Raw genomic sequence first — 458,468 nt, 5'->3', positions numbered from 1 at the left:
AAGGCTTTTTCAAGTCTTTGAAGAATTCTCCACTTGACGGGCAACGAGAAATCGGTAGAATGCTTGCCACTCGAACGGAGTCGCCAGGACGGCATCGCAGGATGCGTGTCAGGCTCGCTTCGCTTTCTCTTGGGTCCTGCAGGCATCGCTTGCACGGCAAAAAAAGAAAGCCTTGACGAAACGCTTCGATTCTGTAGAATACGCCTTCCTCGCAGGGCGCTTCGCCAACAGGCGTTGCAAAGCGAGAAGCTCTTTAAAAATTGATCAGGTAATTCATGTGGGCGCTTGCCGATGAGTCAGTGACACTGTCACTGAAATATCAAGGCAAGCGACTCGTCAAACGAGACGTTTGAACCTTGAGCCAAGTTTGGTCCGCTTAACGGACTATCAGACTTTAAACTGAAGAGTTTGATCATGGCTCAGATTGAACGCTGGCGGCAGGCCTAACACATGCAAGTCGAGCGGAAACGATCCTAGCTTGCTAGGAGGCGTCGAGCGGCGGACGGGTGAGTAATGCATAGGAATCTGCCCGGTAGTGGGGGATAACCTGGGGAAACCCAGGCTAATACCGCATACGCCCTACGGGGGAAAGCAGGGGATCTTCGGACCTTGCGCTATCGGATGAGCCTATGCCGGATTAGCTAGTTGGTGAGGTAACGGCTCACCAAGGCTGCGATCCGTAGCTGGTCTGAGAGGATGATCAGCCACATCGGGACTGAGACACGGCCCGAACTCCTACGGGAGGCAGCAGTGGGGAATATTGGACAATGGGCGAAAGCCTGATCCAGCCATGCCGCGTGTGTGAAGAAGGCCTTCGGGTTGTAAAGCACTTTCAGTGAGGAAGAAAGCCTTGAGGTTAATACCCTTGAGGGAGGACATCACTCACAGAAGAAGCACCGGCTAACTCCGTGCCAGCAGCCGCGGTAATACGGAGGGTGCGAGCGTTAATCGGAATTACTGGGCGTAAAGCGCGCGTAGGCGGCTTGATAAGCCGGTTGTGAAAGCCCCGGGCTCAACCTGGGAACGGCATCCGGAACTGTCAGGCTAGAGTGCAGGAGAGGAAGGTAGAATTCCCGGTGTAGCGGTGAAATGCGTAGAGATCGGGAGGAATACCAGTGGCGAAGGCGGCCTTCTGGACTGACACTGACGCTGAGGTGCGAAAGCGTGGGTAGCAAACAGGATTAGATACCCTGGTAGTCCACGCCGTAAACGATGTCGACTAGCCGTTGGGCTCCTTGAGAGCTTTGTGGCGCAGTTAACGCGATAAGTCGACCGCCTGGGGAGTACGGCCGCAAGGTTAAAACTCAAATGAATTGACGGGGGCCCGCACAAGCGGTGGAGCATGTGGTTTAATTCGATGCAACGCGAAGAACCTTACCTACCCTTGACATCGAGAGAACTTTCCAGAGATGGATTGGTGCCTTCGGGAACTCTCAGACAGGTGCTGCATGGCTGTCGTCAGCTCGTGTTGTGAAATGTTGGGTTAAGTCCCGTAACGAGCGCAACCCTTGTCCCTATTTGCCAGCGATTCGGTCGGGAACTCTAGGGAGACTGCCGGTGACAAACCGGAGGAAGGTGGGGACGACGTCAAGTCATCATGGCCCTTACGGGTAGGGCTACACACGTGCTACAATGGCCGGTACAATGGGTTGCGAATCCGCGAGGTGGAGCTAATCCCATAAAGCCGGTCTCAGTCCGGATCGGAGTCTGCAACTCGACTCCGTGAAGTCGGAATCGCTAGTAATCGTGAATCAGAATGTCACGGTGAATACGTTCCCGGGCCTTGTACACACCGCCCGTCACACCATGGGAGTGGACTGCACCAGAAGTGGTTAGCCTAACTTCGGAGGGCGATCACCACGGTGTGGTTCATGACTGGGGTGAAGTCGTAACAAGGTAGCCGTAGGGGAACCTGCGGCTGGATCACCTCCTTAAACGACACGTCATCTGACTGTCGGTAAGTGCTCACAATGAATTACCTGATCGATAGAGCGGTTAACGGAACTTTAAGTTGGACGTTTGTGCTTCATTAGCAAGCCACAAGCCGCCAGCTTAGAGTTTTGTGCTCTAATGCTCTTTAACAATGTATATCATGCTGACAAAGTAAGATACGTTTCAAGCGTATCCGGCAATTGTCGTGACATCATCGATTGACAGACCTTTTGGGGTTATATGGTCAAGCGATGAAGCGCATACGGTGGATGCCTAGGCAGTCAGAGGCGATGAAAGACGTGGAAGCCTGCGATAAGGTTCGGCGAGGTGGCAAACGACCTGCGACCCGGACATCTCTGAATGGGGAAACCCACCCAAGGTAACTTGGGTATCTCATGTTGAATATATAGACATGAGAGGCGAACCGGGGGAACTGAAACATCTAAGTACCCCGAGGAAAAGAAATCAACCGAGATTCCCCTAGTAGCGGCGAGCGAACGGGGACCAGCCCTTAAGCAACACAACTGGTAGGTGAACAGACTGGGAAGTCTGGCCATAGTGGGTGATAGCCCCGTAACCGAAACCTGAGTGTTGTGAAATCGAGTAGGTCGAGGCACGTGAAACCTTGACTGAAGACGGGGGGACCATCCTCCAAGGCTAAATACTCCTGACTGACCGATAGTGAACCAGTACCGTGAGGGAAAGGCGAAAAGAACCCCGGAGAGGGGAGTGAAATAGATCCTGAAACCGTATGCGTACAAGCAGTGGGAGCCGACTTGTTCGGTGACCGCGTACCTTTTGTATAATGGGTCAGCGACTTATTTTCAGTGGCGAGCTTAACCGTATAGGGGAGGCGTAGAGAAATCGAGTCTTAACTGGGCGACCAGTCGCTGGAAATAGACCCGAAACCGGGCGATCTATCCATGAGCAGGTTGAAGGTTGAGTAACATCAACTGGAGGACCGAACCAGAATCTGTTGAAAAAGATTTGGATGACTTGTGGATCGGAGTGAAAGGCTAATCAAGCCCGGAGATAGCTGGTTCTCCTCGAAAGCTATTTAGGTAGCGCCTCACGTATCACCGCCGGGGGTAGAGCACTGTTTCGGCTAGGGGGTCATCCCGACTTACCAACCCGAGGCAAACTCCGAATACCGGTGAGTGCAAGCGTGGGAGACACACAGCGGGTGCTAACGTCCGTTGTGAAAAGGGAAACAACCCAGACCGTCAGCTAAGGTCCCGAAATCCTGGTTAAGTGGGAAACGATGTGGGAAGGCTTAGACAGCTAGGAGGTTGGCTTAGAAGCAGCCATCCTTTAAAGAAAGCGTAATAGCTCACTAGTCGAGTCGGCCTGCGCGGAAGATGTAACGGGGCTCAAACCAGGTACCGAAGCTACGGGTGTGTTCGCATCACTTAAGGTGATTCGATAGTGTCAGTTCGCTGCCATCGCGAAGCGATGGCAAAGCGCCTCCCGAACGTTGAGTCGGGCAGGGCAAGGTGAACGGCCTGAGTCATTTTAAGGATGCGAACACGCGGTAGAGGAGCGTCGTGTAAGCCGATGAAGGTGTGTTGAGAAGCATGCTGGAGGTATCACGAGTGCGAATGCTGACATGAGTAACGACAAGGGGAGTGAAAAACTCCCCCGCCGGAAGACCAAGGGTTTCTGTTCGACGCTAATCGGAGCAGAGTGAGTCGGCCCCTAAGGCGAGGCCGAAAGGCGTAGTCGATGGGAAACGGGTCAATATTCCCGTACCTCACAGTATTGCGATGGGGGGACGAAGAAGGCTAGGTGAGCCAGGCGTTGGTTGTCCTGGTGAAAGCCGGTAGGCTGAGGGTTCAGGTAAATCCGGATCCTCAAGGCCGAGAGGCGAGACGAACTGACTATGGTCAGGAAGTCATCGATGCCACGCTTCCAGGAAAAGCCTCTAAGCTTCAGATACTGTGAGACCGTACCCCAAACCGACACAGGTGGTCAGGTAGAGAATACCAAGGCGCTTGAGAGAACTCGGGTGAAGGAACTAGGCAAAATGGTGCCGTAACTTCGGGAGAAGGCACGCCGCATTAGGGTGAAGGTCCTCGCGACCGGAGCCTGACGCGGTCGAAGATACCAGGTGGCTGCAACTGTTTATTAAAAACACAGCACTCTGCAAACGCGCAAGCGGACGTATAGGGTGTGACGCCTGCCCGGTGCCGGAAGGTTAAGTGATGGTGTTAGCTCACGCGAAGCTCCTGATCGAAGCCCCGGTAAACGGCGGCCGTAACTATAACGGTCCTAAGGTAGCGAAATTCCTTGTCGGGTAAGTTCCGACCTGCACGAATGGCGTAATGATGGCCACGCTGTCTCCACCCGAGACTCAGTGAAATTGAAATCGCAGTGAAGATGCTGTGTACCCGCGGCTAGACGGAAAGACCCCGTGAACCTTTACTACAGCTTCACACTGGACGCTGATGTTGCTTGTGTAGGATAGCTGGGAGGCTTTGAAACCCTGTCGCCAGATGGGGTGGAGCCAACCTTGAAATACCAGCCTGGCATCATTGGCGTTCTAACTCAGGACCGTAATCCGGTTCGAGGACCGTGTGTGGTGGGTAGTTTGACTGGGGCGGTCTCCTCCCAAAGAGTAACGGAGGAGCACGAAGGTACCCTCAGCACGGTTGGAAATCGTGCAGTGAGTGCAAGAGCATAAGGGTGCTTAACTGCGAGACAGACACGTCGAGCAGATACGAAAGTAGGTTCTAGTGATCCGGTGGTTCTGTATGGAAGGGCCATCGCTCAACGGATAAAAGGTACTCCGGGGATAACAGGCTGATACCGCCCAAGAGTTCACATCGACGGCGGTGTTTGGCACCTCGATGTCGGCTCATCACATCCTGGGGCTGAAGTCGGTCCCAAGGGTATGGCTGTTCGCCATTTAAAGTGGTACGCGAGCTGGGTTTAGAACGTCGTGAGACAGTTCGGTCCCTATCTGCCGTGGGCGTTGGAGATTTGAGAAGCGCTGCTCCTAGTACGAGAGGACCGGAGTGGACGTACCTCTGGTGTTCCTGTTGTCACGCCAGTGGCATTGCCGGGTAGCTATGTACGGACGGGATAACCGCTGAAAGCATCTAAGCGGGAAGCCCCCTTCAAGATGAGATCTCCCTGAGGCCTTGAGCCTCCTAAAGGACCCAGCAAGACCAGCTGGTTGATAGGCCGGGTGTGGAAGCGCTGCAAGGCGTTGAGCTAACCGGTACTAATGGTCCGTGAGGCTTGACCATATAACACCCAAAGGGTTTTGGTCGATGATGTCCCGAATCAATTGACGGATACGATGAAACGTATCGTCAGCATGATATACATTGCTTTTTTCCGCCTGACGACCATAGCGAGTGGGAACCACCTGATCCCTTGCCGAACTCAGAAGTGAAACCGCTCAGCGCCGATGGTAGTGTGGGGTCTCCCCATGCGAGAGTAGGTCATCGTCAGGCATTTATTCAAAAGTAGGCCCGATTATCGAGAGATAGTCGGGCTTTTTCATATGCATGGCTCTCTACAAGTTCAGCCCCGCTTTTTATTTGTGGGGCCGCGCCGATAACCCCCTCGGCGCGGTCCGGCCTGGCTCTTCTCAAGGGCAGGCTCGCGTCGTTCGTCCCCCCTTGCAGCTACGCTGCAGCCCGTGTAAAGAGCGCTGGGGTGACTCACCCCCATGCGAGGGCGCTGTTGTTTGTGTGACGCCCGGAGGTCGTTTGCAGGAAGCCCATTGGGAGCGAGGCCATGCGGCGTTGCCGCAGTCCTTGTGAAGAGCTTCGGGGTGACTCACCCCCATGCGAGGGCGCTGTTGTTTGTGTGACGCCCTGAGGTCGTTTGCAGGAAGCCCATTGGGAGCGAGGCCATGCGGCGTTGCCGCAGTCCTTGTGAAGAGCTTCGGGGTGACTCACCCCCATGCGAGGGCGCTGTTGTTTGTGTGACGCCCTGAGGTCGTTTGCAGGAAGCCCATTGGGAGCGAGGCCATGCGGCGTTTCCGCAGTCCTCGTGAAGAGCTTCGGGGTGACTCACCCCCATGCGAGGGCGCTGTTGTTTGTGTGACGCCCGGAGGTCGTATACCCCTCCAGTGGCATGCTGGCATGACCGGAAAAAGACTCAAGCGTTGAACCATCGCGCTGTTCAGGGGGTGGTCATGCGGCGTCGACATTGTCATGCTTTTTTTACGATACGCCTGGAACGGGTTCCAGGCGTGTCGCCGGGTTCGATTCGCGCATGAGGCGCGGTGAATCCTCTCCCTTCAGCCACAGAGCTGTCATGAAATCGCGGAATCCTCCGTGCTTCCTTCATGCCCATCAGGGCGCCATTCATCTTTCCCAAAAGGAGAGTCCGACAGCCTGACCCTAGTCTGCTGTCGCTACCCACCACATGAGTCATACCACCGCTTCCTCCGACTCGCGGGCTTCTTCGGCCGGTTCTCGACTGGGTGATCCCATCGTGCTCATCTTGAGCATCGGCTTCATCATGGGCTTCGTCGCCCTGTCTGTGTACGACATCGAGATGGTTGCCAACGGCATCTCGGCAGGCTTTGCCTGGACCGCCAAGACCCTGGGCAGCTATTTCCAGCTGTTGCTGCTGGCGACCTTCTTTATCGCCATGGGCATCGCCGTGTCTCCCAGCGCCAAGGCGCGTATCGGCAATCTCGAGACGCCAGAGATCAGTACCTTCAAGTGGCTGTCGATGATCATGTGCACGCTGCTCGCGGGCGGCGGTGTGTTCTTCGCCGCCGGTGAGCCGGTCTATCACTTCGTGGTGACGCCGCCGGCCTTCGACAGCGAAGCCGGGACGGCCGAGGCCATTTCAGGGGCTCTGGCCCAGTCGTTCATGCACTGGGGGCTGCTGGCCTGGGCCGTGCTGGGTACGCTGGCGTCGGTGGTGCTGGCTCATGCCCACTACGTCAAGGGACAGCCGCTGCAGCCGCGGACCCTGCTGTATCCGGTGCTGGGCGAAAAGGTCATGAAGGGGCCCTTCGGTGGCCTGGTCGACGCTCTGTGCGTAATCGCCGTGGTGGCGGGTACCGTCGGCCCCATCGGTTTCCTGGCGACTCAGGTCAGCTTCGGTTTTCATGAGCTGTTCGGTGTCAGTGAAGGCTACAGCACCCAATTGATGGTGCTTGCTGCTCTGGGGGTGGTGTACGTGACCTCGGCGGTCACCGGAATCCACAAGGGGATCCAGATCCTCAGCCGCTTCAACGTGTTTCTGGCTCTAGCGATCGCTGCGACGATCTTTATCCTGGGACCGACGCTGTTTCTGACCGATGCCTTTACCCAGGGGGCGGGCGCCTATCTGAGCTCGTTCTTCGAGATGGCGACCATGACCACCCAGACCGCACCGGACTGGTGGATGCAGTGGTGGACGGTGTTCTTCTTTGCCTGGTTTATCGGCTACGGCCCGCTGATGGCGATCTTCGTCGCTCGTATTTCGCGTGGACGCTCGATCCGTCAGATGATCCTGGCGGTGGCGGTGATGGCGCCGGTGGCCACGATGATCTGGTTCACCCTGCTGGGTGGTTCCGGCATCTACTATCAGCTGAGCGGTGCCATCGATCTGACCGAGGCGCTGAACAACTTCCAGTTTGATGTCGCGACCCTGACCGTCGCACAGGCGCTGCCTGGCGGAAGCCTGATGGCCATGGCCATCCTGCTGTTGACCACCATCTTCGTGGCGACCACTGGTGACTCCATGAGCTACGCCATTTCTGTGGTCGGTGCCGGTCACGACGAGCCCAATGCGCTGGTTCGTGCCTTCTGGGGCATCGCCATGGCGCTGATGGCCGCCATTCTGCTGAGAATGGGTGCAGGCCAGATCAGTGCCCTGCAGCAGTTTATCGTGATCACCGCCATCCCGGTGTCGCTGGTGCTGCTGCCGACATTGTGGACGGCCCCCAGGGCGGCTCGTCAGATGGCCAAGGAGCAGGGCATCCTGTAATCGGGACATCGCCTCCGTTGGCCGCGGCCTGATGACTCTGCAGGTTGAGTCCTGATTGCGGCCTCCGCTCCATTGTCTGCCCCCGACGCTTGCGTCGGGGGCAGTTTCGTATAAGGCGTGGCCATCCGGCAGACGGTAACGGGTCGGCACGCTGTGCGTCTTTGTGTGCGATCTTGCTTCAGCGTCCCAGGGGCGTAGCGCCGGGCGCACCTAGCCACTCTATGCGGCGGGGGGAAGGGGCTGCACGACTCGTCGCCAGGCGCCGTGACTGCTACCATGATCGACTTTCGTCGATCCTCTGGAGTGCCCCCGTGAACTTGACCACGCCGGCCCTGCTGTTTCCCGCCATTTCATTGCTGTTGCTGGCCTATACCAATCGCTTCCTGACCCTGGCCGGACTGATCCGCAAGCTGGCGGAGCAGGTAAAGGAGGGGGAAGAGGATCACGTCACCCAGATCCGACTACTGCGACGGCGCATCTCGCTGACCAAGCGGATGCAGATCGCCGGGGTTTTCGCTTTTCTACTGTGTACCCTGTCGATGTTTGCGCTGTTCCTGTCATGGACGCCGCTGGGTATGCTGCTTTTCGGCATCAGCCTGGCATCGCTGTCGATATCCCTGGTGTTTTCGCTGTGGGAGGTGGTGATCTCCACCAACGCCCTCAACGTTCAGTTGAAGGATATCGAACTGACCGCCGAGGGACGCGCCGGACTCGACTGGAGAAAGAGAACCTTTACCCATGACGCCTGATGAAATCCTTCTGTTCTGTCGGCCCGGATTCGAGCCGGACCTGACCGCCGAGTTGACCGACCGCCTGGACGCCGAGTTTCTGGCCGAAGGCGAGGGCGCCAGCGTCGAGCCTCTGATGGAGGAGGGATTGGTCAGGATCAGCATGGACGGCGAGCGCCCGGCCAATGACCTGCATCGCCGCCTGCGTCTCGATGAGCTGGTGTTCGCCCGCCAGTCGTTGCTGGCCCTGCCGGAGCTCTCGCTGTCCCGAGACGATCGGCTCTCGCCCATCTTCGAGCAGCTCAAGGCCTGTGGCTGGAGCTTCGAGTCGATCTGGCAGGAGACCCCGGATACCAATGAGGCCAAGGCGCTCAGTAGCCTGCTGAAGGCCTTGGAACGCCCGCTCAATTCTCAGCTCAAGAAGCGTGGTGCCTTGCGCCGCAAGGCGGGAGGACGACGGCTGCACCTGGTCTGGCGTGACGGTGACCGGGTCCAGCTGGCGATGAGCTTTCCCGGCAATCGCAGTGAATTCCCCGGCGGCATTCGACGTCTGCGCTTCCCCCACGCCGCGCCAAGCCGCTCGACCTTGAAGCTCGAGGAGGCCTGGCATGAATTCGTGCCGCGTGACGAGTGGGACGAGCGACTCGGGGAGGGCATGCAGGCCGCGGACCTTGGTGCAGCCCCGGGGGGCTGGACCTGGCAGCTGGTGCAGCGGGGGATGCAGGTCTACGCCATCGACAATGGCCCCATGGACAAGGCCCTGATGGCCAGCGGCATGGTCGAGCATCTGCGTGAGGATGGCTTCGTGTGGGAGCCGCCGATGCGCCTGGACTGGCTGGTCTGCGACATCGTCGACAAGCCATCCCGGGTCATCACCATGATGGAGCGTTGGCTGTTGCAGCGCTGGTGTCGCGAGGCGGTGTTCAACTTGAAGCTGCCGATGAAGAAGCGCTGGGAGGAGGTATCGCTGTGTCTTTCCGGCCTCGCGTCACGCTTGCAGGAGGCCGGGGTTCGGGCCGAAATACGCTGTCGTCACCTCTATCACGACAGGGAAGAGGTCACCGTGCACGTTCGCCTCGATTGAGGCGGCGACACGGGCAGCAGATGGGCGTGGGTCAGTAGGCCGGTTCGAAGATCCGGACGTTTTCGGCCTCGGTCAGCAGCGGCTGGACGTGCTGCATCACTCTTTCTCGGGCCTCGCTGTTGTACCATGCCTTCCAGGCGCGCAGATCGCGCCACTTGGTGATCATCAGACGGCGGTCGGAGCGTCCTTGTTCGACCAGGCTCTCGCCGCCGAAGAAGCCATCGGCGCCCAGCGACTGGCGCATGGCCTCTCGTGCGGCCTGCTCGTATTCTTCTTCCAGGCCCGGCATGATGCGGCGCTCGATGATGATCTTGATCATGCTTTCACTCCAACTCCGAGGTATTGATGGTGGATTCTTCCGATGCGCTGCCCGCAAGCGACAAGGAACTGGATACCAGCGGTCTGTTCTGCCCTGAACCGATCATGATGATGCACAACGCGGTGCGGGACATGAGTCCTGGCCAGGTGCTCAAGGTCACGGCGACAGATCCGGCGACCACCCGAGATGTGCCCAAGTTCTGCCAGTTTCTCGGGCACGAGCTGGTGGATCATCGCAGTCTTGAAGATGGCTCGCACTTCTACTTTATCCGGCTGGGATGATATTGCCGAGGGAAGGGACTCAACGCTTGAGCCCCCTCCCTGGTGGTGACGCTGATCCTGACGCTCCTTCCGACGCTCCTTCCGACGCTCCTTCCGACGCTCCTTCCGACGCTCCTTCCGACGCTCCTTCTTACGTTATGGCGCGGCTTCCTCATCGTCGTCAGGCATGACCATCATGGCCAGGGCTTCCAGCGTCGCCGGGTCTTCCTGGCGAATACGATTGGCGATCTGGCGCTGGAAGAAGTACACCACCCGGTGTCGGCTGTGGCCCGGGTAGAGGCAGGCGTCGCCGGGCAGTACCGGGACGGTTTCGATCAGGTTCTCGTCGGCCAGCAGGGACTCGATGGTGCCATCGCTGTACAGGCGCCAGCCGAAGACCTGCTTGAGCTGCCAGGGCGCGCCTTCCTCGTCCATGCACAGGGCGTGGGTACCCTGATGATCCGGCAGGCTCTGGATCAGGGTGGTTTCGCGGGTATCCTCGTATTCGAAGTAGGCCGCCGCGTGGGCCAGTTCCATTTCCTTGTGTTCCGGGGGCTGGTCGAACAGCTCCTCGGTTTCCGGATCACGGTAGCCGACGAAGTGACCGTGGTCCGGATCGTCGAGCTGCTCGCATGGCGTCAGCGACTCCATCCACGGGACCAGCCCGACAATATCGCCGTTCTCACGCATCCCCCAGGCCAGTATCGGCATGCCGTACAGGGTATCCGGGTGCGCGTCGAGTCGGTACACCATCTCCAGTCCATCGAGCTCCGGGGCCAGGCGAACCAGGCGTCTGCGGGCCAGTTGGCGTTGGCGCATGCTCTCCAGGTCGATGACCCGAGCGGGGCGGGGTGACAGTGGAATGCCCATGATCTCCCTCCAGCGGCTGCTTGCTTACGGCATCGCATCTCGGCCCGGGGCCGGACGCTGCGCTCTACGTCCCTGTTCTCATCAATAGCACAGACTCATCAACTAGCGTAAGTCCTCGTGGGTATCACAGCGTTGACGCCATTGCTGACGCAACCACAGGTGATCGTCTCGTACGCGCACGAAACTTGCCAGTGGCGTGGTTTCGCTGTCCAGGTCGAGCCATTGCCGGCGGTAGTCCTGAAATGCCTGGCTGCCCGCCACATGGGCGTCCAGCAGTCGGTCCATGCCAGTGAACCAGCGTAGCGCCTGCGTCTCGAGGCGCTCAAGTGACGCTAGGGTGTCGCCTTCCTCGGGCAGCGTCGTCGCCTGTGAACATGCCGCATCAGCGCCAGTCCGGTCGTTGTCTGAGCCATGGCGGGAGGCGAGGTCGCTCTCAAGCAGTCGACTGGCTTCCTCGAGGCGTTGGCTTGCCAGCATCAGGGCGCGCATCAGCTCGGCACTCAGTGGACGATCCCGCAGGGTGGCAAGCGCCTGTTCCAGTGGCCCGGACTCTGGCGTCCACTGGCGGTCGAACTGGTGGATGACCGCTTCGTTCAGATAGCCAAGCGCCGCAAGCTGCTCGTCGACCGCCGAGAGTTCGTCGAGAGGCAGGGGAGAGCTTGCCCGCGAGAAGCTGCCGGTCCACTCCTCGGAGGAGACCAGGGCGTTGTAGCTGGCCAGCGGCAGTTGGCGTGTCTTGACGTCGGTCAGGCGAGCCAGGCGCTGGCGGTCACCCTCGGCCAGGGCGTCGGCGGCGTCGGCGTTCCAGCAGGCACTGAGGCGGCGCCACAGACGCAGCTCGTAGAGCCAGCGCTGGCTGGGGGCGGCGGTCTTGCCAAGCTGGTTGTTGCGCTCGGCGACCAGGTTGGCGATATGGCAGCCGCGCAGGGCAAAGACGTCGAGCATGCCTTCCCTGATCGGCGGGATCTCCAGCGTCAACTGACGGCGTTCGGGGAAGTCGCCGATGTTGGCCACCGGCGCGGGCTCCGGTGGTGGCTGGTCGAGTGCCTCGGCTAGCCGCTGTTGATAGGCCAGCAGATCACGTTCCAGCGCCGAGTCGCCACAGCCCACCAGCAGCGACAGGCAGGAGGTGAGCAGCAGCAGCCGCCACCGGCCAGGACGAAAGCAGTTCATGCTCAGCCGTCCTCCGCGCGCCTGGCAACGCTTCGGGCCTTGCGCCGGAAGCGCTCACCGAGCAGCAGCGCGGCGACGGTCAGCCCCGCGATCAGCCCGATCCAGTAGCCGTGTACCCCCATCGGTTCGATCCAGTCGCCAACCCCGTAGCGTCCCAGCAGGTGGCCGCCGCCGAGGCCGACCAGCCAGTACGCCAGCAGGGTGATGAACATGATCACCCGGGTATCCTTGTAGCCGCGCAGGGCGCCGGCGAGGGCCACCTGCAGGGAATCCGATACCTGATAGAGCATCGCCAGCCCCACCAGCGACAGGGTCAGTGCCTGGACCTCGACGTTATGGGTGTAGAGCCCGACGATGGTCTCCGCCGTCAGCCACAGCAGCAGGCTGTTGAACAGCGCCACCAACAGCGCGATCAGGATACCGTTCCAGGCCACCAGTCGCGCCAGCCGAGGGTCGCCACCGCCGAGTGTGTTGCCGACCCGCACCGTCAAGGCCATACCCAGTGACAGTGGCAGCATGAACAGTACCGAGGTGTAGTTGAGCGCCACCTGGTGAGCGGCCACCACGATCTCGCCGAGGCTTGCGATAAACAGCGCGATCAGGGTGAACAGGGTGACCTCGACAAAGATCGCCACACCGATGGGAACGCCTACGTAGAGCAATTCGGCAATCATCCGGGGATTCGGACGGGTGGGCGAGTGCCACAGTTCGATACTGCCGTAGGCGCGGCTCTTCTGGGTGTAGCGGATCATCGCCAGGGTCATCACCCACATGGCGATGGCGGTGGCGATGCCGCAACCATAGGCGCCCAGTGCCGGCAGGTCGGCCAACCAGCCGGGGGTGGCGTCGCCCAGCAGGCGAGTGAAACCGTCGCCACCGTAGATCAGCACATAGTTGCTGGGAATATTCACGGCCAGCCCGATCAGGCTGATCCACAGCGCCGGTCGGGTATGATTGACCCCGTCGGAGAACGCTCGCAGTGCCAGAAAGATAGCGACGCCGGGCATTCCGAAAGCCACTGCGCCAACATAGTCACGAGCGCGTTCGGCTACCTCGGGGGGGACCTCCATCCAGGCAAATACCGGCGCCACCGCCAGGCGCAGCAGCAGCGCCGAGATCAGCCCCAGCACCAGGCCCACCCATAGCGCTTGGTGCACGTTGGGACGAATGCCCGCCTGGCGCCCGCCTCCCAGCAGTTGGGCGACGATCGGGGTCAGTCCCATCAGGGTGCCGGTCATGAACAGCATCAAGGGCATCCACAGGCTGGCACCGACGGAGACCGCGGCAAGATCGGTGGCGCTCTGGCGGCCGGTCATCATGATATCGACGACGCTCATGCCGGCCTGGGCCAATTGGGCGCCACAGATGGGCAGTGCCAGACGGATCAAGGGCCAGCTTTCGCGGCGGCTGGTGGTGCCGAGGCCGGTGGGGAAAGGACGCACGTTAGTGGGCTCCATGCAGAGAATACGGGCTTCTTGCCCTGGTGCCTTGAGTCAGCAGGCCGCTGTCGGGACAGACGGCCAAGAGGTGATCGCCGGGCAAGTGCCGACTCGGGACACGGGGTACCGTGAGAGTGTACCAGCGATGCACCATCTTGGCGCCGCGGTCCCTGGTGACAGAGCGCGAAGGCCGAGCGCCGTCATCGGTGTCTGGTCAATCAAACCAGCGATGTCGCCAGAATAGAATGCTTCGAGAGTTTGGCTGTGCGCCAAGCCTTGGTATCCTTGCCGGCTCGCGCCAATCGGCATCGGCCACTGTTCTCGCCAGGCGGGTTCGGCAATCGTTGTCGGCAGGCGCCCTTGGCAAGCGCCCTCGCCAACATCGCTCGGTAGTGGCGTTGGTCAACAACCCGCCGCCGCTTTAGACAAACGCCCGACGTGAAGGAGCCCTTGTGGAGCACCGCCTGGAAGACGTGATCGAACTGTTCGATGGGCTGTTCCTGGGCCCCTGCAATACCCGTCTGGTGCGTGGCGGTGATGAGCCACTGTATCTGCCCGCCGACGATCAGGTGCCCTGGCATCGGGTGATCTTCGCGCGGGGCTTTTTTGCCAGCGTTCTGCACGAGGTCAGCCACTGGTGTATCGCCGGGTCGCGCCGGCGACTGCTGGAAGACTACGGCTACTGGTACGAGCCTGACGGTCGCAGCGAGATGCAGCAGCAGGCCTTCGAGAAGGTCGAGGTGGCGCCCCAGGCGCTGGAGCGCATCTTCAGCGAGGCGGCCGGGCTGACCTTTCACGTCAGCGTCGACAACCTCGGCGAGGTGGAGGTCGATCGCGAAGGCTTCGCCCGACGGGTGGCCGAGCGTGCCCGCCGTTACCGTGACGAAGGACTGCCGCGCCGTGCGGCAGCCTTCGAAGCGGCGCTGCGCGGCTTCTATCGGCAAGGGCTGGCGTTGAGCGAGGCGATCGAGCTCGGACGAGAGCAGCTCGAGCCTGCCATCGCCTGATGGTGTCGGTCACTCGATGACGTCAAGATCATCGGGTAGCAGCACCCTGCCATCATAGTCGGCTCGAACCTCGTCAAGCACGCTCTCCCGCGGGGCCGAGTAGTGCAGAACATGGGTCAGCACCAGGGTGCCAGGACGCGCTTCCCGGGCCAACTCTGCCAGTTCATCGCTCAGCGTGTGGGCGTATTGATGGTAGGCCTGCCACTGCGGTGACAGTTGTTCCCACCCCTGACGGCTGATCACCTCGTGGATCAGTACGTCTGCGCCGCTTGCCTGGCGACGCACTTCCTCGGAAAGCGACGTGTCACCCGAGATCACCAGGGTCAGGTCATCGGTGACGACCTTGTAGCCATAGGCCTGCTCCCAGTCTCCATGAGTTACCCCGAAGGCGTGGATGCTGATGCCGGGTGATTCGTGGACCAGCCCCTCCTTCTCGATTTCGGTCACCAGGGCCCTGGCCGCCGCTGGATTGGTGACAGGGCTCTTGTCGGCCAGGCGCGTATTGGTGTCCTCGGCCAGCATGGTGTAGACCCCTTGGCTCATGGCCTCGGTACCCACCGGGCCGACCACCGAGATGGGCTGTTCGCGGCGCCACCAGTAGGTGCCTAGCAGTTCCGGGTAATCCAGTACATGGTCGCTGTGGAGGTGGGTCAGAAACAGCCGCTCGATGTTCACCGAGGCGAGCGCTTCGATGCCCATTCGCTCCTGGGCCTGGCTGGCGCGCTCGACGACGCCGGGGCCAACATCGAAGAGATAGGCCTCGCCATCATGGATGACCGCGACCCCCGAGCCGGCCCGCTCCCCGTCGGGTACCGGGGTGCCGGTGCCCAGCATCACGATACTGGTGTCGGCCTGGGCGGAGGTGGACAGGGTTGCGCTGAAAAGGGCTGCGCTGGCCAGGGCCAGGAAGGTGGCGATGGTGCGGGGGGCAGGTCGGGGGCTGGCAAGACGACGGGGCTGGGCAAAAGACGTGGCAATGGTCGTCGTAATGGTCGTGGCAATGTTCGTGGCAATGGGCATGGGCTCACTCTCTCGAAGTTTTTTTGTTCGTATAGCGTACTTAAGTTCGATTTGTTGGGAAGAACAAGCCTGGCCCGGGAGGAGGGAGGAGACCAGTCGACCAAGGTATACCGCGACCACCACGTCGGGGTGACGCCGGCCGCTGCTTTGGTTTGCGCCCGGAAGGGCGGTACTGCTTCGTGACCAAGCGATAGTTCGCGAGAACGCCTGAAGCCCTGGCAACAGGGTATGGAGCTATGAGTGGGCTGGTGAGAGGGCTGCTCGTAGGGCTGGCGGGAGGACTGCTGGTAGGGCTGACGGGAGGACTGGCGGGAGGGCTGACGGTCCGAGTCGCACCGTCAGCGGTCGCATTTCGTTTGCGGACTCAGTCGCTGTCGCTGAGTCGCTTGTGCAGATGCAACATTACCTCTACCTCCTGCTCCGGACGCATGGGCTCGAGGCCCAGTTCGGCAAACAGCTCGTTGCGGGCGCGCGCCCACTCGCCAGGATCCAGGTCGGGATAGAGGGATTCTGCCGGGGCCAGCTCGACGAAGGGGTCGAGACCGTAGGTGTCGAACAGCCGTGAGATGGCCGCCTCGTCGTCGAATACGCCGGCGGTCAGCAGGGTGGCATTGAAGTGATCGGTTTCCAGTTCACGGATCACGTCCAGCGGACTCACGCCGATGCTGGCCAGCTCCTCGCGGCTGTAGTCGCCGAGGGACACCGTCTCGGCATCGAGCCAGTCCTCGTCGGGCTGGATCAGGGTGTGCTTGATGCGGCCATCGTCGAGGCTCCAGGCGATGGCCAGGGGCAGATCGCCGTCGCCGCCGGTCTCCACGGCGATAAAGGCAGGCATGTCGCCCATGTCAGGACTCCTTGATATCGAAGAAGGCGCGGGCCGTCGCGGTGCTGCTGGCGGCAAGCTCAGCTTCGCTTTCGCCGCGCCAGTGGGCGATCTCTCGCACGATCCAGGGCAGCAGCGCCGGCTCGTGGCGGCGCCCCTTGAGCTTGGCCGGCAGATTACGCGGCAACAGGTAGGGACAGTCGGTCTCCACCATCAGTCGATTGGCGGCGATGTCGCCCACCAGATCACGTAGATGATGGCCCCTGCGCTCGTCGCAGATCCAGCCGGTCAGGCCAATGTGCAGGTCAAGATCCAGGTAGCCGTGGAGCGTCTCGCGATCCGCGGTGAAGCAATGAATCACCGCCCGTGAAATATCATCTCGCCAGGCGCCGAGAATGTCACGCATTCGGGCACCGGCGTCGCGCTCGTGCAGGAACAATGGCAGCCCTGACTCGGCAGCCAGGGCGAGTTGCGCCTCGAAGGCGCGTTCCTGTTCGGCCGGGGTCGAGAAGTTGCGATTGAAGTCGAGGCCACATTCTCCCACCGCGACCACTTGGGGCTTTTGGTGTAGCTCGGCCATGGCGGCTTCGAGCTTCGGACCCCATTCGCTGGCCTGGTGCGGGTGAATGCCGGCGGTGGCGTAAAGGCCTTCGTGGGCCTGGCACAGGGCCACCGCCTGTTCGGCATGCTCACGATCGGTACCGGTGAGAATCAGCGTCTCGACGCCGGCCGCGCGGGCACGGGCGAGGGTGGCATCGATATCGTGGGTAAAGCTCTCGTGGGTCAGGTTGGCGCCGATGTCGACCAGAGGGGCAGGCGAGTGAAAGCGCAGCGGCTCCGGCAGCAGGTTCGGCAGCGTCTCGTCTGGGGCAGGCTTGTCTGGGACGGACAACGCGGTCTCCTTGGGGCGGCTATATCGATGGAGGCGCATTGTACCTGTGTGTCGGCGGCACAACCACGTGGTGCGGTGCTCGAGGTGGCCATGTCGCTGATCGCGTGGTCTCTGATTTTGACTCTCAGGTGGGATCGGTCATGCCAGCAGGAGGGGGGCATGAGGTACACTGTCGCGATGATCAAGCGAAGAGGTGAAGCGTGACCCTGCTACGACTGGAGCAGTTGCAACTGGCCTATGGCCACCATGTATTGCTCGACGGTGCCGACCTGGTGCTCGAGCGGGGAGAGCGGCTGGCGCTGGTGGGCCGCAATGGCACCGGCAAGTCCACGCTGCTGAGACTGGTGGCGGGCGAGAATCAGGCCGACAGCGGCACCATCTGGCGCGCCCCAGGCCTCAAGATCGGTGTGCTCGAGCAGGACCTGCCGGAGGCCAGCGGCGAGACCATCTTTGATGTGGTGGCCCAGGGCCTGCCCGAGGCCGGCGATCTGCTGTCCGAGTATCACCATCTGGTGCAGTCCGAGGATCCGGACATGAACCGCATGGCCACGCTGCAGACGCGGCTGGAGGCCATCGACGGCTGGTCGTTCCACCAGCGGATCGATGTGGTGCTGACCCGCCTGGGGCTGCCCGAAGACGCCGAGATGTCGTCGCTGTCGGGCGGCTGGCGCCGGCGGGTGGCGCTGGCTCGGGCGCTGGTCGCCGAACCCGATCTGCTGCTGCTCGATGAGCCGACCAACCACCTGGACCTGGACACCATCGCCTGGCTCGAGGAACAGCTTGCCGCCTTTGCCGGCGCGGTGCTGTTCATCACCCACGACCGCGCCTTTCTGTCGCGTCTGGCTACCGGCATCCTCGAGCTGGATCGTGGCAAGCTCGGGCGCTATCCCGGTGACTACGCCACCTACCAGGCCCAGAAGCAGCACGAGCTCGAGGTCGAGGCCCGGGAGAACGCCGAGTTCGACAAGAAACTGGCCCAGGAAGAAGCCTGGATTCGTCAGGGGATCAAGGCCCGACGTACGCGCAACGAAGGACGGGTGAGGGCGCTCGAGCAGTTGCGCCGCGAACGCAGCCAGCGGCGCGAGCGCCAGGGCAATGCTTCGCTGACGGTAGATACCGGCGAACGCAGCGGCAAGCGGGTGGTGGAGCTGTCCCACGTCACCCAGCACTTCGAGGACGCGACGGTCATCCGTGACCTGAATATCGAGATTCAGCGTGGGGATCGTATCGGTCTGATCGGGCGCAATGGCGCCGGCAAGACCACCCTGTTGAAGATCCTGCTGGGCGAGCTCGAGCCGAGTGAAGGCACGGTGCGGCTGGGGACCAAGCTTCAGGTCGCTTACTTCGACCAGCTTCGGGCCGGGCTCGAGCCTGAGCGCACCGTCTACGACAACGTGGCCCAGGGCAGTGATCGGGTCACGGTGGGTGGCAAGGACCGCCACGTGATGAGCTACCTGCAGGACTTTCTGTTCTCGCCGGAGCGTGCGCGTCAGCCGGTCAAGGCACTGTCCGGGGGCGAGTCCAACCGCCTGCTGCTGGCCAAGCTGTTCACCCAGCCGGCCAACGTGCTGGTGCTCGATGAGCCGACCAATGACCTGGACGTCGAGACCCTGGAGCTGCTCGAGGAATTGCTGCTCAACTTCGACGGCACCCTGTTGCTGGTATCACACGACCGCGCCTTCATGGACAACGTGGTGACCAGCGTGCTGGCGTTCGAAGGCAGGGGGCAGGTACGCGAGTACGTCGGTGGCTACAGCGACTGGGTCCGCCAGGGCGGCAAGTTGCCGCCGGCGCCCTGGGAGGGTGCGGCGCGCCAGCGGGTGGAGCCGACCGCGGATGACGCGGCACCGGAGCCGGCATCCAGCAAGACGGATACGGCGGACACGGCCGCAGCGCCAGCCAAGGCCAAGCCGGTCAAGCTATCCTACAAGCTGCAGCGCGAGCTCGATGGCCTTCCGGCGGAGATCGAGCGGCTGGAGTCTGAGGTGGCCGAGCTCGAGGCGGAGGCGGGCAAGCCCGACTTCTACCAGCAGCCATCCGGTGTGGTCACCGAGCGTCTGGCGTTGCTGCAGGAGACTCAGGAACGCCTCGACGCGGTCATGGAGCGCTGGATGGAACTAGAGGCCATGGCCGCCGGCGAGTAGACACGGACGCGCTCTGGCCCCTTTGCGTGGTACCGAGGAGTCGCTCGATAGGCGGAGTCGCTCGATAGGCGCCTTGCGAAAGGTGTCTTGCGGAAAAAGCTCGCCCGTCCACCGCTTGGGTGGACGGGCGAGGGCAAGCTCCCGGGAATGAACGGCGCAGTGGGCGCGATCCGGTTGCCGCGAGGTGCGATCCGGTCAACCGCTGGGGTTACTCTTCGCTTTCCTTGCCGACGCGCACGGCCAGTACGTCGCACTGAGCACCATGGAGCACGCCGGTGGAGGTGGAGCCGAGCAGCAGCGCAAAGCCATGACGGCCGTGGGAGCCGACCACAATCAGGTCGACGTCGTGCTCATCGGCGAAGCGATGGATCTCGGTATCGGGCATGCCGACGACCACGTGCTGGTCGTCTCGCGCCACGTGGGCATCGGCGATCTCGGCCAGGCGCTGCTTGGCATGGTCGTCCAACTGGTCCTGGATGCTGGTCAGGTCCATGGGGATGTCGCCCCCGTAGGCAAAGCCGAGGGGCTCCAGCGTATGCATGATCGACAGCTTCGCGTGGTTGCGATCGGCGATCTGCAGCGCGCGTTCGAGGATCTTGTGGGAGTCCTTGGTGAGGTCCACGGCCACCAGCACATGACGATATTCATTGCTCACGGGACTACGCCTCCAGCGGCGGTCGGTTGAGAAAAGGTCTGTGCTTCCACTCTAGGCCGCCAGTCCCGTCAAAACAATGCTGATGATCAACGATTTTTCTGAGGAAACCGTATGTTGTGGCTGCTGATCCTGGGGGTGGTAGGAATGGTCTTTGCCCCGGCCATGTGGCTGCGGCCCACCGCCCGAGAGCGTCGTCAGGGGTCGCTGCGCCAGGTGGCGATCGAGGCGGGGGCCAGCGTCAAGCTGGAGACGCCACCGCTGCACGGCGAGATCGACAAGATGGCGGCCTATCGCTGGGTCTATCCGAGCCAGCGGCCTGGCCCACGTTTTGTGCTGGTACGCACAGAACGTGCCAGCGAGGCGCTCAAGTCGTTCGACTACGACAATGGCTGGCGCTGGCGGATTCAGCCGCTGGAGCCGTTGCCATCGGTGATCAATGCGCGACTGTCGCGTCTGCTGACCCAGTTGCCCGAGGATGCCTGCGTGATCGAGTCCAGCGACAAGGCCTTGACGCTGTGGTGGGAAGAGTCGCTGGAGGCCGACGCCTTCGGCAGCCTGGCGGCGCCTGCGACGGCGCTACGCGACGCCCTGCAGGGACGTCCGGATCGTCCCGCCGCCAATCTCCCCAACTCGCCGCCCTGATATTGGCCGCTCGACAATGGACGATGGCGATCGACCACCCAGGATCGAACAGGGCTGCGTCAGGCTGGGTATCCGGCCCAGGTGTCAGGGCGGGCTTTGAAGGCGATCTCGGCGAGGCTCTTGCTGGACTCGTCGGGCTCAGGTGTCAGCGCTGGCAATCGTCCGGCGTCAGCAAGGCCTGACCGTTGGCCTCGATGCGGCTGAGCATGTCGCTGAGTCTTTCCTGTTCCTGCTCGTCCAGCCCCTTGAGCATCTCTTCCCTGGCCTGTTGCACGATGGCGTCGATCTTCTCGAGCAGAGGCGTCGCCTGCTTGGTCAGGTGCACGCGTTTGGTGCGGCGATCCTGGTCACAGGGACAGCGCTCGACCAGGCCCTGCTCGCAAAGCTGATCCAGCGTCCTGACCAGCGACGGCGCCTCGACGCCGATGGCCCGCGCCAGGTCGCACTGGGGCTGCCCGTCCGGCATGCGCCACAGGTGATAGAGCGTCACCCACCGCGTCTGGGTCAGTCCCAACGGTGCGAGGCGCTGATCGAGCACCGCACGCCAGATGCGTGGTGCCCGAGACAGTTGAAATCCGATGTTCTCGTTCATAGTGATCAAGATCGCAAGGCTGCAAATGATTTGATTGTCCGAACGCAGCGGCGGTAATGCAAGCCAACTCCCTCCTTTGCTTCGAAACTGCGCCTATTCTTCACTCTTCGGGGGTACAGCCGCTCCCTGGCTGTCGCTCGCTCGCGACTCACGACTCACGCCCTGTCTCACCGTTGTCGTGTTCCCCTTCATCGTCTGCTTGCGACGCTTGCTCCTCCTTGCCCTCGCGATCCCCTTTCTGGTCAGCCGCCGAATCGCTCTCCCTCGTCTCGCCGCTTTGTCCCGTGTCATCTTTCGGCTCAGCCTCCGCATCCTCTTCAGCAGGGGCTGGCTCCTCGTGATTCGGCGGCTCTTGCTGGCGTGCCTTGTCGGATGCCATGTCCGGTGTCTCCTGCTGTCCCTCGGGGCGGGCGGTCAACCAGCGTAGCCTGAGGCCGGGAATGCCCGCCTGGGTATCGATGCTGGCGTCGGCGGTGGTCGCCGCCCCAGGGTCTTCGGCGACCTCGAAGCGCAATACGCCGATACGTTGGCCGCCGGCGGTCATCACATCGATGCGCCAGCTGCCGCTGCTGGCCTCGGGGAAGTTCTGCTTGCGGGTCCAGGCGCGATAGCCCTCGGCGCGTCCGCCGTAGATATTCAGCGCGATGCGGTCGACGAGTTCTCCCTCGTGGCGCCACTCGTGTACCACCTCTTCCTTCAGGCCGCGTGGCGCATGGATCGCGGTGTAGGCATAGAGCCCTCGGGACGACAGCGCCTCCGGTGTCAGCGCCATGGAGCCCTGCGGCGTGCGTGCGGCCTCGTCGAAGGCCGGCGACAGGGCGCTGCCGGACAACCACAGGGTCGCCGGCGGCACCCACACCCGGCCCAGCCAGGCGACCCCGGCCAATAGCGGCAGCAGCGCGAACATCGCCAGCCAGCGGGCGGGACTCATGGGGCGCAGCAGATGCAACAGACTCGGCAGGCTGAATACCACCATGGCCACGGCGGCCGCCAGCATGCTCTGACCGGTACTCAGGTGCAGGACCAACGGCAGGGTCACCAGCACCACCAGGAACACGCACTGGGCGTGGAACACGAAGTAGAGCCAGCGCTTGCGTTCGGCCAGTCGGTAGTAGAGCGGATCAACGATGGACAGCACCGCCATGCCAAGCATGAACAGGGTGAACAGCGCCTGACCGCTGCTCCACACCGTGGTGGCGACAAGAAAGGGTAGGGCGAAGAACAGCGTCTCCTGGTGGATCATCTGGGCGATGAAGGTGGTCACGCCACGGGGCAGGGCAGGATAGCCGCGCCGCACCATCAGGCGTCCGATCAGGCTCTCCGACAGCAGCAGGGTCCAGGCCAGCAGCATGCCCCCGGCCAGCAGCACGCCGAGCCACTGCTGGCGCTCGACCAGAAAGAAGCTGGCGACACCGGCAGCGAAGGCCAGCGGTGGCCACAGCCAGTGCCAGGGCCGCAGACGCGCTACCCAGGTCTCGATGAATCGCTGCGTCGCGTTGAGGGTGGTGCGCTGAGGGGGCGAGGAGGGCATGGCGTGGTCCGCGGCGGCTGGGAGGGGCATGCTATCAGTATGCTTAAACGCTGGTGAAGCGCCGCTGCATGCTTCAACGCCTCGCAAGCCCTCTAAGGTATTGGTAGGGGTTGACGGAAGTGAATCTTTGCACCAAGCTGGCGAAATCAAACGGGCGTATGAATGTCGCCTGGCCCATCGCTTGTCGGGCCCTTTCCGGATGACACGGCATGACTTCAGTGGAGATGCGTGGATGATCTATCAAGGCAATGCCATTTCGGTGGCTCGCAATGGCGACGATATCGCCACTCTGACCTTCGACTTGAAGGATGAATCGGTCAACAAGCTCTCTGGCGCGGTGATCAAGGAGCTGGGCGAAGCGCTGGACGCGGTACGCGGCGAGAGCGGCGTCAAGGGCCTGATGCTGAAAAGTGCCAAGGACGCCTTTATCGTCGGTGCCGACATCACCGAGTTTCACGCCATGTTCGGCAAGGACGAGGCGGAGATCCAGGGCATGCTCGAGCAGGTCCACGGCATCTTCAATGGCCTCGAGGACCTGCCCTTCCCGACGGTCAGCGCGATCAACGGCCTGGCCCTCGGTGGCGGCTGTGAGGTGGTGCTGTCCACCGACTTCCGCGTGATGACGCCTGACGCCAAGATCGGACTGCCCGAGACCAAGCTCGGTATCGTCCCCGGCTGGGGCGGCTGCGTACGTCTGCCCAGGGTGATCGGCGCCGACAACGCTATCGAGTGGATCGCCGGCGGCACCGAGAACCGTGCCGACGCCTGCCTCAAGGTCGGCGCCGTGGATGCGGTGGTGCCCGCCGATGACCTCGAGGCAGCGGCGCTCGACATGCTGGCGCGAGCCAACGCCGGCGAACTCGACTTCAAGGCCCGGCGCGAGGAAAAGAACAGCGCGCTGAACCTCAATCCGGTCGAGCAGATGATGGTGTTCGAGACCTCCAAGGGATATGTCGCCGGCAAGGCCGGGCCGCACTATCCGGCGCCGGTGGAAGCCATCAAGGTGATCCAGAAGGGCGCCGGTGAAGGTCGTGCGCGGGCACAGGCGATCGAGGCCAAGGCCTTCTGCAAGATGGCCAAGACCGACGTCTGCTACAACCTGGTCGGGCTGTTCCTCAACGACCAGGTGGTCAAGAAGAAGGGCGGCAAGTACGCCAGCAAGGCGCAACCGGTGCGCCAGGCGGCGGTGCTCGGTGCCGGCATCATGGGCGGCGGTATCGCCTACCAGAGCGCCTCCAAGGGCACCCCGATCCTGATGAAGGATATCAAGGAAGACGCCATCGAGCTGGGCCTCAAGGAGGCGCGCAAGCTGTTCGGCAAGCAGGCCTCCCGCGGCAAGCTGTCCGTCGAAGGCGTGGCCGAGAAGCTCGCCAACATTCGTCCGACGCTGTCCTACGGTGATTTCGACAATGTCGATCTGGTGGTCGAGGCGGTGGTCGAGAACCCCAAGGTCAAGGGTGCGGTGCTCAGCGAGGTCGAGCAGCAGGTAGGCGACAACACCATCCTGGCGTCCAACACCTCGACCATCTCGATCACCCGGCTGGCCGAGAACCTGAAGCGTCCCGAGAACTTCTGCGGCATGCACTTCTTCAACCCGGTGCACCGCATGCCGCTGGTCGAGGTCATCCGTGGCGAGAAGACCAGTGACGCTGCCGTGGCCGCCACCGTGGCCTACGCCAAGGCCATGGGCAAGACGCCGATCGTGGTCAACGACTGCCCGGGCTTCCTGGTCAATCGCGTGCTGTTCCCCTATTTCGGCGGTTTCAGCCTGCTGGTCGAGAAGGGTGCCGACTATCAGCGCGTCGACAAGGTGATGGAGAAGTTCGGCTGGCCGATGGGCCCGGCCTATCTGCTCGACGTGGTCGGCATGGATACCGCGGTGCACGCCAACGAGGTGATGGCCGAAGGCTTCCCCGACCGCATGGCGCGTGACGCCAAGACCGCCATTCAGGTGATGTTCGACAACGATCGCCTGGGGCAGAAGAACGCCAAGGGCTTCTACGCCTACGAAGAGGATCGCAAGGGCAAGCCCAGGAAGGTCAGCGACGAGGCCGCCATCGAGCTGGTCAAGCAGGTGGTCAGCGAGAACCGCGAGTTCTCCGACGAAGAGATCATCGCGCGGATGATGGTGCCGCTGTGCATGGAGACCGTGCGCTGTCTCGAAGATGACATCGTCGGCACCCCGGCCGAGGCCGACATGGCGCTGATCTACGGCATTGGCTTCCCTCCCTTCCGAGGTGGTGCACTGCGCTATATCGATGCCATGGGTGTGGCCGAATTCGTCGCCCTGGCCGACAGCCTGGCCGAGGAGCTCGGGCCGCTTTATGCGCCCACCGATGGCCTGCGTGAGATGGCCAACAGTGGCAAGACCTTCTACGCCGACGCCAAGTGACCCCACCAGACAGGAGAAGACAGATGAGCTTGAACCCGAGAGATGTGGTGGTGGTCGATGGTGCCCGTACCGCCATGGCCAAGGCCAAGAACGGTGGCTTCCGCCACGTGCGTGCCGAGAACCTGTCGGCGGCGGTGATGAATGCGCTGCTCGAGCGCAACGCCGCCGTTGATCCTGGCGAGGTGGATGACGTTATCTGGGGCTGCGTCAACCAGACCCTGGAGCAGGGCTTCAACGTCGCACGCAACGCCCAGATCATGACCGCCATGCCGCGCAGCGTGCCGGCCCAGACGGTCAACCGCCTGTGCGGCTCGTCGATGAGCGCACTGCACATCGCCACCGCCAACATCAAGGCCGGCATGGGTGACGTCTATCTGGTCGGTGGCGTCGAGCATATGGAGCACATCCCGCTGACCCACGGCATCGACGTCAACCCCAGCGCCAGCAAGCACGCCGCCAAGGCGGCGATGATGATGGGCATGACCGCCGAATTGCTGGGCAAGCTGCACAGCATCTCCCGCGAGCAGCAGGACAGCTTCGGCGTACGCTCCCACCAGCGTGCCTACGAGGCCCAGCAGAGCGGCGCCTTTGACCGCGAGATCATCGGAGTGGAAGGCCATGACGCCGACGGTCGCCGGATTCTGGTCAAGCGTGACGAGGTGATTCGTCCCGAGGCCAGCCTGGACAGCATGGCGGGCCTCAAGCCGGTGTTCGATCCGCGTGGCGGCACCGTTACCGCCGGCACCTCCTCGGCACTGTCGGTGGGCGCCAGTGGCATGCTGGTGATGAGCTACGAACGCGCCCAGGCCCTTGGTCTTTCGCCGATTGCCCGGGTGCTGTCCACCGGAGTGTCCGGCTGCGACGCCTCGATCATGGGCTATGGCCCGGTACCGGCGTCCCAGAAGGCGCTCAAGGCGGCGGGACTGAGCATCGATGACATCGACACGGTGGAGCTCAACGAAGCCTTTGCCGCCCAGGCGCTGCCGGTGCTCAAGGACCTGGGGCTGCTCGACGTGATGGACGAGAAGGTCAACCTGCACGGCGGCGCCATCGCCCTGGGTCACCCGCTGGGCTGCTCCGGCACCCGTATCAGCAACAGCCTGCTGAACGTTATGCGGCGCCAGGACACCCGCCTGGGTCTCGCCACCATGTGTATCGGCATGGGGCAGGGCGTGGCGACCGTGTTCGAACGCCTCGACTGATCACCAGCGCGATCGACAGGTGGTGTCGACAGACACCACGGCTGGCCCAGTAGCGCCCGGTGGCGGTCACTGCCAGACCTTGAAGCGCCGACATCCCCTGGGATGTCGGCGCTTTTGTGTGGGCGCCATCCCCAACGGCAAGGGGCTCGCACTACACAAGAATGCTAAAGAATTCCCGCATCAAGTCCCGCCGCCAGGGTCATGGCGAGCTCCTCCACCTGGTCGGTGAAGTCGTCCTGCCATTCACCCCGCAGCACCAGTGGCGCCTGGACCCATTTCCAGCGCAGACCGGTGACGATGCCTTCCACCGCCCGCTGCGTGCCGGTGCCGTCGTGACCCGCGCGGATGTACAGCACGCAGGGCAGCCCCTGGGTGTGTTCCAGCACGGGGTAATAGCTACGATCGAAGAAGTCCTTGAGGGCACCGCTCATGTAGCCGAGGTTCTCGGTGGTGCCAAGCAGGATGGCGTCCGCTTTCCTGACATCCTCGGGGCCAGCATCGAGCGGCCCCAGTACCTGAACGTCCACGCCGTCAATGTCCGGATGGCGGGCGCCACGCTCGGCCGCTTCCCTTAGTGCCAGGGTGTTGGGCGAAGGTGCATGGGCGACGATCAGCAGACGTTTCATGCAGGGCTCCGGCAAGGCTGGTGCGAGGATGGTGGCTAGAGCGGCGAGCGACGGTTCGGTGCCTCTATCTTCCGGCTGCCCCCCTTGAAGCCATGGGGGATCATCATCATGTCAAAGACATGCGGGTTTGACAGCCCGGGGCGACTCGTCAAGGCTGGACATGGCTGCCGCGGTGAAATATCGCCTAGCGGTTGCATGAAAATCACGCAGACGCCCTTTGCAGATTGTGAACCATTTCGATCCAGGGAGGATATCACCATGCCCTTTGCGCTTTCTTCGCTAAGAGTGACCAGCACCGCCTTCGACAATGACGGCGCCATCCCCGCACGGCACTCCCAGGAGGCAGAAGACCTGTCTCCGGCGCTGGCCTGGGACGGCCTGCCCGAGGGTACCAAGTCGGTGGCGGTCATCTGTCACGATCCCGACGCGCCGCTGGTCCAGAAGGGATGCTACGGCTTTGTTCACTGGGTGCTCTACAACCTGCCGGCGTCTCTCTCCTCGCTGGAGGAGGCCACCGAGGAAGGCACCCGAGGAATCAACGACGCCGGCAACCTCGGTTTCAATGGTCCGATGCCGCCGGAAGGGCATGGCGTGCACCGCTACTACTTCTGGGTACTGGCGCTGGACACCGAGACGAACCTGCCGGAGGGCCTCGGCATGAATGAACTGCTGTCCGAGGTCGAGCCGCACCTGCTCGGCATGAATCGGCTGGTGGGGAGCTATCAGCGCGACGCCTGAGGCGCTTCGGCCACCATCAGAACATGACGTACTGAAGCCCGTTTTTAACGGGCTTCTCGTTCAAGGATGACGCCCATGTACGAATGGATTTCTGCCCACAAGGACGTATTGCAGACGCTGGCCAGCGTCGGCTCCTTCATGATCTGGCTGATCTACGCGCAGCTTCTGTACTTTGGCTTTCGCCGCCAGCGTCGACCCCGGCTGATCATCAATCGCGGCAAGCGAAAGAATCTGGATGCGCTGTGTGTGATCAGCAACATGAGCGCCGAGCCCATCTACTTGCAACATATCATGATGACGCTGGAGACCTCGGAAGGTGACTGGACGCTGGATGTCAGTGACCACGAGGCGGATCTTGACGATGATGAAGACCAGCAGGAAGCGGGCCACAACGCCAGTCATTGTACCCACCAGGGTCCGCTGGACAGCGGTGGCTTCGTTCATATCGGTTCGTTCAATGCCTTGAAGGAACGTATTACCACCATCGCCGACATCGATGAGTCGCGGGATGGGCTGGTATTCAAGGCCGTCTGTGTACGGGTGATCGGCACCTACTGTTCGGAGAACCTGCCGATCGGTGCCGAGCGGCGTTTCGTGTTTCACCAGAGCGAGGATTCCTGCACCCTGGTGCCCGAAACCTGGGACACTCTGCAGTTCAGTACACGCCGCCAGCGGCGGGCCCTGAAGGCCGATATCAAGCGCATTCACGAGCGCCAGGCCCAAGGCGAAGGGGAAAAGGCGGAAAAGGAAGATAGGGAGCAATAGGAAGACAGCGCCTGACAAGGCTCTCCTTCCATTGGACGACTGGCAATCCGGCGGGGGGCGGAGTACCGTCTTCGCTTTTCCCACCTGCGAGAGTGTCATGAGCGACCTGCCCCCCTGTCCCGCCTGTGAGTCCCCGTACGGCTACGAGGATGGCCATTCCCTGGTCTGTCCCGAGTGCGGCCACGAATGGTCGTTGAACGCCGAGCCCGATGAGGGCGGTGACGAGGTGCGCGACGCCCACGGCAATGTGCTGAGCGACGGCGACAGCGTCACCGTGATCAAGGATCTGAAGGTCAAGGGCTCTTCCTCGGTGGTCAAGGTCGGCACCAAGGTGAAGAACATCCGCCTGGTCGATGGTGACCACGACATCGACTGCAAGATCGATGGCATCGGTGCCATGAAGCTCAAGTCGATGTACGTCAAGAAGGCCTGAATGCGGCCCGTGAGGCGTCATGTAAGGGCAAACGCCAGCGCTTGGAAAGCGCTGGCGTTTTTTTATGCTCGACTTGCGTTGGTTGCCCTGACGCGACCTGTGCTCAGGTGAGGCTTGCCCCCACAAACAGCGTCACCGCGGTGACGCCCAGGGTCATCAGGATATAAGGCAGCGCCCACTTGACGAAGCGCTCGTAGGGTATCTTGGCAAGCGCCAGTCCGGCGACCAGATGGGCGGCGGTGGGGGCGAACATGTTGATCCAGCCGCTGGCGGACTGGAAGGCGGTGACCACCAGTTCGCGATCCACGCCCGAGAAGTCGGCCAGTGGCGCCATCAGCGGCATGGACACCGTGGCCAGCCCCGAGGTCGATGGGATGAAGAAGCTCAGCACGATGTGGACCACGTAGGCCACCACCACGAACAGTCCCGAGGACAGGCCGGCTACCGCGCCTTCGGCCCAATTGAGGATGGTGTCGATGATCACGCCGTTGTCCATCACCACATAGATGCCGCGTGCCACGGCCACCACCAGGGCCACGCCGATCAGGTCCTTGGCACCATCGAGGAAGGTCTCGATGAAGTCGGATTCGGACTGTCGATTGATCAGGGCGATCAGGATGGCAGCGCTCAGGAACAGGGTGGAGAGTTCATCGAACCACCACCACAGGGTCGGAAAAGCCGTGATGCCCATGTCTTCCCAGGGCACGACGCCGTAGACCATGATCCCGAAGGTCATGAAAAACACCGTCATGGTCAGCTTGTGGCGCAGGGTGAACGCCTGGGTCGAGGCGGCCTCCTTGGCCTGAGGGTCGGCTGTCAGCTGCAGGTCCGCCAGCACCGAGCGCTGCGGGTCGCGCTTGATCCGCGCGGCGTAGCGCATCACGAACCAGATAGCCAGTGACACCAGGATCACGAACTGCGCCAGCCGGAGGGTGATACCGGCGCCGATCGGCAGGCCGGCGAAGCCCGAGGCGATGCCGGTGGCGAAGGGGTTGACGGTGGAGGCCAGCACACCGGTGCCGGAGCCGAGCAGGATGATGCCTGCGGCCACCATGCGGTCGTAGCCGGCGGCGGTGATCACCGGCAGGATGATGGCCCAGAAGGCGACCGTTTCCTCGGCCATGCCGTAGGTGGACCCGCCGAGGGCAAACAGCACCATCAGTACGGGAATCAGGTACTGCTCGCGCCCGCCAAAGCGCTCGACCACCGCGCCGATCCCGGCATCCAGGGCGCCCGAGCGCATCGTCACCGCCAGAAAGCCGCCGATGACCAGCACGAACAGGGCAACGTCCACGGCCTTGTGGAATCCCTGGATCGGTGCCACCAGCACATCCAAAGGCCCCTGGGGGGAACTTTCCAGCACCTGGTAGGTGCCGGGAATCGGCAACAGGCGGCCGTCACCCTGATAGTCGAGCACGTCGCTGGCAGCAATGACCTGATCGCTGCCTTCCACATGGTAGTCGTACTTGCCGGCGGGCATGACCCAGGTCAGCACCGCCACCAGCGCGGTGATCACAAAGAGCAGGGTATAGACCGTGGGCATGCGCAGGCCGGAGCGCCGTTTGGAGGAGGTCACTTGCGTTTCCATCTCGGTTTCCTCGTTTCAGAAGGTCATGGTGTAGGCTCTTTTGTTGTCGGTGTGATCAGGGACAGACGGCCCTTGTGTGACCGCCTGCCTTCGAGTCTACGGGCCTCGACAGTCTGTCGGGACTTGGGTCGGCACAATGCTTGATCCGCTGCAAGGACGGCGACGATGCGGCGAGATGAGAGGTAAATTTGCTGGCCTGGCTCAAGAAACGAGACGACGCCAATGTTTCACCACACGCGGTCTCGCTGCACGACGAGACACGCGCAGGGTTGTCGTGTGCAGGGCAATAGGAAGTGGCGCTGGGGTCGGCTGAAAGGGCGGCTGGGAGGGCGGCTGACAGGGCGGCTGGAATGACGGCCGGGAGGCCGACTGAGCGAGCGGCCGGCCCTGCCGTAAATGAGGGCCTTGGGTCGGGTGATATGGCCAGGGGCCCGTTGTGGCGGCCCCTGGCGAGTTCATCCATAGCCCAGAGATCAGCCTTCGAAGTTCCAGGTCAGGCGGGCGTTGATGCGACCCTCGCGGCTATCGGTCTCGAGGTCACGATCGCCGATGGGCTCGGCGTACTCCAGGGTGAGGCCGTACAGACGTCCTTTGCCCAGACTGACGCCGGCCGCCGCCGAAGCCAGGTGGCTATCCGCGTCGCGCTCCTGAAACTCGGTGCGGGCGCCATCCAGCACCAGGTAGGGCTCGACGCGGGAAAGCCAGGCGCTATTCACAGGCTGCAGATAGCGTAGTTCCAGCGCCCCGGCGAAACCGTAGTCGCCCTCCGCCTGGCCGGCGTCATAGCCGCGCCCGAAGCGTTGGCCACCGTAGTTGCCGCGCTCGGGTTCCGGCAGCGCATCGTCGGAATAGAAACCGTTGGCGCTGGCGGTAATGCGCCAGTGATCGCCATACAGGCGTCTGTACTGGGCGTCCAGCTGCCAGCGGGTGAAGTGCAGATCACCGTTGTCGGCAAGCGGTGTACCGTTGAGCCGGCGCTGCTGCTCGTTGGCCCCCAGATCCATGCCCTGGCGCAGGGCCAGCGAGGCCAGCCAGAACTGCCGGCCACGCTGGGTGCGATAGTTCAGGTCCAGATCGGCGGCTGAATACTCGGACTCCTCGACCAGTTGGTTGAGAGTCTGTTCCTCGAAGCTGAGTGATGTGGTCTTGGTCTCGTCGTGATGACGCAAGGCGCCGCCCAGGGTCAGGCTCGAGGAGCGTGACAGCAGCAAGGGGTAGGACAGCCCCAGGCGATAGCGTCTACGGTCGGTATCCTGATCCTGGCGCAGATCGAAGCGCTGTCCGTCGAGCAGGTAGATCAGATTCTCCTCGTCCTCACCGTCATAGCTGTCGGCGGAGGCGGTCAGGGTCAGGCCGTCGTTGCCGATATCGGTACGATAGTCCAGCGCGTAGAGCTCGTTGTCGTTGTCGATGGGCCACAGCCAGGAGAAGCCCAGGCTGTCGCCCCAGGTAGTCAGGCTCTGGGTCGAGACCCGGTTGATGAAGACGGCGTCCTGCTCATCGCCACCGCTGAGGTTGCCCGAATAGTCAAAATGATCGATGCGACGCTCTTCGACACGCAGGGTGGTGGCGCCGCCGGGGGTGCGCGGCACCGGTGCCTTCAGGGTCAGGCTGGCACCGGGAATTCGCTCGATCAGCCCGCTGACACGCTCAAAGGTGCTGCGCGTCAGAGGGCGTTCTTCCAGCAATGGCTGGACCAGTTTCTCCACCCGGCCCGCCACGGGGTCATCGTCCACCACGATCTCGGTACGGGCGATATGCCCCTCCACCAGAACGATGCGCACGTTGCCGTCACGAAAGTTGTTGGTTGGCAGGTAGGCGAAGGACAGCGGATAGCCGCCGTCCTGGTAGGCGTCGGTGATCGCCTGGACTTCGGCCTCGATGGCCTCTCGGCTCACGCTCTGCCCGATCATGGCCTGAAGTCCCTGACTCAGTTCGGCCAGATCCAGCACGCTGTCGCCGATAAAGCGCACGTGACGCACGGTGACGCGGGCAGGGATGCCGGCGCTGGCGTCGCTGGGCAGGTCAACCTCGGTTTCTACGCTGCGCTGTTGTGGCGCCAGCCGGCGATTTTCGATGATGTCGTCGACGGTCTCCAGCGTCTGCTGGGCCTGGAGGGGTGACACGGCCAACAGGCTGCCGGCGGCCATCACCAGGGGAAGGGGACTGTATCTCGAACGTGGCGGGGAAGGTGGCTTGGTGTGGGGCGTTGGATGCGGCGTAGTGCTTGGCATAGGCTTCCTTGTGGATCCCTGGACGAGGCCTGTCAGGGAGCCTCGAATATTGTTATGAGCAGCGTCTGGACTGGTGTTGAGCATGATTCCAAGATGAGGCCCGATACCCGCGGGGGTATCGGGCCTGCGTTTACCATGCTGGAGCGGGCAAGATTAGTTCTTGCCCAGAAGGCCTCCTACCAGTCCACCGACGATGCCCTTGTCGCTGCTGGCGTCATCACCGCTGTCCTGGTTGCCGCCCAGATCTCCGGTGAGCTTGTCGGTCACGCCACCGACGGTGTCCAGGGTGCCGCCGACCAGACCGCCGCTATTGCCACCGCTGCTATCGTCACCGCCGAGGCTGCTGGTCAGGCTGTCGGAGACCCCGGACACCAGACCGCCGCCGCTTTCGCTACCGCCCAGGCTGCTGGTCAGGCTATCGGAGACCCCGGACACCAGGCCGCCGCCACTTTCGCTACCGCCAAGGCTGCTGGTCAGGCTGTCGGAGACCCCGGACACCAGGCCGCCGCCGTTATCGCCACCGCCGAGGGTGCTGGTCAGGGTATCGGAGACTCCAGAGACCAGGCCGCTGCCACTGTCACCACCGAGCGAGTTGCCGAGCCCGGCGGTCAATCCACCGTCGCCGCCCAGCGTATCGTTGAGTCCGGCGATGAGGTTGCTGTCACCACCAAGCTGGTCGCCAAGCCCTGCCTCGAGTCCGCCCCCGAGGCCGCCTTGCTGGCTTCCTCCGAGGTCCGAGAGTAGGGCCCCTTCGCCCAGTAGCCCGGCCGATTCCAGCTGACTGAGTCCCTGGCCGTCGAGACGCGAAAGCAGTCGAGCTTCATCACCGCCCAACAGTCTGCCGGTGTTGGCGGCGATGCCTCCGACACCGCTGACAGCCGCACCCAGGCCAGTGGCGAGGTCATTGCCCTGCCCCAGGCGACCACCCAGTCCATCTACCGCTACGCCGGCCTGGATCAGCACGCTGCCTACCTCGGGGCCGACCACCAGGGCCTGGCTGAGCTGGGTAACACCGCTATCTGTCTGGATGACAACGGGGCGCAATACCGCCGACACTTCGCGGGTCAGGCCACCAAGGTGCGAGCCGTCGTCGTTGAAGTTCAGTGTCAGCACGTTGCCGGCCTGGGTCACGCCGCCACCAAGGGCCGCAACGCTGCTGCCGAGCTGGGTGATGGCGCCGCTGCGGTTGTCGAGCTGCATGACCAGGGGGAGCTGGTTCAGGTTGCCGACGGTGGCGCCGAGGCTGGATACCACCTCTCCGGTTTCGGAGACCGCTACACCGCCGCCGGCCAAGGTGGTTCCCACAGCGTTGGGGTTATTCGAGAAGTTGCCCAGACCATTGTCGAGTCCGTTGCTGAGCCCGGATACGGCTTGGCCGCCATTGCTGATGACATTGCCCAGTCCGTCGGTGACAAACTCGCCGCGTCCTCCCAGGCTTTGCTGCGAGATGCCATCTCCCAGGGCGGTGACCGCGTCTCCAGCACCGACGCCGGTCTGTCCTGCGCTGGCGACGGTGCGCTCCAGGTCGGTGCGGCCGTCGTCAGGTGCACTGGTATCGCCATCGAGCAGTCCGCCGAGGCCGCCGCCTGAGCCATTGTCGCCTTCACCGCCGCCGAGCAGCTCGCCGGTCGCGATGACGATATTACCGCTGCCGGTCACGCTATCGCCGGCGCCGCCAAGCAGAGAGTAGCGTTCACCGATGCGCTGACCGAGGTCGGCCAGGGTGCCACCGGTGCGTAGCAGCAGGTTGCCGGCCTGGGCCGGCAACACCAGCGCTTGACCGACGCGTGTGACCTTGCCGTCGGTGCCCAGCAGCACAGGACGAAGGGCAACACCAAGCTTGGTAGTGGTGGCCCCGAGCACCTCGCTGGAATCCTCGAAATTGACGCTGAGTGCGTCGCCTGCGCGCTCCACCTTGCCGCCGAGCCCATTGACGGTGGTACCGAGCTTGGTCACCAGGCCTGTTCGGGCGTCGAGTTCCATCACCACGGGCAGTTCGCCCAGGCCGGCAACGGTGTCTCCTGTCGCCGAAACTGCCTGTCCAAGCTCGCCGACACCGTTGGTCACGCCAGCGGCAGTGGTGCCCAGATAGTTGTCATTGGTGCTGAGGCTGCCGGCACCATCGCGTACGCCGCTCGAGATGTCGCCGACCGCATCGCCCGTTTCGGAGACGATCGTACCTGCAGGCTCGGTGACGCTGGCCAGCTGAGGGACGGCGCTTTGCTGGGAGATGCCGTTACCGATATCGGTAAGCGTGGTGTCGACACCGTCGCTTGTATCGGCGGTCGCCAGGAATACGCCTTCCAGCGATGAGCGGGCAATGCCATCGCCGCCGTCACCATCGCCTCCATCGCCGCCGGAGCCGTCACCACCGGAGCCGTCACCACCGGAACCATCACCACCGGAGCCATCACCATCGCCTCCATCGCCACCGGAGCCGTCACCACCGGAGCCATCACCACCGGAGCCATCACCACCGGAGCCGTCACCACCGGAGCCATCACCACCGGAGCCATCGTCGCCACCGCTGGTAATCGGGTCCTGGCTGTTACTGGCCAGGGTGCGAGAGTTGCTGGAATCACCAGAGCAGGCGGTCAGGGTCGCCATCGCGCTGGCGAGAGCAATAACGAGTAGTTTTCGTTGCAAAGTCATCGGTTTATACCTCACCTAGTCCGGATGTAATGGTTATCTTGGTGGAAAGGTAATAAAGCCTGTATGGGCTTTCTAAAACTCTTGTAGTTGAATATTTAGCGTAGATGCATCTTTGCGCATGGTTCCTTTTTATTAGCTTTTTATGGGTTTTAATTGGTGTTTAAGTGTTATCAAACGTAATGAAAAGTGTTATGAAGTGATTGTGCTGAAGATTGTTTTGAAAAGGGCAGGGCGCTCGGGCGTACACTGAACAAGCACCGTGCTAGGCTCATGTAGCAGCGAGGAGAGGTGATGATGAGCCCTTGGCGTTTTGCAGTAATGTTGGTCGCAGGAGCCATGGTTGTCGTGGTGCTGGCGGCCTGTGACGGAGATTCAACAGTAAGTCAGCCTTCGGAGCCGAGCGGTGAGCGAGATGTTGCGTCCGGTTCTGTCGAAAGGGTGACGTCCCGAGCTGATGAACCTGAACCTGAACCGACGACGGTAGCGGCGCTGGACGAGCCGGTGACGGTATCGCTGGATATCCGGCTGGCGTCGGATCGGCGAATGCACGTGGCGGCCACGACCAACTTGCCGGAAGGCACTAAAGTCCAGCTTCGGGTGGTGCGCGAGGCCAGCAACGTGCGTTGGCAGTCACGCACCGAAGTGCGTGAGGGCAGTGTGACAGCCGGGCCCTACGGTCCCGGTAGCGGGTTGCCCGATGGCTACTATCGTATCGAGCTGGTCACCGCGCCTGCTGACGTGCAGCCCGCCGAGGTCAAGGCGCGGATCGGGCCGAGCGGCGAGCACCTTGATGGGCCACTGGTGGCCACGTCTGAGCATGGACTGGGCAAGATCATCAAGGCTAGCCAGCGGTTTCTGGTAGGGCAGGAAGTGCGACGAACGCTGGACGATGTCGAAGTGCAGCAGAGTCCCTGAATCAACCCTTGAAATCAGCCCTTGATAAGTGTCGTTCAGACGCGAACGCAGCAGGAAGTTGTTACAGACCTCCCGTGGAAGTCGCTTTTGGAAACGTGTTCTTGAGAAGTGTTCCTGGAAAAGATCTTGGGGCAACGTTCTTGAGAAGAGTTCCTGGAAAAGACCGAGAAGAGTTCTGGAGAAGTGTTCCAGAAAAGCGTCCCAGAAAAGCGTCCTGGAAGATGGCTGGAAGCGAGCGTCATGCGTCGAACGCGCCTGGGCGCCATCGCCGACTTATAAGTAAAAGGGATAAACAGTGCAAGGGATAAGAAGCGCAAGGGATAAGAAGGGCAAGTGATAAGAAGGGCAAGTGATAAGAAGCGCAAGGCACAGAGAGCGGTGGCGACAAGACAGCCGGGCAGGGCTGAGGCGGCAAGGGACGGTAAGGCCGGAGTGACCGACCTGCCCCGTCGGGCTCGCCCTCGGGGCTTGGGCGCCTGGTTGGGTGATCTGAGTAGGCGAGAGATGAAACGTCAGGCCCGGCCGACTGCTTTTGGTTTCATCTCTGCTTTTCGTCTCACCTCAGGTCGCTGATTCGCTACGCCATAGCGCTACCACCTTGGCCTTGAGGCGCATGCCGCTGTGGTAAGGCGTGGTGGTGGTCTGGCCCTGGCGCTGAAAGGTCAGTTGCCCGTTGTTGTCCTGGGCGACTCGGCGCAGGTACAGGGTATCTTCCTCCGCCACAAGATAGAGTCCCGGCTGCCGGAATATCTCGGTCGGAGCCACGGCGGCCAGATCCAGCGGTCCCAGAAAATCGAAGTGCTCATCCGGCGCTGGCGTCACCAGGTGGCAGTCACCGTCCCAACGCTGCTCCGGGATCAGCTCCAGTGGCAGATCGATCCCCTTGTGGGCGACTTCCTGCCAGGGCAGCGGCAGGGTCGATCTCAGGTAGAGGGGAGATGGTCGGCTCGGTTCTCCTTCCAGCAGGTGTGCCAGGGGGCAGTTAAGGGCCTGTGACAGCGCCACCAGGCGTTCATGCCCGATCTGCTTGATGGTGCCGGACTCCCAGTAGGAAATGGTGACGTCAGAGACCCCGACCTGGCGAGCCAGCGCCGCCTTGTTCAAGCCGGCTGCCAACCTCAAAGATTTGATGCGCGGACCCAGCGCGTCCATGGAACCTTCCTGTCGACACATAAAGAGAATTTAGAATACTCATTCATAAGCACCTCTTGTGCAATATCAGGCGTCAACGATATTCGACGGTTCCTATGCCGCACTACCAGGTGATCGGCTCGTTGGCCCAGTCGAAGAAGCCGCCGCTGTCGTCGGGGCCACGCTGCTGCACCATGGTCATCAGTCGGTCGGCGACAAAGTTGGCGGTGAACAGCTTGTGCTCAGGGACTCGGGCCTGAAAGGGGCGTGACAGCAAGCTGTCGGTGGTACCCGGGTGGAAGCTCAGCACGCAGGACCGGGGGTTCAATCGCTTGAGTTCGATGGCAGCGGTTTTCATCAGCATGTTATGGGCGGCCTTGCTGGCGCGGTAGGCGTACCAGCCGCCCAGGCCGTTATCGCCGATCGAGCCGACCCGTGCCGACAGGCTGACCACGGTGGTGGGATGGGAGCCCTTGAGGTGGGGAAGCAGCGTCTGGAGCATCAAGGCCGGCGTGGCGGCGTTGACCTGAAAAAGGGTCGTCAGGGCGGCTTCGTCGAGGTCCTCCAGGCGTTTCTCGGGCCGAATGTTGCTTGCCTCGTCGTGCAACAGGCCAATGGCGTTGACCACAAGGTGAAGAGGAACGGCTTGGCCAGCAGGGCCGTGAAGGGCTCGACCCAGGTCAGCTCGGCCCTGTGCAGTGGTGACATCGCCTTCGATCGCTTCCAGGCGAGAAGAGGAGGCCCGAAAGGAGGTTCGGCTGACAACGGTCGCCTGCCCCAGCCGTGGGTCGGCGAGCAGTCGATCGACGACGGCGCGACCTATGCCTCCATTGCCGCCGATGACGAGGGCGCGATAGCCGTCGGGAAGTCTGTCCATGTCGCTCTCCTGGCCTGGGTGGGGTGGCAACCTGTTCGAGCCCTGCACGGGGTGACGATTTCAGAGTTTCGCGAATCCCGCCGGGTCCTGCGCAATTGCTTCGTCGGTGCGTATAATGCGCCCACGCCGCCAGCTTGGCTTCAACGACTTCAGGATGCAGGACGTTATGACTGTTCGCACGCGTATCGCCCCGTCGCCCACCGGGGACCCCCACGTAGGAACCGCCTACATTGCCTTGTTCAACCTGTGCTTTGCTCGACAGCATGGGGGAGAGTTCATCCTTCGCATCGAGGACACCGATCGTGTTCGTTCCACCGCCGAGTCGGAGCAGATGATCCTCGATTCGTTGCGTTGGTTGGGGCTTGAATGGGACGAAGGGCCCGATGTCGGCGGCCCGCATGGTCCGTATCGTCAGAGCGAGCGAGGAGACATCTATGCCGAGCACGCCCAGCGATTGATCGATGCCGGCCATGCCTTCAAGTGTTACCGCACCAGCGAGGAGCTCGACGAGCTGCGAGAGGCGCGCAAGGCCCAGGGGCTGCACCTTGCGCTGAAGCCGGCCGATCTGGCGCTCGATCCCGACGAACAGGCCCGTCGCGAGCAAGAGGGCATGCCCTATGTGGTGCGCATGCAGGTGCCGGAAAGCGGCCCCTGCGTCGTTCAGGACATGCTACGTGGCGCCATCGAGGTGGACTGGGCCCAGGTGGATGCGCAGATCCTGCTCAAGTCCGACGGCATGCCGACCTATCACCTGGCCAATGTGGTGGATGATCACCTGATGGGGATCACCCACGTGCTGCGTGGCGAGGAGTGGATCAATTCGGCGCCCAAGCACCAGTTGCTGTATGAGTACTTTGGCTGGGACATGCCTGAGCTGTGCCATATGCCGCTGCTGCGCAATCCCGACAAGTCCAAGCTGTCCAAGCGCAAGAACCCTACCTCGATCAACTATTATCGGCGTATGGGATTCCTGCCCCAGGCGGTAACCAACTATCTCGGACGCATGGGCTGGTCCATGCCGGACGAACGAGAGAAGTTCTCCCTCGCCGAGATGATGGAAAACTTCGACATTCAGCGGGTATCGCTGGGTGGCCCGGTGTTCGATCTCGAGAAGCTGACCTGGCTCAACGGTGTCTACCTGCGCGAGGACCTGGACGACCGTGCCTTTCTCCAGGCCTTGATGACCTGGGCCTTCAATGAAGACTATGTGGCGCAGATCCTGCCCCAGGTGCGCACGCGGGTCGATACCTTGTCCGACGTGGCGCCTCTGGCGGGGCACTTCTTCTCCGGGCTGCCCGCCATCAGCGAAGCAAGCTTCGACGGGATCAACCTGGAGCGTGAAGATCTCGTCAAGCTGCTGCAGTTCCTGGTCTGGCGGCTCGAAGGTGTGTCCAGCTGGAACAAGGACGCGCTGCTGGCCGAGATCAAGCTGTTGGGCAGCCACTTCGATCTGAAGATGAAGGTACTGCTGGCACCGGTCTTTATCGCCATCACCGGCTCTTCGTCGAGCACCTCGGTGATGGACGCCATGGCGATTCTTGGCTCCGACATGACCCGCGCCCGCCTGCGTCACGCCATTGGCGTGCTGGGTGGCGTCTCCAAGAAGCAGGCCAAGCGCTTCGAGAAGGAATATCGCGAGTTGCCGGCGGAATAGTGACAAGTGATGGCGGTGGGGGAGAGGCGTTATTGCGAGCCCCCATCGCCATGGCGCTTGATACGTTCAGCTCCCCCGCGCCCGCCTGCGTCACGCCATCGGCGTGCTGGGTGGCGTCTCCAAGAAGCAGGCCAAGCGCTTCGAGAAGGCGCCGCGAGCTTCCCTTAGAAATAGCCGCGAGCTTCCCGGAGAAAAAGCGAGAGCTGCTCAGGCACATTGGCGAGTGATGGCAGTGGGGGAGGCTTGATTGCCTCGATTGCCATGAGGTCTTCGCAATGGCCGGGGCGCCGAAAAATTTTGGCGCTTCCGGGGTTGACCAAATCTTATGATATCCGTAAGATACGTCTCGTCTTCACGAGATGGGGCCTTAGCTCAGCTGGGAGAGCGCGACACTGGCAGTGTCGAGGTCAGCGGTTCGATCCCGCTAGGCTCCACCAATCTCGTTTCAGGCTGCGTCCCATTCGTCTAGTGGTCCAGGACACCGCCCTTTCACGGCGGGAACAGGGGTTCGAACCCCCTATGGGACGCCACTTCATGTGCGTGACGTCTGCTCCGCATGGATTCATGCTTTCGCATGAATCGTTGTGAACTCCGTGGTCTCTCCTCTTGTTATCACCATTCGCTTTGTGAGCTCTTCGTGATTTGCACGAAGCCTCAGTTTGCTTGTGGATGGTTTGCAAAAACTGTCTTGTACGGCTTGACAGAACCTTCCTCTTGTCCACCAGTGACGCATTTTTCCCCGGTCAGCCTCTGCTACGGGGATAACGCCCGTGGTTGCGCGATTTATATTTTTTCCTTTCAAAATCAACGTGTTGCGACAGGTTAAAAATTGACCAATCTAAGTCCAATGCCCAGTTCATGGCGATTCGAGGGCGGTTTCGATAGGTTGTGAACAGGGTTATCCACAGAAAGTGTGGAAAACGCTGGGCGGGGTGTAAGGGGCTTGGGGAGAGAGGGGGATGTTGGCCCATGAGCGCATGCCGGCGCCGCGGGAAGGTCGGGCCAGCAGGAGGGCGCTGGCCCGGCAGGTATGGAAAATGTCAGTCCTTGCTGTCAGACCTTTCGCGCAGGCGTCGCAGCAGCGAGGACGTGTCCCAGCGTCCACCCCCCATTGCCTGCACGTCGGCGTAGAACTGGTCCACCAGTGCGGTCACCGGCAGGCGAGCCTCCAGCTGACGCGCCTGGTTCAGACAGATATCCAGATCCTTGCGCATCCAGTTGACGGCGAAGCCATGCTCGTATTCGTCACGGATCATGGTCGCGTGACGGTTCTCCATCTGCCACGATCCGGCGGCTCCCTGGCTGATGACCTCGACCACCCGCTCCTGGTCGAGACCCGCTTGCTCGGCGAAATGAAGGCCTTCAGCGAGGCCCTGGACAAGGCCTGCGATGCAGATCTGGTTGACCATCTTGGTCAGCTGTCCAGCGCCGACGCCTCCCATCAAGGTCACGGCTCTGCCATAGTGCTCGAGTACCGGCCTTGCCCTGGAGAAGTGTTCCTCCTGGCCGCCGCACATGATGGTCAGGGCGCCGTTCTCTGCTCCTTGCTGGCCGCCAGAGACCGGCGCATCGATGAAGCCCACATCCTGCTTCTGGCAGGCCTGGTCGAGCTCCTCGGCGAGGCTCGAGGAGGCGGTGGTATGGTCCACCAGGATGGCGCCCTGGGAGAGCGTCGACAGTACCCCGTCAGGCCCGGTGGTGACCTCGCGAACGTCGTCGTCATTGCCCACGCACACCAGTACCAGATCGGCGCCGCTGGCGGCCTCGGCGGGTGTCGCATGATGGCTGCCGTCGAAGCGCTCGCACCACTGCTCGGCCTTGCTTTGGGTGCGATTGTAGACCCGTACCGTCAGTCCGGCTTCGGCGAGATGGCCTGCCATGGGGTAGCCCATGACCCCAAGGCCGATAAAGGCGACGGTGGAGATGTCTCGACTCATGAAAGCGCTCCTTTGTTGTTTCGCTAGAGGGGGTCAGCATAGCGCCGGTTGGCGTACCGATTCATCCATTGAGCAAAAAAAGGGCCGCCCCGGAGGGCGGCCCTTTTCATGGTAATGCGACGCGGGATGGTGCGTCTTCTGGCGTGGCGGCGATTCCCTTGCATGGGGCAGGGGGCGCCACGCGAATTACCTTGTCGGCGAATTACTTGGACGGGTAGTCGCGCTTGGGATGCCCGGTGTAGAGCTGGCGCGGACGACCGATCTTGTAGCTTTCGCTGATCATCTCGTTCCAGTGCGAGATCCAGCCGATGGTACGGGATACCGCGAAGATGACCGTGAACATGTTGGTCGGGATGCCCATCGCCTTGAGGATGATGCCGGAATAGAAGTCGACGTTCGGGTAGAGCTTGCGCTCGACAAAGTACTCGTCTTCCAGGGCGATCTGCTCCAGGCGCTTGGCGATCTTGAGTTGCGGATCGTCGGCCTTGCCCAGTTCTTCCAGGACCTCGTCGCAGGTCTCCTTCATGACCTTGGCGCGCGGGTCGAAGTTGCGATAGACGCGGTGACCGAAGCCCATCAGCTTGAACGGGTCATCCTTGTCCTTGGCCTTGTCGATGAAGCGCTGGATGTTCTCTTCGGAGTCGTCGCCGATCTCGTCGAGCATGTTGAGCACTGCTTCGTTGGCGCCACCGTGGGCCGGGCCCCACAGGGCTGCGATGCCCGCGCTGATGCAGGCAAACGGATTGGCGCCAGTGGAGCCCGCCAGGCGCACCGTGGAGGTGGAGGCGTTCTGCTCGTGGTCCGCGTGCAGCATGAAGATGCGGTCCATGGCCTTGGCGTAGACCGGGTTGATCTCGTAGGGCTCGCACGGATTGCTGAACATCATGTAGAGGAAGTTCTCTGCATAGTTCAGGTCGTTGCGCGGGTAGTTGAAAGGCTGGCCGATGTTGTACTTGTAGGACATGGCCGCGATGGTCGGCATCTTGGCGATCAGGCGAATGGCGCTGATCTCGCGGTCCTGCGCCTGGGTGATGTCCAGGTGGTCGTGATAGAAGGCTGCCAGGCCGCCGATCACGCCGCACATGATCGACATCGGGTGAGCGTCGCGGCGAAAGCCCTTGAAGAAGTTGGCGATCTGCTCGTGGACCATGGTGTGGTTGCGCACCCGGTGCTCGAAGTCCTTGTACTGCTCTTCGTCCGGCAGTTCACCGAACAGCAGGGTGTAGCAGAGCTCGACGAAGTTGGAGTTCTTGGCCAGCTGTTCGATCGGGTAGCCGCGGTGCAGCAGCACGCCGTTGGCGCCATCGATGTAGGTGATGCCGGATTCGCAGGAAGAGGTGGCCAGGAAGCCGGGGTCGAAGGTAAAGAGGCCTTCCGCTCCGAGTCCGCGCACGTCAACGACGTCGGGGCCGAGGGTGCCTGAATGGACGGGAAGTTCGACAGGTTTCTCCAGACCATCCACCGTCAGGGTCGCTTTTCTCTCAGCCATGTCAGGCCTCCTTCGTGTTCGATATGGAGCGATACGTTGTCATTTCTCACTAACGTGCCGACGAATAGGGGGTCGCCCGGCAAAAAAGGTTCGCCCACTATAGAAGCGTTCAGGATATTGTCAATTCTCCCATTGAACGCTTGCTGTTGTACTATGCTCATTTAGCAGTATAGGTGTTGTACAGGTTATGGTGCTTTGCATCATTGCCTGTCCTTTTGCGGTGCAGCAACTTGACGAAGTCGCATTTTTATGCAGCTTTGCCGCATTTTTCGACGAAGCGTTCGCCAAATTGCATGGTCATGCCATTTGTCATGGTGGGGGCATGTCCCTATAATTCAGGCCGCGACTGGCAGGAACAGGAGGTCGTGTCCAACTTGTCGCAGGTTGGGTCACGACAGCGCCCTTCCCAAAACCACCGCCCGCTCGGGCCTCTGGCCCGTATGTCGTAGAGTGGGCCAAGAGAGTGTGTAGAGAGCCGTGAATAGCAAACGACCCGTAAATCTGGATCTATCCACGATCCACTTCCCCCTTCCCGCCTTGACGTCGATTACCCACCGGGTCACTGGCGTCATTCTCTTCGTCGGTCTGATCTTCGGCTTCTGGGCGCTGGACGCCTCGTTGTCCTCGCCGGCCGGTTTCGACGCCGTACGCGATGCGCTGGCGCACAACTTCTTCGCCAAGCTGGTGGCCTGGGGACTGTTGTCCGCTCTGGCCTTCCACTTCGTCGCCGGCTGCAAGCACTTCATTATGGACGCCAACATCGGCGTGTCATTGGAAGGTGCGGTGAAAAAGGCGCAGATCACCATCGTGGCTAGCGTTGTCCTGATCATTCTGGCGGGAGTCTGGGTATGGTAACCAACATCACGAGCTTCAGCCGCAGCGGCCTGTCCGACTGGATCATCCAGCGCGCCAGTGCGGTTGTCATGGCGCTCTACACGGTCTTTCTGGTGGTCTATCTGCTGGCTCATCCGCAGCTCGACTATGCCACCTGGAGCGGTCTGTTCGAGCAGACCTGGATGCGAATCTTCTCGTTGCTGGCCTTCGTCTCGCTGGCCGCCCATGCCTGGGTGGGCCTGTGGACCGTGACCACCGACTACATCAAGCCGACCGCCATTCGTGTCGGCACCCAGTCCGTCATCATCATTGCCATCTTCGTGTTCCTGGTCTGGGGCATCCAAGTGCTGTGGGGAGCCTGATACATGTCAACCATGCGTAGTTTGACCTTTGACGCCATCATCATCGGTGGCGGTGGTGCCGGCCTTCGTGCGGCGCTGGAGCTGGCCAAGTCCGGCAAGAAGACCGCGGTGCTGTCCAAGGTCTTCCCGACGCGTTCGCACACCGTGTCCGCCCAGGGCGGCATTACCTGTGCCATCGCTTCCTCCGACCCCAACGACGACTGGCGCTGGCACATGTACGACACCGTCAAGGGCGGTGACTACATCACCGACCAGGACGCTGCGGAATACATGTGTTCCGAGGGGCCGAAGGCGGTGTTCGAACTCGAGCACATGGGCCTGCCGTTTTCCCGTTTCGACAATGGGCGGATCTATCAGCGCCCGTTCGGCGGTCAGTCCAAGAACTTTGGCGAAGGCGGCCAGGCGGCCCGTACCTGCGCCGCGGCCGACCGTACCGGACACGCTCTGCTGCACACGCTGTACCAGAACAATCTGAAAAATAACACCACCTTTCTCAATGAATGGTACGCCGTCGACCTGGTGAAGAACGCCAACGGTGACGTGGTCGGCTGTATCGCCATGGATATCGAGACCGGTGAAGTGGTGCACGTAAAGTCCAAGGCTACCGTGCTGGCCACCGGCGGTTCCGGTCGCATCTATGCCTCCACCACCAATGCCCTGATCAACACCGGTGACGGTATCGGCATGGCGCTGCGTGCCGGTGTGCCGATGCAGGACATGGAAATGTGGCAGTTCCACCCGACCGGTATCCACGGTGCCGGTGTGCTGGTGACAGAAGGTTGTCGCGGTGAAGGCGGCTACCTGGTCAACAAGGACGGCGAGCGCTTCATGGAGCGTTATGCGCCGAACGCCAAGGACCTCGCCGGCCGCGATGTGGTTGCGCGCTCCATGGTCATGGAAATCCTCGAAGGTCGTGGTTGCGGCGAAGACGGCGATCACGTCTTCCTCAAGCTCGACCACCTGGGCGAGGAGGTGCTGTCCAAGCGTCTGCCGGGCATCGTCGAGCTGGCCAAGACCTTCGCCCACGTGGATCCGGCCAAGGAGCCGATCCCGGTGGTGCCGACCTGCCACTACATGATGGGTGGTATCGCCACCAACGTGCATGGTCAGGCGATCGCCCAGGATGCCGACGGCAACGACCAGATCATCAATGGTCTCTACGCCTGTGGCGAGGCAGCTTGTGTCTCCGTGCACGGTGCCAACCGCCTGGGCGGCAACTCGCTGCTGGATCTGGTGGTGTTCGGGCGTGCCGCCGGCATGTACATCGAGAGCGCGCTCAATGAAGGCATCGAGTACCTGGATGCCCGCGAGTCCGACATCGAGACCGCGATGAAGCGCATCACTCGCTGGAACGAGTCCGAAGGCGGCGAGAGCGTGCCTGAGCTCAAGCGCGAGCTGCAGAGCATCATGCAGAACTCCTTCGGCGTGTTCCGCGAAGAGAAGAACATGGTCGAGGGCGTCGAGAAGCTGGCCGAACTGCGTGGACGGATCGCCAACGCCCATCTGGCCGACAAGTCCCATGCGTTCAACACTGCCCGGGTCGAGGCGCTCGAGCTCGACAACCTGATGGAAGTGGCCGAGGCCACCGCCATCGCGGCACTGGAGCGCAAGGAGAGTCGCGGTGCGCACTCCCGCTACGACTATCCGGATCGTGACGACGCCAACTGGCTGAAGCACTCCATGTTCTTCCCCGGCGACAAGCGGGTCGGCCAGCGCGATGTCAATTTCGCGCCGAAGACCGTCGACAAGTTCGAGCCGAAAATCCGTACCTATTAAGGGGGAGTCAACATGTCCAAGCTTCAGGTATCCCTGTACCGCTACAACCCGGAAACCGACTCCGCGCCTTATATGCAGGAGTTCGAGGTCGATACCCAGGGTCGCGACCTGATGGTGCTGAACCTGCTTGAGATGATCAAGGAGGACGACAGTTCCGTGGCCTTCCGTCGCAGCTGCCGTGAAGGCGTCTGTGGTAGTGACGGCATGAACATGAACGGCAAGAACGGCCTGGCTTGTATCACCCCGCTGTCCGAGGTGGTCAAGAACAACAAGCTGGTGCTGCGTCCCTTGCCCGGTCTGCCGGTCATTCGTGATCTGGTGGTCGACATGGCGCTGTTCTACAAGCAGTACGAAAAGATCCAGCCGTACCTGCAGAATGACACGCCGGCGCCGGCCATCGAGCGCCTGCAGTCTCCGGAAGAGCGCGACAAGCTCGACGGTCTGTATGAGTGCATCCTGTGCGCCTGCTGTTCGACCTCGTGCCCGTCGTTCTGGTGGAATCCGGAGAAGTTCGTCGGTCCCGCCGGCCTGCTGCAGTCCTATCGCTTCCTCGCGGATTCCCGCGATACGGCGACCCAAGAGCGTCTGTCGGAGCTGGAGGATCCGTTCTCCGTATTCCGTTGCCGCGGCATCATGAACTGTGTGGCGGTCTGCCCCAAGGGGCTTAACCCGACTCGGGCGATCGGCAAGATCCGTGAGATGTTGCTGGCGAATGCCACTTAAATCGTGGCGCCGGGCTTGTTATCATGGGCTCGGTCCGGGGCGCGGCATCCTGTCGCGCCCCCGGATGACAGCGTCAGGAGCCGGTGCCATGGGCACCGGCTTTTGAGCATGATGCAAGACCGCTAGGCAGATCGACCGCGGCCCCGATGACCGCGGCAGAACCACCAGGGCGCTCGATGATGGTCAGTGCCAAGGGTGACGATGGGCAGGACGCCTTCCACTGAGGGGCCTGCGCCACGCCCGCGGTAGATCACGAGCATCGAGCCCACTACCACCCCATCAGTGCAGGGTGACCGAGAGATGCAACAAGGCATAATGGAGTTGATGTGGCGCTCCTCTCACGTGACGGGCAGCAACGTCCACTACGTGGAAGCGCTCTATGAGCAGTACCTCGACGACCCTAGCGCCGTCTCCGATGAATGGCGCGATTACTTCGACGAGTTGTCACGCCAGGAAGGCGCCCCGTCCGACGAGACCCCCCTCTCACCGATCCGTGATCAGTTCTATCAGCTTGGCCGCGAACGTCGCACCGCCGTTGCCGGCGCCGCGACCGTCGACAGCGAAGAGAGCCGCAAGCAGGTCAAGGTCCTGCAGCTGATCAACGCCTATCGCTTCCGGGGCCACCAGAAGGCCGACATCGACCCGCTGGGGCTGCGTGATCCGAAGCCGGTGCCTGACCTGGATCTGGCGTTCCACCAGCTGTCCAAGGCCGACCTCGATACCGAGTTCCAGACCGGTTCCTTCTTCCTGGGCAAGGACCAGGCGCCGCTCAAGGAAATCGTCGATGCGCTGGATCGCACCTATTGCCGTTCGATCGGTTGCGAGTTCATGCATATCGTCGACACCGAAGAGAAGCGCTGGCTGCAGCAGCGTTTCGAGTCGGTGCGCTCGGCTCCGGACCATGGCGATGATCGCCGCAAGCAGCTGTTCGAGCGGTTGTCCGCGGCCGAGGGGCTGGAAAGCTACCTGGCCTCCAAGTACCCGGGCACCAAGCGCTTCGGCCTCGAGGGTGGCGAGACCTTCATTCCGATGATGGACGAGCTGATCCAGCGCGCGGGCAGCTACGGCACCAAGGAAGTGGTCATCGGCATGGCCCACCGCGGTCGCCTCAACGTGCTGGTCAACATCCTCGGCAAGAACCCCGGCGAGCTGATCGACGAGTTCGACGGCAAGAAGCTGATCGAGCGCGGTTCCGGTGACGTCAAGTATCACCAGGGCTTCAGCTCCAACGTGATGACGCCGGGCGGTGAGGTTCACCTGGCGATGTCCTTCAACCCCTCGCACCTCGAAATCGTGGCGCCGGTGGTGGAAGGCTCGGTACGCGCACGCCAGGATCGCCGCGACGATGTCGATGGCGGCAAGGTGCTGCCGATCAACGTCCATGGCGATGCCGCCTTCGCTGGTCAGGGCGTGGTCATGGAGACGTTCCAGATGTCCCAGACCCGTGCCTACAAGACCGGTGGCACGGTGCACATCGTCATCAACAACCAGGTCGGCTTCACCACGTCGCATCCCGAGGACGCGCGTTCCACCGAGTACTGCACCGACATCGCCAAGATGGTGCAGGCGCCGATCCTGCACGTGAACGGCGACGATCCCGACGCGGTGCTCCACGTGACCCAGGTGGCCCTGGACTATCGTCAGCAGTTCAAGAAGGACGTGGTCATCGACCTGGTGTGCTACCGCCGCCGCGGCCACAACGAGGCCGACGAGCCCTCCGGCACCCAGCCGATGATGTACCGCAAGATCAAGGACCATCCGTCCTCTCGTGCGATCTACGCCGAGCGCCTGGTCAAGCAGGGCGTGCTGAGCGAAGACGAAGCCAAGGCGGTGGTCGAGAAGTATCGCGATGATCTGGTCGCCGGCAATCACGTGGCCAATGCCCTGGTGCAGGAACCCAACACCTCACTGTTCGTCGACTGGAAGCCGTACCTCGGTCACGAGTGGACCGGGCATGCCGATACCACTTTCGACATGAAGCGGCTCAAGCAGCTCGCCGCCAAGATGTGCGAGATCCCTGACGGGGTGAAGGTGCAGCGTCAGGTCGCCAAGATCTACGATGATCGCCGCAAGATGCAGGGCGGTGGGCTGGCCATGAACTGGGGCTTCGCCGAAACCCTGGCCTACGCCACCTTGCTCGAGCAGGGGCACCCGATTCGCCTGACCGGTCAGGATGTCGGACGCGGTACCTTCTCGCACCGCCATGCGGTGATCCACAACCAGGCCGACGGTTCCACCTACGTGCCGCTTCAGCACATGGCGGACGGTCAGCCACGCTTCACCATCCATGACTCCTTCCTCTCCGAGGAGGCGGTGCTGGCGTTCGAGTACGGCTACTCGACCACCATGCCCAACGCGTTGGTGATCTGGGAAGCGCAGTTCGGTGACTTCTTCAACGGTGCCCAGGTGGTGGTGGACCAGTTCATCTCCTCCGGCGAGACCAAGTGGGGCCGTCTGTGTGGCCTGACCATGCTGCTCCCCCACGGTTTCGAAGGGCAGGGCCCCGAGCACTCCTCGGCGCGTCTCGAGCGCTTCCTGCAGCTGTGCGCCGAGCACAACATGCAGGTGTGCGTGCCGACCACCCCGGCGCAGATCTATCACCTGCTGCGCCGCCAGGTGATTCGCCCTCTGCGCAAGCCGCTGGTGGTGATGTCGCCGAAGAGCCTGCTGCGCCACAAGGAAGCCACCTCGAGCCTCGAGGACCTCGCCAACGGCAGCTTCAACATGGTGCTGCCCGACCAGGGACAGCGTGATGCGTCCAAGGTCGAGCGGATCATCATGTGCTCGGGCAAGGTCTACTACGATCTGGCCAACTGGCGCGAGGAGAACCTGCGTGACGATGTAGCGATCGTGCGCGTCGAGCAGCTCTATCCGTTCCCCAAGGAAGAGCTGATCGAGACGCTCAAGGACTACAGTGGCGTCACCGACATCGTCTGGTGTCAGGAAGAGCCCCTGAACCAGGGCGCCTGGTATTCCATGCAGCACAATCTGCGCATCGTCGCCGATTCGCTCAAGGACGGCCTGGGCGGTCAGCTGAAGTTTGCCGGACGTCCGGCATCGGCGGCTCCCGCGGCGGGCTACATGTCCGTTCACACCGAACAGCAGCGCCAACTGGTGGAAGACGCCTTCAATCTCTAAGGCGACCATCGGGAAGAGAGAGAACACTAAGGATACGACATGGCTACCGAGATCAAGGCACCATCCTTTCCGGAATCCGTTGCCGAAGGCACCGTAGGTACCTGGCACAAGAAGCCGGGTGACAGCGTCGAGCGTGACGAACTGATCGTCGAGATCGAGACCGACAAGGTCGTGCTCGAGGTGGTGGCGGTGGAAGCCGGCACCCTGTCAGAGGTGCTGGTGGAAGAAGGCGACACCGTGGAGTCCGAGCAGGTCCTGGGCCGCATCGGTGAAGGCGGCGGCGAGTCCAAGGAAGCGTCCGAGGAGTCGTCCGAGAAAGACGAGGACGACGCCAAGGAAGACGCCTCCGAAGCGTCCGACGACAAGACCGAGAAGAAGCCGGCCGAAGCGCCCAAGGGCGGCGGCGAGAAGCGCGACGTCAAGGCGCCGAGCTTCCCCGAGTCGGTGCAGGAAGGGACCGTCGCCAGCTGGACCAAGAAGGTCGGCGAAGCGGTCAAGCGTGACGAAGTGCTGGCCGAGATCGAGACCGACAAGGTCGTGCTCGAGGTGGTCGCACCGGAAGATGGCGCCCTGGCCGAGATCAAGATCGAGGAAGGCGACACCGTGGAGTCCGAGGCCGTGCTGGCGGTGTTCGAGGTGGGTGCAGGCGGCGCCAGTGCCGATACCGCCGACCAGGAAGCGCCCAAGGCCAGCGCCGACGATGGCGACAGCGACGAGCAGGTCGGTGACAAGATCGTGGCACCTGCCGCACGCAAGCTGATCGCCGAGCACGACCTCGACGTCAGTGCCATCAAGGGCACCGGCAAGGACGGTCGCGTCCTCAAGGAAGACGTGCTCAAGGCGGTCAAGGACGGCGGCGCCAAGAAGTCCGCGCCGGCCAAGAAGGCCAGCTCCGGCGCCACCGCAGCCCCGGCCGTGGAAGGCGAGCGCCCCGAGAAGCGCGTGCCGATGACCCGTCTGCGCAAGACCATCGCCAAGCGTCTGGTCCAGGCTCAGCAGACCGCTGCCATGCTGACCACCTACAATGAGGTGGACATGGGTGCGGTGATGGAGCTGCGCTCCCAGTACAAGGACACCTTCCTGAAGGCCCACGACGTCAAGCTCGGTTTCATGGGCTTCTTCGTCAAGGCGGCTTCCGAGGCGCTCAAGCGCTTCCCTGACGTCAACGCCTCCATCGACGGTGACGACATCGTCTATCACGGTTATCAGGACATCGGCGTGGCCGTATCCACCGACCGTGGTCTGGTGGTGCCTGTGCTGCGCGATACCGACAGCATGAAGATCGCCGATGTCGAGAAGGGCATCGTCGACTTCGGCAAGCGCGGACGCGAAGGCAAGCTGGGCATCGAGGACATGCAGGGCGGTACCTTCACCATCACCAACGGCGGCATCTTCGGCTCGCTGATGTCGACCCCGATCCTGAATCCGCCGCAGACCGCGATCCTCGGCATGCACAAGATCCAGGAGCGTCCGATGGCGGTCAACGGCAAGGTCGAGATTCGCCCGATGATGTATCTGGCGCTGTCCTACGACCACCGCATGATCGATGGCAAGGATGCGGTACAGTTCCTGGTCACCATCAAGGAGCTGCTCGAGGATCCGGCGCGTCTGCTGCTGGAAATCTGAGCCTGACCGTGGCAGCGACAGGGATTTACTGCAGAGCCTCTGCACACAGAACGAACAGGAGCCAACATGGCCGACAAGTATGATGTGATCGTCATTGGCGCGGGCCCGGGTGGCTACGTGGCCGCCATCCGTGCTGCTCAGCTGGGTCTGAAGACCGCCTGCGTCGAGAAGTGGATCGGCAAGGAAGGCAAGGTGGTGCACGGCGGTACCTGCCTGAACGTGGGCTGTATCCCGTCCAAGGCACTGCTCGAGGCCTCCCACAAGTTCGTCGAGGCCCAGCACGACTTCGACGACATGGGCATCCAGGCCGGCGACGTCAGCATGGACGTGTCCAAGATGATGGCGCGCAAGGACAAGATCGTTAAGCAGCTGACCGGCGGCATCTCCGGGCTGTTCAAGGCCAATGGCGTCACCGCCATCGAAGGCACCGGCAAGGTCGTGGCCAAGAACAAGGTCGAGGTCACCGACAAGGACGGCGAGTCCAGCACGGTCGAGGCGGACAACATCGTCATCGCCGCTGGCTCGGTGCCGGTGGAGATCCCACCGACCCCGCTGACCGAGGGTCTGATCGTCGATTCCACCGGCGCCCTCGAGTTCCAGGAGACGCCCAAGCGTCTGGGCGTCATCGGCGCCGGCGTCATCGGCCTTGAGCTTGGCAGCGTGTGGAGCCGCCTGGGCAGCGAAGTGACCGTGCTCGAGGCGCTGGACAGCTTCCTGCCGATGGTCGACTCGGCCATCGCCAAGGAGACCCAGAAGCTGCTCAAGAAGCAGGGTCTGGACATCAAGCTCAACGCCCGCGTGACCGGTTCCGAGGTCAAGGGTGAGGAAGTCGTCGTCAAGTACGAGGACAACGAGGGCGAGAAGGAACTGACCTTCGACAAGCTGATCGTCTGTGTCGGCCGTCGTCCCTACACCAAGGGCGTGGTAGCCGACGGCCTGGGCGTCGAACTGGATCAGCGCGGCTTCATCCACGTCGATGACCAGTGCCGCACCAGCGTGCCGGGCGTCTACGCCATCGGCGACTGCGTGCGTGGCCCGATGCTGGCCCACAAGGCCTCCGAAGAAGGCGTGATGGTGGCCGACATCATCGCTGGCCACAAGGCGCAGATGAACTATGACGCCATTCCCAGCGTGATCTACACCCACCCCGAGGTGGCCTGGGTCGGCATGAACGAGCAGGACGCCAAGTCCGCTGGTATCAAGGTCAAGACCGGTAGCTTCCCGTTCGCCGCCAGTGGCCGTGCCATGGCCAACAACGCCACCGAAGGCCAGGCCAAGATCATCGCCGACGCCGAGACCGATCGCATCCTGGGGATGCATATCGTCGGCCAGCACGCCGGTGAGCTGATCGCCCAGGGCGTCATCGCCATGGAATTCGGCTCCAGCGCCGAAGATCTGGCGCTGACCTGCTACGCGCACCCGAGCCTGTCCGAGGCGGTGCACGAGGCGGCGCTGGCGGTGGAAGGTCACGCCATCCACGTGGCCAACCGCAAGAAGCGCTAGCAAGACAACAAGCGCCCGGTAATCCTAGGCAAGCCTGTGCAGTTTTGGCAGGCTTGCCGGTGTTTTCCGCGAGCGCATCGCCGCCGACCATGTATCGGTGGCGGTCGGTGGCGACCCGATGACTTTCGTCCCTCGGGGCAGGGTGGGTCGCCGTTCGAGTCACATGCAACCAATGGCATGAATCGATGAACCTTCACGAGTATCAAGGCAAGCAGCTGTTTGCCGACTATGGTCTGCCCGTTTCCAAGGGCTTCGCCTGCGACACCCCCGAAGAAGCCTACGAGGCTTGCAAGAAGATCGGCGGCGACATGTGGGTCGTCAAGGCCCAGGTCCACGCCGGTGGCCGCGGCAAGGCCGGTGGTGTCAAGCTGATCAAGAGCCCGGACGAGGCCAAGGCCTTCGCCGAGCAGTGGCTGGGCAAGAACCTGGTGACCTTCCAGACCGACGAGAACGGTCAGCCGGTCGCCAAGATCCTGGTCGAGAACTGCACCGACATCGCCAATGAGCTGTACCTTGGCGCGGTGGTCGACCGTGGCACCCAGCGTGTGGTCTTCATGGCCTCCACCGAAGGTGGTGTCGAGATCGAGAAGGTCGCCGAAGAGACGCCCGAGAAGATCCTGAAGGCCGAGATCGACCCGCTGGTCGGCGCTCAGCCCTACCAGGCGCGTGAGCTGGCCTTCGCCCTCGGCCTGGAAGGCGCGCAGGTGAAACAGTTCACCAAGATCTTCCTGGGTCTGTCCAAGATGTTCCACGACAAGGATCTGGCGCTTTTGGAGATCAACCCGCTGGTGATCACCGACGAAGGCAACCTCCACTGCCTCGACGCCAAGATCAACCTGGACGGCAACGCCCTGTATCGTCACCCGGACCTGCAGGAAATGCGTGACCCGTCCCAGGAAGACGAGCGTGAAGCCAACGCTGCCCAGTGGGACCTGAACTACGTCGCCCTGGAAGGCAACATCGGCTGCATGGTCAACGGCGCTGGCCTGGCCATGGGCACCATGGACATCATCAAGCTCCACGGTGGCCAGCCGGCCAACTTCCTTGACGTCGGCGGCGGCGCCACCAAGGAGCGCGTGGCTGAGGCGTTCAAGATCATCCTGTCCGACGACAGCGTGCAGGCCGTGCTGGTCAACATCTTCGGCGGCATCGTGCGTTGCGACATGATCGCTGAAGGCATCATCGGTGCCGTCGAGCAGGTCGGCGTCAATGTGCCGGTCGTGGTGCGTCTGGAAGGTAACAACGCCGAGCTGGGTGCCGAGAAACTGGCTTCCAGCGGTCTGAACATCATCGCTGCCAAGAGCCTCACCGATGCGGCTCAGCAGGTCGTCAAGGCAGCGGAGGGCAAGTAATGAGCATCCTGATCGACAAGAACACCAAGGTCATCTGCCAGGGCTTCACTGGCGGACAGGGGACCTTCCACTCCGAACAGGCCATCGAGTACGGCACCCAGATGGTCGGCGGCGTGACCCCGGGCAAGGGCGGCCAGGAGCACCTGGGCCTGCCGGTGTTCAACACCGTCAAGGAGGCCGTCGAGCAGACCGGCGCCGAGGCCAGCGTGATCTACGTGCCTGCCCCGTTCTGCAAGGATTCCATCCTGGAAGCCGCCAACGCCGGCATCAAGCTGATCGTGTGCATCACCGAAGGCATCCCGACCCTCGACATGCTGGACGTCAAGGTCAAGTGCGATGAGCTGGGCGTGCGTCTGATCGGTCCGAACTGCCCCGGTGTCATCACCCCGGGCGAGACCAAGATCGGCATCATGCCGGGTCACATCCACAAGCCGGGCAAGGTCGGTATCGTGTCGCGTTCCGGCACCCTGACCTACGAAGCGGTCAAGCAGACCACCGACCACGGCTTCGGCCAGTCCACCTGTGTGGGCATCGGCGGTGACCCGATCCCGGGCTCCAACTTCATCGACATCCTCGAGATGTTCGAGAAGGACCCGGCCACCGAGGCCATCGTGATGATCGGTGAAATCGGCGGTACCGCCGAGGAAGAGGCTGCTGCCTACATCAAGGAGCACGTCTCCAAGCCGGTGGTGTCCTACATCGCTGGTGTCACCGCTCCTCCCGGCAAGCGCATGGGCCACGCCGGCGCCATCATCGCCGGTGGCAAGGGCACCGCGGACGAGAAGTTCGCCGCCCTGGAAGCCGCGGGCGTCAAGACCGTGCGCTCCCTGGCCGAGATCGGTGACGCCCTGAAGGAAGCAACCGGCTGGTAAGCGGTCCTACCGTCAGAATAAGCGTCAGAATAAAGGCCACCTTCGGGTGGCCTTTTTTGTGGCTGGAACTCCACCAGATGCGACGAAGGGGCGGGTCGAAGGGGCAAGTACGAGGAAGGCGTTAGGGACGAGGCGACGATTGATTGGCCCGCGTGCGCCACCAGCCGACCACCTGTGCCACGAACACCGGCGCGCCCGCCACCAGATAGAGGTGGTAGCTGACCAGGCGCCAGACGATCACCGCCGCTGCGGCCTGCTCTCGGGCCATCAGCGGCAGCAGCAGGGCGCCTACGCTGACCTCCGCGGCGCCGGCGCCGCCCGGCAGTACGCTCAACTGGCTGGCGGCCATGGCCAGCATCTGCACCAGAAATGTCCAGGCCCAGTCGGCGCCGCCGCCGACCCCCACCACCGCCAGGTACAGGAGGCTATAGCGCGCCAGCCAGTGCAGGCAGCACAGCGCGAAGATCGCCATCAGCACGCCCTTGGGCAGCGCCAGCGTGGTCGCCAGGGTCCGGCGACAGCGCAGCAGGCGTCGGACCATCCAGCGCCTGGGCCCCGAGCCGACAAAGGGAGGGGGAGGGACATGGCGCAGCAGCCAGGGTAGCCACACGATCACCACCGCAAACACCACAAGCGCCAGCAGCAGCGCCGCCAGGGAGGCCTCGACCAGGGTCTGGTGAGGCCAGCTGGCCAGGCCGCTCATCGACAGCGACACCAGGACGCCCAGCATCAGGCTGAAGAACAGCATGTCGGCGAGTTGATCGACCAGAAAGATGGCCGAGGCCTGGGCCGGCGGATAGCCGCGTCGTGCCAGCAGCCACAGCAGGGTGGCGACGCCACCGCCCCCAGCGGGGGTGGCACACAGCGCGAACTTCGACGACATCTCGATCGCCAGGGCGCCACCCTGACCGAGGCGGCCGGCTCGTCCGTCGAGCATCAGTCGCAGGCGCGCCGCGTTGAGGTTCCAGCAGATCACCGCCAGCACCACCATCAGCGCCAGCAGGGGCAGCGGGAAGGCGATGACCGCAGTGAAGGTGCCGGCGCCTCCCAGCCACCACGGCAGCAGCAGGGTGATGGCCAGGGTCAGGATCAGCAGGGCGGCCTTCCACCACAGGCGCGATCGCATCCCGGCAGGGGCGCGCAGGCTCCTGTCCAGCGATGGTGTTGGCCCAAACCTAGCCATGGCGCCGATCGCGCGGGCAGACCGGATCGATGACGGCTTCGTAGTGGTTGAGCAACGAAACCATCACCTTGTCCCAGTTGAACTGGCGCTCGACGAAGCGCCGAGCGTGGCGCCCGGCCGAGCGTGGATCATTGGCGAACAGCGCCTCGGTAGCCTCGGCCATGGCGGCTGCCGAGTGTGGCTGACATAGCACGCCGCCGCCCAATGGCACGTTCTCGATCAGCGCACCGGCCCTGGCGCCGATCACCGGGATGCCGCTGGCCATGGCTTCCTGGGCGATCAGCCCGAAGGTCTCGCGGGTGCCCGCGTGCAGCAGGGCATCACTGGAGGCGAGCGCACGGGCGACTTCGTGAACGCCGACGCAGCGATTGATGACGCTGACGTTGGCGGGCACCTCGGTGGGCATGCCGGGGCCCATCAATAGCAGGTGGTAGGGAGGCCCAAGGCGCCTGGCGGTGTCCAGCAGCACCTCGATGTTCTTTTCTCGTGAGTAGCGCCCGACGAACACCAATAGACGGCTGTCATTGTCCAGGCCCAGCTTGCGCCTGAGCTCGGGATCGCGCCTGTCCGGGTGAAAGGTCGACAGATCGACGCCAAGGGGCTGCACCCGCACCCGTTTGACGCCCCAGGACGTCAGACGGTCGGCCATCGCCTGGCAGGGCGCCAGCACGCTGTCGAAGCGGCGGTAAAGGTCGACCACGTAGCGCTCCAGCCGTCGCTGCACCATCGGCCCGAAGCGATCCCCCATCAACCGAGGAAGGTCCGAGTGGTAGAAGCCCACCACCGGCACGCCGAGACGCTGGCCGGCGTCCAGTGCCGCCCAGGCGGTGACGTAGGGGTCGCCGGCTTCGATCAGATCCGGCGATAGCTCCACCAGGGCGTCGCGCCAGGGCCGGCGGCGCAGCGGAAAGCGGTAGCTCTGGCCCAGCGGGATGCGCAGTGCAGGCAACTGGTGATGGTCGCCGAGGCTGTCTCGCTCGGCCCCCGGCACCAGCAGACTGGTGCGCAGCTGCGGGAAGCGCGAAAACACCCGGTGTTTGGCTTGAAGGTAGGTGCGTACGCCGCCGCTGGCGGGGGCGTGAAACATGGTGACGTCGGCGAGATGCAAAAGGGGCCTCCATGGCGAGCGCGTCATTGCCATGAGCCTACGAGGGAAATAAGTCAGTTCAGCGACAGGGAAAGGTGCCTGGAAGAATCGCCCGGGCGGAGAACGAAAAACGGCGACCCGAAGGTCGCCGTTTTCTGTACTTCCAGGTCGATAGCGGTGTTACCGCCGCGACCGAGCAGGAAGGATCGCTCAGGCGGCGGGCTGGGCCACCAGTGAGCGGGTCTCTTCCTTGGCTTCGGTCAGGGTGACGCGTACCGCGTCGCCGAGCTTGAAGCGCTCCTCGCCCTCAATCTGGATGCGGCCTTCCTTGTCGTCGACCACCACCTTGTCGCGATCTGCGTGCATCAGCGGTGCCGGCACGAAGGCGGTGGCGCCGTTGGCGGTCAGGCGTACCCGCATGCCGCCGCGGTTGATGGCGATGATCTCGGCATCGAACACGTCCTGCTGCTTGGCCGCCGGGGTCAGGTAGCGCACGTAGAGCCAGTCCTTGACGTCGCGCTCGGCCAGGCGGTTGAGGCGACGACGCTCGGTGAGCTGCTCGGTCAGCTCGACGCTGGCCTCCTTCGGCGCCTGCTCGCCCTTGAGCACGCGCTTGATCAGGCGGTGGTTGACCATGTCGCCGTACTTGCGGATCGGCGAGGTCCAGGTGGCGTAGGCGGCCAGTCCCAGGCCAAAGTGCGGGCCCGGCTGGGCGGACATGGCGGTAAAGCCCTGGAACTTGCGCAGGCGGGCGTCGAGCCAGGCATCGTCGCGGCTTTCCAGCGCACGCTTGAGCTCCTTGTAGCGCGACAGGTCGGTCAGCGCCTCACGCTCGACGGCGATGTCCTGGGTCGCCAGGAAGCTCTGGGCGGCCTCGGCCTTGTCGTCCTCGAAGGCACGATGGACGTTGAAGATGCCGTGACCGACCTTGTCGGCCAGCAGCGCCGCACAGCAGGCGTTGGCGGCGATCATCGACTCTTCGATCATGCGGTTGGCGATGCGCCGCTCTTCGGTGCGGATCGCCAGCACGTTGCCGGCCTCGTCCAGGTCGAAGACATAGTCGGGACGGTCCTTGAACACCAGGGCGTGCTCCTGACGCCAGGCGGTGCGTGCCTCGGTCAGATCGCGGAGGGCCTTGAGCTGTTCACCGATGATGTCGTCGGGTGCCCATTCGCCCTGGCCCTCGAGCCAGTCAGAGACGTTGTCGTAGACCAGGCGAGCCTGTGAACGCGCGGTGGCAGCGAAGAACTGATAGTCACCGAGGCTGCCATCGGCGTTGACGTCCAGGCGACAGGCCAGCACCGGGCGCTCCTGGCCCTCGTGCAGCGAGCACAGATCGTCGGCCAGCTGCTCGGGCAGCATGGTGACGTTCTGGCCCGGCAGGTAGACGGTGAAGGCGCGGGTGCGGGCCTCCAGGTCGGCGGCGTGGCCTTCCTCGACGTAGGCGGTAGGGTCGGCGATGGCCACCGACAGGCGCCAGCCGCCGTCCTCACGGACCTCGACGCGCAAGGCGTCGTCCATGTCCCGGGTCTTCTCGCCGTCGATGGTGAAGAAGGGCTCGGCGGTCAGGTCCTCTCGCTCCAGGCCTTCGTCGCGCAGCGGCCAGTCGTTGCCGGCGTCGGGGCATTCCTGCTCGAGGGCGTGGCGGGCCAGGGTGACGCGCCAGGGCACTGCGGGATCATCGGTCTTGGCCACCAGCTCGTCGATCTGGGTAAAGAAGGCGCGATCGTCGGGCTTGAGCGGGTGGCGCACCAGACGCGCCACGACCCAGTCGCCGTCACCGATGGCGTCTTCCTCAAGGCTGCGCTTGATGCGTGCCTTCATGGCGGTCTTGATCGACGGGTGATCAGGCACCACCGCCAGTCGTCCATCGCGCTTCTGCACCCGGGCAACGAAGCGCTGCATGTTGCTCTCGATCAGGGTGTCGGGTTCCACCGACTTGCGCTCGCCTTCCTCGTGCAGCACTGCCTCGACGCGGTCGCCGTGCAGCACCTTCTTCATGGCGGGGGGCGGCACGAAATAGGACGCACCGTCCTCGCACTCGAGGAAGCCGAAGCCCTTTTCGGTGGCTTTGATGACACCCGTGACGCGGGGGGTGTTATCGCGGATCTGTTGCTTGAGCTGAGCCAGCAAGGCGTTGTTCTGCAGCATGGTCACGATCGAGTGGCGGGAATAAGGGGGCCACTATACGGATTGTTGCAGCCCTGGCCAAACCCCGTGGAGCCCGAGGCCACAAATCAAGGGGTTGGAAACGGCATTCGGCAAAATTTCACCGCTTCCTGTGCGGCATCCTTGCTACGCCTCCTTTCGCTCCCGTGGGAATACCTCGGTAGAGGAGTTGAGGGGGCGTGTGGGTCGCCGTGAAATGCACAGTCAGGGTTCGACCAATGTGGTATTAGATTGGTATTCAATTGGTCTCTAGGTGGAGCTATAGTGGTTATCACCAAGCTCCCAGGGACCACGCCGCCATGGATTCACGATTCGAGCACCTGCACCTCGACGCCTCGCTTGCCACGCCACTGTACCGCCAGCTGGCCAACGGCCTGGAGGCGGCCATCCGCAGTGGCAGCTGGCGCGCCGGAGAGGCGCTGCCGTCGGAACGCAACCTGGCCGAGGCGTTGGCGGTGTCACGCATCACGGCGCGCAAGGCCCTCGACCAGCTGGAGGAAAGCGGCCTGATCCGACGCGACCGCGGCTCCGGCACCTTTATTCGCCCCAGCATGGATCAGCCGCTGACCCGACTGGCGAGTTTCAGCGACATGCTGATCCAGCGGGGGTTTTCGCCGCGCTCCGAGTGGCTGCGACGCGAGCGCTGCCAGCCGAGCTCCGAGGAGAATCTACGCCTGGGATTGTCGAGCAATGCCCAGGTGTCGCGACTCAAGCGCCTGCGTCTGGCCGATGACGTGGTGATGGCGGTGGAGGAGAGCTGCCTGCCGGTCACGGTGTTGCCGGACCCCATGGCGGTCGACGTCTCGCTGTATCAATGGCTCGAGCAGGCTGGTCGCCCCATCGTGCGTGCCCGTCAGCAGGTCACCGCGGTCAATGCCGACGCCGAACTCGCCGGGCTTGCCCAGGTGGCCGAAGGCCAGGCTCTGCTCAAGGTGACGCGGCTGGGCTACCTGGCCGACGACACCCCGGCGGAGCTGACCATCACCTACTGCCGTACCGACTACTACGACTTCACCGTCGAACTCGCCCGCTAGGAGACCGCCATGAGTACCGCTCCCACCCGCCTTGCCGGCAACGTGCTGACCCCCGAGGGCTGGCGCCTGGGTGAGATTCGGCTGGAACAGGGCCGGATCGCCGCCATCGAGGGCTCCCCCGTGGACCCCTCTACCAATGATGCCCCTCGGCTGATCCCCGGCTTCGTCGACCTGCACGTGCATGGTGGTGGCGGAGCCGACGCCATGGAGGGGCGCGAGGCCGTCTCGACGCTCGCCCGCACTCACCTGCGCTTTGGCACCACCAGCCTGCTGGCGACCACCATGACCGCGCGCCCGGAAGAGGTGCGAGCGGTGCTGGGCGAGATCTCAGGCTATATGGAAGCCCCGGACCCCGCGGCTTCCCGGGTGCTCGGCGTACACCTCGAAGGGCCCTTCATCAATCCTGGCAAGCTCGGCGCCCAGCCGGCCCACGCCCAGGTCGCCAGCGTCGCCGAAATGGATGAACTGATGGCGTTGGCGCCCATCCTGCTGATCACCCTGGCACCGGAAATCAGCGGCCATGGCGAGGTGATCCGTCACCTCACCGACAAGGGCGTGCGCGTCCAGCTGGGCCATACCCTGGGCAGCTACGAAGAAGGTGTCGAGGCGCTGTCCCACGGCGCCTGCGGCTTTACCCACCTGTTCAACGCCATGACCGCGCTGCACCACCGCAAGCCGGGCATGGTCGGGGCGGCGCTGGCCCACGCCGAGTACGCCGAGATCATTCCCGATCTGCTGCATGTACATCCCGGCGCCATTCGCACCGCGCTGCGCTGCATTCCGCGGCTCTATGCGGTGACCGATTCCACCGCGGCGGCTGGCATGCCCGACGGCGACTACCGCCTGGGCGAGCAGAAGGTGACCAAGTGCCTGGGCGGCGTGCGTCTGGCCGACGGCACCCTGGCCGGCAGCACCCTGACCATGGATCAGGCGCTGCGCAACTTCGTCAGTGTCGGGCTCAGCCTGGCCGAGGCCTCGGATCGGCTGTCGCGCTTTCCCGCGGACTTCCTCGGGCGCCGTGACATCGGCCGCCTGGAGGCCGGGGCCCGCGCCGATATCGTGACCCTCGACCCCGAACTCACCCTTACCTCTGTCCATCTGGACGGTCGTCTTGTCTCTGGAGAATCCCATGTCACTCATGCTTGAAGAGGCGCTGAACGCGCCGGAACGCCTGCGCGGTCAGTTGACGCGTAACCAGACAGTGCTGCGGGAACTGGGTGATCGCCTGCGTGCCGAGCCGCCGACAGGCGCCGTCACCGTGGCCAGGGGCAGCTCTGATCACGCCGCCAGCTATCTCGCCTACCTGTGCATGCAGACTCGCGGCATTCCGGTGGCCTCGCTGCCGCCGTCACTGTCGACCCTGTCGCGTACGCCCTGGCGATTGGCCGGCCAGCTGTCCATCGCCATCTCCCAGTCGGGCCAGAGTCCCGACCTGGTGGCGAGCCAGGAGGCGCTGAAGCAGGGTGGCGCCACCACCATCGCGCTGGTCAATACGCCGGAGTCACCACTGGGCCGGGCGAGCGATCTGGAAGTGCCGCTGTTTGCCGGTGAAGAGAAGAGTGTGGCGGCCACCAAGAGCTTCCTGGCGACCCTGTCCGCCGGTGCCCAGCTGATGGCCCACTGGAACGAGAGCGCCATGCTGCTGGGGGCGCTCAATGAGCTGCCCGACCGCCTCACCGACGCCGCCGCCCAGGACTGGAGCCCGGCGGTAGAGGCGCTCAAGGACGCCGATCGGCTGATGGTCATCGGCCGCGGTACCGGTCTTGGCATCGCCCAGGAGGCGGCGCTCAAGTTCAAGGAAACCTGCGCCATTCAGGCAGAGCCCTTCAGTGGCGCCGAGGTCAAGCACGGCCCCATGGCGCTGATCGAGCCAGGCTATCCGGTACTGGTGTTCGCCCCCTCCGGCGCCGAACAGCAGGGCTTGCTGGAGCTGGCCGAGTGGCTCGAGAGCGTGGGTGCCAAGGTGCTGCTGGCCGCCGACGACCGTGTGGCCAAGCGCCATCTGACATTGACCTCGGCGGGTCACGAGGCGCTGGAGCCGCTGTCGGTGATCCAGAGCTTCTATCCGATGGTGGCCCGCCTGGCCGAGGCTCGCGGTATCGATCCAGATCAACCGAGGCACCTGCGCAAGGTGACCTGCACGCTCTAATCACTACGACAATCATACGGAGCCGATCATGACTTCCAGCAATGTCACTCTGGTGGCGCCGGTCAAGGGGGTGGTAGTCCCCCTGGCCGACGTGCCGGACCCGGTTTTTGCCGAGGGTACCCTCGGCCAGGGCATCGCCCTGGATCCCCTGGGCGGTTGCCTGCACGCGCCCTGCGCCGGCGAGGTGATTCAGTGTGCCCGTACCCATCACGCCTTCACCATCAAGAGCGACGAGGGCGTCGAGGTACTGGTTCATCTTGGCCTCGACACCGTCGCCCTCGAAGGCAAGGGCATCGAGCCCTGCGTCAGCCTGGGCCAGCGCATCGAGGCGGGCGAGCCGCTGTGCTACTTCGATGTGGATCAACTGGTATGCGAGGCGGTATCGCTGGTGACACCACTGGTGGTGCTGGATGCCGGAGGTCGTGAGTGGGTGTCGCTGGACCTGCGTGCCGGCGATATCGTCCAGCGCGGTGATCCGCTGGTGGTGCTGGGCCCCGAAAGGCTTGCCGATGATGTCACCGATGAAGAAGGCGGCGATGACCAGGCGCTGGAGCGCTCTCTGGTACTGGCGATCGAGTCAGGGTTGCACCCCCGGCCGGCGGCACGCCTGCGTGCCATCGCGCGTGATCACCAGGTGAGCCTGAGCCTGCTGCGCGACGCTCGCACGGCCAGTTCGGATAGTGTCAGCGCCCTGATGAACCTGGGGCTCGAGTGCGGTGACGAGGTGGTCATCAGAGTAAAGGGGCGTCAGGCCGACGCGGCCCTGGCGGCAGCGATGGCGCTGTTGACCACGCCGGAAGGGCATGGCCCAGGACAGGCGGAGGCCGCCACATCATCGGCAGCGCCCAGCGTCGATCTGCCCGCCGGACAGCTCGCAGGTCTTGTGGCCAGCGCCGGGATCGCGACCGGTCCGCTGGCGACACTGTCGGTCAAGTTACCCGAGGTGCCGCTGGAAGGGCTGGGGCGCAAGCTGGAAAGTCCGCGTCTGAAAGAGGCGCTCGAACGCGTCGGGCGCCAGCTGGAGGCCGCCCGAGAGCGCGCCGAACGCAGCGGTCAGACCGCCGAGGCGGAGGTGTTCGAGGCGCACCAGGCGTGGCTTGAAGACCCTGACCTGGTGGCCTCGTCGATCAGCCGCCTGGAAGAGGGACTAAGCCCTGGCCAGGCCTGGCGCGAGGCGCTGGATGCCGAGGCCGATCGGCTGCGGGCCACTGGTAACCCCATCCTGGTCGGGCGGATCGCCGACCTGCGTGATCTGCAACGCCAGGTGATGCTGGAATTCAGCGAAGGCGAGGGCAGCGGGTTCGGTGATATCACCCCCGGCGCCATCGTCGTCGCAGAGGATCTGACACCGTCCACCTTCGTCGATCTCTGCGCCCTGGCGCCTGCAGGGGTATGCCTGGCCGCCGGAGGCACCACCTCCCACGTGGCCATCATGGCCAGGGCCAGGGGAGTACCGTGCCTGGTCGCCATGGGCAGTGGCCTGATGGAAGCAACCGAGTCGTGTCTGGATCGGGCGGTGGTGCTGGATGCCGACAACGGCCGGCTGGAACTCGAGCCCGACCAGGCGCGCCGCGACCAGATTGTGGCGGACATCGCCGCCCGTCAGGCGCGCGCCGAGGAAGAACGCGCCGAGGCTCACCTGGAGGTGGTCACCCGGGACAACCGCATGGTCGAGGTGGCGGCCAATATCGGCAGCGCCGAGGAAGCCCGCCAGGCCAGCGACTGTGGCGCCGATGGCGTCGGCCTGATGCGCTCCGAGTTTCTTTTTCTGGGGCGTGACGCAGCGCCGGACGAGGACGCCCAGCGCCAGGAGTACCAGGCCAGCGTCGATGCGCTGGGGTCCAGGCCGGTGATCATCCGAACCCTGGATATCGGCGCCGACAAGCAGTTGCCGTATCTCACCTTGCCCGCCGTCCCCAATCCGGCGCTGGGCGTGCGCGGCATGCGCCTGTGGCAGACCCAACCGGCTCTGCTGGACACCCAGTTGAGGGCCTTGCTCGGGGTCAAGCCCTTGCGTCATCTGCGCATCATGGTGCCGATGGTCAGCGACGCCAGCGAACTCGAGTGGGTACGCGAACGCATGGAGGCGCTGGCCGCCGAGATGCGGCTGACCGAACTGCCGCTGCTCGGTGCCATGATCGAGGTGCCCAGCGCAGCGCTGTGCTCCGCCGCCATGGCCAAGGTCGCGGACTTCCTGTCGATCGGCACCAATGACCTGACCCAATATGGCCTGGCCATGGACCGTGAGGATCCTCAGCTGGCGGCCCAGGCCGACGTGCTGCATCCCGGGGTGCTGCGGCTGATCCAGGCCACCCTGTCGGGCACCGCCAACCGCTGCCCGGTGGGGGTGTGTGGCGCAGCGGCGGGTGACGACCTGGCCGGCCCGCTGCTGGTGGCCATGGGCGTGTCGGAATTGTCGGTGGAGCCGTCGCGTATCGCTTCGGTCAAGGCCCGCCTGCGCAGACTTGATGCCGCCGTGATCGCGCGTGAAATCGACACCCTGCTGGCGATGCCCGATGCAGCCTCGGTGCGCAAGGCACTGGCACCGCTGGTGGACGCCGCCCTCGACGTCGAACCCACTCCCGAGAGGATCCTGACATGACCACCTCCTTTGGTTCACGCCTGATGGCGGCACTTCAGCTGCTCGGGCGCTCCTTGATGCTGCCGATCGCGGTACTGCCGGTGGCCGGCCTGCTGCTGCGCCTGGGCCAGCCGGACCTGCTGGACATCGCCTTCGTCGCCAGCGCCGGTCAGGCGATCTTCGCCAACCTGGCGTTGATCTTCGCCATCGGCCTCGCCGTTGGCTTTGCCGACGACAGCAACGGCGCGGCGGGGCTCGCCGGGGTGATCGGCTATCTGGTGCTGGACGCGGTGCTGCAAAGCCTCAACCCCGAGATCGACATGGGGGGGCTGGCCGGCATCATCATGGGTACCGTGGCCGGGCTTCTGTACAACCGCTTCAAGGCGATAAAACTGCCTGACTATCTGGCCTTCTTCGGCGGACGGCGCTTCGTGCCCATCGCCACCGGCCTTGCCGGGGTGGTGCTGGGGATCGCCTTCGGCTGGGGCTGGCCGCCGATTCAGCACGCTATCGACACCCTGGGACACTGGCTGATCGACGCCGGCGCCTTTGGCAAGTTCGTCTACGGTGCGCTCAATCGACTGCTGATCGTCACCGGCCTGCACCACGTGCTCAACAGCTTTGTGTGGTTCGTGTTCGGCAGCTTCGGTGACGCCACAGGTGACCTCAATCGCTTCTTCGCCGGTGACCCGGCGGCGGGTGGTTTCATGGCCGGCTTCTTCCCGGTGATGATGTTCGGTCTGCCGGCGGCGGCACTGGCCATGTACCACACCGCAGACAAGGGCCGTCGCGCCCAGGTCGGCGGGCTCTTGATGTCACTGGCGCTGACCGCCTTCCTGACCGGGGTGACCGAACCGATCGAGTTCACCTTCATGTTCCTGGCGCCGCTGTTGTACGCCTTCCACGCGCTGATGACCGGGCTGAGCATGGCGATCATGCAGTGGCTCGACGTCAAGCTTGGCTTCACCTTCTCGGCCGGCGCCTTCGACTACGCCCTGTCCTACGGTCTGTCCACCAACGGCTGGCTGATGCTGCCGGTGGGACTGGCGATCGGTAGCGTCTACTACGTGCTGTTCCGTTGGGCGATCGTGCGCTTCGATCTGCCGACGCCAGGGCGTGAGCCGATGGACGAGGGCGCCAAGGTACAAGCCGAGGACCTGGGCGAGCGGGGGCCGGCCTTCGTCACGGCGCTCGGCGGTGCCGCCAACCTCGAGGCCGTCGGTGCCTGCACCACACGCCTGCGGCTGGTGCTCAAGGAGCCGGAGCAGATCGACGAGCCGGCACTCAAGGCGCTGGGCTCGCGTGGCATCATGCGCCTCGGCGGAGGTGGCATCCAGGTCATCCTGGGCCCCATCGCCGACAGCGTGTCCGATGAGATCCGCGCTGCCATGGCCGCCGAGGGCCAGACCCCGCCGGTGGGCGCCGACCCCGCACCTATCGCCACCGGCGTCCCCAAGGTGGTGAGCGCCAAGAGTCTCAATGACGAGCAGATAGACGCCTGGACCCGAGCGCTGGGTGGCTCGGACAACGTTCGCGCGCTGGAAGCCCGGGCAGCGACCCGTCTGCGCCTGGAGGTCGGCAGCGACGGTGCGCTGGACGAGCAGGCGCTGGCGGCAGCTGGGTTGTCACGGCGTGATGCGAGTAGCCGATGGCGTCTGGCACCTGGTGGTGGGCAAGGACGCCGAGGCCCTGGCCGGTGGTCTGCACCAGGCTGGGCTGGCAGCCCGCTGAGTGGTAGCCCGCTGGGTGGTAGGTGGCGAGTGTGATGCGCCCGCCACCTGCGGTCATCTCGCCTTACCGCCAGCGGCGGCACACTTCAGGGTGTGCCGCCGCTGGCGTTCTACGCCTGGCCATCTGGTGTAGACTTCCCCGTTCCCCCTGAAGACCCGGAGTCGCCATGCTGCCTCACCTGATCGTGTCCGACCTCGACGGTACCCTGCTGGGTGCCAACCATGACCTGGCCGAGCTGACCGTCGAGACCCTGCGTCGACTGGCCACCGATGGCCACAGCATCGCCCTGGCCTCGGGCCGTCATCATCGCGACATGATCGGCTTTCGCGATCGCCTGGGGGTGGACGCCCATATCATCTCCAGCAACGGCGCCTGGACACTGGACCCGAACGGCCGCTGCGTGCGGTCGGCGCACCTCGCCCCGGAGCTGGTCGAGGCGCTGATCCAGTTGCCGCGTCATCCCGACGTACGCCTCAACATGTACCGCGACGAGGCCTGGGTGATCGATGATCACGCCCCGGGCCTGCTGTCGCTGCACGAGGCCACCGGCTTTGGCTACCGGGTGGAAGGACCGGGAGAGATGGACGTCCAGGGGGTCGGCAAGGTGCTCTATATCGGTGACCCCAGTCTGCTCGCCGATATCGAAGCCGGCGCCCGGGAGGCGGCAGGCGAGGCGCTTCACATCACCTACTCGATGAGTCATTCGCTGGAGATCATGGCCGCCGGGGTCAACAAGGGCACCGCCGTCTCGGCACTGCTTGACGACCTCGGCATCCCCGCCACCCGTTGCCTGGCCTTCGGCGACAACCTCAATGATCTGGAGATGCTGGCGCTGGCCGGCGAGGCCCAGGTGATGGCCAACGCCCATCCCAGGCTGGCCGAGGACCTGCCCGAGGCCCGCGTGATCGGTCACCACGCCGAGGCAGCGGTGGCCCAGCACCTGCGGCAGCGGTTTGGACTGGACGGCTGACGGGGCGGCCGAGGCAAAGGCAGCGCGCTACACTGAGGCCACACTTGGGGCAGTGGTGGGGCGGCGGGCTAGGGCTTGTCTGAAAAGTGCCTGCGCTCGGTAATACGGCGTTAAAAATCGGCTGGTGCGCCAGCCCGGTCAAAATGCTCATTTACACCCCGTAAACTGCGCTTTCTCACCGATTTTTGCCTTGTCTAACCTTCGCTCGTCGACTTTTCGGACAGCGCCTAGCGCCGTCATACCGAGGTCTTGCATCCCCCGTAACAGGAGGCAGTGATGAACGGATTTGACCCGATGTTTCTCGATCGCCATGTGCGCGACACCATGGCGTTCTATCATCCGCGGGCGATCGATCCGCACGGCGGTTTCTTCCAGTATTTTCGTGACGATGGCCACATCGTCGACGCCGGACATCGGCACCTGGTCTCCAGTACGCGTTTCGTGGTGACCTACGCTCGCTTCGCGCGGCAGACCGGCAATCCCGAGTATCTGCACTGGGCCCGCCATGGCCTGGCGTATCTCGAAAAGGCCCACTTCCAGACGCGCCACCAGGGCTACGCCTGGACCCTGCGCGATGGAAAAGTCGAAGACCCCACCCATCACTGTTACGGCCTGGCCTTCGTGCTGCTGGCCTACGCCGAGGCCTATCGCGCCGGCATCGATGAAGCCTACGAGGGTATCGGTCGGGTACACGCCATGCTCGACAAGCGCTTCTGGGAACCCCAGTGGCAGCGCTTCGCCGATGAAGCAGATGAGCACTGGAATCTCAGCGACTATCGCGGCCAGAACGCCAACATGCATGGCTGTGAGGCGCTGATCGCCGCCTTCGAGGCCACCGGCGAGACACCCTATCTGGACCAGGCCATGGCCATCGCCCGCGCGATCACCAAGGCCAGCGATGACCATCCCCATGGCTGGATCTGGGAGCACTACAACCGCCAGTGGCAGCGCGACTTCGACTACAACCGCGACGATCCCAAGCATCTGTTCCGTCCCTGGGGCTATCAGGTGGGCCACCAGACCGAATGGGCCAAGCTGCTGGTGCTGCTGGCACGCTATCGCGACGATGCCTGGTTGATCCCCACCGCCGAGCGGTTGTTCTCGAGCGCCTGCGAAGCGGGCTGGGACAGGACCCATGGCGGCCTGGTCTATGGCCTGGATCTCGACGGGCAGGTATGTGACGGCGACAAGTACTTCTGGGTCCAGGCGGAGAGCTTCGCCGCGGCCGCCGTGCTCTGGGAGGTCACTGGCAAGGCCAGCTATCGACGCTGGTACCAGCGGCTGTGGGACTACAGTTGGCAGCACATGATCGACCACCACCATGGCGCCTGGGTGCGTATCCTGACGCCGGACAATCGTCGTTACGACAACCTGAAGAGCCCTGCCGGCAAGGTCGACTACCACACCATGGGCGCCTGTCAGGAAGTCATGGAAGTGCTCGAGCGGCTGGATCGCTAGGCATCTGTCTTCGGCGCCGGCCGATGCCATGTCATTGCCGGCGCTCCACACCGTCCTGGGCCGTCAGGCGTCCTTCTTCGGTGCCTCCATGCGCCTGAGCTGGCGCCACAGATCGCGGCGCAGGTCCGCCACTCGGGGGCGCTCGTCAGGGTCGAAGGCCAGCGGGCGCACCAGACGCTGGGTGCGCAGCCCCAGACGTGCCCCCAGCAGCCCCACGCCGAGGCCCTGGGCGGCGCGGGTGGACAGCCGCCCTGCCAGGTCCAGCGACAGCATCTGCATGCTGGCGTCGGCGGCAAGCTCGGTGGCGCCGGCGAAGGCCATCTGATAGAGCACGCTGCGCAGCAGGCGTACCCGGGCGGCGTAGCCCAGTTCCAATCCGTAGAGTCGGCACAGGCGATCGATCATCGCCAGGTGGCGCCAGGCCACCAGTGCCATGTCGACCAGGGTCAGCGGGCTGACCGCCACCATCACGGCGGTTTCTCCGCTCATGCGCGAGATCAGCCGGCGCGCTTCCCGGTCACGGGGGGCGAGCAGATGGTGGGCCACCAGCGCCTGCAGGTCACGGCCGTCGTGGTGGTCTTCACGGGCCGCCTCGAAGGCCAGCCAATGGGGATCGTCGTCGCCGAGGGCCAGCTGATGCTTGAGCCGTCTGACCATGGACAGTGCGTCCCTGGGGGAGCGCGACGGCAATTCGGCCAGGGATTCACGCAACTGATCGTGGCGCTTGAGGCGCCTGAGGCGAAACAGCTCCCGGCTCAGGGCGAGCCCGCCAAGGCCGATGGTGGCAAATCCCAGCAGTTGCCAGCCGGTGGCGATCAGGTCACCGCCTGCCAGGGTAGCGGGGACCCCGGTCACCAGTTCGGCGCCGCCCAGTCCCACCGCCGCTCCCAGCACTGCGATCAGGCCCCAGCGGCGCTTGCGTGGGCGTCCCAGAGAACCCTCGAGGTCGACCTTGGTATCGGCTTGTGGCGCCTCGGCCGGGGTCAGCGCTCGGCTGTCCAGGTGATCGTCGAAGCGCAGGCCCGGACGCGGGTCACTGAAGGTGGTGTTGTCGACGCCGGCAGCGGAGGGCGCATCGTCGTCATCGGCGAAGCGTACCGCAGGGCGCGGGTCGTCACGGCTATCTCGAGTCATGCGAGCTTGTCTCCAATCAGCCAGTCCAGCGCCAGGTCCATGCGAATATGGGGCAGCGCACCGGTGGTCGAGGGCTGAGGGCGGAAGGCGGTGAAATCGAACCCCTGGCGATCCCAGAAGGCCGGGTCAGGCAGGCGGCTGGGCACCTCGCCGGGGAAGGCCAGCAAGGGCTCGCCTTCCAGGGTGACGCCCTTGAGCGCGGGGGATTTCCTGCCCTGGTGGGTGACCTCGCGGGCCTCGGTGGCGCGAATGGCCGCCAGCGACATGGCCTTGACCGGAATATTGGCGTACTTGAGGTTCTTCAGCGGCTCGGCCAGCAGTGCCTCGAGCAGCCCGACCAGACGGGCATGCTGTTCCGGGGTCACGTGGTCGGCCTTGGTGGCGGCGATGGCGAGGCGGTCGATACGCGGCGTGAACAGCCGCGAGAACAGGCTGCGCTGGCCGTAGTTGAAGCTCTGCATCAGACGATGGAGCGCCTTGGACAGATCCTCGAAGCGTTCCGGCCCGGCGTTCAGTGCCCCCAGCACGTCCACCAGCACGATCTGGCGATCGAAGCGCCGGAAGTGCTCGCGGTAGAACGGCTTGACGATATGTTGCTGGTAGTAGCTGAAACGCCGGGCCAGGGTACGGTAGACGCTGGTCTCGGGCAGCCGTTCGAGGTCCTCAGGCGATGCCTGCTCCAGCCCCGGCAGGGGGAAGAACTGCAGCACCGGGGCGCCGGACAGCTCCCCCGGCAGCAGAAAGCGGCCGGGCTGAAGGTCGGAGAAGCCGGCCTCCCTGGCGGCGCGCAGGCCTTCTGCGTAGCGCTCGCTGATCTCCGCCAGGCGGGCCTCGTCGGCCTCGTCGTCGAGCCGAAGTTCACGCACCGCGCTTTCCCAGTCGGCCAGCATGGCGCGCCTTGCTGGCCCCGCCGCGTCCCACTGGGCGAGGCTCCAGCTCAGGAAGTCGTGGTCCAGCAGCGGCAGGTCGAGCAGCCACTCGCCAGGATAGTCGAACAGGTCCAGGGTCAACTCGGCGGTATCGGGTCGCAACCACTGCTGGCGACCGGGGCGATAGCGAATCTTCAGGCGCAACTCGCTGATGCCACGGGTGGGCTGGGGCCACTCGGGAGGCGTGCTCTCGAGGCTGGCGCGGGCTCGGTCGAAGGGAAACCTGGGGACCGCGAGATCCTGCTGGGAAACGCGCTGGGCGCCCAGCAGGCGCCCCTCGCGGCTGGCCGTGAGCAGGTCGAGCCGCGCCTCGAGCCCGGCGTGACGCAACTGGTCCACCAGGGAGGTCAAGAATGCCGTCTTGCCGGCCCGAGATAGCCCGGTCACCGCCAGACGCAGCTGGCGGTCTCGGCCGCGCTCGATCAGGTCCATCAGATCACGGGTCAGGTCCGTTGGCATTGCCACTCCGTCGGTGAAAGTTATTCCTTAATCTGGGGGCGACCGGCGTCAAAGGCAAGACGCTGCGCCGCGATCAGTATCAGCGGCAGGGCAGCCATCGGCAACAGCCACAGATTGAGCGTCTGCCAGCCCAGCCACTGGATCAGCGGGCCGGCCGCCAGGGCGGTGATCGCCGCAGTAGAAAACACCAGGAACTCGTTGGCGGCCTGAACACGGGCCTTTTCTGCGGGCAGGTGACACTCGGTCAGAAGGCCAGTGGCCGGCAGAAAGGTAAAGTTCCAGCCCAGTCCCAGCAGGATCAAGGTGACATTGAAGCCCGCCAGGCTGGAGGGTGCCAGGGCGCTGAGGGCACTGGCGCAAAGCAGCACACAACCCAGCGCGATCATGCGTGTCGTGCCGAACCGCTGGGTCAGTTGGCCGGTGAAGAACGAGGGCGCGAACATCGCCAGCACATGCCACTGAATCGTCATCGAGACGTGGTGAAAGGCGTGGCCATCGGAGGCCATGGCCAGGGGGGTAGCCGTCATGGCCAGGTTCATCACGCCGTAGCCGATCATGGCGGCGAGTACCGCAAGCCAAAGCTTGGGCTGTGCCAGCAGCTCCCCGAGCGGACGTCTCTTGCCATGACGGGTGCTCGGGTCCAGCGGGGGCAAAGGTACCACCAGCAACAGGGCCAGGGCGATGAGGTAGAGCGCTCCCAGGCCGATGAAGCTTCCGAGAAAGGGCGTCGTGACAGCATCCTGACTGATACGCGCAAGCCAGGGGCCGAAGAAGGCGGCCAGCACACCACCGCCCATGACCAGACCGATGGCCCTGTCCCTGGCGCCGCTCGGGGCCAGCTCGATCGCCGCGAAGCGATAGAGCTGACCGAAGCCGATGCCCACGCCAATTGCCATGGTCGCCACGGCGAAGGCGGCGAAGTGATTGGCCAGCAGCGCCAGGTAGGCGGCTACCGTGCCGGCGAAGCCGATCAGGTTGCCGATCACGAAGCCTCGCTTGCGCCCCAATCGGCCCATGATCAAGGAGGCCGGCAGGGTGGCGAGCATCAACCCCAGCCACTGAGTCGCCACCGGCAGGGTGGACAGCCAGGGCGAGGGCGCCAGGCTCTGGCCGATCAGCGGTGAGACGGCGATCAACAGAATGTTGCCGCTCACCAGCAGCGCCTGACACAGCGACAGCAGAAGCACACCGCCGGGGAGGCGGGATGAAGTCACAGGGGGCATGGCGGAGTCTCCGGTAATGAAGGTCGTGGATAAAAAAGACTGAGGCGGTAGCTCAGCGATGGTTCGCTGAATCGGCGCCGAAGCGCGCACGGTAGACCGATGGCGAAACGCCATAGTGGCGATGGAACTGGCGTCTCAGTTGTTCGCTGGTGCCCAGGTGCCAACGTGAAGCGAGGCGTTCCAGCGAGGTTTCGCCACGCACCAGTTCGCGCCGAGCCGCCTCCAGGCGCAGTCCGGTGAGGTACTCGCCGGGACTGGTGTCCAGGTGGTGGCGAAACAGCCGGGTCAGGTGGCGTGGGGTGATCTTCAGGCTGTCGGCCATGTTCTCCAGATCGAAGGAGCCGCCGGGGTCGGCGTGCAGCCGATCGATCAACGGGCGCAGACGGGGGCCGCAACGATGCTGGCGAGACAGCAGTTCGCTGAACTGGGACTGGCCGCCGGGGCGATGGAGGAACATCACCAGTTCGCGGGCCACCGCTGCGGCGGCTTCTGCGCCCAGATCACTCTCGACCAGCGACAGCGCCAGGTCGATGCCGGCGGTGACCCCGGCGCTGGTGTAGCGCCCGCCGTCATGGACGTAGAGCGCATCGGCCTGGACTCTTACCTGCGGAAAGTCGTCGGCAAGCCGTCGACAGTGGCGCCAGTGGGTGGTGGCGCTGCGTCCGTCGAGCAGGCCAGCATCGGCCAGCAGGAAGGCGCCGGTGCAGACGGCGCCCAGGCGCCCGAGGTGCGGCGCCACCCGCGTCAGTCGTTCGCGCCAGCGCTGTTGCTGGCACTGGACGAAGACGCCGTGGCCCCCGGCGATGAGCAGGGTGGTCAGGTCGCGGCCGTTGCCGCCAGCATCGGGGGCCTCGTCGAGTTCGCTCTCCCACCCTTCCCAGTCAAGATCCGGCAGCAGTCGCAGACCGCCGTTGGTGACCAGTTCGCTCGCACTTCGGCCGATCAGACGTAGCCGGTAGGCAGTCTTGCCCAGCACGTCGTTGGCGCTGGCGAAGACCTGCCAGGGGCCGCTGACGTCGAGCATCTGACAGTCGGGGTAGGCCAGCAGGGCGACGTTTCGAGTCGTGGTCACGATGGGGGCTCCAGAGAAGGGGGACGCACCTGACAACGGCGCGACAGCGAGTCTCTGGAGTCTGGGGGAGGTCAGGAATGTCGGCAAGGACCATTACCCCACCGATATGGACATGCGGTGTCCACAACGACGACGCCCCGCCTTGACAGGGCGGGGCGTCGCGGTCAGAGCAGACCGTGGTGACGGTCAGGTTCTGGTCCGTCGGAGATCGGGAGCATCAGCCGGCAAAGGCCAGGTAGATGGCGATGACCAGGATGACCAGCACGATGCCCGCCGGCACGGCGCCCTTCCAGGGCGTCAGGTCGACGGCGCCCACGTCCTCCTGCTTCCAGGCCTCGGCGCGCGGGCGCAGCTTGCCGATCACCAGCATCAATGCCACCAGCAGCACGAACACCAGGGCGACGAAGTGGAACTCGTGCATGATCACCGGCAGCTTGTTGAAGGGCGGGATGAAGTAGCCACAGAAGATGGCCAGACAGCCACCCACCAGGGCGATCTTGGCCGCCATGGGGGGCACACGACGGGTCAGCAGGCCGACCACCACCACCGCCAGGATGGGGATGAAGTAGATGGCGTTCATCTTCTGCAGGTAGCCGAACAGGCTTTCCTGACCGGCCAGCAGCGGCGCGATGATCATCGCGGAGATGGCCATGATCCAGCCGAACACCTGGCTCGACTTGACCACCTGAGCCTCGGTGGCGTCCTTCTTCAGTACCGCCTTGTAGAGGCCCAGACTGAACAGGGTGGTGGTGGAGTTCAGCGCCGAGTTGAAGGAGGACAGGATGGCGCCGACCATCACCGCGGCGAAGAAGCCGGTGAGCGGCGCAGGCAGCACGTTGAACACCAGGTGGCCGTAGGCCGCGTCAGCCTTGACGCCCTGATCGGCGTACAGGTGGTAGGCGATGATGCCCGGCAGGACCAGGTACAGGGGCCCCAGCAGCTTGAAGAAGCCGGTCAGCAGCACGCCCTTCTGGCCCTCGGCCAGGTTCTTGGCGGCGAAGGTCCGCTGGATGATCTGCTGGTTGGTGGTCCAGTAGAAGACGTTGATCAGGAAGACGCCGGTGAACAGGGTGAAGAAGGGGACGCTCTGCTCGCTGCCACCGATGGAGTTCATCTTGTCGGGGTTGGATTCCTTGAGGATCTCCCAGCCGGCGAGCACACCGCCGCTGTCGCTGACCGCCTGAAGGCCGAAGTAGACGATCACGAAGCCACCGATCAACAGGCCGACGCCATTGAGGGTATCCGACACGGCAACGGTGCGCAGGCCCCCGAACAGGGCATAGATGGAGCCGATGATGCCGACGATCCACACCGTCAGCCACAGCAGGGTGGTGCTGGATTCGATGCCGGTGAGCCCGGACAGGTCGAGCATGCCCTGCAGGCCGATGGCGCCGGAGTAGAGGATGATCGGCAGCAGTACCACCGCGTAGGCGATCAGAAAGATCACGTTGGTGATCAGCTGGGTGCCCTTGTCGAAGCGAATCTCGAGCAACTGGGGCAGGGTGGCGATGCCGCTTTTCAGAAAGCGCGGCAGGAAGAACAGCGCCAGCGCCACCAGCGCCATGACCGCCACCACCTCCCAGGCCATCACGCTGAGGCCATCGGTGAAGGCGGAGCCGTTGAGGCCGACCATCTGCTCGGTGGACAGGTTGGTCATCAACAGCGAGCCGGCGATCAGCGGGAAGGTCAGGCTGCGTCCCGCCAGGAAGAAGCCGCTGGTGCTTGAATGGTCGTCACGGCGGGTGATGCGCCAGGTGATGAAGGCGACCAGTCCTGTAAAGAACAGGAAGGACGCGAAGGTGAGTAGGGGCATGGTGTCATCCTTGCGGTCGTTGTCCGGTGCGGCGTGGTCGTGAGCCCCCCACAGGGGGCATGGCGATTACCGCACTTGGGTCGATGTCCGTGCCGAGCGCCAGCTGGCAGGCCAGTGGCGCCGACACCCAGGAAGTATCTTTGCAGCGCTTGCGTCATCCTGCCCGCTCCAGTGCATCTTTCGGCGTTGAAGCAGCGCGGGTTCGCGCAGTGTCGCATTGACGTCAAGTCGGTGGAAATTCCGAAAGTCTTCGTCTTTTTCCAGAAAGACGTCAAACTTAAAGGATTAAGTTGACCGACGGTTGCGTATTCCAACTACGTGATCGCAAGTCTAATCGGCTCGCCGTGGCGAGCCATACGTCTTTTGTCGCAGCGGGTCAGTTTGGCGGAGCTGCTGAAATCGGCACAGGCTCGATGATGCCGAACAGTTGCAGCAGTGTCGGCGTTGCCGCGATGATAAAGCCGCACAGGGCCAGCGCACGACCGGGCCATCGGCGCTGCGGGTGGCGTGCCAGGTGAAGGCCGAGCAGGCAGACCAGCAAGCCTGTGAGATGAAACACCACGGCGAGCGATCGAAGCAGTTCAAACGAGGTCATGGGCTGTCCCTGGGCATCCTGTGGCAGAGGGGCGACGTGGCGGAACCCGCGAGCGAAAGGGCGCGGCCGCCTGGGTCACAAGAGAGCGAAGGGGAGTCTGCCATGACCGACAGGGTGGTGCGAGCCGACGAAGTGATCGAGTTCTGGTTTCAGACGCTGACACCAAAACAGTGGTTCGCCAAGGATGATGCGCTGGATGGCCGTATCCGCCATGACTTCGGTGCGACCCTGGCGGCGGCGGCCGCCGGCGAGACCTGGCAGTGGCGTACCTCGGCCCGCGGGCGGCTGGCGGAAATCCTGGTGCTCGATCAGTTCTCTCGCAACATCTACCGTGGCGAGCCGCGAGCCTTCGCCTGTGACGGTCAGGCCCTGGTACTGGCCCAGGAGGCGGTGTCCCAGCGCGCAGATCGGGTGCTCGACCCTCCCTGGCGAGCCTTCCTGTACATGCCCTATATGCACAGCGAGTCGTTGCGTGTGCACGACGAGGCGCTGCGCCTGTTCGACCAACCGGGACTCGAGCACAACCTGCACCACGAACATCGCCACCGCGAGGTGCTGGTGCGTTTTGGTCGCTATCCTCAGCGCAATGAGGCGCTGGGACGAGCGTCCACCGCCGAGGAGCTGGCCTTTCTTGCCCAGCCCGGCAACCGATTCTAGACGCGACGAAGGGCCTGTCATCGGCGCTGACCCAGCGTCACCGGACGGTATTCGTGCTGTCGCGTCTCACATTACGTGACATATCCCTACTTTCGTATGCAATGATGTAATGGTATAGCTGTGAACGGTGAAGATCGTCCCCGGGCGATCGACGCGGCACCTCGCGCCCTGGTCAAAGGATTTGGTCGAAGGAGCGAGGGTGAACGATTCGCAAGTTTCCATTCAGTGACGAAAGGAGAACGCAATGAGCTTTATCGCGTGGTTGATCATCGGTGGTCTGGCTGGCTGGATAGCGGGCAACATCATGCGTGGCGGCGGCTTCGGCCTGCTCGGCAACATCGGCGTCGGCGTGGTGGGTGCCCTGATTGGCGGCCTGCTGTTCAGCCTGGTGGGGCTGTCCAGCGGCGGCTTTATCGGTTCACTGGTCACTGCGGTGGTGGGTGCCGTGGTGCTGCTGTGGGGTGTGGGCAAGCTACGCGGTTAGCGCGCTCTGATCAGCGACCGAATGGCGGCGACTCGCCGTCATCGCAAGGGGCCCGGTGCACTGCACCGGGCCCTTGTCGTAGGTGGCCCCTGCCAGGGGCCTGATGCACCGCTCAGCCGGCGCGCTGGGCCGGGTCCGGCAGGGTCGGGAAGCGCGGCGGATGCGCCTCGAGAAAGGCGTGGCAGGCGCGCAGTACCCGGGCGTCGTCGAACTTGCCGCCGGCCAGCTGGAAACCCACCGGCAGGCCACGGTCGGTGAAACCGCAGGGTACCGAGGCGGCCGGCTGCTGGCTCAGGTTGAAGGGGTAGGAGAACGGCGCCCACTCCTCCCAGTCGCGCATCTGGCTACCCGGCGGCACCTGGTGGTTGATCTCGAAGGGGCTGATCGGCACCGAGGGCGTCATCAGCAGGTGGTAGTCCTGGTTGAACTGCTCAAGACGCATGGTCAGCTCGGCTCGGGCCGCCTGGGCGCGAAACAGCTCCACGGCCTTCCACTCTTCTGCACGCAGGGCGTTCTCGTAGAGGCCGGGGTCCAGCTTGGCGCGTTCGCTGTCGCTGAGCTGCGAGACCATCTCCAGCGAGGCGGTGAACCACAGCCGCTGAAAGATCCATAGCGGCGAGGGCAGCTCTGGATCCACCTCGCAGATCTCCGCGCCCAGATCCCGCATGCGATCCGCCGCTTCTCTGACCCGTGTGGCGACCTGAGGGTCCACCTCGGCGAAGCCCAGATCGGTGGAAAAGGCGATGCGCAGTCCCTCGAGCCCCTTGCCGATATCCTGGCCCCAGTCCTCCGGCTGGCCCCGGGTGGCGTAGGGATCGACATAGTCGTAGCGGCCAATGACATTGAGCATCGCCACGGCGTCGTCGACGCTGCGGGCGATGGGCCCGATATGGGACAGCGTCGGTTCTTCCGCCGGCGGCCACTGGGGCGTCCAGCCGAAGGTCGGCTTGAAGCCGAACACCCCGCAGAAGGCGGCAGGAATGCGGATCGAGCCGCCGGAGTCGCCGCCCTGGTGCAACACCCCCATGTTGAGGGCCGCTGCGGCGGCAGCACCGCCGGACGAGCCTCCCGCGGTCAGGCGGGTATCCCAGGGGTTGCAGGTGGCGCCGAACACCCGATTGTCGGTGACCGCCTTCCAGCCGTCTTCCGGGGTGTTGGTCTTGCCCAGCAGGATGGCGCCGGCCTCTCTCAGGCGTTTCGCCGGTGGCGCGTCGGCATCGCAGGGCTCGCTTGAACCCAGCAGCGAGCCGTTGGACGTCGGCATGCCGGCCACGTTGGTCAGATCCTTGAGCGAGACCGGAACACCGTCGATCGGACTCAGCGGCTTGCCTTGGCCCCAGCGACGTGCCGACGCCTTGGCCGCCTTTTCGGCACCCTCGGCGTCGACGTAGGTGTAGGCATTGACGGCGTCGTTGAAGCGCTCGATGCGCGCAAGCGCCGCCCGGGTGGCTTCCAGGGGGGAGGCGTCGCCACTGCGATAGTGCTCCGTCAGCGCGGCAACGCCCAGAATGCCCAGTTCGTCCTCTTGCATGGTCGGGTCCCTCGCGTCCATGGATGGACCCTTACCCTAGCTTGATTCGGCATAGTGTTGCCAACCTCCACAAACGACGACGCCACCGGCGGGACCGGTGGCGTCATCGGCTGACGGCTCAGGCCGTCAAGGCTTCACGATCAGGCGGTAGCGGCGGCTTCGCTGCCGACCAGGGCCTTGAGGTTCTGCTCGACGATGTCCAGGCCTTCCTCGAGTACCTTGTCCTCGATGGTGACCGGCATCAAGAAGCGGATGGTGTTGCCGAACATGCCGCAGGACAGCAGGATCAGGCCCTGCTCCCGGGCACGCTTGCACAGGGCGGCGGCGAGATCCGGAGCCGGCTGACCGTCCTTGCCGTTGAGTTCAAAGGCGGCCATGGAACCCAGGTTGCGCGGGTGGACCACGGCGTCGAAGTCGCTCGCCCACTGGGCAAAACGCTTGGCCAGCTTGTCGCCCAGCGCCTGGCTCTTGGCCAGGATGTCCTCTTCCTCGAACACCTCCATCACCGCCAGGGTCGCGGCGCAGGACACCGGGCTGCCGGAGTAGGTGCCGCCCAGCGAGTTGCCGCCGGAGGCGTCCATGTGCTCGGCGGTGCCGACCACGGCGGAGATCGGCATGCCTGCGGCCATGCTCTTGGCCATGGTCATCAGGTCCGGTTTCACGCCGCTGTGCTCGATGGCGAACATCTTGCCGGTACGACCGAAGCCGCTCTGGACCTCGTCGACGATCATCAGGATGCCGTGTTCGTCACAGATCTCGCGGATCTTCTCGAGGAAGCTCTGCGGAGCGGGGTAGAAGCCGCCTTCACCCAGTACCGGCTCGAGCACGATGGCGGCGGTATCCTTGGGGTTGGCGTCGGTCTTCAGCACCATCTTGAGGCGACGCACCGCCTCTTCCTCGCTGATGCCGTGTTCGGCCACCGGGTAGCCGGCGCGGAACACGCAGCCCGGCATGGTGCCGAAGTCGCTGGCGTAGGGGGCAACCTTGCCGTTCATCGCCATGGTCATGAAGGTACGGCCATGGTAGCCGCCGTCGAAGCAGATGACGTTGTTGCGGCCGGTGGCGGCGCGGGCGATCTTGACCGCGTTTTCCAGCGCCTCGGCGCCGGAGTTGGCCAGCATCACCTTGGCCTCACCGCGCACCGGGGTGATCGCAGCAAGCTTTTCGGCGACCTTCACGTAGCCCTCGTAGGGCATCACGGTCTGGCAGGTGTGCATCACCTTGTCGAGCTGGTCCTTGACCGCCTGCACCACCTTGGGGTGGCAGTGACCGATGTTGAGCACGCCGATACCGCCGGCGAAGTCGATGAAGCGGTTGCCATCGGCATCCCACAGTTCAGCGTTCTTGGCGCGGTCGGCGAAGGCGGTGGCGGGGCTGGCCGCGCCCTTGGCGACGTACTTGTCCTTGAGTTCGTTCAGCTGAGCGTTATTCATGTCGTGACTCCTTTGGGGGCACTGAATGTATAGGGTAGACGCTAGGTCCGGGACACGCAGGGCGTGCCCCGGGGAGACGGGGCTGGCCCTTAGAGACCGCCGACACAGGCGTATTTCAGCTCTGTGTACTCATCGAGGCCATGGCGTGAACCTTCGCGACCGAGACCCGATTCCTTGACGCCGCCGAAGGGGGCGAGCTCGGTAGAGAGGATGCCCTCATTGATGGCGACCATGCCGTACTCGAGTTGTTCCATGGTGCGCCAGATACGGCGATAGTCGGTGGCATAGAAGTAGGCGGCCAGACCGAATTCGGTGTCGTTGGCCATGGCGATGGCTTCGTCGTCGCTGGAGAAGCGGAACACCGGGGCCAGCGGCCCGAAGGTCTCTTCCCGGGCGACACGCATGTCGGTGGTCACGTCGGCCAGTACCGTGGGCTGGAAGAAGGTGCCCTCCAGGGCCTCACCGCCGGCGACCAGGCGGGCACCGTTGTCGAGTGCGTCAGCGATATGCGACTGCACCTTGTCCACCGCTGCCGAGTTGATCAGGGGACCCTGAACCACACCGTCCTCGAGGCCGTTGCCGACCTTCAGTTCGCCCACGCGCTTGGCCAGCTTCTCGACAAAGGCATCGTAGACGCCGTCCTGAACCAGGAAGCGGTTGGTGCATACGCAGGTCTGGCCGGAGTTGCGGTACTTGGAGGCGATGGCACCCTCGACGGCGGCGTCCAGGTCGGCGTCATCGAAGACGATAAAGGGCGCGTTGCCGCCAAGCTCCATGGAGGCCTTCTTCACGGTGTCGGCGCATTGGGCCAGCAGGATCTTGCCCACCGGGGTGGAGCCGGTAAAGGACACCTTGCGCACTCGGGCATCGCCGGTCAGTACCGGGCCGACTTCGCGCGGGGAGCTCGAGGTCACCACGTTGAGCACGCCGGCGGGGATGCCCACGTCTTCAGCGAGCTTGGCCAGTGCCAGGGCGGTCAGCGGGGTGGCCTCGGCCGGTTTGACCACCACGGTGCAGCCGGCGGCCATGGCCGGAGCGCACTTGCGGGTGATCATCGCCAGCGGGAAGTTCCAGGGGGTGATGGCGGCGACCACACCGACCGGCTCGCGGAACACCAGGATACGCTTGTCGGGTCCGTGGCCCGGCAGGGTCTCGCCAGCCACACGCTTGGCTTCCTCGGCGTAGAACTCGACGAAGGCAGCGCCGTAGGCGACCTCGCCACGGGACTCGGCCAGCGGCTTGCCCTGTTCACGGGTCATCAGTTCGGCCAGGGCTTCCTGGTGGTCCATGATGCTGTTGAACCAGGCGCGCAGCAGGGCCGAGCGTTCCTTGGCGGTCTTGCGCTTCCAGCCGGCCCAGGCCGCATCGGCGGCACCGATGGCTTCGCGGACTTCCTCGGCGTTCAAGTCCGGCACCTCGGCCAGGGTCTCGCCGGTGGCGGGATTGGTGACGCTGAAGTGGCGATCGGCGTCACGCCACTGGCCGCCGATGTACGCCTTGTCGATGATCAGGTCCTGAACGTGGGACATGCGGGAGCTCCGGAAAGGGTCAGAGAAGAGGGGTGTTATGTCATGATTGACGAGTGTGCATTATTTGAAACATCTCGCCAAGGGCTGTGATCGGAATTTTTTACGCCCGTTCGAAGAATGCATCGATGAGGCTTGTCTGGCCCTCGAGGCCCAGGTCTGGAAGATCTATCGGCAACAATCGCCATCGGCGTGGCGAACAGTTTCCGGTACACTGTGTCGCCGACTTCTAGCTGCCCGAAGCGATGGTCCTTGGCGCCTTGTGTCAGGCCGGACCGGGCTGGCCTGACTCCGTGTTTCTGCGAGGTGAGACTTGGTTGATCCGCTCAATGCCTGGTGGGCTCAGCAACTGGTGCTGTGCGACTGGGCCTTTATGCCTGACCCCTTGATGCTGCCTGAAGAGGCGGCACGTGAGCGATTGGCCGCCCTCGAGATCCCCGACCGGGGCGAACTGGGGTGGCGCCTGCTCGAGCTCAATGCGTCGAACACGCTGCCTGCCTCCCATCTGCTGGGAGCGCTTGAGCTGGTGGCCCTGGCAGGGGCGTCGGGATGGATGTCGGCCGAGGTGAGTCGTGGCTGGGCAGCACGCCTGTGCAGTGACATCCACCATCGTCACGCAAGCCTGGATGAATGGCTGGAGGCACTCTGCGCCTCCCGCAGCGGCGAAGGCTGGCTTCGCGGCGATGAGGGCTTGCTCGATACCTGCCGGGCACTGTCGAAGCTGGAAGGCGAGGGTGCCGGCATCACCTGGCCGTTGCTCGGCACTGCGCTGAGTCGCGAGCCTGCCGCCGCCCTCTGGCCCGACAGCCCGGAAGATCGCGTCTGGCGATTGCGGGCGGCCTTCTCGCCGGTACTGATGACGCCGGCCAGCATCGATGACTGGGACGGGGTCGAGGCCTGGCTGGGGGAAGTCTGGCAGATTCACGGCGCCGAGGATCTCAAGCGCGCCTTGCTGTGGCTGACCAGTCAGGGGGATCGGCAGGGCTGGGATATCGACGCCGCGCGGTTGATGGCGGTCAGTGCCGGCGAACGCCAGGCCTGGTGTGAGGGGCTGGCGCCTCAGGAGCGCCCATACGGCCGCCTGCTGTGCCGCTACGTGGATCAGGGGGAGCCGCTGGAGTGGGCCGCCTGGGACTGGCTGAGGGCGGTGGATCTGGCCTGGGCCGGCAGCTGCATCGGCTGGCTGACACCCCAGGAAGCGTCGCTGCTGGCGCATCACGCAGGCGATCTGGTCCAGCGTCGCTACAGCGACTGGAGCGCCCTGGCGCGCTCCTATCAGCGCGGCCGTGGTCTGTTCGAAGGTCAGGACCGGCTGCCGACCCTGGCAGCCGACTGGCAGTTGCTGATGGGCTCGCCGGTGAGCCCTTGGCATGGCTCGTTGCAGGAGTTGCTCGACCAGGAGCAGGTCGAGGCATCACGTCAGGCGGCCAGGCAGTGGCGCGCCTCGCCTCGCCACTGGGTGCTGGCGCTGGCCTCGGTGCGTGAACCCGAGCTGGCGGCACGTCAGGGGCCGATTCCGCCGCTGCCCCAGGCGCGTCGTGACGAGGCGCGCAAGTACCTGGCGGAGACCCTCGATCTGCACCCCGACGAGGGCGCCCGCTCACTGGTGCGCTACTGGCTGCCGGCCCAGGCCCATCATCTCAATCAGCTGGCGGCTGACGCGGCGCATCGAGCGCTGCCTTCGGCCAGAACCCCCTTTGGTGATGCGCCCCAGGCGGATCTGGCAGGTCGTGATGGCCTGGCCAGGGCGACCCGCCATTCGGCGACCATCCATATGGCCGAGAAGTATGCCTTCTACTTGCTGATGAGCATGGACAGTGAGCAGTTCGACGAGGACAGCCTGACCGATATGGCGGCGTCCCTGCGCGATGTGCTGTGTCGGTTCTACAGCACACCCAAGCGCCTGCTCGAGGCCTGGGCGACCTGGGATGCGCTGTTGCCGGAACCGGATCAGCCTTCCTTGACCTACGAGATTCGCTGGCACCTGGACGATCCGGGTAGCCTGTTCCACTGGCTCGAGTGGCGCAGCGGCGATTGGCGCGAGCCTGGCGAGCGTCCGAGCCTGATGCACTTTACCGCGCTGTCGCTGGTGGGACCCTTGAACACCGCCGCCTGGAGCCTGCCGCAGCCGGAAAGCGACCGGGAAGGGGCTTCGATCCTGGAGTGGATCGATGGACACTACGGCCTGCACTCCGCCACCGAGCTGATCGATTTCGTGCGCTTTCTGCTGGACGCCGGTGATCGCCAGGAATATCAGATCAACTACGCGCCCTACACCCTCAACAGCGCGCGCCTGAATTCCGAGATTGCGACCCTGGAGTCCGGTGAGTGCAACGAGGAAGAGCGCAATCACCTGGAGCGCCTGCTGCGGGTACGTGACAACGCCGACCAGTGCAATGACGTCGACATGTGCGCCTGGGACCTGGCCCAGGCGGTCGACCTGGCGATCGCCGGTCGCCAGCTGGGCTGGCTGGCTCAGCAGGACTTCCTGGCACTGCTCGAGCGTGCGCACCAGTTGGCGTCGGAGCACTACGCCGGTTGGCAGGAGTATGCCCGGGGTCTCTATGCAGGATTTTCGTTCTTCATGGGGGAAACCCCTGAGCGCGAAGCGTTTCTGGCTAGCTTCCGCCAGGCGCTGGTGGCCTGGCTGTCGGGCGCTCCGCCCCTCGCCGGCACCTGGGCCAGCCTGGATTTCCCGGGTGCGCGTCCCCGCCATTGGGCACCGCTTCACATCGATACCTTGCCGGGAGATGGACGAACCCTGCACTGATCGTCGCGAAACAGCAGAAAAAAACGCCAAAAAATTGTCCTGATCTATCGTCAGATCGGATAATTTTGGCTAGTATCGTGTTGATCTTTCGTCAGGCCTCCCATCAAGAAGGAGGCCGAATTGTCAAACTTGCAGCTGAGGGGCGTTATGGTAGTGACACGAGTGCGTCACTTCCACAGCGGCTCTTGGGCGCCGGCAGGCCGTCAGCCAGCCGGTTCAGGGAATGAGGTGTGTGTCGCATGAGCGTCGCCCAGACAAGCCGCGTGACAGCGGCGATGGTGTTGCTTGGCCTGCTGTCAGGCTGTGCGGCATCGAACTACCAGAATACCGCCGATAACGACTACTTTTCCCGCGATATGCCGAGCCTGGCCGAACGCGCCGCCTCGCGCATGTCCCCGCTGGAGGACCCAGCGGCAGGGGGCAGCTTCCTTGAAGATCCCGCCGCTGCCATCCGCGAGGCGCTGATGGCGGAGCACGATCGCTGGGCGGGTACGCCCTATCGTTTCGGCGGCACCGGCATGAGCGGCATCGACTGCTCGGCGCTGGTGCAGAACATCTTCAGCGACGCCTTCCAGGTGCAACTGCCGCGCACCACCGGCAGTCAGGTCCATACCGGCGAACCGATTACACGTGATCAGCTGTCTCCCGGCGACCTGGTGTTCTTTCGTCCTCCGGGCAACCGCCACGTCGGCATTTACGTCGGCCAGGGGCGCTTTCTGCACGCCTCATCGTCGCGCGGTGTGATGATCTCCAAGCTGGATAACAGCTACTGGCGCCGCTACTACTGGCAGGCGCGTCGACCGCTGGAACCCACCCGGTTGAGCATGCGCCAGTTCGCCTACAGCCCGGCGGGCATGGGCGGCTGAAGCGTCCTCGGCGCCATCGACGTCGCCACCACAACGGGGCGAGCCTTTCACTGGGCTCGCCCCGTTTGCGTTGGGTCGCCTTGGGCTTGGTTGGCGAGGCTTCGGCCAGTCCTTGGCGAGCCTTCGGCGCCTCCAGGGCTACAACGAGTCGCGTTGCGACAGGGCGTAGTCGATAAAGGCGCGCTCGGCGCGTGACAGGTAGCCCTGGGGCTGCCAGGCCAGCGACAGGGTCAGCCAGGCGGCGGGGTCAAAGGACACCGCCGACAGATCGTCCTCCTCGATCACCCGACGCAGAAAGGTGGTGATGCCAAAGCCCTGGCGGACGATGGCCTTGGTCAGCGGGATCAGATTCGACTGGAACGTCAGGCGGGGCTGGATATCCAGCCGTCGGGCCATGGCGTCGACAAACTCGCGGTGAAAATAGCCGTCCTGAAACAGCACCAGGGGCTCGCTCAGAAAGGCTTCCGGGGTCACGCTGTGGCGTGCCGTGAAGGGGTGGTCCCGGGGCGTGCAGACCACCATCTCGGCACGTAGCAGGGCCTCGGTTTCCAGTTCGCAGGTACTGCCATCCTCGACCACGATTCCCAGGTCCAGCTCGCGAGCCTTGATCATTGCCTGCAGTCGGCGGGCGCCCGCCTCGATCACCGTCATGCGGATGCCTGGGTGGCGTGCGGCAAAGCCCATCAGCAGCGGCGGCAGATAGTAGGAACCCAGCATCGAGGGGATGCCGATGCGCACTTCGCCCTTTACCAGGCCGTTGAGTTCCTTCAGCGCCAGTTCGGTGGCACTGGCGTCGGCGAGCAGCCGTCGGGCATGTTCCAGCAGCACCTCACCTTCTGGTGTCAGTCGAACACGCCGATCATGGCGCTCGAACAGACGAGTGTCGAGGCGTCGCTCCAGGCCTGCGATGGTCTGGCTGACGGCGGACTGGGCGATGTGACGGGCGCGGGCGGCGGCGCTGAAGCCGCCGTGGTCCACCACCGCGACAAACAGCGACAGCGAGCGCAGGTCAAAGGGTAGCGACATAAGGGAATGTGATGGATAGCATCATTTTCTTCTGTTGGTGTGATGGTAGTGAAGCATGGAAGATGGGCGAGGCCAACCGGAGACCACCATGATTCACGCCAATACCCCTGCCTGGCGCAGGGCGACCCTCGCCCTGTGTCTGGGCTCGATGCTGGTGTTCATCAACCTCTACGCCCCCCAGCCATTGCTGCCGCTGCTGCGCGATATCCATGAGGCTTCGACCCTGAAGGTGGGCCTGGTGATGTCGCTTGCCACCCTTACCCTGGCGCTCTCGTTGCTGGTCTACGGGCCCTTGTCCGACGCCATCGGGCGGGGCGGTATCATGCGTGCGAGCCTGTCGGTGGCAGCTCTCGCGACACTGTTGGCGGCATTTGCGCCTGGGCTCGACTGGCTGCTGGTCGCTCGCGTGCTGCAGGGGGTCGCCCTGGGAGGGCTGCCGGCGGTGGCGATCGCCTGGATGGGCGATGAGTTCTCGCCGGAGGCGATGAGTCGAGCCGTGGGGCTCTATATCGCGGCCAATACCCTGGGCGGTATCGGTGGTCGCGTGCTGGGAGGCGTCATCGGTGAATGGTATGGCGTCCAGGCGAGCTTCGTGGCGGTTGGCGGTTTGACCCTGGTGGGCGTGGCGGTGTTCTGGTGGCTGCTGCCGGCGGCCAGCGCCTTTGCCCCTCAACCCTTTCGAGCGGGGCACGCCTGCCGCCAGATGCGTGGCCACCTGGCCAACCCATGGCTGCTGTCGGCCTATCTGATCGGTGGTCTCAACTTCCTGGTGTTCATCAACCAGTACAGCTACATGACCTTTCGTCTGGCCGAGGCACCCTTTGCTCTCGGGCCCCGCTGGCTGGGCCTGCTGTTTCTGACCTACCTGGGCGGTACTCTGGGCTCGACGTTATCTGCCAGGGTCGTCGCCAGAGCGGGAGCGCCCGCCACCATGGGGTTGGGCGTTGTCATCATGATGCTGGCGCTGGGTCTGTCCCTGATACCGATGCTCGCCGTCATCATTGCCGCCTTGACCCTCAGCGCCTTCGGCTTCTTTCTGTGCCACGCCACCGCTTCGGGCTGGGTCGGTCGCCAGGCCCGCGAAGGACGAGGCGGCGCATCGGCGCTCTATCTGGTGTTCTACTACCTGGGGGCGAGTCTCGGGCCGCTGTGGCTCGAGCCGTTCTGGCTGTGGCGGGGCTGGCCTGGGGTGGTGGCGGCCAGCTGGCTGGTGCTGGCGACCACGGGCTGGCTGTCCTGGCGGCTAGGAAAGCGGCTGCAGCGTGCACAACACCAGCGCGTCGTCGAGCGTCGACTCGAACACGTATGAGTCCGCTACAGCGACGCGGTTGCTGATAGGTTGCAGATGCGTTGCAGAGACCGATCGACCTTGGCCCGCACCAGGGTCGATCGGTGTGTCATGACGTTGCTGTCAGCGCCGCGCCGTCAGGATGCTGCGGACGAGGCAGGCACGTCGTGGGGCATGGCTTCGTCTCCCCAGATTTCCTCGAGTCGATCAGGACGGCCGCAGGCGTTCTTGTAGAAGGTGTAGCGCACCTTGTTCTTCTGGTAGTAGTTCTGGTGATAGTCCTCGGCCGGATAGAAGGTGCCGGGATCTTCGATGGTGGTCTCGATCGGCTGGTCGAAGCGCTCGGCGATGTCCGCCTTGCTGGCCTCGGCCAGTTCGCGCTGTTCATCGTTGAGTGGCAGCAGGGCGGAGCGATAGGAATCACCTTCATCGCAGAACTGACGGTTGGCGACGAAGGGATCGATATTGCGCCAGAAGACGTAGAGCAGCTCCTGGTAGCTCACCGTGTCGCTGTCGAAGGTGACTTCCACCACTTCGGCGTGTCCAGTGCCCCCCGCGCTGACGGTTTCGTAGGTGGGGTTGTCGGTGTTGCCCGCCGCATAGCCAGAGACGGTAGCCTCGACGCCATCGATCTTGTCGAAGGCGTCCTCGACACACCAGAAGCAGCCTCCAGCGAAGATGGCCTTTTCTTCGGCGGCGAGGGCGGGGGTCGTGGAAAGCACGGCACCAGTCAGCAGGCCGGCCAGCAGGAAGGTACGCTGATTGAAGGGATATCGCATTCGTAGGCTCCGTCAGGATTGCGTCATTGTAAGGTTCGAGTAGGGCAGTTCCCGGTTGGTTCAGTCATTGTGGCAGGCGCATCCTTACATGCGCTGTCGATAAGGGGATGATTTTTTGCATTTTCGGTCGTAAGGCTCGGTCGCCTGTGCGCGACTCAGGCAGACTGCTACTCTCGATTGCATCCCGATAGCCGGCCGCACAGCTCCTGGTAACGTCATCGTCTCGTCGCAGGACGGGCGCAGGACGGGCGCAGGACAACGGGCGCCGCTGCTGCTGGCCACGGCTACCTATCGATCATCGACCCGATCATCGACACCAGTTGACCTAGAAGGAGAAGCGGGTGACCCGTAACAAATGGATCTTGCTGGCACTGATTGCCGTCGCCGTGGTGGCGTTCTTTGTCACCGGCGCCAACGAGGCCTTTACGCTGGACGCGATCAAGGCCCAGCAGGCGCAATTTCAACAGTGGTTCCACGAGGACCCCTGGACCGTGGCCGGTGGCTTCTTCGCGGTCTATATCCTGATGGCGGCGCTGTCGCTGCCTGGGGCGGGGTTGCTGACGCTGCTGGCGGGGGCCTTGTTCGGCTTCTGGATCGGTCTGGTGCTGGTGTCCTTCGCCAGTTCGCTGGGCGCGACCCTTGCCGCGGTGATCGCCCGGACCCTGCTGCGTGAGACGCTGGAGACGCGTTTCTCGCGCCAGCTGGCGCGAATCAACGGCGGCATCGAGCGCGAAGGCGCCTTCTACCTGTTCACGCTGCGGCTGATTCCGATCTTCCCCTTCTTCGTGATCAACCTGGTGGTCGGCCTGACCCGCATGCGTCTGTCCACCTTCTATTGGGTCAGCCAGCTCGGCATGCTGCCGGGTACCATGGTGTTCGTGAATGCTGGCCGGGAACTGGGTGAACTCGAGTCGCTGGCGGGCATCCTGTCGCCAGGGCTGATCCTGTCCTTTGTGTTGATCGGCTTGTTTCCCTGGATCGCCAAGGCAGTGGTGGCGGTGCTCAAGCGTCGCCGGCTCGCCGACGAATACCAGCGCCCGTCGCGTTTTGACCGGGATATCGTCGTGATCGGTGCGGGCTCGGCGGGCCTGGTGGCAAGCTATATTGCCGCGGCGGTGAAGGCCAAGGTGACCCTGGTGGAGCGCCACCGCATGGGCGGCGACTGCCTCAATACCGGCTGTGTGCCGTCCAAGGCATTGATTCGCGCCGCTCGCGCCGCCGAGGACATTCGTCGGGCGCCGTCCTATGGTGTCAGCGCCGGTGAGCCAAGCGTCGACTTCGCCGCTGTGATGGGCCACGTCCACGGCGCCATCGCCGAGGTCGAGCCCCATGATAGTCCGGAACGTTATCGGGGCCTGGGCGTCGATGTGGTCGAAGGAGAAGCCAGGCTGCTCGATCCCTGGCGGGTGCAGGTTGGCGAACAGGTGCTGACCACCCGTCACGTGATCATCGCCAGCGGTGCCCGCCCCAGAGTCCCGCCGTTGCCGGGGATCGAGGATATCGAGGTGCTGACCTCCGACAATCTGTGGGAGCTAAAGGCATTGCCGAAGCGCCTGGTGGTGCTTGGTGGTGGTCCGATCGGCAGTGAACTGGGCCAGAGCTTCGCCCGGCTGGGTAGCCAGGTCACCCTGGTGGAGATGGGCCCGCAACTCTTGCCACGCGAAGACGAGGACGTCGCCAGGGAGGCGGCTCAGGGGCTCGAGGCCAGCGGCGTGACGCTGTGCCTGTCGACCCGGGCGCTCAAGGTGGTGGCCGGTGACGGCGATCTCCATCGACTCGAGATCGAGGTCAACGAGGCAGGCGAGACACGTATCGAGCAACTGGAGTTCGATCAGTTGCTGGTGGCGGTGGGTCGACAGGCCAACGTCGAGGGGCTCGGGCTTGAAGAGCTGGGCGTGGGCACTCGCGACAACGGCACCCTGGACGTGGATGGCGGGCTGCAGTCTGTGCTGCCCAATGTCTGGGCCTGTGGCGATGTGGTCGGGCCCTTCCAGCTGACCCATGCCAGCGCCCATCAGGCCTGGCACGCCACCGTCAATGCCCTGTTTGGCGAATTCAAGCGCTTCAATGTGAGCTATCGGGCGCTACCGGCGGTCACCTTCTGTGACCCGGAGGTGGCGCGAGTGGGGCTCAACGAGCGCGAGGCCAAGGAGCAGAAGGTGCCCTTCGAGGTCACCCGCTATTCCTTGTCCGAGCTCGACCGGGCCATCGCCGAGGGCGATACCACCGGATTCGTCAAGGTGCTGACCGTACCAGGCAAGGATCGCATTCTCGGTGCCACCATTGTCGGTGCTGGCGCTGGCGAGATGCTGGCGGAGTTCACCCTGGCGATGACCCGCGGTATCGGACTGAACAAGCTGTTGGGGACCATCCACCCGTACCCGACCCATTCGGAAGCCGTAAAGGCCGCCGCCGGGGTGTGGAAGAACGCAAACAAGCCCGAGCGGGTCCTGGGGTATCTGGAGCGTTACTTCAATTGGCGGCGAGGCGGGGGAGACGACGCCGATTCCTCAAGCCAGCCGGTGACGGGAGACAGAGCCGGTGCGAGCCCTGAGCGACACGAAGCATCGTCGCTGTCCTCTGCCCAGTCCAACGACTGAGCGAACCGCCCAGGCAGTAGCCTGGAGCTGAAGACACAAGCGGTGGGCCCTGGCCCGCCGCTTGTGCTTTCCTTTTACCGAATCGACGTTTTACTGCTGACGAGACTTTTATGCTGGATCGCTGGACCATGCCCAGAACCCAGGCGCCCCTGGCGCCTCTGGTCAAGATGCTGGAGCGCTGCAAGGTGACGCCTGATCAGGTGACTCTGGCGGGATTTCTTATCGGCTTGCTGGCACTGCCGCTGCTGGCCGTTCAGGCCTATGGATGGGCGCTGGCGGCGATCCTCCTCAATCGACTCGCCGATGGCCTGGACGGGGCGCTGGCGCGCCGTCGGGGTACGCCCAGCGATGCCGGGGGATTTCTCGATATCGGGCTGGACTTCGTCTTCTATGCCGCCGTGGTGCTCGGCTTTGCCCTGGCCGACAGCGAGCGCAACGCCTTGCCGGCAGCGCTGCTGCTGTTTGCCTTTATCGGCACCGGGACGTCCTTTCTGGCCTTCGCCATCATGGCGGCGCGGCATGATCTCGAGCGCCCACGCTTCCAGCGCAAGGCCTTCTACTATCTGCACGGCCTGACCGAAGGTACCGAGACCGTGCTGGCGCTGGTGGCCTTTTGTCTGTGGCCGGCGCACTTTCCTGTGCTGGCTGGGCTGTTCGCCGCGGCCTGTCTGCTGACCACCGCCACTCGGCTATGGGGCGGCTATCATACCCTCAGGGCTATCGAGCGAGGCGCTGGCGCCGAGGACAGAAGCTGATCCCCGGTCGTGGCTTGCGAGGCGAGGGGTCTTTCATCAGACGTGATACTCAGACACGCGAAAGGGCAGCCTGGGCTGCCCTTTCTTTTGACCATGCCGGCACTTGATCATGCATGCTCGTGGTGCTTCCAACGAGCGTAGCGCTGATCAGTGCTCGTGGCCGCCTTCGCCGTGCACGTGGCCGTGCTCGATTTCTTCCTGGCTGGCTTCACGGACTTCGGCGATCTCGACGTCGAAGTTCAGGTTCTGGCCGGCCAGCGGGTGGTTGCCGTCGACGGTGACGGTGTCGCCTTCGACCTGGGTCACGGTGACCATCAGCGGACCGCCCTGGGTCTGCGCCTGGAACTGCATGCCCGGCTCGATGCTCTCGACACCCTGGAAGGCGTCACGCGGCACTTCCTGGACCAGCTGCTCCTGTACTTCGCCGTAACCTTCGGCGGGGGCAACCTTGGCGTTGACCTTGTCGCCGGCGGCCTTGCCTTCGAGTTCCTTTTCCAGACCCGGAATGATGTTGCCGGCGCCGTGGAGGTAGGTCAGCGGCTCGCGGCCTTCCGAGCTGTCCAGCACTTCACCTGCATCATTGGTCAGGGTGTAGTGGAACGCGACAACGGAATTTTGCGCAATTTGCATTGATGAACCTTTGGTGAGTGCGTGTGAGGACGCATGGTAACGCGTGGGTGCTGGGGCTGTCAGGGGCGTGGGACATTTTTCACCTTGTGTGGTCATATCCTGAACGGTATTCACGCGCGCCCTCTGCCACCTTCGGGTTGTTGCGCAGTATCGGTGGTGGGGATACCCTCTTGTGAGATTTTTCGATTCTGCCTTTCACGCTTTTCTTGCGGAGCTGAACATGACGCTATTTGTGATCTGGGTGCTGGCCTTTGCGGTACTGCTGGCGGTGATGATCAAGGCCTGGGACAAGGGCCTGAGCTGTGCCCTGGGCAGCCTGCTGCCGGCGGTGCTGCGCAGTGACGATGACCAGTGGATCTGGTGCCCCGCCCTTGCCGTGCTGGGGGCCACCTTCATCGTCTTCCCCATCGATATGCTGATGACACTGCTGGTGATCGGCATCATCGCCCTGGTGGGCTGCAAGCTGGGCTGCTGGGTGATGGGCAAGGTCCACTAGTCGGTGGTGACGTGAATCACCTGGCGTTCACCTGGTGATCACCGAAAGGGCCCTGAGGCGGATACGCCTCGGGGCCCTTTGTATGTAACGCAGAGATGTTTGCGGCGGAGCGAAGTGCTGTTGTCGCTTACAAGGACAAGCCCCTTTCGCGAGCGCCTTCGTCAAGCCCTCAGTAGGGGGCAACACTCTGACGTGAACCGCTGCCGATGAGGCGAACACGCTGCCCCACCTGGAAGGCCTGGTCTGCCTTCTGCACGACGACCACGGTCTGGCCGCTGTCCTTGCGAATCTCCATCTCCCAGGCGTCGGTGCGGTTGACGCCTTTCTCGATCTGGTTGCCGGCCACGGCGCCACCGATGGCACCTGCGGCGGTGGCGATGGTGCGACCGGAACCGCCGCCGACCTGGTTGCCGAGCAGGCCACCGATCACCGCGCCACCACCGGTGCCGAGGATGCCGCCGGCGGAGCTTTCACCCTGGATCTGGACGCGACGCAGGGCGGTGATGGTGCCGAACTGCACGTTCTGGGCGGTCTGTGCCTGGTTGCCGGAATAGACGTTGCCCGAGTACTGATTGGTGGCGGTGCAGCCGGCAAGCACCACGACGCTCAGCGCCAGGACAGGAAGGATGGATGTTTTCATGGCGATTCTCCTTGAATGTCTTCTGCGCCGCATTCTGAACGCATCGGTTCGGGTCACATTCGCTTGTAGTGGTACCGCACCAAAGTTCGCAAACGCTGTTCGAAAATAGTGTAACGCCTGTTTGGAGGCTTTGACAGGGCGATGGTTCCCCGGATCCAACGATGTTCGGGTCTCGTCCGTCCCATGGTGGCCGTCCGCCTGTCGCCCTTGTCGCCCCGCGACTGCCACTGAGTCGCGCCGACAGCGCTTTCCTGACATTCATCATATGCCGAACCGGACCTGCCAGGCCAATGGGCATCGGAGGGAGTCGCATTGCTGCAGTTGTCGGACTCGCTGGAGCCAGACGTGCTAGTTCGAGAGTAGGCCCTTGCCAGGGAAGAAGGAAAGGCTGGCTTGGCAGGGCAAGGTCACGGACAGCAAAAAGGGAGGCCAATGGCCTCCCTTTCTCACAGTCACAGGGCTCAGTGTCTGGGCTCAGTGACTGGGTGCCGCTGGCCCGCGATCCTCAGCCGAACTGGTTCATGGTGTTGTCCTTGCCGCCGGCCTTGAGCGCCGCGTCGCCGTGGAAGAACTCCTTGTGGTCGTCACCGATATTGGAGCCGGCCATGTCCTGGTGGCGAACGGTGGCGATACCCTCGCGGATCTCGCGGCGCTGCACACCCGCCACGTAGGCCAGCATGCCCTCGTCGCCGAAGTAGCCCTTGGCCAGGTTGTCGGTAGACAGGGCGGCCGTGTGGTAGGTCGGCAGGGTGATCAGGTGGTGGAAGATGCCTGCCTCGCGGGCGGCGTCACGCTGGAAGTTGCGCGTCCACTCGTCGGCCAGTTGGCCAAGCTCAGTGTCGTCGTAGCGTGCGTTCATCAGATCGGCACGCTCGTAGGCGGAGACGTCCTTGCCTTCGGCTTCCCAGGCGTCGAACACCTGCTGGCGGAAGTTCAGCGTCCAGTTGAACGACGGCGAGTTGTTGTAGACCAGCTTGGCGTTGGGCACCGCCTCGCGGATGCGGTTGACCATGCCGGCGATCTGGCCGACGTGGGGCTTTTCGGTCTCGATCCACAAAAGATCGGCACCGTTCTGCAGGCTGGTGATGCAGTCCAGCACCACACGGTCTTCGCCGGTGCCAGGCTTGAACTGATAGAGGCCGGAGGCGAGACGCTTGACCTTGACCAGCTTGCCGTTCTGCTTGATCACCACGTCGCCGTTGTCGATATCGGAGGCCGAGGAAATCTCTTCACCGTCGAGGAAGCTGTTGTACTGATCGCCCAGGTCGCCTGGCTCGCTGGTGACCGCGATCTTCTGGGTCAGGCCGGCACCCAGGGAGTCGGTACGGGCCACGATCACCCCATCATCCACGCCCAGTTCAAGGAAGGCGTAACGTACGGCGTTGATCTTGGCGATGAAGTCCTCGTGGGGCACGGTGACCTTGCCGTCCTGGTGGCCGCACTGCTTCTCGTCGGACACCTGGTTCTCGAGCTGGATACAGCAGGCACCGGCCTCGATCATCTTCTTGGCCAGCAGGTAGGTGGCCTCGGCGTTGCCGAAACCGGCGTCGATGTCGGCGATGATCGGCACGATGTGCGTTTCGTGGTTGTCGATCTGGTTGGTCAGATCGTCGACCTTGGCGCTGTCACCGGCTTCCTTGGCTTCTTCTCGGGCACGGAACAGGTGGTTGAGCTCCCAGGTGTCGGCCTGGCGCAGGAAGGTGTAGAGCTCCTCGATCAGCGATGCCACGCTGGTCTTCTCGTGCATGGACTGGTCGGGCAACGGACCGAACTCGCTGCGCAGGGCGGCGACCATCCAGCCGGACAGGTAGAGGTAGCGGCGCTTGGTGTTGCCAAAGTGCTTCTTGATGGAAATCAGCTTCTGCTGACCGATGAAGCCGTGCCAGCAGCCCAGTGACTGGGTGTAGTTGGCGGTGTCGGCGTCGTAGGCGGCCATGTCCTCGCGCATGATGGCGGCGGTGTAGCGAGCGATGTCGAGACCAGTGCGGAAACGGTTCTGCACGCGCATGCGGGCGGCGCTTTCCGGATCGATGTTGTCCCACTTGCCGCGCTGGGCTTCACGAAGCTGGGTCAGGGTCTTCAGTTCTTCACGAAAGGTCATGATCGGGCCGTCCTGATGTTGAATCGACTGTTTGGTTCGACGTTCTGATACGACTTGCCTGGCATCCATGGTGTGGGGCGGTGTCGGGGCGGTCGCTTTCGACCGGCCTTTGGCTCCAGTGGCTTGCAGGCTCTTGCGGTTGGCGTCATTGCAAGAGGATCGACTGCTCGCCATGCCATGCTGCACCTGCGAAGTGTAGTCAGGTTCCTGCACCTTGGCCGAGAAGTCTTTACGGCCTTGGTCGAATCTTGGCGGAACGGTAGAGGTCGACTACAAAGTGAGCGATCTGACTCGCCATCGAGGTCTGTCCGCTGCGCCATGGTTGTGACTATGGCCCACAGCGGCGGGGGTTCGCCATTGGTACTTGGGGGGACAAGGCGTTGTAGTCCGACTACAGGAAAGCGCCGCAGAGGCACATTCCTGTAGTCGAGTTTCCTGAACGGAGGAGCTGACGGAGAGGTCAGTCGTTCAGGGAGAGGGTCATATTGCGATGCGGAATCCCGGCGTCGAGGAAGATATCTCCCTCGGCGCGGAAGCCCAGGGCTTCGTAGAAACCGAGCGCATGGGTCTGGGCGGCGAGCTCGACGCTCGAGTGACCACGCTGTCGCGCAGCCTCGATGGTGGCGCGCATCAGCGCCACGCCGACGCCGAGTCCCCGGGCTTCGGCAAGCACCGCCACGCGACCGATATGGCCATCGGGCAGCAGTCTCGCCGTACCCAGTACACGCTCGTCCTGCCGCGCCAGGAAATGCAGGCAGTCGGGGTCGAGGCCGTCCCACTCTTCCTCGATCGGCACCTGTTGTTCGATGACGAAGACGCGATAGCGAATGTCACCGGCCGCTTCGCCCAGTTGTTCCCAGCTTCCCTGTTCGATCACCACCTCAGGCATCGTCGTCCTCCATGTCGTCGACCGGCCAGCCAAGGCTGCCGGCGTCGAACAGCCGTGTCAGCACCTCGGCGGCGCCGGGGTAGTCGAGCAGCGAGGCGTCGAACTCGCCGCGGTTGGCGATCTCGCGGGCCAGCGCCAGATCGCAGTCGATGCCGTCGCCGTCGGCAAACAGGGTGGCCCGGTCGTCCGCCAGCGCGTGCCAGGCGAAGCGAGAGCCCGGCGCGGCCACCAGCACCTCGCCTTCCTGTAGTGCAGCAACAAGCTCGTCTGGCGCTGTCGGTGTCTCGCTGGGTTCGAGCTGGTCCACGTACTTGGGCTGGGTCATCACCCGGCCGAACCACTGGGCCATCTGGGCCGGATCGTCCAGGGTCTCGAGGATCAACTGGCGCATGCGTGACAGCGCCGCCTGATCGAGTTCGCCCGGGTCCTCGGCCGGGGTCATTCCGGCATCGCCGTAGCGGCGAGAGGGGGGTTGCTGCTCACCCAGGTAGTCGGCGAAGGAGGTGATCGCCTCGTCCGCCGAGGGGGCGCGAAAGCCCACCGAGTAGGTCATGCAGTCATCGCTCTGACTGACCCCATGGTGCGCCCAGCCGGGGGGCAGGTAGAGCATGTCGCCGGGCTCCAGCACCCAGTCCTGTTCGGCGTTGACCTCGAAGGTCTCGAGGATACGCAGGTCGATGCCGCGCACGATGGGTGCGTCATCGGCCACCTTGCCGCCAAGCTGCCAGCGGCGCTGACCGCTGCCCTGGAGCAGGAAGACATCGTACTGGTCCAGGTGCGGGCCGACACTGCCCCCCGGAGGCGCGTAGCTGACCATGATGTCATCCAGGCGCCAGCGCGGCAGGAAGGTGAAGTCCTCCAGCAGGGCGGCGACCTCCGGCACATAGTGATCCACCGCCTGTACCAGCAGGGTCCAGTCGCGCTCCGGCAGGCGGGCGAAGGTGGCCTCGTCGAAGGGGCCGTGGCTGACCTGCCAGGGTCCGTCGGGGCCCTGTTCCTCGACCAGGCGTGTCTCGATGTTGTCCTCGCAGGCGAGCCCGGCCAGTTCGTCTGGCGTCAGCGGGTTGTCGAAGTCGGGGAAGGCGCCACGGATCAGCAGCGGTTGCTGTTGCCAGACATCGCGCAGGAACTCTGCCGATGTCAGGCCGCCCAGCAGGGTGAGGGGGGTATCAGTTGACATGAGGAATCCTGATGGTGATTGGGAGTAGCGGGCTAGGTATCGGCCCCGGCCCCGAAGAGAGGGCTCCAGAAACGCCTCACCCCACCGATTGGCGGGGTGAAGCGGGGTTCTGTCAGCGGTTCCGGCTCAGTGCTGCGGCAGGGCGCGAGCCTGCTCGACGGCATTGCCGATGTAGTTGCCGGGGGTCAGCTGCTTGAGCTCTGCCTTGACCTCGTCGGGCAGTTCCAGGCCATCGATGAAGGCGGCAAAACCGGCCTGGTCGATGCGCTTGCCGCGGGTCAGCTCCTTCAACTTTTCGTAGGGCTTCTCGATGCCGTAGCGACGCATCACCGTCTGGATTGGCTCGGCCAGCACTTCCCAGCTGGTGTCCAGGTCCTCGGCCAGACGCTGGGGGTTGGCCTCGAGCTTGCCGATACCCTTCAGCGAGGCCTGGTAGGCGATCAGGCCGTAGGCCAGGCCGACGCCCAGGTTGCGCAGCACGGTGGAGTCGGTCAGGTCACGCTGCCAGCGGGAGATCGGCAGCTTCTGGGCCAGGTGGGCGAGGATGGCATTGGCCAGGCCCAGATTGCCCTCGGAGTTCTCGAAGTCGATCGGGTTGACCTTGTGCGGCATGGTCGAGGAGCCGATCTCGCCGGCCACGGTGCGCTGCTTGAAGTAACCCAGCGAGATGTAGCCCCAGACGTCACGATCGAAGTCGATCAGGATGGTGTTGAAGCGACACACAGCGTCGAACAGCTCGGCGATATAGTCGTGGGGTTCGATCTGGGTGGTATAGGGATTGAAGGTCAGGCCCAGGCCTTCGACGAAGGTGCGAGCGTTGGCTTCCCAGTCGATGTCCGGGTAGGTGGCCAGGTGGGCGTTGTAGTTGCCCACGGCGCCGTTGATCTTGCCCAGTACCTCGGCGCTTTCGATCTGCTTGAGCTGGCGGCGCAGACGGTAGGCCACGTTGGCCATTTCCTTGCCCAGGGTGGTGGGGCTGGCGGTCTGGCCATGGGTGCGCGACAGCATTGGCACGGCAGCGTGCTCTTCGGCCAGACGGGCGATCTCGTCGGCCACCTGGCGCATGGTCGGCAGCAGGCTGTCGAGGCCATCGCGCAGCATCACGCCGTAGGACAGGTTGTTGATGTCCTCGCTGGTGCAGGCGAAGTGCACGAACTCGGTGACGGCATGCAGCTCTGCATTGTCGGCAATGGCTTCCTTGATCCAGTACTCGACCGCCTTGACGTCGTGGTTGGTGGTGCGCTCGATGTCCTTGATGCGCGCCGCGTCGGCTTCGCTGAAGTTCTTGACCAGGCCATCCAGGAAGGCCGTGGCGGTGGCCGACAGCTCCGGCACCTCGGTGATCTGCGGGTGCGCGGCCAGGCGCTCCAGCCAGCGGATCTCGACGATGACGCGAGCGCGGATCAGGCCAAATTCGCTGAAGTGTTCGCGCAGTGATTCGGCCTTGCTGCCGTAGCGACCGTCGACGGGAGAGAGGGCGGTGAGAGCGGAGAGTTGCATGGCGGTTTTCCGGTACGGGTAGGAAAGGAAGATCGAGGGATCAGAGGGTGTCCAGGGCGCGCTTGAGGCTGCCCCGCTGGAAGATCAGCTTCCAGCGACGTCCGCCCTGCTGGTGCCACAGCAGGCCGAAGCGAATGCCGGAGAGCAGGCAGGCGCGGACCCGCTCCGGCATCATCCGGCTTTGCAGCAGCGAAGGGTCGCCTTGGACCACGATTCGGTTCTTGAAGGTGGAAAGCGTCTGCTGATAGGCCTCGCCGAGGCTCGCCACGACGTTCTCATGGGTCGGACCGAAGTGTTCAACCTGGCCCTGGATTCGGGTCAGGTGGGTGCCGAGCGCGTCCATCATGTCGGGCTGGGTGCGCAACTTGTTCATCAGCAGCATCAGGCTGAAGCCGTAGCGCATCACCACCGGGTTGGCCTGGCGTCGGCCGAGTACTGCCTCCAGGGTCTCGAGCCCCAGGCGCAGATTGTTGGGATGCCCGCCATAGATGGATTCGAAGGTCGGCGGACTGGTTTCCAAGGTGGCGGTGATCTGAGTGTCCCAGGCGCGGCTGTCGACCTGGCCGGTGCGCGCCAGCTCGTCGACCAGATGGGCGGCCTGAAATACGCCGGCCAGGGCGATCGCCTGGCGAGCCGCCGGGGACTCGGGGGCGCGGTGGATAGGTACCGAATCGGTCATGCCGCTCGCTCCTCGGCGTTCCAGGTGGACCGGATGACGCCGCCGCCGAGGCAGACGTCACCGTCGTAGATGACCAGCGATTGGCCCGGTGTCACGGCCCGCTGTGGGTCGTCGAAGTGTACCGCGACGCCGCCATCGGCCCGGGTCGTCAGCGTGCATGGCACGTCGTCCTGACGATAGCGGGTCTTGGCGCTGAAGCGCCCCTCGACGCAAGGCGGCTCACCGGCGACCCAATCCATCGCCTCGGTGGCCAGGCTGTCGGTGTACAACAGAGGGTGATGCTTGCCTTGAACCGCGATCAACACGTTGCGCTCGAGGTCCTTGCCGGCCACGTACCAGGGGTCTTCCGAATAGTTGGCGAGACCGCCGATGCCGAGGCCCTGGCGCTGGCCCAAGGTGTAGTACATCAGGCCCATGTGATCGCCGATGACGTCGCCGTCCGGTGTCTCGATGCTCCCCGGCTGGGCCGGCAGGTACTGCTTGAGAAAGTCGCTGAAGCGGCGCTCGCCGATGAAGCAGATACCGGTGGAGTCCTTCTTCTTTGCGGTAACCAGATCGTGCTGTTCGGCGATGGCGCGAACCTCGGGCTTTTCGATCTCGCCCACCGGGAACAGGGTGCGCGCGATGGCGGCTTCCGGCACGGCGTGCAGGAAGTAGCTCTGGTCCTTGTTGCCGTCGAGTCCCTTGAGCAGTCGCGGGCGGCCGTCGCGCTCGCCGCGGCGAACATAGTGACCGGTGGCGATCATCTCGGCGCCGAGCATCTCGGCGTAGTCGAGGAACACCTTGAACTTGATTTCGCGGTTGCACAGGATGTCGGGGTTCGGTGTGCGCCCGGCCTTGTACTCGGCGAGGAAGTGCTCGAACACGTTGTCCCAGTACTCGGCGGCAAAGTTGGCCGTGTGCAGGGGGATGCCGAGCTTCTTGCACACCGCTTCGGCGTCCGCCAGGTCTTCCATGGCGGTGCAGTATTCGGTGCCGTCGTCCTCATCCCAGTTCTTCATGAACAGCCCTTCCACCTGATAGCCCTGTTGGAGCAGGCGGAGGGCGGAAACGGAGGAATCGACGCCGCCGGACATGCCGACGATGACTTTGCCGGTGGACGCTGACATAACGACTCTCGGAGTGGTGGGGCAAATGGGCGGTGATTATACACGAATTGCACCCGTCAACCGAAGCCTCAGCGTTCGTGCAGCACCTCCATCGGGAAGGTCTTGCCGGCCAGGGCGTCGCGGATGCGCTTGATCACCAGCGGGCTGCGCAGACGGCCCTCTCGTTCCAGCGCCTCGACGTCCTCCAGGGTCAGCCAGTGGATGGCCATGATATCCCGGTCCAGTTCGGTGCCCAGATGGGCCAGCGCCATGCCGAAGAAGGCGTGGCTGTGGAAGGTCTTGCCGTCTGGGGCCTCGTACACGTACATGCCCAGGTAGTCGGTGATGCCGACCCGCCAGGCGGTTTCCTCGGCGACCTCGCGCAGGGCCCCGTCGCGGATGCGCTCGCCGGGCTCCAGATGGCCGGCGGGCTGGTTGAACAGGGTATGAGGGCCGCCGCGGTCCTCTTCCACCAGCAGGAAACGACCGGCTCGTTCGACCACCGTGGCCACGGTCACGTAGGGGGTCCAGCGCATTATCGGCGTCTCCTTGTCGTAGGGGCAGAGCCCCGGGGGCGCTTTGGCGCGTGCAGCGTCTGGCGTTGCCATTGTCCCGGGGCCAGACCGTCGAGTCGCCAGGGGCCGATGGCGACGCGCACCAGCCTCAGCGTCGGGTGGCCCACATGGGCGGTCATCCTGCGCACCTGGCGGTTGCGCCCCTCGCTGATGGTCAGCTCCAGCCAGCAGGTGTCGGGGTGGCGCTTCGGGTCCAGGGGCGGCGTGCGCTCTGGCAGCCCGCTGGTCGTCAGCCGACGGACCTTGGCCGGCCGGGTGGGTCCATCCTTGAGAGTGACCCCTTCGGCGAGCGCCTTCAAGGCCCGATCGTCAGGCTGTCCCTCGACGAGCACTCGATAGGTCTTGGGCTGCTTGTGGCGCGGGTGGCTGATACGATGAATCAACTCGCCATCGTCACTGAGCAACAACAGGCCTTCGGAGTCGTAGTCGAGGCGGCCGGCCGGATAGATGTCCGGCACGTCGATCAGCGAGGCCAGGGTATTGCGTCCCTGGTCATCGGTGAACTGGGACAGCACCCGATAGGGCTTGTGCAGCAGATAAAGTTGACTCATGGGCGGGCTCGATGATCTGGCTCGGAAGGCGTGGCGGCGGGCCGTTTAGGCCTTTTCCAAAGATTGTCGACAAAGCCTACTCCGGGCGCGGGGGGTAATGCTATACTCCGCGCTCCACTGAATAGACCTGACAGGGGAGTTCTCAATGGGTTTCCAGAAAATTGTCGTCCCTGAGGGCGGCGAAAAGATCACCGCCAACGCCGACAACAGCCTGAACGTACCGAATAATCCGATCATTCCCTTCATCGAGGGTGACGGTATCGGTGTCGACGTGACCCCGGCGATGAAGATCGCCATCGACGCCGCTGTGCAGAAGGCTTACAACGGCGAGCGCAAGATCCACTGGATGGAAGTCTACGCCGGCGAGAAGGCCACCCACGTCTATGACGCGGACACCTGGCTGCCGGAAGAGACCCTGGAAGCGGTCAAGGACTACATCGTTTCCATCAAGGGCCCGCTGACCACGCCGGTCGGTGGCGGCATCCGTTCACTGAACGTGGCGCTGCGCCAGAAGCTGGACCTGTACGTCTGTCAGCGCCCGGTGCGCTGGTTCGAAGGCGTGCCGAGTCCGGTCAAGAAGCCTGCCGACGTCGACATGGTCATCTTCCGCGAGAACTCCGAAGATATCTACGCCGGCATCGAATGGAAGGCCGGTACCGCGGAAGCCGACAAGGTCATCAAGTTCCTGCGTGAAGAGATGGGTGTCACCAACATCCGCTTCCCTGAGAGCTGTGGCATCGGCGTCAAGCCGGTCTCCATCGAAGGCACCAAGCGTCTGGTCCGTCAGGCCCTGCAGTACACCATCGACAACGACCGCGAGTCGCTGACCCTGGTGCACAAGGGCAACATCATGAAGTTCACCGAAGGCTCCTTCAAGGATTGGGGCTACGAGCTGGCCAAGGAAGAGTTCGGCGCCGAACTCCTCGATGGCGGTCCCTGGATGACCTTCAAGAACCCGAAGACCGGCAAGGACATCGTGGTCAAGGACGTCATCGCCGACGCCATGCTGCAGCAGATCCTGCTGCGTCCGGCCGAATACGACGTCATCGCCACCCTGAACCTGAACGGTGACTACCTGTCCGACGCCCTGGCGGCGGAAGTGGGCGGCATCGGCATCGCGCCGGGCGCCAACATCTCCGACACCACCGCCATGTTCGAGGCGACCCACGGCACCGCGCCGAAGTACGCCGGCCAGGACAAGGTCAACCCGGGCTCGCTGATCCTCTCCGCCGAGATGATGCTGCGCCACATGGGTTGGGTCGAGGCCGCCGATCTGGTGCTCAAGGGCGTGGAGAAGGCCATCAGCAAGGGCGAGGTCACCTACGACTTCCATCGCCTGATGGAAAACGCCACGCTGTTCAAGTGCTCCGAGTTCGGTCAGGCCGTCGCCGACAACATGTAAGCGACGTACCGATCGTCCGATGACAGCGTCTGGTGCCGGTGATCGCTATCGCCCGTACCGGCTGTTTATCGCGGCGCTCTGAAAAGGCCCTCGCCCGCTCGGGCGGGGGCTTTTTGCTTTGTACGTTTTTTGCGTGAAAGCGTCCGTCGGATTTCCGATAATGGGAGACGGAACGGAACCCTGCCGCGCCGCCGACGTCCAATGCTCGACGCGGGTGGGCGCAGGCACCCGATTGACAGTGTGAGGCCTATGTTCAACGCAAGAGAGGAGGATCCTGTCTGGATCCGCGCCCCCTTCGCCGGAATGACCCGTCCGCCCAGTGAGCCGGGCGAGCAGGATGACGGTGATCTGGCGACCCAGGAGGCTGACCCCGAGGTGGCCAGGCCACCCATGTATAAGGTTGTCTTGCATAACGACGACTTCACCCCCATGGAGTTTGTGGTGGAGGTGCTGCAGACCTTCTTCCATCTGGACAGCGAGACCGCCGTGCAGATCATGCTGACGGTCCACAGCCACGGAAAGGCAACCTGCGGTGTCTTTACCCATGACATCGCCGAGACCAAGAGCCATCAGGTCAACGAGTATGCGAGAGAGTGCCAGCATCCGCTGTTGAGCGATATCGAGGCAGCGGACTGAGACGGGTCGATATCGGATCGCCCTGACAGTGCTGCCGCTGGCGGCGACGAGTGGTCACAGATCCGCACAAGCCGGCCCCGCGTTAACGAGAGACGGCTGCTGCGTTGACGAAGAACTTGCAACGGCGCCATTTGTACCCGATGTTGATGGTGCCGGACCACAAAAGATCCGATGCAAGCCCTATGCGGCGAGAAGGGGACTGCCATGCTGAGCAAAGAACTTGAACTGACCCTGAACACGGCCTTCACCGTGGCGCGTTCCAAGCGCCATGAGTTCATGACCGTGGAGCACTTGTTGCTGGCGCTTCTGGATAATGCTTCAGCATCAGATGTGCTGCGTGCCTGTGGGGCCAATCTCGACAAGCTGCGGTCCGACCTGCAGGATTTCATCAATTCCACCACCCCGCTGATTCCGGAAGACCAGACCGAGCGCGAGACCCAGCCGACGCTGGGCTTCCAGCGAGTGCTTCAGCGGGCCGTGTTCCACGTGCAGTCTTCTGGCAAGAGCGAAGTGACCGGTGCCAACGTACTGGTTGCGATCTTCTCCGAGCAGGAGAGCCAGGCGGTCTACTTCCTCAAGCAGCAGAACGTGGCACGGGTCGATGCGGTCAACTACATCGCCCACGGTATCTCCAAGGTCACCGGCCACGGCCAGAGCCCGTCTTCGGCGGCTCCCGAGGCCGAGGACGCCGAGGAAGCCGGCAGCGAGGCCGGCGGCAATCCGTTGACCGGTTTTGCCACCAACCTCAACGAGCAGGCCCGCATGGGCAAGATCGACCCCCTGATCGGGCGTGATCATGAGCTCGAGCGGGTGGTGCAGATTCTGGCACGGCGGCGCAAGAACAACCCCTTGCTGGTCGGTGAGGCCGGCGTCGGCAAGACCGCCATCGCCGAGGGCCTGGCCAAGCGCATCGTCGAGGAAGACGTGCCCGATGTGATCGGTGACGCCGTGGTGTACTCGCTGGACATGGGCGCGCTGCTGGCGGGTACCAAGTATCGTGGTGACTTCGAGAAGCGCTTGAAGAGCCTGCTGGCGGAACTGCGCAAGCTGCCCAACGCCATCCTGTTCATCGATGAGATCCATACGGTGATCGGCGCCGGTGCGGCGTCCGGTGGAGTGATGGATGCATCGAACCTGCTCAAGCCGCTGCTGTCCTCCGGCGAGCTGCGCTGTATCGGCTCCACCACCTTCCAGGAATTCCGCGGCATCTTCGAGAAGGATCGTGCCCTGGCACGTCGTTTCCAGAAGGTCGATGTGATGGCCCCCTCGGTCGAGGACTCCATCAAGATCCTCAAGGGGCTGCGTTCACGCTTCGAGGAGCACCACCAGCTCAAGTACACCGACGCCGCGCTGGACAGCGCCGCGCGGCTGGCGGATCGCTACATCAACGACCGCTTCCTGCCGGACAAGGCCATCGATGTCATCGATGAGGCCGGTGCCCACCAGCGCCTGCTTCCGCCGGAAATGCGCGTGGACACCATCGACGTCGATCAGGTCGAGGCGGTGGTCGCTTCCATCGCGCGGATTCCGCCGAAGAGCGTGTCCAGCTCCGATCGCAAGCTGCTCGAGAACCTGGATCGCGATCTCAAGATGCTGGTGTTCGGTCAGGATGAGGCCATCGACAGCCTGGCGGCGGCGATCAAGCTGTCCCGCGCCGGGCTCAAGTCGCCGGACAAGCCGGTCGGCAGCTTCCTGTTCGCCGGCCCCACCGGCGTCGGCAAGACCGAGGTGGCGCGTCAGCTGGCCCATATCATGGGGGTCGAACTGCTGCGCTTCGACATGTCCGAGTACATGGAACGGCACACGGTATCGCGGCTGATCGGTGCACCTCCTGGCTATGTCGGCTATGACCAGGGTGGTCTGCTGACCGAGGCGGTCACCAAGCAGCCCCATTGTGTGCTGCTGCTCGACGAGATCGAGAAGGCGCACCCCGAGGTCTTCAACCTGCTGCTGCAGGTCATGGACCACGGTCGTCTGACCGACAACAACGGGCGCGAGGCGGATTTCCGTCACGTCATTCTGATCATGACCTCCAACGCCGGGGTCGAGATCGCGACGCGTCGCTCGATCGGTTTCCAGACCCAGGACCACTCCACCGATGCCATGGAGGCGATTCGCAAGACCTTCACGCCGGAATTCCGCAACCGTCTGGATGGCATCATCCAGTTCGCGTCGCTGGCCAAGCCTGTCGTACGCAATGTGGTCGACAAGTTCCTGGTGGAACTGCAGGCCCAGCTCGACGAGAAGCGGGTGCAGCTCGAGGTGGACGACGAGGCGCGCGATTGGCTGGCGACCATGGGTTACGACCCGGACATGGGCGCCCGCCCCATGGCGCGACTGATCCAGGAAAAGCTGAAGAAGCCCCTGGCCGAGATGATCCTGTTCGGCGATCTGGCCGAGCACGGTGGTCTGGTGCACGTCAGTCTGGAGGACGGAGAGCTTCACCTGTCCACCGACGTGGAGATGGCCGACGCGCCTTGAGTGTCGAGGTAGGCTACTGGGGTGTGGCCAAGCCCTTGAAGCCTGCTTGATGAGCCTGCCTGCTGAGACCATCAGCAAGTCGGTTGCTTCGACTGGTCAGGATGTGGAACTACGCGACGCCCCGTCAACGACGGGGCGTCGTCGTTTGTATCCAGCAGGGTCTGGACGGCAATAGCCGTGCGAGTCCCCGGCAGCGGGTCGTTGCCCGGCTTTTGGACGAGGCGGTGCCGCCCTGCTGCGTCAGGCAAAGCAGGGCTGGTGCTGCACCAGAGTCTTGCTGTCTTGCGAAAGGGGGCTGCGCTTGCCGGTGGGGTGGGGCGCGCCGCTAAGGCGCGTTACCGGCAAGTAGCGTCGGCGCTGAAGCGCTGACGCCGGCCGTTCTCAACGGGAACGGTAGACGATGCGACCCTTGGACAGGTCGTAGGGAGTCAGCTCGACCTTGACCTTGTCACCGGTCAGGATGCGGATGTAGTTCTTGCGCATCTTGCCCGAGATGTGGGCGGTCACCACGTGGCCGTTTTCCAGTTCGACCCGGAACATGGTGTTGGGAAGGGTGTCGACGACCACGCCTTCCATTTCGATATGGTCTTCGCGTGCCATATAGGCGAATCCTCGCTGGTGAAATCGAAAAGATGCCTGACCTTGAGGCGTCACTGCCGTTACTGTGGTCAGGATAGCGCGATATTCTGCCGGATGCAGAAGCAGATGGCAAAGGCAGATGGCAGGTTGGCTCTCAAGGATAAGCAAAGTGCGCGATATTCTGCCGCTTTCCAGTATCCCCGGAGCCAGATGGCAAAGGCAGATGGCCATTGATAGCAGGCTAGCCCCTCAAAAAGTGCGCGATATTCTGCCGCTTTCCAGTATCCCCGGAGTCAGATGGCAAAGGCAGATGGCCATTGATAGCAGGCTAGCCCCTCAAAGTGCGCGATATTCTGCCGCTTTCCAGTATCCCCGGAGCCAGATGGCAAAGGCAGATGGCTATCAGGCACGCTTGGAGCACCCGACTCTGGAGAAATGCGGCTGCTTTCTAGAGAGCAGAGAACGTGCGTGAGGCGTCAGGTTGGGCGGTCACTCGCTATCGGTCGGCACCAGTCGCCGCCAGAGCCGGCCATCCAGGCGCTCGAGGGGAGAGAAGCTGCTCTTGTAGCTCATCTTGCGGCACTCCTCGATCCAGTAGCCCAGGTAGACATGGGGAAGCCCCTTGAGGGAGGCCATCTGGATCAAAGCCAGCACCGCCTGGGTGCCAAGAGAACGGCGCTCGAGGCTGTGGTCCGGGTCGAAGAAGGTGTAGATGGCGGACAAGCCGTGGCGCAGCTCGTCGAAGGCCGATACCGCTACCAGCTTTCCGTCCAGGCGCATTTCCAGCAGTCTCGCGTAGGGCTGATCGAGGCTCAGGAAGGTACGGTACTGCTCGTGACTCGGTGGGAACATGTCGCCGTCATGGTGGCGCGTGCAGATATAGCGGGCGTAGAGGTCGTAGTGGCGGGAGTCGAACTGCGCCGGCACCACCTCGATGGTCAGGTCGGCATTGCGCCGCATCAGGCGTCGCTGGGTGCGATTGGGGCTAAAGTCCGCTACCGGGATTCGCACGGAGATGCAGGCGTGGCAGCCTTCACAGTGAGGGCGGTAAAGATGCAGACCGCTGCGACGGAAGCCAAGTAGCGTAAGCGCGTCATATACGCCCTGTCCCGGGGATTCCTTGGGATCCAGGAACAGGGTGGTCGCTTCCTTGCCCGGCAGATAGCTGCAGGCGTGCGGCACAGTAAGAAAGAACCGCAGGTCGCGTACGGGTTGACGCGGTGTATTGCTGCTCAAGGCTGCCGTCTCCCTGTCGGATGGCATCGAGTGATGGATCAGGCGTTGGTATGGGTCGTGTCAATGGTGGTCGTCATACATTGCCTACTGATACCACGTCATTCACCGATGCCGGTGAATGACCATGCCGGCGTCGTCAGGCTGTCTCTGTCCAGATCATCCAGCCACCTCTCAAGATAGCCGATGAAGGCTGATCGAGCGATACCTCGAGCGCCGAGGCTGGCCAGGTGGGGCGTGTGCATCTGGCAGTCGATCAGACGCCCGCCGCCGGCCGCCATGGCGCGGGCCAGATGCACCAGGGCGATCTTGGAGGCGTCGGCCTCGCGGCTGAACATCGATTCGCCGAAAAATACCGGTCCCAGGGCGACACCGTAGAGCCCGCCGACCAGCCGGTCGTCACGCCAGATTTCCACCGAGTGAGCGACCCCCTCCCGGTGCAGGTCGCAGTAGGCGTCACGCATTTCATCGGTGATCCAGGTGCCTGACGCATGACCATCGTTACGCGGTGCAGCACAGGCGTCGATGACGGCGTCGAACGCCTGGTCGGCGGTGGCGCGAAAGCCCCCGTTGCGCAGTCGTTTGGCGAGGCTTCGGCGCACGCGTAGCTCTTCGGGGTGCAACACCATGCGCGGATCGGGGCTCCACCAGAGAATCGGCTGGTCGTCGCTGTACCAGGGGAAGATTCCGCGGCGGTAGGCCTCTATCAGCCATTCGGGAGATAGCCCGCCGCCAGCGGCCAGCAGGCCGTCCGGGTCGTCGAGGGCAATATCGACCGAAGGAAAGGTCACAGGATGTTCGTTGAGCCAGGGCAGCATGGGGCTCCCTTTGCAATACCGGGTGGAAGATGGGGCAGTGTGCCCCCAGCCCGCGCTTCGCTCAAGGTATGCTGGGCCTATTCGCTCACCGGCTGGCTCGGTATCATGACCTCCAGTCAGAAGGATGGAAGACGCCGTTATGGCGCAAGGGGAAGGCCGTTTGAGTGCCAACAAGAAGTCCATGTCGTCGCGCGCGACGGCGGCAGCCGCCAAGGAGACCGCCCGCAAGGTCGGGTTGCGTCTGCATGGCTCTGCCAGGGAAGGTGTGATCATCGTACTGCTGGCTGCCTGCGTATTCCTGCTGCTGGCACTGTTCAGCTTCGAGCCGGCGGACCCCGGCTGGTCGAGCAGTGGCCCCGAGACCGCGGTGGCCAACTGGATGGGCCCCATCGGGGCCTGGCTCGCCGACGTGCTGTATTCGTTGTTTGGCATCAGCGCCCTGTGGTGGCCAGGCATGCTGGCGTTTGCCGCCTGGTATCTGATCCGTTCCCGGCGAGTGGAGTTCGAGTGGGATGCTACCGCCCTGGCCGTGCGCTGCGGTGGGCTGATTCTGCTGCTGCTGGGGTGCACCACCCTGGGGGCGCTCTACTTCCATCAGCCCGACAGCGTGTTGCCATACTCCACCGGTGGCATCCTCGGGGTCGGGCTGGTCGGCGCCCTGCGGCCACTGGTGGGCGTCGGCGGAACAGGTCTGCTCGCCGTGGTCGCTATCCTGGGTGGAATGCCGCTGTTTACCGGGTTGTCCTGGCTCAATGTCATGGACGAGGCAGGCCACCGTTGTCTGTTGCTGGGACGCTGGCTCAAGTCCCGCTTTGCGCCGTCCGAGGGCGCGGACGACGCAGGGCAGGGCGCCGACCAGCGCAGCGCACCGGAGGCCAGGACCAAGGCGTCATCGCCGATCGACAGCGAAGATGGCGAGGAAGATGGTGAGGAAAGCGACACCACGTCCCGGCCTTCCTGGTGGCAGCGCCTGCGCGGCAAGAGGGCGTCGACCGACCTGGATGAGGCCGCGGGGTCGTCCATGGGCGACGACGGCAACACCGATATTCCCTGGGACGTGGCGGAATCCACGCCGTCGGCCAAGCAGCCTGGCGCTGCCTATACCGAACGCTTTGCCGAGGCCGCGCCTCGCCGTCGCCATGAAGGTAGCGTTCAGGACGGCACCACAACGCCGCGGGACACCCGTCCCACCGAACCTGAGGGCGGGCGGCGAGAGCCGACCCTGGCCCCGGAGCCCACGGCTTCCAGAGAGCGGCGAGAGCCGACCCTGGGCGGCAGTTTTGCGGCAGAGGCACCTTTGGCGGCAAGGGCAGAAGAGCCGATGTCGCTGCGTGCCGAGAGGGATGCGCCGGTGCCTTCGCCTGAACGTGCAAGCGAGCCGAGCACTCGCTCTCCACGGGCGCCCGAGGCCGCGCCTAGCTCTCAACAGACGCCCGAAACCGCGCCCGCCGCGCCAGCCGATCCACAGGAGCGCTCTCCACAGGCGCCCGGGGCCGCGCCCGGCTCTCAACAGGCGCCCGGGGCCGCACCTGGCTCTTCTGAGGCGCGCTCTCCGCAGACGCCCGAAACCTCGCCCGCTGCGCCTTCTGCTCAGGCGCGCTCTTCACAGGGGCGCTCTTCTGAGGCGCGCTCTCCACAGGCGCCCGAAGCCGCGCCAGCCGCGCCTGGCTCTTCTCAGGAGTCCGAGGCTGCGCCTTCTGCTCAGGCGCCCGAGGCCGCGCCGTCTGCGCCGGCGACCGGCGGTCCACAGGAGCCGCGTCGGGAAGAGCCCGCTCGCGGGGAGGAGCCGTCGAGCCACCAGACGCAGCCTCGTCGAGAGGAGCGTCGTGCCGAGGAAATCCCCGAGCCGGTGCTGCCTGATGATGGTGGTGCCCTGGCTGGCGGCGCCATCGCTGCAGGGGCGGGTGCCGGTCTGTTGGCGGCCACCCATGAGGCGCCGCGTAGTGTCTCGAGTCAGGCCCCCAGTTCTTCTCCCCGTCCGTCTTCTGCTGAGGACGCTGGTCAGGATGCTGGTCAGCGCGTGCAGCAGGAAGCGGAGCGCAGCGACGCCGGCACGCCGGCCGAGCCTCCCCGCGCTGAGCCAGGTCACGACGCCGCGGGCGCGAATGTTGCCGGAGGCCACGACAGCGTGGGCGAAGGACGTGTGGCTACCGCCGAGCAAGCCCGTGAGGCCGCCGACAACGACGGCCCGACGCTGTGGACGGTAGAGCACCTGCAAAGCCAGCGTCCCGGTTTCGATGACCTGCCGGAACCCGACGGCGAGCTGCCAAGCCTCAGGCTATTGACCCCGCCGGAGCCGCATCAGCCCAACTACACCGAGCAGCAACTGGCCGACATGGCGGAGTTGCTCGAGATGCGCCTGCGCGAATACGGCGTCAAGGCCGAGGTCGTCGATACCTGGCCGGGCCCGGTCATCACCCGCTTCGAGATCAAGCCGGCAGCGGGGGTGAAGGTCTCCAAGATCAGCAACCTGGCCAAGGACCTGGCGCGTTCGCTGATGGTCAAGAGCGTACGCGTGGTGGAGGTGATACCCGGCCGTCCCACCGTGGGTATCGAGATCCCCAACCCCAATCGCGCGATGATCCGCCTGCGTGAGGTGATCGACTCGGACCGTTACCAGCACGAGGCCTCCGGTCTCACCATGGCGCTGGGTCAGGACATCGGCGGCGCCGCGGTGGTGGCCAACCTGGGCAAGATGCCCCACGTGCTGGTCGCCGGTACCACCGGCTCGGGCAAGTCGGTCGGGGTCAACGCCATGCTGATCTCGATGCTGCTCAAGGCGACCCCCGACGAGCTTCGGCTGATCATGGTCGATCCCAAGATGCTGGAGCTGTCGGTCTATGACGGTATCCCGCACCTGCTGGCGCCGGTGGTTACCGACATGAAGGAGGCCGCCAACGCCCTGCGCTGGTGCGTGGCCGAAATGGAGCGTCGCTACAAGCTGATGGCCGCCATGGGAGTGCGCAACATCGCCGGCTTCAACAGCAAGCTCGATGAGGCCGAGCGGGCCGGTGCCCAGGTTGCCGATCCATTGTGGGAGCCCCAGCCCTGGGAGATGCACCAGACCCCGCCGGTGCTGGAAAAGCTGCCCTACATCGTGGTGGTGATCGACGAATTTGCCGACATGTTCATGATCGTCGGCAAGAAGGTCGAGGAGCTGATCGCCCGACTGGCGCAGAAGGCCCGCGCCGCCGGTATCCATCTGGTGCTGGCGACCCAGCGTCCCTCGGTGGACGTGGTCACCGGCCTGATCAAGGCCAACATCCCCACCCGCATGGCCTTCCAGGTGTCGTCGCGGGTCGACTCCCGCACCATCCTCGATCAGGGCGGCGCCGAGAACCTGCTGGGCCATGGTGACATGCTCTACCTGCCGGCGGGCTCCGGTCAGCCGACCCGTGTGCACGGCGCCTTCGTCGATGACGATGAAGTGCACCGGGTGGTGGAAGACTGGAAGCGGCGCGGCGAGCCCGAGTACATCGACGAGATCCTCTCCGGTGGTGTCTCCGCCGATGCCCTGACCGGGCTCGAGGCCGAAGGCTCCGGCGACGACAGCGACGCCGAGCAGGACGCCCTCTATGACGAGGCCGTGGCCTTTGTCACCGAGACGCGCCGGGCCTCGATCTCGGCGGTCCAGCGGCGCTTCAAGATCGGCTACAACCGCGCCGCACGCCTGGTCGAGGCCATGGAGATGGCCGGGGTGGTATCGTCCATGGGCAGCAACGGCGGGCGAGAGGTGCTGGCACCGCCGCCCACCGCAGGCTAACCCGATCGGCGCGACACTGTCTCCATTTGGGGACAGTGTCGCGTCAGGATGTAATCACCATGCAAGAGGGTGTCACGACCGGGTTCAGCGGCAACTTGCCAGGCATACTGGACTCAAACGGACATCCTCCCGGCGCCGGAGCCGCTCCGGCGCGACAAGGATTTCGACGATTTCGACGGAGAGACGCTATGCCCGCACGCCTTACCTTGAGTTCCGGTCTTGCCACGCTGGCCCTGGCGCTGGCGATTCCCGCCACCGCGCTGGCCGACGGCGCTGAGCGCCTGACCCGCATGCTGGAGCCGTTGAACACCTATTCCGCCGACTTCGAGCAGCAGATCCTCGACGGCAGTGGCCAGCGCCTGCAGCAGACCGAAGGGCACATGTGGCTGTCGCGCCCCGGCAAGTTCCGCTGGGAGGTCAAGGCACCTTACGAGCAGATCGTGGTGTCGGACGGCGATGAGGTCACCCTCTATGACCCCGATCTCGAGCAGGCCACCATTCAGCCGCTGGATGAGCGCATCACCCACACCCCGGCTCTGCTGCTGTCCGGCAGCGCCAACGAGCTCACCGACAGCTACGAGGTCAAGAGCTCTCAGCAAGGCACCGCCGAGACCTTCACCCTGGAGCCCAAGGCCTCGGACACCCTGTTCGAAAGCCTGCGCCTGACTTTCTACAGCGAGCAGCTGGCGGCGCTGGAGATGACCGACAGCACCGGTCAGCGTACCGCCATCGCCTTCGATAACGCCGAGCAGAACGGCAACATCGATGACCAGCGCTACCGCTTCGAGGTGCCTGAGGGTACCGACGTGATTCGCCAGACCCGCTGATCACACCTGCCGCCGCCGATCACGCTCGGCGGCGGCCTCCCTTCCGCACCTTTTCCACGGCCTCCCATTTTCTGTCCGTTCCCTCCTTACCGTGCGCTATCGAGCACGCCGCTTGTCCCCGATCAACCCTGAAGTCTACTGCGACCTTGGCCCAATAGTGTGAGCCGACTAGGGAAACTACTATCTCGGGTATCGTTTTCACGAGGTGCCCCATGTATCCCTACGCCGCTCCCCTGCGAGACCTGTCCTTCGTGCTGTCGGAAATGCTCGAGCACGAGTCCTTGAACCTGGCCCCCTTTGCCGAGGTTGGCCCCGAGCTGGTCGACGCTGTGCTCGAGGAGGCCGCCAAGCTCGCCTCTGATGTCTGGGCGCCGCTCAATGCCAGCGGTGATCGCCAGGGCTGCAGCCGGCTGGAAGACGGCAGCGTGACATTGCCCGACGGCTTCGCCGAGGCCTACCAGGCCTACGCCGAGGGCGGCTGGAACGGGATCGGTGTGTCCGAGGAGCGTGGCGGCCAGGGGCTGCCCGAGGTGGTGGCCAGCAGCGTGCAGGAGATGCTGCATGGCGCCAACATGGCGCTGGGCCTGTGTCCGATGCTGACCGCGGGTGCCATCGAGGCGCTGGCTCACCATGGCAGCGACGAACTCCAGCAGCGTTACCTGGCGCGTCTGGTAGAAGGCAGCTGGACCGGCACCATGAACCTGACCGAGCCTCAGGCCGGCTCGGACCTGTCTCGGGTGCGCACCCGCGCGGTGCCGGAAGGCGATCACTACCGGCTGTTCGGCCAGAAGATCTTCATCACCTGGGGCGAACACGAGGCCGCCGAGAACATCATCCACCTGGTGCTGGCGCGCACCCCCGACGCCCCCGAGGGCAACAAGGGCATCTCGCTGTTTCTGGTGCCCAAGTTCCTGGTCAATGAGGACGGCTCGCCGGGCGAGCGCAACGACGTGGTATGTGCCTCCATCGAACACAAGATGGGCATCCATGGCAGTCCCACCTGCACCCTCAGCTTCGGCGAGAAGGACGGCGCCGTCGGCTATCTGGTGGGGGAGGCCGGGCGCGGCCTCAACCACATGTTCACGATGATGAACGAGGCTCGCCACAAGGTCGGTATCCAGGGTATCGGTGTCGCCGAGCGTGCCTGCCAGCACGCCCTGGCCTACGCCAACGATCGCTCCCAGGGACGCACACCTGCGTCCCGCGGAGGCGAGCCCTGCACCATCGGCGAGCACCTGGACGTGCGCCGCATGCTGCTGTCGATGCGGGCGCGCACCGACGCCCTGAGGGCGCTGGCGTTGCTGTGCGCTCAGCAACTCGACGTGGCTCGTCACCATGAGGACGAACCGCGCCGTCGCGAGGCCCAGGCGCGGGCCGAGGTGCTGATCCCGGTGGTCAAGGGCTTCTCCACCGACCAGGCGGTGGACATCGCCTCGTTGGGTGTTCAGGTCCACGGCGGCATGGGCTTCATCGAGGAGACCGGCGCCGCGCAACTGTTGCGGGACGTGCGTATCGCACCGATCTACGAGGGCACCAACGGCATCCAGGCGCTCGATCTGGCGGGGCGCAAGCTCCAGCGCGATGGCGGCGCGGCCTTGTCACTGCTGATCGACGAAGTGCAGGCCACCGCCGAAGCGCTGTCAGCCCATTCTTCTCTTGCTCCGCTGGGGGCAGAGCTTGCCGCCGGTGCCGAGGATCTGCGTGCCTGTGCGGCCCTGGTGCTGGAGGCGGGGGCAGACGCCGAACGCGGCGCCGACGCCATCCAGGCCTACGCCACACCGCTTCTGTCGCTGACCGGCCACGTACTGTGCGCCTGGCAGATGGGTCGCGCGGCGATCATCGCCCGGGCCGCGCTGGACGCCGGCAGCGACGACGACTTCTACCGGCGCAAGCTGGCCTGTGCCGACTTCGCCGTGCGCCAGTGGCTCCCCGAGGGGCGCGCCCAGCGTCGCGTCATCGAGGCTGGCTTCGACGAACTGCTTGGCGTATCGCTTGGCTGAACCGATTGGCCGTCGGTGTCCACCGGCGGCTATCTTCTGTTCAGGATCGGCCATCGTCATTTCCCTCGTAGCGAGGCGCAGGCCGCCAGTGGCTACGCATGCGACCTTCAATCAGGAGTGTCTAATGAGCAACATCTACGACCAGGGCATGCCGCGCAACGCGGCCAACCACGTGGCGATCTCGCCGTTGACCTTCATCGAACGCGCGGCCAGCGTCTATCCGGACCTGCCGGCGGTTGTCCACGGCCAGACGCGCCGCGACTGGGCCACCACCTGGCAGCGCTGCCGGCGACTGGCCTCGGCGCTGGAGCGTCGTGGGCTCGGCAAGGGGGATACGGTGTCGGTGATGCTGCCCAATGTGCCGGCGATGTTCGAGGCTCACTTTGGCGTGCCCCTGGCCGGTTGCGTACTCAACACCCTGAATATCCGTCTCGATGCCTCGGCGATTGCCTACATGCTGGAACACGCCGAGACCCGGGCGATCCTGGTGGACCCGGAGTTTGTCGAGGTGGTACGTGAGGCGATCAAGGGCCTCGATAAACCGCCTCTGATCATCGACGTGCTGGATCCCGAGTTCGAGGGCCAGGCCGAGCGCCTGGGCGAGATCGAGTACGAGGACCTGCTGGCCGAAGGTGACGCCGACTACCCCTATCGCCTGCCCGAAGACGAGTGGGACGCCATCTCGCTGAATTACACCTCCGGGACCACCGGCAAGCCCAAGGGCGTGGTCTATCACCATCGCGGCGCCTACCTCAACGCCGTCAGCAACATCCTCGAGTGGGCGATGCCGCATCACCCGGTGTACCTGTGGACGCTGCCGATGTTCCACTGCAACGGCTGGTGTTTCCCCTGGACTATCGCCGCCAACGCCGGGGTCAACGTCTGCCTGCGCAAGGTCGACCCGAAGAAGATCATGGAACTGATCGCCGACGAGAAGGTGACCCACTTCAGCGGCGCGCCGATCGTGCTCAACGGACTGGTCAATCTGGACGAGTCCCAGCGTCGTGCCATCGACCACCCGGTCAAGGCCACCACCGCCGGGGCGGCTCCGCCTGCTGCGGTGATCGCCGGGGTGGAGTCACTCGGCATCGATGTGACCCACGTCTATGGTCTGACCGAGGTCTATGGTCCGGTGACGGTGTGCGCCTGGCGCGAGGCCTGGGACGAGCTGCCGCTGGAGGAGCGTGCCCGCATCAAGGCCCGCCAGGGCGTGCGTGGGCACATGCTGGAGGCGCTTTGCGTGGCCGACCCGGTGACCCTGGAGCCATTGCCCAAGGACGGCGAGAGCATCGGCGAGATCATGATGCGTGGCAACAACGTGATGAAGGGCTACCTGAAGAACGAGGCCGCCACCCGGGAAGCGCTGGATGGTGGCTGGTACCACACCGGCGACCTGGCAGTGTGGCACGCCGATGGCTACATCGAGATCAAGGATCGTTCCAAGGACATCATCATCTCCGGCGGCGAGAACATCTCCACCATCGAACTCGAGGATGCGCTCTACGCCCACCCGGCGGTGGAAGAGGCCGCGGTGGTGGCGCAGCCTGACGAGAAGTGGGGCGAAAGCCCCTGCGCCTTCGTCAAGCTCAAGGCCACCAGCGGTGAGGTGACCGAAGAGGACATCATCGAGCACTGTCGGGGCAAGCTTGCGCGCTTCAAGGTGCCCAAGCGCGTCGTCTTCACCGAACTGCCGAAGACCTCGACCGGCAAGATCCAGAAGTTCGTGCTGCGTCAGCAGGCCAAGGAGAGCTGATCGCCGCCTGCCATCCGCTGATGGCAGGGTAAGCCCGCCCGAGACAGAGCGGGGAGCAGATCATCAGACGCCGCCTTCGGGGTGACCGGGGGCGGCGTGGTTGTGTCATGATCGAGGGAAATATCCATCAAGGGAGAAAGCAAGTGAGCGACACGCGGATCGGTGTGGTCGGTGGTGGAACCATGGGGCAGGGCATCGCCCAGGTGCTGGTGCAAAGCGGCTTCGAGGTGAGCCTCTATGATGTTGCCGAGGCCGCCCTGGAGCGGGCCAGCGCGGCGATCGACAAGGGCCTTGCCAGGCTGGTGGAAAAGCAGCGGCTGAGTGCCGAACAGCGGGACGAGGCCCGCGCGCGCCTGACCACGGTCAACTCGCTTCAGGCCCTGGCCGACTGCGGGGTGATCATCGAGGCGGCGCCGGAAGCGCCGGAGCTCAAGGAACGCCTGTTCCGGGAGCTCGATGAGATCAACCCCGAGGCGGTGCTGGCCTCCAACACCTCCTCACTGTCGCTGACCCGTCTGGCGGCAGTGTGCCAGCGGCCAGAGCGAGTCGTCGGCATGCACTTCTTCAACCCGGTGCCGGTGCTCAAGCTGGTCGAGGTCATCCGCGCCGAGCAGACCAGCGACGCGACCGTGGCCCGTGTCGAAGCCCTGGCCGAGTCCATGGGCAAGACCGCTGTGGCGATCGGCGACGCCCCAGGCTTCGCGGTCAACCGCCTGCTGGTGCCGATGATCAACGAGGCCGCCTTCCTGGTGCAGGAAGGGGTGGCCAGCGCCGAAGACATCGACACCGCCATGAAGCTTGGCGCCGCCCACCCGATGGGCCCGCTGGCGCTGGCCGACCTGATCGGCCTGGACGTCTGCCTGGCGATCATGAATGTGCTGGCCGATGGCTTCGGCGATCCCAAGTATCGTCCCTGCCCGCTGCTCAAGCGGATGGTCGACGCCGGCTATCTGGGACGCAAGAGCGGCCGCGGCTTTCACGACTACAGCGGTTGAGGCGGTGGCATGCGCCAAAAGGATGGCTTGTGAGCCTACCAAGCGTTCGCTAGGGTTGGGCCAAAGGTGGCGAACGCGCCAGGCTCCGCCGACGCCAGGCGGGCCTCGCCGACAACTGACAACTCTGACAAGGAGCATTTCGTGAGCGAACAACTGGTCGAGATGGTCGACAACGATGGCGTGGTACGCCTCACCATCAACCGTCCCAAGGCGTTGAACGCCCTGAATCGCGAGGTCATCGAGGCGCTGGCCGAGATCCTCGATCGGCTCGAAGGTCGCGAGGGCCTGCGCGCGGTGCTGATCACCGGCGCCGGCGAGAAGTCCTTCGTGGCCGGTGCCGACATCACCGCGATGCGCGAGATGAACCCGCTCGAGGCGCGCGACTTCGCCGGTCAGGCGCTGAAGACCATCAAGCGCCTCGAGACGCTGCCGGTGCCGGTGGTGGCGCTGGTCAACGGCTTCTGCCTTGGCGGCGGCTGCGAGCTGGCGCTGGCCTGTGACTGGGCGGTGGCCAGCGACAACGCGGTGTTTGGCCAGCCCGAGGTACTGCTTGGGGTCATTCCCGGCTTCGGTGGCTCCCAGCGTCTCCCGCGTCGGGTCGGCCCGGCCATGGCGCTTGACCTTTGCACCACCGGTCGCAAGATCGATGCCCAGGAGGCCCTGCGCATCGGATTGGTCAATCAGGTGATGTCCCAGGCCGAGCTCGAGGACTACGCCGCCACCCTGACCAAGCAGTTGTCCGGCAATGGCCCCGGCGCGGTGCGCAGTGCCAAGCAGGTGATCCACGACGGCATGGACCAGGATCTGAACAGCGCCCTGGCGCTGGAGACCAGCCTGTTTGCCCTGTGCTTCGCCTCCGACGAGCAGCGCGAAGGCATGAGCGCCTTCGTCGAGAAGCGCAAGCCCAACTTCTGAGCCTCGCTCGTAAGCCTTCAGCGAGCACTGAAGCGGCCATGGCGAATGCCATGGCCGCTTCGTCGTTCAGGCGCGAGGAGTCAGGGGGTGGCGCCTAGCGGGGCAATGGTCGCGTGGCCTTGTCCCGGCCCGGCGACAGCATGCCGGTGGCCACAGCGGTGCCTGCCAGGGTGATGGCCATGCCCACCAGGGTGCGCAGTCCCAGGGTCTCGTCGAGCAGCAGATAGCCCCACAGCAGGGCGCTGACCGGTACCAGAAAGGTCACGGTGGAGGCGGCGGTAGCCCCGGCGCTGGCCAGCAGGCTGAAGAACAGCAGAAAGGCGACAGTGGTGGACAGCACCGCCATGGCCAGGGCGCTGCCCCAGGCCTCGATGCTGACGGCTTGCTGCGGCCACATCAGGAGCCCAGGTACCAGCAGCATCAGCCCGGACATCGAGCAGCTGCCTGCGGCCAGCACGCGTACCGGCAGATGGCCGAGGTGGGTCTTTGAGTAGTTGCCGGCGATGCCATAGCAGAAGGTGGCCCCGAGAATCGCCAGGATGTACCAGCCATCGCCGCCCAGCTGGAAGTCCAGCCGATCGGCGGACAACACGTAGACACCGACGAAGGCCAGCGCCAGACCCAGGTACTGACGTCGGCGAATCGGCGTGGCGAACCAGGCGGCGCCGATAAGCGCGGTGAAGATCGGAGTGGTGGCGTTGATCAGCGAGGTGAAGCCTGCCTCGAGCTGGGTGGTCGCCAGGGCCAGCAGCGAAAACGGCACCACGTGGTTGATGAAGCCGAGCAGCGCCAGGCGCCCGATATTGTCGCGCACCTGGCGCAGGTAGTGCAGTGATGCCAGCAGGGGCAGCAGCAGCAGGGCGCCGACCCCCATGCGGATCATCACCACCGGGACGGCGCCGAACTCCGGCGAGGCCACCCGCATGAAGATGAAGGACAGTCCCCACAGGCTCGACAGCAGGACCAGCTTGAGGGTGTCTGAGGCCGTCATCGAGATTCCTTGTCGTGGGACGGTGGAGGTAGTGGTAGCACTTTTGCTAGCTCGCCAAGAGTATGCGAGATGCGCGAAACAGGAAAGCCGTTGAGGGTGAGGGTGCTGTGAGCCACCGATGACTCTTGTATGCTGAAGTAGACGGTACCGCAACACTGACTGGGCCAGGGAAGTCCTCGGGAGGGCGCTATGAAGACCATCGGGCTGTTGGGCGGCATGAGTTGGGAGTCCACGGTGAGCTACTACCAGGTCATCAATCGGGATGTGAACCGCGCACTTGGTGGACATCATTCGGCCAGGATTGCCTTGATCAGTCTGGACTTCGCCGAGGTCGAGGCCTTTCAGCATCAGGGCCGCTGGGAGGATGCCGCCGGGCTGCTCGCCGACGCCGCCTGGCGCGTTCAGGAGGCGGGCGCGGACCTTATCGTGCTGTGTACCAATACCATGCACAAGGTGGCCCGAGACATCGAAAAGGCGGTGGATATCCCTCTGTTGCACATTGCCGACGCCACCGCCGATGCCCTGATCGCCGACGGGGTCAAGCGGGTGGGGCTGCTCGGCACCTGTTTTACCATGGAGCAGGGCTTCTACAAGGACCGGCTCGAGGCCTACGGTATCGAGGTACAGGTACCCGAGAAGGCCCAGCGCGATCAGGTTCACCGGATCATCTACGATGAACTTTGCCATGGTGAAATCGAGCAGGCGTCACGCCAGGTGATGCTGTCGATCATGGAGGAGCTCAAGGCCGGTGGTGCGGAAGCGGTGATACTGGGCTGCACCGAGATCGCCTTGCTGGTCGCTCAGGCCGACACCGAGATTCCGCTGTATGATACGACGGCCATTCACGCCCGCAGGGCCGTCGAACTGGCGCTAGGCTGATACTGATACTGGTACTGGTTATTAGCACTGGTACTGGCTCCGTGCAGTGCCCGTGCCACCAACTTGAGACGATGGCCCCTGGCAAGGATGCCCATGAAGCTTTCCACTCTCGCCTGTTACCCCGTCAAGTCGCTGCGCGGCATCGCGCTGTCCAGGGCTGAACTCACCGAGCGCGGGCTCGCCTTCGATCGGCGCTGGATGCTGGTCGACGACGACGGGCGTTTCGTCACCCAGCGTGAGATCCCCGCCCTGGCGACCATCGGTGTCGAACTGTCGTCCGACAAGCTGCGCCTGGTCCACGAGAGGATGGCGCCGCTCGTGCTGTCACTGGACGAGCCGAAGGCGGCGGTGCGCCGGGTGCGGGTCTGGCAGAGCGAATGCCAGGCGTTGGACGAAGGCGACGGTGCGGCGAATTGGCTGGCAGAAGCGCTGGCAAAGTCCTTGCCAGAGTCCTTGCCAAAGTCCTTGCCAGAACCCCAGGGCGAAGCGGGGCGTTTCCGGCGGTTGCGGCTGGTGCGCCTGCCCCACGAGCAGCGCCGTTGGGTAGAGACCGAGTTTCTGCCGCCGGCGGAGCGCGGTGTGGTGCATACCGCCTTTGCCGATGGCTACCCCCTGCTGATCGCCTCCGAGGCCTCGCTGGCAGCGCTCAACCAGCGGCTGGAAGCCAAGGGGGAGGCGCCGGTGCCGATGGAGCGCTTCCGCCCCAACCTGGTGGTGTCGGGCGGTGATCCCTTCGCCGAACGGGATTGGGCCTCGTTGGCCGGGCCCGGCTATCGCCTCGGCCTGCGCAAGCCATGCAAGCGCTGCAAGATCATCACCCTGGATCAGCGCAGCGGTGAGGCGCCCTCGGCCAAGGAGCCGTTGAAGACCCTGGTGGAAATGGATACCCAGCCCGGTTGGAAGGGCGCCTTCTTTGGCCAGAATGCCGTCGTCGAGCAGGGCGTGGGGGCCATCCTGCGTGTGGGTGACGTGCTCGATAGCCTGAGCTGACGGTTGATCACCGGCTTTGCCGGCCAACGACTCGACGCCGCTGTCCGACTTCTCGATGCTCTCACGTTCTTCCCGTCCTTCCCGTCCTCCATCACGACGTCACTTCCGGTAGAGCCGCCGGTGCAGCTCGCGAATCTCGTCGGCAAACTCCTCAACCGGCCCCTCCACCTCGGCACTCGGCACGATGGTCTGAATCGGCAGCGGGGCGATCGGGGCAGGTGCCACCTGCCACTCGCCGAGCCAGCGGCCGAGCTGTTCTGAGGAGCTGGCGTAGACGATGCGTCCGAGTCCGACCCAGCCATGCGCCGCAGCGCACATGGGGCAGTGTTCGCCGGAGGTATAGACGGTCGAGTGCGCGCGCTCTTCGACGTTGAGGTGCTCGGCCGCCCAGCGGGCGATGGCGAATTCGGGGTGGCGGGTCGCGTCACCGCCGGCGACGCGGTTGCGATCCTCGAAGCGAACCTGCCCTTGCGGGTCCACCAGCAGCGAGCCGAACGGCTCGTCACCAGCCTCGAGGGCCTCCCTGGCCAGGTCAACGCAGCGGCGCAGGTGCTGACGATCGGTCGAATTCATTCAGTATTCCTCATAAAGATGATTCGCGGGCGGCCTCCTGCCTGGGGAAGGATGCCTCCGGGGAGGGATATCTGTGGCCCTGGCTTGACTCTAGCATGGACCAAAGTTGTCAGATGACGGACAGCCAGATACGTGATTCTTCACTGAAATATGCTTCTGGCGTCGGCATTTTCCTACGCAGCGCCCGGCGGATCGACTATTGATGCCGAAGGGTAACCCTAGGACGCTGTAGGTTGTCGGCAAGCTGGCCTGCAAATGAGGTGCGTTGCATGAACACGAGGAATACCATGTTGGCCCAGCAGATGGTGGCGCTGGCCGAGCAGGATAGAGCGTTGCTGGATGAACTCGCGGCCTCGGGGGAGATCCCCTCCGCCGACTATCATCCGCGAGTGCGTGCGCTGCGTCAGGCCAACGCCGAGCGCCTGTCTGCGGTCATCGATCGTCACGGCTGGCCGGGCAAGGACACCGTCGGGGAAGACGGCAGCGAAGCAGCCTGGTACATCGCGATGCACGCGGTTTTCGACGTGGATTTCATGCAGCGCTGCTGTTCTGCACTGATTCAGGCGGTTGCCGCCGGACAGGCGCCCGGGTGGCAGCTGGCCTTTCTCGAGGATCGCATAAGGGTCCTGACCGGTCGGCCCCAGCGCTATGGCACCCAATTCGAGATCGGCGACGACGGCTGGCCCGTGCCCAGCGTCATCGAACGGCCGGATGACGTCGATCGGCGTCGTCAGGCGCTCGGGCTGGAGCCGCTGTCCAGTCGTCTGGCACGGCTGAGGGGACCGGGGTTAGCGGGTCCGGATGACTGGCTACGGCGTTCGGCCTGAACCGCTTTGCTTCACTTCCTGCTGCATGTCGAACTGAGCCGGCCGCCATTTGGTGGCCTCTCAATCTGCCCTTGTCACCAGACTCATGACGGCGCGCCGGCATCTCGGTCGACGTCACTATCCTGCCCGGGCAGTGCTGCCACCAATCCCAGCGCCACGGCCAGCCTGACCAGATGCGCCAGGCTATCGGCGCCGAGTGTCTTCATGATGCGCTGACGGTAGACCTCCACGGTCTTGGCGCTCAGCGTCAACTTCTCGGCGATCTCGCGACTGGTAAGCCCGCGGGCCACCTCGACCAGAATGGCCTGTTCGTTGGCCCTCAGCCCTTCATATTGCTGCCGCAGCTCTTCGAGATCGGCCTGGGCCCGCTGCCGGTGCTGGTGGTGGGCCAGCGCCTGCTGGATGACATCGATCAATTGCTGTTGATTGAAGGGCTTTTCGATGAAGTCGAAGGCTCCCGCCTTCAACGCGGCGACTGCCATGGGCACGTCACCGTGACCGGTCATCATGATCAGGGGCGGACAACGGTCTCGCTCGGCCAGCCGCTGCTGGACCTGCAGACCGCTGAGGCCGGGCATGCGCACGTCCAGCAGCAGCACCTCATGGTGCCGCGACGAGGCGAGAAAGGCGTCGCCGCTGGCGTAGCCCTGACTGCCAAGTCCCACCGACTGCAATAACCAGGCGAGCGACTCGCGCAGGTCATCGTCGTCGTCGATGATGGCGATGGTTGGCTGGTCAGCAGTGTCGACAGGCATGATGGTCACTTCGCTGGTTGGGCGAGTCTCGCGGGCAGGCCCCTATGCTAGCCGATCCCCCGGCCAAAGGGGACCGTGCCAGGCGATGCCTGGTCGCCGGGTTTTTGTACAAAGCCTGGTGCCTGATCTCCGCCTGGCTGGCGCTTGGCGCCTCAAGTCAGGGGACGCGCCGAGGTATCAGCTGTTCAAGCCCTCAGGCGGAGGGCAGGGTAATGCGAAAGCGCGCACCCTGTGGCGCGTCAGGATCTTCTGGCCGCCTCGCACCGGGACCGGGGGGAAGAGCGTCTGCGCTCGGTGGGTCGCCGTCATCGATCAGCACCAGGTTGCCGCCCATGGCCTCGATCAACGACAGGCTGATCGATAGCCCCATGCCGAGACCGTCCTTGCGGCCGCTGACGAAGGGCGTAAACAGGCCCTGGCGTTGCTCTGGTGCCACGCCGGGGCCGTCGTCGACGATGTCCACGCAGCATTCACGGGAGCCAAGAGGGTAGGCTTCCAGGCGAATGCACGGAGGCCTGGGCGGAGTGGCGATGTCGCGACAGGCGTCGAGAGCGTTGCGGATCAGGTTGACCAGTACCTGTTCCAGGCCGATGGCGTCGGCCATGACGAGGTCGAGGCCAGGGGCCAGGCGTGACGCCAGATGCACGCCTTCGTGCCGACACTGGGGCTCGCACAGGTCGCAGGCCTGGCCAATGATCTCGGCGAGATTCTGGGGCGCGAGGTGAAGACTGCCGCGGCGAACGAAGCGACGGATATGCTTGAAGCGTTCGGATAGGCGCTGAATCTGATCGTTGATGCGGTTGAGGGGCAGCGCCAGTTGGTGGGCGGGTTGGTCGGGGTCGCGCTCGAGCTGCATCAACGCGCCGCTGGCGTAGTTGCCCATGGCCGCCAGCGGCTGATTGCATTCGTGGGCGATATTGGTGGCCAGTTCACCCAGGCTCGCCAGGCGATTGGCGTGGGTGATCTGCTCCTGATGGCGGCGTGCCTGGGCCTCAGCCTCCAGGCGCAGACTGAGATCTCGATTGAGGATCGACAGTCGCGTCTGCCCTCCCTGTTCACGGTGCAGCTGGACCACGCTGAGTACCGGGATCTCGCCTGAGGGTGACGCCAGGGCCAGCTCGCCACTCCAGCGCCCCTCCAGGGTGACGGCAGGCAGCACCTGTTCACGCCATCTTTGTGCCGACGTTGGCACCAAGAGTTCGGCAATGGTCGTGCTTGCGCCTTCTTCGTCGAGCCTGAACAGGCTACGTGCGGCCTGATTGCAGTAGACCACGTGTTCGTCCTGGTCGCAGAACAGCACAAAATCAGTGGTCGATTCCACCACCCTTGCCAGGCGCTCGCGGCGTGCCTCGGACTCGACCCGCCGACTGACGTCGCGGGAGACGCACAGCACGTCGGTGAGTTCGCCGGTAGCGGGGTCGCGACGGGTACGGCTGGTGGTCTCGAACCAGATGTAGTGGCCGCTGCGGGTGCGAAAACGGTAGGTCTGCTCGTAGAAGCCCTCGTGGTAGTAGATACGAGGGGACTTGGACAGCAGCGCCGCCAGATCGTCCGGGTGGAAGAGGTCGTAGGCCGATACACCGATCAAGTCGTCAGGATCATAGCCCAGCAGGGTCCTGGCGGCCTGAGAGGCGTAGAGGAAGACGCCGTTGTGGTCGTGGCGCGAGATCAGATCCGTGGTGCTCTCGGCCAGCCACTGATAGTGGCGCTTCTCCTGTTCGAGCTGCTGTACCCGTTCGCTCAGCGCCTCTACCTGCTGGCGCAAGCGTTCCTCTTCGGTTCGCGGTTCGGCGCTGGAGGCTTTAGCGTCGTTGCTGTCGTGGCGCATGGTCATCAGGCCCTAGCGAGCCGGGTCTACCACGCCACCCAGCGAGGCATTGCGTCTGAACCAGCCGGCGATGCTGGCGCGGGGCTGGCGGGTCGGCAGTACTTCATGCGGCACCTGCTCGGACAGGAAGCACACCAGGGTGCCGGCCCTGGGGGCGACCCTGGTGAGCTCCCTCTGCGGGTCCTGTTCAGCGTAGATGACCATCTCGCCACCGCCATCTTCCGGCCAGTCGGGATTGAGATAGCCTACCGTGGAGACCACGCGGTTGGCGCGGCCTCGGAAACTGTCGATATGTCGACGGTAGAAGGCTCCGGCAGGATAGCGGGCCAGATGCGCCTCGTACTCGAACAGGCCGAGAAACAGGCTCTCGTTGAGTCTTTGCCGGAGTTCGCCCATGGCGTCGAGATAGCGGCGCTGGGCCAGGGTTTCCCGATCGAGCCAGTGGATGGCGTCGCCACGAATGTCTTCGCGGGTATCGAAGTCGGATCCGCGGCCGATGCCGGCCCGGGCCAGGGCCTGCTGGTGCGCTCGGCCCTCGACCTCGGCGTGCAACGCCTGGCACAGCTCGGCGTCGATCATCGCTTCACCGACATAGAAGCCGCGTTCCACCAGGGCGTCCACCAGCTCCTCCATCCGTTGCGGCGGCAGGGGGCAGGGATCGGGGTAGCTCATGAAATCGGTGCTCGTCTTGTCATCGCGGGGCCGTGCCTGGTCATCTTGGCGCTCTTCTCGGAGGCAGATGGCGTAGTCTACCCTCCGGGCGGCGAGAAAGGCTCATGTCCAGGTCGCATCCCTTGGCCAGCAGCTCCACCAGCATCATGGCGGACAGCCCCCAGATCACGTAGTCGTCGCCCTGGTCGGCGGGGATCAGGTAGCTCGGCACATAGATGTCGTTGCCGTCCACCGGGATCACGTCGGTGTGGGTACGCTGGTCATCGATAAAGTGCGACAGCGGCACCTCGAAGATCGCGTCCAGCTCGCCCAGGTCCGGGACCAGCGGCAGATCCGGCGGAATCAGCCCGACGAAAGGGGTGACCTTGAGACCATGCAGCGACAGCACATCCGAGAGCTGGCCGAGCACCTCTACCTGGCCGGGGGGCAGGCCGATCTCTTCTTCGGACTCGCGCAGGGCGGTGGCCAGCAGGTCGGCGTCATGAGGCTCCCGCTTGCCGCCCGGAAAGGCGACCTGGCCGCTGTGGGTCGACAGGTGGCTTGCGCGGCGGGTGAACAGCAGGCCGGGCTCGGGCCGATCGACCAACGGAATGAGTACCGCCGCCTCGGGCAGCTTCAGCGTCAGGCGGCGGGGGGAATGCGCTTGCAGGCGTTTGCGAAGTTTCTCTAACATGGGGGATCCGCAGGGTTTCACTCCTTGTACCCAGCCCCGTGCAGTGGCGTCAAGCCCGTCCTCCATTCCCGAGCCGGGAGCGACATGAACGATTGCAGCCCATGAATTTTTGCAGCCATTGCGGGCAGACCGTCCGTTTCGTCATCCCCGAGGGGGACGACCGTCCGCGTTACCTGTGTGACGACTGCGGCACCATCCACTACCAGAACCCGCGCATCGTGGCCGGCACGCTGCCGGTTTGCGGGTCACGGGTGCTGCTGTGTCGTCGCGCCATCGCGCCGCGTGAAGGCTACTGGACGCTGCCGGCGGGATTCATGGAAAACGGCGAGACCACCCCGGACGCAGCACGGCGCGAGACTCGCGAGGAGGCCTGCGCCGAGGTAGTGCTGTCGGGGCTCTACACCATGATCGACCTGCCCCATATCAATCAGGTGTTCATGATCTTTCTCGCCGAGCTCGATGGAGGTTACGCCGCCGGTCCCGAGAGTCTTGAAGTCGCGCTGTTCGAGGAGCACGAGGTGCCCTGGGACGAACTGGCCTTTCCCACCATCGAGCGTACCCTGCGTCACTTCTTCGAGGACCGCGCAAGCGCGACCTTCCCGCTGCACATCAGCGATATCACACCGGATCAGCGCAGGCGCTTCTTCGGCAGCGCCTGACGGCACACTTTCAAGGCTTGCCGGGGGCGGGGCCAGGGTTGCTCCCGGTGGCCCGCCGCAGATTCGAAAGGCCACCGGCCGGCTCGTCCGCTTTCGTTCGCGTTATAGATCTGCCAGCCGCCAGACGTCGTAGGCTACCTCCTCGTAGGGGTGGGCCAGCTTGAGCGCGGAGATGGCGGCGCCGATCAGCTCGTCCTCGCACACCAGCTCCACCTTGTATTCCTCAACCCGCTCAAGCTCACCCACCTGCCCGATGTGCGGGTCGGCGCCGTCCAGCGGGCGAAACTGGCCCTGACCGGCGGTCTGGAAGCAGCAGGCCTCGTAGTCACCGATGCGTCCGGCACCCGTGGCAAACACGGCTTCCTTGACCGCCTCGGCGTCGTCTCTGGGCACGAAGAAGGCAAGCTTGTACATGGGGTCTCCTTGCGTAAGCTGGGGGATGGTCGAGCCGGGTGTACCACCCGAGGGTGGCGACGCGCAACCTGCGCCCGGCGAATCTGCCAGCAGCCAGCAGGAGCCAGCATGAAACTGAATGACGCCCTCGAGACGCTGGGGCTAGCCGCCACGGCACCGCCACGTGCCCTGTCGGGCGGTGATATGGCCGAGGTGTGGCGGATCGAGACAGCGCAGGGCGCGGTGGTGGCCAAGCGCGACGATCCTGAACGCCTGGCAGGAGAGGCCGAGGGCCTTGCCGCACTCGGGGATGCCGGTAGCTCGCTGGTGATACCCGCAGTGATGGGCCAGGTCGGCTCCTGGCTGGTGATGGAAGCACTGGAGCCGGGGCCCGCCGACTGGACGGCGCTGGGTCGAGGGCTGGCGGAGCTGCACGCGCCTTGCGAGGCCGCCCACGGCTGGGCGCACGACAACGCCTGCGGGGCGACGCCCCAGCCCAATGCGCCGCTTCACGACGGACGCGCCTTCCAGCGTGAGCGCCGATTGATGCCCCTGGGCGAGGCCTGCCACGGCCGCGGCTTGCTGTCGCGCAGTGAACTTGCCCGCCTCGGGCAGGTGGCCGACCAGCTCGAGGGGTGGCTGCCTGACCAGGCGCCGAGTCTGGTGCACGGGGACCTGTGGTCCGGCAACGTCATCCACAGTTCGCGGGGCCCGGCATTGATCGACCCGGCGGTCTATCGCCACTACCCGGAGGTGGATCTGGCCATGCTGACGCTGTTCGGCGCGCCGGGTGAGGCCTTTTTCGAGGCCTACTGGCAGGCGCAGGGGCGGGAGCGCGCCCCCGTCGACTGGCCCCGGCGCGAAGCCGCCTTCCAGCTCTATCCGTTGCTCAATCACCTGCTGCTGTTCGGCCGTGGCTATCACGCGGCAGTGTTGCGAACGATCACGCGGCTGGAGCAGGACTCCAACGACTAGGGCTTGTCTGAAAAGTGCCTGCGCTCGGTAATACGGCGTTAAAAATCGGATCAAAATGCTCATTTACACCCCGTAAACTGCGCTTTCTCACCGATTTTTGCCTTGTCTAACCTTCGCTCGTCGACTTTTCGGACAGCGCCTAGACAGAGCGGGCTTCAGGAGGCGCCGAGCCCCAGCAGGCGTCGCCACCAGGGACGCGCAACCGCCCTGGACGGCTCGTGAGGCTGCTCGGCGAGGCTTTTCTCGAGAAAGGCCTTGATCGGTGCAACCTGGCTCGGGCGATCGAGCATAGGGGCGTGGCCGCAGCCCGGGACCGCCAGCGTCTCGAGCTGTGGCTGAGCCTCGCCCATGCGGGTGACGATATCCTCGGACAGCAAAGGTGAGTCTTCGCCACGCACGACCATCAAGGGGCAGCGGATGGCCTTCCAGTCGGCCCAGGTGTCCCTGGGCGTGTCGTGGACGAATTGCTCGCCGATGCGCGGGTCGTAGTGGTAGGTCCAGCTACCATCTGGCAGGCGGCGGGCGCTCTCCAGGGTGAGCTGGCGCCAGGCGTCCTCGTCATCGATGCCGAAGCCGGCGTAGTGGCGGCGAAGCTCCGCCTCCAGTTGGCTCAAGCGGGAAAAACGGTGGGGGACGGTGAAGTAGGTGGCCAGTTCGGCCAGGCCTTGTGGCACCAGTTCCGGACCGACATCGTTGAGCACCAGTCGCTCGATGCGGCCTGCACTGGATGGATCGGCGGCCAGCAGCATGCCGAGCAGCCCTCCCATGGAGGTACCCACCCAGGCTGCCCGGTCGAGTTCGAAGTGATCCATGACCGCCAACGCGACTGTCATGTAGTGGGAGTACAAGTAGTCATTGGCAGGATACAGCGACCAGCTCGACAGTCCTCGCCCCGGTGTGTCGGGTGCCAGGACTCGCCATTCGGGGCCAAGTTCTCGGGCCAGGGCAGCGAAGTCACCGCCGTGGCGTGCCAGTCCGTGCCAGGCGATGACGGTTCTGGGGGCCTCGGGATGAAACACGCGTACCGCGATCTCGAGCTCTCGGAAGGTGACCAGTCTCAGAGTGTCCATGGTGGCTCCTGGTGATGGTCCTGCAGGGGAGGGCGATCTTGGCTATGTTGCAGTGCAGCATTGTGGTTTAGCCAGCAATATAGTGCGGAATTGCGAATTTTTCACCATCCTTGCATGAAGGGCGGTAGAATACGACGCCAAACATGCGACAATGTATGTATATCGAATACCACTAGATTCGAACGCCACCCGGTGCTTTCCAGGAAGTCGAGGCGCCCAGGAAATGGCAAGGACAGTGTGTCAGGGAGGTCGTGCTCGCGTCGCGCGGCGTTCTTGGTGCGATGTCTCTGTGGCCTGGTCAAAGGGACTTGTGGACAACGCCGAGCAACAGATCCGAGGATGCTATCAATGACGCCTTCCCGACCAGTCCCCGTCACTCTGACCTCGCGGGTTCCTTCTCGCCGACGCCTTCTGTGTGCCGCTATCGCCGCCCTGATGATGGGCCAGGTCCAGGCCGCCGATCTGTTGACCATTACCCGCGACGCGCTGGACAACAACTCCGAGTTGGCCTCCGAGCGGTCCACCACCAGTAGTGCGGAAGAAAGCATCAACGTCGAACAGGCGGATCTCAATCCTCAGGTGACCGCCTCCGGCGAGGCGGCCTACAACCATATCTTCGAGACCCAGTCGCAGTCAGGCTTCAGCGGCACCGGCAGCGATGACGACTACCTCAGCTACGGTCTCAACCTGCAGGCGACCCAGAAGCTCTACGACGCCCTGAACAGCCGCGAAGTGAACGTGGCCGAGGCCCAGCTGGAGCAGCAGACCTACACCCTGGCGGCTACCGAGCAGCAGGTGTTGATCGACACCTCGTCGGCCTACTTCGATATTCTGCGTGCCTACGAGATCCTCGAAGCACGCAGGGCCCAGGAGCGCGCCATCGGGCGTCAGCTCGAGCAGGCCCAGGAGCAGTTCGACGTCGGTTTGATCGCGATCACCGAGGTCGAGGAAGCGCGGGCGACCTTCGACCAGTCACGGGCCGACCGGATCGTCGCCGAGAGCGACCTCCAGGTGGCCTTCGAGGCGCTGGAGCGCTTGACCGGCAAGCGCTACGACAGCATCGAGATGCTCCAGGACGATCTGCCCATTGCGCTGCCCGAGCCGTCCAGTCGTGATGCCTGGATCGAGCTTGCCATCGAGCGCAATCCGGAACTGCTGGCGCAGCAGGCTGGCGTCGATGTGGCGCGTGAGCGGATCGATGTGGCCAGGGCCGCCGATCTGCCGGTGGTGGAGGCCTTTGCCAACTACGCCTACAGCGACGACGAGCGTGACAACTACGACGACTACAACTCCAATAGCCAGGTGGGCGTGAGCGCCAGTATGCCGCTGTACACCGGCGGTCGGACCAGCGCTTCGGTGCGCCAGACCACCTACGACCTGGAGTCCAGCCAGTACGACTTCGAGTCCCAGCGCCGCGAGACGGTGCTGCAGGTGCGCTCGCTGTACACCCAGGTCAGCAATGACGTCTCCACGGTGGCGGCGCGCAAGCAGTCCATCGTCTCCAACCAGAGTGCCCTGGATGCCACCCGCGCGGGCTACGAGGTGGGTACCCGCAACATCGTCGACGTGCTCAACGCCGAGCAGAACCTGTATAACGCCATCGCTGACTACGCCGATGCCCGTTTCAACTACGTGATCAACCTGCTCAGTCTGCACCGTCAGGCGGGGGTGCTCGACGCCCAGGATATCGCCGAGCTCAACGCCTTCCTGGTCGAGGAAGGGCAGGTGAACTTCACCCTGCCGGAGCAGGGCGAGGCCGACGAATACGACGCGGTTCTCGATATCGGCGCACCGCCGAGTCAGGACGGCTGACGCACGCCTAGGCGTCCAGGCTGACCGCCTCCTCCCTCGAGGCGGTCAGCGCCCGGCATCTGACGATCCAATTACCCCGAAGGAATCAAGGGATGAAAACCACCATCTATCGCGGCCGCCTCTGGGCCGCACTGGCGGCGGCATTGCTGCTGGTCGGCTGTGGTCAGGAAGAAGACCCGTCCGCCGGCCAGGCCGGTGGTCAGCCACCCGCCAAGGCCATCGAGGTGGCCGAGCTGGCCTACCAGGACATTCCACTGGACAAGTCCTACCCCTCCAAGCTGATGAGCGAGCAGGAAGTCACCCTGGTCGCACGTGTCACCGGTGTGCTCGAGGAGCGCAAGTTCGAACCCGGCGATCAGGTCGAGCAGGGGGAGAGCCTCTACACCATCGAGCCGGACCTGTACGAGGCCACCGTGGCCCAGCGCGAGGCCGACCTGGCCAGCGCCCAGGCCGAGCTGTCGCGGGCCGAGCGTGACGCCAATCGTTTCCAGCAGCTGGCAGCCCAGAACTCGGTGAGCCGTCAGCAGGTCGACCAGGCCCTGGCCGACGCGCGCGTCGCGCGGGCCAGCGTGGCCCAGGCCGAGGCGGCGCTGAAGAGCGCCCAGCTCGACCTGGACTACGCCGAGGTCACGGCGCCGGTGTCTGGCGTGATCGGTCTCAGTGAGGTCAATGTCGGCAACCTGGTGTCACCCAATACCGAACTTGCCACCATCACTCCGCTGGATCCGCTGGAGGTCCGTTTCCAGATGCCTCAGAACGACGCCTTCGAGCTGCGTCGTCAGTTGAAGGACATGAGCATCGAGGACATCGCCGCCTCGCTCGAAGCGTTCTCTTCGCGTGGGGATGAGCCTGCCGTGCTCAGCGGCCACCTGGACTTCCTTGGCTCCCGTGTCGATCCCGAGACCAGCACCGTCCAGGCGGAGGCCACCTTTGCCAACCCGGACGGCGCGGTGCTGCCGGGTCAGTACGTGCGCGTGAAGATCGAGGGGCTGGCGCGCTTCGGCGTGCTGGCGGTGCCGGAGCTGGCGTTGACCCAGGGCCTGATGGGCCCGCAGGTCTACGTGCTCGATGAAGACAACGTCGCCAGGGCGCGTCCGGTGCAGCTCGGCGAGCTGGCGGGCGCCTGGCAGATCATCCTCGACGGCGTCGAACCCGGCGAGCGTGTGGTGGTCGGTGATCCGGGCAGCCTGAAGCCGGGTACCCCGATCGACCCCCAGCCGTTTGACGGCGACGCCGAGGCACTGATGCAAGAAGCCCAGTACGAGCAACAGGGGCAGGGCGCCGGCCAGGCCGCGCCCGAGCAAGCCGAGCAGGAAGCTGCGTCACCGGGCGAGCCAGCGGCCGATCAGAGCGGACAGGGCACTGCCGAGAGCGCTGACCAGGGCGAGGATGCCGCGAGTGCCACCCAGGCCGCCCAGCAGGCGCCGATGAACGCGCCGCAGGGCGATCAGGAGGCCGAGGAGGCTCGAGGAGAGGGTAACGAATGAATTTCGCCAACTTCTTCATCAAGCGGCCGATCTTCGCCTCGGTCCTGGCGATCATCCTGACCATCATCGGGGCGATGAGCATGCGGGTACTGCCGATCGAGCAGTATCCCAGCGTGGTGCCGCCCACGGTGTCGGTCAGCGCCACCTTCCCGGGGGCCGATGCCGAGACCGTGGCGCAGACGGTGGCCGCGCCGCTGGCGGAGGCGATCAACGGCGTCGAGAACATGCTCTATATGAACTCGACCAGCTCCGACAACGGCTCCATGAGCCTGAGCGTGGCCTTCGACATCGGGACCGACGGTGATATCAACACCATCAACGTCAACAACCGGGTCCAGGGCGCGCTGTCTCAGCTGCCCGAGGCGGTGCAGGAGCAGGGCGTCCAGGTCGAGCTGCGTTCCAGCTCGATCCTGATGCTGGTGTCGTTGATCTCGCCCCAGGACGACTACGACAACATCTACATGCAGAACTACGCCACCCTGAACATTCTCGACGAGCTGCGCCAGATTCCCGGCGTCGGTGAGGCCGAGGTGCTGGGCGGTGGCGAGTTCGCCATGCGCATCTGGATGGACCCCAACAAGCTGGCCGAGTACGACCTGACCCCCACCGAAGTGGCGGCGGCGATTCGTGCCCAGAACACCGAGGTGCCGGCGGGTAGTCTGGCGTCCACGCCGATCGACAGCCCGCGTGCTTTCACCTACACCATTACCGCCGGTGGACGTCTGTCCAGCGCCGACGACTTCCGCGACATCCTGCTGCGCACCAACGAGGACGGCTCTGCGCTGCGCCTGGATGACGTCGCACGGATCGAGCTGGGCGCCTCCTTCTATGGCGTCGAGGCGCGCCTCAACGGCGCCATCATGACGCCGATCATGATCCAGCAGCAGCCGGGCGCCAATGCCCTGCAGACGGCAGACATGGTCAAGGAGAAGATGAACGAGCTGGAGGTGCGCTTCCCGCCGGGCCTCGAGTACGTGGTGCCCTACGACACCACCCTGTTCATCGACGCCTCGGTGGAAACCGTCTTCCACACCTTTATCGAAGCCTTCCTGATCGTCGGCGTCATCCTGTTCATCTTCCTGCAGAACTGGCGCTTTACCGTGATCGCCATGTCGGTGGTGCCGGTATCGGTACTGGCCACCTTTGCCGGCTTCTACGTGTTCGGCTTCTCGATCAATCTTTTGACGCTGTTCGCTCTGGTGCTGTCCATCGGCATCGTGGTGGATGACGCCATCCTGGTGGTGGAGAACGTCGAAAGGGTGCTGTCGGAGGACGAGGAGATCACGGTTCGCCAGGCCACCATCCAGGCCATGAAGGAGGTCGGTGGGCCGGTCATCGCCACCTCGCTGATCATGGCGGCGGTGTTCGTGCCGGTGGCCTTCCTCGGCGGCTTCACAGGGCAGATCTATCAGCAGTTCGCCCTGACCATCGCCATCTCGGTGGCGTTCTCGGCGCTGATGGCATTGACCTTCACCCCGGCGCTGTCGGCGATCTTCATCAAGCACGACCTGCACAAGAAGGAATCCTCCTTCATGCGGGCGGTGCGCACCCCGCTGCGCCTGTTCGACCGCTTCTTCGACGGCGTCACCAGGGTGTTCATGGTGGCGGTCAAGGCGCTGGTCAAGGCCTGGGTGCTGACCCTGCTGCTGGTGGGGCTGGTCGGGGCCGGTTCCTTCTGGCTCTACGAGAACACGCCCTCGACGCTGGTGCCGGAAACCGACCAGGGCATCGCCCTGGCGGCGGTCAGCCTGCCGGACTCGGCCTCGCTCAGCCGCACCAAGGCCTATATGGCCGAGGTCAGCAAGCGCATCGAGGAAGTGCCCGGTGTGCGCTATTCCTCGGCCATCGCCGGTTACGACATGCTGACCAGCTCGGTCAACACCGCGCGCGGCATCATCTTCATCAACATGGACAACTGGGACGAGCGCGAGACCACGGTGGATGACCTGATCGGCCGGATCTTCCAGATCGGTGCCGAGGTCGACGGCGGCAACGTCATGGCCTTCAACATGCCGCCGATCATCGGCCTGTCCACCACCGGCGGCTTCACCGGTTACCTGCAGTCGTTCTCCGGTGCCACCCCCGAGGAGATCTACCAGGCCTCGCTCAAGGTGATGCAGGCGGCCAACCAGGACCCGGCGCTCAACCAGGTGTTCTCGACCTTCAGCGTCAACGTGCCGTCCTTCCGGGCCGAGATCGACCAGCAGAAGGCGCTGAGCTACGGCGTGTCGCTGACCGACCTCAATGCCACTCTGTCGAACACCTTCGGCAATGGCTTCGTCAACTTCTTCAGCTACCAGAACCGCAACTTCCAGGTCTACCTGCAGAACGAGGCGGAGTACCGCGACACCCCGGACGATATCAACAACGTCTATGTGCGCGGCGGCAATGGTGAGCGGATTCCGCTGTCGGAGTTCGTGACCCTCGAGCGCAAGGCCGCACCTGCGGTAGTCACCCGTTTCGGTGTCTACTCGGCGGCCCAGTTCCAGGGGGGGCCGGCGGAAGGCTACTCCTCGACCCAGGCGCTCCAGGCCATGGAGCGGATCGTCCAGGATACGCTTGGCAGCGACTGGGGCATGGGCTGGACCGGTACCGCCTACCAGGAGAGCGAAGCGGGTAACGCCGGCACCATCGCCATCATCTTCGGCATGGTCATGGTGTTCCTGATCCTGGCGGCGCAGTACGAGAGCTGGTCATTGCCGCTGGCGGTACTGACCGCCACGCCGTTCGCCTTCCTCGGGGGCATCGCCGGTATCGCCATGCGTGGCCTGGATACCAGCGTCTATGTCCAGATCGGGGTATTGGTGGTCATCGGCCTGGCGGCAAAGAACGCCATTCTGATCGTCGAGTTCGCCGAGTTGCAGCGCAAGGAGATGGGCAAGACCATCCGCGAGGCGGCGATCACCGCGGCGGAGCTGCGTTTCCGGCCCATCGTGATGACCTCCATGGCATTCATCTTCGGCACCCTGCCGCTGGCCATGGCCACCGGCGCCAGTGACACCAGCAGTCACCACATCGGTACCACGGTGGCCATGGGCATGGCCTCGGTGGCGATACTGGGTAGCTGTTTCGTGCCGTCGTTCTACGCCATGATCGCGTCGCTCTCCCTGCGCTTGTTCGGAGAGCGTGGTTCCGACGACGATGAGGACGAGAACGCCTCAGAAGCCAAGGGCACTGCCACCGATCATTGAACCAGTGGGCGGGTCAACATGACCGCCCCTCATCAGTAGAATGGTTGATGCAGGTCAAAGCGCCGCCTTTCCAGGCGGCGCTTTTTTTATGCTGCAGAGGCGGTGAGTCGCTGGTGGCAGGGGGCTTTTTATCGCCCATTACAAGCTTGTGGCGGGCCTGGGGGAAGTGTGCAGTGCAGCATATTGTGCATTGCAACATGCTGTCGCCAAAGGAAAAATTGGGATGTGCGGGTCGAGGTTTGTGGCCTATGGCGCTATGCTGCGGGTAGCAAGTACGCAAGTGGCAACGCCACGGGAGGTGGTATGGACATAACGCTGATCAGGGACATTGCCCTGAGTTTTCCGCTGATTCTGTTCACGGTGCTGCTTCCACTCGTCGCGCTCTACTGGATCCTGGTGGCATTGAAGCTGGTGCCGCTGCAGCTGTTCGAACGTGACAGCCTGCGTGACGATCATATGGCCAGCACGATGGTATCGCTGGGGTTTGCCGGGGTGCCGGTGACGGTGGCCTTGACCGCGCTGATCCTGTTCGCTGCTGTCTTCACGCTGGTGGCGGAACTGCTGATTCTGCAGTGGGTCAACTTGGCGATCGTGATCGTGCCGCTGGGCATCGTGGTGCTGTGGGGAGCCTTTGCGCTGTCGTCCCCGCTGGCATCCCGCTTCTGTCGGGTACTGTTGAAGCGCTATCGCGATCGGCCCTCGTTCAACCGCCGTTGCCTGCTGGGCGAGCGTGTTCAGGTGGTCGGTTTCATCGATGGCCAGGGGTGCTGCCGTGCGGTGCTCTGCTCGGACGGAACCCGGGAGATCTGCCTGAGGGGCAAGCCGGGGGCGATGCCGCGGGAAGGGGAAGTACGGGTGCTGGTCAAGTACCTGGAAGAGCACGACAGCTTCCGCTCGGTGGCCGAGCAGGAGTTTCTCGATGCGCGTACCCGGCTGGTAAGGCTCAAGCTGATCGAGCGCCATGAACCGGTACCACCCCATGAGGCGCCGACGCACGGGCACCACTACCACGGCCATCGTCACTCCCACGGCCATCAGCATTGAAGCGTGTCGAGCCCTTCCCGAGTCGATCGAGTGCCGGTTCGCGACGACGAGTCAGTCGCGACCGATCAGGCGGATCAGGTCATCGACCAGGGCAGGGCCTCGTTCACTGAGAGTGAAAGCCTGGGGCGCCCGCAGCCACTCCCAGAACAGCCCGCTCAGGGCATAGTGAAACAGGTCGGTGGCACGCTCCGGGCTAAGCCCGGGGCGTAGCTGCTGCTTGAGATCAGCCTGCTTGAACTGGCGCAGCAAGGCCTGGCAGGTTTCTCGGGCGATCTCGGCCTTGGCCTCCAGCGGGTCGAAATCGTCGGTACGCTCGCAGTGGTGCAGCAGGATACCGTGAACCCGGCGGTGGCGCGGAGTATCGGCCTGACGCAACCCGACATGACAGCTCAAGCGAATGGCCTCCAGCGGGTGGTGATCGACCGAGGAGTCGTCGAGCTCATTGAGCAGGTCCTCGAACGGCAGATGGACACGCTCCAGCATGGCCCGGAACAGATCGCCCTTGTTGCGAAAATGCCAGTACAGGGCGCCCCGGGTAACGCCGGCCCGTCGCGAGATGACCTCGAGCGAGGCGCGCGAGACGCCGCGCTCGAGGAACACTTCCTCGGCGGCATCGAGCAATGCGGCTCGGGTGGCGGCGGCTTCTTGCTTGGTACGGCGGGCCATGGGGGCGGGGCGCTCCGGCGGTGGGTCAGTCCGCGTATTCTACCGGACTGGCCCCGCGAGATCAGCGGCATCGATACGCGCACTGAGGTAAATTGGGCTCGTTTTGGCGACGTCACAAAGGTATAAGGACGACAGGTGCTGTCGTGTTTTCGACGGCGCGGCATGGCGACTAAGGAACTTTCATGGCAAGAGCCCCCTTCGAACTGGCCGGCATTACCGTCAAGCCGGGCACGCGTGCCCAGATCGACGTGCCGGTGGCCAAACTTTACACCCATGCACCGCTGGATATCCCGGTGGAGGTCGTTCACGGACGCCAGCCCGGTCCCACCTTGCTGGTGTGCAGCGCCATCCACGGCGACGAGATAAACGGTGTCGAGATCGTCAGGCGTCTGTTGCGTTCGCGCCAGATCAACCGTCTGCGCGGCACCCTGATCGCGGTGCCGATCGTCAATATCTTCGGCTTCGTTCAGCACTCTCGCTATCTGCCGGATCGGCGCGATCTCAATCGCTGCTTTCCCGGCAGTGAATCGGGCTCGCTCGGGGGGCGTATCGCGGCGCTGTTTCGCGAGCAGATCGTCGATCACGCGACCCACATCATCGACCTTCATACCGGCGCCATCCACCGCACCAACCTGCCGCAGATCCGCGCCCAGCTAGGTGACGCCGGCGAGGAGACCCGGCGCATGGCCGACGCCTTCGGCGCCCCGGTGATTCTCAACGCCGAGCTGCGCGAAGGCAGCCTTCGCCACTACGCCCAGACTCGCGGTACGCCAGTACTCACTTACGAGGCCGGCGAGGCGCTACGCTTCGACGAGTGGGCGATTACCGCCGGTGTCCGAGGGGTGCTGAGGGTGATGCGCCGGCTCGACATGCTGACCGGCGAGCAACGCCGGCGCAAGCCGCCGGCGGCGGAGGTCGCCAATGGGTCGAGCTGGGCGCGTGCGCCCATCGACGGCATCCTGAGGCCCAAGGTGCGCCTGGGTGCCCGGGTCGCCAACGGGCAGGTGCTGGGCAAGGTCGCCGATCCCTTCGGCGAGACCGAAGGCGAAATCCTGTCCATGGCCGACGGCATCGTCATCGGCATGAGCCGGCTGCCCCTGGCCAACGAAGGCGAGGCGCTGTTCCATATCGCCCGCTTCGACGCCATCGAAGAAGCCGAAAGCGCCATCGAGACGTTTCAGTCGAGCCTGGAGCCGCCGCCCGATTCACTCTACTAGGCCTCAAGGCATGAAGCGGTTCACCCAGGAGCCAAGGTTGCACGTGCTGGTGAGCGCTCGCTGACCTTAAGGCATGTGGGTGGTGATAGGGGCAGGGCTAGCGTTAGCGGTAGGGCTGGCGAGACAGATGTCCGGAGGGCTTGATGAAGATCGAGTCCCCAACCCCGGACCCAATAAGGAATAGAGAACGGCCGAGCAGATCGCTCGGCCGTTCTCTTTTTTGCAGGGCAATTTTTGCCCGTGCAGCGGAGTGTCGTGCAGCCGTTGTCAGGCGCTGACGGGCTCCGGCACCAGGCCCAGGGCATCGTCGAACACCGCCAGGCCCGCGCCGTCGCGATGAGCGTTCTCCGACAGATGTCGACGGAAGCGGCGCCCGCCGGGGCAGCCCTGGAACAGGCCAAGAAGATGGCGGGTGATATGGTTGAGCTTGGCGCCTTCTTCCAGGCGGCGCTGGATGTAAGGGCGTAGTGCCATGGCGGCGGCGTGGCGACTGTCAGCAGGCCCCGGCTCGCCGTAGATCGCCTGGTCCACCTGGGCCAGCAGCCAGGGATTCTGGTAGGCCTCGCGACCCACCATCACGCTGTCGACGTGATTAAGCTGCGTCTGGCACTCCTCGAGGCTCTTGATGCCGCCGTTGATGCCGATATGCAGATCGGGGCGACTGGCCTTCAAGCGATGCACCCGCGGATAATTCAGCGGCGGCACGTCGCGGTTTTCCTTGGGGGACAGCCCCTGCAGCCAGGCCTTGCGCGCGTGCACGATAAACACCTCGCAGCCGGCGTCGGCTACCTGGGTGATAAAGCGCTCGAGATCGGCGTCCTCGTCCTGATCGTCGATCCCGATACGGCACTTCACCGTCACCGGAATCGACACCGCCTCGCGCATCGTCGCCACCGCCAGTGCCACCTTGTCCGGATGACCCATCAGGCAGGCCCCGATCAGGTTGTTCTGGACCCTGTCGCTGGGGCAACCCACGTTGAGATTGACCTCGTCATAGCCCCACTCCTCGGCGATCGCTGCGCACTCGGCGAGTTCCCCCGGATCGCTGCCACCTAACTGCAGCGCCAGCGGATGCTCCACCTCGTCGTAGCCGAGGAAGCGCTCGCGCGGACGCCCGTGAAGGATCGCACCAGTGGTCACCATCTCGGTGTACAAGAGCGTCCGGCGGGTCAGGGTGCGCGCGAAGACGCGGTAGTCGCGTGTCGTCCAGTCCATCATCGGCGCCACGGAAAAGCGGCGGGCCTGGGCCAGGGGATCTCGGTCAGTCATCGGCATCAAGAGGTCGGGCAGGAGAGGGCGCGTAGTGTACCAGCCCCAAGGGGGCGTTTTCATTGTTGGTGTGGTGACGGAGGGGTGGGTACGAGCGGGAGCAGAGGTGCTTCGCAGTCTGGCCTTGGCCTTGCGTTCTACCGCCAAATTGGAGCAGTGAGGAAAACTTTGCAGATTGAGGACTGCTGGCGCTGGCCTTCCGGCGACGCGAGTATCGTGGTACCGACGAGGGATTGCGCCTTACCTCGGCGCGACGGGCCACCAGGCGAGAGGAGGCGATTTATGCTCAATGAGACCTTGAAAAGGCGATTGGCGAAGGACCGTCCCATGACGACAGTGACGCTGCGGGTGCCGGTTGATGTGGTGGAGTCGCTGAAGGCGATAGCGCCGCTGAAGGGGCTTCAAGGCTACCAGACGCTGCTGAAAGCCTACGTCAGCGAGGGACTGCGTCGCGATGAGGCTCGCTATCTCGATGATGGTGTGCGGCGTTTGGTGGAGGCGTTGAAGGCTCGGGGTGTGGCTCCCGAACTTATCGAACGTGCGGTGGCTGATGCCTATGAGGAGAATTGAGTCGAGCACATCCGACTGCGCGCCTTTCGATAAGGGGGCTCAATAGCCTCCTGCAAGGCACAGGCGATATGTCAGGGGAAGGTCAGATCGATGCGCTCGACTGATTTGACGCTTTCGAGCGGTATCCTCTTGATGCGGGCCAAGGGATCTCGGTCAGCCATCGGCATCAAGAGATCGGGCGGGAGAGAGCGCGTGGTGTGCCAGCCCCAAGGGTGCGTTTTCATCGTGTGGAGTATGGGTCATCGGTCGCGATCTTGCGTAGGGCCCACCTTTGCCTGTCGTGCATCATGGTCGAGCAGCCGGACTGAGCGAAGTGCCTGGGCCACTACGACCGTCTTGAGCGCTGTTCTACCTCGACCCACCGTACTGGGAGATAGCCGGGTAGGGCACCGGCTTCGGCGTCGAGCAATATGAACGCATGAACGAGCTTGCCCCGACAGCGAAAGGGCTGGTCGTCATCAGCGTCAAGGACGTACCCAAGATGCGCAAGGGGTTCATGGGCTCGAGCTGCAGTCGACGCAGTTGCGGTGCACGGTGGGTAGGGAGGCGACTATGGCTGTTGTATCTCGGGAGGTTCAGTTGACGGAAAGGAGCTGTCAAGTATTGACGGCTCCGATCCGCTTGTTCATGGGATGTACATGCCTCTTTGAATGTGCTGGTTAAAAATCACTTTTTTCAGGTTGATTAGCGTAACTTAATTTTTACTGGATGTTTAACTCGGACTTGCAGTCATCGTAGAATCCTAAGGTGGTGTTCAAGGGGACTTCTGGTAGAATATTTTGTGTTATCTTGTAGGATACTGAATTGTCTTGTTCGCACCCTTTACCCCAAGCTTCGGCAACTATTGTGGGAATACCATTGTTCACCTGACACTGTATTATTCGTGTGCGACTCGGTAAGCTTGCTGACAGCATCTCGCATTCAGGAGGGCCATCAAGTTGCTCTGTGCGATCTATCATAATAGATGACGACTGGACGGTCTCAACCTACAAGCGCAACACTATTGGAGTGCCGGAGATCCGGGCACTGACTTCTGGAGAACCTCCGCGTATACCTCCAGAGGCGTCTTGGCGTTCAACGTCTCTCTAGGCCTGGTATTGAGTGAGTCTGCGATCTCATCGAGCTCCTCCTGGGTGTAGGTCGATAGGTCCGTTCCTTTGGGCAGATACTGTCGAAGCAGACCATTGGTATTCTCGTTAGACCCACGTTGCCACGGGCTGTGTGGATCGGCGAAGTAGATGGCTGTCCCGGTACGTTGGGTTATTTCGGCATGCTTGACCATCTCGCTCCCTTGGTCGTAGGTCATCGACAGCCTCAGTGAGCGTGGAACACGGTTCAATTTGTCACTAAAGCCGACCATCGCATCCGTCGCGGTCGTACCGTCCATTTTCACCAGGATGACGAAGCGTGTCGTGCGCTCAACCAACGTGCCTACGGCAGAACGGTTGCTGGCCCCCATGATGAGGTCGCCTTCCCAATGCCCGGGCATCAGCCGATCTTCGATCTCAGGCGGCCGGAGATGAATACTGACCAAGTCAGGAATTTGGCGGCGACGATCCTTGCCACGACTGCGTGGACGCCGCTTTCCCTTCCCCTGCCGAAGGCAAGCAATGAGCTCTTTTTTCAGCGAGCCTCGGGGCATCACATAGAGCGCGTTGTAGATGGCCTCGTGGGAGACCTGACGTGTAGGGTCATTTGGATACATGCGCTTCAGTGTGATGGCTATCTGCCTAGGAGACCAGTACTTGCGCAACAGGTAGGTCACCAGATCGAAGAGAGGCGTACCAAGGCGCAACTTAGATTGTCGTCGTGCTCGATGTCGCGTCAGCGTGGCCCTGAAACCCGCCAGACTGGCGTCATAGCCAGCATGAGAAGGTACCGCATGCCGAGCCAGTTCTCGAGAAATCGTGCTGGCAGCTCTCCCAAGGAACTTGGCGATGGAGCGTATCGAGTGACCTTCACGCATCAGCATGATGGTGGCACGTTCTTCAGCAGTAAGGTGGTGGTAGCAATGAGTCATAGCGATAGCGTACCTGATCGATCAGGTGTTGCACTTGCTCATTGAGACCGCCCTGCCGAATACGAACTGTTTCACATATCTTGGGGTTGAAAAAGCTTCCTGATATGCCTTTTGCTCGTGGTGCGTCAATAACGACTACTGCAGTCTCAGGTCTCGAATTGTTTTGTGAAAACTCTTCTTCTTTATCGGCTACGCAAGAAAGTATATCATCAGATGCCGAATAAGAATTCAATGAAACAAGTAAAAGTGTACACATGAGTAGTGGCGGAATTGATTTAATCATGATGTATGTGTCCAGTTATGATTTTTTATTTTAGCACACGGAAGTCTTTCTGCTTGTCACTTGGTTCCTTATATTTTTGGTTTTGTCTTTTTGTTCTTTGGTAAAATTTTATTATCCGTATGGGAATATTTTTGGGGAATGGCTAATTGATTATTTCTTTAATAAATTTAATTCTTTATCACGATGAGAAGGCCTAAAACGGTGTTCTTCCTCTCCCGGTATGCCGTTGCACTCCGGCCCGCGAGCTAAACCTGCTGATTTTTTGGGCACACTCGCTCTCCCGCCGAGAGCGCCAGCTCTCTATTTTTATCGAGCTGGGCAAAGGGTTGGCATTCTTGCAGGGGAGTGAGGTTCTCATCTGCAATAGGGGAATATGGACGTCTCTAATTGTTGAGCTTTTTTGGATTAATGCGCTCGACTGATTTTACGCTTTCGAGCGGTATCCCTTCTATGCGACCCAGGGGTCTACGCCAAGGTTCGTGGGGGAAAGGTCAGGGCAGCGGGATGCGCCATTCGATGAGTTCGGCAAACGATGATGTATCGATCTCAAGTAGTACAGGGTTCTCGGCGGATGTGAAGTAACGGTTGGCTGTGTAGTCAACCGCTTCCGGGAGGTTGAGATGTACGCCATCCTCTTTGTGGTCGTTGCCGCAGCGGGGCACTATTCCGCTTTCTTGGGCGGTTTCCCAGGTCGCGAGAGTCAGTACACGATAAAGGGTCTGCAACGTTTGTTTCTCCTTGGTCTGCGACCAACATAGCCAAAGATCGTGTCGAGAGGCTAGCCGTGCCTCCTGCGGAGCATCCAAGTGGCTGCTGACAATTTGTTGCGGATTCTGAGGCGGGGCCGCCTCTGACGCGTACGTATGCGTTCGTCATATCCATGCTCGCGCCTGTCTCACCGACAAGTGCAACGCCAGTGGCAAGATCATGCTGCATCTGATCCAGCCCAATGGTATCGCTGTCATACAGCGAACCGAGGTTAATCGTTGGTGCTCCAGCGTCTCCAGTATCCGCCAGGCGGCTTCGACGCGCTCGCGCTCGGTAACGCGCTGCACGGTCATGATGCGCTCCTTGCGTGGTGCGGTTGTTGGGCTTCCCGGTGGGCGTGATGCACGGGTAGATGGGCGATGGTGATGCGAAGCTTGTCGCCTAGAAGCGGCGGCGGGTGTGGTCGTGCGAGGGGGTGCTGAGGCTTGACTCCCGAAATGGGAGGGGCTATATTCTCCCAAAATGGGAGGGTGTCGTGAGAGTCATCGCTAAGCGCACGTTACGAGAGTTCTGGGAGCGGGGATACGACGACGCCGAGCGTCCTCTCACCGAGTGGTATCGCATGATGGAAAAGGCTAACTGGGCGACGCCGCAGGCACTAAAAGCGGAGATCCGAACGGCCAGCATCCTCAAAGGGGGGCGAGCGGTGTTTAACATCGCAGGCAATAAGTACCGGGTCATCGTTGCGATCCGATATGCCCAGCAGATCGCTTGGGTACGCTTTGTCGGCACTCACGCCCAGTACGATCAAATCGACGCGGAGACTGTGTGAATGAATATCCAGCCGATTCACAACGATGCCGATCTTGAGCGGGCCTTCGCTCGGATGGAGGCGCTATGGAATGCCGAAGACGGCAGCCCTGAGGCCGACGAACTTGAGGTCCTGTCGATTCTGATTGAGCACTATGAAGACGAGCACTACCCGATTGGTCCATCGGATCCCATCGAAGCGATCAAGTTTCGCATGGAACAGCAAGGACTGACGCCAAGAGACCTGGAAGCCTATATCGGCGGTAGCGGACGGGTCTCGGAGGTGCTGAATCGCAAGCGTGGTCTCAGCCTGGCCATGATCCGCCGGCTGCATGATGGGCTACAGATCCCCTACGAGAGTTTGATGAACGAGACATCTGCTTAACCTTGAGCTTCCTCTCACCATGTCATTGATCACGCCGCCGCCCATAGGGCGGCGGCGGCGCGTATGGGGTCAATTTAGTTGGCCATTGACAGGGGGGCAGGATGAGGCCCTGCGTATGATTCGGCCCAGGAGTATCACTGAGATCCAGTGATCCAAACGTGATCGTCAGTGCTCCAGCGCCTCCAGTATCCGCCAGGCGGCTTCGACGCGCTCGCCGTTGGGGTAGCGCTTGTTGGCGAGGATGACGATGCCCAGTTCATGCGCCGGCATAAAGGCGGCGTAGGCGCCGAAGCCGCCGGTGGAGCCGGTCTTGTGGTACCAGCGCTGGGGCTGTGGCTCGCCTGACGGCTCGAGCATGGTGACAGGCTGGGGCTCCAGCGCCATCTCTGCGGTGGTGCCGTTTTGCAGCGTATCGAGGGTCGTCGGCAGGGCGTAGCTTTCCCAGGCGAGTCCCTGCTGCATCTCGCCGACGGCGGCGTATCCCTGGTGGGTGGCCAGCAGGGTTTGTGCCATGCGCTGGTCGCCCTGGGCGCCTTGATAGGCGTCGATATTGGCCTGAACGAAGCGTGCCAGGTCCCGTGCCGTGGTCTTGATGCCGTAGGCCTGGGTGTCCAGCGGGCCCGGGTTGACGCGCACAGGCTGGTCATCGCCGTTGTAGCCCTGGGCGTAGTGGCGGGCCTGGTCGTCGGGCACCGTAAGCCAGGTGGCATCGAGGCCAAGTGAGGGCAGCACGCTGTCCTGCATCAGCTCAGCGAAGCTTGAGCCTTCGCTCTGGGCCGCGAGCAGGCCGAACAGGCCGATGCTGGGGTTCGAGTACAGGCGCTTGGTGCCGGCGGCAAAGTCCGGCTGCCAGTTCACGAAGTAGTCGTGGAGGGTGGCGTCGTCGACGCCCGCGGGAAACTGCAGCGGGAAGCCGCCGGCGGTGTAGGTGGCAAGCTCTACCATGCTGACCTCGCCTACCGGACGACCCTCGAAGTCGGGCTCGATGCTGGCCGCGCTGTCGCTCAGGGAGAAGGCTCCGCCTTGTTGCACCCAGGCGCCCAGCGCCGCGGTGAAGGTCTTGCTGACCGAGCCGATCTCGAACAGGGTATCGTCGTTCACGGCGGCGCCGGTCGAGGACTCCCGGCTGGCGACGCCGTAGTGGCTCAGGCAGATGTTGCCGTGGTCGACCAGTGCCACCGACACGCCCGGGATGCCGTGGTGATCCATCAGTGCCTCGATCTGCTGGTCCATGGTCGGGCTTTCGCAGGAACGGCTACTCTGCTGCTCGACGGTACTCCGGTCGGCGTCTTTTGGCGCGGAGGCCGCCTGGGCGGAGGTGGTCCCCACGGCGAAGACGAGGGGCAGAAGATGAACGGGGCGAACGGGCATGAGCGGTGATTCCGTCGTGTGGGGGTGTTGCCCGGGGCCGTGGGGCCACGGGGCAGGCGGACAGGCACAGGACGGCGCGCCTTGAGGCTCGCCGAGTCTGCTGTGCCGGCACAATCATCGCCTGAACCCGGCGGCGAGTCACCCGTGGGTTGAGGGTCGATCGTGCGGCTCTCACCTCATTTCGTCTCGCTCTACCTCTACCGATCGCCACGTTTACCGATCGCCACCTTCACCCTGGTAGCGCCTGCTATATCGCCTCAGGCCAGGACCTTGAGGCCTCGTTGCACGGCGGGACGCTCAAGAAACGCCTGGAGGGTGCGGTCGACGTGGGGGAAGTTGGCAAACTCGACCAGATCCCCGGCGTCGTAGCGGTAGACCAGGTTGCGTACCCAGGGAAGGATGGCGATATCCACCACCGAGTAGTCCTCGCCCATGATCCACTCGCGCTGTTCCAGGCGCTTGTCCAGCACCCCAAGCAGGCGTTTGGCCTCGTCCACGTAGCGCTGAAGAGGGCGCTTGTCCTCTAGTTCCTTGCCGGCGAAGAAGTGGAAGTAGCCGATCTGGCCAAACATCGGGCCCACGCCGCCGACCTGGAACATCAGCCATTGCAGGGCCTGGTAGTAGGCCTGGGGCGTCTGGGGCACCAACTGGCCGGTCTTGTCGGCCAGGTACAGCAGAATCGTGCCTGACTCGAACAGTCCGATCGGCTGGCCTTCAGGGCCGTCGGGATCGAGGATCGCGGGAATCTTGTTGTTGGGGCTGAGCGAGAGAAACTCGGGAGAGTGCTGGTCCCTGGTATCGAAGTTGACCCGGTGCGCTTCGTAGTCCAGCCCGACTTCCTCCAGCATGATCGAGACCTTGACCCCGTTGGGGGTCGGCAGCGAGTAGAGCTGCAGGCGCTCGGGGTGTGTCGCCGGCCACTTGGCAGTGATGGGGAAGCGGGAAAGGTCGGTCATGGGGACATTCCTTGTGGTGAAGAACGAAGGGAGCGTGACGCTGACATCTGATGGCTGGAAGTACGAACTGACGGTGCGAGCAAGGAGCGATCGAGACAGGCGTCGCCCTTGACCTGAACCGGGGCAAGCCGTCAGCCAACGTCTGGAGGGTAGCACCCGACGACGGATTCGAGCGTCGCCAGGCGCAGAAAGGCGCAGCTCTGGTGCATTTGGCGCTGCTGCCAAAGCGGGTTCGGGCGCCTATCAGCGGGGTCTACCCCCGGGCTGACTCAGGCCCTGGGTCTTGTACGAAAAGCCACCGAGCGCAGGCACTTTTCCTACAAGCCTCACTCAGGGCGGTTGGGCCAGACGCTCTCCAGGGTGGCAAGCGCGGCCTGCAGCGGCGGCTCGCGGGTGCGTTCCTTCTTCCACACAAAGCACAGGGCGCAGTCCAGCGTCACCCCCTCGACGATGGTCAGGCCGCTGCGCTGGCGCTCGGTCAAGGCCAGCGAGTCCCGGGCCAGGCTCAACCCCACCCCGGCGCGTACCAGGTCGAGCATGCAGGCCTCCTGGTCGACCTGGGCGACCCGCCGGGGCGTCTCGCCGCTGTCCTGCATGGCGCGCTTGAGCAGGCGATGGTGGACCGAGTCGGGGGGCGTGACGATCCAGGGCAGGGTGGCCAGCGTCGACCAGCGGGTGTCCTCGACCCGCGATTCCCAACCGGAGGGTGCCACCACGTAATAGCGAAAGTGGGTCAGCTCGACAAACGCAAGTTCGCCGGCGCCGTCGGCGTGGGTGCTGCCTGTTCCGGGGGGCGCCAGATAGAAACCTGCATCCAGTTCGCCGCGCTCCACTCGCGACAGGGCGTAACCGCTCATGCCGTGGTGCAGCTCGGTCTCGAGTTCCGGGGCGCGCTCGACCAGCACCTTGAGAAAACTGCCCAGACGGATGAACTCGGGATCGATGATGGTGCCAATCCTCAACAGCCCACGCACCGTCGAGTGCAGCGAGCGGGCCATCTGATCGAACACCCGGGCGCTCTCCAGCGCCTTTTCGGCGGTGGGCAGCAGTGCCTGACCGTGGGCCGTCAGCTCCAGTCCCTGGGGGCGGCGGTGGAACAGCGTCAGTCCTAGCGTTGCCTGCAGCTGCTTTAACTTTAGGCTAACCGCCGGCTGGGTGAGATGCAGCGCCTCGGCGGCGCGGGAGACGCTGCCGAGGTGCGCCACCGTGACGAATGCTCGCAGCGTGGGGTAGTCCTGCATGGCGCCTTCCTTTCATAGAGCGTGTTATTTGAGAACTTTATATCTGGGTTTCAAATAACTCAATTGCTCAGATCACCTGCAGAGATAGGCTGTACAGCGACAAGACGAGCAGGCTGGGCACCTTTCCTCTTACGGCCACGCTCGAATGACTTAAACAACGCTTATAAAGGAGCACCCCATGACCTCGACGATTCCTCACTTCATCGGCGGCCAGATCGACGAAAGCGCCTCCCTGGGTCATCAGGACGTCTACAACCCGGCGACCGGCCAGGTCAGTGGCCGAGTGGCGCTGGCCTCCGCCAGCGAGATCGACAAGGCGGTGGAGGTGGCCAAGGCGGCCTTCCCGAGCTGGGCCGACACCCCGCCCATCCGCCGCGCCCGGGTGATGTTCCGCTTTCTCGAATTGCTCAATGCCAACAAGGATGCCCTGGCCGAGGCGATTACCCGTGAGCATGGCAAGGTCTTCACCGACGCCCAGGGCGAGGTGGCACGGGGTATCGATATCGTCGAGTTTGCCTGCGGTATCCCCCAGCTGCTCAAGGGCGACTTCACCGACCAGGTCAGCACCGGCATCGACAACTGGACCCTGCGCCAGCCGCTTGGTGTGGTCGCCGGCATCACCCCGTTCAACTTCCCGGCCATGGTGCCGATGTGGATGTTCCCGGTCGCCATCGCCGCCGGCAACAGCTTCATCCTCAAGCCCAGCCCCACTGACCCCAGCGCCTCGCTGATGATGGCGGACCTGCTCAAGCAGGCCGGGCTGCCCGACGGCGTGTTCAACGTGGTCCAGGGTGGCAAGGAAACGGTGGACGCGCTGATCGACCACCCCGACGTCAAGGCGCTGTCCTTCGTCGGCTCCACTCCCATCGCCAACCTGATCTATCAGCGTGGTGCGGCCCTGGGCAAGCGTGTGCAAGCCCTCGGTGGCGCCAAGAACCACATGGTGGTGATGCCCGACGCCGACCTCGACAAGGCGGTGGACGCGCTGATCGGTGCTGCCTACGGCTCCGCCGGCGAGCGTTGCATGGCCATCAGTGTGGCGGTGCTGGTCGGCGACGTGGCCGATGACGTGGTGGCCCGGATCGCCGAGCGCGCACGCAACCTCAAGGTCAAGGACGGCATGCAGCTGGACGCCGAGATGGGGCCGATCGTCACCGCCCAGGCCCATCAGCGTATTACCGGCTACATCGACAAGGGCGTCGAGGAGGGTGCCGAACTGGTGGTCGATGGCCGTGGCTTCGACAGCAGCAATACCGGCGAAGGCTGCAGCGAGGGCTTCTGGATGGGCGGCACCCTGTTCGACCACGTCACCCCGGAAATGACGATCTACCGCGAGGAGATCTTCGGCCCGGTGCTGGCCTGTGTGCGCGTGCCGGACGTGGCCACCGCCATCGAGCTGATCAATGACCACGAGTTCGGCAACGGTGTCAGCTGCTTCACCGAGAGCGGCAAGGTGGCCCGCGAGTTTGGCCGTCGCATCCAGGTGGGCATGGTCGGCATCAACGTGCCGATTCCGGTGCCCATGGCGTGGCATGGCTTCGGTGGCTGGAAGCGCTCGCTGTTCGGCGACATGCACGCCTACGGCGAAGAGGGCGTGCGCTTCTACACCAAGCAGAAGTCGATCATGCAGCGCTGGTCAGACTCCATCGAGGCGGGCGCGGAGTTCGTGATGCCGACCGCCAAATAACGCCCTGAATCGAGGGATCTGCGATGACAACCGCACAACAATACGACAGCGAGTTTGACTACATCGTGGTCGGAGCAGGCACCGCCGGGTGCCTGCTGGCCAATCGCTTGAGCGCCGACCCCAACAACCGGGTGCTGCTGATCGAGGCCGGTGGTCGCGACAACTACCACTGGATCCACGTGCCGGTGGGCTACCTGTACTGCATCGACAACCCGCGTACCGACTGGCGCTTTCGCACCGATCCGGACGCGGGCCTCAACGGGCGCTCGCTGCTTTACCCGCGCGGCAAGACCCTCGGCGGCTGTTCGAGCATCAACGGAATGATCTACATGCGTGGCCAGGCCCGGGACTACAACCACTGGGCCGAGGTCACCGGTGACGATCAGTGGCGCTGGGAGCATTGCCTGCCGGCCTTCATCCAGCATGAGGATCACTATCGTCTGGATGAGGGCGGCGACGCCGACGCCGCCCACCGGGACTTTCACGGTCACGGCGGCGAGTGGCGCATCGAGAAGCAGCGGCTCAAGTGGGAGGTGCTGGACGACTTCGCCGAGGCGGCGGTCCAGGCGGGTATCCCACGGACCAAGGACTTCAACCGTGGCAGCAACGAGGGCGTCGACTACTTCGAGGTCAACCAGCGCTCCGGCTGGCGCTGGAACACCGCCAAGGCGTTCCTGCGCCCGGCGCTCAAGCGGCCGAACCTGACGCTGTGGCACTCCACCCAGGTCAATCGGCTGATCGTCGCCGGCGGCGAGCCCGACGGCGAGAAGCGCTGTGAAGGGGTCGAGGTCAAGCGCGAGGGCACCACCCAGCTGGCCAGGGCGCGCCGTGAGGTGGTGCTGTCCGCCGGCGCCATCGGCTCACCCCAGATCCTGCAGCTCTCCGGCATCGGGCCTGGTGAACTGCTAAAGCAATACGGCATCGACGTCGTCCACGAACTGCCGGGGGTCGGCGAGAACCTGCAGGACCATCTGCAGATCCGTTCGGTATACAAGGTCAAGGGCGCCAAGACCCTCAACACCATGGCCAGCACCCTGTGGGGCAAGGCCGGCATCGGTCTGGAATACGTGTTCAAGCGCACAGGCCCGATGAGCATGGCGCCGTCGCAGCTCGGTATCTTCACCCGCAGCAGCGACGAGCACGAGCACCCCAACATCCAGTACCACGTCCAGCCCCTGAGTCTGGAGGCCTTCGGCCAGCCGCTGCATCCCTATCCGGCGGTCACTGCCAGCGTCTGCAACCTGAATCCGACCAGCCGCGGCAGCGTCAGGATCCAGAGCGCCGATCCGGCCCAGGCGCCGTCCATCGCCCCCAACTACCTGAGCACCGATGAGGACCGGCGGGTGGCGGCGGACTCGCTGCGCGTTACCCGCAGGATCGCCGAGCAGAAGGCGTTCGCCAGGTACGAACCGGAGGAGGTCAAGCCCGGCGTCCAGTACCAGACCGATGAAGAGCTGTGGCGGCTGGCCGGTGACATCGGCACCACCATCTTCCACCCGGTCGGAACCACCCGGATGGGGCAGGCCGACGATCCCATGGCGGTGGTCGACTCACGCCTGCGGGTGAGGGGAATCCAGGGCCTGCGGGTGGCGGACGCCGGCGTCATGCCGACCATCACCAGCGGCAATACCAACTCGCCGACCTTGATGATCGCCGAGCGAGCGGCGGGCTGGATGCTCGAGACCGCCGGCTGAGCGCCGGCGTCCTGCGCAGCAAGCGTCACAACAACAAACGATAAAGGTATCCCTGATGAACGCGCCAGAGTCCCATTCCGATCGGCTCGACCTGCGGGTCTTCGTGCCCGCCGTGCTGGTCATCGCAGGCCTGATCCTGCCCATCATCGTGTTCCCGGAGTCGGGGGCCGCACTGGTCAATGCGGCCTTTGCCTTTGCCACCGGGCGATTCGGCTGGCTGTATCTGCTCGCCGGCATCGCCCTGGTGGTCTTTCTGGTGGGCCTGGCCATCAGCCGCTACGGCAACGTGCGGCTCGGCGGCCCCGATGACAAGCCGGAGTTCTCCTACTTCAGCTGGGTGGCGATGATCTTTGCCGGTGGTATCGGCATCGCCATCGTCAACTGGGCCTGGGTCGAACCCATCTACTACTTCACAGGCCCTCCGTTCGGCGTCGAACCAAGCTCACAGGAAGCGGCCGAGTGGGCCTTGACCTACGGTCAGTTCCACTGGGGCTTCACGCCCTGGGCCTTCTATTGCCTGCCGGCCATCCCGATCGCCTACTCCATGTTCGTCCACAACCGCCCGGGCGTCAGGCTGTCCGTGGCCGCCCGCGGGGTGCTGGGGCGTCATGCCGACGGCTGGTGGGGCGCGCTTCTCGATGCGGTGGTGGTGTTCGGCATCGTCGGTGGCGTCGGTACCTCGCTGGGGCTGGCGGTGCCGCTGGTATCGCAACTGCTGAGCGGCCTGCTCGGGGTGTCACCGTCGTTCATGCTGGATATCGCGGTGCTGCTGATCTGGACCGCCATCTTCTCCGCCAGCGTCTGGTTCGGCCTGGCCAAGGGCATCAAGATCCTGTCGGACATCAACGTGCTGCTGGCGGGGGTACTGTTGGTCTTCACCCTGGTGATGGGCGACACCCTGTTCATGGTGGAGGGCTGGGTCAACAGCCTCGGCAAGATGGTCTCCAACTTCGTTCCCATGAGCATGTGGACCGACCCGGTGGGGGACTCCAGCTTCTGGCGCGACTGGACGGTGTTCTACTGGGCCTGGTGGATCGCTTACGCCCCGATGATGGGCCTGTTCGTCGCCCGCATCTCGCGCGGTCGCACCATCCGTGAGCTGATCATCGCCGAAATGGTGTTCGGTTCCCTGGGCTGCTGGGTGTTCTTCGCGGTGTGGGGCGGCTATGCGCTGGACCTGCAGATCTCCGGCACCCTGGACGTGGCAGCCATTCTTTCGGCCGAAGGCATCCCCGCCGCGGTCGAGGCGATCCTCGGCACCCTGCCGATGTCCGGAGTGATTACCACCCTGTTCGTGCTGCTGTGCTTCATCTTCCTGGCGACGACCCTGGACAGCTCCGCCTACGTGCTGGCGTCGGTGACCTCGCGCAAGTTGTCTGGCTATCAGGAACCGCAGCGCAAGATCCGCCTGATCTGGGCATTTTTGATCGCCGGCGTCGGGGTAGCGCTGATCCAGCTTGGCGGGCTCAAGCCGGTGCAGACCTCCACCATCGTGGTGGCGCTGCCGATGATTCCCGTGCTGGCGATCCTGGCATGGTCACTGGTGCGCTGGCTGCGCCAGGACTTCGCCAAGAAGGTCCTTGAACCCCACCTGGTTATCGAAGACGGCAAACACTGAGGTCACCGAGGAGGCTTCGGCCTCCTCACGTTGCCGCGCTGGCTGCGCCAGGACTTCGCCAAGAAGGTCCTTGAACCCCACCTGGTCATCGAAGACGACAAACACTGACGTCACCGAGGCGGCTTCGGCCTCCTCCCGTTGCCACCCTTGCTTTACAGGAAGACCCCGATGTCACCGAATCCTCATTCTCAACTGCCGCTCAAGGACGTCAAGGTCATCGACTTCGGTCAGTACATGGCCGGCCCTGCGGTGGCGATGATCCTCGCCGACCTGGGCGCCACGGTCATTCACGTGGACCCGCCCACGGGGCCCATGTGGGAATCACCGGCCAACGCCACCTTGCAGCGCAACAAGCTGATCGTGACGATCGACCTCAAGACCGAAGAGGGCCTCGAACAGGCGCTGGCGCTGATCGAGGAGGCCGATATCGTGATCGAAAGCTTCCGGCCCGGTGTCATGCAGCGCCTGGGCATCGACTTCAGCGCGCTGCGCGAAGAGCGTCCGGAGCTGATCACCCTGTCGATGCCGGGCTTTGCCTCCAACGACGAGCTGCGTCGTGACTGGCGGGCCTTCGAGAGCGTCATCGCCGCCCACTCGGGGGTGTTTACCGACATGGGGCTCAACCGGGTGCTGATGGGCATCAATCCGTCGTTCTCGCCGCTGCCGCTGGGCTCGGCCTACGGCACCATGCTGGCGGCCACCGCCGTCACCCTGGCGCTGCAGGCGCGTGAGCGCACCGGCCTCGGCGACGAGATCGAAGTGCCCATCGCCTGCGCCCTGATGGAAGGCCTCTGCTACAACTCGATCAAGATCGAGGGCCTGCCGGAGCGCTACAAGACCCAGCGCGAAAAGGAGATCGAGCGTCGCCGCATCGAAGGCGCGCCGATGAACCTGGACTACGACGAACTGCAGGAACTGCTCGATCCCTTCTACCGCAGCTACAAGTGCAAGGACGGGCGCATGTTCTACGTGGTCTGCCCGAGTCACAGGGAGCACGCCAAGCGCTGCCTCAAGGTGCTCGGTCTGTACGACGAGCTGGTGGAAGAAGGGCTGGTGGAAGAGCCCGACACCTATGCGCCAACCAGCCAGTGGCAGAGTGACGTGTCGCTTGGCGTCTACCCGCTGCCCAAGCGGTGGGCGGATCATATCGCCGCGCGCATGAAGGAGGTGTTCCTGACCCGCACCTCCAAGGAGTGGGAGAAGATCTTCGGCCGTGGCAAGTTCCCCGGCGCGCCGCAGCGCTGGCTGCAGGAGTGGATCCACGACGACCACGCCGAGACCGCCGGGCTGATGATCGAAGTGGACGATCCCGAATTCGGCCTGATGACCCAGCCCGGCCCGATGGTCTGGCTGCACGACAGCGGCCACGAGATGCTCACCCCGACGCCGCGCCGCTGGGTGTCGTTCGACCAGGCGCTGGCAGTGCTGCATCGCATCGAGACCAAGCTGCCCCGGGTTCGCGCGCGCAACGCCAAGGACGGTTGGCTCGAAGGCGTCAAGGTGCTGGATCTGTGCAACGTCATCGCCGGTCCCCACTCGGTGGCCTTTTTGGCACGCTTCGGCGCCGACATCATCAAGGTGGACCCCGCCAAGCCGTTCTACGACTGCTGGAACACGGTCATCTTCGGCCTGTCGCATATGCGCTCCAAGCGCTCCTTGCTGACCGATATCCAGGTGCCTCGGGGGCGTGAAATCCTCGACGAGCTGATCCGCCAGAGCGACGTGGTGGTGTGGAATGCCACCGACAGGCAGGTGGAGCGGATGGGGCTGACCGAGGCGGAAATGCAGCGCATCAATCCCGAGGCGATCTTCTGCCAGCTCGACTGCTTCAGCGGGGTGAAGCCGGGCCCCCGGACCAACTACCTGGGCTACGACGACCTGGTGCAGGCCACCACCGGCATCATGCTGCGCTTCGGGGGCAGCATGGACACGCCAGAAGAGCACGCCCACGTCGGCACCATCGACGTGATGTGCGGCTTCGGCGCCTCCCTCGGTGTCGCCACCGCCCTGTATCAGAAGCTGCGTACCCGCCGTGTCAGCCGGGTCAAGACCTCGCTGTCGGCGCTGAGCGGCCTGGCCCAGATGCCGTTCTGCTACGACTACGAGCGACGCGGCCTGTTCGACGAGCCCTCGGGCCGTGAACTCAACGGCTACGACGATCTGTCGCGCTTCTATTTCACCGCCGACGGGGTGGTGCTGATCAGCGCCTACGAGCGGGACCTGCACAAGTTCGCCCAGGTGCCGGGGATCGAAGGGGTGGTCGATGTTCCGCCGGAGGAGCGGGCGGCCTATCTGGCACCTCGCTTTATCAATGCGGTGGCCACCGACTGGGTGGAACGGCTGCAGAAGGCGGGCATCGCCGCGGCGGTGTGCGAGAACATCGAGGCGTTGCGCTCCTACAACTCGCGGCGCTGGGACAACACCCCGGGCATCGATCGTGGCAGCTACTCCTTCACCGTCTACGACGAGCACCCCAGTGGTCACGTCATCACGCAGCTTGATCCGTACGCCATCCGTCCCAAGCGGGGGCGCATCTATCCGCTGGCGCCGTCGGAGAAGTACGGCAGCTCGAGCCGTCAGGTGCTCGAAGAGCTGGGGCACAGCCCAGAGGAGATCGATCGGTTGATCGCCGAAGGCGTCGTGTCGGAGAGCTGGAGCGAGGAGTATCTGCCGACCTGAGTGGTGTTCGGCGCGGGGTTTTTGCGCTGAGTCGACCAGGCGGGCTGAAGGTGTCCTGAGCCGACCAGGTGGGGAACGTGCCTCCCCGCCTGGTCGTTTTCGTTGCGCTGGACCACTCCCGCTGCGACGGGCGTCGCCAGCGCAGCGGCTGGTAGAACGCCAGGGCGTCAGGTGAGCTGGCGTACCGCAGTCTCGACGCCACGCAGCTCGGCCAGGCCGCGCAGCCTGCCGTACAGCGGGTAGCCCGGAGCGGTGGCGCGGTGCTGATCGTCGAGAATGTGGTGGCCGTGGTCGGGACGCAGCGGCAAGCGTCGGCCGCCTTCGCGCTCGCGGCGGCGTTCCTCGGCGACCAGCGCGCTGATGACCGCGACCATGTCGACATCACCGTCCAGGTGAGGCGCCTCGTGGAAGGAGCGAGGGTCGGGGGACTCGCGCCGGGTCGAGCGCAGATGCACGAAGTGGATGCTGGGACCAAAGCGCTGAACCATGGCGGCCAGGTCATTGGCGGCGAGCACGCCGTAGGACCCGGTGCACAGCGTCAGGCCATTGGCGGGGCTGTCGACGGCCTCAAGGATCCACTCGGCGTCCGCTGCCGTCGAGACCACCCGGGGCAGGCCGAGCAGCGGCCGGGGCGGGTCATCGGGGTGGATCGCCATCTTGATGCCGAGTTCTTCGGCGACCGGGATGACCGCTTTCAGAAAGTAGCCGAGGTGCTCGCGCAGCCGCGCGGCGTCGATCTCGGCGTATCCGGCCAGTACCTCGCGAAAGCGCTCCAGGGTGTAGTGCTCTTCGGCGCCGGGCAGGCCGGCGATCAGGGTGTCGACCAGTGACTGGCGGGCTTCGGCGTCCAGGCTATCGAGGTAGCTCCTGGCTTCGGTCTTCTCGTCGTCGCTGTACTCGTTCTCGGCGCCTGGTCTGGCGAGCAGGTACAGGTCGAAGGCGGCGAAGGCTGTCTGGTCAAAGCGCAGCGCAAGGGCGCCGTCCGGCATCGCCCAGCGCAGGTCGGTGCGGGTCCAGTCGAGCACCGGCATGAAGTTGTAGCACACGGTATCGATGCCGCAGGCCGCCAGGTTGCGCAGGGTGTCGCAGTAGCGGGTGATCAGGGCGTTGCGCTCCGGCAGTCCTTTCTTGATCGCCTCGTGCACCGGCACGCTTTCCACCACCGACCATTCGAGGCCAGCGTCCTCGATCATCTGCTTGCGCTCGGCGATGGCCTGCCGGGACCAGACCTCATCGTTGGGCACCTCGTGCAGCGCGGTGACGATGCCGGTCGCGCCGGTCTGGCGAATCTCCTCGAGTCGGATCGGGTCCTTGGGGCCGAACCAGCGCCAGGTGTGTTGCATGGAAATCTCCTTTTCTCGGGTCCGGCTAGAGGGTGCTCAGTGACGCCGCAAGCCCGGTATTGATCAGTCGGCGGTAGCCATCGGTGACAGCATCGGCAAATCCCTGCTGCGCCGCCAGGGCCGCAGGGACGATGTCTTGCTGGGCCAGAAAGGCCGCCACCAGCGCTTCAGGGGCTTCGCCGTGACGTTCATGCAGCTCGATGAAGCGCGATGCCAGCGGGTCGCTCACCTCATGTGGCTGGCCGTCGAGCGAGACGCCGGAGGTGTAGCGTACCCAGGCGGCCAGCCCCAGTGCGGTGCAGTCGACCTGGTCGCTGGTCCAGTCTGCCAGTTCGCTCGCTGCGCGCGGGGCGATTAAGGTGATCGATGGCCTTGCAGGTGCGTTTGCCGTTGTGCTCAATATTGTCACAGGGCGGAACGGTGATGGCCGCAGGGCAGGGGGCGGGTGGCCCTTGCCCATGAGAGACGTTTGCCGGGTAGATAACTATCAGCCGTTGGTGTCCTCGAAGATCGACGAAAAGCGCTGCACCATCTGGGGCAGGGAGATCAGGATCTCGCTTTGATGCACCAGCATGGCTTGGCGGGCCTTGTCTTCGTCTCTCTGTTCGATGGCATCGACAATGTCGGCGTGCTGCTGGACCAGCTTTTCGAAGGGCGTGGTGTCAGGCACGCTGAGGTAGCGCACCCGGTCGAGCTGTGCCTTGACCTCTTCGATGACGCGCCAGGCTGTCTCGTGTCCGGCGCCAAGGGCGAGCACGCGGTGGAAGTCTTCGTCGAGGATGAAGAACTGGTCATACTGGCCGCTGCGGGCGCAGCGAATCTGGCGTTCGATCAGATCCCGCAGCTCGTAGATCACCTTGTCGGCGAGCCCTTGCCTGGCGGCGGAGGCGCTGACGGCGGTTTCGACTGCCTCCCTGACGAAGCGCGCTTCGCGCACCGACTTCTGCGAGATGCCCACGACATAGGTGCCGCGTTGTGGGCGAACGTCGACCAGGCCTGCCTCGGACAGGCGGATAAAGGCTTCGCGCACCGGCTGGCGGCTGACCGAGAAGGCGTCGGAAATCTCTTTCTCGGACAGTGCCTGGCCGGGGGCGAACTGCATTCGGATGATGGCGAGTCTGAGGACTCGGTAGAGCCGCTGACGCACCGATCCTCCGGTAGCATCCTGTTCCCAGAGTTCAGCGATTGCGGGGGTCAGCATGGGGGCACCTACCTTTCGTTGAGCTTTTTAGCTCTTGTACTGTTGAGCCTTTGGGCTCCGGTCTGGTATGGCTTGTATGGTAGTCATGCTAGCATAGCTGTCGGGTGCTGTCCGGCCTGGGCGTATAGCACTTTGGTCTCGCCTCGCCACCATCATCGTCACCCCGGGGGGCGCCATGCCGCACTCCGCCAACTTCGCTGCACCGGATGACTGTGTGTTGCGCAAGGACGATCATCGACGCCGGCTCGGCGGACATCTATCACGCCTTCCAGGCGACCCTGCTGCCCCTCCTGCCGCTGGCGCCGACGCCGGCCAGCGCTCTGGCCCATTCGCCCTGGGGAGATTTGGCATAGGCAGCACGGCAATAGGCAGCGCCTCGATAGCCGGGGTTATCCTGGTGGAAAGGGTGACCCTTGCACGCCGGCGGCGCTGTGATGATGCTGTAAGGGGCGCGGCTTCTCAGGGCATATGGTCAGCGCGGGAGCCGGCGAGGGCGTGGCCGTCGACGGTGGGGTGGCCGGGACTGCGGTCGGTGTCTGTGCCGGCGGTGGCCGAGTCGGCAGGTGTGTCGCCTGCGAGCGGGCCTTCGCGCCCGGGTACCGGCACCACCATCATCCAGTCGAGCCCGGCGGCGATCGGCGCAAGGCGCATGCCGTCGCCCAGTGCGACCACGGCGTCTCCCAGTTCGCTTAACGGGCGACTGGACATCGGCGCCTGGACCACGGCGTCCGCCAGGCGGTTGACGCCGTCCTGCTGGGCGCTGGTGACGGGGTCAAGCGTGCCTCCCAGGCGATCGGCCAGCGTCTCGATGCGGGTATCGGCCTGCGCCAGCCCGTCTGCCAGGGTGTCGGCCAGGGGCAGCAGCCGGTTGCCGGTCCTGTCGAGGCCCTGATCGACGCGCCCAAGGGTAGTGACACCACTGTCCAGGCTGTCCGCCAGCACCAGACCCTGCAAACGCCCGGACAGGTCCTGGCCGGCATCGACCAGCCGTCCGACCTCCTCAAGGGTGGTGCGAGTGTCGCCTACCAGCGATGACAGATTGGCCGACATGTCGCCCAGTTGCTGGGCCGGGGCCAGGGCGAGTGTCACCCGGTCGTCGAGCATGTCGCCGGGACGCGTGACCATGACGCCAAACTCATTGGTCAGGCCCACCGCCTCGGTGGCGAGCATCTGACTCAAGCTGCCTCGGCCCAGGTCCGCCGCTGCCGTGAGCGTGCTGCGCTCATCGTTTCCGATACTCTCGACCAGTCCGACGACGGCCTGCTCATCCAGTCGTGGAATGCCGCTGTGGCTGATCCCGCCATGGCGCAGCGCCGTGCGCGCCGCCACCCCTTGCAGGCTGGTCTCATCACGCCTGCCTCCCAGCACCTGACCGGCCAGGGCGACCCACTGGCCGGCGCGACTCAGCCCGCTGGCGGAGGCGTCGACCAGGGCGTTGCCGGTGGTGGCGCTGACGTCTGACAGCGCATCGCCTCCGGCGACGATCAGGTCCGCCGCCAGGCTTGGCCACAGCAAGGAGTCGGAGGTGATCAGGATCGGTTCCAGGCCGAGCTGGATGGCGCTAGCCACTCGGGTGGTCAGTGACTGCTCAAGATCGCCCCATGGCTCCTCGAGATCGAGTTCCTGCTGGCCGATGCCCAGCGTGCTGGCCAGGCGACGTCGATAGCGGTCCAGTGACAGCACCCGCTGCAGCCGGTCATCGAAGCGATGCAGTAACGGCAGAGCAGCGACGCTGTCGAGCACGCCCTCAAGCGCTTCCAGAGATCCCCCCAGCGGTCCCTCAAGGTAGGCCCCGGTGCTTGCCAGGGCGGACTCGGTAGCGCTGGCCCACCCATCGGCACCGACAGCGCGGGCCACGGCGGTTCCTTGAGTCGTGAGCTGGTTGGCGGTCATCCGTCCGATCCCTCCGGCCACCAGCTCGGCGGAACGGGAGGCGCTGGGCAGCGTCGGGCTGGCCGAAAGGTGCTGTCGGTCGCCGGAAATCTGATCACGCTGAACGATCTGTACCGACGACTGGAAGCCGTGATCCGGAAGGGGCGCTGACGTCATCTCGGTGGCTGGTCTGGTGGCTGTTCTGGTGGCGGACGCTGCTGGCGAGAGAGGGGAGTGCTCAGCGCAGCCGGTCAGCAGAACGGCCAAAATGGTTACCGCTATCCATCGTGGCAATCGAGCGGCCTGTGCGCTGGGCTTGAGGATCATGAGGTGTCCAGCCGTCTGATACCGGCAATAGTGCACCAGACTATCGACAAAACGGGCGAGATCGTGGACGAACTTTGCTATAGCAGGCGTGTTGCCGGCATGGATGAGCGTTAGGAGCGAGTCATTGTCAGTTAACCTGCCCGGGATCGCGACAGGGTCGACCGGGCAAGAGGATCAGGCGAGCAGGTGGTGATACAGGGTGGTGGCGCCGATGGCGATCAAGACCAGCCCCCCGAGGATCTCGGCACGCGGCCCCACCGTCTTGCCGAGCCGGCGTCCCAGCAGCATCCCCAGGGTCGCCATCAGGGTGGTGGCGCCACCGATCGCCAGTGCCGTCACCCAGATGTTGGCGTTCATGAACGCCAGACCCACGCCCACCGCCATGGCGTCCAGGCTGGTGGTGATCGCGGTGGCGATGATCAGCCACCAGCGGGTGCGATCGCTGGTCGTGCCGCAATCGCAGCTGGCGCAGTCCTTGGGGGCGGGAGCGAGGCCACTGTGGATCATCTTGCCGCCGAGGGCGAGCAGCAGGAAGAAGATGATCCAGTGATCCCAGTGGGCAATGGTGTCATAGGCGCTGGTGCCGAGCAGCCAGCCGATGATCGGCGTCGTGGCTTCCACCAGACCAAACAGCAGGCCGGTCTGCAGGGCCACCACGAAACGCAGCCGACGCACGCAGGCACCCTTGCTGACCGAGGCCGCAAAGGCATCGGAAGACAGCGAGAAGGCGAGCAGCAGGGTCGAAGTGGGCGTCATGAAGGTGCGAATCCGGCGGTTGCCTGTTGAAAATACGTGATGTCGCTGAAAAAGCCTCGTGCCCAGCGTCACGACCGATATTCCGGGCGTTGGCTATGGACACGATAGCGAATTTGCATGGCGATATTAGCGCGCAGGCTGACAGATGCAACTCTTTACCAAGGCTGCAAGTTTAAGCCAAAACAAAGACATATAGCCGTGACTATACCTTGTGGCAGCGGCAAGAAAAGGATAGGCCAGAGGTGCACTATTGCCCGCTGGCGGGTAATCCCGAGGCGCGACAAAGCGGCAAGGTTGTCGAGGCCCTTTCCCCGATCAACGAGCAAGAAGATGCATTGGCAGCGGCAAGAATGTTGGTTCTCGGGAAGAGAAGACGGTCAGGATTTCAAGGCGTCTTCCAGCATCTTTACGATGACAAGGCCGGCCTTGGCGGGCAGGTTGTCGCCGGCATAGTGGCGAATGGCTGCGACCTCTTCGCGAAGCTTTAGATGCCGAGCTCTGAGGTGTTCGAGTTCCTGTTCAAGGAGCTCCATTCCATCCATTCCAACCGATGCAAACTGGGAAGCCCGAGGTTCGAGGGAGTCGTCAAATGGCGTGGTCACTGTCATCTCCGGACCAGGACAAGGGCACCGCCGGGCAGGCGAGACCATCGGAGAATCCTGGTCATTGAAGTGTGGCGTATCTCTCCTTGTGGCGATATAGGGATCAGGGGGTAGTTCGCCTGTAATGACGAGGTAATCAAATCTTCAATCCGTCACGATCATGAAATTACGACTCAGGCATTCGACCGATACGCGGTCGAGCCAGGCTCAGGCCTGGTCCTGAAACTCGGGCACGGCGACGGCGTCGTTGTGGGTGACGACCTCCCCGAGCTGCTGGCAGAAGGTGTTGAAGGCGTCGCTCGCATGTCCGGGGCGCCGGTGCATCTCGATTTCCACCTGGCCGAGTGCCGGCAGGCCCTGCTCCTCGCCGAGAATCCGACAGCCCGCCGGTACGCTGCGGGGTGTCTTGACGGTGATCGCGAGCCCCGCCTGGACCGGCAGGTTGATGCCGGTGGGGGACTGGCTCGAGTAACGCAGTTCCCAGGCGCGTTCCTGACGCCCCAGGGCGGCGAGGGCGTGGGCGCGAAAGATGCAGCCTTCGGGGTTCAGTGCCAGGGGCAGTCGGCTGCCACGGGTAGGATCGGCATCTTCCGCCGCGACCCACACCATGGGTTCCCAGCCGAGCAACTGGCCCGATTGCGTCGGTCCGTGGCGGATCGACAGGACCACGTCGAGCAGGCCCTGCTGGAAGCTGTCCACCAGGTCGGCACTGATGCCACAGATGACCTCGATGCGGGTATGCGGATAGGCCTCGGCGAACCGGGGCAGCAGTTCCGGCAGGTAGGCGCTGGCCTGTTCCTCGGAGGTGCCGATACGAATCTTCTCGCCGTGTTGGCGGTCGCCGAGTGCCGCCCTGGCCTCGTCCTCCAGCGTCAGCATGTGTCGCGCATAGGGCAGCAGCCGTTCACCGTCGGACGTCAGCAGCACGCTGCGGCTGGTGCGCTCGAACAGCGACTTGTGCATCTGGTCCTCCAGTCGCTTGATCTGCAGGCTGACGGCGGACTGGGTGCGGTGCAGCACGCGGCCGGCGGCGCTGAAGCCCTGGCACTCGGCCACGGTGACGAAGGCGCGGAGCAGGTCGGTATCCATAATCGATGAGCCTTTGAAATAAGTGATATCTCAACCATTCATTTCTATTATGAAGAGGCGCTCTCTATCCTGTCCAACATCACTTGAGACAGGCAGGAGTTCCTCATGCAGGCCACCGATGCGCCCACCACTTCCTCGCTGGACGGTCTGATCGACCTTGAGCACTACCCGATTCATGACCTGGACGGCGAGTCCGGACGGGCGCTGATCCAGCGCTGTCACGAACAGCTGGCCGACGATGGCTGTGTGGTACTCAAGAACTTTGTCCCCGAGGAGGCGTTGGCGCGGCTGGAGCGCGAGACCGAGCGGCTGTCGCCCGAGGCGCACTACAACCAGACCGAGACCAACCCCTACAACAATGCCGGCGATCCCGAGCGCCCGGCCCGCCATCCGCTCAATCGCTTCGACGATCGCACCAACGGCTTTGTCGCCGGCGATCGCATCGGCGAAGACACCATCATTCGCCAGGTCTACCAGCACCCGGACTTCCAGCGCTTTATCGCCACCGTGGTGGGCATGGAAGAGATTCACCAGTACGCCGACCCATTGGCGGACCTGGTGGTCAACGTGCTGAGAGAGGGCTGCCAGCATCCCTGGCACTACGACACCAACGAGTTCATCGTCACCATGATGACCCGCCAGTCCCACGGCGGCGGCCGTTTCGAGTATGCCCCGGGTATTCGCAGCCCCGAGGGTGAGAACTTCGACGAGGTCGAGCAGGTGCTGGACGGCGACCGTTCGCGGCTCAAGGCGCTGGACCTTCAACCGGGTGACCTGCAGGTGTTTTTCGGCCGCTATTCGCTGCACCGGGTGACGCCGGTGGAAGGCCAGAAGGAGCGTCACACCGTGATCTTCGCCTACGCCAAGGAACCCGGCTTCATCGGTCGCCCCGAGCGTGCCCAGCGCATCTTCGGGCGCATGGCGCCGATTCACGAGACCCTGTTGAAGGAAGGCATGAATCGCAGCGATTCGCTGGCCGACTGAGCCCACGCCGATGACATCGAAGCCGAGCACGTAGAGGCTCGGCCTGTGCCCCTTGCGACCCCGCCATATTCGAACAGGACCCTGACATGAGCATCGTCGATTTCGACAACCTGACCGACAACGAGCCGGACCATATTCCGGTCGTGCCCTCTGCGCCGATGGCCAACGGCGACAGCATCCCCACCGCCTTCGATCCCAGGCAGCTGCGCGCCGGGCGCCTGGCGCGGCTGCGCGCGACGATGGCGGAGCAAGGCTACGCCGCCATGGTGCTGTTCGACCCCAACAACCAGCGCTATGCCACCGGTTCGCGCAACATGTTCGGCTACTTCCTGCGCAACTCGACCCGCTACATCTATGTGCCCCTGGAAGGGCCGGTGATCCTGTTCGAGTACCCGGGCAGCGCCCACGTCTCTACCTGGCTCGAGACCATCGATGAGTCGCGCACGTCCAAGGTGGTGTGGTCCGCCGTCAACCAGCGCGACAACCTCTCTTCGGACCCCTTCGGTGTGGAGATCGCCGAACTGATCGAAGAGCACGGACGCGGCAACCGCAAGATCGGGCTGGATCGCTGTGCGCTCAACCTGGCGCGCTCGCTCGAGGCCCAGGGCCTCGATGTCTTCGACTGCATGCAGGACACCCTGCACTGCCGGCGCATCAAGACCCCCGAGGAGATCGCCTGTCTGGCCCAGTCCATGGCCGGCAGCGAGGCTGCGGTGGCCGAGGTCGAGGCGGCGATCAAGCCGGGCATCACCGAGAACGAGCTGTTCGCGATCATGTACGGCAACGTCATCCGTCAGGGCGGAGAGTTCATCGAGACCCGTCTGCTGTCGTCCGGCCCGCGCACCAATCCCTGGTTCAATGAGGCCAGTGACCGGGTCATTCGTCCGGGCGAGCTGGTGGCGCTGGACACCGATACCATCGGTTGTCACGGCTACTATTCGGACTTCTCGCGTACCTTCCACGTCGGCCCGAATCGCCCCAGCGCCTACCAGAAGGAGCTGTATCGCATGGCCTACGACCAGGTGCACCACAACATGGGCATCTTGAAGCCGGGCATGAGCTATCGCGAGATCGCCGAGCAGGCCTGGAAGATCCCCGAGCGCTTCCTCGACCGTCGCTATCCCTCCATCATCCACGGCGTCGGCATGCACGGTGAAACCCCGCTGGTCGCTCACCATATGGACTTCGATCGCTTCTCCAAGGATGGCGTTCTCGAACCCGGCATGGTGGTGTCCGTGGAGAGCTACATCGGCGAGGTGGGGGCCGCCGACGGGGTCAAGCTGGAAGAAGAAGTGCTGATCACCGACAGCGGTGTGGAAAAGCTGTCCCGCTATCCCTTCGACGAGGCGCTGCTCGACCGCCAGTTCTGAGGCGTCACGCTGCCCTGTCATTGTGCGCTGGGCCCATGTGAGATGGCCGCCCGGCGCTGACGCCTTTTCAGCAAGTCATATCGAGAGTTTTGATGAAAGACGTGAATCATTGGATCGGCGGTGAGTCACAGCCGTCGCAGCGCCACCTGGATGTCATCAACCCGGCCACCGCCGAGCCGGTCGGTCGTGTCGCCCTGGGGGACGCTGCTACCGTCGAGCATGCCATCGAGGTGGCCCGCCGCGCCCAGCCGGCCTGGCGCGACACGCCGCCGGCCAAGCGCGCCCAGGTGATGTACCGCTTCAAGGCGCTGCTCGAGCGCGACGCCGACGAGATCTGCGCGCTGGTCAGCGAAGAGCACGGCAAGGTGCTTGAAGACGCCATGGGCGAACTCAAGCGCGGTATCGAGAACGTCGAGTACGCCTGCGGCGTGCCGGAGCTGCTCAAGGGCGAGTACTCCCACAACGCCGGGCCGGCCATCGACACCTGGTCCAATCATCAGCCGCTGGGCATCGTGGCCGGCATCACGCCGTTCAACTTCCCGGCCATGGTGCCGCTGTGGATGTATCCGATGGCGCTGGCCTGCGGCAACGCCTTTATCCTCAAGCCCTCCGAGCAGGTGCCGTCGGCGGCGCTCAAGATGGCCGAGCTGCTCACCGAGGCGGGTCTGCCGGACGGCCTGTTCAGCGTGGTCCACGGCGACCGTGAGGTGGTCGAGGCGCTGATCGATGCGCCCGATGTGAAGGCGGTGTCCTTCGTCGGATCGACCCCGGTGGCCAAGGCGATCTACCAGCGTGGCGCCGAGAACGGCAAGCGCGTGCAGGCGCTCGGTGGCGCCAAGAACCACGCCGTGGTGCTGCCCGATGCCGATCTGGACAACGCCGCCAGCACCCTGATCGGGGCCGCCTACGGCAGTGCCGGTGAGCGCTGCATGGCGATCAGCGTGGCGGTGTGTGTCGGCGATGACACCGCCGATGCCCTGGTGAAACGGCTCTCGCAGGAGGCCCGGGAACTCAAGATCGGTGCCGGCACCGAGCGCGGCCTGGATATGGGCGCGCTGGTCAACGCCGGGCACCGTGACAAGGTGGCGGGCTATCTCCAGCAGGGCGTCGACGCCGGGGCCGAGCTGGTGGTGGATGGGCGCGAGCATCCGCTGGTCGAGTCGTCACCGGGCTACTTCCTCGGTGCGAGCCTGCTCGACCGGGTCACGCCCGAGATGAGCGTCTATCGCGACGAGATCTTCGGGCCGGTGCTGTGCGTCGTGCGTGTCGCCAGCTTCGATGAGGCCATTGCGCTGATCAACGCCCACCAGTACGGCAACGGCACCTGCGTGTTCACCCGGGATGGCGAGGCCGCGCGTCGTTTCGCCGACGCCATCGAGGTCGGCATGGTCGGCATCAACGTTCCGCTGCCGGTGCCGGTGGCCTTCCACAGCTTCGGCGGCTGGAAGGAGTCGCTGTTCGGCGATCTGCATGCCTATGGCCCCGACGCCGTGCGCTTCTACACCCGGCGCAAGGCCATCTCCCAGCGCTGGCCGAGGAGCCAGGACAGGGAAAGCGCGCAGTTCAACTTCCCCTCGAACTAGCGCGCTCTCGAGGCCAGACTCGTCCAGCAAGCGCAGCGCCGGTCTCGGACCCCCGACGAGGGAGAGCGCCTCAGGCCACCGACAACGCCCACTCCTTGCGAGTGGGCGTTGTCGTATCCGTGGCAGGCGCTCGCGCCATCACTCGGAGGCTGTCAGTGTCTAGGCGCTGTCCGAAAAGTCGACGAGCGAAGGTTAGACAAGGCAAAAATCGGTGAGAAAGCGCAGTTTACGGGGTGTAAATGAGTATTTTGACCGGGCTGGCGCACCAGCCGATTTTTAACGCCGTATTACCGAGCGCAGGCACTTTTCAGACAAGCCCTAAGTGGATGGCGGCGTCGCCGCAAGACGCGGGTGGATAGGGTTGGCGGGGCGATAGCCGGGCAGGGCAAGACGACGGGTGGCGACGCTCGGGTGCAGCGTCTCGTTGCCGAAGGAGGCAAAGCCGATGCGCCGCAGATAGCGCCGGGGCGAGATCAGTCGATAGAGGCGCGAAAGAAACCTCTGGTAGGAGTCGACGATGTCGTCCTCGCGCGGTGGTGAACCAAGCAAGGGGCGACTGTCAGGCAGCAGCGGCAGCCCCTGTTCGCAGGCGCGGCCCATCATCCAGTCCAGGCTGACGTCCGACAGCACGCGGTCCTGGTAGCCCCCGCCGACGTTGGAGTGGGCGCCGGGAAACCATACCTGCTCGAGGGTGGAGGTGGTGGTCTGCGGCGACCACAGGGTGGGGGCGAAGGCCTTGCGGTGCTCGTCGATCGCCAGCGCCTGGTAGGCGTGGCGCACCAGCGGGCTCAGGCGGGTGTCATGGAACTCGAATCGGCGGCGGTTGAAGGCGGCAAAGCTCCTGAGTGGAATCCCCAGGCTGCCCACGGTGTCCCACACACCGATCATGTGGATCTCCGGCACCCAGGCGTAGCGCGAGGCGAAGCGTCGAGCCTCGGCGGATTGCGGGCCACGCCTTCGATCGCGGTAAAGCGCGTAGGCGCGTCCCGCCAACTGCCGGTGTTCGGGGTGCAGCAGACCGCTGGTGTGAAGCATCCCGCTCAGGCTGCGCGCGGTGTAGGCGCCTCGGCTGAAGCCGAACAGAAACAGCCGGTCGTCCGGGCGCAACAGTTCGACCAGCTCGACGTACGCCTCGACCAGAATTTCCGATAGCCCGAGTCCGGTGGCGCCTGCCACCAGGCGGTCGTACCAGTGCAGGTCACTGCCGACGCCATGGTAGTAGCGCTTGACGGTGCCGCCCTCGGCCATGGGATTGTCGGCCACCGCCTGGTAGAGCCGGCTGACGTTGGTGTTGGTGTCACCGTCTTCCAGGTCCATGTCCGGCACCTGCCAGGTGCCATCGAAGAACAGCGCGACATTCTTGGCCATCGGCTTCCCTTGCTGTCAGCCCTCTTGATCCGAGCGATGCTCGGTGGTCGCTGTCAGTGTATGTCGGGGGCGTGGCCAGAAAATTGAGCGCAGAGGCGAAGGGCGTCGATCGGTCGTGCTGTCAGCGTTGCGGCAAAGATTGCAGGAGCGGGGCGGGTGGATGGCCTCCGCCCGCCCCTTGGTCGTTCGCTTGTCAGAGTGTCTAGAAGCGCGTCGCCCAGGTATCGACGACCCTGAGCGCGTCATCGATCAGATGGAGCTGGCGCCACTTGTCGAAGGTCATGCAGGGGTGCGAAGCGCCGAAGGCCAGGACGTCACCGATGCGCACGTCGCGGGCGCTGTCGGGCAACTGGATAAAGGTGTGCTGGTCCATCTGCTTGACGACTTGCCAGCCTTCCACCGACAGAAGCTCGCTGGCCTGCCCGCCTTCGCGATAGCGCCTGAGCACCTCGGGCGCCAGGTCGAAGCCGATATCGCGCTTGCCCAGTGCCACGATGGCCAGCCCCGGCTCGGGCAGCGACTGCACCTGGGCGAACACCTCCAGCGCCGGCTCAAGCCCCTGATGCAGATCCTGGCGCCGGGACAGCACGCCGGCCTGGGCCTCGCGGTAGATGCCGTGGTCGTGGACCACGTAGCAACCCGGGCGCAGCACCGGGGTGAAGCGGCCTTCGAGTCCACCGTCGCGGAACTCTTCGGCGATCAGGTCGTACCAGGCCGAACCCGACGCCGTGACGATGGGCTTGTCGCGATCGACCAGGCCTTCAGCGGCCAGTCGCTTGATGCCGTCGACCAGACGCTGGGCGTAGCGGCGAATGCCGGCCACCGGATCGTCGCCATGGACTACACCCTCATACCCCTCCAGACCCGCCAGGGCTATGCCGGGCAGGGTAGCCGCCCGGCGGGCCAGCGCCATTACCTCGTCATCATCGCGAAGTCCGCACCTTCCCCCTTCGACGCCTACCTCGATCAGGATATTCAGGGAGATGCCGGCCGCCCCGAAAAAGGCGCCTAATTGGTCCAGGTTCTCGGCGCTGTCGACGGTGACATAGAGCTCGGCGCCGCCACGGATCAGGTCTGCGGCGATGGCCATGTTGGCCTGACCGACCATCTGGTTGGCCACCAGTAGTCGCTGGGCGCCCTCGGCGAAGGCGGCGCGGCACTGGGGCAGGGTGGCCAGGGTGATGCCCCAGGCGCCGGCCTCGAGCTGCCGCCGGAACAGCGCCGGGGTCATGGTGGTCTTGCCGTGGGGCGCAAGCTCGGCGCCGTGGCGGCGGGCGAAGTCCTGCATCCATGCCAGATTGTGGGCGAGCGGCGCCTGGTGGATCACCGCCGCCGGCAGGCTGACGTCGGCCAGCAGCCGGTCGCCGGTTTCCAGGGTGCCCTTGTGGCAACCCTTGGCATCGAAGGAAGAGGAAGAGGGGGAGTGGGCCATGGAAGTTCTCCTGAAGGCGGAACGCGGCTCATGTTACGCCGCGCCGGACGATTGGCAATGTTCGAAGATTGATCTGACTACGACCATTGTCGGAAATTTTCAAAAAACTGTGGATGGTTGTTAGAAACTAACATAGCGTAAGGATACCGCAGATGACGAGGGCCCTGGACAGGCTTCGTGATCTGGCAACGTCGCAACGGAGGGAGGCAAGCCGTGAGTCAACAGATCGATATCCTGTCGCGCATCACCGCGGTGGTTCGCTCCCTGAGCGAGTCGGAGCGCAAGGTGGCGGAGCTGATCTTCGACGACATCGACTTCGTGACAGAGGCCAGCATCAGCGAGATCGCCCGGCGATCAGGCGTCAGTGACGCCACCGTGACCCGCTTCGCCCGCTCGGTGGACTGCGACAACGTGCGTGACCTCAAGCTGCGCCTGACCCGTGCCCTGGCCGCCGGTCGTCGCTTTATCGAGGACGCCGATCCCGCCCGGGGATCGAGCATCGTCTACGACGTTGCCGCCCAGACCCTGGCGCTCAACCGCGAATTGCTGTTCGAGGCGGATATCGAAGGCGCGGTGGAGCGACTCGACAATGCCCGCCAGATCCTGACCTTCGGCAGTGGTGGTGGCTCCAGCGTGATGTGCCAGGAGCTGCAGTTTCGCCTGATGCGCCTGGGCTATGCGGTCAGCGCCTATCCTCACGGTCTGCTGCCGAGGATGGTGGCCGCCACCCTGGAGCCCGAGGACGTAGTGGTGGTGCTGTCGGTGTCCGGTTACACCCCGGAGATGGTCGAGTCGGCCCAGATCGCCAGTCAGTACGGGGCCCAGGTGATCGCCATCACCGCCGTGGGGTCTCCGCTTGCCGCCGCCGCCAACGTGGTGCTGCCCATCGCCGCCCGGGAGACCGATTTCATTCTTCACCCTTCGGCGTCGCGCTATGCGTTGATGGCCGCCATCGACGTGCTGGCGCTGGAGCTGGCCATGCGTCATCGCGACCAGGCGCGCACCAAGCTCAGGCGTTTGAAGATTGCACTTGATGACCATCGCGGCGGTGACAATCGCCAGCCGCTGGGAGACTGACATGCACCATGACCTCTTGATTCGTCGCGCCACGCTGCTGGATGGCACCGGCGCAGATCCTCGTATCGCGGATGTCGCGATCAAGGGGGATCGTATCGTGGCGGTGGGGGATCTCGCCGGGCACGAGGCCAGCGAGGTGGTGCAGGCCGAGGGGCTGGTGCTGACCCCGGGATTCATCGACGTTCACACCCACGACGACACCAATGTGGTGCGCACCCCCGAGATGCTGCCGAAGCTGAGCCAGGGGGTGACCACGGTGGTGGTCGGCAACTGCGGCATCAGCGCCTCGCCGGTCACGCTGCGCGGCAGCGAGGTGCCCGATCCGATGAACCTGCTGGGCGACGCCGAGGATTTCGCCTACCCCAGCTTCTCCGCCTACGCCGATGCCGTGGCGACGGCCTGCCCGGCGGTCAATGTGGCGGCACTGGTGGGGCATACCAGCCTGCGCTCACTGGTGATGGATGACTTCGAGCGCCCGGCCCGCGACGACGAGATCGCCGCCATGCGCCTTGCTCTGGAACAGGCGCTGGCCGAAGGGGCCATCGGCATGAGCACCGGGCTTGCCTATCGCAACGCCCGTCAGGCGCCAAGTGCCGAGGTCGGTGCCCTGGTGCGCGCGGTCAGCGAGGCGGGCGGCATCTACACCACCCACCTGCGTGACGAGTTCGCCGGACAGGCCGAGGCGATGGACGAGGCCTTTGCCACCGCCGCCGAGGCCCGTGCACCGCTGGTGATCTCGCACCTGAAGTGCGCCGGTGCCGGTAACTGGGGCCAGGCGCCGCGGGCCCTGGCGCAGTTGACCGACGCCGCCAGCCGCCAGCGTGTTCACTGCGACTGCTACCCCTATACCGCCGGTTCCTCGACCCTGGATCTGGGGCAGGTCACCGACGAGATCGACATCACCATCACCTGGTCGAAGCCGCATCCGGAGCAGGCACGTCGGCCGCTGGCCGACATCGCCGCCGACTGGGGGCTGTCGCTGATGGACGCGGCCAGGCGCCTGCAACCCGCCGGCGCGGTCTATCACAACATGAGCGAGGACGACATGCGCCAGGTGCTGGCGCACCCCTTGACCATGGTCGGCTCCGACGGCCTACCCAATGACCCGCATCCGCACCCGCGCCTGTGGGGCGCCTTTCCCCGCGTGCTGGCACATTACAGCCGCGACCTGGCACTGATGCCGCCGGCCGAGGCGGTACGCAAGATGACCGGTCTTTCCGCCGCCACCTTTGGCCTGGAAGACCGCGGTGTGATTCGTCCAGGCGCCTTCGCCGATCTGGTCCTTCTGGATCTCGAGCGCCTGGAAGATAGCGCCACCTATGACCAGCCGAAGACGCCCGCCAGCGGCATCCTTCGGGTGCTGGTCAACGGCACGACGGCCTACGCCAATGGTCAGGCGTCGGGCCAACGATCCGGGCGCATGTTGCGCCGAAGCGTGCGCCTTGCGGCCACGCCACTCTAGCCACGTTTATTGCATCAGCCTTTATCAGGAGACATTGACATGACGATCAAGCGTTATGGCGCCGAAGGCGGCGTCGGTACCGGCGGTCAGAAACTTCCCTTCTCCCGCGCGGTGGAAGCCGGCGGCTGGCTGAAGGTGTCCGGTCAGACCCCGATGACCGATGGAGAAGTGGTGGAAGGCGGCATCGTCGAGCAGAGCCGGCTGGCCTTCGAGAATGCCCTGACCATCGCCCGCGAGGCGGGCTACGACATCGAGGACGTGGTCCACGTCACCGCGGTGCTGACCGACTCGCGCTACTTCCAGTCGTTCAACAAGGTGTTCGCCGAGTACTTCAAGGATCACCCGCCGGCGCGCATCTGCAGCGTTCAGGATCTGGTGGTGGACTGCAAGGTCGAGGTGGACCTGACCTGCTACCGCGCCGACCGCGCTTAAACAGGGATATTGCGTCGAGCGGCAACTCGACCGGGGCAGGGATGCCCGCATCGTAGCGACAGGAAGGCGCCGGATCCCGGCAAGGACCCGACGCCAGGCACAGCAAACGTTCACGTTCACTGTCTCGATCGCGGCAACGACCGAGACGACAAGTATAAGAGGTCTGTATGAACAGTCATCTTTTCCTTGCTACCTTTTGCGTCTACATCGTCCTGATGATCGGCTTCGGCTGGTGGATGTCGCGGAACGATCGCGGCACCGGCGATGACTTCCTCCTTGGCGGGCGCAGCGTACCGATATTCCTGACCATCGGTACCACCGTGGCCACCATGGTGGGAACAGGTTCCAGCATGGGGGCGGTAGGCTTCGGCTACGCCAACGGCTGGGGCGGCGCACTCTATGGTCTGGGTGGTTCGATCGGGGTGCTGCTGCTGGCGCTGTGTTTCGCCGGTGTGCGGCGCTACCGCTTCATGACCATGAGCGAAGAGTTGTCGTTCTACGTCGGGGCCAACCGCCTGGTGCGCAATGTCGTGGCATTGTTCATCTACGTCGCCTGCATCGGCTGGCTCGGCGCCCATATCCTCGGTGGCGGCCTGTATCTGGCGTGGATGGCGGATATCCCCGCCTGGCAGGCCAAGATGGTGGTGGCGCTGGGCTTCGGTGTCTACTGCGTCATTGGCGGCTATATGGCGGTGGTCTGGACCGACACCGTGCAGGCCATCGTGCTGTTTGTCGGCTTCTTTTTGATGGCGGCGGTGGCCGTGGTCGAGGTGGGCGGCTTCTCCGAGATGACCGCCTCCATGGACGCCGCGGCGACCAGCTTCCTGGCCATCGACAAGGTCGGCCTGGTGCCCGCCCTGTCGCTGATCACGGTGATCGCCGTCGGCGTGCTGGCGACCCCGTCCTTCCGCCAGCGCATCTACTCCGGCGCCTCGGTGGGCTCGGTGCGCCGCTCCTTCTTGGTGACCGGCTGCCTTTACATGCTGTTCTCTATCGTGCCGGCGATCATCGGCATGGCGACCTACGCCCTCAACCCCAACCTGGAAAACAGCAACTTCGCCTTCCCGTATCTGGCCACTGAGGTGCTGCCGCTGTGGCTGGGCCTGCTGCTGCTGGTAGCCGGTCTGTCGGCGACCATGTCCAGCGCCAGCAGTGACGCCATCGCCGGTGTCACCACCCTGATCCGCGATCTCTACGTGCTGGTCAAGGGCCGCGCGCCGTCGGCCAAGAGCGTGGTCATGCTGTCGCGGGTCGGCCTGGTCGGCACCATCAGCCTGGCGCTGGCCTTCGCCCTGACCTCCGACAACGTGATCGCTTACATCACCAAGATGGTGGCGACCGTGCTGGCGGGCATGTTCGTGTGCGGCGTGCTGGGCCGCTTCTGGCCGCGCTACAACTGGCAGGGCGCGATTGCCTCGCTGGTGGTGGCGTCCGCCACCTCGCTGACGGTCATCTCGGTGGAGAGCTGGAGTGAGTACTGGGGCAACCCGAGCATCCCGGCGGTGGGCCTGGCCATGGCCGCCGGTATTGTGGTCAGTCTGTTTACCCCGGCTTCCGAGCTCAGCGAAGACCAGGCACTCGAGCTGATCACCGAAGAGCGCGAGCGCATGGAGGCGGTGCCGGACGTGCCGCTGCGCAAGGGTCCCGCCAAGGCCTGAAGACCGCTCTCCAGGCCGAAGCACAAAAGCCCGCGCAGGTGACTGCGCGGGCTTCTTCGCATGTCTGCCGCGGTGGCGAGGAGCATGGGGCGCCGCTCAACGGCGCAGTGACCATATTCGGCCAAGAGCGCCGTCCTTCAACACAAGATGGTGAAACAGTGCCGCCGCGATATGGCCACCGAGCAAAAAGGGCAGCAGCAGATCGGCGCCCCAGTCCCGATGGAAGCGGCCAAACGGCTCCATCAGGGTGATCAGCGGTACTTCGAACAAGGCTGCGAGCGACGCCGCCAATGGCAGGCGCTGAAACGCGGGCAGTGTCCACTGGCCCAGCACCCTGAGGTCGAAGCCGGTACCGATATAGGCCGCCACGGGCAGCGCCAGGAGCACGGCGAGCAGGCCACGGTGGGCGAGGCGAGTCACCCGTGGCAGACCCAGGGGTGGCGGCTGCGGCAGCCACAGGTGGGCCGCCAGCAGCCCGAGCGACAGCGCCACACTCAAAAGCCCCAGGTTTACGTGGACCACCAGCAGGTACCAGTTGGCCGACTCGAGCTGGGTGGTCGCCCACTTGCGCCCGTAGGCAGTGAGGTAGAGAAGACCGATGGTCAACGCCAGCGAGGCGTGCAGGGCGCGGCTGGTCACGGCATGACGGGCAGGGTGGACATCGGGGGCGTGGGTGACGTCGTGGGCTCGGCTCGCTGGCATGTAGGAAACCTCAGGGATGCGGTATTGCCCGGTGTCAGGCAACTACCGCCATGCTGACGCCTGGCCCTTCGCCTGTCAGCCATCCCCTGTGCCATGCTGGGGGCAATTCGCCCTCGGAGCCTCCCATGTCGATCTTTCTCGTTACCCTCTTTGTTGCCTCCCTGCTGCCGATCCTGCTGGCCTGGATCGGCGCCGCCTGGCGCGTGCGCCAGTTCGGCCACCTGGACAATCGCCACCCGCGTGCCCAGCAGGCGCGTCTTGAAGGCGTCGGTGCGCGGCTGCAGGCGGCCCAGTCCAACGCCTGGGAGGCGCTGATCATCTACGCCACCACCGCGGTGGTGGCCATCGGCGCAGGGGTGGAGCTTGAAAGCCTAGACGTGCCGGCGCTGGTCTTTCTCACCTCACGCCTGCTCCACCCGCTGGCCTACGCCCTGAACTGGCAGTGGACCCGCTCCATCATCTTCGCCATCGGCATGCTGGCGTGTCTGACGATCATGATCGGGGCGCTGTGGTAGCCGCCCTGAAACGAGACCGGTGGCGGGCGGTTGTCCGCCGGCATTCAGCCCTTTGACCGTCAGGGGCCGACGGCCGTCATTGTGACGACCGCGCCAGGGTGGTGACCAGGCGCTGGCAAATGTTGTCCAGCGCCTTGGCCTTGCCTTCGTCGGCCAGGCTGCCGTCTTCATGGAAGGCGCTGCCGGCGCCGCCCACGGCAAGCTGGTCAGGCAGTACCGTGACGCCGATATTGCTCAAGAGCTGACGCAGCAGCGGCAGGGCGCGTAGTCCGCCCAGCCCGCCGGGTGAGGCGCCGACGATGGCCGCCACCTTGTTTTGGTAGGGCTCGAGGGCGCCCAGGTCGCCGTCGGGGCGCGAGACCCAGTCGATGGTGTTCTTCAGAAGCGGTGTGATGAAGCCGTTGTACTCAGGGGAGGCGATGGCGATACCTTGATGCTCCATGAACATCCGCTTGAGGCGGCTGGCGTGCTCGGGAAGACCCTCGCCGGCCTCCAGGTCACCGTCGTAGATCGGCATGGGAAAGTCGCGCAGGTCGACGAAGGTAGCCTGTCCGCCAAGGGCGTCGATGCGTTGTGCCATCAGCTTAGCCAGACGCTTGTTGAAGGAATCCTCCCGGGCGCTGCCGGCAAAGACCAGGATACGGGGACGGGTATCGCTCATGGGGTTCTCCTGCGGTGTGAACGGAAGCGCAAAAGGGCAAGGCATGGACCAATAGCCAATGGAGCACGCTCTGTCAGCCATTGCCAGCGCCGATCTTGTGCATTCATCCTGCAACATATTGGATCAAGATGGCAGAAGGAGGACGATGTGAAGTACCCCACAACGCCGGATGGGCGCTACTTTGTTGCCCGCAATCGCCTCTGGCGCTGCACCGATCCCGGCCTGGACGAGGACACGCGCAAGCGCCACGTCAAGGCGCTGATGGCGGCCCGACGCGCGGTCAAGGAGGCCAGCAAGGTCGACGATGACGACGCGCTCAAGGCCGCGCGCCGCCAGGTCCAGGCGGCCAAGGAGGCGCTGGGCGAGCGTGGCCCGGTGTGGTGGTCCGACGGCGCCGAGGATGAGTCCGGACGCGCGCCCCACAACAGCTCCTACGCCGACTGGTGGGCCAGCCTGAACGCGCAGGAGGACAAGGCGTCTGGATGAATGCCTTGCGTGTCAGCGAGGCGGCCTTCAGGAAGACCAGGGCAGCGGTGGCGCCTCCAGGCGTGCTCCCTGCCACTGGGGGATATCACCAAAGCGCTCGCTGGCGGCTTCCCAGTCGTGCTGGGCCTGGATGATCGCTTCCCGCGAATGGCCAACGAAGTTCCACCAGATCAGGATCTCGTCCTGCATCGGCTCGCCGCCGATCAACAGGATCCGGCTGCCCGCAGACAGCGACATCTCGAGGCTGTCTCGCCCACGCCCCAGATACCCCAGCTCGTCCACCGCGAAGGCCTCGTCATCGAGCTCGAGTCCGCCTTCCAGCACCAGCACGCCGTATTCGAAGTCGGGACGCAGGGGCACTGCCAGCTTCGTGGTGTCACTGGCCTGAACGTCGAGTCCCACCAGCGGCGAAAAGCTCAGGGTGGGGGCGTGATGGCCTTCGGCTTCACCGATCAGCAGGGTGAAGTCGGCGCCATCGCGGTGCCAGTGCGGTAGCTCGGCGTAGTGATCAAAGCGTGGCGCGGTGTCGGCCTTGTCCCGGGGCAGGGCGATCCATAGCTGGGCGGCGTGCAGGCTGTCGGTTTCGGCCAGGCTCTCTTCGGTATGGCTGATGCCGTGGCCGGCGGTCATCAGGTTGACCTCACCCGGTCGGATGACCTGGTCGCTGCCCAGGCTATCCCGGTGGTGGACCTCGCCGGAGAGCATCCAGGTGAAGGTCTGCAGGCTGGTGTGGGGGTGGGGGCCGACCCGCATGGCCTGTCCCTCGCGCAGGATGCTGGGGCCGGCGTGGTCGAGAAAGCACCAGGCGCCGATCAGGCGGCGCTCGCGGGTGGGCAGCACGCGGTGGATCGGCAGGCCGCTGACGTCGGCCTCCCGGGAACCGATACGCTGGATGCAGTGACGGCCATCGACGACCGGGCAGTCCCGGGACGAGGAGGGGCGATGGGGCGTTTCGTGCAGGCTCATGGTGGCCTCCTGGGCGGTCATGGCTAGACCTGGTTTGGCTGTACCTGGCTGGGATCGACAGAAAGAACAAGACCTGGGCGCAGGGCGCCCAAGCCTTGAGGTCACCCTTGGGTCTGTTGCGAATAGCTCTGCATCAGGTTGGCGTAGGCCGGCAGGTGGGACGCCAGCAGGCCGCCGAAGCCTTCGATGTCGTTGCGCCAGTCGCGGTGCAGCTCGCAGCCCACCCCGAACCAGGTCATCAGCTGGGCGCCGGCCTGGCTCATGCGATCCCAGGCAGCCTCGCGGGTCACCGGGTTGAAGGTGCCCGAGGCGTCGGTGACGACGAAGACGTCGTAGCCGGCCTCGATTGCCGACAGCGCGGGGAAGGCCACGCACACCTCGGTGACCACCCCGGCGATCAGCAACTGCTTGCGCCCGGTCTTCTCGATGGCGGCGACGAACTCCTCGTTGTCCCAGGCGTTGATCTGGCCGGGGCGGGCGATGTAGGGCGCGGTGGGGAACATCTCCTTGAGTTCGGGGACCATGGGACCATTGGGTCCATCCTCGAAGCTGGTGGTCAGGATGGTCGGCAGCTCGAAGAACCTGGCGATATCGGCCAGGGCCAACACGTTGTTCTTGAAGGCGTCGGCATCGAAATCACGTGCTACCGACAAGAGGCCAGCCTGGTGGTCGACCAGCAGCACGGTGACGTCATTCTTGTCGAGACGAACATAGGGGCGAGTCATGGCGATTTCCTGGAGTCAGGGGAAGCCTTCCCTGGAAGAGGCCTCCGGCATCCAGCCTGGAGGTACAGCCCCCGGCGGCGGCTGCCGTCGGGGTGTTTCGCAAGGCGTCGCAGGGCGATAGGAGCAGCTACCTGGGCGCCGTGGGCTCAGGTACTGAGGCGGCCAAACCGGCCACGTCGAAAGGCGTCGATGGAGGCGTGGATCTCGGCCTCGCTGTTCATCACGAAGGGGCCATGACCCACCACCGGCTCGTCGATCGGTTCACCGGTCAGCACCAGCAGCCGGGCGGCGGTGTTGGCGGCCAGGGCCAGTGTCTCGCCATCGCGGGACAGCTCTACCACGCTGCCACCGCGCACGACCTCCTGATCCTGTACCAGCAGGGTGCCGTCGAGCACTACCAGAAGGCTAGTGTGCCCGTTGGGTAGCGACAAGGTCGTTTCAGCGTCCTCGTTCAATGCCAGTTCCCAGGCGTTGATCGGGGTAAAGGTCCGCGCCGGGCCGCGTGCATCCAGGTACTCGCCGGCCACCACCCTGAGCTGGCCCGCCTCGCCCGGTAGTGTCACCACCGGGATCTCGTCACGGGTCAGGTTCTGGTAGGCCGCCGGGGTCGTCTTGTGGCGCGCCGGCAGATTGACCCATAGCTGGACCATCTCCAGGTCGCCGCCCTGGCGAGTGAAGTCCTCGGAGTGAAACTCCTCGTGGAGGATGCCGTAGCCGGCGGTCATCCACTGAACGTCGCCCGGGCCGATGGTGCCGCCGCCGCCGGAGGAATCGCGGTGGCTGACCTCGCCTCGATGCACGAAGGTCACCGTCTCGAAGCCGCGATGGGGGTGCACGCCGACGCCACGCTTTTGCTCGCTGGGCGCGAAGTGGTGAGGCCCGGCGTGGTCCAGCAGCAGAAAGGGGCTGATGCGCTCGGCGCCAAGGCGGTCGTAGCTGAACAGCGAGCGCACCGGGAAGCCGTCGCCCACCCAGTGACCGCGAGGGGCAGCGTGTACGGCGTTGATGGTCTTCATGGGACACCTCCTGTCATGGAAGGATCGCTGGCGATCCGCAATGGTGACAGCATAGAATCGAGACGATGGAGGCGGTAGTAGGCAAAATTCGGACGCATCGTTGCATATGTGGAACGATAGTGGTGGTAGTAACGGTCGTAACAAAAGCGGCGCTCAATCACCCTCGACAGGACCCGAGCCGTGCAGGATCTCAACGACTTCTTCTATTTCGTAAAGGTGGTGGACCACGGCGGTTTTGCTCCGGCGGGCCGCGCCCTGGGGCTGCCCAAGTCACGGCTCAGCCGACGTATCGCGGCGCTGGAGGCACGCCTCGATACCCGCCTGATTCAGCGGTCCACCCGTCAGTTTGTGGTCACGGAACTGGGCCAGGCCTTCTATCAGCACTGCCAGGCCATGCTGTGGCAGGCCGAGGCGGCGGTGGAGGTGGTCGAGCGCCACCAGGCCGAACCGCGCGGGCGCATTCGCCTGAGCTGTCCGCCGAGCCTTCTCGCCACCTTGTTCACGCCGCTGTTTTCCGAGTTCCTGCGTCGCTGTCCCCGCATCGACCTGGACGTGGTGGCGACCAGTCGCCGCGTCGACGTGGTGCGAGAAGGCTTCGATCTGGCGATCCGGGTACGCTATCCGCCGCTGGAAGACAGCGAACTGGTGATGCGCAGGCTGTCGCGCAGCCCCCAGCGGCTGCTGGCGTCACCGGATCTGGTGGCGCGCCTGGGGATGCCGGAAGCGCCGCAAGCCTTGAGCGATTGGCCCAGTCTCGACTTCGAGGAACCGGACCGGCGCCATCGCTGGCGCCTGGACGGTCCCGGCGGCGAGGAGCGAATCATCGAGCACCGGCCTCGGCTGGTGACCGACGACGTGGGGCTCTTGCACCGGGCGGTGCTCGATGGCCAGGGGGTGGCACGCTTGCCGTTGGTGGCCGCGGGCTCCGATCTGTGCGCCGGGCGTCTGGTGGACGTGTTGCCGGGCTGGGAGCCTCGGGCCGGACTGATCCACGCGGTCTACCCCAGCCGCCGCGGACAGTTGCCTTCGGTACGAGCACTGCTCGACTTTCTCGACGGTGCCCTGGACGAGGAGGACGCGCCGCTGCCCAGGGCGTAGGGACGATCGGGGCGCAACGGTGCTCGGCCTGACGAGACGGCCCGTGTCCGGCCGTCGGAAACGACAACGCCACGGCATGGGCCGTGGCGTTGTTGGCGCTGGGGCTCAAGCGGCCCCTGCGGTCTTGCTGGTCCAGCGCCTGATCAGGCGTCCTTTCCGCTGCCCTTGGGCGCTTCAGAGGATGAGGCCTGCGAGGCCTTGTTGCTAAGGCTCGGCCAGGCACTCGGGTCCACCTTGCCCTTGAGCTTGGGGAACTCGTCCGGGTTGAAGGTCGGCTCCTGGCCGGCCTTGAGCTGACGCTCGTAGTCGCGGAACAGGGCGAAGGCCAGCGGCGAGAGCAGCAGGATGGCGGTCAGGTTGATCAGTGCCATCATGCCCATGGACAGGTCGGCGAAGTTCCAGATGGTGCCGAGCTGGGCGATCGAGCCGATCATGATCATCGCCAGCACCGCCAGGCGATAGATGAACACCGCCGCCGCAGAGCGACGCGAGCCCGCCAGGTACTCGATGTTGGATTCACCGTAGGAGTAGTTGGCGATCAGCGAGGTGAAGGCGAACAGCAGAATGGCGATGGCCACGAACATGCCGCCCCAGTCACCGACGTGCTCGGACAGCGCGACCTGGGTCAGCTGGATGCCGTTGGGCGCGTCACCGCTCTGCAGCGCCGGCTCCGACAGGATGATCACCGCGGCGGTGGCGGTACAGATCACCAGGGTGTCGAAGAACACGCCGAGCATCTGGATAAAGCCCTGGGCCGCCGGATGGTTCGGTCGGGTGCTGGCGGTGGCGGCCACGTTCGGGGCGGAACCCATGCCGGCCTCGTTGGAGAACAGGCCGCGCTTGATGCCCTGCATCATGGCCTGGGCCACGGCGTAGCCGACTGCACCGCCGGCGGCTTCTTCAAGGCCAAAGGCACTGTTGAAGATCAACGCGATGGCGCTCGGCAGCTCATCGATATTCAGCGCCACCACCACCAGAGCGAGGATCAGGTAGAGCAGTGCCATCAGCGGCACGATCAGCTCCGCCACCTTGGCGATGGAGCGCAGGCCGCCGAAGATGATCGGGGTAACCCCCACCAGCAGGGCGATGCCGACGATCCAGGTCGGGATGTTGAATGCCTGCTCCATGGCCTGGGCGATGGAGTTGGCCTGGACGCTGTTGAAGGCGAGGCCGAAGGCGATGATCAGACAGATCGAGAAGGCGATGGCCATCCAGCGCTGACCGAGCCCGCGTTCGATGTAGCGGGCCGGGCCGCCGCGGAAGGTCTTGTCGCCGTGGTCGACCTTGTAGGCCTGGGCCAGGGTGGACTCGACGAAGCTGGTGGCCATGCCGACCAGCGCGGTCATCCACATCCAGAAGATGGCGCCGGGGCCGCCCAGATAGATGGCCACGGCGACACCCGCCAGATTGCCGGTACCCACACGAGCCGCCAGGCTGGTGGACAGGGCCTGGAAGGAGGAAATGCCCTCGCCGCCATCACGGGATCCCTTGAGCAGGGCGAACATATGGCCGAAGAAGCGGAACTGGATGCCGCGGGTCATGACGGTGAAGTAGAGACCGGCGCCGATCAACAGGTAAACGAGCAGTTTACCCCAGATCAGGCCGTTGCCGACGGAGACGGCATCGTTGAACCAGGTGGCGATGGAATCCATGTCAAATTGTCCATTGGGTAGGAATGCGGAGGCCATTCTTCACGAATTGCCGCGTATGACAAGGAGCGTAGAGAAAAGATTGAGATAAGGCGTAGTTTTCGAGAAAAAAGATATAGACTTTAGTCGCATCAAGAAGGGTGCTGTTCTCGACGGCAGGCCAGGCACCCGTATGGCGCTGAATGAGGTGTCGGTGAGTCCCTTTCTTTACCCGGCGCCGTTTCAGTTTATGCCCAGCGATGCCCGAGACAGGCGTTCGGCAGCGGGTTGGGCGACATTCTGTTGGGCGGCATTCCCCTGGATGACATTCTCCTGAATGGCATTCTGCTGGTGGACGGCGCAGGCCACCCGCAACAGCGATGCCAGGTTAGGCACCTCACCACGGATCTCGATCACCTCCTGATGCAGCTCGCTGATGAACTGAACCGTGGTCAGACTCTGGCCGGCGGCGATCTCGTTGAGGATATCCCAGAACTCGTTTTCCAGTCTGACGCTGGTCACCGAGCCCTGCAGGCGGATGGAACGGGTGGTGCACTCGTACTTGGCAGGGTCGGTGGAGGCGTACATATGGCACATGGCGTGGTCCTCTCGCTGGCGTCCGGTCGTTATCGATGATGCCGTCTTCTGACCCTGCCTGGCTCTTGCGTCAAGGAGCATTAGACCATGGTCGACGTAGTACCCCAGTGTTACCCGCCGTAGGCGGAGGCGACATAGGCTTTGGAGAGACGCAGTGTCGCATGTGGCGCTTGTCGAATCTGAATTCTACGGCCTGGGGCAAGGAGTCCTGCTATGAAGGGTAGCGCTTTTTCTCGTCGTGTCTTTCTCAAGGCCAGCGGTGGTGTGCTGATGGGCACACTGGCGATGGCCTCCGGTCCTATCGCCCTGCTGGCGCCCAGCCGTAGCTGGGCCATGTCCCTCGAAACCCTGACCAGTCGCCAGGGCCAGGTGCTGCTGGCGATGACGCGACACATCTTCCCTCACCCAGACCTTGAAGACGCGGTCTACGCCCTCGTGGTCAAGAGTCTGGACACCAAGGCCGCCGATCCCCAGGTCGCGGCCCTGGTAGCCGAAGGTATCGATGTGCTCGACCGTGAGGCGGGTGGTGATTGGCTATCGCTGTCGCCGAGCGAGCGTTTCGCCTTGCTGGAAGCGCGGGCCGGCTCGCCATTCTTCGAACTGGTGCGCGGCGACGCCGTCGTCTCGCTCTATGACAACGATCTGGCCTACGCCCACTTCGGCTACGAGGGTGAGGCGGGCAATCCCGGCTACCTGACCAAGGGCTTCAATGACCTGGACTGGCTGCCGGATCCGCCCCGGCCCGAGGGCGGCTACCTGCCCCATGAAGTACCGGGCTGACGCTGTCGCGGCGGGTGAGGCGAGCGTCGGTGACCGCTGGCGACAGCCACGGACAACAACAGCCCGCTATAGACAACAACAGACAACAACAGACAACAACGAACAATACGGACCGATGAGGAGACGTCGTCATGGCCATGACCGACAGTCAGAAGACCTTTGCGCTGGACGATGACAGTGTGGTGGTAGTGATCGGCTCGGGGGCCGGTGGAGGCACCCTGGCGAACGAACTGGCCCAGCAGGGCATCGACGTGGTGGTACTGGAAGCGGGCAAGCTGCACACCACCTCGGACTTTCTGGCCGACGAGTGGGGTGCCTTCAACCAGCTTTCCTGGCTGGACCCGAGGACCACGTCGGGAAGCTGGCGGCTGGCACGGGACTTTCCCAATCTGCCGGCCTGGATCGTCAAGTCGGTGGGCGGCACCACGGTGCACTGGGCCGGTGCCAGTCTGCGCATCCAGCCCCACGAGTTCGAGGCGCTGAGCCACTATGGCGCGGTGGACGGCGCTGACCTGCTCGACTGGCCGCTGTCCTACGAGGAACTGGCACCCTGGTACGATCGTGCCGAGGCGCGCATGGGGGTGACCCGCACCCACGACAACAAGGGGCTGCCGGGCAACAACAATTTCAAGGTGATGTACGCCGGGGCGCAGAAGCTCGGCTATTCCTGCAACACCGGCCATATGGCCATCAACAGCGAGATCCGCGATGGCCGAGCGCCTTGCCAGCAGCGCGGCTTCTGCTTCCAGGGCTGCAAGACCCAGGCCAAGTGGTCGACGCTCTATACCGAGCTGCCCAGAGGCATCGCCACCGGACACCTGGAGTTGCGCCCCGAGTCGCATGTGGCGCGTATCGAGCATGACGACGAGGGGCGTGCCAAGGCGGTGGTCTACTTTGATAGCGAGGGCCGCGAACAGCGACAGAAGGCCCGGGTGGTGGCGGTGGCCGGCAACTCCATCGAGACGCCGCGGCTGTTGTTGAATTCCACGAGCAGTCGTTTCCCCAAGGGGCTTGCCAATGGCGCGGACAAGGTCGGGCGCTACTACATGCGCCATATGACGGGGTCGGTCTACGCCACCTTCGATGAGCCCGTGCACATGTATCGCGGCACCACCATGGCCGGCATCATCTCCGATGAGGCGCGCCATGATCCGTCGCGGGGCTTTGTCGGCGGCTACGAGATGGAGACGCTGTCGCTGGGGCTGCCGTTCATGGCCGCCTTCCTCGACCCCGGCGCCTGGGGCGAGCGTTTCGCCGGCGCGATAGACCAGTATGATCATATGGCCGGGATGTGGCTGGTGGGGGAGGATCTGCCCCAGGCCAGCAACCGCATCACCCTGAACCCGGAGGTGACCGATCGTTTCGGCCTGCCGGTGGCCAACGTGCACTACGACGATCACCCCAACGACGTGGCCATGAGGCAGCACGGGTATCAGCAGGGCAAGGCACTGTACGAATCGGTGGGGGCGCGGGATGTCTACGAAGTGCCGCCCTATCCCTCGACCCACAACCTCGGTACCTGCCGCATGAGCGAGCGCCCCGAGGACGGCGTCTGCAACGGCTACGGTCAGACCCACGAGGTGGCGAACCTGTTCATCTCCGATGGCAGTCAGTTCACCACCTCGGCGTCGGAAAACCCGACCCTGACCATCGTCTCGCTGGCCCTGCGTCAGGCAGAATATATCGCGCAGCAGATGGCCGAGCAGGCGATCTGACGCCACCTGAACGACAATCGACCCCTCATCCAAGGAGACCGAGATGCACGACAATTTCCAAGGCGAACAGCACCCCGGCGTGGAGCCGGCCCCCGAGGCCACGCGCGGTTTTCGCCTCAATCACAGCATGCTGAGGGTCAAGGATCCCGAGGTGTCCCTGGCGTTCTATTCACGGGTCTTCGGCATGAGCGTGCTGAGGCGCCTGGACTTCGAGGAAATGCAGTTCTCGCTGTACTTTCTCGCCAACCTCGAGGCGGATGATCAGGTTCCCGAGGACGCCGCCGCCCGCTCCACCTGGACCTTTCAGCAGCGCGGACTGCTCGAGTTTACCCACAACTGGGGCAGCGAGGAGCAGGAAGGGCGGATCTACCACGACGGCAACGCCGAGCCCCAGGGCTTTGGTCATATCTGCTTTGCGGTGCCGGATCTGCACGCGGCGGTGGCCTGGTTCGATGAAAACGACGTCGAGTTCATCAAGCGCCCCGAGCAGGGCAAGCTGAAGGACGTGGTCTTCGTCAAGGACCCGGACGGCTACTGGATCGAGGTGGTGCAGCCGAGCCTGATGGCGAACATGGGCGACGCCTGAAGCGGTTATCTAACGCCAAGCCCCGGCGGCATCGGGTCGGGGCCATCGCGGCCCGTCCGTCGGGCTCAGCCCGCCTGCGTTGGCAGGCAGTGCGGCAGGCTGTCACGCAGGCTGCGCGGATTGAGGCCCAGGTCGGCGAAGCTGCCGACGCCGTTGGCGACCAGGTTGTCTTCGCTGATCAGCCACAGGGTATCGCGGGTCAGCGGCGGCGAGGGCAAGGGCGAAAGGGCCAGTGCCAGGGCGTGCCACAGGGGCAGGGGGACCTTGATGAACCTGGGTTCTCTGCCGAGGTGTCGCGCCACCTGGGTGACCAGATCGCGGTAGCGCAGCGGGTCGGGCCCGCCCAGTTCGTAAAGTGCCCTGGGCAGGCTCGCCCGGGTGGCCAGGCGCGCCAGGGCGCTGGCCAGATCCCCCACGTGGAGTGGTTGCAGGCGCATCTCTCCGGCGCCGAACAGCGGCACCAGCGGCATCTTGACCAGCCTTGCCAGGGTCGCCACCAGGCCTGACTGCTGGCCATAGAGGGCACTGGGGCGAACGATGACCGCACGCGGTATCTCGCCCATCACCGCCTGTTCGCCTCTCGCCCTGGCACGCACATAGGGTGAGGGTGAATCGAGCCGGGCGCCGATGCCGGACAGCAGCACATAGCGATCGATGCCCGCCTCCCGGGCGAGCCGCGCCAGCCTGGCGGCGCCCTCGACATGCACCTGCTCGAAGCTGCGCTTGCCACTCTCGCGGTAGAGGCTGACCGCATTGATCACCGCGCTGGCCCCCTCAAGGGCCGCCTTGAGGCTCTCCGGATCCTCGATATCCGCCTGGATCGCCTCGACCGGATCGCCGTCTTCCACCTCTTCCGGAAGTCTCGGGTGGCGGGCCACCACGCGGACCGCATGGCCCGCGAAGTAGAGCTCGCGCACGACGGCAGCACCGACAAAGCCGGTGCCACCGATCACCACCACCGGACGTGTGCGGTCACTCATGACGTCCTTTTGCCCTCATGCTGGCGCAGGGCATCCTGCAGGCGTTCCACCGCCAGAAAGAGCTGGCGCCTGGGTTGGGCGCCGGACAGGATGCCGGCGTGTTCGCCGTCGACCAGAAAGCGCAGCGCCGGAACACCGTGAACCCCCAGCGCCTGACCTTCCTCGCGGGAAGCTTGTACCGCCTCGCGGTCTTCACCGGCGGCAAGACTCGCTTCGAGTGCCGCGCCGTCCAGCCCCAGTTGATTGGCGATCTCGGCCAGGGCGCCGGGATCCGACAGGTCCAGGCTATCTTCGAAGAAGCCGCTGAACAGGGCCTTTCGCAGCGCAGCGACCTGGCTGGCTGACGGGGTGTCGCGATAGCGGCGCTCGGCCCAGGCCAGCGTTTCCAGGGCCAGACGCGAGCGTGGTTGGATGTTCGGCTGGCGCATGCTCAGACCTCGCTCCTGAGCCATCGGCAGCACCGCGTCTCGCCACAGCTCGTTCAGGTAGTCGCAGTGGGGATCGAGGGCAGGTTCCGGCTCGGGGCGCAGCTCGAAGGGGCGCCAGACGACGCGGATGTCATGACCGAACCTGTCTTCCAGCGCCTCCAGTTCGGGCAACTCCAGGTAGCAGAACGGGCAGCGCAGATCGCTGAAGACCTCCAGGGTCAGGCGTGGGGGAGCGGGCGGGGTCGGCATGCAACTCTCCTGGGTGGCGGTACGTGGGCCCGGACGGCAATGGGATCGACCCTAGCTTGACGATTGATGACGCCGAAGTGAAGCGCCGACGTCAGCTAGGCTCGATGCTGGCGAAGCTGCGTCAGCCGTGATCACCGGCTGAGGCGACGTCTGCCTGGTGGGGCTGTGCAGCGGATCCTCGTGTGGAGCCTTACGAATCGTCGTCAGTTGGACGGGCGTCGCGCAGATCCAGGGCGCCGGCGCGCTTGACGGCACGGATGGCAAAGCTCGAATCCACGGTATTGACCATGGGCAGGGTCTGCAGCTGTCGCACCCAGCGCTCGTAGCCTTTCAGGTCGGCGCTGACGATCTGCAGCAGATAGTCGAAGGCGCCGGACACGGTGTGGCACTCGATGACTTCGGGCATGTCCGCCACGGCGGCTTCGAAGGCTTCCACCAGGGCGTCCTGGTGGCGGCTGAGCTTGACGTGGACGAACACCGTCAGCCCCAGCCCCAGGCGTTCGCGGTCCAGCTCGGCGCGGTAGCGCTGGATCAGCCTCTGTTGCTCCAGCCGGCGTATGCGCCTGGCGCAGGGTGACGGCGACAGCCCCACCCGCTCGGCCAGTTGGTGGCTGGTGAGTCGTGCATCCTGCTGGAGCAGGGCGAGCAGATGGCGATCGATACGGTCCAGTTTTTTCAACGGATTGGCTCAATCTGGCGGAGTAAGGAAAAATATTGGCATGTCCTGCCAATATGGGTCCAGCGCGTCGGAGTCTTTGCCTGCATTTGCCCGACCGTTGGCGGCAGACTGAGGGTCAGCAGGGTGCTCGTTCAGGCGCCCGTCGAACCTCACGGAGTCCTGTCATGTCGTCTTCCTTGACCCAGGTGGCACCGCTTGTCGCCTCTCCCCGGCGCGCCCTGTTGGGGGTCGCCGCTGCGCTGGGGGCGGTGCTGATCTGGTCGTGCTACTTCCTGTCGCTGCGCCAAGGGGCGCTGTCACCACTGGGAACGCTCGACCTGACCCTGTTTCGCTACGCCGTGCCTGGCCTGGCGCTGTTGCCGTTGGCGCTGCGTCGGCGCCAGCGTCTGCTGGCGGTCAACCCGGTGTGGCTGGTCGGCATTATGGCAGGCGCCGGCATTCCCTTCTTCCTGCTGGGGGCGGTGGGCATGGGGCTGGCCCCGGTGGCCCACGGCAGCACCCTGATACCCGGGGCAGCGCCGCTGTTCGTCAGTACCCTGGCGGTTTGGGTCTTCGCTCAGCCGTTGTCGCGGGGGCGTGCCGCCGGACTGGTCGCTATTGGACTCGGCGTCGTCTGCCTGCTGGCGTCCGGGGGACAGGGCTCGCAGAGCCTGCTGCTGGGGCAGGGCATGTTCCTGCTGTCCAGCGTGATGTGGGCGGTGTTCACCCTCAGCGTGCGCCAGAGCGGTCTGTCGGCGCTCGAGGCCACGGCGGTGGTCACGGTGCCCAGTGGACTGGTCATCGTGCTGACGGTGATCGGGCTCGAGGTGAGCGGGGCGGGGGGCCTGTCTTTGCATCTGGTGCCCACGAAGGAGTGGCTGGTGCAGTTGGTGGTGCAGGGCATCCTGGTGGGGCTGGGGTCTGGCCTGCTGATGGGCGTGGCGATTCGACGGCTGGGGGCCGAGGCGACCTCGGCGCTGGGCTCGCTCACCCCGGTGGCCGCCACGGCGCTGGCCTGGTGGGCGCTGGACGAGACGATCGGCGGGGTCACGGCGGTGGGCATGCTGATGGTGGTGTCCGGCGTGATGATTGCCAGCCGTGGCCGTTGATGGCGCGGCTGTCATTCGAGCAGTGCTGAACCACAGACACCGCCCGTAGGCGGTGTCTGGGTCAATCGTCCAGCAAGGGCAATCAGCAATCAGCCCAGGCGCACCAGCATCTTGCCGGTGTTGGCCCCCTTGAACAGGTCGAGGAAGGCTTCCGGCGTGGCCTCGAGGCCCTCGCGCACGGTCTCCTGGTAGTCGATCTCGCCGGCCGCGACCTTGGGGCCGACGTCCTTGAGAAAGGCCGGGTAGTTGTCCCAGTGCTCGAACACGATAAAGCCCTGCATACGCGCTCGGCGAATCAGGATCATCGCCAGGTTGGCCGGTCCCGGTGCCGGGCCTTCATCGTTGTAGCGGGAAATCATGCCGCACACGGCGATGCGGGCGCCGACCCTGAGGTTGTTCAGCGCGGCTTCCAGGCAGACTCCGCCGACGTTCTCGTAGTAGACATCGAAACCGTCCGGGCAGGCCTTGGCCAGATCCTCGCTGAGGGTGGCGGCGTCCTTGTCGCGGTAGTCCACCGCGATCACGCCCTGGGACTCGAGCCAGTCGCGCTTCTTCTGGCTGCCGGCCAGGCCGACCACAACACCACCCTTGGCCTTCGCCAGCTGTACCGCCAGAGAGCCCACCGCGCCGCTGGCGGCGCTGACCAGCACATTGTCACCCTGCTGCATCTCGGCGATGGCATTCAGGCCGGTCCAGGCGGTCATCCCCGGCATGCCCAGCACGCCCAGGTAGGCCTGCTCCGGCACGTCCAGATCGGGCAGGGCGGTCACGCTGTCGGCGGGCAGTTGGGCCACGTCGCGCCAGCCACCCATGTGGCTGACCTTGTCACCCACCTTGAAACGATCGTCACGGGATTCGATGACCTCGCCTACGGCGGCTCCTTCCAGCGGTGCCTCGAGCTCGAAGGGTTCGATATAGGTGGTGACACCGCTCATGCGCCCACGCATGTAGGGGTCTACCGACAGCCAGTGGTTGCGGATGCGCACTTCACCGTCAGCCAGCGCCGGCAGTTCCTGCTGCTTGAGCTTGAAGACGTCCTGGCTGGGGGTGCCGGTGGGATACTCGCGGATGGTGTAGTAGTTCGACTGCATCATGCCTCCTTTGCGCGATGAACCGGAAGTCGATTGGCTGTCGTTCCGGAGAGTGCGAAGCGTGGCCGAGGGTCGCCCGGATTCACGCCTCGCTCCGTGATCGATGGGTGTACGTTCGATACAATAGACCAGTCGGTCTGTTTCGTAAAGGGGAGTGATCGTCTCCCTTGGTCCGAGGTCTATCCTCTACGACTATGCCGAATCAGCGAGGTTCCCCGAGGAGCGGGGCGGGCAGGGCGTGGCTGAAGGGCGCTACCCAACCATGACTAAAGTCTAAAGGCGTTTGATATACGTTTTCGTCAAGCTATGTCGGACATAACGTGTAGCGCCGTCAGACACATGGTGCCACATGTCCGATTTCCCTCGTTCCCTGTATGGATGGCGCCATGTCGGCAAGTTCCACTTCCACCTCGCGTCGCGCGCGCCCGGACATCGCCGATGCCCTGGCCGAGGCGATCTTCGCCGGTGAGCATGCGCCGGGGGAGTTTCTGCCCAGGGAAGTGGATCTGTGCGAGCGCTTCGAAGTCAGCCGCTCCACCGTGCGCAGTGCGCTACAGGTGCTGGTGGCGGCGGGCATGATCACGCGGATCTCGGGCCAGGGATCTCGGGTTCAACCGCTGGAGGGCTGGCACCTGCTGGACCCCAGGGTCAGCGGCTGGCTGGCGCGCTTCGCCCATCCCAATCCGGTGATCCAGCGTGAAGTCTTTGCCTTTCGCGTGGCGGTGGAGCCCTTTGTCGCACGACTGGCGGCCGAGCACGCCACCGCCGCCGATCTGCTGGCCATCGAGACGGCCTATGAAGGCATGATCGAAGCGCTGGCCAACGATGATCTACGCTTTGATGGCAAGAGCCACGACGAGTATGACGTGGCCTTTCACGAGGCGATCTTTACCGCATCACACAATCTGGTGTGGGCCCAGATCAGCCACGTTCTCAAACCTGCCATCGCGCTGCTGGTGGAACGCTCCAACCACAGCGCCGATAGGCTCAACGACAGCATGGATCGTCACCGCCGGGTGATGGAGGCGATCCGGCTTCGCCAGCCGCAGGAAGCCGCCCGAGCGGCTCTCGCGGTCCTGGAGCGCACCGGGCAGGACCTGGGTCTCGAAGGGGTGACAAGGTCGCCCGCCACGATCGAGACCACCTTCGACGCTCCCGAATTCCCTGCAACTCGCCAACAAGAAGGATGAGATTCCCATGATGGCAAGCACCAAGCTCAAGTTCTCTGGTTCTGCGCTCACGACGCTGGGCGCGGCGATCCTCGCGGCGACGGCGACCTCTGCCCAGGCTGCCGAGTACGAGTGGACCTTCCAGACCTCCGAAACCGCGGGTGAGCCGCAGTTCGAGATGAAGAAGGCCTGGGCCGACAACGTCGAGACCATGTCCAACGGCCGCATCTCCATCGAGATCCTGCCGGTCAACGCCGTGGTCCAGGCCAACCAGACCCTGCAGGCCGTGCAGTCCGGCATCCTTCAGGGCCACCTGACCGATCCCAGCTACTTCACCGGCCAGAACCCGGCCTTCGGCATGATCGGCAACCTGGTAGGCGCCTGGAGCGACCCCTACGACTTCCTCGACTACATGAACAACGCCGGTGGCGAAGAGCTCTACAACAAGCTGGTCGAGCCCTACGGTGTCCACCTGATCGGCGCCGCCGCCACCGGCCTCGAGTCGCTGCCGTCGACCAAGCCGGTGCGCTCCATCGACGACATGCAGGGCCTCAAGCTGCGTGCACCCGAGGGCATGGTCTACAACATCTTCGAGGCCGCCGGCGCGACCCCGGTCAACCTGCCGGGCTCCGAGGTCTATACCGGCCTCGAGAAGGGCGTCATCGACGCCGCCGACTACACCGTGTTCGCCACCAACCAGGCCCAGGGGCTGCACGAGTTCGCGCCGTACCCGCTGTACCCGGGCTTCCACTCGCTGCCGATGGTGGCGGTGTCGCTCAACAAGGACGTCTGGGACAGTCTCTCCGATGACCTGAAGGGCATCCTCGAGACCTCGGTCGACGCCCTGGCCTACGAGATGGTGGCCGAGCTCAAGACCCGCGACATGGAAGCCGTGCGCGAGGCCCGCCAGAACCCGGATATCGAGATCATCGACCTGCCGCAGGAGGAGCGCGTGGCGTTCCGCAATATCGCCAAGCAGGAGTGGGAGAACTGGGCCGAGAAGAACGAGATCACCCAGGAATTCTATGAGTCCGTGGTGGCCTACCTCGAGAACCACAATCTGCTGTAAGCCTCGCTGGCGTGCGCCAGTGGAACCCGGGGCGGTGCCGAGGCACCGCCCCCTCATTTTCATCTTGCGATGTCCGCGCCCGTTGGGGCGATAGATCTCGGGCGTCGCGATACATCAATGTCGAGGATGTCTCATGAGTGACGAGACACGTGCAGGGCCTGGGCCCGACCCATCACCCGATCCGTCAACGGACAAGACGCCCGAGCGTGCCCCCGATGTGGTTCGCAGTCGGTTCGACCGTGGCGTGGTTCGGGTGGCCCAGTTCGCCGCCTGGCTGGTGTTCATCGCCATGGCCATCAGCGTCTATGAGGTGATCATGCGCTACGGCTTCGGCGCGCCCACCTCCTGGGTCCACGAGACCGTGGTCATGCTGGTGGCGGTCAGCTTCTGTCTCGGCGGCCCCGCCGCGCTGGCCTCCAACCGCCATATCCGGGTCAAGGTGCTCTATGACGCCGTGGGCCCGAGGTTCCGGCTGTGGCTCGACCGCTTCAATGACCTGGTCACCTTCGGCTTCTGCCTGGGCATGACCTACGCTGCCTGGGTGATGTTCTACGGCGCCTCCCACAACCCCCTCGGCGAGTGGCAGCTGGAGCGCTCCGGCACCTCCTGGAACCCGCCGTTCCCGGCACTGGTCAAGGGCATGATCCTCGCCGCGGTGGCGATCATGTGCGTCCAGGCGCTGATTCACCTGATCCAGTCGATCAAGGGCAAGCCCGCCCCCGACGCACCCGAAGGAGGCGCTGACTGATGAGCATCGCAGACGGAACCCTGCTGCTGGTCGGCGCCATCTTCGCGCTGCTGGTCACCGGCCTGCCGCTGGCCTTTATCACCGGCCTGGTGGCGCTGGCCTTTACCTTCGGCTGGTTCGGCCCCAACGCCCTGCCGCTGGTGACCAGCCGGGTCTACGGCTTCGTCACCGAGTACTCGCTGGTGGCGGTGCCGATGTTCGTGCTGATGGCCTCGCTGCTCGACCGATCGGGCATCGCCAAGGATCTGTTCAACGCCATGCGGGTGTTCGCCGGGCGACTGCCCGGGGGCGTCGCCGTGCAGACCGTGGTGGTGGCGTTCTTCCTGGCCGCGCTGTCCGGCATCATCGGCGGCGAGATCGTGCTGCTCGGCATCCTGGCGCTGCCGCAGATGCTCCGCCTCGGCTACGACAAGCACCTGTCGATCGGCGTGGTCTGCGCCGGCGGGGCGCTCGGTACCATGATGCCGCCGTCCATCGTGCTGATCATCTACGGCCTGATCGCCAGCGTCTCCATCGCCGACCTGTTTACCGCGGCGATTACCCCGGCGGTGATCCTGATGCTGTCCTACATCGGTTATGTGCTGGTGCGCTGCCTGCGCAACCCCGCCATGGGCCCGCCGATGAGCGAGGAGGACCGCAACGCCGGCTTCGCCTCCAAGGGCGCCGCGCTGCGCTCGATCATCGTACCGGCGCTGATCGCCTTCATGGTGCTGGGCTCGATCTACGGTGGCGTGGCCTCGGTCACCGAGGCAGCGGCGATGGGCGTGTTCGGTGTGCTGCTGGCGGTGCTGGCCCGGGGCGAGTTCTCGTTCTCGATGATGCACCAGAGCCTGTCCCAGACCCTGGTGACCTGCGGCATGATCATCTGGATCGGCATCGGCGCCGCCGCCCTGGTCGGGGTCTACAACCTGATGGGTGGCAACCGCTTCATCTCCGGCATGATCATGGATCTGGACGTCTCGCCCATCGTGATCATCCTGGTAATGATGGCGATCCTGATCGTGCTCGGCATGTTCCTCGACTGGATCGGGGTGGCCATGCTGACCCTGCCGATCTTCGTGCCGATCATCGTGCAGCTGGGCTACAGCCCGATCTGGTTCGGCATCCTGTTCGCGGTGAACATGCAGGTGTCCTTCCTGTCGCCGCCGTTCGGACCCGCGGCCTTCTACCTGAAGGGCGTGGCGCCACCGGAGATCAGCCTCAAGGACATCTTCGTCTCGGTACTGCCCTTTATCGCCCTGCAACTGTGCGTGCTCGCGGCGCTGCTGGTGTGGCCCGAAATGGCCATGTGGCTAGTCAACTAGGTCTGAACCCTGACGGCGAAGGGCGGCATCAGCCGCCCTTCGCTTTATCATGGGGCTGAGTTTTCCTTCTTTTCGACTTCGAGGACTTTGCGATGAACGACGCTCAACGTCGCGTGCTGGACGCTGCCATGGCCGAGACGCCGCTGGTGGCGATCCTGCGTGGTATCACGCCGGACGAGATCGAGCCGGTCTGTCACGCCCTGGTCGAGGCCGGTTTCCGGCTGATCGAGATTCCGCTCAACTCGCCTGAGCCCTGGGTCAGCATCGAGCGCGCCGTGGCCTGTTGCCCCGACGACGTCTTGATCGGTGCCGGCACGGTGCTCGACGAAGACGATACCGCACGGCTTGCCGAGCTCGGGGCGCCGTTGATGATCACCCCCAACACCGAGGCCGAGCTGGTGGCGCTGGGCGCCGAACGTGGGCTTGCGCCGATGATCGGCTGCATGACCCCGACCGAAGCCTTGGCCGCGGCGCGGGCAGGGGCGATGGCACTCAAGCTGTTCCCGGCGGCACGCCTGGGCACCGGCTACTTCAAGGACATCAGTGCGATCCTGCCCAAGGGCCTGCCGGTGCTGGCGGTGGGCGGTATCGATCGCTCCAACATGGCCGAGTGGCATGGGGTCGGCATCGCCGGCTTCGGTTTCGGCAGCAACCTCTACAAGCCCGGACGCAGCGCCGCCGAGGTGGGGGAGATCGCACGCGAGCTGGTGGCCGAATGGCAGCGTCTGGCGGCTGACCAGGCAGGCCAGCAAGGGGGTGGCGCATGAGCCGGCGGCTGATCGCCATTGACTGGGGAACCAGCAACTTTCGCGCCTTTCTGGTGGACCTCGATAGCGGCGAGTGTGTCGATAGCGTGCGCTCGGATGCCGGGCTCAAGTCGTTGAGCACGGACGAATTCCCGCATTACTGCGAGGCCCAGGTCGGGGCCTGGCGAAAGGGCGGTGAAGTGCCGGTCTACCTGTCGGGCATGGTCGGCTCCGCTCGCGGCTGGAGCGAGGCACCGCAGCTCGAGGTGCCGCGTTCGGCCACCGACCTGGCCGACAATGTCGTAGCGGCGCCGGGGCTGGACAACGCCTGGATCGTGCCTGGCCTCAAGGTGGTGCGCGAGGATCACGTCGACGTGATGCGCGGCGAGGAGATCCAGGCCTTCGGCGCACTGGCGCTGCTGGGCTTGTCCGCCGGGGTCTGCTGTCTGCCGGGCACCCACAGCAAGTGGGCCCGTCTGGAAGGAGAGCGGCTGATCGACTTCTCCACGGTGATGACCGGCGAGCTCTATCATGCGGTGCGGTTTCATACCCTGCCGGGAGAGCCGGCCAGGGGCAGCGACGCCCACGACGCCGATGGCTTTGCCCAGGGCCTGGCGGCGGCGGACCATCCGGCGGGCTTGATGCACGCCCTGTTCGAAGGCCGAAGCCGCCACCTGTACGCAGGGCTTGGCGCTCACCAGGTGGGCAGTTTTCTGTCCGGGGTGCTGATCGGTGCCGAGGTGCTGGCCCAGCGCGAGCATCTACTGAACCACCAGGGCGCGGTGGTACTGGTCGGCTCGTCCAGTCTCAATCCGCTCTACCGCCAGGCGCTGGAGCGCCAGGGCATTCGCGTCGAGGAGGTCGACAGCGACAAGGCCACCCTGGCCGGGCTGGTCGCCTTGGCCGAACGCCACCGCGCGGCGTGATCGCAGGCAGGGGACGGACGCTGGCGGGGACGTCGGTACGGCCTTTTCCGGGCCTGGGAGCGACGCCCTGCGAGGAAGGGGGGAGTCGAGTCCAGCGTGCTCTGTCAGCTGGCCAGTTGAGTCGAGAGCCAGGGCAGCAGGACTTCACTGGCTTCTCGCTGACGCGAGTCGGGATACACCAGATAGAAGCCCTGCTGGTCGTCGTCGAAGACGCACAGTTCGACCAGCTCGCCACGTTCGAGGTGCGCGGTTGCCAGCAGTCGAGGGGCCAGCACCAGCCCCTGGCTCGATACCGCCGCGTCGATGGCCAGGCTGGTGTGGCTGAAGCGCAGTTGGCGTGCTTCTTGCTGCCCCGGCAATCGATCTGCGAAGCGGCCCCAGAGGCGATGCACATCGCTGCACAGCGTTTGCGTCGACAAGTCCGTCAGGTCGATCGTGCCGCCTTGCCTTGCCAGGTAGTCCGGACTGCAAAGGGCGCAAAGCCCGATGCCGGCGAGACGGTGATGCTGCAAGCCTTCACCGAACGGTGGGCGGCCCATTCGGATAGCGAAGTCGACACCGTCGACGAAGAAATCCGCCAGACGTTCGCTGGCCTCGAGTTCCAGGTTGACCTCCGGGTAGGTGTCGCGAAACAGCGGGAGACGAGGCAGCAGCCACTTGCTGGCGAAGGAAGGGGTGACGCTGATCTTCAGCGGGCCTGCGCCAGCGAAGAGCTGTCGCGTGGCCTCATCGATCATCGCCAGTGCTGGCTTGAGTCGGCGGTGGTACTGCTGGCCCTTGCGGGTCAGGACCAATCCCCGCGCCTGGCGGACAAACAGGGCGACGCCCAGGTCGTCTTCGAGCTGACGGACACGTTGGGCCACGGCACTCTGGGTCAAGGTCAGTTCTTCTGCGGCCCGCCGGAAGTTCAGGTGGCGTGCCGCAGCGTCGAACATGCGCAGGGAGTCGAGTCTGGGTTGTCGTGTCATCGCGCCATCAGCCTGTAGTTTTTCTACATCCTGAAGCAAGGAGATAACGTTTTCGGCGTGAGGTCAATGCCGCCATCCTTGAACGAATCACAACGCACTTGATTCGCCGCAAGGAGACCTCATGGCCAGACCGTACACGCTCATGACTGACCGTACCCGCTTGGCAGCGAGTGCCTATCTGGCGTTTATCGCTCTCGGGGTGATCTGGGGCAGCAACTTCGTGTTCATGAAATGGGCCTCCGAGTGGATCACCTCCTCTCAGGTTGCGCTGCTGAGGGTGGGCTTTGGCTTCCTGCCGATCCTTAGCGTTGGCCTGGTCACCCGTTCTCTGCATTGGTCGCACCTGCGCCATTTGCATCACTTCGTGGTGATGGCGCTGTTGGCAACGGTGATCTACTACGTTGCCTTCGCTCAGGGGACTGCGCTTCTGCTGTCCAGTCTTGCCGGCATGCTCAGTGGTGCCATCCCGCTCTTTACCTTTGTCGCCGCCTGGCTATTCCTGCGCAGCGAGCCGCTGAACCCTCGCTCCATTGGCGGTACCTTGCTGGGCTTTGTCGGCATTCTACTGATTGCCAGTCCTTGGGGAATGTCGGTCAATGAAGTGTCACCCGCCGGCGTTGGTTATATGGTGCTTGGGTCCGCCAGCGTGGGACTGTCGTTCGTTTACGCGCGCCGTTTCGTCAGTCCACTGGGATTACCACCACTGGCACTGGCGACCTATCAGACGGGCCTCGCCCTGCTTGTGCTATTGCTTGGCGTCGACCTTGGCGGGGTGAGCACGCTGTTCGACCATCCTCGCGCAGCTTGGGCGATGGCGGTAGGGCTTGGACTGCTCGGGACAGGGGTCGCCTATGTCCTTTACTACTTCATCGTCGATCGGTTGGGGGCGGTCGTAGCCTCGGGAGTGACCTATCTACCGCCGGTGGTGGCGTTGATGATTGGTGTTCTGTTGGTGGGGGAGCCGGTGCGAGCACTGGATCTGGTAGCGATGGTCGCCATTCTGGCAGGGGTCGGTCTTCTACAGTCCGGTCGTCGCCAGTGACAGGCGCTGGACCTGTGCAGCGCTTGCCGCTTGAACGGCAGTAAGACAGGGAGACATGTCCTCGTCTGGAACAGCGTCTTGGCCGGACGGTGTGCCAGGTCCAGAAACCCAGGTCTAGAAACCCAGGCATCAAGGACCGGTGACCGATTGAGCTTCGGGACGGTCCTTGATGTCCGTTGGTGCTTGATGCCTTTCTAGACTGTTGCCCAGTGCCAGGTGAGATACGGCCATACAAGGCGGGGCCGCCAGGCTTCAGGACGGGCGGAACTCGCCACTGGCGGTGGAGGACAGACCGTCAAAGGCACCATGACCGACAAAGGTCATGTCGTTGAAATCCAGCACGTAGCGCAGCGCCAGCTGTTGCTCCTCGAGCCCGTAGACGAAGATCCGGTGCTCATCGACCGGGGTCGCCAGGTAGGCGCAGCTGATGTCCTGGCACTCCTGGTTCGATGAGGCGTCACCCAGGGAGGTGCCGCCCAGACGATGGCGCATGCGAGTGGCATTCTCGAAGACGACGCCCCAGGTGGTGCCGTCACAGCTGAATTCAAACGTCTTGCCTACCATTGGATCTGTCATGGGAGCCTCCTGTCTGCTGATATCGACGCGCTGACGAGTTACGTACTGACCAGCGACGCGCTGATGTCGACGTTCCATTGTCGACGGCCGTCTGTTGCCGCGATTTACCGTGATTTGCCGGGATGCGGTCAACGCTGTTCGCCGTCGGTGCTGGTGGTCGACCAGAGTTGCAACATGACGACTTGGTGACAATTCTACGGACTTCATTACTGCTGCATGGGCGAGAAACTTTGCCTGTGCGGTATCACCGAGAAAAAAGCCGACAGTAGCCTGTGAGGGAAGGGCGACGCCGAGGTCAGGTGGGGTCTCCCTGCAACAGGTCGTTCAGCGCTGGCAGCCAGGACTACCGGCGGCGCGCCAGCTGTGCCAGGAAGTCATCGATGATGGCATCGGGGGTCATCTGGATGTCGCAACGGATAGCCTCGTCATCGCCTGGCATTTCCAGGGTGGCGAGCTGACTCTTGAGCATATGCTCGCCGGCGAAGAAGTGCTGGCCACGGCTGTTCAGCCGCTCCAGCAGGACCTCGTGGCTGCCATGCAGATAAAGAATCTCCAGCGCGGGTGCTCCTTCGCGCAGCAGGTCCCGGTACTGGCGCTTGAGCGCGGAGCAGCCGATGACAAGCGATTGCCCCTGCTCGTGGTGCTCCCGGTAGAGCCCTGCAAGGGCGGCAAGCCAACCCTGACGATCCTCATCGGTGAGCGGTTCTCCGCGGGACATCTTGGCAATGCTATCGGGGCTGTGGTGGTCGTCACCATCGATAAACCGCGCGTCGATTCGTTCGGCAAGCAGTTTGCCGATGTACGATTTTCCCGAACCGGACACGCCCATGACGAGCAGGCAAGAAGGAGAGGAAAGGCCGCTGGATCGAGACGATGTTGTCATAGGTGGCGCCGAAAAGTGTCTGCAAGTTGGAAGCGTTATCCTAGCATTTTCACCTTGAGAATTCTCGGCGCCGGGCGTCTCGATACCGTTGTCGAAAGCGCTGTCGATACCGTTGTCAAAAGCGCTACGCGAACCGGCGCTCTATCAGCGATAGCCGTTCATCAGTTCTCGAATCAGGGGGCTGTCGGCGTCACGCAGGGTCGGCAGTTCGAAGCGCGCCCTGGCGATGGCGGTACGTGACAGTTCGGCGCAGATCAGGGTCTCGCGATCCTCAGCCTCGGCCAGGCTCTCGCCGCGTGGGCCGAGGATACGCGACCCACCCCAGAAGTGGCTGTCGCCTTCGGGTCCATAGCGGTTGGCCATCAGCACCGGTGTGCCGTAGGTCATGGCGTAGAAGCGCACGTTGAGCGCCCAGTTTTCCTCGTTGGAAAAGTCCTCGGAGACGATGCCGGAGGCCGAATTGATCGGCGCGCACAGTACCGTCGGCCGTGCCAGCAGGGCGGCATGCACCAGCGCCGGATTCCACAGGTCGGCGCAGATCATCGAGGTGGTGCTCCAGCCGGGGCGTACCGCCACCTCGGTCAGCCTGGCGCCATGGCTGAACCACTTGCCTTCCTCGAGTCCGCCGTAGGTGGGCAGGTTGAGCTTGCGGTGGACCGCCGCGATGCGACCGTCCTGGAGGATCGCCAGGGCGTTGTAGATCTCGCCGGGGCTCGCTTCCTCGACGAAGCCGACGATGACCTGCATGCCGGCGGCCGCCTTGGCCAGCTGGACCAGCCGCGGGTCTTCCGGTGGCATGGCCACCTCGAGCACCTGCGGGCCCAGGCCGTAACCGGTCAACGAGAGCTCGGGAAAGACCAGCAATTCCACGCCGCGACGGCGGGCGTCATGAATCACGTCGAGGTGATGGGCGAGATTGGCCTCGACGTCACCAAGGCGCGCGTTGATCTGGGCGCAGGCGGTCTGTAGCTGGTCCTGATGCTGCTTGGCCTGATGCTGCATTGCTGGAATTCCTGAGGGTGGGGGCAGGGCGCCACAAGGTGCCGCAATTTGCCCGGCGGATCAACGTTCCTCACTGCTGTCGCTGTTGTCTTTGCTGCGTCCGGGCGTTGCGTCACGGATGGCATCGCTTTCGTGGGGCGGCTGCAGCTTGCGCTTGAGCAGGCGAAAGCCGATCCAGTGGATGACGGCTAGCCCGACGAGGACCGCGGCGATAAGGAAATAGAAGCGAGTGTCCATAGAAGCGGCTCCGTTCGAGGCCCCGGACCACCCGGGGCCGAAATAATGCCTGACAGCAACATCTTCTATACGCCATTGAGACAGACGGCGAGACGACCTGAGTCAAGAGCCGACGAAAGCAGGCGCTTGTCAGACGAGCTCTAGCGCCCTCCGGCGGGGTCGATAAAGGCCCCAGTGACATAGGAGGCCGCGTCGGACAGCAGCCAGGCGATGGCCTCGGCGACCTCTTCCGGGCGACCGGCACGCCCCAGCGGACAGCCGGGCCCGAGTTCAGCCAGCCGCTCGGGTCGACCTGCCCGGGCATGGATATCGGTCTCGATCAGCCCTGGACGTACGGCATTGACGCGAATGCCACGGGGGCCCAGTTCCTTGCTCAAGCCGATGGTCAGGGTATCCAGTGCGCCCTTGCTGGCGGCGTAGTCGACGTACTCGTTGGGCGAGCCCAGGCGTGAGGCCATGGAGCTGACGTTGACCAGGGCGCCATGGTCGACCAGAGCGCGTGCGGCTTCCCGGGCGACCAGCAGGGCGCCGAGCACATTGGTGTCGATCACCTGACGCAGGCGCTCCACTGACATATCCGCCAGTGCCATGGAGGGCGCCACGATACCGGCGTTGTTGACCACCCCGGTGATCGGGCCCAGGCGTTGTTGCGTAGTGGCGAACAGCGCCATCACCTGGGCCTCCTCGACCACGTCGGCCTGAAGGGCAATGGCGCCGTCTTCGCCGGTCAGCGCCTGACAGGCTGCCAGGGTGTCCCGGGCGGCAGCGTCATCGCTGTGGTAGCTGAAGGCGACTCGCGCACCGGCACGGGCGCAGGCCAGGGCGGTGGCGCGGCCGATGCCGCGGGAGCCGCCGGTGATCAAGATGACGTCGGAGGGGGCGAAAGGCATGTCGAATCCTCGGGTAGCGGTCTCATCTGCCTATCCTTGGCACTTTCACGGCGCTTGTCACCCTTGCCACCTTTGTCACCCATGGCACCTTTGTCACCCTAGCCACCTCCCGTCATGTTCGACGCCCTGGGCTCGCGTGTTCAAGCTCGCGCGTTCAAGGTTGTCCCAGCAACCTCAGCAGATCGCCGATGGGGCGTGTTTCCAGGGTGCCGACGACCTCCTCGATCTCCTTGGCGCGTGCGCCCAGCACCGGGCTTGCCAGGGCCTGAAACTTGGCCGCGATCTCGTCATCGCTCAGCGGATTATGGGGGTTGCCGCGGGCTTCCATGGCGGGGCTTTGAATACGGCGACCATCGCGCAGGTGCAGCGTCGCGCTGGCCCAGCGCTCGGCCGGAAAGCGTGCGTTGCAGTCATCGCATTCGGTGATCGTCACCCGCCGTGACAGCGCCACGAGATCGTCGTCGCCGAGATCCCGGCTGATGGCGGCGACGTCGATGGTGCCTCGATCGAGGGCGCAGGCGACCGACCAGGGCAGGCTGTACTGGGCCTGTTCGGTCGTGGTCGGGGCGATGGTGTGCAGGCGTCTGGCCTCGTGGAAGGTGGTGATCTCGATGCGTTCGATGTTCTCCACCTGGCGTTCGGCGGCGGGTATGGCGAGTACCGCCTCCACCGCCGGCTGGGCCCAGCGGCATACCGGATAGGCCTTGAAGTACTGTTCCGTCAGGTAGTCGCGCCGTCCCAGATCACCCCAAACTGCGGATTGCTGCTCGTCGCACAGGGTCACCGCCGGGGCGCCGGTGAAGCCGTCCTCGGCCAGCAGCGTGGCCGCGACGCCGGCCTGGGCACCCCAGCCGGAGCCATCCTTGAGCATGGTGGGGTGATCGATGCAGCGCATCATCTGGCTGCGCGGACCATAGAATTCGGCGATACCGAGTGCGTGTTCCAGCTGGGCCGGGGCGAGGCCCTTGAGGCGCGCGGTCACCGCTGCCACGCCGAGGGCATTCCAGGCCCCTGAGGTGTGGTAGTCGGGGCTCGAGGCGTGCAGCGCGATGCCTGCCCGGGTGGCGATCTCGTAGCCCATCGCCAGCAGGCCGAGAAAGTCCCTGCCGCTGACCTGCTCGATCTCGGGCAGCGCCAGCAGTCCCGGCAGGATGGCAACGCCGGCGTGGCCCTTGGTCAGCACCTGGCCGTCGTGGGCGTCGAGTGCATCGATCAGCCAGGCGCCGTGCAGGGCGACGCCGGTAGCGGACGCCGTTGATGACGCGAACAGCAAGGGGCGATCCCCCGCGTGCTGCACCCTGACGTAGCGCCGTGCGTGCTCGGCCAGGGCAGTGTCGGTGGCGCCGGCGGCGACGCCGATCAGGTCGATCAGGCAGCGCTTGGCGTGGTGGCACTGAGCGTCATCGAGGCGGTCGAGGGGAGACGTGAGGATCCAGTGGATGACGTCCCGGGAAGTGCTCATGGGGAGGTCCTTTGTCGAACAAGGGGAGCAGCAAGAGAGGAGTCGGGGGCGATCGGTCTCTGCTGCTGGAGATTCCGCTCGCCACCGGTATATGAAAGCTTGGTGGAAGGCCCCCGAACCCGGGGGGCCGAGGGTCACAGCAGCCGTTGGTCCTCGAGGAATTGCGCCGCCACGTCCTCCACCGTCTCGCGCTCGACGTCAACCTGGGCGTTGAGCCTAGCCATGGTGGCGTCGTCCAGCAGACCCGACAGGATATTGAGCTGGGCGGCCAGTTCCGGGTGCTCGTCCAGGGTATCTTGCCTGACCACCGGGGCGAGGGCGTAGTTGGGGAAGAACTGCCTGTCATCTTCCAGCACGGTCAGGTCGAGTGCCGGGATGCGGCCATTGGTGGCCGTGGTCATGGCGACGTCGACCTCTCCCTGGTCGAGCGAAGGCAGGGTCAAGCCCTGATCCATGCGCTTGACGTTACGGCGACCGAATTCGAAACCATAGCGTTCCTGCATGGGACGCAGGCCGTCGTCGCGCGAATAGAAGGTGGCATTGGACGCCAGCACCAGGGGCTCGCCATTGTTGATCACCTCTGCCAGGTCGGACAGGCTGGTGATGCCCAGCGTCTCTGCCTGGTCCTCGCGCATGGCGAGCGCGTAGGTATTGTTGGCCTCGGACGGCTCGAGCCAGACCAGTCCCTTCTCCGCGTCCAGTTGCTTGACCCTGTCGTAGGTCTCCTGCGGATCGAGTTTCTCCTCGACCCCGTTGTAGCTGATCAGCGAGGTACCGGTGTACTCCCAGTACAGGTCGATCTGCCCGCTTTCCTGGGCCTTGCGAAGCACACTGGTGCCCATGCCGGAGCGTTCCTCGACCTCGTAGCCCCAGGCTTCGAGGTATTGGCTGGTCATCGAGGCGAGGATCAGCTGTTCGGTAAAGTTCTTGCCGCCTACCGTCAGCTCGTCGTCGGCCTGGGTAGTGCAGGCGAGCGTCGTCATTGCGGCGCCGAGGAGCAGTCGCTTGAAGGGGAACATTCCATCTCCTTGTCATGAAAAAAGGCCCCCGAGCGGGGGCCTTGAAGGGTCACAGCAGTTCGTTGTCCTCGAGGAAGGACTCGGCGACGTCCTCGATGGTCTCGCGTTCGACGTCCACCCGGGCGTTGAGGCTCGCCATGGTGTCGTCATCGAGCAGTGCGGACAGTGCGTTCATCTGCTCTGCGAGTTCCGGGTTGGCGTCCAGGGTCTCCTGGCGGACCACCGGGGTCAGGGCGTAGGCCGGGAAGAAACCCTGGTCGTCTTCGAGGATCTGGAAGTCGAAGGCCGGCACACGGCCGTCGGTGGCAAACACCAGGCCGACGTCGACCTGGGCGTCGCGCAGCGCCTGATAGACCAGGCCGGAGTCCATGCGCTTGACGGCGCCGCGCTCGACGCGGAAGTCGTAGGCACGCTGCAGCGGACGCCAGCCGTCTTCACGGGCGTAGAATTCGGCGTTCATGGCAAAGGCAAGCTCTTCGCCGTCGTTCACCGCGGACGCCAGGTCGGACAGCGTACTGATGCCGGTTTCCTCGACACTCTCGGCGCGCATGGCGAGGGCGTAGGTGTTGTTGGCGGCGGAAGGTTCGAGCCACACCAGGCCCTTCTCGCCGTCCAGCTCCTTGACGCGCTGGTAGGTCTCGTCGGCGGACAGCGATTCGGTGACGTCGTTGTAGTTGATCAGCGAGGTGCCGGTGTATTCCCAGTAGAGGTCGATCTGGCCGTTTTCCTGGGCCTGGCGCAGCACCGCCGAGCCCATGCCGGCACGGGTGTCGACGTCGTAGCCGAGGCCGTCCAGGTACTGGGTGGTCATGCTGGCCAGCAGCTGCTGCTCGGTGAAGTTCTTGCCACCGATCACGATCTCGTCGGCACTGGCGCCAGCCGTAGCGGTAAACAGGGCCAGGCCGGTCAGGGTGGTCATCAGGGTCTTCATGCGAATGTCTCCTTGCAGGGTGTCGTTGTTGGAAAGCCTAAGTATTCAGGCCCGCGCCGGATTGACGCCGCGCGGCACCACGATGAAGGCCACGCCTGCCACCAGGGCGTCCACCAGGATCGCCAGCATGGCGGTGGGGATGGCTCCGGACAGCATCATGATCGGGTCGTAGAGATCGATGCCGGTGAAGATCAGCTCGCCCAGTCCGCCTGCGCCGATCAGAAAGGCCAGGGGCACGGTGCCGACATTGATGGTCAGGGCGGTACGGATACCGGCGAAGATGACGTAGAGGGCATTGGGCAGTTCCACCTTGAAAAGGCGCTGGGTCGGTGACATGCCGATCCCGGCAGCGGCCTCCTTGAGCGCCGGCGAGACGCCCTTGAGGCCGGCGTAGGTGTTGCGCGCAATGGGTAGCAGGGTGGCCACGAACAGGCCAAACACCGCCGGCACGGTACCGATGCCGAGAAAGCTCATGGACAGTGCCAGCACCGCCAGGGTGGGGATGGTGGTGCCGACGTTGAGCACCTGCATCATCGATTCCGCGGCCCTGGCCATGCTGGGGCGCGACAGCCACACCCCCAGCGGGATCGCCACCAGGATCGCCAGGCTGCCCGACAGCAAGGTCAGCCACAGGTGCTGGACCACAAGATACTGCACGTCGGGCAGGTACCACAGGAAGTCATCGATGGCGCCGCTGGCCTGGGCCCATACCCCGAGCAGGAAGATGACAATCAGGGCAAGAACGAGTCCGGCGCTTTTCAGGCTTCGAATCAGCATCGGCTCACTCCTTGGGCTCGGCGGCCACGGCGGATGTCTCGCGCTGCTTGGTACGGAAGCGGGCGCCCAGATGGTGGGTCATGGCGCGTTGGGTGATCTGCCCGCAGACGCGGCCCTCCTCGTCGACGCAGGGCAGCCAGGTGATGTCCTGGGCGAACATCAGCGAGGCCACCTTGCGCAGGTCGTCGTCGAGACTCACCGTGGCCGGTACATTCTGGAAGTGATCGCGGCAGTAGCCCTTGGTGGTGCGGGCCAGGGAGCGGCTGATCAGGCCCACCGGCTGACGCTTGTCGTTGATCATCAGGATCGAATTCTGGTAGCCGAAGTCGTCGATGCGTGCGAGCGCCGTGGTCAGGGTGTCCTCCGGTTTGACGGTACCGATCTCATCGCTGACCACTTCGGCGACCTTGACCAGATTCAGCCGCTTGAGCGCGCGGTCCTCGCCCAGGAAGGACTCGACGAAGGCATTCTTCGGCGCCGCCAGCAGGTCGTCGGGGGACGAGTACTGCACCAGCTTGCCCTCACGGAAGACCGCGACCCGATCCCCCATCTTGATCGCCTCGTCGATATCGTGGCTGACGAACATGATGGTCTTCTTCAGGTCCTGCTGCATCTTCAGGAATTCATCCTGGATCACCGCCCGGTTGATCGGGTCGATGGCGCCGAAGGGCTCGTCCATCAGCATCACGGGGGGATCGGCGGCCAGTGCCCGGGCCACACCGATACGCTGCTGCTGACCACCGGACAGCTCGGACGGATAGCGCTTGAGAAAGGCGTCGGGTTCCAGCGCGATCATGTGCATCAGTTCGCGGGCGCGCTCCTTGTAGCGCGCCTTGTCCCAGCCCAGCAGCTTGGGCACCACCGCGATGTTCTCCTCGATGGTCATGTTGGGGAACAGGCCGATCTGCTGGATGACGTAGCCGATGTTGCGGCGCAGGTCCTGGGTGTCCATGCCGGTGGTGTCATCGCCATTGATGAACACCTTGCCGGAGGAGGGCTTCACGATCCGGTTGATCATCTTGAGGGTGGTGGTCTTGCCGCAGCCGGAGGGGCCGAGCAGGATGCAGATCTCGCCGCTGGGGACCTCCATGTTGATGTGGTCGGCGGCGACGACCGCGCCCTTGGGCGTATCGAAGACCTTGGTCAGGTTTTCCAGACGAATCATGAGCAAATCCTTGTATGCAAGTCGGCGTCGGCGAGCTCCGGGTCGTCGATGGGCGTCGACGGTGCCGCTGTCGAGGCGGCGGCTCACCTGTTGTCGTATCGACGTTCCGGCTGCGCTCGGGCGGTGTGGCGTACAGGACGCGAGCCGCCGCAGCGGCATTTCCCCGACGTTCCCGGAACACAAATGATCAGGCGGCGTTGGCGGCGCCTTCCATGCCCTTGGGCGTGAAGCGCTTCTGCACTGCCAGCAGGCCGTAGTCGACGATGATCGCCAGCAGGCTGACCGCCACCGCGCCGACGATCAGCTGGCGCGGGTCGGACTGGGAGATACCACGGCTGATAAAGGTGCCGAGACCGCCGGCGCCGATATAGGCGGCGATCGCCATGACGCCGATATTGAGCACCACGGCGGTGCGCACCCCGGCCATGATCACCGGCACCGCCAGTGGGATCTCGACCATCCGCAGGCGCTGGCGGTGGCTCATGCCGATGCCACGGGCAGCCTCGCGCAGGGCCGGGTCGACGTTGTTGATGGCGGTGTAGGTGTTACGAATGATCGGTAATTGGGAGTACAGCAGCACCGCGATCACCGCCGGCAGGTAGCCGATGCCCTGACCGATCAGCGACAGCACCGGAATCATGATCCCGAACAGCGCGATGGAGGGCACGGTGACGATGATCGACGCGGCGTAGAGCACCGCCTGGGCGACGCGCTCGTTGCGGGTGATGGCGATGCCGATGGGCACCCCGGTGAGGGTGGCGATGCCGACGGCAACGCCCACCAGCGAGATGTGCTCGAGGGTCCGGGACAACAGCAGGTCGGCGTTGTCCAGGGCGTACTGAATCAGTTCCAAGGCAATAGCTCCTGTCGAGGCCTCGCGGCGGGGTGAGTCGGGCCTGTGAACGGCCCTGGGCCAGGACACACGTCATCGGCTCGGCCTGACAAGAGGCGAGGCGTTGCGTTCACTGGCCGTTGATACGGCACAAGCTTAGCAGAATGAAGTATCTATTTGGTTTGATCATGAATGACGATCTGCAATGACGGGAATTGATGGATCTGATGCTTGGGGGTGAGGCTGTCAACCCGGACGCATAGTTAAAGTAAATGAGAATGATTGGTTTTATTGTATCTATCGGCGGCGATCGTGCCGAGAACGTGAGGACTATCGACGTGATAGATGTGTGCCGCTCTTCACATGGAGGTTATACAGGACTAAAATGGTCCCCAATCGAAGCAGGGGCTGAGCCCTGCACCGACGAGGGGAACTCCCCGAGGAGATGGGCATGCTGAAGCTTTCCCGGTTGACGGACTATGCGGCGGTGGTGATGGCACAGATCGCACGTCATCCCCAGCAGCCGCACGCCGCCGGAGAGCTCGCCGAAGCGGTGCAGTTGCCTCACCCCACGGTGAGCAAGACGCTGAAGATGCTGGTGCGCGCGGGACTGCTGGTGTCCCGGCGCGGCGCCCAGGGTGGCTACTACCTGGCGCGTCCTGCCTCGGAGATCACCGCCAGCGACATCATCGCGGCCATCGAAGGGCCGGTGGCGGTGACCGAATGCAGCCACGCCGATGGCGAATGCGACCTGGCCTCCACCTGCGGGGTGGCCGACAACTGGCAGCGAGTGTCGCTGGCGATCCGCGAACTGCTCGACAGCATTACCCTGGCGCACTTGGCCGACAGTGCGCCGCTGAAGCTGCCGATTCGCCTGCCGATCCAGAGCATCAGCCTGGCGGCGGAAGCCTGACCAGCGCCTCATCGACATCGACTTCATTACCCTGGGCGGGTAACGCCCGCCGACCGAACCGTCCGGGAGGGGACACATCATGGCAAGTCAGGAAATGGAACAGCTCGTCCGTCGCGAATATAAAGAAGGATTCGTGACCGACATCGAGAGCGACACGATCCCGCCGGGGCTGGATGAAGACACCATCGCCTTCATCTCCAAGAAGAAGGGTGAGCCGCAGTGGATGCTCGATTGGCGCCTGGACGCCTACCGTCAGTGGCTGAAGATGACCGCGCCGTCCTGGGCCCATCTGGACTATCCGCCCATCGACTATCAGGCGATCTCGTATTTCAGCGCGCCCAAGCGTGAGGAAGACAAGCCCCAGAGCCTCGACGAGGTGGACCCCAAGCTGCTCGAGACCTACGAGAAGCTGGGCATCCCGCTGCATGAGCGTGCAGCCCTGGCCGGCGTCGCCGTGGACGCGGTGTTCGACTCGGTGTCGGTGACCACCACCTTCAAGGACAAGCTGGCCGAGGCCGGCGTGATCTTCTGCTCCATCTCCGAGGCGATCCGCGACTACCCGGAACTGGTCAAGCAGTACCTGGGTACCGTGGTGCCGACCAGCGACAACTACTTTGCCGCGCTCAACTCGGCGGTGTTCACCGACGGCTCCTTCGTGTTCGTGCCGGAAGGCGTGACCTGCCCGATGGAACTGTCGACCTACTTCCGCATCAACGCCGCCAACACCGGCCAGTTCGAGCGCACCCTGATCGTGTGCGAGAAGAAGGCCCAGGTGTCCTACCTGGAAGGCTGCACCGCACCGATGCGCGACGAGAACCAGCTGCACGCTGCGGTGGTGGAGCTGGTGGCGCTGGAAGACGCCAGCATCAAGTACTCCACGGTGCAGAACTGGTATCCGGGTGACGAGGACGGCAAGGGCGGCATCTACAACTTCGTCACCAAGCGTGGCGACTGCCGTGGCGACCGTTCCCACATCAGCTGGACCCAGGTCGAGACCGGCTCCGCTATCACCTGGAAGTACCCGTCCTGCATCCTGCGTGGCAAGGACTCCATCGGCGAGTTCTACTCGGTGGCGGTGACCAACGGTCGCCAGCAGGCCGATACCGGCACCAAGATGATCCACCTGGGCGAGGGCTCCAAGTCCACCATCGTCTCCAAGGGTATCTCCGCCGGGCGTTCCAACCAGTCCTATCGTGGTCTGGTCAAGGTCGGCCCGCGGGCCAAGGGCGCGCGCAACTTTACCCAGTGTGATTCGCTGCTGATCGGCGATACCTGCGGTGCCCACACCTTCCCGTACCAGGAGATCGGCAACTCGACGGCCACGGTGGAGCACGAGGCGACCACCTCCAAGATCGGCGAGGACCAGCTGTTCTACTGCCAGAGCCGCGGTATCTCCGAGGAAGACGCGGTCAACATGATCGTCAACGGCTTCTGCAAGGACGTCTTCCAGGAGCTGCCGATGGAGTTTGCGGTCGAGGCAGAGGCGCTGCTCAACGTGACGCTCGAAGGCGCGGTGGGCTGACCCCCGGCGCTATATACCACCCTTATTCGTTTTTCTCCCGCCGCCCGGCGCGGCGGGCATCGCAAAGGTGTCTACATGCTCGAAGTCAAGGATCTCCACGTCACCGTCGAGGGCTCTGAAATCCTCAAGGGTCTGACCCTGTCCATCCAGCCTGGTGAAGTGCACGCCATCATGGGTCCCAATGGCGCCGGCAAGTCGACCCTGTCCGCCGTCATCGCGGGCAAGGACGGCTACGAGGTGACCGCGGGCTCGATCACCTTCGAGGGCAAGGATGTCCTCGAGATGGAGATCGAAGAGCGCGCCCAGGCCGGTCTGCTGCTGGGCTTTCAGTACCCGGTGGAAATCCCGGGGGTCAAGAACATCTACCTGCTCAAGGCGGCGCTCAACGCCCAGCGCGAGGCGCGCGGCGAGGGCGAGATTCCGGCACCCGAGTTCATGAAGCTGATCAAGGAAAAGGTGTCCTTCATGAAGATGGACAACAGCTTCCTGCAGCGTGCCGTCAATGAAGGCTTCTCCGGCGGCGAGAAGAAGCGTAACGAGATCCTGCAGATGCTGGTGCTGCAGCCCAAGCTCGCGATGCTCGACGAGATCGACTCCGGCCTCGACATCGACGCCATGAAGGTGGTGGCCGATGGGGTCAACTCGCTGCGCAGCGAAGATCGCGGCATCCTGCTGGTGACCCACTACCAGCGCCTGCTCGACTACATCGTGCCCGACCACGTCCACGTGCTGGTGAACGGCCGGATCGTCAAGAGCGGCGGCGCAGAGCTTGCCCATGAACTCGAATCCCGTGGCTACGACTGGGTCGTAGAGGAGCCCGCTGCATGAGTCGCAGTTCAAGTGAAGTGCAACGCTTTCTCGATCGTCTGAACGAGCGCAGCGAGGCGCGCCGCGGCGAACCCACCTGGATCGCCGCACGGCGCCAGGCCGGTGCGGCCCGCTTCGAGGCGATGGGCTTTCCCGATCGCCGCGTCGAAGAGTGGAAGTACACCGACGTGCGCGCCATCAGTCGCACCGACTTCCAGCTCACAGGCTCTGCCGAGTTTTCCCAGGCCAGCGCCGCTGCCCTGACGCTGCCGCTGGACGCCCACCGTCTGACCTTCGTCGACGGCGTCTTTTCCAGCGCCCTGTCGGACCTGTCCGAGCTGCCGGGTGGCGTGCAGGTGCAGCCGCTGTCCCAGGCCCTGGAAGAGAACCACGAGGCCGTCGGCGGCCCGCTGGGGCGCCTGACCGGGGTCGAATTCTCGGCCTTCTCGGCGCTCAACACCGCCTTCTTCGAGGAGGGCGCGCTGGTGCGCCTGGCGCCCGGCACCGTGGTCGACAAGCCCATCGTGCTGCAGTTCCTGTCCCGGGCCAACGAGGCGCGGGTGATGAGCCACCCGCGTATCCTGATCGAGGCGGGCGGACGCAGCCAGGCCACCGTGATCGAACACCATGTGGGTGAAGAGGGCGCCGCCAACTTCACCAACCTGGTGGAAGAGGTGATGCTCGATCGTGGCGCCAACCTGACCCACTACAAGCTGGTAGAGTCGCCCGAGCAGGACCTGCATGTGGCCAGTATCCACGTGGAGCAGTGCCGCGACGCTCAGTTCACCTCCTTCAACATCACCCTCGGTGGTGGACTGGTGCGCAACGACCTGGTCAGCGACCTCAATGGCCAGGGCGCCGAGGTGACCTTCAATGGTCTGTTCTACGGCCAGAATCGCCAGCACGTGGACAACCACACCCTGGCCAACCACAACGCGCCCCACACCTTCTCCCACGAGAACTACAAGGGCATCCTCGATGACCGCGCCCACGGCGTGTTCAACGGCAAGGTGATCGTCAAGCGCGACAGCCAGAAGATCGAGGCCGACCAGAGCAACGCCAACCTGCTGCTCTCCGATCGTGCCCAGATCGACACCAAGCCCGAGCTCGAGATCTACGCCGACGACGTCAAGTGTTCCCACGGCGCCACCACCGGTCAGCTCGACGAGGAAGCGGTGTTTGCCCTGCGTACCCGCGGGCTGGATGAGGCCACTGCACGTGGACTGCTGACCCTGGCCTTCGCCGGTGAGGTGATGGACCAGGTGAATCTGGACGCGGTGTCCGAGCGGGTCGAGCTGACCGTGGCCGGCAAGCTGCCCGAGCGCTTCCACCTGGCCGGTCTGGTGGAAGCCGCCGTGGCCCTCAACGAGGACTGAGCATGACCCACTTCAGCGATCTGCTGCTCGATGTGGCGAGGGTGCGCAAGGACTTCCCGATCCTCGATCGGGAGGTCCACGGCAAGCCCCTGGTCTATCTGGACAACGCCGCCACCAGCCAGACGCCACGTCAGGTGATCGAGGTGTTCGATCACTACTACAGCCAGATGAACGCCAATATCCATCGTGGCCTTCACACCCTGGCCGACGAGGCCACGGCGGCCTTCGAGGGCACCCGGGAGACCGTGCGTGCCTTTGTGAACGCCTCGAGCACCCGCGAGATCGTGTTCACCCGTGGCACCACCGAGGCGATCAACCTGGTGGCCCAGAGCTGGGGGCGCGCCAACCTCGGTCCCGGTGACGAGGTGCTGATCTCCCAGCTCGAACATCACTCCAATATCGTGCCCTGGCAGCTGCTGGCGGCCGAGCGCGGCTTCACCATTAAGGTGATCCCGGTGGATGAGCGTGGCGCGCTGGATCAGGACGCCTACCGTGACCTGATCGGCGAGCGCACCCGGCTGGTGGCGGTCAATCACGTCTCCAATGCCCTCGGTACCATCAACCCGGTGGCCGAGATGGCCCGGGTCGCCCATCAGCACGATGCGCTGATTCTGGTGGATGGCGCCCAGGCGGCACCCCATGAGCCGATCGATGTTCAGGCCATCGGTGCCGACTTCTACGCATTTTCGGGGCACAAGGTCTATGGTCCCACCGGCGCCGGCGTGCTCTACGGCCGCGAGGCGCTGCTCGAGGCCATGCCGCCCTGGCAGGGTGGCGGCGAGATGATCGCCACGGTGTCCTTCGAGACGCCGACCACCTTTGCCGCCATTCCCCACAAGTTCGAGGCGGGCACGCCGGCCATCGCCGAAGTGATCGCCCTGGGCCGTGCCATCGAATGGGTCAATTCGATCGGCCTTGAGCACATCAGCGCCTGGGAGCATCGCCTGCTCGAGCACGCCACCGAAAGCGTGGCGGCGGTGGATGGCCTTCGCGTGCTGGGCACCGCGCCGGACAAGGCAGGCGTCTTGTCCTTCGTGGTCGACGGCGTGCATAGCCAGGATATCGGTCTGCTGATCGACCAGCTCGGCGTGGCGATTCGTACCGGCCACCACTGCGCCCAGCCGCTGCTGGCCCAGTTCGGCGTCGATGCCACCTGTCGCGCTTCCTTTGCGGCCTACAACACCCCGGAGGAAGTCGACGTGCTGGTCGAGAGCCTCCAGCGGGTGATCAGCATGCTGCGCTGAAGCAGCAGGGCGGCTCGGGGCGGCGCGTGCCGCCTCGAGCCCTGGTTGGCAAGGGAGTCATTCGGCGTACCCGACTAAGGAATTGCATGAGCGAACACGATCAGATTGCTCAACTGAGCAAGGGCCAGCAACTGCCGTTGCAGCGGGACGTGGAGGTCATCTCCATTCCCTTCGGCAAGACGGTGACGCTTGACGAGGACAGCATCGTCTCGGTGATGCAGGCCAAGGGCAGCACCCTGAGTGTTGCCTACGAGGGACGTCTGTACCTGATCGAGGGATCCAACCTGGACGCGGTGGGCCTCGAGCCGATGCCACGCCCGACACTGGATCCCGAGGCCGACGACGCGGCGATCGAGGCGTTTGTCTGGGACCAGCTCAGGACCTGTTTCGACCCTGAGATCCCGGTCAATATCGTCGATCTGGGGCTGGTCTACGGTTGTCGTATCGAACGCCTGATCAGTGGTGAGCGCATCGTCACCATTCGCATGACCCTGACCGCCCCCGGCTGTGGCATGGGCGATGTGATCGCGGCGGATGCGCGCAACAAGATTCTGGGAGCACCTCAGATTTCCAAGGTGCATACCGAGATCGTCTTCGATCCCCCCTGGAGTCGTGAGATGATGAGCGACGAGGCCAAGCTGGAACTTGGCATGTTCTGACCCGGTCCTCTCTGGCCCGCGCAGCGGGTCCTGACCTCCGCTGTCAATTGGAATCGTCATGCGCGAGCCGTTGTTCACGATGTTTCGTCGCCTGCTGCTGTGTCTCGGTAGCCTGGTCCTGCTGCTCGCCCTGGCCTTCGTCGCGGCCAACGCCTGGGTGGTGGCCACCACCCGTGATCGCATCGCTCCTCGACTCGTCGAATGCCGCCCCCACCAGGTCGGCATCGTCTTCGGCACCTCCCACTGGACCCGCAGCGGTACCCGCAATCCCCACTTCGAAGGGCGCATGATCGCCGCCGCCCGGCTGATGAACGAAGGACGTCTGCGCCACCTGCTGGTGTCCGGTGACAATGCCACCCGCTACTACAACGAGCCGGTGACCATGTGGCGCGACCTCAAGGAGCGTGGCGTGCGCGAGGTCGACATGACGCTGGACTACGCCGGTTTCAGCACCTTCGATACCCTGGCCAGGGCCCGCGACGTGTTCGAGGTGGAGCGCGCGCTATTGATCACGCAGGACTGGCACCTGCCGCGGGCGTTGTTCATCGCTGATGCCCTGGGGCTCGAGGTCGAGGGCTGCCCGGCGCCGGAGAGGGAGCGTTCTCGCTGGCTGATCCTGCGGGAGTGGGTGGCCCGGGTGGCGACCCTGGGCGATCTCTACCTGTGGCAGCGTGAGCCGCGCTTTCTCGGCCCGCTGGAGCCTTTGAAGATCGCGGCGCCGGCACCTCGCATCGAGGCTCGGAGTCTTCACGAGATCATCGATGAGGTGTTGACCAGAGGCGACGACAGTGTGGCGCCATTGCTGCTGCGCACGCCTGACGCCGACAAGAACTGAGAGCAGTCGCTTCACCCAGGCATCCGCTTCACCAATAAAAACGCCTTGCCGGCAGAGCCTGGCAAGGCGTTTTTGTGGGGTGGCGTTCGCGTCGGCGGCGTCAGCGTTTGACGGTTCGACGTCCTGTGCCACGCTTCTGGGCGGTCGACTTCTGCAGGTCGTAGAGCTCGCGAATCAGCGCGCGGCAACCCTTCCATACCTCTTCGATCACCGGCTCGATGGGGCCCGGCAAGGGATGGGTAAACAGGGTGGAGAGGGACTGCATCAGCACCCGCTCCTGCTCGAGCAGCTCGTTGATCAACACCTGTGAGTCGTTGCCGACAAAGCTCTTGAGACGACTCCACAGCCACATGTAGTCGTCGCGTTCGACGTCGGCATCACGCGGCAGCAGGTCGAGGTGTTCGCGCGCCAGCTCCTGGAGCTCGCGCATGGTCTTCTGGCGCGTCTCGAAGTGGGGCTCCAGAGCGTCGCGCAGCGAGGGTCGCAGGCGCTCGAGATTGTCCTGGAAATAGTCGACGCTGTCGGCCAGGGCCTCCAGCAGGCTGTCCATCGCCACCTGGCGATTATCGAGAAACATGCGCGTCACCTCCTCCGGTGACGCAAATTGTGGGGCTCCAGCAGGAGTTTTGCCACCCCTAATGTGGCAAATATTTATGATTCTTGCGGTAGGGTGGTCGATCGCTTCGACCTTGGTCGAAAAGCGCTGACAAAGTTGACCAGGTTGCGGCGAGATATCGTCGGAGGCGAGGACCCGTGTCGCTCTTGCCAGGGCAAGCGGGCGCCAATGGCAAGACGGGCGTTAATGGATAGACGGGCGTCAATGGCAAGCGGGCGCCAATGGCAAGACGGGCGACCGTGTTGTCGGTCGCCCGTCGGCGTCATCCTTTACGGGGCTTTTATCTTGAGCCCTTGCCGCTTTAGCCCTTGGGCTTGGCCGGCGTACGGGTCCGCGGACGCGCCGTGGCGCTCTTTTCCAGGTGTTCGATGACCAGGCCGGCGATGTCCTTGCCGGTGGCGCTCTCGATGCCCTGCAAGCCGGGCGAGGAGTTTACCTCCATCACCACGGGGCCGTGGTTGGAGCGCAGCAGGTCGACACCGGCCACGCGCAGGCCCATGGACTTGGCCGCACGGATGGCGGTGGAGCGCTCTTCCGGGGTGATGCGGATGACGCTGGCGCTGCCGCCGCGGTGCAGGTTGGAGCGGAATTCGCCTTCGGCCGCCTGGCGCTTCATTGCCGCCACCACCTTGTCGCCGATGACGAAGCAGCGGATGTCGGCGCCCTTGGCTTCCTTGATGTACTCCTGAACCATGATGTTGGCCTTCATGCCCATGAACGCCTGGATCACCGATTCCGCCGCCTGGTTGGTCTCGGCCAGCACCACGCCGATGCCCTGGGTGCCTTCCAGCAATTTGATCACCAGCGGGGCGCCCTTGACCATGGTGATCAGGTCAGGGATGTCATCGGGGGAATGGGCGAAGCCGGTCACCGGCAGGCCGATGCCCTTGCGAGACAGCAGTTGCAGCGAGCGCAGCTTGTCGCGGGAACGGGTGATACCGACGCTGTCGTTGAGCACGGTGACGTTCATCATCTCGAACTGACGCAGCACGGCGCAGCCGTAGAAGGTGACCGAGGAGCCGATGCGCGGGATGACGGCGTCGAAGGGCTCGAGTTCCTCGCCCTTGTAGTGAATCGACGGATGGTGAGAAGCGATGCTCATGTAGCAGCGCAGCGTATCGACCACCCGGGCCGTATGGCCGCGTTGTTCGGCGGCTTCCACCAGGCGACGAGTGGAGTAGAGATTGCGGTTGCGGGACAGCAGCGCGATATGCATGTGCGAGTCTCCAGGTCAGGGGCGGTGGATCCGTCAGGGTTCGCCGTGCAGAAAGGTAGCGCCGGGCGCCACCAGCAGGCGGCGCAGTGCGCGGCGACCGAGAAGCATGGGATGGCGCATGTTGCGCCGGTCGGTCAGGGATAGCTCGACGGGAAATTCCAGATCCCCCATCTGCATCTGGGTGCGAATGAAGTAGCGCCACTCGGCCTGGCCGTTGGAGCTGGTGACCTTGCGCCGATCATGCAGGTGCATACGGTACTGGTGTGACGGACTGTCGGGGCCGCCGGCACGGGTGACGAAGCTGACCCACAGGATCTCGTCCTCCTCGAAGGACTCGATCTCCTCGGCGTGCAGCGCCGAGGTGCGAGCGCCGGTGTCCACCTTGGCACACAGATGCAGGTGCATCTGCGGCAGGATCACCATCTCGCGGCGACCGACGACGGCCTGAGCCTGAAAGGGCAGGTCCTTCATGTCTTCTCCTTGTCGCGGGATGCTGCTTGTTATTCAGGCGACGTCCGTTGTCGAACTGTCAGTGGCAACGAACGTCACACGGGCAAGAGAATCAATGACCGCCTGTGCCCTTGACCGCCGCCAGTCGGCGAGCGGTGGCGGAGTCCTTCGGGGCCTGACGCAGCGTCATCAGTACCGGCAGACGCAGCCGGGGGATCTGCGCCAGGTCCCTCGCAACGGCCAGGAAGTCGGCCCCGTCGCATTCGGCGACCCGCTCCAGAAACAGCGGCAGGCGCTCGGCGTGCTCCAGGTGTTGCCAGCCCCGTGCGGCGATTGCCGCGAGGGTGTCCGGGCCGCAGGCATCGCTATCGGCCAGCAGGGCGTCGAACCAGTCACCGGCCAGGCTGTCGGGCGCGTTGCCCACGGCGCGTACACAGGCGCAGAAGGTCTCGATGTCGCCCTGGCTGGCGGCCTGTTCGCCGCGTTGACGCAGCGCCTCCGCAAGCTCTGCTGATAGTGCTACATGTTCCAGACAGTAGCATAGCGATGTCAGCACTTCGCTGTGCAGCTGCGGGATAGCGGCCACCAGCGAGGCCTCAGTCTCGGGGGTGAGACGCGCCACATGGTCGGCCAGCCCCTGCAGGCCCAGCGCCTGCCAGTCGTGGCCACCCTGGCCCGACAGGAAGGCTTCGACCGGCTCAAGGTGCTCGCTGGCGGGACGCTCCAGATCGGCGCTGGCTCGGGCGTGCAGCATCGCCTGAAAGGTCAGGGAAGGGGTGAAGGCCAGCGGGTTGTCCTTCATCAGGTTGTCGATCTCGCCGCCGTCGGACTGCTCCAGCGCTTCTGCGCTGCGGCCCAGGGTGGACAGCAGGCGCTCGAGGAAGGCGTCCCGCTGGGCGGCATCCAGAAGGCCCTGTTCGTCCACCGGCAGTGCCAGGAACCAGATCAGCGGGTCGCTCATGTCACCCAGGCGAAACACCAGGGCAAGGCGGGCACGACCCTGCCAGGGTTCCGGCCAGGGGACCTGGCCGCTCTCGAAGTCTGCCAGGGTCTCGAGCGCGCAGGGGTGCACACGCCGTCCCATATGATAGAGACGCACCTCGGCACCGGTCAGGGTGAAAAAGTCGTGAAGACGATGGATCGCTTGCATGGCCCCTCCGAAAGATCAGCGTGCACTCTATCGCGCCGCTCGAGGAGTGTCAGCCGTCCACGGCGGAAATTTGTGCATCCCTCGCACTGTATTTTGCTGCACCGCTGGTGAATTTTTGATCAAGCGCCGCGAAAGAGCGTCAGAAGCGGCTCGCCGTCATCTGTCAAAGGGTTATCCACAGGGACATTCAGCGCTTCTGTGAATGAATGATGGTGGGGATAAGTCGGTGAGGTGACAGTCCGCTGACGGCGGCCGGCGGTTGGTCCCGGAAAGGGCGGTCGCAATAGCAGGAGGCTATGGTTCACCCTGGGATTTTTCACTGCGTCTGCTATCGATTTGGAATATAATGGCGGTCGTTTATTCCAAATCATGCTGAGCCATCGAGCAGCCCAGGGTTGAAGTGGCGATGGATGCCTCCACCTGTCACCCTCCCGGGCCATGCCGCACTGGCCGCCCCAATCGTTTTCAAGGAGCCGTCCATGGTTCGTCATCTGGCTGTTTCTCTTGCCGCCGCAGGTGCCATCGGTCTCGCTGCCGGTGCCCACGCCGACACCCTGAAAGTCGGCATGTCCGGTGGTTACTTTCCCTTTACCTTCGTCGAGCAGGACACCCTCAAGGGCTTCGAGGTCGACGTGATGGAAGCGGTGGCCGAAGAGATGGGCACCGAGGTGGAGTTCGTCACCGCCAACTTCTCAGGGTTGTTCGGCATGCTCGAGTCCGGGCGCATCGACACCATCGCCAACCAGATCACCATCACCGAGGAGCGGGAGCAGAAGTACCTGTTCACCTCGCCCTATGTGTATGACGGTGCTCAGGTGGTGACCAAGGAAGGCAATGACGAGGTCTCCGGTGTCGAGGACCTGGCGGGCAAGACCGTGGCCGTCAACCTGGGCTCCAACTACGAGCAGCTGCTGCGCGAGCTGCCCTACGCCGACGAGATCGATATCCGCACCTACGAGAGCAACATCGAGCAGGACACCGCGCTGGGGCGTGTCGACGCCTTCGTCATGGATCGCGTCAGCGCCACCCAGGTGATCAAGGAAAAGCCGCTGCCGCTGGCGCTGGCCGGCAAGCCTTTCTCCGAGATTCGCAATGCGCTGCCGTTCCGCCAGGACGACCAGGCGCTGCGTGACGAGGTCGACCAGGCGCTTGACACCCTGCGTGAAGATGGCACCTTGAGCGAGATCTCCGAGCGCTGGTTCGATGCCGATATCACCACGCCCTGAGCGGTGATCGACTCTCCATGAGCATTCTCGACCTCGACTACATGGTTGGGCTGGTGCCCATACTGCTCAGCTACCTTCCCCTGACCCTGGGGATGGCGCTGGCCGGGATGGCGCTGGCTCTGGTGCTGGCCTGTGGCCTGGCGGTGATCCGGGTACTCAAGATCCCGGTTCTCAACGGCCTGACGCTGTGGTTCATCTCGTTCTTTCGCGGTACGCCGCTGTTGGTGCAGCTGTTCCTGTTCTACTACGGGCTGCCCCAGGTGCTGTCGTTTCTGACCACCATCGATGGCATCACCGCCACCATCATGGGGCTGACGCTGCACTTCTCGGCCTATATGGCGGAGTCGATCCGCGCCGCCATCGTCGGCGTGGATCGCAGTCAGACCGAGGCGGCGCTGTCCATTGGCATGACCAACGGCCAGTTGATGCGCCGGATCGTGCTGCCCCAGGCCACTCGCATCGCGGTGCCGACGTTGATGAACTACTTCATCGACATGATCAAGGCCACCTCGCTGGCGTTCACCCTGGGCGTGACCGAGTTGATGGGGGCGACCCAGAAAGAGGCCGCCGGCAGCTTCCTGTACTTCGAGGCCTTCATCACCGTGGCGCTGATCTACTGGGCCATCGTCGAGGCGCTGGCCTGGCTGCAGCGGCGCCTGGAATCCCGACTCAACGAGGCCTATCGTCGATGATCAAGCTAGAGCGACTGACCAAACGCTTCGGTGATACCACCGTGCTCGACGGTATCGACCTGGAGATCCAGCAGGGCGAGATCATCGTGGTGATCGGCCCCTCCGGGACCGGCAAGTCGACGTTGCTGCGCTGTCTCAACTTTCTCGAGCAGCCCGATGGTGGCCGATTGACCTTGGGTCCGCTGAATCTGGACCTGACCCAGGCCAGCAAGTCCGAGATCCTGGCTGCCCGTCGACACACGGCCTTCGTGTTCCAGAACTACGCGCTGTTTGCCAACAAGACGGCGCTTGAGAACATCGCCGAGGGCCTGATCGTGGTCAACCGCTGGCCCAGGGCCAAGGCCCACCAGCGAGCGCGTGAGATCCTCGAGCGTATCGGCATGTCGGACAAGGCGGATGCCTATCCGGTGTCGCTGTCCGGGGGCCAGCAGCAGCGGGTGGGGATAGGCCGCGCCATGGCCGCCCAGGCCGAGGTGATCCTGTTCGACGAACCCACCTCATCACTCGACCCCGAGTGGGTCGACGAGGTGCTGGCATTGATGAAGCAGCTGGCGCGTGAACGCCAGACCATGCTGGTGGTCACCCACGAGATGGCCTTTGCCCGTGACGTGGCCGACCGGGTGGTGTTCATGGAGGGCGGGCGCATCGTCGAGCAGGGGCCTCCCTCGGAGCTGTTCCATGCACCGCAGGACCCGCGTACCCGAGACTTCCTGCGCAAGGTACTGCCCGCCGCCGAGCCCCTGTAGGCCGAGTCGCTCATCCAGCCGGCGAGATCCTCGTTCGAGAAAGTCTGCACGTCGAGGCGTGCCCTTCGAGGTGCCGCGTTTGCAGCGGTTTCTTGGGGCGCGCGTGTTGCTGCCGGGCTGGCCCTCGCTGGTCCGGCACGCGACAATGACGTGCACCAAGCCCATTTTCAAAGCGGAGGCATCATGCCCACCGAACCTTCCGTCCACGACGCCCTGGGCGCGGCTCTGCGCGAGCTCGAGGCGACCATGAAGGCCGCCAACATGTGGCGTATGGACAAGCCGGAGGCCGCCGCCTTCAACAGTCGGCAGCCGTTCTGCATCGATACCATGTCGCTGCCTCAGTGGCTGCGCTTCGTGTTTATCGCCAGGCTCGATACCCTGGTGGAGCAGCGTGCACCCCTGCCCGCCAGTTGCGATGTGGCCCCGGCGGTGGACGCCTACCTGATCCAGGAAGGCGCGCGCGCCCAGGACCGGATGCTGTTGCAGAAGGTTGTCGAGGATATCGACCGGCTGATCACCGAGAACTGAATCGCCGGTAACGGAAGAAGTCCCCAGCGAGGAGAAGGCGATGCCCTGGTACTTTGCCTATGGCAGCAACATGAACCTTGAGCGTGTCGCCGCGCGCATCGGCGAGACCCGGCGTGTGCTGGCCGGCAGCCTGGAAGGCTACGCGCTGCGCTTCAACAAGGCCTCCCGCGTCCCGGGTATCGCCCACGCCAATGTGGTGCCGGCGCCAGGCGATCGGGTCGAGGGCGCGCTGTTCGAACTCCTCGAGCCCGAGCAGATCCGGCAGATGGATCCCTTCGAAGGTTACCCGCACGAGTACGACCGTCATCGTCTGCCGGTGATTACCGAACAGGGGCCGATCGAGGCCTGGGTCTATATCGCCGGCGCCGAACGCCAGGGGGAGGGGCTGCGGCCCGCCCGCGAGTACCTCGAGCACCTGCTGGCCGGTCGTGACTTCCTCAGCGAGGGCTATCACCAGGCGCTGGCGGCGGTAGAGGCCGTCGAGCACCTCGATGATGCCACTCTGGGGAGGTTGGGGCTGTCACGTTATCATCCCCGCTAAGGCTTGTACGAAAAGTGCCTGCGCTCGGTAATACGGCGTTAAAAATCGCGTCAAAATGCTCATTTACACCTCGTAAACTGCGCTTTCTTACCGATTTTTGCCTTGTCTAACCATCGCTCGCCGGCTTTTCGTACTAAGCCTAGGCCTCTGCTTGCCCTGTTACCGCATCCCCTCCCTCGAGAATTGCAGTGGCAACTGCCACGCGAGCGACCACAGAAGCCATCTTGTGATGGTCACAGCACAGCGCCCGCTCCTGTCAGGCAGGAGCGGGCGCTGCGTGTTAGCGGTCGAGCCCTGGATCAGAAGCGGTAGCTGATACCGGCCATGATCACGTAGGGGTCCACCTCGATCTCGCCGATGTCATCGCCGTTGAGGTCGACGTCGCTGTCGATATCCAGATACCACACCGCCATGTTGGCCGCCCAGTGGTCGTCGATGATCAGGTCGAGGCCCGCCTGGCCGGCCCAGCCCCAGGACTCTTCCAGATCGAGATCAGCACCTTCCAGCGCGATATCCTCGTCGGAGAAGTGGGTGTAGTTGACCCCCAGGCCGACGTAGGGCTGCACCCGCGCCTCGGTGCCACCGAAGGGGTAGTACTGCACGGTCAGGGTCGGCGGCAGGTGCTCGACGCTGGCGCCGATATCGGTGCCACCTACGTTCAGGTCGACGTCGTGTTCGAAGGGCTCAGCGGCCAGCAGTTCGACGCCGAACTTGTCGTGGAAGCGATAGCCCAGGGTGAAGGCGAAGCCGTTGTCGTCATGGACGTCGGTGTCCATGGTGCCACCCATCAGAGAGCCGTTGTCGGAGTCGGGCTTGACCTTGGCCACACCGATGCGGGTATAGATGTCGCCCTTGCCGTAGGCGGCAAAGGCCTGGCTGCTTGCGAGGGCGCTGCCGGCGATGGCGGCGACCAGAGCGGTGGTGATCAGGGGGTGGCGCATGGTGTTCTCCTTGCGTACTGGCAAAAGTGGGCGAGCCCGATTGCCAAGCAGTGTATGCCGCATCGAGAACGTGGTTATTGATCTACCTCAATACCTCCTTTGGTAGAAAAAAATGAACCGGCAACGCACCAGAAAAGGCGCCTGGCAGGGCCAGACGCCTTCGATGCTGCGGTTGGAATGCGGCGCGATCGAGCTGACCGGTCAGCCGCTTATTTCAAGACCGCGCAAGCGCTTAGAAACGATAGGTGACGCCGGCACCGATGGTCATCGGATCGATCTCGGCCTCGCCGACATCGTGGCCGTCGACCTCGATATCGGAATCGACATCGGCGTAGCGGGCGTAAGTGCCGACCAGCAGGTTGTCGGTGACGCTGAGGTCGAGACCCACCTGGGCTGCGGCGCCGTAGGAGCTATCGAGGTCGGCGTTGAAGCTCTCGTCGGAGAAGTGGGTGTAGTTCATGCCCACGCCAACGTAGGGGTGGACGCGAGCGTTTTCCACGCCGCCCAGCGGGTAGTAGTTGAGCATCAGGTTGACCGGGGTACGGTCGACGCTGCCCACATTACCGCCGTTGACCGCGATATCGTGCTCCATGGCCTCGGAGCCGTTGAGCTCGACACCGAACTTGTCGTGGAACAGGTAGCCAGCGCCGTAGGCGAAGCCGTTCTCCTCGGAGACATCGAGATCCTGGTTGGCGATGTCGCCGTTGTCCGAGGTGGGGTCGGCCTTCTCGAAGCCACCGCGCACGTAGATGTCACCTGCCTGATAGGCCAGGGCAGACTGGGCGGCGAAGGTGGTGGTAACGAGCAGGGCTGCGGTGCCCATCAGTCGAGTCATGTTCATGCGGGACCTCCTTGATGATCCGATGGCATCCTTCCCGAGGGAAGTAACCTTGTACGCTTCGCAGTTTAAGAACAGTGTTTCTAAATGTCTTGTAGAAATATTTAATTGGCTAGATAGCAGTAACTAGCCAGAATTTATGGAACTAAATCGACTTGGGCGGGTAGGTAACGTAAATGCTGTACAATTTTTTTGCACATTGTGGCGTAGACGTCGATGCGCGCTTGTGCACTGCATAAACGCTCGCCGTCCGGCGATAAATCGTCTTCACTGTGGGAGAAGACTCCGGAGGAGAGTGCGGGATGGTGGCCAGACGAAGGCGTGAGAGGTTGCTCGGCATGTCGACGCTGCCCTGGGGCGGGGCGGCACTGGTGCTCGCACTGACCGCTCTGTTGGCGGTGTGGCTGCTGCTGGAACCCTGGCTGATTCGTGATCTTCCGACGCCGGCGAGGCTGGCCATGGTAGTTCTGGGCGTGTGGGCGCTGGGCGGGGGGTTGTCCATGCCGCTGCACTTCTCAGCGGTACCCGGCTGGTGGCGTCTGGCGGGGGCCATGCCCTGGTATCCGCTGGCACTGGTCACCTTTATCGTGCTGCTGCTGTGTCGCTACGCCGGCCTGTTTTAAACGGGGCTGATGTGCACGGCTAAGGTGGGCAGGGCGGTTGGACTGTCAGTGAGCGTTGAGCGCCAGGTGCGTGCTGGATGTGTCCCGTAACGAAGAAGGCCGCCCGAGGGCGGCCTTCTTGCGTGGCAGACGATCACTGACGATCAGGCGTCTTCCAGGGTGTCGAACTGCTCGGTGATCTCCTTGCTCGGCTCGGCGGTCATCAAGCTCACCACCACGATGGCGATGTAGGCGAAGATCACGCCGGGCACGATCTCGTAAAGATCGAACAGGCCGCCGGACATCTCGGCCCAGGCCACCACGGTGATACCACCGACCACGATACCGGCCAGCGCGCCCCACTGGTTCATGCGACGCCAGTACAGCGACATGATCAGCGCAGGACCGAAGGCGGCGCCGAAACCGGCCCAGGCGTAGGACACCAGTCCCAGTACCGTGGAGTCCGGGTTCATCGCCAGCAGGTAGGCAATGACGGCGATGCCGATGACCGCAAAGCGGCCGACCCAGACCAGCTCGGACTGGCTGGCGTCGGGGCGGAACAGCGCCTTGTAGAAGTCATCGGTCAGGGCAGAGGACGACACCAGCAGCTGGGAGTCGGCGGTGGACATGACCGCAGCCAGGATGGCGGCGAGCAGCACACCGGCGACCAGCGGATGGAAGATGGCGTTGACCATGACCATGAAGATGGTCTCGCCGTCACCCAGGTCGCGGGTCATGTAGACCAGGCCCAGCAGACCGACCGCCATGGCGCAGACCAGGCACAGGCCCGACCAGGTCACGGCGATGCGACGGGCGGCGGGGATGTCGGCTTCGGAGCGGATGGCCGCGAAACGCGCCAGGATGTGCGGCTGGCCGAAGTAGCCAAGGCCCCAGGCCAGCGAACTGATGATGCCGATGGCGGTCAGGGTTTCACCGGTGGACGCATCGACGAACCAGCTCAGCATGTCGGGGTTCTCGGCCAGGATCTGCTGGCCACTGCCGCTGAAGCCACCCAGTTCGGTCAGGGCGATGACCGGCACGACCAGCAGCGCCGCCGCCATCATCAGACCCTGGATCAGGTCGGTCCAGGAGACCGCCAGGAAGCCGCCAAAGAAGGTATAGGAGATGATGGCCAGCGTGCCGACGGTCACCGCGATGGTGTAGTCGAAGCCGAATACCGTCTCGAACAGCTTGCCGCCGGCAACCAGGCCGGAGCTGGTGTAGAACAGGAAGAACAAGAGGATGAAGACCGCCGAGATCACCCGCAACAGCGGTGCCTTCTCGCGAAAGCGCTTGGCGAAGAAGTCCGGCAGGGTCAGGGCGTCATTGGCCTTGAAGGTGTAGACGCGCATGCGCCGGGCGACGATCAGCCAGTTGAGCCAGGTGCCGATCAACAGGCCCACGGCGATCCAGGAGGCCGACAGACCGCTGACGTAGGCCGCACCGGGCAGACCCAGCAGCAGCCAGCCCGACATGTCCGAGGCGCCGGCAGATATCGCCGACGTCCAGGGGCCAAGCGAGCGGCCACCAAGGATATAGTCGGACAGATTGGTGGTGCGCTTGTAAGCAATGATACCGATGACCAGCATCAATATCAGATACAGCGCGAACGTGATGCCAATGGTGGCGTTGTTTTCGACCATGGGAGCGTTCCTTGTGGTTTTTGTCGTGGGTGGTTGGCGTTCTCAAGTCACCGGCCCTGTGTCGAGCGCGATGATCTCCCCGTGTGGGCGCGGTCGTCACGCGCGTCCCTGCGATCCGGCGCTCCCCTCGGGGTAGTGGGTGAGCGCCGGTTGCCGACGGTGCGCCGACCGTCGGGTGAGTGCGTTGGACCAGCAGGCCAGGGCCTGACTTACTCGTCCCCTAGCGCCAGCAGCGAGGCGTTGCCGCCGAGTGCCGCCGTGTTGTTGGTCACCGTCTTCTCGGTGGCGAAACGCAACAGGTAGTTGGGGCCGCCGGCCTTGGGGCCGGTGCCGGACAGCCCCTGACCGCCGAAGGGTTGAACGCCTACGACAGCACCAATGATATTGCGATTGATGTAGACGTTGCCAACGCGCACTTTCCGCGCTATTTCATCGGCAAAGGATTCGTTGCGGCTGTGCACGCCGAAGGTCAGGCCATAACCACGCGCGTTGATCGAGGCGATCACCTTGTCGAGCTCGTTGGACTTCCAGCGCACCACGTGCAGCACCGGGCCGAACTGTTCACGCTCGAGCGCATCGATACCATCGATGGTGAAGGCCGCCGGGGCGACAAAGGTGCCTTCACTGGTGTGCTCGGGCTTTAGCGGCGTTTCGCTGATCAGACGTCCTTCACCCTTCAGCCGATCGATATGCGCCTGCAGGTTCTTGCGCGCGTCCTCGTCGATCACCGGGCCTACGTCGGTGCCGAGGTCGCGAGGGTCACCCACGTGGAGTTCGGCCATGGCGCCGTCGAGGATCTCCAGCACACGGTCGGCGACGTCGTCCTGCAGGTAGAGCACCCGCAAGGCCGAGCAGCGCTGTCCGGCGCTCTGGAAGGCCGAGTGGATGACGTCGGCGACGACCTGCTCGGGCAGGGCGGTGGAGTCGACGATCATCGCGTTCATGCCGCCGGTCTCGGCCACCAGTGTCGGCAACGGCGCATTCTCACGCTCGGCCAGGGCGCGGTTGATGATCTGGGCGGTATCGGTACCGCCGGTGAAGACCACCCCGGTGATCCGCGAATCGCCGGTCAGCACGCTGCCCACGGTGGGGCCATCGCCGGGCAGCAACTGGACCACTTCACGCGGCATGCCGGCCTGGTACAGCAGCTCGACCACCCGGTGGGCAACGATCGACGTCTGCTCGGCGGGCTTGGCCAGCACGGTATTGCCGGCCACCGCGGTGGCGACCATCTGGCCGCAGAAGATTGCCACCGGGAAGTTCCACGGGCTGATCGCGGCGAACACCCCCTTGCCGCCCATGTGCAGACGATTGGACTCGCCGGTGGGGCCGGGCAGCTCGGTGGGCTCACCGAAGATCTCCTCGGCGCGCACCGCATAGTAGCGACAGAAGTCCACCGCTTCGCGGATCTCGTCGACGCCGTCGGTCAACAGCTTGCCACCTTCACGCGAGCACAGCGCCATCAGCTCCGCCAGGTGCTCTTCCATCAGGTCGGCGAAGCGCCTCAGGATGTCGGCGCGCTCCTTGACCGGGGTGACCTCCCACGCCGGGAAGGCAGCCCAGGCCGCGTCCACCGCCCGCTCGGTCTGTTCGCGGGTGGTCCACTGCACGCTACCGACCACCTGGCGACGGTCGTAAGGACTGGTGACCTCGTGGGTCTGGGCGGGGTCCTCGGCGACCTCGAAGGCCAGCAGCGGGCGCGCCTGGTAGCGGGTATCCATGTGCTTGCCCATGGCTTCCATCAGCGGCTGGTACTGGCTGTTGATGGTCAGGTTGACGCCGCGGGAGTTGGGGCGGTGCTCGCCGTAGATGTCGCGAGGCAGCGGAATCTGGGGATTGGACAGGCTGTCGAACTGTCGCAGTGTCTCGATGGGATGGACGCACAGCGACTCCACCGGCACCTTGGGGTCCACCAGCTGGTGCACGAAGGAGGAGTTGGCACCGTTCTCGAGCAGTCGGCGAACCAGGTAGGGCAGCAGGTCCTTGTGGGCGCCCACTGGGGCGTAGATACGGCAGTAGGTGCCTTCAGGTGCACGCTTTAGCGCGGCATCGTAGAGTGCCTCGCCCATGCCGTGCAGGCGCTGGAACTCGAAGGCTCGGCTGGTGTGGTTGGCCTGCTCGAGGATGGTGGTGATGGTATGGGCGTTATGGGTGGCGAACTGCGGGAAGATGCGGCCCTTGGTGGCATCGGACAGCAGGAAGCGCGCGCAGGCCAGGTAGGCCACATCGGTGGATGCCTTGCGGGTGAACACCGGATAGCCGTCGACGCCGAGCTGCTGGGACTCCTTGATCTCGGTGTCCCAGTAGGCACCCTTGACCAGGCGCAACGGGATCTCGTCACCCTGGAAGTCGGCCAGACGATTGAGGTAGTGCAGCACCGGCAGGGCGCGCTTGGAGTAGGCCTGCACCACCAGACCGAAGTGTCCCCAGCCACGGCAGATGTCGCTCTCGTAGACGGCGCGGAAGACCTCCAGCGACAACTCCAGGCGGTCGACCTCCTCGGCGTCGATGGTCACCGCCACGTCATTGTCCCGGGCCAGCTTGGCCAGCTCCTTGACGCTGCCCACCAGCTCCTCGAGGACCTGTTCGCGGCGGCCAAACTCGTAGCGCGGGTGCAGCGCGGACAGCTTGATCGAGATCGACGGTGCCGGCGTCCTGTCGCCCAGGTTGCGGCTGGTCTTGCCGACCTGACGGATGGCGGTGGCGTAGTCGTCGAAGTAGCGGCCGGCATCGCGCCGGGTACGGGCGGCCTCGCCCAGCATGTCGTAGGAGTAGGTGTAGCCCTTGTCGAACAGCGGCTTGGAGCGCTTGAGCGCTTCGTCGATATCACGCCCCAGCACGAACTGCTTGCCCATCACCTTCATGGCTTCGACCATGGCCCGGCGAATGACCGGCTCGCCCATGCGGTTGACCATCCTGTTGATGAAGCCGCTGGGCTTACCATCCTTGGGCTTGTCCAGGCTCACCACCCGGCCGGTCATCAGAAGGCCCCAGGTGGAGGCGTTGACCATCCAGGACTCGCTCTTGCCGAGGTGGGCCTTCCAGTCGGCCGGGCCCAGTCGATCTTCGATCAGTGCATCGGCGGTGGCCTTGTCGGGGATGCGCAGCATCGCCTCGGCCAGACACATCAGCATCAAGCCTTCGTGGGTATCCAGGCTGTACTGCTGCAGCAGCTCGTCGATGGTATCGACGGCGGTGTCCATCTCGCGCACTTCGCGCACGAGAGAAGCCGTCTTGTCGGCGACGCGCTCGATGTGCTCGTCCTTGCCATCGATCAGCTTGATCAATTCACTTACGAAGGCGTTTTCTTCGACCACGTAGTGATCGCTGATGCGCGCAAAGAGTGTATCCAGATCCTGCTGCCAGGTGGAGTTGTCGAGCATATTGTTGGCGTTGAGCATGTCAGTCCCCAAATGGTGAACCGCCGCGGGCGGAGAAAGGGCTTGCCGCAAAGTCGATCGCGGACGTGCAGTCACGCAATCCGGGCATGTTGGCAAGCCTAGGTTGCATGCCTCTTCCATGCTTGCCAAATGCACCGAAGGATTTGGCAAATCCACGGGCGTTACCGACTAACCCTAGCTTTAATGTGCCGATTTGGCAGTCAGATGGTGGAGATTCGGTGACGAAATCTCGCTGACATGACGTCGGGTCTGGCTGGGGGGATGGCCATAGTGCTTGCGGTAGGCGCGGGACAGGGCGCTCTGATGGGCGAAGCCGGTGAGGGCGGCGATTTCTGACAACGGCAGGCGACTGCGCATCAGCAGCTGACGTGACGCCTCCAGGCGTCGACGCATCACGTACTGCCAGGGTGACATGCCCGTCTGGGCGCGGAAGCGTTCGGTAAAGTGGGTTTCGCTGAGGCAGGCGAAGGCCGCCAGATCGGCGACCTTGAAGCGGCGCGCCAGGTGATCGTCGATGTAGCGATCGAGCGCGCGCAGGTCGATGCGCCGGTGGTGCATCGCGCCGGTTTCATCGCCGGCCAGACGCGCATGCAATGAGCCCAGCAAGGTGGTCGCCAGGCGCTCCTGATGCAGGGCAGGGACGGGGCCCTCGAGCGCCAACTGGTTCATTTCGGCCACCACGAAACCCAGGAACTGTTTCAGAGGTGCGTCCAGGGTGAAGAAACGTGGCGCGTCGAACAGCCTGGCCAGTTCATGATGATGGCCGGTGAGCGCCAGGGCGTCATCGGGAAGGTCGAGGATCAGTTGGCGGTTGTTGCCGGTGCCGGCGTAGTAGTGGAGGTGGTTGGCGGGCACGATGCAGCCGCAGAATGCCTCGATGGTGCCGCCAAGGCCTTCGATGTCGAAGTCGGCGCGCCCGGCCAGGGCGATCACGATCTGATGGTAGTCGTGGGAGTGGTGCCGGGTCGCGGTGTCCAGGGGGATCTGCCTGATGGCGCTGCTCATCGGGGGGCTCCCGCAGGCGGTAACGAGGACGTCATCATACCCGATGGGTACAGGATTCTCACTGACTGTCAGTCCCCCCTGGGCTGCTCCCTGAGGCGGATACGAGCGGCCAGGTGGTCGCGCAGTGCACGCAGGTCTTCCTGTCCGGCGCTGTCCAGCAGGGCCTTGCCCCGGGTCACCCGGCCAAAGCGCCCGTGTTCATCGACCAGGCTGCGAGCGCGGCGTCGGACGCCGTCCAGGTACTCGTCGTGGCGAATCGGATAAAGGATGACGGCATTCCATTCATCTTCGCCAACTGTGCTGTCGAGAGCACGGTCGAACAGGTCAAGCAGGTGCTGTGGCTCGGTGCGGTATCGTGGCGTGCCGGACAGCATCAACACCGCGAGCACCGCGACGAAGACGACCAGACAGACGACGAACACGAGCAGAAACAAGGACAAGGTCATGGCACGGTAGATCGCTTGAAACGGGAAAGGACGGCTGATCGCAAGGCTCTCACATCCAGCCGCACATGTCGCGGGTCCCGATCTGCGTTGACGCTGGTGTGGTGGCAGGGGCGTTCATTGCATATTGTTACATTATGGATGGATGTGAGGCCGCACGACGTCGAGATCCTTGTCGGGGTGACGGCCTGTTCGGCCATCCGCCGCGACACCAGCTCTGACCCCCGTTCTGAACAGACAGGAATGCAGAGAGGAATGCCGAGAGTAGAGGGACATCGAGCAACAGCATGGCGTGCCGGCCAATATCGCACCATCGCCGGCCATGATCGTCAGATAGTGTTCCGTCCTTGTATTTCCGGAACCGTGTAAACGAGGAGATGTGATGGCTCTGTTGGTCTCCCTGCTGCTGGCTGTCGCGCTGGGGTGGCTCGCCCAGCGTACCGGTCTTTGCATGGTGCGTGCGGTTCAGGGGATACGCATGTGGCGGCCGGGTCTGTTGCTGACCATCGTCGGCTGCGGCGTCTGGTTCTGGCTTGCCAGCCCCCTGTTCATCCATTTCCCTCTTGGCGAGGTGCTCAGACGTCACGCGATCGGGTGGCCCTTCGCCGTCGGTGGGCTGCTGTTTGGCCTGGCCGCGGCGGTCAATCATGGCTGTTCGATCTCGACCCTTTCCGCCCTGGCGCGGGGGCAGTGGCACATGCTCGCCACCATTCTGGGCTGGGTGCTGGGTTGGTGGATGCTGTACCTGGGCGCCCCTGATATCTCCTACACCCGTCTGATGGCGACCTTCACGCCGGCCTGGTGGCTGGTACTGAGTATCGTCGCAGTCTCGCTGCTGGCGATCTGGCGGCTGTCACCGGCTCACCGCCGTATCTACGCGGGTGTCATGGTGTTCGGCGCGGTAGGCGGTCTGTTGGGCGTGCTGGAACCACTGTGGTCACCGAGCCAGTTGATTCGAGACGTCACCGAGCGGCCGCTGGCGATGGACATGGCCGTCGCCTGGCCTAGCCTCGGACGCGTCCTGATCAGCGTCGCGATCCTGGCGGGAATGCTGGTAGCGGCGCGAGCCCACTTCCGACCGGGCGAGTATCAGGGGTCCCTCGGGCGCTGGATGAAGCATCTGCTGGCCGGCATCGTGATGGGCATCGGCGCCTCGCTTGCGCTGGGTGGCAACGATCTACAGCTATTGATCGCGTTGCCGGCAGGCTCGCCGGGAGCGGTCGTCGCCCTGGCCTGCATGATCGCCGGCATCTGGATCGGGCTCGCCATCGAGGAGCGCTGGGAGCGACGCCAGGACCAAGACTAGGCGCGACCAATGGCGGTCGTCAGACTGGCGGCGCGACCAGCGCTTGACGCTCTGCGGCTGGCACTTTCCCTCGAATGGCGGCCGCGTAAGGTTCAACTGGCCGACGGCAGCAGCACCTTGAGCGCGGCGATGCGAGCGTTGAGCACCTCGATGGCGACCTCGAGAGCCTCCCGTTTACGCGTTATCTGGCCGATATCACCTTCATCGAAGGCCTCGTTCAATTCCTGCTGGCGCTGTTCCACCATCTGCTGACCCTCACGTACGCGTGACTCGGCTTGGCTGAGCACGTCTTCGCCGGTGCAGCCGCTTCGGACACCATCCAGGGCGAGTTCCAGCTCATTCACCCGTGCGGTGTCCTCGGCATGACGCGCGAAGGCGAGGTCATGCTCGAGTGCCTGCGCGCGCTGATCGCAGCTATCCCTCGCGCCATCGGCCATGGCCAGGGTGCTTAGCAGCAGCCAGACAGGCGTCAGCAGCAGGGTGTAGCGGTAAAAAGGCATACGGCGTCCCCACGACTTTATGATTGTGGCGCCAGCCTAGCGTGCGAAAACCGAGCTTGAACAGGGGCCCATCGAAGGGGGGCGTAGTCTTCAAGTATGAGGCCGGTTCGGCGATAGATGCATGAAGGGCGACATGCCGGGGCCCGCAGTACCCAGGACGCTGAACAGGCAAGGCCAAAGCACGAGACAGCGTGCAAAAATGACGCCTGATCGCAGGATGGGGGGGGAGGTCTGGAGCGCGCAGCGGGAAGGGAGCACTGTGAAAGGCAGAGCGAAGCGAAATAAAGGGCGCTGCGAAATAAAGGATGCAGCGAAATAAGGGGCGCAGCGGGTCAGCTTGCGAAGAAAGCTGCAAGCACTGTGGCCGAAAAAAGGGGAGGCCCTGGAGCGGGTGAAGGGAATCGAACCCTCGTCTTAAGCTTGGGAAGCTTCTGCTCTACCATTGAGCTACACCCGCAAGGCGTTTTTGATAGTAATCTCCGTTGGTTACGCCTTGCAAGCAAAAGGCTCGTGCGGCGTGATTTTCGTCAACCGAACGGACCTGGAGCCACGCCGCAGTCATCTGGCTTGTGGTGGCGACAATGACTGCGGTGCGGTAGTGATGCCCATCACACGCCACGATCAGAGCTTGCGAATCGCCGCCGAGACGTTGTGGGCGCCGTCCAGGATCTCGCGTATCACCAATTGCGCCTCGCCGATCCGTTGCTGGCTGAGGTCACTGCGGGTGGCCACCTCGGTGATCTTCTGGTTGGCCAGTCGAATACGTTGGTTGTTGTCGTTGAGCACCTGGGTGATCTGCTCGGCGGCGCGGGTGGAGCCCTGGGACAGTTCGCGAACCTCCTGGGCTACCACCGCAAAGCCTCGGCCATGCTCGCCGGCGCGCGCCGCTTCGACCGCCGCATTCAGCGCCAGCAGGTTGGTCTGCTGGGCGATCCGCGAGATGGAGTCGGTGATGTTGTTGATCGCTCGCGTCTGCTCCTCCAGGGCGGCCACGATGGCTTGGGTCGCCTTGATCTCGTCGGCGGCCTGGCGCGAAGACTCGACAGCCTCTTCGAGCTGGACCAGGCCATTGTCGGCGATGGTCTCGGTCTGCTCCGCGGTGACACGGGCGGACTCCACGGCACTGCGAGCGGCATCGTCGGCCTCGACAGAGCGGGTGATGTCGGTGGCGAACTTGACGACGCGTGTCACCCTGCCGGTCTCATCGATCACCGGGTTGTAGGTGGCCTCGAGCCAGACGGTGCGCCCACTGGCGGTTATGCGTCTGAAGCGTCCCTGCTTGAAGGTGTTGGCGGCCAGTTCCTGCCAGAAGTCGGGGTGATCTCGGTAGAAGGTGTCGTCGCAGAACATCCTGTGATGCCGTCCCAGGATGTCGTCGAGACGATAGCCCATCGTGGTCAGGAAGTTGCCGTTGGCACGCAGTATTTCGCCTTCCGGTGTGAATTCGATCACCGCCATGGACGCGTCGAGGGCGCTGAGCACAGCATCCTGACCGGACGCCGCAAGGCGATCGTCGGTGACGTCATTGGCAATCTTGAGAATGTAGTGAATCTTGCCTCGAGCGGAGCGCACAGGAAGGTAGGTCGCCTCCAGCCATAGCGGATTGCCATTGGCGTCGATGCGGCGAAAGGTGCCGGTTTTCGACTGGCCGTCCGCCAGACCCCGCCAGAATGCCTCGTAGGCGGGGTCCTGATGAACCTCTGGCGGGCAGAACATGCGGTGGTGCTGACCGCGTATCTGATCGAGCCGATAGCCGACGGTGGCAAGAAAGGCATCACTGGCTTCGCGGATGGTGCCGTCGGGACGAAAGACAATACAGGCGGTGTGGCTATTCAGTGCGCGATACAGGGCGCTTATTCTTCTGGCCGATACCATCAAGTTACCTCGGGAGTAGAAGGGCTGGGAGCAAGGTCGAAGCAGGTTCTTGTTTTTTCTTTTTAAAATGCCTTTTCCATCCTGGAGCTGGCACTGGAGCCGAACGAGTATCGGCCGATATCGCTCGAGCTTTAGTATCTTGCGCGCATAAATGAGGGAGAGCGCCTGGCCGCGCAGGAAAAGCCTGCGGGTCAAACGATGGAACACGGCGAGTTGGGGGCAGGAAGGCAGCGGCCCGCCACCATTCGGTGCGGGCCTGACGGAAATAGACACAGGGAAAGGAAAAGGCAAGACCGCTTGGGTTGCGGACAGCAATACCCGGTAGGCCTTTTCGGGTCAGCGTCGACTTGAGTGTCAGAGCGAACCGGCCAATACCAGCGTCAGTCCGTAGGCGGCCACGCCGGCAGCGACCGGCCAGCCCAGCGATCGCGTTCGATACCATACCGCCAGCGTCGCCAGTACTCCCACGCCAGTGGCGCTCCAGCTGGCGATGCTCGGCTGTGCTGGTACCAACGAGACGCCCAGGACCGCGGCGATCATCAAAGGCCCCAGCACCGACAGCCACTGCGGCATCGGTTCGACGCTGTCTTCCGTCTGGCGCTCGGCGAGACGACGGCGCATCCATATCAGGGGCGCCATTCGCATCAGCAGGGTGCCCAGGGTGGTCGCTACCACCGCCATCCACAGCGTAGTGGTCATGATCGACTCCTTGTGACCGGTGAACGTTTGACGATAAAGAAGCAAAGTGCGCCGCACAGAGCCGCCAGGGGGATGCCGGCATTGGCCACCCCCAGCACCGCCAGCAGGGCGCCTGCGGCGATGGTCACCAGGGTCGCCAGGCCCCAGCGGAAGCTGGACAGGCGAGGCACCACCAACACGAGAAACAGGGCAGGCAGGGCAAAGGGCATCACCTCGCCCAGCAGCGGCCAGCGTTCCACCACCCATTCTCCCCCCAGTGCACCTACGGCGGTACCGGCGATCCAGGCCAGCCAGGCCAGCAGGGCGGCGCCGGTGTACCAGCCAAGCCGAGCCGCCTCCGGCAGTTGCGGCAGACGCGTCAGCGCCAGGGCGAAGACCTGGTCGGTCAGGCCGTGCATCAGTGCAGGCCACCAGCGGCTCGTGGTCATCGAGGCGGCAAGGTTCGGGGCGTAGACCACGTGACGAACATTGATCAACAGGGTCATGGCGACCACCAGCCACAGAGGAACGCCACCTGCCACCATGCCGACGAACACGAACTGGGAGGCGCCGGCATAGATCAGGGTAGAGATGGCGACGGCTTCCCAGGCACTGAAGCCCGCCTGGACGGCTACCAGGCCAAAGGAGATGGCGATGGGGATGTAGCCGCCGAGCAGCGGGATCGCCTCGCGGACGCCGGTCACCCAGGGGCTGGCACTCAAAGGAGTCGTCGTGGTGGTCATCGAGAGGTTTCCGGTGGGTGGTAGACGATGGTCAGGGTGGCGGAAGTGGCCTGGTTGTCGGACGCGTAGAGGTGTGGACGATCCGCCGCGAAGGTGACGCTCTGGCCGGGACCCAGAGTTTGGCTCTCGTGCTCGGGGCCGGTGGTCAACCGGCCGGAGATCACCGTGACGGTCTCGTGCACGCCGGCGGGGTGGGCTTCGCTGAGCCGATAGACGTCAGGGTCCAGGCGCATCCAGTAGACGTCGACGGCCGGTTGGCTATCGCCCTGATCGATCAACTGGACCTGCACGCCCTGGTCATCCAGCGCCGTGGTCACGGGCTTTATCAGGGTGCCGAAAGGCACCTCGAGGCAGCTCGCCAGGCGCCACAGGGTGTCCAGGGTAGGGTTGCCGTTGCCCTGTTCCAGCCGAGACAGATTCGACTTGGCGACGCCGGCGTCGCTGGCCAGGCGGGATAGCGACCAGCCACGCAATTGGCGCAGATGCTGAAGATGCCGGCCGAGCGCTTCGGCATGCAGCGTGTCGTCGCTTGAGAAGCTAGCTTGGGAGAAAGGCTCGATCATGAGGTCACTGTTCGGTTGAGCTGTTGTTCCATTTATCGAACGTTCTGTAAAAGGAACATAGGACGAATGTTGCGATGGCGTCAAGCCTGAGCTCGCACTGGGGGCAGGAGAAGATTCATGCGCTGTATACGTCATGGACCAAACCGAATAGGGCGTGATTACGTCGTCGGTGACGTGCACGGCCAGTACGCCCAGTTGATGGAAGCGCTGGAGAGGGTCGACTTCGATGTCGCCCGGGACCGGCTGTTCTGCGTCGGTGATCTGGTCGACAGGGGAGAGGCATCGCTCGCCTGTCTGGCGCTGGCGCTCGAGCCCTGGTGCTTTGCGGTGATGGGTAATCACGAACAGATGGCGATCACCGCCCTGGCCGAAGGCGGAGGAATGGCCTGGGATCTGTGGCAGCGCAATGGCGGCAACTGGGTCTTTCTCGATGGCGTCGAGGAGGCCCGTAGCACCATGAGCGCCGCCCGTCCGCATCTTCCGCTGGCTCGGGAAGTCGTCGCGGGACAGCGTCGCCTGGGCGTGGTGCACGCCGATCCACCCGACGACTGGGGTCAGATCGAGCAGGCCCCGGCCGAGCACCTGCTGTGGTCGCGGCGTAGATTCCGACGTGACAGCGGCGGCAGCCTGGACTCGACCCGCGTCGAGGGCGTCGATGCGGTGGTGGTGGGGCACACCATCGTCGAGGCACCGCTGTGGCTTGGCAATGTTCTGCATCTGGATACCGGTGCCTGTGCCGGCGGGCGCCTCACCCTGGCCGCTGTCGACGACATCCTTGATGCCATTACCTGAACGACCTGGCCGGCGGTGCCCGTTGATGGCCGCCGAGTAGTGGCAGCGTCGAGCTCTTGCCACAGAGCTTGGAACCGACGCAGAACGCTGTGGTCCGTAGGGCGCTTCTCTCACCGCTGTGCACCGTCGGGCCCAGGAGAGGAAAAAAAAATTTCGATGAAAGGAGAACTTTTCTGGTGACGACTGTCATATGTGGTACAGACAGCATGCGCGATGGCAGTCGTTAGCAGTGTTGATCTGGTTTGCTAAATCGATCGTTGCGCCTCATGGCTTCCATGGGGCGTTTTTTTTTGCTTTGGCGAAGGTGCTCTCCCTCTCTCTTACCTGTGAGCCCGGGGCATATCAGGCATGCTCCATGAACGCCCTTACGGTTTGCACAAGCGCCAGGGGCATCTGGAGGATCGGGGAGGCCGATGCAAGGCGGTGGTGCCAGGCGATGGAGCCAGGCAGTGGTGTCAGCGTTGGCGCTAGCGACAGCACGCACACCGCCGGCATCGTGATGCCGGCGGTGTGCGTCTACAGAAGGCGTTACGCAACAGGAGGGGTCAGGCGCTGCGTTGATGGCGTCGCATGGTGAGCACGGCGGTAAGCACGTCGCGGCGGGTGACGATACCCACCAGTCGGCCCTGTTCGGTGACGGGATACACCTTGGGTTTTGCTCCCAGCATTTCCTGGGCCAGATCGACGATGCTCTTGGTGGGAGACACCGACAGCACTTCGTTACGCATCATTTCATGGACCAGCGGTGCCTCGTGATCCAGATAGAGGCTCTCGATCACCTTGCCCAGCACGTCCTGCTCGGAGATGAAGCCGATCAGGTGATCGCCGTTGTCCACCACCGGGGCCCCTGGCAATCGGTGCAGAGCGAGACCTTCCGCCAGGGTGGAAATGGAGGTCTTGCCGCTGACGCGGTAGCAGTCCTTGGACATGATGTCCCGGACGATCGATGGAGGTGCCTTGTGTGGCATAACCGCTCTCCTTTGAAGCGGCCCGGCGCCATGCGTCGGGCCCTTGACCGTCAAGCGCCTGGACCGCACTCCAGGCAGCGTTCGGTGATCGCCGGACCCCTGCGCAGATTCACGTTGAGGTCCCTCAGTGCTGTTCTCAGGCCTTCTTCGACCACCGGGTGGTAGAAGGGCATTTCCAGCAGGCGATCCACGGTCAATCGTTGGTCGATGGACCAGGCCAACAGGTGGCCCAGGTGTTCCGCCCTTGGGCCGAACATTTCCGCGCCGAGAAGAATTCCCGAGCCGTGCTCAGCGTAAAGCCTCAGCATGCCTCGGTTCTGCCGCATCACCGTGGACCGTCCCTGGTCCTCGAACGAGACCTCGCCGATGGCCACGTTGGTCAGTTGTTCATCCCGGCGCTTGAGTTCAGCGTAGTCTACTCCAGCGCTTGCCATCTGCGGATCGGTAAACACCACCGCCAACGGAGTACGCCTGCGACCGGCGCGAATATCCGGGTAGCGTCCGGCGTTTTCGCCTGCGATGCGTCCCTCGTCGGACGCCTCGTGCAGCAGGGGAAGATCCTGGTTGGCATCACCGGCGATAAAGATCGGTGCGGGCGAACCGTCATCGAAGCGACACTGCATGGTCAGCCGGTCGAACACCGGCACACCGCGGTCGTTGAGTTCCAGCCCGGTCTTCGGCAGGTCCAGCTTGTCCACGTTGGGCCGACGTCCGGTGGCCGCCAGCAGGTAGTCGAAGCGCTCGGTCTTCTCGGTGTTGCTGTCGCGACAGTGGAAGGTCACCACCACCTGATCGCCGTCCCGGTCGACCTTCTTGACGGTGGCGTCGGGGTCCAGCGGAAACCCTGTGTTGAACTCCTTGTCGGCGAGCGCCTTGAGATCGGGGTCGCCGAGAGGACCGATGGCGCCGCCGACGCCGAACATGCGCACTCGCACGCCCAGGTGGTGCAGCGCCTGACCGAGTTCGAGGCCGATGACGCCGGGCCCGAATACCACCACCGACTCGGGCAGGTCATCCCATTCGAACAGGTCGTCGTTGATGATCAGGCGATCCCCGGCGGCATTGAGAAAGTCGGGCCAGGAGGGGCGGGAGCCGGTGGCGATGACGATGCGCTTGGCCTTGATACGCGTGTGGTCGCCCACCACCAGGGTGTTGGCGTCTTCGAAGCGAGCGGCACCGACGATGCGGTCGTCTTCCTCGATGCGGGCCATCGAACTCAGTACGCTGCCGACGAAACGATCCCGCTCCCGCTGGAGGCGTTCCATGACTGCGGGGCCGTCGACGCTGACGCCGCTGACCTTGACCCCGAAGCCCTCGGAGTCCCGTGCCTGCTGGGCCACGTCGGCGGCGGAAATCAGCAGCTTGGACGGCATGCAGCCGACCCGTGCGCAGGTGGTGCCGTAGGCGCCGGATTCGATCAGCACCAGCTTGTCGGTATGTTGTCGCGCCGCGTGCCAGGCACCAAGGCCGGCGCTTCCTGCTCCGATAATGGCGATCTCGACCTGTCTTTCCTGCATGATGTCTCTCCTGGGAGCTGAACATGGCGCTGTGGGGAACCCGTGGGGGTGACCTCTATCAAAACAGTAGGACAGTTGAGGCGGGTTTCTCTATCAATCAGGCGTTGCTGTTACATCAAAGCCTGTATTGGCACACTGAAATGGGCCATCGGAGATACCGGTGGCGTCATTCGACCCTGGAGGTAAGTTCTCTGATGGACGCGCGAGAGTATCTGGCCCGCAAGGGGCTCGACGGTGAGCGAGACAAGGAAAGGCCCAACACCCTCGAGGAAAAGGCCTGGGACCGAGCGCGGGAGTCCCACGACCATCGTCCCAGGGCCGGGACACCCCATGACTGGGAAGACTGGGAGCGTTACCACGATGTCCTGGCCGAAGGCGCGGAAAGCCTGGAGCAGAAGATTGACGCCGAGGCCCATCGCCAGGCCCAGCAGCAGGCACAGCGTGACGCGCAGCCGCAGCGTACGCAGGATGGGGCGATGGATAGCCCTTCAAATAGCCCTTCAAATACCCCGGCAAATAGCCCGGCGGTGGAGCACTTCACCCCACCGCCTGTGCCCGAACAGAAGGAAGGCACCGATGCGCATGCGTCCAGAACCAGTGACGAGCCCATGACATCCTCGCCCCAGGTGGCGTCGGCGTTGATGGCGTCGCCAGCGGCCCGGCTCGCCTTGATGGTGCTGGTGCTGCTAATGCCCCCGCTGGCGGTGGCGGTAGCCGAAGGTGGTTCGCGCCGGATCGCGATTGCGTTCCTGCTGACCCTGCTGGGCTGGCTGCCTGGGGTGGCGTACGGGGCCTGGTGGCTGAAGCAGGTCAATCACTGAGGCGAGCAGGGCTCAGCGGGCGTGGCAAGCGTTGGGCCAGCGAGGGTGTTCGCGTATACTGCCGTAAACCTTTTTGACTGATGGGAGTTTACGGTGGGCTATCTGGTGGTGGTCACCGCCCTGTGGGCGTTCTCGTTTTCGCTGATTGGCGTCTATCTGGCCGGTCAGGTGGACAGCTATTTTGCGGTGATGATGCGGGTGGGGCTGGCGGCGCTGGTGTTCCTGCCGTTGTTGAAGCCCGGTCTGCTCGATCTGCGCCATAAGCTTGCGCTGATGGCGCTTGGTGCCGTCCAGCTCGGCATCATGTACATCTTCTTCTACCAGTCCTTCGTGCTCTTGTCGGTGCCGGAGGTGCTGCTGTTCACCATCTTCACGCCGCTGTACATCACCATTCTGGATGACCTGGCGTTTGGTCGTTTCACGCCCTTCCATCTGGTCACCGCTGGGCTTGCGGTGATCGGTGCGGCGGTCATTCGCTACAAGGGCGTCAACGACGACTTCTGGCTGGGATTCCTGGTGGTACAGGGGGCCAACCTCTGTTTCGCCATGGGACAGGTCGGCTATCGGCGCCTGTCGGTGGCGCTGCCGCCCTCGCTGCCTCGCCACCATGTGTTTGCCTGGTTCTACCTGGGCGCGGCGTGCATCGCGCTGCCGGCCTTCGCGCTGTTGGGCAGCACCTCTGGGCTGCCGACGACGCCCTTGCAGTGGGGGGTACTGTTGTGGCTGGGGCTGGCCGCCTCGGGGCTCGGCTACTTCCTGTGGAACCTGGGCGCCGTGCGGGTGGATGCCGGGGCCCTGGCGATCATGAACAACATGCTGATCCCTGCCGGCCTTGCGGTGAATCTGGTGATCTGGAACCGTGAGGCTGATCTGGTGCGTCTGGCCATGGGAGGCGCCATCATCGCCGGCTCGCTATGGCTCAACGCCTGGTGGCAGCGGCGGCGCCAGACCGCGCCGGTCTAATTTATCGTCAGTCTGGGCCATCGTCGATCTGGGCCATGCGTTGGCCTGAGGCGCCGGGCGCGGTTTGCTCCGCCAGGCCCCCCTCGCCATAATGAGCGGTCGCCAAGGGAAGGATGCGTGGATGCAATCGTTCAAGAACATCGGACTGATCGGGCGCCTGGGCAGCGCCAAGGTGGTCGAGACCCTCAAGCGGCTGATTCGTTTTCTGGATGACGCCGGCTACCACGTGATCGTGGAAGACCGTACCGCCTCGGCGTTGCTCGAACGTGGCCACGCCGAGGCCAGTCGCCGCATGCTCGGGGAACTGTGTGATCTGGTGATCGTGGTCGGGGGCGACGGCAGCCTGCTGGGAGCGGCCCGCACCCTGTGTCGTAGCGGAACCCTGGTGCTGGGGGTCAATCGCGGACGGCTCGGCTTCTTGACCGATATCTCGCCGGATGAGCTCGAGGCCCGTGTCGGTGAGGTGCTGGCAGGACAGTACGAGGTCGAACAGCGGTTTCTGCTCGACGCCGAGCTCTACCGCGGGGACTCTCTGGTGGGCAGCGGCGATGCCCTCAATGAAGTGGTACTGCACCCGGGCAAGGCGGTGCGGATGATCGAGTTCGAACTGTTCATCGATGGCCAGTTCGTCTACAGCCAGCGCAGCGATGGCCTGATCATCGCCACGCCGACCGGTTCCACCGCCTACGCCATGTCCGGCGGTGGTCCCATCATGCATCCCAAGCTCGATGTGGTGACGCTGGTGCCGATGTTCCCGCATACCCTGTCGAGCCGGCCCATCGTGATCGACGCTGGCTGCGAGATCCGCTGTCATATCGGTGAGACCAACCAGACCTACCCCCACATCAGCTGTGACGGCCAGACCCGTGCCGTGGCCAAGCCCGATGATGTTCTGGTGATCCGGCGCAAGCCCCAGAACGTTCAACTGGTGCACCCTCTGGGTCACAACTTCTACGACGTCCTGCGCAGCAAGCTGGGCTGGAGCAACAGGCTGGGAGATTGACGTGAGCAGGCGACTGGACGGCTACGACCTGATCGGTGACGTTCATGGCTGCGGCGCCACCCTGGCGGCGCTGCTGGAACGGCTGGGATATCACCTGCGCGGCGGTGTCTATCGTCACCCCCAGCGCAAGGTGATCTTCCTCGGGGACCTGATCGACCGTGGCCCGCGTATCCGCCTGGCGGTCTCCATCGCCAGGCGTATGGTGGAAGAGGGCGAGGCCTATATCGTGCTGGGCAACCACGAGATCAATGCCCTGACGTACACCCAGAAGGCCCCGCCTGATCACGGCAGGGAATGGCTGCGCCCCCATACCCCGCGCCACAATCGCATCATTCGCGAAACCCTCGAGCAGTACCATGACCACCCCCAGGAGTGGGATGATGCCCTGGCGTGGTTTCGTCAGATTCCCCTGTGTCTCGAGATCGACGGCATCCGGGTGGTCCACGCCTGCTGGGACGACCGCCTGATCGAATCCTTCAGGCAGCTCCGGCCCGACGGCTGTCTGGACCACGACTTCCTGCTCCAGGCCTCGAGCCCGGGTACCGAAGAGTCGAGGATCCTCGAGCGCCTGACCCGCGGCGGTTCCATCGACCTGCCCGGGGACACGGTCATCCATTCCGGAGACGGTTTCACTCGACGAAGCTTTCGGACCCACTTCTGGGCACGAGACCCTCGCACCTGGGGTGACGTGGTGTTCCAGCCGGACAATCTACCGGGAGACCTCGAGGACCGGCCGTTGAGCGACAGCGAGCGGGCCAGCCTCAGCTACTATGGCCCCGACCAGCCCCCGTTGTTCATCGGCCACTATTGGTGCGAAGGCGTCCCGGCCTTACCGGCCCCGAATATTGCCTGTCTCGACTACAGCGCGGTGAAGTTCGGTCGACTGGTGGCCTATCGCTACAGCTTTGAATCCCGCCTCGACGCCAACCACTTTGTATGGGTGCCGGTGCCCAGGGATGTGCGTGCGAGGCCCTTGCCCCGAGAGATCGTCTTCGATTGATACAAAACGTTACATTAAAGTCGAGCACCCGACTGAACCCTTTATCAAAAGCGGCGTCTGAGTAGGTGTTCCCTTGAATGATCCCTTGCTCTTGTCCGGCGGCCCCCTCCGCCGGACTTTTTCTGTGTGGATGAAAAAGACATCCTGCCATGCCCGGCTTGCCGTCGGGCCTTTCGCCCATCTGCGCCGCGTGTGACCGCTGCCCCTACCGGCCAACGTCATTTCAGGCCATCATCTCTGGGCCGCTACCCTTTTTCGCGCTGGAGACGCCATGTTCCGGGTCATGCTGATCCCCCACGATATCGATACTCGCGAGCTGCGACAGGCGCTCTGGTCGCACCGCATCGGACACCGTATCACCGACGAGGACGACGGCCAGGTACTGTGGCTGATGGACCCGAAACAACAGGACGCTCTGGCCGAGGTGATCACTCGCTGGCAGCGGGGGGAGGCGATACCCGCGCCCAGCGCCTCGAAGCCGAGACCGGCACGTCACTGGTGGCCGCTGCTGCGCCAGCATCCGGTCACCTTGTCGGTGCTCGGGCTGTGTCTTCTGGTGTTTGGTGCCATCGCTGTGTGGGGAGACATGGTGCTGGCGTGGCTGGCGATCGTGCCTGTGGGCATCCGTGGCGGGGCGCTGGCCGTCGGCAGTATCCCCGATGCGCTGGCGGCGGGGCAGGTATGGCGCCCGCTGTCGCCGATCTTTCTGCATTTCGGCTGGATGCACCTGATCTTCAACATGATGTGGTTGTGGTATTTCGGCCGTCAGGTGGAGACCCTGCATGGCCCATTGCGCATGCTGACGCTGGTGGTGGTGGCAGGGCTTGCCGGAAACCTGGCCCAGTACGCCACCGGCACGGTGCTGTTCGGTGGCATGTCGGGCGTCGACTTTGCGTTGCTTGGCTACGTCTGGCTGATGTCCCGGCGGGCGCCGTCCAGTGGCTTCTTCGTGCCACAGATGCTGGTGCTGTTCATGCTCGGCTGGATGGTCTTCACCATGACCGACATTGCCGGACTGGTGGGTTTTGGCAATGTGGCCAACGAGGCGCATCTGGGCGGTCTGCTCGTGGGGCTGGTGCTGGGCTGGTATCATTCCCGCAAATCACGTCTTCACTAGAGCGATGCCATGAGCGACATGACCTTCGAGCGAATGATTTCCCAGATGACGCCGTCGATCTACCAGAGCCTCAGGCAGGCGGTGTCGCTGCGCAAGTGGCCGGATGGCCGAATGCTGACGGCCGAACAGATCGAGCTGTGCATGGAAGCCGTGATGCGCTACGAGCACGACAACAATGTGCCCGAGGAGAGCCGCATCGGCTACCTCGAGCAACGCACCTGCGGCGCTGGGCCCGGCGGGCCATCGAGCAGTGCCGGGGTTTCCGAAGACATGGCGGGGCTCGCCCGGGATGCCAGTCGTGACTGAAGTACTTGCCCACGGATGTCTGTCCAAGATGGGGGTCGAACCCGACTCCCCCGCGCGCTACACCCTCAAGGCCGGCGAGAACCGTCTGCCGCTCAACGACTACCTGGGCCGCACCCTGCGACTCGAGTGGAGCGGGGCGATCGCCTGCACGCACTGTGGACGTGCGACCAGGAAGAGCTTCGGGCAAGGCCACTGCTATCCCTGCTTCAAGCGCCTGGCCCAGTGCGATAGCTGCATCATGAAGCCCGAGCTGTGCCACTTCTTCGAGGGTACCTGCCGCGAGCCTGAGTGGGGCGAGCGGTTCTGCTTCCAGCCCCACGTCGTCTACCTGTCCAACGCTTCCGGGCTCAAGGTCGGGATCACCCGCAATACCCAGATGCCGACGCGCTGGCTCGACCAGGGCGCGATCCAGGCGTTGCCGATCCTCGAGGTGGACAGTCGTCAGCAGTCTGGTTTCGTCGAGGTGCTGTTCAAGAACGAGGTGTCGGATCGCACCAATTGGCGAGCGATGCTCAAGGGCCAGGTCGAGGAGCTGGATCTGGCCGCAGAGCGCGACCGTCTGCTGAAGAAGCTGTCGGCGGGGCTGGGCGATCTGCGCGAGCGCTTCGGCGCCGATGCCATCCGTCCTCTGGACGGCAGCCCACGACGCTTCGACTACCCGGTGCTTGAGTACCCCACCAAGGTCACGTCTCACAACCTCGACAAGAATCCGCGGGTCGAGGGCACGCTGATGGGGATCAAGGGCCAGTACCTGATCTTCGATACCGGCGTGATCAATCTTCGCAAGTACACCGGCTACGAGATGTCGCTGGCGGCTTGAATCCCGTCACCGGCAGCGACAGGCGCTGTCGGCAACCCAGGGAGAGCGGTCATGTACGTGCTGCATATCGCCAATCGACAGACGTCGTCGTGGTCGCTGAGGGCCTGGCTCACCTTGCGCCAGCTCGAGATTCCCTTCGAGCTGGCCTTTCACCCCTTCGATGAGCAGGGCAACAGTCACGCCGACTTTCGTCGGTTTTCGCCCTCGGGGCGAGTGCCCTGCCTGCATCATGACCAACGGGTGGTGTGGGACTCGCTGGCCATCATCGAATACCTGGCCGAGCGTCATTCCGAGATCTGGCCTGAGCATGTGGACGCCAGGTGCTGGGCCAGAAGTGCCTGTGCCGAGATGCATTCAGGTTTCGGCGCGCTCAGGCAGCAGTGTCCGATGCACTGCGCGCTGCGCGTACGCTTGAACGAAAAGACGCCCGAGCTGCTGGATGACCTGCATCGGCTGGACGAACTGTTAGAAGACGGCTTGACGCGCTTTGGTGGACCTTACCTGTGCGGCGAGCAGTTTACCGCCGCAGACGCCTTTTTCGCCCCCATCGCCTTCAGGATGCGAACCTACGACCTGCCCATGGGTGGCCCGTCTCGCGACTACCTCGAGCGACTCCTCGCGTTGCCCGCCATGCGCCAATGGCAAAGCGAGGCGGTTTGCGAGCCGTTCCGTGAGTTGCCTCTCGAGGCGCAGATCCTCGCCAGCGGCACTGTGCTCAAGGACTTGCGCTGAAGGATCTGCGCTGAAGGATCTGTGTTAGGGCATCTGACTATCTGTCAGAGCATACGATGCCCGATTCCGCTGTCGCAGAACCGGGCCGATCAGCCGCCTTTCGACCGCGCCCGTTGTTTCAACCTTCTGCGCTGGTCTCGCTGGCCTGTGGTGCCGGCGGCATCAGATGCTTGGGCAGGTTCTGCCGCCTGGCATCGGTCCTCGGGCCGTAGTGGGTCGACAGGTAGTCGAGAATGGTGGCTTCCATTTCGGGATTGAACTGCCACAGGCCCTGAGTCTCCTGCATCCAGTCGATCAGGTAGGCCCAGTGCTCGCGTGACCCCCTGTTCTGGGTGACCAGGGCGGCGGAGTGGCAGACGGTGCAGTTGCCCTTGACCGTCTGCCAGCCCTCGGCCATCACGAACCCGCTGTCCGGATCGGTCTCGAGGGGGGCATCTGTGGCTTGCCCAGAGGCCTCGCCTGTCGATTGAGCCAGGCCAAAGGGGCTGAACAGCACCGCGCCGAGCAGCAGGCCAGTCATCAAGAGCGGGCGGGTCGACGACCATGCCCTATGCCTTCTGGTAGTACGAATTCCCATGCCAGTCTCCTCCCTCAGCCGACCTGAACCGCGATGCGGTGACAGGCGTTGTTGAGGTAGCCCTTGGGGTTCCAGCCGGGCACCACCATGGGCTGGGACTGGCCGTTTTCGTCCACCGCCCGGGCCCACACCTCGTAATAGCCTGGCTCGGGGAACTCGACCTGGGTGGTAAAGCGCTGCCAGGCGAGGCGATTGGGTGCGTCGTTGAGGCTGGCCTTCTGCCAGGTGGCACCGAAGTCGATGGAGGTGTGCACCTCGGATACCGACAGATCCCCCGCCCAGGCGTGGCCGCGCACCTCCATCGGCTGGCCCTGGGCGTGCTCGATCCCTGATCGCGGGTAGGTGATCAGGGACTTCACCGGCATCGACTGGATGGTGACGAAGTCTTCCTTGGCCACCTCAGTGCCCGGTGCCACCGGGTTCGCCGGCACGCTGTAGGAGGGAGGCGCCATCTTGGCTCCATCGTGCTTCTGGTTGCGCACGACGATCTGCTTGAGCCACTTGCCCGATACCGAACCCGGCCAGCCGCCGCACACCAGGCGCAGCGGGTAGCCGTTCTGGTAGGGAATGTCCTCGCCGTTCATCGCCCAGGCGATCAGCGACTCGTCCTCCAGGGCCTTTTCCATCGGCACACCGCGAGAGATCGCTTCCTTGTCGGCGGCGCCGCTGGCATGGCGATCGGCGCCGTAGTAACCGATATAGACGGCGTCGTCGGCGATGCCACAGGCCTCCAGCACATCGCGAAGTCGTACCCCGGTAAAGGTCGGGCAGGCCACCGCACCGGTGGTCCACTGGTTGCCGCTGGCGGCGGGGACGTACTCGCTGCGACCATTGCCGCCGCACTCTACCTGAAGCTGGTAGGTGTGCTCGGAGAAGCGCTCCTTCAGCTCGGCGATGGTGAAGGTGGTGGGGTTCTGGCACGACTCGCCGGTGATTTCCAGCGTCCAGGTGGCGGGATCGATCTCGGCTCGCTCCGGGGGCAGGCCGTTGTTGCGCACGAACATGTAGCGCGCCGGGGTAATGTCATCGTCGAGCAGATGGGCCGGTGTCTCGGCGTTGATCGGACGGTCGTTGAGGACCCTCAGCCCCTCCTTGCCCTCGATTTCGAAGGCTTCGTCGCTCTGGGCCAGGGCTGCGGGTATCAGGCCTCCCGGCATGAAGCGTGCGAAGGGAATGCTGGCGCCGAGTACCGCGCTCATGGCCAGCAGGCTGGAGCCGGTGAGAAATCCACGACGGCTGACGGGATCCACCTGCCGCCCCCACAGCTTGCGATCGGCGTCCACGGGATCCTTGGCGTAGAGGGCGTGCAGGCCCTTGGTCTGGCGGCGCATGCAGAACTCCTTATATTTTAATTGTAGGTCGTTATTCCAGAGGATCCTTGTAGCGTAGGTGGTGGCACCGGCGGCAGCCAGGGACAGTTGGAAGGCGGCAATGGGACCAGCGCTGGCGCATAGCGGCCTGGAGGCGGTGGCGTCTCGCGAGGCTTTATCCGAAACGTCGACGAGCGAAGGTTAGACAAGCCTCAGAATAGTGTTCCCTGACGGTGGGGCGCCCTGAAGCTCTCGGTATCAAGCTCACTATCAGTATCAAGGCCGCTATCAAGGCCACTATCACTACGTCGTGACAGGCCCAGGCGACGGCAGGCCTTGCGGAAGCGTTGGTCGAGCAGTTCGGCGAAGACGCCCTGGCCGCGCATGCGGTGGCCGAAGCGACTGTCGTAGTCCTGGCCGTTGCGACACTGGCGAATCAGGCTCATGACCTTGCCGGCGCGCTCAGGATAGTGGGCCTCGAGCCAGGCCTCGAACAGCGGCGCGACCTCGCGTGGCAGGCGCAGCAGCATCCAGCCGGCGGTGCTGGCGCCGGCGTCCCTGGCGGCCTGGAGCAGGCGCTCCAGTTCATGGTCGGTAAGCCCGGGAATCACCGGCGAGACCAGGGTGCCCACCGGTACACCGGCATCGGCAAGTTCGCCGATGATCCGAAGTCGGGCCCGGGGTGAGGCGGTGCGTGGCTCCAGTTGACGCTTGAGTTCGGTGTCCAGGCTGGTGAGGCTGACCATCACCCGCACCAGGCGGCGGCTTGCCAGTTCACTCAACAGGTCCTTGTCGCGCAGGATCAGCGCGCTCTTGGTCACCAGGGTGACCGGATGACGCCACTGCAGCAGCCGTTCGAGCAGTGCCCTGGTAGTTCGGTGTTCGGCCTCGATGGGCTGGTAGGCGTCGGTGTTGCCGGACAGGTTGATCGGACGGCAGACGTAGCCGGGCTTGCACAATTCCTCGGTGAGGCGTTCCACCAGGCCGGTGCGGGCGATCAGGCGGGTCTCGAAGTCGAGACCGGGTGACAAGTCCCAGTAAGCATGACTGGGCCGCGCGTAGCAGTAGATGCAGCCATGTTCGCAGCCACGGTAGGGGTTGATCGAGCGATCGAAGGGCAGGTCTGGCGAGCGGTTCCACGACAGCGCGCTCTTGGCGCGCTCGGTGGCGGTGACGGTGGCGATGCGATCAGGCGTTGCCTCTTGCCACCAGCCGTCGTCCACCTGTTCGCTGCGTGAGGGAGCAAAACGATTGGCGGGATCATAGGTCGCGCCGCGGCCCTTCAAGGGGCTCGTAGCGCTTCTTTGCTGGCCGTCGTCATGATAGTGATCCATGCCGGCAAGGCTAGCCGAATACTGTCTATATATCCAGTTGCGTGATGTCTCGGACGAACGCGGAGCGGAGCTAGGGGCTGAATAAGGAGATAAACGGGGGCTGAACGAGGGTTGAGCAAGGAGCTGAACGGGGAGCACAACGGCAAGAGGCCGCCCAAGGGCGGCCTCCTGTCGACTTGCCGGGGGAAGCGTTATTGCTTCGGCGTGAAGGAGCCGGCTTCCTGACGCTGGGGGTATTCCTCGAAGGTGGCCATGAAGTCCGCCACGATCTTGCCTACAGGGGAGAAGGCATACATGCGGCGCAGCTGCCAGTCGTCGTAGTAGGAAGAGTCTTCCGGGGCCATCTCGAACGGATCGGCACGCAGGTCGATCAGAAGCGGTGCCTTGAGCTGCGTCTGCTGACGGCGCCACGCATCCATGCCCTCGTGCTCCTGGATGCTGAAGTGTGCCTTGTACTGGCCGAAGCGCACGGCACCCAGGGAACCATCATCGACGAAGGCGAAGAAGGTGTCGCGCGGCCACTCGCCGGCGTCCTCTGCGCCAGTCAGGTGGGGCAGCACGTTATAGCCATCGATGTGCACGTTGAATTCCTTGTCACCGGCGGTGTAGCCGTCAAGCAGCTGCTCCTTGATGTCCGGCTCGCCAGCGGCGGCGATCAGGGTCGGGAACATGTCCTCAAGCGAAAGGATCTCGTTGGACACCTGGCCCGGTTCGATCTGCCCCGGCCACCTCATCATGAACGGCACCCGAATGCCGCCTTCCCAGGTGGTGGCCTTCTCGCCACGGAAGGGCGAGGTGCCGCCATCCGGCCAGGTGAACTTCTCGGCGCCGTTGTCGGTGGTATAGATGACGATGGTGTTCTCGTCGGCACCCAGCTCTTCGAGCTTGTCGAGCAGTTGGCCTACCAGAGCGTCGTGCTCGGTCATGCCATCGGCGTAGACGCCAAGCCCGGTGCGGCCTTCACTCTCTTCCTTGAGGTGGGTGAAGATGTGCATGCGGGTGGTGTTGTACCACACGAACCAGGGGGTGTCGGAAGATTCCTGGCGCTCGATGAAGTCCTCGGCGGCGGTCAGGAATTCCTCGTCGATGGTCTCCATACGCTGTTTTGTCAGCGGGCCGGTGTCCTCGATCTGGCCATCCGCGGAAGAGCGAATGACACCACGGGGGCCGAACTGTTCACGGAAGCCAGGATCGGTGGGGTAGTCGGCGTTCTCCGGCTCTTCCTCGGCGTTCAGGTGGTAGAGGTTGCCGAAGAATTCGTCGAAGCCGTGGTTGGTCGGCAGGTACTCGTCGCGATCGCCGAGGTGGTTCTTGCCGAACTGGCCGGTAGCGTAGCCCATCGGCTTGAGGATCTCGGCGATGGTCGGGTCTTCCGGCTGCAGGCCGAGCGGATCGCCGGGCATGCCGATCTTGAGAAGACCGGTACGCTTGGGTGACTGCCCGGTGATGAAGGCCGCGCGCCCAGCGGTGCAGCTCTGCTGGCCATAGGCGTCGGTGAAGCGGATGCCTTCTTCGGCGATGCTGTCGATGTTGGGCGTGGTGTAACCCATCATGCCGCTGTTGTAGGCGCTGGTGTTAAACCAGCCGATGTCATCGCCCATGATGACCAGGATGTTGGGCTTGTCTGATGACGCCTCGGAGGAGGTTTCTTCTTCGGTAGCGGACGCTGGCTGAATGCTGGCTGCCAGGCCGACCGCAGCAATCGATGCCGCCACGATGCCCTTCCAGGGCGAAGGTATTGCCGACGAATACACTTTCATGATCGTTCCCTTAAATTAAATGATGTCATTGACATGGCATTGATACAGCGGAGTGATGTGTTGGCCTGCTCTCCTTGCTGGTCGACGTACGGCTTGCTGGTCAGGTCCTGACAGCCGGCGCGTGAAGGCCGGCGGTATCGTTGTATTTCCTCCGATCCCCGCCCGCTGGGCTGGAACCAGGGGGAGGGAAGGCTGAGTCTGCTGGCTCAGCTAAAAGTGTGCCTTGATGGGCATGCAAGACAGCATAGTAAACGATCATTGCTTGTGCATGACCAACTTCCTCGAGCCTGCCCAAAGGGCGGTCTCATTTGCTTTGCCATCGTCGACTCGACCGTCAGGGTGCCAGTGACCTCGCCCTCTGTGTCGTTGGTCATCGCCCTCTGTGTCATTGGTCGTGGCCCTTGGCACCTTCTCCCCTGGCTGAGTTTGAACCGCTGTTTCTGCCTGGGCCCTCCCTCGGGTGGGGCGGACCTCTGAGGACACAAGAGGGAGCAAAAGCTTGCTCCACGACAAATAGGCCCCTCTCATGCCTGAATTTTTGTCCAGTAGTCTAGGGGCGGACACCTGGCGTATGCGCACCGAGAGTCACCAGGAGGGTGTCCTTCGAGGGCGAAGGAGAGCGAAGGCAGATGAATATAGGCTTGAACGCAGTGGAAACAATGGCGCTGGCGCTGGTCCTGCTGATGGTGGGCATTCAGCTTCGGCGCCGGGTGGAGTGGCTCGAGCGCATGTGCGTACCGACGCCGGTGGTCGGGGGCATCGGCTTCGCCGTGCTGGTATGGCTGCTACGATCGATGGACGTGCTGACGCTGGATCTGGACACCAGCGTTCAGGATCCGATGATGATCGCCTTCTTCGCCACGGTAGGGCTCGGTGGCAGCCTCTCGGTGCTGGCCAGGGGCGGGCGTTCGCTGGTGATCTTCCTGTTGACCTGCTGGGCCCTGGTGCTGGTGCAGAATGGTATCGGTATCGGCGTCGCCTCGATGATCGGGCTCGACCCCCTGATCGGCCTGATGGCGGGTGGCCCTTCGCTGGAAGGCGGCTTTGGCGGTGCGGCGGCCTTCGGGCCAGAGGCGGAAGCGCTCGGTGCCGACGGCGCCCTGACCGCCGCCATGACGGCGGCCACCTACGGTGTCATTACCGGTAGTCTGCTGGGCGCGCCTCTCGCCCGCTGGTTGATCGAGCGGTTCAAGCTTCGCATCGAGGCCGAGGAGGTCGGCGGGCTTGCCGATCTGCACGAGGAGCACCTGAGCGAAGATGATCAGACGCTGACCCCGCATCGGGTACTGAAGGCCATGGCGGTGGTGGTACCGGTGATGGTCATCGGCCTGGCCTGCCGCGAATTCATGAAAGAGAAACTCGGCATCGTGCTGCCAAGCTACGTCGGGGCCATGTTCGTGGCCATCGTGCTGCGCAATCTGAACGATCACCTTCGCCTGGTCGAGGTCTCCGAGCGCGCCATCAATCTGATCGGAGAAGTCAGCCTGGCGATCTTCCTGACCATGGCCATGATGAACCTGAAGATCTGGCAGCTGCAGGGCATGGGACTTGGCCTGGCGCTGATCCTGATGATCCAGACGCTGGTGATCATGGCCATCGCGGCGCTGGTGGTCTTTCGTTCGCTCGGCAGCAACTACGACGCCGCCGTACTCTCCGCCGGCTTCATCGGCTTTGGCCTGGGCGCTACGCCCAACGCCTTCGCCAACATGGGCGCCGTCTGCGACCACTACAAGGTGGTATCGAGCAAGGCCTACATCATCGTTCCGCTGTGTGGCGCCGTCTTGATCGACATGGTCTCCGTGCCCGCCATCACCTGGTGTCTCAACGTCTTTGCCTGAGGTCACGCTCGAGCGGTTTCACCAGTAGAGCTGTTTCATGAATAGATACCGACGCCGCGCCCACCCGGTCGCGGCGTCGGTAGTCCGGGCGAATCATGATGAATGCGGGGGCCTCGAACGGGGCTCGAACAGGGCTTGAATGAGGCAAGGCGACCCGCAGCGTGACCTGCAGCACGACCTGCAGCATAGACGCTGGATCTCGGATCCGTTTCCGAGGGAAGATCGCCTTTCGGTGATCTGCTAAGCTCGGCGGCTTGTTGCCCGCCTGTTCGCGTGTCGGAAGGCTCGGGCGGTCTTTTTCTTATTCGCCGCCCGGGCGGCGTTTGTGCCATCAGGATATCGCCGTGCGTGACCAGCCCTCGTCCTCGTCTTCTACTCCCGCCTCGACGCTTGACTCGACCCTCGACTCACCCCTTGTTTCAACTCTTTCCTCCAATATTGGCCGCATTCCTTCGCTGGACCTTGAGGCCCGCCGCCAGGCCTGTGCTCGTCTCGATAGCCTGACCAAGCCCCCCGGCAGCCTGGGTCGACTCGAGAAGCTGGCAGCGGATCTGGCGGCGATGACCGGCGAGCCGTTACCCCGGGTCGACCCTGCAGCCATCATCGTGTTCGCCGCCGACCACGGGGTGGCGGCGGAAGGCGTGTCGGCCTTTCCGGCCTCGGTCACCGCCCAGATGGTCGCCAACTTCGCCCGCGGGGGCGCCGCCATCAACGTTTTCGCCCGCCAGATCAATGCCCGGCTCGAGGTCGTCGACGTTGGGGTGGCCACGCCCAGCGATCAGGTGCCGGGTGTGGTGCTCGATCGGGTGCGGGCGGGCAGCGGCAATATTGCCTGCGAGGACGCCATGAGTCCCGACGAGGTAAAGGCGGCGCTTGAGGTCGGCATTCGAGCCGTCGAGCGCGCCCGCGCAGCGGGTTCCCGCTGTGTCATCCTGGGGGAGATGGGCATCGCCAACACCACCGCCAGCAGCGCTCTGCTGGCCGCCTTTACCGGGCTTTCCGCCGAGGAGGTGGTGGGGCGTGGCACCGGTATCGACGATGCGCGGCTGGCCCACAAGCGCAAGGTCATCGCCAGGGCGCTGGCACGGGGCACTGGCGATACCGCCCTCGATACCCTGGCGTGTCTGGGCGGGCTCGAGATCGCCGCCATGGCGGGGGCCTGCCTGGCCGCAGCGGCGGGTCGCACGCCGGTGCTGGTGGACGGTTTTATCGCCACGGTGGCGGCCCTTGCGGCGACTCGGCTGGCGCCTGGCGTGCGCGACTACCTGGTGTTTGGCCATCGCAGCGATGAGGCCGGTCACGGTGAGGCGCTGGCCGCACTCGGCGGTGAGCCGCTGTTGTCACTTGGCCTGCGCCTGGGCGAAGGCAGCGGCGCGGCCCTGGCCTATCCGCTGCTCGCCAGTGCCTGCGCCATGCTCAGCGAGATGGCGACCTTCGCCGACGCCGGAGTCGAGGGTGGCCCGTCGGCATGAGGCGAGCAGACGTCGTGAGAGTAGATGACGACAGCGCGGCCAGGGGGTGGTGGTTCCCATGACGCTGCCGCCACTGAGCCCCGAGTTGCTGGCGTTGGTGCTCGCCGCCCTGGTGCTGGATCTTTGGCTGGGGGATCCACGCTGGCTGCCGCATCCGGTGGTCGGCATGGGCCGACTGATCGGCGCCCTGGAAGCGCGGCTCAATCGTGGCAGGCCGCAGGCGCGTCGAGCCAAGGGCGTGGTGCTCACGCTGGTGGTGGTGGGGCTTGCATGGACGCTGGCCACTCTGGCGATTGGCCTTGCCGGTGTCGTCTCGCCCTGGCTGGCGCTGGTGGTGGAGGGCTTGCTTTTGTGGACCTGCCTTGCCTGCCGGGGCCTGGTGCAGGCCGCCCGCGCGGTGGCCACACCGCTGGCAAGGGGCGATGTGTATCAGGCGCGGCGCGCGGTCTCGGCCATCGTCGGGCGCGATACCCGGGAGCTTGACGAGGCAGGGGTGAGCCGAGCCTGCGTCGAGAGCGTGGCCGAAAATACCGTCGATGGCATCACCGCACCGCTGTTCTGGGCTCTGCTCGGCGGTGCGCCCCTGGCCTTGGCCTACAAGGCAGCCAATACTCTGGATTCCATGGTCGGCCATCGCAGCGATCGCTACCGCGAGTTCGGCTGGGCCTCGGCTCGCTTCGATGATCTGGTCAACCTGCTGCCGGCTCGGCTGACGGCGCTGGCGATGTGGTGTCTTGCTGCGGTGGTTCCGGGGCTGCGCAGGCGCGGCGCCTGGTCGGCGACGTGCCGACAGGCACCGGCTCACCCCAGTCCCAACGCCGGCTGGCCGGAGGCCATGGTGGCCAATCTGCTCGGCGTCGAGCTGGGCGGGGTAAACCGCTACGGCGATCAGATCAGCGACCGGGCGCGGCTGGGCACGCCCACCGAGACGATAAAGGCGCGTCACATTGACGCCGCGATTCGCTGTCTCTACGCCGGTACGGCGGGCGTGCTGACACTGCTGGCCTTGATCATCCTGGTGCTGGAGGCCGTGCGATGACATCGACCCACAATCAGCACCTGAGCGACACAAGCGCGAGCCAAACGCCAACGCAGAGCCAGGGCTCTTGCTGGCCTGATCACGGCGGCCAGGGCGCGGCGCTGCTCGACAGACTTGGCCTGTCGTCGGTGACACCGACCATGGATGTGAGCGCGAGCCTCAACCCGCTGGGCCCGCCGGTCTGGCTTTCTGATTGGCTCGCCCGCGCCATGAGCGAGGTGCGCCACTATCCTGACCCCGAGCACCGGGGCGCCGTGGCGGCCCTGGCGGCGTCGCTGGGGATAGCGCCACAGTCGGTGGTGTTGACCAACGGCGGCGCCGAGGCGATCCACCTGGTGGCCCGGGCCTATCGTCGCGCCCGCGCCTTGATCATCGAGCCGACCTTCGGCGAGTACGCCCGGGCATGCCGCCTCAACGACATCGAGATCGAGCGTTTGCCGCTCAGCGGAGATGACTTCCGGCTGGACGTCGAGGCGCTCTCGGCGCGCCTTGCCGCTGTCGATCTGGTGTTTGTGTGTCGCCCCAACAATCCCACCGGCACGCGCCTTCCCAGAAGTGACGTGGAAGCGCTGGTGGCGGCGGCCAGGCGCAGCGACACCCTGGTGGTCATCGACGAAGCCTTCGTCGACTTTGCCGACGACGAAGCCCCGCTCACCGATCTGGTGGAGCAGGGCGAGCCACTGGTGCTGTTGCGCTCGCTGACCAAGTTTTACGCCCTGGCGGGGCTGCGGCTTGGCTATCTGGTGGCGTCCCCGCAGCGCTGTCGGGCGCTGCAACACCATCAGGTGGCCTGGAGCGTCAACGGCCTGGCTGCCGCTGTAGTGCCCGAGCTGCTGGCCGATGGCGACTTTGCGCGTCGCACGCGCGACTGGCTTTACTCCGAGCGCGCCTACCTGACGGCCGGCCTGCGCGATCTGGGCCTGACGGTGGTGGACTCCCAGGCCAATTTCGTGCTGTTCAGGCCGCCGGGCCAGCCGTCGCAGGCCAATGGCGAAGCCTTGTTGTCCTACCTGGCACGGCACGGCTGTCTGGCTCGCCACACCCACACCTTCAACGGGTTGGACGGCGCCTGGATTCGCGTGGCGCTGCAGCGCCGCGCCGACAATGATCGCCTGCTCAGATGGCTTGGCGACTGGCTCGGCGACGCCCAGTCTCGTGGAGAGAACCGATGATCGCCTTTGTCAGCGGTGGCGTGCGTTCGGGCAAGAGTCACGTTGCCGAACAGGCGGCGCTGGCACTCCACGCCGACAAGCCCCGGGGGCAGCTCTGGTACCTGGCAACCGCCAGGGCCGAGGAGGGCGAGATGGCCACGCGGGTGGCGCGCCACCAGGCCCGGCGTGACAGCCGCTGGCATACGCTGGAGGCACCGCAGGATCTGTTGGCCGCCTGGCGTCAGGTGGGCGCAGGCGACACCGTGCTGCTGGATTGCCTGACGCTGTGGTCGAGTCAGCGCCTGTTTGCCGACGGCCTCGAGCGTGACGCCCGGCGCGCTGCGGCGAGAGACGCCTTTAACCAACTAGCAGCGCTGCTCGCGGACGCTCGCCGACGTGACATCGCGCTGGTGGTCGTATCCAACGACCTCAACGAGGAATTGCCGCCGAAGGACGCCCTGGTGCGCTGGTACCTGAGCGAGCTCCAGCGTCTGCACCTGCTGTTGGCGCGGTGCGCCGATCGGGTGGTGGAGGTGGTCGCGGGGCAGACCATCGAGTGGAAGCCGGCGGGGGAACGTACCGCTGACGTGAGGGCAGGGGCGGGCAACAGGCTGGGTAGAGGAGAGTCGAGTGAGTGATCAAAGGCCAAGAGTGCTGCCGGCACTGGCCGGGCTGGGGCTGGCGATCCAGTTTCTTACCCGGATACCGTTGCCGGTGATGATCGACTGGAACGGCGCCAACCGCCGCTGGGCGGCGCGTTGCTACCCGCTGGTGGGGCTCTTGATCGGCGTGTTGCTGGCCGTGGCCGCCGCGCTGACCTCTGCGCTGCCGACACCGATCCAGACACTGGTGCTGCTGACGCTGTGGGTGGCGCTGTCCGGTGGGCTGCACCTGGACGGTGTGATGGACCTGGCCGATGCGCTGGGCAGCAATGCGCCGCTCGAGCGCCGCTGGCAGATCATGAAGGACCCGCAGGTCGGCAGTTTTGGCGTGCTGGCGCTGGTGTTCCTGCTGGCCTGGAAGGCGGTCCTGTTGTGGTGGTGGCTCACGACCGACGGGGCTCTGCTGTGGCTGGTCGTGGTACCCGCCCTGGCCAGAGCCAGCGCGGTGGCGCTGCTCATCGGCGTACCCGCCGCTCGGCCCGAGGGACTCGCCCACAGCTGGCAGCAGGGCCTTGGCTGGCGCGACCTGACGCTTGCCCTAGTTCCTCTTCTGGTGGTGGTTTCCGCGGGACTGCTGCTGGCGCCGGGCGGGACGAACGTAGCCGGGCTGGTGGGGCTTCTGCTCGCCAGCGGGGGCTTTACCTGGGTCTTCGCCCGGGGGATGATCCGAGCCTTTCACGGCATCAACGGCGATATGCTGGGCAGTGCCATCGAGGGAGGAGAACTATGGCTTCTGATGTGTGTCTCGAGCTGGTGGTGGTTCGCCACGGGCTGACCCAGTGGAACCTGGACAAGCGCTACCAGGGCCAGCGCGATATCGAGCTGTTGATGCCCGACGCCCTGGCCGATATGGATCGGCTTCGCCTGGAACTGGAAGGCGAGCGCTTCGACGCTGTGGTGTCGAGCGACCTGACCCGCTGCCGCCAGACCCTGGCCCATATCGCCGAGGGACGTGGCTGGCCGGAGCCTCGCCTGGACCAACGCCTGCGCGAGAACGACTTCGGCGAGTTCGAGGGGCGCAACTGGGAAGAGCTCAAGGACGATCCGGTCTACCGGGAGTGGATCGACAGCGCCGGGGAGCTGGCGCCTCCCGGTGGTGAATCCGCCCAGGACCTGCGTGACCGGCTGGCGCTGGCCCTTGGCGCCATCTTCGATGCCGCCGTCGAGGCCGGCCACCGGCGCGTGCTGGTGGTCACCCACGGCGGGGTGATCCGCGAGCTGCGCCGAGAGTTCGAGGGCGTGCCGTTCTGGGAGGGCGTCGTCGGTCAGGCCGCAGGTCGGCGCTGGACACTCATTCGACAGGCAGAGGGCATCACATGCACGTCTTCATCGGCGGTACCGCGTCAGGCAAGCGTCAGCGGGTAGCCGAGCGCTACCCCGAGGCACGTTGGCGCGACGCCGACGAGATGATGAGACGGGTGCCCGGTGCTGGCGCTGGTCCCGCCATCGACGATGGCGACACCCTCGTCATCAGCGGCTGGCTTGCCTGGCTCGAGGCCGAACTTGGGGCCGGACGTGAGAACGAACGTGAGAACGAGTCGGCAAGTGCCGACGATGACCGGCTGGGCCAGCGCTGGCGCCAGGCCTTCACTGGCTGGGCCAGTTCGCCGGGACGGCGCGTGCTGGTGCTTGACGAGGTGGGGCGCGGCATCGTCCCGGTGGACCCGGCCCAGCGCCGTCTGCGTGATCTGATGGGCTGGCTGTCCCAGGACGCAGTGCGCCTGGCAAGCCAGGTACACTACGTTCGCCATGGCCTGACCATGCGACTCGATGGGAAGGATGCTGCCGCAGCGGACTGAGCGGACTGGCGGACTGAGCGAACAGAGCCGGCATGGCCCCCCATCGAATAAGCCGAACGGCGCTTTTCGTTGACGCCCGCTGTGCCGATTGCTAGCTTACGCGCACTCTCAGGTGCCCCGAAACGTGCCAGCATGACCACGGCGTCAGTCCTTTCTGACGCAAGACGCCGTGGCCAGAAATAGACACGAGGGGTGAAACGGGAAGTCGGTGCCAATCCGACGCTGCCCCCGCAACGGTGATCGAGTCAAGCGCGCTCACCACGCCACTGTGACAGGGTCCTTGACCCCTGATGCGACCGGACCCTGTGTCCCGCTCAGCCAGTCACGGGAAGGCGAACGCGCCGAACCGTCGAAACGCTTCGATGGTTCATCTCGTCAGCCCGGAGACCGGCCTGAAGAGCCATGCCAAGGGGCGGTGGGGTCCCGACGCGCAGCGCTTGCCTGTCAGTTTGGTGTTCTTGACGCTCCCGGGTGTCCTGTCCAGCGTTCTGTGTCCCCTGTTCGCTCCTCGGCCTTCGAGGGTCTACGCCGTGCGGGTGCGCACGGTGCCAAGGGATACACCATGTCGTCTGCTTTCTTCGCCCCTGCTCGTCTTTCTGTTGCCTGCCGCTCCCGTGGCCTGCGTCTGTGCGTCGGCCTTGCCGCCGCCCCCTGGCTACTGGTGAGCCAGGCCAGCGCCCAGCAGTCCGCTTCCTCCGACGTGACGACCGCCGAGCTGTCCTCCGTCGAACAGGCCTCTATTGAGCCCACCACCGAGCCCGCCACCGAACTCGACCCGTTGGTGGTGTCGGCGACGCTTTCGCCGCGTACCGCCAGTCAGTCGCTGTCCTCGGTCAGCGTCATCGATGAAGAGGCGCTAAGGCGCCGCGATCCGGTCAGCATTCCCGACGCCCTTCGCGGCGTGCCCGGTGTGGACGTGTCCACCAGCGGTGGCTTCGGCAAGCAGGCGAGCGTCTTTATTCGCGGAACTGACAGCTCCGCTACTGTGATGATGATCGACGGTATCCGCCTGCGCTCGGCCACCACTGGAGCACCTGCCTGGCAGTACCTGGAGCCGCGCATGTTCGAGCGCATCGAGGTGGTCCGCGGGCCTCGTGGTGCGCTCTACGGTGCCGACGCGGTGGGCGGGGTGGTTCAGCTGTTCACCGACAAGCCCGATGAACAGGGACCGACGCCCAGCGTGCAGCTCGGTACCGGCTCCTTCAATACCCAGCGGGCCTCGGCCAGTCTGTCGGGCCGCGAGGGCGGCACCTCCTACCAGTTCAGCGCCACCCGCCTGGACAGCGACGGCACCGAGGTTCGCGATGGCGGCGAGGACAAGGCCTACGACAACACTTCGGGTCTGGTGAGCCTGTCTCACACCTTCGACAACGGCGCCAACCTCGGACTGCTGGGACTACGTGCCCGTGGCAACAACGAATACGAAGGTGGTGACTCCGACTATGTGCAGCAGGTGGCCGGTGTCTACGCCGAGATGCCGGTGACCGATATCTGGTCGTCGCGTCTTACCCTGAGCGAGGCCCGCGATGAGCTGGAGTCGCATTCTGAATCCTTTGGCACTTCGGTGATCGATACCGAGACGCGTACCGCGCGCTGGGACAATACCCTGCTGCTGGGCGCCCAAGAGTTGATCGCCGGCGCCGAGTATCAGGAAGACAAGGTCGATGGCACCACCGAGTACCAAGAGACCAGTCGCGACAATGTGGCGGTGTTCGCCCAGGCGTTGATGGACTTTGAGCCATTCTCGATGCAGGCGGGCCTGCGCCACGACGACAACGAGGCGTTCGGCGATGAGGTCACCGGCCACCTGGCACTGGGCTACGCCTTCGACGATCAGCACACCCTGCGTGCTAGCTACGGCACCGCCTTCCGTGCCCCGACCTTCAACGACCTATATCTTCCAGAGTTCTTCAATTACAGCAATAGCGACCTTGACGCCGAAGAGTCCGAAACCTGGGAGCTCGGCCTGCGCGGCCAGTACCAGCGAATGTTCTGGGATCTGGCGCTCTACCAGACCAACGTCGATGATCTGATCGCATCGGGGGACGACGGTCTGGTCAACGTGGATGAGGCTCGAATTCGTGGGGTGGAGCTTGCCACCGGGCTCGAGCTCGACCAGTGGACCCTGGCCGCCAGCGTCGCCTATACCGACCCGGAAGACCGCGACACGGGCAAGCAATTGAGAAGGCGCGCTTCCCAGACCCTGCGCCTGGACGCCGATCGCCAGCTGGGTGACTGGAATCTGGGGGCCTCCTTCGTCGCCCAGGACCACCGCTACAATGACGTCGACAACGACGAGCGTCTGGCCGGCTACGGCACCTTGGACCTGCGCGCCGGCTGGGCCTTTGCGCCGGACTGGAAGGCCAACCTGACGCTCGAGAACGTCTTCGATCGCGAGTACGTGACCGCGAGCAATGGCACACTCTGGGACTACGAAAACCCGGGACGTGCCGCCTACCTGAGCGTCGGCTTCAACCTGTGATCATGCGCCGCTCGCTTGTCTCGGCCAGCGCTGGCCTGGTGCTGTCGGCGCTGGCCAGTGCCGCCATGGCGTCCTCTTCGCCCGACGGGGACGGCGACATCTGTGTTGTCGATGACACCGAGCGGGAGCTATGCCTGGCGGCGCCGGCAGAGCGTATCGTGGCGCTGTCGCCCAGCGTCACCGAGATGCTGTTCGCGGCGGGGGCCGGCGAGCGGGTGGTGGGGGTAGTCAGCTTCAGCGACTATCCCGAGGCCGCGCGCTCGCTGCCCCAGGTGGGCAGCTACGATCGACTCGACCTCGAGTCGCTGTTGGCGCTTGACCCCGACCTGGTGGTGGCCTGGGCCGGCGGTAATCCTGGACAGCAGGTCGAACGCCTGGATGAACTCGGCCTGCCGGTGTTCCGCTCGGACGCCGCCAACTTCGAGCAGATCGCCACAACGCTTGAGCGGTTCGGCCGCCTGGCCGGTTCGGCGGATACCGGCGACACCGCGGCCCGGGAGCTGCGAGAATCGGTGGCGGCCCTCGGCGAACGCTACGTTGACGCAGCACCGGTCGAGGTCTTCTATCAGGTATGGGAGCAGCCGCTGATGACCGTCAACGGTGAGCACTGGATCAGTCGGGCGCTGTCACTTTGTGGCGGCGTCAATCTATTCGCCGACGAGGCGCCACTGGTGCCTCGACTGTCGCGGGAGGCGGTGCTGGCCGCGGACCCGGAAGTCATCATCACCGGCGGCATGGGCAAGGCGGACCCCACCTGGCTCGATGCCTGGCGCCAGTGGCCGCAGATGACCGCGGTGGCCCGCGACAACCTCTATTTCATCAACCCCGACCTGGTGCAGCGGGCGACGCCGCGCCTGGTCGAGGGCACCCGAGCCCTGTGCCAACATCTGGATGCTGCCCGTGAACGCCGCTGACTCCAGCGCTACCTTTCGGCCCACCCGGCGAGGTCGGCCGCTGGGCCTGCTGGCGCTGCTCGGTGTGGTGTCGGTGGTGCTGGCCGTGTCGGTGGGCAGCGTCGCGCTGTCACCGATGGAGCTGTGGCTGACGCTGACCGGGCAGGGCAGCCCCCTCCACCAGACCCTGGTGTGGGAGCTGCGCCTGCCCCGTGCGCTGGCCGCCTTCGGTACCGGTGCCTTGCTGGCCCTGGCCGGCGCCTTGATGCAGGTACTGCTGCGCAATCCATTGGCCGACCCCTATGTGCTCGGGCTCTCCGGCGGGGCCTCGGTGGCGGCGCTGTGTGCCATGCTGGCTGGCCTTGGCGCGGCGCTGGTCTCGGCCTCGGCCTTTGCCGGTGCGCTGGTGTCGATCCTGGTGGTATTTGGCCTGGCCCATGGCAGCGGCAGCTGGTCGCCGGCCCGCCTGCTGCTGACCGGGGTCGTCATGGCCTCCGGCTGGGGCGCGATCATCACCTTCCTGCTGGCGGTCAGCCCGGTGGAGGAGCTGCCGGGCATGCTCTACTGGCTGATGGGCGATATGGCCTACGCCCGCAGTCCCTGGCCGGTACTGGTGATCGCCGCGCTGTCAGCGCTGGTGCTGGTGCCATTGGGGCGGACCCTCAACGTGCTGGCCCGGGGTGGTCAGCAGTCGCTGGCGCTGGGCGTGGCGGTGCGCCCGCTGGAATGGGGGCTGTATCTGGCGGCGAGCCTGGCCACCGCCACCGCGGTGACCACCGCCGGATCGGTGGGGTTCGTCGGCCTGATGGTGCCGCATATGCTGCGCCTTCGCCTGGGTGCCGACCAGCGCTTGATCCTGCCGGCCTCGCTGCTGGCCGGAGGCTGCCTGTTGACCCTGGCCGATACCCTGGCGCGAACCCTGATCGCCCCCCAGCAGTTGCCGGTAGGGGTGATCACCGCGCTGATCGGGGTGCCGAGTTTTCTCTACCTGCTGCATCGCAGCCACGGCAAGGGATAGGGGCGCTCATGGCTGTCACACCCGCATCCACCGACCAGGCGCTGCCAGTTTGTTCGCTGTCCTGCGAAGCGTTGGTGATCGACGTGCCCGGCAGGGCGGACGGTCAGCCGCTGTCGTTTTCCATCGAGCCCGGCAGTCGCTGGGGCATCCTCGGGCCCAACGGCGCCGGCAAGAGCACGTTATTGCACACCCTGGCCGGGTTAAGGGCGCCGCGCCATGGGCGCTTGAGGCTGGACGGCCAGCCGCTGACCGACTTGCGCCGGCGTGCCGTTGCCCAGCGTCTGGGCGTGGTGTTCCAGGAGCGCCATGATGAGTTTCCGGCCAGCGTGCTAGAGACCGCGCTGATCGGCCGCCATCCCTTCCTCCGGGCCTGGCAGAACGAAAGTGAGGACGACGTCCAGCGCGCCCTGGGGGCGCTTGAACGCCTCGACATCGCTCACCTGGCCCACAGGCCGCTGGCGACCCTGTCCGGCGGTGAACGTCAGCGGGTCAGCCTGGCCACGGTGCTGACCCAGGCGCCGCAGATCTGGCTGGTGGATGAACCGACCAACCACCTCGACCTGCATCATCAGGTGGCCGCCATGGCGCTGCTCGACGAACAGGCAAGCCAGGGTGCCGCCGTGGTGATGTGCCTGCACGATCTCAATCTGGCGGCGCGCTGGTGCGACCATCTGCTGCTTTTGTATCCCGATGGGGCGGTCTGCTGGGGACCACGCGACGATATGCTGGTCACATCCGCCCTGGAGCGGCTCTACGACCAGCCGCTGAGCGTCGCCGAGGTCGATGGCGCCGCCGTCTTCATGCCGCGGGTGGCCTCGTCGCTTAATCCGCCGCGCCCCACCAAGGAAGTTTCCCATGACGCACACGTCCCCTACGACGCCATCCCCCACGACACAGACTCCGAAGAATGTTGATCCCGAGCGCCACGCCCGGCGCATGGCCGCCAAGCAGCGGATCATGGCCGAGCGCATCGCCAGTGCCGACAAGGAACAGGGCGTGCTGCTGGTGCTGACAGGCCCCGGCAAGGGCAAGAGTTCATCCGGCTTCGGCATGCTGGCCCGGGCGCTGGGCCACGACATGAAGGTGGGCGTGGTGCAGTTCATCAAGGGCGCATTTTCTACCGGGGAGGAGGCCTTCTATCGCCGCCAGCCCGGAGTGGCCTTCCACGTCATGGGCGAGGGCTACACCTGGGACACCCAGGACCGGGAGCGCGATGTCGCCGCCGCCGAAGCCGCCTGGGACAAGGCCCGCAAGTTGCTTCAGGATCCCGATATCGCGCTGGTACTGCTCGATGAGCTGAACATCGCCCTGCGCTACGGTTATCTGGATCTCGACCGGGTACTGGACGACCTGCAGGCCAGACCGGCGATGCAGCACGTGGTGGTGACCGGGCGCCACGCGCCCCAGGCGCTGATCGAACTGGCCGATACGGTCACCGAGATGAAGGTGGTCAAGCACGCCTTCAAGGATCAAGGCATCAAGGCCCAGAAGGGTATCGAGCTTTGATCGAACCCCCAGAAGGGTATCGAGCTGTAAGGGAGCGCTAGCATGGCAACGCTGATGATCCAGGGCACCACCTCGGATGCCGGCAAGTCCACGGTGGTCGCCGGTCTGTGCCGGGTGCTGGCACGGTGCGGGTTCAGCGTGGCCCCGTTCAAGCCCCAGAACATGGCGCTGAACAGTGCCGTCACCGTGGATGGCGGCGAGATCGGTCGCTCCACCGCGCTGCAGGCCCAGGCTGCCCGCGTAGCGCCGCACAGCGACATGAACCCTGTGCTGTTGAAGCCCGAAAGCGACAAGGGCGCCCAGGTCATCCTGGCCGGTCGCGTCCACGGCAGCATGGCCGCGCTGGACTACCACGCCTACAAGACCACCGCCCGACAGACGGTGATGGACTGCCATCGCCGGCTGTCCGAGCGCTTCGACGTGATCATCGCCGAAGGGGCGGGCAGCCCCGCCGAGGTCAATCTGCGCGAAGGCGACATCGCCAACATGGGCTTCGCCGAGGCGGTGGACTGCCCGGTACTGCTGGTCGGTGATATCGACCGAGGCGGCGTCTTTGCCCAGCTATGCGGCACCCTGGCGCTGGTCAGCGCGTCCGAAAACGCGCGGATCAAGGGCTTCGTGATCAACCGCTTTCGCGGCGATATCGGGCTGCTGGAACCGGGGCTTGAGTGGCTGGCCGAGCGCGAGGCGAGGCCGGTGCTCGGCGTGCTTCCCTACCTGCAGGGGCTGTGGCTCGACGCCGAGGACAGCCTGTCGCTGGAGCAGCGGCTTGATCACGCAGGGGGCGACATGCTCAAGGTGGTGGTGCCGGCCCTGCCGCGCATCAGCAACCACACCGACCTCGATCCGCTACGCCTGCATCCTCGCGTCAGCCTGAGCCTGGTCGGCCCCGACCAGCCGATGCCCGATGCCGACGTCATCCTGTTGCCGGGCAGCAAGAATACCCGGGCGGACCTGGCCTGGCTGCGCAGCCAAGGGTGGGATGAGCGTATCCGTCGCCATCTGCGTTACGGCGGGCGGGTGCTGGGTGTCTGCGGCGGTTTTCAGATGCTGGGGGAATGGATCGACGATCCTGACGGCATCGAGGGCGAGCCCGGCGGCGTCGAAGGGCTCGGTTGGCTTGCCATGTCCACCACCATGCGCCCCGACGAGCGCCTTAAACGCGTCAGCGGGCGCATCGACACCGCCGACGGCTGCTGCAGCATCCACGGCTACGAGATTCATCAGGGCGTCAGCCGGGGCGAGGCGCTTTCACGGCCATTGATGCGTCTCGAAGGACGAGACGAAGGTGCCGTCAGCCAGGATGGTCAGATCATGGGTACCTATCTGCACGGGCTGTTCGACGGCCCCGACGCCTGCGAAGCATTGCTCGCCTGCCTCGGGCTGCCGGCCGAGGACACCCGCCGGGTGGACCTCGACGCCCACCGCGAACGTCAACTCGACCGGCTTGCCGACGCCGTCGAGCAGCATCTGGATATGGAGATGGTTCTGCGCCTGATCGGTTGAGGAAGATGTTCCGATATCGGCGCCCGGCGTAAACTGTGGGGGTGCCACAGCTTTCCCTGTACAGATGGCACCATGGCAACTGCGTCGAGGGCTTGGTCATGAAGGTGACATCCAAACATGTGGTCAGTAGAGACAAGGGATGGGCAGTAAAGACCAGCGGCACGTCTCGTGCCGGCAAGGTTTTCGAGAGCAAGGCTGAAGCCGTGGAATACGCGCGCCGCGTGGCCAGGAGGGAGCACGGTGAGCTATACGTGCATGGGCTCGATGGCACTATCCAGGAGCGCAAGAGTTATCGGCGCGAATCTGAGGCAACCAAGTCTCTGCGCTCGAAGAAGTGACGGCGTACGCCATTTGAGCGCAATGTCTTTGTCAATTGCCCGTTCGATGAGGCGTACTATCCGCTATTGCGTCCCTTGCTCTTCACCATCATCTACGTCGATTTGCTCACCCAGCAGGCTCGTGATGTAGTCAAGGACTCTGTCAGGCTGCTCGCGATGGGGCACGTGGCCACACCCCTCCAGCAACACCATCCGTGACGGCCCTTGAGGTAGTTGCGCGTAGCGTTCGGGCTGCTGTGGCGAGCCGTATTCGTCCTGGTCGCCGTGCAGCGCCAGCACAGGACACCGGACCCGTCCAAGGGTGTCATCCAGGGTCCAGCCCCGAAAGTCGGGGTCCAGCCAGGTATCCACCCAGGCGTCGAGTACCCTATGAGCCTTGTCGCCATGGTACTTCTCCAGGCGCTCGATCTGACCGGGCAGGGCGAACGCATCACGAGCCTCTCGTATGCCCGCAAGCGTGCGTTCTTCCACAAAGGCCTGGGCCGCCAGGGTAATCAGCGCCTGGCAATCGTCGTAGTGGGCCGCGATATCGGCGGCCATGCAGCCGCCTACGCTATGGCCCAGAACAACGAAACCCTCGAGCCCCAACGCGTGATGAAGCGCGGCAAAGCCCTGGTGCGCTTCGTCGGCGATAAAGGTGTGAGTCAGTTGGCCTGGGTGGCCCGTGGATTGGCCGAAGCCCAGTCGATCGTAAGCGATCACTTCGCGACCGGTGGTCATGCACAGGGCTTGGGGGAAGTCGCGCCATAGCTCAACGCAGCCCAGCGAGTCATGTAGCAACACGATGGGCGCGCCCTTGGTATCAGGCTCGGGACGCCATCGACGAACGAACAGCGATTGCCGGTCTGTGTCGTGAAGTGACACCTGAAGGTCAGATACCTGGGGCATGAAGTGGCTCGCGGTCAGCAACATATCAAGCCCACTCTAGCGAGTGGCCGCTGGCCTGCCAAGCAAGCGCTAGGTTTGGACGGGTCGCTTTCAGGACAGGTCGCTTTTAAGACAGGTCGATTTTAATACAGGTCGTTTTGTAATACAGGGCCATGCCAGTGGCAGAGCCGCCACAAGGATACCTTCAGGTGAGTCACTTCTTGTCGGCGAAACGCTCGGGATCATCGGAAATGACGGTGGTCACGCCCCATTTCCAGTACTTGGCGAAGGCCACCGGATCATTGGCGGTATAGCAAAGTAGCGGTGTGCCGCTCTGGGTAACCTCCCGAGCCCGCTCTTCCTTCAGCTTCTTCCAGTCGCAGTGCAGGCTGTAGGCCTGCACCGCTTCCATGTCACTACGCCAGTTCTTGCCGATCTTGTCGACCAGGACGCCCAGGGCGAGTTGGCTGGGTGATGCGATGCTGCGCGCGTGATCGAGGGCCGCCGGGCTGAAGGAAGACACCAGTCGACGTTCGAACGGCAGGGCTTCCAGCAGGCGTGGGATCACCGATTCGGCCAATGCTTCCGGGTCGCGTCCCCGGGTCACCTTGAGTTCCAGGTTGACCGCCATACCGCGACGATCGATCAGGTTGAGCATGTCGTCCAGGGTCGCCATGCGCTCACCGCGAAAGCGCTCGGCGTACCAGGCGCCGACGTCGTATTCCCTGGCCTGTTCCAGACGCAGCTTGCTTAACTTGCCGCGCCCGTTGGAGCAGCGCCGCATGCCGGGGTCGTGCCAGATCACCGGGGTTCCATCACCCAGCAATTGCACGTCGAGCTCGACCCAGGTGATACCGGCTTCCCAGGCAAGCTGGACGGCGCTCAGGGTATTTTCCGGTGCATGGGCCGACAGGCCGCGATGCGCCATCAGACGGGGCAGGTCGATAAGGGGCGTGCGAGATGTCGTCATGGGCTCTCCTTGGCTTGGCGTCACAACATGGCACCGGCTTTCGTCATCATCGGACATGACCGTCCTGCAAGCCAGAGGCTGCACGCCTCCATGTTGGGTCATAAAGATGACCGAACGGCGACGACATGAACACCCCATCTGTCGCAGCGGTACGCCGAGGGCGGTGTCGCTGCCTGGAATATGCTAGTCTCGCCGGTTTCGACAAGTGGGTCAGCGCCGGTCGGCGCCAGCAATTAGAGGTCAGTGATGAAGGTCGTCAAAATCAACGAGCCCCAGCAGCGGGAAGCCTGCCTGGCACGCCTTTGTGCGGAAGCCTACGGTCATCAGGCGGGTATCGCCCCCCTGGTCACCTTCGCCGGCGTCATCGGGGTGCTGTTCAAGCAGGAAGCCGCCCGGCTTCTCGCTCTGGTGGACGATCAGTCCCGTCCCATCGCGCTGGCCCTGCTGGTCAGCGACGAAGCCGGTACCAGCATGAATGTGGCCCAGTTGACGTCGCTGGATCCTGACGCCGAAAGTGCGGTCGACGGCGGCAACAAGACCGGCGCGGAAAGCGATAGCCAGGGCGAGGCACAAAAGCCTGCCGGCAAGGGCAAGCTGAATCCCGCCCTTCGCCTGGTGGCGGAACTGGCGCTGCGGGCGCCGCTGCGGGTGGACGTGGTCAGCGATGCCCAGAAGGCCGAGTTTAGCGCCGCCGGTATCCAGCGCTGGATCAAGGGCCCGGGCGAGCTGCAGATCGGTCTGGGACCCAAGCATACGGCCACCAGCCTCGACAATTTGCCGCGTACCCTGACCGTGGACGAAGCCTCGGTGGTGGCCAACTTCAAGCAGGACAAGGCACTCTTCGAAGATTACAAGAACCGCTTCGTCAGAGGCCTGGAGTCCTTCCCGCGGACGTTGTGATCAGCGACGGAAGGGCACCTGTTGAGTCCTTCCCGCGGACGCTATGAACTAGTAGAAGTGGTAGAACAACGAAGCCCCGGTCCCTGCCTCTTTTTGGAGGCGAGGGCCGGGGCTTCGTCGTTGGGCAAAGGGTCGGCGCTTGCCGGGCCGAGGTGGTTGTTGATCCGCTCGCGGGCAGCAAGAACGGAGGTGGCCCGGGTCACGCCGTCAGGGATCGATGCCCGTCGATCCGTGCAGTTGTCTAGCCTTCGCTGGTGAGGCTGAACGATCCCTTCATCATCGAGGAGTGGCCGGGGAAGGAGCAGAAGAAGGTCAGATCCTGGTCGGCGAGTCCTTCGGTGTCGAAGGTGATGCTGGTGGATTCGCCGCCGCCGATGATGTCGGTGGCGGCCAGGATGCGGTCATCCTCCGGTAGGTAGTTGCTGTCGAGTCCCGCCTGCATGCCGGCGGAGGCAATCTCCTGATAGGCGTCGGTAGGGGCCAGCACCCAGTTGTGTCCCATCACGTCTTTCGCCATGGAGCCCGAGTGGGTCAACGTCAGACTGACGGTCTCGCAGCTGGCGGGTACGCTCAGCTCGCTCTTGTCGTACTGCATCTGGTCAGTGGAATCGATGGTCAGCCGGCACTCTTCGGCGACGTTGTCCGCGGCGCCGTCATCCGCCATCGCCACGGCAGAGAACAGCGGCACGGCGGTGATCGCGAGGATGGAGGCGGAGGAAAGCAGGGCATGTTTCATGACAGCGTCCTTTTCGTTGCTGGATAGGGTGGGTGCAGGGTTTGCCACGACCGTTCACGGCGTTCAGCAAGGGGAAGCGCGGTGCACCACACAACATGTATCCATGTTTATATTTTAACTGTATACAGTTGATGAGTCTCGTAGACATCAATGGAGCTGTCAAGCGCCGACAGTGATCCCGTGGCCACGGCTGTGCCGACGGCAAATCCAGTTTGGACTTGACCGAGGTCGAGCAGAGCGCTTGACTGGGCGTACATACCCGTTAGCAGCGTAAGGAAGCCTTTCATGGCCAAGCGGATTCAATTCGCACGCACCGGCGATTCCGAGGTGCTGGAACTCGTCGATACACCGGCGGCCGAGCCGGGCCCCGGCGAGGTACGCGTCGCCAATGAGGCGGTGGGCCTCAACTTCATCGATATCTACTTCCGCACCGGTCTGTATCCGGCGCCGTCCCTGCCGTCGGGCCTGGGAACCGAAGGCGCTGGCGTGGTCGACGCCGTGGGCGAGGGGGTCGATCATCTGCAGGTAGGCGACCGCGTGGCCTACGCCCAGGGGCCCCTGGGCGCCTACGCCGAACTGCACACCCTGCCGGCGGACAAGGTGGTGGCGCTGCCCGAGGGGATCAGTTGCGAGACCGCAGCGGGGGCCATGCTCAAGGGGCTGACGGTGCAGTACCTGCTGCGTCAGACCTACCCGCTGCAGGGTGGCGAGACCATCCTGTTCCACGCCGCTGCCGGTGGGGTGGGGTCGATTGCCTGTCAGTGGGCCAAGGCCCTGGGCGTCAAGCTGATCGGCACAGTCAGCTCCGTCGAGAAGGCGGAGCTTGCCAAGCGCAACGGCGCCTGGGCGACCATCGACTACACCAAGGAAGACGTGGTCGAAAGGGTGCGCGAGCTGACCGGTGGCGAGATGGTCGACGTGGTCTACGACAGCGTCGGCAAGGACACCTGGGAGACCTCGCTGGACTGCCTGAAGCCGCGCGGACTGATGGTCAGCTTCGGCAACGCCTCCGGACCGGTCGAGGGGGTCAACATCGGCATCCTCAACCAGAAGGGCGCGCTCTACGTCACTCGGCCGAGCCTCAACGGCTACGCCGACAGCCCGGAGCGGCTGCAGGACATGGCCGACGAGCTGTTCGACATGATCGAGAGCGGCAAGGTGAAGATCGACGTGGCCCAGCGCTTCGCCCTGGCGGAGGCCGGTAAGGCCCAGGACGCCCTGGCGTCACGCAAGACCACCGGGTCTACCGTGCTGCTGCCCTGAGCGATCGATCGCCGATCCCTGTCTTCCTGATCGAACCTGTCCTCCGGACAGAGCGGGCCCGCCAAGTTGGCGGGCCCGCTTGCATTTCAGGGAGGCGTCGGCCTGACGGCGTTGTGGCTTGCGTACCGGCTGCCCTGGTCGCCGTCGGTTCTGCCTTGGCGCTACAGCGACGCCCCCAGCTCGCGAATCATCCTCTCGCGCCGCTTGAGGGCGGCCAGCCCCTCGTCGCCCAGGCGATCCGCCACCTCGGTCAGCAGGCCCTGGGCCAGCAGGAAGAAGGCGCCCATGGCGTTGGAGAAGAACAGGCTGTCGGTTGGCACCAGGAAACGGTATTCGGCGACCCGGGCAAGCGGAGACGACTCGCTGTCGGTCAGGGCGACCACCCGAATCCCCGCCCGCGCCGCCACCCGTGCGGTTTCCAGCACGCTGGTGGTGTAGGGAAAGCAGCTGATCACCACCAGCAGGTCCCCTTCATCCAGTTGCGCCAGGGCGTCGGCCACCCCCTGGTGTCCCGCATCCAGTTCCCCGGTATCGGCACGCAGCATGCCAAGCCCATAGGCCATGAACTGGGCCAGCGACGCAAACTGGCGTTGCCCGTGGACCCTGACCCGACGGGCGAGGGCCAGCAGCTCGACCACCCGGTCGTAGTCATCGGCGTCGAGTCGCTCGAGCAGGCCGGCGAAGTTGGCGCTCTCCTGGCGTCCGAGCCGGGCCAGCCGGGCGACACCCTGGCCCTGGTCGCGATCGGTCGAAAGCCTCGAGGCCAGGTCGCTGTAGAAGTGCTCGCCGCCATCGGCCAGGTCCCGCCGAAACACCGCCTGCAGCTCGCCGAAGCCCTCGAAGCCCAGGCGCTGGGCCAGCCGGGTCAAGGTCGAGGGATTCACCTCGAGCCGCCCGGCCAGCTCGCTGATCGAGGCCACCGCACTCGCCTGCGGCGACTCCAGCAGCGCCATCAGCACCCGCAACGATCGTTTGCCCAGACGAACGTCGCCGTCACCGGCCTGGATCTGCGCCGCCAGTGCTTGCAGGTCGCCGAGGGTGCTCGATTCACCGAGGCGAACAGGGCGGTGCTGAGCGCTCGGCTTGGCCGATGGCTTGGTGGCGGGCTTCGAGTCGCGAGAGGGCATGGCGTCTCCTTGAATGACGAGCGGGCCAGTGTGCCAGCTTGGCGGGCGTCTGTCCGGTGAGGCGTAGGCTCAACTTGCAAATATGCATTGTGGAAAAATAGAATGCATTTAATATTTGCATTTATGCGATGTCGTATCTACCTGCTGGAGGTTCCATGAGCCGCGTCTTTCACCGCCACCTCAAGGCGTCCTATCCCACCGCGGTGGCAGGCGATGGGCCCTATCTGATCGATGCCGCAGGCAAGCGCTACCTCGATGCCTGTGGCGGCGCGGCGGTGTCCTGCCTGGGCCATAGCGATCCCGAGGTGCAGGCCGCGATCAGCGACCAGGTCAAGCGCATGGCCTACGCCCATTCAAGCTTCTTTACTTCGGAGCCGATGGAGGCGCTGGCCGACTTCCTGGTCGATCGCGCGCCCCAGGGTATCGGCAGCGTCTACTTCGTCTCCGGTGGTTCCGAAGCGGTGGAAGCGGCGCTGAAGATGGCGCGCCAGTACTTTCTCGAGATCGGTCAGCCAGAGCGCACCCAGGTCATCGCCCGGCGCCAGAGCTACCATGGCAATACCCTGGGGGCGCTGGCCACCGGCGGCAACGCCTGGCGTCGGCGTCCCTTCGAACCGCTGTTGGCCGACACCACCCACGTCAGCCCCTGCTACGCCTACCGCGGCCAGCGCGCGGACGAAAGCGCCGAAGCCTACGGCGAACGACTCGCGCTGGAACTCGAGGACACCATTGAGCGGCTGGGGCCAGGCCGGGTCATGGCCTTCGTCGCCGAGCCGGTGGTGGGGGCGACCCTTGGCGCGGTGCCGGCGGTGCCCGGATACTTTCGGCGGGTGCGCGAGATCTGTGATCGTCACGGCATCCTGCTGATTCTCGATGAGGTGATGTGCGGCATGGGGCGCACCGGTAGCCTGTTTGCCTGCGAGCAGGAAGGCGTCAGCCCCGACCTTCTGACCGTGGCCAAGGGCCTGGGCGGGGGCTACCAGCCCATTGGCGCCACCCTGGCCAGTGCGCGTATCCGCGACACCATCGCCGAGGGCACCGGCTTCTTCCAGCATGGCCACACCTATATCGGCCACGCCACCGCCTGCGCCGCGGCGCTGGCAGTGCAGCGCGCGGTGGAGGAACGCGGCCTGCTTGCGCAGGTGCAGGCCAGGGGCGAGGCGCTGCGTGCTCGCCTCCAGCAGCGCTTCGGCGACCATCCACAGGTCGGCGATATTCGCGGACGCGGGCTGTTTCTGGGACTCGAGCTGGTGGCAGACCGGGGCAGCAAGGAGCCCTTCGACCCCGACCGGCGCCTTAACGCCGCGGTCAAGGCCGCCGCCATGGACCAGGGGCTGATGTGCTATCCCGCCGGCGGTACCCTGGACGGACGCCGTGGTGACCATGTGCTGCTGGCACCGCCCTATATCGTCGAGGAAGATCATCTCGACGAGATCGTCGACAAGCTCGACGCCGCCTTGCAGCAGGCGCTTGGCCAGGTGGGCCATTGAATCCGTGCCTGGCGCTTCGGCCCGCGCAACACCACTGACACACCAGGCCCGCCAAGGGGCGGGCTTGCTACCTTTTTCCCACGTACAGGATGACAGCATGACCCTTCGTTCCCGCTTGCCCGAGCTTGATGACGCCACCATGAGCGCGGAGCAGCGCCGGGTGCTCGACGATATCCTCAGCGGCCCCCGCGGCAACCTCGATGGTCCTTTCCTGGCCTGGGTGCACAGCCCGCAGCTTGCCGACCATGCCCAGCGCCTGGGCGCCTTCTGTCGCTATCACACCTCGCTTCCGCTGCGCCTTACCGAGCTCGCCATCCTGACCACCGCGGCCTGGTGGAAGTCCCAGGCGGAGTGGCAGATCCACGCCCCCATCGCCCTCAAGGCCGGCCTGTCCGAGTCGGTGGTCGAGGCGTTGCGAGAAGGCCGCCAACCGACCTTCGAGCGCAGCGACGAAGCCATCGTCCATCGCCTGGCCAGCGCTTTATATCAGCACCGGCGCGTCGACCAGGCCACTTACGACAAGGCAGTGGAGGCCTTCGGCGAGGAGGCTGTGGTGGAGCTCGTGGGCGTGCTCGGCTACTACGCCCTTGTGGCAATGACGCTGAACGTATTCGAGGTCCGTCGCGGCGACGAGCCGCTGCCCTTTGCCGAACCTTAGCCCTTTGACGAACCCTAACCCTTTGCCGAACCCCAGCCCTTTGACGAAGTCTCCTGGGCGCGCTGACGGGCTCTTTTAGACTACGCTGAATCAGCGGTACCCTGGCGCTTTCTCGACGACGCTTTCGCGACCTCCAGCACTCTGCAATCGCCCGTCAGGGCGCCGCCCAGGGAGGGGCCGGCATGGACGACAGTCTTCTGGTATTTATCGTGCTCGGGCTGACGCTGGCGGCGTTCGTCTGGGGGCGGTTTCGTTTCGATCTGGTGGCGCTGGCCTCCTTGCTGGCCTCGGTGGTGCTGGGTCTGGTGCCCGCCGACCAGGCCTTTTCCGGTTTTGGCCATCCGGCGGTGATCACCGTGGTGGCGGTGCTGGTGCTGTCCCGTGGCTTCGAGCGGGCCGGGGTGGTGGACGTGATCGCCGCTCAGGTGCTCAAGGTCGGCGACCGGCTCCTGTACCAGCTATTGGCGCTGACCGGCCTTGTCACCGTGCTGTCGGGCTTCATGAACAACGTGGGGGCGCTGGCGCTGCTGCTGCCGGTGGCCCTGCGGATGTCGCGCGAACACGATACCTCACCGTCGATCCTGCTGATGCCGCTGGCCTTCGGCTCGCTGCTGGGTGGCCTCACCACCCTGATCGGCACCCCGCCCAACATCATCATCTCGAGCTACCGCGCCAGCGTCGCCGGCGAGCGCTTCAGCATGTTCGACTTCTTTCCGGTGGGTGGCGCCGTGGCACTCGCCGGGGTTGCCTTTATCGTGCTGCTGGGCTGGCGCCTGGTGCCAAGGCGCACCGGCCAGGCCAGCCGCGACGCCATGTTCGATACCGCCCACTATCTGGTGGAGGTGCGGGTCGACGCCGATGCCCAGGCCCTGGGCTGGTCACTGCACAAGCTCAGGCGCAAGCTCGACGACAACGTGCCCGTGCTGGCACTGGTACGGGGCGGTCATCGCTACGCCGGCCACTCCTTCTATGGGGTGCTCAAGGAGGACGACATCCTGCTGCTGGAGGCCGGGCCCGAGGAGCTCAAGGCGCTGGAGGACCGAGCCGGATTGCGGGTCGGTCTGGCACCCGAGGAGGCGCCGGACCCTGATGCCGAGCCGACCGACAGCGATGATCAGGTGCGGTCCTCGGACAACGCAGCGGCCACGTCGACGTCGGCCCAGCCGTTGAACGCAGACGGCAACGCCGGGTCGGCTTCGCTGGCCCAGCGTACCCGGCAACTGGTCGACGAGGACGAGCAGGCGCGAGAGCGCCGCGTCACCCTGGACGAGACCCGAGAGGCGGCGCGGGGCACCGAGGACGGCGACGAGCGCCAGGACGACAAGGCCCCCGAAGACCTGCACCTGATCGAGGCGGTGGTGCGCAACGACGCCGCCATCAGTGGCCGCACCGCCGCCGAGCTGCGCCTGCACCATCAGTACGGCCTGCACCTGGTGGCGGTGGCCCGTGACGGTGGGCGCCTCAAGCAGCGTCTGCGCGATATTCGCTTTCGGCCCGGCGACGTGCTGCTGCTGCAGGGCGACCCCGAAGGGCTGGGGGAGAGCCTGACGGTGCTTGGCTGCCTGCCGCTGGCAGACCGGCGCCTGACCCTCGGCCAGCCGCGCCAGCTTGCGCTGTCGGTGGGCATCTTTGCCGTCGCCATCACGGCCATGCTGTTCGATCTGCTGCCGGCGGCGGTGGCCTTGTCGCTGGCCGCGCTGGTCACCCTGCTGGTGGGGGTGCTGCCGCTGCGTGAAGGCTACCGTGCCATCGACGGCCCGGTGGTGGTGTTGCTGGGGGCGATGATTCCGGTGGGGCAGTCGCTGGAGTCCAGCGGCGGGGCCGGCCTGATCGCCGATGCCATGCTCGGGCTTGGCAGCCAGTGGCCGCCCATCCTGGTGCTGGCGGGGCTCTTCATGGTCAGCACCTTGCTGTCCAACGTCATCAACAATGCGGCGGCGGCGCTGTTGATGGCGCCCATCGCGGCGAGTCTCGCCAGCGGTTTCGAGCTGTCGCTGGACCCCTTCCTGATGGTGGTGGCGATCAGCGCTTCCTGCGCCTTTCTGACGCCCATCGGCCACCAGTCCAACACCCTGGTGATGGGCCCCGCTGGCTATCACTTCAGCGACTACTGGCGCCTTGGCCTGCCGCTGACCCTGGTGGTGATGGTGGTCGCCATCCCGCTGATCATGCTGGTCTGGCCGCTGCAATAATGGCCAATGAAAACGCCCGGGCTGGGCCCGGGCGTCGTGGTGGTGCGCGAAACGTCGGCGCTACGCGGTGACGTTGTGGTGGTTCATCTTTTCCTTGTCGGTGACGAAGGCGTCGAAGGCGAAGTCGTCCACGCTCAGCATGTCGAGCACCTCGGCCTCGCGCTTGCGCATGAAGTCGGCATCCTCCTCGCTGATCAGACCCTCCTCGAGCGCGGCTTCCAGGCGTTCTTCCGGGTGCAGCGCCTGCACCGGCAGCTTGCCCTTGGAGTACGCCTTGTTGATCTGGCGATAGAGCACCTCGGCGCGGTCCTGGGTTTCCAGCAGGGCGTTGTAGCGCGCCACCGGGTTGTCCTGGACCTGGTCGTTGCTGTCCCAGGCGCCGACCAAGAGCTTCTTGCGCAGGGCGCTGTCGGTGGACACCGCACGGGCGATGGACCGGGCCAGGTCGTCGTGGGGGCGTGCCCAGCGGCGGCCCAGCGGCATCACCAGCACCTTCAGGGTCTTGCCCAGCGCCCGGTTGGGCAGGTTGTCGAAGACCTCGACGAAGGCTGTCTCGGCGCGGTTGAGCAGGAAGCGGCAGGCGTAGTGCATCAGTTCCGCCTCGCCCTCGACCTTGTCACCCTCGTGCCACTGCTTGATCACCATGCTCACCAGATAGAGGTTGGAGAGCACGTCACCCAGACGCGCCGAGAGCATCTCGCGCTGCTTGAGCTCGGCGCCCAGGCTCGCCATGGCGGCGTCGGCGCACAGGCTGAAGCCGGCGGACAGACGGGCCACGTCCTGGGCGTAGGGGCGGGCGACCTCGTCGAAGGGGCAGGACGGCTTGCCGATGCCCAGGCCCATGGTGAGGGCGCGGGCGGCGTTGCCGAAGATCAGCCCGGCATGGCGGAAGAACGCCCGGTCGAAGGCCTTGGCGTCATCGGCGTCCTTGGCCGCCAGTTCCTCCAGCACGTAGGGATGACAGCGGATCGCGCCCTGACCGAACACCATCAGGTTGCGGGTCATGATGTTGGCGCCTTCCACGGTGATCGCCACCGGGTTGGCGCTGTAGCCGATGCCCAGGTAGTTGCGCGGGCCCAGGGTCACCGCCTTGCCGCCGTGGATGTCCATGGCGTCGGCCAGGATGTCACGCTGGAACTCGGTCAGCTGGCTCTTGAGGATGGTCGATGGCACCGCCGGCGCCTGGCCGTGGTCGATGGTGTTGGCGGTCTGATAGACCGCCGCCTGAGCGATGTAGGCCTTGGCGGTAAGACGTGCCAGCGGCTCCTGAATGCCCTCCATCTCGGCCACCGGCACATTGAACTGGCGACGGATGCGGGCGAAGCCGCCGGCCCAGCCGATGGCGTAGCGGCCAGTACCGGTAGCGCCGGAGGGCAGGGTGATGCAGCGGCCGACCGACAGACACTCGATCAGCATGCGCCAGCCTTCGCCGGCCATCTCGGGGCCACCGATGATGGTGTCCAGCGGCACGAACACGTCCTTGCCACGAATCGGACCGTTCATGAAGGGGCTGCCGATGGGGTGGTGGCGGCGGCCGATCTCCATGCCGTCGGTGTCACGCGGTACCAGCGCGCAGGTGATGCCGAGGTCCTCGGTGTCGCCCAGCAGGTGGTCCGGGTCGAACATGCGGAAGGCCAGGCCAACCACGGTGGCGATGGGCGCCAGGGTGATCCAGCGCTTGTTGAAGGTCAGGCGCAGGCCCAGCACTTCCTTGCCGTCGATTTCCTGCTTGCACACGATGCCGACGTCCGGCAGCGAAGTAGCGTCGGAGCCGGCGCGGGGGCCGGTCAGGCCGAAGCAGGGGATCTCGCGGCCGTCGGCCAGGCGGGGCAGGTAGTGGTCCTTCTGCTCCTGGGTGCCGTACTTGAGCAGCAGCTCACCCGGACCCAGCGAGTTGGGGACACCCACGGTGGACATCAGGGTCTCGTTGACCGCGAGCTTCTGCAGCACCGCCGACTGGGCCTTGGCTGAGAAGCCGAGACCGCCGTACTCCTTGGGAATGATCATGCCGAAGAAGCGTTCCTTCTTCAGGTAGTCCCACAGCTCCGGCGGCAGGTCGGCGCGCTCGCGGGCGATGTCCCAGGCGTTGCACATGCCGGCGGCCACGGTGCACTGATGGTCGATGAAGGCGCGTTCCTCGCCGCTGAGGCCGTCATCCTTGAAGTCGAGCAGGCGCTGCCAGTCAGGACGGCCGGAGAACAGCTCACCGTCCCAGGCCACGCTGCCGGCCTCCAGCGCAGTACGCTCGGTATCCGATACGCGGGGGGCGACCTTCTTGAACATGGCGAACAGACGTGGCGACAGCCAGCCATGGCGCAGCGCCGGCAGGCCGCAGACGGCGATGACGGCGGCGATGATCAGCAGCAGTACGCCGACGAATTCGGCGTCGAGGACCAGGCCCGCGACCCCGAGAATGGCGGGCAGGGCGGCGGCAGGCGCGGCCCCGGCCTCGCGGCGGGCGATGGCGATCAGGCCAACGACCGCAAAGATGAGCAGGAGCAGGCTGAGCATGGGCGGTTCTCCTTGGAGAGCGATGAGAGGAAGTGTGGTTGTAATAAAACGCCTGTTTGAATTCTTGCAGATTAGCCCATCGCCTGACAACCGGCCATCGAAAACCTTGCCTCTTGCACCATGGTCGAACTAGAGGTCTCTTAGCTGCACAAAAAAGGCCCCGTGAAAGTCACGGGGCCAAGTCGATGTCGTCTAAATCGTGTCGCCGCCAACGGCAGCTTTTCCGGCGTCAGCCAGGCTGCGCTGTGCTATCAGAACTTGCACCGGCACCAGCACGCGCGGAGAGGCGCCGCTCGCTCTGTGTCGGATGGGCCTCCTCGAGCCGGCGCTGCGGCGGCTTCTGGGCCGGGGCGCCGTTGGCCACGTAGTAGGGCGCCTGGCTCGGCGGCAGCGGCTCGCGGCCACGGATCTTGTCGGCCATGCGCTCGGCCAGCATGATCGTCGGCGCGTTGAGGTTGCCGGTGGGAATCACCGGGAACAGCGAGGCGTCGACCACCCGCAGGCTTTCTACCCCGTGCACGCGTCCGCCGCCGTCGACCACGCAGTCGTCACCCTCGCCCATGCGGCAGGTGCCACAGGGGTGATAGGCGGTCTCGGCGTGGCGGCGCACGAAGGCGTCGAGCTCATCGTCGCTCTGCACGTCCGGCCCCGGCGAGATCTCGCGGCCGCGGAACTCGTCCATGGCCGGCTGGGCGATGATCTCGCGGGTCAGGCGAATGGCGTCGCGGAACTCTTCCCAGTCCTTTTCGGTGGACATGTAGTTGAACAGGATCGAGGGCGCGGCCTTGGGATCGACCGAGGTCAGCCGTACGCGGCCTTCGCTCTGGGAGCGCATCGAGCCGACGTGGGCCTGGAAGCCATGGGCCTGCACCGCGCTCTTGCCGTTGTAGCTGATGGCGATCGGCAGGAAGTGGTACTGCAGGTTCGGCCAGGCTTCCTCTTCGCTGGTGCGGATGAAACCGGCGGCCTCGAACTGGTTGCTGGCGCCCACGCCGCTGCCCTTGAACAGCCATTCGGCGCCGATCGCCGGCTGGTTGTACCACTTCAGCGCCGGGTACAGCGAGATCGGCTTCTTGCACTCGTACTGGATGTACATCTCCAGGTGGTCCTGCAGATGGGCACCGACGTTGTCGTTGACGTGGACCGCCTCGATGCCGAGCTCCGCCAGCAGGTCCGCCGGGCCGATGCCCGAGCGCTGCAGGATCTGCGGCGAGGCGATGGCGCCGGCGCACAGCAGCACCTCGCGACGGGTGCGCACCTCCTGGGTCTGGCCCTTGCGCTGATAGCGCACGCCCACCGCACGCTTGCCCTCGAACAGGATGACGTCGGTGGTGGCTCGGGTCTCGATGGTCAGGTTGGGGCGCTTCTTGGCCTCGTCCAGATAGCCACGCGCGGTGGAGGCGCGGCGTCCCTGAGGCGTGACGAAGCGGTCCATGGGGCCGAAGCCTTCCTGCTGGTAGCCGTTGACGTCCTCGGTGGCCGGGTAGCCCGCCTGCTGACCCGCCTCGATAAAGGCGTGGTAGAGCGGGTTGTTGCCGGGCTTCGGGGTGGCCACGCATACCGGGCCGTCGCCGCCATGGTAGTCATTGGGGCCGATATCGCGGGTCTCGGCCTTCCTGAAGTAGGGCAGGCAGTTGGCGTAGTGCCAATCCTCGAGCCCGTCGCGCTTGGCCCAGCCGTCATAGTCCAGGGCGTTGCCACGGATGTAGCACATGCCGTTGATCAGCGAAGAGCCGCCAAGGCCCTTGCCGCGACCGCACTCCATGCGGCGATTGTCCATGTGCGGCTCGGGGTCCGTCTCGAAGGCCCAGTTGTAGCGCTTGCCCTGCAACGGGTAGGCCAGCGCTGCCGGCATCTGGGTGCGGAAGTCGAAGCGGTGGTCCTTGCCGCCGGCTTCCAGCAGCAGGACCTGGACGTCCGGGTCCTCGGTCAGACGAGTGGCGAGGACGTTGCCGGCGGAGCCGGCGCCGATGATGACGTAGTCGAATTCACGGAGCTGTGACATGTGACGCCTCCCTGAAGGCAATGGGGTGACCGGGTCAGGCGTGACGCGGTGTTCGAGTGCTGTCGCGACGGGCCGGCCTTAGAAGACCGACTCGAAGGGGCCCATTTCGACCTGGACCGACTTGGTCTGGGTGTAGTGGGCCAGGGTCTCGATGCCGTTCTCGCGGCCGACGCCGGACTGCTTGTAGCCACCCACCGGCATTTCGGCCGGGGACTCGCCCCAGGTGTTGATCCAGCAGATGCCGGCTTCCAGGCGATGGATCAGGCGATGCGCACGGTTGAGGCTCTCGGTGAAGACGCCGGCGGCCAGGCCATAGGTGGTGGCGTTGGCGCGCTCGAGCACTTCCTCGTCGGAGTCGAAGCCGAGCACCGACATCACCGGGCCGAAGATCTCTTCACGCACGATGCGCATGTCATCGGTGCAGTCGGTGAACACCGTGGGGGCCGCCCAGGCGCCCTTGGCCCAGTCGCCCTGGTCCCAGGAGTCGCCGCCGGCCAGTACCCGGGCGCCTTGCTGCTTGCCCAGCTCGATGTAGGACAGCACCTTCTCCTGGTGCTCGAAGCTGACCAGCGGGCCGAAGTTGACCGAGGGGTCCATCGGGTCGCCGGCCTTGATGCGCGCCACGCGCTCCTCGAGCAGTGCCTCGAATTCGTCCTTGACGGCGTTGTCGACGAACACCCGGGTGCCGTTGGTGCAGATCTGGCCGCTGGAGTAGAAGTTGGCCATCATCGCCGCGTCGGCGGCACGGACCAGGTCGGCGTCACGGCAGACGATCAGCGGCGACTTGCCGCCAAGCTCCATGGTGACGTCCTTGAGGCTGGAGGCGGCGGAGGCCGACATCACCTTCTTGCCGGTGCCCACCTCGCCGGTGAACGAGACCTTGGCGATGTCCGGGTGGCCGGTGATCGCCTGGCCCACCTCGGCCTCGCCATGGACGACGTTGAACACGCCATCGGGCAGACCGGCTTCGGTGAACACCTCGGCCAGGATCATGGTGGTCAGCGGGGTGACCTCGCTGGGCTTGAACACCACGGCGTTGCCGGCGGCCAGCGCCGGGGCGGACTTCCAGCAGGCGATCTGGATCGGGTAGTTCCAGGCGCCGATGGAACCGATGACGCCCAGCGGCTCGCGGCGGGTGTAGACGAAGCTGTCTTCACGCAGCGGAATCTGGCTGCCTTCGATGGCGGCGGCGAGGCCGGCGTAGTATTCGAGCACGTCGGCGCCGGTAACGATATCGACGGTGGACGTCTCGCTGAACGGCTTGCCGGTGTTGCGGGTCTCGAGCTCGGCGATCTCGTCGTTACGCTCGCGCAGCAGCGCCACGGCGCGGTTGAGGATGCGTCCGCGCTCCATGCCGGACATCGCGCCCCACACCTTCTGGCCGCGCTGGGCCGCGGCGACAGCGGCGTCCACGTCGGCCTGGCTTGCCACCTGCACGTCGGCCAGGTGGCTGCCATCGTAGGGGTTGGTGACGCTGAAGGTCTCGTTGGAGGTGGCGTCGGTCAGACGGCCGTCGATGTAGAGCTTCTGGAGTTCGAGAGTTGCCATGGCATCCTCCTGTCGAAAGGGCATGTGTCAGCAAGCTGACAGCGATGTCGGGGCGATAAGTGAAGAGCAAGAATGTGCGCGTGAGTGGCGCAGGTGTTGAGCCTGCCCACTCGGTCTGCCTGAGATCCGGCTCGAGGCTCGGGGCCTTAGCCGGAAGAGACTCAGGCCGGTTCGGGTTCGTGAGCCGCAGCGGGCGCGTGGCTGTCGAGCAGTCGATTCAGGTACTCCCGCGCCAGCTGGCGGGCCTGGACCGCGTCCAGGCCTTCCGGCGACAGGGTGCCGCGCAGCCACAGACCGTCGATCATCGCGGCCAGGCCATTGGCGGCGCGCTGGGCCTCGTGTCGGGGCATCAGCCGGCGAAACTGGTAGCACAAATTGGCGTACAGCCGCCGGTCGTTGATCTTCTGCAGCCGCTGCAGGTCGGCCTTGTGCATCGAGTTGGCCCAGAAGGCGAGCCAGGTGCCGGCAGCGCGGGCGTTGGTCTGGGAGGCGTCGAAGTTGCCGTCGATGATCGCTTCCAGATGGGCACGGGGGCTTGAGTCGCTCAGCGCCTTGCGCCGCGCCGCCACGGCCTGGCCCAGGTCGTGCTGGATCTGGCGCATGGTTGCCTCCAAGAGGCCATCCTTGCCACCGAAGTAGTGGCTGATGATGCCGGCGGAGACCCCGGCGTGGCGGGCGATGCGCATGATGGTGGCATCGGCAAGCCCCACCTCGTGGATCGCCGCCATGGTCGCCTGGATCAGCTGCTGGCGGCGGATCGGCTCCATTCCTACCTTGGGCATGACAGACCTCCGTGCCGTTCGCCCTCGAACATTGAGGTGCCCGAGAGGTGAATCTGTTGATGCGCGTCCCGAGCGGTATCGAGCTCAAGAGTTGAATCTAGTGACTTGCTCCTCGAGGCACCCCCGAGGTTAGGATGTAGAGAGTATGCCTTTTATTGATTGGACGTTCAATCAAAATCTGGTCGATTCAACGGCACAGTCGTGAACAGGCCACCATACTGCAACCGATAACCTTAAAAGGAGTGCATCATGACGACCCCGACGATTCCCGCTCTGTCCGTGCTGGCGGCTGCCATCGCCGGCCTTGCCGCCCCCCAGGCGATGGCCGCCGATGACAGCTGCCAGCCGGTGCGTTTCGCCGAAGTCGGCTGGACCGACATCACCGCCACCACCGCCTTGACCACCGAAGTGCTGAAGGCCATGGGCTACGAGACGCGTATCGACACCGTTTCGGTGCCGATCGCCTACTCGGGCATGAAGAACGACGACTTCGACGTCTTTCTCGGCAACTGGATGCCGTCCATGGCGTCCATCAGCGACCCCTACGTCGAGCAGGGCGATGTCGACCGCCTGGGGGCCAACCTGGAAGGGGCCAAGTACACCCTGGCGGTGCCGCAGTACGTCTACGACGCCGGTGTCACCTCGGTGGCGGATCTCGACGAGCACGCCGACAAGTTCAATAACGAACTCCACGGCATCGAGGCCGGAAATGACGGCAACGAGCTGATCCAGCAGATGATCGACGATGACGCCTTTGGGCTCGGCGACTGGTCGCTGATCGACTCGAGCGAGGCCGGCATGCTGGCGGAGCTGCGTGCCCGCGTCCCCGACGAGACCTGGATGGTGTTCCTCGGCTGGGAGCCGCATCCCATGAACACCAACTTCGATATGGCTTACCTGGAAGGCGCCGACGACTACTTCGGCCCCGACCTGGGCGGCGCCACCGTCTACACCAACACCCGTGCCGGCTACACCGACGCCTGCCCCAACGTCGGTGCGCTGCTCAACAACCTGAGCTTCACCCTGGAGATGGAAAACCAGCTGATGGGCACCATCATGGATGACGGCACCGCTCCGGACGAGGCCGCCCGCGACTACCTCAAGGCCAACCCGGAGCTGCTCGCCTCCTGGCTCGAAGGCGTGGAGACCGCCGATGGCGAGCCTGCCATCGAGGTGGTCAAGGCGGAGCTGGGTGTTGAATAAGGCAAAGCTGGGTGTGGAATAAGCCAGAGCTGGGTGTCGAATAAGCCAGCGCTGGGGCGCTGAACAAGCCTGAGCTGACTGTCTAACAAGCCCAGAGCGTTCCCGGCCGGGGGAGAGCAGGCAAGCCCGCCGTCGAAAATTTCGCAGGCGGGCTTGCCAAGTTCATGAACGGTGTGCATAATTCTCCCCCGTCGACACGGCGCTTTTGCCGTATGACGACCCAAAAGGCTACGTAGCTCAGTTGGTTAGAGCACATCACTCATAATGATGGGGTCCCCTGTTCGAGTCAGGGCGTAGCCACCAGGATCTAGAAAGCACCCGCTGACCTCGGTCAGCGGGTGCTTTCGTATGCGGCGGGTTTTTTGCCTCCCGTCGGCCATCGTCTGGCACGGCCTTTCAGCGTTTGTGACCCGCCCGCACCTGCCCGGTGGGCGAGGGGCCAACGTTCAGGGCAGGGCTTCAGGGCAGGGCTTCAGGACGTGCAGTGCACCGTGACGGCAGCCAGAGCCTCCCCGAACCGAGGTTACGAGGCGGATCAGCGGGTTAAGCCAGTCCTTGGGTCAACAAAAGCGCAACCGGGCTTGACGATCTCGGAGCGATCCGTATACTACGCCCCGTGCTTGAGGCGATTCCCCGATAGCTCAGTTGGTAGAGCAAATGACTGTTAATCATTGGGTCGCAGGTTCGAGTCCTGCTCGGGGAGCCAACCGCAACGGTTGATCCCGCGTCACGCACCGACAATTCAAGGTAATTCCCCGATAGCTCAGTTGGTAGAGCAAATGACTGTTAATCATTGGGTCACAGGTTCGAGTCCTGTTCGGGGAGCCATCTTGCCTTGCAGCATTGCTGACATTGTCGCCAAGCTTGAAGTACTGCACATCGTTGTTCCCCGATAGCTCAGTTGGTAGAGCAAATGACTGTTAATCATTGGGTCACAGGTTCGAGTCCTGTTCGGGGAGCCAGTGCTGATTTTTGGTGTTTTCCCTTTCCTGCCGTCTCTTTTCTTTATTGAAATTATCCGGGATTTCCGTCCCAGGATTTGCTTCATGCTTTGCGTTTTTCTGCCGCATTCTTGCTGAGGCCTGCGATGCCTGAGTGTAAAAAGCGGTGTCGCAGAAAGTTTGCACTCGGGGCGAAGCGTTCTCTCTAGCCTGTCTGCCAAGTCACCATTTTAGTTCTCGCTCGCACTGGCCGAGATCGGTTTCCAGCCCTTCCCTGATCGATTCGCCCATGGCAGGTAGGGAAGCCAGGTGGAGGCTTTCCAGGATGGCGCGCCAGTCATCTTCCGCCAGCAAGACGGCGTCACCTCTTCTACCGGTGATGATAATAGGTTCGTGGCTTTCCAATGCCTTGTCGATCAAGGCTTCAAGCTCAGCGCGAGCATTCTCGACGGTTACTGTAGTCATCGGCCACCTCCTGTTGGATAAGCTTAGGACAGGATGGGCTTCTGGCCGTCAGGCCGCGCGACTCAGATAGCGTTGTTGGCACCCGCGTATGACTCAGCAAAAAAATCGCCCTCGTTGCCTGATCGGCAGCGAGGGCGATGTCGTTTCTGCGAGGGGGGCTGGAGATTCGCCAGTGTGTGGCTTTATCACCTTAGCCCATCGCAGCGGCCCGGGTCCTCGCCCGCTTGCGCAGAGCAATGACGATGGTGGTGCCCAGAAGCAGCACGGCGATGGCGATCAAGCTTGCGCTGATCGGGCGCGAGAAGAAGATGCCGAGGTCACCCTGTGACATGGCCAGCGAGCGACGAAGCTCGCTCTCGGCAATGGGGCCGAGCACCAGGCCAAGAATGATCGAGACCAGCGGGAACTTAATCTTCTCCAGCAGGAAGCCGAGCACCCCGAAGCCAAGCATCAGCCAGACGTCGAACATCGAGTTGCGCACCGAGTAGGTACCGACGATGCAGCACATCAGGATGATCGGGCCCAGCGCCGAGTAGGGCACGTTGAGCAGTCGGGTGAACAGTTTGATGAATGGCTTGGAGAACGCCAGGATCATGAAGTTCACCACGAACAGCCCAGCGAACACCGCGTAGATCAGGTCGCTCGAGGTCAGCATGAACATCGGCCCCGGCTGCAGACCATGCATGATGAAGGCGCCGAGGATGATCGCGGTGGTACCGCTTCCCGGAATACCGAGCGCGAACAGCGGCACCAGGGCGCCCATGGCGGCGGCGTTGTTGGCGGCTTCCGGTGCAGCGATACCTTCCGGTGCGCCCTTGCCGAACTTCTCCGGGTGCTTGGACCAGCGCACGGTCTCGCTGTAGCTGACCATGGCGGCGGTGCTGGCGCCGATGCCCGGCAGGATGCCGATGATGACGCCGAGGATGGATGAGCGTGACAGGGTGACGCCGATCTTCTTCAGGATGGGGGCGTCGAAGATCTTGATCTTGACCTTGGTCAGCGGCTGTTCGGCGTCACGGCTCAAGGAACGCTTCATCACCTCGGATACCGCGAACAGCCCGACGATGACCGGAATCAGCCCGACCCCCTCGGCCAGGTTGAGGTTGTCAAAGGTATAGCGGCTGGTGCCGGTGAGCGGGTCGATGCCGATGGTGGCGATCAACAGGCCCAGGGTGGCACCGATCAAGCCGAGGATCAGCCGGCCACCGAGGGAGGCCACCACGGTCAGGCCGAGGATGGCGAGTGCAAAGTACTCGGGGGAGGAGAACTTCAGCGCCACCGAGGCCAGCATCGGGGTGAAGATGATCAGCGCGATGGTGCCGACCAGCCCGCCCACCGCCGAGCTCAGCACGCCGATGCCCAGCGCCTTGCCGGCCTCGCCCTGCTGGGTCATGGGGTAGCCGTCGAAGGCCGTCATCACCGCTTCCGGCGTGCCCGGGGCGCGATAGAGGATGGCGGTGATCAGCCCCGAGAAGACGGTGGAGCCGTAGATGGCGGTCAGCAGCATGAACGCCTGGGTGGGCTCCATGCCGTAGGTGACCGGCAGCAGGATGACCACCAGGATCACGCCGCTGATGCCCGGCAGCGCGCCACCGATAAAGCCGATGAACACGGCCGAAGTCAGGATCAACAGGTTCATGGGCTGGAAGACCACGCCTAGCCCACTGAGAAAACTCTCCAGCATCGTCAGCTCCCGCGAAATACTGGTGGAAAATCGTACCGGCTGGGTGTCATGGCAAGGGGATGCCCAGCAGGGTGGAGAACACGCCCTGGATCAGCGCAACGGCGATGACCACGGTGGCAAGCAGGGCCGCCCAGTGGCGCGCGCCAAGCAACAAGGTGCAGGCCAGGGTGAAGATCACGGTGGCCAGCAAAAAACCGATGGCCGGCATCAGCAGGGTGTAGGCAACGGTGGTGCCCATCAGCCACCAGTGGCGGTTGGCGGCAAGAAACCCAGGGTCAAGAGCAACGCCGGCAGCTTCGGTGGTGCTGTCGGCGGCGTTGTCGGTGGCGCTGTCCTGGCCGGCGTCAGCCTGTTGGCCGGGTTCGGTCGCCGGGGTTTTCTCCATCGCGGCCTTGGCCTCGGCGTCGCTGGCACGCTCCTTGGCCTGGCTCATGCGGGTGGAGACCAGCAGGGTCGCCGACAGCACGATCAGCAGGAGCAACAGCGACAGCGGCCACAGGCGCGGGCCGATAAAGGTCGAGACGTCCTCGGAGCTCGGGAAATCAAGCGTCGGCACCAAGGTGACGGCGGCCAGTACCAGCAACAGGACGGCAAAGACGGTGAACTTGGTATGCATGGTGAGGCTCGGTTCACGGCGGGCCAGCGGGAGCGAGTCCCGTCAGCGCAAGGTGAGGGGCCGGGTAGTACCCGGCCCGCCAGTCCACGGGATCAGGTGTTTTCCAGAAGCCGCGTGTAGAGTTCCAGGTTCTGCTCGAGCTTCTCGCGGTAGTCGTCGCTACCCAGCCAGCCCTCGCGGTAGTGCAGGTTCACCCGCTCTTCGTACTCCTGGTAGGTCTCGGAGTCGTAGACGCTCTTCAGCGTGGACTCGAGCTTCTCGACGATGGCGTCCGGGGTGTCGGCGTGGACGAAGATGCCGCGTTCGTTGCCGTCGGTCAGGTCCCAGCCGTTCTCGACGGTGGTGGGGATGTCCGGGAAGTTCTCCAGACGCTCTTCGGCGAACACCAGGATCGGCATCATCTCGCCGGATTCCATGTAGCTCAGCACAGAGCTGATCTCGCCGAACAGGCCATCGATGTTGCCGCCCATGACGTTGGCGGCGACGCTGCCTTCCTCGTCGTAGGGGATGAAGCTGATGTCCAGTCCGGTGGCGTCACGGAATGACAGGAAGGCCATGCGGTCGGGGCTGGCCGCGTGGGTGCCGCCGATGATGACCTGACCCGGGTTGGCCTTGGCGTGCTCCATGAAGGCGTCGAAGTCGGCGTACTTGTCCGGATCGACGATCAGCGTCATCACGTCGGACTGCATGCGCGCCACCGGGGTGAGCTGGTCGAGGCCGGTGGGGTTCTGGCCGGCGGCAAGCGAGGTGACCAGGGTCGAGGAGGCGAAGTCCAGGGTGTGGCCGTCGGCGTCGCCGTTGGCGGTACGCTGGTGGGCCAGGGCGCCGGAGGCGGACGGCAGGTTGACCACCGTCACGCGGGTGTCCATGGCCTCTTCAAGCAGCGGCTTGATGGTGCGCGCGAAGTTGTCGGTACCGCCACCGGCGCCGGCGGCGACCAGGAACTGCAGCGGCTTGGAGGGGAAGTCGGCCGCCTCGTCGGCGGACAGCGCGGCGGGGCTCGCAACGACGAGCGACAGGCCGAGGGCGCTGGCGGTGATGATCGCGTTTCGGGTGATCATGGCGTTCTCCTGGGGGTGGTTGTTGTGGTTGAGCATGGGCAGATGCCCAGTGGTTGCCAGGTGGCCCGACATGACGTCAGGCCGGTTCGGAGGAAGATTCGGCGGTGGAGAAGAACATCGCGTCCTGCTCGCGGCGAAGGTGGAGCAAGGTGGAGTCCGGCAGCTGCACGTCGGCCACGCTGATCAACTGTCCTGCAGCCACATCGCGCTTGAGGACAGCGCCGGGCAGCAGATAGAAGGGCACCGGGGTGGCATCGAGTAGCGCAGCAGCGGGGTGCACCTCGGGCTGAAGGCCTGCGATGTGGCGATGGTGGCCCTTCATCTCGAGCTCCTGCCCCTTGCTGAGTGACAGCGTGGCGCGGGCGACCAGGTCAACCGCCGGGCGGGTGGCCTGGCCGCCGCCGGAGGGCAGGCCCTTGAGTACGGCGTCGAGCAGCGAGATCGGCGCTTCCAGGCCCAGCAGGTGGCGCGGTAGGTAGACCATGGCGCTTTTCTTGCTGCGACTCAGGATATGGCCCTTGCCGTCCAGTACCTCCCAGGCGTGGGCGTCCTCGCAGCGCACCACCACGAAGACGCCACCGGCGAAGCTCAGCTCGTCCGGGCGGCGCAGGCAGTTGAACACCTCCAGACGCCCCGTGCCGGAGAGCACGCCGCCGTTGCCTTCCAGATCCAGCAGGCTCGGCACCTCATGGGTACGCAGCACCAGGGCGTGGAAGGCAGGGTGGTCGGGGGTAAGGCCGGTGGCGTTGGCCACATTGGTCATCTCGCACAGGTCCGGTGCGGAGATCTGCGGAATGGCGCTCAGGTGCTCGCCACGGGCGCGCACCACGCTGCGCTCGTCGCCCTCGGGCAGCGTCCACAGCTCGGCCATGTCCGGGGCGTCGAAGCGGGTGCCGTTGCACCAGATCGCCTGATCCGCCTCGTCCCAGACAAAGTCGTATTCGCTGCTCTTGCCGGCGGCGATGATCTCGAAGCCCAGCGTCTGGGCCCAGGTCACCAGGCCGATCAACAGACTCGGTTGATCACCGTCCAGCGGAGTGAACAGGCGACCATGGCGGTTGCCCAGGCGGGTCAGGTAGGGACCGACCACCGATTCGGTTTCCTTGGTGGCGATGCCTACATGCTTGCCGGCCTTGAGTGCACTGGCCGCGTGGGTGGCACCGGCGTTTGGTATACCAGTACTTTCCACCAGGATGTCGAAATCCAGGTGCTTGACTACTTCGAGATCGCCGCAGGCGACAAACTTGCCAGCCTGCCAGGCGTCGCTTGCCTCGTCCTGGGTTTGGCATACCGCAATCTGCGAGGCCGGAATGCCGGCCTTCTCGAACGCCTGGGCGGCCGTCTCGGCGCTGATGTCCACCGCGATACGCGCGTTCATGCCGGGCATCTGCTGGGCCTGACGGAGGATGCCGCGACCGAAATCGCCAGCGCCCGCGACGCATGCCTCGACGGTGGTGGCGGTATCAAAGTGGTGAAGATAGTTCATGGTCGTAGAGCGTCTCCGTGCTGGCCTGGCCCACCGCTGGCGCGTTGCCGGGGGCTGCCTGAGCGGGTTGAAGGCCTCGGTCTGGAAGGATCGGGCGGGATCAAGATGCAGAGAAATGTAATGGTATACCATTTTGATGGTCAAACGATTGGGGCATAGACCTTGGTCGCATAAAGCAAAAGATATGCGTTATATCGTTGAATAGCAACGAATAAATACAGTGAGGTAAAGCGCGTAAATGTTTGCCCACCAAAAAACGGTATGCCATTCTTTAGGCATCGAAGACCATGACGGCAATAACGATGGACGAAGCGGCAGTGGACGCACGCGAAGGACTGGTGGAGAAGGTCGCCAACTACCTGCGTGAACATATCGTGATGGATCACTTTCAGCCCGGGCAGCGGCTGCCCGAGCGCAAGCTGGCCGAAGAACTGGACGTCTCGCGCACCCCTATGCGCGAGGCGTTCAAGATCCTCGCAGCGGAAGGGTTGGTGGTCATCTCCCCGCGACGGGGTGCGGTGGTCGCCGACGTCAGCCCCCAGGACGTGCAGGAAAAGGCCTACGTGCTGAGCGTGCTGGAGCAGTCAGCCGCGGAGCTCTGCTGCGCCAATGCCAGCGACGAGGACATCGCCGAACTGCAGGCGTTGCACTTCGAGATGAAGGCCGCCTTCCTGCGTCGCGACCGCCAGAACTACTTTCGCCTTAACCAGGCGATCCACAACCGCATCGTCTCGCTCTCCGGCAACAACTCCCTGATCGAGATCCACGCCACCCTGAGCCGACAGCTCTACCGCGTGCGCTACCTTTCCAACCTGAAAAACGAGAAGTGGTCCGTGGCCATGGACGAGCACGAAGCCATCATGGCCGCCCTGGAAGCCCGCGACGGCAAGCAGGTGGGCAACGAACTGCGCAACCACCTCGGCAAGACCTGGATGAAGTACGCCAACCCCGCGGCCGAGGACCAGACCCTCGCCGATGTCGACACCGAGAGCGGCTAGTAGGTGAGCCAGGTGCGGCAGGCGACGCCGGCCAGCCAAGGGCGTGATAGCGAGACACTGATGGGCAGGATGCAGAGCAGGTGAGGTAATGACGCTAAACGAATATCGAGCGAAGGGGTGGGACCGGCTGACTCTGTCCATCAGCCGAGCCAAGAAGCTACTTCCGCTTCGAGCCTTTGCGGTCAGAGAGTGATTAGCCGTCAAGCGGCGGGCGGGAATTGCTGCTTTTGGTGAAGGACCCGCATGATCCGGATATCTGAGCCTGCCAACTGATAGGAGATCAGAAGCGATACTTCCGGAAGGATTAGCAAGCGACCAGGAATACCTTGGCGCTCTACGCCGAGTAGCGGTTGCAGCATCAGCAGTTCTGCCCTTTCCTCAATCTGGCCATCAGTCCGTTCGGCGACCACAGGATTGAACTGGTAGAGGAAGTCGAAAATGGCTTCACGCCTTGTCAGACCCTCTTCTTCCCATGGAATCGCCGATTACCGGGGCAAGGTCACGGGCGCGGATCCGTGACTTTCGTTCTGCCATCCGGGATTTTGCGGTTTCATGATCGACAAAGGTCGCTGCACCGGCTTCGAGTCCGTCAAACGCTCGCTTGACCTGAAGCGATAACCAGTCATGGTGTGACGTTGCTTGGCGCTGTTGCTCGGCGAGTTGTTCTGCCAATTCCCTGCAGGCGCCACTGAGCGTACGCCCCTGGCTCTCTGCCATCTGCTGGGCTAGGCGCTTTGTCTCTTCATCGATGCGAAACTGTATACGGGTATCCATCTGAAGCCTCGCAGCTCATTCTGACGTATTCACGTATATTGGCTCGTTTTGGTGCTCAGTATGGCAACCCAGGCCCGCTTGCCGCGCTGGGCGTGAATACGCTTCCTGGTAGCGATACCTCGAAACGTTGCCTCACAGACGCACGGAGCCGTTCCGGTCAATTGCGGCAAGGTTCGGTGGTGGATCAAAAACGCATCGCGGTTACCTAGCGCCGAGCTGAACAAGCTATACCACCCATCCGCCATATGCGAGTGATTGCTTGCTCGCGCTGGGCAGGGCAGTCGTATCAGCTTCAAATCTCTATCCCCGAATTTTATTCGAGCAAGTGCTTCCAAAAAGCAGTTTCCGAAATTCAACAGTTTGTAAGACTTGAGCCAAAAAATGCGTAAATTCGTTCCCATTCCTCGCATCTTTTGACTATTCTGCTGCTAATGGCCAACGCCTAACTATAAACAGTGCCGCTACGAGCACGACAACAACGATCATGCGCAGGGATAGGAAAGCCGACAATGGCCAAGGGATGACCAGCCAACGCTAATCTGACGTTCAATGCGGGCGCCTTGCCGCCTGTCTGGCAGCGTGCTGCCGTTTTTGGTTACCCGCCCTCAATTCCTTCCGTACTCGTGATCGCACAGCGGCATTCGTCGCGCTGGGTGGTCATGTCGTGTGGCCGCCGTGGCGGTAGCGTGCCTGGTCGGTAGTTTATAGGTGAAGGGGGAGGGCTTTCTCTCCTCAACATGCCTTCGCCGTTTCTCTGCGTGCAGTATACATTCGTATATTCGAAATCAGACATAGGATTTACAGGCATGCTCGAAGTGATGCATTAGAGGGCGTGTCTATTGCGCTCAGTCGCTTTAAAGTTACGGCCAATCAACGGCTTTGCAATCGCTGAAGAGCGATTTTGGGCATGCGCATTTTGAAGATGAGCAGGCGCGTTTTATCACGGATTACTCCACCGTAACGTGAAGAAATTGCTGAGAAATTCAAAGGTATAGGCTGCAATTTGGGTGCGTTCATGCGGAAGCGAAATAAGCATGCCTATGAATAAAATGTCAGGCGAAAATGGAAGTACATCGTGAATTTAGAGTATAAAAAAGAACTGATACAAAAAGGCATCGATAATGGGAATTTCCCTAAGTTGTTATATAAGTACAGAACAATAGACCAAGCAAAGAAAATATTAGATGACTTCTCATTTTGGTTTGCTACGCCAGACACATTTAATGACCCGTTTGACTGCGGGCTTTCAGAAAATCAAGCTCCAACTTTGGATGACGCAAGAAAGCACTTCAAGAGATTAAATGTTTCTAATGACAGAATCGAACAATTAATCGAGTTATATAAAAGAAAACCAGAAAAGTTAGTCGAGCTTGTTAAAAACGCGAAAGAGAAGTCAATTTACTCTAAAGGCGTGCTATCTCTTTCAGAAAAATACGACGATATTTTAATGTGGTCACACTATTCTCAATACCACCAAGGAGTAGTTTTCGGCTTAGCAATGGAAGCTGACCTAGGCTTCTTCGTTACGCCAATAAGAATTGATTATAAGGATAGTTATGAAGAGCTCAATTATCTTGCTGACCCTGATAAATCAACCATCGATACGCTTAAGATCAAGTCGACTCAATGGGGATATGAAAGCGAAATAAGAATATACAAGAATGAATCAGGACTGCACAAAATAAATCAAAATGCGATCCGAGAAATTTATTTTGGAATTAATACTATACAAGAAGATATTGATGAAATACGTAGAATCTGTTCTAGCAAAGGATTAACTAATATTAATTTTTATAAAGGTGAAAAAGCCCATGGCTCATTCAAAGTCGTATTTAAGGCTTTGTAATCGCCTAACAAGTGCATGTTGTCGGACTGGTTTTCCGCTGCGCACCAAACCAGCCGCAAATGCGGGCGTTATATCTAAAGGGATACCTATGAAGCTCAGGAAAGCTGCCTACGAAAATTATAGAGGCATACGAAATCGCGTTGAAGTTGATTACGGGGATACAAGCATTTTTGTAGGACGTAACGATGCTGGGAAGTCGACTTTGTTGAGGGGGTTAGACCTTTTTCTTAATAACACTGAGGCTCTTCCAGATATTGCGAACGCATTTTCTGACTCAGGTACCTGCTGTATTGAGCTGGCGTTCGATGGCCCCTTTCCTCCAATTACAATCGATGAATCAATACCCACGACTTTCGAAGCTGAATTATTACTTGACGAAAATAATCAACTCCGAATAAAGAAAGAGTGGGATACAACAAAGTCGCAAATTAAAGCCGTCACCTACATTCGTAGAAAGTCTTTTGGCAACGATGATTTCCTGTTAGAAACAGAGAATCAGCTGATTGCTAGGTGTAGGGCTAATGGAATTGAAACGCAAAAGGCTAACGATGAAGAGTTCAATAACCCAGAGAAGCGTGAAAAGCTTCGAGATCTGTTACTTGAAACAGGGAAAGAGGTAACTTATATCTGGGAAAAGCTTCCAACTACCGGAAGCACCAGAGCAAAACAGATCCACGATCAGGTTAAATCTTTCCTCCCTAGCTTCGAATACTTTCGAGCTGACACAGCCTTATCCGAAGCTGAGGCATCAATACAGCGGCACTTTAGAGGCATTGCCTCTAAAGCGATGGTTGAAGCGGGGATAGGAGATGTTGAAGCGAAAGTTAGAGAGGTGCTTGATAGCGTTTTGGATGAGATATCTACCAAAATGAATCAAGTTTTGCCAGATTCAGACCAAGTAGGTTCATCGGTGTCTTTTGATTGGTCAAAAGGTGTGAATACAGGATTTAAAAGTGTAAATGAGCAGGCTGCGCTACCCCTAACTTTTCGAGGAGATGGATTTAGACGAATTACGATGATGTCCTACTTTGAATACCTTGCTGAAGAAAAAGCCGGGGTGGATCAGAAAATGATTTTTGGGTTTGAAGAGCCGGAAACCTTTCTTCACCCAAAGGCTCAAGAGCAGCTTCACGACAAAATTCTAGGCTTAGAGAATTCGGGTTACCAAGTGGTTGTTACTACACACTCCCCTATAGTAGTAGGGGCTTCTGATGCAAGTACAATTTCACACATCACTAGCGCGCCTGGAAATTATAGCGTTGAGCAAAATTTGGAAAATCTTCAGTCCATTGCTGATGACCTTGGTATTACGCCAGACAATCAATTTATTAAGCTATTTGAGCGTGCAAGGGTTCTTGTTCTTGTTGAGGGCCCAGATGATGTGGGAGCTTTCAATTATATGGCAGAGCTGTATAAAGCAGAAAAAAGAATTCCCTTGACCTTTGAAGATCAAGAAATAGTGCTTGTGCCCATCGGCGGATGTGATTCTGTTATGCACTGGGTCAACCTTAATATCCTTCGTGACCTTGATAAGCCTTATTATGCTATTCAAGATTCTGACAGAGATGGTCATAATGAACCGTCGCCAACAAGAGATAAATTGCTAGAGCTAGGTTTTACCGAAACTGATGATTTCTGGGTGTTACGAAAAAGAGCTCTGGAGAACTATATAAGCAAACGAGCTTTAGAGAGGTTAATTCCCGGAATTGAGATTGAATATGATGAATTCACAAGGATGAAGCCGCTGTGCGGAAAGCATGCATCAGCCGTATCTTTAGGTGGAAAAAAAATTGTTGATAGGCACTTTCAAAGTCAGACATTCGCAGAAATAGAGGAAGCTTTCAGAAGCCCGGATGGAAGTGATGAGTTCATTAATATATATGAACAAGTTTGTCGCAAGCTTTGAGCAACGTATAACAAGTTGCTGCACTCGTAAAAATTACTCGCTTCGCTCCTAATTTTCCGGCATGCAAGGCGTTATAAGTATTTAGGAGTTTTAATGAGAACCTTCAGCAAGGAAGAGAAAGCCATTCTTAGTAAATTAGTTAAATCAAAGACACTTCGAGACGAAGGTATGATTTCGCTAGATTTATTTTTTGAAGAAGAATTTTTTGGTCACACTAGCAATAAAAGCATTTTAGCGGACCCAACAGCAGGTAAAACATACCTATCAGTAGACTCGCTTGATAAAAAAGTTTGTAGAAATGGGCTAATAGAGACAGTAACTTTAGTTCATCTATTAACGGAATTAGAAGAAAATGGTTACGTTTCTTTCGTAGGTAGTGCCAATTCTAATAGAATAGCGATAGGTAACCAGCACAGTAATGGAACCACTGTCGAGCTTCCTTCATCTTTAAGTAAATTTGTAAATACAAAAATAGGCAATTTTATATTGCCAAGTGCTTCTTTGAAGGAGCTCGTTGACAATAAATTCAAATCTGAAGATAAAAGACGACATGGTCAGGCTATGTGGGTTGCTAGGATTGCTTTAATAACATCCATCGCATTTGGGGTTTGGGGTATTGTTAAAGACCTGGCGGATGCAGTTTCTGAGTGCAACACCGTCAATGCATCGATGACGCAGCCTCATGGTACTTCGCCATCAGTTCGCTCATCATCTCAATGGGACACTTGAAGTCGAAGCGCTTTCGCGGACGCATGTTCAGCTCAAGGGCTATTTCATCCAGCTCCTTCTGGCTGTAGGTCGACAGATCCGTCCCCTTGGGCAAGTACTGCCGTATCAGCCCATTGATGTTTTCGTTGGCGCCTCTCTGCCACGGGCTGTGCGGATCGCAGAAGTAGATGGCGACACCAGTGTTCTGAGTGATCTTGGCGTGCTGGGTCATCTCACGCCCCTGGTCATACGTCATGCTCTTCCGTGCAGCCAACGGCATGCGATTCAGCGCAGCGCTAAAGCCTTCCACAGCCGAGGTGGCGGTCGCATCGTTCATCTTCGCCAGGATCAGGTAGCCGCTTTTGAGTTCGACGAGGGTACCGACAGCCGATGCGTTGCCCTTGCCTTTGATCAGGTCGCTTTCCTAGTGCCCGGGGAATTCACGTTTTTCCACCTCGGGAGGACGGAGGTGAATGCTGACCATATCCGGGATCTGGTTGCGCCTGTCAACCTGGCCCCGACGTGGCTTGCAGGTCGATTTTCTTTGCCGCAAACAATGGATCAACTCCTTTCTCAGTTCACCGACGGGTAGCACGTAGATGTCGCTGTAGATCGTTTCTCGACAGACGTAGGCGTCTCGGAGATTGGGGATATTCATGTGCTTGAGCTTGCCGCTGATCTGCTCGGGAGACAAGCGCAAACGCAGCATGTGCTGGATCAGGGCGAACCGAGGGCTTCCTGGAAGCAGCTTGCGCTTTGGTCGACAACTGTCTCGGCGGTCATGACGGCGCTGTCGCGCGTGTGACGCACGATATCGGCCACCGGGCGACCCATAGCGCCGTATCTCTCGCCTGATCGTCGCTGAGGACCGCTCGAGCAGATCGGTTACCTTCCTGATGCTCAAGTCCTGCGAGAGGCTGACCTAGATCGTGGCACGATCTTCGGTGCTGAGTTCAGAATATGACATGGTGTCAACACCTTACCGGTTTGGTCAGGTGTAGCACTTAGAATTTGAGACCAAGAGGGGAATGAGGATGCTTATGAATAAAGACGTTCGGCAGCAGACCCAAGGCCCAGCGCAGCTTGCTTTCCCCATTACTCGGTGGTACTTCGATTGCTCCCTGGTGGATTTACAGGCCTATTCTGCAGAGACAATCCTTGGCCACCTGGCCTCAAGGCACGACTTCGCGTTGGATCACTTGCAGCGGGACTCGTGGCTTGACCAGATTAAGCACTTGAAGAAAACCCTAGCTGGCATCACGACGGGGCATTTGTTCTTCGAGTACACGATTCCCCGCATGGGCCGTCGGGCAGATGTCATCATCATAGTCGGCTCGTCTGTTTTCGTAGTCGAGTACAAGGTTGGCACGCAGGTCTACGATGCTGCCGCCAAGCGGCAAACCATGGGGTATGCCTTGGACTTGGAAAACTTCCATGAAGGCAGCCACCAGCTCCGTATCATTCCGGTTCTTGTGGCCACGGGGGCGGCTGAAGGGCCGATGCCAACTGAGGCACTGATCGGGTCAACTCGAGCGGTTGGACTCACGGCTGGTCCACAGCTACAAAAGGCGATTCAAGCCGCAGCCACGGCGACTGGGCCCGTCATTGATCCCATGAAGTGGGCAAACTCGCGCTACAAGCCCACGCCCACCATCATCGAGGCAGCCATTAGCCTCTACGCGGGCCACAATGTCGCTGACATCAGTCGCAGTGACGCAGGCGCCATCAATCTAACCACTACGTCAGACACGGCGGCCAGCATCATCGACAACGCCAAGCACACCGGTGAAAAGGCCATCATCTTCATCTCAGGCGTCCCGGGAAGTGGCAAGACCCTTGCCGGCCTCAACATCGCAACTAATCGTATGCACCAACAAGAAGGCGAGCACGCGGTTTTTCTGTCTGGCAATGGGCCGCTCGTTGAGGTCTTGCGTGAGTCATTGGCTCGCGACGAAGTTGAGCGGGCCAAGCAGCGAGGTGAACGTCGGACAAAGGAGGAAGCACTTCGCAACGCCTCGTCCTTCATTCAGAACGTGCACCACTTTCGCAACGAAGCCCTGGAATCCACCGAGGCACCAATTGAACGTGTGGCCATCTTTGACGAGGCGCAACGTGCTTGGGATGAACCGAAGACGGCTCAGTTTATGAAGAAGAATCGAGGCCTTAAGGACTGGGGTCAGTCCGAGCCTGAGTTCCTAATTTCGGCCATGGATCGCCACAAGGGCTGGTGCGTAATCGTCTGCCTCATCGGCAACGGCCAAGAAATTCACACCGGCGAAGCCGGCATCACCGAGTGGTTCCGGGCCATAAAGAATAGCTATCCCGATTGGAAGGCCTACGTCCCCAGCGGCCACGACCTCCAAGCCTCTGAAATCGAACGCATCGGGTGCGCCGTCAGTGCCGAATCACGCCCCGGCCTGCATCTCTCCTCATCCATCCGATCCTTCCGTTCTGAACACGTTGCAGCCTGGGTTGACGCCGTCCTGCACGGGGAAGCGGACAGGGCAACTGACCTACAAGCGAATCTGCGCGACTACCCCATTCACATTTCACGAGACCTCTCCGAATGCCGCGCGTGGCTTCGCAGCCAAACCCACGGCACCGATCGAGCAGGACTCGTTGCATCCAGCAACGCCATACGCCTGAAACCACACGGCATTCACGTCAAGGCTGGAATCAGCGTCAAGAACTGGTTTCTCGACTGGGAAGACGACGTTCGCTCAAGTCAAGCGCTCGAGGACGTGGGCACCGAATTCGACGTCCAAGGCCTTGAACTTGACTGGACCACCGTGTGTTGGGACGCTAACCTCCGTTATGTCACCAGCGCTTGGGAAACGCATCGATTTAGTGGCAGCAAGTGGAAGAACGTTAACAAGGGCGCCGACCAACGTTACCTCGTCAATGCATATCGCGTCCTACTCACGAGGGCTCGCCAGGGTATGGTTATCTATGTCCCCGAGGGAGATTCATCGGATCCAACGCGGTCATCGAAGTACTACGACGGCACGTACGAACACCTTATTGCCTGCGGCGCGACCCCGCTTGGAACGCAAAGGTCAACCGCAGAAAGTGCAACTTCTGCCCAGCAAATCACTCGATGCGCTCCTGCAATGACGCCCTAGTCTAGGCGGCTAGCGCCGGATGTGCTTGGGCGACCTTTTCCCCAGAAGCCGGTCCACCGTCAATGTGAGCTTTTCGCTAAGCACGCCATCAATCTTCTTGGCAAGGACGTCTCTCAGAGGTGAAGCGTCTCTTGTCACCACGATGTCAGTAGGGTTTCGATCTGATTCTAGGTACCAAGGATCAGTATTGTGCTAGGAACGAACTTCCTATAGTCGTCGGCTGATACCCTGTTGACCTTGGTGGGTATTCATTTCGAGTGGACAAGATCGCTGACGAACAAGGCAGGACGAAGGTGAGAACCCTACTCTGGTGTGTTGCGGTGCTGTTGCTCTTGTTGATGCTGTCGAGCGGTGCAGGGTTCTTGCATGGCTCGCTGGAGTTGTTTCCGACCGAGGAGCAGCAGCGTCAGGTTCGATGGGTCTACGGGGTGGCGTTTGTGGGCTTCGCCTTGCTCGAACTCCTGGTCGCGGTATGGCTTTGGAGGGAGAGAAGAGAGAGAAGGGCTGTTCGCCGTTAGGTTGGCGATGGCTGCGTTCAGACCACGTCAATAAAAAAGCCGGGGCTCGATGCCCCGGCTTTTCGTTTTGCTTGCGACTACTCGTTTCTTTGCCGCTTAGCCTTTTACCGCGTACTGCCAGCTCGGGCCGAGTTCGGCGAAGTCGAGCAGGATTTCCGCTGACTCCTCGACTTCGGCGCGGTCGACGGGCTGTTCCTCTTCGGTTTCTTCGTCGGCCAGGTCTGCGTCGTCGCCGCTTTCGCGGGCGTCGCCCCATTCCTCGAGGATGTCGAGGCCGAGGGCTTCGCGGCGCTCGTTTTCGAGTGCCAGCATTTCGGCGTCCTGGGCGTCGGCTTCACGCTGACGCTGCTCGCGGTTCAGGCTGACGCTGGTGTGCTGCTCGCGCAGGCGGCTCGCGAGCTCAGCCCGTTGTTCCAGGTAGTGGAAGTTGGGGTGCTCGTCGGCACGCTGCTGGTGGCGGGCGCGCAGGTCCTTCAGGTACTGGCGCGGGGTGCCGTAGCTGCGGTACTGGACGTCGCGCACGGTGTCCCAGGGCAGGGCGTTGTCGAGGGCACTCTCGCCGATGATCTCGGGGTCGAGCAGGCTCGGGTACATGATGTCCGGCTTCACGCCGCGGTTCTGGGTGCTCTCGCCAGAGATGCGGTAGAACTTGGCGCGAGTCAGCTTGATCTGGCCGTAGCTCAGGTCGTTGAGGGTCTGCACCGTGCCCTTGCCGAAGGTGTTGGAGCCGACGATCAGGCCGCGACCGTAGTCCTGGATGGCACCGGCGAAGATCTCCGAGGCTGAGGCGGACAGGCGGTTGACCAGCACCACCAGCGGGCCGTCATAGAGGGTGCCGCTGTCGGTGTCGCCGTACAGGCTGATGCGGCCACGGGCGTCACGTACCTGCACGGTGGGGCCGCGGTCGATGAACAGGCCGATCATCGAGTTGGCTTCCTGCAGCGCGCCGCCGCCGTTGTTGCGCAGGTCCAGCACGATGCCCTCGACGCCTTCGGCCTTGAGCTTCTCGACCTCTGCGGCGACGTCACGGGTGGTGGAGCGGTAGTTTTCCTCGCCGGCCTGCCAGGCGTCGAAGTCGACATAGAAGGCGGGCACCTCGATCACGCCGACCTTGTGCACGCCGTCTTCGCGCTGGATCTCGATGACCTCGCTGCTGGCCGCCTGATCCTCGAGCTTGACGGTGTCACGGGTGATGTCGACCACGGTGGAGCGGGTCATGTCCACGGCTTCACCGGGCACTACCTCGAGGCGCACCTCGGAGCCCTTGGGCCCACGAATCAGTTCGACCACGTCGTCCAGGCGCATGCCGACCACGTTGACGATGTCTTCGCCTTCCTGGCCGACGCCGATGATGCGGTCGGCGGGCTTGAGCGCGCCGTCCTTCTCGGCCGGGCCACCGGGCACCAGGCTCGCGACCTTGACGTACTCGCCGTCGGCCTGGAGCAGGGCACCGATGCCTTCGAGCGAGAGGCGCATCTGGATGTCGAAGGACTCGCCCTGGCGCGGCGACAGGTATTCGGTGTGGGGGTCCACGGTACCGGTGGCAGCGGCCATGATCAGCCCGAACACGTCCTCGGCGTTGGTCTGCTCGAGGCGATGCTTCTGGGTCTCGTAGCGCTCGCGCAGGGTGTCGATGACCTCGTCGTCTTCCTGGCCGCTGATCGACAGCGTCAGGGCGGCGTTGGCCAGGCGCTTGCGCCACAAGTCGTCTAGGCTCGCCTGGGAGGCGGCCCAGGCGGCGTCCTCGCGGTCGAGTTCGAGGCGGCCTTCGCCGTTGAAGCTCATGTCGAGGTGGTCGATCTCGTCGAGCATCCACTCAAGACGCGCCTCGGCACGATCGTGGTAGCGCTCGTAGAGGTCGTAGGCCCGCTCCAGGGAGCCTTCGAGCATTGCCTCGTCCATGCCGGTACGCAGATCAGCGAACTCATCCACGTCGTCCTGCACGAAGTAGGCACGCTGGCCGTCCAGCACGTCCAGATAACGCTGGAAGGCGCGGTTGGACCATTGGTCGTCCAGCCTCACGTCCGCGTAGTGGCCGTAGCGTAGTGATTCGGCCACCTCCATGGCCGCCTGACGCTGGTCGTCGCCGGGCGTGGGAGTAGCCAGCGCCGTAGGGGCCGCGATCAGCAGGGACAGCGCCAGGGCGCGACCCGCAGACTCAATCAGGCTCATCAATGAAGCACTCCAGGATTCGTGTACACTCGTCGGTCTGACACCGACTCGGTCGGCGGGTCCCTTGGACCGGATTCGCATTGTAGCAGCTTGATGTCAATCCTTGACCCTTGCCGTTGTGCGACATTTAGGGTCAATCCTTGAACCACACTATCATGCAACAGAGGACGCCCATGTCACAGGAGTGCTTGCCAAAGGATGATGCCGGATGCGCCAAAAGGCTCAGTCGGCTGCTTGAGTTTCTTCACCGTTCCCCCAGCCCTTGGCACGCCACCGCGAACATGGCTCAGCGGCTCGAGGACGCCGGCTACCGTCGTCTGTTGGAGACCGATAGCTGGGATTTGGTTCCCGGTGACCGCTTCTACGTGACCCGCAACGATTCTTCGATTATCGCCGTCAACCTGCCGAAGGGCCAGCCGGTCACCAGTCTGCGCATGGTCGGCGCCCATACCGACAGCCCCAACCTCAGGCTGAAGACCCACGCCGGCCAGACGTCTGCGGGCTGGCTGCAGCTTGGCGTGCAGGTCTACGGCGGGGCACTGCTCGCGCCCTGGTTCGACCGTGACCTGGGCCTGGCCGGGCGTCTGCATGTCCGTCACGCCGATGGGCGGGTCGAGGGCGTGCTGCTCAACGTTGCCGAGGCCATCGCCATCATCCCGAGCCTGGCCATCCACCTGGATCGTGAAGCCAACGACGGCAAGGCGATGAATGCCCAGACCCAGATGGCGCCGGTGGTGCTGCAGGGCGGCAAGGACGACGACCTCGATCGCCTGCTGCTGGCTTGGCTGGAGCAGGAGCACGGTCTGACCGGGGTGAAGGTGCTGGACTTCGAGCTGGGCTTCTATGACCTGCAGCCGCCGTCGCTGGTGGGTGTGGGCAAGGAACTAATCGCCAGCGCCCGCCTGGACAACCTGCTGTCGTGCTTTATTGGCCTGGAGGCGATGCTCGACGCCGACGGCGAACAGGGCATGGTGCTGGTCGCCAATGACCACGAAGAGGTGGGTAGCGCCAGCGCCTGTGGCGCCCAGGGTCCGTTCCTCGCCGACGTGCTCAAGCGGGTGAATGGCCTGGTGGGTGAGGGCACCGAGGAAGGCTATATCCGCCTGATCCAGTCCTCGCGGATGATCTCCTGCGACAACGCCCACGCGCTGCACCCGAACTTCAAGGACAAGCACGACGCCCAGCACGGCCCGAGCCTCAACGCAGGCCCGGTGATCAAGACCAACGCCAACCAGCGCTACGCCACCAACAGCGCCACGGCGGCGATGTTCCGTGATCTGTGCGAGCAAGCTGAGGTGCCGGTGCAGACTTTTATCACCCGGGCGGACATGGGTTGCGGCAGCACCATCGGCCCCATCACCGCAACGGAGTTGGGGGTGCCGACCCTGGACGTGGGGGTGCCCCAGTGGGCGATGCACTCGGTCCGCGAGACCGCTGGCAGCCAGGATGTGGAACACCTGACCCGCGCACTGACGGCTTTCTTCAACTCGGCCGAACTGGTGTAGGTCCAGCGCTCGCAGCGCTTGCCGCAAGACTGAAACGACGACAGAGCGCCTGGCGGGTAACCGCCAGGCGCTCTGTCGTTTGCGTCGGTGTCGAATCGTCGCATTGGAAGGCACAACAAAAAGGCCCGTCGATCGGTGATCGACGGGCCTTTCGGTATCTGGTGGCTACGCCCTGACTCGAACAGGGGACCCCATCATTATGAGTGATGTGCTCTAACCAACTGAGCTACGTAGCCTTTGGATGGCGCCGTATTCTACGGATTGCCAGCTTATTGTCAAGCACTTGGCGCCGTGTAGGCCACGGCGGCGACAGCGCAGCGCGCTGGAAAGCCGGCTACCACCAGTGTGCCGTGTAGCGCGAGTTCTGTGCCGGCGTGACGGAGGCCGCTGGAAAGGGCGCTACCGCCATGTGGTGGTCAAGCGCGCCAAGTGTTTGAAAAGACGTGCTCCCCGCAATCTGGCACGGGCCTTGCCCTGTAGTTGAGGGAAACAACAACAGGCGATCTGGATGGCTTTTCGTGCAGGCCTCGTGCAGGCCTCGAGTCGGCTTCTGGCCTTGGCCGTATCGAGGGCAGGCCGCCTCCAGATCAGGGGATCACGCCGGTGGCGAGATCCAGGACCACGACAGGGGAGTCGTTGCCGATGGAGCCCATCGAAACCTTCTACGACGTGATGCGGCGACAGGGGGTCACGCGTCGCTCATTTCTGAAGTTCTGTTCACTGACGGCGGCGGCGCTGGGGCTCGGGCCGGCCTACACCGCCAAAATTGCCCACGCCATGGAGACCAAGCCGCGCACGCCGGTGATCTGGGTGCACGGGCTCGAGTGCACCTGTTGCTCGGAGTCGTTTATCCGTTCGGCCCATCCGCTGGTCAAGGACGTGGTGCTGTCGATGATCTCGCTGGACTACGACGACACCCTGATGGCGGCGGCGGGGCATCAGGCCGAGGCCGCCCTGGCCGACACCATCGAGCGCTACAAGGGCAACTACATCCTGGCGGTGGAGGGCAACCCGCCGCTCAACGAGGACGGCATGTTCTGCATCGTCGGTGGGCGGCCCTTCGTCGACCAGCTGCGCGAGACCGCCGAGCACGCCAAGGCAGTGATCTCCTGGGGCTCCTGTGCAAGCCACGGCTGTGTCCAGGCGGCGCGCCCCAATCCCACCCGGGCGACCCCGGTGCACAAGGTCATCACCGACAAGCCGATCATCAAGGTGCCGGGCTGCCCGCCGATCGCCGAGGTCATGACCGGGGTCATCACCTATATGCTGACCTTCGACCGGCTGCCGGAGCTCGACCGCACCGGCCGGCCCAAGATGTTCTATTCCCAGCGCATCCACGACAAGTGCTACCGCCGGCCGCACTTCGACGCCGGCCAGTTCGTCGAGTCCTTCGATGACGAGGGCGCCCGTCGCGGCTACTGCCTGTACAAGGTGGGCTGCAAGGGCCCGACCACCTACAACGCCTGTTCGACCATCCGCTGGAACGAAGGCGTGAGCTTCCCGATCCAGGCCGGCCACGGCTGTATCGGCTGCTCCGAAGACGGCTTCTGGGACAAGGGCTCCTGGTACGCCCGGCTGCAGGACGTGCACCAGTTCGGCATCGAGGCCAACGCCGACCAGATCGGCGGCGCCGTGGCCACCGGGGTGGGTGGTGCGGTGGCGGTCCACGCCGCCGTCAGCGCCTTGAAACGGGCGCAGGTCAAGCGCCAGTCGTCAGCCAACAGGGAGGAAGCCTGATGACGCAGATCAACACCCCTAACGGGTTCAATCTGGACAGAAGCGGACGGCGTATCGTCGTCGACCCGGTGACCCGCATCGAGGGGCATATGCGCTGCGAGGTCAACGTGGATGACAACAACATCATCCGCAACGCGGTGTCCACCGGCACCATGTGGCGCGGGCTCGAGGTCATCCTCAAGGGCCGTGACCCGCGCGACGCCTGGGCCTTTGTCGAGCGCATCTGCGGCGTCTGCACCGGCTGTCATGCGCTGGCCTCGGTACGCGCGGTGGAGGACGCACTCGACATCCGCATCCCGCGCAACGCTCACCTGATCCGCGAGATGATGGCCAAGGTGCTGCAGTGGCACGATCACGTGGTGCACTTCTACCACCTGCACGCGCTGGACTGGGTTAACCCGGTCAATGCGCTGCGGGCCGACCCGCGGGCGACCTCGCAACTGCAGCAGTTGACCGGCCCCAACCATCCGCTGTCGTCGCCGGGCTATTTTCGCGACGTCCAGAATCGCCTGAAGACCTTTATCGAGTCCGGCCAGCTCGGGCTTTTCAAGAACGGCTACTGGGACAATCCCGCCTATCGGCTGTCGCCAGAGGCGGACCTGATGGCGACGGCGCACTATCTTGAAGCGCTGGACATGCAAAAGGAGATCGTCAAGATCCACACCGTGTTCGGCGGCAAGAATCCCCACCCCAACTACATGGTCGGCGGGGTGCCCTGTGCCATCAACATCGACGGTGACCTGGCGGCGGGCGCACCGCTCAACATGGAGCGGCTGAATTTTGTGCGCGCGCGCATCGAAGAAGCCTTCGCCTTCTCTAAAAACGTCTATATCCCCGATGTCATCGCCATCGCCAGCTTCTACAAGGACTGGCTCTACGGTGGGGGGCTGTCCGCCACCAACGTGATGGACTACGGCGACTACTCCAAGGTCAATTACGACAAGTCCACCGACCAGCTCAAGGGCGGCGCCATCCTCGGCGGCAACTGGAACGAGATCCACGAGGTGGACCCCACCGACCCGGAGCAGATCCAGGAGTTCGTGGCCCACTCCTGGTACCGCTACGACGACGAGTCCCGTGGCCTGCACCCCTGGGACGGCGAGACCGAGCACCACTACGAGCTGGGCCAGGGCACCGTCGGCACCCGCACCCGGATCGAGGAGATCGACGAGGCCGCCAAGTACTCCTGGATCAAGTCGCCACGCTGGCGTGGCCACGCCATGGAGGTGGGGCCGCTGTCGCGCTACATCCTCAACTACGCCCAGGGCAATGACTTCGTGATCGACCAGGTGGACTCGTCGCTTGCTGCCCTGAACCAGCTCGCCGGCACCCGCCTGACGCCGAAGCAGGCGCTGCCGACCACCATCGGCCGCACCCTGGCCCGCGCCCTGGAAGCCCACTACTGCGCGTCCATGATGCTCGATGACTGGCATGAGCTGATCGCCAACATCCGCGCCGGCGACCTGGCTACCGCCAATATCGAGAAGTGGGACCCGGCGTCCTGGCCCCAGGAGGCGCGCGGTGTCGGCATGGTTGCGGCACCCCGGGGCATGAACGGCCACTGGATCCGTATCAAGGACGGCAAGATCGAGAACTACCAGTGCATCGTGCCGACCACCTGGAACGGCAGCCCGCGGGACCCGGAGGGCAATATCGGTGCCTTCGAGGCGTCACTGCTGAATACGCCCATGGAGCGACCGGACGAGCCGGTGGAGATCCTGCGCACGCTGCATTCCTTCGATCCGTGCCTGGCCTGTTCCACCCACGTGATGAGCGAAGACGGTGAAGAACTGTCTCGCGTCACCGTCAGATAGCCGGGGGAGGGTGTCCCATGTCCCATGACTCGAAAGCGTCATCATCTGCAACGGCCAGCCCGGAGGATTCTCAGGCAGGCAAGCTAGGCCCCGGGGAGGAACGGGTGCTGCCTTCCTCGGTCAAGCAGACGTCTGTCTACGTCTACGAGGCGCCGCTGCGGCTGTGGCACTGGACCAACGCGGCGGCCATCCTGGTGCTGATCGCCACCGGCTACTTTATCGGCAAGCCGTTGCCGACGGTGTCAGGTGAGGCCAGCGATCACTTCGTGATGGGCTATATCCGCTTTGCCCACTTCACTGCGGGCTACATCCTGGCGATCGGTTTTCTGTTTCGCTTCTACTGGTCGCTGGTCGGCAATCACCACGCCAAGCAGCTGTTTCGCTTGCCGCTGCATCGTGGCCAGTGGTGGCGTGAGGTGTGGTTCGAGCTTCGCTGGTACCTGTTTCTGGAGAAGCGCCCGCGCAAGTACGTGGGCCACAACCCCCTGGCGCAGTTGGCGATGTTCATCTTCATCACCCTCGGCACCCTGTTCATGATCGTGACCGGAATGGCGCTCTACGCCGAGGGTGCCCTGCGTGGCAGTTGGCAGGACACGCTGTTCGGCTGGGTCATCCCGCTGGTGGGCCAGAGCCTGGACGTGCACACCCTCCATCGTCTCGGCATGTGGGTGATGATCACCTTCATCATCATCCATGTGTACGTGGCAATACGTGAAGACATCATGTCCCGCCAGAGCATCGTCTCGACCATGATTTCGGGAGAGCGCACCTTCAAGGATGACGACCCCTCGTAGTTCGTTGTCGTTGCTTGCCGTGACTTGTCATGCTCGCAGTTACTCGTTAGCCCTGCCGTTGAAGGGCGTAAGCGCTGACCGTTGGCGCCGGAGGCTTCACCGAGAATATCAGGTGAGGTCTCCGGCGCTTTTTGTTGGCGTTCAGGGAGGTTGGCGAGGCGCGTGCATAGGCCGGTGGGTGAGGCATCTTGGCCGGGCATTAATCAGGTAATCACAAGTCACCTTTTGAAACGTTGTTGCCCGGTGTTTTATGAAAAAGATTCTCTTTGAGTCGGCGGCTATTGGACTTTTGTAGGGTTATATACCATGTGGCTGTGCCGAAACGATGGGCATGTTTTTTATTGAAAGGTGGCGGCGTTATTCTGCGGAAATGGTCGAGATTTTCTTCAGGTCATCGTGGATATGTGCATGTAAGTGGCTGCTGTGGTGTGAAAAACCGCTTTCGCATGTGCCATGGGTGGCGAAGATGGAAGCGTTTTCGGCAGTTTTTTGGCGTCCTGTTTCTCGGCGTCTGTTTATTCGGTGTCTTGTTTGTCGTTGAAAGAATGCGCTTCGTGGCTGGACTTTGGCTTTGATGCTGCATCTTGATGTTTTTATGGCGAATGCATCCAGGAATCGGACGAAGAACGAGCCGCTGAAAGAGGCGAAGAAAGAACAAGGAAAGAACGAAGAACGAGACGCAGGATAAAGCCAACTAAAGTAGCGCAGGCAGATATTCGGCGCAGCGAAGGAGCCGGCATGAAGACGGATGATCACGAGGCGACGCCATCGATTCTGGTGCTGGGTATCGGCAATGTGCTGTGGGCCGACGAGGGCTTCGGAGTCCGCGCGGTGGAGGCGCTTCACCAGCGCTATATGTTTGCCGAGGCGGTGACCGTGATGGACGGCGGCACCCAGGGACTCTACCTGCTGCCCTACGTGCAGTCCTGCGAGTGCCTGCTGGTCATCGATGCCATCGACTACGGCCTGGCCCCGGGCAGTGTGCATGTGGTGCGCGATGACGCGGTGCCGAGCTTCATGGGCGCCAAGAAGATGTCGTTGCACCAGACCGGCTTTCAGGAAGTGCTGGCGGCGGCGCAGCTGCTCGGCTGGCAGCCACAGCGGGTGATGCTGGTCGGTGTGCAGCCCTCGGTGCTGGACGACTATGGCGGCTCGCTGCGACCGGAGATCGCCGCGCGAATCGATGAGGTGATCCGCCTGGTGGTCGATGAGCTGGTGTCCTGGGGCGCCAGGCCTGAGCTTCGCGCTGAACATAGCCCCGATCACCAGGCCCCCATCGCCGAACTGGCGCCTTCGGCGCTCGCCCTTCACCACTACGAAAACCTGCGTCCCTCGCCGCTCGATGCCTGCCGCGTCGGCGATCCGCGCTTTCTGGCGAGGGACCTTGGCCATTCTGGCGGTGCGCACGGCGATCCGTCTCGCGAGGCGGGAAGCGAGCGGGATGGTGTTGCCGACAGTGTTGCGAAGGAGTAGCCGCGATATGTGCATTGGCATTCCCATGCGGGTGCTTGAGGTCAGCGGGACGCTCGCCATCTGCGTCAGCGGCGGGGCCGAGGATCGACGAGACATCGATATTTCCCTGGTCGAGGCGGTGAGCCCCGGCGACTGGTTGCTGGTGTTTCTGGGGGCGGCGCGACGGGTGCTGGAGGCCGACGAGGCGCTGCGTATTGGCGACGCGCTAAGGGCCATGGCCATGGCGGCCGAGGGTGGGGCGGTCGATGCGGGTCTGTTTGCAGACCTGGAGCAGGGCGAACCTCGCCTGCCGCCGCATCTGGAGGCGGCGCGCAAGGCGGGCGCCTCCACCGGGTGAGTTCACCACGGGCGACAACGCAAGCGAATGATCAACAAGGGAGTCACGCCATGACAGGGCCATTGCACCGGCTGATCAATGAACTGGACTACCCCTGCCTGGCCGGGGATGAACTGGCGGCCTTCGTGACGGGGGCAGGCAATCGGGTGCTGTTTCTCAGCGGCGATCCGGCCACCAACCTCGAGACCAACGATGTGGCTGCCATTCTGCCGGAGCTGGTCAAGGCCTTTGCGGGACGCTTCCAGCCCGCGGTGGTGGATCGCGCGGAAGAAGACGCCACGCGCGAGCGCTTTCAGGTGTGGCCGGTGCCGTCTCTGCTGTTTTTTCAGGACGGTCGGATGACCGGGGTGATCTCGAAGGTGCGCGACTGGGATGACTACCTGGGCGAGATCCACGCCATTCTTCAAGGGACGTCTGCCAGCGCCAATATCATCGCTCGCGACGGGAGTGTTCGAACATGACCCAGGGATTCATGCCGCCATTGCCGGGTATCGGCCCCGGCAGCCAGCCCGAGGAGGCGGCGCTCGATTACCTGCCGATGCCGTCGGGGATGAGCACCTTTCAGCCGAGTTTTCCCGAGGTGGAGGACCCCGAGCGTATCCGGGCAACGCTGGATACCCTCAGCGCTCTTGCCGACAGGGCCGCCGAGTGGACGCCGGAGGGCGGCAATCTGGTGGTCGAGCTGCCGTCGCTCGATGCCGAGAATCGCAAGGCGCTGGCCGATGCACTCGGCGAGGGTGAGGTCGCGATCAAGGTCGGTGGCAAGGATGCCGTCGAGATTCAGGAGTCGGTCTTCGCCGGTCTGTGGCGGGTGACGTCCCGGGATGTGGATCACGCCTCGGGCAGTGTGCAGGAACATATCGAGATCGGCGTGGTGCCCCTGGCGGTGGTGCAATGCCGCCAGCAGCGCATCTTCTGCCCGCCGGAAGCCGGCCAGGGGGTGGTCAACGGGCCCTTTATCGTCTCGGAGCTGATCGAGCGCTGCGAGGAGCGTGTCCCGGGTGGCGAGCCTTATGCCATCAACCTGTCGCTGTTGCCCCATACCCCGGAGGATCTGGCCTATCTGGACGAGGCGCTGGGGCGGGGCGAGGTCACCATCCTGTCGCGGGGCTACGGCAACTGTCGTATCGACAGCACCGCCCTCGATCACGTCTGGCGGGTGCGCTACTTCAATTCCCAGGACTCGCTGATTCTGGACGTCATCGAAGTCTCCGATGTGCCCGAGGTGGCCTGCGCGGCGGCTGAAGACATCGCCGATTCGGTGATTCGACTCAAGCAGGTAGTGGAGGCGATGGCGTGACGGCACGATTCGAAGGTTCGTTTCTCGGAGACCTGGCGCGCCTGGACGACGCCGCCCGGCTCGAGTGCAAGATCTGCTGGTACTGCTATGACCCTGCCGTCGGCGACGCCGTTCGTCAGGTCGAGCCGGGGACGCCGTTCTCGGCGCTGCCCCAGGACTGGCGCTGCCCCCAGTGCGACGGTGAGCGCAACCAGTTTATGGTGCTGGATGGTCGGCAGGGCGTCGGGGGGGCGGCCGCCGCGCCCGCCGCGCCCGCCACACCTGCCACACCCGCCGGGGCTGCGACGGCGGATATGGGCGCCGTCAAGCGACTGGTCGAGACCTTTCGCGAGATCCAGACCACCGGCATGAAGGATTCCCCCTTCAACAATCTGTCGCTGCACGTCGAGGCGGTGGGATTTATCCCCTGGGAGGGCGGGCTGCTGGGCATCCTGGTCGCGCCCTGGCTGATGAATCTGGTGGTGATCCCAGGTCCCGATGACGACGTCCAGCGCCTGCGTCCTGGCGACAAGCGGGTCTACTCCTTTGCCTCCGGCGACTACGAATTCATCTTCAATACCCGGGTGCCGATGGGCGCTTTCCTGGCCTGTTCGCTGTTTTCCGACATGAGCGAGTTTGCAAGCCAGGCCTACGCCACCGAGGTGGCACGCGCCGCCATGGAGGCGCTGTTCGATCCGGCCCACCGTGCCGAGACGGATCGCCACGCCGATATCGCCGCGCTGAGCGTGGCCGGGGAGGAGGGTATCGCCGGGGCAGATGCTGACGCTGTCGCTGTGGCTAAAAGCACCGCGGCGCCCCCGGCCGACCCCGAACCCATGGACGGCGATGGCGAAGCTGGCGTAAGCCAGTGGTCTCCCCCGACACCCGGGCTCGAGTCTCGGCGAGACTTCCTGACCGGGCGCACGTCGAGCACCGCTGCCGGCACCAAAGCCGTCTCCAGCAGCGCAGCGTCCTTGGATTCTGCGCCAGGGGACGAGGACGAGTCGTCATGATGCCGACGCTGATCATCAGCCACGGCCACGGCCACGGCCACGGCCACAGCCCAGGGGGCGAGCCGGGGTTTCGCGTGAGTCAGCGAGGACGGATGCCGACCCAGTGGCTGATCGATCGAAATCGTCACGAAGCGATGACCATGGTGGGGTGTCTGTACAACCTGTGCGCCGCCGCCCAGAGCGCCGCGGCGGCCAAGGCCATGGACCTGCCGCTTGCCCCTGACTGCCACCGCCATATTCAGCTCGAGACCCTGCGCGAGCATGCCCTGGTCATGCTGCGGGACTGGCCGGGGGGGCTGGGCATGGCGATCGACGCCGACTCCCTGAAGGGGCTGGCGGGGCTTTCGCTCTCCACTCTGGAGGTGCTGGAGGCGCGGGTGTTCGCCGGGCCGGCCGAGCGCGCACTGGAGGATATCGAGGCGTGGCTCGAGCGAGCGCCGAGTCGGCCCGCCGAGGTGCTGCGCCAGGTCGCCGACTGGCCGCGGGAGTTCGGGCGAATCGCCGTGGCGGACGACCCTACCTTTGTGGGGCGCGTGGCCGGGCATGCGTCGCTAGGCGGCGTCATCGCGAGGGATGGTTGGAGTCTGTATGCGCGGATGCTGGCGCGGGTGGTGGAGGTGGCGCAGTTGATAGTTGCGCTGCGCGCCGGCGCTGGCAACTGCACCGCTGGGGAAAGCAGCGATGCCGGCAAGCCACGCTGCGGGCGTGCCTCCGATGGCAGTGGCTGGGCCGAGGCCGCCAGGGGACGCCTGGTGCATCGGGTGGCGTGCCGGGACGATCGGGTCGTCGATTACCACATCATCACCCCGACCGACGCCATGCTCGACGCTGCTGTCGGCCCCGATGGCGAGCGGCAACGGGGTTTTCTTTCCCGCCTGCTGGAATCCGCCCACGGCCAGGGCGAGTGCTGTGGTCACAGTGATGGCCACAGTTATAGCCACAGTGGTGGCCTCAGTGATGGCGACAACCAGGCCCGGCAGCGGGTGGCGATGGCGCTGAGCTGTGCCGATCCTTGTCTGCCGGTGGTGTGGCAGGAGTCGAGTGAAGCGCTGTGCCAGGCGCCTTCGCAGGCGCCATACCGGAAGGCAGGGCCGCCCAAGGGGAGGTCATCATGCACGAATTGAGCCTGTGTCAGAGCATCGTCGAGATGATCGAGGAGCAGGCCAGCGTCCAGGCGTTCGAGAAGGTGACCCGGGTGTGTCTCGAGATCGGGGCCTTGTCCTGCGTCGAGCCCGAGGCCCTGGCGTTCGGTTTCGATCTGTCCACCCGTGGCTCCGTCGCCGAAGGGGCGACGCTGGATATCGTCAACATACCGGCCACGGCCTGGTGTTTCGGTTGCAATCGCACGGTGGATATTGCCCAGCGTGGCGACGATTGCCCCCTGTGTTCCAGCGCCCGTCTGCACGTGACCGGCGGAGAGGAACTTCGCGTCAAGGAACTGGAGGTTGTCTGATGTGTACTGTCTGCGGATGCGCCGAAAGCGGTGACCAGAGTCACGCCCATCATCACGAGCACGAGCATGCTCATCCCCACGAGCACGAGCACGCTCACTCCCATGCTCACCCCCACACTCACTCCCATGCTCACCCTCATTCCCACGAGCACGACCACGCCCACGCCCACGCCCACTCTCATGAGCATGTGCACGCCCATGTTCATTCCCATGGCCACGGCGACCACCCTGGCGCTGCCGAGCCGGATGCCTCGCCGCATCTGGACTGTGGCGCAGGGCCTGCCGGGGTCGAGGTGGCGGGGATGTCGCAACGCCGTCTGGTGGAGATCGAGACCAACATTCTGGCCCGCAATGACGCCATCGCCGAGGGCAATCGTCAGCGCCTCGAGGCCGACGGTGTGCTGGCGCTGAATCTGGTGTCGAGCCCGGGTTCCGGCAAGACCACGCTGCTGGTGGATACCATTCGTCGGCTCGGCGCCGAGGGGGTGGCGGTGATCGAGGGCGACCAGCAGACCGCCAATGACGCCCGGCGCATTCGCGAGACCGGGGTGCCGGCGCTGCAGGTCAATACCGGCAAGGGCTGCCACCTCGACGCCTCCATGGTCGAACGGGCGCTGCCCCAGGTAAGCCCGCCCGGGCTTGGCCTGTTGTTTATCGAGAATGTGGGCAACCTGGTGTGTCCGGCGGGCTTCGACCTGGGCGAGGACGCCAAGGTGGTGATCCTGTCGGTGACCGAAGGCGAGGACAAGCCGCTCAAGTATCCGCACATGTTCGCCGCCGCCTCGCTGATGTTGCTGAGCAAGGTCGATCTGGCGCCCCATGTCGACTTCGACATGGACGCCTGCGAAGCCTACGCCCGTCGGATCAATCCCGAACTGGAGATCCTGCGGCTGTCGGCCACCAGCGGCGAGGGCATGGACGCCTGGCTCGACTGGATCAGCGCCCGCCGTGAGGCGCTCAGGCAGCGCGCCTTGAGTCGGGCGCGTCAGCACCTTGCCATGCTCGAGCAGCGCTAGGGGTCGCCATGTCCACCTTGGTCGAGGGTCCGCTGTTCGATGGAAGGGGTGTTGCCGCCGAGTCGCTGCCCAGTGTGCTGGTGGTCGGTGTCGCCAGCGAGCGTATCGACTCGCTCGAGGGCGTCACGCAAGGGCGCCTGGAGTGTCTGAGGGCGACGCACTGGGAAGAGGCTCGGGCGCTGCTGGTGTCCGAGTGGGTCGGGCTGGTGATTGTCGAGCTTGCACCTGAGGGCGACGCCGCCAGGGGCACGGGGCTGTCCCCTGACGGTGGCTGGGCCAGGGAACTGGCCCATCGCTGGCCCGAGGTGCAGTGTCTGGTGATCGCCGATCATGGGCCCACCTCGGTCGGTGACTGGCCCGAGGCGTTTCACCTGGTTTGTCGCCGCAGTCCGGTTGAGGTGGTGGCGCGAACCATCGACGTCGCCCTGCGTCAGTACCAGCTCGAGCGGGAGTGTCGGCGGCTGCGCGCGGAGCGTGCCCTGTACCAGCCGACCGTTCAGGCGCGGCTGGCGGCCCACCGCCGGCGGATGCGCGAGGCGGGGGGCTTCGAGACGATCATCCGGGCGCCGGGGTCACCGCTGGAGCCGCTGTGCGAAATGGCGGCGCGCATCGCCGGGTTCGACGTGCCGGTCCTGGTGACAGGAGAGAGCGGCACCGGCAAGGAGTTGATGGCCCGGGCGATCCACGCCAGCAGCCTGCGCTCGGAGATGCCTTTCTACGCCCTGGACTGCGGCGCGGTGACCGATGAGCTGCTGGAGAGCGAGCTGTTCGGCCACTGCAAGGGGGCCTTCACCGGGGCGAGTTCAACCCGCGTCGGACTGCTGGAGCGGGCCCACGAGGGCACCCTGCTGCTGGACGAGATCGGTGATACCTCCAGCGCCTTTCAGCTGCGCCTGTTGCGCTTTCTGCAGGAGGGGGAAGTGCGCCCGGTGGGTTCCAACGAGGTGCGTCAGCTGGACGTTCGGGTCATCGCCGCGACCAATCGGGATCTGATGGCCGAGGTGGCGGCGGGGCGCTTCCGGGAGGACCTCTACCATCGCCTGACGGTGGCCCCGGTGGAGCTGCCACCGCTGCGCGAGCGCGCCTGTGATATCGCGGCCCTGACCGAGGTACTGCTGGCGCGGATCGCTTCCCGCCACGGGGTCAGGGTCGGCGGTTTCACCGATGCGGCGATGGCGTGCCTGTGTGCCTACGCCTGGCCCGGCAATGTTCGCGAGCTGGAAAACCAGATCACCCGCATGGTGATGCTGGCGACCGGCGAGAAGCTTGGCGTAGAACTGCTGGCGCCGCACCTGCGAACCGATGAATGGCGTCAGGCGCCAGTCGAGCGGCGCCAGGACCTGCCTGAGCCGCCGAAAGCGAATACGACAGCCGATCCGGTCGAGGACGACGAGGACGCCGGCACCCTGCGCGAGCGGGTCGAGCGCCTGGAGGCGAGCTGCCTGGCCCGGGCGCTCGAGCGTCATGGCGGCAACAAGTCGCGTACCGCCAGTGAACTGGGGCTATCGCGCATCGGCCTGAGGGCCAAGCTGCAACGCTACGGGATCGGCGAGGCGGCCGGCGACCCCGAATAGGCCGAGATTCGACTCGGCCCGGAGCAGACCGCCATCAGCGTGTCAGCACCCGCATCAGCAGATGCGCGGTAGCTGCTCTCCCACCAGCATGTCGACGATGCGCTGGCCGCCAAAGCCGGTGCGCAGCGTCACCCGTCCCGGTTTGCCGTCAAGCGCCTGACCGATGACCGCGGCTTGCTTTCCCAGCGGATGCCCGCGCAGGGCGGCCAGGGCCGCCTCGGCCTGAGCCGCGGGCACCGCCGCTACCAGCTTGCCTTCGTTGGCCAGGTACAGTGGATCCAGCCCCAGTATCTCGCACATCCCCCGGACCTCCTTGCGCAGCGGCAGGGCCAGGTCGTCGAGTTCGATGGCAAGCCTGGAGGCCTCGGCCATCTCGTTGAGCACCGTGGCGACGCCGCCCCGGGTGGCGTCACGCAGGCAGCGGGTCTCGGGGGCGGCGGCCAGCAGCGCCTCGATCAGGCCATTGAGGGAGGCGCAGTCGCTCTCCAGGTCGGTGTCCAGCGACAGGTCGCCACGGGCCGCCAGGATGGCGGCACCGTGATCGCCGAGCCAGCCGTTGACGATGATCACGTCGTCGGCCTGGATGCGCTCGATACCGAGCTTACACTCGGCGGGAATGACGCCGATGCCGGTGGTGGTGATAAAGACGCCGTCGCAGGCCCCGCGCTCGACCACCTTGGTGTCACCGGTGACGATCTCGACGCCGGCCTCGCGGGCGGCTGTGGCCATGGAGCGGGCGATACGCCTCAGGTCATCGATCGGCAGGCCTTCTTCCAGGATCACCGCGCAGGACAGGTAGCGGGGATGGGCGCCCCCCACGGCCAGGTCGTTGACGGTGCCGCACACCGCCAGCTTGCCGATGTCGCCACCGGGAAAGAACAGCGGGTCGACCACGAAGCCGTCGGTGGTCATGGCCAGTCGGTCGCCCAGGCATGCCAGCTCGGCCAGTTCCAGCCGCGCCTGGTCCTCGAGCACCTCGGGAAGCGCGGTGAATTCCCTGACGAAGACGTCATCGATCAGGTCCTTCATGGCCTTGCCGCCGCCTCCGTGGGCCTGGGTCACCGCGCGGGCGGCAAGGGTGGGAAGCTGTCGTCGTGTCGTATCGCTCATGATTCGGCCTGGCTTGTGCTGTGGTTCGGGCTATCGACGTTGCCCCCGCCGTATTGATAGTAGGCGGCGCAGGCGCCTTCGCTGGAGACCATCAGCGCGCCCCGGGGTTGATCCGGTGTGCAACGCTTGCCGAACAGCTCGCACTGCCAGGGCTTGAGGTTGCCGGTGAGCACGTCACCGCAGCGGCAGTTGTCCGGGTCGGCTACCTGCTGGTTGGGGACGGCGAACTTGCGTTCGGCATCGAAGGCACCATAGGAATCCTTGATCTGGACACCTGACTCGGCGATCGATCCAAGCCCGCGCCACTCGCAGCTCTCGCGGGGCTCGTAGACCCGATGGAAGGCCTCCAGCGCGGTGAGGTTGCCGTCGCTGGTCACCAGACGCTGGTACTGGTTCTCGACCTCGGCGCGGCCATCGTGAAGCTGGCGAACGACCATCAGCAGCGACTGCAGGATATCCAGAGGCTCGAAGCCGGAGACCACCACCGGGCAGCCGTAACGCTCGGCGATGAAGCGGTAGGGGGCGGTGCCGATGATCATCGACACGTGTCCCGGCCCGAGGAAGCCATCCAGGCGATGGTCAGGATTGTCGAGGATCGCCTGTAACGTCGGGATGATGGTGATGTGGTTGCAGAACACCGAGAAGTTGCCGACCCCTTCGCGCTCGGCCTGGGCGATGGTCAGGGCGGTGGAGGGAATGGTGGTCTCGAAGCCCAGACCAAAGAACACCACTTCCCGATCCGGATGCTTGCGCGCCAGTGCCAGGGCGTCGGTGGGGGAGTAGACGATGCGCACGTCGGCGCCGTCGGCCTTGGCCTGCATCAGGCTCTTGCGTGAGCCGGGAACCCGGATGGCGTCGCCGAAGGTGGCGAGGATCACCTCGGGACGCTCGGCGATGGCGACGCAGTCATCGACGCGCCCCATCGGCAGCACGCACACCGGGCAGCCGGGGCCGTGAATCAGCTCCAGTTCCGGCGGCAGCATGGCCTCCAGCCCATAGTGGAAGATCGCGTGGGTGTGGCCGCCACAGACCTCCATGATGCGCACCGGGCCTCCACGCTGCTCGGCCAGGCGGGCGACCAGGGTGGTGATGTGTTCGAGGATCTGCCGGGCGCGGGCGTGATCGCGGAATTCGTCGATGAATTTCATGAAGAGACCTCCTGGTCGCCGGTCAAGGTCAGGGCGTCGAACTCGTGGGTATCGCCCAGTTCGTCCAGCAGTTCGAGGGTGCGCGCCGCAGCCTCGGCGTCGATACGGTTCAGGGCGAAGCCCACATGGACCAGTACCCAGTCGCCCACGCAGCGTTCGGGCGGGTGGTCGTCATCGACGATGCAGGCGATGTTGATCTGGCGTCGGACCCCGCTCACGTCCACAGTGGCGAGCCGCGCGTCGGCGTCATCGAGGGAAATGATCTGTCCTGGAATTCCCAGACACATGGGCGGTCTCCTGTGCGTTATTGGGTGCCGTGGTGGCGGTAGTGACAGTGGCAATGGAGGGAGCGGTTGTTGTTGTCGAGATCGTCGAGGTTGCTGAGGTTGCCGAGATCGTTGAGGTTGCCGAGGTCGGACTATCCGACGCCTGGTCGGAGGCCAGCGGATGCCGCCGCGCCACCGCGATCAGCGCCTGGCCCAGGGCGATGCCGCCGTCGTTGGCCGGCACCTGGCGGTGGGTCAGCACCCGAACAGGCAGGGGTGCGAGGCACTTAAGCGTCAGTTCCAGCAGGGTGCGGTTGTGAAAACAGCCGCCGCTCAGCGCGACGGCCTCGACGTTGCGCGTGCTGGAGAGGCGCCGGGCATTGTCGTTAGATACTTCGTCGAGTGCGTCGTCCTGCATGTCGCCTACGACGTCGTCCAGCATCTCGCCAACGACCTCGCCAACGACCTCGCCAAGCCCCTTGGCCAGTCCCAGATGAAAGCGCGCCGCGATCAGCGTGGGGTCCTTGCCGGCGGCCAGGTCGTCAAACAGCGCCGTCCACATCGGTGCCGGATCGAGGATCCGGTGACCGCCTTGTGTCCTGTGAAGGGAGAAGGGATAGGGCGCAAGGGCGCCAGATGTGCGTGACGTAGGCGGCGGGGTCTGTGTCAGCGCGCGGGCGGCCAGGGCTTCCAGTGCCATGGCCGCTTCGCCTTCGTGGTGCTGGCGATCGAAGCACAGCTCCAGGGCGGCGGCGACGGCGTCGAACAGGCGCCCGCAGGAGGAGGCGAGGGGGCTGTTGAGCCCGGCCTCGATCATCCCGCTGAGGGTATCGATCGGCTTCTGCTGCAGTCGCTTCAGTACGCCAAGGTTTGGGTGGCGGCGCTTCAGGGCGGCAAGGCCGGGACCGGCGATGAGCTGCGCCAAGAGGTTGCGCCAGGGCTCGCGGGAGGCGGTGCCGGCTCCCGGCATGGCCACGGACTTGAGCGAACCCAACCGCTGGCAATGGCGATAATCCGCCAGCAGGAACTCACCGCCCCACAGGCCGCCATCCTCGCCAAGGCCCAGGCCGTCCAGGGCGATCCCCAGTACCGGAGCGGCGTCGCGAGGATAGCCGTTGTCGGCCAGACAGGCGGCGATATGGGCGTGGTGATGGCCAATGGCATCGAGTGGCAGGCCGGCGTCGTCGGCCATTCGCCGAGCCATGTGACGAGCCATGTGACGAGCCATGTGACGAGCCATGTCGCTGGTACGGTAGTCCGGGTGAGTGTCGCAGGCCAGCCAGGCGGGATGGTGGTCGTAAAGCGCCAGGAAGTCGTCAAGATTGCGTTCGTAGTCGTCGAGGGTGGCGGCGTCGTCCAGGTCACCCTGATGCGGGGACAGGATCGCGCGCTGGCCATCCACCAGGCAGAAGGTGGCCTTCTGTTGCGGACCCAGGGCAAGCCCCGGCGAGATGTCCTCGAAGCCAGGCGGCAGCGGCAGCGATGCCGGGGCGTAGCCCCTGGCACGACGCAGCATGCGCACCTTGCCGGCGGCCAGCTGTACCAGGCTATCGTCGATGCGCCGGGCGATGGCGCGGTCGTGGGTGAGGACGTGGCTGGCGATCGTCGACAGGCGGTCAGCCAGTCGACCATCGTCGATCAGCTGGGGCTCGCCGGAGACGTTGCCGCTGGTCATCACGATGGGAAAGGACAGCCGTTGGCACAGCAGCACGTGCAAGGGGGTCGATGGCAGCATCACGCCGAGCCGGTCGAGTCCCGGGGCCAGGGCCTCGGCGAGTGGCCGGCCTGTAGCCTCGTCACGGCGCCGCTCGAGCAGCACGATGGGCGCGGCGGCTGAGCAGAGTGCCTGTTGTTCGAGCTCATCGAGCCGGCAATAACGCCTGACCATCTCCAGGTCTTTTGCCATCAACGCCAGCGGTCGGGTGGGGCGATGCTTGAGTCGTCGCAGGCGCTCGAGGGCCTCGGTGCTGGTGGCGTCGCAGGCAAGCTGGTAGCCGCCGAGCCCCTTGATGGCGAGGATCTGGCCCTGGCGGATCAGCGCGGCGGCCTGGTCGATAGGAGCCTCGAGCGAAGATTCAGCGCGAGTCTCGAGGGCATCTTCGCCCGCCAGCCAGGGCCCGCCGTCCAGCGCCACCAGACGCACCTGGGGCCCGCAGGCCGGACAGGCGATGGGTTCGGCATGAAAGCGACGGTCGCCGGGATCCAGATATTCGGCGCGACAGCACTCGCATAGCGCAAAGTCAGCCATGGTGGTGGCCGCCCGGTCGTAGGGCATGTCACGAATGATCGACAGGCGCGGGCCACAGTGGGTGCAGTTGGTCAGGGCGTAACCGGAGCGTCGCTGGTGCTGGCTCAGTATTTCTTCTGTACATGCCGCGCAGATGGCGGCGTCCACGGCGATATCGGTGCGCGTTGCGCCCTCGAGACTATCGACGATGGTGAAGCCGACTCGGTGCAGCGGCGCCAGGCCCGAGCGAACCTCGATGTCGGTGATCTGTGCCAGTGGGGGCGGGTCGCGCTTGAGTTGTTCGATCAGGCTCTCGAGGCGTTCACTGGGGCCGGCTGCCCGGATCAGCACGCCTTCACCGTCGTTGAGCACCTCACCGACCAGCGCTAGCCGGTTGGCCAGTTGCCATACCGTCGGACGAAACCCCACACCCTGCACACAGCCGCGGACCCGGATTTCTACCGTGGTCTCTGGGGTGCATGGCGGTGTCGCGGGGGTGTGAATGGTCATGACGTCCAGCGGTGAAGAAAAGATCTGCCTGACTATTTCATAGCTATCGCAGGCCAAACTTGAGCTGTGACAACCTTCTACGACCACCATACCCCTCCCCCGGGGAGCCTCCGCGGCGCTTCTGTGCTGGTGTGAGCGGATGTGCCGCTTTCCTGACCCATCGTCAGATTGCCCTGGCGCCGCATTGCCGATTTGGCATTGGACGAGTACTGTATAAAATAACAGTATTCGGTATATTGGCGTCCGCCCGGTAAGGCCAGGGCGTGGACCTGAAACCTGGACCAGAAATCTGGGCCTGAAACCTGGACCAGAAATCTGAGCCGGGCTGGAGTATCTAGCGGGCCAGGAGCGCAGCTCAGCAGAGAACGCCAGCAGCGAACACCAGCAGCGAACGCCAGCAGAGCAGGCCAGTTGAGCAGACCAAGAGCGGAGCGGGACAGGAGCGGGAGAGGAGCGATGAAGGCAGCAGACAACCAGGCCCGTGACAACGCAAGTGATGACCTCTCGCGCTTGATGCAGCGAGGCAGCGTCTGGCGGGCGCGGCGACAGTGGCACCGTGATCAGCCGGAGGGCGACACGAGGCGCGGGATCTCCACCGGGGTGGAGGCCCTGGACGAGGTGCTCGGCGGTGGCTGGCCCCGGGGAGAGCTGCTGGAACTGCTGCTGGATCGAGCGGGTTGCGGTGAGGTTCGTCTGTTGCTTCCGCTGATGCGCAACTGCGAGCGGGTGGTGTGGTTCGACCCACCCTGGCAGCCTCATGCGGCGGCCCTGGCGGCGGCGGGCCTGGATCTGTCGCATCTGGTCATCGTGCGTACCCGCCATCCCAGGCAGCGGCTGTGGGCCATGGAGCAGGCATTGAAGAGCGGCTGCTGCGATCTGGTGCTGGGCTGGTTCGCCGCGGTGCAGGGGCAATGGCTGCGGCGGCTGCAGCTCGCCGTGGCGGCAGGGGGCGGCCATGGCGCACTGATGCGACCGGCCGAGTTCGCCAGGCAAGGGTCAGTGGCCCCCTGGCGACTGCGGTTGTCGGCTCCTGACCAGAGCAGCGGTGACGAGACGGCGCCCTTGTCGAGGCGCATCAAGGTCCATGCGTTCAAGCGCAAGGGGGCCATGCCTGCCAGGGCCATCGATATCACCCTGGCCGACTCTAGGCTGTCGCCCCCGTGCCCGCGGCCGATCTCGCTGCCGTGCGCACCCAGTGGGGAACGTCGATCCCGACCCGTGTTGCTCGTCTCCGAGCGCAAGGGCGCGGGGCGATCATGAAGGGGCTGTGGCTATGCCTTCACTGTCCGCAGCTTGGCCTGGAGGTGCTGAGCGCCGGCGATGACGGCCCCCTCGCGCTGCTGTTCGAGGACGGGGAGCGTATCGCCCTGGTCTCGGCCGGGGCCTGGCAGGCCGGTGTGCGGCCGGGCATGACGATCAGTGCGGCACTATGTCTGGAGCCAGGACTCCGGCTGTTGACGCCGGATCCTGAGGTGAGCCGACGTCGTCTCGAAGGGCTGGCGCTATGGTGTGCCCGCTTCAGCGCCCGGGTCAGTCTCGAGCCGACGGGGGAGAACGCCGCGTCCTGGGGGGTGGTGATGGAGATCGCCTCGATGCTCGACTACTTCGGTGGACTCGAGGGACTGTGGCGACGCCTGCACGAAGAATTGGCGACCCTGGAGCTTGAGGTGTCCAGCGCCACCGGGCACACCCCGCTGGCCGCCTGCCTGCTGGCCCGGACGGGGGGCTATTGTGGTCAGGGCGAGGCGGAGCATATGGCCAGGCTCGGCAGGCTCCGCCTCGACCGGCTGGGGCTGTCAGCACGCCAGCAGTCGCGCCTCAAGGGGCTCGGGTTTACGCACCTCAACGACCTGCTTGTGCTGCCGCCAGCCTCGCTGGCCTCGCGCCTGGGGACAGACCTGCGGCGCTACCTTCAGCGCTTGACCGGCGAGGTCGCCGATCCCCCGCCGGTATTCGCGCCGCCACCGCGCTTCGATCGTGAGCGGGAGCTGGTCCATGAGATCGAGCTGGCCGCCGGCATCGTGTTTCCCCTGCGGCGCCTGCTGGCGGAGCTCGAGGGCTTTCTCAAGGTACGTTGCGTCAAGGCATTGTCGCTGACCTTGACCCTGTATCACCGGGAAGGCGCTCAGCACCTGAGTGTGGGGCACGCCGGGGGCGAGCAGGCGGCGGAGGCCTGGCTCGAGCTGTGCCGGCTGCGCCTGGAATCAGTGGTACTCGAAGCACCGGTGCTGCGCCTGCGCCTGGAGGTCAGTGAGGTGTGTTGTCTGCAGGCGGTGGCAACGGACCTGTTTCAGGCGCCTCCACCCAGTGATTCCCCCGAGGCGTTGTTCAGTCGGCTGCGTTCTCGTCTCGGCGATGGTGCGGTACTGCAGCCCATGGCGCTGGAGGACCATCGCCCCGAACGGGCCTCTCGGCTGGTGGCGCAGCCGGGGACCGTCCGCAGGCCCCCGCCTGAAACCCAGACCGCCTGCCATCCGGCCTGGCTGCTGGAAAACCCCGAGCCGCTGACGCCGGCGACCCTCGAGCGTCTGGTCTGGGTCGCCGGGCCCGAGCGACTGGCCAGCGGCTGGTGGGACCAGGCCCCGGCGCGGCGTGACTATCACGTGGCCTGCTGGCCGGACGGTCGCCACGGCTGGGTCTTTCGCGACGCCGAGTCGCAATGGTGGTTGCATGGCTGGTTCGGTTGAGCGTGTCGGCGAGCCACCTGACGCTGCCGAAGTCGCCCCGGGCCCTGGCTACGCTGAGCTACATTGCCTGTCCAACTTCACCTTTCTCAAGGGCGCGTCTCACCCCCATGAGCTGGTCGCCCGCGCCGCCGAGCTTGGCTATCGCGCCCTGGCGATCACCGACGAATGCTCGGTGGCCGGCATCGTGCGCGCCTGGGAGGCTGCCCGAGACCATCGGGTCGCGCTGATCGTCGGTGCCGAGTTTCGCCTGGCCGATGAGGTCGTGGTCGTGCTGGCCGAGAACCGCAGCGGCTACGCCAGCCTGTGCCGGCTGATCACCCTGGGTCGGCGCCGTGCGCCCAAGGGCAGCTATCGTCTCGGCTGGGAGGACCTGGAGGCGCTCGAGGACTGCCTGCTGCTGTACCTGCCGGGCAGCGACGACGTCCAGACCCGGTCGAGAATGGACTGGCTTAGGGAACGCTTCGGCGGGCGCTGCTGGGTGATGGTCCAGCGCCACTTCCAGGCAAGCGAGGAGGAGCGACTGGCGACGAGGATAGCACAGGCCAGCGCCACAGGCCTGCCGCTGGTCGCCAGCGGTGGTGTCCTGATGCACCAGCCGAGCCGCAAGCGATTGCAGGATGTACTGACCGCCCTTCGGCATCGCACCAGCGTGCAGCGCGCCGGTTTTCTGCTCGAGCCCAACGCCGAGCGCTGCCTGCGACCCCTGTCGCGGCTGGCGCAGTGTTTCGCGCCTGCGCTGCTCGAACAAAGCCTGCGTATCGCCGAGCGCTGTCGCTTCGACCCCGGTGAGCTGCGCTACGAGTACCCCGAGGAACTGGTCCCCGACGGCCATACGCCGTCGTCCTGGCTGGCGCACAAGGTGCGCCAGGGCGAGCGGCTACGCTTCCCGGAGGGTACGCCTTCGGATATCGCCGAGCAGATCGCTCGCGAGCTTGAGCTGATCGCCAGGATGGCCTACGAGCCGTTCTTTCTGACCATCGAGGACATCGTTGCCTTCGCCCGCCGCCAGGGCATCCTGTGTCAGGGGCGTGGCTCGGCGGCCAATTCGGTGGTCTGTTACTGCCTGTTCATCACCGAGGTGGACCCGCGTCAGGTGCAGCTGCTGTTCGAACGCTTTATTTCCGAGGAGCGCGACGAGCCGCCGGATATCGACGTGGACTTCGAGCACGAGCGCCGCGAGGAGGTGATCCAGTACATCTATCGGCGCTACGGCCGCGAGCGGGCCGGGCTTGCCGCCACCGTGATCAGCTACCGCCCCAGAAGTGCACTGAAGGACGTGGGGCGGGCGCTGGGGCTGCAACCGGGCTATCTGGCCTGGCTCGCCAGTCGACTGGATCGCCGCGAGGGCGAGGGCGCCTGGCTCGAGGCGCTCAAGCAGACGGTGGGGGAGAAGGTAGGCGCGGGAGGTGAAGAGGGCGCCTCCACCGCCGTCCCGGAACTGCTGCGTCATCTGGTCGAACTGGTGGAGCAGCTATTGGGCTTTCCCCGACACCTGTCACAGCACGTGGGGGGCTTCGTGATCTCGCGCGGGCCGCTGCACGAGCTGGTGCCGGTGGAGAACGCCGCGATGGAAGGGCGTACCCTGATCCAGTGGAACAAGGACGACCTGGAGAGTCTGGGGCTGCTCAAGGTCGACGTGCTGGCGCTGGGTATGCTGACCGCCATTCGCAAGACCCTGGCGCTGCTGTCAGACGGAGGCGAACACAGGGACGACGACAGGCGCTGCTTCGAGAGCACGGGCGAGGGCGACGACGATGGCGAGGGCGAGCATCAGGCCATGGCGATGTCCCGGGTGCCCCGGGATGATCCTGAGGTGTACGCCATGCTCAGTCGCGGGGACAGCGTCGGCGTCTTCCAGGTGGAGAGCCGTGCCCAGATGAACATGCTGCCGCGCTTGAAGCCCCGCAACTACTACGACCTGGTGATCGAGATCGCCATCGTTCGTCCAGGGCCGATCCAGGGCGACATGGTGCATCCCTACCTGCGGCGTCGCGACGGCATCGAGGAGGTCAGCTACCCCAGCGACGAGGTCAGGGGCGTGCTCGAGCGGACCCTGGGGGTGCCGATCTTCCAGGAGCAGGTGATCAAGCTGGCCATGGTGGCGGCGGGCTATTCCGGTGGCGAGGCCGACCAGTTGCGGCGGGCCATGGCGGCCTGGCGACGGGCCGGTACCATCGCCGAACACCAGCAGCGGCTGACCGCCGGGCTGCGTGCCAGGGGCTACAGCGACGAGTTTGCCAACGCCATCTGTCGCCAGATCGAGGGCTTTGGCCAGTACGGCTTCCCCGAGTCCCATGCGGCCAGCTTCGCCCACCTGGTGTACGTCTCCGCCTGGCTCAAGTGTCACCACCCCGCGGCCTTCTGCTGTGGCCTGCTCAATAGCCAGCCGATGGGCTTCTATAGTCCCTCACAGCTGGTGCAGGATGCCCGCCGCCACGACGTCGAGGTGCGTCCGGTGGATATCAATGCCAGCCACTGGGACGCCACCCTGGAGCCGGACGGTGCCCTGCGACTGGGCTTTCGCCTGGTCAAGGGGCTGGGGCGTGGTGCCATCGACTGCCTGCTGGCGAGGCGTCCGGCCAACGGCTATGCTAGCGTCGCCGAGGCCAGGCGTCGCGCGCCGATGTCGGCCCGCGAGTGGGAAGCGCTGGCGGCGGCCGGGGCGCTGTCGAGCCTCGGCGGCCATCGCTACCAGGCACGCTGGAATCTGCTGGCGCCGGATCCGGCGCTGGCGCTGGGCGAGACCGATATCCTCGACGACACCACCCCAGAGCTGGCGCCCCCCAGCGAGCAGGCCGACCTCGAGGAGGACTTTCGCCATCTGGGGCTGAGCCTTGCCCGCCATCCCATGGCGTTGCTGCGCGAGCAGGCCGCCATGGGGCGGCAAGGACTGGCGCGTTGCCTCAAGGCCACTGAGCTTGCCGAGCTGGACCACGGCCATCTGGTCCAGGTAGCGGGGCTGGTGACCACCCGCCAGCGGCCGGGCACCGCCTCCGGGGTGACCTTCGTGACCCTGGAAGACGAGACCGGCAACGTCAACGTGGTGGTGTGGAAGGACACCGCCAAGGCCCAGCGCCAGGCGCTGTTGAACGCTCGGCTGTTGAAGGTCACCGGCCATCTGGAGCGCGAGGGCAGTGTGATCCATGTGATCGCCGGACGGCTCGAGGACTTGAGCGGCTTGTGGGCCGAACTCGGCGTGCCCTCGCGGGATTTCAGATAACACTTGCCGGAACGGTGAACAAGGGCCTCCGACCTTCTTTCATCTCTTGAAAACGCCTAGACTGCAGAGAGACCTTATGAACCTTTGTCTGAGGTGGTCATGAAGCCCGCATTCATTAGTCGAGTGGTTGTCAAGAATTTCAAAAGTATCGGGTACTGTGAAGTCAAACTCGGCTCTCTTACCTATCTTGTAGGAGCGAATGGTTCGGGTAAAAGCAATTTCGTCGATGCCCTTCATTTTGTCCGCGATGCACTGGGCGGTCTCAATGAGCAAGTGCAACACCTGATCGATCAGGTACGCTATCGCTATGACGCATTGCTACCACCACCTTACTGCTGAAGAACGTGCCACCATCATGCTGATGCGTGAAGGTCACTCGATACGCTCCATCGCCAAGTTCCTTGGGAGAGCTGCCAGCACGATTTCTCGAGAACTGGCTCGGCATGCGGTACCTTCTCATGCTGGCTATGACGCCAGTCTGGCGGGTTTCAGGGCCACGCTGACGCGACATCGAGCACGACGACAATCGAAGTTGCGCCTTGGTACGCCTCTCTTCGATCTGGTGACCTACCTGTTGCGCAAGTACTGGTCTCCTAGGCAGATAGCCATCACACTGAAGCGCATGTATCCAAATGACCCTACACGTCAGGTCTCCCACGAGGCCATCTACAACGCGCTCTATGTGATGCCCCGAGGCTCGCTGAAAAAAGAGCTCATTGCTTGCCTTCGGCAGGGGAAGGGAAAGCGGCGTCCACGCAGTCGTGGCAAGGATCGTCGCCGCCAAATTCCTGACTTGGTCAGTATTCATCTCCGGCCGCCTGAGATCGAAGATCGGTTGATGCCCGGGCATTGGGAAGGCGACCTCATCATGGGGGCCAGCAACCGTTCTGCCGTAGGCACGTTGGTTGAGCGCACGACACGCTTCGTCATCCTGGTGAAAATGGACGGTACGACCGCGACGGATGCGATGGTCGGCTTTAGTGACAAATTGAACCGTGTTCCACGCTCACTACGGCTGTCGATGACCTACGACCAAGGGAGCGAGATGGTCAAGCATGCCGAAATAACCCAACGTACCGGGACAGCCATCTACTTCGCCGATCCACACAGCCCGTGGCAACGTGGGTCTAACGAGAATACCAATGGTCTGCTTCGACAGTATCTGCCCAAAGGAACGGACCTATCGACCTACACCCAGGAGGAGCTCGATGAGATCGCAGACTCACTCAATACCAGGCCTAGAGAGACGTTGAACGCCAAGACGCCTCTGGAGGTATACGCGGAGGTTCTCCAGAAGTCAGTGCCCGGATCTCCGGCACTCCAATAGTGTTGCGCTTGTAGGTTGAGACCGCCCTGTCCGGCTCTCTCGACAATGCATTGAATGAAAGAGGGGGGATTGCTCAGGTAAGGCGAAGGTCGAGTGGGCATCCCAACCATTTCGGAATCAGGCTGGATTTCGTGCTTCCGGATGGGGAGAAAGGCTACTACGCCTTCAATGTCGGTGCTATTTCGGGTGGTGGCTACGAGGTACAGAACGAAGAGTGCGTTATAGCCGGGGTCGGAAAAGGTCCTTACTTCAATGTGGAAAAGGGAGAGCTTAAAAGTACCAGTGAAGAATCTTTTCCCTCTGTTACCTCTGACCGGTTAGCCTTGGTATCTGTGTCAGGGATGAAGACCTTTCGCCCAGTATTTGATGGCTTGGTGTTGATGGGGTTTTATAATCTTAACCCCAAAGTGATGAAAGAGCTTCAGAAGCCTCAGGACGGACGTCTGCTAAAACCTTTTGGTGACAATGTGGCAAGTGTCATTGCGCATCTTGAACGCATCGCACCTGACCAAAAGGTAAAGATTGAAGAATATCTTCAGGTCGTCGCTCCCATGGTAGAGTCCTTCGAGCGAAAGCAGATAGGCCCCATGGAAACAATTGAATTTCGTCAGGCAATGGCTGGTGCCAAGCATCCCTGGAAGTTCTTTGCGCAGAACATGTCAGATGGCACGCTCCGCGCGCTTGGCGTCTTGACGGCATTGTTCCAGGAAAACAAGGACTATGCACCGACACTGATTGCCATTGAAGAGCCGGAAACTGCGCTCCACCCTGCGGCGAGTGGTGCTCTGAGAGACGCATTGAAGGAAGCTTCCACAGAAACGCAGGTCATCGTAACGAGCCATAGTCCTGAGCTTCTGGATGATTTCAATATCGATTCTGACTCCATTGTCGCAGTCACTTCCCAAGGGGGGGAGACGGCAATGGCTCCTATCGATGAAAAATCACGAGATGCGGTGCGAGATCATTTGTTTTCGGTTGGAGAGTTGTTGAAACTTGATCGAATATCGCCCGATAGAGCCAGCATAGATCAGCAACTTTCCGCTCAGAAGGATCTTTTTGGCGAGGTGGAGTGATGAGGTCCATTGCTTCCATTGTCGAAGGTCATGGAGAGGTTTCTGCGTTCCCGGTTCTCCTCGCCCGGTTGATGATGTGCTGTGGCGATGAATATTTTGATATTCAACGACCTATTCGAGTACACAAGGATAAATTGATAAGACGTGATGGTGAGCTTGAGCGCTATATCGAGCTGGCGAGAAGAGACTGCGGGGACGATGGCTGAATCTTTGTACTGGTGGATGCCGATGATGCTTGTCCGGTTGAGCTAGGAAAATTACTCCTTGATAAAATACAGGGCATTCGTTTGAGCTGTGGTGTGTCCGTGGTGATTGCCAATCGAGAGTATGAAGCCTGGTTTATCGCTTCTCGCTCGACACTTGATGGCTGCCGTGGCTTCGTCGACTCTGGCGGAGATATTGACCCTGACTCCCCCAGGAATGCCAAGAAATGGGTTGAGAAAAGAATGATTGGCAGGTCCTATAGCGAGACGAAGGATCAAGCTGCCTTTTCCCATGCCCTCGATATCGAGGTGGCTTGTCGAAACAGTCGATCATTCAGAAAACTGTACGCTGAGTGTCTGCGGCTGGTGACTGCGGGGCCAAGCCGTCCGACCTCCCAAGTTTCATGAATCGCCCCCGGAACGAGGGCGAAGTCGATCATTCAGCGCTTCAGAACGCTGAGTGTCTGCGGCTGGTGACTGCGGGGCCAAGCCGTCCGACATCCCAAGTTTCATGAATCGCCCCCGGTACGAGGGCGAAGTCGATCGTTCAGCGCTTGAGCACGCTGCCGTCGTCGTCGAGCAGGGGATAGGAGCCCTGTTCATCGTGGGTCTCGGGACCGACCAGCGCCGGCGAGAAGGTACAGATCACGGTCATGCCCTTTTCGCTCGACAGGATATGCTGCTGGTGCTTGTCGAGGGCGTAGAGCACACCGGGCTTGAGATCCCACTTGCCGCCCTCGGTCAGGTCCTCGATCTGGCCCTCGCCTTCGATGCACAGGACCGTCTCGGTGTGGTTCTTGTACCACATGTGGAGTTCCTGGCCGGGCTTGATACAGGTCTCGTGGACCGAATGCCCCATGCCGTCCTTGCGCAGGGTGTAGCGCCGGCTGATCCACTTGTCGTCCTCTACGGCTGACTTCTCCGCGTCCTTGTGACTACGTACGATCATCGTTGCACCTCCTTTGGCGGATGATGGCGGTCTCCTTCGCCGCCGTCTCGATGGGGGCCGGGGGCCGTCCTGTGATGGCTTTCCTGGTGCGAGCCTCCCGGTCCACGCAAGAAGTGGTGGGGACTGGCTTCATGCCAGTCGTCTCGCCAGTAGGCGGGGAGTTGTTGCGCTTTCTGGTGGTCGAGCAAGGCGCCGACCTCCAGGCTGTCGACTTGCCATACCCGGGTGGCGGTGGCCGGGCCCTCGAGCAGGTGCTCAGGGCGCAGCTCGCCTGGGCATGCCAGGCCCATGGTGCCGATCATGTCGAGGCAGGCGTCCAGGGTGGCCCGATGGAAGCGCTGGACGTTGTCGGCCTTGCTGTCGACATCGATGGAGCGACTGCGGACCGGATCCTGGGTCGCCACCCCGGTGGGGCAGGTGTTGGTGTGGCAACGCTGGGCCTGGATGCAGCCCAGGGTAAACATGAACGGGCGCGCGGCGTTGCAGACGTCGGCGCCCAGCGCGAACTTCTCGACCATGTCGATGGCAAGCGCCACCTTGCCGCTGGCGATCACGCTGATTTCGTCGCGCTTGCCGATCCCCTTGAGGCAGGCGTCGATGATCGGCAGTGCCTCATCGATATAGCGGCCCACATGGTCGGCGTACTCCGCCGGTCCTGCGCCGGTGCCGCCCTCGGCGCCGTCCACGGTGATGAAGTCCGGCTGGATGCCGCTTGCCAGCATGGCCTTGCACATCGCCAGCATGTCCCGGGTGTGCCCGAGGCACAGCTTGATGCCCACCGGCTTGCCGCCGCTCAGATCGCGCAGGCGCTGGATGAACTGCATCAGTTCCAGCGGGGTGGAAAATTCCGGGTGGGCCGCCGGTGAATAGCAGTCTTCCCCCACCGGGACCTGGCGTGTCTCGGCGATCTCCTGGTCGACCTTGGAGCCGGGGAGCATGCCGCCGTGTCCCGGCTTGGCGCCCTGGGACAGCTTGATCTCGATCATCTTGACCTGATCCTCGCGGGCCTTGGCGCTGAACGCTTCCGGGTTGAAGCGTCCCGCCTGGTCGCGGCAGCCAAAGTAGCCGCTGGCGATCTGCCAGATCAGGTCACCGCCGTGCCGCTGGTGATAAGGACTGATGGCGCCCTCGCCGGTGTCCTGGGCAAAGCCGCCGCGTCTGGCACCCAGGTTGAGGGCGGTGATGGCCCGTCCGGACAGGGCACCAAAGCTCATGGCCGAGATATTGAGCCGCGAAGAGCGGTAGGGGCGGTGGCACTGGGGGCCACCGATGGTCACCCAGGCTTGCTGCGGATCGACGCGAGTGGGGATCATGGCGTGGGCAATCTGGCGACGCCCCTGGCGCAGCACATCCTGGCGGGTGCCGAAGGGGGCGGTGTCGCTGCGTCCCTCGGCCCGGGCGCCGATGATCTGGCGCTGTTCGCGATTGAACGGTCGACCGCTGGTCTCCGATTCGAAGAAGTACTGGCGCAGTTCCGGACGCAGAAACTCCATCATGTAGCGCAGATGGCCGACGATGGGGTAGTTGCGCAGCACGTTGTGGCTGGAGCGCAGGTCCAGCACGCCGACCACCCCCAGCGCCGCCAGCGGTAGCCACAACCAGAATTGCTGCGGGGATGTCGGTAGCCAGAAGATGCCGAGCAGGCCGACTGCCACCAGGTAGCCGATCAGCAGTAGCCGAGGTGAACCAAGCATGAGCGCAGATCCTTTGCGTTCAGAACCTGCCTCAATGTTATACAAACATTATGCACTGTATGCAAACAGTGCCATGCTTGGCCCTTACTCCTTCAACCAGCGAAAAGCGCGCGCGAGAAAGTCGCTGGCGTCATGCTCGATGATCTCGCCGTGGGCCATGATGATCCGAGCGGGGCGCCAGGAGAGCAGGGTGCGTAGATGTTCACTCGCCAGGTAGCGTCGGCCGAGGAAGCTCAGTCGCCACTCCAGCGGCATCCTGCCATCCGGTGCCAGGATGCCCGAGAGCCTGGCCAGTCGACGCTGCCAGGGCGTCAGGGAAGCGGGGGGGAGATTGCCGATCAGATCGGCGACGATCAGGCTGCGGCTGGAACGATGCAGGAACACCGCTTCCTGCATGCGCGATGAGCCGGTGAACAGACACTGGTCGATATCGTCACCCCAGTAGCGGTTGGGAGTGCCATCCAGGGTGCTTTCGAACACCAGGTCGCCGCGCTTGGCGATGACTTCCCGGGTGCCGAAACTGCGAGCCATCGGGTAGGCCATCTGCCATTCGCGCATGAACAGGTGGTGACAATGGTTGGGGGCGATCAGGAAGTGTACCTGGCCCAACTCGTCGAGGGCATCACGCAGTGGCTCGGTCAGCGGAACGGGGCTGTGGACCCACAGCCGGTTGCCGCTCAGGCGTACCACCACCATGCGTGTCGGATAGGGCAGCAGCTTGCCACTGATGACGGGCCCATCCGCTAACCATAGCTCAGGCGCCGTTGCCTTGAGCGGTGGAGAATCATTCGAGAGTGTCACGCTATTGTTCCTGCGCTTGATGACATCTCTCGAATATAACCTCTTTGCGATAGAGTTGCTGCATGTGACTGGCATGTAAGCGACAACACCGAGGCATGCCTCGGTGTTGACACAGGAAACGTGATGTTACGTCGGACGCTGCGGTGAGCCTCAGACGTTGAAGCGGAAGTGCACCACGTCGCCGTCCTTGAGCACGTAGTCCTTGCCTTCCAGGCGCCACTTGCCGGCGTCCTTGGCACCCTGCTCGCCGTTCAGGCTGACGAAGTCGTCATAGGCCACCACTTCGGCGCGGATGAAGCCTTTCTGGAAGTCGGTGTGGATGACGCCGGCGCCTTCCGGGGCGGTGGCGCCGACCTTGACGGTCCAGGCACGCACTTCCTTGACCCCTGCGGTGAAGTAGGTCTGCAGACCCAGCAGGGCGTAGCCGGCGCGGATCACCCGGTCGAGGCCGGGCTCTTCCATGCCCATCTCGGCCAGGAACATCTCGCGTTCCTCGTCATCGAGTTCGGCGATCTCGGCTTCCAGCTGGTTGCACACGGGAACCACCACGGCGCCCTCGGCCTCGGCGATGCCCTTGACCACGTCGAGGTAGGGGTTGTTGTCGAAGCCGTCCTCGTTGACGTTGGCGATGTACATGGTCGGCTTCAGGGTCAAAAAGCCGAAGCTCTTGATCTGCTTCTTCTCGTCGTCGCTCAGATCGAAGCTGCGCAGCGGCTGGCCTTCGGCCAGGTGTGGCTGGATCTTGTCGAGCACCGCCTTGGTGGCAATGGCGTCCTTGTCGCCGCCCTTGACCACGCGAACCAGGCGCTGGATGGCCTTCTCAACGGTGTCGAGGTCGGCCAGGGCCAGCTCCAGGTTGATGGTCTCGATATCCGCCGCCGGGTCGACCTGGTTGGCCACGTGGATGACGTTGTCGTTGTCGAAGCAGCGCACCACGTGGGCGATGGCCTGGGTCTCGCGAATATTGGCGAGGAACTGGTTGCCGAGACCTTCACCCTTGGAGGCACCGGCGACCAGGCCGGCGATATCGACGAATTCCATGGTGGTGGGCACCACCTTCTCCGGCTTGACGATCTCGGCGAGCTTGTCGAGGCGCGGGTCCGGCATGGGGACGATGCCGACATTGGGCTCGATGGTGCAGAACGGGAAGTTCTCGGCATCGATGCCGGACTTGGTCAGGGCGTTGAAGAGGGTGGACTTGCCGACGTTGGGCAGACCAACGATGCCGCAGTTGAATCCCATGGGTGGTTCCTGAAGGCGTGAAGTGAAAGAAGTCGGCGCACAGTGTATGACGTCGGGCCAGGCGGGGACAGCCCGGGCGGTGCAACCACCTGCTGTCCCTGTTGGCGCCCGCCGGGTCAGGCAGAGTGGCTGTGCAGGCGGTTCATGGCCTTGGCCCAGTCGCCGGATAGCGCCTGGGGCAAAGTCGCCAGGCACTCGATCAGGGCGCCGTCGATGGCCTCGCGCTCGGTCTTGCCGGGGCGGCCCAGCACGTAGTTGGTGACCAGCTTGGCGCTGCCGGGATGACCGATGCCGATGCGCGCACGATGGAAGGACTTGTCGTTGCCCAGGGCGCTGATGATGTCGCGCAGGCCATTGTGGCCGCCGTGGCCGCCGCCCTGCTTGTAGCGCGCGCTGCCGGGGGGCAGGTCGAGCTCGTCGTGGGCGATGAGCATCTCGTCGGGGGCCAGCTTGAAGAAGTTGGCCAGCGCCGCCACCGAGGCACCGGAGCGGTTCATGTAGGTGGTCGGCACCAGCAGGTGCAGGTCGCTGCCTTCGACAAAGGCCTTGGCGTAGAGGCCGAGAAACTTCTTCTCCGGGCGCAGCTCGGCGCTGGACTGACGCGCGACTTCCTCCACCAGCCAGGCGCCGGCGTTGTGACGCGTCGCCTCGTACTGGGTGCCAGGGTTGGCAAGGCCGATCAGCGCCTTGATCCTTGTCATGGTGGTCTCTCCGGTCAGCGGTGCGGGGCAAGCGCTTTGCTCAGGGCCTTGGCGACGAGGCCATGGGCAAAGCCCTCGGAAACGAAAAGGGCCACCGCAGTGGCCCCTGAATCCGGCAGAAAAGGATTACTCCTTGTCGCCTTCTTCGTCTTCGTCCTTGGCTTCGTCCTTCGCTTCCTCGGCAGCTTCTTCGCTGGCCTCGGCGGCGGCGGCTTCTTCCTCGGCGATTTCTTCCTCGGACTGCATGACCTTGGCCTTGGTCACGTTGACGATGGCCTGGTCGTGCTCTTCACCGTGGCTCAGCTCGACGATGGTCACGCCAGCCGGAACCTTGAGGTCGGACAGGTGCAGGGTGCTGCCGATCTCGAGGTCAGCGATGTTGACCTCGAGGTAGTCGGGCAGGTCCTTCGGCAGGCAGCTGATCTCGACTTCGTTGGCCAGCTGGTGCAGTTCACCGTCCTGCTCCTTGATGGCCTTGGACTCGTCCTGACCGACCACGTGCAGCGGAACGCGCATGGTGATCTCGTGAGTCGCATCGACGCGCAGGAAGTCGGCGTGGGTCACCAGCGGCTTGTACGGGTGGCGCTGAAGGTCACGCACCACGACCTGCTGGGACTTGCCGTCAACCTCAAGGTTGATGACGGAAGAGAAGAAGGCTTCGTCTTCCAGCGCCTTGTAGAACGCAGTCTTGTCGACGGCGATCGGCTGCGGCGTCTTTTCACCACCGTAGATGATGGCGGGGACTTGCTGGTTCGCACGACGCAGGCGGCGGCTCGCACCTTTCCCCAGGTCGTTACGAACATTGGCGGTAAGTTTGTAGTCAGACATGAAATTGCCTCTTGGCTAAAGTAAGGAAGCCACCGAGCCCGCGACCAGACCTCGGTGGTTCCAGATGCCCCGGTTGTCGGGGCGCGTTTCCCGCGCGATATGTCGCTTAGTGGAACATCGCGCTGACGGATTCCTCGTTGCTGACGCGGCGGATCGCTTCGGCGATCAGGCCGGCCACGCTGAGCTGGCGGATACGTCCGCTGCGACGCGCGGTGTCGGACAGCGGGATGGTGTCGGCCACCACCACTTCGTCCAGCACCGACTCGGAGATGTTGTCCACCGCAGGGCCCGACAGGATCGGGTGGGTGGCGTAGGCGACCACGCGCTTGGCGCCGTGTTCCTTGAGCGCTTCGCCCGCCTTGCACAGGGTGCCGGCGGTATCGATCATGTCGTCCACCACCACACAGGTGCGGTCCTGGATATCACCGATGATGTGCATCACCTGGGCCTGGTTGGCCTGGGGACGACGCTTGTCGATGATCGCCAGGTCAGCGTTGAGCTGCTTGGCGATGGCACGGGCGCGGACCACGCCGCCGACATCGGGAGAGACCACGACCAGGTCGTCGTAGTTCTGACGCTCGATGTCGTCGAGCAGGATCGGCGAGCCGTAGACGTTGTCCACGGGTACGTCGAAGAAGCCCTGGATCTGGTCGGCGTGCAGGTCCATGGTCATGACCCGGTCGACGCCGGCCTTGACCATCATGTCGGCCACGATCTTGGCCGAGATCGGCACCCGGGCGGAGCGCACGCGGCGATCCTGGCGGGCGTAGCCGAAGTAGGGCACCACCGCAGTGATACGGGTGGCCGAGGCCCGGCGCAGGGCGTCAACCATCAGGATCAGTTCCATCAGGTTGTCGTTGGTCGGTGCACAGGTGGACTGCAGGATAAAGACATCCTTGCCGCGCACGTTCTCGTTGATCTCGACCGCGACCTCGCCATCGCTGAACTGGCCGACCGTGGCATTACCCAGTCGGCTGTCCAGGCTCTCGGCGACCTTACGGGCGAGTTCGGGGTTGGCATTCCCGGCGAAAACCATCAATTTTGACACGCGCAGCCACCTTTGCTGTGTTGGGTCTTCAGTGTGAGCCTGGGGGAGTGAGTCCAGGACTCAGAAGGAAGTTGGCTGGGGTAGGAGGATTCGAACCTCCGCATGGCGATACCAAAAACCGCTGCCTTACCGCTTGGCTATACCCCAGCATACGTCCTGCCTCACGCGGGCAGGGCGTCGAGGAGAGGCGATCGATTCAGGCCCAGGGCCTTGAAGGCGTGCCAGGTCGGCTGTTGGCATCGGACATCGTCCAGCAACTGGACGGCCTCGGCCTCCGACTCCAGACGGGCAAAAACGCACGCGCCGGTACCCGTCAACATTGACGGCGCCCGGGCGTTGAGCCAGTCCAAGGCACGAGCCACCTCAGCATAGGCTTGCCTGACGGTGTCCTCGCAATCGTTGCGCCAGCTTGACGCTCCCCCCTTGAGTGCGCGCGCCATGGTAATGGCGGGGGTGTCCCGTGTCAATTCCGGCGCAGTGAACACGGCGGGGGTGGAGACCGCCACACCCGGGTGCACGACCACGAACCAGGGGGTGTCGAGTGCCACCGCGACAAGGCGCTCGCCGACGCCTTCCGCCCAGGCGGCCAGGCCGTGGACGAATACCGGCACATCGGCGCCCAGCGTCAGGCCCAGTTCGGCCAGACGCCGGGTCGTCAGTCCCAGGCCCCACAGATGATTCAGCCCGACCAGCACGCTGGCGGCGTCGCTGCTGCCTCCCCCCAGACCACCACCCATGGGCAGGCGCTTGGTGACGCCTAGATCGGCACCGAGCGCGCAGCCGGTCTCGCGCTTGAGCAGGTCGGCGGCCCGCCATAGCAGGTTGGCCTCGCGGGGTACGCCCTCGAGACGGTCGGTCAGGGTTATCTCACCGTCCTGGCGCAGGCGCAGGTGGATATCGTCACCGTGGTCGAGGAACTGGAACAGCGTCTGCAGCTCGTGGTAGCCGTCGTCGCGACGGCCGACGATATGCAGCATGCGATTGAGCTTGGCCGGCGCCGGCAACGTCAGGGTCTGCTGCGCGCTGGCATCGGAAGAGAAAGAGGTGTCGGGCATGGGGGAGTCTATAAAGGGTGCTGTCCAGGGATCGGCTGACCGAAGTGATGGCGTTCGGTGACTGGGGGCGGCGCCAGCCATCGATGGCTGGGATCGATGAAGGCTCTCGTTGCTTCTCTCTATAGGGCTTTCGCTGCTTCTCTTCTATAGGCTATAGGGCTTTCGCTCCACAGGGCTTTCGCTGCTTCTCTCTATAGGGAGCTTGCTGCAAGGAGCGCGTCGACAGGGGGCAGAGGGCGATGGTGCTTCATTTTACCCGAGTGACAGGCTCCCGCCACCCGGGGCGGGAGCCTGTGCGACTACTCTTCCAGTGGCTGCCACTGGTTCACCACCAGGGTGGCGCGCAGGTCGTCATAGGTCATCACCAGCCGGTTGGGTAGCCAGGTGCCGTTCACATCCTTCCAGCCGCGGTAGTCGATCTCCCAGCCGTCCTGTTCCAGTGAGGCGGGGAAGCCAAGCTCGTCGTCGGTCATCTCGAAGTCACTGTCGTCGGCGGGCAGGCCGCGTACCCAGTCGGTCAGGCTCGAGACCGGAAGCGACCAGCCCAGGCGCTGTTCCATCAGGGCTTCGGGGCTGTCGGCCTCGAAGCGTCCTTCGCTGGTGGTCAGCGAGACGCGACCGTCACGTCCTTCCAGGGTACTGCGGCCAGCGCCCATGGGGCCGGTGACCAGTAGGCGATAGTGGTAGGGGGTCTGGCGCCAGTCGAGGTTGGCGCTGGTGGATTCCTGGGGGGTGCGCAGGCCGACCTTGCCGGTCAGGTTCCAGGAGGTGAAGGCTTCCACCTGTTCGGTCTGGGCTTCCCAGTCACCGGCCTGGCGCTCCTGGCGCGGCTCGGTGACGCTCTGGGAGGTGGCGCAGCCGGCCAGCAGGCCGAGCCCCAGGGCGGCGGCGGTCAGGCGAAAACAAGACATCATCGCGGGGTCCTTGCGGGTAGTGGTCGTGGTGGTGTCAGAGTGGTCAAGGCGCCGTCGGTTCAAGGCCTGATTTCGGGGCGACGGTCGAGGAGATCGACGATCAGCGGGCGCTCGGGGAAGCGTTGCTGGGCTTCCTGCAGCAGGTCGCGGGCGCGCTGCTTCTGGCCCAGGTCCCACAGCACCTCGATCAGGTGGGCGGCGACCTCCTGGTCGGCGATCTCGCGCCAGGCGCGCTCGATCCAGGGTAGCGCAACCTCCGGTTTGCCCTCACGGTAGGCGACCCAGCCCAGGCTGTCGAGAATGGCGGGATTGTCCGGCGAGAGTTCGTAGGCCCGCTGGATCAGTCGCTTGGCCTCGTCGAGATCATCCGGGTCGCCGGCGTCGGCCAGGGTGTAGCCGAGCGCATTGAGCGCCACGGCGTTGTCGGGCTGCTGTTCGACCAGGGTGCGCAGGTCTTGTTCGGAGGTGTCGAGGTCGCCTTCGCTCCAGGCACGCATGGCGCGGAAGTAGCGCAGGTCGCCGTCCTCGGGGCTGCGCGCCAGCTCGCGGTTGAGCAGTGCCTCGGCATCGGGCTCGAGACCTTGCTGGTCGAGCAGTTGCACTTCGGTGATGACCAGGCCGGTGTAGGCGTCGTCATGGCGCAGCCGTTCGACCCGCAGAAAGGCCCGAGCATCGAGCATGCGGTCGGCCTCGATCAGCATGCTGGCCGCGCGTTGACGCGACAGCAGGAAGTCAGGGCCTGGCGGTACCCGGCGGTAGTAGAGCAGGGCGTTGTCGACCTCGTCTTCCTGTTCGGCGATGCTGCCAAGCAATAGATAGAGGGCGCTGGGTGCCTGGGGATCATCGACCAGCGGCAGCAGCAGTCGGCGGGCAGGGTCGTGGTGGCCTTCTTCCAGGTAGAGCTGGGCCAGGCCGACCCGCAACAGGGGATTGTCGCCACGGGTCTCGAGCAGGGAGTCGGTGCTGCTTTCGGCCGAGACCAGGTTGCCCAGGCGAATGTCGGCCCGTGCCATCAACAAAAGGAAGCGGGGGTCGCCCGGGGAGAGGTTGAGGCCACGCTTGGCCGCCAGGCGGGCCTGGTGGTACTTGCCGGCGTCCAGGGCGATGCGTGATTCGGCGAGAATCCGCTGGGGATTATCGCGACTGTCGCTTCCCAGTGCGGCAATTCGTCGCTGGGCCCCCTCATGATCCCCCTGGGCCGAGTCGGTCAGGGCCAGCGCCAGTTGCAGGTCGTCTTTCCTTGAATCGGTCAGGCCGGGGGCGTCGAGCGCCTGTTCGAGGGTGTCGGCGAGCGCCACCGGCTCGCCGCCGCTGGACAGGGCGGTATCGACGAAGCGGGTGATGTCGGTGTCGTCATCGGCGGCGATCAGCCGCTGCTTCAGGGCTTCGTCCCAGTTGCCGCGTCCACCGGCGAGGTTGCCCAGGATCTGGGCGGCCACCGGCGCCTCGGGCGCCAGCTCCTGCCAGCGGCGCGCGGCGCGTTCGATCAGGGCGGTGTCATCGGTGAAGCGTGAAGTCAGGGTGGCGCGTTCGACCAGGGCAGCGGAGTGATAGCGATCGGCTGCCTTGAGGTAGCCTTCGGTGGCGCGTCGATAGTCGCCCCGCTGACCGGCCATTTCGGCAATCAGCAGCGTCGACAGGCCGTCGGCATCGAGTCCACGGGTGATCGGTGGAGCACCGGCCATGGGGTCAGCCTGTGACGCGCTGCCTGGGCTGTAGGAAAAGCTCTGACAGCCGGCGAGCCACGCCGTCAGTGACAGGGTGGCCAGAGTGCAGGTCAGCTTTCCGTGGCGCGCGTTCGGGGGCATTGAGGCGTCATCTTCTCCATGAGAATTCTCAGCATAACGGCTTGGAGAGTCTTGGCAAAGGTCAATGCCCGGGGGAGCGAGGTCAGAGCTGCCTATGGTAGGATATGCGCCTTGCAGGAGCGGCCTGGTTGGCCGCTCCGGACATCATCTGATGAAGACGTCGAACGCATGACCCTGCTTGCCCTTGGCATCAACCATCGAACCGCGGCCGTCGAGGTGCGCGAAAAGGTGGCCTTTGGCCCCTCGCAACTCACCCAGGCGCTCTCCGAGCTGCGTGCGCTGCCGAGTGTGCATGAGGCTGCGGTGCTGTCGACCTGCAATCGCACCGAGCTTTACTGCGTGACCGAGTCGAGCGGCGAGAGCGAGGTGCTCGACTGGTTGAGCCGGTTTCATGCGTTGCCCCGCGAGGACCTGCTGCACTGCGCCTACCACTATCTGGAAGGTGACGCCGCGCGCCATCTGATGCGTGTCGCCGTGGGTCTGGATTCCATGGTGCTGGGCGAACCCCAGATCCTTGGCCAGCTCAAGGATGCCTACCAGGCGGCCAGGGACGCCAGTGGACTCGGCGGGGAGCTGGAGCGGCTCTTTCAGCATACCTTTGCGGTGGCCAAGCAGGTACGCACCGAGACTGCCATCGGCGAGAACCCTGTCTCGGTGGCCTACGCGGCGGTCAGTCTGGCCAGTCGAATCTTCGACGACTTCTCGCGCGCCAGGGCGCTGTTGATTGGTGCCGGCGAGACCATCGAGCTGGTGGCACGCCACCTGCACGAAGCCGGGGTGCACCAGTTGACGGTAGCCAACCGCACCCGCGAGCGGGCCAGCGCCCTGGCCGGCAGCCTGGGCGGGCAGGCCATCAGCCTCGATGAGATTCCCGTCGCCCTGGAAAAGGCCGATATCGTCATTTCGTCCACCGCAGCGCCCTTGCCGATCCTCGGCAAGGGTATGGTCGAGCGGGCGCTCAAGCGTCGCCGCCACCGCCCGGTGTTCATGGTCGATATCGCCGTGCCGCGGGATATCGAGCCAGAGGTCGGCGAGCTCAGCGACATCTTCCTTTATACCGTCGATGATCTGCATGAGGTCATCGAGGAAAACCGGCGTCACCGCCAGGTGGCGGCGGACCAGGCCGAGGCGCTGATCGAGCACGGCGTGACCCACTGGCACAAGGAGCGCCGGGTGCGCGGCGCCGGCGAGGTGATCCGCGATGTGCGCGCCAAGGGGGAGCGGCTGCGTGATGAGGCCCAGACCCAGGCGCTGGAGCGCCTGGCCAAGGGCGAGGATCCCGAGGCCGTGGTGCGCCGCCTGGCCCACCAGTTGACCAACCGCTTGATGCATCAGCCCACCCTGGCCCTGCGCGGTGCTGCTGCCGATGAGCGTCAGGACCTGCTCGAGGCTGCCGTCGAACTGCTGCTGGGTGAGCCCGAGTCCCGGCGCTAGTCCGGGTCTGGCTTGCCAGCGATGCGCCTTCTTACATGATTTCAAGGATTTGCCGATGAAAGCTTCTCTGCGTGAGCGCCTCGATGCCTTCGTCGACCGCTTCGAGGAACTCTCTGCCCTGTTGTCGGAGCCCGACGTGATCAGCGATCAGCCACGTTTTCGCGACTATTCTCGCGAGTACGCCGAGCTCGAGTCGCTGGTCGACGCCTGGCGCCGCTATCGTGGCGTCGAGGAAGACGTGGCCACCGCAGAGCAGATGGCCGAGGACGCCGACGCCGACATGCGCGAACTCGCCCAGATGGAGCGCGAGGAGGGTGTGGCCAAGCTCGAGGAGCTGGAGGCCGAGCTCAAGCGGCTGCTGGTACCCAAGGACCCCGACGATGGGCGCAATGTCTTTCTCGAGGTGCGCGCGGGAACCGGCGGCGACGAGGCGGCGCTGTTCGCCGGTGACCTGTTTCGCATGTACTCGCGCTACGCCGAGAACCAGGGCTGGAAGGTCGAGGTGGTCAGCGCCAGCCACGGCGAGCAGGGCGGCTACAAGGAAATCATCTCTCGGGTGAAGGGCGAGGGCGTCTACGCCCGGCTCAAGTTCGAGTCCGGTGCCCATCGCGTTCAGCGGGTTCCCGCCACCGAATCCCAGGGCCGCATCCATACCTCGGCCTGCACCGTGGCGGTGATGCCCGAGGCCGATGAGGTCAGCGACATCGACATCAACCCGGCCGACCTGCGGGTCGACACCTTCCGCTCCAGCGGCGCCGGCGGTCAGCACGTCAACACCACCGACTCGGCGATCCGCATCACCCACCTGCCCAGCGGTGTGGTGGTGGAGTGTCAGGAAGAGCGCAGCCAGCACAAGAACAGGGCCAAGGCGATGTCGCTGCTGGCGGCGCGGCTAAAGCAGTCGGCCCAGGACAGCCAGCGCCAGGAACAGGCCGACGCCCGTCGCTCGCTGGTGGGCTCCGGCGATCGCAGCGAGCGCATTCGTACCTACAACTTCCCCCAGGGGCGGGTCACCGATCACCGCATCAACCTGACCCTGTACAAGCTCAACGAAGTGGTCACCGGCGACGGCCTCGATGAGGTCATCGACCCGCTGATCCACGAGTACCAGGCGGAGCAGCTCGCCGCTCTGCAACAGGACGGCTGATGCGCTGTGACGTGCTGATCGCCCGGGCGACCCGCCGCCTCGAGGCCGTCGGCAGCCCGACGCCGCGGCTCGACGCCGAGGTGCTGGCCATGGCGGCGATGAAGGTCGACCGCACCTGGCTCTATACCTGGGGCGACAAGCCCATGGCGACGCTGGCCCGGGCTCGCTTCGAGGCTTGGGTGGCGGCGCGTGCCCAGGGCATGCCGGTGGCCTACCTGACCGGCGAACGCGAATTCTGGGGGCTGGCCCTGGCGACCTCGCCCAGCACCCTGATTCCCCGCCCCGACACCGAGACCCTGGTGGAGGCCGCGCTGGCCCGGGCTGATGCCAAGACCGGTGCCAAGAGTGATGCCCAGAGTGATGCCAAGAGCGGCGCCTTGCTCGACCTGGGCACCGGCACCGGTGCCATCGCCCTGGCGTTTGCCAGCGAGCGCCCCGGCTGGCGGGTCGAGGGCGTCGATCTGTCCCCTGAGGCGGTGGCGCTGGCGCGGCGCAACGCCGAGCGACATGGTCTGGCGGTACGATTTCGCCAGAGCGACTGGTTCGATGCGCTCGATGACGAGCGCTTCGACCTGATCGTGGCCAACCCGCCCTATATCGACCCGCAGGATCCTCATCTGGGGCAGGGCGATGTGCGCTTCGAGCCAAGCTCGGCGCTGGTGGCCGCCGACCATGGCCTGGCCGATCTATTTGCCATCGCCGAGCGCGCCCGGAGCTTCCTCCAGCCGGGCGGCTGGCTGTTGATGGAACACGGCTACGAGCAGGCCGAGCGGGTGCGAGAGCATCTTGAAGCGCTGGGCTATGTTCGCTGCGACAGCGTGCATGACCTGGGGGGCCACCCTCGGGTGACGCTTGGGCAGTGGGGCAGGCAACGTTGAAGCCGGGACTGGAGTCTGTTGGGGGCATGTGATACTGATTATCAGTAAAATGTTTTGCCACCAAGCGATTGGGCGCGAGAGATTGTCGTGAAATGCTTTGCGACCAGGCCTTTTTGGTCGATTCTTTCCCTGCGTGCCCCTCGCCGTCAGACCAGCGTTCAGGACCACAATGAAAACCAAGAACCGCTCCCTCGACCGTATCGATCTGAAGATTCTGCGTTGCCTGCAGGAAAACGCCCGGGTGTCCTATGTGGACCTCGCCGCCCAGGTGGGGTTGTCCACCACGCCGTGTCTGGAGCGCGTCAAGCGCCTCGAGCGCTCCGGGGTGATCCGTGGCTACAAGGCGGTCCTCAACCCGCGCATGCTCAAGGCCAATCTGCTGGTGTTCGTCGAGATCAGCCTGGAGACCCAGTCTCCGGCGGTGTTTGACGAGTTCCGTCGTGCCGTGTCGAAGCTGCCGCAGATCCAGGAGTGCCACCTGGTGTCCGGGCAGTTCGACTATATTCTCAAGTGCAGAATTCCCGAGATGTCCGCCTATCGTCAGCTGCTTGGCGACGTGGTGCTGACCCTGCCCGGGGTCAAGGAATCCAAGAGCTACGTGGTGATGGAAGAAGTGAAGGAAGATTTTGCCCTGCACGTGCCGGATATCGAAGAGTTCGAAGACAAGTGAGTTTTCATGAATGACCAGGACCTGCTGCGCTACAGCCGCCAGATCATGCTTCCCCAGGTGGACATCGAAGGCCAGGAGCGCTTGCTGGCGTCGCGCGCACTGATCGTCGGTGCCGGTGGCCTGGGCTCGCCGGTGGCGCTGTACCTGGCCGCCGCCGGAGTCGGACAGCTGACCATCGCCGACGCCGATGTGGTCGAGATCTCCAACCTGCAGCGCCAGATCGCCCACCAGGAGCAGGACCTGGGACGCAACAAGGCCCAGTCGGCCGCCGACTCTGCCATCGCCCTCAATGCAGGCTGCCGGGTCAGCGCCATCGAGCGCCATCTGGACGCCGAGGGGCTGGTCCAGGCGGCGCGGGAGGCCGACGTCATCCTCGACTGCACCGATCGCTTTTCCAGCCGCTACGCCATCAATGCGGCCAGCGTCGCCGCCGGGGTGCCGTTGGTCTCCGGCGCTGCGATCCGCTTTTCCGGGCAGTTGGCGGTGTTCGACCCGCGTGACGAGACGAGTCCCTGCTACGCCTGCCTGTATCCGCCGGATGATCAGGGCGACGAGGCCCTGTCCTGCGCCGAGAGTGGCGTCATCTCGCCGCTGGTGGGGCTGATCGGCTGCTTCCAGGCGCTGGAGGCGGTCAAGCTGTTGTCCGGGGCCGGCAGGCCCCACCGGGGGCTTGCCACCTTCGACGGCCTGAGTGGCGAGTGGCGTCACTATCGGCTGGGGCGCGATCCACGCTGTCCTGCCTGCGCAGACCGGGGGCGGTCCGGCGGAGCAAGCGCGTGAGCCGGCAGAGCCCGGTCACCGACTTCGATATTCGTCTATTGCGGGTGTTCAAGGCGGTGGCCGAGTGCGGTGGATTTTCCGCCGCCGAGAACGAGCTTGGCATCAGTCGTTCGGCCATCAGCCTGCATATGGGCGACCTGGAAAAGCGCCTGGGGCTCAAGCTTTGTCGGCGGGGGCGAGGCGGCTTCGCCCTGACCGAGGAAGGACGGGAGGTGCTGGAAGGGGCTAGGCGTCTGCTGTCGGGACTGGAAGCCTTTCGCACCGAGGTCAATGCGCTGCACCACAGCCTGCGCGGCGAACTCAATATCGGCATCACCGATACCCTGGTCAGCTCACCTGAGATGCGTATCACCCATGCCCTGGCAAGCCTCAAGGCCCAGGGCCCGGAGGTGCGCATCAACATGCACATGGACCCTCCCGGCGAGATCGCCCGCGGGGTGCTCGACGGACGCCTGCATGTCGGTGTCGTTCCGGCGGTCAACCTGCCTGCCAGCGTCGATAGCCAGGCGCTCTACAGCGAACGCTCCGGGCTTTACTGTGGCCGGGGGCATCCGCTGTTCGCCGAGCCATCGACGGCGCTGGAGGCGCTGGGCGGGTGGCAGGCGCTGGGTCAGTGGGACGCCGTGGTACCGTCCTATCCGCTGTCGGAAGCCGGCCGTGAGCGCCATGTCGGGCTCAAGCCCAGCGCCACCGCGTCCGACCGGGAAGGCGCGGCCTTTCTTATCCTGACCGGGGCCTACATCGGCTATCTGCCGGATCACCACGCCAATCTCTGGGTCGCGCAGGGTCGGCTGCGCGAGCTGTGCTCCGAGAGCGCCGCCTACGAGACGCCCTTCGTCGCCATCACCCGCCGTGACCGCCGCCCGCATCGGGTGCTGGAAGCCTTTCTGGCGGCGCTGGGGAAGAGCGATGCGGGTGTGTCAGGCGACTGATGGCGCCTCCTAGATCTTTGATCAAACCGCCAACGTCTTCGCTTCGCTGACATGATGTCTCGCTTATACTCTTGGCGATGAAACGAGAGACTGACGCTCTGTCGTTGCTCTGCGTTGAGTTTTCCACGTCTGGCATCTTGGATTCGAGCGCTTCCGGGCGCGCCGGCTTACGTTCGAAGCGTGAGCGTCGCCAAGGCGACTTCCATCGAGCGGGATGCATGACGTGAAGTGTTGATGTTGGTGCGTCAGCCGCTTTAGGTATCGAATCGCTGACGTTGAAGTCAGGAATTTAGTGTTATTGGATACTTGACGCCTGGTGGCGAGAAAGTGGCACACTGTCGGTGTCACCTTCATGCGAAGGTGCGAGATTCAATAACAACAAGCGCATTGCGCAACCAATACGGACTCTCTATGACAGATTCCTCCACGTCCGAGGCCGCCTCCTGGTACCGCGATTCCGTCCGGGTCGAGCTGTTGCCGACACCCAGGCTAGAGGGCGACGTTCGCGCCGATGTCTGCGTGATCGGGGCCGGGGTGACGGGCTGTTCGGCGGCGCTGCATCTGGCCGAGCAAGGCTACAAGGTGGTGGTGCTGGAAGCCCATGACGTCGGCCATGGCGCCTCCGGTCGCAGCGGCGGCCAGATCCTGCCCGGGCTCGGTACCGACATGGACACCGTGGAACAGGCGCTTGGCCTGTCGGCGGCCCGCGATATCTGGGAAATGAGCCGCGAAGCGGTGCGCCTGACTGCACAGCTGGTCGAGCGTCACGCCATTCCCTGCGACCTTGCCTGGGGCTACCTGCATGCGGCGGTCAAGCCGCGCCATGTGCGCGAGTTGCGCGCCTTCCAGGAGACCATGGCGCACAAGTACGACTACCAGGCGCTGGAATGGCGCGAAGGGCAGTCGCTGCGCGAACATGTGGTCACCGACGCCTACCCGGCGGCCCTGTGGGAGGCCGAGGGCGGGCACCTGCATCCGCTCAACTATACCCTCGGCCTGGCCAGGGCCGCCCAGCAGGCGGGGGCGATCTTCCACTCGCACAGCCCGGTCACCGCGGTGACCAAAGGCGAGCCTGCCCGGGTGAAGACCGCCGGCGGAGAGGTCACCGCCGATAGCGTGGTGGTGGCGACCAACGCCTACGGCATCGACCTGTTGCCGGAGATGCGCGGGCGCATCATGCGCTGCGCCAACTACATGATCGCCACCGAGCCGATGAGCGAGCAGCATGCGGCCCAGGTGCTGCCGAAGAATGACGCCCTGGCCGATGCCAATTTTGTGCTCGACTACTATCGGCTGTCGGCGGATCGACGACTGATCTATGGCGGTGAAGTCAGCTACGACGGGCGCCCGCCCAAGGGGCTCGAGGCGCGCATCGACGGCAAGATCCGGCGCCTGTTCAAGGTGCTCGACGATGTCGAGATCGCCTACCGCTGGGGCGGTGACGTGGCCATCACGCTCAATCGCGCCCCGGACTTCGGCAGACTGGCCGCCAACCTCTACTATGCGCAAGGCTACTCCGGTCATGGCATGGCCATGGCGGGACTGGCCGGCAAGTTGCTGGCCGAGACCATCGCCGGGCAGAGCGAGCGCTTCGACGTCTTTGCCGCCATGCCCCATCGTCGCTTCCCCGGCGGTCGCCTGTTGAGAACACCGCTGTTGCTGCTGGCCACCCACTTCTACAAGCTTCGCGATCGGCTGTGAGCTGCCGACAACGACGAGGAATGCCCCTATGACCGAGACCTCCACCGCCGAGCGCCACTCACAGCGCCGGGATGAGCCCCATGATGGCGCACGCCCGGGCGTCGATGCCGCCGGCTCCGAGCGGACCGCCTCCGCGATCCATATGCAGGGCCTGCACAAGCGCTTCGGCGCCAGTACGGTGGCACTCGATGGCGTCGATCTGACCATCGAGGCCGGCGAGTTCTTTACCCTGCTGGGCCCATCGGGCTGTGGCAAGACCACGCTGCTGCGCATCCTGGCGGGTCTGGAAGATGCCGATCAGGGACGCCTGACCATCGGTGAGCGCGACGTCACCGAGGTGGCGCCGCACCATCGCAGCGTCAATACCGTGTTTCAGTCCTACGCGCTGTTTCCCCACCTGTCGGTGCGCGACAACCTGGCCTTCGGCCTCAAGATGCGCGGTGTCGATCGTGCCGAGCGCGAGGCACGGGTCGAGCGCATCGCCGAGTTCATCCAGTTGGGCGATCTGATCGATCGGCGCATCGATCAGCTCTCCGGCGGACAGCGTCAGCGCATCGCCCTGGCCCGGGCGCTGGTCTGCGAGCCCGACGTGCTGCTGCTGGACGAGCCGCTGTCGGCGCTCGACGCCGGCCTTCGCGGCCAGCTACAGGTTGAATTGCTGAGGGTGCAGAAGCGCCTGGGCATGACCTTCGTCTTCGTGACCCATGATCAGGACGAGGCCATGGTGATGTCCGACCGCATCGCCGTGCTCAATGGCGGGACCATCCAGCAGGTGGGGCCACCTCGGGAGGTCTACGAGCGCCCGGTCAATGCCTTCGTCGCCCGTTTCATGGGCCATGCCAACCTCTATCCGATCAGCGCCCGCCAGGGCCAGCGCGTGACCACCGAGCTTGGCGAGCTGGAGCTCGAGCCCGACCTCGACACGCCACAGCAGGGAGGCGGTGAGCTGTTGCTGATTCGCCCCGAGACGCTGGACGTGCGTCTGGGTCGTCATCAGGGGGTGAACCACCTGGTCGGGCGGATCACCGAACGGCTCTATCGTGGTAGCCACGCCGAGTTCCGTCTCGCGGTCGGTGACACCACCCTGCAGGCCACCATCAACAATCGCGGGCGCCGACTGCCCGAGGTCGGTGACGAGGTGACCCTGGTGGTCGCCCCGGAAGACCTCGTCACCGTGGCCAACTGAGGGGGCATGTCATGACCGATACCGCTGTCCTCGGACGCAGCCAGGGCATGGTCAGAGAAGCGCGCCATCTTCTCTTTACCGTGACACCCGGCGCGGCCTGGATCATCGTCTTTCTGGTGCTGCCCAGCGCCTACCTGATGGGCGTGGCCTTCATGACCAACGGGCCCTATGGCCTGCCGCAGATGCCGCTGTCGCTCGATTCGTTCAAGCAGCTTGCCGGCTTCGGTTTTCTGGGCTGGAGCCCGGGCAACCTCTACACCCTGTTGAGGTCGCTGTGGCAGACCCTGGTGGCGACCGGCCTGGTCGTTATCGTGGCCTATCCGATCGCCTACTACATCACCACCTGCCGGGCGAAATGGCGGCCGATCATGCTGCTGCTGGTGGTGGTGCCGTCCTGGACCAATCAGGTCATCCGTACCTTCGGCTGGATGAACCTGCTGGCGCCGGAGACGCCGCTTTCCAGCGTCGCCGAGTCGCTGGGGCTGATCGCCCCCAACATGGGGCTCTACCCGTCCAACTTCGCGGTGACCCTGGGGCTGGTCTACAACTTCCTGCCGTTCATGGTGCTGCCGCTGTACGCCGCCTTCGAGAAGCTCGACACCGCCCAGGTGGAGGCCGCCCAGGACCTCTACGCCACCCCGGTGAAGGCGTTCTGGCACGCGGTCTTTCCCCAGACCTTGCCGGGGCTGCTCGCCGGGATCGTGCTGGTGGCGATTCCGGCCTTCGGCATGTACGTGATTCCGGAACTGCTGGGCGGCGGCAAGGCGTTGATGCTCGGCAATCTGGTGGCCAACCAGTTCTCCGGTGGGTCGAACTGGCCGCTGGGCGCCGCCGGCGCCATCCTGATGCTGCTGGCGACCTTCGCCGGACTCTATGCCATGCGCCGGATCGGCAAGCGACTCGGCGGCGGTGAGGAGGTGGTGATATGAGAAAGCGCACACTCAAGCGAGGTCTGAGTGCCTTCTGGTGGCTGACCCTGGTGTTTCTTTACCTGCCGCTGGCGGTGGTGGTGCTGTTCTCCTTCAACGCCGCCAACAGCGCGGCCAGCATGACCGGACTGTCACTGCGCTGGTACCACCAGCTGTTCGCCAATGACCAGATCATGAGCGCCTTCGGCAACACCCTGGTGCTGGCGCTGACGTCCTCGCTGATCGCCCTGGTGATCGGCTGCTTGATCGGTTATGGCATGTATCGCCACCGTCACCGCAAGCTGGGCTGGCTGATCGTGCTGATCTATCTGCCCATCGTGCTGCCGGATATCGTCTTCGGTATCTCGGAGATGGCCTTTTTCGTCAAGGTACACGAGCTGACCGGGCTCCTGGGGCCGGGGCTGGGCACCATGATCATCGCCCACGTCACCTTCCAGATTCCGTTCGTCGCGCTGATCGTCTACTCGCGCTTCGTCGGCCTGGATCCGTCTTTGTTCGAGGCGGCCAAGGACCTGTATGCATCGCCCTTTAAGCGAGTGGTGCACTTCATGCTGCCGACCATCAAGCCGGCGTTGATATCGGCCTTCTTCCTCTCCTTTACCCTGTCGGTGGATGACTTCGTCATCAGCTTCTTCACCTCCGGCCCGGAGAGCGCGACCCTGCCGATCTATATCTGGGGCGCGATCAAGAAGGGGGTGTCACCGGAGATCAACGCCATCGCCACACTGATGATCGCGGCGGTGGCGCTGGCCGCCCTGGCAAGCCTCGTCGTCAATCGGCGCAAGGCATGACGCCTGTGCCATCGGCGGACACAGAGGCGATCTCGGAACAGATCGATCAACACCTGACGTACCCAGACAAGACCAAGCAATACAAGGAGAAAGCAACGATGCTCAACAAGACTCGCAGCGCCCTGGGCCTCGCCGTGGCAGCCGCCATGCTCGCAGGCGTCGCCCAGGCTGAAGAGGGCAAGCTGTACCTGTTCAACTGGACCGAGTACATGGACCCCGAGATCATCGAGGCCTTCGAGGAAAAGTATGACGTCGAGGTGGTGACCAACTACTTCAACTCGAACCCGGAGATGATCGCCAAGCTCAATGCCGGTGGCACCTCCCAGTACGACATCGTGGTGCCGTCGAACTACTACATTCCGCGGATGATCGAGACCGGCCTGATCCAGAAGCTCGACCGCTCGCAGATTCCGAACTTCGACAACCTGATGGCGCAGTTCAAGGATCCGAGCTTCGATCCCGGTGCCGAGTACTCCGCTGCCTACCAGTGGGGGACCACGGGCCTTGTCTACAACACCGAGACCTTCCCCGATGCGCCCAAGAGCTGGTCGTTGCTGTTCGACCCCGAGGTCAACGGCGACTATCCGTTCTCGATGATCCAGGATGGTCAGGTCGCCACCGGCAGCGCCTGCGCCTATCTGGGCGCGAGCTTCGACTGCAGCGGCCTGGATGACCTGAAGAATGCCGCCAGACTGCTGATCGAGACCAAGAATCGCGACAACTTCTCGGGCTTCACCGACGGCACACCGACCCTGCAGCAGCTGGCCCGGGGCGTCACCCACGTGGGCATGTCCTTCAACGGCGACTACCTGTACTTCAAGGATGAGGACCCGGAGACCTTCGAACATCTGGACTTCGTGATTCCCGACGAAGGCGCCGAGATGTGGGTCGACTCCATGGTCATCCCCTCCGAGGCACCCAACCCGGAGCTCGCGCACAAGTTCATCGACTTCATCCTGGACGCCGAGATCGGTGCCCAGCTGTCGAACTACAACTACTACGCCAGCCCCAACGAGGCGGCGCGCCCGCATCTCGACGAGGTGCTGACCCAGCCGCCGACCCAGCCCAGCGAAGAGGACATGGCGCGGCTTGTCTTCACCCCCAGCCTGTCCGGTCAGCAACTGCAGACCTTTCAGCAACTGTGGTCAGAGGTAAAGGCTCGGTGAAGGGATTGGCCCAGGGGCGTTGATGCGCCCGGGGCCGCCCTGCAAGGAAAGAGCCCCGGCGACGTCGGGGCTCGGCCACCGAGTGAGACACTCACGTAACGGAACACTCTCATGAGTAACCGCCAGGAAAGCCCAGCGCTCAGCGACTGGTTCAAGCAGTACGGCATCACCGAGGTCGAGTGCCTGGTCACCGACCTTACCGGCATCCTCAAGGGCAAGATCATGCCCGCGGGCAAGTACCTCAACGGCGGACGACCGCGCCTGCCGGACTCCATCTTTATCCAGACCGTCACCGGGGGCTATCCCGACGATGACGACATCCGCTTCTGGAATCCTGCCGAGCGGGATATGGAGCTGGTGCCTGACCCCAACGCCGTCTTCCTGGTGCCCTGGGCCGACGACCCTACCGCCCAGATCATCCACGACTGCCACTATCTGAGCGGCGAGCCGGTGGAGCTGGCGCCGCGCTATGTGCTCAAGCGGGTGCTGGAGCTGTACCAGGCACGTGGCTGGGTCCCGGTGGTGGCACCGGAGGTGGAGTTCTTCCTGGTCAAGACCAACACCGACTCCGACTACCCGCTGGAGCCGCCGGTGGGGCGCACCGGTCGCCAGGAAAGCAGCCGCCAGAGTTTCTCCATCGATGCGGTCAACGAGTTCGATCCGCTGTTCGAGGAGATGTACGACTACTGCGAGGCGATGAATCTGGATCTGGATACCCTGATCCACGAAGAGGGCGCCGGGCAGATGGAGGTCAACTTCCAGCACGGTGATCCGCTGGCGCTGGCCGACCAGGTGGTGCTGTTCAAGCGGGTGCTGCGCGAGACCGCATTGCGCCACGGCATGTACGGCACCTTCATGGCCAAGCCCATGGCCAATGAGCCGGGCAGCTCGATGCACATTCACCAGAGCCTGATTGACCCGGCCAGCGGACGAAATCTGTTTGCCGGCGAGGATGGCCAGCCCAGCCGTCTGTTCCACCACTTCATCGGCGGCCTGCAGCGCTACCTGCCCTCGGCGATGCCGCTGCTGGCCCCCAACGTCAACTCCTACCGGCGGCTGCTGCGTACCGAGACCTCGGGCTCGGCGCCGATCAACGTCGAGTGGGGCATGGACAACCGTACCGTGGGCCTGCGCGTGCCGGTCTCCGGGCCCGAGGCCACCCGGGTCGAGAACCGACTGGCCGGTGCCGACGCCAATCCCTACCTGGTCATGGCGGCGTCACTCGCCTGTGGTTACCTCGGCATGCTTGGCCAGGTGGAGCCGCGCCCGCCCATGGTCGGCTCGGCCTGGTCCGGCGGCAACAAGCTGCCCGACGATATCGGACCGGCGCTGGACCTGCTGCACGAGTGTGACGCCCTGGCAGGTATCCTCGGCGAGCGCTTTACCAACAGCTACCTGGCGGTAAAGCGGGCCGAGCACCGGGAGTACTTTCAGGTGATTTCGTCCTGGGAGCGTGAGCACCTGCTGTTGCGGGTGTGAGCCGCCGCTTTGGAGGACGCCCTGGGGTGGCGCAAGCCTGAGAAGGTGGCGCGAAGCTTAGAGAGTGGCGTAGGCCTGAGAAGGTGACGCGATCCCGAGAAGGTGGCGCAAGCCCGAGACGGTGGCATGAGGCACCATCAGCGAGCCAGGCCAGGTGCCTGGCTCGCTGCGTTGTGGAGCTATGGCGTCGGTGCGTGGTGGTGATTATTCCATGTCTTTATCTTGAAGATGTCTACTTTCGCCGCGTAGAATGCGATCTAGTGTTGAATAAAATAACCACTTTGGGAGTCCGTCATGTCCAGCCGTTCCACCGCTACCGATCCCCGTGGAGGGGCCGCCGAGGTCCAGCATGCCGCGTCCTGGTATGCCGCCTCGGCCAATGCCTCACCCCAGCGCCCGGCCCTCGAGGGAGAGGTAAGCTGTGATGTCTGCGTGGTCGGGGCCGGCTTCACCGGCATCTCCGCCGCGCTCCATCTGGCGGAGCAGGGGCTCAAGGTGGTGGTACTGGAGGCCGCCAGGGTCGGTTACGGCGCCTCGGGGCGCAACGGCGGTCAGATCGTCAACAGCTACAGCCGCGACATGGACGTGATCGAGGACAAGTACGGCGCCGACACCGCGCGTGCCCTCGGCGACATGGCCTTCGAGGGCAATCGCATCATCCGTGAGCGCATCGCCCGCTACGACATCCAGTGCGACCTGCGTGAAGGCAACCTGTTCGCCGCCTGCAACGAGCGCCAGCTCAAGGGGCTGCGCGAGCATCAGGCGCTGTGGCAGCGCTACGGCCACGACGGGCTGGAGCTGTTGGAAGGCGACGCCTGTCGCCGCGAGGTGGGCAGCGATCGCTATACCGGCGCCCTGGTGGACCACTCCGGCGGTCACCTGCATCCGCTGAACCTGGTGCTGGGCCAGGCGGCGGCTCTGGAGTCCCTGGGTGGTGTGATCTTCGAGCAGAGCCCGGTGGAGTCGCTGGTACACGGCCAGCCGGTGGTACTGAAGAGCCGCAACGGCAGCGTTCGCGCCGAGCGTGTGGTGATGGCGGGTAACGCCTACATGAGCGGCGTGATGCCGGAGCTCGAGGCCAAGTCGATGCCCTGCGGCACCCAGATCATCACCACCGAGCCGCTCGGCGAGGACCTGGCCCGGGAGCTTCTGCCCAACAACATGGCGGTGGAAGACTGCAACTATCTGCTCGACTATTTCCGCCTGACCCGCGACAACCGCCTGATCTACGGCGGGGGAGTCAACTACGGCGGCGAGGACCCCCAGGACATCGAGGCGGTCATTCGTCCCAAGATGGAAAAGACCTTCCCGATGCTCAAGACGGTCAAGGTGGACTACGCCTGGAGCGGGACCTTCCTGATGACTCTCAACCGACTGCCCCAGTTCGGGGTGATCAATGACAACGTCTACTACGCCCAGGGCTACTCCGGTCATGGCGTGACGTGCACCCACCTGGCCGGTCGCCTGATCAGCGAGGTGATGACTGGACGTGACGAGCGCTTCGATGCCTTTGCCGGCCTGCCGCACCTGCCGTTCCCTGGCGGCCGCATGCTCAGGGTACCGCTGTCCGCCATCGGCGCCTGGTACTACCAGACCCGGGATAAGCTGGGCATCTAGCCGCTGGTCGGTGTAACAGACAAGTGCGGGCAAGCCAATGGCAGCGGGATGCTCCGTGACCCGCGCTCCCGGCTTGAGAGCCCCATTGTCGCGTCTCGCCCAACGCCTCGCTGCCTCCGGCAGCGAGGCGTTGTGATGTGTGGGCAGGGGGGGCAATGGCATAAGAGGCGAGGGCAGCAGCGCCCGTCGTCGCCGATCGGGGGCACCTCTGTCGGTGAGTTGCGACAGCCTCACAAACAACTTGCAAGTGGCTCCATGGTTCTTCGAACGCTGTTCGATAACGGCTAGGATAGGGTTATCACATCGCCAAGACATCTGCCGTGGCGCCTCTCGCGCGCTAGGCTCTGGCCGAAAAGTCGACGAGCGAAGGTTAGACAAGGCAAAAATCGGTGAGAAAGCGCAGTTTACGGGGTGTAAATGAGCATTTTGATCCGATTTTTAACGCCGTATTACCGAGCGCAGGCACTTTTCAGACAAGCCCTAAGCGAGCACCCCGGCGGAGCAAGGAGAACAGCATGAGCAAGTCGATCATCGTCGGTTCCACCCTCGCGGTCTTTGGCCTTGGTGGCCTGGCATTTGGCGCCTGGCAGGTGCAGCAGGCGCCCCAGGGGCCGCAGTTCGCCGATATTACCGCCGTCACGCCGGTCACCGAGACCGTCTCCACGCCGCGAGAGGTCTGCGAGAACGTTCAGGTGACACGCCAGGCGCCGACCCGGGATCCGCACAGTATTCTGGGCAGCGCTGCCGGTGCGGTGGTCGGTGGCCTGGTGGGCAACCAGATCGGCGGTGGCAGCGGCCGCAAGATCGCCACCGTGGCCGGTGCCATCGGCGGTGGCTTCGCCGGACGCGAAGTGCAGCGTCGGGTCGAGGCCGGCCAGACCTATACCACCACCGAACAGCGGTGCCACACCGTCAACGACACCCGTGAAAAGACCCTGGGCTACGACGTGGCCTGGGAGTATGACGGCGTGCGTCAGGTGGCGCGTCTGGAGCAGGCGCCCGACGGCGAGCGTGTGCTGATCGAGCAGGGTCAGCCCCAGTGGGACGTGGTCCGGGGTGCCCCCGACAAGTCCTGACGGGAACCTGGTTCCGGTCTTCAGCCTTCGCGTAAACACCCAGCCCCCGCCAACCGGTATCTTTCGATGCTGGCTGGCGGGGGCTGTTGTCGTCGCTGTAGTTGTGAACCTGAACGTGAACGTGAACGTGAACGTGGGCGTGAACGTGGGCGAGGGCAGGGGCGCTGGTCCCGGGCGTCCTACAGATCGCTGTTGGTCTTGTTGACCACCTTGCCGAGGGCGTCGATGGGCTTGCTGGAGGGGTACTTGTAGGAGGCGAAGCGCACCGCCAGCACGGACAGGGCCAGCAGGAAGATGCCGCCGCACAGGTACAAGAGACCGGCGTCGGGCTTGGGGTGGTGGGAAATGTCACCGATCAGGTAGCGGGTCAGGGCGGTGATGGCGACGTACAACAGGAAGCGAATCGGCAGGTGATTGGTCTTGAAGTAGATGCCCACCATGGCGCCCAGCTCAAGATAGATGAACAGCAGCAGGATGTCGTCGACGCTGGCGTGGCCACTGGTCAGCATGTCGAGGAAGGCGACCACCGAGGCCCAGGCGATCATCCCGCCGATGACGAAGAGCCCCAGGTAGTGAAAGCCTTCCACGAGCAGGTTGCCGATGGTATCGGCGTGATGGTGCATCTTGTCACGGCTGGTGCGAGCCCATTTCACAGGCGATTCCTCATCGGTGTGGTGGCGTCTTTCACGCTAGCCCGGCGTGGTAGGCGTGACAAGCCGATACTCCGTTGGTTCAGGGCGGTTTGTTGACGCAGACACGCGGATTGCGCCGCTTTTCGCCGGCATACTGAAACGCCGCCGTATCGACAAGGAGCCGGTCGATGGTGACGACGCTGCCCCAGGCCTTCTTTCGCAACTTTATCGGTCCTTCGCCGGACTGGTACAAGACCGCCATCCTGATCTGCCTGCTGATCAATCCTCTGGTCTACGCCTGGTCTGGGGGATTCGTCGCGGGATGGCTGTTGCTGGTCGAATTCATCTTCACCCTGACCATGGCGCTGAAGTGCTATCCGTTGCAGCCTGGTGGGCTGCTGGCACTGGAAGCCGTGGGCATCGGCATGACCGGCCCCGACAGTGTGATGCACGAGGTGGCGCTCAACCTGGATGTCCTGCTGTTGCTGGTGTTCATGGTGGCGGGCATCACCTTCATGAAGCAGCTGTTGCTCAAGGCGTTCACACGCCTGCTGATCGGCGTCACGTCCAAGCGTCTGCTGTCGCTGTGCTTCTGCGTGACGACGGCAGCGCTCTCCGCCTTTCTGGACGCCTTGACGGTGATCGCTGTAGTGATCAGCGTGACGGTGGGTTTCTACGCCATCTATCATCGGGTGGCGTCGATGAAGGGGCAGCACGACGATCATGACCACAGCGATGATAGCGGGCTTCCCGAGGTCAACCACCAGGACCTGATCGACTATCGTCGCTTTCTGCGCTCGCTGCTGCTCCACGCCGCCATGGGGACCGCGCTTGGCGGTGTCATGACCATGGTCGGTGAGCCCCAGAACCTGATCATCGCCGAGCAGGCTGGCTGGGGCTTTGGCGAATTTGTGCTGCGCATGGCGCCTGTCACTCTGCCGGTGCTGGTGGCAGGCCTTGCCACCTGCCTGCTGGTGGAAAGCCTGCGCTGCTTCGGTTACGGCCAGCGTCTACCGGCCAAGGTACGCGCCATCCTGGTCGAGCACGATCGCCAGGAGCGGGCAGGCCAGTCGCTGATCGAGGTGGCCAGGTTATGGGTGCAGGCGGCGGTGCTGGTCTGGCTGGTGGTGGCACTGGCTCGCCACGAGGCGTCGGTGGGGCTGATCGGGCTTGCCGTCATCGTCCTGGCCAGCGCCTTTCTCGGCGTCACCGAGGAGCACGCCCTTGGCAAGGCCTTCGAGGAAGCCTTGCCCTTCACCGCCTTGCTGGTGGTGTTCTTCGCGGTGGTGGCGGTGATCATCGAGCAGGATCTGTTTGCACCGGTGATCGAGCTGGTGCTGTCACGCCAAGGCAGTGAGCAGCTGGGCCTGGTGTACGTGACCAATGGTCTGCTGTCGATGGTCTCGGACAACGTCTTCGTCGGCACCGTCTACATCAGCGAAATTCACTCGGCCTTGAGCGCTGCGCGCATCGGCGCCGAGCAGTTCGACCTGCTGGCCGTGGCGGTGGCCTGCGGCACCAACCTGCCGTCGGTGGCGATGCCCAATGGCCAGGCCGCCTTCCTGTTTCTGCTGACCTCGGCGGTGGCACCGCTGATTCGCCTTTCCTACGGCCGCATGGTGTGGATGGCCGCACCCTATACCCTCGCACTCAGCCTGGTGGGGTTTGTGTGCGTACGCTACGTGCTGGTGCCTGCCAATCAGGCGATGCAGGCCATGGGGTGGTTGTAGGGTTGGTGTGCTCGCAGATCCAGGTTGCGTCAAGCCTGGCGCAGGTCTCCTTGAAGGACCTTCTTCTCCGCCACCAGCGGTGCGCTCTTCTGATCGAAGGCATGAAAGTGGTCGGTGTCCAGATGCCATCTGAAGGCGTCTTGGTCCCGGTAGAGCTCGTAGAGGACGAAGGTGTTCTCGTTCCGTAGTCGAACCACATCGAAGCGCTGGCAGTGACGTTCCTTTTCCAGGCTATCCGAGGCTTGGCGCAGCAGTAGTGCCTCGAGGCGATCGGCACACCCTTGCTGCGGGGTAAAACTGACGATGACGGCGTGCACGGTGAATGTCTCCTGTCTGGGGTGGATGAGAGCGGTGACTGATGAGAGCGGGGTGGATGAGCGTTGGTGTCGGCAGCTCGGTGCCGACACCCGTCTCCTTGTCGATGTGACGCTACTGATGGTCGTCGGCGCCATGCGCTGGCTTGCCAGCTAGCGCACGCCCTCTGAATTTTTTCCAAAGGCGGCTGCGATAGCGCTTCCAGGCCGGGATCTGAGACGCGATGGTCAGCACGATCACGGCGATCAGCAGTAGTGACACCGGTCGTTCGAAGAACCCCATCAGGCTGCCCTCGGACACCATCAGGGCGCGGCGCAGGTTTTCGTCCGCCATCGGGCCCAGAATGACGCCGATGACCAGAGGCGAAATCGGATAGTCCATCTCTCCCAGGACGTAGGCGGCGATGCCGATCGGCACCATCAGGTAAAGATTCAGCAGGCTGAGGCCCAGCGCGTAGGACCCGATGACCGACAGCACCGCGACAATCGGCAGAAAGATTGACGAGGGTACCCGCAGCACCTTGATGACGTGCTTGGCCAGAAACATGCCGTTGATCCACATGGCCAGGGAGGCGAGGGCGATGATGGCGGTGAGCTCGATCAGGAAGTTGGGCTGGGTGATGGCGATCATCGGACCCGGGTTCAGGCCGTGCAGCATCAACGCGCCCAGCAGCATCACCGCCGGTGGGCTACCTGGAATGCCGAGGGTCGTCAGAGGAATGAGCGCACCACCAATACAGGCATTGTTGGCCGTTTCCGACGAGACCAGGCCGGCAGGTTCGCCCTTGCCGAAGCGTTCAGGGTGGGCAGAGGAGTTCTGGGCGGTACCGTAGGACACCCAGCCGGCGATATCCTCGCCGACGCCGGGGACGGCACCGATACCCACGCCGATGAACGCCGAGCGGATGACGTGGCGCAGATTGCGGAAGACCGCACGGAATTCGGGCAGCACGCGCTTGACGGGCTGGGGACTGCCGAGGGCTACCCTGTCGCGCAGGGTACGAATGATCTGCGGGATCGCAAAGGCGCCGATCAACACCGGAACGACCTCGATGCCACCGTCCAGCTCCGGCAGGCCGAAGGTGAACCTGGGGAAGAACTGAAGCTGGTCGCGACCGATCGTCGATAGCGCAAGGCCCAGCAGTCCGGCGATCCATCCCTTGTAGACCAGGTCCTTGCTCGTCAGGGTGCCGCTGATGATGATGCCGAAGAGCGCCAGAAGAAAGAATTCATAGGACGTGAACTGCAGCGCAGCCTCGGAGATCAGCGGTGCCAGGGCGATCAGCGCGACCATGCCGATCAGGGTGCCGATAAAGGACGCGGTGGTGGTCATGCCGAGCGCCTTGCCGCCTTCCCCCCGTTGGGCCATGGGGTAGCCGTCCATGGCAGTGGCGGCGCCCGCCGCGGTGCCGGGGATATTGATGAGAATGGCCGGGTAGGACCCACCGTAGACCGCCCCTACGTACATGGCGATCAGCGAGATCAGTGCCGTCTGAAGGTCCATCGAATAGGTCAGCGTTGTCAGCAGGGCGACCCCGAGCGTCGCGGTCAGGCCGGGAAGCGCCCCGAAGATGATACCCAGGAAGCTCGACCCCAGCAGTAGCGCCACCATCGCGGGGTTGGTAAGGATCTGCCAGATGGCATGCGCGAATACCGAAAGCTGCGCGATAAAGTCCATGCGAGTGTCTCCTTAACCTTGGGCCGTCAGGTGGCTGACGAGGGCTTGCATGGTGTCTATCACCAGACCTTCCACCGGGAGTGGTACCAGCAGGAAGAAACGGAAGATCGGTACCAGCACCAGGGGAATGGCAATGCTGACCAGCACGACGGTGCGCAGTTTCCTGCATTCTCTAGGCGAATGGCGCAGCAACCACCAGGCGATGGTGGCGACTGTCAGAAGCGTGGCGATAGCTACCAGATCCAGGGCGTACTGCTGAGATGTTGGCCGATGGCTCAGTAGTGTGATGAGTACGCAAGCGATGACGGCGCCGACCAGTGTCAGGGGAATGAGAGCCATCTTTTCGATATAGAAAGGTGTGATGAAGAGAAAGAGGAAGAGGGCGCTGGCCAGTGCAAAATCGACGCTGGGAACGAACGAGTAAACGTACAGACCGATAAAGGCCATGATCACGGCCACACGACAGGAAGCAGAAGCTGGAAAGGACGCCTTCGATCGGCCCTTCGAGGCGCTCTCTCTGCGTCTGGCGCCGCCATCGAGGATGGCGCGTCGCAGCAACAGCAGCGACACCAACCCCAGGGTGACGGCGATCGACAGGGGGAACAGCGCGGGGGAAACGTACCAGGCGTTGGTGACACCGCCGTAGCTGTCGGTCATGGGGAAGGTGAGGGATTTTGCGAGCATGGCGAATGCCAGCAGCAGCAGTGCTAGGCTCGTGAAGAAATCGCGGCGTCGCCGCTGGATGAGTTCGTCGTTCCCCGAGAAAGCGGCGCCTGCCTGATTCTCGGGGTCAGGGAGCTGTTTGCTGTCAACCATGATGTGTCCAGTGAACCTGATGTTCTACGAGGTATTGACGTGGCCCGGAAAATGCCCGGAGGCAACGATTGCCTCCGGGCCTTCGGTTATCGGGAACGAAGAAGTCGCGATCAGGGCCTTGGAATATTCAATTCCTCCGGATTGATGGAAGCAGACTCCAGGTCATACAGCGTCCATGAGAAGAGGGACTCGAGCCGAGAGAATTCCTCCGAGGCTTCTTCTCCCGTCTTGCCGGACAACTGGAAGTAGTTGTCCTCTGCCCACTGTTTTACCGCGTCAGTTTCCAGTGCCTGCTCGAACGCCTGTTCAAGGGTCTCCTTGACCTCCTCCGGGGCATCGTCGCGGACGGCAAAACCGATGGTCTGTCGAATAGGCAGATATTCCTTCAACTGCGGATAGCTGTCGAAGGCAGAGGGGATTTCACCGGTTCCCTCGATGTCGACCGGGCTATCGGTCAACACCGCCAGGGGCCGAAGTCGATTGGCCGCAATCAGTTGCTGCTGCTCGGCAAGAGAGGTGATGACCACGCTGACTTCACCCGTGATGGCGGCGTTCTGGCCCGGCGCGGAACCCGGGTAGGGAATGAAGTTGAGATCTGCCCCCGTGCCTTTCTCGAAGGCGAGCAGATTGAGGTGATGAACGGAGCCCGAGCCCCCCGCGGCTGCCTTGATGGTGACGTCGCCGCTGGAGGCCGCCTCCACCAGTTCTTCCAGGGTGGTATAGGACGAATTGCTGCCCACGGAGATCAGGTCCGGCGATCCCCCGATGATGAAGGGGTACCAGCTGTCGAAGGTATTTTCCCAGCCGCCCTGGACCGCCGCGGCGACATTGGATTCGGACAGACCTGCCAACGTATAGCCGTCGGCGGGCTGGTTGCTGACATGGCTCATGCCGATGGAGCCGGCGACACCGCCCGGTTTGTTGACCACGTTGATGCGCCTGGGAAGGAAGGCATTCATTTCTGCGCTGACGACCCGGTTTGCGACATCGGTGCCGCCGCCGGCCGACCACACGACCACATTGGTGATGTCGCGTTCGGGGTAGTCCGCGGCGGCTGCGTGAAAGGAGAGACCCATGAGCAGGGCGATTGCTGGCGTGACATGACGTTTCATTTGGCTTCCTCGTCGCTTGTTGTTGTGCCGGTCGCCCGGGTGGCTGACGCGGTCTGGTCTTGACCGGCTTTGTGCATGTGTTAATGTATACGTTAACGAGTTGGTCGTCAAACGCTGGTCAAAGGGCCACAGAAACGGTCCCTCGGAACATCGAAATCCCGGAACAACAAGAAGACTGACCAACGCAAGAACAGAACAACGAGACCCAGGAACAACATGATCGAACTCGAAGCGCTGGACTATAGCGGTGGCGACTTGAGTCGGCCCGAGTGCGTGCTGACACATTCGAGTGGCCTGCTGATGACCGCAGACTGGACCGACAGCGGTGGCGTGGCGATCTTCCGCCATGCAGATCGCGCGCCGGCCCTTCGCATCCTGTCGAACCAGCAGGGCTTCCAGCTTCGTCCCAACGGTATTGCTCTGGAAGACGACGGCGGTGTGATCGCGACCCATCTGGGCGAAGACCAGGGGGGCGTCTTCCGGCTGCACGTCGACGGCGCCCTCGAGCCGTTGGTGACCGAGATCGACGGTGTCGCCCTGCCTCCCACCAACTTCGTTCATCGAGACGGCGCCGGCCGCCTCTGGATCACCGTCAGCACCCGTCAGCAGCCCCGCGCCAAGGGGTACAGCGCGGCGGTGGCCGACGGTTTTATTGCTCTGGCCAACGCCGATGGCAGTGACGCCAGAATCGTCGCCGATGGCCTGGGTTACACCAACGAGTGCGCCCTGCACCCCGATGGCCGGTGGCTCTACGTCAATGAAACCTTTGCCCGCCGGCTGAGCCGTTTTTCCGTGGAGGAAAAGGGACGACTCGGCGAGCGCCAGACCGTCTGTGAGTTCGGCCCTGGCACCTTCCCCGATGGGGTGACCTTCGATGTCGAAGGCGGGGCCTGGATCACCAGTATCGTCAGCAATCGGGTCATCCGGGTCTCGCCGACCGGGGAGCAGAGTGTCGTGCTGGAAGACAGCGACGAGGCCTATCTCAAGCAAGTGGAGGAGGCGTTTGACGCCGGTCGGATGGGGCGCCCTCACCTGGATGGCGTCGTCAGTCGTCGACTCGGTCACGTATCGAGCCTGGCATTTGGCGGCAGCGACCTCGATCGGGCTTACCTTGGCTGCCTGCTGGGGGACCGCCTTGCCTCGTTTCAGGCGCCAGTGCGCGGCGTGGCGCCGATACATTGGCGTGCTCCCTTGACCCGATTGCGTTCGGCACTCGCCGGCGCCAATGCCTGACTTCTTCAAGTAACAACCAACAATAGCGAGAGGCTGTCAAATGACCAACAAGACCCACTTTTCCATCGCTGTCTTTCCCGGTGACGGCATTGGCCAGGAAATCATGAAGCCGTGCGTCACGCTGCTGGAGGCAGCCATGGCGAGGGTCGGGGGCGTATCGGCGAGCTTCGAGGAGCTGCCTGCCGGTGCCGCCCACTTCAGGGATACAGGGGAGTCGCTTCCCGAGGCCTCGTTGAAGCGTGCCGACGAGGCCGATGCGATCCTGCTGGGTGCCATGGGGCTGCCGGACGTTCGCTATCCGGATGGCACCGAGATCTCGCCACAGATCGACTTCCGCTTCCGTTTCGGCCTGTACGCCGGGGTCAGGCCGGTGCGCACCATCGCCGGGCTTCAGCCGATGCTCAATAACCCCAGCGCCCACGAACTCGACTTCGTGATCGTGCGGGAATCCACCGAGGGCCTGTTTGCGTCTCACGGCAGGGGCGAGATCAAGGGCGACGAGGAAGCGCGCGATACCCTGGTCATCACCCGGGATGTGAGTCAGCGACTGTTCGACTTCACCCTGGCGCTGGGCCAAAGCCGCCAGGCCCAGGGGGGGAAGGGCAGGGTGACCTGTGTCGACAAGGCCAATGTGTTCAAGTCCTTTGCCTTCTTCCGCAAGATCTTCGACGAGCGGGCCGAGGCGCATCCGCAGCTCGACTGCGACCACATGTACGTGGACGCGGCGGCGCTCAACATGGTCACCAGGCCCTGGGATCTCGACGTGATGGTCACCGAGAACATGTTCGGCGACATACTGTCCGACCTGGGCGCCGGTCTGATCGGTGGCATGGGTTACGCGCCTTCCGCAGACATCGGCGATGATCACGCGGTCTTTCAGCCATGCCATGGCAGTGCGCCGGATATCGCTGGCAAGGGCCTCGCCAATCCAACGGCCATGGTGCTGTCCGGTGTGATGATGCTGGAGTGGCTGGGAGAAAAGCACGACTGTGAGCCGGCGCTGAAGGCAGGCAAGTTGCTGCGAGAGGCCGTGGACGCTGCCTTTGCCACTGGCACCCTGGTGACTTGCGAGCTGGGCGGGGATGCCGGTACGACCGCGGTGTTCGAGGCAGTCATGGCCCAGCTGGTCGAGCTTCCGATCCAGTAGCTTTTGATGGTTGGGTGGTGCGCCGCTCAAAATGGCAGGTCGCAGGAGGTAGGTTGTTGATGGAAAAGCTAAGGGTCGCAGCGGTTGGCGCCGGATACTTCAGCCAGTTTCAATATGACGCCTGGTCACGCATCCCCGAGGTTCAGGTGGTGGGCGTGTGTGATCAGGACACCTCACGTGCTCGGGAGGTGGCCAAGCGTCATGGGGGCTGGGAGGTCTACTCGGATGTCCTGGCGATGCTGGAGGAAGCGCGCGCCGACGTGCTGGATATCATCACGCCGCCCTCTTCACACCTGGCCTTGATCCGCCTGGCGGCGGAGCGCGGGGTGAACGTGATCTGCCAGAAGCCGTTCTGCAAAAGCCTGGAGGAGGCGCGCCAAGCCGCCGTCCTGGCCGAGCAAAGCGGGATTGAACTGATCGTTCATGAAAACGTCCGGTTTCAGCCCTGGTACGAGGAGATCCAGCGGCAGATCGCCGCGGGCAGGCTGGGGCAGATCTATCAGGCGACGTTCCGGCTGCGCCCTGGAGATGGACAGGGGCCGCAGGCCTATCTGGAGAGGCAGCCGTACTTTCAGAAGATGGAGCGGTTTCTGATCCACGAGACCGGGATACATTGGATCGACACCTTTCGCTATCTCTTCGGCGAGGTGTCCGCGGTCTATGCCGAACTGAGGCGCCTCAACCCGGCTATCGCCGGTGAGGATGCGGGGCATGTCATCATGGAGTGTGCCGGCGGGGTTCGCGCCGTTCTGGATGGCAACCGCCTGTCCGATCATTGCGCCGATAACCGGCGGCTGACCATGGGCGAAATGACCATCGAAGGAAGCGAGGGTGTGCTGGTGCTGAGAGGCGATGGCACCCTGGGTTACAGAAGGCACGGGGAGAATCTGTGGCAGGATATCGACTATGAGTGGGTGGATCACGGTTTTGGCGGGGACTGCGTCTATCGGTTCAGCCGCCATGTGGTGGACGGCCTGATGGGGCGGTCGAGGTTGGCAAATACCGCGTCTGACTATCTCGCCAACATGAACATCGAAGAGGCTGTCTACACCTCTGCCAGAGAAGGCAGGCGGCTTCGTGTGTCCAGTGACGTCTGTGGAAGCTGAGGATTTGCAGCGATGAACTCAAGAGACACGTCTTCTCGATCCGTGCCGGCGAGCAGGGGCGAGGGACCTCCGGGGGACAAGCTGTCGCTGCCGGAAAAGGCGTACTACGAGATAAAGCGTCGGATACTCGACAACGAGTTTTCTTCGGGATCCTTTCGCCTCGAGAAGGAGTTGGCGGAACTGCTCGACATGAGCCGGACGCCCGTGCGAGAGGCAATGATTCGGCTGGCCAATGAAGGGCTGGTGGAAATCAGGCCGCGCCACGGTATGCGAGTGTTGCCGGTGTCGGCCGAGGATATGGTCGAGATATACGATGTGTTGACGGCGCTCGAGACCCAGGCGGTCGAGTTGCTGGCACGACGCGGATTGTCCGACCAGGAGCTCGGCCAGTTGATGGATGCGGTGGATGAAATGGACGATGCCCTGGCCGATGACGACCTGACCCGCTGGGCAGCGGCGGACGAGCGATTCCATCTGCTGCTGGTGGAGTTGTGCGGCAATCGCCGCATCGCCACCATCGTCAACACCTATTGGGATCAGTCCCACCGTGTGCGCATGTTGACCCTGGGACTACGGCCACGGCCGACGTCATCGAACAACGACCATCGGGCCGTTGTCCAGGCCATTCAGAATGGTGACGTCATCGCCGCCAGGGACCACCACCGGGAGCACCGGGTAAATAGCGGCAGGATGCTGGTGGAGCTACTCGACAAGTACGGTCTTTCTTCGATCTAGGCGTGTGTCGCGATACGAAAACCGGGAGCGCATTGCGCTCCCGGTTTCGTTACACCAGCGCGTAGCCCAGCGCCACGAAGCCGAGGCTGGTGACGGTTGCCCCGATCAGGGTGTAGGGCAGCTGGGTCAGGGCGTGCTGCATCGGCAGGACGCCGCTGCCCTGGGACGACAGTACCGAGGAGTCCGAGAAGAAGCAGGCGTGGCTACCGAAGCTCGAGGCCGACAGCAGGGCACCCACCACCAGTGGCATCGACACCTCCATATGGGCGGCCATCGGGATCACGATGGGGATCGAGATCACGAACACGCCCCAGGACGATCCGGTGGCGAATACCACCACCGCCATGGAGATGAAGACGATGGCCGGCAGCAGCGCCGGGGTGATGTAGGGCGCCAGGGCGTCGATCATGAACTGGGTCATGCCGAGCTGGTCGTTGACCTCCTTGAGCACGAAGCCAACGGCGACGATGGCCAGCGGCAGCATCATGGTGCGAAAGCCGTCCATGATCGAGTCCATCAGGCTCGAGAAGGTGGACAGGCGCTGCACCAGGAACAGCACGATGGTGAACAGGGTGGCGGCGATGACGCCCTTGAGCAGGTCGATCTCGAAGTAGGCGCTGGCGCCGATCAGCACCGCCATCGGGGCGACGAAGTTGAACAGGCCAAGCCAGGGGTTGCCACGCGGGGTGTCGTCGCCAAGCGGCTCATCCGGGGCGCCGTCGGGAATCGTCTGGCCGGCGCGGGCGCGGGCCTCGGCGGTCTTCATCGGGCCAAGGTCAGGCACGATGCTCATGGCCACCAGAAAGACCAGGCCCATGGCGACCCAGCCATACAGCATGTAGGGAATCGACTGGATGTACAGCCACATGCCGGGGCCATCGGTGGCGCCGTTGGTTTCCAGCAGCTCGGCAAAGTACACCGCCCAGGTCGAGATCGGCACCAGGACGCAGATCGGGGCGGCGGTGGAGTCGACGATATAGGCAAGCTTTTCCCGCGATACGCCGAAACGGTCGGTCAACCGCTTCATCGCCGCCGAGGTCGCCAGCGCATTGAGGTAGTCGTCGATGAAGATCAACAGTCCCAGTACCGCAGTGCACAGCAGTGACTGACGGCGGGTCTTGACCAGGCGGCTCATGAAGTGGCTGAAGCTCAGGGTGCAGCCGGACTTCTCGAGCATGGCGATAAAACCACCCATCAGGCCGCATACCAGGATCAGCCAGGCGATGGTCTCGTTCATCATGACCGATAGCGAGACGTCGGCCAGGGCACCGATATAGTCGCTCGGCTCGATCAGGATAAGCCCGGACAGCGCGCCGATGGCCAGGGCCTCCAGGGTCCTGTGGGTGGCAATCGCCACCACCAGCACGATCAGCGAAGGCACCAGGCTGATCCAGCCGAAGGGGGTGCCGGCTTCGTGGTGGAAGGTCAGGCCGGCCACCAGGGCAATAAGCCCTGCGACCATGGCAAAGGTGCGACCCTTGCCCTTCTGGCTGGGCTTGCCGGGGGCGAAGGGATGGGTGGACGGTGCGTTGGTCTGGGTCATGGCGTCACCTCCAGTGCGAGGCCTGGATCGATGACAAGGGGCGTTGTGGTTGTCATGAGGGGAGGTACCCGTGATTGCTGTGAGTTATATCGGGTTGTTGAGGTCTTGCGTTCGTGCCGGGCGAGCGCACAGGGCGTCCCTGCCCGGTACGGGAGTCCGGGGCGTTAGCGTCGTGATTTCCCGCGCTCAGACGTGGCGCAGGTACCAGTCGTACTCCAGGCGACTGACGCTTTGCATGGCCAGTTCGCGCTCGGCGCGACGGTTGGCCAGAAACACCTTGAGAAACGCCTGGCCGAAGGCTTCTCCAAGCGGTTCGCTGTGCTCCAGCAGGTCGAGGGCCTTTGACCAGCTGTTGGTCAGGGTGGGCTCGTACTGGCGGTAGGCGTTACCAGTGACAGGCTCCCCCGGCGAGACAGCGGTATCCAGACCGTGACAGACCGAGGCCAGCAGGGTGGCCAGCAGCAGATAGGGGTTGGCATCGGCTCCGGCTACTCGATGTTCTACCCGTCGGGCGGCGTTGGCTCCAGAGGGGATCCGCAGTGCCACCGAGCGGTTATCGTAGCCCCAGGTCGGCGTCATCGGCACATAGAGGCCGGGCTGGAAACGTCGGAAGGAGTTCAGATTGGGCGCGAACAGCGCCATCGAAGCAGGCATCAGCTCCATCAGGCCACCGATGGCATGACGCAAGGCAGGGGTCCCCAGCGGGTCGCCATCGCTGTCGGCGAAGACATTGTCGCCGCTTTCGTCGATCAGGCTCATGTGGACGTGCATGCCGTTGCCGGCCTCGCCGCCGTAGAGCTTGGCCATGAAGGTGGCCTCGAAGCCGTGGCGCAATGCCACGCCCTTGATCAGGCGCTTGAGCAGCACCGCGCTGTCGCAGGCCTTCATCACGTCATCGCCGTGGATCAGGTTGATCTCGAACTGCCCAGGAGCGCATTCCTTGAGCGCGGTGTCCAGCGGCAGTTGCTGTAGCTGGGCGGCGGCGTGCACCTCCTCGAGGAAGTCGGCGTACTCGTCGAGTTCGTTGATCGAATACAGCTGGCTATCGCTCGCCCGCTCGCCGCTCGCCGGGGAACGGCAGGGCTGGGCCATACCCATCTCGTCGCGTTGGCGATCGACCAGATAGAATTCGAGCTCCAGCGCGACCACCGCCTTGAGGCCGCGCTCTGCCAGTCGCTCGACCTGGCGCGCCAGCACGTTGCGGGGATCGGCGAAGAAGGGGCCGTCCTGGTCATCGCGCATGTTCATCAGCAGTTGCGCCTGGCGTCCCTTGCGCTGCCAGGGCGTGACCATCAGGGTGCCGGGAATGGGGCGGCAGACCTGATCGCGATCGCCGATGTCGAGCCCCAGCCCGGTTTCCTCGACGGTATTGCCGGTGATGTCGAGGGCGAACACCGAGCCGGGGAGCTGGATGCCGCTTGCGTAGGCCTTTTCGAGGTTGTCACGGGGGATGCGCTTGCCGCGCAGCACGCCGTTCATGTCGCTGATCAGCAGGTCTACGCTGTCGACCTCGGGATGTCGGGCCAGAAAGTCGCGAGCTTCGTCGACGCTGGGGGTGCCCATGCTGTCACCTTTTGTTGGTTCGTTGTGATGTGGCTAGTGTTTCGCTGACCGGGCCATGGTGTCAAATTATTTACGCGTAGAGGTGAGGGGCTTGTCGAGGTGACGAGTGGTCTTTTGTTTTATTTAAGTTAGTAAAAACAAGTAGTTGGTAGTCTTTCTGTCAAGATTTTCGGCGCCGGGCTTGGCAAGAAAATCCGACCAAGGTATGTTGAGGAAACCATAACAACGGATAGAGCTGCGAGGAGTTCGATGAACATTCGTCCGCTGGTTGGCGTCATCGCCTGCCGTCGAGAGGTCGAGGGTCACCCGGCCCACATGGTGACCGACAAGTATCTGCGCGCCCTGCGTGACTACGGTCTTGAACCGATCATGCTGCCGGTGTGGCAAGGGCAGGGCCAGGAAGATGCCCGGGCGCTGCTGGCGCGCCTCGATGGACTGGTGCTGACCGGCAGCTACACCAACGTACTGCCCGAGCGCTACGGTGCTGAACGCGAACCGGAGAATACCCGGGACGACGTGGATCGCGACGCCGCCGCCATGAGCTGGGTGCCGCTGGCGCTGGAGCAGCAATTGCCGCTCTTGGGCATCTGTCGAGGATTTCAGGAGCTCAACGTGGCCTTCGGAGGCAGCCTGCACCAGGCGGTGCAGCGGGTGCCGGGGCGGCTCGATCACCGCGAGCCGGAGGGTGAAAAGGCCGAGCAGTATGCGCCAGTACACGACCTCGAGATCCAGCCAGGCGGCCGTCTGGCCGCGCTTTACCCCGAGGCCAGCGCGCGGGTCAACTCGCTGCATCAGCAGGGTGTCGATCGACTTGGTGAGGGGCTGCGCGTCGAGGCGCTGGCGCCGGACGGGCTGGTGGAGGCCATCTCGGTGGCTGACGCGCCGGGGTTCACCCTGGCGGTACAGTGGCATCCGGAGTGGGAGCCCCAGTCCCATCCGCTGTATGACGCCATCTTCAAGGGCTTTGCTGCTGCCTGTGCGACGCACTAGGGCTTGTCTGAAAAGTGCCTGCACTCGGTAATACGGCGTTAAAAATCGGATCAAAATGCTCATTTACACCCCGTAAACTGCGCTTTCTCACCGATTTTTGCCTTGTCTAACCTTCGCTCGTCGACTTTTCGGACAGCGCCTAATGTCCTGGGCGTCGGCGTCGTGCCGAGTTGGGCAATGACGTCGGCCCGACGGTGTGTTTGTCGCTGTGTTCTGCCTGCTTCGATGGATACTGTGCCGACTTACCATTGTCGGTGGGGAAAAGCTGTCCGCTGCCTCGACAGGCACAGATATCCTTCTATGCTCAAACGGTGAGGATCGCCCCTGATGCTCGCAGTTGGATGCCCCCTCTCAAGGAATCGAAGGAGAAGACCATGGTGATCAAGCGTTCGTCTTTCATGCTGGTGCTTGCGGGTTCGCTGCTGTCTCTGGGCGCGGCGACGGCCCTGGCGGAGTCTAGTGCCCAGGATGAGCATCGCCAGGAAATGGAAGAGCAGGCGGCCAGTTCTCAGCCCGGTGAAGGCATGATGGATCAGACCAACGAGACCTTGCTGGAAGGGTCCGCCGCGGCTACCGAGAAGCGTCAGGAAATGCTCGAGGGCTCCTCGGACCCGGGCAATGTCGAGGGCAAGATGGATGGCTACAACGCCGATATGCTCGAAGGCAGTGCGGCCGCCACCGAAAAACGTCAGGAGATGATGAAAGAGCAGGAGTAAGCCTGCGACGGGGTCATCGCCCCAGGCCTCCTGGCGACCCATCACTCAGCAGATGGCAGCGGTGCCGTAGTCACAGGGTCACCACGTCGTGCTGGCACCCTTTCTCAACGTCGTCACAACACCTGAAGTCGTCCCAACGAAAGCGCCGCCCCAGGAGGGCGGCGCTGTCGTTGTGATGGTGGTGGTAGCGGAAGTCGTCACGCTGGACGGAGCGGGCGCTGGCGAGCCAGCGCCCGGAGGCGCTCAGGCGCTGGCGTCGCTGGCCGTCGCTACCTTCGTTGCCGCGGTCGCGCGCTGGCCCAGGGTGAACAGCACCGCGGTCAGGGTGGCGACGCCTCCCGCCAGGCCCAGCCACCAGGGCAGGCCGAAACCGGTGCCGAGTGCGCCGAACAGCAGCGCCACGATGCCGACCAGCATGGCGTAGGGTAGCTGCGTCCTGACGTGGTCGATCAGATCACAGCCGCTGGCCATGGCCGCAAGCAGGGTGGTCTCGGCCAGCGGCGAGCAATGATCGCCCCACACCGCGCCGGCCAGCACTCCCGCCACCGAGGCGTACAGCAGCGGCATGCCTTCGGCGGTGCCGGCCATGCCATTGTGCTCGAGTACGGCCCAGGCCAGCGGTACCACCAGCGGCATCATGATGCCCATGACACCCCATGACGAACCGGTGGCGAAGGCGGTGAAGCCGGCCAGGCCGAAGATCACCGCCGGCATCCACTGCGGTGACAGGCTATCGCCCAGCACCGTGACCAGAAAGTCACTGGTGTGCAGGTCCTCGTTCACGCTCGCCAGTGCCCAGGCCATCATCAGGATGGTGATCGGCAGCAGCATCGACTTGACGCCCTCGAACCAGTAGTGGGCGGTTTCGGTCATGCTCATCAGTCGTTGCACCTGGGTCATGAACACCGCCGTCACGCAGGCCGCCAGCGAACCCCACATCATGGCGCTGAAGGAGTCGCCCTCGCCGAAGATGTCGCGCAGCTGATGGTCGCCGCCGCCGAGGGCATCGAGACCGGTGGCGTAGATCCCGCCCAGGGTGATCGCCACCAGCACGATCATCGGTATCACCGCGTTCAGCGCCCGGGTCGGAATGCCTTCCTTGGTGGGGATGTCGGCTTCCTCGACGATGGCTTCCCGGCTGCTCATTGCCTGGCGGGCGCCGGGCTCGGACAGTGCCTTGCGCTCGGCGGTGAGCATGGGGCCGAAGTCACGACCGCTCCAGGCCACCAGGAAGACGAAGGCGAGCGCCAGGATCGGGTAGGCGTTGTAGGGAATGGCGTTGACGAACACCGAGTAGGCGGACTCGTTCCAGTCGTCGATGGCATCCATCGCCTCGCTGATCAGCCCGACCTGAAAGCCGATCCAGGTGGTCACCAGCATGATCGCGGACACCGGTGCGGCGGTACTGTCCACCAGGTAGGCCAGCTTGGCTCGCGAGATCCTCACGCGGTCGGTGATATGGCGCATGGTGTTGCCGACGATCAGGGCATTGGCGTAGTCGTCGAAGAAGATGGCCAGACCCAAAAGCGCGGTGGAATTCTGCGCCTGGCGTCGTCCACGGATCACTCGCGCGATGCGCTCGGCGATGCCGCGGGTGCCGCCGTTGCGCGAGATGATGCCGACCATGCCACCGATCAACAGGCAGAACAGCACGATCGACATATGGTCGCTGTCGCTGGCGGCGGACAGCACGTGGACGTTGACCGAGTCGCCGAAGGCGCCGAGCAGGGCGCCGGCGTTCATGCCGTGAAGCACCCAGCCGCCGAGCAATAGCCCGGCAAACAGCGCCAGGATGACCTGGCGGAAGGCCAGCGCCAGGGTGATGGCGGTCAGAGCAGGCAGCAGCGAGAGCCAGGCGGGAACAGGGTCGAGTTCGAGGGTGGCGGCGGGGGTGTCGGAGGCGTCGTAAAGCGACAGGGTGCGTGGGCCGTCGGTGACGGTCAGGCTGAGTGTCGCGACCCCGTCGGCGTCGACCTCGAGCGGATGGCGACGAGTGCCGTCGTCGATGTGCCAGGGGAGGTCGGGATCAAGCCCGCTGGCCTCGACGTCGGTCGCGACCCCTTCGAGCAGGATGTCCGGGCCGCTTAGCTGGGGTGCTGCCTGGACGGTGGAAAGGCTCGCCCACAGCAGCAAGAGCGACAGCAAGAGCAAAGGCACGCATCGGGTTTTTCGCCGGCCCGTCGGCGAAGGACATGGTGGTTTCATGGTGGCCCCGGTTGTTGTTGGAAGGTGTGGAGAGCGCCGTTTGGCGTCAATGAAAGTTGGTCGTTTGGCCGTTGGTTGTCAATTTTTTTTGTGGCTAAAAATAAAAAATATCGACATTGTACGATGGTCGTAGACCGATAATCAGTGACTTATGGTTTTTTTCTAAGGAAATGCTGCGCTGGGCTTGGCTTTCACGAGAAGGGTAGTTATGTTGAGTAAACCATAACAAAGCAACTCACCAATATCGGGAGACTTGGCCATGACCTCGCCAGGCGCCGCACGGCTCAAAGAGCTCGATCGCGAACACCATCTGCACCCCTTCACCGACTTCAAGGCGCTCGGGGAGGAAGGCAGTCGTATCATCGTTGACGCCGAGGGGGTCTACATCCAGGACGCGGATGGGCATCGCATCCTCGATGGCATGGCGGGGCTCTGGTGCGTCAACCTCGGCTATGGGCGTCAGGAGTTGGTGGACGCCGCCAGCGAGCAGCTCACCCAGCTGCCGTACTACAACAATTTCTTCAAGACCACCCATCCACCGGCGGTGGAGCTTGCCGAGACCCTGTGTCGACTGGCACCGGCGCACATGAACCGGGTGTTCTTCACCGGTTCCGGCTCCGAGGCCAACGACACCGTGCTGCGGATGGTGCGTCGCTACTGGGCGCTAAAGGGCCAGCCAGAAAAGCAGTGGATCATCGGTCGCGAAAACGGCTATCACGGCTCCACCGTGGCCGGCATGAGCCTGGGCGGCATGGCGCCGATGCATGAACAGGGTGGTCCCTGTGTGCCGGGTATTACCCACATCCGTCAGCCTTACTGGTTCGGCGAAGGGCGAGATCAGACTCCGGAGGCCTTCGGTCGTGCCTGCGCCGAGGCGCTCGAGGCGCGTATCCAGGAGCTGGGGTCCGACAAGGTCGCGGCCTTTATCGCCGAGCCGGTACAGGGTGCCGGCGGCGCCATCATCCCCCCGGACAGCTACTGGCCGGCGATCAAGGAGGTGCTCGAGCGCCACCAGATCCTGCTGGTGGTCGACGAGGTGATCTGTGGTTTCGGCCGTCTGGGCGAGTGGTTCGGCAGCGTCCACTACGACCTCAAGCCCGACCTGATGCCGATCGCCAAGGGGCTGTCCTCCGGCTACCTGCCGATCGGTGGGGTGCTGGTCGGTGATCGTGTCGCCGACACGCTGATCGACGAGGGCGGCGAGTTCTACCACGGCTTCACCTACTCGGGGCATCCGGTGTGCGCCGCGGTAGCGCTCAAGAACCTTGAGTTGATGCAGGCCGAAGGCGTGGTCGAGCGGGTGCGTGATGATCTGGGGCCTTACCTGGCGACGCGCTGGAAGTCCCTGGAGTCCCACCCGCTGATCGGCGAGGCGCGCTCGCTGGGTCTGATCGGCGCGCTGGAGATCGTCGCTGACAAGGACAGCGGCAAGCGCTTCGACAAGTCGCTGGCGGTGGGCAACCTGTGTCGCGATATCTGCTTCGAGACAGGCCTGGTGATGCGCTCGGTGGGAGACACCATGGTCATTTCACCGCCCCTGGTGATCAGCCACGATGAAATCGACGAACTGGTGGGTCTGGCCCGGGAGGCGCTGGACGAGACGCTGCGCCGGCTGACCGCCCAGGGCGTCGAGATCACCGCCGCCGAGGAGGCTGATGCATGAGTCGTCCCCTCGACAAGGCTGGCTGGCAGGCCCTGGCCGACACCCTGACGGCGCGGCTGGAAACCCGCGCCTACATCGATGATCGCTTCGTCGACGCCGCCAGCGGCGAGACCTTCGAGACCATCAACCCCGCCACGGGGGAAGTGCTGGCGCGGGTCGCAAGCTGTGACCAGGCCGATGCCGAGTTGGCGGTTGCCCGCGCCCGGCGCGCCTTCGATGGTGGAGAATGGTCGCGCCTGGCGCCGACCCGGCGCAAGCGGGTGCTGCTGCGGCTGGCCGAGCTGATGGAGGCCCACCGCGACGAACTGGCGCTGCTCGACACCCTGGACATGGGCAAGCCGATCACCAGCGCGCTGGGTGACATGGCCGGCGCCATCGGTGCGATACGTCACCAGGCCGAATCCATCGACAAGCTTTACGGTGAGGTCGCGCCCACCGGCGAAGAGGCGCTCGCGCTGGTGCTGCGCGAGCCGATCGGGGTGGTGGCGTCCATCGTGCCCTGGAACTTCCCGATGATGATGACCGCCTGGAAGATCGCACCGGCCCTGGCCGCCGGCAACAGCGTCATCCTCAAACCGTCGGAGAAGTCGCCACTGTCGGCGCTGCGGCTGGCTGCCCTGGCCCAGGAGGCCGGCCTGCCACGCGGCGTGCTGCAGGTGTTGCCGGGCTATGGTCACACCGTGGGCAAGGCGCTGGCGCTGTCGATGGACGTCGACTGCCTGGGCTTCACCGGCTCCACCGCGGTCGGCAAGCAGCTGATGCAGTACGCCGGTCAGTCGAACCTCAAGCGGGTCTATCTGGAGTGCGGTGGCAAGAGCCCCAATCTGGTGTTCGCCGACTGCAGGAATCTCGCCCAGGTGGCGCACCACGCCGCCGAGGCGATCTTCCATAACCAGGGGGAGGTGTGTATCGCCGGTTCGCGACTGCTGGTCGAGAACAGTGTGCGCGAGGCCTTTATCGAGCACCTGCTGGCGGCGGCCGAGTCGATGCAGCCGGGGGATCCGCTGGACCCGTCGAGCTTCATGGGGGCGATTGTCGATGCGACCCAGCACCGTCGCATCCTCGACTTCATTCGCCAGGGGCAGGAAGAAGGCGGACGGCTGCGTGCCGGCGGCGAGGCGCTCGGCGGGCCGGGGCTGTACATCCAGCCGACGGTGTTCGACGGTGTCACCGAGGACATGACGATCGGACGTGAAGAGATCTTTGGCCCGGTGCTGTCGGTGTTCGGCTTCGACAGCGAAGAGCAGGCCATCGCCCTGGCCAACGACTCGGTCTATGGGCTGGCCGCCGGGGTGTGGAGTCAGGACGTCGACCGCATCATGCGGGTCAGTCGTCGTCTGCAGTCGGGCCAGGTGTTCGTCAACAACTGGGCAGGCGGGGATCAGAGCGTGCCCTTCGGCGGGGTCAAGCAGTCCGGCAATGGCCGCGACAAGTCGCACCACTCGCTGGCCGAATACACCGAACTCAAGAGCGTCTGGATCGCCTTGAACTAGACTTCCGGTCCGATGTCATCAACGCGCACTGATGGGAGATGACTCCCTGATTGGCCACGCCTTGCGTGGCCTTTTTTGTGGTTTGCAGGGCGGGCAGTGCCGAAGGGTAGGGGGCTGTCAGTGTCCGAGCGACGCTACTAGAAGGCTCGCGCTGGGGTGATGCAGCTGACCAGTCGGCAGGCACTGGGTAGGCGCCGGGGGTGCGGAGACCTTGCCTTGGCGCCTTTGAGCCGACGCCACGGTATTCGCCGCTAGAAGGCTCGCGCTGGGGTGGTGCAGCTAACTAGTCGACAGAGGGTCTCGCTGGGATTGCGAAAGCGGTGGGGCACATTGGTGTCGAAGTAGTACGCCTCGCCGGCGCCAAGTACCCGGGTCTCGGCACCGATGGTGATCTCGATCTCGCCCTCGAGCACCACCCCGGCTTCCTCGCCCTGGTGGGTGATCATCTCGCGGCCGGTATCGGTACCCGGGGGGTAGGTCTCGATCAGAAACGACAGGGCGCGTGACTCGCGGTTGGCGCCCACCAGCTTGAACACCACGTCGCCGCTGCCCATGTCGGTCAGTTCGTCGGCGCTGTAGAACACCTGGTTCTTGCTCTCCAGATCCATGGTGAAGAAGTCGCCGACGCTCATCGGGATGGCGTCGAGGATCTTTTTCAGCGAGCTGACCGAGGGGCTGACCTTGCCCTGTTCGATCAGCGACAGGCTGGAATGGGTCACCCCGCAGCGCTTGGCCAGCTCGCGCTGGGAGATATTGCGCAGGTTTCGCAGGGCCCTCAGGCGGGTACCGACATCGTCCGACATCGCGGGTTCCTTGGGTAAAGCCAGTGGAAGCCGGCGATGGCGCTGCCATCGCCGGTGGTCGCCTTAGCGCCCATCAGCACAGGGCGTCGAGCTTTTCCTTGAGCAGGGCGTTGACCTGCTGGGGGTTGGCGGTGCCGCGTGAGGCCTTCATCACCTGGCCGACAAAGTAGCCGATCATCTTGCCGCGCTTGTCGGGCTCGGCGTCACGGTACTGGGCCACCTGGGCGGGGCTGTCGCTGATCACCTGGTCGACCATGGCCTCGATGGCGCCGGTGTCGGTGACCTGCTTCAGGCCCTTGGCCTCGATGATGGCGTCGGCGCTGTCGCCTTCACCGTTCCACAGCGCCTGGAACACCTGCTTGGCGGCCTTGCCGTTGATGGTCGAGTCGATCACTCGCTTGACCAGGCCGCCGAGCTGCTCGGCGCTGACCGGGCTATCGGAGATGTCCAGTCCGTCACGGTTGAGCGCGCCGGACAGCTCGCCCTGGACCCAGTTGGCGGCCTGCTTGGCGTCGCCACAGATGTCCTTGACCTGCTCGAAGTACTCGGCCATCTCGCGGCTGGCCGACAGCACCCCGGCGTCGTAGGCGGACAGTCCCAGCTCGCTCTGGAAGCGCGCGCGCTTCTCGGCGGGCAGTTCGGGCAGGCTCTCGCGCAGGTGGTCGACGTAGGCGCAGTCGAGCACCACCGGCAGCAGGTCGGGGCAGGGGAAGTAGCGGTAGTCGTTGGCTTCTTCCTTGGTCCGCATGCTGCGGGTCTCGTCAGCCTCGGGGTCGTAAAGGCGGGTTTCCTGCACCACCTTGCCGCCGTCCTCGATCAGCTCGATCTGGCGCTCGACCTCGTAGGCGATGGCGCGCTCGACGAAGCGGAAGGAGTTGACGTTCTTGATCTCGGCACGGGTGCCGAATTCCTGCTGACCCTTGGGTCTGACCGAGACGTTGACGTCACAGCGCATCGAGCCTTCGGCCATGTTGCCGTCGGAGATGCCGAGATAGGTGACGATGGAGTGGATCGCCTTGAGGTAGGCCGCCGCCTCCTTGGCCGAGCGCATGTCCGGCTCGGAGACGATCTCCAGCAGCGGCGTGCCGGCACGGTTCAGGTCGATGCCGGTCATGCCGTGGAAGTCTTCGTGCAGCGACTTGCCGGCGTCTTCCTCGAGGTGGGCGTGGTGCACCCGGATGATCTTGTTCTCGCCGTCCTCCAGGCAGATTTCCACTTCGCCGGCGCCGACGATGGGATGGTACATCTGGCTGGTCTGGTAGCCCTTGGGCAGGTCGGCGTAGAAGTAGTTCTTGCGATCGAACACCGATACCTCGGGGATCTCGGCATGGATGCCGAGGCCGAATTTCAACGCCATCGCCACCGCCTGCTCGTTGAGCACGGGCAGCACGCCGGGCAGGCCCAGATCAACGGCGTTGGCCTGGGTGTTGGGCTCGGCACCGAAGGCGGTGGAGGAGCCGGAAAAGATCTTGGAGCGGGTCGCGAGCTGGACGTGCACCTCGAGACCAATGACGGTTTCCCACTGCATCAGGAGTTCTCCTCGGTCATCTCGGGACGCTTCAAATGCCAGTCGGTGGCCTGCTGGAACTGGTGAGCCACGTTGAGCAGACGGGTCTCGGCGAAGTGGGTGCCGAGAATCTGCAGGCCCACCGGGCGCTTGCCGGCAAAACCCGCCGGAACGCTGATGCCGGGGATGCCCGCCAGGTTGACGGCGATGGTGTAGATGTCCTGCAGGTACATCGAGACCGGGTCCTTCTGGGCGCCCAGGTCGAAGGCCGGGGTCGGCGCGGCGGGGCCCATCAGCACATCGACCTCTTCGAAGGCGTCGAGGAAGTCCTGTCGAATCAGTCGGCGAACCTGCTGGGCCTTCTTGTAGTAGGCGTCGAAGAAGCCTTCGGACAGGGTGTGGGTGCCGATAAGGATGCGTCGCTTGACCTCCTCGCCGAAGCCCTCCGCGCGGGAGCGCTTGTACAGATCGATGAGGTCCTCGGGGTTGTCGCAGCGATGGCCGAAGCGCACGCCGTCGTAGCGCGACAGGTTGGAGGAGGCCTCCGCCGGCGCGATCACGTAGTAGGCCGGGATGGCGTAGGCGGTGTGGGGCAGGCTGACCTCGCGCACGCTGGCGCCGAGCGACTCGTAGACCTTGATCGCTTCGCGGATGGCCTGGTTGACGCCGGCATCGAGGCCGTCGCCGAAGTATTCCTTGGGCAGGCCGATCTTGAGGCCGGACAGCGGCGCGCTGAGCTCCTCGGTGTAGTCGGGAACACCGCGGGCCACGCTGGTGGAGTCGCGCACGTCATGGCCGGCGATGACGTTGAGCAGGTGGGCGCAGTCTTCGGCGCTGCGGGCCATGGGGCCGCCCTGATCGAGGCTCGAGGCGTAGGCGATCATGCCGTAGCGCGAGACCCGGCCATAGGTCGGCTTGAGTCCGGTGATGCCGCAGAAGGCTGCCGGCTGGCGGATCGAGCCGCCGGTATCGGTACCCAGCGCCGCCGGCACCAGGCCCGCGGCGACCGCGGCGGCGCTGCCGCCGGAGGAGCCGCCGGGGACGGCGTCAAGATCCCAGGGGTTCTTGACCGGGCCATAGAAGCTCGACTCGTTGGAGGAGCCCATGGCGAATTCGTCCATGTTGGTCTTGCCCAGGCTGACCGTGCCGGCGGCCTTGAGCTTTTCCACCACGGTGGCGTCGTAGGGGGCGACGAAGTTGTCGAGCATCTTCGAGCCGCAGCTGGTCTTGACCCCCTGGGTGCAGAAGATGTCCTTGAGTGCCAGCGGCACGCCGGTCAGGCGGCCGGCTTCGCCGCGGGCGCGGGCCTGGTCGGCGGCCTCGGCGGCCTCGAGCGCCTGGTCGGCGGTGACGCTGACGAAGCTGTTGAGTGTGCCGTCGAGGCGGTCGATGCGTCCGAGCAGATCCTGGGTCAGCTCGCGACTGGAGATCTCGCCGGCGTCGAGCGCCTGGCTGATCTCGGTCAGTGTCCTGTCATGCATGGGCCTGGCTCCCTGTATGCGTGAATCCAATGTCGAGAAGGGTGGGGCGCGGGGTCACTCGACGACCCGCGGCACCAGGTACAGGCCATTCTCGACCTGGGGAGCGCAGCGCTGGAAGTGCTCGCGCTGGTCGTTCTCGGTGACCTCGTCGGCGCGCAGGCGCTGGGTGGCATCGAGGGGGTGAGCCAGCGGGGCGACGCCTTCGGTGTCGAGCGCCTGGAGCTGATCGACCATCTCCAGGATCCGGCCGAGATCGTCGTGATAGTGGGCTGCGTCATTCTCAGAAAGGTCGATCCGGGCCAGGTGAGCGGCACGGAGGACCTCGGCGTGTTCAAGCGCCATGATCAATTCCTCGACGGAAGGGGTCCATGAAATGACCGCAGAAGGTACCACATTCGCGCGTCGTCGGGCAGGTCTTGCCGGTCAAGGGAGACGCGCATCACGCTTGCCGCTAGGGGGGGTCAGTGATACCGTTTGCGTCCGCACAGGGTTTCCGGTCTGCACTAGGTATCTTTATCCATGTTCAAACGTTTACGAGGTGTGTTTTCCAGCGATCTGTCGATCGACCTGGGGACGGCCAATACGCTCATCTATGTGCGTCATCGCGGGATCGTCCTGGATGAACCCTCCGTGGTCGCGATTCGGCAGTCCGGCAACATGCGCAGCGTTGCTGCGGTCGGCGCCGATGCCAAGCGCATGCTGGGCCGCACCCCCGGAAACATCACCGCCATTCGCCCGATGAAGGACGGCGTCATCGCCGACTTCACCGTGACCGAGCAGATGCTCCAGTACTTTATCCGCAAGGTGCATCAGAGCACCTTCCTGACGCCGAGCCCCCGGGTCCTGGTGTGCGTTCCCTGCATGTCCACGCAGGTCGAGCGCCGCGCCATCAAGGAATCCGCCGAGGGCGCCGGTGCCCGTGAAGTCTTCCTGATCGAGGAACCCATGGCCGCGGCCATCGGGGCCGGGCTACCGGTGGAAGAGGCGCAGGGTTCGATGGTCGTCGACATCGGTGGTGGCACCTCCGAGATCGCCATCATCTCGCTCAATGGCGTGGTCTATTCCGAGTCCATCCGCATCGGCGGCGATCGTTTCGACGAGGCCATCAGTTCCTATGTACGGCGCCACTATGGCAGCCTGATCGGCGAAGCCACCGCCGAGCGCATCAAGGAAGAGATCGGCTGTGCCTATCCGGGCGGCGAGCTGCGCGAAATCGACGTGCGCGGTCGCAACCTGGCCGAGGGCATTCCGCGCAGCTTCACCCTCAATTCCCACGAGATCCTCGACGCCCTGCAGGAGCCGCTGGGCTCCATCGTGTCGGCGGTCAAGAGCGCCCTGGAACAGTCACCGCCCGAGCTTGCATCAGACATCGCCGAGCGCGGCCTGGTGCTGACCGGTGGTGGCGCGCTGTTGCGTGATCTGGACAAGCTGATCGCCGAGGAGACCGGCCTGCCGGTGGTGGTCGCCGATGACCCGCTCACTTGCGTGGCACGTGGTGGCGGCAAGGCGCTGGAGATGATCGATCAGCATACCTTCGAGCTGCTCTCCAGCGACTGACGACGTCTGGCCCAGGACCTCCAGGGAGTCGGCCTATCAAACCGCTGTTCTCGCATGGCTCCGTGCCCGGGTACCGCATGCTGTTGTGTGCGGTGCTCGCGGGCGGGCTGATGTTTGTCGATACCCACTTCACCCGAATGGAATCGGTGCGTGCCCAGTTGTCGACGCTGGTGGCGCCGATCCAGTGGGCCGTCAGTCTGCCCAGTGACGTGCTCAACTGGGGCGCCCTGGCGCTGTCCGAGCAACGCTCGCTGGTGGAAGAGAACGCGCGACTGCGCGAGCAGCTGCTGACCCTGTCCCATCGGGTACAGCGCATGGCCAGCCTGACCGCCGAGAACGTGCGCCTGCGCGAGCTGCTCGACGCCGCCCGGGATCACGAGGTGCCTTACCTCACCGCCGAACTGCTGTCGCTGGATCCCGACCCCTTCACCCACCAGATGGTGATCGATCGTGGCCGCCGCGATGGCGTCTATGTTGGTCAGCCGGTGATGGACTCCTCCGGTATCGCCGGTCAGGTCAGCGAGCTTTCCGCCTACTCGAGCCGCGTGCTGATGCTTACCGATGCCAGCCACGCCTTGCCGATCCAGGTCAATCGCAACGGTCTGCGCTTCATCATCCAGGGCACCGGCAGCTACGACGCGCTGAAGGTGCTGCACGTGCCGGATACCGCCGACATTCGCGTCGGTGACCTGTTGATGAGCTCCGGTCTGGCCGGACGCTTTCCTGCGGGTTATCCGGTGGCCAGGGTCAGCGACGTCAGTCACGATCCTGGCGAGCCCTTCGCCACGGTCAGCGCCGCTCCCGTCGCCCAGTTGCAGCGCTCGCGTCACTTCCTTCTGCTGTTTCCGCCGGAGCCTGCGCTCGACGTCTCGCGAGGACGCTGGCACCCGGAACTGGACCCCGAGGCCGTCGAGGCAGCCCGCCGCCTGGGTGAGCTGTTGACGCCCCCCGAGCAAGACGAGGAGGACGACTGATGGCCGCTACCCCTCGCGTCAGCCTGGTGTGGGTATGGTTGACCCTGTCTCTGGCGCTGTGTCTGCAGGTCATGCCCATGGCCGACGGCTGGCAGGTCTGGCGGCCCGACTGGCTGGGCCTGATGCTGTTGTACTGGTGCATGGCACAGCCCGACCGGGTGGGCGTCTTTCATGGTTTTGTGCTGGGCCTGCTGCTGGACCTCATCGAAGGGGCGCCGCTCGGGCAGAGCGCGCTGACGCTGTCGTTGCTGGCCTTCCTCTCGGCGCTGGTATATCCCCGCTTCAGGACCTACTCGCTGCTCCAGCAGGCGGTGCTGATCTTCGTCCTGCTGGGACTGGTGCAGTTGGTGGAACAGTGGCTGCGTACCCTGTTCGGCCCGTTTTCCATGCATCTGTCGTTTCTGATGCCGTCGTTGATCGGGGCGGCGCTGTGGCCTTGGCTGGCGACCCTGTTCAAGGCCATCGGCCGGCGTTCCGCCAAGACCTGAATCCCTCATGACCTGAGCCCCCACGAAAGCGTTGGAGACGCAAGCGATGAGTGAGCCCCTCGATGCTGCTGTGAATTCCCCGGTGCTGCGCCTGGCCTCGGCCTCGCCCCGGCGGCGTGAGCTGCTGGCGAGCATCGGTGTGGCGGTGGAGATCGCGCCGGTGGATATCGACGAGACGCCGCATCCTGGTGAAGCGGCCCGGGATTACGTCGCCCGCCTGGCCCGGGCCAAGGCCGTGGCTGGGGCAGAAGCCGAGACTGGGTCTGGGTCCAGGCGTGGAACGGGTCGCGACTTGCCGGTGCTGGGCTCCGACACGTCGGTGGTGCGCGACGGCGAGATTCTCGGCAAGCCTGTCGACGCCGAGGACGCCTTTGTCATGCTGCGCTCGCTGTCCGGGCGCTGGCATCAGGTGATGACCTCGGTGGCGGTCAGCGGACCCGCCGGGGTGCTCGAGGCAACGGTCGTCAGCGATGTGCTGATGCGTGAGCTCCAGGACGACGAGATTCGCGCCTACTGGCGCACCGGTGAGCCTGCCGACAAGGCAGGCGGTTACGCCATCCAGGGGCTCGCCTCGATCTTCGTCGAGCGCGTCGAAGGCAGCTATTCCGCGGTGGTGGGGCTGCCGCTCTACCAGACGGCGAGCCTGCTGCGCCGACAGGGCGTGCCTGTGTGGAACGGCGCTTTATTGTGACGGTGTCGTGAGGGTGGCGTGAAGGTGTAGTGGCGCCGCCGCTCGACGAGACGGCGAGCCGCCCGCTGGGCCACCGGCAGGCGTGTGCTGCTTCAGTCGAGCCGGACGGGAGGTCCGGCGCCAGCGCCATCGCAACCGCCGGCGGCTATGTCATAATGGCGCGAGACATCAAAGGACAAGGACTGCCGAATGAGTGGTGAAGTACTCATCAACCTGACGCCCATGGAAACCCGCGTGGCCGTGGTGGAGAACGGCGTGCTGCAGGAGGCCTTCATCGAGAGGGCCAGGCGTCGTGGCATCGTCGGCAATATCTACCAGGGCAAGGTGGTGAGGGTACTGCCCGGCATGCAGGCGGCCTTTGTCGATATTGGCCTGTCTCGTGCAGCCTTCATTCACGCCCACGATGTCGGTGAGCACAGCGCCAACGGTGATGACCAGCCGTCCATCTCGCAGCTCTTGCATGAAGGCCAGTCTCTGGTGGTTCAGGTCACCAAGGACCCCATCGGCTCCAAGGGCGCTCGCCTGACCACCCACTTGTCGGTGCCGTCGCGCTACCTGGTGTACATGCCGGATTCGCTTCATAACGGCGTGTCCCAGCGCATCGAGGACGAGACCGAGCGCGAGCGCCTGCGCGGTCTGGTCGAGGAAGCCGCGGCCGAGCAGCAGATCGAGATCACCGGTGGCTTTATCGTGCGCACCGCCGCCGAGGGCGTGACGCTCGAGGAGATGGTCGCCGACATGCACTTCCTGCTGCGGCTGTGGCGCAAGGTCAGCGAACGTCGGCTGACCGCGCCGGCACCCAGCGTCATCTACGACGATCTGCCATTGTTCATGCGCACCCTGCGCGACGTCATGCGCGACGATATCGAGAAGGTGCGCATCGACTCCCGCGAAAACCACGTCAAGCTGGTCGAGTTCGCCGAGGAGTTCATGCCCTCGGCGGTGGGACGCATCGAACACTACGCCGGCGAGCGACCGATCTTCGACCTGTACAGCGTCGAGGACGAGATCCAGAAGGCGCTGGCGCGCAAGGTCCAGCTCAAGTCCGGCGGCTACCTGGTGATCGACCCCACCGAGGCGATGACCACCATCGACGTCAACACCGGCGCCTACGTCGGTCACCGCAACCTCGAAGAAACCATCTTCAAGACCAACCTCGAGGCGGCCACCGCCATCGCCCGTCAACTGCGTCTGCGCAATCTCGGCGGCATCATCATCATCGACTTCATCGACATGGTGGACACCGAGCACCAGCGCCAGGTGCTGAGGATGCTCGAGAAGTCGCTGGAACGGGATCACGCCAAGACCAAATGCACCGGCGTCACCGAGTTGGGGCTGGTACAGCTGACCCGCAAACGCACCCGTGAAAGCCTCGAGCAGACCCTGTGCGAGCCGTGTCCTTCCTGCCAGGGCAGGGGCACCCTCAAGACGCCGGAATCGGTGTGCTACGAGATCTTTCGCGAGATCCTGCGTGAAGAGCGCGCCTACAACGCCGAAACCTACGCGGTGCTGGCCTCCCAGGCGGTGGTGGATCGACTGCTCGACGAGGAGTCGGCAGCGGTCGCCGATCTCGAGGAATTTATCGGCAAGACCATTCGTTTTCAGGTCGAGACCCACTATTCCCAGGAGCAGTACGACATCGTGCTGATGTGATCCGATGAGGCCGATCCGCCTGCTGACTCGCTGGTTGTTGACGCTGGTGGCGGTAGTGCTGGCGATGGCCGCGCTGCTGACGCTGGTGCTGCGCGTATCGTTGGGCCAGGTCGATCGCCTCGAGGATCGACTGGTCGAGATGATAGCGTCGCGCTTCGAGGCGGAGACCCATCTGGTGAGTCTCGAAGGCAGTCTGCACGGCCTCGACCCCGGCTTGACCCTGGACGGGCTGCGACTCGAGGCCGAAGACGCCACGGGCAGCTATCCGTTGTTGCAGGTCGAGCGCGGTGAAGTGCGCCTGGACACCCTGGCGAGCCTCGACGAGGGGCTGCCGGTGGTCGACAAGGCCCACTTCCAGGGCGTCACCCTCCACCTCTATCAGGACCGCGAACGTCGTTGGCTGTGGCCACAGCCGGCGCGTATCCCCCCCGAACTGATGCCCGAAGGGCAGTTTGACCTCGAGCGTCTGGACTTCTGGGTCGGCGTCATGCTGCGCCAACGTGCCTGGGTCGATGACCTGCGCGTGGTGCTGCACGGGCGCCGCGAGGTGACCACCCTGCATGCGCCGCGGCTGTTGATGACCGGCGATGAGATGCGCACCCATATCGAGGGTGAGGTATTCATCGAGGATCGCGACGCCGAGGCCATGGAGATCGTCATGGCCTTGACGCCGGGCAGTCGCGAGGCGAGCAATTTCAGCGCCGCCCTGCAGGGCACCATGCAGCTCGACAGCCTGACCGGCTTGTCACGACTGATCGGCATCGAGGACGTGCTGCGTTTCGACGAGGCCAGCGGGGACGCCACCGTCTGGGCGCGCTGGGACAATGGACGCCTGGCGGATGTGCGCCTCGATGTACTGGCACCGCGCCTGGCGCTCAATCAGCGCGACGAGATGGCGACAGCGGTCGCCCAGGAGATGGGCGAGGGCTCTCCTGGTGGCATCGTGCTCAACGGGGCCGAATTGCGCGGTCAGTGGCTGAGACGCGACGTCGATGACTGGGAGGCCTGGTTCGAGGGTGACGCCGAAGACGTGAGCTGGACCGGCGACGACGGCGAAACCGCGCCGGAAGGTGGCGCCTTGCCCCAGTACTGGCACGTGGAAAGTCGTGAAAACGGCTGGTGGGCCAACGCCAGCGGCTTCGAGCTGGGTGCACTGGCGCAGTGGCGCGAGCGTCTGCGCCTGCCTGAGGGCCTGGCCCGGGCGGTGGACGCCTTGAAGCCCCGCGGTCAGGTGACCGGGCTGGGCTTTGGCAGGCTCGATGACGAATGGCGTGCCCGGGTCAGCGCGCTAGGGGTCGAGGTCGACCCCTGGGAGAGTGCGCCCGGCGGCGGCCCGCTGGATGTCTGGGTGGAAGCCGACGGCACCCGTGGTCGAGTGGACTTCGTCGACGCTGGCAAGGCATCGATGCATTTCCCTGAGCTGTTTGCCGCCCCCATGCAGCTCGACTACGCCACCGGCGAGGTGATCTGGTCCTACGACGGGCCGCGCAGCTTCGTCAGTGGACGCGACCTCAAGGTCGGCTGGCGCGAAGCCGAGGTGGAAGGGGGCTTTGGTCTGGCCATCGCCGCCGATCGTCGCGGGGGCTTCGGTCTTGAGCTGGACATGCGCGACGTCAACGCCCGGGATATCGCCCTGAGCGAGTGGTTGCCGATGCCGCTGTTGCGCAACGATGTCGACGCCGAACTCGCGGACTGGCTGGCCAGTGGTCTGGCCGGGCGGGTGCCCCAGGGGCAGCTGCGCCTGCATGTGCCGCTGCGTGAGCAGGACGACCTCGACAGCGAGAAGCTCGACAGCAGTCTGAGCCTGGATCTGGATATCGTCGAGGGGCGGGTGCCCTACGCCGAAGGCTGGCCGGCGCTTACCAACGTCAGCGGCCACCTGTCCGTCGAGGATGACAGTCTGCAGGCGCGCGTCGACCACGCCGAGAGCCAGGGCGTGAAGACCGAAGGCGCCAGCGTCAAACTGGCCGACGAGGTCCTCAGCGTCGAAGGGCCGCTGTCGGCGTCGCTGACGCAGTTGCTGGCATTTCTCGAAGAGATGCCGGTGGAGGGCGCCGAGGCCGCCAGTGACTGGCGCGGCGAGGGTAGTGTGACTGGCCAGTTGTCGCTGTCGCTGCCGATGGCCGACCCGGACGCCCTGGACCTGAAGGTCGAGGCCGACGCCCGGGCGTCGAGGGTCGTGCATCAGGGCACCGAGCTCGAGTTCGAGAACGTCAGCGGCCCCCTGACCTGGTCCCAGCAGGGCGAAGAAGGTGGATTGTCCGGTCGTCTTGAAGGCCAGGTGCTCGGTGGTAGTGTGGCGGCTGACCTCCAGGGCAGCAACGATAGCGTGGCGCTGTCCGGACGTGCCGATGCGCCGGCGCTGCTGGACTGGGCGGGACTCGAGCCTGGGGTACTGCTGTCGGGCTCCTTCCCCTGGCAAGGCCGGCTTGAGCTCGATGCCCAGCGTCTGTCGCTGGAAAGCACCCTGGAGGGGCTGTCGATCGCACTGCCGGCACCGCTGGGCAAGCGTGCCTCCCAGACGGTACCGCTCAAGCTGGACCTGAGCCTCGGCGATTCTCCGGTGTTGAGCGGCCAGTACGGGCGCGATGTCGGCGCCCGTTGGCGCGCCGCCGGGCCCGGCGGCAGCCAGGGTCAGCTGTGGGTCGGTCGGGCGGCACCTGGCGCTTGGCCCGGTGAGCCGGGCTGGTCGGTACTGGCCTATCTGCAGCGACTCGATCTGGGCGCCTGGGCCGACGCCCTGAAGCCCTTGGCCGGTGCCATGCCGGAAGGCGGCTCCAGTGGCGGTGGCGGGGCGGGACTGTCACGCCTGGAGGCCCGCACCGACTGCCTGAGCGACGGCGATCGCTGTCTGGGCACGCTGACCATCGACGCCAGTCCCCGCTTCAGCCGAGGTGCCAGGCAGTGGCAGGCGGCGCTTGGCGGAAGCCTGGTCGACGGCCAGGTGACCTACCGCCCGGGCACTACTCAGCCATTGGAGCTCGATCTCGATCGACTGGTGCTGGACAACTTGATTCCCGAGAGCGGGAAAACGGCGGTTCAGGGTGCCGAGTCCGGTTCGCTGTTCGGTGAGCTTGAAGTCACCAGCGCGCCCGCGGCCTTCCCGCAGCGAGTGCGCGAGCTGCCCGACGGTCGTCTCACCATCGACGATATCGTGTACCAGGGCAATCGGGTCGGGCCCTTCAACGGCGCATGGTGTTCCAGCGGTGATCGGCTGTCGGTCGAGCCGGTATCCCTCACCCTGGGCGAGGTCACGGCAGAGGGGTCGCTGGTATGGGAGGCCTCCGGTAGTCAGGCCAGCCTGACGCGCTCGCGACTGGCGCTCACCGGTGGCGATCCCGGGACCGCGCTGGCGGCGCTCGGGCAGGACGTGGCGGTACGCGCCGAAAGACTCGACGTGGACAGTCAGCTGGCCTGGCCGGGGGCCCCCTGGCAGTTTGCGCTGGCCCGATCACGCGGTAGCCTGAACGTCGATATGGTCGACGGGACCTTTGCCAATATCAGCTCGCCCTCGGCCAAGGTGGTGGGACTGCTCAACGTCGACAACCTGCTGCGGCGCCTGCGTCTGGATTTCTCGGACGTCACCGGTGAGGGTACCGCCTTCGACCGTGTCAGTGGTGCCGCGACCCTGTATGGTGGAGTGTTGGAAACCGAAGGGCCGATTCGTATCGATGGCCCCGCCACCGACTTTACCCTGGACGGCTCCGCCGACCTGGCGCGACGTCAGCTCGACCTGATGCTTGGCGTGACCGTGCCGGTCAGCAACAACCTGCCGCTGGCAGCCGTGGCCGTAGGGGCGCCCGTCGTGGGCGGTGCCCTGTTTGTGGCCGACAAGCTGTTCGGCGACGTCATCGACCGGGTGACGCGAATTCACTATCTGGTGCAGGGTCCCTGGACCTCGCCCCGGATCACTCTGGAAAGTGCTCAATGACATCTCAAGCTGCATCCTTCGATGAGGCCGTGGCCACCCTGTTGACCCCGGGAGGCCTCGATCTCGGCGGTCTCGACACGGGTCTCCGGCACGCTCTGGGCCCTGGCATCGACTACGCCGATCTGTACTTTCAGCGGACCTGGCAAGAGGGCTGGGTGCTGGAGGACGGCGAGGTCAAGGAAGCCAGCTACAACATCGACGGTGGCGTCGGGGTGCGCGCCATGGCCGGCGAGAAGACCGGCTTCGCCTACTCCAACCAGATCAACGCCGATGCCCTGGCCGAGACGGGCCGCACCGCTTCGGGCATCGTGCGCAGCGGCGCCACCCTGACCCAGGCGCCACGCATCCAGGTCAGTGCCGAGCCGCGCTACGCGGGCATCGACCCGCTGTCAGGGCTGTCGGCCGAAGACAAGGTCGCCATGCTCAAGCTGGCCGACCGGGTGGCCCGGGCTGCCGATCCCAGCGTGTCCCAGGTCAGCGCCTCGCTGTCCGGCGTCTACGAAGTGGTACTGGTCAGCGCCAGTGACGGCACCGTCGCCGCCGACGTGCGCCCGCTGGTGAGGCTCAATGTCAGTGTCATCGCGGTCAAGAACGGCCGGCGTGAACGCGGCAGCGCCGGTGGTGGCGGCCGCTACCCCATGGCGAGGCTGCGCGACGAAGGCGTCGCCGAGACCTACGCCAAGGAAGCGGTGCGTCAGGCGCTGGTCAACCTGGAGGCGACCGATGCCCCCGCCGGACAGATGCCGGTGGTACTGGGGGCCGGCTGGCCCGGCATCCTGCTGCACGAGGCGGTGGGCCATGGCCTCGAGGGTGACTTCAATCGCAAGGGCAGCTCGGCCTTCGCCGGCCGTATCGGCGAGCGAGTGGCGTCGCCCGGCGTTACCGTGGTCGACGACGGCACCCTGATGGATCGCCGTGGTTCGATGTCGGTGGACGACGAGGGCACCCCCAGCCAATGCACCACCCTGATCGAGGACGGCATCCTTACCGGCTACATGCAGGACAAGCTGAACGCCCGCCTGATGGGCATGGCGCCCACCGGTAACGCCCGTCGCGAATCCTTCGCCCATATGCCGATGCCGCGCATGACCAATACCTACATGCGCGCCGGCATGGACGACCCCCAGGACATCATCAAGAGCGTCTCGCGCGGGCTTTACGCGGTCAGCTTCGGCGGCGGCCAGGTGGACATCACCTCGGGCAAGTTCGTGTTCTCGGCCAGCGAAGCCTACCTGATCGAGGACGGTCGGATCACCGCGCCGGTCAAGGGGGCGACGCTGATCGGCAACGGCCCCGAAGCCATGGGCCAGGTCTCGATGATCGGCCACGACATGGAGCTGGACACCGGTATCGGGGTGTGCGGCAAGGAAGGACAGGGGGTGCCGGTGGGCGTCGGTCAGCCGACTCTCAAGCTCGACGAGTTGACCGTGGGTGGCACCCAATCCTGATACAGCCGAGGCAAGCTGGCTGAGCGACAAGGCGGCGCCGACGGAGGTGTCGGCGCCAAGGCGGAGCCTGCAGGACCTAGGCGCTTTTCAGAAAAGCCCTAGGGCGGTGGCGGTAACGCCGTCGAGCGCAGTCACTCGTCAGACTGGCCTTGGAGCCCGGCGGTTAGATCTCTGCGGTATCACGCAATAGCTTGTAAAGCCGCTTGGCGTTGGTGGGGGGCTTGTTCTGCTCGCGCTCCTTGCGGGCGTTGCGGATCAGCTGACGCAGCGCCTGGCGATCGGCCTGGGGATAGTCTTCGAGGAAGGGTTCGACGGCGTCATCACCTTCTTCGATCAGGCGATCACGCCACTTTTCCAGGCGCAGAAAGGCATGGTCGCGCTGGACCTGGGCCTTCTCGATGTCGTCGAAGACCGCCTGGATGGCCTCCAGGTCTTCCTTGCGCATCAGCTTGCCGACGTACTGCATATGGCGGCGTCTGGCCTCGCGGGCACGAATGCGGTCGGTCTCGTCGATGGCGCGAAGCAGATCGTCCGACAGCGGGAAGCGGGCGCGCTCCTCGGGCTTCATCGCGATGAAGCGCTCGCCCAGCGCCTGCAGCTCGTGCATCTCCCGCTTGAGCTGGGACTTGCTGGGGCGGTCGTCGGGGGAAAGGTCATCCTGGGTCATACCGGGTCCCTGGTGAAGGCATCGGGGAAAATCGAAAAGGCGGTGGTCGCGCCGGGCGCGACGTCCGCGAAAGTATACCAGTCTGTGGCGCCCGAGGCGCCGCAGGATGACAGTCTCAGCCGACCCCTATGGTCGGACAAGGAGTACAAGATGACACAGGCGTTTGATGCCAGAGCCCAGCAGGCGGTGCTGGAAAGTCGTGCCGAGACCGCGCTCGAGCTTGCTCGGCGACTGGGTGCGGATGCCTGCGAGGTCGGCGCCAGCGTCGATCAGGGCACCGGTGTAAGCGTGCGCGAGGGCGATGTGGAGTCGGTGGAGCTGTCCCGCGATCAGGGCATCGCCGTCACCGTCTATCTGGGCAAGCGCAAGGGCAGCGCCTCGTCCACCGACGCCAGCGACGCCTCGATCAAGAGCGTGGTCGAGAAGGCCATCGCCATCGCCCGCTACACCGGCGAGGATCCTGCCTCTGGGCTTGCCGACGCCGGGCTGATGGCGACCGAGTTGCCGGATCTCGACGTCCATCACCCCTGGGCGCTGGACACCGACAAGGCGATAGAGCTGGCGCTTGCCTGCGAGGCGGCGGGCCTGGCCGAGCCGGGTATCCGCAGCTCCGACGGTGCCAGCCTGTCGAGCGGCGAGGGCGTTCGCGTCTACGCCAACAGCCATGGTTTTCTCGGCAGCCAGCGCGGCAGCCGTCACTCGCTTTCCTGCCTGCTGATCGCCGAGGACGCATCCGGCATGCAGCGGGACTATGACTACACCAGCGCCCGGGATCCACGGGCGCTGCGTGACCCGGCGGAGGTCGGCCGCAGCGCCGCCGAGCGTACGCTACGGCGCCTCGGGGGGCAGCGCCCCCAGACCGGGCGCTTCCCGGTAATGTTCGACCCGACCCTGGCAAGCGGCCTGATCGGCCACCTGATGTCGGCCCTGGCCGGCGGCGCTATCTACCGCGACGCCTCCTTCCTATGTGGCCGCCTGGGTGAGACTCTGTTTCCCGAGTGGTTCAGCCTCGCCGAGCAGCCGATGCTGGAGGGTGGCATGGCCAGCAGTCCGTTCGACGGCGACGGCGTCCAGACCCGCAACAATCGCTTTATCGAGCAGGGGCGTCTGGCCAGCTACATGCTGTCGGCCTACAGCGCGCGTCGGCTCGGCATGCAGACCACCGCCAACGCCGGCGGGGCACGCAACCTGCGCCTCGAGGCGCCGCTGGAAAGCCGCGAGGCGCTGCTCTCGAAGATGGATCGGGGCGTACTGGTCACGGAGCTGATGGGGCAGGGCGTCAACGGCGTCACCGGTGACTATTCCCGCGGTGCGGCCGGTTTCTGGGTCGAGAACGGCCAGATTCAACATCCCGTCGAGGAGTTCACCATCGCCGGCAACCTGGCAGGCATGTTCCAGGGCCTGGTGGGCCTGGGAGACGATATCGATACCCGTGGCAGCATCCACAGCGGTAGCTGGTTGATCGATGAGATGACCATCGCCGGTAGCTGACAGTCTCTGGAAACGTCAATTCACTGCTTACTGAGTAGTGAGACCTTCGGCGGCCCTCGGGGCCGCCGTTTTTTTGCCGTTGAGCACTTCGTGCCGCGAAGACGCTATGCTGAGCCATAGGCAGGGCTCTGGCCACCAGGGCTCGCGACCGACAATCGGGGTGCGGGGATGACAATGAAGCGGTTTTCCTGGCTGCTGCTGGCAATGGCAAGCGGCTTGGTCTCGAACGCAGTGGCAGCGACCGCAGAGGCCACCGAGCCATCCAGCTCGGACGGTGCGGTCAATCTGGATACCTATGTGCGGGCGCAGACCGACACCCACTTCCAGAACTATGCCGATGATGGCTATTTTGGCAGCCTGCGCCATGACCGCGCGCCGTTGCCGGTGGACGCCGAGGTGGTTCGGGTCAATCGGGATATCTTGCACAGCGTCGGCGTCTTCGATCTGGCCTCACCGGTGACCTTTACCGCCCCGGCCAGCGCCACCCGACTGCAGTCCATGCAGGTGGTCAACCAGGACCACTACACCCCGATGATGTCTTACGGTGGACGCGAGATCGTGCTGGATGAAGAGAGTGTCGGTTCGCGCTATGCCCTGGTCATGTTCCGTACCCAGGTGGACGCCGACTCGAACGCGGACATCGCCGAAGCCAACGCGCTGCAGGATGCCATCGAGTGGTCCCAGGATGACGCGGGAGAGCTGTCATTGCCCGAGTGGAATATGGAGCGACTGAGCGAGGTAAGAGAGGCGGTGCTTGGTCTGTCGCCCTTTATCTCCGGCAGCCACGGCATGTTTGGCGCCGAGGACAGCGTCGACCCGGTGCGGCATCTGTGGGGGACGGCCGCGGGTTGGCTGGGCCAGCCCATCGAGGACGCCTACTACGTCACTGTCAGCCCGCTTCACAATGATGGCGAGACGCCTCAGGTGCTGATTCTGCCGGTGGACGTGCCGGTCACCGGGTTCTGGTCGGTGACCGTCTACGATGCCAGAGGGCGTCTGATCGAGGGCGCCGAAGGGGCGCACTCCCTGACCAGTGTCGAGGCCGACGCCAACGAGGATGGTTCGGTAACCCTCCACTTTGGCGGCGACCCCCAGGCACCCAACCATCTGGCGATCGCCCCGGGATGGACGTACACGCTGCGCTTCTACCGCCCGGCCGAAGCCCTGATCAAGGGCGATTGGCTGCCACCGTCGCCGACCCCGGTGGGGCTGCCGGTGCCGGGTTCTGGCTAGGAAAAAGGTAAGCCAAACTTGAACGTCCATCCCCGCGGATGGACGCTGTCACCAACACCTGCTGCGCTTCTACCGCCCGGGCTAGTCCTGAGACGCCTTGAGCGCCTGGTCCAGGTCCGCCATCAGGTCGTCGACATGCTCGATGCCGACAGATAGGCGCACCATGTCCGGGGTGACCCCGGCGGCGGCCAGTTCCTCGTCATTGAGCTGGCGATGGGTGGTCACCGCCGGAATCGCCGAGCAGGTCTTGGCGTCACCGATATTGACCAAGCGCAGGATCAGCCCGAGCGCGTCGTAGAAGCGCACCCCGGCGTCTCGTCCGCCCTTGATGCCGAAGCTCAAGATGCCGGAGGCCCGGCCCTCCATGTAGCGTTTGGCCAACTCGTGGTCCTTGTGATGTGAAAGGCCAGCGTACTTGACCCAGGACACCGCCTCGTGGCCCTCGAGGTACTCGGCGATGGTCTGGGTGTTGGCACAGATGCGCTCGATACGCAGCGCCAGTGTCTCGAGACCCTGCAGCAGATTCCAGGCGGCCTGGGCGCTGAGGGCCGCCCCCATGTTGCGCAGTGGCACGACCCTGGCGCGGGCGATAAAGGCCGCGTCGCCGACGTCTCGGGTATAGCTGATGCCGTGATAGGAGGGGTCGGGCTCGTTGAGCAGCGCAAAGCGTTCGGCATGGCTGGCCCAGGGGAAGCGACCGGAATCGACGATCACGCCGCCCACGGTGGTGCCGTGGCCACCGATATACTTGGTCGCGGAGTGCACCACGATATCGGCGCCGTGTTCGATCGGGCGCCACAGGAAGGGCGTGGCCACGGTGTTGTCGACGATCAGCGGGACACCGTTGTCGTGGGCCACCTGGGCGAGTGCGGCGATGTCCACCACACTGCCCGAAGGGTTGCCGATACTTTCGCAGAACACCGCCTTGGTACGCTCATCGATGCGATCGGCGATGCCGGCGAGGTCGTCCTTGTCGGCGAAGCGGACCTCGATGCCCTGGCGCGGCAGGGTGTGGGCAAAGAGGTTGTAGGTACCGCCGTAGAGTTCGCTGATCGAGACGATATTGTCGCCGCTTTCGGCAAGCGTCTGGATGGTATAGGTAATGGCGGCCATGCCGGAGGCCACCGCCAGGCCGGCGATACCACCTTCCAGGGCGGCCACGCGATTTTCCAGCACCGCGCAGGTGGGGTTCATGATGCGCGAATAGATGTTGCCCTCGACCTTCAGATCGAACAGGTCGGCGGCATGCTGGGCATCATCGAAGGAAAACGAGGTGGTCTGGTGGATCGGGACCGCGACAGAATGCTGGTCGTCAGGGGCGTAGCCGTGGTGCAGGGCGAGGGTTTCGCGTTTCATGGCAGTTCCTTTGATGGCGGTTCCTGGTCGGCCAGGGGAGCGCCTGGTGGCGTCTTGGGGTCGGGTCTGACAGCCTAAGCCGCGGCGGCCGAGGCCTCAATCAGCAAAAGGTGCTGGACCGGCAAAGGGGCCCGACCGGGGCGCACGATAAAGACACGACACGGGAGCGACAGCGTGGACACACCCTCCAGCGACGCAAGCGAGATTTCGGGCATCGACACCGTTGAGGCGGCGCGGCTCTTCGCTACGGCGGCTCACGGCGCCATCGGTCAGCGGCGCAAGTACCTGGATACCCCCTACATCGAGCATCCCGCCGCTGTGGCCGCGCTGGTCAGCCGCCACTGTCCCGGCGAACCCGCCATGGTCGCCGCCGCCTGGTTGCACGATGTACTGGAGGACACCCAGGTGACGGCCCAGACACTGGGCGAAAACTTCGGGGAAGAGGTGGCCGCGCTGGTGTTGGCGCTAAGCGATCTCGAAGGGCCTGAGGTGGGCAATCGCGCCGAGCGCAAGCGCTTGGCGCTGGAGCGTCTGGCACAGGCCGGGGCCCGCGCCCAGACCATCAAGTACGCCGACCTGATCCACAACACCGGCTCTATCGTCGAGCATGACCCGGGATTTGCACGCCTCTACCTGAAGGAAAAGCGAGCCCTGCTCGAGGCCATGACCGAGGGGGAGGTCGGCCTTCGTCGCTTGGCCTGGGAGGTGCTTGAGCAGGCCGAGGCCCGTCTTCGACAGCGCCGACAACCGGGAGAGAGCCCCACCGGCAGGTGAGGCTCCTGGTAGCGATCAGCCAATAGCGCGGACGCTCTAGAATTGCAGACCCAGGGCCAGCCCCCCGAGTACGTAGCAGAACAGGGTGATCAGGGCGACGCCGATCACGTTGAGCACGATCCCGCCACGGGCCATCTGCGAGATGGTGACGGCGCCGGAGCCGAACACGATGGCGTTGGGCGGCGTGCCCACCGGCAGCATGAAGGCGCAGGTCGCGGCGAAGGCGGCAGGTATCAGCAGCGTCATGGCGTCGGCGCCAATGCCGACGGCGACCCCGCCCAGCACCGGGATGAAGGTCGCGGCGGTGGCAGTGTTGGAGGTGATCTCGGTAAGAAACAGCACGATGGTGGTCACCGCCACCACCAGCGCCACCATCGGCAGCGCTCCCAGCGCGCTGACCTGTTCGCCGAACCAGCCGTCGAGCCCTGACGCCGCCACCGCGCTGGCCAGCGACAGACCGCCGCCGAACAGCAGCAGTACGCCCCAGGGCAGGCCATCCTCGGCGTCCTGCCAGTCCAGCACCATGTCGCCCTTGGCGTTGCCCGGCAGGAAAAACAGCACGATACCGGCGCCGATGGCGATGGCGGTGTCATTCAAGGCGTCAAGGAACGAAAACCAGTCGCCGATCAGCGGCAGGCTGGCGATCAGCCCCGGTACCACCCACAGAAAGGCCGCACCGGCGAACACGAACATCACCATGCGCTCGCCCTGGCCGAGCGGTCCCAGGTGATCGAGCTGGTCTTCGATCATCGCCTTGCCGCCGGGAATCTCATCGAGCTTGAAGCGATAGAGCACCCGGGTCATGAGTACCCAGCCGATCAGGATAAAGGTCAGCGCCAGGGGCAGACCGACCATCATCCACTGCAGGAACCCGATGTCCCGGCCCAGTTCGTCGGCGGCGTAGCCGGCGACGATGGCGTTGGGGGGAGAGCCCAGCAGGGTGCCAAGCCCGCCCATGGAAGCCGACCAGGCGATGGCCAGTACCAGGCAGACACCGAAGCTGCGGATGTTGTCATCCTTGATGATGTCCGAGACGCGGCCGCCCTTGTGCAGGTCTTCTCCGACCGCGTCACTGTCCTGTGAGCTCGAGCGTTCCACCACCAGGGTCAGCACCGACAGCGCAATCGGCAGCATCATCAGGGTGGTGGCGGTGTTGGACACCCACATGGACAGAAAACCGGTGGTCAGCATCATGCCGAGCACGATACGACGAGGTTCGACCCCGACGCGATGCAGGGTGGTCAGGGCGATACGCCGGTGCAGTTGCCACTTTTCCATGGCGATGGCGATCAGGAAGCCACCGAGAAACAGAAACACGATGGAGCTGGCGTAGGGAGCGGTGGCCTCGGACACCGAGCGTTCGGTCAGCATGGGAATCAATACGATGGGCAGCAGGGAGGTGACCGACAGCGGGATCGCCTCGGTCATCCACCAGATCGCCATCAGGGTGCCGATGGCGGCCACCCAGCGGGCATCTGGCGACATCGACTCGGCACCCCCAAGGGCCACCCAGACCATGGCCGCACCGGCCAGCCCGAAGGCCCGCAACGACCAGATCAGCCGAGGCGAGCGTCCGCCGCTGTCGCTGTCAACGTCCTGTTGTTGTGTAAGTGACTCTGCCATGGGGCCTCCCGCCGATCGCGAAGATGGATGTGACACTGCGGTGATGTACCGCCATCTCAGCGTAGACGAGGGCCAGGGACGTCGAGTTTGGGGGCCGACGTCGGGGGCACAGGACGAAGCGAACCGGCACAGCCTGATAGGTCATCCTCTCGGGCGGGGGCGAGAGCCAGGGGCGAGAAGCAAGAGGCGGGGCGAGAGACGAGAGGCGAGAAGCGAGAGGCGAGAGACGAGAGGCGAGAAGCGAGAGGCGAGAGACGAGAGGCGAAAGACGAGAGGCGGGGCGAGAGACGAAAGACGAGAGGCGAGAGGCAAGAAGCGAGAAGCAAGAAGCAAGAAGCGAGAGGCTGTCGGCGGACCTCAGACAACGGCGTCAGACGGGGCCTTTGGGGTGACGTCATCGAGCCGATGGTAACTGGCCAGCAGGCGGCGGCTGACGCGAACATTGTTGTAGAGCCTCTGTCTGCCGTCATTGGACGTCGACGCCTCTCCATGGCGCTCGAGACAGGCTTCGGCCCGATCCAGCAGCTCGCCAAGCTGGGCGGGAGTAAAGTCGTGGCCCGATGATGTCCGTTGCGAGGCAGGCAGGGAGGCGTCCTGCGGCAGCAGTTCCACGATGCGGTGGTACTGGCTATGCAGCAGACGATGGAGGGCGCGGGCGAGGTCCTGTGACAGGTCGGCCTGAAGGCCTTCGGTAGCGACCTTGTCGTCAAGTTCCAGCAGTGCCGGTACACGGGGATCGACGCCGTGGATGGCGTGTTCGCCTTCGGGGTGCTTCAGCGTCAGCGGTATCAGCATGCGGTAGAGATGAAGGCGGTCGCGTTCCAGCGATTTGCGCGTGGCGTCCGCTTCCTGGCTCAGGCGGTTGAACTTGACCTGGGCGCCGAGGGCGTTGATCTGACTGACCGAACGGGAATAGCCGATCACCAGCGCGCTGACGAGACCCAACGAGAACAGCGAAACCGCAGCACCTCCGTTGACGTCGTCGCGACTGTCCAGCAGCCAGTAGCTCAGAGCGGCGCTGGTGATGACGATCACCAGTGCCACCCAGGTATTGGTGCGCGTTGATTCCTTCCTGCTGTGCATCCTTGCCCCCCCGCCCCCAGCCACCTGGTGTGCCTTTCGTCGGGCACACCGGGGAAAGGCTGGGCGCTGTCTGACGCTCCCTGGTTCGCCACGCTGGGCGGAACCTGACTGGGGCCAGCCTAGCAGCGGGTCAGCGTCGGCGAAACGCCTGTCGACTCAGTGGTCGATGTAGACATAGTGCTGCCAGCCGAGCATGCGCAACAGCACCTTGCGCATGATGGCGACGTGGTGAAAGTGCTCGGTGTAGACCGCTGCCTGGGCGCCGATGCCCAGCGGCATGTCCGGCATATCCTGGCCCGGGGCGAGCTTCAGGGTCACCAGCGCAGGGGCGTCGGTCCTGGCGAAGGCGTCGGCGCCCAGCAGCCGATCACCGGCGGCGACCTGGGACTCGGCGATGGCCGGCAGCACCTCGATGACTTCGGCGGCGAACACCTGGCCCGGCAGGGCGGTGAAGGTCAGTTCGGCCTCGTCGCCTGGCTGGATGCGGTTGAGCGCCTGCTGGCGGAAGGCGCCGGTAAAGCGGCCGGGTTCGTCATGCACGAAGACCCCCAGTGGCTTCAGCGGCAGCGGTACCGCCATCATTCCCGGGCGCACCGCGAGCTGTGTCAGAAAGCCGCCCGTGGGTGCGCGGATGACCGTATTTTGCAGATCATATTGTGCCTCGGCCAGTTGGGCGCGCTTGGCGACGACCAGCGGGTCCTCGTCATCGCCGTCGGGGCGCTGTTCGGCGCGGGCCCGCTCGAGGGCGGCCTCGGCCTGGGCGACACGTGCAGCCGCGGTCTGGGCGTTCTGGGAGGCTTCGTCGATCTGCTGACGGCTGAAGGCCGAGGACGCGGCCTGATAACGTGCCAGGGTCCGACTGGCCTGATCTCTATCGGCCTGGGCCGCCACCAGGTTGGCCTCGGCCTCGGCAACGCCGGCGCTGCGACTGTCGGAATTGCGCAGGGCGTCTTCGAGCTCCGCCGTCAGCCGCTCTACCCGGGACTCGAACTGGGTGGCGTCCAGGATGAACAGAGGGGTACCGGCCTCGACCAGGGTGTTGGGGTCGACCTCGACGGAGCTGACCCGAGCCCGGACCTCGGATACCAGCGGCGTCACCGCGTAGGCCTGGCGAACCTGGCGGGTAAAGGGATGGTTGTAGTTCATCAGCAGCACCAGGGTCGCGACCACGATGATGCCGCCGAGTACCGCAGTGGGAACCGTCCACTTGTTGAGCGGGATGCGGAAGATCTTGAACACGGCGATACACAGCGCCGCATAGGTCAGCACGATAAGCAGATCCATCAGTCCTGACCCCCCTGGGTATTGCCGGACGTATATTGGGCGCGAGCCGGTGGCTCTGCCTTGAGCGACGGCGCTGAGGCCTCCTGGGCGTCGAGCCGCTGGCGCAGGTGGTCGAGTTCGAGGCGTAACTCGTCGATCTCGCTGCGCTCTCGCGCCTGTTCTTCCTCGATCTGCTTGAAGCCCCAGCCGCGATCGGGCCGATAGAGGGTGGCCCAGATCCACAGGAAGGGCCACAGCACATGTAGGGTGAACAGGCTGACCCAGCCGGCGACGTGGATCGCGTCCTGGTGCGGGTGGTCGCGCTTCTTGGCGATACCGTAGGGGATGTCGTGGATGACGATGACACCGTAGAACAGGGTCAACACCACGAAGCACAGGATGCCGAGGGCAAAGTAGTTCAGCATGCAATGACCTTTTTTCGCGGACCTGCGCAGCGTGCGAGGTCGATTTCAATCATGGAACATGCATGTAACGATAGCAGGATCGAGCCCAGATAAAGCCAACGGATGCTTAGGCGGCGTCAACGGGACGCACCCGTCCCAGTGCTGGATTCCACGCTAAGGGTCAGGTTTCGCCAGAGGCTCGTTTCGGGCAGTTGCATACGCTATCGCAGGGGAGTGTCGCAATGGACTAAGTATTATTTGGATAAGGGCTGAGCTTGCGCTGGGGCCAGGGTGCGAATAAGGCTATGAAGCAGGTCAGCATTCGTGACGACTTGCCTATGGATGGCGATGGGCCGGCAAGGTCTTGGCTTTATGATAGTAAAAAGCAATCAAGAATGTATTTGTGATAGTTTTTTGGTTGATAAATATGCCGTGACGGCCTCAGGTCTCTGTTCTAGCTTGAATGAGCACAATTCATTAATGACTATTGGTCGCGTTTGGCCAATGCGCATCGACAGGGACGATTACAGGGAATGAAAACCATACCTTTCGCAGTCACGGCGATTGCACTTGCCATTGGCGCCACTCCGGCAGTTGCTGCTGAAAACGCCGCATCGGAAAGCACGAAAGCCTTCAACCAGCAACTGCGAGATTACTTGCCCTTTGATGATGATACCGATTTCGAGAATGCCAGGCGTGGCTTGATTGCTACGCTGGACGAGAGTGTCATCAAGAAGCCGGACGGTTCGCCTGTCTATGACACGGCGCAATTTGACTTTGCCACGGGGGACTCTCCGGATACGGCAAATCCCAGTTTATGGCGGCAAAGTCAATTGAACGCAATAAATGGCTTGTTTGAGGTTGTTGAAGGGAAAATTTATCAGATACGAGGTTTTGACCTTGCCGTCATGACCTTCATCAGGGGGGGATAATGGATGGATTGTCGTCGATCCCCTGACCGCCAATGAAACGGCTGCCGCCGGCCTGACTTTGCTGCAAGAGCATGTGGAAGATATTCCCGTTACCGGCGTGATTATCACGCACAGTCATGTGGATCACTTCGGGGGTGTAAAAGGTATCCTGACCCAGGATGAAGTCGATGCAGGTGAGATTCCGATTGTGGCGCCTGAGAATTTCTTCGAAGAGTCTGTCAGTGAGAATCTGATCGCCGGCAATACGATGAGTCGTAGGGCCAGTTACATGTATGGCAACGTTATCGAGAAAGGGCCAGAAGGCTCACTTGGTTCTGGGCTTGGCACCACCACCGCAGCCGGTACTGTGACTATCGCTCAACCGACGATAACGATTGACGACACCCCAACGACCGAGGTTGTTGACGGCGTCGAGATCGAGTTTCTCAACACGCCAGGTGCAGAGGCACCGGCTGAGCTGATGTTTTATGTACCTGAGTTCAAGGCATTGATGCAGGCAGAGGAAATTAGCCACACCCTGCATAATCTGTATACCTTGAGAGGTGCAAAGGTACGAAGCGGTGATCTGTGGGCCAAGTATATTCACGATGTCATCAACCGGTATGGAGACGATGTAGAGGTCAGTCTGGGGAGCCACCACTGGCCCACCTGGGGCAACGAGAATGTCGTTGAATACTGGGAAAAGCAGCGTGATACCTACCGCTACCTGCACGACGAAGTGCTGCGCCTGGCCAACCATGGCGAGACAATGCTCGAGATAGCAGAACAGATCGAGCTGCCGGACTCGCTCGCTCAAGAGTTCTACAATCGTGGTTACTACGGTAGTGTCAGCCATAATGCCAAGGCGCAATATCAGCTGTACTTTGGGTGGTTCAGTGGTAATCCTTCCGAGTTGCATGAACTTCCTCCTGCAGAAGAAGGTGCAAAGTTTGTCGAATACGTAGGTGGCGCGGAGCAAGTTCTCGAGAAGGCTCGTCAGGACGTAGATGAGGGGAACTATCGGTGGGCCGCGACGGCGTTGAATCATCTTGTCTTCGCGGAACCTGAGAACCAGGAGGCCAAAGACCTGCTGGCAGACGCTCTGACTCAGATGGGCTATCAAGCAGAGAGTGGTCCTTGGAGGAATTTCTATCTATCCGGGGCGAAGGAACTTCGTGAAGGCGTAGCCGAGGTGGCGACACCCGATACTGCCTCCCCAGATATGGTGAAAGGTCTACCGCTCGATATTTATCTGGATTATCTCGCTGTAAGACTTAACCATCCTGAAGCCGTCGGTAAGGACTTCGATATTAACTTTGAAATGCCCGACGTTGACGAGAAGTTCACCATCTCCATTTCTAATGGGGTAATGAACTACACGATTGGCGATTGGGCAGAAGATGCAGCGGCAACGGTGACAATCGATCGTGCGCAACTGGATAGCATCAACCTTGGTGAAACAACCATGGCGGATTCGATTGATGCGGGCGACGTGACCGTGGATGGTGATCAGCAGACTGTCGATGAATTTATCGGCCTGCTCGACAGCTTCGAATTCTGGTTCGATATCGTAACGCCCTGACCATCGCTTCAACCTTCGATGTAATGGCAAGAGCGCCCTGAACCGCCCCTCAAGTTTGGGGCGCTCTTTTTTGGGACCACTGTAAGGTCTCGAAGTATCGCGGGAAGAATATGCAGGGGAAGCCGGGATTGTTCGCCGTCGGTGGCGATGGCGTTCGGGCTTTTCCTGCAAAGCGCCATGAGATGATGGAGTGCTTGCGAGCGCTGACCAGGCCTATCTGCAGCAATGCCATCACGCTCAAGAGGTGATAGGTAGGTGCTGGATCATTGCAGGGAAGACCCTGACGAGCCGTCATGTCAGGTGTCGCCAGGCATGATGAGACCATGCCAGGATTCTACCCTGAGCGAATGGCCTAGGCGTCTTGGGAAACTGACAGCTGTAGGAAAAAGCTGAGCGAGATCAATATGGTGCGGATGGGGAGACTCGAACTCCCACGCGCTAAGGCACTAGAACCTAAATCTAGCGTGTCTACCAATTCCACCACATCCGCACGCGGGGTAGGCGGGGCATATTTTACGTTGCCGGCCTGGCAAGTCAAACACTTCCGTGAGGTGCGCTCGCTTCGATCGAGTCAGGGCCCCGCTATCCGCCCGGACGCTGCGAGCGGCTCGGGGGCGGGGCTGAGGCTTGTGAGGTCGAGCTATGGCAGCGAAAGATGATCGGCGGCTTGATCGGCCAGTGCCCGATGGTCGCTGCCATCGAGGCGAGGAATGATGCCGAGGCAGGGCCCCGGCAGTCTGGCTTTCAGGTGATCGAGGTTGTCCCGGTAGAGGGTTTCATCTTCGGCGAAGCCGGGATCGACAAGGTTGCCGATCCAGCCGGCGCAAGTGACGCCATCTGCCTTGAGGGCTTCGGCGGTCAGCAGGGCGTGGTTCAGGCAGCCGAGTTTCAGTCCCACCACCAGGATCACCGGAAGCTGAAGGCGTGTGGCGAGCCCCGCCAGGTCCTCCTGGTCGTTGAGCGGGACCCGATAACCGCCGGCTCCCTCGACCAGGATCAGATCACGGGGGAGCTCAAGGCTTCCCCCCAGCGTGTGGCAGAGCCTGTCGAGGGACAGGTCCGCGCCGGCATAGCGAGCCGCCAGGTGTGGCGCGATGGGGGGCGCGAAGGCGAAGGGATTGATGTCGTCATAGGGTACAGACGGCACGCTCTGGGCCTGCAGGGTCAGGGAGTCGATATTGCGCAGGCCCTCGGCGGTGGACTCACACCCCGAGGCGATCGGTTTGAGGCCGAGGGTGGTCTGGCCCTGGCGGCGTGCCAGGGCCAGCAGGCCGGAGCTTGCCAGGGTCTTGCCGGCGTCGGTGTCGGTGCCGGTCACAAAGTAGCTTGGCATGGCGAGTGCGGGATCCTGTGCTGCAAGTTTGGTGGCGGTGAAACGACGATGGGGCACCTCACTCAGGGGCGCGGTGGTCAGGCGTCAGCGATCGAGAATCAACGTCAGCCGCTGGTAGGTCACCGGTAGTCCTTCGGGTCTGCGCAGGTGTTCATAGCGGGCCCGCGCCTGTCTTATATCCTGACGGCTCAGACGGGCGCCGGGACGGGCGACCTGGGCGCCGACGCCCTTGACCGAGGCCATCACGGCGTCCAGGTCCGGGTAGTAGAAGCGCTCGGCACGCTGCTCGAAGGCGGTGGCGGCCCAGGGGCGGGAAAGCACTGCACACCGGTGGTCGTCGAGGCTTGCGAAGTCCAGCACTCCACTGGCCTTGCCCGGTTGACGCCAGACCTGGCCGATCTCTGCCAGGGTGCCTGGCAGCAGGGTGTTGAGTACCGCCCGTCCCCCAGGCGCCAGGACGCGATGGAGTTCCGCCAGCACCTGCTCCAGGTCGGGACACCACTGGATGGCCAGATTGGATATCGCCAGGTCGAGACTGGCATCGGCCAGCGGCAGCGCCTGGGCGTCGGCGCAGACCCAGGCGCACGCCGTGGCGCGCGGATGAGGTGATGCCTCTTGTCGACGTGGCTGGGTGCCTCGGTCGTCCTGGGCTGGTCGGGCCGGTGTCTGTTGGGCCGGTGTCTGTTGGGCCGGTGTCTGTTGGGTCGGTGTCTGTTGGGTCGGTGTCTGTTGGGTCGGTGTCTGTTGAACCAGTGTCTGGCGAGCCTGTGCCAGCATCGCCGCGGACAGATCCAGCCCCAGCACGCTGGCGTCAGGGTAGCGCTCGGCCACTCTTCGGGTCAGGTCGCCGGGCCCGCAACCCAGATCGAGGATCCGCTCGGCGTGATCTGGCAGGTGGGGCCACAGCGTCTCGGCCATGGCCATCTGGGCGCGCGCCAGTTCTCGGTAGCGCGGGGCCGCCCGCGAGAACGCTCGGGCGACCCGTCGCTGCCAGTCACCGGGTGTGGCATCGGGCGCTGCGGAGACGCCCCTCTGGTCCGGCGCGTCCGTGGCCGTGTCGCTGGAGCGCGCGGGCTCGAGCTGGCGCTGCACAAGCGGAGCGTTCATGGCGTCACCTCGTCAAACCCCTGGACTTCGCGGTCGGCATCGGTTGCTTCGCGGTCGGTATCATCGTCTTCGCGGTCACCATAGTGAGCCCCGCGGCGGCTGGTGGGTGCCTTTCCTTCATCTAGCATCCGCAAGGCGTGGCGCTGAATCGCCTCGGCCAGACGGGCCGGCTGGCTCAGCATCGGGCAGTGTCCGGCGCCTTCGATACGCTCGTCCATGGCCGCGCGTACGGCAGGCGCCAGCAAGGGGTCCGTGGCACCGCACAGGGACGTGACGGGGACGGGAGTTGCATTATCCGGCGCTTGGCTTGAGACATGGCCTGGTACGCCGCCAGGCAGGTCACCGATATCGGCGCTTGCCAGGGTGGCGAGGCCCTGCTCCAGTGTGGCGTGATCGGCGCCGATGTCAGGCGTCAGCAGGCTGCGCAGCCGGCGCAGGGCGTCACGGGGCGAGGGCTCGCCGGACAGCTGCCAGCGCAGAAAATGCTCTCTGGCCCTGGTCGGGTCGCGGCGGAAGGCGGCGCGAAAATCAGCCAGCGCGGTCGTTGTCACCCCGTTCGGGTGACAGAAGGTCGGACCCATGCCGAGCAGCACCAGGCCGTCGGGGGCGGGCAGGTGCCGGGTCAGCGCGGCGGCCTGCAACGCGCCGAGCGACCAGCCCACCCAGATGACCGGCTCGCTGTCGCGGGACGACAGGGAAGGCCCCATGGCCTTCGCCAGCGTCTGAAGGCCAGAGGACGGGTGTGCCTGCTGCTGGAAAAGCCCCGTGTCTGCGTCTGAGGCGTCTGCGTCCGAGACACCTGCGTCTGCAAGCCCGGGCCTGCCGCCCATGCCGGGCCAGTCGATGGCCTCCACCGTCACCGAGGTCCCCCAATGGCTCGCCAGCGGTGACCAGATTCTGGCGTCGATGGCCCAACCGGACAGCAGTACCAGCCGGATCATCGGGATGCCCCTGCGCAGGTGGCCGACTCCTGCTTCTGGCAGGTCAAGAGCGCCTCGAGCAGACGGTCGATGTCGTGGTCGTCATGGGCGGCGCTCAGGGTGACACGCAGCCTCGAGGCGCCGGCGGGAACCGTCGGCGGGCGAATGGCGCCCACCCGGATGCCGGCGTCGTCAAGCGTGCTGGCCCAGTCCAGGGTGCGCTGCTCATCGCCGAGCAGGATCGGCTGGATGGGGGTGGCCGACGCCATCAGCGGCAGCTTAAGGCTGGCGGCTTCGCGTCGGAATCGCGCGATCAGCCCATCCAGATGGCGGCGTCGCTCGGGTTCGCCGGCCAGTATCTCGAGAGACTGAAGCGTCGCTGCCGCCACCGGCGGGGGCAGGGCGGTGGTGTAGATGTAAGGGCGGGCGAACTGGATCAGATGCTCGATCAGGGCGTCATCGCCGGCGACGAAGGCACCGGCGGTGCCGAGCGCCTTGCCCAGGGTGCCGACCAGCACGGGGACCCGCTCGCAGCCGAGTCGTCGACCGACGCTACCGTCGCCGTTTTCGCCCAGCACGCCGATGCCATGAGCATCGTCGATCATCAGCCAGGCGCCGTGGCGCCGGCTGAGCTCGGCCAGGCCGTCGACGTCGGCGCAGTCCCCGTCCATGCTGAAGACACCGTCGCTGATGACCAGGCGGCGGCTGGCGTCCGGCACCCGATCCAGCAGGCGCGCCAGGTCATCAAGGTCGTTGTGGTGATAGCGCCGTGAGCGGGCGCCGGACAGCCGGGCACCGTCGATCAGGGAGGCGTGATTCAGCCGGTCTTGCAGAAGATGCACGCCGCTGTCACAGAGCGCCTGTATCACCCCCAGGTTGGCCATGTAGCCGGTGGAGAACAGCAGCGCCCGGGGGCGCCCGGTGAGGCGAGCCAGTGCTTCTTCGAGTGCCTCGTGCACCGTGCTGTGTCCGGTGACCAGGTGTGAGGCACGGGCCCCGGCGCCGAAGCGCTGTGCACCATCGGCGGCGGCCTCGGCCAGGCGCGGGTCAGCGGCCAGACCGAGATAGTCATTGCCGGCCATGTCGAGTCGTTGCGCGTCCTGCCGATGGACACGGCGCTGGCGCCAGCGATGCGCCTCGTGGCGTGCCTGGGCACTCTGGCGCAGATGGGAATGCCAGTCTGCGCTCATGGGGTAGGCTCCCGGCGGGGACGCACCACAGTGGCGCAGGGCAGGCAGCGGGCGCACATGGGGCTAGACCGCAGCGTCATAGAACTGGGCGCTGCTGGCTTCCCTGGCCTGGCGCTCGATCTGCCGGGCCAGGACCTGTTCGCGCTCGTCGTCACTGGCACAGGTGTCGCGACGTTCCGGATGCAGGCCAAGCTTGTCGAACAGCGCGCGGTCGCGCTCGACCTGTGGGTTGCCGGTGGTCAGCAGGGTGTCGCCGTAGAAGATCGAGTTGGCGCCGGCCATGAAGGCCAGTGCCTGGGTCGACTCGTCCATTTGCTCCCGCCCGGCGGACAGTCGCACATGGCTCTTCGGCATCATGATGCGGGCCACCGCGATGGCGCGCAGGTACTCGATGGGGTCGAGGTCCTCGACGTTCTCCAGGGGCGTGCCGGGGACCTTGACCAGCATGTTGATCGGTACCGACTCCGGGTGCGGTGACAGGTTGGCCAGCTGCCTGAGCAGCCCCGCGCGATCGCGGGCGGTCTCGCCCATGCCGAGGATGCCGCCGGAGCAGATCTTCATGCCGGCCTGGCGCACATTGCCCAGGGTGTCGAGGCGATCGGCGTAGCTGCGCGTGGTAATGATCTCGCCGTAGTACTCAGGCGAGGTATCCAGATTGTGGTTGTAGTAGTCGAGGCCGGCGTCGGCCAGCTGGTGGGCCTGGGCTTCGTCGACCATGCCGAGGGTCATGCAGGTCTCGAGCCCCAGCGCCTTGACCCTTTTCACCATTTCGATGACCACCTCGAGATCCCGCTGGCGCGGGCTGCGCCAGGCGGCGCCCATGCAGAAACGGCTGGCACCGGCATCGAGTGCGGACTTCGCCTGCTCCACCACCTTTTCGATCTCGAGCAGCTTCTCCTTGTCCAGGCCGGTGTTGTAGTGGCCCGACTGAGGACAGTACTTGCAGTCCTCGGGGCAGGCGCCGGTCTTGATCGACAACAGGGTCGAGACCTGAACGGCGTTGGCATCGAAGTGCTGGCGGTGGATGCACTGGGCCTTGAACAGCAGATCATTGAAGGGCAGGGCGAACAGCGCTTCGATCTCATCGAGCGTCCAGTCGTGACGGGGGGCGGCATCGGCGGCTAGGGTGGAAACTGTGGACGTCGAGTCGGCAGACATGGGTGTCTCGCTATGGTCAACTTTTTAAAATCGGATTGGTTGACGACAAGGATAAGTGGTGTGGCGAAGCTGTCAACCTGCGTGATCGGCAAGGTTGACCATGGCGTGGCGAAACTGATGGCGGATCGCTGCCTGTTCTGCCTGGCGACTCTGGCGCCAGGGCCAGGGCCAGGGTCAGGGTCAGGGGAAGGGTCGGGAGAAGGGTCGGGAGAAGGGTCAAGATCGGGGCTCGCGGCGATTGCTGCGCCGGGTCCTGTGTCCGTCCTGCTGTGTGATCCCTGCCGCCGAGGGCTTGACCTCAATCGTTGTCCCTGCGAGGGCTGTGGCGAACCCTTGCCCGAGCACCGCTGGCGGCGTCCGGCGGGTGAACGCCTGTGCGGTCGCTGTCTGGTGGAGCCCTTCAGCTTCCATGAGGTGCGGACGCCGCTGATCTACCGCGACGAGATCAGACGTCTCGTCCAGCGCTTCAAGGCCGAGGCCCATCTTCCCAGCGCCCAGTTGCTGGTCGCACTGTTTCTCGAGGCATCCCTCGTGGGCGAGAATGGCGTGCCTGACGCTCTGATCGGGGTGCCGCGTCATCCCGTCAGGGCCAGGCGCTTTGGCTTCGATCAGGGCCAGTGGCTGGCCTGCGAGCTGGGGCGTCGGCTCGGCGTGCCGGTGAGGCGGGCCTGGCGGCGTCGCGATGATCGCCCCCAGCATGAGCTCGGTTCGCGGGCCCGTCGTCGCATCGCGTCGGGCATGTTTGGTATCGCGTCAGGGCTGCCTCGGCACGTAGCGCTGGTCGATGACGTCATGACCACCGGGGCCACCCTTGAGCGGCTGGCGCAGGCCTGTCGCCGCGCGGGGGCGCGCCGGGTAGACGCCTGGGCGCTGGCGAGGACGCCGCCACCCTGGCTCTGTTAAGCTCGGCGCCTCTCGCCTCGTTTGATATTTGTGCTTTTACCCGGAGCCCCCATGACCACGACCCCCACGCCCTTCAGTGAACTTTCTCCGCAGCGCGTGGTGGAGGCGATCGAATCACTGGGCTTGTGGCTGCCCGGCGAGCCCTTTGCGCTCAACAGCTACGAGAACCGCGTCTATCTGGTACAGGACGATGACCGCAAGCGTTGGGTGGCCAAGTTCTACCGCCCTGATCGGTTGAGCGATGAGGCCATCGGCGAGGAGCACGGCTTCCTGCGTGAGCTCGACGATGCCGGGGTGGCGGTGGCGGCCCCCTGGCGCAACGACGCTGGCGAGAGTCTGCACCGGGCGGGGGGCTACCGCGTGGCGCTGTTTCCCCACCTGCCCGGCCAGGCGCCTGAGCTCGAGAACCCCGACCATCTGTTCGCCCTGGGTGAGCTGATAGGACGCGTCCACGAGGTGGGCCGGCGCGGCGAGTTCGCCCATCGCTGTCGGCAGGAGCCCCGCGCCATGGCCGAGCAGGCCCGTCGCACGGTACTCGAGAGTCCCTGGTTGAGCGAGCGTCAGCGCAAGGCCTACGAGCGCATCTCGCAGCAGTTGATCGAGGCGCTGGCACCACCCGCGGGTGTCAGCGCACCCATGCAGAGGGTTCACGGCGACTGCCACATCGGCAATATGCTGGGGCGGGAGGATCGCTTTGCGCTGGTCGATTTCGACGACGCGATGATGGCGCCGGCGGTACAGGACCTGTGGATGCTGTTCACCGCCCAGGGGCCGGAGGAAAGGGCGATGCAGCTATCGGAGGTGATCGAGGGCTACGAGCAGGTGATCGATTTCGATCGCCAGCAGCTCGCCCTGATCGAACCGCTGCGCGCCCTGAGGTTGATGCGCCATAGCGCCTGGGTGGTGGCGCGCTGGGACGATCCGGCCTTTCCCCGGGCGTTTCCCTGGGTCGCCGACGCCGGCTACTGGGACGAGCACATCCGCCAGCTGGAGCATCAGCGCCTGGCCCTGGCGGATTCCGAGCGCTGGCTGGCGGGTGGCTGACAGATGGGGTCTGGCGGACGCCGTGTGCTGTCCGCCATAGGTGCCGCTACTCGGACGGAGTGGTCTGGCTCGACGGGGTGGCCTGCTTGGTTTCGGTGTCGGCGTCTTCGCCACGACGTTCGGCGTTAAGCTGCGCAGACGGATTGGGCATCTGCTCGATGGCCAGCGGTTCGGTCAGTTCCAGCTGAAAGACGCGGTCGGCGTCCAGGTGGCAGCCGCCGTCATCGCAGGCGGCGATGCCGAACTGGCCATCCTCGTCATAGGCGCCGGCGATGAGTTCGCCGGAGTAGATGTGGCTTTCGCCGCCATCGGTCTCGACGCAGGTGAGGGCCTCGGTGGTGATACGCAGGCGTTGGCCATCGCGCTTGGCGTCGCCGACCAGCACGCAGTAGTGGGGCAGGTCGGTGCGTCCCTCGGCATCGGCGGCGGGCTTGAGCATGACATCATCGAGCCGCTGTCCGGCGGGGTCGAGGTCGATGCCTTCGATAATGCTGACGTCGATGCGTGCCTGGGCGGGTAGCTCCAGGCTGTCCGCCATAGCGGGCGTCATGCTGGTCAGGGCGCTGAAGGTCAGAATGGCGACGAGGGGCGTGCTGGGCCGGGCAAGCAGGCGGCGAAGGGCAGGCATTGGCGATTCTCGCGATATGGCTGGCGAAATGCGGGCAACAGGACGGGTAGCTGCATGGAGGCATGCCACCGACAGTGTCGCCTGGCACATGGACAACCTGATGACGATAGCACAGGGCTGTCGGGTGGACAGCTATCGCTCTCGTTGCGCGACACTCTGTCACGTACCTCGTCGCGACGGTGGCGGCAATCTCCCAATAGGCATTGGCAACGGGCTTTTGCCGCGGGCTGTGGCAAGCTCGGGTGTCGCGCCGATTTCTCGCCAATGATGGGGGGGTGACGGTGGGCAAAAACGCCAGGCGAACTGCGGAAGGCGACACGCTGCGGTAGACTATCGCTCACGCAATGCAAAAGCTATACTTCAAAAATTGTTTGTACAGGTTTTGTGGAGCCAGGCGGGCCGCCTGGTGTTCGCCCGAGCCGACGACTCCCCTGAAGGGCTGGATCATGACTGACGAACTCGCCAATCACTATCGACACATCATTGAGGAACTGGGCGAAGACCCGGAGCGAGAAGGGTTGGTGGATACGCCCAAGCGTGCTGCCAAGGCCATGCAGTTTCTCAACCGCGGCTACACCCAGTCGCTGGAAGAGATCGTCAATGGTGCGGTGTTTTCGTCCGAGACCGACGAGATGGTGCTGGTCAAGGACATCGAGCTGTACTCCATGTGCGAGCATCACTTGCTGCCCTTCATCGGCAAGTGCCATATCGCCTACCTGCCCAACGGCAAGGTGCTGGGACTGTCCAAGTTTGCCCGGATCGTCGACATGTACGCCCGCCGCATGCAGATCCAGGAGAATCTGACCCGTCAGATCGCCGATGCCGTGCTGCAGGTCACCGATGCCCGGGGCGTGGCCGTGGTGGTGGAGGCGCGACACCTGTGCATGATGATGCGAGGGGTCGAAAAGCAGAATTCCAGCATGACGTCCTCGGTGATGCTGGGGGCCTTCCGCGAGAAGCCGAGCACCCGTCAGGAGTTCCTGACGTTGGTCAACAGCCGCTGAGGAGCCGGTTCTACGGCCGCCGCACGAAGCGCTGAAGCCGATGCTTTTCGTTTACCGCTTTCAAGCATGACGCACGGGAGGGGCCATGTCCCTGCATGTACTGGGTGACCAGCATCTGGATCACGACCTTGCCACCATCCGCATCAAGAACTTGCGGTTGAGGACCTTCATCGGCATCAAGGAGGAGGAGATCCTCAATCGCCAGGACGTGGTGATCAATGCGGTGATCCGCTACCGCGCCGACAAGGCGGTGGCGTTCAATCATATCGAACAGGCGCTCAACTACCGCACCATCACCAAGCAGGTGATCGCGCTGGTGGAGGAGAACCGCTTTCAGCTGCTGGAGCGGATGACCCGCGAAGTGCTGGACCTGATCATGAGTCACGAGCAGGTGCTGACCACCCAGGTGGAGATCGACAAGCCCCATGCGCTGCGCTTTGCCGACTCGGTGTCGATCACGCTGTCGGCCTCGAGGGCGCCGCGGGATCAGGATTCGGTGAGTTGAGGCGACGGCTTCGAGTTGGCGATCGGCCAGCGGAACGCTTAGCATGAAAGCTATATCGTCGTCGCGCAGTCGCTGAAGCGTCGTCGCCAGTCATTGCAGTTTTCCGTCAAGCCCGAGCCAGGAGCCTTCATGAAAGCCCTTAACGACATGCCGCTGTTTCGCCCCTTTGCCTATATCGACGGAAGCTGGGTGGCGGCCGACAGCGGGGAGCAGATCGACATCGTCAATCCGGCCAGTGGCGAGACCATCGCCCAGGTGCCCCGTCTGGGTCGCGCCGAGACCGAGGCGGCGATCGACGCGGCCGACGCCGCCCTGCCGGCCTGGCGCGCGCTGACGGCCCAGGAGCGGGCAGACATCCTGATGAAGTGGTACGAGCTGATGCTCGAACATCAGGACGAGCTGGCCACCATCATGACCCTCGAACAGGGCAAGCCGCTCAAGGAAGCCGCCGGCGAGATCGTCTACGCTGCCAGCTTTTTGCGCTGGTTCGCCGAGGAAGGGCGCCGGGTCTACGGCGAGACCATTCCGGCGGCCAAGGCCAACCAGCGTATCGTGGTGACCAAGCAGCCGGTGGGTGTCTGCGGCGCCATCACGCCCTGGAACTTCCCCGCCGCCATGATCACCCGCAAGGCTGGCGCGGCCCTGGCGGCAGGCTGCACCATCGTGGTCAAGCCGGCCAGTCAGACCCCGCTGTCGGCCACCGCGCTTGCGCTGCTTGCCGAGCGCGCCGGGGTGCCGCGTGGGGTGTTCAACGTGGTACCGGGTTCGGCCAGCGAGATCGCCGCGGCCCTGACCGAATCACCGGTGGTGCGCAAGATCACCTTCACCGGTTCCACCGAGGTGGGGCGTACCCTGATGTCCCAGGCGGCCCAGCATATCCAGAAGATCTCGCTGGAGCTTGGCGGCAACGCACCGTTCATCGTGTTCGAGGACGCCGATCTGGACGCGGCGGTGGACGGCGCCATGGCTGCCAAGTTCCGCAATGCCGGCCAGACCTGCGTGTGTACCAATCGCTTCCTGGTGCAGTCCAGCGTCATCAACGCCTTCAGCGAGAAGCTGGCGGTGGCCATGAACAGCGAGCTCACGGTCGGCGACGGCACCACCGAGGGCGTCAACATCGGACCGCTGATCGACGACAAGGCGGTGGGCAAGGTCAACGAGCATGTCCAGAACGCGGTGGACAAGGGCGCCGAGCTGTGGATCGGTGGTCACCCCCATCCGCTGGGTGGCAACTACTTCACGCCGACCCTGGTCAGCGGTGCCACCAGCGAGATGAAGGTGGCCCGGGAAGAGACCTTCGGTCCGCTGGCGGCGGTATTCCCGTTCGATGACGAGGAGGACGCCATCGAACTGGCCAACGACACCGAGTTCGGTCTGGCGGCCTACTTCTACTCGAAGGACCTGGGCCGAGTGTGGCGAGTGGCCGACGCCCTCGAGTACGGCATGGTCGGCATCAATACCGGCCTGATCTCCAACGCCGCGGCGCCCTTTGGTGGGGTCAAGGCCTCCGGCCTCGGTCGCGAAGGCGGGCACCAGGGCCTGGCCGAGTTCCTCGAGACCAAGTACCTGTGCATCGACCTCGGCGAGTAAGTCGCTGTCTGCCGCCATCCTGCAGGTGGCGGCAGACCGCTCAGCGATAGCACACACACAAGGGCCCCGACGCACGCGTCGGGGCCCTTGTCGCAGATTGGCGCGTAGATTGGCGGGCGGCTCCTGGGTGGGCCAGAACCGGCGGGACCTGGGGTCCCGCCGCGCCGCGCCGCCACGCGACCGCGTCAGTGGCGGAAGTGGCGCATACCGGTGAACACCATGGCGATGCCGGCCTCGTTGGCGGCGTCGATGACCTCCTGGTCACGCATGGAGCCGCCGGGCTGGATCACCGCGGTGATGCCGGCGCTGGCGGCGGCGTCGATGCCGTCACGGAAGGGGAAGAAGGCGTCGCTGGCCATCACCGAGCCGGGCACCGAGAGGCCTTCGTCGGCGGCCTTGATGCCGGCGATGCGGGCCGAGTAGACGCGGCTCATCTGGCCGGCGCCGACGCCGATGGTCTGGCCTTCCTTGACGTAGACGATGGCGTTGGACTTGACGAACTTGGCGACCTTCCAGGCGAAGGCCAGGTCACGCATCTCCTGCTCCGAGGGCACGCGCTCGGAGACCACCGTCAGGTCGTCGCGGGTGACCGTGCCCAGATCGCGGTCCTGGACCAGCAGACCGCCGGTGACGCGCTTGAGGTCGTGGGCCGGTGCCATCTGGCCGAGCCAGTTGGCGCTGACGTCGAGCAGGCGCACGTTCTTCTTCTCGGCGACGATGGCCTGGGCCTCGTCGCTGACCCCGGGGGCGATGATCACCTCGACGAACTGACGATCGATGATGGCGCGGGCGGTGTCGGCGTCCAGCGGCACGTTGAAGGCGATGATGCCGCCAAAGGCGCTGGTGGGATCGGTGGCGAAGGCCTTGTCGTAGGCCGCAAGAGCGCTCTCGCCCACGGCCACGCCGCAGGGATTGGCGTGCTTGACGATGACACAGGCGGTGTCGTCGAAGCTCTTGACGCACTCGAGCGCGGCGTCGGTGTCGGCCACGTTGTTGAACGACAGCGGCTTGCCCTGCAGGGTGACGGCGGTGGAGACGCTGGGTTCGCTGGCGCCTTCTTCCACGTAGAATGCCGCCTGCTGGTGGGGGTTCTCGCCGTAGCGCATGGACTGCTTCTTGGTCAGCTGCAGGTTGTAGGTGCGCGGAAAGCCGTCCTCTGCGCCCTCGACCCGACGGCCAAGATAGTCGGCGATGGCACCGTCGTAACCGGCGGTGTGTTCAAAGGCCTTGACCGCCAGGTCGAAGCGGGTGGCCTGGGCCAGCGCGCCGCCGTTGTCACGCATCTCTGCGATCACCCGGTCGTAGTCGTCGGCGTTGACCACGATGCTGGTGTAGGCATGATTCTTGGCGCAGGCGCGCACCATGGTGGGGCCGCCGATGTCGATGTTCTCGATGGCGTCTTCCAGGCTGCAGTCAGGACGCGCCACGGTGGCGGCAAAGGGGTAGAGGTTGACCACCACCATGTCGATGGGCGCGATGTCATGCTCGGCCATGACCTCGTCGTCCTGGCCGCGACGCCCGAGGATGCCGCCGTGGATCCTGGGGTGCAGGGTCTTGACACGGCCATCCATGATCTCGGGAAACCCGGTGTGCTCGGACACCTCGGTGACGGCGATGGCGTTGTCGGCCAGCAGGCGGTAGGTGCCGCCGGTGGACAGCAATTCGACGCCCATGTCGGCGAGGGCGCGGGCGAAGTCGACGATACCGGTCTTGTCCGACACGCTGATCAGGGCGCGACGAACGGCGAGAGAGGAGGGCTGGGCCATGGGGATGTCTCTGTTGCGAAGGGAAGCGAAGGGCGCCTTGGCGCAGAAAAGGGAGCCGTGGGCTCCCTTGGGGTCGGGTCAGATCAGTTCGTAGTGCTTGAGCTTCTTGCGCAGGGTGCCACGGTTGAGTCCGAGCATCTCTGCGGCACGGGTCTGGTTGCCGTTGGTGTAGACGAGCACCGACGACAGCAGAGGCGCCTCGACCTCGGCCATCACCATGGCGTGGAGGTCGGTGACGGTGCCGCCGTCGAGATGGTCGAAGTAGCGTTCCATGGCGGCGAACACGGCCTCGCGCAGGGGACGTTCGTCACTGGCCTGCGGTGCGGAGGGTGCCAGGCCGTCGAGGCCACGCTGAGAGGTGTCGAGTTTGGAGGCGGACACCGACTGGTCGATGGGTTGCTGGCTGGTCATGCGGCACGGGTTCCATGGTGTGCCACGGCCCTGGCCACGCGCTCGGGGGCGCTGGCGGGGTCGTGACGAAAGAGTTCGTCGATAAAGTCGCGCTGGGCCTGGGTCGAGGTCAGGCCGTTGAAGGTGGCCTTGAGCTGGCGACGGCCATCGTCGTCGAGGCGTCGATCGCTGGACAGGTACCAACCCAGATGCTTGCGCGCGATGCGCACGCCCATATGGTCACCGTAGAAGGCGTGCAGAGCATCGAGGTGAGAGCCGAGGACGTCGCGTCGTTCCGCGTCGGAAGGCGCCGGCAGGATTTCGCCATGGCGCAGATAGTGGCTGATCTCGCGGAAGATCCAGGGGTTGCCCTGGGCGCCTCGACCCACCATCACCGCATCCGCACCAGTATAGTCGAGTACGCGCCGAGCCTTTTCGGGAGACGTGATATCGCCGTTGGCAAAGACGGGGATGCTGACTCTTGATGCCACCTCGGCGATGGTCTCGTACTCGGCTTCGCCCTGATAGCGTTGCTGGCGATGACGGCCGTGGACGGCCAGCGCCTGGATGCCGGCATCTTCCGCCAGCCGGGCGATGCGCACCGCGTTGTTGGACTCGGCGCACCAGCCGGTGCGGATCTTCAGGGTCACCGGCACGTCGACGGCGGCCACCACCGCATCGAGGATCTCCGCCACCAGCGCCTCGTCCCGCAGCAGGGCAGAGCCCGCGGCCTTGTTGCAGACCTTCTTGGCCGGGCAACCCATGTTGATGTCGATGATCTCGGCGCCCTGTTCGGCGTTGAGGCGGGCGGCGGTGGCCAGCATCTCGGCGTCGCCGCCGGCGATCTGCACCGCCCTGGGGCCGGGTTCGCCCCGGTGGTCCATGCGCAGGCGCGACTTGCGGGTGTGCCACAGGCTGGGATCGGAGGTGACCATCTCGCCCACCACCAGTCCCGCGCCCAGGCGACGACAGAGCGCGCGGAAGGGGCGGTCGGTGACCCCGGCCATGGGCGCAAGGATCACCGGGCCGGCCAGCTGATGCGGGCCAATGCAGGTGGTGATGCCTGAATCTTGCTGTTGCACCATGGGGGATCTGGGATCGTGGTCTGACATGGGAGCTGCCGTCGTTCCGGGGCTGCATATCATACGCCTCGAAGCATCTTTGGTGAAGGCGTGTTCGAGACGTTTTAATGCGAAAGGCTGCCCGGTGACAGCCTCTCGTGGCGCGATGTTCAGTCCTTGGCGGGGCGCCGGCCGCTAAGCCGCACCCAGCCTTCACGGACTTCCGGCTCGTCCATGAAAAGTCCCTCGTGGCGGTAGGCGTCGATCACCTCGTCGGCCTGGGCCTCGAGGATGCCCGACAGCGCCAGGCGACCACCGTCGGCGACATGGCCGGCGATGGTCGGGGCCAGTTCCACCAGCGGGCCGGCCAGGATATTGGCCACCACCAGGGCGAAGCGCTCCTCGCCCATCTGCTCCGGGTAGCGCAACGTCAGGCGCGACTCGTCGATGGCGTTGCGCTCGGCGTTGTCACGACTGGCGCTGAGCGCCTGCGGGTCGATGTCGGTGCCGATGGCTCGGGCGGCGCCGAGCTTGAGTGCGGCGATGGCAAGGATGCCGGAGCCACAGCCGACGTCGAGCAGTTCGATGCCGTCGAGTTCGCCGTCGAGCGCCAGCCCATCGAGCCACTCGAGACACAGCGCGGTGGTGGGGTGGGTGCCGGTACCGAAGGCCAGGCCCGGGTCCAGATGCAGATTGACCGCGTCATCCTCGGGCGGCTGGTGCCAGCTCGGCACGATCCACAGTCGCTGACCCATGCGCAGGGGCTCGAAGCTGTCCATCCACTCGCGCTCCCAGTCGCGGTCATCGATCAGCTCGTGCTCGATGACCGGGCAGGGCTCGCCGGGCAGGGATTCGGCCCAGGCGGCAGACAGCCGCTCGAGCATGTCCGCCAGGCCGTCCAGATCGTCGTAGAGACCGGTGAGAATGGTCTGGTCCCACAGTGGGGTGGTGCCCCGGTCCGGCTCGAACACCGGATCGTCGTGGGCGTCCTGCAGGGTGATCGCGGTGGCGCCTTCGGCCAGCAGCAGTTCCTCCAGCAGTTCCGCCTGCTGTGGTGGGACCTCGGCCTTGAGTTGAAGCCAGGGCATGGCGGTATTCCTCTTCGGTCTGGTGCAACGTCAACGGGGCGGCCTGGGCCGCCCCGTTGTCACGCTCTTGGTGCAAAGCCGCCGTGCTACTGCGCGAGCTTCTTCTCGAGGTAGTGAATATTGATGCCACCCTGCTGGAAGTAGCCGTCGCGCACCAGGTCCTTGTGCAGGTCGGTGTTGGTCTTGATGCCTTCCACCAGCAGCTCGTCCAGGGCGTTGCGCATGCGCGTCAGCGAGGTCTCGCGGTCGGCGCCCCAGGTGATCAGCTTGCCGATCAGCGAGTCGTAGTGGGGCGGCACCGTGTAGCCGGTGTACAGGTGGGAGTCCATGCGCACGCCGAGACCACCCGGAGGATGGTACAGCGTGACCTTGCCCGGAGAAGGCATGAAGGTGCGAGGATCCTCGGCGTTGATGCGGCACTCAAAGGCGTGGCCGTTGAGCTCGACATCTTCCTGGCGGATCGACAGCGGCAGGCCGGAGGCGATGCGCAGCTGCTCGCGCACGATATCCACGCCGGTGACCATCTCGGTGACCGGGTGCTCTACCTGGACACGGGTGTTCATCTCGATGAAGAAGAACTCACCGTCCTCGTAGAGGAACTCGAAGGTGCCGGCGCCGCGGTAGCCGATTTCCACGCAGGCTTCGCGACAGGCGTCCAGCACCTTGGCGCGGGCGTCCGGATCCAGGCCCGGCGCGGGTGCTTCTTCCAGCACCTTCTGGTGGCGGCGCTGCAGCGAGCAGTCGCGGTCATACAGGTGGATGGCATTGCCCTGGCCGTCGGCCAGCACCTGAACCTCGACGTGACGCGGCTTCTCGAGGAACTTCTCCATGTACACGGTGCCGTCGCCGAAGGCCGAGTGGGCCTCGGTACGGGTCACGGTGACCGCGGAGATCAGGTGGGCTTCGGTGTGCACCACGCGCATGCCACGTCCGCCGCCGCCGGCGGCGGCCTTGATGATCACCGGGTAGCCGATGCGCCGGGCGGTGGCCAGCAGCTCGCCTTCATCGTCGCCCAGCGGCCCGTCGGAGCCTGGCACCGTGGGCACGCCGGCCTTCTTCATCGCTTCGATGGCGCTGACCTTGTCGCCCATCAGGCGAATGGTCTCGGCGCGCGGGCCGATGAAGGTGAAGCCGGAACGCTCGACCTGCTCGGCGAAGTCGGCATTCTCGGAGAGGAAGCCGTAGCCGGGGTGGATGGCGCTGGCGTCGGTCACCTCGGCCGCGCTGATCAGCGAGGGGATATTGAGGTAGGACTGGGCCGAGGAAGCGGGGCCGATGCACACCGCCTCATCGGCGAGCCGCACGTGCATCAGTTCGCGGTCGGCCTTGGAGTGGACCGCAACCGTCTTGATCCCGAGCTCCTTGCAGGCCCGCAGGATGCGAAGAGCGATCTCGCCGCGGTTGGCGATAAGAACCTTGTCCAACATGGTGGTGTCCGCCGAAAGTGAATGATCAGGGAAGACGCAAGTCTTCTCAGGAGATGACAACCAGGGGCTGGTCGAACTCGACCGGCTCGCCGTCCTCGACCATGAAGGCCTCGATCACGCCGTCACGATCGGCTTCGATCTGGTTCATCATCTTCATCGCTTCGACGATGCAGATGGTGTCACCCTTGCGCACGCTGGCGCCGACTTCCACGAAAGGCTTGGCGCCGGGTGCCGGGGAGCGGTAGAAGGTGCCGACCATCGGCGAGACCACGGCCTGGCCCTGGTAGCTCGGGCCGCTGTCGGCGCTGGGTGCGGGAGCTTCGGCCGGGGCCTGGGCAGGTGCGGCCGCCGGTGCAGCGGGTGCGCCCCAGGGTTGGGCGGCGGGTGCCGGCTGCCAGCTGCCACCCTGCGGATGACGGCTGATGCGGACCGATTCTTCACCTTCCTGGATCTCGATTTCGCTGATGTTGGACTCTTCCAGCAGTTCAATCAGCTTCTTGACCTTACGAATATCCATGACGTTGTCTCGATCGTGTGAAGTGTCTACCGGGCGCTGTAAACCCGGTCCAAGTCGTTAGAGATCGCGGCAAGATGGCGGCTCTTGGCGTCTCTATCGTGTCAGAATTCAGAGTAGTGCGGAGTTTGCCGAAAATTATGAAGGTTGTCCAGCGAGGCCGAACGCTGTTCGCTGACGCCTTCACCCGCTGGTGGTAGTCGCCTGGGCGCCGTCGAGGGCGCGGCTGACCGCGGCGATATGGCCGGCCAGGGCATCGGCGTCGAGTTCGCCCTGGATACGTGCCTGTCGAAGCTCCTGGTCCCCGTCGAAGAACAGAAGACTCGGTGGGCCGAACAGACCCAGATGGTCGAGCACCTCACGACTAACGGCGTTGGTGTCGGTCACATCGACGTCGATCCAGCGGAAGCCGGCGAGGGCCTCACGTACCCGGGGGTCGGGAAACACCTCGCGCTCCATCACCTTGCAGGAAATGCACCATTCGGCGGTGACGTTGACGAAGGCGGGGGTCGTGGACTCGGCCAGGGCCGCCTGAAGCTGGCCCAGGCTCTCGACGATGCGGTCGGGATGGGCCGCCTCGATAGAGTTGCTCGTCGCGCTCATGGGGCCGGCGGCCAGGGGACGAAGAGGGTCGCCACCGCCACGGGCGGCGCCGATGACCAGCGCGATGCCCCACACCAGCAGCACGATACCGGCGCCCTGGCGGACCCGCGGCCAGCCCGGTGTACTCGCCAGATCGAGGGCGCCGAGGGCCAGCGCCGTACCGATGGCCAGGCCCGCCCACAAAAGCAGGGTGACCGGGGCCGGGATCAAACGCTCGATCAGCCAGACGGCGACGCCCAGCAGCAGCACACCGAAGGCGATCTTGACCCCGTTCATCCAGGCGCCCGAGCGCGGCAGCAGGGTGGTGCCGAAGCCGCCGACCAGCAACAGCGGGACGCCCATGCCCAGCGCCAGGGCCAGCAGCGCCGCGCCACCGATGACGGCGTCACCGGTGGAGGAAATGAATACCAGGGCGCCGGCCAGCGGTGCCGACACGCAGGGCGAGACCACCAGCACCGACAGCGCACCGGCCAGCGCCAGACCCAGGGGGCCGCTGCGCTGGGCGCGTGCTTGCCAGGCATCGATGCGTGAGCCCAGCCCCGAGGACAGACGTAGATTGAAGACCCCGAACATGGCCAGTGCGAACAGGGTGAAGAGGGCGGCGAACACGATCAGTACCGGGGCCGATTGCAGGCGTGCCTGAAGGTTGAGCCCGGCGCCGAACAGCCCCATCAGCACGCCGACCAGGGCGTAGGTGGCGGCCATGCCGGCGACGTAGCTTGCCGAGAGCGCAAAGGCGCGGGGGCGGCTGGGGTTCTGACCGACGATGATCGACGACAGGATCGGAATCATCGGCAGCACGCAGGGGGTAAAGGTCAGCCCGAGGCCAGCCACAAAGAACAGTCCGAGCATCAACGGCAGGCTGGCGTCCTGCATCAGGGCGCGGAAGCGGCCGTCTTCGCTGAGCGGAGCTGCATCGACAGAGGCGGCAGGGAGGCTGCCCGCTTGCTGGCTCGTGGGCGGCTGTCCGGCGAGGTCCGCTGCGGTAGCCTGGGCTGTGTTGTCATTGGCCGTCTGGCCGTCCTCCAGGGCGTCGGCAAAGGCGGCGGGGGGCTCACTCTGGGCGGCGGCCAGCTCAAGCCGCTCCGGGGGGTAGCACAGACCGGCGTCGGCGCAGCCCTGGAACGTCAGGGCGATGTCCAGGGGCCCCTGACGGGTGTCGGCCAGCGGGGCACTGAACACCACCTGATCGTAGAAGACGTTGACGTCGCCGAGAAATTCGTCGGTCTTGGCCTCCCCGGGCGGTAGCGACAGCTCACCCAGGGCGTCCGGTTCGCCTGGCAGTTCCAGCGAGAAACGGTGACGATAGAGATAGTAGCCGTCGGCATTTTGCATGCCGATATAGAGCCGATCGCCGTCGTGCCAGGCGCTGGCGGTAAAGGCCTCGTTCACCGGCAGAAACTCGGCGCTGCTCGACGACGAGGAAAAGAACTGGGCCTGGGCCACCCAGGGGGACAGCAGCAGACAGACGAACAGCAAGAGGCGTGTGGCGAAGAACACGTCGAATCCTTGTTGACGATGGGTGTGGAAGACGGGGCAAGGCGTGGCGGGATTCGCCTGCCGTGTCAGACCCCGCTGTGTGACCGTGGAAGCGGGGCGGGGTTCCCGCGGACCCTGCGCTATGATCAGATGCAAGCGTATTCTACCACTGGCGCCGGCGCTTTCCCTCATTGGAGGCAGGGCTGGCCGGCCTTTGATGAACGACAAGGAGAGCGAAATGAGCAGTCGTCGACAGCGCGCCGAAAGGCGTCGTCAGGAGCTCGAGAACCCGCAGTACGGATGGATCTGGAAACCGCTCGCCGTGCTGCTGGTGCTTGCCGTGATGGTGGCGGTGGGGCTGGGGATCTGGTGGAGCCTGGCGCCGTCGCGCTTCGACGTGGAGACTGCCACCCAGGAGCAGCGCATCTCCGCGGCGCCGGCGGCCAGAGGCACCGTTACGGTCGCGACCCTGGCCACCCTGATCGATACCTTGCAGGACAAGCCCGGCGGGTACCTGCGAAATGACCTGATGCCGCCGGGACTGCTGCTCGACAATATGCCGTCCTGGGAAACTGGTGTGCTGGTTCAGGCGAGGCTGATGGCCGCCAGCCTGGCGGACTTCGACCCCGGCGCCGGTGAGTCGGTGAATACTCTGATCGCTGCCCTCGAACAGGACGCCGACGATTGGCTGGCCCCGTCCATGGAGGATCACCTGGCCCAGGCGGGGAACTCGGCCCGCGCCTATCTGGCGCGTTTCGACGATGGGGTCGGCGCGTCCTTCGTCGATCAGGGCCAGGGCCTGGCGCTCTATCTGGACGCGGTGCGCCAGCAGTTGGCCTCGTTGCGGGAGCGGCTGTCATCCACGGTCAGCGACAGCGAGCGCTTGAAGGAACTGGGTATCGAAGTAGCACAGGACAGTCGAGTGCCCTGGTACCGCGTCGACAACGTGTTCCACGAGACCCGCGGTCAGACCTGGGCGCTGGGACACCTGCTCGAGGCGCTCGAGCGTGACCAGGCGGATCTGATCGCAAGCGCGGGCCTCGGCGACAGCTACGCCCGGGCGCTGGCCGAGATCGAGCGTATGCAACGTCAGTTCTGGAGCCCGGTGGTGCTGCGCGGCAGTGGCCTCGGCATCTTCGCCAACTATCCGCTGACCATGGCCCATCATCAGAGCCGACTCGATGGCGCCCTGGCGTCCCTGATCGATGGCCTGGGTGGCGCCAACGCTGCCCCGGAGGCTGCGACACCGCCGGTGACCGAGGTGACCCGTAGCCCCGACGATGAGGAGGCGGCGGAGTCAGCCGGCGTTGAGAAGAGTGATGAGCAGGGTGGCCAGCAGGGCGCTGAAGCCAATAGCGGCGAGCAGGGCGCCGAAGCCAATAGTGACGAGCAGGGCGCTGAAGCCAATAGCGGCGAGCAAGGCTCCAACCAGCAGCAGCCTGCCGAGCAAAGCGCCGAGTAGCAAGAGCCGAGTCAAGAGTCGAGTCAAAAGCCCCGAGCCGTGAACGGGGCCCAATGGCGGGGTGAGAGAGACCGGTTGCCGATTTTCTCCCTCGTCCTTGCCTGAATTTTCGCAAGCTACCATGCCCTCGTTGCCGAGGGCATTTTTTCTCAGTTTGCTTCGTTCGCCCGGATACTTTTTGCCGCTCCGCGCTTTGGTAATTGGAGGCCTGGCGTCCCCCTGGCTGACGCGCCATGTCGCCGATGACTAGATACGTCATCCCGGCGCATGAACCGAGGGTGCTGTAGCGATCGCCTCGGCGTATCAGGAATCAGTGATCTGTCGCACTGCAATGGTGCGTCTGCGAAGGGCCCATGGGCGCGCCCTTTGCCCACATTCTCGATCCTGGTTCCTCAGCGCTTTTTCCGCACATTTCCAACCTTATGATTCGGCTAAAGAAATACTTCCTCCACGGTAACTGTCCGCTGGCGCTCCCGACGTGTCCTGAAGGAACACGCAATTACAAGCGGAAACAGTCGCTCTCATGCTTCCGGGATACCGATATGGGGTTTGTCAGCCTGTGTACGCCAGGAATTTCGGACTGCCAGGACGGCGCGGCTATGCAATCGTACTGGCATAAATCGCAGTACCTGGCGGCCATCGAGTCTTCGAGCGTCGACGGGTGCTGCGGGCTGTCGGTGGTCGATCGTCTCGCAGAAGACGCAGCCTCGACGGTGACAATAACCATCTGTCTACGCGCAGGGCTTCAGGGATATGCCATCGATATCACCCTGGGGCGGTAGCGTGTCACACGCTCAGGGGGACGATATGGATAAGGTGAATCAGGCACACCAGTGGACAAGGGTCGTGGACGAGTCGCAACGATCGCCCGGCTGGCTGGCGGGTGCCGTCTTCGCAGTGCTGCTTGCGCTGACCGTGAGCGGTTGTGCCTATGCCCCCGGCGGGCACATCGACTACGAGACCGAGGCGCCGGACATCGATCATCTGGTCGACATCCAGGCCATCACCCCGGCATTGGTGGCGAACTTCCGCCAGAACGTCACCGGCGATGTGGCCAGCACCATGCCTTCCTACCTCAAGGCCCAGTTGACGGACTACGAGTACCGTGTCGGGCCGGGTGATGTGCTCAACATCACCGTCTATGACCACCCCGAGCTGACCATCCCGGGGGGCGCCGAGCGCAGCCCCGAAGAGACCGGCAAGACGGTACAGCCAGATGGTCGCATCTATTTCCCCTATGTCGGACGTTTCCGAGTGGCCGGGCGGACGGTGGACCAGATACGCCGAACCCTCACCGGCATGCTGTCGAACTACATCACCGAGCCCCAGGTGGACGTCAACGTCGCCGCCTACCATTCCAAGAAGATCTACGTCAGTGGAGCGGTGGCCACCCCCGGCGCCCAGCCGATCACCACGGTCCCGCTGACCCTGGTCGATGCGGTCAGCCAGGCCGGGGGGCCATCGGAGACGGCCAACTGGCACGAGGTGGTACTCAATCGTGATGGCACCAGGGAGGTGCTGTCGCTGTACGCGCTGATGCGCCATGGCGACCAGACCCAGAACCGCCTGCTGCGCGATGGCGACGTGGTGCATATCCCGACCCTGGAGTCCGAGAACGTCGCGGTGCTGGGGCAGGTCAGGAATCCCGGCAATCTGGTGCTGGGCAACGAACGTATCACCCTGACCACCGCCCTGGCGCGAGCCGGCGGCGTCATCGAGACCACCGCCGAACCGTCGGGGATCTTCGTGATTCGTCCCAAGCCGCCGGGCGATGCCAAGCTTGCCACCGTCTATCAGCTTGATATCAGCAACGCCACCTCGCTGACCATGGGCACCCACTTCCCGCTGCAGCCCCAGGACGTGGTCTACGTGACGGCGGCCCCGCTGGCACGCTGGAACAACGTGATCAGCCTGCTGCTGCCGTCGGCACTGCTGCCCGGCACCATCGCCGACACCACCACCCGCATCGGCGAGATCTGATCGGTGCGTTTTGCCAGTGCGCTGGTGCTGTGTCGAGCGAACCTGTGTCGTAGTCCGCTCGGTGCGGCGCTGCTGCAGAGGCGGCTGCCCGCCATGGAGATTCAGTCTGCCGGGCTTTCTGCGGTGCGCGAAGGTGAAGCCGCGCCCGCAGAGGTGCAAGCGCTGGCCAGGGAAGCCGGGCTCGAGTTGAGCGCTCACCGCGCTCGGGTGGCAACGCCCGAGATGATCGCCAATCACGATCTGGTGCTGGTGATGAGTGCGTCCCAGCGCCAGGCGGTCAGCGAACTTGCGCCCTTTGCCACCGGCAAGACCCTGCTGTTTGCCCACTGGCTCGACGGGATCGATATCCCCGACCCCTACCGCAAGAGCCTGGACGCACACCGTCAGGTATTCGTGATGCTTTCCGATGCCGCCGACGCCTGGCACCGAAGGCTCGCGCCATGACCTCGTATCGCCGCGCTCGAGGCCACCGACAGGACCTGCCGTCATGACCCAAATGTCACGCTTGCCTTCCGCTCCCGGCCGCGAGGATATCGACCTCGGGCGCATCCTGGGGCTATTGCTCCGGCACAAGTGGTGGATCCTCGCCGTCACCCTGCTGTTCGGAGCGGCAGGTTATGTGTCCGCCTTGCTCAAGCCACCCATCTACGAGGGCGACGCCCTGGTGCACGTGGAGCGTCGGGCCTCGGTCAGTCCGCTGGGGGACCTGGCCACGGTGATGGGAGAAGAGGAGAACACCTCGGCAGAGGTGCAGATACTGCGGTCTCGCATGGTGCTGGGGCGGGTAGTTGACCGCCTCGCCCTCGACACCCAGGTGTCGCCACGGCGTCTGCCGCTGGTCGGTGACTACCTGGTGCGTGAAGGGGTGACCCGAGAGGACCTGGCTGAGCTGGGCTGGATGACCGCACCGCTTGGATGGCTCGAGCGGTTGATGCCCGAGGCATGGGATCTGAGCCATCTGGTGTGGGCAGGGGAGTCGCTGCAACTGGCGCGCCTCGAGGTCGCTGACGCCTATCGCGGCGCGGCCTTCCGCCTGGTGGCAGGCCGAGATGCCGGCTATCAGCTGTTTGGTCCTGACGGTGATCTGTTGGGTGTCGGTCGTGTCGGCGATACCGCAAGATTCGACGGAGGCGATGTGGTGTTGAGCGTTCGCGAGATGACCGCAGCGCCAGGTGCAGAGTTCAGCCTGTCCAAGCGCCCCCAGGTCTCGGCCATCGATTCGCTGCTGGCACGCTTGACGGTCACCGAGCAGGGCAGCGGCTCGAGCGCCAGCACCGGCATGTTGCGCCTGACCCTGACCGGCACCGACATCGATCGGGTGCGCGAGTCGCTGGATGTCCTGGCGGAAACCTTCCTGATGCAGAACGTCGAGCGGCAGTCGGCCCAGGCCGACCAGAGCCTGGCCTTTCTCGATGAGCAGGCGGTGGCATTGAAGGCCTCACTGTCGTCGGCGGAAGATCGGCTCAATGCCTATCGCGTCGAGGTGGACAGCATCGACCTGGACTCCGAGGCGGCCTCGGTGGTCGAGCAGTTGATCTCGGTGGAGGAGCAGCTCAACACCCTGGATTTCCAGGAAGCCGAACTGGTCCAGCGGTTCACCCGCAATCACCCCACCTATCAGGCGTTGATGCGCCAGCGCGGCATCCTCAACCAGGAGAAGGCCCGGCTGGAGGAGCGTGTCAGCGAGATGCCCGAGTCCCAGCAGGAAATCGTGCGCCTGACCCGGGACGTGGAGGTGACCCAGGCGATCTATGTCAATGTGCTTAATCGTGCGCAAGAGGTGGCGGTCGCCAAGGCCGGCACCATCGGCAATGTGCGGGTCATCGACGATGCGTATGTGGATGACGATCCGGTGGCACCCAACGCCGGCCTGATGATGGCCCTGGCCACGGTTATCGGTGCCTTTCTGGCGGTGGCGGTGGTATTGGTGCGTGGCATGCTCAATCGCGGCATCGAGAGCCCGGACCAGCTCGAGGACCTGGGGCTGCCGGTGTACGCCACGGTACCGCTTTCCGAGTTTCAGCAGCGCCTGGTCAAGCGGGTCAAGTATCGCAGCGACCGGCGCAGTCAGCCGGTGATCAAGGGCCTGCTGGCCCTGACTCAACCGACCGACATGGCCATCGAGGCGTTGCGTGGCCTGCGCACCAGTCTGCACTTCGCGATGATGGAAGCGCCCAACAACTGCCTGATGATCACCGGCCCCAGTCCCGAGATCGGCAAGAGCTTCATCTCGCTGAATCTGGGCGTGATCTGTGCCCAGGCCGGTCAACGGGTACTGGTCATCGACGCCGATATGCGCAAGGGGCACCTGCACAGCGCCTTCGGCGCCAAGGCCGAAAGTGGCCTGTCGGACCTGCTGTCGGACAAGAGCGAGGTGGCCGAGGTCATCCGCCACACCGAGGTGGAAGGGCTCGACTATCTGTCGCGAGGCGCTTGCCCGCCCAATCCTTCGGAACTGCTGATGCGCGAGCGTTTCACCACGCTGATGGAGCAGTTCAGTCGCGACTACGATCTGGTGATCGTCGATACCCCGCCTGTGCTGGCGGTGACCGACGCCGCCATCGTCGGCAACCGCGTGGGCACCAGCCTGCTGGTGACGCGCTTCAAGCTCAACCCGGTCAAGGAGGTCAGGGTGGCGCTCAGGCGCCTGGAGACCTCCAACGTCAGGGTCAAGGGCTGCATCCTCAACGCCATGGACCCCAGCGCCAGGCACGGTTACGGCTATGGTCACTATGTCTATGCCTACCAATGAGTGCGGCGGCGGCGACAACCAGGGGCGCTTAGATGCTGACTGATCTGCGCGAACTCTACGGCCTGCTGACTCACCACCAGCGCCGGCAACTTCTGCGGCTGCAGGTGCTGGTGGTGGCGATGGCGCTGTGCGAGCTGCTCAGCGTCGCCTCCATCGCGCCCTTCATGGCGGTGGTGGGCGATCTGGAGCGCCTTGGCGGGGACGGCGTGATGGGCGAGCTCTATCGGGCCAGCGGTGCCGACTCGCCGGAGCGCTTTCTTCTATGGCTCGGGCTGGGGGTGCTGGGCGCGTTGTCGGTCGCCGCAGTGGTGTCGATGGTGACGGTGTGGCGGCTGGCGGTCTACGGCGCCACCGTCGGGGCGGAGCTGGGGTCCCGACTGTTTGCCCACTACATGCACAAGGACTGGCTGTTCCACGCCGGAGGCAGCAGCAGCTATCTGACCAAGCAGATCGCTCAGGAGTGCCAGCGAGTCATGCTGGGCGTCATCGATCCGTTGATGCAGATGAATGCCAAGGTGGTGCTGGCGCTGTTCATGTCGCTGGCCATCCTGATCTACAACCCCGCCGTGGCGCTGTGTGCCATGGCGTTGTTCTCGCTGGCCTACCTGCTGCTCTATCACACCGCCCGACGTCGCCTGATGAGCAACGGCGAGGCGCTGTCGGCGGCCCAGGGCCAGCGCTTTCGGCTGATGGCCGAGGGATTCGGAGGGATCAAGGATCTGTTGCTGCTGGGGCGTCAGACCCAACTGACCGAGCGTTTCGATCGGGCCAGTCGGCGCTTTGCCCGGGCCCAGGGCACCAATCAGGCGCTCAAGCAGGCGCCGCGCTATGCGATGGAGGTGGTGGCCTTCGCCTCGGTGATCCTGCTGTTGTTCTACCTGCTCAAGACCCACCAGGGCGAGATGGCGTCGATGCTGCCGGTACTGGCGGTGTATGCCCTGGCGGGTTTCAAGCTGCTGCCGGCTTTTCAGCATATCTACGCCAGCGTCTCGAGCATCCGCGGGAACCTGCATGCGCTCGAGGAAATTCGCAATGACCTGCGGGCCAGCCATGCCCTTGACCAGGCATGCGTCCTTGAGCATGGCGGTGACCCGGCCCAGGGCGGCTCACCCCTCAAGGCCCGGCGCGAGATTCGCCTCGAGGGCGTCAGCTTTCGCTATCCCGGCGCACGCTCTCCCGCGGTGGACGACGTCAGCCTGGTGATCCCGGCCAACAGCGTGATTGGCCTGGTTGGCGCTTCCGGTTCCGGCAAGTCCACCCTGATCGATCTTTTGCTGGGGCTGATGCAGCCCCAGCGAGGGCGCATCAGCGTGGACGGAAAGGTCATCGATGAGGCCAATCGTCGCCAGTGGCAGGACGCGCTGGGTTTCGTCTCCCAACAGCTCTATCTATGCGATGGCAGCATTCGCGACAACGTGGCCTTCGGTCTGGCCCCCGAGTGCATCGACGACGACCGCGTCGAAAGGGCACTTCGGCTCGCCCACCTGGCCGAGTTCGTGGCCGAGCTGCCTCAGGGCATCGAGACCCTGGTCGGCGAGCGCGGTGTCCAGCTCTCCGGGGGACAGCGCCAGCGCATCGGCATCGCTCGGGCGCTCTATCACGAGGCCGAGGTGCTGGTGCTGGATGAGGCGACCAGTGCCCTGGACGGCATCACCGAGCGGCTGATCATGGACGCGATCCATGACTTCGCCGGTCGCAAGACCATCGTGCTGGTCGCCCATCGACTGACCACCGTCATGGCCTGCGAGTGCATCTACATGATGGAGCGTGGACGCCTGGTGGATCAGGGCAGCTACCGGGAGCTGATGTCGCGCAACGAGGTGTTCAAGCGAATGGCGCAGAGCGCCTGAGACGGGACTCCGGTGAAGGGCGCGAGCGAGGGCGCGGATGAAGGCATGGGTGAAGCGACGGACGAACCGCTGGCGAAGTGACGGACGGAGCGCTGGTAAAGCGAACGCGCATCGATGAAGGGAGGCGGGCACCGATGAAGCAGTGCTTCGTGATCGGCGGCGGCGGCCATGCGCGGGTGCTGCTGCATGGACTGCGCGGGCTTGGCTGGCAGGTGGCCGGCTACGTGGCACAGGAGCCCTCGTCGGCCATGCCGGTCCCCTGGCTGGGGCAGGACCGTTGTCGACTGGCGTCGCCGGAAGGCCTGCCAGGCGTCGCCTTCCTGGGGGTCGGCATGGTCACCAGCGCGCCCTGGCGGCGCTCGCTGATCGAGGCCTTCCTGGCGCAGGGATTCGACCTCCCGCCGTTGATCACGCACAACGCCTTGGTGCATGACGACGTGAAGCTGGGAGACGGCAGCGTGATACTGGATGGTGCCGTGGTGGTCACCGGCAGTCGTCTGGGACGAGGCTGTCTGATCAACACCCGGGCGGTGGTCGACCATGACTGCGTGTTGGGCGACAACGTCCACGTCGCCTGCGGTGCCACGCTCAGTGGGGGCGTCAGGCTAGGGGCGGACGTGATGATCGGCACCGGAGCCAACCTGATCCAGGGGGTCGAAGTGTGTGCGGGGGCGGTGATCGGCGCCGGTGCCACCGTGGTCGGGGACGTGACGCGCCCTGGGGTGTATCTCGGGACGCCCGCGCGACGACGGGAATGAATGCGCCTGGCTGACACGCATCACCACAAGACGTCACAGCGAAAAGTGCCAGAGGCACAAAAAAAATTAAAGCAGGTCTACGCAAAAAGCAGGTCTACGCAAACAGGGAAGGCGCTTCTGCCAAGAGGCGCAAGCAGGGGACACGAATGAGTCATTCCGAGGTTGTCGAGACCAGGAGGGTGGCATCGAGCCGCGCCGAGTCGCCAGGCGTACAGGTGATCGCCGAAGCCGGCGTCAATCACAATGGGTGCCTGGATACCGCCATGGCACTGGTGGACGCGGCACGTGAGTGCGGCGCCGATGCCGTCAAGTTTCAGTGGTTCAAGGCGGAGCAACTGGTGACCGCCGACGCCGCCCAGGCAAGCTACCAGCGAAAGGCCTGTCCGGAGGACGGCTCCCAATACGCCATGCTCAAGCGCCTGGAACTCGGCCTTGACGATTTTCGGCGATTGGCCCAGTACAGCCGTGACAGTGGCATCGAATTCCTGGCCAGCCCCTTCGACGAGGACAGCGTCGAGTGGCTGGCTGCGCTGGACGTCGGTTGCTTCAAGGTGGCCTCCGGGGAGTTGACCAATCTGCCGCTGCTTTCACGTATCGGCGCCCAGGGCAAACCGGTGCTGTTGTCCACGGGCATGAGTTTCCTGGGGGAAATCGAAGCCGCCTTGGCGACCCTTTTGGCGGCGGGGGCCGGCGACGTTACGGTACTGCACTGCGTCAGTGAATACCCGGCGCCGGTGGATCAGATCAACCTCGCCGCCATGGACACCCTGGCCCAGGCCTTCGGATGCCCGGTCGGCTACTCCGATCATAGTGATGGTATCGATATCGCGCTGGCGGCGGTGGCGCGTGGGGCCGTGGTCATCGAGAAGCACCTGACCCTGGATACCAGCATGGCGGGGCCGGACCACGCTGCCTCGCTGGATCCTCAGGCCTTCCTGGCGATGGTGACCGCCATTCGTCGTATCGAACAGGCCCTCGGCGATGGGCGCAAGCGCCCGGCGCCCTGTGAGCAGCCCCAGCGGGAACTGGTGCGTCGCAGCGTGGTGGCCGGGCGTGACATCGACGCCGGCGAGGTGCTGGCGCACGCCGATTTGCTGCTCAAGCGGCCTGGCAGCGGTCTGCCGGCCGCCGCCCTGCCTCAGTTGATCGGCCGGGTGGCCAGACGCCGTATCGGTCGCGACGCCCTGCTGGATTGGGCGGATCTGACATGACGGCCTGGGCATGAGGGGGACTGGCATGACACCGAGAAAGATCTGGGTCCTGACCAGTTCTCGAGCGGACTATGGGCTGCTCTACTGGTTGCTTCGGGAAATCGACGAAGACCCTGCGCTGGAACTGATGCTGGTGGCCAGCGGATCGCACCTGTCCACCGAGTTCGGCTCCACGGTCAGCGAGATCGAGCGCGACGGCTTTCGTCTGCATCGACGCCTCGAGATCCTGCTGGCGTCGGACTCACGCAACGCCATGACCAAGGCCATGGGGCTGGCGCTGTTGAGCGTCGGCGATGCCCTGGTCGAGGACCGGCCCGACCTGGTGGTCCTGCTGGGCGACCGTTTCGAAATCGTGCCGGTGGCGTTGGCGGCGGTCACCCACGGTATCACCCTGGCCCACCTCCACGGGGGCGAGACCAGTCGTGGCGCCCTGGACGAGTACTATCGTCATGCGGTGACCAAGCTGGCCAACCTGCACTTTCCCGCCACCGAGGTCTACCGTCGGCGGATTCTGCAGATGGGGGAAGACCCCGGCCGAGTGTTCGTCCACGGCGCGCCGGGCATCGATCACCTGTACCGCAGCCGCACGCCGACCAGGGCAGTGCTTGCAAGGGCCCTGGACATGCCACTGGACCGGCCCACCGCGCTGGTCACCTATCACCCGGTGACCGCGGGTACGGGCGAGGACGTGGAAGCGCTGATCGCGGCCTTGTCGCGTTTCGAGGATCTGGACGTGCTGGTGTGCAAGGCCAACGCCGACTGTCATGGACGCAGCATCAATGCCCGGCTGGCGCGCTGGTGTGCCGAGCGCCCCGAGGCCAGGCGTCTGGTCGACAGTCTGGGGCAGCGTCTCTATCACGGCTGTCTCGAGCACATGGATGTGCTGGTGGGCAATTCGTCCAGCGGTCTGATCGAGGCGCCATCCTTCCGTCGGCCGGTGGTCAATGTCGGCAAGCGTCAGGACGGCCGCCTCAAGGCGGCAAACGTGATCAATGTCGAGGCCTCGGAGGAGGCCATCGCCAAGGGCATCGAGACCGCCCTGAGCGAGACCTTCAAGCGTTCGCTGGGCGCTCTGAGCAATCCCTATGACCCCTTCGAGGATGGAGCCGCCTCCCGGCGAATCAAGAACACCTTGAAACGGGTCAAGCTGGATGCCGGTATCCGTGAGAAGTGGTTCTTCGACATCGACGAGGTGTCCCCTCTGGGCGGCGCCGCTGCTTCGACCAAAGGCCTGATGGGCTGACCTTCTTCCCTTCGACAACGACCCCTTCAACCGTTCAGGAAATGATGATGACACCAGTGTCCGAGGCGGCAATGTCGGTGACGGCGGTGATACCGGCACGGGGCGGCAGCAAGTCGGTGCCGAGAAAGAACCTGAGGCCGCTCGGCGGACGACCGCTGCTGGTCTGGTCGATCGAGGTGGCACGGCAGGTGAGGGCGATCGATCGGGTGATCGTGAGTACCGATGATGACGAGATTGCCCAGGTGGCCCGCCGGCATGGCGCCGAGGTGCACCGTCGGTCGGCGCATCTGGCCACCGACGAGGCGCTGGTGATCGACACCATCCGTGAACTGTTTGATGAGCTGAACCAGGGCGGCGAGGCTCCCGAGGTGATGGTGCTGCTGGAGCCCACCTGCCCCTTGCGCAGTGCCGAGGATGTGGCCGAGTGCCTGTCGCGCCTGGTGGTGCAGGGGCTGGACTCGGTGGCCACCTTCAAGGCTGCCGAGGTCAATCCTCACCGTACCTGGCGGCTGGATGCGCGGGGCCGGCCCACCGCCTTTATCGACGGCAGCGATCCCTGGCTGCCGCGGCAGGCGCTACCCATGGCCTATCAGCTCAATGGGGCCGTCTATGCCTTCCGTCCCGATCGTCTTCCCCAGGATGGCAAGGCGTTGCTGTTCGGGCGTAGTGGCGCGGTGATCATGCCGGCGGAACGCTCGGTCGACATCGACCGCGAGCACGACTTCGTCATCGTCGAAAGCCTGTTGAGGAGAGCCCGTTGAGCCAGCCTGTCGAAGCCTTAGTGACTCCCGCAGCCACCGATGTGCGCCCGGCGATCTTGATCACCGGGGCTACCGGTGGAGTCGGCATGGCCCTGTGCCGCCACCTGAACCGCCGCTTTCGGGTGATCGCTCTGGGGCGTGACGCCAACGCCCTGGCAGAACTGGCCGCAAGCCTTCCCGGTGTCGAGGTCCACTGCCTGGATCTCGCCGGCGGTGAGATCGCAAGTGACATCGCGTCACTGATGGAGCAATGCGGCGACGTCGGCTATCTGATCAACAATGCCGGCTTCAATCGGCCTGCGCCAGTGGACGCCGATATCGAAGCCGTGCTTCGGCGCTCGCTCGAGGTCAACGCCATCGCGCCGGCCATGCTCATGGCGGCGGTGCTGCCCGGCATGCGCCGTCGTGGCTTTGGCCGCATCGTCAATATCACCTCCGGCGCACCGCTCAACTGTTTTGCCGGGCATGCCGCCTACAGCGCCTCCAAGGCGGCGCTGAATGCGCTGACGGTGACCGCCGCCAGAGAACACCAGGACGTGGATATCAAGATCAACCTGATGAGCCCCGGCCCGGTGCGCAGCAAGATGGCCCCCGAGGCACCGATGGCGCCCGAGGTCTGTCTACCGACCCTGGACCATCTGCTGGATTTGCCCGCGGATGGCGCCAGCGGGCGCTTCTTCTGGCTGGGTCACGAGATACCGCTGACGCCGTCCCTCGATGGCATCGACTGGCTGGCGGGGACCGCGCCGGCAGGTTTTGCCCGGCTTTGGCCAGAGGCAGACGAGAGCAGCGGTCTCGACAGCAGTGGCGCGGACGTAAGCAGCAGTGACAGGGAGTGCCGATGAGGCGTATTGGCATGCTGGGCATGAGTCCGGGCAACGGTCACCCGTTTTCGTTTTCCGCCATCCTCAATGGCTACCACGAAGCGGCCATGGCCGAGGCGGGCTGGCCGGTGATCCATGACTATCTGGCATGGCGACATCGCTCGGAATTCGGCGTCGGTGATCTGCGTGTCACCCACGCCTGGACCCAGGATCGAGACGTCACCGAGCGGCTATGTCGCGCCTGCCATATCGACGAGGCCGTGGCCGAGCCTGGTGACATGCTGGGGCAGGTGGATGCGGTCATCATCGCCCGAGACGATCCGGCGAGCCACCGTGAACTGGCGGCTCCCTTTCTCGAGGCGGGCCTCGCGGTGTTCATCGACAAGCCGCTGACCCTGGATCTGCAGGATCTGGCCTATTTTTCCCCCTACCTGGCAGCAGGGCGCCTGATGTCATGTTCCGGCATGCGCTTTGCCAGCGAACTCGACGCCCTGCGTGCGACGCCGGGGGCGCTGGGGAGCTGGCACCTGGCCAGGGGCGCTATCGTCAAGGACTGGGAGCGCTACGGGGTTCACCTGCTCGACGCCATCCTGCCGTTGACGGCGGCGACGCCGGTGTCCGTCAGAGCGCTTGGGGCAGGCCACCAGTCCTTCGCCATCACCATGAGTGACGGCAGCCTGATGAGCATCGATGCGCTCGGTGAGGTGCCGCCGGTCTTTCGCATCGAGGTGTTTGGTGATACCGGTCAGGCCAGTGCCGACATCCGCGACAACTTCGGCATGTTTCGTCGCACCCTGTGGGAGTTCTGGCGGATGCTCGAGCAGGGGCCGGATCGTCATCAATGCCAGACCACACTCGCGGTGATCAAGACCTTGATCGCCGGGCGCCTCGCGGCCGAACGGGGAGAGGAGGTACGTCTCGATGCGCTCTGACAACGAGGGTGCAGGCCTCGTACCCGCGCAGGCGCGCGCCGTGTCGGCGCTGTTCGATCTGAGCGGTCGGGTAGCACTGGTCACCGGGGCTCTGGGCATCCTGGGGCGGCACTTCTGTCGAGCACTCGCCGAATGCGGCGCCTCGCTGGTGGTCGTGGATCTCGACGCTGCCGAGGCCGAGCGCTTCGCCGCCGAGCTTCAGACCGACCACGGTCAGCCTTGCCTCGGCCTTGGCTGTGACGTCAGCGACGAGGCCTCGGTCGAGGCCATGGTGGCGCATGCGGTCAAGACGCTGGGAGGCATCGACATCCTGCACAACAATGCGGCGACCAAGGCGCGAGACCTGGAGGCCTTCTTCGCCCCGGCCGAAGACTACACCCTGGCCCAGTGGCGTGACGTCATGGCGGTCAATCTCGACGGTGTCTTTCTGGTGTCGCGAGCGGTAGGCCGGCAGATGATCGAGCAGGGTCGAGGCGGCAGCATCATCCATACCGGTTCCATCTACGGCGAGATGGGCTGCGATCCGCGTATCTACGAGGGCTCGCAGTACCTGGGGGTGGCCATCAACACGCCTCCGGTCTACGCCGCCTCCAAGGCCGGGGTATCCGGACTGGCGCGTTATCTCGCCACGCTCTGGGCAGGCCACGGTATCCGCGTCAATACCCTGGTACCGGGCGGCATCGAGAGTGGCCAGAATGCTGCCTTCGTCGAGCGCTATTCGGCCAGGGTGCCGCTGGGGCGCATGGGAACACCGACCGATCTGGTCGGCGCGCTGATCTTTCTGGCCTCGGATGCCTCCGGCTACGTGACGGGGCAGACGCTTCACGTGGATGGTGGCTTGAGCGCCTGGTAGCACGGCGTCGATGCACGCTGCCCGATAAACGGCACCAGTTGAACGGCAGCGAAGGGATTGCCGGAGGTGTGGCAAGGCGTGCCCCATGGCCGCTGCAATATGCGCAGGGAAGGAGTTTCGCTCGATGTTGACCATCGTGATGTACCACTATGTCCGACCGCTGGCCGGGTCGCGCTATCCGCGCCTCAAGGCACTGGAGCTTGCTGCCTTTCGCGCTCAGCTCGACCATCTCGAGCGGCACTATCGGCCGGTGACGATGGAACAGGTGATCGCCGCCTGGCGCGGCCAGCAGACATTGCCCGAGCAGGCGGTGCTGTTGAGCTTCGACGACGGCTATCGTGATCACCTCGAACACGTGTTGCCGGAGCTCGAGCGACGCAGCCTTCAGGGTAGCTTCTTTCCCTGCACCGGTACCCTGCGCGACGGCCTGATCCTCGACGTCAACAAGATCCAGTTCGTGCTGGCCAGCGTCGCTTCCACCGCCGAGTTGCTGCCGGCCCTGGCCAGGGCACTGGATAAGCGTCGCGAGCGTCATGGCCTGGGGACCTACGAGGATATCCATCGCAGGGTCTATCATCGGCTGTCGCGCCAGGGACGCTTCGATGACCCCGATACCCTGTTCTTCAAGCGCCTGCTGCAGCGAGAGTTGCCCTTCGAGGTTCGCCATGACGTCATCGATGAGCTGTTTGCGCGCTTCGTCAGCACGGACCAGCGAGCCTTCGCCGAAATGCTCTATCTGAGCGATGCCGAGGTCCGCCAGCTGCACGACGCCGGCATGCATATCGGCTGCCACGGGGATCAGCACTTCTGGTTCGACAGCCTGACGCCCGAACAACAGGGCAGGGACCTCGAGGTCAGTCTCGCTTATCTTCGAAGCCTGGGGGTGCTCGGCGACGACTGGGTGATGTGCTATCCCTACGGTGGCGTCGACCAGGCGCTGCTGGGCCGTCTACGCCAGCTTGGCTGCGCCGCCGGGCTGACCGTGACGTCGCGGCAGGCCGACCCGGCCCGGGACGACCCCTTGCTGCTGCCGCGCCTGGACACCAATGATCTGCCCAGCCAGGCCGCTGCCTGCCCTGGCGACCCGGCGACCGTCCAGGTTTGATAGCTGACCACATCCTCGTCCACTTCCACGTCTTCCCCATTTGCGCCGAGCCTGGCGCGGCCCCGGCGGTTTGCCGCCAGCCTACCCACCATGCACAGGGATCTTGTCATGACAGCGTGCACGCAGAGCGCGACGACAGCGTCTGTCGCCGCCGGCGACGCCATGATGGCCATGTTGGCCGACCTCACTCCGCTGAATCGGGTGATCTGCTCGAGCGACTACGACGCCACGGTGGTCTACCTGGCCGAGCGCTGGCCGCTCAGGGAGCATCGTTTCGAGGCCTCTGACGTCCACAATGGCTGGGTGATTCCGCCCAGGTGGGACGTGCTGGAGGCGGCCATCTACAAGGATGGCGAGTGTATCTATGATGGTCGCTGGCATCCCATGGCGGTGATGGCGCTGTCACTGCCGTTCCGAGGCACGGTCTCGCGAGAAGAACTCAAGTCCCACCTGCATTTTGATCACCGCTACGAGGAGCGCATCCCGTTTCATTTTCGCCAGCTATTTACCAGCTGGCAGCGTGACTGGGGGTTCTGCGTGCCACGTCGTCTTGTCGAGCGTCTTGCGCCTGGTGACTACGAGGTGGTGATCGAGACCCGCGAGGCGCCGGGGTATCTGCGCTGCCTGGACTATCACCTGCCGGGGCAGCTCGAGCAGACCATCGTGCTGGGGGCCAACCTGGATCATCCCGGCGTCGCCAACGATGGTCTGTCCGGCGTGGCGGTGGGGCTCGCCGTGTTCGAGGCGCTTGCCGCGCGACCCAGGCGCTTCAGCTACCGACTGGTGCTGGCCCCCGGCATCATGGGCACCGAATATTATCTTGGGCGGCTTCCCGCCGCAGAGCGCGCTTTACTGTTCGAGGGGCTGATGCTCGAGATGCTGGGCTCGCCCACCATCCTCAATCTGCAGCGCTCACGTGGCGCCGGATCGAACATCGAGCAAGCGTTGTCCCGCGTGCTCAACGAAGGCGGGCACGACTACCGCGAGGGCGCCTTCGAGAGCCTGCTGCTCAACGACGAGTATCTGTGGGAAGCCTATGGCATCCCCATGGCTTCGCTATCGCGCTACCCCTATCCCGAGTATCACACCGACGCCGACAACCTTGGCTTGATGTCGCCGCAGCGCCTGCTCGAGGCGCGTGACGTGGTGCTTGCCGCCATCGACGATATCGAGTCCTCGCCGCTGATCAAGAAGCGCTTCGAGGGCAACGTCTGCCTGTCGCACCCCCGCCATGACCTCTATGTGGATCCTGGCCAGGTCGCCTTCGGTGACGTGCCGGACGAGTCACGCCGGCGGATGCGCCTGTTGATGGACTCCATCCCGACCCTGACGCGCCCGACCACCGTGCGCCAGCTGGCCAGGGAGGTCGGCCTCGAGGAGAGCGTGGTCCACGACTATCTCAAGCGCTGGCGCGATTGTGGCCTGGTGGAGCTGGTATGAATCGGGCGCGGGAGGAGGTGAGTGGCGAGCGCGCGCATCCGCCGGGCGGGGCAGCAACAGCGCCTGCGGAGGGGACCGGCACATGGGGAACCGCGCCAGCGCCAAGCACGCAGGCGTCGTTTGGCCGAAGCGTCTTTATCTGCTGCAAGCCGCTGCAGTTTCTGACCTGTGCCTCGATCGTTCGTCACTACCGAATCGAGCAGGCGCTGGTGCTGCTGGTGGCCGAAAGCATCGCCGAGTATGACGCCTTCTACGCCTTTGTCGAAGCAAGCCACCATCGTTCACTCTTTGACGAGATACGCCGCGTGCCGACCCAGGCCGCGGCACGCGAGGCGCTGGGCGCCTTGCACTACGACAGTCTGTTCATCGACAACGATCGCACCAGCAAGTACCTGCTGCTGGCGCCGCTGAAGACAGGCTGTCTGTGCCTTTACGAGGAGGGGGTCAGCACCTACTTCAGCTCCTATCTCTACGAGATGCCTCTGTCCAGGCGGTTGAAGTGGAGCCTGGTGGCCTTGGTGCGCGGTTGCGGACTGCGTTTCGGGGGCGGTCGCAGGACCGACCTGGTGTTCGTTTCGCGGCCGCGGACCTACGCCCGATTGAATCCCCGCCTGGCGCACAAGGCGCGCTATTGCCCGGGGCTCGTCGGTGAGCTGGAGCAAGGCTGGGAGGACTGGCAGGCACTGCTGTCGCCCTGGCTCGACCGGCTGACGTCGGCAACGCCGGCGCTGGTACTGGGTACCTGGGGGGGCGGCGATATCTCCGCCGAGAGGCTTGCCGAGCTCAAGCGACGTCATCCCCTGTTGCTGTTCAAGCCCCATCCCCACGACGGCTGCGCCTGGCTCGATGCTGACATCCAGGTGCTGGAGCAGCCGTGGATTCCCGCCGAGGTGTGGATTCGTCTACTGGCTAGCCGGGTCGACGAACTGGTGGTGTATCACTATTCCTCGTCTTCTGAGCTCTACTGCCTGGATCTGCTCGACAGGGTGAGCTTCGTCGACCTCAAGGGCGACGTTCATATCCGACGAGTCTGCGATCTGGCCGTGGGCGATCCCGGTCACGACGACATCGACCAGGTGGCGATTGCCTGAGAAGGACGCTGTCCGTCCAGCGCCTGGCCCCGTGGTAGTCGAACGGCATGCCCGCACGTCAAATGAGTGAGCTTAACGCCGATGGTTCCCATCCCTTATGTCACCTCCGCCTGGGACGTGTACTCCGCCCTGGCGGTGTTCGTGCTCGGTATGTGGCTTGCCAGAGCGGTGGGGCGAGCCTTCGGGCTGTCTTACATGCTGTGTCTGCCGCTCTATCTCTGGCACACGGCCTTCTGCGTGCTCTACGCCTGGTTCGTCAACGGCGACGGCGGAGATTCCTTGATGTACTACCGGGCGTCGTTGAACGACGGCGTCGAGTTCTCCTTCGGCACTGCGGGGGTGATCGTGTTCACCTCGCTGTTTACCCAGGGCCTGGGGCTGTCGTTTCTGGGGACCTTTCTGGTGTTCAATCTGGCCGGCTATGTCGGGCTGCTGGCCTTCGCCGGCAGTCTCCATCAGGCCATTGCCGAACGTGCCCTGGGTATTCGTCTGCTGGCGCTGGCCGTACTCTTTCTACCCTCGATGCACTACTGGGGCTCCGCCATCGGCAAGGATGCGCTGTCGTTTCTGTCCATGGGGCTTTCGCTGTGGGCGGCGCTGGATCTCAGACGCCGTCACCTGCTGATGGTGGTGGCGGTAATGATTATGCTGGTGGTGCGTCCGCACATGGCCGGTATACAGCTGATCGCCTTGGCGGCTGCCTTCTGTCTGCAGCCCGGCGTCGTGCTGTGGCAGCGGCTTTTGCTGGGGACTGCGGCGCTTGCCGGGGCGGCGATCATCGTACCCCTGGCGCTGGATTACGCCGGGGTCGGCAGCGGCTCCGATGCCGATCAGGTGATGAGTTACATCGAATTGCGGCAGAGCTACAACCAGACCGGCGGCGGCGCGGTGGACATCGCCTCCATGAGTCTGCCGATGCAGCTTTTCACCTATATGTTCAGGCCGTTGCCCATGGAAGCCAGCAGTGTGTTCCAGCTGGCGTCCTCGGTGGATAACGTCATCTTGCTGTATCTGATGGTAGTCGGTGGCATCGCCGCCATCACCGGGCGCAATGCGCCTCCCGCCAATCGACTGTTTCTGTGGTTTTACCTGCTGCTGGCCTGGACCATCCTGGCGATGACCACCGCCAATCTGGGCATCGCTGCACGTCAGAAGTGGATGTTTACCCCGGTGCTTATCTATCTGTTGATGTCCGTCATGGGGCGCCCGCGACAGGTAACCACCGACGCCGAGTCGACCGGGGGCTCTGCGCCGTCTGTCGAAAGCACGCCAAATGGAGTGGCGAGATGATCAAGCGACTGTTGATGGTAGCGAGTTACCCCGAGTCCATCGTCGGGTTTCGCGGTGAGCTGATCAGGGAGATGGTCACTCGCGGTATCGAGGTTCATGTCGCCGCACCCGTGGGGGGGAAGGGCGCTACCGGTGCCACCGGCGGCGAGGGTGACGCCGAGCGTTCGGCTGCTTCGTCGCGTCTGAGAGACAGTCTCGAGGCCCTCGGCGCGACGCTGCACGATATCCCGCTTTCGCGCACCGGCATGAACCCGCTGGACGATCTGAAGACCCTGGCGGCTCTGATGAGATTGATGCTGCGGGTACGTCCCGATGGGCTTTTTGCCTACACGATCAAGCCGGTGGTCTACGGGGCACTGGCTGCCTGGGTGTTGGGGGTGCGCCAGCGGACCCTGCTGGTCACCGGGCTGGGGTACGCCTTTACCGGCACCCAGGAGGGCGCCCAGGGTGGCAACAAGCGCCGCTTGATCAAGGCGCTGGTGCGGCGGTTGTATCGCGTCGCTCTGGGACGGGCTCATATGGTGCTGTTCCAGAACCCGGATGATCGTCGCCTGTTCATCGAGGAGGGGATTCTCCTTGATACCACGGCGTCCCGGGTGATCAACGGTTCCGGAGTGGATCTGGCGCATTTCTCGCCGGTGGCTCCAGCGACCGAGCCGGTCAGCTTCCTGCTGATCGCTCGGTTGCTGGGTGACAAGGGGGTGCGCGAGTACGCCGAGGCGGCGACGCGTATCCGCCAGCGCCATCCCCAGGTGCGCTTTCGCCTGGCGGGTTGGCTGGACGACAACCCCGACAGCATCGCGGCGCACGAGCTTCAGTCATGGATCGATGACGGCGCCATCGAATATCTCGGTCAACTCGATGATGTCCGTCCGGCCATCGCCGAATGCAGCGTCTATGTGCTGCCGTCCTATCGTGAGGGGACCCCGAGAACGGTGCTCGAGGCCATGGCCCTGGGGCGTGCGGTGGTGACCACCGACGCGCCGGGATGCCGCGAGACCGTCGCGCCAGGGGTCAACGGTTATCTGGTGGAGGTGAAAAATGTCGACGCCCTGTGCCAGGCGTTGCAACGCTATCTGGAAACGCCGGCGCTGATCGTCCAGCACGGCCAGGCCTCCCGGGCTCGCGCCGAGGAGCGCTACGATGTGCACCGCGTCAATCACAGCATCCTCGACGCCATGGGGGTCGATACGGCGTCATCCTGCCCGGCAGGGCTTGACCCCAGCGTGGTGAGATGATGATGGCCAAGCGTTGTCTGGATGTGCTGGTGGCCGCCTCGTTGCTGGTCCTGCTATCCCCTTTGATGCTCGGCATCTGGGGACTCGTCCGGCTGAGGCTTGGCAAGCCGGCCTTTTTCTTTCAGTGGCGCCCTGGGCTGCATGGCCGTCCCTACCGCTTGATCAAGTTCAGGACCCTCGCCCAGCGCTGTGACGAGCAGGGACGCACGCTGCCCGACGAGCAGCGCATGACGACGCTCGGGGGGTGGCTGCGGGCGTCCAGCCTGGACGAGCTGCCCGAACTCTGGAACGTGCTGAAAGGCGAGATGAGTCTGGTCGGGCCACGCCCGCTGCTGATGGAGTACCTGCCGCTGTATGACCGGGTCCAGGCCCGTCGCCACGAGGTACGACCGGGGATCACCGGATGGGCTCAGGTCAACGGCAGGAATGCGCTTTCCTGGCGCGAGCGCTTCGAGCTTGACGTCTGGTACGTGGACCACCACAGCCTGGCGCTCGATATCCGGATACTGGCCATGACGGTCGTCAAGGTGCTGCGACGCGAGGGTATCAGTGGCCAAGGGAGCGTCACCATGAAGCCCTTTCGAGGCAATGAATGACGCCCCGGGATACCGACTCGGTGGCCGCGGTCTTGCCGCAACGGGGCTGGCTGACAGCGCTTAGACGTCATCGCTTGCTGTCCCAGGTGTTGCTGGTAGCCGGTGGCACGGCGGGGGCTCAGGCGCTGAGTCTGGCCTTTGCGCCACTCATCACCCGTCTGTTCAGCCCCGACGCCTTCGGCCTGGCCGGTTCCTTCAGCGCCCTGGTCAGTGTCGTCGCGCCGCTGGCGGCCCTGACCTACCCGGTCGCCATGGTGCTGCCGCCCCGGGACGAAGACGCCCGGGGGCTGGCCCGGCTCAGCATGGGACTGGCGGTGCTGCTGGCGCTGGCCGCCGTGGCGGCGCTCGCTGTGCTGCAACCACTACTGGATCGGCATCTCGATCCGAGGCTTGCCGCCATGCTGATCTGGCTGCTGCCTATGGCCATGCTGCTGGCGGCCATGCAACAGGTGATGCAGCAGTGGCTGATTCGGCGCCAGCGATTCGGGGTGACGGCCAAGGTGGCGATGATCCATGCCCTGGTCCTCAACCTGGCCAAGGCGACCGGCGGCGTGCTGCATCCGGTCGGGGTGACGCTGGTGCTTGTCACCGCCGCCGCCAGTGGGCTTAACGCCTTGCTGCTGTGGTGGGCAGACCGGCGACTCGGTGATGGTCTGGTCGGCGGGGGACGGGGCGCCCCATGGCGGGAACTGGCGCGTCGCCACCTTGACTTTCCCTTGTATCGTGCACCCCAGGTGACGCTCAACGCCTTGTCGCAGTCGTTGCCGGTGTTGTTGCTGGCGGGATTCTTCGGTACCGCAGCCGCCGGGCACTACAGCCTGGCGGCCTCGGTACTGGCCGCGCCCATGGTGCTGTTGGCGAAGTCGGTCAACGACGTCTTCTATCCCCATGTGGCCTCGGCGGTCAACCGCGGCGAGCCGATTACCGCGTCACTGGCGAAGACCACCCTGGTGATGGCGGCGGTGGGGCTCGTCCCCTTTGGCGCCATGGTGGTGCTGGGGCCCTGGCTGTTTGCTCTGCTGTTCGGTGACCCCTGGTGGCAGGCGGGCGAGTACGCACGCTGGATGGCGGTCTGGCTGTACTTTGCCTTTCTCAACAAGCCCAGTGTGGCCTCCATCGCCAGTCTGGGCCTGCAGCGTGGTTTTCTGATCTACGAGGTACTCAGCGTTCTCGGCCGCGTGGCCGCGCTGTATGTGGGGTTTCGGGTGTATCACAGCGATCTCGTTGCGGTGGTGGCCTTCTCTCTGGTCGGCGCCATGCTCAATCTGGCGCTGGTCGGTGTGACCCTGTTGCGGGCAAGACGGCGTGACCAGGGATTGATCAAGACGTGAGAGCGCTTCTGCACAAGGGATTATCGTATGACAGGATTTCAGCGAGCCTTCGACAGGACGGAGAAGCTGGGGTGGCGATGCGCTCTGGGGGTGGTCGACCGCCTGTCGCCGCGTCTGGCGACAAGGCTGGTGCACCGGCGAGAGTATGGGCAGCGGCTCGAACTCGACGATCCCAGGGATTTCAATGACAAGCTGCAGTGGCTCAAGCTGTACGGTGATCGTCGGGGGCTTTCGCGTTGCGCCGACAAGTACGCCGTCCGAGAGTTTGCCGCCGAGCGAGGCTGCGCCGTTGCCCTCAGTCGACTGATCGGCCTCTACGAGAGCGTCGATGCGATCGACTGGGAGGAACTGCCGGCGCGCTTCGCGCTGAAGTGTACCCACGGTTGCGGCTACAACGTGATCATCGACGATAAGCGCAAGGCGGACGAGCGAGCGGTCAAGCGACGGCTGCAGCGTTGGCTGAAGGAGCGCTACGCCCGTCGCTATCTGGAGTATCACTACGACGCCATACCCCCGAGAGTGCTGGCCGAGGAGTACATCGAGACCGCTACCGGGGGAGTGCCCGTGGACTACAAGGTCTACTGCTTTCATGGTCGCCCTCGTGTGGTGCTGGTATGCACCGACAGGGGAGGCGACATGCGTTTCGACTTCCATGATCCGGCTTGGCAACGGCTCGAGCTGAATGATCGCAAGCACCAGAGCGCAGAAGACGTGGACCGTCCGCAAGCGCTCGACCAGATGCTCGAACTGGCCGAGCGGCTTTCGCGGGGCTTTGTCTTTGTCCGGGTCGACTTCTACGAGCGGGAAGGGCGGGCGGTGCTCGGTGAGATGACGTTCACACCCGGGGCGAACGTATCACGGCGCTACAACGCCTACGGACAACGCTACCTGGGCGACCTGATCGAACTGACGCAGGTGGGCCGGCGCTGCCGACACGACCGCGAAGTAACGGCAGGGCGGTCATTGAGCTTCAATGGAACCGTGCAAGGAGCGGACAATGGCGGTCATGAATGAGTGGATGGGCGCGGCCAAGTCCCGCCTGTGGACGTTGGGGATGTTGGGGCTGGACGCCTTCTCCAACGAGCAGGCGACGCGACTGATGCACCAACGCAAGACCCGGCGCCGCCTCGACCTTCGAACTCCCAGGCGCTTCGACGAGAAGCTTCAGTGGCTCAAGCTGTTTCATCGTGACCCGCTGATGGCCAAGTGCGCCGACAAGCTCGGGCTGCACGATTACGCGAGGTCCAGAGGCCAGGGTGCGATTCTCAATGATCTGCTGGGCGTCTACCGCAGTGTCGACGAGATCGACTGGGAAGCCCTGCCAGACGCCTTCGTGCTGAAGTGCAATCATGGCTGCGGCTACAACATCCTGGTGCACGACAAGTCGACCCTGGAAAGGCGCAAGGCCCGCCAGGATCTGTCGCGCTGGATGACCGAACGCTATGGGCGTCGCAAGCTCGAGTATCACTACGATCAGATCGTGCCGCGGATCTTTGCCGAGCGCATGCTGGACAGCGGGGGGAGGGACGCGCCCCTGGACTACAAGGTCTACTGCTTCAACGGCGAGCCGTTGGTGGTGCTGCTGTGCGCCTCGGACAAGGGGCAGACTCGCTACGCCTATTTCGATCGAGACTGGGGGCCGCTTGAGCTGATGGCTGCCAAGGTGCCGATCATCACCGACACCGCCGATCTGGCCCGTCCAGCTTGTCTTGAACCACTGCTCGAGTCCGCCCGCGCCTTGGCCGAGCCTTTTGCGTTCGTGCGTGTGGACTTCTACATCGAGCAGGGCCGTCCCGTTCTCGGTGAGATGACCTTTACGCCCTCGGCCAACATGGACAATGGCTACAGCGATGAAGGGCTCGATTACCTTGGCTCGCTGCTTCGGCTTCCGCAGGAGCGCTCATCAAGGCGATCCGACGGTGGCAAGGTCGCGGGCCCCAGGTGAGTCAAGGCCCTCCGGCATGGTGCCGGGACCTTCAGGGCTGTGTTTTCAGAACGGGTTTTTTCGAACCGTTCTTCCAGGCCAGGGCCTCAGACCCGTGCCCTCAGAACAGTGTCCTCAGAACAGCGCCTTCAGGGCAGAACCGTCAGGAGAGGAATCGATGCAGGTCTCGGTGGTGATACCGACCTACAATAGCGCCGCTTTTGTCGAGCGAGCCCTGCTGTCCGTGGTAAGCCAGACTGAAGGGTTGAGCCACGAGATCCTGCTGGTGGACGACTGTTCGGATGATCGTGAGGCGCTCTCGCGGCTGGTGCAGCGATACGAAGCCGTCAGGCTGATCGAGAAGCCTGCCAGGTCCAACGCCGCCGTGTCCCGCAACCGGGGACTCGAGGAGAGTCGTGGGGCTTTCGTCTTCTTTCTGGACTCCGATGATGCCCTGGCGCCAGGGGCACTCAAGCGCCGCATGGCCATGCACCGCGATAGCGGCGCCGGCGTCATCTTTGGCAACTATCTTGCGCGCCTCGCCGACGCCTCCCGCCTGAGCGCGTCGCGACTTCCGGCCTACCACGGCGGCGACATGCGTCACTACCTGTTCGTGGAGCGTGGAGACGTGCGTTCTTCCACCCTGTCGCTGTGCAAGGCCTTTTGGCAGGGGGCGCGCTTCGATGACGCGACGCGCAAGCACCAGGACTGGGTCTTCGCCATTCGCGCCTTTCACCAGGGCGAGCGTCTACTGTTCGACCCGCAGCCGACCGCAGTCATGGACGTGACGCGCCAGGGCCGCATGAGCTCCAGCGCCAATCTGGATGCCAGTCGTTACGTGGTCAAGCGCTACCTGTGTCAGGACCATCATCGCAACGCCTTTTCCCGACGCCAGTGGTTGTCCAGCCTGAGCAGACGAGACCTTACCGCCTGCCGCTTTCAGGTGGAGATATTCACCCCTGGAAACTGGCGCGAGCGGCGGGATCTCGCGCTATTTCGATTGGCCAGTCACCCAGTGCTGATCGGAGCTGCCTCCGCGCTGTTGACGTTGGCGCTGAAATTGCGACGCCTGGGCTCCCGATCGAGCGCGATGCAGCGTTAAGTCTCCCTTGAGACGCCATCGTGCTCGTTCAAGCCCGCCCGACTATTGGTCATGCTCGAACGAAGAGCAAAGGAAAAGGACGCCATGCAAAGCCCTGTTCGCAGCCCTGTTCGAAGCGCTATTCGAAGTCCTATGCAAAAGATTGCCTTGTTTCTGCCGTCGCTGCGGGGCGGCGGCGCGGAGCGGGTCATGGTGCTGCTCGCCAATGGCTTCGTCGCGGCCGGTCATGAGGTCGACCTGGTGACCGCCAGCGACGAGAACGTCTACCAGGCGGAAATCGCCCCCGGCATCCGCCACTTCAGCCTGGGCGCCGCCAGGGTCGCCAGCAGTCTGCCTGCGCTGGTGCGCTATCTGAAGCGCGAACGGCCCGCTGCGCTGTTGTCGGCGATGGGCCACGCCAACGTGGTGGCGGTGGCGGCGCGGGCGCTGGCCCGCCTCGACTGTCGACTGGTGGTGACCGAGCACACCAACTATTTTGCAGTGACCGCCAGAAACACCGGCTTCAATGCCCGGGTGATGCGGCGGCTGATGCGCCATGCCTATCTGCGAGCCGACGCCGTGGTGGCGGTCTCCCAAGGTGTCGCCGATGACCTGGCCAGAGGCCTGGCGCTGGACCCCTCTCGGATCGAGGTCATCTTCAATCCCATCGTCGATGAGCGGCTGGTGCAGCTCGCCGAGTCGTCGGTGGAGGATATCGGCGAAGTCGGCATCGTCGCGGTGGGACGCTTGATCGAACAGAAGGGTTTCGACGTGCTGATCGACGCTCTGGCACGCCTGCGTCAGCGCCATGAGCACCGAGAGGTGCGACTGACGATTCTCGGCGAAGGACCGCTGCGAGACACGCTGCTTGACCAGGCGCATCGTCTCGGGGTGGCCGACGCCGTATCGCTGCCCGGGTTCGTCGACAATCCTTTTGTGTATATGCGCAAGGCTCGGGTCTTCGCGTTGTCGTCCTACGCAGAGGGGTTGCCTAGCGTGCTGATCCAGGCGATGGCCTGCGGCACTCCGGTGGTAGCGACTGACTGCCCCTCGGGCCCTCAGGAAATTCTCGAGGGCGGGCGCTGGGGGCGGCTGATTCCCATGGGCGACAGCGAAGCGCTTGCAGACGCGCTCGAGGAAGTGCTGGCGCGTGACGAGCATCCTCCGGTTCACCAGCGCGCCGCCGATTTTGGCGCCGAACTGGCCGTCGAGCGCTACCTTGTTCGCCTGAACAGCGGCGTATCGTCGATGGCGTCGCAGGGCTGAGTTCTGGTGCGCCTGCGCAAGGCTCTGTGCTCGGGCCATCCGCGGCAAATCTCGGCCACCGCCATTTCCGTGGCACCTCTGCATTTTTCCTGAGCGGTTAAATTGTTGTCGCTTTCTTGCCCATCACAGGATGTGTCTGCCCATGTCTGTGCGCGTACTTCATGTCATCACCGGACTCGGTACCGGTGGCGCGGAGCGAAATCTCTATAATCTGCTGGCCGCAGGCGTCAGTGCCCCGGACGAGGTCGCAGTGATCGCCCTGATGGACGAGGGTAGCTACGGGCCCCGTATTCGTGCGCTGGGCATCGAGGTCCATGCCCTTGGCATGCGCCAGGGAATCCCCGCCCCCTGGACCCTGCCTCGTCTGAGCGCTCTGGTGCGACGTTTCGCCCCTGACGTCATTCAGGGCTGGATGTACCACGGCAACCTCATGGCCAGCATGGCGGCTCGCCTGTGCCACCAGCGGCCGGCGGTGAGCTGGAACGTGCGCCAGTGCCTCTACCAGATCGAGCGCCACAAGCCATTGACGCGATGGGCCATTCGCGCCAACCGACGGCTCTCGGGCGGACCCGGGGCGATCGTTTTCAACAGTCGCCTGTCTCGGCGGCAACATCGCGACTTCGGCTTCCGCGATGACGCAGCGCTGGTCATTCCCAACGGATTCGATACCGCCGCCGTGGCCCCGGATTCGGCCAGCCGGCAACAGGTGCGGAAGCGTCTGAGCTTTAACGATGAACAATGGGTGGTGGGGCATGTGGCCCGATGCCACCCGATCAAGGATCATCCCAATCTGTTGCGGGCCTGCGTCACCGTCGCCGAACAAATGCCTCAGGCGCGCTTTCTGGTGGTCGGTCGTGGCGTCGATTTCGATGCGCCGCAGTTGGCGGGCATCGTGCCGGACGAGTACCGCTCGCGCTTCTTGCTGACGGGTGAGCGAGACGACGTGGGTGAGCTGATGCAGGCGATGGATGTGTTCTGTCAGAGTTCATGGCTCGAGGCCTTCCCCAATGCCCTGGCGGAGGCCATGGCCTGCGAACTGAGCTGTGTGGCGACCGACGTCGGTGACAGCGACTACATCCTCGGTACCAGCGGACGCATCGTGCCACCACGAGATAGCCAGGCCCTCGCCCGGGCCTTGCTGGAAGCCTTGAACGAACCTGCCGACAGGCGCCGGGAACGGGGACGAGAGGCAAGAGAGCGCATCGTGAGCGAGTTCGGTCTTGCTCAGGTGGTTGAGCAGTATCGGCAGTTGTACCAGCGGATCGGCCTTCCGGCGCAGGTCGGTAGTCTGCCGTCTGCACCGTCCACTGAAGCATCGACCGAAACAGTTTCCGAAACAGCTTCCGAACCAGCTTCCGAACCAGCTTCTGGACCATCGACTCGACCATGAGTCACGCCACGTGCGCTGAGTGGGAGCGAGTTTACGATAGCGCCCATCTTCGTATCCGGGGATGCCCCGACAAGACCTCTGCAGAGAGAAGCCCCTATGCTAAATGGCCCCTTCGCACCCTGGCCCTGCTTCGATGAAGGCGACGCCGAGGCGGTATCGCGCGTGCTGCTCAGCCAACGCGTCAATTACTGGACCGGCGACGAGGGCCGCGAGTTCGAGCGCGAATTCGCCGCCTGGACAGGCGCTCACCACGCTGTCGCCGTGGCCAACGGCACCCTGGCGCTGGATCTGGCGCTGCATGCCCTGGATATCGGACCAGGGCACGAGGTGATCGTGACCCCCAGGACCTTCCTGGCGTCGGTGTCGGCCATCGTCAATGCGGGCGCTACCCCGGTGTTTGCCGACATCGAGCGTGACTCCCAGAACCTGTCGGTCGCCAGCGTCGAGGAGTGCCTGAGCCCACGCACCCGCGCCATCGTCGCCGTCCACCTGGCGGGCTGGCCCTGTGACATGGATGCCCTCGGTGAACTGGCGCAGACCTTTGGTCTTTCGATCATCGAGGACTGCGCCCAGGCACACGGTGCGCGCTATCGTGGCCGCAGCGTCGGCACCTTCGGTGATGTGGCGGCCTGGTCATTCTGTCAGGACAAGATCATGACCACCGGCGGGGAA

395 protein-coding genes, 10 tRNA genes, 3 rRNA genes, 1 pseudogene and 1 riboswitch (1 of these 410 only partly in view) are annotated in these 458,468 nt (G+C 64.2%); of the genes and pseudogenes, 229 read left to right on the top strand and 180 right to left on the bottom strand.

Features of this window, described 5'->3' with window-relative positions:
• The first annotated feature begins 396 nt into the window (after window positions 1–396).
• From NKF27_RS14475 to rlmM, 6 genes are all read left to right on the top strand, one after another.
• Window positions 397–1,934 (top strand): 16S ribosomal RNA (locus tag NKF27_RS14475).
• A 240-nt stretch (window positions 1,935–2,174) separates the two neighbouring features.
• Window positions 2,175–5,180, top strand: a 23S ribosomal RNA gene (locus tag NKF27_RS14470).
• A 94-nt stretch (window positions 5,181–5,274) separates the two neighbouring features.
• A 5S ribosomal RNA gene (rrf, locus tag NKF27_RS14465) occupies window positions 5,275–5,390 on the top strand.
• Together the 16S, 23S and 5S rRNA genes form the textbook arrangement of a ribosomal RNA operon.
• Window positions 5,391–6,312: 922 nt before the next feature.
• Window positions 6,313–7,872 carry a BCCT family transporter gene (locus NKF27_RS14460; protein WP_045992980.1) on the top strand — a complete coding sequence of 520 codons (1,560 nt, stop codon included), beginning with the start codon at window positions 6,313–6,315 and terminating at the stop codon, window positions 7,870–7,872.
• Between the two features lie 311 nt (window positions 7,873–8,183).
• Window positions 8,184–8,621 (top strand): DUF2721 domain-containing protein, encoded by a 438-nt coding sequence (locus NKF27_RS14455; RefSeq protein ID WP_108449027.1) that lies wholly within the window; start codon window positions 8,184–8,186, stop codon window positions 8,619–8,621.
• On the top strand, window positions 8,611–9,684 hold the full coding sequence (gene rlmM / locus NKF27_RS14450) for a 23S rRNA (cytidine(2498)-2'-O)-methyltransferase RlmM (RefSeq protein ID WP_253552591.1): 1,074 nt from the start codon (window positions 8,611–8,613) through the stop codon (window positions 9,682–9,684). Before NKF27_RS14455 ends, rlmM begins: the two co-directional genes overlap by 11 nt.
• A gap of 31 nt (window positions 9,685–9,715) precedes the next feature.
• Here the strand turns inward: rlmM and NKF27_RS14445 are convergent, their stop codons facing one another.
• Window positions 9,716–10,003 (bottom strand): antibiotic biosynthesis monooxygenase, encoded by a 288-nt coding sequence (locus NKF27_RS14445; protein WP_045992977.1) that lies wholly within the window; start codon window positions 10,001–10,003, stop codon window positions 9,716–9,718.
• Between the two features lie 26 nt (window positions 10,004–10,029).
• Between NKF27_RS14445 and tusA the strand changes: the two genes are divergently transcribed.
• Window positions 10,030–10,284, top strand: coding sequence for a sulfurtransferase TusA (gene tusA, locus NKF27_RS14440; RefSeq protein WP_253552589.1), 255 nt, complete (start codon window positions 10,030–10,032; stop codon window positions 10,282–10,284).
• Window positions 10,285–10,419: 135 nt separating this feature from the next.
• Here tusA and NKF27_RS14435 read toward each other — a convergent pair whose 3' ends face one another.
• From NKF27_RS14435 to NKF27_RS14425, 3 genes are all read right to left on the bottom strand, one after another.
• Window positions 10,420–11,133, bottom strand: coding sequence for a hypothetical protein (locus NKF27_RS14435; protein ID WP_045992975.1), 714 nt, complete (start codon window positions 11,131–11,133; stop codon window positions 10,420–10,422).
• 102 nt (window positions 11,134–11,235) lie between these two features.
• Entirely contained in the window at window positions 11,236–12,306 is a 1,071-nt protein-coding gene (locus NKF27_RS14430) for a DUF3080 family protein (protein ID WP_253552582.1), read from the bottom strand.
• 2 nt (window positions 12,307–12,308) lie between these two features.
• Window positions 12,309–13,748 (bottom strand): MATE family efflux transporter, encoded by a 1,440-nt coding sequence (locus NKF27_RS14425; protein WP_253552581.1) that lies wholly within the window; start codon window positions 13,746–13,748, stop codon window positions 12,309–12,311.
• A gap of 449 nt (window positions 13,749–14,197) precedes the next feature.
• Between NKF27_RS14425 and NKF27_RS14420 the strand changes: the two genes are divergently transcribed.
• The gene (locus NKF27_RS14420; protein WP_124804205.1) at window positions 14,198–14,752 is read left to right on the top strand and encodes an elongation factor P hydroxylase; all 555 of its coding nucleotides are present in this window, start codon (window positions 14,198–14,200) and stop codon (window positions 14,750–14,752) included.
• Between the two features lie 9 nt (window positions 14,753–14,761).
• Here the strand turns inward: NKF27_RS14420 and NKF27_RS14415 are convergent, their stop codons facing one another.
• The 3 genes from NKF27_RS14415 to NKF27_RS14405 form a co-directional block, all read right to left on the bottom strand.
• Window positions 14,762–15,772 (bottom strand): MBL fold metallo-hydrolase, encoded by a 1,011-nt coding sequence (locus tag NKF27_RS14415; RefSeq protein WP_253552579.1) that lies wholly within the window; start codon window positions 15,770–15,772, stop codon window positions 14,762–14,764.
• A 364-nt stretch (window positions 15,773–16,136) separates the two neighbouring features.
• Complete coding sequence (locus NKF27_RS14410) at window positions 16,137–16,616, bottom strand: hypothetical protein (protein WP_108133207.1); 480 nt, start codon at window positions 16,614–16,616, stop codon at window positions 16,137–16,139.
• Window position 16,617: 1 nt separating this feature from the next.
• Complete coding sequence (locus NKF27_RS14405; protein WP_253552577.1) at window positions 16,618–17,487, bottom strand: TatD family hydrolase; 870 nt, start codon at window positions 17,485–17,487, stop codon at window positions 16,618–16,620.
• A 200-nt stretch (window positions 17,488–17,687) separates the two neighbouring features.
• Between NKF27_RS14405 and NKF27_RS14400 the strand changes: the two genes are divergently transcribed.
• The gene (locus NKF27_RS14400; RefSeq protein WP_253552575.1) at window positions 17,688–19,631 is read left to right on the top strand and encodes an ATP-binding cassette domain-containing protein; all 1,944 of its coding nucleotides are present in this window, start codon (window positions 17,688–17,690) and stop codon (window positions 19,629–19,631) included.
• Between the two features lie 208 nt (window positions 19,632–19,839).
• Here NKF27_RS14400 and NKF27_RS14395 read toward each other — a convergent pair whose 3' ends face one another.
• On the bottom strand, window positions 19,840–20,286 hold the full coding sequence (locus tag NKF27_RS14395; RefSeq protein WP_045992968.1) for a universal stress protein: 447 nt from the start codon (window positions 20,284–20,286) through the stop codon (window positions 19,840–19,842).
• A 111-nt stretch (window positions 20,287–20,397) separates the two neighbouring features.
• On the opposite strand from NKF27_RS14395, the gene NKF27_RS14390 reads away from it, so the two are divergent.
• On the top strand, window positions 20,398–20,928 hold the full coding sequence (locus NKF27_RS14390) for a preprotein translocase subunit YajC (RefSeq protein ID WP_253552573.1): 531 nt from the start codon (window positions 20,398–20,400) through the stop codon (window positions 20,926–20,928).
• A gap of 145 nt (window positions 20,929–21,073) precedes the next feature.
• Here the strand turns inward: NKF27_RS14390 and slyA are convergent, their stop codons facing one another.
• Both slyA and NKF27_RS14380 read right to left on the bottom strand, forming a co-directional pair.
• Window positions 21,074–21,520, bottom strand: a complete 447-nt coding sequence (gene slyA / locus NKF27_RS14385) for a transcriptional regulator SlyA (RefSeq protein WP_045992966.1) — start codon at window positions 21,518–21,520, stop codon at window positions 21,074–21,076.
• Window positions 21,521–21,668: 148 nt separating this feature from the next.
• On the bottom strand, window positions 21,669–23,051 hold the full coding sequence (locus NKF27_RS14380) for a DUF5924 family protein (RefSeq protein ID WP_367399240.1): 1,383 nt from the start codon (window positions 23,049–23,051) through the stop codon (window positions 21,669–21,671).
• A 232-nt stretch (window positions 23,052–23,283) separates the two neighbouring features.
• On the opposite strand from NKF27_RS14380, the gene fadB reads away from it, so the two are divergent.
• Both fadB and fadA read left to right on the top strand, forming a co-directional pair.
• Window positions 23,284–25,443: a fatty acid oxidation complex subunit alpha FadB gene (gene fadB, locus NKF27_RS14375; protein WP_253552571.1), complete on the top strand. Its 2,160-nt coding sequence runs from the start codon at window positions 23,284–23,286 to the stop codon at window positions 25,441–25,443.
• Between the two features lie 23 nt (window positions 25,444–25,466).
• Window positions 25,467–26,645, top strand: coding sequence for an acetyl-CoA C-acyltransferase FadA (gene fadA / locus NKF27_RS14370; protein WP_045992964.1), 1,179 nt, complete (start codon window positions 25,467–25,469; stop codon window positions 26,643–26,645).
• A 164-nt stretch (window positions 26,646–26,809) separates the two neighbouring features.
• Here fadA and NKF27_RS14365 read toward each other — a convergent pair whose 3' ends face one another.
• Window positions 26,810–27,271 carry a flavodoxin family protein gene (locus NKF27_RS14365; RefSeq protein WP_253552569.1) on the bottom strand — a complete coding sequence of 154 codons (462 nt, stop codon included), beginning with the start codon at window positions 27,269–27,271 and terminating at the stop codon, window positions 26,810–26,812.
• 258 nt (window positions 27,272–27,529) lie between these two features.
• Between NKF27_RS14365 and NKF27_RS14360 the strand changes: the two genes are divergently transcribed.
• The 3 genes from NKF27_RS14360 to NKF27_RS14350 all read left to right on the top strand — a co-directional run bounded on the left by NKF27_RS14360 (window position 27,530) and on the right by NKF27_RS14350 (window position 29,207).
• Window positions 27,530–28,009, top strand: a complete 480-nt coding sequence (locus NKF27_RS14360; RefSeq protein ID WP_108133225.1) for a YbhB/YbcL family Raf kinase inhibitor-like protein — start codon at window positions 27,530–27,532, stop codon at window positions 28,007–28,009.
• Window positions 28,010–28,084: 75 nt separating this feature from the next.
• On the top strand, window positions 28,085–28,774 hold the full coding sequence (locus NKF27_RS14355; protein ID WP_222517151.1) for a hypothetical protein: 690 nt from the start codon (window positions 28,085–28,087) through the stop codon (window positions 28,772–28,774).
• A 97-nt stretch (window positions 28,775–28,871) separates the two neighbouring features.
• On the top strand, window positions 28,872–29,207 hold the full coding sequence (locus NKF27_RS14350) for a zinc ribbon domain-containing protein YjdM (RefSeq protein WP_253552567.1): 336 nt from the start codon (window positions 28,872–28,874) through the stop codon (window positions 29,205–29,207).
• A 103-nt stretch (window positions 29,208–29,310) separates the two neighbouring features.
• Here the strand turns inward: NKF27_RS14350 and NKF27_RS14345 are convergent, their stop codons facing one another.
• The 3 genes from NKF27_RS14345 to NKF27_RS14335 form a co-directional block, all read right to left on the bottom strand.
• A complete protein-coding gene (locus NKF27_RS14345; protein WP_253552565.1) occupies window positions 29,311–30,795 on the bottom strand; it encodes a YfcC family protein in 1,485 nt (494 codons plus the stop codon).
• Between the two features lie 473 nt (window positions 30,796–31,268).
• Window positions 31,269–32,921 (bottom strand): ShlB/FhaC/HecB family hemolysin secretion/activation protein, encoded by a 1,653-nt coding sequence (locus NKF27_RS14340; protein WP_253552563.1) that lies wholly within the window; start codon window positions 32,919–32,921, stop codon window positions 31,269–31,271.
• 261 nt (window positions 32,922–33,182) lie between these two features.
• Entirely contained in the window at window positions 33,183–35,681 is a 2,499-nt protein-coding gene (locus NKF27_RS14335) for a collagen-like triple helix repeat-containing protein (RefSeq protein ID WP_253552562.1), read from the bottom strand.
• A gap of 438 nt (window positions 35,682–36,119) precedes the next feature.
• On the opposite strand from NKF27_RS14335, the gene NKF27_RS14330 reads away from it, so the two are divergent.
• Window positions 36,120–36,596 (top strand): hypothetical protein, encoded by a 477-nt coding sequence (locus NKF27_RS14330; protein ID WP_253552560.1) that lies wholly within the window; start codon window positions 36,120–36,122, stop codon window positions 36,594–36,596.
• A 561-nt stretch (window positions 36,597–37,157) separates the two neighbouring features.
• Here NKF27_RS14330 and NKF27_RS14325 read toward each other — a convergent pair.
• Both NKF27_RS14325 and NKF27_RS14320 read right to left on the bottom strand, forming a co-directional pair.
• Window positions 37,158–37,748: a helix-turn-helix domain-containing protein gene (locus tag NKF27_RS14325; RefSeq protein ID WP_253552558.1), complete on the bottom strand. Its 591-nt coding sequence runs from the start codon at window positions 37,746–37,748 to the stop codon at window positions 37,158–37,160.
• A gap of 103 nt (window positions 37,749–37,851) precedes the next feature.
• Window positions 37,852–38,604: an SDR family NAD(P)-dependent oxidoreductase gene (locus NKF27_RS14320; protein ID WP_253552556.1), complete on the bottom strand. Its 753-nt coding sequence runs from the start codon at window positions 38,602–38,604 to the stop codon at window positions 37,852–37,854.
• A 166-nt stretch (window positions 38,605–38,770) separates the two neighbouring features.
• On the opposite strand from NKF27_RS14320, the gene gltX reads away from it, so the two are divergent.
• From gltX to NKF27_RS14305, 3 genes are all read left to right on the top strand, one after another.
• Window positions 38,771–40,258, top strand: coding sequence for a glutamate--tRNA ligase (gene gltX, locus NKF27_RS14315; RefSeq protein WP_045992955.1), 1,488 nt, complete (start codon window positions 38,771–38,773; stop codon window positions 40,256–40,258).
• Between the two features lie 361 nt (window positions 40,259–40,619).
• Window positions 40,620–40,695 (top strand) — tRNA-Ala (locus NKF27_RS14310).
• Window positions 40,696–40,712: 17 nt separating this feature from the next.
• Window positions 40,713–40,788 (top strand) — tRNA-Glu (locus tag NKF27_RS14305).
• Window positions 40,789–41,298: 510 nt separating this feature from the next.
• On the opposite strand, the gene NKF27_RS14300 is transcribed toward NKF27_RS14305, so the two are convergent.
• Together NKF27_RS14300 and gltA are read right to left on the bottom strand one after the other, a co-directional pair.
• Window positions 41,299–42,195 (bottom strand): NAD(P)-dependent oxidoreductase, encoded by an 897-nt coding sequence (locus NKF27_RS14300; protein ID WP_124804177.1) that lies wholly within the window; start codon window positions 42,193–42,195, stop codon window positions 41,299–41,301.
• 202 nt (window positions 42,196–42,397) lie between these two features.
• Window positions 42,398–43,684: a citrate synthase gene (gltA, locus tag NKF27_RS14295; RefSeq protein ID WP_253552554.1), complete on the bottom strand. Its 1,287-nt coding sequence runs from the start codon at window positions 43,682–43,684 to the stop codon at window positions 42,398–42,400.
• A gap of 477 nt (window positions 43,685–44,161) precedes the next feature.
• Here gltA and sdhC point away from each other — a divergent pair, with 477 nt between their 5' ends.
• The 9 genes from sdhC (at window position 44,162) to sucD (ending at window position 55,870) form a co-directional block, all read left to right on the top strand.
• Window positions 44,162–44,539, top strand: coding sequence for a succinate dehydrogenase, cytochrome b556 subunit (sdhC, locus tag NKF27_RS14290; protein ID WP_045992952.1), 378 nt, complete (start codon window positions 44,162–44,164; stop codon window positions 44,537–44,539).
• Entirely contained in the window at window positions 44,533–44,880 is a 348-nt protein-coding gene (sdhD, locus tag NKF27_RS14285; protein ID WP_045992951.1) for a succinate dehydrogenase, hydrophobic membrane anchor protein, read from the top strand. Before sdhC ends, sdhD begins: the two co-directional genes overlap by 7 nt.
• A gap of 3 nt (window positions 44,881–44,883) precedes the next feature.
• A complete protein-coding gene (sdhA, locus tag NKF27_RS14280; RefSeq protein ID WP_253552552.1) occupies window positions 44,884–46,656 on the top strand; it encodes a succinate dehydrogenase flavoprotein subunit in 1,773 nt (590 codons plus the stop codon).
• Between the two features lie 12 nt (window positions 46,657–46,668).
• Window positions 46,669–47,379: a succinate dehydrogenase iron-sulfur subunit gene (locus NKF27_RS14275; protein ID WP_045992949.1), complete on the top strand. Its 711-nt coding sequence runs from the start codon at window positions 46,669–46,671 to the stop codon at window positions 47,377–47,379.
• Window positions 47,380–47,679: 300 nt separating this feature from the next.
• A complete protein-coding gene (locus NKF27_RS14270) occupies window positions 47,680–50,517 on the top strand; it encodes a 2-oxoglutarate dehydrogenase E1 component (RefSeq protein WP_045992948.1) in 2,838 nt (945 codons plus the stop codon).
• 39 nt (window positions 50,518–50,556) lie between these two features.
• Window positions 50,557–52,143, top strand: coding sequence for a 2-oxoglutarate dehydrogenase complex dihydrolipoyllysine-residue succinyltransferase (odhB, locus tag NKF27_RS14265; RefSeq protein WP_253552551.1), 1,587 nt, complete (start codon window positions 50,557–50,559; stop codon window positions 52,141–52,143).
• Between the two features lie 66 nt (window positions 52,144–52,209).
• Window positions 52,210–53,646 carry a dihydrolipoyl dehydrogenase gene (gene lpdA / locus NKF27_RS14260; RefSeq protein ID WP_213228887.1) on the top strand — a complete coding sequence of 479 codons (1,437 nt, stop codon included), beginning with the start codon at window positions 52,210–52,212 and terminating at the stop codon, window positions 53,644–53,646.
• Between the two features lie 185 nt (window positions 53,647–53,831).
• A complete protein-coding gene (gene sucC / locus NKF27_RS14255) occupies window positions 53,832–54,998 on the top strand; it encodes an ADP-forming succinate--CoA ligase subunit beta (protein ID WP_045992945.1) in 1,167 nt (388 codons plus the stop codon).
• Window positions 54,998–55,870 carry a succinate--CoA ligase subunit alpha gene (sucD, locus tag NKF27_RS14250; RefSeq protein ID WP_045992944.1) on the top strand — a complete coding sequence of 291 codons (873 nt, stop codon included), beginning with the start codon at window positions 54,998–55,000 and terminating at the stop codon, window positions 55,868–55,870. The genes sucC and sucD overlap by 1 nt, the downstream gene beginning before the upstream one ends.
• Before the next feature lie 121 nt (window positions 55,871–55,991).
• On the opposite strand, the gene NKF27_RS14245 is transcribed toward sucD, so the two are convergent.
• From NKF27_RS14245 to NKF27_RS14235, 3 genes are all read right to left on the bottom strand, one after another.
• Entirely contained in the window at window positions 55,992–57,053 is a 1,062-nt protein-coding gene (locus tag NKF27_RS14245; protein WP_253552549.1) for a lysylphosphatidylglycerol synthase transmembrane domain-containing protein, read from the bottom strand.
• Complete coding sequence (locus tag NKF27_RS14240; protein WP_253552547.1) at window positions 57,046–58,161, bottom strand: glycosyltransferase; 1,116 nt, start codon at window positions 58,159–58,161, stop codon at window positions 57,046–57,048. The genes NKF27_RS14245 and NKF27_RS14240 overlap by 8 nt, the downstream gene beginning before the upstream one ends.
• Before the next feature lie 189 nt (window positions 58,162–58,350).
• A complete protein-coding gene (locus NKF27_RS14235; protein ID WP_253552545.1) occupies window positions 58,351–60,291 on the bottom strand; it encodes an exoribonuclease II in 1,941 nt (646 codons plus the stop codon).
• A gap of 317 nt (window positions 60,292–60,608) precedes the next feature.
• Here NKF27_RS14235 and NKF27_RS21180 point away from each other — a divergent pair, with 317 nt between their 5' ends.
• The 7 genes from NKF27_RS21180 (at window position 60,609) to NKF27_RS14195 (ending at window position 70,232) form a co-directional block, all read left to right on the top strand.
• Window positions 60,609–61,343: a GntR family transcriptional regulator gene (locus NKF27_RS21180; RefSeq protein ID WP_108133240.1), complete on the top strand. Its 735-nt coding sequence runs from the start codon at window positions 60,609–60,611 to the stop codon at window positions 61,341–61,343.
• A gap of 9 nt (window positions 61,344–61,352) precedes the next feature.
• Window positions 61,353–62,489 (top strand): N-acetylglucosamine-6-phosphate deacetylase, encoded by a 1,137-nt coding sequence (gene nagA, locus NKF27_RS14220; protein WP_108449053.1) that lies wholly within the window; start codon window positions 61,353–61,355, stop codon window positions 62,487–62,489.
• Entirely contained in the window at window positions 62,473–63,492 is a 1,020-nt protein-coding gene (locus tag NKF27_RS14215) for an SIS domain-containing protein (protein WP_253552537.1), read from the top strand. Before nagA ends, NKF27_RS14215 begins: the two co-directional genes overlap by 17 nt.
• A gap of 28 nt (window positions 63,493–63,520) precedes the next feature.
• Window positions 63,521–66,094, top strand: a complete 2,574-nt coding sequence (gene ptsP, locus NKF27_RS14210) for a phosphoenolpyruvate--protein phosphotransferase (protein ID WP_253552535.1) — start codon at window positions 63,521–63,523, stop codon at window positions 66,092–66,094.
• Window positions 66,091–67,839 (top strand): N-acetylglucosamine-specific PTS transporter subunit IIBC, encoded by a 1,749-nt coding sequence (nagE, locus tag NKF27_RS14205; protein WP_253552533.1) that lies wholly within the window; start codon window positions 66,091–66,093, stop codon window positions 67,837–67,839. The genes ptsP and nagE overlap by 4 nt, the downstream gene beginning before the upstream one ends.
• 131 nt (window positions 67,840–67,970) lie before the next feature.
• Window positions 67,971–68,774 carry a Cof-type HAD-IIB family hydrolase gene (locus tag NKF27_RS14200; protein ID WP_253552526.1) on the top strand — a complete coding sequence of 268 codons (804 nt, stop codon included), beginning with the start codon at window positions 67,971–67,973 and terminating at the stop codon, window positions 68,772–68,774.
• 276 nt (window positions 68,775–69,050) lie between these two features.
• Window positions 69,051–70,232 (top strand): AGE family epimerase/isomerase, encoded by a 1,182-nt coding sequence (locus NKF27_RS14195; RefSeq protein WP_108449058.1) that lies wholly within the window; start codon window positions 69,051–69,053, stop codon window positions 70,230–70,232.
• 63 nt (window positions 70,233–70,295) lie between these two features.
• On the opposite strand, the gene NKF27_RS14190 is transcribed toward NKF27_RS14195, so the two are convergent.
• From NKF27_RS14190 to NKF27_RS14165, 6 genes are all read right to left on the bottom strand, one after another.
• Window positions 70,296–71,366, bottom strand: a complete 1,071-nt coding sequence (locus NKF27_RS14190) for a YcjF family protein (RefSeq protein ID WP_253552524.1) — start codon at window positions 71,364–71,366, stop codon at window positions 70,296–70,298.
• Window positions 71,363–72,754 carry a YcjX family protein gene (locus tag NKF27_RS14185; RefSeq protein ID WP_253552522.1) on the bottom strand — a complete coding sequence of 464 codons (1,392 nt, stop codon included), beginning with the start codon at window positions 72,752–72,754 and terminating at the stop codon, window positions 71,363–71,365. Before NKF27_RS14185 ends, NKF27_RS14190 begins: the two co-directional genes overlap by 4 nt.
• 20 nt (window positions 72,755–72,774) lie before the next feature.
• Window positions 72,775–73,977 carry an MFS transporter gene (locus NKF27_RS14180; protein WP_108449061.1) on the bottom strand — a complete coding sequence of 401 codons (1,203 nt, stop codon included), beginning with the start codon at window positions 73,975–73,977 and terminating at the stop codon, window positions 72,775–72,777.
• A 52-nt stretch (window positions 73,978–74,029) separates the two neighbouring features.
• Entirely contained in the window at window positions 74,030–75,049 is a 1,020-nt protein-coding gene (locus NKF27_RS14175) for a GlxA family transcriptional regulator (protein ID WP_253552520.1), read from the bottom strand.
• 217 nt (window positions 75,050–75,266) lie between these two features.
• A complete protein-coding gene (locus NKF27_RS14170; RefSeq protein ID WP_045992933.1) occupies window positions 75,267–76,862 on the bottom strand; it encodes a solute:sodium symporter family transporter in 1,596 nt (531 codons plus the stop codon).
• A gap of 376 nt (window positions 76,863–77,238) precedes the next feature.
• Window positions 77,239–77,457 carry a hypothetical protein gene (locus NKF27_RS14165; RefSeq protein ID WP_045992932.1) on the bottom strand — a complete coding sequence of 73 codons (219 nt, stop codon included), beginning with the start codon at window positions 77,455–77,457 and terminating at the stop codon, window positions 77,239–77,241.
• A 102-nt stretch (window positions 77,458–77,559) separates the two neighbouring features.
• On the opposite strand from NKF27_RS14165, the gene NKF27_RS14160 reads away from it, so the two are divergent.
• A complete protein-coding gene (locus tag NKF27_RS14160; RefSeq protein WP_108133249.1) occupies window positions 77,560–78,114 on the top strand; it encodes a DUF924 family protein in 555 nt (184 codons plus the stop codon).
• Window positions 78,115–78,358: 244 nt separating this feature from the next.
• Window positions 78,359–78,598: a GlsB/YeaQ/YmgE family stress response membrane protein gene (locus tag NKF27_RS14155; protein ID WP_045992930.1), complete on the top strand. Its 240-nt coding sequence runs from the start codon at window positions 78,359–78,361 to the stop codon at window positions 78,596–78,598.
• Window positions 78,599–78,710: 112 nt separating this feature from the next.
• Here NKF27_RS14155 and NKF27_RS14150 read toward each other — a convergent pair whose 3' ends face one another.
• The 3 genes from NKF27_RS14150 to NKF27_RS14140 form a co-directional block, all read right to left on the bottom strand.
• Window positions 78,711–80,129 (bottom strand): amidase, encoded by a 1,419-nt coding sequence (locus tag NKF27_RS14150; protein WP_045992929.1) that lies wholly within the window; start codon window positions 80,127–80,129, stop codon window positions 78,711–78,713.
• Between the two features lie 140 nt (window positions 80,130–80,269).
• A complete protein-coding gene (gene gabT / locus NKF27_RS14145; protein ID WP_108133251.1) occupies window positions 80,270–81,562 on the bottom strand; it encodes a 4-aminobutyrate--2-oxoglutarate transaminase in 1,293 nt (430 codons plus the stop codon).
• An 89-nt stretch (window positions 81,563–81,651) separates the two neighbouring features.
• The gene (locus NKF27_RS14140; protein ID WP_045992927.1) at window positions 81,652–83,091 is read right to left on the bottom strand and encodes an NAD-dependent succinate-semialdehyde dehydrogenase; all 1,440 of its coding nucleotides are present in this window, start codon (window positions 83,089–83,091) and stop codon (window positions 81,652–81,654) included.
• 310 nt (window positions 83,092–83,401) lie between these two features.
• On the opposite strand from NKF27_RS14140, the gene NKF27_RS14135 reads away from it, so the two are divergent.
• Window positions 83,402–85,858 (top strand): DUF1266 domain-containing protein, encoded by a 2,457-nt coding sequence (locus tag NKF27_RS14135; RefSeq protein ID WP_253552518.1) that lies wholly within the window; start codon window positions 83,402–83,404, stop codon window positions 85,856–85,858.
• A 239-nt stretch (window positions 85,859–86,097) separates the two neighbouring features.
• Window positions 86,098–86,724 (top strand): C40 family peptidase, encoded by a 627-nt coding sequence (locus tag NKF27_RS14130; RefSeq protein ID WP_231498679.1) that lies wholly within the window; start codon window positions 86,098–86,100, stop codon window positions 86,722–86,724.
• 138 nt (window positions 86,725–86,862) lie between these two features.
• On the opposite strand, the gene NKF27_RS14125 is transcribed toward NKF27_RS14130, so the two are convergent.
• A complete protein-coding gene (locus NKF27_RS14125; RefSeq protein ID WP_213228859.1) occupies window positions 86,863–87,750 on the bottom strand; it encodes a LysR family transcriptional regulator in 888 nt (295 codons plus the stop codon).
• Window positions 87,751–87,838: 88 nt separating this feature from the next.
• Here NKF27_RS14125 and NKF27_RS14120 point away from each other — a divergent pair, with 88 nt between their 5' ends.
• Complete coding sequence (locus NKF27_RS14120) at window positions 87,839–89,059, top strand: MFS transporter (RefSeq protein WP_253552516.1); 1,221 nt, start codon at window positions 87,839–87,841, stop codon at window positions 89,057–89,059.
• 116 nt (window positions 89,060–89,175) lie between these two features.
• Here the strand turns inward: NKF27_RS14120 and msrA are convergent, their stop codons facing one another.
• Window positions 89,176–89,817, bottom strand: a complete 642-nt coding sequence (msrA, locus tag NKF27_RS14115) for a peptide-methionine (S)-S-oxide reductase MsrA (RefSeq protein ID WP_253552514.1) — start codon at window positions 89,815–89,817, stop codon at window positions 89,176–89,178.
• A gap of 341 nt (window positions 89,818–90,158) precedes the next feature.
• Here msrA and NKF27_RS14110 point away from each other — a divergent pair, with 341 nt between their 5' ends.
• Together NKF27_RS14110 and NKF27_RS14105 are read left to right on the top strand one after the other, a co-directional pair.
• Window positions 90,159–92,417, top strand: coding sequence for an FAD-dependent oxidoreductase (locus NKF27_RS14110; RefSeq protein WP_108133255.1), 2,259 nt, complete (start codon window positions 90,159–90,161; stop codon window positions 92,415–92,417).
• Between the two features lie 110 nt (window positions 92,418–92,527).
• Window positions 92,528–93,172: a CDP-alcohol phosphatidyltransferase family protein gene (locus tag NKF27_RS14105; RefSeq protein WP_253552512.1), complete on the top strand. Its 645-nt coding sequence runs from the start codon at window positions 92,528–92,530 to the stop codon at window positions 93,170–93,172.
• A 147-nt stretch (window positions 93,173–93,319) separates the two neighbouring features.
• On the opposite strand, the gene NKF27_RS14100 is transcribed toward NKF27_RS14105, so the two are convergent.
• Window positions 93,320–93,802, bottom strand: a complete 483-nt coding sequence (locus NKF27_RS14100; RefSeq protein WP_045992921.1) for a peptidylprolyl isomerase — start codon at window positions 93,800–93,802, stop codon at window positions 93,320–93,322.
• Window positions 93,803–94,022: 220 nt separating this feature from the next.
• Between NKF27_RS14100 and NKF27_RS14095 the strand changes: the two genes are divergently transcribed.
• The gene (locus tag NKF27_RS14095) at window positions 94,023–94,298 is read left to right on the top strand and encodes a hypothetical protein (protein ID WP_045992920.1); all 276 of its coding nucleotides are present in this window, start codon (window positions 94,023–94,025) and stop codon (window positions 94,296–94,298) included.
• 169 nt (window positions 94,299–94,467) lie between these two features.
• Here the strand turns inward: NKF27_RS14095 and NKF27_RS14090 are convergent, their stop codons facing one another.
• From NKF27_RS14090 to NKF27_RS14050, 9 genes are all read right to left on the bottom strand, one after another.
• Window positions 94,468–94,938: a glycine zipper 2TM domain-containing protein gene (locus NKF27_RS14090; RefSeq protein WP_108449068.1), complete on the bottom strand. Its 471-nt coding sequence runs from the start codon at window positions 94,936–94,938 to the stop codon at window positions 94,468–94,470.
• A 505-nt stretch (window positions 94,939–95,443) separates the two neighbouring features.
• Entirely contained in the window at window positions 95,444–97,039 is a 1,596-nt protein-coding gene (locus tag NKF27_RS14085) for an isocitrate lyase (protein WP_253552510.1), read from the bottom strand.
• Between the two features lie 460 nt (window positions 97,040–97,499).
• Complete coding sequence (locus tag NKF27_RS14080; RefSeq protein ID WP_124804137.1) at window positions 97,500–97,928, bottom strand: GNAT family N-acetyltransferase; 429 nt, start codon at window positions 97,926–97,928, stop codon at window positions 97,500–97,502.
• The gene (locus NKF27_RS14075) at window positions 97,921–99,108 is read right to left on the bottom strand and encodes a cupin domain-containing protein (RefSeq protein ID WP_253552508.1); all 1,188 of its coding nucleotides are present in this window, start codon (window positions 99,106–99,108) and stop codon (window positions 97,921–97,923) included. The genes NKF27_RS14080 and NKF27_RS14075 overlap by 8 nt, the downstream gene beginning before the upstream one ends.
• 126 nt (window positions 99,109–99,234) lie before the next feature.
• Window positions 99,235–100,608, bottom strand: coding sequence for an adenylosuccinate lyase (purB, locus tag NKF27_RS14070; protein ID WP_045992915.1), 1,374 nt, complete (start codon window positions 100,606–100,608; stop codon window positions 99,235–99,237).
• 40 nt (window positions 100,609–100,648) lie between these two features.
• On the bottom strand, window positions 100,649–101,287 hold the full coding sequence (hflD, locus tag NKF27_RS14065; RefSeq protein WP_253552501.1) for a high frequency lysogenization protein HflD: 639 nt from the start codon (window positions 101,285–101,287) through the stop codon (window positions 100,649–100,651).
• On the bottom strand, window positions 101,284–102,396 hold the full coding sequence (mnmA, locus tag NKF27_RS14060; RefSeq protein ID WP_253552499.1) for a tRNA 2-thiouridine(34) synthase MnmA: 1,113 nt from the start codon (window positions 102,394–102,396) through the stop codon (window positions 101,284–101,286). The genes hflD and mnmA overlap by 4 nt, the downstream gene beginning before the upstream one ends.
• A 68-nt stretch (window positions 102,397–102,464) precedes the next feature.
• Window positions 102,465–102,914 (bottom strand): NUDIX domain-containing protein, encoded by a 450-nt coding sequence (locus tag NKF27_RS14055; RefSeq protein ID WP_045992993.1) that lies wholly within the window; start codon window positions 102,912–102,914, stop codon window positions 102,465–102,467.
• The gene (locus tag NKF27_RS14050; protein WP_253552497.1) at window positions 102,911–103,501 is read right to left on the bottom strand and encodes a pseudouridine synthase; all 591 of its coding nucleotides are present in this window, start codon (window positions 103,499–103,501) and stop codon (window positions 102,911–102,913) included. The genes NKF27_RS14055 and NKF27_RS14050 overlap by 4 nt, the downstream gene beginning before the upstream one ends.
• A gap of 145 nt (window positions 103,502–103,646) precedes the next feature.
• On the opposite strand from NKF27_RS14050, the gene icd reads away from it, so the two are divergent.
• From icd to clpA, 3 genes are all read left to right on the top strand, one after another.
• On the top strand, window positions 103,647–104,903 hold the full coding sequence (gene icd / locus NKF27_RS14045; RefSeq protein ID WP_253552495.1) for an NADP-dependent isocitrate dehydrogenase: 1,257 nt from the start codon (window positions 103,647–103,649) through the stop codon (window positions 104,901–104,903).
• Between the two features lie 303 nt (window positions 104,904–105,206).
• Window positions 105,207–105,539: an ATP-dependent Clp protease adapter ClpS gene (gene clpS, locus NKF27_RS14040; protein WP_045992910.1), complete on the top strand. Its 333-nt coding sequence runs from the start codon at window positions 105,207–105,209 to the stop codon at window positions 105,537–105,539.
• A 204-nt stretch (window positions 105,540–105,743) separates the two neighbouring features.
• The gene (gene clpA / locus NKF27_RS14035; protein ID WP_045992909.1) at window positions 105,744–108,020 is read left to right on the top strand and encodes an ATP-dependent Clp protease ATP-binding subunit ClpA; all 2,277 of its coding nucleotides are present in this window, start codon (window positions 105,744–105,746) and stop codon (window positions 108,018–108,020) included.
• A gap of 381 nt (window positions 108,021–108,401) precedes the next feature.
• On the opposite strand, the gene infA is transcribed toward clpA, so the two are convergent.
• From infA to aat, 3 genes are all read right to left on the bottom strand, one after another.
• Window positions 108,402–108,620: a translation initiation factor IF-1 gene (gene infA, locus NKF27_RS14030; RefSeq protein WP_013332816.1), complete on the bottom strand. Its 219-nt coding sequence runs from the start codon at window positions 108,618–108,620 to the stop codon at window positions 108,402–108,404.
• A 468-nt stretch (window positions 108,621–109,088) separates the two neighbouring features.
• Entirely contained in the window at window positions 109,089–109,835 is a 747-nt protein-coding gene (locus NKF27_RS14025; protein ID WP_253552493.1) for an arginyltransferase, read from the bottom strand.
• A gap of 98 nt (window positions 109,836–109,933) precedes the next feature.
• Complete coding sequence (gene aat, locus NKF27_RS14020; RefSeq protein ID WP_045992907.1) at window positions 109,934–110,650, bottom strand: leucyl/phenylalanyl-tRNA--protein transferase; 717 nt, start codon at window positions 110,648–110,650, stop codon at window positions 109,934–109,936.
• A gap of 181 nt (window positions 110,651–110,831) precedes the next feature.
• Here aat and NKF27_RS14015 point away from each other — a divergent pair, with 181 nt between their 5' ends.
• The 6 genes from NKF27_RS14015 to NKF27_RS13990 all read left to right on the top strand — a co-directional run bounded on the left by NKF27_RS14015 (window position 110,832) and on the right by NKF27_RS13990 (window position 120,903).
• Window positions 110,832–114,413, top strand: coding sequence for a DNA translocase FtsK (locus tag NKF27_RS14015; RefSeq protein ID WP_253556483.1), 3,582 nt, complete (start codon window positions 110,832–110,834; stop codon window positions 114,411–114,413).
• 188 nt (window positions 114,414–114,601) lie between these two features.
• Window positions 114,602–115,240, top strand: a complete 639-nt coding sequence (gene lolA, locus NKF27_RS14010; RefSeq protein WP_045992906.1) for an outer membrane lipoprotein chaperone LolA — start codon at window positions 114,602–114,604, stop codon at window positions 115,238–115,240.
• A gap of 212 nt (window positions 115,241–115,452) precedes the next feature.
• A complete protein-coding gene (locus NKF27_RS14005) occupies window positions 115,453–117,240 on the top strand; it encodes an acyl-CoA dehydrogenase (protein WP_253552491.1) in 1,788 nt (595 codons plus the stop codon).
• A gap of 124 nt (window positions 117,241–117,364) precedes the next feature.
• On the top strand, window positions 117,365–118,993 hold the full coding sequence (locus NKF27_RS14000; RefSeq protein WP_045992904.1) for an acyl-CoA synthetase: 1,629 nt from the start codon (window positions 117,365–117,367) through the stop codon (window positions 118,991–118,993).
• Between the two features lie 143 nt (window positions 118,994–119,136).
• On the top strand, window positions 119,137–119,988 hold the full coding sequence (locus tag NKF27_RS13995; protein ID WP_253552489.1) for a 3-hydroxybutyryl-CoA dehydrogenase: 852 nt from the start codon (window positions 119,137–119,139) through the stop codon (window positions 119,986–119,988).
• Window positions 119,989–120,129: 141 nt separating this feature from the next.
• Window positions 120,130–120,903 (top strand): enoyl-CoA hydratase-related protein, encoded by a 774-nt coding sequence (locus NKF27_RS13990; RefSeq protein ID WP_253552487.1) that lies wholly within the window; start codon window positions 120,130–120,132, stop codon window positions 120,901–120,903.
• 94 nt (window positions 120,904–120,997) lie between these two features.
• Here NKF27_RS13990 and NKF27_RS13985 read toward each other — a convergent pair whose 3' ends face one another.
• Entirely contained in the window at window positions 120,998–121,894 is an 897-nt protein-coding gene (locus tag NKF27_RS13985; protein ID WP_108133266.1) for a DMT family transporter, read from the bottom strand.
• 189 nt (window positions 121,895–122,083) lie between these two features.
• On the opposite strand from NKF27_RS13985, the gene NKF27_RS13980 reads away from it, so the two are divergent.
• Together NKF27_RS13980 and NKF27_RS13975 are read left to right on the top strand one after the other, a co-directional pair.
• Window positions 122,084–122,773: an aspartate/glutamate racemase family protein gene (locus NKF27_RS13980; protein WP_045992900.1), complete on the top strand. Its 690-nt coding sequence runs from the start codon at window positions 122,084–122,086 to the stop codon at window positions 122,771–122,773.
• A gap of 93 nt (window positions 122,774–122,866) precedes the next feature.
• Entirely contained in the window at window positions 122,867–123,763 is an 897-nt protein-coding gene (locus NKF27_RS13975; protein WP_253552485.1) for an MOSC domain-containing protein, read from the top strand.
• A 99-nt stretch (window positions 123,764–123,862) separates the two neighbouring features.
• Here NKF27_RS13975 and NKF27_RS13970 read toward each other — a convergent pair whose 3' ends face one another.
• Window positions 123,863–124,336: a nucleoside deaminase gene (locus NKF27_RS13970; protein WP_253552483.1), complete on the bottom strand. Its 474-nt coding sequence runs from the start codon at window positions 124,334–124,336 to the stop codon at window positions 123,863–123,865.
• Between the two features lie 269 nt (window positions 124,337–124,605).
• Here NKF27_RS13970 and NKF27_RS13965 point away from each other — a divergent pair, with 269 nt between their 5' ends.
• Window positions 124,606–125,163 carry a DUF6624 domain-containing protein gene (locus NKF27_RS13965; RefSeq protein WP_253552481.1) on the top strand — a complete coding sequence of 186 codons (558 nt, stop codon included), beginning with the start codon at window positions 124,606–124,608 and terminating at the stop codon, window positions 125,161–125,163.
• An 83-nt stretch (window positions 125,164–125,246) separates the two neighbouring features.
• Here the strand turns inward: NKF27_RS13965 and NKF27_RS13960 are convergent, their stop codons facing one another.
• The 4 genes from NKF27_RS13960 to NKF27_RS13945 form a co-directional block, all read right to left on the bottom strand.
• Window positions 125,247–125,918, bottom strand: coding sequence for a response regulator transcription factor (locus tag NKF27_RS13960; protein WP_253552479.1), 672 nt, complete (start codon window positions 125,916–125,918; stop codon window positions 125,247–125,249).
• 193 nt (window positions 125,919–126,111) lie between these two features.
• Complete coding sequence (locus NKF27_RS13955) at window positions 126,112–127,683, bottom strand: PAS domain S-box protein (protein ID WP_253552477.1); 1,572 nt, start codon at window positions 127,681–127,683, stop codon at window positions 126,112–126,114.
• A 75-nt stretch (window positions 127,684–127,758) separates the two neighbouring features.
• Window positions 127,759–128,418, bottom strand: a complete 660-nt coding sequence (locus NKF27_RS13950; protein WP_253552476.1) for a 2OG-Fe(II) oxygenase — start codon at window positions 128,416–128,418, stop codon at window positions 127,759–127,761.
• 40 nt (window positions 128,419–128,458) lie between these two features.
• Window positions 128,459–129,091, bottom strand: coding sequence for a CoA pyrophosphatase (locus NKF27_RS13945; RefSeq protein ID WP_108133273.1), 633 nt, complete (start codon window positions 129,089–129,091; stop codon window positions 128,459–128,461).
• A 101-nt stretch (window positions 129,092–129,192) separates the two neighbouring features.
• Here NKF27_RS13945 and NKF27_RS13940 point away from each other — a divergent pair, with 101 nt between their 5' ends.
• Window positions 129,193–129,750 carry an NUDIX hydrolase gene (locus NKF27_RS13940; protein WP_253552474.1) on the top strand — a complete coding sequence of 186 codons (558 nt, stop codon included), beginning with the start codon at window positions 129,193–129,195 and terminating at the stop codon, window positions 129,748–129,750.
• A 102-nt stretch (window positions 129,751–129,852) separates the two neighbouring features.
• On the opposite strand, the gene NKF27_RS13935 is transcribed toward NKF27_RS13940, so the two are convergent.
• Window positions 129,853–130,164: a YqfO family protein gene (locus NKF27_RS13935; protein WP_108133275.1), complete on the bottom strand. Its 312-nt coding sequence runs from the start codon at window positions 130,162–130,164 to the stop codon at window positions 129,853–129,855.
• Between the two features lie 108 nt (window positions 130,165–130,272).
• Here NKF27_RS13935 and NKF27_RS13930 point away from each other — a divergent pair, with 108 nt between their 5' ends.
• The gene (locus NKF27_RS13930; RefSeq protein ID WP_253552473.1) at window positions 130,273–131,118 is read left to right on the top strand and encodes a fructosamine kinase family protein; all 846 of its coding nucleotides are present in this window, start codon (window positions 130,273–130,275) and stop codon (window positions 131,116–131,118) included.
• A 155-nt stretch (window positions 131,119–131,273) separates the two neighbouring features.
• Here the strand turns inward: NKF27_RS13930 and NKF27_RS13925 are convergent, their stop codons facing one another.
• Window positions 131,274–132,188, bottom strand: coding sequence for an alpha/beta fold hydrolase (locus NKF27_RS13925; protein WP_222568540.1), 915 nt, complete (start codon window positions 132,186–132,188; stop codon window positions 131,274–131,276).
• A gap of 348 nt (window positions 132,189–132,536) precedes the next feature.
• Between NKF27_RS13925 and NKF27_RS13920 the strand changes: the two genes are divergently transcribed.
• The 4 genes from NKF27_RS13920 (at window position 132,537) to NKF27_RS13905 (ending at window position 139,722) form a co-directional block, all read left to right on the top strand.
• On the top strand, window positions 132,537–134,000 hold the full coding sequence (locus NKF27_RS13920) for a TolC family outer membrane protein (protein WP_253552471.1): 1,464 nt from the start codon (window positions 132,537–132,539) through the stop codon (window positions 133,998–134,000).
• A 92-nt stretch (window positions 134,001–134,092) separates the two neighbouring features.
• Window positions 134,093–135,487 (top strand): efflux RND transporter periplasmic adaptor subunit, encoded by a 1,395-nt coding sequence (locus NKF27_RS13915; RefSeq protein ID WP_253552469.1) that lies wholly within the window; start codon window positions 134,093–134,095, stop codon window positions 135,485–135,487.
• Complete coding sequence (locus NKF27_RS13910) at window positions 135,484–138,678, top strand: efflux RND transporter permease subunit (RefSeq protein WP_108133280.1); 3,195 nt, start codon at window positions 135,484–135,486, stop codon at window positions 138,676–138,678. Before NKF27_RS13915 ends, NKF27_RS13910 begins: the two co-directional genes overlap by 4 nt.
• A gap of 303 nt (window positions 138,679–138,981) precedes the next feature.
• The gene (locus NKF27_RS13905) at window positions 138,982–139,722 is read left to right on the top strand and encodes a hypothetical protein (protein WP_052704358.1); all 741 of its coding nucleotides are present in this window, start codon (window positions 138,982–138,984) and stop codon (window positions 139,720–139,722) included.
• 51 nt (window positions 139,723–139,773) lie between these two features.
• Here the strand turns inward: NKF27_RS13905 and NKF27_RS13900 are convergent, their stop codons facing one another.
• A complete protein-coding gene (locus tag NKF27_RS13900) occupies window positions 139,774–140,388 on the bottom strand; it encodes a TetR family transcriptional regulator (RefSeq protein ID WP_222568536.1) in 615 nt (204 codons plus the stop codon).
• A 182-nt stretch (window positions 140,389–140,570) separates the two neighbouring features.
• On the opposite strand from NKF27_RS13900, the gene NKF27_RS13895 reads away from it, so the two are divergent.
• Complete coding sequence (locus NKF27_RS13895; protein ID WP_253552466.1) at window positions 140,571–141,605, top strand: succinylglutamate desuccinylase/aspartoacylase family protein; 1,035 nt, start codon at window positions 140,571–140,573, stop codon at window positions 141,603–141,605.
• A 267-nt stretch (window positions 141,606–141,872) separates the two neighbouring features.
• On the opposite strand, the gene dusA is transcribed toward NKF27_RS13895, so the two are convergent.
• Window positions 141,873–142,874 carry a tRNA dihydrouridine(20/20a) synthase DusA gene (gene dusA / locus NKF27_RS13890; RefSeq protein ID WP_108133324.1) on the bottom strand — a complete coding sequence of 334 codons (1,002 nt, stop codon included), beginning with the start codon at window positions 142,872–142,874 and terminating at the stop codon, window positions 141,873–141,875.
• Window positions 142,875–143,156: 282 nt separating this feature from the next.
• Between dusA and NKF27_RS13885 the strand changes: the two genes are divergently transcribed.
• A complete protein-coding gene (locus NKF27_RS13885) occupies window positions 143,157–143,444 on the top strand; it encodes a hypothetical protein (RefSeq protein WP_045991842.1) in 288 nt (95 codons plus the stop codon).
• A gap of 1,000 nt (window positions 143,445–144,444) precedes the next feature.
• On the opposite strand, the gene NKF27_RS13880 is transcribed toward NKF27_RS13885, so the two are convergent.
• The 3 genes from NKF27_RS13880 to NKF27_RS13870 form a co-directional block, all read right to left on the bottom strand.
• Window positions 144,445–145,464: an IS30 family transposase gene (locus tag NKF27_RS13880; protein WP_108450240.1), complete on the bottom strand. Its 1,020-nt coding sequence runs from the start codon at window positions 145,462–145,464 to the stop codon at window positions 144,445–144,447.
• Window positions 145,433–145,747, bottom strand: a complete 315-nt coding sequence (locus tag NKF27_RS13875; protein ID WP_253552463.1) for a hypothetical protein — start codon at window positions 145,745–145,747, stop codon at window positions 145,433–145,435. The genes NKF27_RS13880 and NKF27_RS13875 overlap by 32 nt, the downstream gene beginning before the upstream one ends.
• A gap of 491 nt (window positions 145,748–146,238) precedes the next feature.
• The gene (locus NKF27_RS13870) at window positions 146,239–146,472 is read right to left on the bottom strand and encodes a DUF952 domain-containing protein (RefSeq protein WP_253552460.1); all 234 of its coding nucleotides are present in this window, start codon (window positions 146,470–146,472) and stop codon (window positions 146,239–146,241) included.
• A gap of 518 nt (window positions 146,473–146,990) precedes the next feature.
• On the opposite strand from NKF27_RS13870, the gene NKF27_RS13865 reads away from it, so the two are divergent.
• The gene (locus tag NKF27_RS13865) at window positions 146,991–147,287 is read left to right on the top strand and encodes a type II toxin-antitoxin system HigB family toxin (protein ID WP_253552457.1); all 297 of its coding nucleotides are present in this window, start codon (window positions 146,991–146,993) and stop codon (window positions 147,285–147,287) included.
• The gene (locus NKF27_RS13860) at window positions 147,288–147,650 is read left to right on the top strand and encodes a type II toxin-antitoxin system HigA family antitoxin (protein ID WP_253552454.1); all 363 of its coding nucleotides are present in this window, start codon (window positions 147,288–147,290) and stop codon (window positions 147,648–147,650) included.
• 165 nt (window positions 147,651–147,815) lie between these two features.
• On the opposite strand, the gene ampC is transcribed toward NKF27_RS13860, so the two are convergent.
• From ampC to NKF27_RS13845, 3 genes are all read right to left on the bottom strand, one after another.
• A complete protein-coding gene (gene ampC, locus NKF27_RS13855) occupies window positions 147,816–149,021 on the bottom strand; it encodes a class C beta-lactamase (RefSeq protein WP_253552452.1) in 1,206 nt (401 codons plus the stop codon).
• 257 nt (window positions 149,022–149,278) lie between these two features.
• Window positions 149,279–149,977 (bottom strand): glutathione binding-like protein, encoded by a 699-nt coding sequence (locus NKF27_RS13850; RefSeq protein WP_108449125.1) that lies wholly within the window; start codon window positions 149,975–149,977, stop codon window positions 149,279–149,281.
• A 326-nt stretch (window positions 149,978–150,303) separates the two neighbouring features.
• Window positions 150,304–151,218 (bottom strand): LysR family transcriptional regulator, encoded by a 915-nt coding sequence (locus NKF27_RS13845; protein ID WP_045991838.1) that lies wholly within the window; start codon window positions 151,216–151,218, stop codon window positions 150,304–150,306.
• 178 nt (window positions 151,219–151,396) lie between these two features.
• Here NKF27_RS13845 and NKF27_RS13840 point away from each other — a divergent pair, with 178 nt between their 5' ends.
• From NKF27_RS13840 to NKF27_RS13825, 4 genes are all read left to right on the top strand, one after another.
• Window positions 151,397–152,905 carry a CoA-acylating methylmalonate-semialdehyde dehydrogenase gene (locus NKF27_RS13840; protein WP_222517190.1) on the top strand — a complete coding sequence of 503 codons (1,509 nt, stop codon included), beginning with the start codon at window positions 151,397–151,399 and terminating at the stop codon, window positions 152,903–152,905.
• A gap of 23 nt (window positions 152,906–152,928) precedes the next feature.
• Complete coding sequence (locus NKF27_RS13835) at window positions 152,929–154,599, top strand: GMC family oxidoreductase (protein WP_253552449.1); 1,671 nt, start codon at window positions 152,929–152,931, stop codon at window positions 154,597–154,599.
• Between the two features lie 55 nt (window positions 154,600–154,654).
• Entirely contained in the window at window positions 154,655–156,217 is a 1,563-nt protein-coding gene (locus tag NKF27_RS13830; RefSeq protein WP_253552446.1) for a BCCT family transporter, read from the top strand.
• Window positions 156,218–156,385: 168 nt separating this feature from the next.
• Window positions 156,386–158,896, top strand: a complete 2,511-nt coding sequence (locus NKF27_RS13825; protein ID WP_253552443.1) for a CoA transferase — start codon at window positions 156,386–156,388, stop codon at window positions 158,894–158,896.
• A gap of 167 nt (window positions 158,897–159,063) precedes the next feature.
• On the opposite strand, the gene uxuA is transcribed toward NKF27_RS13825, so the two are convergent.
• The 7 genes from uxuA to NKF27_RS13790 all read right to left on the bottom strand — a co-directional run bounded on the left by uxuA (window position 159,064) and on the right by NKF27_RS13790 (window position 166,086).
• Window positions 159,064–160,239 carry a mannonate dehydratase gene (gene uxuA, locus NKF27_RS13820; RefSeq protein ID WP_108133291.1) on the bottom strand — a complete coding sequence of 392 codons (1,176 nt, stop codon included), beginning with the start codon at window positions 160,237–160,239 and terminating at the stop codon, window positions 159,064–159,066.
• A 25-nt stretch (window positions 160,240–160,264) separates the two neighbouring features.
• The gene (locus tag NKF27_RS13815; RefSeq protein WP_222517194.1) at window positions 160,265–160,639 is read right to left on the bottom strand and encodes a hypothetical protein; all 375 of its coding nucleotides are present in this window, start codon (window positions 160,637–160,639) and stop codon (window positions 160,265–160,267) included.
• Between the two features lie 87 nt (window positions 160,640–160,726).
• Window positions 160,727–161,440 (bottom strand): GntR family transcriptional regulator, encoded by a 714-nt coding sequence (locus NKF27_RS13810; protein ID WP_222517195.1) that lies wholly within the window; start codon window positions 161,438–161,440, stop codon window positions 160,727–160,729.
• Between the two features lie 459 nt (window positions 161,441–161,899).
• The gene (locus NKF27_RS13805) at window positions 161,900–163,489 is read right to left on the bottom strand and encodes a hypothetical protein (RefSeq protein ID WP_253552441.1); all 1,590 of its coding nucleotides are present in this window, start codon (window positions 163,487–163,489) and stop codon (window positions 161,900–161,902) included.
• 324 nt (window positions 163,490–163,813) lie between these two features.
• Window positions 163,814–164,395 (bottom strand): manganese efflux pump MntP family protein, encoded by a 582-nt coding sequence (locus NKF27_RS13800; protein WP_045991826.1) that lies wholly within the window; start codon window positions 164,393–164,395, stop codon window positions 163,814–163,816.
• A gap of 377 nt (window positions 164,396–164,772) precedes the next feature.
• Window positions 164,773–164,997, bottom strand: a complete 225-nt coding sequence (locus tag NKF27_RS13795; RefSeq protein ID WP_157033011.1) for a hypothetical protein — start codon at window positions 164,995–164,997, stop codon at window positions 164,773–164,775.
• Window positions 164,998–165,204: 207 nt separating this feature from the next.
• Window positions 165,205–166,086 (bottom strand): LysR substrate-binding domain-containing protein, encoded by an 882-nt coding sequence (locus tag NKF27_RS13790; protein ID WP_253552438.1) that lies wholly within the window; start codon window positions 166,084–166,086, stop codon window positions 165,205–165,207.
• Between the two features lie 105 nt (window positions 166,087–166,191).
• Here NKF27_RS13790 and NKF27_RS13785 point away from each other — a divergent pair, with 105 nt between their 5' ends.
• From NKF27_RS13785 to NKF27_RS13775, 3 genes are all read left to right on the top strand, one after another.
• A complete protein-coding gene (locus tag NKF27_RS13785; RefSeq protein WP_108133299.1) occupies window positions 166,192–167,070 on the top strand; it encodes a hypothetical protein in 879 nt (292 codons plus the stop codon).
• Between the two features lie 86 nt (window positions 167,071–167,156).
• Window positions 167,157–168,440 (top strand): Xaa-Pro peptidase family protein, encoded by a 1,284-nt coding sequence (locus tag NKF27_RS13780; protein WP_253552428.1) that lies wholly within the window; start codon window positions 167,157–167,159, stop codon window positions 168,438–168,440.
• Between the two features lie 92 nt (window positions 168,441–168,532).
• Window positions 168,533–170,023: a CoA-acylating methylmalonate-semialdehyde dehydrogenase gene (locus NKF27_RS13775; protein ID WP_253552425.1), complete on the top strand. Its 1,491-nt coding sequence runs from the start codon at window positions 168,533–168,535 to the stop codon at window positions 170,021–170,023.
• Between the two features lie 318 nt (window positions 170,024–170,341).
• On the opposite strand, the gene NKF27_RS13770 is transcribed toward NKF27_RS13775, so the two are convergent.
• On the bottom strand, window positions 170,342–171,391 hold the full coding sequence (locus NKF27_RS13770; RefSeq protein WP_253552423.1) for a DUF2235 domain-containing protein: 1,050 nt from the start codon (window positions 171,389–171,391) through the stop codon (window positions 170,342–170,344).
• Between the two features lie 202 nt (window positions 171,392–171,593).
• On the bottom strand, window positions 171,594–172,823 hold the full coding sequence (locus NKF27_RS13765; protein ID WP_253552420.1) for an amino acid deaminase: 1,230 nt from the start codon (window positions 172,821–172,823) through the stop codon (window positions 171,594–171,596).
• Between the two features lie 213 nt (window positions 172,824–173,036).
• Between NKF27_RS13765 and NKF27_RS13760 the strand changes: the two genes are divergently transcribed.
• From NKF27_RS13760 to NKF27_RS13745, 4 genes are all read left to right on the top strand, one after another.
• Entirely contained in the window at window positions 173,037–173,900 is an 864-nt protein-coding gene (locus NKF27_RS13760; RefSeq protein WP_108133303.1) for a MurR/RpiR family transcriptional regulator, read from the top strand.
• A gap of 1 nt (window position 173,901) precedes the next feature.
• Complete coding sequence (locus NKF27_RS13755; protein ID WP_124803981.1) at window positions 173,902–175,362, top strand: amidohydrolase family protein; 1,461 nt, start codon at window positions 173,902–173,904, stop codon at window positions 175,360–175,362.
• Window positions 175,363–175,401: 39 nt separating this feature from the next.
• Window positions 175,402–175,794, top strand: a complete 393-nt coding sequence (locus tag NKF27_RS13750; RefSeq protein WP_045995074.1) for a RidA family protein — start codon at window positions 175,402–175,404, stop codon at window positions 175,792–175,794.
• 167 nt (window positions 175,795–175,961) lie between these two features.
• Window positions 175,962–177,452 carry a sodium:solute symporter family protein gene (locus tag NKF27_RS13745; RefSeq protein WP_108133304.1) on the top strand — a complete coding sequence of 497 codons (1,491 nt, stop codon included), beginning with the start codon at window positions 175,962–175,964 and terminating at the stop codon, window positions 177,450–177,452.
• A 96-nt stretch (window positions 177,453–177,548) separates the two neighbouring features.
• Here NKF27_RS13745 and NKF27_RS13740 read toward each other — a convergent pair whose 3' ends face one another.
• Entirely contained in the window at window positions 177,549–178,154 is a 606-nt protein-coding gene (locus tag NKF27_RS13740) for a cytochrome b/b6 domain-containing protein (protein ID WP_108449143.1), read from the bottom strand.
• 125 nt (window positions 178,155–178,279) lie between these two features.
• On the opposite strand from NKF27_RS13740, the gene NKF27_RS13735 reads away from it, so the two are divergent.
• Window positions 178,280–178,669: an MAPEG family protein gene (locus NKF27_RS13735; RefSeq protein ID WP_253552410.1), complete on the top strand. Its 390-nt coding sequence runs from the start codon at window positions 178,280–178,282 to the stop codon at window positions 178,667–178,669.
• 76 nt (window positions 178,670–178,745) lie between these two features.
• On the opposite strand, the gene NKF27_RS13730 is transcribed toward NKF27_RS13735, so the two are convergent.
• On the bottom strand, window positions 178,746–179,330 hold the full coding sequence (locus tag NKF27_RS13730) for an NADPH-dependent FMN reductase (protein ID WP_253552402.1): 585 nt from the start codon (window positions 179,328–179,330) through the stop codon (window positions 178,746–178,748).
• A 147-nt stretch (window positions 179,331–179,477) separates the two neighbouring features.
• On the opposite strand from NKF27_RS13730, the gene NKF27_RS13725 reads away from it, so the two are divergent.
• Window positions 179,478–179,816, top strand: coding sequence for a hypothetical protein (locus NKF27_RS13725; protein WP_108133308.1), 339 nt, complete (start codon window positions 179,478–179,480; stop codon window positions 179,814–179,816).
• Window positions 179,817–179,843: 27 nt separating this feature from the next.
• On the opposite strand, the gene NKF27_RS13720 is transcribed toward NKF27_RS13725, so the two are convergent.
• The 3 genes from NKF27_RS13720 to NKF27_RS13710 all read right to left on the bottom strand — a co-directional run bounded on the left by NKF27_RS13720 (window position 179,844) and on the right by NKF27_RS13710 (window position 182,523).
• The gene (locus NKF27_RS13720) at window positions 179,844–180,782 is read right to left on the bottom strand and encodes a pirin family protein (protein ID WP_253552400.1); all 939 of its coding nucleotides are present in this window, start codon (window positions 180,780–180,782) and stop codon (window positions 179,844–179,846) included.
• 101 nt (window positions 180,783–180,883) lie between these two features.
• Entirely contained in the window at window positions 180,884–181,507 is a 624-nt protein-coding gene (ycaC, locus tag NKF27_RS13715; protein WP_108133309.1) for an isochorismate family cysteine hydrolase YcaC, read from the bottom strand.
• Window positions 181,508–181,653: 146 nt separating this feature from the next.
• Window positions 181,654–182,523 carry a pirin family protein gene (locus NKF27_RS13710; protein ID WP_253552398.1) on the bottom strand — a complete coding sequence of 290 codons (870 nt, stop codon included), beginning with the start codon at window positions 182,521–182,523 and terminating at the stop codon, window positions 181,654–181,656.
• A gap of 180 nt (window positions 182,524–182,703) precedes the next feature.
• On the opposite strand from NKF27_RS13710, the gene NKF27_RS13705 reads away from it, so the two are divergent.
• On the top strand, window positions 182,704–183,621 hold the full coding sequence (locus NKF27_RS13705; protein WP_253552396.1) for a LysR substrate-binding domain-containing protein: 918 nt from the start codon (window positions 182,704–182,706) through the stop codon (window positions 183,619–183,621).
• A gap of 143 nt (window positions 183,622–183,764) precedes the next feature.
• Here NKF27_RS13705 and NKF27_RS13700 read toward each other — a convergent pair whose 3' ends face one another.
• Together NKF27_RS13700 and NKF27_RS13695 are read right to left on the bottom strand one after the other, a co-directional pair.
• Window positions 183,765–185,273, bottom strand: a complete 1,509-nt coding sequence (locus NKF27_RS13700; protein ID WP_253552393.1) for a sodium:alanine symporter family protein — start codon at window positions 185,271–185,273, stop codon at window positions 183,765–183,767.
• 219 nt (window positions 185,274–185,492) lie between these two features.
• A complete protein-coding gene (locus NKF27_RS13695; RefSeq protein ID WP_253552391.1) occupies window positions 185,493–185,846 on the bottom strand; it encodes a ribbon-helix-helix domain-containing protein in 354 nt (117 codons plus the stop codon).
• 213 nt (window positions 185,847–186,059) lie between these two features.
• On the opposite strand from NKF27_RS13695, the gene NKF27_RS13690 reads away from it, so the two are divergent.
• The 3 genes from NKF27_RS13690 (at window position 186,060) to gloA (ending at window position 188,927) form a co-directional block, all read left to right on the top strand.
• Complete coding sequence (locus NKF27_RS13690) at window positions 186,060–186,626, top strand: tat (twin-arginine translocation) pathway signal sequence (protein WP_045995064.1); 567 nt, start codon at window positions 186,060–186,062, stop codon at window positions 186,624–186,626.
• Between the two features lie 131 nt (window positions 186,627–186,757).
• Window positions 186,758–188,341: a GMC family oxidoreductase gene (locus NKF27_RS13685; RefSeq protein ID WP_253552383.1), complete on the top strand. Its 1,584-nt coding sequence runs from the start codon at window positions 186,758–186,760 to the stop codon at window positions 188,339–188,341.
• A 43-nt stretch (window positions 188,342–188,384) separates the two neighbouring features.
• Entirely contained in the window at window positions 188,385–188,927 is a 543-nt protein-coding gene (gloA, locus tag NKF27_RS13680) for a lactoylglutathione lyase (RefSeq protein ID WP_045995063.1), read from the top strand.
• Between the two features lie 65 nt (window positions 188,928–188,992).
• Here the strand turns inward: gloA and NKF27_RS13675 are convergent, their stop codons facing one another.
• The 3 genes from NKF27_RS13675 to NKF27_RS13665 all read right to left on the bottom strand — a co-directional run bounded on the left by NKF27_RS13675 (window position 188,993) and on the right by NKF27_RS13665 (window position 191,263).
• Window positions 188,993–189,907, bottom strand: coding sequence for a complex I NDUFA9 subunit family protein (locus tag NKF27_RS13675; RefSeq protein WP_253552381.1), 915 nt, complete (start codon window positions 189,905–189,907; stop codon window positions 188,993–188,995).
• A complete protein-coding gene (locus NKF27_RS13670; protein WP_045995061.1) occupies window positions 189,904–190,584 on the bottom strand; it encodes a DsbA family protein in 681 nt (226 codons plus the stop codon). Before NKF27_RS13670 ends, NKF27_RS13675 begins: the two co-directional genes overlap by 4 nt.
• Window positions 190,585–190,774: 190 nt before the next feature.
• Window positions 190,775–191,263: an Lrp/AsnC family transcriptional regulator gene (locus NKF27_RS13665; RefSeq protein WP_197037138.1), complete on the bottom strand. Its 489-nt coding sequence runs from the start codon at window positions 191,261–191,263 to the stop codon at window positions 190,775–190,777.
• 164 nt (window positions 191,264–191,427) lie between these two features.
• Here NKF27_RS13665 and NKF27_RS13660 point away from each other — a divergent pair, with 164 nt between their 5' ends.
• A complete protein-coding gene (locus NKF27_RS13660; protein ID WP_253552379.1) occupies window positions 191,428–192,351 on the top strand; it encodes a DMT family transporter in 924 nt (307 codons plus the stop codon).
• An 89-nt stretch (window positions 192,352–192,440) separates the two neighbouring features.
• On the opposite strand, the gene NKF27_RS13655 is transcribed toward NKF27_RS13660, so the two are convergent.
• Complete coding sequence (locus tag NKF27_RS13655; protein WP_253552377.1) at window positions 192,441–193,442, bottom strand: NADP-dependent oxidoreductase; 1,002 nt, start codon at window positions 193,440–193,442, stop codon at window positions 192,441–192,443.
• A 386-nt stretch (window positions 193,443–193,828) separates the two neighbouring features.
• Between NKF27_RS13655 and NKF27_RS13650 the strand changes: the two genes are divergently transcribed.
• From NKF27_RS13650 to NKF27_RS13625, 6 genes are all read left to right on the top strand, one after another.
• A complete protein-coding gene (locus tag NKF27_RS13650) occupies window positions 193,829–194,632 on the top strand; it encodes a FadR/GntR family transcriptional regulator (protein WP_253552375.1) in 804 nt (267 codons plus the stop codon).
• 7 nt (window positions 194,633–194,639) lie between these two features.
• Window positions 194,640–195,680 carry a TRAP transporter substrate-binding protein gene (locus NKF27_RS13645; protein WP_108449155.1) on the top strand — a complete coding sequence of 347 codons (1,041 nt, stop codon included), beginning with the start codon at window positions 194,640–194,642 and terminating at the stop codon, window positions 195,678–195,680.
• Window positions 195,681–195,813: 133 nt separating this feature from the next.
• Window positions 195,814–196,428, top strand: coding sequence for a TRAP transporter small permease subunit (locus NKF27_RS13640; RefSeq protein WP_124803969.1), 615 nt, complete (start codon window positions 195,814–195,816; stop codon window positions 196,426–196,428).
• Window positions 196,428–197,732 carry a TRAP transporter large permease subunit gene (locus tag NKF27_RS13635; protein ID WP_124803967.1) on the top strand — a complete coding sequence of 435 codons (1,305 nt, stop codon included), beginning with the start codon at window positions 196,428–196,430 and terminating at the stop codon, window positions 197,730–197,732. Before NKF27_RS13640 ends, NKF27_RS13635 begins: the two co-directional genes overlap by 1 nt.
• 92 nt (window positions 197,733–197,824) lie before the next feature.
• Complete coding sequence (locus NKF27_RS13630; RefSeq protein WP_253552373.1) at window positions 197,825–198,499, top strand: 2-dehydro-3-deoxy-6-phosphogalactonate aldolase; 675 nt, start codon at window positions 197,825–197,827, stop codon at window positions 198,497–198,499.
• Window positions 198,496–199,404: a 2-dehydro-3-deoxygalactonokinase gene (locus NKF27_RS13625; RefSeq protein WP_253552372.1), complete on the top strand. Its 909-nt coding sequence runs from the start codon at window positions 198,496–198,498 to the stop codon at window positions 199,402–199,404. Before NKF27_RS13630 ends, NKF27_RS13625 begins: the two co-directional genes overlap by 4 nt.
• A gap of 104 nt (window positions 199,405–199,508) precedes the next feature.
• Here the strand turns inward: NKF27_RS13625 and NKF27_RS13620 are convergent, their stop codons facing one another.
• Window positions 199,509–200,372, bottom strand: a complete 864-nt coding sequence (locus NKF27_RS13620) for a LysR substrate-binding domain-containing protein (protein ID WP_253552370.1) — start codon at window positions 200,370–200,372, stop codon at window positions 199,509–199,511.
• 121 nt (window positions 200,373–200,493) lie between these two features.
• Between NKF27_RS13620 and NKF27_RS13615 the strand changes: the two genes are divergently transcribed.
• Window positions 200,494–201,414 carry a DMT family transporter gene (locus NKF27_RS13615; protein WP_253552368.1) on the top strand — a complete coding sequence of 307 codons (921 nt, stop codon included), beginning with the start codon at window positions 200,494–200,496 and terminating at the stop codon, window positions 201,412–201,414.
• 252 nt (window positions 201,415–201,666) lie between these two features.
• Here NKF27_RS13615 and NKF27_RS13610 read toward each other — a convergent pair whose 3' ends face one another.
• The 11 genes from NKF27_RS13610 to NKF27_RS13560 form a co-directional block, all read right to left on the bottom strand.
• A complete protein-coding gene (locus NKF27_RS13610; RefSeq protein WP_108133018.1) occupies window positions 201,667–201,990 on the bottom strand; it encodes a hypothetical protein in 324 nt (107 codons plus the stop codon).
• A gap of 343 nt (window positions 201,991–202,333) precedes the next feature.
• Window positions 202,334–202,819 carry a gluconokinase gene (locus NKF27_RS13605; protein WP_367399267.1) on the bottom strand — a complete coding sequence of 162 codons (486 nt, stop codon included), beginning with the start codon at window positions 202,817–202,819 and terminating at the stop codon, window positions 202,334–202,336.
• A 198-nt stretch (window positions 202,820–203,017) separates the two neighbouring features.
• Complete coding sequence (locus NKF27_RS13600) at window positions 203,018–203,875, bottom strand: nitrilase-related carbon-nitrogen hydrolase (protein WP_253552364.1); 858 nt, start codon at window positions 203,873–203,875, stop codon at window positions 203,018–203,020.
• Between the two features lie 60 nt (window positions 203,876–203,935).
• On the bottom strand, window positions 203,936–204,112 hold the full coding sequence (locus NKF27_RS13595; RefSeq protein WP_253552362.1) for a hypothetical protein: 177 nt from the start codon (window positions 204,110–204,112) through the stop codon (window positions 203,936–203,938).
• Window positions 204,113–204,252: 140 nt separating this feature from the next.
• A complete protein-coding gene (locus NKF27_RS13590; RefSeq protein WP_253552360.1) occupies window positions 204,253–205,002 on the bottom strand; it encodes an SDR family oxidoreductase in 750 nt (249 codons plus the stop codon).
• Window positions 205,003–205,156: 154 nt separating this feature from the next.
• Window positions 205,157–206,464: an MmgE/PrpD family protein gene (locus tag NKF27_RS13585; protein ID WP_253552358.1), complete on the bottom strand. Its 1,308-nt coding sequence runs from the start codon at window positions 206,462–206,464 to the stop codon at window positions 205,157–205,159.
• A gap of 134 nt (window positions 206,465–206,598) precedes the next feature.
• Complete coding sequence (locus NKF27_RS13580; protein ID WP_253552356.1) at window positions 206,599–207,483, bottom strand: glycine betaine ABC transporter substrate-binding protein; 885 nt, start codon at window positions 207,481–207,483, stop codon at window positions 206,599–206,601.
• 49 nt (window positions 207,484–207,532) lie between these two features.
• Window positions 207,533–208,414 carry a glycine betaine ABC transporter substrate-binding protein gene (locus tag NKF27_RS13575; RefSeq protein WP_253552355.1) on the bottom strand — a complete coding sequence of 294 codons (882 nt, stop codon included), beginning with the start codon at window positions 208,412–208,414 and terminating at the stop codon, window positions 207,533–207,535.
• Window positions 208,415–208,459: 45 nt separating this feature from the next.
• On the bottom strand, window positions 208,460–209,191 hold the full coding sequence (locus tag NKF27_RS13570; protein ID WP_253552353.1) for an ABC transporter permease: 732 nt from the start codon (window positions 209,189–209,191) through the stop codon (window positions 208,460–208,462).
• Window positions 209,192–209,195: 4 nt separating this feature from the next.
• Window positions 209,196–210,356 (bottom strand): ABC transporter ATP-binding protein, encoded by a 1,161-nt coding sequence (locus NKF27_RS13565; RefSeq protein ID WP_108133011.1) that lies wholly within the window; start codon window positions 210,354–210,356, stop codon window positions 209,196–209,198.
• 187 nt (window positions 210,357–210,543) lie between these two features.
• Window positions 210,544–211,209, bottom strand: coding sequence for an ABC transporter permease (locus NKF27_RS13560; RefSeq protein WP_045995115.1), 666 nt, complete (start codon window positions 211,207–211,209; stop codon window positions 210,544–210,546).
• Window positions 211,210–211,639: 430 nt separating this feature from the next.
• Between NKF27_RS13560 and NKF27_RS13555 the strand changes: the two genes are divergently transcribed.
• The 7 genes from NKF27_RS13555 (at window position 211,640) to NKF27_RS13525 (ending at window position 218,544) form a co-directional block, all read left to right on the top strand.
• Window positions 211,640–212,101 carry an SUF system Fe-S cluster assembly regulator gene (locus NKF27_RS13555; protein WP_045995116.1) on the top strand — a complete coding sequence of 154 codons (462 nt, stop codon included), beginning with the start codon at window positions 211,640–211,642 and terminating at the stop codon, window positions 212,099–212,101.
• A 79-nt stretch (window positions 212,102–212,180) separates the two neighbouring features.
• A complete protein-coding gene (gene sufB / locus NKF27_RS13550) occupies window positions 212,181–213,623 on the top strand; it encodes a Fe-S cluster assembly protein SufB (RefSeq protein ID WP_108450186.1) in 1,443 nt (480 codons plus the stop codon).
• A 75-nt stretch (window positions 213,624–213,698) separates the two neighbouring features.
• Window positions 213,699–214,451, top strand: coding sequence for a Fe-S cluster assembly ATPase SufC (gene sufC, locus NKF27_RS13545; protein ID WP_045995118.1), 753 nt, complete (start codon window positions 213,699–213,701; stop codon window positions 214,449–214,451).
• Complete coding sequence (sufD, locus tag NKF27_RS13540; RefSeq protein ID WP_253552351.1) at window positions 214,448–215,806, top strand: Fe-S cluster assembly protein SufD; 1,359 nt, start codon at window positions 214,448–214,450, stop codon at window positions 215,804–215,806. The genes sufC and sufD overlap by 4 nt, the downstream gene beginning before the upstream one ends.
• A gap of 2 nt (window positions 215,807–215,808) precedes the next feature.
• A complete protein-coding gene (locus NKF27_RS13535; RefSeq protein WP_108450184.1) occupies window positions 215,809–217,050 on the top strand; it encodes a cysteine desulfurase in 1,242 nt (413 codons plus the stop codon).
• Between the two features lie 86 nt (window positions 217,051–217,136).
• Window positions 217,137–217,709 (top strand): putative Fe-S cluster assembly protein SufT, encoded by a 573-nt coding sequence (sufT, locus tag NKF27_RS13530; protein WP_045995121.1) that lies wholly within the window; start codon window positions 217,137–217,139, stop codon window positions 217,707–217,709.
• A gap of 58 nt (window positions 217,710–217,767) precedes the next feature.
• Window positions 217,768–218,544: a vancomycin high temperature exclusion protein gene (locus NKF27_RS13525; protein WP_253028859.1), complete on the top strand. Its 777-nt coding sequence runs from the start codon at window positions 217,768–217,770 to the stop codon at window positions 218,542–218,544.
• A 100-nt stretch (window positions 218,545–218,644) separates the two neighbouring features.
• Here the strand turns inward: NKF27_RS13525 and NKF27_RS13520 are convergent, their stop codons facing one another.
• The 4 genes from NKF27_RS13520 to NKF27_RS13505 all read right to left on the bottom strand — a co-directional run bounded on the left by NKF27_RS13520 (window position 218,645) and on the right by NKF27_RS13505 (window position 221,976).
• Window positions 218,645–219,121: a hypothetical protein gene (locus NKF27_RS13520; RefSeq protein ID WP_253552350.1), complete on the bottom strand. Its 477-nt coding sequence runs from the start codon at window positions 219,119–219,121 to the stop codon at window positions 218,645–218,647.
• 340 nt (window positions 219,122–219,461) lie between these two features.
• Window positions 219,462–220,376, bottom strand: coding sequence for a 30S ribosomal protein S6--L-glutamate ligase (gene rimK / locus NKF27_RS13515; RefSeq protein WP_045995123.1), 915 nt, complete (start codon window positions 220,374–220,376; stop codon window positions 219,462–219,464).
• 33 nt (window positions 220,377–220,409) lie between these two features.
• Complete coding sequence (locus NKF27_RS13510) at window positions 220,410–220,847, bottom strand: RimK/LysX family protein (protein WP_045995124.1); 438 nt, start codon at window positions 220,845–220,847, stop codon at window positions 220,410–220,412.
• Between the two features lie 91 nt (window positions 220,848–220,938).
• Complete coding sequence (locus tag NKF27_RS13505; protein ID WP_045995125.1) at window positions 220,939–221,976, bottom strand: DUF3549 family protein; 1,038 nt, start codon at window positions 221,974–221,976, stop codon at window positions 220,939–220,941.
• Window positions 221,977–222,455: 479 nt separating this feature from the next.
• Here NKF27_RS13505 and NKF27_RS13500 point away from each other — a divergent pair, with 479 nt between their 5' ends.
• From NKF27_RS13500 to NKF27_RS13480, 5 genes are all read left to right on the top strand, one after another.
• A complete protein-coding gene (locus NKF27_RS13500) occupies window positions 222,456–223,202 on the top strand; it encodes an amino acid ABC transporter substrate-binding protein (protein WP_253552348.1) in 747 nt (248 codons plus the stop codon).
• A 17-nt stretch (window positions 223,203–223,219) separates the two neighbouring features.
• A complete protein-coding gene (locus NKF27_RS13495; RefSeq protein ID WP_045995127.1) occupies window positions 223,220–223,894 on the top strand; it encodes an amino acid ABC transporter permease in 675 nt (224 codons plus the stop codon).
• A complete protein-coding gene (locus tag NKF27_RS13490; RefSeq protein ID WP_253552346.1) occupies window positions 223,891–224,640 on the top strand; it encodes an amino acid ABC transporter ATP-binding protein in 750 nt (249 codons plus the stop codon). The genes NKF27_RS13495 and NKF27_RS13490 overlap by 4 nt, the downstream gene beginning before the upstream one ends.
• Before the next feature lie 183 nt (window positions 224,641–224,823).
• Entirely contained in the window at window positions 224,824–225,168 is a 345-nt protein-coding gene (locus NKF27_RS13485; RefSeq protein ID WP_108133007.1) for a YqcC family protein, read from the top strand.
• A gap of 40 nt (window positions 225,169–225,208) precedes the next feature.
• Window positions 225,209–225,709, top strand: a complete 501-nt coding sequence (locus NKF27_RS13480) for a gamma-glutamylcyclotransferase family protein (RefSeq protein ID WP_253552344.1) — start codon at window positions 225,209–225,211, stop codon at window positions 225,707–225,709.
• Window positions 225,710–226,008: 299 nt separating this feature from the next.
• Here NKF27_RS13480 and NKF27_RS13475 read toward each other — a convergent pair whose 3' ends face one another.
• Both NKF27_RS13475 and NKF27_RS13470 read right to left on the bottom strand, forming a co-directional pair.
• On the bottom strand, window positions 226,009–226,650 hold the full coding sequence (locus NKF27_RS13475; RefSeq protein WP_253552342.1) for an OmpW family protein: 642 nt from the start codon (window positions 226,648–226,650) through the stop codon (window positions 226,009–226,011).
• 232 nt (window positions 226,651–226,882) lie between these two features.
• Complete coding sequence (locus NKF27_RS13470; RefSeq protein WP_253552340.1) at window positions 226,883–227,491, bottom strand: OmpW family protein; 609 nt, start codon at window positions 227,489–227,491, stop codon at window positions 226,883–226,885.
• A 299-nt stretch (window positions 227,492–227,790) separates the two neighbouring features.
• Between NKF27_RS13470 and NKF27_RS13465 the strand changes: the two genes are divergently transcribed.
• A complete protein-coding gene (locus tag NKF27_RS13465) occupies window positions 227,791–228,111 on the top strand; it encodes a hypothetical protein (RefSeq protein ID WP_253552338.1) in 321 nt (106 codons plus the stop codon).
• Between the two features lie 143 nt (window positions 228,112–228,254).
• Here the strand turns inward: NKF27_RS13465 and putP are convergent, their stop codons facing one another.
• The 4 genes from putP to NKF27_RS13445 form a co-directional block, all read right to left on the bottom strand.
• A complete protein-coding gene (putP, locus tag NKF27_RS13460; protein WP_045994400.1) occupies window positions 228,255–229,733 on the bottom strand; it encodes a sodium/proline symporter PutP in 1,479 nt (492 codons plus the stop codon).
• Between the two features lie 209 nt (window positions 229,734–229,942).
• A complete protein-coding gene (gene putA, locus NKF27_RS13455) occupies window positions 229,943–233,134 on the bottom strand; it encodes a bifunctional proline dehydrogenase/L-glutamate gamma-semialdehyde dehydrogenase PutA (protein ID WP_253552337.1) in 3,192 nt (1,063 codons plus the stop codon).
• A gap of 180 nt (window positions 233,135–233,314) precedes the next feature.
• Window positions 233,315–234,139, bottom strand: a complete 825-nt coding sequence (locus NKF27_RS13450; RefSeq protein ID WP_108450175.1) for an AraC family transcriptional regulator — start codon at window positions 234,137–234,139, stop codon at window positions 233,315–233,317.
• Window positions 234,140–234,207: 68 nt separating this feature from the next.
• Window positions 234,208–234,579 (bottom strand): hypothetical protein, encoded by a 372-nt coding sequence (locus NKF27_RS13445; RefSeq protein ID WP_045994420.1) that lies wholly within the window; start codon window positions 234,577–234,579, stop codon window positions 234,208–234,210.
• Between the two features lie 385 nt (window positions 234,580–234,964).
• Between NKF27_RS13445 and NKF27_RS13440 the strand changes: the two genes are divergently transcribed.
• A complete protein-coding gene (locus NKF27_RS13440) occupies window positions 234,965–235,888 on the top strand; it encodes a YeeE/YedE thiosulfate transporter family protein (protein ID WP_253552335.1) in 924 nt (307 codons plus the stop codon).
• Window positions 235,889–235,980: 92 nt separating this feature from the next.
• Here NKF27_RS13440 and NKF27_RS13435 read toward each other — a convergent pair whose 3' ends face one another.
• The 6 genes from NKF27_RS13435 to NKF27_RS13410 form a co-directional block, all read right to left on the bottom strand.
• Window positions 235,981–236,388, bottom strand: coding sequence for a DUF1090 domain-containing protein (locus NKF27_RS13435; RefSeq protein WP_253552333.1), 408 nt, complete (start codon window positions 236,386–236,388; stop codon window positions 235,981–235,983).
• Window positions 236,389–236,771: 383 nt separating this feature from the next.
• A tRNA-Gly gene (locus NKF27_RS13430) sits at window positions 236,772–236,845 on the bottom strand.
• Between the two features lie 164 nt (window positions 236,846–237,009).
• Window positions 237,010–238,263, bottom strand: a complete 1,254-nt coding sequence (locus NKF27_RS13425) for a methyl-accepting chemotaxis protein (protein ID WP_253552332.1) — start codon at window positions 238,261–238,263, stop codon at window positions 237,010–237,012.
• A gap of 354 nt (window positions 238,264–238,617) precedes the next feature.
• On the bottom strand, window positions 238,618–238,962 hold the full coding sequence (locus NKF27_RS13420) for an AzlD domain-containing protein (protein ID WP_045994407.1): 345 nt from the start codon (window positions 238,960–238,962) through the stop codon (window positions 238,618–238,620).
• A complete protein-coding gene (locus tag NKF27_RS13415) occupies window positions 238,959–239,684 on the bottom strand; it encodes an AzlC family ABC transporter permease (protein ID WP_253552330.1) in 726 nt (241 codons plus the stop codon). The genes NKF27_RS13420 and NKF27_RS13415 overlap by 4 nt, the downstream gene beginning before the upstream one ends.
• Complete coding sequence (locus NKF27_RS13410; RefSeq protein WP_108448874.1) at window positions 239,681–240,247, bottom strand: helix-turn-helix domain-containing protein; 567 nt, start codon at window positions 240,245–240,247, stop codon at window positions 239,681–239,683. Before NKF27_RS13410 ends, NKF27_RS13415 begins: the two co-directional genes overlap by 4 nt.
• Window positions 240,248–240,364: 117 nt before the next feature.
• On the opposite strand from NKF27_RS13410, the gene NKF27_RS13405 reads away from it, so the two are divergent.
• Entirely contained in the window at window positions 240,365–241,039 is a 675-nt protein-coding gene (locus NKF27_RS13405; protein ID WP_253552328.1) for a metallophosphoesterase, read from the top strand.
• Window positions 241,040–241,584: 545 nt separating this feature from the next.
• On the opposite strand, the gene NKF27_RS13400 is transcribed toward NKF27_RS13405, so the two are convergent.
• Together NKF27_RS13400 and NKF27_RS13395 are read right to left on the bottom strand one after the other, a co-directional pair.
• Window positions 241,585–242,007 (bottom strand): CBS domain-containing protein, encoded by a 423-nt coding sequence (locus tag NKF27_RS13400; protein ID WP_045994411.1) that lies wholly within the window; start codon window positions 242,005–242,007, stop codon window positions 241,585–241,587.
• Window positions 242,008–242,057: 50 nt separating this feature from the next.
• Window positions 242,058–243,524 (bottom strand): dihydrolipoyl dehydrogenase, encoded by a 1,467-nt coding sequence (locus NKF27_RS13395; RefSeq protein ID WP_253552326.1) that lies wholly within the window; start codon window positions 243,522–243,524, stop codon window positions 242,058–242,060.
• A 194-nt stretch (window positions 243,525–243,718) separates the two neighbouring features.
• On the opposite strand from NKF27_RS13395, the gene NKF27_RS13390 reads away from it, so the two are divergent.
• The 8 genes from NKF27_RS13390 to NKF27_RS13355 all read left to right on the top strand — a co-directional run bounded on the left by NKF27_RS13390 (window position 243,719) and on the right by NKF27_RS13355 (window position 250,286).
• A complete protein-coding gene (locus tag NKF27_RS13390; RefSeq protein WP_253552324.1) occupies window positions 243,719–244,345 on the top strand; it encodes a YqaE/Pmp3 family membrane protein in 627 nt (208 codons plus the stop codon).
• Between the two features lie 93 nt (window positions 244,346–244,438).
• Window positions 244,439–245,308 (top strand): DMT family transporter, encoded by an 870-nt coding sequence (locus tag NKF27_RS13385; protein ID WP_253552322.1) that lies wholly within the window; start codon window positions 244,439–244,441, stop codon window positions 245,306–245,308.
• Window positions 245,309–245,429: 121 nt separating this feature from the next.
• Window positions 245,430–246,311 carry an NAD(+) kinase gene (locus tag NKF27_RS13380; protein WP_108132991.1) on the top strand — a complete coding sequence of 294 codons (882 nt, stop codon included), beginning with the start codon at window positions 245,430–245,432 and terminating at the stop codon, window positions 246,309–246,311.
• A gap of 13 nt (window positions 246,312–246,324) precedes the next feature.
• Window positions 246,325–247,311: a metallophosphoesterase gene (locus tag NKF27_RS13375; RefSeq protein ID WP_253556481.1), complete on the top strand. Its 987-nt coding sequence runs from the start codon at window positions 246,325–246,327 to the stop codon at window positions 247,309–247,311.
• Window positions 247,312–247,582: 271 nt separating this feature from the next.
• A complete protein-coding gene (locus NKF27_RS13370) occupies window positions 247,583–248,428 on the top strand; it encodes a rhomboid family intramembrane serine protease (protein WP_253552320.1) in 846 nt (281 codons plus the stop codon).
• A 9-nt stretch (window positions 248,429–248,437) separates the two neighbouring features.
• Window positions 248,438–248,734: a YeaC family protein gene (locus NKF27_RS13365; RefSeq protein ID WP_253552319.1), complete on the top strand. Its 297-nt coding sequence runs from the start codon at window positions 248,438–248,440 to the stop codon at window positions 248,732–248,734.
• A 28-nt stretch (window positions 248,735–248,762) separates the two neighbouring features.
• On the top strand, window positions 248,763–249,554 hold the full coding sequence (locus NKF27_RS13360; protein ID WP_253556480.1) for a DUF2797 domain-containing protein: 792 nt from the start codon (window positions 248,763–248,765) through the stop codon (window positions 249,552–249,554).
• Between the two features lie 51 nt (window positions 249,555–249,605).
• Window positions 249,606–250,286 (top strand): glutathione S-transferase family protein, encoded by a 681-nt coding sequence (locus tag NKF27_RS13355; protein WP_253552317.1) that lies wholly within the window; start codon window positions 249,606–249,608, stop codon window positions 250,284–250,286.
• 118 nt (window positions 250,287–250,404) lie between these two features.
• Here the strand turns inward: NKF27_RS13355 and NKF27_RS13350 are convergent, their stop codons facing one another.
• The 4 genes from NKF27_RS13350 to NKF27_RS13335 form a co-directional block, all read right to left on the bottom strand.
• The gene (locus NKF27_RS13350; RefSeq protein WP_222516691.1) at window positions 250,405–250,863 is read right to left on the bottom strand and encodes a hypothetical protein; all 459 of its coding nucleotides are present in this window, start codon (window positions 250,861–250,863) and stop codon (window positions 250,405–250,407) included.
• 14 nt (window positions 250,864–250,877) lie between these two features.
• Window positions 250,878–252,194: a sulfite oxidase gene (locus NKF27_RS13345; RefSeq protein ID WP_124803927.1), complete on the bottom strand. Its 1,317-nt coding sequence runs from the start codon at window positions 252,192–252,194 to the stop codon at window positions 250,878–250,880.
• Between the two features lie 191 nt (window positions 252,195–252,385).
• Window positions 252,386–253,507, bottom strand: a complete 1,122-nt coding sequence (locus tag NKF27_RS13340) for a PA0069 family radical SAM protein (RefSeq protein WP_253552316.1) — start codon at window positions 253,505–253,507, stop codon at window positions 252,386–252,388.
• 191 nt (window positions 253,508–253,698) lie between these two features.
• Window positions 253,699–255,267, bottom strand: coding sequence for an arylsulfatase (locus NKF27_RS13335; RefSeq protein ID WP_124803923.1), 1,569 nt, complete (start codon window positions 255,265–255,267; stop codon window positions 253,699–253,701).
• A gap of 629 nt (window positions 255,268–255,896) precedes the next feature.
• Here NKF27_RS13335 and gltS point away from each other — a divergent pair.
• The 15 genes from gltS to NKF27_RS13260 all read left to right on the top strand — a co-directional run bounded on the left by gltS (window position 255,897) and on the right by NKF27_RS13260 (window position 270,971).
• Window positions 255,897–257,105 carry a sodium/glutamate symporter gene (gene gltS / locus NKF27_RS13330; protein ID WP_108448884.1) on the top strand — a complete coding sequence of 403 codons (1,209 nt, stop codon included), beginning with the start codon at window positions 255,897–255,899 and terminating at the stop codon, window positions 257,103–257,105.
• A 344-nt stretch (window positions 257,106–257,449) separates the two neighbouring features.
• Window positions 257,450–258,577 carry a nicotinate-nucleotide--dimethylbenzimidazole phosphoribosyltransferase gene (gene cobT / locus NKF27_RS13325; protein ID WP_301271160.1) on the top strand — a complete coding sequence of 376 codons (1,128 nt, stop codon included), beginning with the start codon at window positions 257,450–257,452 and terminating at the stop codon, window positions 258,575–258,577.
• Between the two features lie 58 nt (window positions 258,578–258,635).
• Complete coding sequence (gene cbiB, locus NKF27_RS13320) at window positions 258,636–259,616, top strand: adenosylcobinamide-phosphate synthase CbiB (protein ID WP_253552314.1); 981 nt, start codon at window positions 258,636–258,638, stop codon at window positions 259,614–259,616.
• Window positions 259,613–260,788 (top strand): threonine-phosphate decarboxylase CobD, encoded by a 1,176-nt coding sequence (gene cobD / locus NKF27_RS13315; RefSeq protein WP_253552312.1) that lies wholly within the window; start codon window positions 259,613–259,615, stop codon window positions 260,786–260,788. Before cbiB ends, cobD begins: the two co-directional genes overlap by 4 nt.
• On the top strand, window positions 260,785–261,405 hold the full coding sequence (locus tag NKF27_RS13310; protein WP_253552291.1) for a bifunctional adenosylcobinamide kinase/adenosylcobinamide-phosphate guanylyltransferase: 621 nt from the start codon (window positions 260,785–260,787) through the stop codon (window positions 261,403–261,405). The genes cobD and NKF27_RS13310 overlap by 4 nt, the downstream gene beginning before the upstream one ends.
• Window positions 261,398–262,204: an adenosylcobinamide-GDP ribazoletransferase gene (gene cobS / locus NKF27_RS13305; RefSeq protein ID WP_253552289.1), complete on the top strand. Its 807-nt coding sequence runs from the start codon at window positions 261,398–261,400 to the stop codon at window positions 262,202–262,204. The genes NKF27_RS13310 and cobS overlap by 8 nt, the downstream gene beginning before the upstream one ends.
• Complete coding sequence (locus tag NKF27_RS13300; protein WP_045994588.1) at window positions 262,156–262,794, top strand: histidine phosphatase family protein; 639 nt, start codon at window positions 262,156–262,158, stop codon at window positions 262,792–262,794. Before cobS ends, NKF27_RS13300 begins: the two co-directional genes overlap by 49 nt.
• Window positions 262,746–263,228: a bifunctional adenosylcobinamide kinase/adenosylcobinamide-phosphate guanylyltransferase gene (locus NKF27_RS13295; protein WP_253552288.1), complete on the top strand. Its 483-nt coding sequence runs from the start codon at window positions 262,746–262,748 to the stop codon at window positions 263,226–263,228. The genes NKF27_RS13300 and NKF27_RS13295 overlap by 49 nt, the downstream gene beginning before the upstream one ends.
• A 144-nt stretch (window positions 263,229–263,372) precedes the next feature.
• Window positions 263,373–263,639: riboswitch (cobalamin riboswitch) on the top strand.
• Between the two features lie 151 nt (window positions 263,640–263,790).
• Window positions 263,791–265,710 (top strand): TonB-dependent receptor, encoded by a 1,920-nt coding sequence (locus NKF27_RS13290; protein ID WP_253552286.1) that lies wholly within the window; start codon window positions 263,791–263,793, stop codon window positions 265,708–265,710.
• Window positions 265,711–265,712: 2 nt separating this feature from the next.
• Window positions 265,713–266,624, top strand: coding sequence for a cobalamin-binding protein (locus tag NKF27_RS13285; protein WP_253552284.1), 912 nt, complete (start codon window positions 265,713–265,715; stop codon window positions 266,622–266,624).
• Entirely contained in the window at window positions 266,602–267,621 is a 1,020-nt protein-coding gene (locus NKF27_RS13280; protein WP_253552282.1) for an iron ABC transporter permease, read from the top strand. The genes NKF27_RS13285 and NKF27_RS13280 overlap by 23 nt, the downstream gene beginning before the upstream one ends.
• An 8-nt stretch (window positions 267,622–267,629) precedes the next feature.
• Window positions 267,630–268,535, top strand: a complete 906-nt coding sequence (locus tag NKF27_RS13275; protein WP_253552280.1) for an ABC transporter ATP-binding protein — start codon at window positions 267,630–267,632, stop codon at window positions 268,533–268,535.
• Window positions 268,477–269,127: a cob(I)yrinic acid a,c-diamide adenosyltransferase gene (cobO, locus tag NKF27_RS13270; RefSeq protein ID WP_253552278.1), complete on the top strand. Its 651-nt coding sequence runs from the start codon at window positions 268,477–268,479 to the stop codon at window positions 269,125–269,127. Before NKF27_RS13275 ends, cobO begins: the two co-directional genes overlap by 59 nt.
• Before the next feature lie 42 nt (window positions 269,128–269,169).
• Window positions 269,170–270,633 (top strand): cobyric acid synthase, encoded by a 1,464-nt coding sequence (locus NKF27_RS13265; RefSeq protein WP_253552276.1) that lies wholly within the window; start codon window positions 269,170–269,172, stop codon window positions 270,631–270,633.
• 98 nt (window positions 270,634–270,731) lie between these two features.
• Window positions 270,732–270,971, top strand: coding sequence for a DUF2188 domain-containing protein (locus NKF27_RS13260; RefSeq protein ID WP_253552274.1), 240 nt, complete (start codon window positions 270,732–270,734; stop codon window positions 270,969–270,971).
• A 63-nt stretch (window positions 270,972–271,034) separates the two neighbouring features.
• On the opposite strand, the gene NKF27_RS13255 is transcribed toward NKF27_RS13260, so the two are convergent.
• A complete protein-coding gene (locus NKF27_RS13255; RefSeq protein WP_253552272.1) occupies window positions 271,035–271,859 on the bottom strand; it encodes an alpha/beta fold hydrolase in 825 nt (274 codons plus the stop codon).
• 193 nt (window positions 271,860–272,052) lie between these two features.
• Complete coding sequence (locus tag NKF27_RS13250; protein WP_253552270.1) at window positions 272,053–272,808, bottom strand: glycerophosphodiester phosphodiesterase family protein; 756 nt, start codon at window positions 272,806–272,808, stop codon at window positions 272,053–272,055.
• Between the two features lie 246 nt (window positions 272,809–273,054).
• Here NKF27_RS13250 and NKF27_RS13245 point away from each other — a divergent pair, with 246 nt between their 5' ends.
• A complete protein-coding gene (locus NKF27_RS13245; RefSeq protein WP_045994595.1) occupies window positions 273,055–273,708 on the top strand; it encodes a hypothetical protein in 654 nt (217 codons plus the stop codon).
• 241 nt (window positions 273,709–273,949) lie between these two features.
• On the opposite strand, the gene azu is transcribed toward NKF27_RS13245, so the two are convergent.
• On the bottom strand, window positions 273,950–274,444 hold the full coding sequence (gene azu, locus NKF27_RS13240) for an azurin (RefSeq protein WP_253552263.1): 495 nt from the start codon (window positions 274,442–274,444) through the stop codon (window positions 273,950–273,952).
• A gap of 285 nt (window positions 274,445–274,729) precedes the next feature.
• Here azu and NKF27_RS13235 point away from each other — a divergent pair, with 285 nt between their 5' ends.
• Window positions 274,730–275,707 (top strand): NADPH:quinone reductase, encoded by a 978-nt coding sequence (locus tag NKF27_RS13235; protein ID WP_045994597.1) that lies wholly within the window; start codon window positions 274,730–274,732, stop codon window positions 275,705–275,707.
• A 161-nt stretch (window positions 275,708–275,868) separates the two neighbouring features.
• Here the strand turns inward: NKF27_RS13235 and NKF27_RS13230 are convergent, their stop codons facing one another.
• Window positions 275,869–276,834, bottom strand: a complete 966-nt coding sequence (locus NKF27_RS13230; protein ID WP_253552261.1) for a MurR/RpiR family transcriptional regulator — start codon at window positions 276,832–276,834, stop codon at window positions 275,869–275,871.
• Window positions 276,835–276,989: 155 nt separating this feature from the next.
• Between NKF27_RS13230 and NKF27_RS13225 the strand changes: the two genes are divergently transcribed.
• From NKF27_RS13225 to NKF27_RS13215, 3 genes are all read left to right on the top strand, one after another.
• The gene (locus NKF27_RS13225) at window positions 276,990–278,324 is read left to right on the top strand and encodes an aspartate aminotransferase family protein (RefSeq protein WP_253552259.1); all 1,335 of its coding nucleotides are present in this window, start codon (window positions 276,990–276,992) and stop codon (window positions 278,322–278,324) included.
• A 97-nt stretch (window positions 278,325–278,421) separates the two neighbouring features.
• Window positions 278,422–278,982 (top strand): carboxymuconolactone decarboxylase family protein, encoded by a 561-nt coding sequence (locus tag NKF27_RS13220; RefSeq protein ID WP_253552257.1) that lies wholly within the window; start codon window positions 278,422–278,424, stop codon window positions 278,980–278,982.
• A gap of 182 nt (window positions 278,983–279,164) precedes the next feature.
• Window positions 279,165–281,174 (top strand): SLC13 family permease, encoded by a 2,010-nt coding sequence (locus tag NKF27_RS13215; protein ID WP_253552249.1) that lies wholly within the window; start codon window positions 279,165–279,167, stop codon window positions 281,172–281,174.
• Window positions 281,175–281,234: 60 nt separating this feature from the next.
• Here the strand turns inward: NKF27_RS13215 and NKF27_RS13210 are convergent, their stop codons facing one another.
• From NKF27_RS13210 to betI, 4 genes are all read right to left on the bottom strand, one after another.
• Window positions 281,235–283,685, bottom strand: coding sequence for an acyl-CoA dehydrogenase (locus NKF27_RS13210; RefSeq protein ID WP_253552247.1), 2,451 nt, complete (start codon window positions 283,683–283,685; stop codon window positions 281,235–281,237).
• A gap of 229 nt (window positions 283,686–283,914) precedes the next feature.
• The gene (gene betA / locus NKF27_RS13205; protein ID WP_253552245.1) at window positions 283,915–285,690 is read right to left on the bottom strand and encodes a choline dehydrogenase; all 1,776 of its coding nucleotides are present in this window, start codon (window positions 285,688–285,690) and stop codon (window positions 283,915–283,917) included.
• A 78-nt stretch (window positions 285,691–285,768) separates the two neighbouring features.
• Complete coding sequence (gene betB, locus NKF27_RS13200; protein ID WP_253552237.1) at window positions 285,769–287,238, bottom strand: betaine-aldehyde dehydrogenase; 1,470 nt, start codon at window positions 287,236–287,238, stop codon at window positions 285,769–285,771.
• A gap of 161 nt (window positions 287,239–287,399) precedes the next feature.
• Window positions 287,400–288,020, bottom strand: a complete 621-nt coding sequence (betI, locus tag NKF27_RS13195) for a transcriptional regulator BetI (protein WP_181248622.1) — start codon at window positions 288,018–288,020, stop codon at window positions 287,400–287,402.
• 321 nt (window positions 288,021–288,341) lie between these two features.
• On the opposite strand from betI, the gene NKF27_RS13190 reads away from it, so the two are divergent.
• From NKF27_RS13190 to NKF27_RS13170, 5 genes are all read left to right on the top strand, one after another.
• Window positions 288,342–289,223 (top strand): choline ABC transporter substrate-binding protein, encoded by an 882-nt coding sequence (locus NKF27_RS13190; RefSeq protein ID WP_253556478.1) that lies wholly within the window; start codon window positions 288,342–288,344, stop codon window positions 289,221–289,223.
• Between the two features lie 226 nt (window positions 289,224–289,449).
• Window positions 289,450–289,526, top strand: a tRNA-Met gene (locus NKF27_RS13185).
• A gap of 327 nt (window positions 289,527–289,853) precedes the next feature.
• Window positions 289,854–289,929, top strand: a tRNA-Asn gene (locus NKF27_RS13180).
• A 46-nt stretch (window positions 289,930–289,975) separates the two neighbouring features.
• Window positions 289,976–290,051 (top strand) — tRNA-Asn (locus NKF27_RS13175).
• 58 nt (window positions 290,052–290,109) lie between these two features.
• Window positions 290,110–290,185, top strand: a tRNA-Asn gene (locus NKF27_RS13170).
• Between the two features lie 201 nt (window positions 290,186–290,386).
• On the opposite strand, the gene NKF27_RS13165 is transcribed toward NKF27_RS13170, so the two are convergent.
• From NKF27_RS13165 to NKF27_RS13145, 5 genes are all read right to left on the bottom strand, one after another.
• On the bottom strand, window positions 290,387–290,629 hold the full coding sequence (locus NKF27_RS13165; protein WP_253552235.1) for a type II toxin-antitoxin system Phd/YefM family antitoxin: 243 nt from the start codon (window positions 290,627–290,629) through the stop codon (window positions 290,387–290,389).
• 190 nt (window positions 290,630–290,819) lie between these two features.
• A complete protein-coding gene (locus tag NKF27_RS13160) occupies window positions 290,820–292,313 on the bottom strand; it encodes a tripartite tricarboxylate transporter permease (protein ID WP_253552233.1) in 1,494 nt (497 codons plus the stop codon).
• Window positions 292,314–292,359: 46 nt separating this feature from the next.
• On the bottom strand, window positions 292,360–292,929 hold the full coding sequence (locus NKF27_RS13155; RefSeq protein ID WP_253552231.1) for a tripartite tricarboxylate transporter TctB family protein: 570 nt from the start codon (window positions 292,927–292,929) through the stop codon (window positions 292,360–292,362).
• 92 nt (window positions 292,930–293,021) lie between these two features.
• A complete protein-coding gene (locus NKF27_RS13150; protein ID WP_045994607.1) occupies window positions 293,022–293,990 on the bottom strand; it encodes a tripartite tricarboxylate transporter substrate binding protein in 969 nt (322 codons plus the stop codon).
• Window positions 293,991–294,066: 76 nt separating this feature from the next.
• The gene (locus NKF27_RS13145) at window positions 294,067–295,476 is read right to left on the bottom strand and encodes an NAD(P)H-dependent oxidoreductase (protein WP_253552229.1); all 1,410 of its coding nucleotides are present in this window, start codon (window positions 295,474–295,476) and stop codon (window positions 294,067–294,069) included.
• Between the two features lie 317 nt (window positions 295,477–295,793).
• Here NKF27_RS13145 and NKF27_RS13140 point away from each other — a divergent pair, with 317 nt between their 5' ends.
• A complete protein-coding gene (locus NKF27_RS13140; protein WP_253552228.1) occupies window positions 295,794–296,474 on the top strand; it encodes a GntR family transcriptional regulator in 681 nt (226 codons plus the stop codon).
• A gap of 200 nt (window positions 296,475–296,674) precedes the next feature.
• On the opposite strand, the gene NKF27_RS13135 is transcribed toward NKF27_RS13140, so the two are convergent.
• On the bottom strand, window positions 296,675–296,884 hold the full coding sequence (locus tag NKF27_RS13135; RefSeq protein WP_253552226.1) for a type II toxin-antitoxin system RelE/ParE family toxin: 210 nt from the start codon (window positions 296,882–296,884) through the stop codon (window positions 296,675–296,677).
• A 34-nt stretch (window positions 296,885–296,918) separates the two neighbouring features.
• The gene (locus tag NKF27_RS13130; RefSeq protein WP_253552224.1) at window positions 296,919–297,248 is read right to left on the bottom strand and encodes a damage-inducible protein J; all 330 of its coding nucleotides are present in this window, start codon (window positions 297,246–297,248) and stop codon (window positions 296,919–296,921) included.
• 1,075 nt (window positions 297,249–298,323) lie between these two features.
• Between NKF27_RS13130 and NKF27_RS13125 the strand changes: the two genes are divergently transcribed.
• The 3 genes from NKF27_RS13125 to NKF27_RS13115 all read left to right on the top strand — a co-directional run bounded on the left by NKF27_RS13125 (window position 298,324) and on the right by NKF27_RS13115 (window position 301,729).
• On the top strand, window positions 298,324–299,094 hold the full coding sequence (locus tag NKF27_RS13125; protein ID WP_253552222.1) for a DUF2971 domain-containing protein: 771 nt from the start codon (window positions 298,324–298,326) through the stop codon (window positions 299,092–299,094).
• Window positions 299,060–301,000 (top strand): ATP-dependent endonuclease, encoded by a 1,941-nt coding sequence (locus NKF27_RS13120; protein ID WP_253552220.1) that lies wholly within the window; start codon window positions 299,060–299,062, stop codon window positions 300,998–301,000. Before NKF27_RS13125 ends, NKF27_RS13120 begins: the two co-directional genes overlap by 35 nt.
• A 93-nt stretch (window positions 301,001–301,093) precedes the next feature.
• Complete coding sequence (locus NKF27_RS13115; protein WP_253552218.1) at window positions 301,094–301,729, top strand: hypothetical protein; 636 nt, start codon at window positions 301,094–301,096, stop codon at window positions 301,727–301,729.
• Here the strand turns inward: NKF27_RS13115 and NKF27_RS13110 are convergent.
• Window positions 301,659–302,675: pseudogene (locus NKF27_RS13110) on the bottom strand (IS30 family transposase). The gene NKF27_RS13115 and the pseudogene NKF27_RS13110 sit on opposite strands and share 71 nt — an antisense overlap.
• Before the next feature lie 73 nt (window positions 302,676–302,748).
• On the opposite strand from NKF27_RS13110, the gene NKF27_RS13105 reads away from it, so the two are divergent.
• A complete protein-coding gene (locus NKF27_RS13105; RefSeq protein ID WP_253552216.1) occupies window positions 302,749–304,830 on the top strand; it encodes a DUF2075 domain-containing protein in 2,082 nt (693 codons plus the stop codon).
• Window positions 304,831–305,444: 614 nt separating this feature from the next.
• On the opposite strand, the gene NKF27_RS13100 is transcribed toward NKF27_RS13105, so the two are convergent.
• Window positions 305,445–307,520 carry a carboxy terminal-processing peptidase gene (locus tag NKF27_RS13100; protein WP_222569694.1) on the bottom strand — a complete coding sequence of 692 codons (2,076 nt, stop codon included), beginning with the start codon at window positions 307,518–307,520 and terminating at the stop codon, window positions 305,445–305,447.
• Between the two features lie 173 nt (window positions 307,521–307,693).
• Here NKF27_RS13100 and NKF27_RS13095 point away from each other — a divergent pair, with 173 nt between their 5' ends.
• Entirely contained in the window at window positions 307,694–309,025 is a 1,332-nt protein-coding gene (locus NKF27_RS13095; protein ID WP_253552208.1) for a M18 family aminopeptidase, read from the top strand.
• A 159-nt stretch (window positions 309,026–309,184) separates the two neighbouring features.
• Here NKF27_RS13095 and NKF27_RS13090 read toward each other — a convergent pair.
• Window positions 309,185–309,261, bottom strand: a tRNA-Met gene (locus tag NKF27_RS13090).
• 406 nt (window positions 309,262–309,667) lie between these two features.
• Here NKF27_RS13090 and NKF27_RS13085 point away from each other — a divergent pair.
• From NKF27_RS13085 to NKF27_RS13030, 12 genes are all read left to right on the top strand, one after another.
• Window positions 309,668–310,762, top strand: a complete 1,095-nt coding sequence (locus tag NKF27_RS13085) for a hydrogenase small subunit (protein ID WP_045994042.1) — start codon at window positions 309,668–309,670, stop codon at window positions 310,760–310,762.
• Window positions 310,762–312,576, top strand: a complete 1,815-nt coding sequence (locus NKF27_RS13080; RefSeq protein WP_253552206.1) for a nickel-dependent hydrogenase large subunit — start codon at window positions 310,762–310,764, stop codon at window positions 312,574–312,576. Before NKF27_RS13085 ends, NKF27_RS13080 begins: the two co-directional genes overlap by 1 nt.
• A 17-nt stretch (window positions 312,577–312,593) precedes the next feature.
• Window positions 312,594–313,370, top strand: coding sequence for a Ni/Fe-hydrogenase, b-type cytochrome subunit (cybH, locus tag NKF27_RS13075; RefSeq protein WP_253552199.1), 777 nt, complete (start codon window positions 312,594–312,596; stop codon window positions 313,368–313,370).
• Window positions 313,371–314,108: 738 nt separating this feature from the next.
• Window positions 314,109–314,843 carry a HyaD/HybD family hydrogenase maturation endopeptidase gene (locus tag NKF27_RS13070; protein WP_253552197.1) on the top strand — a complete coding sequence of 245 codons (735 nt, stop codon included), beginning with the start codon at window positions 314,109–314,111 and terminating at the stop codon, window positions 314,841–314,843.
• 7 nt (window positions 314,844–314,850) lie between these two features.
• Window positions 314,851–315,180 (top strand): HypC/HybG/HupF family hydrogenase formation chaperone, encoded by a 330-nt coding sequence (locus tag NKF27_RS13065; protein ID WP_253552194.1) that lies wholly within the window; start codon window positions 314,851–314,853, stop codon window positions 315,178–315,180.
• Between the two features lie 50 nt (window positions 315,181–315,230).
• Window positions 315,231–315,641: a hypothetical protein gene (locus NKF27_RS13060; RefSeq protein WP_253552192.1), complete on the top strand. Its 411-nt coding sequence runs from the start codon at window positions 315,231–315,233 to the stop codon at window positions 315,639–315,641.
• Window positions 315,638–316,480: a hydrogenase expression/formation protein gene (locus tag NKF27_RS13055; protein ID WP_253552190.1), complete on the top strand. Its 843-nt coding sequence runs from the start codon at window positions 315,638–315,640 to the stop codon at window positions 316,478–316,480. The genes NKF27_RS13060 and NKF27_RS13055 overlap by 4 nt, the downstream gene beginning before the upstream one ends.
• Entirely contained in the window at window positions 316,477–317,472 is a 996-nt protein-coding gene (hybE, locus tag NKF27_RS13050; protein WP_253552188.1) for a [NiFe]-hydrogenase assembly chaperone HybE, read from the top strand. Before NKF27_RS13055 ends, hybE begins: the two co-directional genes overlap by 4 nt.
• Window positions 317,469–318,596, top strand: a complete 1,128-nt coding sequence (locus NKF27_RS13045; protein WP_253552186.1) for a hypothetical protein — start codon at window positions 317,469–317,471, stop codon at window positions 318,594–318,596. Before hybE ends, NKF27_RS13045 begins: the two co-directional genes overlap by 4 nt.
• Window positions 318,584–318,925, top strand: a complete 342-nt coding sequence (hypA, locus tag NKF27_RS13040) for a hydrogenase maturation nickel metallochaperone HypA (RefSeq protein WP_253552184.1) — start codon at window positions 318,584–318,586, stop codon at window positions 318,923–318,925. Before NKF27_RS13045 ends, hypA begins: the two co-directional genes overlap by 13 nt.
• Window positions 318,925–319,941, top strand: a complete 1,017-nt coding sequence (gene hypB, locus NKF27_RS13035) for a hydrogenase nickel incorporation protein HypB (protein ID WP_253552182.1) — start codon at window positions 318,925–318,927, stop codon at window positions 319,939–319,941. Before hypA ends, hypB begins: the two co-directional genes overlap by 1 nt.
• An 8-nt stretch (window positions 319,942–319,949) precedes the next feature.
• The gene (locus tag NKF27_RS13030) at window positions 319,950–321,515 is read left to right on the top strand and encodes a sigma-54-dependent Fis family transcriptional regulator (protein ID WP_253552180.1); all 1,566 of its coding nucleotides are present in this window, start codon (window positions 319,950–319,952) and stop codon (window positions 321,513–321,515) included.
• Window positions 321,516–321,569: 54 nt separating this feature from the next.
• Here the strand turns inward: NKF27_RS13030 and hypE are convergent, their stop codons facing one another.
• From hypE to hypF, 4 genes are read right to left on the bottom strand one after another with little or no spacing between them, the layout of a single operon-like run.
• Entirely contained in the window at window positions 321,570–322,625 is a 1,056-nt protein-coding gene (hypE, locus tag NKF27_RS13025) for a hydrogenase expression/formation protein HypE (RefSeq protein WP_253552178.1), read from the bottom strand.
• Window positions 322,622–323,773, bottom strand: a complete 1,152-nt coding sequence (gene hypD / locus NKF27_RS13020; protein ID WP_253552176.1) for a hydrogenase formation protein HypD — start codon at window positions 323,771–323,773, stop codon at window positions 322,622–322,624. Before hypD ends, hypE begins: the two co-directional genes overlap by 4 nt.
• Entirely contained in the window at window positions 323,770–324,060 is a 291-nt protein-coding gene (locus tag NKF27_RS13015; RefSeq protein ID WP_045994052.1) for a HypC/HybG/HupF family hydrogenase formation chaperone, read from the bottom strand. The genes hypD and NKF27_RS13015 overlap by 4 nt, the downstream gene beginning before the upstream one ends.
• The gene (gene hypF / locus NKF27_RS13010) at window positions 324,020–326,776 is read right to left on the bottom strand and encodes a carbamoyltransferase HypF (RefSeq protein ID WP_253552174.1); all 2,757 of its coding nucleotides are present in this window, start codon (window positions 326,774–326,776) and stop codon (window positions 324,020–324,022) included. The genes NKF27_RS13015 and hypF overlap by 41 nt, the downstream gene beginning before the upstream one ends.
• A 456-nt stretch (window positions 326,777–327,232) precedes the next feature.
• Between hypF and imuA the strand changes: the two genes are divergently transcribed.
• The 8 genes from imuA to NKF27_RS12970 all read left to right on the top strand — a co-directional run bounded on the left by imuA (window position 327,233) and on the right by NKF27_RS12970 (window position 335,694).
• Entirely contained in the window at window positions 327,233–328,036 is an 804-nt protein-coding gene (gene imuA, locus NKF27_RS13005) for a translesion DNA synthesis-associated protein ImuA (protein WP_253552172.1), read from the top strand.
• Window positions 328,033–329,463: a DNA polymerase Y family protein gene (locus NKF27_RS13000; protein ID WP_253552170.1), complete on the top strand. Its 1,431-nt coding sequence runs from the start codon at window positions 328,033–328,035 to the stop codon at window positions 329,461–329,463. Before imuA ends, NKF27_RS13000 begins: the two co-directional genes overlap by 4 nt.
• On the top strand, window positions 329,447–332,683 hold the full coding sequence (locus NKF27_RS12995; protein ID WP_253552168.1) for an error-prone DNA polymerase: 3,237 nt from the start codon (window positions 329,447–329,449) through the stop codon (window positions 332,681–332,683). Before NKF27_RS13000 ends, NKF27_RS12995 begins: the two co-directional genes overlap by 17 nt.
• A 99-nt stretch (window positions 332,684–332,782) precedes the next feature.
• Window positions 332,783–333,022, top strand: coding sequence for an AAA family ATPase (locus NKF27_RS12990; protein WP_253552166.1), 240 nt, complete (start codon window positions 332,783–332,785; stop codon window positions 333,020–333,022).
• Window positions 332,991–334,010, top strand: a complete 1,020-nt coding sequence (locus NKF27_RS12985; protein WP_108450240.1) for an IS30 family transposase — start codon at window positions 332,991–332,993, stop codon at window positions 334,008–334,010. The genes NKF27_RS12990 and NKF27_RS12985 overlap by 32 nt, the downstream gene beginning before the upstream one ends.
• 131 nt (window positions 334,011–334,141) lie before the next feature.
• Window positions 334,142–335,083 carry an AAA family ATPase gene (locus NKF27_RS12980; protein ID WP_253552164.1) on the top strand — a complete coding sequence of 314 codons (942 nt, stop codon included), beginning with the start codon at window positions 334,142–334,144 and terminating at the stop codon, window positions 335,081–335,083.
• Window positions 335,083–335,289, top strand: coding sequence for a hypothetical protein (locus NKF27_RS12975; RefSeq protein WP_253552162.1), 207 nt, complete (start codon window positions 335,083–335,085; stop codon window positions 335,287–335,289). Before NKF27_RS12980 ends, NKF27_RS12975 begins: the two co-directional genes overlap by 1 nt.
• Before the next feature lie 12 nt (window positions 335,290–335,301).
• Window positions 335,302–335,694 carry a DUF4276 family protein gene (locus tag NKF27_RS12970; RefSeq protein ID WP_253552161.1) on the top strand — a complete coding sequence of 131 codons (393 nt, stop codon included), beginning with the start codon at window positions 335,302–335,304 and terminating at the stop codon, window positions 335,692–335,694.
• Between the two features lie 139 nt (window positions 335,695–335,833).
• Here the strand turns inward: NKF27_RS12970 and NKF27_RS12965 are convergent, their stop codons facing one another.
• From NKF27_RS12965 to NKF27_RS12915, 11 genes are all read right to left on the bottom strand, one after another.
• On the bottom strand, window positions 335,834–336,235 hold the full coding sequence (locus NKF27_RS12965; protein WP_253552159.1) for an ectoine synthase: 402 nt from the start codon (window positions 336,233–336,235) through the stop codon (window positions 335,834–335,836).
• Window positions 336,232–337,929, bottom strand: coding sequence for an FMN-binding glutamate synthase family protein (locus NKF27_RS12960; protein ID WP_253552157.1), 1,698 nt, complete (start codon window positions 337,927–337,929; stop codon window positions 336,232–336,234). Before NKF27_RS12960 ends, NKF27_RS12965 begins: the two co-directional genes overlap by 4 nt.
• Before the next feature lie 84 nt (window positions 337,930–338,013).
• The gene (locus NKF27_RS12955; protein ID WP_253552155.1) at window positions 338,014–338,730 is read right to left on the bottom strand and encodes a DUF4336 domain-containing protein; all 717 of its coding nucleotides are present in this window, start codon (window positions 338,728–338,730) and stop codon (window positions 338,014–338,016) included.
• Window positions 338,731–338,880: 150 nt separating this feature from the next.
• Window positions 338,881–339,972: a redox-regulated ATPase YchF gene (ychF, locus tag NKF27_RS12950; protein WP_045995168.1), complete on the bottom strand. Its 1,092-nt coding sequence runs from the start codon at window positions 339,970–339,972 to the stop codon at window positions 338,881–338,883.
• 116 nt (window positions 339,973–340,088) lie between these two features.
• Window positions 340,089–340,673, bottom strand: a complete 585-nt coding sequence (gene pth / locus NKF27_RS12945; protein WP_108132918.1) for an aminoacyl-tRNA hydrolase — start codon at window positions 340,671–340,673, stop codon at window positions 340,089–340,091.
• A gap of 126 nt (window positions 340,674–340,799) precedes the next feature.
• Entirely contained in the window at window positions 340,800–341,501 is a 702-nt protein-coding gene (locus tag NKF27_RS12940; protein WP_045995166.1) for a 50S ribosomal protein L25/general stress protein Ctc, read from the bottom strand.
• 106 nt (window positions 341,502–341,607) lie between these two features.
• Window positions 341,608–342,549, bottom strand: a complete 942-nt coding sequence (locus NKF27_RS12935; RefSeq protein ID WP_181248623.1) for a ribose-phosphate pyrophosphokinase — start codon at window positions 342,547–342,549, stop codon at window positions 341,608–341,610.
• A 72-nt stretch (window positions 342,550–342,621) separates the two neighbouring features.
• Window positions 342,622–342,696, bottom strand: a tRNA-Gln gene (locus NKF27_RS12930).
• 14 nt (window positions 342,697–342,710) lie between these two features.
• A complete protein-coding gene (ispE, locus tag NKF27_RS12925; protein ID WP_253552153.1) occupies window positions 342,711–343,604 on the bottom strand; it encodes a 4-(cytidine 5'-diphospho)-2-C-methyl-D-erythritol kinase in 894 nt (297 codons plus the stop codon).
• A 299-nt stretch (window positions 343,605–343,903) separates the two neighbouring features.
• Window positions 343,904–344,518: a lipoprotein insertase outer membrane protein LolB gene (gene lolB, locus NKF27_RS12920; protein WP_253552151.1), complete on the bottom strand. Its 615-nt coding sequence runs from the start codon at window positions 344,516–344,518 to the stop codon at window positions 343,904–343,906.
• A 59-nt stretch (window positions 344,519–344,577) separates the two neighbouring features.
• Window positions 344,578–346,326: a tetratricopeptide repeat protein gene (locus tag NKF27_RS12915; RefSeq protein ID WP_253552149.1), complete on the bottom strand. Its 1,749-nt coding sequence runs from the start codon at window positions 346,324–346,326 to the stop codon at window positions 344,578–344,580.
• Between the two features lie 168 nt (window positions 346,327–346,494).
• Between NKF27_RS12915 and hemA the strand changes: the two genes are divergently transcribed.
• From hemA to NKF27_RS12845, 14 genes are all read left to right on the top strand, one after another.
• Window positions 346,495–347,760: a glutamyl-tRNA reductase gene (gene hemA / locus NKF27_RS12910; RefSeq protein WP_253552147.1), complete on the top strand. Its 1,266-nt coding sequence runs from the start codon at window positions 346,495–346,497 to the stop codon at window positions 347,758–347,760.
• Window positions 347,761–347,815: 55 nt separating this feature from the next.
• Window positions 347,816–348,907, top strand: a complete 1,092-nt coding sequence (prfA, locus tag NKF27_RS12905; protein WP_222569715.1) for a peptide chain release factor 1 — start codon at window positions 347,816–347,818, stop codon at window positions 348,905–348,907.
• Entirely contained in the window at window positions 348,907–349,785 is an 879-nt protein-coding gene (gene prmC / locus NKF27_RS12900; RefSeq protein ID WP_253552145.1) for a peptide chain release factor N(5)-glutamine methyltransferase, read from the top strand. Before prfA ends, prmC begins: the two co-directional genes overlap by 1 nt.
• Before the next feature lie 169 nt (window positions 349,786–349,954).
• The gene (locus NKF27_RS12895) at window positions 349,955–350,455 is read left to right on the top strand and encodes an Lrp/AsnC ligand binding domain-containing protein (RefSeq protein ID WP_253552143.1); all 501 of its coding nucleotides are present in this window, start codon (window positions 349,955–349,957) and stop codon (window positions 350,453–350,455) included.
• Between the two features lie 6 nt (window positions 350,456–350,461).
• Window positions 350,462–351,235, top strand: coding sequence for a molybdopterin-synthase adenylyltransferase MoeB (locus NKF27_RS12890; RefSeq protein ID WP_253552141.1), 774 nt, complete (start codon window positions 350,462–350,464; stop codon window positions 351,233–351,235).
• The gene (locus NKF27_RS12885) at window positions 351,232–352,167 is read left to right on the top strand and encodes a LysR family transcriptional regulator (RefSeq protein ID WP_231498652.1); all 936 of its coding nucleotides are present in this window, start codon (window positions 351,232–351,234) and stop codon (window positions 352,165–352,167) included. The genes NKF27_RS12890 and NKF27_RS12885 overlap by 4 nt, the downstream gene beginning before the upstream one ends.
• A 411-nt stretch (window positions 352,168–352,578) precedes the next feature.
• A complete protein-coding gene (locus NKF27_RS12880; protein ID WP_108132910.1) occupies window positions 352,579–353,868 on the top strand; it encodes an FAD-binding oxidoreductase in 1,290 nt (429 codons plus the stop codon).
• Window positions 353,869–353,896: 28 nt separating this feature from the next.
• Entirely contained in the window at window positions 353,897–355,054 is a 1,158-nt protein-coding gene (locus NKF27_RS12875) for an ABC transporter ATP-binding protein (protein WP_253552139.1), read from the top strand.
• An 11-nt stretch (window positions 355,055–355,065) separates the two neighbouring features.
• Window positions 355,066–355,983, top strand: coding sequence for an ABC transporter permease (locus tag NKF27_RS12870; protein WP_253552137.1), 918 nt, complete (start codon window positions 355,066–355,068; stop codon window positions 355,981–355,983).
• Window positions 355,980–356,774, top strand: a complete 795-nt coding sequence (locus tag NKF27_RS12865; protein ID WP_108448961.1) for an ABC transporter permease — start codon at window positions 355,980–355,982, stop codon at window positions 356,772–356,774. The genes NKF27_RS12870 and NKF27_RS12865 overlap by 4 nt, the downstream gene beginning before the upstream one ends.
• Window positions 356,775–356,872: 98 nt before the next feature.
• A complete protein-coding gene (locus tag NKF27_RS12860; RefSeq protein ID WP_052704559.1) occupies window positions 356,873–357,940 on the top strand; it encodes a PotD/PotF family extracellular solute-binding protein in 1,068 nt (355 codons plus the stop codon).
• 111 nt (window positions 357,941–358,051) lie between these two features.
• Window positions 358,052–359,419: a glutamine synthetase family protein gene (locus tag NKF27_RS12855; RefSeq protein WP_045995153.1), complete on the top strand. Its 1,368-nt coding sequence runs from the start codon at window positions 358,052–358,054 to the stop codon at window positions 359,417–359,419.
• Window positions 359,420–359,713: 294 nt separating this feature from the next.
• Window positions 359,714–361,036 (top strand): FAD-binding oxidoreductase, encoded by a 1,323-nt coding sequence (locus NKF27_RS12850; RefSeq protein WP_045995152.1) that lies wholly within the window; start codon window positions 359,714–359,716, stop codon window positions 361,034–361,036.
• Between the two features lie 515 nt (window positions 361,037–361,551).
• Window positions 361,552–362,112: a glycine zipper 2TM domain-containing protein gene (locus tag NKF27_RS12845; protein WP_045995242.1), complete on the top strand. Its 561-nt coding sequence runs from the start codon at window positions 361,552–361,554 to the stop codon at window positions 362,110–362,112.
• A 179-nt stretch (window positions 362,113–362,291) separates the two neighbouring features.
• On the opposite strand, the gene NKF27_RS12840 is transcribed toward NKF27_RS12845, so the two are convergent.
• A complete protein-coding gene (locus NKF27_RS12840; RefSeq protein ID WP_197037120.1) occupies window positions 362,292–362,765 on the bottom strand; it encodes a phosphate-starvation-inducible protein PsiE in 474 nt (157 codons plus the stop codon).
• 167 nt (window positions 362,766–362,932) lie between these two features.
• On the opposite strand from NKF27_RS12840, the gene nhaB reads away from it, so the two are divergent.
• Entirely contained in the window at window positions 362,933–364,474 is a 1,542-nt protein-coding gene (nhaB, locus tag NKF27_RS12835) for a sodium/proton antiporter NhaB (protein WP_253552135.1), read from the top strand.
• Window positions 364,475–364,503: 29 nt separating this feature from the next.
• On the opposite strand, the gene NKF27_RS12830 is transcribed toward nhaB, so the two are convergent.
• The 4 genes from NKF27_RS12830 to NKF27_RS12815 all read right to left on the bottom strand — a co-directional run bounded on the left by NKF27_RS12830 (window position 364,504) and on the right by NKF27_RS12815 (window position 368,394).
• Entirely contained in the window at window positions 364,504–364,791 is a 288-nt protein-coding gene (locus tag NKF27_RS12830; RefSeq protein WP_162816462.1) for a putative quinol monooxygenase, read from the bottom strand.
• A 112-nt stretch (window positions 364,792–364,903) separates the two neighbouring features.
• Window positions 364,904–366,466, bottom strand: coding sequence for a tripartite tricarboxylate transporter permease (locus tag NKF27_RS12825; protein WP_253552127.1), 1,563 nt, complete (start codon window positions 366,464–366,466; stop codon window positions 364,904–364,906).
• Between the two features lie 12 nt (window positions 366,467–366,478).
• Window positions 366,479–367,282: a tripartite tricarboxylate transporter TctB family protein gene (locus NKF27_RS12820; protein WP_253552125.1), complete on the bottom strand. Its 804-nt coding sequence runs from the start codon at window positions 367,280–367,282 to the stop codon at window positions 366,479–366,481.
• 110 nt (window positions 367,283–367,392) lie between these two features.
• On the bottom strand, window positions 367,393–368,394 hold the full coding sequence (locus NKF27_RS12815) for a tripartite tricarboxylate transporter substrate binding protein (protein WP_124803790.1): 1,002 nt from the start codon (window positions 368,392–368,394) through the stop codon (window positions 367,393–367,395).
• A 216-nt stretch (window positions 368,395–368,610) separates the two neighbouring features.
• On the opposite strand from NKF27_RS12815, the gene NKF27_RS12810 reads away from it, so the two are divergent.
• Genes NKF27_RS12810 through NKF27_RS12795 form a run of 4 tightly spaced genes read left to right on the top strand, consistent with a single transcriptional unit; the run spans window position 368,611 to window position 372,615 of the window.
• Complete coding sequence (locus NKF27_RS12810) at window positions 368,611–369,627, top strand: SMP-30/gluconolactonase/LRE family protein (protein ID WP_253552123.1); 1,017 nt, start codon at window positions 368,611–368,613, stop codon at window positions 369,625–369,627.
• Window positions 369,628–369,667: 40 nt separating this feature from the next.
• Entirely contained in the window at window positions 369,668–370,774 is a 1,107-nt protein-coding gene (locus tag NKF27_RS12805) for an isocitrate/isopropylmalate dehydrogenase family protein (RefSeq protein ID WP_108448970.1), read from the top strand.
• A 59-nt stretch (window positions 370,775–370,833) separates the two neighbouring features.
• Window positions 370,834–371,880 (top strand): Gfo/Idh/MocA family protein, encoded by a 1,047-nt coding sequence (locus NKF27_RS12800; RefSeq protein ID WP_253556477.1) that lies wholly within the window; start codon window positions 370,834–370,836, stop codon window positions 371,878–371,880.
• Between the two features lie 12 nt (window positions 371,881–371,892).
• Window positions 371,893–372,615 carry a GntR family transcriptional regulator gene (locus NKF27_RS12795; RefSeq protein WP_108448972.1) on the top strand — a complete coding sequence of 241 codons (723 nt, stop codon included), beginning with the start codon at window positions 371,893–371,895 and terminating at the stop codon, window positions 372,613–372,615.
• A gap of 49 nt (window positions 372,616–372,664) precedes the next feature.
• On the opposite strand, the gene NKF27_RS12790 is transcribed toward NKF27_RS12795, so the two are convergent.
• Both NKF27_RS12790 and NKF27_RS12785 read right to left on the bottom strand, forming a co-directional pair.
• Complete coding sequence (locus tag NKF27_RS12790) at window positions 372,665–374,158, bottom strand: Na+/H+ antiporter NhaC family protein (protein WP_108132897.1); 1,494 nt, start codon at window positions 374,156–374,158, stop codon at window positions 372,665–372,667.
• A 186-nt stretch (window positions 374,159–374,344) separates the two neighbouring features.
• Window positions 374,345–375,721 carry a glutamine synthetase family protein gene (locus NKF27_RS12785; protein ID WP_222516614.1) on the bottom strand — a complete coding sequence of 459 codons (1,377 nt, stop codon included), beginning with the start codon at window positions 375,719–375,721 and terminating at the stop codon, window positions 374,345–374,347.
• A gap of 249 nt (window positions 375,722–375,970) precedes the next feature.
• Here NKF27_RS12785 and NKF27_RS12780 point away from each other — a divergent pair, with 249 nt between their 5' ends.
• Complete coding sequence (locus NKF27_RS12780; protein ID WP_253552121.1) at window positions 375,971–376,711, top strand: gamma-glutamyl-gamma-aminobutyrate hydrolase family protein; 741 nt, start codon at window positions 375,971–375,973, stop codon at window positions 376,709–376,711.
• Between the two features lie 374 nt (window positions 376,712–377,085).
• Window positions 377,086–377,427, top strand: coding sequence for a hypothetical protein (locus NKF27_RS12775; protein WP_253552119.1), 342 nt, complete (start codon window positions 377,086–377,088; stop codon window positions 377,425–377,427).
• Between the two features lie 243 nt (window positions 377,428–377,670).
• Here NKF27_RS12775 and NKF27_RS12770 read toward each other — a convergent pair whose 3' ends face one another.
• The gene (locus tag NKF27_RS12770; RefSeq protein ID WP_253552117.1) at window positions 377,671–379,584 is read right to left on the bottom strand and encodes a Na+/H+ antiporter NhaC family protein; all 1,914 of its coding nucleotides are present in this window, start codon (window positions 379,582–379,584) and stop codon (window positions 377,671–377,673) included.
• A 307-nt stretch (window positions 379,585–379,891) separates the two neighbouring features.
• Here NKF27_RS12770 and NKF27_RS12765 point away from each other — a divergent pair, with 307 nt between their 5' ends.
• Both NKF27_RS12765 and NKF27_RS12760 read left to right on the top strand, forming a co-directional pair.
• On the top strand, window positions 379,892–381,295 hold the full coding sequence (locus NKF27_RS12765; protein ID WP_253552115.1) for an aspartate aminotransferase family protein: 1,404 nt from the start codon (window positions 379,892–379,894) through the stop codon (window positions 381,293–381,295).
• Window positions 381,292–382,788: an aldehyde dehydrogenase gene (locus NKF27_RS12760; RefSeq protein WP_253552113.1), complete on the top strand. Its 1,497-nt coding sequence runs from the start codon at window positions 381,292–381,294 to the stop codon at window positions 382,786–382,788. Before NKF27_RS12765 ends, NKF27_RS12760 begins: the two co-directional genes overlap by 4 nt.
• Window positions 382,789–383,039: 251 nt before the next feature.
• Here the strand turns inward: NKF27_RS12760 and NKF27_RS12755 are convergent, their stop codons facing one another.
• The 4 genes from NKF27_RS12755 to gatC all read right to left on the bottom strand — a co-directional run bounded on the left by NKF27_RS12755 (window position 383,040) and on the right by gatC (window position 386,921).
• Complete coding sequence (locus NKF27_RS12755; RefSeq protein WP_045993048.1) at window positions 383,040–383,591, bottom strand: cupin domain-containing protein; 552 nt, start codon at window positions 383,589–383,591, stop codon at window positions 383,040–383,042.
• Window positions 383,592–383,664: 73 nt separating this feature from the next.
• Window positions 383,665–385,119 (bottom strand): Asp-tRNA(Asn)/Glu-tRNA(Gln) amidotransferase subunit GatB, encoded by a 1,455-nt coding sequence (gene gatB, locus NKF27_RS12750; RefSeq protein WP_108132890.1) that lies wholly within the window; start codon window positions 385,117–385,119, stop codon window positions 383,665–383,667.
• Entirely contained in the window at window positions 385,119–386,579 is a 1,461-nt protein-coding gene (gene gatA / locus NKF27_RS12745; protein ID WP_253552111.1) for an Asp-tRNA(Asn)/Glu-tRNA(Gln) amidotransferase subunit GatA, read from the bottom strand. Before gatA ends, gatB begins: the two co-directional genes overlap by 1 nt.
• Window positions 386,580–386,633: 54 nt before the next feature.
• Window positions 386,634–386,921, bottom strand: a complete 288-nt coding sequence (gene gatC, locus NKF27_RS12740; RefSeq protein WP_045993051.1) for an Asp-tRNA(Asn)/Glu-tRNA(Gln) amidotransferase subunit GatC — start codon at window positions 386,919–386,921, stop codon at window positions 386,634–386,636.
• A 177-nt stretch (window positions 386,922–387,098) separates the two neighbouring features.
• Between gatC and NKF27_RS12735 the strand changes: the two genes are divergently transcribed.
• The 7 genes from NKF27_RS12735 (at window position 387,099) to tldD (ending at window position 397,321) form a co-directional block, all read left to right on the top strand.
• Complete coding sequence (locus NKF27_RS12735; RefSeq protein WP_045993052.1) at window positions 387,099–388,136, top strand: rod shape-determining protein; 1,038 nt, start codon at window positions 387,099–387,101, stop codon at window positions 388,134–388,136.
• 77 nt (window positions 388,137–388,213) lie between these two features.
• A complete protein-coding gene (gene mreC / locus NKF27_RS12730; RefSeq protein ID WP_045993053.1) occupies window positions 388,214–389,110 on the top strand; it encodes a rod shape-determining protein MreC in 897 nt (298 codons plus the stop codon).
• The gene (gene mreD, locus NKF27_RS12725; RefSeq protein ID WP_045993054.1) at window positions 389,110–389,598 is read left to right on the top strand and encodes a rod shape-determining protein MreD; all 489 of its coding nucleotides are present in this window, start codon (window positions 389,110–389,112) and stop codon (window positions 389,596–389,598) included. The genes mreC and mreD overlap by 1 nt, the downstream gene beginning before the upstream one ends.
• A gap of 46 nt (window positions 389,599–389,644) precedes the next feature.
• Window positions 389,645–390,289: a nucleoside triphosphate pyrophosphatase gene (locus NKF27_RS12720; RefSeq protein WP_253552109.1), complete on the top strand. Its 645-nt coding sequence runs from the start codon at window positions 389,645–389,647 to the stop codon at window positions 390,287–390,289.
• Between the two features lie 189 nt (window positions 390,290–390,478).
• Window positions 390,479–391,942: a ribonuclease G gene (gene rng, locus NKF27_RS12715; RefSeq protein WP_253552107.1), complete on the top strand. Its 1,464-nt coding sequence runs from the start codon at window positions 390,479–390,481 to the stop codon at window positions 391,940–391,942.
• 4 nt (window positions 391,943–391,946) lie between these two features.
• Complete coding sequence (locus NKF27_RS12710; protein WP_253552105.1) at window positions 391,947–395,873, top strand: YhdP family protein; 3,927 nt, start codon at window positions 391,947–391,949, stop codon at window positions 395,871–395,873.
• Complete coding sequence (gene tldD, locus NKF27_RS12705; protein WP_222569747.1) at window positions 395,870–397,321, top strand: metalloprotease TldD; 1,452 nt, start codon at window positions 395,870–395,872, stop codon at window positions 397,319–397,321. Before NKF27_RS12710 ends, tldD begins: the two co-directional genes overlap by 4 nt.
• A gap of 163 nt (window positions 397,322–397,484) precedes the next feature.
• Here the strand turns inward: tldD and yjgA are convergent, their stop codons facing one another.
• A complete protein-coding gene (gene yjgA / locus NKF27_RS12700; RefSeq protein WP_253552103.1) occupies window positions 397,485–397,988 on the bottom strand; it encodes a ribosome biogenesis factor YjgA in 504 nt (167 codons plus the stop codon).
• Window positions 397,989–398,138: 150 nt separating this feature from the next.
• On the opposite strand from yjgA, the gene pmbA reads away from it, so the two are divergent.
• Together pmbA and NKF27_RS12690 are read left to right on the top strand one after the other, a co-directional pair.
• Window positions 398,139–399,479, top strand: a complete 1,341-nt coding sequence (pmbA, locus tag NKF27_RS12695; protein WP_253552101.1) for a metalloprotease PmbA — start codon at window positions 398,139–398,141, stop codon at window positions 399,477–399,479.
• A 168-nt stretch (window positions 399,480–399,647) separates the two neighbouring features.
• Window positions 399,648–400,712: a DUF1214 domain-containing protein gene (locus NKF27_RS12690; protein ID WP_253552099.1), complete on the top strand. Its 1,065-nt coding sequence runs from the start codon at window positions 399,648–399,650 to the stop codon at window positions 400,710–400,712.
• Between the two features lie 81 nt (window positions 400,713–400,793).
• Here the strand turns inward: NKF27_RS12690 and NKF27_RS12685 are convergent, their stop codons facing one another.
• Complete coding sequence (locus tag NKF27_RS12685) at window positions 400,794–402,068, bottom strand: O-acetylhomoserine aminocarboxypropyltransferase/cysteine synthase family protein (protein ID WP_253552097.1); 1,275 nt, start codon at window positions 402,066–402,068, stop codon at window positions 400,794–400,796.
• A 174-nt stretch (window positions 402,069–402,242) separates the two neighbouring features.
• On the opposite strand from NKF27_RS12685, the gene NKF27_RS12680 reads away from it, so the two are divergent.
• Complete coding sequence (locus tag NKF27_RS12680; RefSeq protein ID WP_253552095.1) at window positions 402,243–402,842, top strand: HD domain-containing protein; 600 nt, start codon at window positions 402,243–402,245, stop codon at window positions 402,840–402,842.
• Window positions 402,843–402,878: 36 nt separating this feature from the next.
• Here the strand turns inward: NKF27_RS12680 and NKF27_RS12675 are convergent, their stop codons facing one another.
• The 4 genes from NKF27_RS12675 to NKF27_RS21250 form a co-directional block, all read right to left on the bottom strand.
• Complete coding sequence (locus NKF27_RS12675) at window positions 402,879–404,465, bottom strand: SLC13 family permease (RefSeq protein WP_253552093.1); 1,587 nt, start codon at window positions 404,463–404,465, stop codon at window positions 402,879–402,881.
• 357 nt (window positions 404,466–404,822) lie between these two features.
• On the bottom strand, window positions 404,823–405,548 hold the full coding sequence (locus NKF27_RS12670; protein WP_253552091.1) for a hypothetical protein: 726 nt from the start codon (window positions 405,546–405,548) through the stop codon (window positions 404,823–404,825).
• A 156-nt stretch (window positions 405,549–405,704) separates the two neighbouring features.
• Complete coding sequence (locus tag NKF27_RS12665) at window positions 405,705–406,832, bottom strand: HlyD family secretion protein (RefSeq protein ID WP_253552089.1); 1,128 nt, start codon at window positions 406,830–406,832, stop codon at window positions 405,705–405,707.
• Window positions 406,832–407,236 (bottom strand): DUF3302 domain-containing protein, encoded by a 405-nt coding sequence (locus tag NKF27_RS21250; RefSeq protein WP_367399239.1) that lies wholly within the window; start codon window positions 407,234–407,236, stop codon window positions 406,832–406,834. The genes NKF27_RS12665 and NKF27_RS21250 overlap by 1 nt, the downstream gene beginning before the upstream one ends.
• Window positions 407,237–407,748: 512 nt before the next feature.
• Here NKF27_RS21250 and NKF27_RS12655 point away from each other — a divergent pair.
• Window positions 407,749–408,147: a hypothetical protein gene (locus NKF27_RS12655; protein ID WP_253552087.1), complete on the top strand. Its 399-nt coding sequence runs from the start codon at window positions 407,749–407,751 to the stop codon at window positions 408,145–408,147.
• 7 nt (window positions 408,148–408,154) lie between these two features.
• Window positions 408,155–409,708 carry an alkyl/aryl-sulfatase gene (locus NKF27_RS12650; protein ID WP_367399266.1) on the top strand — a complete coding sequence of 518 codons (1,554 nt, stop codon included), beginning with the start codon at window positions 408,155–408,157 and terminating at the stop codon, window positions 409,706–409,708.
• 405 nt (window positions 409,709–410,113) lie between these two features.
• Here NKF27_RS12650 and NKF27_RS12645 read toward each other — a convergent pair.
• The 6 genes from NKF27_RS12645 to bioB form a co-directional block, all read right to left on the bottom strand.
• A tRNA-Leu gene (locus NKF27_RS12645) sits at window positions 410,114–410,198 on the bottom strand.
• A 150-nt stretch (window positions 410,199–410,348) separates the two neighbouring features.
• A complete protein-coding gene (gene bioD / locus NKF27_RS12640; protein WP_253552085.1) occupies window positions 410,349–411,041 on the bottom strand; it encodes a dethiobiotin synthase in 693 nt (230 codons plus the stop codon).
• A gap of 84 nt (window positions 411,042–411,125) precedes the next feature.
• Entirely contained in the window at window positions 411,126–412,148 is a 1,023-nt protein-coding gene (locus NKF27_RS12635; protein ID WP_253552083.1) for a methyltransferase domain-containing protein, read from the bottom strand.
• Window positions 412,145–413,089, bottom strand: a complete 945-nt coding sequence (locus tag NKF27_RS12630) for an alpha/beta fold hydrolase (RefSeq protein WP_253552081.1) — start codon at window positions 413,087–413,089, stop codon at window positions 412,145–412,147. Before NKF27_RS12630 ends, NKF27_RS12635 begins: the two co-directional genes overlap by 4 nt.
• Window positions 413,086–414,258 (bottom strand): 8-amino-7-oxononanoate synthase, encoded by a 1,173-nt coding sequence (bioF, locus tag NKF27_RS12625; protein WP_253552079.1) that lies wholly within the window; start codon window positions 414,256–414,258, stop codon window positions 413,086–413,088. The genes NKF27_RS12630 and bioF overlap by 4 nt, the downstream gene beginning before the upstream one ends.
• Window positions 414,259–414,321: 63 nt before the next feature.
• Window positions 414,322–415,416 carry a biotin synthase BioB gene (gene bioB, locus NKF27_RS12620; RefSeq protein WP_253552077.1) on the bottom strand — a complete coding sequence of 365 codons (1,095 nt, stop codon included), beginning with the start codon at window positions 415,414–415,416 and terminating at the stop codon, window positions 414,322–414,324.
• A gap of 333 nt (window positions 415,417–415,749) precedes the next feature.
• Here bioB and NKF27_RS12615 point away from each other — a divergent pair, with 333 nt between their 5' ends.
• Window positions 415,750–416,319: a ComF family protein gene (locus tag NKF27_RS12615; protein ID WP_253552075.1), complete on the top strand. Its 570-nt coding sequence runs from the start codon at window positions 415,750–415,752 to the stop codon at window positions 416,317–416,319.
• A 51-nt stretch (window positions 416,320–416,370) separates the two neighbouring features.
• Window positions 416,371–417,363, top strand: coding sequence for a serine/threonine protein kinase (locus NKF27_RS12610; protein WP_253552073.1), 993 nt, complete (start codon window positions 416,371–416,373; stop codon window positions 417,361–417,363).
• A gap of 46 nt (window positions 417,364–417,409) precedes the next feature.
• Here the strand turns inward: NKF27_RS12610 and NKF27_RS12605 are convergent, their stop codons facing one another.
• On the bottom strand, window positions 417,410–417,991 hold the full coding sequence (locus NKF27_RS12605) for a hypothetical protein (RefSeq protein ID WP_253552071.1): 582 nt from the start codon (window positions 417,989–417,991) through the stop codon (window positions 417,410–417,412).
• 446 nt (window positions 417,992–418,437) lie between these two features.
• Here NKF27_RS12605 and folE point away from each other — a divergent pair, with 446 nt between their 5' ends.
• From folE to NKF27_RS12590, 3 genes are all read left to right on the top strand, one after another.
• The gene (folE, locus tag NKF27_RS12600) at window positions 418,438–418,995 is read left to right on the top strand and encodes a GTP cyclohydrolase I FolE (RefSeq protein WP_045993969.1); all 558 of its coding nucleotides are present in this window, start codon (window positions 418,438–418,440) and stop codon (window positions 418,993–418,995) included.
• A gap of 85 nt (window positions 418,996–419,080) precedes the next feature.
• Window positions 419,081–419,500 carry a dihydroneopterin triphosphate 2'-epimerase gene (folX, locus tag NKF27_RS12595; protein WP_045993970.1) on the top strand — a complete coding sequence of 140 codons (420 nt, stop codon included), beginning with the start codon at window positions 419,081–419,083 and terminating at the stop codon, window positions 419,498–419,500.
• Window positions 419,501–419,629: 129 nt separating this feature from the next.
• Window positions 419,630–421,090, top strand: coding sequence for an NAD-dependent succinate-semialdehyde dehydrogenase (locus NKF27_RS12590; protein ID WP_253552069.1), 1,461 nt, complete (start codon window positions 419,630–419,632; stop codon window positions 421,088–421,090).
• A gap of 185 nt (window positions 421,091–421,275) precedes the next feature.
• Here the strand turns inward: NKF27_RS12590 and purH are convergent, their stop codons facing one another.
• From purH to dsbD, 7 genes are all read right to left on the bottom strand, one after another.
• Window positions 421,276–422,856 (bottom strand): bifunctional phosphoribosylaminoimidazolecarboxamide formyltransferase/IMP cyclohydrolase, encoded by a 1,581-nt coding sequence (gene purH, locus NKF27_RS12585; protein WP_253552067.1) that lies wholly within the window; start codon window positions 422,854–422,856, stop codon window positions 421,276–421,278.
• A gap of 78 nt (window positions 422,857–422,934) precedes the next feature.
• The gene (fis, locus tag NKF27_RS12580) at window positions 422,935–423,267 is read right to left on the bottom strand and encodes a DNA-binding transcriptional regulator Fis (protein WP_045993973.1); all 333 of its coding nucleotides are present in this window, start codon (window positions 423,265–423,267) and stop codon (window positions 422,935–422,937) included.
• The gene (dusB, locus tag NKF27_RS12575) at window positions 423,264–424,331 is read right to left on the bottom strand and encodes a tRNA dihydrouridine synthase DusB (protein WP_083970531.1); all 1,068 of its coding nucleotides are present in this window, start codon (window positions 424,329–424,331) and stop codon (window positions 423,264–423,266) included. Before dusB ends, fis begins: the two co-directional genes overlap by 4 nt.
• Before the next feature lie 146 nt (window positions 424,332–424,477).
• A complete protein-coding gene (prmA, locus tag NKF27_RS12570; RefSeq protein ID WP_045993974.1) occupies window positions 424,478–425,395 on the bottom strand; it encodes a 50S ribosomal protein L11 methyltransferase in 918 nt (305 codons plus the stop codon).
• An 86-nt stretch (window positions 425,396–425,481) separates the two neighbouring features.
• On the bottom strand, window positions 425,482–426,822 hold the full coding sequence (gene accC, locus NKF27_RS12565; RefSeq protein ID WP_253552065.1) for an acetyl-CoA carboxylase biotin carboxylase subunit: 1,341 nt from the start codon (window positions 426,820–426,822) through the stop codon (window positions 425,482–425,484).
• Between the two features lie 46 nt (window positions 426,823–426,868).
• Window positions 426,869–427,339, bottom strand: coding sequence for an acetyl-CoA carboxylase biotin carboxyl carrier protein (gene accB, locus NKF27_RS12560; RefSeq protein ID WP_045993976.1), 471 nt, complete (start codon window positions 427,337–427,339; stop codon window positions 426,869–426,871).
• 180 nt (window positions 427,340–427,519) lie between these two features.
• Window positions 427,520–429,439 (bottom strand): protein-disulfide reductase DsbD, encoded by a 1,920-nt coding sequence (gene dsbD, locus NKF27_RS12555; protein WP_253552063.1) that lies wholly within the window; start codon window positions 429,437–429,439, stop codon window positions 427,520–427,522.
• Window positions 429,440–429,656: 217 nt separating this feature from the next.
• Between dsbD and NKF27_RS12550 the strand changes: the two genes are divergently transcribed.
• From NKF27_RS12550 to NKF27_RS12430, 25 genes are all read left to right on the top strand, one after another.
• Window positions 429,657–430,880, top strand: coding sequence for a DUF2333 family protein (locus tag NKF27_RS12550; protein WP_253552061.1), 1,224 nt, complete (start codon window positions 429,657–429,659; stop codon window positions 430,878–430,880).
• An 807-nt stretch (window positions 430,881–431,687) separates the two neighbouring features.
• Window positions 431,688–432,860, top strand: coding sequence for a polysaccharide export protein (locus tag NKF27_RS12545; RefSeq protein WP_108132867.1), 1,173 nt, complete (start codon window positions 431,688–431,690; stop codon window positions 432,858–432,860).
• Between the two features lie 3 nt (window positions 432,861–432,863).
• A complete protein-coding gene (locus NKF27_RS12540) occupies window positions 432,864–433,304 on the top strand; it encodes a low molecular weight protein-tyrosine-phosphatase (RefSeq protein WP_045993980.1) in 441 nt (146 codons plus the stop codon).
• Window positions 433,305–433,347: 43 nt separating this feature from the next.
• On the top strand, window positions 433,348–435,612 hold the full coding sequence (locus NKF27_RS12535) for a polysaccharide biosynthesis tyrosine autokinase (RefSeq protein WP_253552059.1): 2,265 nt from the start codon (window positions 433,348–433,350) through the stop codon (window positions 435,610–435,612).
• Between the two features lie 32 nt (window positions 435,613–435,644).
• Window positions 435,645–437,462 (top strand): ABC transporter ATP-binding protein, encoded by a 1,818-nt coding sequence (locus NKF27_RS12530; protein ID WP_253552057.1) that lies wholly within the window; start codon window positions 435,645–435,647, stop codon window positions 437,460–437,462.
• Window positions 437,463–437,596: 134 nt separating this feature from the next.
• Complete coding sequence (locus NKF27_RS12525) at window positions 437,597–438,220, top strand: NeuD/PglB/VioB family sugar acetyltransferase (protein ID WP_253552055.1); 624 nt, start codon at window positions 437,597–437,599, stop codon at window positions 438,218–438,220.
• A 146-nt stretch (window positions 438,221–438,366) separates the two neighbouring features.
• Complete coding sequence (gene neuB, locus NKF27_RS12520; protein ID WP_253552053.1) at window positions 438,367–439,431, top strand: N-acetylneuraminate synthase; 1,065 nt, start codon at window positions 438,367–438,369, stop codon at window positions 439,429–439,431.
• 25 nt (window positions 439,432–439,456) lie between these two features.
• Window positions 439,457–440,674: a UDP-N-acetylglucosamine 2-epimerase gene (neuC, locus tag NKF27_RS12515; protein WP_253552051.1), complete on the top strand. Its 1,218-nt coding sequence runs from the start codon at window positions 439,457–439,459 to the stop codon at window positions 440,672–440,674.
• Window positions 440,675–440,721: 47 nt separating this feature from the next.
• The gene (locus NKF27_RS12510) at window positions 440,722–441,435 is read left to right on the top strand and encodes an acylneuraminate cytidylyltransferase family protein (RefSeq protein WP_221621157.1); all 714 of its coding nucleotides are present in this window, start codon (window positions 440,722–440,724) and stop codon (window positions 441,433–441,435) included.
• Window positions 441,432–442,280 carry an SDR family oxidoreductase gene (locus NKF27_RS12505; RefSeq protein WP_253552049.1) on the top strand — a complete coding sequence of 283 codons (849 nt, stop codon included), beginning with the start codon at window positions 441,432–441,434 and terminating at the stop codon, window positions 442,278–442,280. The genes NKF27_RS12510 and NKF27_RS12505 overlap by 4 nt, the downstream gene beginning before the upstream one ends.
• Complete coding sequence (locus NKF27_RS12500; RefSeq protein ID WP_253552047.1) at window positions 442,277–443,191, top strand: Gfo/Idh/MocA family oxidoreductase; 915 nt, start codon at window positions 442,277–442,279, stop codon at window positions 443,189–443,191. Before NKF27_RS12505 ends, NKF27_RS12500 begins: the two co-directional genes overlap by 4 nt.
• Window positions 443,181–444,044: an SDR family oxidoreductase gene (locus NKF27_RS12495; RefSeq protein ID WP_253552045.1), complete on the top strand. Its 864-nt coding sequence runs from the start codon at window positions 443,181–443,183 to the stop codon at window positions 444,042–444,044. Before NKF27_RS12500 ends, NKF27_RS12495 begins: the two co-directional genes overlap by 11 nt.
• 124 nt (window positions 444,045–444,168) lie before the next feature.
• Window positions 444,169–445,149 carry a polysaccharide deacetylase family protein gene (locus tag NKF27_RS12490; RefSeq protein WP_253552043.1) on the top strand — a complete coding sequence of 327 codons (981 nt, stop codon included), beginning with the start codon at window positions 444,169–444,171 and terminating at the stop codon, window positions 445,147–445,149.
• Window positions 445,150–445,257: 108 nt separating this feature from the next.
• Window positions 445,258–446,589 carry a DUF4910 domain-containing protein gene (locus tag NKF27_RS12485; RefSeq protein WP_253552041.1) on the top strand — a complete coding sequence of 444 codons (1,332 nt, stop codon included), beginning with the start codon at window positions 445,258–445,260 and terminating at the stop codon, window positions 446,587–446,589.
• Window positions 446,586–447,680 (top strand): hypothetical protein, encoded by a 1,095-nt coding sequence (locus NKF27_RS12480; RefSeq protein WP_253552040.1) that lies wholly within the window; start codon window positions 446,586–446,588, stop codon window positions 447,678–447,680. Before NKF27_RS12485 ends, NKF27_RS12480 begins: the two co-directional genes overlap by 4 nt.
• Before the next feature lie 81 nt (window positions 447,681–447,761).
• Entirely contained in the window at window positions 447,762–448,970 is a 1,209-nt protein-coding gene (locus tag NKF27_RS12475; protein ID WP_253552038.1) for a hypothetical protein, read from the top strand.
• A complete protein-coding gene (locus NKF27_RS12470; protein WP_253552036.1) occupies window positions 448,967–450,208 on the top strand; it encodes a glycosyltransferase family 4 protein in 1,242 nt (413 codons plus the stop codon). Before NKF27_RS12475 ends, NKF27_RS12470 begins: the two co-directional genes overlap by 4 nt.
• A gap of 2 nt (window positions 450,209–450,210) precedes the next feature.
• Window positions 450,211–450,804 carry a sugar transferase gene (locus tag NKF27_RS12465; RefSeq protein ID WP_301271159.1) on the top strand — a complete coding sequence of 198 codons (594 nt, stop codon included), beginning with the start codon at window positions 450,211–450,213 and terminating at the stop codon, window positions 450,802–450,804.
• A complete protein-coding gene (locus NKF27_RS12460; protein ID WP_253552034.1) occupies window positions 450,801–452,135 on the top strand; it encodes a lipopolysaccharide biosynthesis protein in 1,335 nt (444 codons plus the stop codon). Before NKF27_RS12465 ends, NKF27_RS12460 begins: the two co-directional genes overlap by 4 nt.
• Before the next feature lie 27 nt (window positions 452,136–452,162).
• Window positions 452,163–453,149 (top strand): ATP-grasp fold amidoligase family protein, encoded by a 987-nt coding sequence (locus tag NKF27_RS12455; protein WP_253552032.1) that lies wholly within the window; start codon window positions 452,163–452,165, stop codon window positions 453,147–453,149.
• Window positions 453,133–454,080: an ATP-grasp fold amidoligase family protein gene (locus NKF27_RS12450; RefSeq protein ID WP_253552030.1), complete on the top strand. Its 948-nt coding sequence runs from the start codon at window positions 453,133–453,135 to the stop codon at window positions 454,078–454,080. Before NKF27_RS12455 ends, NKF27_RS12450 begins: the two co-directional genes overlap by 17 nt.
• A 157-nt stretch (window positions 454,081–454,237) precedes the next feature.
• Window positions 454,238–455,161, top strand: a complete 924-nt coding sequence (locus NKF27_RS12445) for a glycosyltransferase family 2 protein (RefSeq protein ID WP_253552028.1) — start codon at window positions 454,238–454,240, stop codon at window positions 455,159–455,161.
• 132 nt (window positions 455,162–455,293) lie between these two features.
• Complete coding sequence (locus NKF27_RS12440; RefSeq protein ID WP_253552026.1) at window positions 455,294–456,406, top strand: glycosyltransferase; 1,113 nt, start codon at window positions 455,294–455,296, stop codon at window positions 456,404–456,406.
• A 142-nt stretch (window positions 456,407–456,548) separates the two neighbouring features.
• The gene (locus tag NKF27_RS12435) at window positions 456,549–457,796 is read left to right on the top strand and encodes a glycosyltransferase (RefSeq protein ID WP_253552024.1); all 1,248 of its coding nucleotides are present in this window, start codon (window positions 456,549–456,551) and stop codon (window positions 457,794–457,796) included.
• A gap of 96 nt (window positions 457,797–457,892) precedes the next feature.
• A protein-coding gene (locus NKF27_RS12430; RefSeq protein WP_253552023.1) for a DegT/DnrJ/EryC1/StrS aminotransferase family protein crosses the window boundary here: on the top strand, window positions 457,893–458,468 show its beginning. Its footprint extends 618 nt past the window's final position; only the first 576 of its 1,194 coding nucleotides appear in the window; the start codon lies at window positions 457,893–457,895; its stop codon lies beyond the right edge, outside the window.

Source organism: Halomonas sp. DN3, from assembly GCF_024137905.1.
Lineage (GTDB): Bacteria > Pseudomonadota > Gammaproteobacteria > Pseudomonadales > Halomonadaceae > Halomonas > Halomonas litopenaei.
Note: the sequence above shows the minus strand (reverse complement) of the source record. Positions and strands in the feature narration are given on the sequence as shown.

Bases quoted from the DNA above. Each gene is read 5' to 3' on its own strand.
- NKF27_RS14460 (WP_045992980.1), top strand. From the start codon at position 6,313: ATGAGTCATACCACCGCTTCCTCCGACTCGCGGGCTTCTTCGGCCGGT.
- rlmM (WP_253552591.1), top strand. From the start codon at position 8,611: ATGACGCCTGATGAAATCCTTCTGTTCTGTCGGCCCGGATTCGAGCCG.
- NKF27_RS14445 (WP_045992977.1), bottom strand. From the start codon at position 10,003: ATGATCAAGATCATCATCGAGCGCCGCATCATGCCGGGCCTGGAAGAA.
- tusA (WP_253552589.1), top strand. From the start codon at position 10,030: ATGGTGGATTCTTCCGATGCGCTGCCCGCAAGCGACAAGGAACTGGAT.
- NKF27_RS14435 (WP_045992975.1), bottom strand. From the start codon at position 11,133: ATGGGCATTCCACTGTCACCCCGCCCCGCTCGGGTCATCGACCTGGAG.
- NKF27_RS14430 (WP_253552582.1), bottom strand. From the start codon at position 12,306: ATGAACTGCTTTCGTCCTGGCCGGTGGCGGCTGCTGCTGCTCACCTCC.
- NKF27_RS14415 (WP_253552579.1), bottom strand. From the start codon at position 15,772: ATGCCCATTGCCACGAACATTGCCACGACCATTACGACGACCATTGCC.
- NKF27_RS14410 (WP_108133207.1), bottom strand. From the start codon at position 16,616: ATGGGCGACATGCCTGCCTTTATCGCCGTGGAGACCGGCGGCGACGGC.
- NKF27_RS14390 (WP_253552573.1), top strand. From the start codon at position 20,398: ATGTTGTGGCTGCTGATCCTGGGGGTGGTAGGAATGGTCTTTGCCCCG.
- slyA (WP_045992966.1), bottom strand. From the start codon at position 21,520: ATGAACGAGAACATCGGATTTCAACTGTCTCGGGCACCACGCATCTGG.
- NKF27_RS14380 (WP_367399240.1), bottom strand. From the start codon at position 23,051: ATGCCCTCCTCGCCCCCTCAGCGCACCACCCTCAACGCGACGCAGCGA.
- fadB (WP_253552571.1), top strand. From the start codon at position 23,284: ATGATCTATCAAGGCAATGCCATTTCGGTGGCTCGCAATGGCGACGAT.
- fadA (WP_045992964.1), top strand. From the start codon at position 25,467: ATGAGCTTGAACCCGAGAGATGTGGTGGTGGTCGATGGTGCCCGTACC.
- NKF27_RS14365 (WP_253552569.1), bottom strand. From the start codon at position 27,271: ATGAAACGTCTGCTGATCGTCGCCCATGCACCTTCGCCCAACACCCTG.
- NKF27_RS14360 (WP_108133225.1), top strand. From the start codon at position 27,530: ATGCCCTTTGCGCTTTCTTCGCTAAGAGTGACCAGCACCGCCTTCGAC.
- NKF27_RS14355 (WP_222517151.1), top strand. From the start codon at position 28,085: ATGTACGAATGGATTTCTGCCCACAAGGACGTATTGCAGACGCTGGCC.
- NKF27_RS14350 (WP_253552567.1), top strand. From the start codon at position 28,872: ATGAGCGACCTGCCCCCCTGTCCCGCCTGTGAGTCCCCGTACGGCTAC.
- NKF27_RS14345 (WP_253552565.1), bottom strand. From the start codon at position 30,795: ATGGAAACGCAAGTGACCTCCTCCAAACGGCGCTCCGGCCTGCGCATG.
- NKF27_RS14335 (WP_253552562.1), bottom strand. From the start codon at position 35,681: ATGACTTTGCAACGAAAACTACTCGTTATTGCTCTCGCCAGCGCGATG.
- NKF27_RS14325 (WP_253552558.1), bottom strand. From the start codon at position 37,748: ATGGACGCGCTGGGTCCGCGCATCAAATCTTTGAGGTTGGCAGCCGGC.
- NKF27_RS14320 (WP_253552556.1), bottom strand. From the start codon at position 38,604: ATGGACAGACTTCCCGACGGCTATCGCGCCCTCGTCATCGGCGGCAAT.
- gltX (WP_045992955.1), top strand. From the start codon at position 38,771: ATGACTGTTCGCACGCGTATCGCCCCGTCGCCCACCGGGGACCCCCAC.
- NKF27_RS14300 (WP_124804177.1), bottom strand. From the start codon at position 42,195: ATGAGTCGAGACATCTCCACCGTCGCCTTTATCGGCCTTGGGGTCATG.
- gltA (WP_253552554.1), bottom strand. From the start codon at position 43,684: ATGGCTGAGAGAAAAGCGACCCTGACGGTGGATGGTCTGGAGAAACCT.
- sdhD (WP_045992951.1), top strand. From the start codon at position 44,533: ATGGTAACCAACATCACGAGCTTCAGCCGCAGCGGCCTGTCCGACTGG.
- sdhA (WP_253552552.1), top strand. From the start codon at position 44,884: ATGTCAACCATGCGTAGTTTGACCTTTGACGCCATCATCATCGGTGGC.
- NKF27_RS14275 (WP_045992949.1), top strand. From the start codon at position 46,669: ATGTCCAAGCTTCAGGTATCCCTGTACCGCTACAACCCGGAAACCGAC.
- NKF27_RS14270 (WP_045992948.1), top strand. From the start codon at position 47,680: ATGCAACAAGGCATAATGGAGTTGATGTGGCGCTCCTCTCACGTGACG.
- odhB (WP_253552551.1), top strand. From the start codon at position 50,557: ATGGCTACCGAGATCAAGGCACCATCCTTTCCGGAATCCGTTGCCGAA.
- lpdA (WP_213228887.1), top strand. From the start codon at position 52,210: ATGGCCGACAAGTATGATGTGATCGTCATTGGCGCGGGCCCGGGTGGC.
- sucC (WP_045992945.1), top strand. From the start codon at position 53,832: ATGAACCTTCACGAGTATCAAGGCAAGCAGCTGTTTGCCGACTATGGT.
- sucD (WP_045992944.1), top strand. From the start codon at position 54,998: ATGAGCATCCTGATCGACAAGAACACCAAGGTCATCTGCCAGGGCTTC.
- NKF27_RS14245 (WP_253552549.1), bottom strand. From the start codon at position 57,053: ATGGCTAGGTTTGGGCCAACACCATCGCTGGACAGGAGCCTGCGCGCC.
- NKF27_RS14235 (WP_253552545.1), bottom strand. From the start codon at position 60,291: ATGCTGCAGAACAACGCCTTGCTGGCTCAGCTCAAGCAACAGATCCGC.
- NKF27_RS21180 (WP_108133240.1), top strand. From the start codon at position 60,609: ATGGATTCACGATTCGAGCACCTGCACCTCGACGCCTCGCTTGCCACG.
- nagA (WP_108449053.1), top strand. From the start codon at position 61,353: ATGAGTACCGCTCCCACCCGCCTTGCCGGCAACGTGCTGACCCCCGAG.
- NKF27_RS14215 (WP_253552537.1), top strand. From the start codon at position 62,473: ATGTCACTCATGCTTGAAGAGGCGCTGAACGCGCCGGAACGCCTGCGC.
- ptsP (WP_253552535.1), top strand. From the start codon at position 63,521: ATGACTTCCAGCAATGTCACTCTGGTGGCGCCGGTCAAGGGGGTGGTA.
- nagE (WP_253552533.1), top strand. From the start codon at position 66,091: ATGACCACCTCCTTTGGTTCACGCCTGATGGCGGCACTTCAGCTGCTC.
- NKF27_RS14200 (WP_253552526.1), top strand. From the start codon at position 67,971: ATGCTGCCTCACCTGATCGTGTCCGACCTCGACGGTACCCTGCTGGGT.
- NKF27_RS14195 (WP_108449058.1), top strand. From the start codon at position 69,051: ATGAACGGATTTGACCCGATGTTTCTCGATCGCCATGTGCGCGACACC.
- NKF27_RS14190 (WP_253552524.1), bottom strand. From the start codon at position 71,366: ATGACTCGAGATAGCCGTGACGACCCGCGCCCTGCGGTACGCTTCGCC.
- NKF27_RS14185 (WP_253552522.1), bottom strand. From the start codon at position 72,754: ATGCCAACGGACCTGACCCGTGATCTGATGGACCTGATCGAGCGCGGC.
- NKF27_RS14180 (WP_108449061.1), bottom strand. From the start codon at position 73,977: ATGCCCCCTGTGACTTCATCCCGCCTCCCCGGCGGTGTGCTTCTGCTG.
- NKF27_RS14170 (WP_045992933.1), bottom strand. From the start codon at position 76,862: ATGCCCCTACTCACCTTCGCGTCCTTCCTGTTCTTTACAGGACTGGTC.
- NKF27_RS14165 (WP_045992932.1), bottom strand. From the start codon at position 77,457: ATGACCTCGTTTGAACTGCTTCGATCGCTCGCCGTGGTGTTTCATCTC.
- NKF27_RS14160 (WP_108133249.1), top strand. From the start codon at position 77,560: ATGACCGACAGGGTGGTGCGAGCCGACGAAGTGATCGAGTTCTGGTTT.
- NKF27_RS14155 (WP_045992930.1), top strand. From the start codon at position 78,359: ATGAGCTTTATCGCGTGGTTGATCATCGGTGGTCTGGCTGGCTGGATA.
- NKF27_RS14150 (WP_045992929.1), bottom strand. From the start codon at position 80,129: ATGCAAGAGGACGAACTGGGCATTCTGGGCGTTGCCGCGCTGACGGAG.
- gabT (WP_108133251.1), bottom strand. From the start codon at position 81,562: ATGAATAACGCTCAGCTGAACGAACTCAAGGACAAGTACGTCGCCAAG.
- NKF27_RS14140 (WP_045992927.1), bottom strand. From the start codon at position 83,091: ATGTCCCACGTTCAGGACCTGATCATCGACAAGGCGTACATCGGCGGC.
- NKF27_RS14130 (WP_231498679.1), top strand. From the start codon at position 86,098: ATGAGCGTCGCCCAGACAAGCCGCGTGACAGCGGCGATGGTGTTGCTT.
- NKF27_RS14125 (WP_213228859.1), bottom strand. From the start codon at position 87,750: ATGTCGCTACCCTTTGACCTGCGCTCGCTGTCGCTGTTTGTCGCGGTG.
- NKF27_RS14120 (WP_253552516.1), top strand. From the start codon at position 87,839: ATGATTCACGCCAATACCCCTGCCTGGCGCAGGGCGACCCTCGCCCTG.
- msrA (WP_253552514.1), bottom strand. From the start codon at position 89,817: ATGCGATATCCCTTCAATCAGCGTACCTTCCTGCTGGCCGGCCTGCTG.
- NKF27_RS14105 (WP_253552512.1), top strand. From the start codon at position 92,528: ATGCTGGATCGCTGGACCATGCCCAGAACCCAGGCGCCCCTGGCGCCT.
- NKF27_RS14100 (WP_045992921.1), bottom strand. From the start codon at position 93,802: ATGCAAATTGCGCAAAATTCCGTTGTCGCGTTCCACTACACCCTGACC.
- NKF27_RS14095 (WP_045992920.1), top strand. From the start codon at position 94,023: ATGACGCTATTTGTGATCTGGGTGCTGGCCTTTGCGGTACTGCTGGCG.
- NKF27_RS14090 (WP_108449068.1), bottom strand. From the start codon at position 94,938: ATGAAAACATCCATCCTTCCTGTCCTGGCGCTGAGCGTCGTGGTGCTT.
- NKF27_RS14085 (WP_253552510.1), bottom strand. From the start codon at position 97,039: ATGACCTTTCGTGAAGAACTGAAGACCCTGACCCAGCTTCGTGAAGCC.
- NKF27_RS14080 (WP_124804137.1), bottom strand. From the start codon at position 97,928: ATGCCTGAGGTGGTGATCGAACAGGGAAGCTGGGAACAACTGGGCGAA.
- NKF27_RS14075 (WP_253552508.1), bottom strand. From the start codon at position 99,108: ATGTCAACTGATACCCCCCTCACCCTGCTGGGCGGCCTGACATCGGCA.
- purB (WP_045992915.1), bottom strand. From the start codon at position 100,608: ATGCAACTCTCCGCTCTCACCGCCCTCTCTCCCGTCGACGGTCGCTAC.
- hflD (WP_253552501.1), bottom strand. From the start codon at position 101,287: ATGACCGATTCGGTACCTATCCACCGCGCCCCCGAGTCCCCGGCGGCT.
- mnmA (WP_253552499.1), bottom strand. From the start codon at position 102,396: ATGTCAGCGTCCACCGGCAAAGTCATCGTCGGCATGTCCGGCGGCGTC.
- NKF27_RS14050 (WP_253552497.1), bottom strand. From the start codon at position 103,501: ATGAGTCAACTTTATCTGCTGCACAAGCCCTATCGGGTGCTGTCCCAG.
- icd (WP_253552495.1), top strand. From the start codon at position 103,647: ATGGGTTTCCAGAAAATTGTCGTCCCTGAGGGCGGCGAAAAGATCACC.
- clpS (WP_045992910.1), top strand. From the start codon at position 105,207: ATGACCCGTCCGCCCAGTGAGCCGGGCGAGCAGGATGACGGTGATCTG.
- clpA (WP_045992909.1), top strand. From the start codon at position 105,744: ATGCTGAGCAAAGAACTTGAACTGACCCTGAACACGGCCTTCACCGTG.
- infA (WP_013332816.1), bottom strand. From the start codon at position 108,620: ATGGCACGCGAAGACCATATCGAAATGGAAGGCGTGGTCGTCGACACC.
- aat (WP_045992907.1), bottom strand. From the start codon at position 110,650: ATGCTGCCCTGGCTCAACGAACATCCTGTGACCTTTCCTTCGGTCGAT.
- NKF27_RS14015 (WP_253556483.1), top strand. From the start codon at position 110,832: ATGTCGTCGCGCGCGACGGCGGCAGCCGCCAAGGAGACCGCCCGCAAG.
- lolA (WP_045992906.1), top strand. From the start codon at position 114,602: ATGCCCGCACGCCTTACCTTGAGTTCCGGTCTTGCCACGCTGGCCCTG.
- NKF27_RS14005 (WP_253552491.1), top strand. From the start codon at position 115,453: ATGTATCCCTACGCCGCTCCCCTGCGAGACCTGTCCTTCGTGCTGTCG.
- NKF27_RS14000 (WP_045992904.1), top strand. From the start codon at position 117,365: ATGAGCAACATCTACGACCAGGGCATGCCGCGCAACGCGGCCAACCAC.
- NKF27_RS13985 (WP_108133266.1), bottom strand. From the start codon at position 121,894: ATGACGGCCTCAGACACCCTCAAGCTGGTCCTGCTGTCGAGCCTGTGG.
- NKF27_RS13980 (WP_045992900.1), top strand. From the start codon at position 122,084: ATGAAGACCATCGGGCTGTTGGGCGGCATGAGTTGGGAGTCCACGGTG.
- NKF27_RS13975 (WP_253552485.1), top strand. From the start codon at position 122,867: ATGAAGCTTTCCACTCTCGCCTGTTACCCCGTCAAGTCGCTGCGCGGC.
- NKF27_RS13970 (WP_253552483.1), bottom strand. From the start codon at position 124,336: ATGAATTCGACCGATCGTCAGCACCTGCGCCGCTGCGTTGACCTGGCC.
- NKF27_RS13965 (WP_253552481.1), top strand. From the start codon at position 124,606: ATGAACACGAGGAATACCATGTTGGCCCAGCAGATGGTGGCGCTGGCC.
- NKF27_RS13960 (WP_253552479.1), bottom strand. From the start codon at position 125,918: ATGCCTGTCGACACTGCTGACCAGCCAACCATCGCCATCATCGACGAC.
- NKF27_RS13950 (WP_253552476.1), bottom strand. From the start codon at position 128,418: ATGAGCTACCCCGATCCCTGCCCCCTGCCGCCGCAACGGATGGAGGAG.
- NKF27_RS13945 (WP_108133273.1), bottom strand. From the start codon at position 129,091: ATGTTAGAGAAACTTCGCAAACGCCTGCAAGCGCATTCCCCCCGCCGC.
- NKF27_RS13940 (WP_253552474.1), top strand. From the start codon at position 129,193: ATGAATTTTTGCAGCCATTGCGGGCAGACCGTCCGTTTCGTCATCCCC.
- NKF27_RS13935 (WP_108133275.1), bottom strand. From the start codon at position 130,164: ATGTACAAGCTTGCCTTCTTCGTGCCCAGAGACGACGCCGAGGCGGTC.
- NKF27_RS13930 (WP_253552473.1), top strand. From the start codon at position 130,273: ATGAAACTGAATGACGCCCTCGAGACGCTGGGGCTAGCCGCCACGGCA.
- NKF27_RS13925 (WP_222568540.1), bottom strand. From the start codon at position 132,188: ATGGACACTCTGAGACTGGTCACCTTCCGAGAGCTCGAGATCGCGGTA.
- NKF27_RS13920 (WP_253552471.1), top strand. From the start codon at position 132,537: ATGACGCCTTCCCGACCAGTCCCCGTCACTCTGACCTCGCGGGTTCCT.
- NKF27_RS13915 (WP_253552469.1), top strand. From the start codon at position 134,093: ATGAAAACCACCATCTATCGCGGCCGCCTCTGGGCCGCACTGGCGGCG.
- NKF27_RS13910 (WP_108133280.1), top strand. From the start codon at position 135,484: ATGAATTTCGCCAACTTCTTCATCAAGCGGCCGATCTTCGCCTCGGTC.
- NKF27_RS13905 (WP_052704358.1), top strand. From the start codon at position 138,982: ATGGACATAACGCTGATCAGGGACATTGCCCTGAGTTTTCCGCTGATT.
- NKF27_RS13900 (WP_222568536.1), bottom strand. From the start codon at position 140,388: ATGGCCCGCCGTACCAAGCAAGAAGCCGCCGCCACCCGAGCCGCATTG.
- NKF27_RS13895 (WP_253552466.1), top strand. From the start codon at position 140,571: ATGGCAAGAGCCCCCTTCGAACTGGCCGGCATTACCGTCAAGCCGGGC.
- dusA (WP_108133324.1), bottom strand. From the start codon at position 142,874: ATGACTGACCGAGATCCCCTGGCCCAGGCCCGCCGCTTTTCCGTGGCG.
- NKF27_RS13885 (WP_045991842.1), top strand. From the start codon at position 143,157: ATGCTCAATGAGACCTTGAAAAGGCGATTGGCGAAGGACCGTCCCATG.
- NKF27_RS13880 (WP_108450240.1), bottom strand. From the start codon at position 145,464: ATGACTCATTGCTACCACCACCTTACTGCTGAAGAACGTGCCACCATC.
- NKF27_RS13875 (WP_253552463.1), bottom strand. From the start codon at position 145,747: ATGATTAAATCAATTCCGCCACTACTCATGTGTACACTTTTACTTGTT.
- NKF27_RS13860 (WP_253552454.1), top strand. From the start codon at position 147,288: ATGAATATCCAGCCGATTCACAACGATGCCGATCTTGAGCGGGCCTTC.
- ampC (WP_253552452.1), bottom strand. From the start codon at position 149,021: ATGCCCGTTCGCCCCGTTCATCTTCTGCCCCTCGTCTTCGCCGTGGGG.
- NKF27_RS13850 (WP_108449125.1), bottom strand. From the start codon at position 149,977: ATGACCGACCTTTCCCGCTTCCCCATCACTGCCAAGTGGCCGGCGACA.
- NKF27_RS13845 (WP_045991838.1), bottom strand. From the start codon at position 151,218: ATGCAGGACTACCCCACGCTGCGAGCATTCGTCACGGTGGCGCACCTC.
- NKF27_RS13840 (WP_222517190.1), top strand. From the start codon at position 151,397: ATGACCTCGACGATTCCTCACTTCATCGGCGGCCAGATCGACGAAAGC.
- NKF27_RS13835 (WP_253552449.1), top strand. From the start codon at position 152,929: ATGACAACCGCACAACAATACGACAGCGAGTTTGACTACATCGTGGTC.
- NKF27_RS13830 (WP_253552446.1), top strand. From the start codon at position 154,655: ATGAACGCGCCAGAGTCCCATTCCGATCGGCTCGACCTGCGGGTCTTC.
- NKF27_RS13825 (WP_253552443.1), top strand. From the start codon at position 156,386: ATGTCACCGAATCCTCATTCTCAACTGCCGCTCAAGGACGTCAAGGTC.
- uxuA (WP_108133291.1), bottom strand. From the start codon at position 160,239: ATGCAACACACCTGGCGCTGGTTCGGCCCCAAGGACCCGATCCGACTC.
- NKF27_RS13810 (WP_222517195.1), bottom strand. From the start codon at position 161,440: ATGCTGACCCCCGCAATCGCTGAACTCTGGGAACAGGATGCTACCGGA.
- NKF27_RS13805 (WP_253552441.1), bottom strand. From the start codon at position 163,489: ATGACGTCAGCGCCCCTTCCGGATCACGGCTTCCAGTCGTCGGTACAG.
- NKF27_RS13800 (WP_045991826.1), bottom strand. From the start codon at position 164,395: ATGACGCCCACTTCGACCCTGCTGCTCGCCTTCTCGCTGTCTTCCGAT.
- NKF27_RS13790 (WP_253552438.1), bottom strand. From the start codon at position 166,086: ATGGATACCGACCTGCTCCGCGCCTTCGTCACCGTGGCCGAGTGCCAG.
- NKF27_RS13785 (WP_108133299.1), top strand. From the start codon at position 166,192: ATGCAGGCCACCGATGCGCCCACCACTTCCTCGCTGGACGGTCTGATC.
- NKF27_RS13780 (WP_253552428.1), top strand. From the start codon at position 167,157: ATGAGCATCGTCGATTTCGACAACCTGACCGACAACGAGCCGGACCAT.
- NKF27_RS13775 (WP_253552425.1), top strand. From the start codon at position 168,533: ATGAAAGACGTGAATCATTGGATCGGCGGTGAGTCACAGCCGTCGCAG.
- NKF27_RS13770 (WP_253552423.1), bottom strand. From the start codon at position 171,391: ATGGCCAAGAATGTCGCGCTGTTCTTCGATGGCACCTGGCAGGTGCCG.
- NKF27_RS13765 (WP_253552420.1), bottom strand. From the start codon at position 172,823: ATGGCCCACTCCCCCTCTTCCTCTTCCTTCGATGCCAAGGGTTGCCAC.
- NKF27_RS13755 (WP_124803981.1), top strand. From the start codon at position 173,902: ATGCACCATGACCTCTTGATTCGTCGCGCCACGCTGCTGGATGGCACC.
- NKF27_RS13750 (WP_045995074.1), top strand. From the start codon at position 175,402: ATGACGATCAAGCGTTATGGCGCCGAAGGCGGCGTCGGTACCGGCGGT.
- NKF27_RS13745 (WP_108133304.1), top strand. From the start codon at position 175,962: ATGAACAGTCATCTTTTCCTTGCTACCTTTTGCGTCTACATCGTCCTG.
- NKF27_RS13740 (WP_108449143.1), bottom strand. From the start codon at position 178,154: ATGCCAGCGAGCCGAGCCCACGACGTCACCCACGCCCCCGATGTCCAC.
- NKF27_RS13735 (WP_253552410.1), top strand. From the start codon at position 178,280: ATGTCGATCTTTCTCGTTACCCTCTTTGTTGCCTCCCTGCTGCCGATC.
- NKF27_RS13730 (WP_253552402.1), bottom strand. From the start codon at position 179,330: ATGAGCGATACCCGTCCCCGTATCCTGGTCTTTGCCGGCAGCGCCCGG.
- NKF27_RS13720 (WP_253552400.1), bottom strand. From the start codon at position 180,782: ATGAGCCTGCACGAAACGCCCCATCGCCCCTCCTCGTCCCGGGACTGC.
- ycaC (WP_108133309.1), bottom strand. From the start codon at position 181,507: ATGACTCGCCCCTATGTTCGTCTCGACAAGAATGACGTCACCGTGCTG.
- NKF27_RS13710 (WP_253552398.1), bottom strand. From the start codon at position 182,523: ATGAAGACCATCAACGCCGTACACGCTGCCCCTCGCGGTCACTGGGTG.
- NKF27_RS13700 (WP_253552393.1), bottom strand. From the start codon at position 185,273: ATGGATTCCATCGCCACCTGGTTCAACGATGCCGTCTCCGTCGGCAAC.
- NKF27_RS13695 (WP_253552391.1), bottom strand. From the start codon at position 185,846: ATGTGCCATATGTACGCCTCCACCGACCCTGCCAAGTACGAGTGCACC.
- NKF27_RS13690 (WP_045995064.1), top strand. From the start codon at position 186,060: ATGAAGGGTAGCGCTTTTTCTCGTCGTGTCTTTCTCAAGGCCAGCGGT.
- NKF27_RS13685 (WP_253552383.1), top strand. From the start codon at position 186,758: ATGGCCATGACCGACAGTCAGAAGACCTTTGCGCTGGACGATGACAGT.
- gloA (WP_045995063.1), top strand. From the start codon at position 188,385: ATGCACGACAATTTCCAAGGCGAACAGCACCCCGGCGTGGAGCCGGCC.
- NKF27_RS13675 (WP_253552381.1), bottom strand. From the start codon at position 189,907: ATGAGTGACCGCACACGTCCGGTGGTGGTGATCGGTGGCACCGGCTTT.
- NKF27_RS13670 (WP_045995061.1), bottom strand. From the start codon at position 190,584: ATGCCGACCCCGCCCGCTCCCCCACGCCTGACCCTGGAGGTCTTCAGC.
- NKF27_RS13660 (WP_253552379.1), top strand. From the start codon at position 191,428: ATGTCGTCTTCCTTGACCCAGGTGGCACCGCTTGTCGCCTCTCCCCGG.
- NKF27_RS13655 (WP_253552377.1), bottom strand. From the start codon at position 193,442: ATGCAGTCGAACTACTACACCATCCGCGAGTATCCCACCGGCACCCCC.
- NKF27_RS13650 (WP_253552375.1), top strand. From the start codon at position 193,829: ATGTCGGCAAGTTCCACTTCCACCTCGCGTCGCGCGCGCCCGGACATC.
- NKF27_RS13645 (WP_108449155.1), top strand. From the start codon at position 194,640: ATGATGGCAAGCACCAAGCTCAAGTTCTCTGGTTCTGCGCTCACGACG.
- NKF27_RS13640 (WP_124803969.1), top strand. From the start codon at position 195,814: ATGAGTGACGAGACACGTGCAGGGCCTGGGCCCGACCCATCACCCGAT.
- NKF27_RS13635 (WP_124803967.1), top strand. From the start codon at position 196,428: ATGAGCATCGCAGACGGAACCCTGCTGCTGGTCGGCGCCATCTTCGCG.
- NKF27_RS13630 (WP_253552373.1), top strand. From the start codon at position 197,825: ATGAACGACGCTCAACGTCGCGTGCTGGACGCTGCCATGGCCGAGACG.
- NKF27_RS13625 (WP_253552372.1), top strand. From the start codon at position 198,496: ATGAGCCGGCGGCTGATCGCCATTGACTGGGGAACCAGCAACTTTCGC.
- NKF27_RS13620 (WP_253552370.1), bottom strand. From the start codon at position 200,372: ATGACACGACAACCCAGACTCGACTCCCTGCGCATGTTCGACGCTGCG.
- NKF27_RS13615 (WP_253552368.1), top strand. From the start codon at position 200,494: ATGGCCAGACCGTACACGCTCATGACTGACCGTACCCGCTTGGCAGCG.
- NKF27_RS13610 (WP_108133018.1), bottom strand. From the start codon at position 201,990: ATGACAGATCCAATGGTAGGCAAGACGTTTGAATTCAGCTGTGACGGC.
- NKF27_RS13605 (WP_367399267.1), bottom strand. From the start codon at position 202,819: ATGGGCGTGTCCGGTTCGGGAAAATCGTACATCGGCAAACTGCTTGCC.
- NKF27_RS13600 (WP_253552364.1), bottom strand. From the start codon at position 203,875: ATGCAGCATCAGGCCAAGCAGCATCAGGACCAGCTACAGACCGCCTGC.
- NKF27_RS13595 (WP_253552362.1), bottom strand. From the start codon at position 204,112: ATGGACACTCGCTTCTATTTCCTTATCGCCGCGGTCCTCGTCGGGCTA.
- NKF27_RS13590 (WP_253552360.1), bottom strand. From the start codon at position 205,002: ATGCCTTTCGCCCCCTCCGACGTCATCTTGATCACCGGCGGCTCCCGC.
- NKF27_RS13585 (WP_253552358.1), bottom strand. From the start codon at position 206,464: ATGAGCACTTCCCGGGACGTCATCCACTGGATCCTCACGTCTCCCCTC.
- NKF27_RS13580 (WP_253552356.1), bottom strand. From the start codon at position 207,483: ATGTTCCCCTTCAAGCGACTGCTCCTCGGCGCCGCAATGACGACGCTC.
- NKF27_RS13575 (WP_253552355.1), bottom strand. From the start codon at position 208,414: ATGAAGACCCTGATGACCACCCTGACCGGCCTGGCCCTGTTTACCGCT.
- NKF27_RS13570 (WP_253552353.1), bottom strand. From the start codon at position 209,191: ATGCTGATTCGAAGCCTGAAAAGCGCCGGACTCGTTCTTGCCCTGATT.
- NKF27_RS13565 (WP_108133011.1), bottom strand. From the start codon at position 210,356: ATGATTCGTCTGGAAAACCTGACCAAGGTCTTCGATACGCCCAAGGGC.
- NKF27_RS13555 (WP_045995116.1), top strand. From the start codon at position 211,640: ATGCTGAAGCTTTCCCGGTTGACGGACTATGCGGCGGTGGTGATGGCA.
- sufB (WP_108450186.1), top strand. From the start codon at position 212,181: ATGGCAAGTCAGGAAATGGAACAGCTCGTCCGTCGCGAATATAAAGAA.
- sufC (WP_045995118.1), top strand. From the start codon at position 213,699: ATGCTCGAAGTCAAGGATCTCCACGTCACCGTCGAGGGCTCTGAAATC.
- sufD (WP_253552351.1), top strand. From the start codon at position 214,448: ATGAGTCGCAGTTCAAGTGAAGTGCAACGCTTTCTCGATCGTCTGAAC.
- NKF27_RS13535 (WP_108450184.1), top strand. From the start codon at position 215,809: ATGACCCACTTCAGCGATCTGCTGCTCGATGTGGCGAGGGTGCGCAAG.
- sufT (WP_045995121.1), top strand. From the start codon at position 217,137: ATGAGCGAACACGATCAGATTGCTCAACTGAGCAAGGGCCAGCAACTG.
- NKF27_RS13525 (WP_253028859.1), top strand. From the start codon at position 217,768: ATGCGCGAGCCGTTGTTCACGATGTTTCGTCGCCTGCTGCTGTGTCTC.
- NKF27_RS13520 (WP_253552350.1), bottom strand. From the start codon at position 219,121: ATGTTTCTCGATAATCGCCAGGTGGCGATGGACAGCCTGCTGGAGGCC.
- rimK (WP_045995123.1), bottom strand. From the start codon at position 220,376: ATGCATATCGCGCTGCTGTCCCGCAACCGCAATCTCTACTCCACTCGT.
- NKF27_RS13510 (WP_045995124.1), bottom strand. From the start codon at position 220,847: ATGAAGGACCTGCCCTTTCAGGCTCAGGCCGTCGTCGGTCGCCGCGAG.
- NKF27_RS13505 (WP_045995125.1), bottom strand. From the start codon at position 221,976: ATGCAAGCGATCCATCGTCTTCACGACTTTTTCACCCTGACCGGTGCC.
- NKF27_RS13500 (WP_253552348.1), top strand. From the start codon at position 222,456: ATGGTTCGTCATCTGGCTGTTTCTCTTGCCGCCGCAGGTGCCATCGGT.
- NKF27_RS13495 (WP_045995127.1), top strand. From the start codon at position 223,220: ATGAGCATTCTCGACCTCGACTACATGGTTGGGCTGGTGCCCATACTG.
- NKF27_RS13490 (WP_253552346.1), top strand. From the start codon at position 223,891: ATGATCAAGCTAGAGCGACTGACCAAACGCTTCGGTGATACCACCGTG.
- NKF27_RS13485 (WP_108133007.1), top strand. From the start codon at position 224,824: ATGCCCACCGAACCTTCCGTCCACGACGCCCTGGGCGCGGCTCTGCGC.
- NKF27_RS13480 (WP_253552344.1), top strand. From the start codon at position 225,209: ATGCCCTGGTACTTTGCCTATGGCAGCAACATGAACCTTGAGCGTGTC.
- NKF27_RS13475 (WP_253552342.1), bottom strand. From the start codon at position 226,650: ATGCGCCACCCCCTGATCACCACCGCTCTGGTCGCCGCCATCGCCGGC.
- NKF27_RS13470 (WP_253552340.1), bottom strand. From the start codon at position 227,491: ATGAACATGACTCGACTGATGGGCACCGCAGCCCTGCTCGTTACCACC.
- NKF27_RS13465 (WP_253552338.1), top strand. From the start codon at position 227,791: ATGGTGGCCAGACGAAGGCGTGAGAGGTTGCTCGGCATGTCGACGCTG.
- putP (WP_045994400.1), bottom strand. From the start codon at position 229,733: ATGGTCGAAAACAACGCCACCATTGGCATCACGTTCGCGCTGTATCTG.
- putA (WP_253552337.1), bottom strand. From the start codon at position 233,134: ATGCTCAACGCCAACAATATGCTCGACAACTCCACCTGGCAGCAGGAT.
- NKF27_RS13450 (WP_108450175.1), bottom strand. From the start codon at position 234,139: ATGAGCAGCGCCATCAGGCAGATCCCCCTGGACACCGCGACCCGGCAC.
- NKF27_RS13440 (WP_253552335.1), top strand. From the start codon at position 234,965: ATGGCTCTGTTGGTCTCCCTGCTGCTGGCTGTCGCGCTGGGGTGGCTC.
- NKF27_RS13435 (WP_253552333.1), bottom strand. From the start codon at position 236,388: ATGCCTTTTTACCGCTACACCCTGCTGCTGACGCCTGTCTGGCTGCTG.
- NKF27_RS13425 (WP_253552332.1), bottom strand. From the start codon at position 238,263: ATGGTATCGGCCAGAAGAATAAGCGCCCTGTATCGCGCACTGAATAGC.
- NKF27_RS13420 (WP_045994407.1), bottom strand. From the start codon at position 238,962: ATGACCACTACGCTGTGGATGGCGGTGGTAGCGACCACCCTGGGCACC.
- NKF27_RS13415 (WP_253552330.1), bottom strand. From the start codon at position 239,684: ATGACCACCACGACGACTCCTTTGAGTGCCAGCCCCTGGGTGACCGGC.
- NKF27_RS13410 (WP_108448874.1), bottom strand. From the start codon at position 240,247: ATGATCGAGCCTTTCTCCCAAGCTAGCTTCTCAAGCGACGACACGCTG.
- NKF27_RS13405 (WP_253552328.1), top strand. From the start codon at position 240,365: ATGCGCTGTATACGTCATGGACCAAACCGAATAGGGCGTGATTACGTC.
- NKF27_RS13400 (WP_045994411.1), bottom strand. From the start codon at position 242,007: ATGCCACACAAGGCACCTCCATCGATCGTCCGGGACATCATGTCCAAG.
- NKF27_RS13395 (WP_253552326.1), bottom strand. From the start codon at position 243,524: ATGCAGGAAAGACAGGTCGAGATCGCCATTATCGGAGCAGGAAGCGCC.
- NKF27_RS13390 (WP_253552324.1), top strand. From the start codon at position 243,719: ATGGACGCGCGAGAGTATCTGGCCCGCAAGGGGCTCGACGGTGAGCGA.
- NKF27_RS13380 (WP_108132991.1), top strand. From the start codon at position 245,430: ATGCAATCGTTCAAGAACATCGGACTGATCGGGCGCCTGGGCAGCGCC.
- NKF27_RS13370 (WP_253552320.1), top strand. From the start codon at position 247,583: ATGTTCCGGGTCATGCTGATCCCCCACGATATCGATACTCGCGAGCTG.
- NKF27_RS13365 (WP_253552319.1), top strand. From the start codon at position 248,438: ATGAGCGACATGACCTTCGAGCGAATGATTTCCCAGATGACGCCGTCG.
- NKF27_RS13360 (WP_253556480.1), top strand. From the start codon at position 248,763: ATGGGGGTCGAACCCGACTCCCCCGCGCGCTACACCCTCAAGGCCGGC.
- NKF27_RS13355 (WP_253552317.1), top strand. From the start codon at position 249,606: ATGTACGTGCTGCATATCGCCAATCGACAGACGTCGTCGTGGTCGCTG.
- NKF27_RS13350 (WP_222516691.1), bottom strand. From the start codon at position 250,863: ATGGGAATTCGTACTACCAGAAGGCATAGGGCATGGTCGTCGACCCGC.
- NKF27_RS13345 (WP_124803927.1), bottom strand. From the start codon at position 252,194: ATGCGCCGCCAGACCAAGGGCCTGCACGCCCTCTACGCCAAGGATCCC.
- NKF27_RS13340 (WP_253552316.1), bottom strand. From the start codon at position 253,507: ATGGATCACTATCATGACGACGGCCAGCAAAGAAGCGCTACGAGCCCC.
- NKF27_RS13335 (WP_124803923.1), bottom strand. From the start codon at position 255,267: ATGAAAGTGTATTCGTCGGCAATACCTTCGCCCTGGAAGGGCATCGTG.
- gltS (WP_108448884.1), top strand. From the start codon at position 255,897: ATGAATATAGGCTTGAACGCAGTGGAAACAATGGCGCTGGCGCTGGTC.
- cbiB (WP_253552314.1), top strand. From the start codon at position 258,636: ATGACGCTGCCGCCACTGAGCCCCGAGTTGCTGGCGTTGGTGCTCGCC.
- cobD (WP_253552312.1), top strand. From the start codon at position 259,613: ATGACATCGACCCACAATCAGCACCTGAGCGACACAAGCGCGAGCCAA.
- NKF27_RS13310 (WP_253552291.1), top strand. From the start codon at position 260,785: ATGATCGCCTTTGTCAGCGGTGGCGTGCGTTCGGGCAAGAGTCACGTT.
- NKF27_RS13300 (WP_045994588.1), top strand. From the start codon at position 262,156: ATGGCTTCTGATGTGTGTCTCGAGCTGGTGGTGGTTCGCCACGGGCTG.
- NKF27_RS13295 (WP_253552288.1), top strand. From the start codon at position 262,746: ATGCACGTCTTCATCGGCGGTACCGCGTCAGGCAAGCGTCAGCGGGTA.
- NKF27_RS13290 (WP_253552286.1), top strand. From the start codon at position 263,791: ATGTCGTCTGCTTTCTTCGCCCCTGCTCGTCTTTCTGTTGCCTGCCGC.
- NKF27_RS13285 (WP_253552284.1), top strand. From the start codon at position 265,713: ATGCGCCGCTCGCTTGTCTCGGCCAGCGCTGGCCTGGTGCTGTCGGCG.
- NKF27_RS13280 (WP_253552282.1), top strand. From the start codon at position 266,602: ATGCTGCCCGTGAACGCCGCTGACTCCAGCGCTACCTTTCGGCCCACC.
- NKF27_RS13275 (WP_253552280.1), top strand. From the start codon at position 267,630: ATGGCTGTCACACCCGCATCCACCGACCAGGCGCTGCCAGTTTGTTCG.
- cobO (WP_253552278.1), top strand. From the start codon at position 268,477: ATGACGCACACGTCCCCTACGACGCCATCCCCCACGACACAGACTCCG.
- NKF27_RS13265 (WP_253552276.1), top strand. From the start codon at position 269,170: ATGGCAACGCTGATGATCCAGGGCACCACCTCGGATGCCGGCAAGTCC.
- NKF27_RS13260 (WP_253552274.1), top strand. From the start codon at position 270,732: ATGAAGGTGACATCCAAACATGTGGTCAGTAGAGACAAGGGATGGGCA.
- NKF27_RS13255 (WP_253552272.1), bottom strand. From the start codon at position 271,859: ATGCCCCAGGTATCTGACCTTCAGGTGTCACTTCACGACACAGACCGG.
- NKF27_RS13250 (WP_253552270.1), bottom strand. From the start codon at position 272,808: ATGACGACATCTCGCACGCCCCTTATCGACCTGCCCCGTCTGATGGCG.
- NKF27_RS13245 (WP_045994595.1), top strand. From the start codon at position 273,055: ATGAAGGTCGTCAAAATCAACGAGCCCCAGCAGCGGGAAGCCTGCCTG.
- azu (WP_253552263.1), bottom strand. From the start codon at position 274,444: ATGAAACATGCCCTGCTTTCCTCCGCCTCCATCCTCGCGATCACCGCC.
- NKF27_RS13235 (WP_045994597.1), top strand. From the start codon at position 274,730: ATGGCCAAGCGGATTCAATTCGCACGCACCGGCGATTCCGAGGTGCTG.
- NKF27_RS13230 (WP_253552261.1), bottom strand. From the start codon at position 276,834: ATGCCCTCTCGCGACTCGAAGCCCGCCACCAAGCCATCGGCCAAGCCG.
- NKF27_RS13225 (WP_253552259.1), top strand. From the start codon at position 276,990: ATGAGCCGCGTCTTTCACCGCCACCTCAAGGCGTCCTATCCCACCGCG.
- NKF27_RS13220 (WP_253552257.1), top strand. From the start codon at position 278,422: ATGACCCTTCGTTCCCGCTTGCCCGAGCTTGATGACGCCACCATGAGC.
- NKF27_RS13215 (WP_253552249.1), top strand. From the start codon at position 279,165: ATGGACGACAGTCTTCTGGTATTTATCGTGCTCGGGCTGACGCTGGCG.
- NKF27_RS13210 (WP_253552247.1), bottom strand. From the start codon at position 283,685: ATGCTCAGCCTGCTCCTGCTCATCTTTGCGGTCGTTGGCCTGATCGCC.
- betA (WP_253552245.1), bottom strand. From the start codon at position 285,690: ATGTCACAGCTCCGTGAATTCGACTACGTCATCATCGGCGCCGGCTCC.
- betB (WP_253552237.1), bottom strand. From the start codon at position 287,238: ATGGCAACTCTCGAACTCCAGAAGCTCTACATCGACGGCCGTCTGACC.
- betI (WP_181248622.1), bottom strand. From the start codon at position 288,020: ATGCCCAAGGTAGGAATGGAGCCGATCCGCCGCCAGCAGCTGATCCAG.
- NKF27_RS13190 (WP_253556478.1), top strand. From the start codon at position 288,342: ATGGCCGCCGATGACAGCTGCCAGCCGGTGCGTTTCGCCGAAGTCGGC.
- NKF27_RS13165 (WP_253552235.1), bottom strand. From the start codon at position 290,629: ATGACTACAGTAACCGTCGAGAATGCTCGCGCTGAGCTTGAAGCCTTG.
- NKF27_RS13160 (WP_253552233.1), bottom strand. From the start codon at position 292,313: ATGCTGGAGAGTTTTCTCAGTGGGCTAGGCGTGGTCTTCCAGCCCATG.
- NKF27_RS13155 (WP_253552231.1), bottom strand. From the start codon at position 292,929: ATGCATACCAAGTTCACCGTCTTTGCCGTCCTGTTGCTGGTACTGGCC.
- NKF27_RS13150 (WP_045994607.1), bottom strand. From the start codon at position 293,990: ATGATCACCCGAAACGCGATCATCACCGCCAGCGCCCTCGGCCTGTCG.
- NKF27_RS13145 (WP_253552229.1), bottom strand. From the start codon at position 295,476: ATGAACTATCTTCACCACTTTGATACCGCCACCACCGTCGAGGCATGC.
- NKF27_RS13130 (WP_253552224.1), bottom strand. From the start codon at position 297,248: ATGGATACCCGTATACAGTTTCGCATCGATGAAGAGACAAAGCGCCTA.
- NKF27_RS13120 (WP_253552220.1), top strand. From the start codon at position 299,060: ATGGCTCATTCAAAGTCGTATTTAAGGCTTTGTAATCGCCTAACAAGT.
- NKF27_RS13115 (WP_253552218.1), top strand. From the start codon at position 301,094: ATGAGAACCTTCAGCAAGGAAGAGAAAGCCATTCTTAGTAAATTAGTT.
- NKF27_RS13105 (WP_253552216.1), top strand. From the start codon at position 302,749: ATGAATAAAGACGTTCGGCAGCAGACCCAAGGCCCAGCGCAGCTTGCT.
- NKF27_RS13100 (WP_222569694.1), bottom strand. From the start codon at position 307,520: ATGAGCCTGATTGAGTCTGCGGGTCGCGCCCTGGCGCTGTCCCTGCTG.
- NKF27_RS13095 (WP_253552208.1), top strand. From the start codon at position 307,694: ATGTCACAGGAGTGCTTGCCAAAGGATGATGCCGGATGCGCCAAAAGG.
- NKF27_RS13085 (WP_045994042.1), top strand. From the start codon at position 309,668: ATGGAGCCCATCGAAACCTTCTACGACGTGATGCGGCGACAGGGGGTC.
- NKF27_RS13080 (WP_253552206.1), top strand. From the start codon at position 310,762: ATGACGCAGATCAACACCCCTAACGGGTTCAATCTGGACAGAAGCGGA.
- cybH (WP_253552199.1), top strand. From the start codon at position 312,594: ATGTCCCATGACTCGAAAGCGTCATCATCTGCAACGGCCAGCCCGGAG.
- NKF27_RS13070 (WP_253552197.1), top strand. From the start codon at position 314,109: ATGAAGACGGATGATCACGAGGCGACGCCATCGATTCTGGTGCTGGGT.
- NKF27_RS13065 (WP_253552194.1), top strand. From the start codon at position 314,851: ATGTGCATTGGCATTCCCATGCGGGTGCTTGAGGTCAGCGGGACGCTC.
- NKF27_RS13060 (WP_253552192.1), top strand. From the start codon at position 315,231: ATGACAGGGCCATTGCACCGGCTGATCAATGAACTGGACTACCCCTGC.
- NKF27_RS13055 (WP_253552190.1), top strand. From the start codon at position 315,638: ATGACCCAGGGATTCATGCCGCCATTGCCGGGTATCGGCCCCGGCAGC.
- NKF27_RS13045 (WP_253552186.1), top strand. From the start codon at position 317,469: ATGATGCCGACGCTGATCATCAGCCACGGCCACGGCCACGGCCACGGC.
- hypA (WP_253552184.1), top strand. From the start codon at position 318,584: ATGCACGAATTGAGCCTGTGTCAGAGCATCGTCGAGATGATCGAGGAG.
- hypB (WP_253552182.1), top strand. From the start codon at position 318,925: ATGTGTACTGTCTGCGGATGCGCCGAAAGCGGTGACCAGAGTCACGCC.
- NKF27_RS13030 (WP_253552180.1), top strand. From the start codon at position 319,950: ATGTCCACCTTGGTCGAGGGTCCGCTGTTCGATGGAAGGGGTGTTGCC.
- hypE (WP_253552178.1), bottom strand. From the start codon at position 322,625: ATGAGCGATACGACACGACGACAGCTTCCCACCCTTGCCGCCCGCGCG.
- hypD (WP_253552176.1), bottom strand. From the start codon at position 323,773: ATGAAATTCATCGACGAATTCCGCGATCACGCCCGCGCCCGGCAGATC.
- NKF27_RS13015 (WP_045994052.1), bottom strand. From the start codon at position 324,060: ATGTGTCTGGGAATTCCAGGACAGATCATTTCCCTCGATGACGCCGAC.
- hypF (WP_253552174.1), bottom strand. From the start codon at position 326,776: ATGACCATTCACACCCCCGCGACACCGCCATGCACCCCAGAGACCACG.
- imuA (WP_253552172.1), top strand. From the start codon at position 327,233: ATGAAGGCAGCAGACAACCAGGCCCGTGACAACGCAAGTGATGACCTC.
- NKF27_RS13000 (WP_253552170.1), top strand. From the start codon at position 328,033: ATGAAGGGGCTGTGGCTATGCCTTCACTGTCCGCAGCTTGGCCTGGAG.
- NKF27_RS12995 (WP_253552168.1), top strand. From the start codon at position 329,447: ATGGCTGGTTCGGTTGAGCGTGTCGGCGAGCCACCTGACGCTGCCGAA.
- NKF27_RS12990 (WP_253552166.1), top strand. From the start codon at position 332,783: ATGAAGCCCGCATTCATTAGTCGAGTGGTTGTCAAGAATTTCAAAAGT.
- NKF27_RS12985 (WP_108450240.1), top strand. From the start codon at position 332,991: ATGACGCATTGCTACCACCACCTTACTGCTGAAGAACGTGCCACCATC.
- NKF27_RS12975 (WP_253552162.1), top strand. From the start codon at position 335,083: ATGAGGTCCATTGCTTCCATTGTCGAAGGTCATGGAGAGGTTTCTGCG.
- NKF27_RS12965 (WP_253552159.1), bottom strand. From the start codon at position 336,235: ATGATCGTACGTAGTCACAAGGACGCGGAGAAGTCAGCCGTAGAGGAC.
- NKF27_RS12960 (WP_253552157.1), bottom strand. From the start codon at position 337,929: ATGCTTGGTTCACCTCGGCTACTGCTGATCGGCTACCTGGTGGCAGTC.
- ychF (WP_045995168.1), bottom strand. From the start codon at position 339,972: ATGGGATTCAACTGCGGCATCGTTGGTCTGCCCAACGTCGGCAAGTCC.
- pth (WP_108132918.1), bottom strand. From the start codon at position 340,673: ATGACAAGGATCAAGGCGCTGATCGGCCTTGCCAACCCTGGCACCCAG.
- NKF27_RS12940 (WP_045995166.1), bottom strand. From the start codon at position 341,501: ATGTCTGACTACAAACTTACCGCCAATGTTCGTAACGACCTGGGGAAA.
- ispE (WP_253552153.1), bottom strand. From the start codon at position 343,604: ATGCCCGACACCTCTTTCTCTTCCGATGCCAGCGCGCAGCAGACCCTG.
- lolB (WP_253552151.1), bottom strand. From the start codon at position 344,518: ATGATGTCTTGTTTTCGCCTGACCGCCGCCGCCCTGGGGCTCGGCCTG.
- NKF27_RS12915 (WP_253552149.1), bottom strand. From the start codon at position 346,326: ATGCCCCCGAACGCGCGCCACGGAAAGCTGACCTGCACTCTGGCCACC.
- hemA (WP_253552147.1), top strand. From the start codon at position 346,495: ATGACCCTGCTTGCCCTTGGCATCAACCATCGAACCGCGGCCGTCGAG.
- prfA (WP_222569715.1), top strand. From the start codon at position 347,816: ATGAAAGCTTCTCTGCGTGAGCGCCTCGATGCCTTCGTCGACCGCTTC.
- prmC (WP_253552145.1), top strand. From the start codon at position 348,907: ATGCGCTGTGACGTGCTGATCGCCCGGGCGACCCGCCGCCTCGAGGCC.
- NKF27_RS12895 (WP_253552143.1), top strand. From the start codon at position 349,955: ATGAAAACCAAGAACCGCTCCCTCGACCGTATCGATCTGAAGATTCTG.
- NKF27_RS12890 (WP_253552141.1), top strand. From the start codon at position 350,462: ATGAATGACCAGGACCTGCTGCGCTACAGCCGCCAGATCATGCTTCCC.
- NKF27_RS12880 (WP_108132910.1), top strand. From the start codon at position 352,579: ATGACAGATTCCTCCACGTCCGAGGCCGCCTCCTGGTACCGCGATTCC.
- NKF27_RS12875 (WP_253552139.1), top strand. From the start codon at position 353,897: ATGACCGAGACCTCCACCGCCGAGCGCCACTCACAGCGCCGGGATGAG.
- NKF27_RS12870 (WP_253552137.1), top strand. From the start codon at position 355,066: ATGACCGATACCGCTGTCCTCGGACGCAGCCAGGGCATGGTCAGAGAA.
- NKF27_RS12865 (WP_108448961.1), top strand. From the start codon at position 355,980: ATGAGAAAGCGCACACTCAAGCGAGGTCTGAGTGCCTTCTGGTGGCTG.
- NKF27_RS12860 (WP_052704559.1), top strand. From the start codon at position 356,873: ATGCTCAACAAGACTCGCAGCGCCCTGGGCCTCGCCGTGGCAGCCGCC.
- NKF27_RS12855 (WP_045995153.1), top strand. From the start codon at position 358,052: ATGAGTAACCGCCAGGAAAGCCCAGCGCTCAGCGACTGGTTCAAGCAG.
- NKF27_RS12850 (WP_045995152.1), top strand. From the start codon at position 359,714: ATGTCCAGCCGTTCCACCGCTACCGATCCCCGTGGAGGGGCCGCCGAG.
- NKF27_RS12845 (WP_045995242.1), top strand. From the start codon at position 361,552: ATGAGCAAGTCGATCATCGTCGGTTCCACCCTCGCGGTCTTTGGCCTT.
- nhaB (WP_253552135.1), top strand. From the start codon at position 362,933: ATGGTGACGACGCTGCCCCAGGCCTTCTTTCGCAACTTTATCGGTCCT.
- NKF27_RS12825 (WP_253552127.1), bottom strand. From the start codon at position 366,466: ATGGACTTTATCGCGCAGCTTTCGGTATTCGCGCATGCCATCTGGCAG.
- NKF27_RS12820 (WP_253552125.1), bottom strand. From the start codon at position 367,282: ATGGTTGACAGCAAACAGCTCCCTGACCCCGAGAATCAGGCAGGCGCC.
- NKF27_RS12815 (WP_124803790.1), bottom strand. From the start codon at position 368,394: ATGAAACGTCATGTCACGCCAGCAATCGCCCTGCTCATGGGTCTCTCC.
- NKF27_RS12810 (WP_253552123.1), top strand. From the start codon at position 368,611: ATGATCGAACTCGAAGCGCTGGACTATAGCGGTGGCGACTTGAGTCGG.
- NKF27_RS12805 (WP_108448970.1), top strand. From the start codon at position 369,668: ATGACCAACAAGACCCACTTTTCCATCGCTGTCTTTCCCGGTGACGGC.
- NKF27_RS12800 (WP_253556477.1), top strand. From the start codon at position 370,834: ATGGAAAAGCTAAGGGTCGCAGCGGTTGGCGCCGGATACTTCAGCCAG.
- NKF27_RS12795 (WP_108448972.1), top strand. From the start codon at position 371,893: ATGAACTCAAGAGACACGTCTTCTCGATCCGTGCCGGCGAGCAGGGGC.
- NKF27_RS12790 (WP_108132897.1), bottom strand. From the start codon at position 374,158: ATGACCCAGACCAACGCACCGTCCACCCATCCCTTCGCCCCCGGCAAG.
- NKF27_RS12785 (WP_222516614.1), bottom strand. From the start codon at position 375,721: ATGGGCACCCCCAGCGTCGACGAAGCTCGCGACTTTCTGGCCCGACAT.
- NKF27_RS12780 (WP_253552121.1), top strand. From the start codon at position 375,971: ATGAACATTCGTCCGCTGGTTGGCGTCATCGCCTGCCGTCGAGAGGTC.
- NKF27_RS12775 (WP_253552119.1), top strand. From the start codon at position 377,086: ATGGTGATCAAGCGTTCGTCTTTCATGCTGGTGCTTGCGGGTTCGCTG.
- NKF27_RS12765 (WP_253552115.1), top strand. From the start codon at position 379,892: ATGACCTCGCCAGGCGCCGCACGGCTCAAAGAGCTCGATCGCGAACAC.
- NKF27_RS12760 (WP_253552113.1), top strand. From the start codon at position 381,292: ATGAGTCGTCCCCTCGACAAGGCTGGCTGGCAGGCCCTGGCCGACACC.
- NKF27_RS12755 (WP_045993048.1), bottom strand. From the start codon at position 383,591: ATGTCGGACGATGTCGGTACCCGCCTGAGGGCCCTGCGAAACCTGCGC.
- gatB (WP_108132890.1), bottom strand. From the start codon at position 385,119: ATGCAGTGGGAAACCGTCATTGGTCTCGAGGTGCACGTCCAGCTCGCG.
- gatA (WP_253552111.1), bottom strand. From the start codon at position 386,579: ATGCATGACAGGACACTGACCGAGATCAGCCAGGCGCTCGACGCCGGC.
- gatC (WP_045993051.1), bottom strand. From the start codon at position 386,921: ATGGCGCTTGAACACGCCGAGGTCCTCCGTGCCGCTCACCTGGCCCGG.
- NKF27_RS12735 (WP_045993052.1), top strand. From the start codon at position 387,099: ATGTTCAAACGTTTACGAGGTGTGTTTTCCAGCGATCTGTCGATCGAC.
- mreC (WP_045993053.1), top strand. From the start codon at position 388,214: ATGCTGTTGTGTGCGGTGCTCGCGGGCGGGCTGATGTTTGTCGATACC.
- mreD (WP_045993054.1), top strand. From the start codon at position 389,110: ATGGCCGCTACCCCTCGCGTCAGCCTGGTGTGGGTATGGTTGACCCTG.
- NKF27_RS12720 (WP_253552109.1), top strand. From the start codon at position 389,645: ATGAGTGAGCCCCTCGATGCTGCTGTGAATTCCCCGGTGCTGCGCCTG.
- rng (WP_253552107.1), top strand. From the start codon at position 390,479: ATGAGTGGTGAAGTACTCATCAACCTGACGCCCATGGAAACCCGCGTG.
- NKF27_RS12710 (WP_253552105.1), top strand. From the start codon at position 391,947: ATGAGGCCGATCCGCCTGCTGACTCGCTGGTTGTTGACGCTGGTGGCG.
- tldD (WP_222569747.1), top strand. From the start codon at position 395,870: ATGACATCTCAAGCTGCATCCTTCGATGAGGCCGTGGCCACCCTGTTG.
- yjgA (WP_253552103.1), bottom strand. From the start codon at position 397,988: ATGACCCAGGATGACCTTTCCCCCGACGACCGCCCCAGCAAGTCCCAG.
- pmbA (WP_253552101.1), top strand. From the start codon at position 398,139: ATGACACAGGCGTTTGATGCCAGAGCCCAGCAGGCGGTGCTGGAAAGT.
- NKF27_RS12690 (WP_253552099.1), top strand. From the start codon at position 399,648: ATGACAATGAAGCGGTTTTCCTGGCTGCTGCTGGCAATGGCAAGCGGC.
- NKF27_RS12685 (WP_253552097.1), bottom strand. From the start codon at position 402,068: ATGAAACGCGAAACCCTCGCCCTGCACCACGGCTACGCCCCTGACGAC.
- NKF27_RS12675 (WP_253552093.1), bottom strand. From the start codon at position 404,465: ATGGCAGAGTCACTTACACAACAACAGGACGTTGACAGCGACAGCGGC.
- NKF27_RS12670 (WP_253552091.1), bottom strand. From the start codon at position 405,548: ATGCACAGCAGGAAGGAATCAACGCGCACCAATACCTGGGTGGCACTG.
- NKF27_RS12665 (WP_253552089.1), bottom strand. From the start codon at position 406,832: ATGGATCTGCTTATCGTGCTGACCTATGCGGCGCTGTGTATCGCCGTG.
- NKF27_RS21250 (WP_367399239.1), bottom strand. From the start codon at position 407,236: ATGCTGAACTACTTTGCCCTCGGCATCCTGTGCTTCGTGGTGTTGACC.
- NKF27_RS12655 (WP_253552087.1), top strand. From the start codon at position 407,749: ATGAAAACCATACCTTTCGCAGTCACGGCGATTGCACTTGCCATTGGC.
- bioD (WP_253552085.1), bottom strand. From the start codon at position 411,041: ATGCCAAGCTACTTTGTGACCGGCACCGACACCGACGCCGGCAAGACC.
- NKF27_RS12635 (WP_253552083.1), bottom strand. From the start codon at position 412,148: ATGAACGCTCCGCTTGTGCAGCGCCAGCTCGAGCCCGCGCGCTCCAGC.
- NKF27_RS12630 (WP_253552081.1), bottom strand. From the start codon at position 413,089: ATGATCCGGCTGGTACTGCTGTCCGGTTGGGCCATCGACGCCAGAATC.
- bioF (WP_253552079.1), bottom strand. From the start codon at position 414,258: ATGAGCGCAGACTGGCATTCCCATCTGCGCCAGAGTGCCCAGGCACGC.
- bioB (WP_253552077.1), bottom strand. From the start codon at position 415,416: ATGTCTGCCGACTCGACGTCCACAGTTTCCACCCTAGCCGCCGATGCC.
- NKF27_RS12610 (WP_253552073.1), top strand. From the start codon at position 416,371: ATGACCACGACCCCCACGCCCTTCAGTGAACTTTCTCCGCAGCGCGTG.
- NKF27_RS12605 (WP_253552071.1), bottom strand. From the start codon at position 417,991: ATGCCTGCCCTTCGCCGCCTGCTTGCCCGGCCCAGCACGCCCCTCGTC.
- folE (WP_045993969.1), top strand. From the start codon at position 418,438: ATGACTGACGAACTCGCCAATCACTATCGACACATCATTGAGGAACTG.
- folX (WP_045993970.1), top strand. From the start codon at position 419,081: ATGTCCCTGCATGTACTGGGTGACCAGCATCTGGATCACGACCTTGCC.
- NKF27_RS12590 (WP_253552069.1), top strand. From the start codon at position 419,630: ATGAAAGCCCTTAACGACATGCCGCTGTTTCGCCCCTTTGCCTATATC.
- purH (WP_253552067.1), bottom strand. From the start codon at position 422,856: ATGGCCCAGCCCTCCTCTCTCGCCGTTCGTCGCGCCCTGATCAGCGTG.
- fis (WP_045993973.1), bottom strand. From the start codon at position 423,267: ATGACCAGCCAGCAACCCATCGACCAGTCGGTGTCCGCCTCCAAACTC.
- dusB (WP_083970531.1), bottom strand. From the start codon at position 424,331: ATGGTGCAACAGCAAGATTCAGGCATCACCACCTGCATTGGCCCGCAT.
- prmA (WP_045993974.1), bottom strand. From the start codon at position 425,395: ATGCCCTGGCTTCAACTCAAGGCCGAGGTCCCACCACAGCAGGCGGAA.
- accC (WP_253552065.1), bottom strand. From the start codon at position 426,822: ATGTTGGACAAGGTTCTTATCGCCAACCGCGGCGAGATCGCTCTTCGC.
- accB (WP_045993976.1), bottom strand. From the start codon at position 427,339: ATGGATATTCGTAAGGTCAAGAAGCTGATTGAACTGCTGGAAGAGTCC.
- NKF27_RS12550 (WP_253552061.1), top strand. From the start codon at position 429,657: ATGAGCAGTCGTCGACAGCGCGCCGAAAGGCGTCGTCAGGAGCTCGAG.
- NKF27_RS12545 (WP_108132867.1), top strand. From the start codon at position 431,688: ATGGATAAGGTGAATCAGGCACACCAGTGGACAAGGGTCGTGGACGAG.
- NKF27_RS12535 (WP_253552059.1), top strand. From the start codon at position 433,348: ATGACCCAAATGTCACGCTTGCCTTCCGCTCCCGGCCGCGAGGATATC.
- NKF27_RS12530 (WP_253552057.1), top strand. From the start codon at position 435,645: ATGCTGACTGATCTGCGCGAACTCTACGGCCTGCTGACTCACCACCAG.
- NKF27_RS12525 (WP_253552055.1), top strand. From the start codon at position 437,597: ATGAAGCAGTGCTTCGTGATCGGCGGCGGCGGCCATGCGCGGGTGCTG.
- neuB (WP_253552053.1), top strand. From the start codon at position 438,367: ATGAGTCATTCCGAGGTTGTCGAGACCAGGAGGGTGGCATCGAGCCGC.
- neuC (WP_253552051.1), top strand. From the start codon at position 439,457: ATGACACCGAGAAAGATCTGGGTCCTGACCAGTTCTCGAGCGGACTAT.
- NKF27_RS12510 (WP_221621157.1), top strand. From the start codon at position 440,722: ATGACACCAGTGTCCGAGGCGGCAATGTCGGTGACGGCGGTGATACCG.
- NKF27_RS12500 (WP_253552047.1), top strand. From the start codon at position 442,277: ATGAGGCGTATTGGCATGCTGGGCATGAGTCCGGGCAACGGTCACCCG.
- NKF27_RS12495 (WP_253552045.1), top strand. From the start codon at position 443,181: ATGCGCTCTGACAACGAGGGTGCAGGCCTCGTACCCGCGCAGGCGCGC.
- NKF27_RS12490 (WP_253552043.1), top strand. From the start codon at position 444,169: ATGTTGACCATCGTGATGTACCACTATGTCCGACCGCTGGCCGGGTCG.
- NKF27_RS12485 (WP_253552041.1), top strand. From the start codon at position 445,258: ATGACAGCGTGCACGCAGAGCGCGACGACAGCGTCTGTCGCCGCCGGC.
- NKF27_RS12480 (WP_253552040.1), top strand. From the start codon at position 446,586: ATGAATCGGGCGCGGGAGGAGGTGAGTGGCGAGCGCGCGCATCCGCCG.
- NKF27_RS12475 (WP_253552038.1), top strand. From the start codon at position 447,762: ATGGTTCCCATCCCTTATGTCACCTCCGCCTGGGACGTGTACTCCGCC.
- NKF27_RS12470 (WP_253552036.1), top strand. From the start codon at position 448,967: ATGATCAAGCGACTGTTGATGGTAGCGAGTTACCCCGAGTCCATCGTC.
- NKF27_RS12465 (WP_301271159.1), top strand. From the start codon at position 450,211: ATGGCCAAGCGTTGTCTGGATGTGCTGGTGGCCGCCTCGTTGCTGGTC.
- NKF27_RS12460 (WP_253552034.1), top strand. From the start codon at position 450,801: ATGACGCCCCGGGATACCGACTCGGTGGCCGCGGTCTTGCCGCAACGG.
- NKF27_RS12455 (WP_253552032.1), top strand. From the start codon at position 452,163: ATGACAGGATTTCAGCGAGCCTTCGACAGGACGGAGAAGCTGGGGTGG.
- NKF27_RS12450 (WP_253552030.1), top strand. From the start codon at position 453,133: ATGGCGGTCATGAATGAGTGGATGGGCGCGGCCAAGTCCCGCCTGTGG.
- NKF27_RS12445 (WP_253552028.1), top strand. From the start codon at position 454,238: ATGCAGGTCTCGGTGGTGATACCGACCTACAATAGCGCCGCTTTTGTC.
- NKF27_RS12440 (WP_253552026.1), top strand. From the start codon at position 455,294: ATGCAAAAGATTGCCTTGTTTCTGCCGTCGCTGCGGGGCGGCGGCGCG.
- NKF27_RS12435 (WP_253552024.1), top strand. From the start codon at position 456,549: ATGTCTGTGCGCGTACTTCATGTCATCACCGGACTCGGTACCGGTGGC.